We start from the raw sequence: 451078 nt of genomic DNA on the forward strand, positions 1-451078 counted from the left end.
ATTATGCGGGACATCCCAGAATAAAAGTCATGGTCTGCCCTCACGCTGCTTACACCTGCTCGCCTGATACCTTAAAAGCCGCGGCAGCCATCGCTGAGCGTTATGATACCCTTATCCATATTCACCTTTCAGAAACCAAAGATGAAGTAGCCTTAATTAAGGCTCGTTATGGCCAAACTCCCCCTTTTCATCTAGACTCTCTTGGTCTTTTGAATGAACGACTCTTAGTGGCTCACGCTGTCCAGCTAACCGATGAGGAAATTGAACTTTTGGCTAAACGCCAGGTCAAAGTAGCCCATTGTCCGGAAAGCAATCTTAAATTGGGCTCAGGAGTAGCTCCAGTGCCGGCTTTACTTGAAGCGGGGGTGTGCGTGGGAATCGGCACTGACGGCCCGGCTAGTAATAATGACCTGGATTTAATAGGAGAAATGCGATCAGCCGCCTTAATTCAGAAAGGCCTTACTTTTGACCCCACCAAACTCCCAGCTAAAGACGCCCTCAATATGGCTACTTCTCTGGGAGCTAAGGCCCTGGGATGGCCAGAGCTAGGCCGCTTAGTTAAGGATAGTCCTGCAGACTTGGCCGTCATCAAACTATCTTCCTCTCATTTGACCCCTTGTTATGATCCTCTTTCAATATTGGTTTACAGCGCCAGGGCCGGAGACGTAACAGACGTTATGGTGGCCGGAGAATTTATTATGCGTGATGGCCGTATTCTTACTTTTGATGAAGAAGAGGCTAAGAAAAAGGTATTTGAAATTAGTCAAGAAATAAAAACTCTTTTAGCTGGACAAAATTAATTTTGAACTCGTGGGTACAGCCTTTTCATAGGCTGTACCCACTTATAAACTAAAATAGAAAATAACGTTGGGCTAATGGCAACTCTTTCATGAAATTTGATTCGATTTTCGTACCATTGACGAAAACTTCATAAGTCTTAGGATCTACATAAACTTCTCCTACAAAATCGTTAAATATCATGTTTTTCTTTCCTATTTGACGACATTCTTCAACAGGTTTAAATTGCCTATTCAACTTCAATTTGTTTTTGATGTCATTCTCGTAAGCTAATTTTGAAACAAAAGTTAGTGATAACGTCTGCCTTGCCTTACCAAAAGATCCAAACATTGGTTTATACATATATGGTTCGCAAGTTGGAATAGAAGCGTTGGCATCACCCATAAGTGACCAAACAACAAAACCACTTTTTAATACTAAGCTTGGTTTTACTCCAAAAAACTTGGGATCCCAAAGGACAATGTCCGCTAGCTTCCCCGGCTCAATACTACCAACATATTTAGATACTCCACAAGCAATAGCAGGATTTATAGTATATTTGGCAATATATCTTTTAACTCTAAAATTATCATTGCCTTCAGAATCTTCTGGTAATTTACCTCTTTGTACTTTCATCGAGTGAGCCATTTGCCAGGTACGCAGAACTGTTTCTCCAATTCTTCCCATAGCTTGAGAATCGGAAGAAACTATGCTTATAACGCCCATATCATGCAAGACATCTTCAGCAAGAATAGTTTGGGCTCTTATTCTAGACTTAGCAAAGGCTACGTCTTCTGGAACTTCGGGCTTGAGATGATGACAGACTATCAACATATCTACATGTTCTGTAACAGTATTTATAGTAGCTGGTAAAGTCGGAGTTGTAGAAGAGGGTAAAACATTTGGCAAGCCAGCAATTCGTAAAATATCTGGGGCGTGACCACCACCTGCTCCTTCACTATGATAAGTATGAATTGTTCTCCCTTTTAAGCTAGCGATAGTATTTTCAACATACCCAGCTTCATTTGGAGTATCGGTATGTAAGGCTACCATTACATCATATTCATCAGCCACATCTAAAACTACATCTATGACATTCGGTGTGGCGCCCCAATCCTCGTGAATTTTAAAACCCATTGCTCCTTCTTTTAACTGTTCTATTAGCATTTTGGGATTAGAAGAATTTCCCTTACCAATTAGACCAATGTTGACGGGAAACTCTTCAATAGCCTCTAACATACGATGAATATTCCAAGGGCCCGGAGTAGCATTGGTAGCATTAGTACCAGTGGTAGGTCCGTCTCCACCCCCTATTAAAGTAGTAACTCCATTTGAAAGGGCTTCGTAGACAATTTGAGGAGAAATAAAATGTACGTGCTTATCAACTGCTCCCGCTGTAGCAATTAAGCCTTCCCCGGAAATTATCTCTGTGAACGGACCTATTTCCAATCCAGGAGTAACGTTATCCATAGTATCAGGATTACCTGCTTTACCTATGCCACAAATATAGCCGTTTTTTATTCCTATATCAGCTTTTACAATGCCTGTATAATCTAAAATGATAACATTGGTGATAACTAAATCTGGTGCATCTATTTTAGTATTAGTCTGTCCCATGCCATCTCTAATATTTTTACCAGCTCCGAATACAACTTCTTCTCCATAAGTAGTAAAATCTTTTTCTATTTCAATTATCAATTCTGTATCACCTAGTCTAATTTTGTCTCCAACAGTTGGTCCATAAAGTTCTGCGTATTTTTTTCTGTCTATTTTCATTTTATTCCTCCATAAAACCTAATTTTTTAGCTTTGTTGAATGCGTTTTCTTTTACAGTAAGATCGTCTAGAAAACCATTAACTAGACCATTAAAACCTCTGATATATCTTTTCCCTGAGATATCTATTAATTCAACTTCTTTTTCTTCTCCAACTTCAAATCTGACAGCACCACCAGCAGGAATATTTAGCCTTTTTCCATAAGCCAGTTTTCGATCAAATTTAAGATATTTATTTGCTTCAAAAAAATGGAAATGTGATCCTACCTGTATAGGTCTATCTCCATTATTGATAACTTTTATTTTAGTTATAGTTTTCCCTTGGTTTAAAATGATTTCTTCATCAGATAAGAAAAGTTCACCTGGTTTCATACTTCCCTCCTTATTTTATTGGTTTATGTACTGTTACTAATTTTGTACCATCAGGAAAAGTCGCTTCTACCTGAATCATCTTAATCATTTCAGGGATACCATCCATAACATCATCTCTTGTTAAAATCTGACTACTTTCTTTAGTTATTTCTTCTATAGTTTTTCCCTCTCTAGCCCCTTCCATTATATGTGCGGTAATTACAGCTATAGCCTCTGGATAGTTCAGCTTTAATCCCTTTTCTTTGCGTTCCCATGCTAGCTTAGCAGCGACATAAATGAGCAATTTTTCTTGCTCTCTAGGTGTTAATTGCATTTTACAACCTCCTGATGTTTTTATTTTTAAAAAAAGCAAAAAGTGTGCCATTATATTTTTCTTGACAGAACTAAAAAAGGGAATAAGGTCTAGATTATCAAAAATGTAAATTTTTAACATAAAAGTGAAAAATTTATGCAAAAGAATTTATTAAAAATTCGAAAAAGAGAAATAGAGGCTCTTAGAGGCTTAAACAGATCATTTAGTATAGAAAAGCCTATTTTTGTGTATATATATACCGCTTTAAATATTCTTAAAGAGTATATGTTATATGAAGATGTTGCTTTATGGCTTAAGGAAAGTAAGCACTTAAAACTGATTTATGCTAGCGGTGATAATATTGAAAAGTTTGAATCTCTCCAAATAAAGCTAGGCGAAGGATTAATTGGACGAATTGCCCAATTGGGATATCCTGAAACTATTGTTAACTTGGAAGAAATTAAGGAATTTAAAAATCTTCTCAGACGTCAAAATTTAAAAGATCTTATGTTTTTCATTGTTCCTCTAATCAATGAAAACAAAGATACTATTGGAGTGCTGACTGCATCTCACAAAAAAAATGATGAAATGCCTACAGGATGGCATATAGATTTTTTGGAAGTAGCTGCATCTATACTAGGACATCATATAGAACTATATGAATCGTTTAGAAAGGAGAAGGATAAATTAAAAAATACTATTAAAAACATGGAAGATATTATTTATAGCGGATCTTTTGCTTTTGCAAAATCTATTTGTCCTAAGCTAGAAAAAATTGCTAATACAGATATAAATATTTTGCTAACAGGAGAGAGTGGGACAGGAAAGTCTTCGCTGGCAAAACATATTCATGACATAAGTTATAGAAAAAATAAACCATTTGTAGTTATAAATTGTGCAGCTATTCCAAAAGATTTATTAGAATCTGAACTCTTTGGTTACGAAAAAGGCGCCTTTACTGGAGCGACATCAACTAAAAAAGGAAAATTAGAACTGGCTAGTGGTGGTACTGTTTTTTTAGATGAAATTGGTGACTTACCCTTAGAATTACAGCCCAAGCTACTTCAGGCTATTCAGGAAAAAAGAATAGAAAGGATAGGAGGAGTTCGCTCAATATCTATTGATGTCAGGTTTATTTCGGCAACAAATCAAGATCTAATTTCTATGGTCCAAAAAAAATTATTCAGAGAAGATCTTTTTTATAGAATTAGTGGTATAGAAATTAGGCTACCACCATTAAGAGAAAGAAAATCTGAGTTTGAGGGTATCTTAAAAAGTATTATGCTTAAACTAAGTGATCGATATAACAAACAGATTTATATTTCAAAGAAAGCTTTTTCTTTATTAAAAAAGTATAATTGGCCAGGAAACATTAGAGAATTAGAAAATGTTTTAGAACTGGCTTTCGTCCTAGATGATGATAATATTCTAGATATAGACGACCTGCCTTTTAAGCTTATTAAACAGAGCAAGGAGCTATCTTCATATTTAGAGAAATATATTAAAAACTATATTCAAGAACTGAATGAACTATTTTATGAAAATAAAAAGATTTCTTCAGAACTTATAGATTATATATACAGCTTAAATAGCTTGCAAAGTTTTGAGGATCTTAAATTGTTTTTAAAAAGATGTTATACTCTTGATCAAGACGGCATATTAAATCTTTCAGATATAGATACAAAAGTATATCAACCTATATACCAAAAAACTTCAGAGACAAATCAAGAAAAAAAGTCAACAAAAAAACAAGTGCCTTCTAAAAAATTATCGACTAAAATTGAAGAAATAGAAAAGGAAGAAATTATTAAGGCTTTAAAAAAGCATAGATGGATTTTAACTAGAGCTGCTAAAGAATTAGGATATACTAGAAGACAACTAGAATATAGAATAAAGAAGTATAATATTAATCCTTAAATTGAATTTGTAACTACGAGAGCATGAAAGCATCTAATTTACCTTAATTCTCGGCTGATAGGTGGGGTTTCGCTCTCGACCGCCTGTTCCTTTAGCTTCAATTTTAGATCGCCGTCATTATCACCACTCGGTTCAAAACACATTAGATACTTAAATTTCTATGAAGTCACTAAACCAGGATTCCCTCTTTAGATTTAGAGTTTGTAGAAAGGGTAGGGTTTTAGATATAATATTTTGTTAAAGTTTAACAATTTTGTCTGAGTTTTTCGGAATAGTTAAAGAAATATTTTGTTGGATTACTGGTCTTCCTCGCTCAATTTTATGTTGTTATTTCAAACACCTTCTTTCTTCCGTAAGACTATTAATGGGGTCACTAAATAGGCGACAATTGAGTCATTGCGAGCGAAGCGAAGCAATCCCTGAGACTGCTTCGACCTTTAACGAGGCCTCGCAGTGACAGCGAAGGTTACTTTGCTTTAGCGATTATGTCAGCGGCGATACTTTGTCGTGTAAAACACGCTCGGATTAATATCTTTTGGCCACTTGCCAGTGACACGGTAATTTTGGGGACCTTGGCAAAATGCTTTACTTAAGAGATTGCTTTGTCCACAAGTGATTGCAGTGACAAGGGGAGAGAGTCATTGCGATGCTGCGCCAGCAGCCTAAGCAATCTCAATAAAACAAATACATCATTCCAAGCTTGGTACAAGTTTTGCTTCAAAAAACAAAAAATGGCAATAGAAAAAAGGAGGTTGAGTTTATGAGTGATAAGAGTTTAAGTAGGAGAAAATTTTTAAAAAAGGCTATCGGTACAGGGGTAGGAGTAATGGGATTGAGTCTTTTTTCTGAAATGAGTTGGATCAATGACGTCTGGGCAAAAGAAGATGTAATCAAGGTGGGAATTTTACACTCTTTCAGTGGTACTATGGCTATTAGCGAAGTATCTGTGGCTCAAGCCGAGCTAATGGCAATCGAAGAAATTAACAAAAATGGTGGAGTACTAGGCAAAAAAATTGTCCCTGTAATAGAAGACGGAGCTTCAGATTGGCCCACATTTGCAGAAAAGGCTAAAAAATTATTGCTAAAAGATAAGGTAGCTACAGTTTTTGGTTGCTGGACTTCTGCTAGTCGTAAAGCTGTTTTACCAGTCTTCGAAAGATACAATGGTCTTTTATGGTATCCAGTTCAGTATGAAGGTATGGAATGCTCACGAAATATATTTTATATAGGAGCTGCTCCTAACCAACAAATTATGCCTGCAGTAAGCTGGTTACTCAAAAATGTCGGAAAGAGATTTTATTTGCTTGGATCAGATTATGTATTTCCTCGTACAGCAAATTTAATAATTAAAGCTCAGTTAAAGCATGAAGGTGGTATTACAGTAGCGGAAGAATATGTTCCATTGGGTCATATGGAATTTAGTACTATTATCAATAAAATAAAAGCTAAAAAGCCTGATGTTATATTTAATACCATTAACGGTGATAGCAATGTTGCTTTTTTTAAGCAGTTGAAAAGCGTTGGAATTACCGCTAACGTTATTCCAGTAATGTCCGTTAGTATTGCAGAAGATGAATTAAGAGGTATAGGGGGTGAATTAGTAGAAGGTCATCTTTGTGCTTGGAACTATTTTCAAACATTAGATAATTCTATAAACAAAAAGTTTGTTGCTAACTTTAAGAAAAAATATGGTGAAAATAGAGTAACAGATGATCCAATAGAAGCAGGTTATATAGCAGTATATCTTTGGGCCAAAGCTGTAGAAAAAGCAGGAAAGACAGATGTAGATGCCGTACGCGAAGCTGCTCGCAATTTGGAAATGGACGCTCCTGAAGGACACGTTAAAATAGATGCAGAAAACCAGCACTTATGGAAAACTCCTAGAATTGGAAAAATTAGAGCAGATGGTTTATTTGATATAATTTGGGATGCTAAAACACCTGTCAAGCCGGATCCTTTCCCAGCTTTAGTTTCAAATAAAGTTTGTAATTGGCTCAAATATCCCAAAACCGGAATAGGAAGAAGATAAAAACAATATCATTCTAATGTAATTTCAGTTTAGAGGGAGGGAATAGATTCCCTCCCTCTAAAAGGAGAAAGTTATGGATGTTGGTATAATTGCAACTCAAGCTTTTAATGGGTTAAGTTTGTTTTCTATTTTGTTATTAATGGCTTTAGGCCTTGCCATTGTATTTGGCTTGATGGGGGTTATTAACCTGGCCCATGGTGAATTTATGATGATAGGAGCTTATGTAACATATGTGACTCAGCTTTTTTTTGCTCATCATCTTAAATTTATATTTAATTTTTATATTTTTGTTGCTTTGATTTTATCTTTTTTTCTAACAGCTTTTATCGGTTTGTTAGCTGAAAGATTCTTAATACAATATTTGTATAAGCGTCCCTTAGATACATTATTGGCTACTTGGGGTTTAAGTTTAATTTTGCAACAATCTTTTAGAAATATTTTCGGGGCTAATAATGTTAATGTTGATATGCCCTCCTGGCTAATTGGCTCTCTAAATATCTCTACTGATTTTTCCCTTCCCTATAATCGTTTATTTATTTTTTTTCTATCTGTTTTATGTGTAATAGGCATTTTTTTATTTCTTTTTAAGACTAGATGGGGGCTAAAAATAAGAGCTGTTACCCAAAATAGAAACATGAGTTCTGCTTTGGGGATAAATGTCAGAAGAGTTGATTCACTTGCCTTTGCTATAGGTTCTGGATTAGCAGGAATTGCAGGTTGTGCTCTAACCATGATAGGATCTGTTGGCCCCTCTACTGGACAAAATTATATTGTAGATTCTTTTATGGTAGTTATTTTGGGTGGCATACAAAGTTTAATAGGAACTATCTTAAGTGCTTTTACTATTGCCGAAATACAATCTATTGGTGAATTTTTCTCTAGTTCTAGTATGGCTAAAGCTATAACACTAATTGCTATTATTGTTTTGTTGCAAATAAGGCCTAAAGGACTATTTATTATAAGAGTGAGGAGCTAAAATGGGGAAAAGTCTTGTAAATAAGGATTTGAAATCTTTAGTTTTTTATATTCTTTTCTTTGGTAGTTTATTGTTTTTCTTTCCTTTTGTACTCTCAGATTTTCGTCTTAACCTTTTAGGTAAATTTTTATCTTTTGCTATAGTAGCTATGGGTATAGCTCTAGCCTGGGGTTATACAGGTATTTTGAGTTTAGGGCAGGGTATATTTTTTGGCCTTGGAGCTTATGCGATGGCCATGTATTTGAAACTTGAAGCTTCAGGGCCTGATTTACCAGATTTTATGTTTTGGAATGGACTTACATCCTTGCCATGGTTTTGGAAACCATTTAAAAGTGCTCCTTTTGCCTTTTTAATGGTTATCATTGTACCTTTGCTATTAGCTCTTATTGTAGGATTTGTAACGTTTAGACGAAGAATTTCTGGTGTTTATTTTTCGCTTATTTCTCAAGCATTAACTTTGGTCTTCTTTATTTTGTTTGTAGGCCAACAGGGATATACTGGAGGAACTAATGGTATAACTGATTTTTCCACTATTTTTGGTTATCAGTTATTTTCCAAAACAACCCAACATCTTATTTATTATATTACTGTTTTTGTTCTTTTTTTACTTTTTTTGTTTGGCTCGTGGTTGGTAAAAAGTCAGTTTGGTAAAATTTTAGTAGCAATTAGAGATAAAGAAGATAGAATTCGATTCTCTGGTTATAATCCTGATAATTTCAAAATGTTAATTTTTGCCATATCAGCTGTCTATGCGGGAATAGCTGGAGCTTTATTTGTTTTACAGGAAGGTCTGATTTCTCCTTCTATTTTTGGTGTTGTTCCTTCCATAGAAATGGTAATTTGGGCGGCAATTGGAGGTCGCACTTCATTACTTGGTGCTGCTATAGGAGCTTTACTTGTAAATACAGCTAAAACTTTTCTTAGTGAAAACTTTCCAGAGATATGGCTCTATTTTCTCGGTATTCTTTTTATTATAGTTGTAAGATTTTTGCCGGAAGGTTTAGTGAGCCTTTTTAATAGAAAATCATCTTTTTCTAACTTGATAAATAAAATAAAATTATCATTAGGAGCAAAGTATGTCCGAACTAGTTAAGCATATACTTTATATAGAAGATTTAACAGTTAGTTTTGATGGTTTTAAAGCCTTAGATGGTCTAAATTTTTATGTAGAAATAAATGAACTGAGAGTAGTAATCGGGCCAAATGGTGCAGGTAAATCAACTTTGCTAGATGTTATATGTGGAAAAACGAGACCAGAAAAAGGAGAAGTACTATTCTATGAAAAAATAGATCTCAAAAAATTGAAAGAACATGAAATTGCTCGTTTAGGTATAGGGAGAAAATTCCAAACACCCTCAATATATGAAGATTTAACTGTTTTAGAAAATTTAACAATTTCCTACCCTAAAAAGAAAACAGTGTTTAGTGCCTTGTTTTTTAAACTGTCGCCTATGGATAAAGAAAAAATAGAAGAGATGCTTCACTTTGTAGGCTTAATTGACAAAAGACACTTAAAAGCTGGGCTTCTTTCTCATGGAGAAAAACAGTGGCTAGAAATCGCTATGATATTAATTCAAAATCCCAAATTAGTTTTGTTAGATGAACCTGTAGCAGGAATGAGTGCTAAAGAAAGAGAAAAAACTGTAAGTTTACTAAAAAAAATAGCACCTGGGCGGTCAATGGTAGTAATAGAACATGACATGGAATTTGTTAAAAATATTGCTCAGCGTGTCACTGTTCTTCATCAAGGAAAAGTATTATGCGAAGGAAATATAGAAAGAATACAGAATGATCCTAAAGTACAAGAAGTCTATTTAGGAGGATACAAAGTTGCTACAAATTAAGAATTTACACGCTTATTACGGTGAAAGTCATATAATAAAAGGTGTTTCTTTAGAGCTAAATAAAAAAGAAACAGTATGCATCCTAGGACGTAATGGAATGGGAAAAACAACTTTTATGAAGGCAGTTATAGGTCTTCTTAAACCTAAAGAAGGTCAGATCTTTTTAGAAAATGAAGATATTACAATGTTTGAACCTTTTGAAAAAGTAAAAAGAAAAATTGCCTATGTACCTCAAGGACGAGAAATTTTCCCTTATTTAACTGTTCAGGAAAATCTTGAAGTAGCATTAGAAGCTTCAAATAAAAAAGTTATACCTGATTTTATATTTGAACTGTTTCCTGTGTTAAAAGATATGTTAAACCGGAAGGGCGGAAATTTAAGTGGTGGACAACAACAACAATTAGCAATTGCGAGAGCTTTGGTTTCAGACCCCAAAATAATACTACTAGACGAACCCACTGAAGGGATTCAACCGTCTATTATCGAAGAAATCGCTAAAGTTTTAAATATTTTAAAAAAAGAAAAAGGCATATCGATTTTACTCACTGAACAGGTTTTAAATTTTGCTCTAGAAACATCAGATCGTTTTTATATTATCGAAAAAGGCCAATTCGTCCACGAAACTACTAAAGAACAGGCAGATGTCCAAAAACTCAAAGCCTTTTTAACTTTCTAAATTTTTAGTCGGTATTTTAAATAAAAAGATTTTTTACTGAGCCACTTAGTTACCATCGAGTTTGTAAAATTTAAGTTATTAATAGAAACGCCCTCTATAACATTAGTTACAACTCAAATTCCTCATATATTTTAAGATCCCGGACAAAAACAGATAGTTATACTGTAGATAGAGTGTGTGGCAAAGGAGAAAGAGGTATTAGGTTTGGACTTGAAGACGATTTTGCTGATTTTCTAACCAATGTAAGAATAACTATTCTGGTCAAAGAAGAGCTAGCTCTTAAGGTGGCGGTGGAGATAGAAAAGAGATTTTTTTCAAATTATGCTGGAATTGTTTATTTACAAGATGCTGAAGTTCTTCGACCTCAAAAATTTGGTCTTGAACCGTAGCTATTAAATTTGTTCTTTTGTAACTTTTAAAGCTTCAAAAGCTTGGGCTACGGCTTCTTCAGGGGTATCAACATAAGTGACCCCTTCTATATTAGGCCAGGTTTTGAGACCTATAACCGGTTTCCAGGCTTTAAGGGCCAGCGCAATTTCTGATAAAGTGCCATAGCTGCCAGAGATAGCGATAGCTACTTCAGCTGTTTTGACCAGTATCATGTTTCGGGCTTCACCCATGGAAGTGATTATAGGGACAAGTACGTAAGGGTTAGCGTCTTGGGCTCTATTCCCTGGCAAAATGCCTACGGTTAAGCCTCCGGCTTCAAGTGCTCCTTTACTGGCGGCTTCCATAACTCCGCCAAGCCCTCCGGTATACACAATGGCCTTAGGAGCCAGAAGACGGCCAACTTCATAGGCGAGCTGATAAATTTCGTCATCACAAATACCGGCCCCAAAGATAGCGATGCGCCTTTTATTCTTCAAACCCATACTCTCCTACCAATTTTACAAATCGGACCGCCCCCAGGTTCTCTTTGATAAGCTGGTCTCCCTTTTTGGTAACTTTTATGAGGTATTGAGACCACTCGTCTCCTACTGGCATTACCAGGCGTCCACCGTCTTTTAATTGTTCTATTAATGGCTCAGGAATTTTAGGACCGGCGGCCGTAACAATAATAGCGTCAAAGGGCGCTGCCTCTGGCCAGCCCTTGGTGCCGTCTCCCACTTTTATGATAACGTTATTGTAACCTAGACTTTCTAAAATTTTTTTAGCTCGCCTAGCCAAACTGGGGTAACGCTCAATGGAATACACCCAGCGAGCCAACTCTGCCAAAATAGCTGCCTGATAACCAGACCCTGTACCTATTTCCAGAACTTTTTCGGGCCCTTTAAGCTCAAGGGCCTCTGTCATTAGGGCTACGATATAAGGTTGAGAAATAGTTTGCCCCTCACCAATAGGTAGCGGGTAATCTCCGTAAGCCTGATCTTTTAGAGCTTCTTCTACAAAGAGGTGCCGAGGCACTTTGAGCATGGCCGCCAAGACTCGCGGGTCTTTAATGCCGCGGGCGGCTATCTGGGTTTGCACCATGCGTTCTCTAGCTTTTTGATAAATATCAGGTTCGTTAATATTCATTTTCACGGTCTCGAAACCACATAATAAATACAATCAATAACATGGTCACCTTTAAAGGTTATTTTTAAAACTTCTATTTCTTCTGTGCCTATATGTGAACCTATGAGCGGTAAGTTTTTCCAAACATTTTTGTGTTTTTCGTAATAGTACCATTCTTCAATATTAGAGCCAGTTTTTACTATCTGGTCAGGCTTGCCGAGCAATTGATAAACTTCTTCCTTGGTGGAAATTCCCTTTCGTACCAGAGAGGCATCTGAGGCTAGATTGCGTCCAGGAACTCCAGTACAATTTGTCAAGTTTAAGGCCAAAATGGCGATAATAATATATAAGAACCTCTTCATGAGGCTATTATAAATTTTGTAAAAACAATTGCAAATAATAGGAGGATTTTTTATGCGTTGTCCCAAATGTAGTTACATTGTAGCAGAATACTTTAAGACCTGTCCTGAATGTAGTAATGACTTAACTGAACTTTCTGAGTTTTTTGGTCCTTTTCCTGAAATTAAAGATGAATTTTGGGATAGCCTTTATCAAGTTCTTGAGGGCTCAAGTGACCTTCACGAAGAAATAGTTGAAGAAGATGCCTTTTTAAATACCCAAGAAGATGTGTTATCCGAAGAAGACGTAATTTTTAACGAATTATTAGAAGATGAGGCTATGGAAGATTTAGATCTTTTAGAAGAAAAAGAAAGTTCTAAAGAAGAATCCATAGAACCATTGAATCTGGAAACAGCAGAATTAAAAGAAGACATAGATATTGAATTCGAAGATATTGAACTGGACGAAGAAGACCTGGAAGGTGCCTTTCTAGAAGACATTTCTCCTATTGAAGAAAACCATATTGAGACAAAAAAAGCCGAAGAAGTTTTAAATAAAGCCGACGAAGAAATCTTTGACGAAGAAGTGCCTGAACTAGAGCTTTTAGCTGATCTTGAAGGAGTTGAAGAAATTCTTCCAGAGGAACTCAAAGGAGATAAATCTTCTCAAGGATAAGGCCTTCCCCAGAAATCTTTTAGTTTACCTTCAGCTAGAGCTCGGGTTTCCTCTAAGGCCTTCGGGTAATATTTAGCTGTTAAACGGCGCGCTTTACTGGCGGCCTTTGTTTCTGGATACATTTCTAGAAGATATAAAAGGCGGTAATAAGCAGCCCGATAACGCTTGGTACGATAGTAAAACTTGGCTACAAAAAGCTCGTGCTCTCCGAGAGTCTCGCGACATTTTCTTATGCGCTTACGAGCCTCTAGAGTGTAAGGAGAATCTGGGAAACGATTAATTAAGCGCTCATAGTATTCCGCAGCTTTTTTAGAAAAAGATTGGTCCCTATCTGGCGGGAGTTTCAATTTATAATAACAGGTAGCAATCTGAAAAATTACGTAAGGAATAGCTTCATTCGTAGGATGAAGCTTTTCAAATTCCTGGTAGAGGACTATAGCTTCTAGATAATCTCCTGCAAAAAATTTGCAATCTGCCAGCTTTAATTCGGCCCAGAGGGCATAAGGAGAATCGGGATAGCGATCTTTTATGTCTCTAAAGGCCTTTTCTGCTTCTTTCCATAGCCCGCGACGATAATAAGAAAGCGCTTTTTTTACTAGCTGATTTAAATTTTCATCGGCAATTTGAGTTTCTTTGTCTTTTTTAAACCAGGAAAGAAGGCCTCCCTTAGGAGTTCCAGCACATGAAGTCAAAAATACACATAAAAAGACAAGCACTAAAAATTTTTTCATTTTTCGGCAAGAAAGTGTTCAGCCAAGAAAGCTGCAGTGGCACCATCACCACATGCAGTTACAATCTGACGACAGGACTTAGACCGTACATCTCCTGCTGCAAAAATACCGGGAACATTGGTTCGCATTTCGCTATCCGTAATAATAAAACCCTTTTCATCAAGAGTAAGCAAATCTTTTACGAAATCTGAATTAGGGGTTATTCCTATGAAGATAAAAACACCATCAACCTCAAGACTTGATTCTTCTCCAGTCTTACAATTTTTCAACTTGATGGCTTTTACCTGGTCATCTCCTAAAATTTCTTCTACTACAGTATTCCAAATAGGAATAATTTTTTTGTTGCTCAAGGCCCTTTCTTGCAAAATTTTTTGGGCTCTTAGCTGATCACGGCGGTGTATAAGATAAACTTTACTGGCAAACCTGGTCAAGAAAATTGCTTCTTGAACTGCTGTGTTACCGCCTCCGACCACCGCTACCACCTGATCTCTAAAAAACGGGCCATCACAGGTGGCACAATAAGAAACCCCTCTTCCAGTTAATTTCTTTTCACCAGGAACCCCGAGAGTATTAGGTTTAGCTCCAGTAGCAATAATAACAGTTTGAGCCAAAAGCTCATTCCCTGAAGCTAAAATAAGCTTTTTATTCTGACCAAGATCTTCCAGACGAATGACTTCTTCACGCAGGGGTTCAAAACCCAGTTTTTTGACTTGCGTCACAAAGGACTCTATTAATTCAAACCCGGATATACCATCAGGAAAACCAGGATAGTTTTCTACAAAATCCGTTATAAGAACCTGGCCGCCGGGAGATGTTTTTTCAACAAGAATGATATTTAGCCGGGCTCTAGCCGCATAAAGATAAGCCGTGAGCCCGGCAGGCCCTCCGCCTATAATGGCCAGGTCAAAAATATCAGACATCTGGTTTAGTCAACAAGTTTCTTTATAACACTTTCAATGGTGGTTTTGGCCACTGCTCCGGTAATTTGGTCAACCGCCTCGCCACCTTTAAAGAAAATAAGGGTAGGAATAGCTCTTATTCCAAACTTTCCAGGGGTTACAGGGTTTTCGTCAACATTCATCTTGCAAACCTTTAATTTCCCAGCATATTCCTCAGCTAGTTCTTCAATTACAGGGGCAATAGCTCGGCAGGGGCCACACCAGGCCGCCCAAAAGTCCACTAATACCGGTATTTCAGAGTTTAGTACTTCTTCTTCAAAATTTTGGTCAGTCACATGACATACACTCATTTTTAGCCTCCTATAAAGGGTTACTTCTATCGCATAATAATGAACCGTATAAAGGCATGCAAGATGATTTTTGAGTATTCATTCAAATAGTGAAGATTTATAATTTTCCTGCCGCCCAAAATAAGGAGCAAAAGAATTACTAATTTTTAATTTAAACCGAGTGTTTGATAAAAATATCGAAGCAATCCAGGTTATTGACTTTTGGTTTTTCCCAGATATTTTCTTATTATTAAAGGATATTATCAAAAATAATTAATTAGGGAGGTGATAAAGAAAAAGTCTTTAAAATAAAATTTATACGAGGCTAGTTTTGATAATAGGGAAATACCACAAAATTACGTTTTGCTACAAACCCTTATATCAGGGTAGGTAGTAAAACATTGAAGGTGTTTCCTTAATATCAAGAAGAGCCTCCTCAATATAGACCACTCCTGATGTTCAATTGCTAATTTGTCCCACTTTAAACAAATTTATTTGAGGAGGTTTTTTATGTCCCAGATAACCCAAAAAGTTATTAATGACCACCCAGCCATCACTGTTAGACCCGACAAATGTACAAATTGTATGGAATGTGTAGAATTTTGTGCCTATGAAGCTATAGAGGTTAAAGTTGTTGATCTTGAATCAGCCAAAATAGAAATAATTTTTAACCAGAACTGTGTAGCTTGTGGTGACTGTGTTGATGTTTGTCCTACAGGAGCTCTAACCAAAAAAATTCTTAATGTGAGAGAAGTCCAGACGACGTGTCCTTATTGTAGTGTAGGTTGTCAGTTAACTATTAAAGTTGCTGGAAATACAATTGCCGATGTAACTGCTGATCATAAACTTCCTCCCAATTATGGCAGACTTTGTGTTAAAGGTAGATTTGGTTTCGATTTTATAAATCATCTAGACAGACTTAAGACTCCCTTAATTCGTCGCACAAAGGGAGGGGAACTTGAGCCAGTATCATGGGAAGAAGCTTTAGATTTTGCAACTACTAAGATGAAAGAGATTTTGGAAAAGTATGGTCCTGACGCCATAGGAGGATATGCTTCTGCTCGTTGTACAATTGAAGACAACTACTCTTTTCAGAAATTTTTTCGCACAGTTATAGGCACTAACAATATTGATTGTTGTGCTCGCTACTGACATTCTCCCAGTGTGACCGGGATGGTCCTCTCATTTGGTTCTGGAGCAATGACCAACTCTTTGGCTGATATTTATGATGCCGACGTAATCTTTTTAACTGGTGCCAATCCAAGTGATAATCATCCAATTCTCGCCTTAATGATTAAAGAAGCCGTTGAAAACGGCACAACTTTAATTGTTGCTGATCCTAAAAAAATTGAATTGGTTGAATATGCCAACTTTTGGCTAAACATGAAGCCAGGTACTGACATAGCTTTATATAATGCTATGGCCTATGTCATTATTAAAGAAAAGTTATATGATGAGAAGTTTATAGAAGAAAGAACAAAAGACTTTGAAAAACTGAAAGAAAACATAGGCAAATACACTCCTGAATGGGCGGAAAAGATTACAGGCGTATCTGCTAAAACCATAAGAGCCGCAGCTAGGGCTTATGCTACGGCGGAAAGAGCAGCCATTTTCTATTGCATGGGAGTTACTCAACACGCTACGGGAACAGAGAATGTCTGGGCATTGCTGAACCTAGCTCTCCTTACCGGAAATTTTGGCAAAAAAGGAGTGGGTTTCAATCCTATTCGTGGCCAAAGTAATGTTCAAGGTGCTTGTGATATGGGATGTCTTCCCATACTTTTCCCTGGATACCAATTTGTTAATGACCAAAACGCAGTAGAAAGATTAAAAGAAATTTGGCAAGTGGATAGTATCCCGTCTGAATTTGGCTTAACTATGCCTGACATGATTGACGGAATGTTAGAAGGAACCTTTAAAGCCCTTTGGATTATGGGGGCAGACCCTTTAATGACTTTCCCGAATATTAAACGTGCTCGTAAAGCGTTGAACAGTTAGATCTACTTATAGTTCAAGATATTTTTCTCACAGATACTGCTAAGCTAGCTGACGTTGTTTTCCCGTCTTCCTGTTTTGCTGAAAAAGACGGTTGTTTTACCAGTGGTGAACGGAGAATTCAGCGGGTGCGTCGTATTGTTCCTCCTCCAGGAGACGCTAGAGATGATATTACCATCATCAATATGATGATCGCGAAAATGAAAGGACTACCTATTCCAGAGCATGATCCTAACAATCCAAAAATAAACATAGAGGAAGAGAAATTATACAAATCGGTACCGCCTTTAGCTGAAGAAGTGTTTGAAGAGATAAAAAAGGTTTGGCCAGATATTGCCGGTATTAGTTACGAACGACTGGAAAAGGAGGGAGGAATACAATGGCGTGTCCTGAACCTAATCACCCTGGTATAAGAGTTCTCCACGAAAAAACTTTTCCAACGGGTAAAGCTTCATTCAACTTTGTTGAATGGAAAGAGCCTGCAGAACTGCCCGATGGAGAATATCCACTAATATTGAATATAGATCGTATCCTGTATCACTATAATGGTTCTTCTATGACCAGACGCTGTAAAGTTCCAATGGAGATGGCTCCCTCTCCTTTCATAGAACTAAATCCTAAAGATGCAGAAAAACTCAATCTTAAAGAAGGCGAGAAAGTACGAGTTACAAACCGTCGAGCTTCAGTGGTAGTTCCGGTTAAGGTGTCTAATAGAATAAAAGAAGGAGAGGGGCATATGGTTTTCCACTATCCAGAGGCTCCAGGCAATATTTTATTAAACGATCAACCACAAGATCCTTTCTGTAAGATACCACAGTTTAGAATGTGTACTGTAAGGATAGAAAAATACGATTAGTAAAAGTAAAGTAAAGAAGGGGGTTAAAGCCCCCTTCTTCTTTCCTAGACGGCTCCTCTCTATTGAAACTGCCAATTAATATCCACTTTTCTCAATATTTGAAATTTTAAAAATTCTATTTTGGAAAGAGGTCATTTAAAGTAAACTATGGTTAAAAAATTGAGGAGGTTATTATGAGGGTATGGGCAAAGATCAGTGTGTTAATTTTATTAGTTTTTTTGGCTGGTTGTACTTTGCCAGGTAAAGAACAACCAAAAACAACTCCCCCGACGGCACCAGAATCTTCTCCGCCAAAGCCTTATTATACTGGTACAGAATTTCCCAATATTGTTGTGCCTACCGGACTAATGGTGGACCAGGCTAAATCTATGATTGTTCGCACCCAAAACTATATTGGTGGTGTCTTGGTTTTAAAAGGTCGTATTAAAGGACGATCACTCGAATTGTTTTTTAAAAATCAGCTCAAAGCCCGTGGCTGGGAGCTTACCGGAAGCATTTTTTACCGTAGTATCCTTCTTACCTTCAAACGCCCAAACGGCTGTTGCATGATTTTGATTACGGAACAACCCTTCACTACAGAAGTTCAGATTTGGGCCAGTGAAACTTTAGAAAATGATATTAACCAATAAAAGAATTCTTTTAGGCGTAACCGGAGGGGTGGCGGCCTATAAAGCCGCCTCTCTTCTGCGCTCTCTACAAAAAAAGGGGGCAATTTGTCGCGTAGTGATGACGGAGGGTGCTGAGGCCTTTATTTCTCCGCTCACTTTTGAGGCCTTAAGTCAGGAAAAAGTTTTCACCCAGAAGGATTTTTTGAATCCCCAGGGAGGCTTTATCCCCCATACAGAACTTGCCCGTTTTGCCGAGGCCATCGTAGTAGCGCCGGCTACAGCTTCTTTCCTGGCCTCTCTGGCGGCAGGCGATGCCAAAAGCATCCTTGTAGCCACGATCTTGGCCTCAAAAGCCCCGGTTATTATCTGTCCGGCTATGAATGTAAACATGTGGGAACATCCCGCGGTTCAGGAAAATATTACTAGGCTTCGCCGTTGGGGATACGAAATATTGGCGCCCGATGAAGGGGCATTAGCTTGCGGAGATATTGGTCCGGGAAGGCTCCCTGACGAAGAAGTTATTACGGCTTATTTGGAACATCTGCTGGCTCCTAAAGACCTTGCGGGTAAGAAAATATTGATAACCGCAGGCCCCACGCGAGAACCAATAGACGCCGTGCGTTATCTCTCTAACCGTTCTTCCGGTAGGATGGGGCTTGCTCTGGCCAGAGCTGCCTGGTTAAGAGGAGGAGAGATAACAGTAGTCCATGGCCCCATAACGGTTCCCCTTCCGCCTTATCTGAAAGCTATTCCTGTAGAAACAGCTAAAGAAATGCTTGAGGCGGTTATGGATAGATTCCCTGAGACAGACATACTGGTAATGGCCGCAGCGGTAGCTGATTATCGCCCTAAAGAGATCTTCCCTGGCAAAATAAAAAAGTCGTCCCAAAATACTCTTATTGAACTTGAACCTACAGAAGACATTCTTTTAGCGGTAGCGCAGGTTAAGCGAGTTGACCAAATAGTTATCGGTTTTGCTGCTGAAGAAGGCGCTAAGCTCCTGGAAGAAGCCAGGCGCAAGCTTAAAGTCAAAAAGCTTGATTTAATCGTAGCCAATGATATCTCCCGCCCAGAAACAGGTTTTGAAATAGACACCAACGAAGTCTGGCTAATTTCTTCTACAGGCAAGGAAGAAAAGATTCCGTTGGCCCCTAAAGATCAAGTAGCCTGGCAGATTTGGGATTGTATAGTTGAGTTGTTGGGTGGTTGAGTAGTTGAGAGGTTGAGTAGTTGGGAGGGGTAAATGGAGGTTAGACAAAGGCGATTAAGGCGGGTGAGGTTGTCGTTACCTAAAGAAGGAGCCCTTCTTGTTACCTGTCAGGAAAACCGTCGCTATCTATCGGGCTTTTCTCCTGAAGACGTGAGCCTTAATGAAAGCTCTGGAGCCCTTTTAATCACCAAGAAAGAGGCCTTTATCCTTACAGACCCGCGTTACCAGGAAGAAGCCAAGGAATGTGAGCCGCTTTTTGAACCTCGGATTTACCGAAAGGGGCTTATCGCTGAGTTAGCTAAACTAATTCCCCTTTTAGAGATAAAGACTTTACTGATTGAGCCACGCTACGTATCAGTTGCCCTTTTAAGAGGCTTTGAAAAAAAGTTTTCTGTAAAAATAGATGAGGCTCGTCCGGTCATTGAGCGCATGCGTGAAATAAAAGACCAGGAAGAAATTGAGGCTATTCGTAAAGCTTTGGCTATTGCCGAAGAAATCCTTTCAGAAGTGGCCAAAGAAATAAGGCCGGGGGTTACAGAAAAAGAGCTGGCGGCCAAAGTTATCATGATGAGCCACAAAATGGCCGACGGACTTTCCTTCCCTCCGATAGTAGCCAGTGGGCCTAATGCCGCCCGGCCTCATGCTGAACCTACCGACAAACCTTTAAAACCAGGAGAGCCGGTAATTATTGATATGGGAGTAAAGTGGCAGGGTTATTGTTCTGATATTACCCGTACTTTTTTTGTGGAAAAGGCAACAGGTAAATTTAAATATATCTACAAAATGGTAAAAAAGGCCAAAGAGGCCGCTGAACAAAAATTAAAAGCCGGAGTCAAAGCCCAGGAACCAGACGAGGCGGCAAGAACTGTTTTTCGGCAAGAGGCCCTAGAAAGACACTTCTGGCATTCCCTAGGCCACGGGGTTGGCCTTGCCATTCACGAAGCCCCAACCCTTTCTTGCCGCAGCCATCGCAAATTAAAAGCCGGACATGTGGTTACGATTGAACCCGGCCTTTATCTCCCGGACTGGGGCGGTGTGCGCCTGGAAGACATGGTGGTAGTAACCGATGAGGGTTTTACCCGTCTAAATTCTTTAGGTTTTTTGGAGTTTTAAGGATTATCTTTTTCGTAGCGCTTTTTAGCGTTTTCCAGCCACTCCGCAAAAAAGGCCAAAAAGATCCCCAAAAACAGGCCTGAAACCAAAGCTACAGCCAAAATTAACTTGGCTTTGGGTTTATAAGGTTTTTGGGGAATTACAGGTGTTATGGCCAGTTCTACCCCTTTTAACCTGGCTAACCTGGTTTGGCTTTCAATAAGATTGCTTTCAAGCTCCACGATAGTTTTGGCTATATCATAGGGATTAACGTCTTTATATTGAGTGGGATTTTGTAGAACTTTCTTTTGAAGATTTTTCAAAATATCAATGTTTTTCTTTATAGAAGCAATTTCTTTTAAAAGTTTTTCTTTTTCGGTTTCAATTTTATCTTTTATGAACTCTGTATTGTTTAGATAAGCTAATATTTTATTTGTTATTTCCGGAATTATATTTGGATCTTTCGTTTCTACTGTCAATAAGACTAAATTTTTGTTATTTCTAGGAATGTTAGCCTCAAGGTTAACAACTTGATTTATTATGTCTTCCTTAACTTTTAATTTGTGGCTCAACTCGGCTAATCGTCTTTCTTTTAGTAATGAATTTAAAGTATCTATTTTCTTTTTTAGAAGAAAAGGAATAGAAGAATCGACAGATCCTGAAGAATCGGTCATTTCGGATAAAAATCCAGCTTCACTTTTATAAATTTTCGGAGAAATAAATGCAAAAGCTAGGGCTATTAACACAAACAATAAGGTAGTTGCGAAAATATAAAGTTTTCTCTTTTTTAAAGTCAGCCAGAGTTCGTAAAGGTCTATTTCGTCTTCGTCATAGTAAGGTGGATAGGGGGGATAGAGAGGCATTTGACGATTGATATTATTTTCTCCTTCTGTTTTTCTTTCTGACATAATTTCCTCTTTATAAAACCTTTGCAAAAGTTCTGTTTAAGAGACTGCTTCGCTTCGCTCGCAGTGACAATGAAAGAGGAACTCGCCTTGACAACGTGCAGTCATTGCGAGCCACGAAGTGGCGAAGCAATCTCCTTGATACTCTGTAAAAACTGCATCCTTGCGAGCTACTTACACCGTTATTGCGAGTGAAGCGAAGCAATCTCTATCTTTGGGCTGATAAAATAAAGTATCAGCTACTAAAGTCAAGGTTACTACTTTTCTTTCCTGGCCAACACAAATATTTCGCGGCTTTCGGAGCGGGTGCTTTTGGGGCGAAAGCGTTTTACCGGGCCAATTCTCTTTTTCACTTCATCTACAAACCCGGGGAAAGCTTCTCCTTCAAAGACCTTTACAAAAAACACCCCACTTGGTTTTAAAACTTTTTCGGCAATTTCTAAGGCGCGCTTAGCCAAATGGACAGAGCGAAAGTGGTCTCCTGAGCGGTCACCAGTGGTTTTGGGGGCCATGTCACTTAAAACGGCGTCAAAGGCAGAGACACTAGCTTTTTCGCAAAGTTCTTCAGGATTTAATTCAAAAATATCCTGCTGTAAGAAAACAAAGTTGGGCGCAGAAATCTTAACGGGGCTCAAATCAACCCCAACTACTAAGCCGTTTTTACCGACTTTTTCAAGCGCGTATTTGCTCCAGGAGCCGGGAGCAGCGCCAAGGTCAAGCACCTTTTGGCCGCGGCGCAAAAGGCGGTATTTCTGGTCGGCTTCTTTAATTTTATAAACCGAACGGGCGGGATACTTTTCCTGCTTGGCCTTTTTAGCGTAATAATCACGAGGCTTATAGGGCATAGAAAAAGCCTAAAGCCAAAAATGGGGACAGGCAAGAGCAAAACTTGAAGCTTTTTAGCGTCTAAGGTAAGCTTCCGCCGGGCCAATGCTTTTACAGGTCAAAGACCTTACCAAAAAATTTCGCGGTCTGATGGCTTTGAGAGGGGTGAACTTTTCCCTGGCCAAAGGCGAAGTCCTTGGGCTTATCGGTCCGAACGGGGCGGGTAAGACCACGGTTATTAACATAATCTCGGGTTTTTTGAAACCTACCGAAGGAAAAATATTCTTCCAGGGCCGGGAAATAACCGGCTTTCCCCCGGAAAAGATTGCCCGCCTTGGGATTTTACGGACTTTTCAACACGTGCAGATCTTTCGTGAGTTAACCGTCTTAGAGAATGTGTTATTAGGTTTTACCCGCCATCTTAAACGCCGTCTCTGGCATGATCTGTTAGGCTTACCTTTAGCTCGCCGCGAAGAAAAAGAAATTCGTGAAAAAGCGCAGGAAATTCTTGCACTCCTTGGCCTGGCGGACATTGCTTCTATGCCAGCTTACGAACTACCTTACGGAAAGCAGCGACAGGTAGTTTTGGCCCGAGCGGTGGCTTCTCGTCCTGAACTCCTTTTACTTGATGAGCCTGCGGCTGGCCTTTCCTCTTCTGAAACCAAAGAGCTGCTTTTGTTCCTCAAAAAACTGAAAGATATGGGTCTTGCCATGCTTATAGTTGATCACGACGTAGAGCTTATCTGGGAGATATGTGATCGGGTGGCAGTATTGGCCTTTGGAGAAGTGATAGCCTGTGGCGCCCCCTCCCAGGTTAGGCAAGACCCAAAAGTAGTGGAAGTTTATTTAGGTTCCTGAAAGTTTTTAGGAACAGGATGCCGATGATGGTCTCGACCCAGGTAAAAGTTCAGCCAGGAAGAACGCCCAGAAAGCCCCCAATCCCGCGGGGGGATAAAACCTTCTTTTAAAAGGTGCCTTTTGCCAATAGCTTTAAGGCGTTCATACACTTTTACATAATGGCATTTTTTAGAAGAATCCACTTCACAGTAACCATCTTTGCTACCGCCACAGGGGCCATTGAGAAGATTTTTGGCACAACCACTCTGGGGGCATAAATAGGCCATTTCTCCGAGAGTACAATCTCCACAGCGCTGGCAGTCAAAGAGAAGCCCTTTTACCGCGTACTCAAATTTGGTAAACCAGGGTTCAAAAGAGGATCCATCTATTTTTTGGGCGTATTTTACGGCAAAGTTGTAAAAACCTTTGCCAGGTTCAAAAAAGAGGTCATGTACCCACAGGTTTAGGGTAAACATCAAGGGTTTTTTCTGGGCCGGCGAGAGCTTTTCATATCTTTCAGGGAGGTTAAGTCCGGTTTCAGGGTCTTTACTGTAAAGGTAGAAAGTTCCTTCAGGGGCGTTGCGAAATTCCGGGAGAAAATCCTTCCAGCGCGGATAAAACTCTTCAGCCTTATCCAGAAGAAAGGCTATGTCTTCGTAACGGACCTTGCCTCCCGAGATGTGGACACCGTCATAGCCCATGCCCCTGAGAATAGCTACCAGTTTGGCCGCCCGGATTAAAGCGGCCCGGTAAGTATCCTTCTCTTGACGAGCCTCTTCTTCTATCTGGGCCAGGTATTCAGCGGTGATTTCTATGCCGGGGATTATCCCTTTATGAAAAATACGGGCCATGCGCACATCAGTAATAAACACGCTTCCAATCAAGGGGACGTTCAATTTTTCTTCTCGCATGTAAAGCAGAAGTTCGTGAAACTTGCGAGCGTCAAACCCCACCTGGGTGATTACAAAATGTGCTCCGGCCTTTATCTTTCGGTGGAGTTTGTAGTATTGGGGCATGAGTTCGGCCTCAAACTTTTTAAAGGGCGTAACCACGCAGCCTTTAAAAAAGGGCATGGGCGGAAGTTTTACGCCACCTCCTGGAGCCTCAGGCGGAAGCTCTATGCCCTTTTCCATTTCGGTTATTAGCTGGAGGAGATGTACGGCATCAAGGTCAAACACCGGTTTAGCCCGTCCCATAAAGCCGTAAAGGGGGAAGTCTCCCGTCATAACCAGGAGATTGTGAAGGCCTTCTCTGTCCCGAGCAAAAAGGGTGCTTTCTATCTGGTTACGATTTTTGTCCTTGCAGGTGAAGTGAAGAACGGGTTCCAGGCCAAGTTTTAAGATTTCGCGACCTAAAACCGCAGGAGACAGGGCCGGGTGCCCCCCGGCGTTTTCGGTAATGGTCAAACCATGCAGGCGGCCGTCTTTGGTGGCCTCTTCAGCAAACTTTATAATCTTCTGAAACTGGCGGAGCCTGGTGCTTCGTCCAGGGACAAGCTCGTAAGTAATAGTAAAAAGATCTGGATTTTCTAAACACTTTCTGAAAGAACAGACCATTTAAGATTCTCCCGAAAGACCTAGGGCCTTTAGTTTACGATGAAGATAAGTTCTTTCAAGCCCTATGGCCTCGGCGGTCTGGGAAATATTTCCTTTAAATTCTGCAAGCTTGCGTTTCAAAAATTCCCTTTCAAACAGAGACCGCGCCTGTTTAAAGTCATTACATTCAAACCAGGGTTCCTGACCAAAGGAAGTTTGCGGAGGTTGATTGATTTCAGGGGGAAGGTCCTCAAGGGATATAGTGTCCCTTTTGCTCAAAATTACTAGCCTTTCAATTAAATTTCTCAATTCTCGTATGTTTCCTGGCCAGGGATAGCGTTTTAGGGCCTCCATGGCTTCAGGAGTAATTTTTTTGCGCCCGAGGCCGGAGTGCCTGGCAAATTCGTCTAAAAATTCTTCCACTAATAAGGGAATATCTTCAGGCCTTTCACGCAAAGGCGGAATGTGTATGGGAATTACATTCAGACGATAATAAAGGTCTTCGCGAAAACGGCCTTTTTTTATCTCTTCGGTAAGATTTTTGTTGGTGGCAGCGATGACTCTTACGTCAACGGAGATGGTTTTGGTACCACCTACCCTTTCAAAACATTTTTCCTGAAGCACTCGTAACACTTTGGCCTGGGCCGAAAGACTCATGTCGCCGATTTCGTCAAGAAAAATGGTACCCCCGTCTGCCAGGTCAAATTTCCCTTTTTTAGAGGAGACTGCTCCGGTGAAGGCGCCTTTTTCGTGGCCAAATAGTTCAGATTCAATGAGGTCTTCGGGAATAGCGGCACAGTTTACGGCTACAAAAGGTTTTTCGGCCCGGCGTGAAAGGGTATGGATCATGCGGGCCGCTACTTCCTTGCCCACGCCTGATTCTCCGGTTATAAGCACGGTGGCATCTGTTTGCGCTACTCTTTCAATGGCTTCGCGGAGTTCCAAAATAGCATGACTCTGGCCGGTGATTCCCGGACCGGTGAGGTGCCTTTTAAGAGTTATGTTTTCTTCTCTTAAAGCTCTGAATTTTAGGGCGTTAGCTACGGTTACTACTACTCGGTCATAAGAGAGAGGTTTTTCCAGGAAATCGAAGGCTCCGAGCTTGATGGCCTTTACCGCTGTCTCTACGGTGCCGTGGCCAGAAATCACTATAACGGGAAGATCAGGGCTTTCTTTACGAAGTGTTTTAAGAAGCTTTAAGCCGTCCTGGTCTGGCAACCAGACGTCAAGGATAAGGAGGTCGGGTTGCTCTTGTTTGACTTTCTGTAAGCCTTCGGCTGCATTTTTAGCCGTAATAACCTGATAGCCTTCGTCTTCTAAGATATCTGCCAGGCTTTCTAATATGGCCTCTTCGTCATCTATAACCAGGATTTTTTCATTCATAAGGTCTTAGGTAGCTCGATGATAAATTTGGCTCCTTTTGGGTGATTATCTTCTGCCCAGATTTTTCCCCGATGTTCTTGAACAATAGAGTTTACGATGGCCAGCCCCAGCCCGCTACCCCCATTGGCTGAAAAATAGGGCTCAAAAAGTCTTCCACGGATTTCTGGGGCCACGCCTTCACCGGTATCAGCTACTTCTATTCTCAGGCGACCATTTTGCTCAAAAATGTTTACCTGGATTTTTCCCTGGCGATTCATAGCCCGGATAGCGTTGTCAAAGAGGTTTAAAAAAACCCGTTTTATTTGCTCTTTATCAAATATGGCCTTAGAAGAACCATTTACATTTAAACTAAATTCCACTTGAGGATGACCTTCTCTATAAAGATCAATAACCTCTCGGGCTATCTGAGCGATATCACCCTTTTCAGCCTTAAGTGACGGCAAACGGGCAAAGGCTGAAAACTCGTTTACGAGATGTTTTAATTCTTCTACCTGTTTTTCGATGGTAGAAGTGCAGCGCTCAAGAATCTTTTGTTCGTCTTCAGGAAGTTTTCCTGCCAGACGTTTTCTAAGGCGCTGGGCCGAAAGCTGAATTGGTGTCAAGGGATTTTTAACTTCGTGGGCAATACGGCGGGCTACCTCTCGCCAGGCTGCCAGCCGTTGTACCCTTTCTTTTTCCGTTACATCTTCAAGTAAACACAAGTAGCCTACGTTTTCTCCTGTTTCCGATTCAAGAAGAGTTATGGTTACTAAAAGGGTTATTGGCTTACGGCGTAATTCTACCTTGACTGTTTGCTGAACCAACTTTTGGGGAGAGCTTTTAGCTTTTAAGAGCAATTCTTGAGCCATTTCAAAGTATTCTTCCGGTAAGAGTTTTCTTATCTCCTGACCGATGAGGCGTTCTGGGTAAGCCCCCAACAGCTTGGCGGCCATGCGATTGATAAAAGTAACCCGACCTTGGTGGTCAAGAGCAATCACTCCAGCGGTAACATTGGCCAGCAGAGTTTCAAGATACCAGGTACGCCGGCTAAGCTCTATGTTGATTTCCTGTAACGCGGCTGTGGTTTCTTCAACTTTCTGGCGATATTCTTTTAGCTCTTTGGTCATACGGCGGAAAGCCCTGACGAGATGTCCTACTTCATCAGCTGTTTCTTCAGGCAGCTCCACGTCAAAGTTGCCACTGGCAATCTGCTGAGTGGCTTCAGCTAGCGAGTGTACTGGTTCAGTTAGCCTCTTCGCAAAGCGCATACCAAACCAGATGGCCACAAAAAGGGTAAGAAGTGTGACCAAAAGCAGCATTAAAATAAGAGAAGATTTTAAAGGATCTTTGAAAAACTTGAGCTGTTGATAGGCTTCGATGCCTTTGCCCACTTCGCTTATAAGCTTTTCAATGCTAGGGTCTAGAAATAATCCACATGCTACGACTATTTTTTGCTGGCGATAGGTGGCAGGGATAAAAACCCTTAAAATCACTTTATTTTTCAGGGAACTGATTTTACTTGAAGGGGTATTTTTACTAATAACTTTTTCTAAAAGACCAGGAGAAATCCCAATGTTTTTAGGGAGAGGGCGGCTATAAGAGCCTTTAATGAGTTTTCCTGATGAAGAATAGATTTCGAGGGTATCAAGGTCTAATCTTTTTCGCCAGTAGCGAAGGTGTTTAGAAGACAAGCTTTTAGTCTCGGAAAGATAGCCATTGATAAATAGTTCGGCCTTATTAGTCAGTTCCTTTTCTTTTTCTTGGTAAATAGACTGGGCTTCAAATAGGGCTTCCTGTAAACTGCGGTCGAGATTGCTACTAAACCAGAAATCAAGGCTAGTTTCGATGAACTTAAAAGACACCATAAAAAGAAAAAGGGTAGGCACTAGAGCCAGGAAGATAAAAGCCACGGCAATGCGAGTGCGCAAACGTTCAGCAAATCGTCCCCTTGGGGTATCAAAAAAAAGCTTTAGCAAATTTCTGATTACTAAAAAGGCCACTAACAAAAGAAGAATAGCGTTTACTTGAAAGAGGATATAAGCAAGAAGATTTATCTCCCGTGAAGGGATCTCGCGAAATATTTTAACTTCAAAAACTATGAGGACACCTAAGAGTAAAAAGGCAAAAAGAGCTATTAATAGCTCTCTTCGCCTTTTTCTTCTTTCTTGATCAAGGGTCTGTTGTTTTGAGGACATTATTCTTAAAATTTAAAGCGAATAGTTACCCAATCAGATTCAATTTTACCGCCTCTAAAGATGAAACGTAAGATACGGGAAGGAAGATTGGGAGATATCTTTTGAAAAAGAATGGCTTTTATCTTTAAGCGGTAAAATTGTTTAGGCTTAAGAAGATTTAACGGTATGACTGGAATATTCTTGACATCTCCAGCAAGGTGTAAGGCCTCTTTAAGAGAGCTTACGGCTTTTGGCGGAGAAGAAGAACCCACTAACTGGACTAAATAGACTTTTTTTACGGCATCGTAATAGATCTCTCGCAGGACGATGTGATAAAGTAATCTTTCGTCCCACCAGAAACGTTTTGGCCGTTCTAAAACAATCTCAAATTGCAGACGCACAGGTATCCCATGATGAAGAGCAGCGTCCAATTTGGTCACAGGGAGTTTAGTAAGATTCCAGGAACAAACGAGATAGCCGTTTTCTGAGCCAAGGGTAAGATTTTTAATAGAAAAGGCCTGTCCGCTTTGAGCTTTTAATAAAAACAAGAAAACAACTACAAAAAAAATCTTTTTCAAAACTACCAGTACTCCTTAAGAATTACTTCTTCTAGTGGTTTGCGACTGCTTTTTTGGTCTCTGGTCTTGGGGTGTCCCAGGGCAACAACTGCCATCAATTCTAAATTCTCAGGAAGATCAAGACTTTGGCGTACCTCTTCGGCATTTTTTAAAATTTCTCCAAGCCACACGGCTCCAAGCCCAAGGGCATGGGCCGCAAGAAGCATATTTTCAATACAGGCTCCCATGGCTTGGTGATCTTTTACTTCGTGGTACATAGCATTTTTATCCACAAATACAGCTATAACTACTGGAGCATTTTTTATGATTTCGCCATAACGGGTAAGTTCAGCCAGTTCTAGGCGTTTGTTTTGATCCTGGACAATAACAAAGCGCCAGGGCTGATTATTAAGCCCAGAGGGCGCCCAGGTGCCAGCTTTTATTATTTCGTAAACGAGTTCTTTGGAAACTGGTTCTTCAGTGTAGTTTCGGACACTTCTTCTGGTATAAATGGCCTCAAGTACCGGGTTTTCAAATTTAGTTCTCTCCATGGCTTTTCTCGTAAGCCTCCTTTTCGTCTAAAATTTGACGACGTATCTTTTCCAGAAGTTCTTTATCGTCAAGGTAGCTCAAAGGGCCATTTAATCCCTTTAGTTTGGCGGCAAGGCCGGTGGCCAGAAGCCCTACGTTAACGGCGTCCATAACCGCCCGGTCATCATAAATGGCCTTATTAGCCATACGAGAATAGGCGTGGGACCAAGGAGCAATAATGGCTCCCATGGCGTTTAACACCGTGAGCAAATACCCTCCGGCCATAGTGAGCCCTGCGTCTGCACCCACAGTAATAGCTCCAACGACCTTTCCTTCCATATAGCTTGGCTCACCGTAAGCCACCATATTTTCAAGACAGGTTATACGATCTATCAGGTTTTTCATAACCCCTGAAGGGGCATACCAGTAAACCGGAGTGGCAAAAATAATAACCTCAGCTTGATTTATTTCTAAAAGTACTTCTTTGCCGAAATCTTCAAAAATACAGGGGAAGCGACAATTTGGATCTTCTTCCTGAATACATCCTTTGCATGGCTTTATTTCGCCATCATAAAGGGATATTAATTTGGTCTGGGCTCCTGCCTCTTTAGCCCCAAGAAGAGCCGCCCGGAGAAGCTGACTTGAACCACCGAAAGGTCTTGGGGAACCTAAAATTCCTAATACTGAAACAGACATTTATTTCAATACCTCCTGCCAGAATTTAGGAATAGAAAAAGAAGCGCGATGAACCTCGTGGGTGTAGTACTTAGTATCTTCAAGAGCAGGACGCCTTGGTTCAATTGGAGTCTCTCCTTGGGCCCGCAAAATATAGGCATTGTCTCCGCCAAAAGAGGGGATATCGGCCCGGTAACAGTAAACCTCGTCCTGGCCGTAAACCTTGACAAAGGTTTCATAGGTCCAGGCAAGTACGTTTTTCATGGTAAAAGGAGTAGCTGCCTGCTGAACTATTAAACCCTCAGGAGCAAGTGCCTTTAAAAGTTCATGGAACTCCTGACTGAAAAGAGAATGAGAAAGTTCAATTGTTTTACCTTCAGGAGAAATATCAGGGTCTGTGGAGTCAATTATTACTAGGTCAAAATGTTTTTTTTCTTTTACGTAATCTTCTACCAATTTATAAGCATCGGTTATCAAAAGTTTTAAGCGAGGATCCTCCCCAGGCATAAGCTCTGGAAAGTATTCTTTTACTATTTCTGGCACGTGGGGGTCTATATCAGCGATAATAATTTCTTCAATATCCGGGTATTTGAGTAGTTCTCGGGCAGCACCAAAGTCTCCACCACCACAAATTAAAACGCGTTTGATTTTTCCTTCTTCACGGGCCTGAACCGGAATGTGAACCAGGGCTTCATGATAAATAAACTCGTCTCGAGTGGTAAACTGAAGAGTACCATTAAGAAATAAAATACGCCCCCAGAAGGGATGTTCCATAACGTAGAGAGTCTGCGCACCACCTTCAGAGTGGATAATGTTTCCATGATAAACGTAAAAAAAGTCTTTTTGTACCGGCTCTCCTAGGATGAGACGAATTCCTTTTCCTTCAGTGGGCAAGGAGTTTGCCATAATGGCCATAAAGCAGCCTCCATAAATAAGATTTCTCTTGATTTTGGCAATTTTGTTTCAAAGATAGCCTAAGCTTAATTAAGAGCAAAGCTTTATTTTAAAGCTTAGCGGGAATCTAGGGTAGCTTTCCATAGTCTTGAAATCTGAATCTATTTTACCCCGATGGTAAAAGACAAGAAGCCAAGAGCACAGCTATCAAGCGCAAACCCATCGACCCATTAACGTATTAACCTAGGTGCGTACGGAGTCCCAATAAATAAGTGGGAATCTAAGGAGAGGTAAAGGTTTTAGCCCATTTTTGCGCTCAAGGCTGAAATACCAAGGAACTTTGAGAAATTTAATATTTGCTGATAAAAAACGCTCCTAATTTAAATTAAAATGATAAAATTCGGTTTTTCAATTTTCAAAGATTAGGTATAAATGCTTTAACCTAGCACAAAAGCAAATTTGAGTTGAGAATCACAAATTTTTAAGGAGGTGTACGATGTCGAGGTTTTTAATCCAACGTCCCCTGCCTCATGGAGGTAGATTAGTAGAAAGGGTCATCACTGACAAAGAAGCTGCCAAAAAGATGATCAAAGGCTGCCCTTCCTACGACATTAAGCCCACTCTTCACTATGAAACCGGTGTCCCTGTGCGCAATGTCTATCGTGAGATTATGTCTATCTGCTACGGCTTTTTCAGCCCGGTAGAAGGTTCTATGAAGCAGGCTGAGGTAGAAAGAATTCTTAAAGAGCGTCGTCTTTTGAATGAATGGATTTTCCCTTATCCGTTAGTTTTTGACATTAGCGAAGAAGATTTTAAAAAGCTTGGTGTAGGTGCTGGAGACCGCCTGGTTTTAAATCTCAAAGGCAAACCTTTTGCCATTCTTGATATTGAAGAAGTCTGGCGCATTGATAATCCTGAAGAACTTGCTCACTTAACTTTTGGTACCCCTGAGCGCAACCCCGAAGTAGTCAAAGAGCCCTTTAACAAAAAACATCCCGGTTGGGTTATTTATCGCAGCTTACAGCCAGTAGTTTTGGCTGGTAAATACACCATTATTAATGAGCCCAAGATGAGGCCTCCTTTCGATAGGTTCTGGTATCCGCCGCGCAAGAGCCGTGAAGAATTTGATCGCCGTGGCTGGCGTACAGTTATCAACCACCAGACCCGTAACGTTCCCCACGTAGGTCACGAATTTTTGATGAAATGCGCGGCTTTTACCGGTGACGTTGAACCCTGCCACGGTATTTTGGTAAACGCGGTTATTGGTGTGAAGCGCCGTGGTGACTATCCTGACGAAGCTATCGTTGAAGGCCACGAGGCTGTTAATAAGGGCGGTTATATCAAACCTGAGCGTCATCTCCCCACCATTGTTCTTTGGGATATGCGCTATGGTAACCCGCTTGAGTCCTTGCTCCACGGTATTATCCGTCAGAACATGGGTTGCACCCACCATATGTTTGGGCGTGACCACGCGGCTGTCGGTGAATACTACGACAAGTGGGCTACCCAGATCCTCTGGACCAAGGGTATTCCGAGCTTTGGTTTTCCTGCTCCTCCAACAGATGTTCCTTACGGGCTTGATATCAGGCCTCAGAATATGCGCGAATTTTCTTATTGCCCCACTTGTAAAGAAATGGCTTACTCTGAAACTTGTGGCCACAAGCGCGAAAAGCTCTCTGGAAGCTTTCTCCGTGGCATGGTAGCTGAAGGTGTTCAGCCGCCTAGCATTATCATGCGTCCTGAGGTTTACAAAGTAATTGTCAAATGGTGGAAGCACTTTGGTTATCCGTTCTGCAACGAAAAGTATGTCGTCAACAAGGAAAAAGAACTTGAAGTTGACCTTGAAGACCTTTAAAGAAAACAACCTTTAAAAAGGAGGACGAAAATGGGTGAATATTTCATTGTGGTCCTTTTGGACGAAAACCGGTTGTCTAAAATAAAAGGCACCGATTTAGAAAAACACATTAAATATATGTTTGGTGGAGAGCTTAGGCTTATTGAAGTGCCTGTTAATGAAGAACTTAAGAATAAAATTCTTCAGGAGTTTGATACTGCTCGGGTTGACTCCCGTGGGGCTATTACCGACTTACCCGTAGCTTTCATGAGAGAGCTTTTTAATCAGATCGTTGAAAAGAAGTCTCTTGGCCCTGAGGTGATAGAGGCTGTGCTTCAGAAGGTTGACGAGATTAAAGAAGCGGCGGCGAAAGAATCTGAATATCTTCCTCCGCCAGAAATAGACTAAAATCAGACAAAGAAGCCGCCTGCTGGCGGCTTCTTTTTTATGGTAAAGAGCGGCCTAGAAAGACTCCTTAAAGAATCTAGAAAAGATTTACTTGATAGACGTTTAGGTTTACTCTGCCATCAGGCCTCAATTCTTCCTAATTTAACTCCTGCCTGGGTAGCGTTAAAGGCCAAGTTTTCGCAAAAACTTAAACTACTTTTTTCTCCACAACATGGCCTTTTTGGTGAAAAACAGGCCAACATGATAGCTTCTTATGAAATCGTAGAACCTGAGACAGGAGTTCCTGTTATAAGCCTTTATGGACCGCGTCTTGCTCCTGAACCAGAGCATCTAGCTGAAATAGATATTCTTTTGGTTGACTTGCAAGATGTTGGGACGCGAGTCTATACCTATATCTGGACATTGCTGCTTACCATGAAAGCTTGTTCTAAAAACGGTGTCAAACTAATAGTTCTTGACCGCCCTAATCCTATTGGGGGCAAAATTGAAGGGCCAATTCTTGAAGAAAAATTTTTTTCTTTTGTAGGGTTAGCTCCTATTCCTATGAGGCACGGTCTAACTATAGGCGAGCTGGCTTTGTATCTCTGCCAAAAATTTTCTCTAGATTTGGAACTTGAGGTTATTCCCATGGAAGGATGGTCTCGTGACATGTTTTTTCCAGAAACAGGTCTTCCCTGGGTTTCCCCCTCGCCTAACATGCCGCGGTTTGAAACATCTCTAGTGTATCCCGGGCAGGTAATCCTTGAAGGGACCAATCTTTCTGAAGGACGCGGTACAACAATGCCTTTTGAAGTATTTGGGGCCCCCTGGCTCAAGGTCTTGGCTCTTAAAGAATTTTTTTCTAAAATAGAAGGCATCAAAGTACAAATCATGCACTTTATCCCCTGGTTTGATAAATGGGCAGGCAAATTGTGCCAAGGTATAAGACTTTGGATAAAAGAGCCTCAGACTTACCAGCCAGTTAAAACCACCCTTTTAATGTTAAAGGAGGTTGCGGCTCAAAATCCTGAATTTACTTTTAGGTCCCCACCTTATGAATATGAATGGTCAAAAAGTCCATTTGACATTATAGTTGGGAAGGAAGAATTGCGGGAGGCCTTGATTACCCAAAACGAAGAACATATTTTGACTTTATTAGAAGAGGGGACTAAAGAATTTCAGGAAGAAGTAGAAGGTTTAAAACTTTATGTCTAGCATGCCAGCTTGTAAATTAGCGGTTAAAGAACCGGAAAAAGAAATTATTGAACCTAAAATAACCAGATTTAAGTCAAATCGGGAAAGGGTTCGAACTCTTCTTTCTCAATTCAAAAAAGAAGACCGGGTTCTTATCTTGATATGGGCGGATCCTGACTCTATAGCCAGCGCCCTAGCCATGAAGCGCCTTATTCGCCAGCGCGTATCTGAGGTTACTATTGCCCATGTTAACGAGATAAGAAGGCTAAATAATCTGGCCATGGTTCAACTTCTTAAAATTCCTCTGGTCAAGTTACGACAGATTAAACCTTCAGAGTACAATAAAAAAATTCTACTCGATTCCCAGCCGCCTCATAACGCCGAGTTTATGAAGTTTGATTTTGATGTAGTGATTGACCACCATCCCGTAAGCAACGGTTGGGATGCTCCTTTTATAGATATTCGTCCTGAATATGGTGCTGTTTCTTCAATGATGACCGAGTACTTGCGCACCCTGAAGATAAAGCCAGCAGTAACGCTGGCCACAGCTCTTATCTACGGCATAAAAACCGATACCAACAACTTTGAAAAAGAATGTACTATTCAGGATGTCCTTTGTTTTCAATACCTGTTCAAACGCATGAACCGCCACTTGTTGCACAAGATAGAAGCATCCACCATCAGACGCACGGAACTCAAATATTTTCGCAAGGCCCTGGAAGAAGTTAAGATTAGGAAACAGCGCCTTTTTTCACACCTTGGTAAGGTACCAAACCCTGATATTTTAGTGGTTATTGCTGATTTTTTGAACCATGTGCACGAGATAGGCTGGGTCTTCATTTCTGGAGAATACCGCGATCGTCTGGTGGTTATTATTCGCTGTGATGGTTATCGTAAAGATGCCGGGAAACTTGCCCAGCGAGTATTTGGTAAGCTAGGTTTTGCCGGGGGCCATAGAGAGAAGGCCCGTGCTGAAGTACCTTTTGGAAATCTAAACAATCACACTCACTTTACTACCCGGAGTCTTATTCGCATACTTGAAAAACACTTTCGCAAATAGCTCCTGGGGGACACCTATGCCTATTTACGAATATCGCTGCCTCGACTGTGGTAAAGTGAGCGATCATCTCGTGTTTAATAGAGATTCTTTTGTGCCTTTCTGTAAACATTGTGGCAGCAAAAACATGGAAAAACTTATTTCACGGGTGCGGGTACGTCTTTCTCTTGATTCCCGTCTGGAAAAAATGGCTGACCCCTCTCTTTTTGGCTCTTTTGACGAAGAAGATCCCAAAAGTCTAAAAAGAATGATGGATAAGTTTGGAGCGGAATTTGGAGACGAACTGGGTGACGATTTTGATGAATTAATAGAAGGCGTTGAAGAAGAAATAGAAAGCGATACCAAATCAAATACCCAGGAGACCAAAGATGCCGACTAAACAAAATGTCTCGGTTTTGGCTATGATTTTAGCTGGGGGGCGGGTGGACGAGCTTTCAGTGTTAACCTTTTATCGTCCTAAGGCCTCTTTACCTTTTGGCGGAGTTTACCGGGTCATTGATTTCCCTATGACTAACCTTATGCGCTCAGGGATTTTACTGGTAGGGGTTCTCTCCCAATATCGTCCTTACTCTTTGATGGAACACCTTGACCATGGTATCCCTTGGGATATGACTGGCCGCCGTCGAGGGGTTTATATTTTACCTCCCTTTCGTGGGCGCGAAGCTTCAGACTGGTATAAGGGAACAGCTGATGCTGTTTATCAGAATCTGGAATTTATTAAAAGATGGTCGCCTGAGGTGGTTCTTATTCTTTCTGGTGATCATATTTATCGCATGGATTACCGTCCGCTCCTTGATTTTCACCGGCAAAATAAAGCCGATGTTACCGTGGCCTTTACTCCTGTGAAAGAAGAAGAGGCTTCTCGTTTTGGACAGGGAGTAATAGAAGAAGTTTCTCCTCTAGGGGGACCTCTTAAAGATTACCAGGAAAAGGTATCCCCACCGGTTTCTCGTTATGCTTCACTTACTATTTATGCCTTTAGGCCAGAGGTTTTAAAAGAAGTACTTTTGGCCAATGCTAAGGAAGATTCTCATGAGTTCGGGCGTGATATCCTTCCCAAGATGTTAGGGACATATCGTATGTATGGCTATATTTTTAGAGGATACTGGGGATATACGAGAACAGTTAAGGAATTCTGGCAGACTAATATGGATTTGCTGGGGCCAAACCCTAAAATTGATTTAAAACGTTGGCAAATTTGTACTAATCTTGCCCATCGAGACATAAGAGACCATAAGCCATCTATTTTGGGAGAAAGCGCCAGCATTTGTGATAGCTTGTTTTATAATGGCTCATTTATTAACGGAGAAGTCACTCGCTCGATATTATTCTCGGGAGTAGTCATAGAAGAGGGAGCCCAGGTGTCTGATTCTATTCTATTTTACGGGACGATAATTAAGCGGGGAGCCAGGCTTAAAAGAGTAATCTGTGATGCAGAAGTTACCATTGGAGAAGGTACTTTAATAGGTAGCGAAGAAGACGTTACCGTGATAGGGAGTCGAACACATGTTCCTGAAGGCCTTGAGATAGGTTCAGGAGTTACTATTTATCCCGGCCTTGGACGGGAAAGGTTTTCTGAAAAAAGCTATTCTTCGGGGGTAACTATTGCCTGATGTTTAAAGAAAAGGTTATTATAGAAAGTGAGTTAGGTCTTCACGCACGTCCAGCAGCTAAGATTGCCGAAATAGCTAGGCGTTTTAAAGCAAGAGTTTATTTAAAAAAGGGGTCACAAACTGCTGATGCAGCCAGCATATTAGATGTTCTGGCGTTAGTCTGTCGAAAGGGGTCTGCCGTAGAAATATGGGCCGAGGGAGAGGAAGCCGAGAAGGCTATAAAAGAGATAACTACACTTCTGCGCTCGAACGCCCTATGAAGCGCCTTAAAGGCATAGGCGTTTCTCCAGGTATAGCTATTGGGCCAGCTTTTATTCTTCTTACCGGACGCCTTAAAATTGCTAGAAAGGTCCTTCGTCCTGAACAAATAGAAAAAGAAATAGTTCGCTTTCGTAAGGCACTGGCTACGGCTGTCAGAGATTTAGAAGAAGTCAAAAGGCATATTCCTCCTGAGATGACCCAGCCTTTATCCATTATTGATGCTCATATTTTAATGCTTAAAGATCCTTCCCTTATTAAAGAAACAGAAGAATTTATAAGACGTTATTACGCCAATGCCGAGTGGGCCTTGCGCAAGGTTCTTGATAAGTATCAAAAAATTTTTTCTTCTATAGATGACTTTTATCTCAAAGAGCGAGTCTATGACCTCGAACATTTAATCGAAAGAGTCATTCTGGCCCTTAAAGGCAAAAATGAAAATTTCGATTTAGAAGAACCTGCTATAGTTGTCGCGCGAGATCTTTCTCCTGCTGATACCGCTCGTCTCAAGCCAGAAACCACTTATGCCTTTGTTACGGAAATGGGTAGTCGAACTTCTCATACAGCGATTGTGGCTAGAAGCCTAGGTATTCCTGCGGTGGTAGCGGTAAGTGACTTGATGAATGAGGTTTCACCTGATGATTTATTAATTGTAGATGGCTTAAGTGGAGAGGTTATCATTAATCCTTCTCAAGAGGTAATCGAAGAATTTCTTGAGCGTCGAATCCGTTGCGAAGAGGCGAGAGAAAGGCTTTTAGCTCAAGCCAAAAAACCTGCCATTACCCGCGATGGTCGAAAAGTAATAGTAAGAGCTAATCTTGAGCTTCTTGATGAAATTCCTCTGGCCCTTGACTTCGGGGCTGATGGAGTTGGACTTTTTCGTACCGAATACCTTTACGTTACCCGTAAAACCATTCCTAATGAGGAAGAACTTTTTGCCAATTATCGCCAGGTAGTAGAAAGCCTTTATCCCAATATAGTTACTTTTCGCACCCTAGATCTTGGTGGTGACAAGTTTGCCGAAGAACTGGATTTACCAGAAGAGATAAACCCGGCTCTTGGGCTCAGGGCCATAAGGCTATGCCTTAAAAACCCAGCTCTATTTAGAATTCAACTGCGTGCTATTTTACGGGCCTGTGCTTACGGAAACGTGCGGATAATGTTCCCCCTGGTATCTGGCATTGAAGAATTAAGAGAGGCCAAAAAGTTTTTGCAAGAAGTTTTTGAAGAGTTAAGGCAGGAGGGCTTGGATATAGAATTTCCTCCTTGTGGAGCAATGATAGAAATACCTACAGCTGTTTTTATTGCCGATCATTTGGCCAAAGAAGTAGATTTTTTTAGTATCGGTACCAACGATTTGATTCAATACGCTCTGGCCATTGATAGAGGTAATGAACAGGTAGCTCATCTTTATGAGCCTTTACATCCAGGAATTCTTAGAATGGTCCACTATATTTTAGAAGCAGGTCATCGAGCTGGCATTCACGTGGCCATGTGCGGTGAGATGGCTGGCGAACTCCTTTATCTTCCCCTCCTCGTAGGTTTTGGTTTCGATGAGCTAAGCATGAATCCCCAGTCTATTCCGGCCATCAAAGATTATATATGTGCTTTATCTTTCGAAGAATGCCGTAGTTTGTGTGAAGAAATTCTTCAATTCGCCTCGGCCGAAGAAGTGAGAAACCATCTTGAAGCCTGGCTAGAAAAAAAGGGCCTTTTACCGTAAATTCTCCTAGATTTCCGTTTAACCGGGAATTTTGCCCTCACTATTGACTTTAACAATTTATCTTTTATTTTACCCATCTAAAACCCTTTTGGAATTTTTTATCTCTGAAGGCAAGTCTCAAAAAGAAAAGCTAGATCCTATACATCAGCAGCTACCACCATGTCAACCATATCCTCCTCCTTATTATGAAGAAGACGAAATTGACCTCTATGAACTCTGGCTGGTTTTAAAAAAACGCAAAAATTTAATTTTAGGACTTACGTTTGGCCTGGCCTTTTTAGTAGCTATCTATCAGACTCTGTTTGACTGTTTCATAATACGAATACTAAAAAAGTTTTAGAAAAAATAGGCGTAAATGCCAGTCTTTATTTTCTTTTCCTATGCCAAGTAGGCCATTTAAAAATTTTAGTTCAAAGGCATCTGGTTTATGTTTATAACTCACCAGAAACGCTAGTTCCCATATTTTTTCTTTGCCTATGGTATCGTGACGATAAAAACCCCAAAGGGCCTTTGAACGCACTGTGCCATCAGGGAAATGTATATTTTCGTATAAGCGCAAAAGAGGAGCAATAGTGAGGTCTATCCCCCGGTTATGGAAAGGAATAATGGCCGGGAAGAAAAATACTTTACTGCCATCCTGACGACGTTCGGCCTCAGCAATAGGCCAGAGGCGGCCAAACTCGTACAAAGAATGTCCCTTTTTATCTGTGATTTTAACAAATCTGCTAAAAAGAAGGATCCTGCTACCATGATAATAGATTTTTTTGGGCGAATACCCTAGGACATCTTCATAAAAGATAAAAAAAGGCCAGAGGAAAAAACGCCTTTTACTGTCTTCTCTAGCCCGGTACCCCACCAGAGGCCATATTTTGTATTCGCGATAATAAGGATCATCACCGCGGCCATAACGTAAAAAAGGTCTGGGAAAATCCCACATTTTGGTATTAGTTTTCTTGTTGTGAAAATACCGAAAAAAAGGCCATAGAACTGTATAGCGATGGTAGTCAGGAGAGCTTTCTTCTATCCAGAAGGGGAAAAACATCTCTCTTTTGCCTGTCCCATTTTCCAGGAAAAAAGTTTCCTTCCAGAAAAAAGGCCACAGCCAGAACTTACGGTCATACATATCTTTTTTAACGCGATGGCCGTAAATAGGCCAAAATTTTCTCTGATAAAGGGTAGGGCCATCGGTACGGTTATAAATAGGCCAGAACCAGGTACGAGAGACATTTTTGTCTATGCGAGAACGAATGTAAACCGGCCAGAGATAAAAGCGAATTTCGTCCTTACCGAAAAAGTCATAAAGTTTGCCATAAAAGGGGAAAAATCCTGAAAACTTTTTTCCTTCTTTGGATTCTCCCCAAAAAAACAATAAAAAACTGCGAAAGCGTTTTTTTTCAGAATGGTTATTATCAGCCGAAATAAAAGGAATAAAGCGTAAACGGCTATAATTATCCCCGCGCTGATAATGGCCAAAGGGTGGCAAAAAGTAGAGATCGTATTGATCGTCTTTTTCTTCTTCAGCCAAAAAAGGTCTTAGGGCCAGCCCTTTCTCCTGCGGGGTGGAATAAGAATAAAAAAACGGCCCGAGAATTTCTAATTCGCTGGCAGAACCATCACTTGATCGTTGATAAAAGAAAAGAGGCCACCAATTTTGGCGAATTTTTTCTGCTCTAGCAGTGGGGCCCAGCAAAGAGCCTAAACATGTTAGTAATATTACTAGAGAAAATATCTTTTTGCAGGCCATCTTATTGTAGGACCATTCCCCCTACTGTGCCAAGAATGGTGATAGGCATTTGTTCCTGAAGGCCCACTGCGGCCTGGTTTACGTTACGTATAGTTTTTTTCAGGTCTAGATATAAAGAGTCATCAGTGAGAAGTTTCCCTAAAGTGCCTTTACCTGAAGAAAGTTTTTGAGCCACAAGATTTAAAGACTTCACGGCTTCGTTTAGTTGATTGTATAGTTCATCATCAGTGAGAAGTTTTCCAAGGGTGCCTTGCCCGGCTTCAGCTTTTTGCACTAAGTTTTTAAGCGTTTGAGTGGTTTGATTAAGATCTGCTATAGTCTGTTCCAGCTGAACGTATAAGTCATCCTGATTAACCAATTTGGCCAGAGTTCCGTTTCCGTGATTAATTTTTTCTGCAACCTGATTCAAATTGTCAGCAATAGACTCAAGTTTGTAATAAAGCTTATCGTCTGCTATGAGTTTTCCGAGGGTCCCTTCACCGTTTGCTAGCATTTCATTAATTTTACGGAAAGATTTGGCAGCTTCTCGCACATCAATGGACATCTGTTTAAAATTGGCTCTCACCTCTTCGGAAAGCAAAACTTCTTTGATACCAGAAGTAATCTCTCTTATATCGCTAAAAGCTGGACCAATTTCTGCAAGCAGTTGGTCTATATCTACAGGAGTTACTGTTTTAGCTATTATTTCTCCAGGAGAAAGATAGGCTTTAGCCTTCCCTTGCTTGATTTCCACGTACCGGTCTCCTAACACGCCTTTGGTGCGAATAGCAGCTTGGGCATCTTTAGTTATCTTTATGCCTTCTCTAATACGCATTTCTACCAGCGCTTTTCCATCAACTAACGAAATATTTGATACCCTTCCAATCTCTACCCCAGCCATTTCCACTCGTGCTCCACTTACCAAACCAGAAACATTATCAAAAACGGCCTTAAGGGGATAACCTTTTTGTTTAAAAAAAGTTTCTTCTCCTAATTGAAGGCTGAGGTAACCCAGAGCTAATAAGGTAATGAAGACAAAAAGACCTACTTTAATTTCTGTGCCGCTATTCTTTCTCATGGTGCCCCTCCTTAAAGCAGGCTGGTAAGGCCCTTATAAATTTTTTGACAAAGGGGTGCTCTGATTTTTTTATTTTTTCAGGAGGCCCTTCTTCTACTACTTGTCCTTCGTATAAAAAGGCTATCTTATCAGCAACAGCAAAAGCAATGGGAACATCATGGCTTATAACCACACAAGTAAGATTTAATCTTTCCTGTGTTTCTTTAATTAAATAAGAAATACTTTCTTGCATTATAGGATCAAGACCGGTAGTTGGTTCATCAAACAAGACTATCTCTGGATCAAGGGCCAGGGCACGGGCTAGAGCCACCCGTTTTTTCATCCCGCCAGATAGCTCGGAGGGCATTTTATTGATGGCTTCCAGTAATCCTACCTGAGATAACTTAAGTTCTACCCTTGCCCTAATCTCTTTTTCCGAAAGTTTTGTGTGTTCTTTTAAAGGAAAAGCTACGTTTTCTCCCACAGTCATGGAGTCAAAGAGGGCCCCTTCCTGAAAGAGCATACCAAAGCGTTTACGAACTTTCATAAGTTCTCGCTCAGAAAGCTTGGTAATATCTTTACCATCAACTAAGATTTGGCCTTTATCTGGAGAAATGAGTCCAATAATATGTTTTAAGAGGACGCTTTTTCCGGTTCCACTGGCTCCCATAATAAAAGTCATTTTACCGGCAGGGATTTTCAAATTTACCCCTCGCAATACCTGGTGTTTGCCAAAAGACTTGTAGAGATCGATGATTTTTATCATAGAGCCCCTAACCGAATAAAAGAGAGGTAAGAATGTAATCAGCCACTAAAATACTGATTGAAGAAATTACCACGGCCTGAGTAGTGGCTTTACCTACACCTTCAGCTCCACCACGGGCATTGTAGCCTTTATAACAACCTACTGTGGCCAAAATCGCTCCAAAAATAAAGGCCTTGTAAAGACCATTAGCAATATCTGAAAAATCAACAAGTTCACGCATTTTAGCTATATAAATACCTGCGTCTATATTAAGTAAACCAACGCCTACAAAATAGCCACCTGCTATACCCACTACATCGGCGAGTACGGTAAGCAAAGGCACCATCAAAATAGCCGCCCAGATTCTGGGAACCACCAGATAGTGAACCGGATTTATCGCCATTACTTCCAGGGCGTCGATCTGTTCCGTGACACGCATGGTGCCAATTTCTGCGGCCATAGCTGAACCAGCCCTTGCGGTAACCATAAGGCCGGTGAGAACCGGCCCTAGCTCACGCAAAAGGGAAAGGGCTACCGTTGCTCCTAGTAAAGTTTCTCCTCCGAATTTTTTGAAGCCGTAATAGCCCTGTAGGGCCAAAACCATTCCTGAAAAAAGCCCGGTAAGCACTACTACCAAAGTAGATTTAACACCAACGAATTCCATTTGCTTGAAAAGCAGTTTTAAGCGAAATGGAGGACGAAAAGTATAAGCCAAGGCCTTGAAAAACATTAAGGCCATGCCGCCCATTTCCTCTAATAACTGAAGGAAAAATTTGCCTAAGACCGCTATGGGATTATACAATCAGTCCTCCTGTGGATCTCTGGGCCTAATTTAAAACTCAGCTTTGACTTTAATAAAGATCCCGATTTTTGTAAAATAATTCTATATCCTTCACCGTATTGGGAGAGAGATCGGGAGGGGCATTTGGGGTCTGACAAGTTGTAAAATTATTCGTATTATTTTAAAGCCTTAAAAATGAAACGTATTCTTTTTGTATGTACGGAAAATGCCTGCCGCTCTCAAATGGCCGAGGCCTTGGCTAACCACTTTTTTGCCCAAGAAGTTAAGGCCTTTTCAGCAGGAATAAGGCCCACCAAAGTTAACCCCCTTGCTAAAAAGGTTTTAGAAGAAGTAGGCATAAATACAGGTGGCCTAAGAAGTAAATCTTTGTCTGAATTTTCACTAAAGGATTTTGATTTGATAGTAACCCTTTGTGACTCTGCGGCGGAGGAGTGCCCCTTTTTGCCCGAAGCAAATATTATTCACTGGCCATTTCCTGATCCCGCCAAAGAAAAAGATATTAGCACTTTCAGAAAAGTAAGAGATATGATAAAGGCGGCTCTTCCTGAAATAATTTTAAAAGCTAGGTCTTAATGTAAGGGAAGGCTTTTCTAAAAAGTTTGTTATTAGGAAAGAAAGAACTAATGTCTTTCAGTCGTCCTTCTTTGCGGGCTTCTAAAATGCGCCTGGCAATGGTAGGCCCTATGCCTGGCACCCTTAAAAGTTCTCTGTAAGAAGCTCTGTTTACGTCCACCGGGAAAAATTGAGGATTACTTTCTGCCCAGAGTTCTTTTGGGTCTTTTTCAAGGGGTAAAAAGCCGTCTTTTAAAGGAATTTCTCTAGCAGAAAAACCGTATTTACGAAGTAAAAAGTCAACTTGATATAGACGATGTTCTCGTAGAAAAAAGTTGTTTTGACGGGCTAGATGTTCTCCTGGAAGGTCTTCTCTACCTAACCCCGGTTGATAAGCCGAAAAATAAACACGGTTTAACTTTAACTGGCGGTAAAGTTTTTCTGTTTGCCATATTATTTCCGCATCGGTTTCTCCGGCAGCTCCTACGATAAACTGGGTGGTTTGAGAAAAAGAAAAGTTTTCTTTTAGCTTCTTAATTTGGCTTAAACCCTGCCAAATTTTTTCAAACTTTTTAGTCCGAGAAAGACAGGCAAGCCTTTTGGGCGCCGAAGCTTCTATGTTTAAAGATAGGGCATTAGCCAGCTTAGCTGCCGCTTCAATGGCTGCTTCACTGGCCCCGGGAATAACTTTTAAATGGATATAACCGCCAAAACCTTCTTTTTCTCTTAAGATGCGTGCTACGGCGATAAACTTTTCCATTACCTGGTCAGGATGGGCAAAAATAGCTGAACTCAGGAATAAACCATGGACGATTTTCCGTCGCCACAGGGATATAAAGGCCTCGGCTATTTCCTCAGGTTTTAACGAAAGCCGAGGGAAGTCTCTTTCCTGGCGTAAAGGACAATAGGCACAATCACTATAACATTGATTAGAAAGTAAAGTTCTAAAAAGGGTCATACGCCGGCCGTTTGGCAAAACCACAGGATATAGCCAGCGGCCCAAAGGCCCTCTTTTACGTCCCTGTCCCAAGGCATCTTTGGCACATGAGCCTGCTAAATCAAAACGTGAATCTCGAGATAGGAGGCTTAAACGCTCACGAAAATCAGGCTTGATTTTTATGGCGGGAGCTTTTTCAAAAAGAGAGGCCTGCCTAAGCATGTTATAAGCTTGGCAGGCCTCGCGGGAGACGTCAAGTCTAAGCTACAGGATACGCCTTTTCTGGACGTTCTTCTACTAGGCGCACGTTGGTAGCACCTTCATCAAGTTGGACGATTTTTGTTCTAGTAACTACTCTTTCTGGAAGCTGGATAACTCTGCCTTTGCGCCTAATCACCGTAGGGGAAATCCTTGTCTTATAAGTGATCTTTACACCAAAGACTTTGCGGCCAAAACGGGTGGTAAACTCACCGGGGCCCTCCATTTTGATATCAAAGGCATCGCCAGGGAAATAAATCCTTTTTACCCTTAAGCGCGGATAGGCCCTACCACCTTTATATTCGTGCGGACTTTCATAGACAAGCCACATAACCTTTCCCGCCCGATAACGGGCCTCGGTGGGTACATAGGTTTCTGCCTTTTGTTCTTCCTCAAGTAGCCGCTGGAGATACTCCTCAATGGTTTCTTCCTGAACTAGCTCGTCCTCATTCCAGACTTCATAAACAATATCCCAATTATTGACCGCGGCGATAATGTTAGCCAGTTTTACGCTGCGTTCATTCTCTTTATGGGCAATCTCACGGACTTTTTCCACGTGTTCACCTAAGCGTCTTTCTAACTCCCGGGAATATGTAAGCGTGACCAAAAAGTCGGCGTATTTTTTTAATTCGGTAAGTTCTTCCGGCTCGTCAACAAAAAGCATGGCCTTACGCAAACGGCAAAATTCTTTTCTAAGAACATCTAACTCTTTTTGAATGGCTTCAATGATTTCAAGGGGCTTGGCCTCTTCTATCTCTTTGATAAGAGCATCATCTAATTCATCAAGCTTTTCTTCTATTTCTTTGGCTGTATCAGCCCGCCAGGGATTATAATGCTTATCCCATCCTTTATAACGAGCTATATAATTGGCCAACCGCACGGTAGCTACATTTTCCTCACGAGCTATCTCGCGGAGTTTTTCAATTATGGGGCCAAACTTTTTTTGCCAGAAAGGGCTATAAGTCAGAGTGCAGAGATAATCAGAACGTTTTTTAAGGTCAGTAAGTTGCTCAGGAGTTTCCACCGCAAGCATTTCGTCGCGAATGATACAATTTATTCTTCTTATATCGTCAACGGTATTTACCGGTCCATAGATCCAGGCCATCCTCCCACCTCCTTAGTTTGGTTTCATTTCTGAAAATAGGTACGCAAACTCTACTTGTCCAGTCAAGGTTCAGCAAAATAAACTAAAATGGTTTGAGTTTGAGAGGAAGGAAAGCAATGGGTTTCAATTGAATCTTCCTAGCTATAAAAAAGCTAGATATACCAATAATAGCCCCTGCTAAAACATCTAAAGGAAAATGTACCCCTAAATAAATCCTTTCTATACCCACTAAAAAACTATAAGCTAATAAAACTACTTGACCTAATTTATTAACCTTGCGATAAAAAAAGGCAATTATTACAAAAACAAGGGCCACGTCTCCTGAAGGAAAGGAACAATGATAAAGAGGGAGGAGGGGTTTAAAATTGTCTAGTAAGCTTCCTGGCCTAGGTTGAGGAAAAACATTTTTTATCAAGATAACTATTAAAGTTTCTAACAATATAGCCAATAAAAAAGTTCCTATGTGTTTTCGAAACTTAAAAAATACCAATACTAAAACCGGTAAAAGTATCCAACCCTTTCCGAGAATCACAAAGCTTTTAAAAAACAAGTCCAGTTCAGGAGTATGTAAACTCTGAACTAAATAAAATATTGACAGGTTAGGATAAAAACTTTCAATATTTATCATTTTTATTATCCCCAACTTTTTTTAGACGACAAAGTGTCATCGTAGACAAGCTTAGTGGCCGCGGCGAATAATCCTTCTCTATTGCTGCGAGGAGGCTGTTAGGCCGACAGAGTATCCCTAACAGGTCATCACCAGGAGGTCCGTTAGGACCTACGAAGTAATCTCTGAGATAGCCTTGAGGCCTTGTTTGAGATCGCTTAGCTTCGCTCATAATGACTAAAATTGTCATCTGTTTTATGTTCCTGGTGATGATAATTTCTGTTTTTATCAAAATAGATATCAATAGGTATAGTTTTTCTATATTTTGGAAAGAAAATTTAAATTTTTGTAAAATTTTTGTTAAAAAATAGACAGACTGTAAAATTTTTTGGGATGGTTTAGCTATGGAAGCGAATAAATTAGTCTTAGGAAGGTTAAATAATATTTTTGATTTTCATACTTGTGATTATTATCTTTTATTAAAAGTTTGTTGGCAGTTAAAACAATAAGCCTTTCCTTTAAAGCGTTCTTTGTTATTCCAACAAAATTTGGCTTCTTTTTCGGAAATAGATTTCCTACATTTTGCACAAAAATATCTATTTTTTGTTCTTTTTTGTTCTTCTGTTATTTTTTGTTTTTCTGTTATGCCGAATTTTTCTGCCCAGTTTATTTGGACTGGTTTATGAAATCTTACTAATTTTTGAGCAAAGTTAAAAATAGTTTCTGTTGAGCTAATATTTAAAATAAATAAAGGATTATTTGCATTATCTAAATTATTTTCTATTACTTTTTTAATTTGGTCGGCTTTAATAATTTGTGAAGTATCAAATTTCTTATTATTAGGCCGTTTAATGATAGAACTAGGAGAAATTAAAATGTAATTAAAAAATTTTGGTTTGAGGCTTATTCCTAAACGTTTGGGCATTAAATCATTATCTCGAATTAATTCGCATAATACTTCTATGTGTCTTTTATTTTGTTCAATAGGAGAAGGGATGCCAAAATACTTGCCTTTATAATAAACTTCAAAGTCTCCAGAAGGGGTTATTCTTAGCCCATAAGAGAAGTTTTTGGATTCTAATACATAAATTTCAAAAATTCTGTTAATTAATAAATGATCAATCTGAGCCACTCGGCCTCTGTGTTCAATTCTTAAGTCATGAATAACCATCCAATTTTTGGATTTTCCATAATGAAAGTCTATATAATAAGCTGCATCTCTTTCTCCTTGTTCACCTTTTTGAATAGCTCTTATTTCCCGTTCTATAAGAAATCTTTGCTTGGGAGAAATGTTATAACTTAACAATTTTCTTAGCTTTTTTATATCATTCTCTCTAGAATCTTTTCTTTTGATAATCATTTTTTATGCTCCACAAAATAGCCAAAAATTTTTTCTAAAGAACAAAAATATTTTTTATTTCCAGTGCTCGGCAAGTAACTTAAGATCTTCATGACTAACGTGGCTTTTTTAAGATAGCTGGCCATAAAAAGTACAAACTTAAATCATATTGCTATTTAACTTTTCGGCGTTTGTGGAAAAGACCTAAAGGGGATGGTTAAGAGTTGAAAAATTAAAAAAATGGTCGGGACGGCAGGATTTGAACCTGCGACCCCTGAGTCCCGAACCCAGTGCTCTACCAGGCTGAGCCACGTCCCGACTCTAGCTTAATAATAAAGGGCGCAACTTAGCTGTCAAGCTCGGCTCTAAAATAGCTCCCGTTTTAGGCCGACGGCTTCGGCCCCTAGCATAACCGTACAAGACAAAATAGACCCCGCAAAGATCAGAAAAAGACACTAGTAGAGATAGCGTAAGGCTTTCTTCAAGGTTTAGCTAGCCTCTCCCTCTTCAGGGAGCTCTTCAATTGATTTAGGAAACAGATGAAGATGGGCTGTCTGACCTCTATCTACGGCTACTAAATCGGTTTCCACTTTGAATTTATTGCCTATGATAACGGCTTCTTTTAGCCAGAAAAATCCATCTTTGTAGGCTTCAAAAAGACCTTCATAGCGAGTGCCAGCTCTGGTTTGCACTACTACTTTTTGGCCTTTTAAGGTTTCAAAATAATTCTTCTGCTGATTTTCTGGCTTTTTCTTTTCAGCAGGCTTTTTTAAAACGATCTTTTTAGGTTTCATTCCCTTCCTCTTTCCTCCTCAGGTCTTTGCGTAGTTCGTACGCTCCTAGACCAGAAGGATAATAGTTATCAATCTTCTTTTTAATAACATAATTTGCCTTTTTAAAGAGGGCCAGGGCTTTTTTATTTTCAAACCCAACATGAGCCCGCAAATAACGATAACCTTCTTTTCGGGAAATTTTTTCGGCAGCTTTAAGCATAAAAGTACCCAGGCCCTTGCCTTGCCACTCGGGAGCTACAAAAATAGCCGTTATATCAATATAGGGCTGCCAAAACGAATTAAACATGGGTCCAAGCATAATGAACCCCACAGGCCTTTCTATTTCCAGAATGTAAGTTTTTATCCAGGGGTCATCAAACCAGCGGGGAATAATTTCGTGATAAGGGCCAAATTTTTGAAATTCATAGGCGGCCTGAGAGATAAAAGACTTGTCTTTGGGCTCTCCCTGTCTCAGTTTCATATTGACGTCTGCCAAAGCTTACCTTAAGAAAATTATTAAAAGAGACTTTGCCAAATTCAAAAAGCATAGGTTGAGATTGCTTCGGCTGCGGGAGCAGCCTCGCAATGACTCTTTTTGGTTATAACTGCGAGCCTATTTTCTATTTGTCACTGTGAGCCCTTATGGGCGAAGCAGTCTCTTAAGTAAAATATTTGGCAAAGGTCTCTAAAAAAAATAAGGAGACAAGTCATGCAAATAACTTTTTTAGGGCACGCTACCTTTAAGATAATAAGTCCTGAGGGAATTCGCATCCTTATTGACCCCTGGCTTGATAACCCGGTCAATCCCTATAAGGATGACCGTGGCCCCTACGACCTTATTCTCATCACCCACGCCCATGGGGATCACCTCGGCAACATTTTAGAAGTAGCCAGGTCAGCAGCTACAGAAGTTATCGCGATTCACGAGATTCAACAATATTTGCTTGCCCAGGGTGTTCCTAACGTAACCGGCATGAATATAGGCGGTTCATATCGCACCAAGGGTATCACCATTACCATGGTCCAGGCCATACACAGCTCTTCTATCCAAGAGGGGGACCACATAATTTACGGGGGAGACGCCGCTGGTTTTGTAGTGCGCCTGGAAAATGGCCGTACTTTTTACCACGCTGGAGATACTGGTCTTTTTTACGACATGAAGCTAATTGGTGAGTTATATCAGCCTGAAGTGGCTTTTCTACCTATAGGGGATCACTATGTTATGGGGCCACGAGAGGCGGCCAAAGCCTGTGAACTTTTAAAGCCAAAAGTAGTAATCCCCATGCACTTTGGCACTTTCCCTCTGCTTACCGGTACCCCTGAGGCCTTTAAAAAATACCTGGCAGAATTTGCGCCGGAGGTTTTCTTAAAAGTGCTCAAACCTGGTGAGACGGTAGAACTCTAATGCCTTTTGCCATATCTTTTATCGGCCGGCACAACAGCGGGAAGACTACGCTTGCCGCGCAGGTAGCGGCTCTGTTGAAAGCCAAAGGCCTAAAAGTCGGGGCCCTTAAGTCTTCTAAGGAAGCGGGGCCACGCTTAGAAGAAGGCCGCCAGGATACTAACCTTTTCTGGCGCGAGGGCGTTGAAAAAGTCGCCTTCTGGGGTCAAAATGAAGGTTTTTTACGCTTCCATGTGCCGGAGAAAAATGACTTTAGCTTCTGGTACTTTGTCAAGCGCTTTTTTCCCGAGGAAGACATCGTTATTTGTGAAGGCTTTAAAAGCCTAAGAAGTCTTCCCAAAATTGAAGTGGTAAGGGAAGATCTCCCTGAAGAGCCTCTTTACAAGGAAGGAATCCCCGGCCTCATTGCCGTGGTAGGCGATAAAAAAAGCCCTTACAGGGCTTTGCCAAATGACCCTGAGGAAATAGCCGAGTTTATTCTTTCTATTAAACCCCGACCGGAAAATAACATTTTACTGGTGGACGGAAGGCCTGTGGGGCTTACCCGTTTTGTGGCCAGGGCCTTGACTGAAACTGTAAGAGGCTTTCTCAGAAGCCTTCGCGGGATAAAGGACCCCAAAGTGATAGAGCTACGCCTTAAGCTCCCTGAGGACAAGGGCTAGTCCTTCAGCCAGCCGTCTAATTTCCCACTGGGCCTTGGGATGATTACGCTTGTTTACAAAATCTTCCCACACGAAGTAAGGCCCGGTAGCCAAAATGGTAGTGGACGACCCTTGCGGGGTTATGAAACGGGCGTCTTCTTTTTTAACTCCTCTTTTGACGATGTTCTGGTAGGCGTGAAGGCCCTCTTCAATCTGCCTGGTGTAAATAGCGCGAGCCTCATCGTCAAAAGAAGGCGGAAATACGAACTGGTCCACTTGGGTATAGCGATGCGAACGTTGGTTAAAGTTAAGCCAGGTGTGCCGCACGAATTGATGGGAGAAAAGCCGGCTAAATCCTTCGGCTACAACGGCCAGCCAGCCAAAAGGCTTTGTTTCTGAAGGGGCTACGTCTATCACGAAGACTTGAGGCCTGGCCTCTATGCCTTCTGGCTCGTTAAAAGTTTGAGAAATTAGCTTGCCTAAAGTCGTCCTTTGAACAATTTCAGCCTTGCCTTCATGATAGGCTATTTCAAAAACTTGAAATTCTTGCCACGCATGGCTTTTTTCGTATGAAGCCTCAAGTATTTCCATAAATTCTTTTTCTTCATAGACCTCAGCAAAGTGGCGCAAATTCAAGCACACGGAGCCGTCATGGGCCCACCAGGCCTTAAAAAGCACCTGAGAAAGGCGGACCATTTTTTCAGGAGACAAGCTTTCGTTAACCACTACGGGAGAGTGGGCAAAGACGCTGGCGTGGCCAGAAAGCTTGAGCCTTCTCAAAAAAGAGAGAAATTCTTCTCTTTCCCGAAAGCGCTTTTCTGCAAAAAGATTTAAGGGTCTCGTTGAAGCGTAACAAATGCGCGCTCCTAAAAAACTCAAAAACAAAGTATCCCGAAAAAGGGCCTTATCTTTTTCTACCAAAGAATCAAAAAAAGGCTTCGTTTCCTCTAAAAAGCGTTTATAGTAGTCTTGCACGCTAATCATTTTTCATATCCTCCAGTGCTACCAAAACCCCCTCTTGATTTGGGGCAGGGAACCTCTGAAACCTCTTCTAACTCTCCGTCAGTTAGCACTTTCATAAAAAGGAGCTGGGCAATGCGCTCACCAGCCGAAACCAGAACAGGCTCGTCTTTTAAGTTTAAGGCGAGAATTTTTAACTCGTCGTCTTCGCCGCAATAATCAAAGTCTATAATGCCGGCTGAGTGGGGGAAAATCAGCCCTTTTTTGCGGAAAAGAGAAGACCTGGGAAAGATAAACATGCCGTATGGCGACGGCGCTTTGATAACCAGGCCTGTGCGAATAAAAGAAACTTCACCTGGAGGGATTTCGGTGTCTTCAAGGGCAAATAAATCCCAACCAATGGCCCCAGGCGAGGCCTTCTCTGGCAGCCTCGCCCGCGGGTCTTTGCGAAAGACTTTTATCATGCGTAAATCCTTATCTCTTCCCAGTTGGTTTTAAGATTTTTTAAGAGGTCAAGGCCTTCAAGCAAGTTGACCCCGGTTTCTAAGACGTCTAACCCTGAGATGTAACGGCAAAGTCGCGCGGTTTCAAGAGCAGAGCCAATAATTTCTGGGGCTAAATTTTTTACTTTTTCTTCAAGCTTGTCGTAATCTTCTTTGCGTACCCTTATTTTGCGCCCTTTAGGAGAGAAGCGGCCAATTTCCCTTAAGGCCAGGAGCACATACCAAACGTGAGGGGTTAAAGGAAAGTCAACACCGTTGGGCACGGCGGAAAGCCCCTGTTTTATTTTCTCACCAGCCGGAGTTAGCACGTAAAGCCCGCCAGGAAGAAGATCAACAAGCCCTGAGGCCAGGAGTTTGCGCAATCCGTGTAAGACCTGGGGGCGTTTGTTTTCAGGGTAAAAACTTAGAATCTCTTCTTCGCTAACTCCTCGCCAGAGAGGGATGCCGCGCATAACGAGCATTTCTTCCCTGGTAACTACTGGTAGGCGGTCAATGTTAGAGGCAATTTCGGCCAAAAGTCTTCCCTTCTGGCTGGGAAAGCCATTGCCAATGACCCCTTGTTCTTCAGCGGTCTTTATCCATTGGTCATCTGGAGGCATATTTTCTGTGCGGGTAACGGTGATAGCCATAACCGCCTGGGCGTAAACCGGGCTCAAGTCTTCAAGGGCCAAAAGCTCTTCTCCATAAGGAGTCAAGGTGTAAGAGCCATCCGGCTCGCTGGCGATCAGGCGAAATCCTTCCAGGCGATAAAGGCTTTGCTTGATTTTAAACGGGTCACGAATATCCTGCGCGGCCAGGAATTCTTCTATGCCTTCGCGAGTCTTTACCGGTGAAGCCTTAACGGCCCTTAAAACCGATATATTCCAGCCACTCAGGTCAATGGAGGGATTTACGGTTATGGGCTCAAAGAAGAGTTTGGCCGCCATCAAAAGGTGTTTGCCTGGCACGGTAAGATTGCCTTGAGGGTCAATGGCTCCAAGTGTTTCCAGAGCTTCAGTTTTTTTGTTTTCAATGATGTCTCGCAAAGTAGTTACACTAATGGAAACTTCAGGCACAAGTCCGGTTCTTAAGGCTGCCCAGAGCTGGCTGCCCACCCCGGTAAACGCGTAGTACTCTCCTTCAGGGAGGGTAAAGGTCAAGAGCCGTTGGGCCTCAAGCTGAAAAATGTGATTTTCAGGGATAGGCTCAAGGAAGTTTTTACGAGCCGGGCCCACAGGCAGGCCCAGAATGCTTTTGGCCAATTCCGGAGTCACGAAAAACTCAATAGTTGCCGAACGATAGGCCTCAAGTATAGCCTGAGCCCAGGGCTGTAAGCGTCCGTCTCTGGCCAGCCCCCTTTCTTCAAGTTCTTTGTTTATTTCCTGGTTAAAATCCGTGCGCCCTTGAGCCCGCTCGGCAATCTGAAGCATAGAGATGATACGCGAGCCTACCAGGCGATAGTTTTCGTAAAGGTCTGAAAAGTTGAGATTGTTAACATTTTCAGCGGTTCTTAGAGACTCAAGGATTAAAAGCCCGCTTCTGGTAAGGGCAAAGCTTTCCTCTTCTTCGGTAATTAAACCGGCAAGCCTTAAATGTAAGAGAATTTCCAGGTCTTCCGCAGTAAGTTCCTCAAGCTTTTCAAGGCCTCCTTGCTCAAGCCGCTTTAGCATTTCAAAGTGTTTTACCGTTACGATCATGGGCCACCTCCTCGCTTCAAGATATCCTGGCTTTACGGTAATCACCCGAGGCCTTAAATCAAGCGAAGAGGCTTTTCTGGCGGGGACCTGCTATTTGTTCTTCTTCGTCGGGTTCAAAGATGCGAATCTTTCCGTAAACCCCGTCAAAACCCGGTTTGATGTAAAGACGGCCCTCTCTTACACGGGAAATCCCTTCAACAATCCGTTCAGGAAAAAGGCTTTTTAATTCAGAAAGGTCCTTATAAAGAAGGATATCAAGTTCGCTTCCGGCCCGTTCAAGCAGTTGACGGTAAGTCCTGGCCACGATCTGGCTCTGCACTCCCTTGCCAAGAGCTTCGGCTACGATTTCCTGAAGGGGCACGAGATGTACTGCCGGAGGCTTTTCTTCTGGCTTAAAACCATTGGGGCGGTCGGCTAACTCCACAACCCTGTGCATTACGCCTACAGTTAGGGGCTCACCACAAACAGGGCACTTGCCACCGTGAGCCATGGTCTCTTCTGGAGAGAAAAGCACGCCACAGTTTCGATGGCCATCGTAGTGATACTTCCCTTCTTCGGGATAAAACTCAACGGTAAAGGCCAGCTTGTCATTCCGGAGGGCCTGGGCCATGGCCTGATAGCCCAAGGGTCTAAAAAAGGCATTGGCCTCGCGGGCCAGTTTGCTTGGCGAATGGGCGTCTGAGTTTGAAACCAGGGCGTAGCGGTCAAGGGTGGAAAGACGCCAGTTCATGGCCGGGTCAGAAGAGAGCCCGGTTTCAAGGGCATCAATGTGTTCGGCTTCTTCCTCAAAACATTCTTCAATGGAGTCAAAGCCAGAGAAAGCTCCGAAAAGAGAGTACCAGGGCGTCCAGATGTGGGCCGGTATAATCAAAATGTCAGGTGAAATGCGCCTAAGGAGTTTTACCAGGTCTTTTACCGGAAAACCAAAAATCGGCCGGCCGTCAGCGGAAAGATTGCCAAACTTGGCCAGGGCTTTGTTTATTTCGCGAACTATCTCAAGGCTTGGGGCCAAAATCACCGTGTGAACACGGCGATTTTTCTTATCCCCTTGCGAAAAAATATTAGAAACCTCGGCGCTTAAAATAAAACGAGGACTTTCTGGGTCTTCTTTATACACATAAAGGCCGTCTTCTGGAGCCGGGATTAGGTATTCTTCAAGCTCAGCCAGGTAATCCGGATGGGTAAAGTCACCGGTGGCTACTACTTCTAGGCCCTTTTCTTTGGCCACTCGGGCAAGAGTGGGAATGGTCATCTCTTTACTGGTGGCTCGAGAATAGCGGCTATGGATATGTAAGTCGGCAAAGTAAATCTTTTCTCGCGGCGGAAGTTTTATCATTTTTAAATCCTTTGATGCTTATTTCCGAGTTATTTTAGATTACTTTTAAGCGCTGGCAATAAGGTTATTTTTGGCGAGATTTTGCCAAATTTAGAAAACATAGATTGATCGCCACGGCGACTAAATCGCCTCGCGAGATTGCTTCGCTCGCCAGCGGCTCGCTCGCAAGATACCCCCGTCACGGCGAGAAGCCTCTCTCCTTCTGTCACTGTAAGGGCCGAAGGGAGTCGGGACAGGCGACGCAGTCTCTTGAACCACCAGCCATCAGCCATAGGCCATTTAGTCACGGCGAGCCCGCAAGGGAGAAGCCGTCTCTTAAGTATGGCATTTTGCTTTTAAATATTTTGTTTATTATCTCATAAAGCTTTTTTAGGTTATATGGTTTGGTAAGTATTTCCAAAAAGGGGTATTTTTCAAGAATTTTTTCGGTATCTTTGGTGTAACCAGTAGAAAGAATAGCTTTAACGCCAGGGTCTAATTGTCTGAGTTTTTCTATGGTCCATACTCCGCCTTTCCCTCCAGGAACGGTAAGGTCAAGGATTACCAGATCAAAAGGCTTACCTTCTTCCATGGCCTTTTGGTATTTAGCCAGAGCTTCCTGGCCATTCTCGGCTGTTTCTACCAAAAAACCCTTAATACTGAGGGCTTCTTTGAGAAGATCTCGCAGATATTTTTCATCATCCATCACCAGAATCTTTCCTGTTGTCACTTCACAAGAATTGACTTCTTCTTGCTTTTTTGGTTTTTCTTTGGTTTTTTCCATGGCGGGGAAAATCAAAATAAAGCTTGTTCCCATGCCTGGAGCGGACTTTACTTTTAGCTGTCCCTGAGCTTTTTCTACGAGGCTTTTAACTATGGCCAGCCCAAGTCCGGTTCCTGTTTCTTTAGTAGTAAAACCCGGTTCAAAAATTTGGTCTAAAATGGCCTCAGGTATTCCTGGGCCTGTGTCTCGAACAACCAGAATTACTTTTCCGTTCTCATGTTCCGCCTGAATAAAAAGGTTGCCTCCGTTAGGCATGGCTTCTTTGGCGTTAATAATTAGGTTTTGAATGATTTGAGAAAGATGCCCCGGATCTATCTTTACCGTTGGTATATCATCAGGAATTTCTACTACAGCTCTTATACCGCTACCTTGAAGTAAAAATTTAACCAGTTCGGTGATAAAATTTTTTAGCGAGACCTCTTCAGGAACCGGGATATCTCCTTTAGAGAACATGAGAAGCCTTTGTGAGAGGCGCTGGGCCTGTTCAACAACATTTAAACACCGTTTAAGAATGCTTTTGAGTTTTTCATCAGAGGCAACTTGAAGGGCCAGATCAACATTTAACATGATAGAAGCCAGAAAATTGTTAAAGTCATGGGCTATTCCACCGGCCAACATCTCAAGGGCCCGGTGTTTTTCCAGGTTGATTCTTTCTTCTTCAAGCTTTTTTCTTTCAGTAATATCCTGAATAAGTCCTAAAAAAACAATATTATCGGAAAGCTTCAAAAAATTGAAATATATTTCAACCGGAAAAACTGAGCCGTCTTTTCTTTTGGCCTCAACTTCTAGCCTTTTTCCCGCCAGTCGGAATTTTCCGGTTTTTAAGGCTCTTTCAAAGCATTCCCGATAAAGGGAATGATATTTCTCTGGAGCAAGGGTTAAATGAAGGTCTTTTCCGTATAATTCTTCAGCCTGGTAGCCGAATATTTTTTCCACAGCCGGGTTTAAGTAGGTAATTTTTCCCGTTTCATCCATTAAAATTACCCCAAGAGGAGCTTTTTCAGCCAGAGATCTGAAAAGAAACTCACTTTCTAACAACGACTGGTAAACATTTTTAAAGTCAGTAATATCTTGAAAGACATTCCAGAGATAAGTGTTGCCTCCTTCTTTTATTAGCCTGGAAGTTATTTCTACCCAGATAGTTTTATTGGTAAGAGTTTTTTGTTTAAGCTCGTACTTTTGAACTTCTCCCCTTTGTTTTAGGGTTTTAATAAATTCTTTTCTGTCTTCTGGATTGGCGTAAAAGTCATAGGCCTTTAATCTGGTCACGTCAAAGTTTTCTGGAACCTGAAACAACTTCTTAAAGGCCTGATTCACTCTATAAATTCGGCCTTCTAGGTCACTAATGGCAATGCCTACTGGGCTTTCTTGAAAAAGACGTTTAAATCTCTCTTCAGCCAGCTTTTGTTTCTCTATATCTATAAGGAAATGTAATTTATAACTTTCGGTACTTGATACGGGAAGAACTGATTGATAAAAAAGATAGCGGCGATTTTTTAGAGTAATTTCTACGGAGGATTTTAATTCAGAACAGAAATCACAAGGTTTATTTCTTTCAAAGAGGATTTGATAACATTTTTTTTGTGAAAAATCTTTTTTTATTAAATTGTTAAATTCTTTGTTGGCTATAATAACTTCATGATTTTTATCAACCACGTAAAATGGCCAGGGGAAAATATCTTCTCCCAGTTTTTCTAAAATAATAGCATCTAATTCTTTAAATTTGATTGAGCGTATTACATGTAGCCAGCCAATTAACTGGCCATCTTTTTTTATAGGATAGACATAACACCAGAGCCAGCTCTGGATAGAGGGTTCAAATATATGCATACAAACAGAGCCCTCGCCTCGGGCCCTGGTTCTAATACAAAAGGCAGGGACAGTTTTAACCTCGTGAACGACTTCATAGCAACGCTTGCCTATTATTTCATTACGTGGTTTATAAAGTATTTTAGTTAAGGCTTCGTTGGCATAGACGATCTTACCCTGAGGGTCAAGGAGCATGAGGCCATCTGGCAGGAGATCAATGAGTTCGGTTTCAAACTGGCTTATATGTAGTTTTTCCATCTCTACCTCCGTTCCCTTCCTCCCCCCCCCGCTCCTTCTATTTTATTGAACTAAAAGTTCTATGTCGATTATTAAATCGTCCAAAATTTTAATTTAGTAAAAATTTTTTTAGAACTTTTTAAATCCTAGGGCCTTATTATCTTTGTGAGCCAGTTCAATATATCTAGCTTTTGTCAAGCAGTTTTTCTGTCACGGCGAGCCCGCAAGGGCGAAGCGGTCTCTTAAGTATGGCATTTTGTATAGGTCTCGGATTAATATTGTATAGCCAAAAAAAACGGCTTTGTTACGCTAGTAGTAAAAATTGTTAGTTAAGTGAGAGGAAAATGTCCTTTGCCGAAGAGGTTCAACAGTACCTTGAAAAAGGGCTAAAAGAGCTTGGGGTTTCACTTACCCCGGAACAAGCGGGGAAAATTGTCAGTTTTTTGTCTCTTTTACGGGAATTTTCTGAGCCTTTAGGGCTTACGGCTATAAAAGATCCAAAAGAAATAGCGGTAAAACACGCCCTTGATAGCCTGAGTGTGGTGCGCCATCTGCCGGATAAGGGCCCAATTCTTGATTTGGGGACAGGCGCGGGCCTGCCGGGCATGATTATCAAAATTGCCCGGCCCGAACAGGAAGTCTGGCTGGTTGACGCGCGCAAAAAGCCCATTTCTTTCCTCACTTACGCGGCCGGAGTTCTCGGCTTAAAAGACATAAGAATTATTCAGGCCACCGTGGGAAGGAAGGACCCTTTACCCCGTGGCTATTTCAACTGTGTGGTTTCGCGAGCGGTTAGTGAGCTTCCTCTCCTCTGGGAGCTTGCAAGCCCCCTTCTTAAGCGGGAGGGCTTTCTGCTGGCTATGAAAGGCCCCAGGGCCGGGGAAGAAATAGAAGCTTTTGAGAAAAAATTTCCTGAAACAATCGTTGACTTTAAAGAATTCACCTTACCTATAACCGGGGACAGGCGAACTCTTGTTTTTGTCAAAGGGTCTCCCAGTTCAGGCAATTAGGGCATACCCAGGTTACGGTGTTACAGGAAAACTTCCTGGGGCCTGCGGCCATACACTCCTGGCAGATCAGGTAGCCACACTTTTGACAACGATAACAAAGAGGCATTTCGCGGCCGCAAACATCACAAATCCCGGCTGTTGTTTTTTGGCGCAAAGCTTTTCTTTTTCTCCGGCTCATTTTTGCCTGTCCCCATCTTTTTGCGTAAAATAATAAACCATGAGTGTGTCAGAAGGAACTTTTAAGCTTGAAAGCCCTCATAAGCCAACAGGAGACCAGCCAAAGGCCATTGATACGCTGGTAAACTGGCTATCTCACGGTGTAAAGCACCAGGTCCTTAAGGGAATTACTGGTTCAGGCAAAACCTTTACCATGGCCAATGTTATTGCCCGCCTCAACCGGCCAACTCTTATTATCGCGCCTAACAAGACCCTGGCCGCCCAACTTTATAACGAATTCAAAAAGCTATTTCCCTATAACGCGGTGGAATATTTTGTTTCTTATTACGACTACTATCAGCCTGAGGCCTATATCCCTTCAACGGATACCTACATTGAAAAAGACGCCTCTATAAACGAACTCATAGACCGGCTCAGGCACTCAGCCACAGCAGCTGTGCTTTCTCGACGCGATGTTATCGTGGTGGCAAGTGTTTCCTGCATTTACGGCCTGGGTTCACCAACTGAGTACTCGCGTATGCATCTTTATCTTCAGGTGGATAAAGACTTCCCGCGGGACCGCATCATCAGGCGCCTCGTTACCATGCACTACGAACGCAAAAATTTTGAGCTTACCCGCGGCACTTTTAGAGTGCGCGGAGATATTATTGAAATCTTTCCCGCTCATGAAGAAAAGCGAGCTATCCGGGTAGAACTTTTTGGTGACACCATTGAAAGCATTAAGGTTATAGACCCCTTTCGTGGTAAGGTTTTGGGCCGTCTGGAGGCGGTTACCATTTTCCCTGGCACTCACTACGTGACTGACGAAGAACGTCTGAAAGTAGCCATTCAGGAAATAAGAAAAGAACTTGAAGAGCGAGTGGCCTGGTTTAAAAGGCAGGGCCGTTTGGTTGAAGCTGAACGTCTCCTGAAGCGCACTCTGTTTGACCTGGAGATGCTTGAAGAGATGGGTTTTTGCCACGGTATTGAAAACTACAGCCGCTATCTTGACGGCCGCGCTCCTGGAGAGCCCCCTTATACTCTGCTTGATTATTTTCCTGATGACTTTCTCATCTTTATTGACGAGAGCCACATTACCGTGCCCCAGCTCCATGGGATGTATCGTGGTGACCGTTCCCGCAAAGAAACGCTTGTGGAATACGGCTTCAGGCTCCCCTCGGCCCTTGATAACCGCCCGCTTACCTTTGAAGAATTTGAAGAAAGGATAACCCAGGTGCTTTACGTCTCAGCCACTCCCGGTGATTACGAGCTTGAAAAGGCCGGGCCTTACGTGGTTGAGCAAATCATAAGGCCTACAGGCCTGATGGACCCTATTATAGAGGTTCGCCCAGCTAAACACCAAATAGACGACCTGGTGGCCGAGATTAAAAAGCGCCTGGCCAGAAAAGAAAGGGTGCTTGTTTGCACACTTACCAAGCGCATGGCCGAGGAATTAACAGATTATTTGTCTGATCTAGGGATTAAAGCCAAATACCTGCACTCGGATATAAAAACCCTTGAGCGGGCCAAACTTATTCGGGATCTGAGGCTCGGGGTCTTTGAGGTGCTGGTGGGTATAAACCTTTTGCGAGAGGGTCTTGATCTACCTGAAGTTTCTCTCGTGGCCATTTTAGACGCAGACAAAGAGGGCTTTTTGCGTTCAGAAAGATCGCTCATCCAGATTGCCGGCCGTGCCGCCAGAAACGTAAACGGCACGGTTATCCTTTACGCTGATAACGTTACGGACTCCATGAAGCGGGCCATAGAAGAAACCAGGCGTCGCCGCAAAATTCAGGAGGAATATAACCTAAAACACGGCATAACTCCTAAGACCATCAAAAAGGACTTTGAAGACGCCCTCTCTCAATTTTACGAAAGCGACTATGTGGACCTAGAAGCCCTGGCGGACATTGATATAGAAGATGTTGACGAACTTAAAAGGCTCATAAAGCAGACGGAAAAAGAAATGCGCGAGGCGGCCAAAAACCTGGAATTTGAAAAAGCTGCCGCTTTGCGAGACCGTCTTTTCAGCCTGCGTCAGCAACTTTTAAAGGCAGCCTAAAGCTTTCTTTCGGTTTTTAGCCAAGGGATCTTAGCTGGTGGATAAAATTCTTTGGGCCAGTAGAAAGGAAGGCCGGCCTCAAAGCGCAAAATTTCGTCTTTAACCGGGTGAGGAAGAACAATGCGCCAGGCGTGAAGCAGTATGGCCCGACCGAAATAGATTCGTTCTTTGGAGCCGTATTTAACGTCGCCCACAATGGGGTGTTTTCTTTTGGCTAACTGCACCCGAATTTGATGCTTACGTCCGGTTATGGGCTGCACCAGTAAAAGGGATTTTTTATTCTTGGTGCGAAGTTTAAGGTAAACAAGGCTTGCCTCTTTGCCTTTGCTAGAAATATAGGCTTTTCTTTTGTTTTCGTCCCAGGCAATCTTGTCTTCAAGGAGGCCTTTAGGAGGAGGGGAACCGTGCACCACCGCCAAGTAGTGTTTTTTTACCAGCTTTTCTCGAAAAAACTTGGCGAGCCTCTGGGCGGCTTTGGAAGTGCGGGCAAAGATAACCACTCCTGAAGTTACACGGTCAAGCCGATGCACTACTCCCAGGTAAACGTTTCCCGGTTTCTGGTATTTTTCTTTTAGATATTCCTTGGCCATGGATAAGAGGGTAATATCACCGGTGCTGTCCCCCTGAACGAGAAGACCACCGGGCTTTTCCACCACCAGTAAATGATTATCTTCGTAGATAATTAAATCCTTCATAGGAAAACCTTTTTATATTAGAATCATTTGTCAGATTTTAGAAGCCCAAAAGGAGTTAGCCATGGAAATTTATCTTATTTTAGCCGCGGTTTTAGGTATTTTTATAGCGGTCTTTGCCATTCAAAATGCCGCCCCGGTAACGGTCAAGTTCCTTGTCTGGCAGTTTGAGAGTTCTTTAGCCGTGCTTATCATCTTGGCCATACTGGCAGGTATGGTTTTGGTGTTGTTAATTTCTCTTCCTGGCCGGCTCAAAAGACGCAAAGAACTTTTTGACAAACAGAGAAAGATAAGAGAGCTTGAAAAAAAGCTTGCTGAACTCACTCAAACACAAAGCACTTCCTCCCAGGAGGCCCAGTCATGATAGGGCTTATGCCAGTAAAATTAGATGAAGCCATCTCTGAGAAAAAGGCCCTTTTAAAAGCCCTTTACGAAGTATTTGAGGACGAAGTCAAGAAGTATCCTTTTGTCTGCCGGCCGGGATGTGCCGACTGTTGCACGGTAAACGTTATCGCCACTGGTATTGAAACCATTCTTGTGCTGGATTCTTTGGGAGAAGGAGAAAAAGGAAAGCTTTACAGCGAGCTTTCACCTTTGAAGGCCAAAGAAAGGCTGCGGCCAAAGGTAACCCCCAACGAGATGGCTTCTTTTTACATGGCTGGCAAAGAGCCACCGCTTGATGAGGGTTTTGTTTTTGAGCCCTGTCCTTTTCTTGATGAAAAGAATCTCTGTCGCCTTTACGAAGTAAGGCCTCTTGCCTGTCGTACGTTTTTTTCTCTTAAACTCTGTCGTGAAGCCGGGGAAGCCGTAGTCCCACCGGAGTTTTTTTCCCTTACCATGGTTTTTATGCAGGTCCTTGAAGAGATAGACATTGCTGGCGTTTACGGCAATTTTATTGATTTGCTTCTTTTTTACCTGGAAAAAGAAAAAGCCAAGCCCGAAGATTTAGTTATTCCCGAAACAATTCTGGCCAATCGAGAGGCTCCCGATTTTGCCATTCCTCCGCAGCATGAAGAATATGTTAGAGGGGTGCTGGCGAGACTTTATAAACATCCCGTTGGAGATAAAACTTTTAAAGAACTTTTAGACGCAGTCAAAGCCCGCATAAAACCCAAAGAGGCCTTAAGCTTTCTGGGAGAGGCCCTTTCATGAAGCCAACGCGTCTTTTTCTGGTAAGGCACGGCCAGGTTGATGGCCCCAAGGGGGTTCTTTATAGCCAAAAGGATGTCCCTTTATCAAAAGAAGGGTTAAGGCAGAGTGAGCTTCTGACCGAGCTTTTTGCTGGCATTTCTCTGGCAGCGGTTTACACCAGCGATCTCAGCCGGGCCAAGCTCCCTGGTGAACTCTTAAAAGAACGAAAAGATGTTCCTTTATTTATTAAGAAGGAACTTAGAGAGATAGATTTCGGCTCCTGGTCCGGGAAATCTTATAGTGAACTTTTAGAAATGCCCGCTTTTAGGGAACGTTTAAAAGCGCCTTCAAGGTTTAGGCCACCAGGGGGAGAAACCCTCGGCGAATTACTAAATCGGGGCCTGAAAGTCATTGAAGAAGCCGTTCAAAAGTTTCCCGGCGAAAATGTAGTTTTCTTCATTCACGGAGGGTTGATCAGAGTGCTTGTGCTTCACGCATTGGGTTCTTCTCTTGATAACTTTTTCCGCCTGCAAATAGACTACGCCAGTATAAATTTGATTGACTTTTATCCCGAAGGTCCGGTGGTGAGGCTTGTAAATGCCCCAGCAGGACTTAACTTTAAGATGATTCTAGAGAAATCTTCTCTTTAGTCCGTAATTTCATTTTGATGTCTTTAATTTAATTGCTGGCTGATAAACCATGAAAATCAAGAAAAAATCCTTTATCATAGAGCTTTATGACAGAATAGAAGTTTTCTTCTACCTCTTGTTAATGTTGGCTTTGGTTTTAGCTATCTCTTTTATCTTTTTGGAGGTTTTTACTTCTTGGGTTCACTATTTAAAAAAAGACGAAATAATTTATTTCGTCTTTTTTGTACTTGATAGGTCGCTTTTGGCTTTAATGTTGCTGGAGATACTTCACACCATCAAGATAACACTCAAAGGCTCTATTAAATTGGCCATTGAACCCTTTTTAATGATAGGCATAATTGCTTCGGTGAGGCGAATTTTGGTTTTATCAGTAGAAATAGCTCATCCCCCAGAGGGCTGTGTAGTTTCAGAGACCATGTTCAAGCACTATATGCTTGAGACAGCCCTTTTGATTGTTCTTATTCTTTCTTTTGTAGCAGGTATAATAATTCTGAGACGCTGCTTTGCTGTTTCGTCTAAAAGTAGTGTTTCTTGACACGATTTAGTGGATAGGACTAAGTTAACTAGAGATTAAGCATAAGGAATAAAGATGTTTGAGGTCTTGGAGCTTTCTGATCGCTATAAAAAAGTTTTAACCATTGTGGTGGAGGATTATATTCGCCACGCTGAGCCTGTGGGCTCGCGTACGGTGGCCAAGCGCCTTAAGCCGCCGCTTTCTCCGGCCACGGTACGCAATATCATGGCTGACCTTGAAGAACTTGGCCTTCTCTCTCAACCACACGTCTCTGCAGGGCGAGTGCCCACCGAAGAAGGTTTCAGATATTATGTAGAAAACTTACTTGAAGCTGAGCCCCTTTCGGAAAAGGCCCGTGAAACCATTGAAAGGGCCTTTGAAAGTGAAGAAATAGAAGACCTTTCAGAGCTTTTACGTATTACCTCGCGTCTTCTAAGCCACATGACCGGGTTCCCTTCGGTGGTTTCTGCTCCCAAAATAGGCAGTGAAAGGCTACTTAAGCTTGATTTTGTTCCTTTAGGGCGAGGACTCGTGCTGGTGGTAGCCGTCACCGAGGCCGGTATCGTTGTAAATCGTCTTTTAAAGATCCCGGCCAGTGTGTCTCCTGAAGCCCTTGAGCGCCTGGCGCAATACCTTAATCAAAAGCTACCTAGGCTGACGTTAGAAGAAGCCCGTGATGAACTTTTAAGAGAAATAGAAGCTGAAAGAAAGTTTTTAGATACGTTGTTTGAGGAACTTGAAGAAGGCGAAGGGCCATCTGAACCCATTGTAGAAGGGATTTCCAGGCTTTTAGACGTACCGGAATTTAAAGACGTAGAGCGCCTGAAAGAGTTGCTGGCGGCCTTTGAAGAGAAAAATATATTTTTGAAAATTATAGAACGCTGCTTAGGTAGCCATGGTGTTCAGGTGTTAATAGGAGCAGAAACAGGATTAGGGGCTCCGCGCAATCTTAGTGCGGTGGCTTCTCCCTATTATCGGGACAAATGCCCCATGGGCGGGCTTGCCGTAATTGGCCCTATGAGGATGGATTATTCCAAGGTAGTTCCCGTGGTGGATTATACGTCAAGAATTGTTTCTCACCTTCTGGACAAGTTCCTTCCGCGTACTTAATTTTTCGCTCAGGAAGAAAAAATGATAGGGGGGTAAGCCTTATGGGTAAGGTTTACCACCTCTATCGAGGTGGTGTGCCAGCGAAAAAGGAAAAGGAGGGTACTAAAGTTATGGAAAAGGCCAGAGAAGAGGCCCAAGAGATGCAAGAAACTCAAGAAACTTATCCTGAAAATCGGGACGAACTTATAGAGCTTATCAAAAAGAAAGAAGCTGAAGCTAAAGAATACAAAGAGATGGCCCTCCGTTACGCCGCGGAGGTGGAAAACTTAAAGAAAAGTTTCAAGCGGGAAAAAGAAGAGTATTTCAAATACGCTCTTGAAACTTTTATGAAAGAACTGCTTCCCTTTGTGGACAACCTTGAAAGGGCCCTTGAGGCGGCTAAACAATCTCAGGACGCCAAAGCCCTTATTGAGGGCATAGAGCTAACTTTAAAGGGATTATTCCAGACCCTTGAGAAATTTGGCTTAAAGCAGTTTGAAGTGGCTATTGGTGATGCCTTTAAACCTGAAATTCATGAAGCCCTGGCCGTTGAAGAAACCCATGAGCACCCGGAAGGTGCCATAGTTAGAACCTTTCAGAAGGGTTATACCCTTCACGGTCGGGTGATTCGCCCGGCCCTGGTAGCCGTAGCTAAAAAACCAGCTGAACAAAAGAAAGAAACGCCTGAACAAGGCGAAAACAAAAATTAAGATTGGAGGTAGAGACTATGAGTGAAAAAAACGTAAAACCTTTTGGGATAGACCTTGGTACCACAAACTCCTGCATGGCCATTTATGAAGCAGGAGAACCCAAAGTAATTCCTAACCAGGAAGGAACGCGCACTACACCCTCTGTGGTGGCCTTTCTTGAAGACGGCCAGATTTTAGTAGGGCAGCTGGCCAAACGTCAGGCTATTACCAATGCGGAAAATACCATTTTCGGTATTAAGCGCTTGATGGGGCGTAAGTTCAAAGACCCAGTGGTCCAGGAATGGGCCAAACGCGTGCCTTATAAAATCGTTGAGGCCCCTAACGGAGACGCCCACGTAGAAGTGCGCGGTAAGCGCTATAGTCCACCTGAAATTTCGGCCATGATTCTTCGCAAACTTAAAGAAGATGCCAAGGAATACCTTGGTAGCGATGTAACCGAAGCGGTTATCACCGTGCCGGCCTATTTTGATGACTCTCAGCGCCAGGCTACTAAAGACGCTGGCCGTATCGCCGGCCTTGATGTAAAGCGCATTATCAACGAGCCTACTGCAGCCTGCCTGGCCTACGGCCTTGACAAGAAAAAAGAGGGTACCGTAGCTGTCTTTGACCTTGGCGGCGGTACTTTTGATATTTCTATCCTTGAAATTGGCGAAGGTGTCTTTGAAGTTAAGGCCACGTCTGGTGACACCTTCCTTGGTGGTGAAGACTTTGATATGCGTCTGGTGGACTACATTGCCGAGGAGTTCAAAAAAGAACACGGTATTGATCTTCGCCAGGACCGCATGGCCTTACAGCGTTTGAAAGAGGCCGCTGAAAAGGCCAAGATAGAGCTTTCTACGGTACAGGAAACCGAGATTAACTTGCCCTTTATCACCGCGGATGCCAGCGGACCTAAGCATCTGGTAATGAAAATAACCCGGGCCAAACTGGAAAGCCTGTGTCAGGACCTTTTAGACCGCCTGGAGGAGCCTTGCCGCATCGCTATGAAAGATGCGGGCATCACGCCCCAGGACATTGACGAGGTTCTGCTGGTCGGTGGTATGACCCGTATGCCAGCGGTGCAGCGCAAGGTGAAAGAAATATTCGGCAAAGAGCCGGTAAAAGGCGTTAACCCTGACGAAGTGGTGGCCATGGGTGCCGCTATTCAGGCTGGTGTGCTTAAGGGTGAAGTAAAAGACGTATTGCTCCTTGACGTGACCCCGCTTTCTCTTGGTATTGAAACCCTTGGAGGCGTGTTTACGGTTATCATTCCGCGGGGAACTACTATTCCTACGCGGAAGAGCCAGATTTTTACCACAGCGGCGGACAACCAGACCTCGGTTACCATTCACGTGCTGCAGGGTGAACGCCCCATGGCTAAGGATAACAAGAGCATTGCCCGTTTTGAATTGGTAGGTATTCCTCCGGCACCGCGTGGAGTGCCTCAAATTGAGGTTACCTTTGATATTGACGCTGACGGTATCTTGAATGTCACGGCCAAAGACCTGGCTACGGGTAAAGAGCAGTCCGTGGTGGTTAAACCTTCTTCTGGTCTCTCTGAAGAAGAGATTCAGAAGATGATTAAAGAAGCGGAAATGCACGCTGAAGAAGACCGTCGTCGCAAAGAGCTCATTGAAGCTCGTAACCAGGCTGATAGCATCATTTATTCCGTTGAGAAGTCTTTGAGCGAGCTCGGCGATAAGGTGCCTGAAGACTTGCGCAAGGAAGTTCAGGAAAAGATTGATAATCTTCGCAAGGTTATGGAGGGTGATGATATTGAGGCTATTCGTAAGGCTACCGAAGAGCTAACGCAGGCCTCTTACCGTCTGGCAGAAATGGCTTACAAGCACGCTCAGGCTGGTCAAGCCGGCCAGGCTGGAGGGGCGGGAGCCCAGGGAGCAGCTGGTGGTGAGGCCGGAAGCAGCGATAAAAAAGGTGGCGATGACGTAATTGACGCTGACTTTGAAGAAATGAAGTAATATCTTTCCGATTTAGCGAGACAAGCGGGGCCTTGGCCCCGCTTTTTTGTTTTTTTAACCATGCGTATAACCGCCGGTAAATATAAAGGGCGTGTTCTTAAAAGTCCTAAGTCTCGCACTATTCGCCCCATGATGGACAAAGTGCGTAAGGCCCTTTTTGATTCTTTGGGGCTCAAGGTAGAAGGGGCAAAGGTGTTAGACCTTTTTTGTGGCACCGGAGCTCTTGGCCTTGAAGCCCTTTCACGTGGCGCCGAAAAAGTCGTTTTTGTTGACCAAAGTGGCGAAGCGTTGTCTTTGGTTAAAGAAAATCTAGCAAGCCTTGGTGAAAAAAACGCCGAAATAAAGCGTTTAACCCTTCCAAACGGCCTGAAGAAATTAAAACCAAACACTTTTGACCTCATATTTATAACTCCTCCATATGGCACTGGGCTTGCATTGAAAACTTTGAAAGAGATAGAGTCTTTTTTAAGTGAAGACGGTGTGGTAGTGGTTGAGGAAAATACGGAAGAAGATTTTCCTAATGAAATGGGAAACCTGCTTAAATTTCGGGAAAAGACTTACGGCCAAACCCGGTTACATTTCTATCGGAGGCGTTGATGGAAAAAACTATTGCCATTTATCCTGGAGCCTTTGACCCGGTGACTTACGGCCATATTGACCTTATGAAAAGGGCCCTTCGTATTTTTGATAGGCTTATAGTGGCTATAGGTGAAAACCCGGCTAAAAAACCTCTTTTTACTGTGGAAGAGAGGCTTGAAATGATAAGAGAGGCCTTATCTAATTATGACTTTTTTGATAGGGTGGAAGTAACCAGTTTCCCCGGGCTTTTGGTGGAATTTGCTGCCCAAAAAGGGGCCAAAGTAATTGTAAGGGGGTTAAGGGCTGTATCTGACTTTGAATACGAATTTCAGTTGGCCCTGATGAATCGCAAACTTAATCGCCAGATTGATACCATCTTTCTTATGCCTGGGTTCAGGTGGTTTTTTATAAGTTCAACCATTGTAAAAGAAGCCGCCCGTTTTGGTGGGGATGTTTCTGATCTTGTGCCCCCTATTGTAGAGGAGAAGCTGCGTGAAAAATTTAAGACTTTTAATTATTAGCCTGTTTTTGATTTTTATTGGTTCAGTCTGCCTGACTCATGCTGCCGAAAAAAAGACTTATCATTATAAAGTCAACTGGCTGGCTATACCGGCTGGTCAAATAGAACTTACGGTAATAAAAAGTAGCCGGCGCACCAAGCTTATAGCTAAGGCTTGGACTACAGGTTTTGTGCGAATACTTCTGCCTTTTGAATCCACCTGGACTACCTGGCTTGACGAAAATGGATATCCTCGCCGCAGTCGTATTTACCGGGTGGAAAGAGGAAAGGCGGTTTTAAAAGAGTTCATTTATGACCAAAAAAATGGCAAAGTGATAAGATACAAAAACGGACACAAAGAAAAAGAAGTAAAGCTCAAACATTATCCGGTTCACGATGAACTTTCGGCTTTTTACGCCTCTATGAATACGGTTATGAAGAAACCCGGTGATGAAAAGATTTTCTGGATTTTCGCTAAAAATAAAGCCAATCAGGCTCGCCTAAAATATCTTAAAAATGAGAATATCCGCACTCCTTGCGGACGGATGAAAACCCAAAAGATGCAGGTAACCTTTGGCTTTCAAAGCGAATTGATCGAGCGTTCTAAAAAGGCCTATTTATGGTTAGCCCAAAAGTTGGTAATAAAGGCCCAGGGAGAACTAACACTGGGGCATGTTACCGCTGACCTTACCAATTTGCCCTGTAAAGGAGGTAATAAATGAAGTTTCCGCGCACTGCCATGGCCGAGTTTGCTCGTAAGGCCGGAGACGAAGGCTTAATGGTTGGCACCGAAGGTAATCTTTCGGTAAGAGTTAAAGACAAAGTTTATATAACCCCCTCGGGTGTTTTTAAAAAAGAGCTTAGTCCTCAAGATATAGTTGTTCTTGACCTTGAGGGAAATGTGCTTGAAGGACGAAACCCTAGTTCTGAATATAGAATGCATCTAGCCCTTTATGAGGCTCGTGAGGATATTACCGCCATCATCCATGCTCATCCTCCTTACACTTTGGCTTTGGATTTAACCGGTGAAGACTTTAGTCGCGATTATTTGGCCGAGATGCCTATAATTCTTGGGAAAATTAGCCGTGTGCCATACAGAGAACCTGGGACCGAAGAATTAGCTCAGGAGGTAGCTAAGGCCGCCAAAGAAACAAATGTTTTAGTCCTTGAGCGGCACGGAGCGCTAACTCTGGGGAAAAGCCTGTCTCAAGCCTTAAATCTCATGCTAGTGCTTGAAAAAGTATGTAAAGTAATTCTTCTGGCCAAAACCTGTAAAGCCTTTTAGTGGCTTGAAGGTTACAGGTTATTGACAAAAATTTTAAACCGGTTATCTTTTAAAGCGACTGACGCGGGGTGGAGCAGCCTGGTAGCTCGTCGGGCTCATAACCCGAAGGTCGGCGGTTCAAATCCGCCCCCCGCAACCAGTTTTTTCTCTATGCTTTTTGTCCTGCAAAATTCCCTCGGCCCATACCAGTGTATTTGAACCCCAATTTTTGCATTCGGGCTGGCTCGTAAATATTGCGGGCATCAACAATAGCTGGTTCAGCCATAAGGTTTTTTATTTTTTCCAGATCTAGATAACGAAATTCGTTCCATTCGGTAAGGATAAGAAGGCAATGGGCCCCATCGGCTGCTTCGTAAGGATCAGTGGCATATTTCACAGGAAGTTCCGGCTTGGCCTTCTTAAACTCTTCTTCGGCTATGGGATCGTAGGCCTGGACTTTAGCCCCTTCAGCTATCAATCGTTCTACTATATCAAGGGCTGGAGATTCTCTTACGTCACTGGTATTGGGTTTAAAAGCAAGCCCTAATACCGCTATAGTCTTTCCTGGAAGGTCTCCACATATTTGTTTAACTTTTTGTACGGTAACCTCTCGCTGTCTTTCATTAACAGTCAGAACCGCCTCAAGTATATGCATAGGGTGATTGTTCTGTTTACCAAGATAAGCAAGAGCACGAACATCTTTTGGAAAACAAGAACCTCCAAAGCCAGGTCCTGGGTTTAAAAATCTCGGGCCAATACGTGGGTCAAGCCCCATGGCCTTGGCCACCGTTATAACGTCAGCCCCTACTTTATCGCAGAGAGTGGCTACTTCGTTGATAAAACTTATTTTAGTGGCTAAAAAGGCGTTAGAAGCGTATTTAATCATTTCCGCGGTCTCAAGGTCAGTGATTACAAAAGGAGTTTCCGCCAGATAAAGGGGGCGATAAATGTCTTTGATAATGGCGATGGCGTGGTCGCTTTCGCCACCTATTACTACTCGGTCTGGACGCATAAAGTCTTCAATAGCACAACCCTCGCGTAAAAACTCAGGATTGGAAATAACATCAACTTTCACGTCATTTTTTTTGTTTTCGTCTATAAGCTGTTTTATCCAGCGGTTAGTGCCTACAGGGACCGTACTTTTGGTAACAATTACTTTATATTCGTCGATAGTTTCCGCCAAAGATAAGGCTACTGATTTTACAGCAGAAAGATCAGCTGAACCATCAGGGGCAGGGGGAGTTCCTACACAAATAAAGATTACCAGAGTGCGTTTTACTGCTTCAGCCAGATCGGTGGTAAAGGAAAGCCTTCCGGCCTTTACGTTTTTGGCCACTAGTTCTTTTAACCCCGGCTCATAAAATGGAATTTCTCCTGCTTTTAATTTGGTGATTTTTTCTTCGTCTATATCTACACAGACAACGTTCATGCCAAAATCTGCCATGCCGGCGCCAGATACTAAACCAACATAGCCGGTACCAATTACCGCTATATGCATAAAAACCTCCTATTCTTTTGGGGGATTGAGATAAGGGAATTTATTTAAAACCTGTTTTAAGCCTCTTTCAGCCAGCTCTTCGGCAGTTAACCAGCGTATTTTACCGTAAAGCTTAATTTTTAAAATATTTTCGCTAAGGGGTCTTTGAGTTTCATCAAACCAGCCGCGCCAGATGATTTTTCCTTCTGGCACTTTTATTAAAACCAAAGCAAAGGCTACGGAAGCAGGTCTTACTACAGAAAAAGCCGTACCTTCCCGTTCGCGAAAACGAAAGACCTTACCATAAAGAACGGCATCAACTCCCAGGCGCTTTCCTATCTCAGCAATTAATTTATAAGCTGAAGCTCCCGTATAAAGGGATAATACCTCAGCCCAAAGACTTAAGGCCTGATTTTCGGGTACTAAATAAAATTGTGGTTTTCCTTCCAAGTATTGGTAAAGGAGTTTAGTTAGTTTTTGAGCAGCCTTAAGGGAAACATGATTATCTGGGGTTATTTGTCCGGCGAAGGTACAGGTTATTTCGTCTTCTTTTTGTCCGGGACAAACTGGCTCAAAGGGAAGAACCGCTATCTTTTTTAACGGGGGATAGATGGTAAGGTCCCTTGGCTTGGCACAGGAGGCCAGGATAAATCCAATTAAAAATAAAATAATAAATTTTTTCATCTTAATCTTATAAAACCCCTTTAGAAGAGAGAACAACGTCTTTACCTAAAGGAGCAAAAGCCTTTTTCAGGGCATGGCCTAAAGCCTTAAACCCAGCTTCTACTATATGATGAGCGTTTTCTCCATATAGAAAGTGCACATGTAGAGTAAAAGCTCCCTTTATGGCCAGTGCCTTCAAAAATTCACTAACTAACTCCGTGTCAAATGTACCGATTTTTTCAACGGGGATCTTTCCTTTTTGCACGAAGCAAGGCCTTTCCGCTAGATCTATGTAAACCGCGGCCAAAGCCTCTTCCATGGGAATAACGGCTTCTCCATAACGAGCAATGCCCTTGCGTTCCCCAAGGCCTTTCCTCAGAGCTTCACCTAAGGTTAGACCAACGTCTTCCACCGTGTGGTGATAATCAACATGTAAATCGCCTTTAGCTTTCACTTCCAGGCTAAAGTTTCCGTGCACGGCAAAAAGCTCTAACATGTGGTCAAGAAAACCAACCCCTGTGTCAATTTTGATTTGACCTGAGGTGTAAGGATCCCAAAAGACCTTAACTTCTGTTTCAAACGTCTTTCTTTCAACTTTTATCGGAAATTTGTTTTTCATCTTTAAGTCCTCGCTAAAAGTGGCCGATTCACATAACGATGAACAATGAAATTTATTCCAAGCTTAATCAATTAATGGCTTCTCTTCAAAAGGAGTTGCCCATAAAATTTTTTAATCTCACCCAGATTCCCGAAGCGGTGAGCTGGGCGGAGACTGGCGGTATCTCTGTCCATGAAAATTTTTATACCCGCAGGCGATTTTCGTATCATGTTATCTCTGCCAGCAAAGAAAATCTTGAAGCCTTTTGCCATAAACTCGGGCTCCCAAAGGACAAAATTAAGGCCTCAGAATTTTACCGGTTTTGGCATCTTACCTGGACACCATTTTCTTCAGAACCAAAGCCCAAAAGACGACGTGGCCGCCCACCTAAAAAAGCTATTTCTCAAGGATAAAAGAAAAGGCTTGACCTCTCAACCCAGCTCCTCTAGGATTTTTTCATCAAAAATAAAATATTGTGGGGAAGGGGAGCTGAAATGAAAGTTTTAGTCTTAGGTAGTGGCGGCCGAGAACATGCCCTGTGTTGGAAACTAGCCCAAAGTCCTCTGGTAACAAAAGTCTATTGTGCCCCTGGTAACGCGGGCATTGCCGAAGAGGCCGAGTGTGTTCCCATTTCCGTAAACGACTTTCAGGCGTTGGCCGATTTTGCCCAAAAAGAAAATATAGACTTTACCATCGTTGGCCCAGAAGACCCTTTAGCCAAGGGAATAGTCGATTTTTTTGAAAAAAAAGGCCTTAAAATTTTTGGCCCTTCAGCCAAGGCGGCTCAAATAGAAGGCAGTAAAGTATTTGCCAAAGAAATCATGGCCAAGTACGGAATTCCAACGGCTTCTTTCGAGGTATTTGACGATCCTCAAGAGGCTTTGGCCTATGTTGAAAAAAAAGGAGCTCCCATTGTGGTCAAAGCCGACGGTTTGGCTGCGGGCAAAGGGGTAATAGTTTGTAGCACATTAGAAGATGCCAGAGAGGCTATTCACAAAATCATGGTTGAAAAAGCATTTGGTGAGGCCGGAAATCGTGTAGTTATAGAAGAATGCCTTTTTGGTGAAGAGGCTTCATTTATGATCCTTACTGATGGGAAAACACTTCTTGTCCTTCCTTCCTCTCAAGACCACAAGCCCCTTTTAGATGGGGATAAAGGGCCTAACACTGGTGGCATGGGGGCCTATTCTCCAGCTCCAGTAGTGACTCCCGAGCTTGAAGAAAAAATCATGAAAACCATAATGGAACCCTTGATAAAGGGGCTTGCCGAAGAAGGTATCCCTTATAAAGGCGTTCTTTACGCGGGCCTTATGATCGTTGAAGGCAACCCTTACGTCTTAGAATTTAATTGCCGCTTTGGAGATCCTGAGTGTCAACCTCTTATGATGCGCATCAAAAGTGACTTAGCGGAAATTATTATGGCAGCCCTAGAAGGCAATTTAGCCGAAAAAAAACTTGAGCTCCGAGAAGAAGCTGCAGTTTGTGTAGTAATGGCCAGTAAAGGATACCCCGGAAAATACGAAAAAGGAAAGGTTATCAAAGGCTTAGAAGAAGCCGCCAAAATACCGGGAGTTAAGGTCTTTCACGCGGGAACAGCCAAAAAAGGTGGCCAATTTGTAACCAATGGCGGCCGAGTATTAGGAGTTACCGCTCTGGGGAAAGACATTCCTTACGCTATTGATAAGGCTTATGAGGCCGTAGAGAAGATTTCCTGGGAGGGAGTCCACTTTAGGCGAGATATTGGCCGCAAAGCCATAAAACATCTCCCCCCTAAAGTCTTAGTTTTTGCCGGAAGCAAGTCTGACCTTCCTGTTATTTTGAAGACCGAAGAGATATTTCAAGAATTTTTAGTGCCCTATCGTATAGTGGTGGCTTCGTCCTATCGTAATCCCGAAAAAGTCCGATCATTGGTAAAGACCGCGGAAACGAAAGGTGTAAAAGTTTTCATTGCCGGAGCCGGGCTTGCTGCTCATCTGGCAGGAGCTATCGCCTCTGAAACTATTTTACCAGTAATAGGCTTGCCTTTGGCCACCGGTACTTTGGGAGGGATAGACGCGTTATTAGCTACCGCTCAGATGCCGCCTGGAGTTCCTGTAGCTACGGTAACCATAAATGGTTCTGTTAATGCCGCTATCTTGGCCATTAAGATATTGGCCCTATCAGATGAACGCTTGCAGAAGAGACTAACCAAATATAAAGAGCAGTTAGCCCAAGACTAATGGTTGGGAAAGCCATTCTCTTCTGGTTTTTAACCATCTTTTTTTGGGGCTCTGCGCCTCTTCTTGAAAGAACGGCTTTAAAGGGTATGTCTCCCCTTTTGGCCCTGGCCTTACGTACAAGTTTCGCCGCTATTCTTTTGGTATTTGCTGTTTTAGTTAGTGGAGAACACCGAACTCTTTCTCAACTGGGCAAAAAAGAGATAATAGCCGCTTTGGCCAGCGGTATTGTGGCTGGAGTTTTTGGAATGTTTACCTATTTTTCTCTTCTTAAAACAGGGCAGGCCTCAAAAGTAGTCCCATTAACCGCAGCTTACCCTCTGGTGACAGCTATCCTTTCTTTTATGCTTCTTGGAGAAAGAATTACCCTTATGCGGTTTTCAGGAATCGTTATAACTATTGTTGGTTTGATAATCCTTTTAAGGAGTTAAACCAAGGCCTTTCTTTCTATTAATCCGAGAGTTTTTTAGGTAACAAAGTGTCATTGCTGACATAATAGCCAGGGCGAAGTATCCTCGCTGTCACGGCGAGGCCTAGTTAGAGGCCGAAGCCGTCTTAGGGACTGCTTCGCCCTACGGGCTCGCAATGACCGTTTATGACCTCATTATTACCCAAAAGACCTGGCAAACAAATCCTCAATGGCTTCGCGACCTTCTTCTGTAAGATTACGAGTACCGGTACCAACAAAGGTATTATGAGAGATGACAGGAATATCCTCTTCCCATTTGCCGTCCTTCCAGGTAAACCAGCGGCCTTGTTTCTGGTCAAACACGTGTAACGGCCGATTAAAAAGCTTGGCAAGTTCTGCGGCCCAGCCGGTGCCCCCCTTTACCGTGGCGTTGGGCAAGATTTCGCCCACTATGAAGACCTGATAGCCCTTGTTTACCATGTGAAAGATAACTTGAAGAACTTTGCGGATGCGTTCAGGTTTAGCGTAGTTTCGTTTCATCATTTTAGAAACAAGCTCCATGCTAATATCACCACGTTTCAATTCTTCTTCAGATAGCACTACTAAGTTTTTAGCCCTGTCCGGGGTATGCCCTTCATAGGTAAAAACGACTTCATTAACTCCCCACTTTTCGGCACATTCACCAAAATAGGCCTCTGCACCTCTTAGGCCACTGTGATATAAAGTGCATTCTTCAGGCTTCATAATATCCTCCATTAAATGTCTCTTGCTTCTTTTTTATACCAGGAAATAAAACGTTTGATACCTTCTTCAATAGGTACCTGGGGATTATATCCCAAAATCTTTTTGGCTTTGGAGATATCGGCATAAGTTATCGGAACATCTCCTGCTTGAAAAGGTAAAAATTTTATTTTAGCCGGCTTACCGAGATTTTCTTCAATAAGCCTGATAAGGGTTAAAAGATCCGTTACTTGAGATTCACCCAGATTAAAAATTTCATAGTCAAAATCTTTATCAATAGCGGCAACTACTCCTTGGATAATGTCGTCTATATAAGTGTAATCCCTTTTAGAAGAGCCGTCTCCATAAACGGGGATTTCCTTACCCTCATCAATGAGGCGGGTAAACTTGTGGATGGCCATTTCTGGCCGCTGGCGTGGCCCGTAAACCGTGAAAAAACGCAAGCATACCACTTTTAGGCCAAACAAATGATGGTAGGCGTGACACATGAGTTCATTAGCTCTTTTAGTGGCTGCATAAGGAGAAACCGGCTGATCGGCACACGCATCTTCCTTAAAGGGAACCTGGTCTGTATAGCCATAAACCGAAGAGGAGCTTCCGTAAACGAATTTGGGCACTTCAAAACGCCGGGCCAGTTCCAAGAGGTTTGTGGTCCCTACTCCGTTTACTTCTTCGTATAGAATAGGATCCTCTACCGAAGGGCGCACTCCGGCTCTAGCGGCTAGATGTACTACACATTTTATAGGATAACGCTTAAAAACCCTTTCCAGAAAAGGGAAATCCCTGATATCTCCTTGTTCCAGATGAAAATTGTGATTCTTTAGGGCTTGTTCAATGTTTTTCCATTTAATTTTAGGGGAATAGTAATCGTTAAAGTCATCAACAACTACTACTTTTTCACCTCTGGCCAGCAAATTATCCACTAGATGAGAACCAATAAATCCAGCACCGCCAGTAATTAAAATCGCTTCCATATTTACTCCACCGTAACACTTTTAGCCAAGTTTCTGGGTTGATCAACGTCACAACCCCGCCTTACTGCTACTTCATAGGCCAGGAGTTGTAAAGGTACCGTGTAAATTATGGGAGAAACCTCCCAGTCACAAGCGGGGAGTTCCAAGACGTGCTGAGATACTCTTTTTAAAGTACCATCCCCTTCTGTTCCCAGGGAAAAGATATTCCCTTTACGAGACCTAACTTCTTCAATATTTGAAATCATCTTTTCATAAACATGATGATTTTGAGGAGCCAAAGCTACCACTGGCATCTCTTCGTCTATGAGAGCAATAGGGCCGTGTTTCATTTCGCCTGCAGCGTACCCTTCAGCGTGAATGTAAGAGATTTCCTTTAGTTTCAAGGCCCCTTCTAAAGCGATGGGGAAAAGGATATTTCTTCCGAGATAAAGAAAATGTCGCTTTTTCTGGTACTGATAAGAAAGCTCTTTTATGTCAGGATGGAGCTTTTCAATAAGCTTTTCCAGCTGATAAGGTACCTTGAGAAGGGCTTTGGCTATGCGTTTGCGCTCTTTTTCAGATAAAGTGCCTCTTATTTCTCCAAAATAAAGAACCAGCAGTAAAAGGGCCGTAAGCTGAGAGGTAAAAGCCTTAGTAGAGGCCACGCCGATTTCAGGGCCAGCGTGGGTATAAATTGTGCCGTCTGATTCGCGGGTAATGGTACTCCCCAATACATTACAAATGGCTACCGCTCTGGCCCCAGCTTCCCTGGCTCGCCTTAAGCTGGCAAGAGTATCAGCGGTTTCTCCTGATTGAGAAATAGGGATAACCAGGGTGTTTTCATCAATCAAAAAATCGCGATAGCGAAACTCTGAACCGAGTTCTACTTCTACGGGCAAACGAACTAGGCGTTCAAATAAATATTTGCCAACCAGCCCGGCATGATAAGAAGTTCCGCAGGCAAGAATACAGATTTTATTTAGGGATTTTATTTCTTCAGGGGATAAAATTATTTCAGGTATTTTTACCTGGCCAGTTTCTGGGTCAAGACGGCCTCTAAAGGTGTTTAAAATGGCCTGGGGTTGTTCGTAAATTTCTTTGAGCATGAAATGTTTAAAACCGGCCTTTTCCGCCATGGCGGCGTCCCATTTTATCTCCACGGGTTCTCTTTCCACAGGACTGGCGTCATGGAGTTTAAAAATTTTGCATTCTTCGCAGGTGATAATGGCCATCTCTCCGTCTTCCAGGAAGAGAACCTTCCGCGTCCAGGGAAGAAGAGCCGGAATATCAGAGGCCAGGAAATTTTCTCCTTCGCCAAGGCCCAAAACCAGGGGACTCTGGTTACGGGCCGCTATTAGCTTTTTGGGATCTTTGGCCCAGAAAACACCTATTGCGTATGAACCTTCTACCTGGGCAAGCGCCCTTCTTACCGCTTCTTCTAACGAATGACCTTTAGTTAATTCTTCTTCGATCAGATGGGGAATGACTTCGGTATCAGTTTGAGAGCGGAACTTGTGTCCTTTCGCTTCAAGGGAAGCGCGCAAGTGATGATAGTTTTCAATAATACCATTGTGTACAACTACCAGTTCTTGTTTGCAATCTCCGTGTGGATGGGCGTTGCGTTCCGCCGGTTCTCCATGGGTGGCCCAACGGGTATGCCCCAAACCAATGCCTTCTGGCTTTTTATGATAAGATGCTAGTATTTCTTCTAGATTTATCAATTTACCAAGAGCCCTAATAACATCTATCTGGCCTTCGGCTAGCACTGCTACACCTGCGGAATCATAGCCGCGATATTCAAGACGCCTTAAGCCTTCTAATAAGACAGGGATTACCGGTCTTGGACCTACGTAACCAATAATGCCACACATCAGCGCGCTCCTTCTCCGAATAAGACAATTTTTATGGTTTTAAAAATAATATAAAGGTCAAACATAACTGACATATATTTGATGTAATAGAGGTCATACTTCAGTTTTTCTAGCGCGTCTTCGTCTGAAGCTCCGTAAGGATAACAAATTTGAGCCCAACCGGTTATGCCTGGGAGAACAGTATGTCTCTGATCATAGTAAGGTATTTTTTTGCGCAGACGCTCTACAAAAAAGGGCTGCTCAGGCCTTGGCCCCACAAAGGACATGTCGCCTTTGATTACATTCCACATCTGAGGAATTTCATCTAAACGGAGCTTTCTTATGACTCGACCCACTCGAGTAACTCTAGGGTCATTTTTTTGAGCCCACTTGGGAGCGTCTTTTTCAGCATCGGTTCTCATAGAACGAAATTTATAGAGTCTGAAAATTTTTCCGTCTTTTCCCACCCTTTCCTGAATAAAAAGTACTGGCCCCGGTGAGTCGAGCTTAATCAGAATGGCTATTAAAAGGGCAATTGGCGACAAAATCAATAGGCCTAAAGAAGCCACTACAACCCCTAAAACCCTTTTCAAAAACATAGTTAGGCCAGATTTATAGAAGCCGCCATGAAAAATGAGCCAACTTGGCCTTATTTTTTCAACCAAAATTTTTCCGGTCAAATGTTCATAAAATGTTTCTCCTTCTACTACATCAATACCTTTCATGCGGCACTCTAGAAGTTCGTCAACAGGAAGTTTGCCTCTTCTGTCTTCAAGGCAAACTACTATCTTTTGAATGCGATTTTTGACGCAATTTTTATAAAGATCATCAAAGGTATGATAGATAACCGGTTTTTTTTCGAATTTAATCTTCTCTCGATCAATATTTTCTGTGGCAGCCAGAAATATAGCTTTTATGCTAAATCCACTATCTAATTGATTGTATATTTCTTCAATAATTTCTTTAGATAAAGATGAGTAGCCAACCAGGGCTAAACGTTCGTTTAAATAATCGGCTTTTAAAAGATAAAAGTAAAAAAGCCTCCAGGAAATCGCCAAAACTATAATTAAAAAAAGAAAAAAAGTAAAAGACCAGTTATTTATCATCAAACGGGGAAAAATAGAGTAGAGTACCCCTATAAGAAAGGTAGCCACTCCAGCTGCTTGTATTAACCTTAGAGACATATCCACTAAGGAGTCTTTTCTTTTGAAAGAATAAAGATCAAAATAATAAAGCCACAATTGAAACACGAAGGCTACTAAAAAGATTTTGGCGTATAATGGCCAATGATTAAAATCAAAAACGATATAGTGGGTTTTAAGATAAAGAACCAAAAGAGACAAAGATGTTATCAGTGCAGATTCTAGAGCAAAAAACAATAACTTTCTAGCTGGATAGTAACGATGAAATAACCAAATCATATTTAGTTAGCTATTTGTAATATTTGTATTTATAGGCGTAACGATAATACTTTAATTTTGGAGAAAATAGGCCAAGAGACGAGGGCATATAGTTATTAAATACGAAACCAAGAAGTTTTGACTTTCCAATTTTGTCAACAGCTTCGGCCACCACTTCATAATCTGAAAAGGCATATCTGACCACAAAAAGAATGCCATCGGCCAGGCGAGAAAGAGAAATACTCTCTGAGGCTACTAGCACCGGTGGACTGTCAAAAATAAAAAAATGTTTAGGAAACTTTGTGCGTAATTCTTCCAAAAAGTGAATAATTGATTCAGAACTAAATAAGTCTTTAGCTTCTACTCTGGTCTTCCCGGCTGGAAGAATATACAAATTGTGATAATCTGTTTTATATACCACCGAGTTTAATTCTCTTCTTTCTCCTGCTAAATAGTCACTTAATCCGTAATCTAATTTGATTCCTAATTTTTCTGAAAAAGAAGGTTTGCGCAAATCTGCTTCTATCAAAAGGGTAGGGGTAGTCCGGGCAAAAGAAAAGGCAAGACTAACAGCTGTATAAGTTTTGCCCTCTTTGGGTACAGCACTGGTAACTAAAATAAATCTTGCAGGCAACCCCGTGCGGGGGTGAAGGATCTGACTGCGTAAAATTTTAAAATGTTCAGCAACTAGGCTATCAGGCTGGTGATAGACTAACAGCCTGGGATCTACATCTGTTAGAGTAATTTGGGGAAATTCTTCATTTTTTAAAATTCTATCTTCTTCTGGGCTCAATGGAGCAGTAAAGGGAATCTTATCTTCTTCTAAAGTTTCTTTTTCAATAGAATCAACTAGTTTTGATATTTTTCCCATGTTTTTTCTCCGTTATTGGGCTTCCAGCAGATTTTTAAATAATGAGTTAACTTTTTGGAAATTCCAAGCTTCAAACCAATAGGTTAATAATATAATCGTCAAAATTAGAAAAAAAATAAAAGGCAAAAAGCGCTTCCAGTTAAACCTTTTTTGACTTTTCTGTCTTGAGAGAGATATCTTTTTGGCTTTTGCGGGGATTAAGTGTTTTACTTCTTTGACTGCTTCTAAAACACTATCTTTATGGACTAGAGATTGTTTATTTAAGTAAGCATTGATCATAGCGTGGTCAGCAATAATATTTATCACCCGGGGAACTCCTTGAGAATACTCATAGATTAGTCCTATAGCTTCGTCAGTAAAAATGCGATTACGCGGAGACCCTGCCCTTATAAGCCTCATAGCTATGTAGTCTTTTACATCTTTAAAATCCTGAAAGGGGCCGAGATGGTACCTAAAAGAAAGACGTTGACGAAGAGAAGTTAGCTCCGGGGCCTCTAACTTTTGCAGTAAATCCGGTTGCCCTACCAAAATAGTAACCATAGCGGGAAACTCTGCAGCTACGTTGGCCAAAAGGCGCAATTCTTCTAAAAGAGGGATGCTTGCCGATTGGGCTTCGTCTATGACCAATACTAAAATTTTCTCTTCACTTTGAAGTTGGCTTAGCTTCTCCCTGAATCGGAAAAGGAAAACAGATTTCGATTCATTACGCTCTTCACTTTTAAAGATTTCTTTAGCTAACAGGGAATAAAAATCTTCTGTAGTAAGGTTAGGATTAAATATAGGGATAAGAACTACGTCTTTACGCTTTTTCAAATCCCTCAAAAAATAATTAAGTAAAGTCGTTTTACCTACTCCGATGTCTCCTGTTAAAAGCAAGAAAGGTTTTTTAGCTAAAACAGCGTATTTGAGATGAGAAAGGGCTTCTCGATGCTGGTCACTCAGATACAAAAAATCCGGGTCAGGGTGAATTTCAAAAGGATTTTTTGATAATCCCCAAAATTTATAATGCATTAAAAGTGCATCTCCGCAAAAATTTTATAAGCTAAAAAGGCATTAACCGCCAAACCAGAACAAGCTAACATAGATAAGACTACATTTTTACAAATCATCTTGATTTTGTCTTTTTTTAGTACCACTGCAGGAATGGTGGCTAAAACTCGCACTTCAAAGCCAGCCTCCAAAAAGGAAGGATCATAAACCTTCCGGTCAATTACAAACTCCAGCAAAACAGCCAGGCCTAAACCCAGGCCTAAAGCGGCCATGAAGCCCATGGCCAAAATTTTCTTTACATCAGGAGAAACTGGAACCTCAGGAGGAATAGCCGGGTCAATAATTCTAAATTGTTCCCCTTGTTGTCTTTTTTCAAGAGTTTCAGCCATAGCTGCTTGAATCTTTTTATCAAGTAACATGCGATAAGTTTTCATTAAGTTGTTGTAGTCTCTAGTAAGATCGGTTAACTCTTGTTCCCTTTTAGGAATATTTTCCAATCTTTTTTGGTAAAGATTGATTTTGTTTTGAGTTTCTTTTATTAATGTGTTTATATTTTTCAGTTCTTTATCTATTTCTTTTAGTTGCTCTTTGAGTTGTCCTACTACTGTGTTAGGGTTTTCTCCTTCTTCTTCCATTTTTTTTATTTCTTGCTCGCGTTTTTCTATTAGTTTTTTCAGGCGAATAACGTCCGGATGTTTTTCAGTATATTTCGTTAATAAGGCTGCATATTTTTGCTTTAAAAAATCTAAGCTAGCTTTGTAGTCTTGCGAATCGCCTTTTACTTCTTGTGACATCATATTTTGCTCATCTTTGGCTTTTTTTAGTTGGTCCAAAATAGCTACTTTTCTATCTTGAAGCATTTCTTTTCTCAACTGGAGGGCTTCATATTCTTTTTGAAGACGCTGCAAAATAGCAATAATGGACTGCTTCTGTTCAGGAAGTTCAGCCATATGTTTTCTTTTGTATTCTTGAATTGCTTGTTCTCGCTGACGTAATTCATTTTCTATGCTGGTAAGTTCTTCATCTAAAAAAGCCGTAATGGTTTTAGCTTGTTCCTCTCTTAATTTGAGATTCTCCTCGATAAAAGTATTGGCAATTTTATTTACGACTTTAGCTGCTAAGACTGGATCATAATAAGTGTAGCTAATGATTAAAACATTTCTTTTACCGCCTCTGGGTCGTCTTACTTTAATATTTTTTCTCATTTTTTCAACTACAGTTTCCATGGGCAGTTTTTTTACTGCCTCAGGATACAAATCAAATTCTTTAATAAGATATTCTAAATTACTTCTACTGGTAATTTCTTGCCAAATAGAATGAATAAAGGCTTCCATGTCACTTGAAACCGTCGATTTAACATAAGAAGAGGGCACTTTTTGTGGAGAAATGGTGAGAACTACTTGAGCTTCATATAATTTTGGTGTTTGTAATACCTTCCACTGAGCAAAAGCAAATACCGGAATAAAAGAAAATATTATAATCCATTTGCGGCGCCAAAGAAAAGTTATAATGTATAGAAGATCAATTTGTCTCTGTAAATCTTTTATTTTGACCATGCTTCACCCCTTATTTAAAACCAAGGAAATTCTTTTCCCTGCCAGAACATATAGTTTATTTTTAAAAAAATAGAATTTACTTTATATTCATCAGCTGGATCATCTGACTTTACTTCACGATAAGAATAGGAAAGAGAAGCTGTCAATTTTTTAGTTAAAGTTCTGTTCAGGTTTAAAGAAGCTCCATATGTGTGTTTAGATAAAGTTCCGTTATCTTCCCATCTGTAAAACAGATTGGTACTTCCAGACATTCTTTTACTAAGCTTTCGCGTAACTGAAAAAGATAGATTATAATATTTAGTGAATCCTAGATTTTGAGCTTCACCATATTGATATCGATATCCTCCGGAACCAGTAAGGCTGTAAGATGTTAATTTAAAGCGTTTTGTATAAGCAATGGAGAATTTGATTCCGTCTTCGTCTTTCCCTTTTTCATCAGAAACCTTCCAGAAGTATCCTATGGAAAAATGATAATTGTCTTTTTTGGTCGGACTCCAGTTATAATTCAAATCAGTAGAATAAGTTTTATAATCTTCACCTTGAGGGGCTTTATCTTGAGTTTTATCTAAAGAAATGTTTAGAGACAAACTTTTATTATGAGTAATTTTATATCCTTGTGAAAAAGATATCTGCCAAGTTTCTACTGATGGAGTGGTTTCGAATTCTCTTTGTGTTGCCGAAAAACGTAATTCAGAAAAATACTTTACAACATCTCTTGAAATCGAAATAAACTCGCTATATATTCTAGAATCCTCTACGGTGGGATCTTCATTTTGTAAATAATTGATAGAAGCTCCAGTTTTTATAAAAGAATTCTTCCAATATTCATAACTGATATTGGCTGAAGAATTGATACGATAATAAGGTCTTCTTTCACCCTGTCTATCTTCAAAAATATTACTATCAGGCTCAATCGGTTCTTCTGTGCGATAATAGGTGGTATTGGTATTAAAAGATAATTTTCTGCTAATTTTTTTATTATAATTTAATGAAAGATTATGTCTAAAGGAATCGTTCTTATTTTGGCTCCAGTAAAAAGAACGGCTCAGACTATAAGAAAAATTGAGAGAAGAAACACGAGTAGCCCTAGTAGCGGAAAACAAGACTCCTAAATTAGATACAAAGTCATCCTTTTTATTTGTTTTACTAAGATAAAGATTATCTGTGTATTCATTGCTTGCAAATAAAGAGAGTGAATAAAAATGGCTTTGAGCCATAACAATCGAAGGAACACCAAAAAGAAGAAAAAACATTGCCAAATAAAACATTATAGCCTCCGCTAAGGGATCAAAATAATATCATCTGGCAATAGATAAAAATCGTTTATTTCTTTACCTTTAACGGCTTTTTCATAATTAAAAATAAGAACTTTCCTTTTATCTTTTTCAAATCTAAGTACCTTAATTTTACTTTTATTAGCCCACTCGGTAAAACCTCCGGCTATGGATAGGGCTTGAAGGATAGTAGTCGGCTTACTAAGAGGATAAACACCGGGTTTTTTGATTTCTCCGATCATGTAATAAAATTTACTGTTTATTCCTTTTACAATCACCGTAACCACTGGTAGATCGATATATTCTTCTAATTTTTTCTGGATTTCTTCTTTAAGTTGCATAGGAGTTTTCCCCGCAGCCATTACATCATCAATCAAAGGTAAAGTTATACGTCCGTCTGGACGAACAGTGATATCACGAGAAAAATCAGGCTCTTTCCATACAATTATTTCCAAGACATCTCCGGGACCAATGACATATTCGTCAAATTCAGTTTTAGCGGCCCAAGCGTTAGAAAAGCCAATTAAAAAATAAGAAAACACCAAAAACAGCAAAGTTATTTTAGCTTTCATTTGTTCCTCCTTTGAGTCTTGCGAGATACTCATCCCATTCCCAGGGCATAAGATATTTTTTCTTGTTATTGCATTCCTTACAGGCCGGTACTAAATTTTCCCTCACAGATTTTCCTCCCTGAGCCAGAGGAATTAAGTGGTCCATGGTAAGTTCCGAAGGTTTAAATTTCCGTCCACAATAATAGCAAATACCCGAAGCACATTTGCGGCGCCACCATTTGGTTTGCCTGAGTTTGCGGGCCTTTTCCCTTTCGGCCTTTAAAAAATCTTCACCAGTTAAAAAATCTCTTCTGCTTTTGTGTCTTGCCATAGCCATAAACTTTTGTTAGCCCTTAAATATGCCACTGTTTTTAGACAAAAACCTCAAAAATATCCACGAAAAAATCAGAAATAATCTCCGTCTTTCCTTTGAAGACGGCTTAAATCTTTTAAAAACTCAAGATCTACTCGGCCTTGGCTACCTCGCATCCCTGGTCAAAGAGAATCTACATTCTAAAAAAGTATACTATGTTTTCAACCAGCACGTAAATTATTCAAACATTTGTCTTAATTTGTGTAAATTTTGCGCTTTTGGCAAACCACCTGAGCACCCTGATGCCTACGAATTAGATATCGAAGAAATTATTAAAAAACTTAAGAAAAATCCTTCTCCAGTAAGAGAAATTCACATCGTAGGGGGCTTAAATCCGAGACTCCCTTATGAATATTATCTTGACTTGTTGAAAACCATCAAAAAAGAGTTCCCTCTGGCTCAAATAAAGGCCTTTACCTGTGTAGAGATAGAACATTTAGCCAGGTTAGCTCAGAAAAGTATTGAAGAAGTGCTGAAAGATTTAAAAAGTGCTGGGCTTTCCTGTCTTCCTGGAGGTGGAGCGGAAGTTTTTTCAGAACGTATTAGAAAAAAACTCTGTCCAGAAAAGATATCAGGGAAACGTTGGCTAGAGATAGCCCGCACCGCCCATAAACTCGGTATTCCTACCAACGCTACTATGCTTTATGGCCATCTAGAGACTTATGAAGAAAGAATAGAACACCTCATAGCACTGCGGCAACTTCAAGACGAAACCAAAGGTTTTCTATGCTTTATTCCTTTGCCTTTTTTACCGCAAAAGTCTTATTTAAAGAGAGAAGTGGCCCCTACCACGGGTTTTGAGGACCTAAAAATGATGGCTGTGGCCCGGCTTATGCTAGACAATATCCCCCACATTAAGGCTTATTGGGTATTTCTGGGGCTTAAACTGGCCCAGGTGGCTCTTCACTTTGGCGCTGATGATTTACATGGCACAGTTTACGAAGAAAAAATAAGCGACTTTTCTGGAGCCGAGGGCGATAAGGCTCTTTCCCGTAAGGAAATTGAGCGCCTCATTCGTGAAGCAGGTTTTGAGCCCGTGGAACGAGACGCTCTTTACCGGCCTGTTTAGTCTTTTTCCGCCAGCTTGGCTAGCGAGACAATTTTCTCTCCACCAGCCATCATAAAAAGACGCACACCTTGCGTAGCCCGTCCCTGGACGGGGATATCTTTCACCCTTAGCCTTATAATTTTCCCGGCCGTTGAAGCAAGCATTATCTCATCGTCATCACAAACTCTGGCGCAGCCCACGAGCTTTCCGGTTTTATTAGTAAGCTTCATGGCAATGATGCCCTTTCCACCCCGGCTCTGCAGACGATATTCCTTAAGACTGGTGCGCTTGCCGTAACCTAGCTCAGTGACGGTAAGAAGGCTTGCCTCATCATCAGGGTCAAGTATTTCTAAACTAACCACTTCATCACTAGAGGTGAGTTCTATGCCTTTGACTCCTGCGGCGGTGCGGCCCATGGGCCTAACGTCTTCTTCGGAGAAACGAATTGACTGACCTTTGCGGGTTACTAAAAGAATTTCTTTACTACCATCTGTAAGGCCGGCGGCCATAAGTTCGTCTCCGTCTTTTACCACTGCGGCCACAATACCTGTATTTCTGGGGTGAGAGAAGGCCGAAAGGGAAGTCTTTTTCACCAGGCCTTTTTTAGTGGCGAAAAAGACAAATTGGTCTTCTTTGAACTCCTTTACCGGTAAAATGGTGGCTATTTTTTCGTCTTGAGAAAGGGGAAGCAAATTTCTCAAAGAGGTCCCTTTAGCCGTGCGCCCGGCCTGAGGAATATCATAGACTTTTAGCCAATAAAGTTTTCCTTTATTGGTAAAACATAGAAAATAGTCGTGGGTGGTGGCAACGTAAAGCTGAGTAACTACGTCTTCCTCTCCGGCTCCCACTCCGGTTTTGCCTTTACCTCCGCGCCTCTGGCTCCGGTAAGTGTTGGCCGGCAAGCGCTTTATGTAGCCCCGATGGGTTATAGTTACTACCACTTCTTCTTCGGCAATTAAGTCTTCAACCGCTAGGTCCTGGGCTTTGGGTATGATTTCTGTGCGGCGCTCATCGGCAAATTCTTTTTTAATAGCCAAAAGTTCATCTTCTATCACTTTTAGGAGGACTTTTTCATCGGCCAAAATCTTTTCAAACCAGGCAATTTGGCGTTTGAGTTCTTCATACTCGGCTTTTAGTTTTTCCTGTTCAAGGCCTGTTAAGCGCTGAAGCCTCATATCAAGAATAGCCTGAGCCTGGATGGCGGTAAGCCCAAATTTTTCCATCAGGCCCTCTTTGGCTTCAGCCGGGGTCTTTGAGCTTTTTATCAAGGCGATTACTTCGTCAAGGTTGGCCAGGGCTATCAATAAGCCTTCTACCACATGAGCCCGTTCTTTGGCTTTGCGCAGATCATAAAGGGTGCGCCTTATGACTACATTCCTACGGTGGGCCAGGAAGTGCCCTAAAAGTTCACGCAAGGAAAGTTGCTCAGGACGATTATTAACCAGAGCAAGCATGATGATGCCGAAAGTGGTTTCAAGGGGGGTTAATTTATAGAGCTGGTTTAAAATAACCGGGGCAAAGTCCTGTTTTTCTCGTTTTAACTCTACTACTACGCGAAGGCCTTCACGGTCAGACTCATCACGCACTTCAGAAATACCTTCTATTTTTTTCTCCTGGGCCAGAGCGGCGATTTTTTCTACGAGCTTGGCCTTATTCACCTGATAGGGAAGCTCCGTAATGACGATAGCGGTTTTATTACCTTCGCGCTCGATGTGGGCTCTTGCTCTTAACTTGATAAGCCCTTTTCCCGTAGCGTAAGCCTCTTTGATCCCTTCAATTCCGTAAATGTAAGCACCGGTAGGGAAATCAGGGCCTTTGATGTGTTTTAAAAGTTCGTCAAGGGTGATGTCAGGATTGTGTATCATGGCCACGAGCGCGTCTATCACTTCGCCAAGATTATGAGGAGGAATATTAGTAGCCATGCCCACAGCAATGCCAGCGGCTCCGTTTATCAAAAGATTGGGAATACGGCTTGGCAGCACCACCGGCTCTTGAAGGGTGTTGTCGTAGTTGGGCATGAAGTCAACGGTTTCTTTCTCTATGTCGCGCAGGAGTTCGTGGGCAATTTTGGCCATGCGGACTTCGGTGTAACGCATGGCTGCGGGGGCGTCACCGTCCATGGAGCCGAAGTTGCCTTGTCCGTCTATCAACGGGTAGCGCATGGTAAAGTCCTGGGCCATGCGCACCAGCGTATCGTAAACCGCCATATCTCCGTGGGGGTGATATTTACCGATAACGTCACCAACGATTCTTGCACTTTTTTTGTAGGGTTTATTCCAGTCATTCCTTAGTTCATGCATGGCGTAGAGGATACGCCGCTGTACGGGCTTTAGACCGTCTCTCACATCAGGAAGGGCTCGTCCTACGATTACGCTCATAGCGTAGTCTAGATAGGATTTCTTAAGTTCCTCTTCAATGGGCACCTGAACAATCTCGGCCATAAAAACAAAACCTCCTGTCGTTAGTTGCCATAGTTATATACCACACAATGGAGGGCTTGGCTTTTAGCAAGCATTAGGGACAGGCGAAAATTTTTAGTGTTTGCTCTGGGTTTTCATCTTTCGCAACAAGTCAGAAGGCGAACAATTTAGGCTTTAAGAGGGCCTCGGCCCCGAAACCAAGCTAGGTTCCCAATACAAATTCTACAATGTAAGGATTGTTCTTTTTTTCTTCGCCAAGGGTCGAAAATGGTTTTTCGCCGTAATCATGGCCAGGGCAAATGATAGTTTCATCAGGCAAAGGTAGAATTTTTTCGCGTAAAGAGTTAATAAGCTGTTCAAAGTCTCCACCAGGAAGGTCAGTCCGCCCGACTGCCCCCACAAAAAGGGTATCTCCAGTAAAGAGGTATTTTTGACCATCGTAAAAGCAGACTGAACCAGGAGAATGCCCCGGGGTATGAATGGTTTGTAACTTGATGGTAGAGCCGATTTCTATAATGGAACCGTCTTTTAATAAAAGGTCAGCCGGCTCATTGGGTTCAAACCCCCAGGCAGCAAAAACCTGAACAGCCATGGGATGTCTAAAAAATTCATCGTCGGCCTCGTGCATGGCTACAGGGACGCCTAGTTTTTTTCGTAACCACCAGGCAGCAGAGACATGGTCTCCATGGCCATGAGTAGCAAGAATATATTTAGGTTTAAGGTTAAGATCTCTAATTTTTTCAAGTATTATTCTTTCATCTCCGCCAGGGTCTACAATGCCCGCTTCCCCGGTCTCTGGACAAATCAAAAAATAACAACGTACAGCCAGAGGCCCTACAGTAAGTACATCAAGCTTCATTCTGTTTCCTCCTGCGGTTTGCTTCTTCGGCAGCATTTAGTCCTGCAATACAACCTTCTCCAACAGCTTTGGCCACCTGTAACGGTGGACCGCACACGTCTCCAGCGGCAAAAACTCCAGGAACGTTGGTTTTTTGCGTTCGGTCAACCTGTATATAGGTCATATTTTCCGGATCAAGCATGACGCCTAAAGATGTAGCCAGCTGGAGGGCTCCTTTAGCTCCTTCTTCTATAAACACCCCTTTTACCTCAAGTGTTTGCTCATTCTCTAATAGAAGGCCTTCTACTTCCTTTTCTCCCAATATTTCTTTTGGTTTGACTGTAATGAGTTTGACCTTTTGTTTTTTTAGGTCATTTTTTAAAGCCTCGGGTATATCCAGTTTAGGACTTACTAAATAGACATCAGAAGCTATCTTACTAAGAGTCAAGGCCCCGTGAGCCGCCGCGCTACCATTTCCTATTACGGCTACCGGAAGACCTCGGAAAAAGAAGCCGTCGCAATCTACGCAATAGCTAACTCCCTTTCCCACCAGGGCTTTCTCCCCTTTAAGCTTACCTTTGCGTCTGGTAACGCCTGTGGCAATAATGACCGTAAGAGAATTTATTTTCTGACCATCTTCAAGTTCTATGTAAAAAGTGTTTCCTGAAAGTTCAGCTTTTACCACATCTAGAGATAAATGTTTGGCCCCGAAATTTTTGGCCTGAGAAAGCCCTATTTCAAGGATTTCTTTTCCTTCTTTTTTGCCTGGAACACCGAAATAGTTTTCCAGATGGGCCTTATAGAGCGCACTGGCCTCAATCTTTCCTAGGACAATAGTTTTTACCCGGCGGCGGGCGGCATGAATAGCCGCCTGTAATCCAGCAGGCCCGGCACCAATTATAGCTACGTCATAAAGTTCGTCAGACATTTTTATTCCTCCTTTTTGATCTCATGCACTTCGTCTAGCCCTTCAACTGGTACCTGAATACGGTATTCCTCTGAAAGCCAGTGGCCAAGATCTATGAGCTTACAACGTTCAGAACAAAAAGGCCGGTAAGGATTATTTTCCCAGGAGGTAAGTTTTCCACAGTGAGGACATTTAATCTTTTTTTTCATCTTACTATCCATAAACTTCTATCAGTTAAATTGTAAAGAACTTTTGATGAAGTTGAGCCCAAAAGAAGTTCCTTAAAACCTCCTCGTCCTCGTCTTCCCATTACCACGGTCCCAAAGTTTCCTTCTTTAGCCTCTTTTAGAATGATAGAGGCTACTCCATGAGGAGACCTTTTTATTTTTACTTTGACCTGCAAAATATCAAAAGTGTCTTTAAGAATTTTTTGAACTTCTTGAAAAAATTCCTGAGCTTCCTTTTGTTCTTTTTCAAGTAAAGACGATTCCAGTTTAGCGAGATATCTGCTTTCTTCTCCAGGAATCAATGATGGAATTATGTGTAAAAGTTCAATTTCGGCCTGAGGATTTTCAGCCAAAATAAAACCTAGATGGTCAATCACTTTGAGGCCAGTTTCTCCTAGATCAACCGGTACCAGAAAGCGTTTATTCCATTTTTGTCCATCAACAATCCAGACAGGAACATTTTGGCCGTATTCTACTAGTTTTTGGGTAACACTTCCTACCCACCAAGAAGAAAGGCGGCCAAGCCCCCTTCTTCCAGCTACTACGGCGTCATATTTTCCGTCATGAGCTTCTCTAAGAATTATTCTGGCAAGGTCGCCACGCTGAATAGTTATTTTGGTATGAATTTGATCTTCAGAAAAGCCTTCTCTAACTAGGGCTTCTTTGGCCTCTGTAACACATTTATTGGCCCAGGTGACATTTTCCGCTTGAATCTTTTCAAGTTTTTCCTGACGTTCAAGTTCATTTAGTCCAGGCACAGGCCCTAAAAGATAAGAAGGCGGTGCCGGAGCTACACAAAAGACTGTTATTTCGAAGTTTTTAGCGTCTTTAAATAGAGTAGCTAGATATGATACCGCCTTTTGGGAATAGGTTGAACTATCAGTAGCCAAAAGTATATGTCTATTCAAAAATGACCTTCCTTATAGTATTGGTTTTAATTCTATATGAGTTCACTAAGTATTCATAGAAAAATCTGCTTTAAGGAGGGGCTTATAGATTCTGCCGGGCTTCAATGGCTCGTTTAAGCGTCATTTGGTCAGCATATCTTACGTCCATACCCATGGGGATACCGCAGGCTAGGCGAGTTATCTTAACAGGTATTTCTTTCAGATATTGGACAATATAGGCAGAGGTAGCTTCTCCTGAAACTGTAGGCGAAAGGGCTAAAACTACTTCTTTAATGTTTTCCTGTTGTACCCGGGCTAAAAGTTCTGGTAAGTGCAATTCTTTAGGCCCTAAGCCGTCTCTGGGAGAAAGAACTCCGTGAAGAACATGATATAGCCCTTTGTAGACCCCGGCCCTTTCAATAGCCGAAAGGGCCGCAGGATCTTCCACTACACAGATAAGTTCTGCATCTCTTTCAGGATCAAGGCAAATAGTACAAAAATCTTCTGTGGCTAGATTAAAACAACGCTTGCAAAGCCTGAGTTTCCGACGCATTTCAAGCAGACTATGGGCTAACTCGGTTATTTCTTCAGGTGGGCGAGAAAGCAGATAAAGAGCCAATCTTGTGGCAGACTTTTCGCCAAGCCCTGGAAGAGAAGCCAGGTTTTTAATAACCCTTTGTAAGATTTCTGGAAAGGCCATATCAGAACATTCCCGGAATTTTTAACCCTCCGGTTACTTTGGCCATTTCCTGTTCTACCATTTCTTGAGAACGACGTATAGCCTCATTAACCGCTGCTACGATAAGGTCTTGAAGCATTTCAATGTCTTCAGGGTTGACTACTTCTGGATCAATTTTAATGGACACAAGCTCCTGGCGTCCATTAACTACCGCGGTAACCATCCCTCCACCTACTGAAGCTTCAACTGTTTTTTTGGCAAGCTCTTGTTGGAGCTCGGCCATTTTTTTCTGTATCTTCTGGACCTGACGCATCAAGCTCTGCATGTTTTGCATATCATTACTCCTTTTCGTAAATTTTTACCTGGGCTATTCGCCCACCAAAAAGTCTAAGTGTTTCCTGAACTATGGGTTTTTCTACCAACTTTTGCCTTTTTGAAAAAGAACTTTCCTGGGAAATAAATTTTAACTCGAGAGGTTTTTGCCAAAATTTTTGGGCAAGACTATTAAGTTTGGCCCTAATTTCTTTGTCTTCCAGAAGAGGATGCTCTGTTAATTTAAGAATAATCTTTTCTTGTGAAAGATCAGGAGGCTCTAAAGTTTCTAAGAGGGCTCCAAGAGTGGGTTTTTCTTTCTTAACTTCATTTATAAATTCTTCCCAGCTCTTATCAGGAGATTGCTTTTTTTCACTAGTCTGATGATTGTCTTTTGCTTTTTCCTGAGAGGTAACTTGAGTGTAAGGCAGATCTTTTAACTCGTTTATTTTGGCAAAAATCTTATCAAGGCTAACCATTTGATTGATTTGACAAGCCTTGGCCAGCATTAGTTCTAGGGAAAGTTTGGGAACCGAGCTTCGTCTTAAAGTTTCAAACCCCTGAAGCAAGGTTTGAAAAAAAAGTATGAGTTCTTCGACTTCTAGATCAAAAGAAATGGCGCGCAGAGCAGAAAGTTCACTTTCAGGGAGATCAAAAGATATGCGTCCTGAGGAGTTCTTAAGGGCCAGCAAGTTTCTAAAAAATTTAACAAGGTCTTCTGCTAAAAAGAGAAGGTCAGCCCCTCCTTCATAAGCCTGGTTAACCAACTTAAAACAAGTAGCCAAATCACGGTTTATGATTGCTCTGGCAAGGGCTTCAATTAACTGAGGCCCTGAAAGTCCCAGAAGTTCTTGAAGGTCTTCGGCCGTTTTAACTCCTGAAGATATAGCTTGGTCCAACAGGGACAGGGCGTCACGTACGCTCCCTTCGGCTTCTCTGGCAATTATGGCCAGGGCTTCTTCTGAGATAGAGGCTCCTTCTTTTTGGCAAACGTCTTTTAAGAAGGATACCAGCTTGGCAGGAGCCACCCGCCTAAAATCATAACGCTGACAGCGAGAAAGAATAGTTGCCGGTATTTTGTGAGGTTCCGTAGTAGCCAAAACAAATTTTACATGCCCGGGAGGCTCTTCTAAAGTCTTTAAAAGGGCGTTAAAGGCCTCTCGCGTAAGCATGTGGGCTTCGTCAATGATGTAGAACTTGACTTTTAGCCTGGCCGGAGGGAACTTTACATTTTCCCTAAGCTCTCGAATTTCGTCAATACCTCGGTTAGAAGCAGCGTCTATTTCCTGAACGTCAACCGCTCGGCCAGAAGTTATTTCCTGGCAAACATTACAGGTATTACAGGGTTCAGCCTCTTTAGCGTCTTCACAATTTATGGCTTTAGCCAAAATACGAGCAATAGTGGTTTTTCCTACACCTCTAATGCCTGAGAAAAGAAGGGCATGGGCCAGGCGGTCCTGCAAAATAGCATTTTTCAGGGTACGCACCACGTGTTCCTGGCCTACTACCTGAGAAAAAGTCTGCGGACGATATTTACGTGCCAATACCAAATAAGACATACACACCTGATTTTAAATAGAAAAAGAACTATTTACCAGGGGGTTTAAGGACAGGCGGAAAATTTTCTCAAAACGTCAAAAAATTGCATACGCCGCAATACCTAACAAAACGCTAATCCCAGGATTTCTCCAAATAATGTGAGCTATGGTAATAGCTATAAAGCCGAGTACTAAACGAAAAAAGTCACCGAGAATAATTTTTGGCGTTAACGGACTAAGAGATATGACCACCAGCGAGGCGATTAAAGAAGGGCCTATGTAGATGAGGATTTTTTGAAAGATTTCGCGGGGTTGATGAGGCGCTTCCTGTCTTTTTGCAGACAGGTAAAACGGAATAAAACGGGTGAGATAAGTGCCTACTGCCAAAAAAATTACGGCTATTAAGATGTTTTCCAAAGTCTCTCCCCCAATAATCCTGTTAAAGGGCCAACAATAGCGGCAGCAATTATTCCGTAAGCGGAATAGCCTTTTACGCTAAAAAACAAAGTAACCAACGTGGCGGTTAAGACGGGAATTAGGGTTTGCTTTTTTAGCATAGGTAAAAAGAGGCTAAAGAAAAGGGCTGCTGGTGCGAACTTTAAAGCATTTGACAACACAGGTGAAAAGTTAAGCAAAGCAGCACTACCCAAGGCCCCCATTCCTGTACCTATAACCCAGCTTGAATAAGCCCCTGTCTCCAAACCCAAAAGCCACCAGGGCCGCAAATTTAGCGGAATAGCCGGTAAACGCACTTGAGCCGTGGCAAAAACCTCGTCTGTAAGACCAAAAGAAAGCAAAGGGATTTTAGAAGGCTTGATTCCTTTAAATAATGGGGCTATTACTGGCCCATAAAGTACATGACGTAAATTCAAACAAAGCGAAATAAAAACACTTGCTACTAGAGAAGTGCCGCCTCTTAAAAGCTCAAGCAAAGCAAACTGACTCCCACCAGCAAAGACCAGAGCAGAAAATAACAGCCCCTCTCCAGTTCCGAAACCAGCTCCTTGAACAGCCAACCCAAAGGCAGCGGCTACTGGCAAGTAACCTAAAATAAGAGGAATGCTATCCAAAAGGCCATACATATAGGCTATTTTGGCTGATCTAATCTTTTTATCCATGGCTCTCTTCCGAAGGGTAAATCAATACCAACACCGCTGAAGTGGGTTCACTCAAAGCAATATAAACGTGAGGACAATCTGCTTTAAAAGTATAAGTTTCACCAGCTCTTATTTTTTTAGGAGCCTCTGCCGGCCCAACTAACATATAACCTTTAAGCACTGTAATTTTCTCAATTACTCCCAATGGGTGAGGCTCAGCCTCCCTGGAACTTTGTGGTTCAAAAACCATGTGGTAGGCATCGATAGGCGGAGGCCCCTCAGTGTGTTCAATTAAACGAACAGAAATGCCTTTTTCTCCTACTGTGCTGCTTTGATCTTCATCTAAAGCATCGATTAACTTACCAAACGGCACTTCTAAAGCGTCAGCCAAGGCCCAAAGAGTAGAGATTGTAGGATTTCCTTTCCCTTCTTCAAGGATAGAAAGGGTTGCTTTAGATATGCCAGCTTTTTTAGCAAGACTGCTTAGGGACAAACCCTTCCCCTGACGCAAAGATTTTAAACGCTTACCAACTATTTCTTTTACATCTTTGTCTTTGGCCATTATGTTAAACTATTTGTTTGGTTTAATTAACAGCTAGTTTAAAAAACTAAGGGCTGATGTCAAGTTTATTTTGGGGGCAGACAAAAATAAGCTTTAAAGCTCGCTTTTATAAGCTAAAATAGTTTCCATGATTAAAGGGTTTCGTGGCACAAGCCTGGTTGATTATCCGGGAAAAATTTCTGCGGTTATTTTTTTCGGGGGGTGCAATTTTCGTTGCCCTTTTTGTTACAATATAGACTTGGTCCTTCCAGAGAGACTCAAAGAACTTCCCGAGTTAGACATTGACCATATTTTAACTGAACTAAAACGCAGGAAAGGTTTTATATCAGGGGTGGTAATAACAGGGGGCGAACCCACCCTTCACAGCAGATTACTTAGAGCCTTACTTGAAAGAATAAAAGCAGAGCTTAATTTGCCTGTAAAGCTTGATACTAACGGCTCTCAGCCAGAAGTAATAAATTCACTAATTAAGGAAAATTTGGTTGACTTCATAGCTATTGATTTTAAGACGGCTCCTGAACGTTATCCAGAAATCAGGGGAGATTTTAATAAAATAGAACAGACCCTTTCCCTGGTCAGAGGCCAAGTCCCTTTTGAAATAAGAATTACCGCGGTGCCATATTTCATTTCATTTAAAGAACTGGAAGCGCTCGTCCCTTTTATGCATGGAGCAGAAAGAGTCGCTATCCAGCGCTTCATGAATGAATATGAGCGATTGAACCCTGAAATTGATCTGGGAGTTTATGGCCCCGAAGATTTAAAGGAGTTTAAATCTTTTTTAGAGGGGAAGATAGATGTCCCGGTGGTCCTCAGAAACGTCTAAAAAGTTTATTTTGGTTTTTGTTTTTTTGTTTTTACTTTACGGTTGCGCTACCGCTCCGGTAACAGGCCGCAAACAGCTTATTCTTGTTGACCCGCAAACAGAAATAAAGTTAGGCCTTCAGGCTTACGAAGAAATATTAAAGAAAGAAAAACTTTGTAATGATCCTACCATTAACGCCTTGGTTCAAAGGGTGGGCATGAGAATCGCTAAGGCCTCTGGCAAAAATTACGACTGGGAATTTAAGGTTATAGACAAGCCTGAATCCATCAACGCCTTTTGTTTACCTGGGGGCAAGGTTTTTGTTTACACTGGTATTCTTCCCGTGGCCCAAAATGAAGCCGGTTTAGCCACCGTTCTTGCCCATGAAATTGCCCACGCTATTGCCCGTCATGGGGCTGAACGTATGAGCATAGCCATGGTAGCGGCTTTCGGCGAAGTGTTAGCCGCAGAACTTCTTGACCTGAATAATTCCCGCACACGCGAATTATTTATGGCGGCTTATGGGCTGGGAGCCACTGTAGGCCTAATTCTTCCTTATAGCCGGAAACAGGAGTACGAGGCTGATACTATTGGTCTTTATTTAATGGCTAAAGCCGGCTATGATCCGCGGGAGGCCATAAAGTTTTGGGAGAGAATGCGCCAGGCTGCTTCTGGTCGCAGAAAAATTCCAGAATTTCTTTCTACCCACCCAGCTGATGGAAAACGTATCCAAGCCCTCAAAAATCTATTACCTCAAGTTTTGCCAATATATGAAAAGGCTGAACATAAATATGGCCTGGGAGAAAAGATTCCCGAACCTCATTGCCGATAAATTCTTTTCAAGTTAAAGTTCTTGAAAAAATAGGCCGAAGTGTGACCAATGTTTGAAAATTTAAGTGATCGTCTGGAATCAACTTTTAAAAAGCTACGCGGTAGAGGAAAACTCACCCCTTCAGATGTAGAGAAGGGCCTGCGAGAGGTGCGTCTGGCCCTATTAGAAGCCGACGTTAATTTCCGCGTAGTAAAAGATTTTATAAACCGTGTAAAGGAACGTGCTCTCGGGGCCGAAGTTTTAGAAAGCCTTACCCCGGCTCAACAGCTTATAAAAATAGTCCATGAAGAATTAGTTCACACTTTAGGTGATTCGGCCGTTCCTTTAAACCTTTCGGGCCCTAAACCCATTCCTATATTGCTTGTAGGTTTACAGGGGTCTGGTAAAACCACCACCGCGGCCAAGCTGGCCAAGTTTCTCAAAAAGAAAAACTTAAAGCCTTTTCTGGTGCCAGCTGACGTTTATCGGCCGGCCGCTATTGACCAACTTAAAACTCTGGCCAAACAGGTAGGAGTGGCCTGTTTTGATAGCCAGCCCGATCAAAAACCCGTAGATATTGTAAAGCAGGCTATGGCGGAAGCCAAAGCCAAAGGGTATGACGTGGTTATCATTGATACGGCCGGCCGCCTTCATATTGACGACGAAATGATGGCTGAAGTTGAAGAAATTAAGCAGGCCGTAGAACCTCGTGATGTGCTTCTGGTAGCCGACGCTATGACCGGGCAAGACGCGGTAAATATCGCCAAAAACTTTCACGAAAAAGTCGGTTTAACCGGAGTGGTGCTCACTAAAGTAGAAGGTGATGCCCGGGGTGGTGCCGCCCTTTCTATTAGGGCAGTAACAGGCTGCCCTATTAAATTTCTGGGAGTAGGCGAAAAGCTAGACGCCCTTGAAGTCTTTCACCCCGACCGCATGGCCTCACGCATTCTGGGCATGGGTGATGTGCTCTCTCTCATTGAAAAAGCCCAGGAGGCCTTTGATCTTAAAAAAGCCCAAGAACTTCAGAAAAAACTCAAAAAAGACGCCTTTACCCTTGAGGACTTGCGTGATCAGATTCGCCAGATGAAGCGGCTTGGCTCTCTTGAAAGTATTATCAAGCTTATCCCCGGAATTGGTAGCAAGCTTAAGGATATGCCTTTTGATGAGAAAGAGTTGGTAAGGATGGAAGCCATTCTCAATTCCATGACTCCTCAAGAGCGCCGCAACCCTAAAATTTTAAACGCTAGCCGTAAACGCAGAATTGCCAAGGGAAGTGGGACCACGGTGCAGGACGTTAATCGCTTGCTCAAAAGCTACGAAGAAATGAGAAAACTTTTTAAACATATGCGCAAAAAAGGTGGGCTTCAGGCCCTTGCCCGAAACCTATTTGGCATGTAAATATGTTAAGCTTAGTTTAGCAAGGAGGTGAAAGAAGGTGGCTATACGAATTCGCTTAATGCGCAAGGGACGTCGCAATCGTCCTTTTTACCGGGTGGTAGCTGCTGAAGCTTCTGCTCCCCGCGACGGAAAATTTTTAGAGGTATTAGGGTATTATGATCCCTTAAAAGACCCTTATGAGTTTAAAGTTGACCCAGAAAAAGTAAAAAAATGGCTTGATCGCGGGGCCAAGCCCACGGAAACGGTGCGTGCCCTTTTAAGACGTAGCGGAATTTTAAACTAAGGGGTGGCATCTTTTTTAGGGATACCTATATTTCTGCTGAGGAAAGTTCAAGAGGAGGTTAGTTATGGGAAAACTCAAAGAGCTAATTGAAAACATTGCCAAAGCGTTAGTGGACAATCCAGACGCCGTTCAGGTAAAAGAGATTGAAGGCGAACAGACTTTGGTTATTGAGCTCAAAGTGGCCAAAGAAGACCTTGGCAAAGTTATCGGGAAACAGGGGCGCACCGCCCGGGCCATGCGCACTATTTTAAGTGCCGCTTCCACCAAGCTCCGCAAACGTGCGGTCTTAGAAATTATAGAATAATTGGTGGATCAGTCCCGAAAAATCCCTATCGGGAAAGTTGCTAGGGCGCACGGAATAAAAGGGGAGGTAAAAGTCCTCCCCTATCCTCTTTTAAATTTTGAAGTTATTACCCGAATTCCGCGTTTTTATCGTCGTCTGGGTCGCGAAGATTATGAAATATTAGAAGTAGAAAAATTTCGTCCAGCCCCTGGTGAAGGTTATTTATTTAAATTTAAAGGCATTGACGACCGGGACGCAGCTGAAAAACTCCACGATATAGAACTATTTGTAAACCTTGAAGACCTCCCACCAAAGGAAGAAAATGAATTTTATGTCTTTGAGCTAATCGGCCTAAAAGTAATCCTGCCAGATGGTAAAGAATTAGGAGAAGTGGTAGGGCTTATGCCTGTTGGCCCTTATGAACTCCTTGAAGTTAGGGTAGAGCCACGCAAAACTATTTACCTTCCGATGGTTGAAGACATAATTTCTGAAATTGACCTGAAAAAAGGGGTAATTTACGCCACTCCACCACCAGATTTATTAGAAAGCCAACTTTAATAGACTTCTGGGGAAGGGGGCTTTTTACTCTTTCGCCATCGTCCGTAATATTTCAGGAGCACTAAAGGTCTTCCTTACATTCTGCAGAAACCTTTGGGAAAATTTTTATCGTAAGAGACTGCTTCGCCCATACGGGCTCGCAGTGACGAGGAAGGGAAAGGGCTCGCAGTGACAAACAGGAAAGGGCTCGCAGTGACAAGGAAGGAAAAGGACTCGCAGTGACTAAATGGTAGATGGGCCTATGGCTGATGGCTAAGGGCAGAAAAGACAACTTCGCTCCGTTTGGAGTGACAAAGCGGGAAAGGCATTGTGAGCTACGTTCCCCTTTCTCGTCATGCGAGCGAGCCGCAGGCGAGCGAAGCAATCTCGCGAGGCGACCTAGTCGCCGGATCTATCTGTGTTTTTGTGAATTTTGTAAAGGTCTATGAATATATTTTCTCTAGTAAAGTGTCACGGTGACAGCATAACCAAATGATACTTTTTAGGGGCACCAAAAGGTGCCCCTAAAATTTTTACTTTTTGCCCATTAATTCTTCTCTTCCCTTAATAAGTTCATCAATGACTGAAGGATCAGCCAGCGTTGAAGTATCACCAAGGTCTTCGTATTGACCAGCCACAATTTTACGTAAAATACGACGCATAATCTTTCCACTGCGGGTCTTGGGAAGACCTGAGACGAACTGAATGTAATCAGGAGTAGCAATCGGCCCGATAACTTTACGCATATGTTGCTTGAGTTCCTGACGGAGTTCTTCAGAGGGCTCGTAGCCTTCCTTGAGGATTACGAAAGCGTAGATGGCTTCGCCTTTAATTTCGTGAGGATAACCGATAACCGCAGCTTCGGCCACTGCCGGATGGGCCACGAGAGCAGACTCAAGTTCCATGGTACCTAGACGGTGACCGGAGACATTGATAACGTCATCAAGGCGCCCCATAATCCAGAAATAGCCGTCTTCATCACGGCGAGCACCGTCACCGGTATAATAATAGCCAGGGAAGCGGCTGAAATAAACGTCTTTAAAACGCTGCGGGTCACCCCACACACCACGGAGCATTCCCGGCCAGGCTCTTTTCATGCAAAGATGGCCACCTTCGTTTACATCAGCCGGAGTACCGTCGTCTTTGAGAATTACAGGTTCAACTCCGGGTAAAGGTAAAGTGGCTGAGCCGGGTTTTTGCGGAATAGCATAGGGCAAGGGAGAAATAAGGAAACCGCCGGTCTCTGTTTGCCACCAGGTATCTACAATGGGGCAACGCCTCTGGCCTACGTGCTCGTAATACCACCACCAGGCCTCCGGGTTAATAGGCTCACCCACCGAACCGAGGACCCTCAAGCTGGAAAGATCATACTTATGAGGCCATTCATCACCAGCCCTCATCAAAGCCCGAATAACTGTTGGCGCCGTGTAAAAAAGATTTACCTTGAACTTTTGGCAGAGCTCCCAGAAACGCCCCGGGTGCGGATAAGTGGGCACACCTTCATACATAATCTGGGTGGCCGCAAGACTCAAAGGCCCGTAAACGATATAGGAATGACCGGTAATCCAGCCAATGTCAGCGGTGCACCAGAATATATCTTCAGGCTTCAAGTCAAATACCCACTGAAGGGTATGAGCCACATAGACCAGATAGCCTCCCGTAGTATGAAAAACGCCCTTGGGCTTCCCGGTAGAGCCTGAAGTGTAAAGAATAAAAAGTACGTCTTCAGCGTCCATTTCTTCACATTCACACCAGTCAGAAATATCTTCGGCATTGATGGCTTCGTGATACCAGATATCGCGGCCTTCTACCCAGTTAATGTCAAGGCCAAGCCTTTTTACTACAATACATTTTTCAACAGTGGGGCAATCTTTTAAGGCCTCATCAGCATTCTTTTTGGCCTGAATCTTGCGGCCAGAACGCCAGTACCCGTCGGCTGTAATGAGAAGTTTGGCTTCACAATCCTGAATACGGGTCTTTAAGCTCTCGGCTGAAAAACCACCAAAGACAACCGAGTGAATGGCGCCAATGCGGGCGCAAGCCAGCATAACAATCGGAAGTTCAGGGATCATGGGAAGATAAATAGAAACACGATCGCCCTTTTTTATACCAAGCTTTTTAAGGACATTGGCAAAACGACAGACTTCACGGTGGAGCATCTCGTAGGTGTAAACTTTGACTTCTTCGTCAGGTTCTCCCTGCCAGATGATAGCGGCCTTGTTGCGGGTTTCATCTGTTAAGTGGCGGTCAACACAATTGTAGCAAGCATTTAATTTTCCGCCCTCAAACCAGCGAATTTCTGGCTTATGAAAATCCCAGTAACAGGTGCGATCCCAGAGCTTAAACCAGGTAATTAATTCTTTGGCCCGCTCACTCCAGAAACCATCAGGATCATTTAAGGAGTAACGATAAATTTCTTCATAATCAAACTTGCTGCTAATGTAAGCCTCATCCCGCCCCTCCTGCGGAGGATAAACAATGCGTTCTTCTTTTAAAACGCTTTCAATCTTGGTCGGATCCGCCATATAACCCTCCTTTAATTTTTGTAAACTAAATACAAAGTAGCTTTTTGATAGCAAATTTAAATTTATCTGTGAAGTATTTTAGATGAAATTTAACTATCAATACGACTAAATAAAAAGATCACTTATTTTGAGCTTTAACAAAAGATTTATTTTTTGCCAAGGGTAGGTTTGATAAAAAGACGGGGCCTACATCTGGCCCCGTCTTGGTTACATACCTTTTTTGGCTTCTTCGATAGTCTTATCAATTTTAGCTTGAAGTTCGTCAGGAAGGCCCTCTATTCTTACGTTTAGGAATCCGCGTACTACCAGGCTGGTAGCTTCTTCTTCATCAAGGCCGCGGGCCATAAGATACTCAATCTCTTCGCGAGCAATTTTCCCAACAGCGGCCTCGTGAGACATGTCCACGTTAGACACATGGGCCTCAAGCTCTGGAATGGCTAAGATGTAGCCCTTATCTGTCAACATTAGCCCCTGGCACTCAAGGTGGGCCTTAATATCCTGGGCTTTGCCGATCAAATGGCCGCGGGCAATAACTTCTCCACCATAACAAACTGTACGGGAGATAATCTCGGCCCTGGTCTCTGGGGCTTCTAAAATGACCCTTGAGCCCAGGTCAAGGTGAGACTTTTCAGGGGCGGCAATAATAGAACTAAATTGCCCTATAGCTCCACGCCCCTTTAAACGGCAGGTAGGATATGATTGCACAGAACCAACTTTATCAAGAGAAACATAAGTAGAAATCATTACTCCGCCTTCTTCCACCCAGATACCAGTGCGAGGACGTACGTGGACGTTTTCTCCCCACTCGTGAATCATGGTATAACTGAATTTGGCATTCTTTTTTACATAAAACTCGGAGACCCCGATATGGAGACCTGAAGTTACGTGAGGATTAGTGGTACAGCCGGTTATAACATGAAATTCAGCTCCTTCTTCTACGATAACAATATTGTGTACTCGCTGAGCTACTTTGTCGGTACGAATATATAGGCAGGTCTGTAGGGGGTAGATGACTTTTTCACCAGGCATAACCCGAATAAAGTAGCCATTATCAAGGTCTTCGGCGGTAATTTTAGTAAATTCATCTTTGTCTGGCGAAACGGCCTTCCAGAGATAATTTTCGCGAAGCCAGTCATATTTTTTAAGGGCTTCGGTAATAGGTAAAAGTTCTACGCCTTTGGGCACACAGTTACAGGAAACTACTCCGCAATCAGCTTGGACAAAAAGCCCCAGTTTTTCTCTGGCTTCAATATCAATCCCTACCTCTTTGAGGCGCGCCACTTCATCTTGAGAAAGTTCATCTAAAGATTTAGGCGCTTCTATTTTTTTAGCCGGTATAAAATCTTCTAAATTTAGGCGTTCAGTTGGGTTTCCATTCTTTTCAGACATTTTAGACACTCCTCATAACCATGTTTTTGTATTCCCTCAAAAATTTCCTGAGGATTACCCTGGCAATAAATCTTGCCGTCTAGCATAACGTAGCCCCGATCAGCCGGGACGTATTGGAGGATAAAACCCGTGTGGGTAATGATCAGGCCGCTTTTTTTCCTCGGCCGGTGGGTTTCCTTTTCCAGCAAGCGCCGGATCATGCGACCAATAACCTCTATATTTTCCACATCAACGCCAGATTCAGGCTCATCAATTAAGGCCAAATCTGGATTTTGGACCAGGAGCTGTAAAAGTTCGCTTTTTTTCAATTCTCCCCCCGAAAAACCCAGATTTACCTCACGGTCTAAAAATTTTTCAAAACCGAACTCCTGGGCCAGCTCCTGGATGCGGTAGCCGTTTTCTTTGGCACAAAGTTCAAGGAGTTCACGCAACTTGACTCCTTTAATACTGGGTGGACGCTGAAACATAATACCTATACCTCGCCTGGCTCTCTCGTAAGGAGGAAGGTCAGTTACGTCCTCGCCTTTAAAAATTATCTTCCCATGACGTACCTGGTACTGAGGAAAACCCATAATAGTCATGAGCAGGGAGGTCTTCCCGGATCCGTTGCGGCCGAAAAGAATATGGGTTTCACCTACCGGGATGGTCAAACTGACCCCTTTAAGAACTTCTCTCCCTTCTACCTCTACCCAAAGGTCATCAATTTCAAGCATTGGTTTTTGTGCCATAACCAACCACCTTGTAAAATTTCTTAATTTCCTACCTTTTTAGTATAGTAATAATTTTAACTCTTTACCGCAAGTAGTAAATGCATAAATATGAGTAATCAAGTAAAAAAATTTTAGGAGGCTCATATTCGCTGGTCTTTCTGGCTTGAAATTAATCTCTCAGCCCTTAGGTCTAATTTGAAAAGGCTTAAAAGCCTTGTCAAACCTGAGGTGGGTTTTCTTCCGGTGATTAAGAGTGAAGCCTACGGCCACGGGCTTTTACCAGTAGCCAGAACCCTGGCTTCAGAAGGTATTTACGGCTTTGGCCTCTCCGACTTAGATGAGGCCTTACGCTTACGAGAAGCAGGCCTAGCCCTGCCCATAATTTTACTAAGTGGTTTTGAGGCTCCTTGGCTTCCAGAAATAGCCAGGCTAAAAATTATTCCCGCGGTAGTTGACTTGCACCAATTAAACCTTCTGGCCTCTTTCTCGCGCAAAACAAATAAGACCTTTTCTCTTCATCTAAAACTCGATACGGGCATGGGGCGGCTGGGTTTGTCACCAGAAGAATTAGAAAAGGCCATTGAGATACTTCAAGAAAATCCCCAGCTGCGTTTAGAAGGGCTTATGTCTCATCTGGCGTGCGCTGAAGAACCAGAAAAAGAAATCACCCGGGCCCAAAAAAAGACCTTTGCCGAGTGCATAAAAAAACTTAAAATTTTGGGGATTAAGCCGCGATTCTTTCATTTAGCTAACTCAGCGGCTCTAATACTCGATAAATCTACTCACTATAACCTGGTTAGGCCGGGGCTTGCTCTTTACGGAGCCTATCCGTGTGAACCGCAAGCCACACCGATAAAATTACAACCAGTAATGACGGCCAAAGCCCAGGTTTTGAGTGTGAAAAAATTAAAAGCTGGTCAGGGCACAGGCTATGGCCCCATTTTCACCGCTCCTCAGGAAATGAGAGTAGCTTTCGTACCGGTAGGCTACGCCGACGGGTATTTGCGCAGTTTAAGCAACCGCGGTTTTGCCTGGATAAAAGAAAAAAGGGTTCCGCTTGTGGGAGCCGTTTCCATGCGGGTTATAGCGTTTGATGTAACAGGACTTAACGTTTCTCCGGGAGATGAGATGATATTACTCGGTGGTCCCCAAAAAGAAGTACCTGCTGAAGAATTGGCTTCTCGCGCAGGAACTATTCCTTATGAGTTGTTTTGTCTCTTAGGAAGGGGTAGTTTTAGAATCTATCTCGATTGAGGACGGACTATGTTTGGTATAGGTTTTCCTGAACTAATAGTTATTTTTGTGGTAGCCCTAATTGTTTTGGGACCTGAGCGCTTGCCAGAGGCTGCACGCTCGGTAGCCAAGGTCTTTCTTGAATTTCGTAAAGCTGCTGATGAATTAAAAAAAGAACTCGGGGCCGATGAACTAGAAGAAAGTAAGGCCGAAATAGAAAAAGTGAAACGAGAATTACTAGAAAAAGTCTATACACCTCTTGAACCAGACCCTTTCAATTCCTTAACCAAGCAGAAAACGAAAGAACAAGAAGCTCCTTCAACTTCAAAAATCTTGGAAAAAGACAAAGTAGAAAATGGCTCAAAGGACTAAAATAACCTTCTTAACTCATTTTGAAGAATTAAGACGGCGTATATTGTTTTTTTTGAGTTTTCTTTTTTTCGCCTGGATTGTTCTTTTTAGCCAATTTCACCGTTTAACAGCTTTATTTCTCTGGCCTTATGAGAGGGCTTTCCCTGATCAAAAACTAGGCTTAGTTTTTACTTCTTTGCCAGAAGCCATTATGGCCGCATTAAAAAGCACCTTTTTCATGGCCTTAGCCATTTCTATTCCTTTTTTTGTCTTCCAGGCTTGGCGCTTCCTTTCCCCAGCTCTTTTCCCTCATGAGAAAAAATTTTTTTCAAAAACACTCTTTTTAGGAGCTATTTTTTGCTTGGCGTCTTTAGCCTTCACTTATTTCATCGTATTTCCGGCGTTTTTAAAATTTGTATTGGGTCTAGGTTATACTCATTTCACCCCTCTTTTAAGAATTCAAAGCTACCTGGCCTTCCTGGGTAAAGGTCTTCTTTTTGCCGCTATTCTTTCCCAAATACCTCTCTTTACTGCGCTCCTGGTAAAAGTGGGCGTTTTGCCTGCTTATGGTGGCAAAAGACGTGTCCTTTATCTCTTGGGAGTGGCCTATGCTTTGGGGCTTTTTCTTTCCCCGGGAGATATTGTAGCCCAGATTATAATTGCTAGCTGTTTTTATCTTTTGTTAGAAAGTGGATATTTATTATCCAAAATTTTTTAAGAATTTAACAGCTATAATCAAAAGTTTTTAAAATTTTGTTAAAGAAAGTAAATTTTTTGTAACTACAAAAATCCAAGCCTTATTTTTACGGAAAAAGAGCTTTTTCGGTCCAAAATGCTTTTTGACGGCTAATAAAAATCAAATTAAGCTGCAACAACAAAAAAGAATAAGAGGAGGTTTCTATGAAAAAGGTATGGGTAGGAATTTTGGGTTTAATAGTAGGATTAGCTTTTTACGGTTACGCTATTTCTGGTGATAATGGTCCAGAGGTTATCACTTTTGAAGGCGGGAAAAAGGGAACAGTAACTTTTCATCATTTAAAACATCAAAAAGATTACGGAATCAAATGTGGTGAATGCCACCATGGAAAAGATCATAGCCCTTACAAAGAAGGTATGAAAATCCAAAAGTGCAGCGAATGTCACAATAAAGACATGGCCAATAAAAAACTAAATAGCGTTAAAAAAGCTATGCACAAAAATTGTAAAGGCTGTCATAAACAGGTTAAGGACAAACATCCCAACGCTCCCACCAAATGTAAAGAATGCCACATAAAGAAATAGGGGCTAAAAAAGGCGGATTTAAATCCGCCTTTTTTAGAGTTTTTTAGAGGAGATGAGTTATGGATCTCAAAAAATTTGGAAAGTGGTTAGCTTCTTTAAAAAACGAAGGAGTTGATACGATTCCTTTGGCAGAACGGCGGTCCTTTCTAAAAATGGGCCTTAAGGTCACAGGAGTTTTTGCCGGAGGCACTATCCTTTCTTTAGTATCTAAACTTAATAATGCTAAGGCTATTCCTCCAGCTTATGTGGGAACTTTCCCTTACAAACCACATTACGCCATGGTGCTCATAACCGACCGTTGTGTTGATTGCGAACTCTGTATGGAAGCCTGTGTGCGCACCAATCATGTTCCCCCCTATGGGTGGCGCACCCGTATTTTTGAAAGAAAATTAAAGGGCCCAGAGGGCTATGTGCGCCAATTCATGCCCGTTCTTTGTAACCAGTGTAATATTCCCCCTTGCGTGAGAGTTTGCCCCACTAAAGCTACTGTAAAAGATCCTAAAACCGGAATAGTAAAAATGATTCCCAAAAAATGTATTGGTTGTAAAACCTGCATGACGGCATGTCCTTACAATATGCGCTATTTTAACGAAGAGAGACGAGCAGTTGATAAATGTGATTTTTGCTGGGAATCAAGGCTTTCTAAGGGAGACAAAATTACCGCCTGTGCTGAGGCCTGCCCTGCAGGGGTGCGTATATTTGGAGACCTTACTGACCCCAAAAGTAAAGTTTATCAAATAGTCTATGATCCTGCCCGTGTAATTTGGGTTTTGCGGCCGGAAACAGGAGCCAAGCCCAACGTGTTTTACACCATTGAGGGCTTAGGATAAATTCTAGGAGGCTTATATGAAACGCTGTTTTTTATTGTCCATTCCTCTAATACTTTTATGTTGTTTTTTTATCAGCAAACCTCTTTGGGGACAGGAAGACGAAGATGAGTATCCTCAAGAACCCATAATTTTTACCAAACCGGTAAAGGCCGTTATTTTTGACCATAAATTTCATGTGGAAGAAGCTGGCCTTAGCTGTGAAGACTGCCATGACGATGTTTTCGAAATGGCCACAGGTACCGCTGAAGAAAACGAAGACTTTAACATGGAGGCCCTGTATAACGGTAAATACTGCGGTGCCTGTCACGACGGAGAAAGTGCTTTTGCCTCGGACAAAAAATGCACCACCTGCCATATCGGAGTCCTTGGCTGGCAACGCTTACAACGCCAAGAAAAGAAAGTTTCTCACTAAAAAAGAGGAGAGAAAAACTCTCCTCTTCCCCCTATTTACACCTCTTACATTTTTTGGTTCAATTATTTTAAATAAAATTAATTCAACTCGGATATATGGAACAATCTTTCAATTCAGAAATACTAGCTAACCTTTTGGATATTATCCAAGAAGGTATCATTATAACTGACAAAGAATATCGTATTGTTTATATAAATACCACTGCTGAAAAGTTATTAAAAATTAAAAAAGAAGAAGCTTTGGGAGCATATTGTTATGATGTGCTAAAAAAAATAATTGATAAAACTATTTGCAACTGCTTAAAAGAAAAAATACAAACAGGAAGAGAAATAATACAAGTACCTATTTATTTACAGAATATCGAAGAAACTTTTGTCTATATCAGTATATTCTTACCTTCTTCTAAAGAATTCTGCATAATTTCATTGAACCATGGTTTTCCATTCACATTATCTGATACAATATTAAACAATTTTAACGAAGCTCTTTTAGTAGTAAATCGAAATTATCAGATAATTTATTTTAACAAAAAAGCTGAAATACTAACCGGATTTAGTGTAGAAGAAGCTTTAGGAAAGAGTTGTCATGAAATATTAAAATCGACTATTTGCCAAAATAATTGCATAATTAAAGAAAGTTTTGAAAAGAAAAATGTCATCAAAAAATCTGGTATATTTTTAACTAAAAAAGACATGTCTTCATTTCCTGCCGAAATTATAGCAAGCCCACTATTTATAGGAGAAAAATTGCTGGGTGGTTTAGAAATATTTAAAGATATAACTTTTGAAGTCCAAATACAAACAATCTTAGAAAGTATAGGAGATGGAGTCTTTTCAGTAGATAAACATTTCAAAATCACATCATACAATCAGGCGCTTGAAAAAATTACAGGCTACACAGCTAAAGAAGCTTTGGGAAAACCTTGCTATGAAATTTTCAAAAGTAGTTTATGCGAAAGCGGATGTCCTGTAGCAAGGGTGATAAAAGAAAACAAGAAACTATCCAATAAGCAAGCTTACTTTATTCATAAAACCGGAAGAAAAGTTCCCGTTTCTATTACGGTATCTCCCGTTAAAGATTCTCAGGGAAGACTAATAGGAGCTGTGGAAACGGTAAGAGACCTTAGCGAAATATCTATTCTACGCAAAGAGCTTACTAAGACCTACAAACTTTGCGATATAATTTCAAAAAGCCCTTTAATAGATAGAATTTTCAAGGTATTACCCGATATAGCTGAAAGTGAAAGCACCGTTCTTATTACGGGAGAATCAGGCACGGGAAAAGATATTTTTGCCAGGGCTATTCATGAGTTATCTCCCCGGAAAAATGGTCCCTTTGTGGCGGTTAACTGTGCCGCTATTCCTGATACTCTTCTTGAAAGTGAATTGTTCGGCTATAAAGCTGGAGCTTTTACCGATGCCAAGAAAGACAAGCCTGGCCGTTTTGCACTAGCCGATGGCGGTACACTTTTTTTGGACGAAATAGGAGAAATCCCTCTCTCCTTACAGGCCAAACTGTTGAGAGCTATTGAAACCAAGGAATATGAACCTCTCGGGGCTTCCAAGCCGGAAAAGGCAGACGTGCGCATAATAGCCGCTACTAATCAAGATCTCGAAATACTAGTAAAAGAAGGTCGCTTTAGACAGGATCTTTTTTACCGGATAAATGTAGTTAGACTTCATCTTCCACCCCTCAGGGAAAGACGTGAGGATATTCCCCTTTTAATTGAACATTTCATCAAAAAATTTAGGGCCAGTAAAGGCAAAGAAATAGTAGGTATTTCTGAAGACGCTTTGAAAATTCTGATGAGCTATGATTTTCCCGGAAATGTTAGAGAACTGGAAAACATTATTGAGTATTGTTTCATTGTTTGCAAAGAAGGCCTCATCTATCCAGAACATTTGCCAGATTATATTGAAAAGAAAAAAGAAATTATATGGCCGAGCGAACATCAAACATTAGTGTCCACCCCCAAAACCCTGGAAGAAATAGAAAAAGAAGCCATTCTTCAAGCCTTAAGACGTAACAAGTGGCGCAAGATGGCCACTTGCCGCGAATTAGGCATTTCTAAAGACACCCTCCGCCGAAAGCTTAAAAAATATGGCCTCCAAGACAATGGGCGCAAAATAAGCCCATAAAACTTCCTGAATAAAATAATTTATAAAATTTAATAAAAATATCCATTGTCAAGAATAGATAAAAACGGGCTTATTTTGCGCCCAATTCGTATTGTCTGGGCTTATTTTGCGCCTAAAATTTCTCCTCTATACTACTTCAAATTTCCTTATATTTAATATCATTTTTCCTGAAAACATTAATTTCCAATAGTTTCAACCTTTTAAATGTCAACTTGGCATGACAAATGCATTATCCAAAAAGTGAAAATAGACATTGATAGAAAAAGTTAAATAGAGAAACGCAAAAGAAAAAATAAATAAGAGTTTACAAAACGTAATAAACAAAATTTTTAAAACATAAAAGCCTAAAGGAGCCAAAGCCATGAAAAGCATTCAAGCCCTAAAACCACACTTTTTAAAAAAGAACACGGCCTTGAGTGAAGTTCAAGAAGGATGGTGCTGGGCAGAAGGAATACTTGGAGCCTTTTGTTTTTTAATGTTCCTGGCGTTAGGGCCTTTTGCCGCTATACCAGCTTTTTTTGCCACCTTTTCTATTCCCAAATGGATTGAAGAAGAAAAACACAAATAAGGAGGTTTGTTATGGCTGAGACCAAGGTAGAAACCTTAAAACCTTTTCAGGTTGATCTATCGTTCGCCAAGCCACGTATCACTATTTTAACCTTTATTTTCCTATTTTTAACTTTAGTTGGGGTAGCTGCGGGAATTTACGGCTTAATTGTTGGGCATCATCACATTTGCAACACTACTCGTGAAATCCCGTGGGGAATTCTAATTTCTGGTTACATTTATTTTGCCATAATGTCCACCGGGCTCTGTATTCTCTCTGTCCTGGGGCATCTTTTTGGAGGCACTTCACTTCTGCCGCTTTCAAACAGATCTCTCTATTTGTCTATTTTTGCTATTTTAGCGGCTTTTTTAATTATCGGGCTAGAATTGGAAAATCCTTGGCGTATGTTTTGGATGGCTATAACCCCTAATCCTACCTCTAACATCATGTGGATGGGTGCCCTCTACGGTGCGTGTGTGGCTTTCATGTTACTTGAATTCGTTTTAATTCTTTCTAAGCGTTTTGCCCTGGCCTTTGCTCTGGGCTTATTGGGCGCTTTAACGGAAATAGCCGCCAATACCAATCTTGGTGCTGTTTTTGCCCTCATTTCTGCCAGGCCCTTCTGGTATGGTGCGCAGTTGCCCATTTACTTTATAACTTCTGCTCTTATGACCGGTGCCGCGGCTTTGATTTTCTTTAACTACATTGCCTATGAAGTGCGTCAGAAACCTATGGACGAGGCCATGCAAAAAGCTAGCTCAGCCGCTGCCAAAGTCCTTCTTCTTTTCCTTATAGCTGTTTCTCTGGCTACTATCTGGCGATTTCTCGCTATTTTTACCGGTGGCTCTGACGAAGGTCGTCTGGCAGCCAAAGCCCTCTTGAGTGGACCTCTGGCTTTTAATTTCTGGTTCTTTGAAATCGCTCTAGGCCTGGTCTTTCCCATAATAATTCTGGTATTTGGTGGACTCAGAAATATCCACGCTATGTTTTTGGCCTCACTAATAACTTTGATAGGGGCCTTTTTCCAGAGATATGATTTAGTAATTGGAGGCCAGATTGTTCATCCTTATTACGGCTTATTTGAAGATATTCCCAGGTACTTGAGCTACTCCCCCTCTATCTTTGAATTATTGATGCTTGTGGGTGGAGCTAGCCTTTTGATTACTGGTTTCTTGCTTGGAGAACGCTATTTTGCCGGGGTTTTCGAAAGTAGAGAACACTAAAATTCAAAGAGGGGCTTTGCCCCTCTTTGAAATAAAGGAGGTCAAAAATGAAAAAGAATGAAGCTATCTTTTCTATAGGTGTAGCCGCCAAAATATTGGAAGTGCACCCCAGAACTTTACGTATTTATGAAAAAGAAGGTTTGATCAGGCCGGTTCGCCGGGGAAGCAGACGCTACTATTCCATGGATAATATTCAATGGATTAATTGCTTGCGTAAAATGATTCACGAAAAAGGGTTGAATCTAGCAGGAGTGAAGGAACTTCTTAAATATGCCCCCTGTTGGAGCATCGTAGGCTGCCCCCCAGAGGTGAGGAACAGATGCACGGCTTATCTTTCAGTCGTGAGAAAAGACGAAACAGAACAATAGATTTTAAAATTTTTACTTCTTAAACACAGAAAAATTTGCCCCTTTTGCCCTCCGAGGTATTGGTTTGTAAATAGTAATTTACAAGTTTTTTTGACAATAAGAGTTGTCAAAAATTCCTGCCATTTGTTGATATACTTTTCTGACATTTCAATTTCAATCTTTTCCTATTTTATTATTTTTCACTATAACTTGACATAGACACTTATATTTTTTTATAAAAAGCTTTAAAAAATTTGTACTTAAATATCAAAATTTTTAAACCTAGGAGGGCATTATGGCGGAAACAAGAGAGGCAGTAATTGGAAGAGAACTGGTCATTATCCCCAGCAAAACAAACATCTGGCTGGCTTTGCTCTTTGGCCTTCTTTTCGCGGTAGGCACTGCGGTTGGTATTTATAGTTTCATTGCTGGCCATGAACATGTTTATGGTATAACTAGAGAGGTCCCCTGGGGGATACTTATTTCTACTTACGTGTTTTTTGTAGTCACCTCCACCGGTCTCTGTTTAACTTCTTCTATAGGCCATGTCTTCGGACTTGAGAGTTTGATGCCTATTGCCAGCCGTAGCGTGTTTTTAGCCATCGCTACTATTATCGCTGGCTTTGCGGTAATTGCTTTTGAGTTGGAAAATCCCTGGCGTATGGCCATTTATAACATTATTTCTCCTAACCCTACGTCTAACATTTGGTGGATGGGAACCCTTTACGGCGCTTACCTATTTTTTATGTTAGTGGAATTTGCTTTACTAAAACTGGGACACCATCGCAAAGCCGGTTTGGCTGGTTTGATGGGAGTTATTGCTGGTGTGGCGGCACACAGTAACCTGGGAGCGGTTTTTGGCCTGGTTAACGCTAAAGAGTTCTGGCATGGTCCTTACATGCCCATTTATTTTATTGCTTCGGCCATGATGAGTGGTGGAGCGGCGATTATATTTTTTACCTGGCTGGCCTACAAAGTTAATGGCTGGCAAATGGAACCCAAAATGGAAAAAGCCCTTCAAGTTACAGGGAAAATTTATGCTTTATTGTTAGCCATTGTAATGTTTTTTACTACCTGGAAAATTCTGGCGGGCCTTGCTGGACATCCTCCGGGAAAATATGAAGCTACTATGGCCTTGATTGCTGGTCCATTTGCCTTTAATTTCTGGTTCTTTGAAGTTGGCCTCGGTCTAGTATTGCCTTTTATCGTCATTCTTGCCGTTAAAGCTAGAAATATTCCAGCTATGGCCATTGTTTCTGGAGTGGCTCTTTTGGCCATCTTTGTGATGCGCTATGATTTAGTCGTCTTGGGGCAACTTATTCCGCATTACCATGGTCTCCAAATTGTAGATATGCCTCACTTCTATTCTTATAGCCCCACTTTCTTAGAGTGGCTGGTAGTTCTCGGTGGATTTGGCCTGTTTGGCATGCTTTTCTTTATGGGAGAACGTATTTTTAAAGGCCACCTAGACGAACACTAAATATCGCTCGGGCACGCCTTTGGCGTGCCCCTTAATCACTCAGCTAAGCTTTCCCAGATTTTTTGTTTTATCGGCTCAAGCCCTTCCCGAGTTTTACATGAACAAAGAAACACTTGAGATTCTTCCAAAGAAAGTTTTTCTAGATAGCGTCTTTTAAGTTTGGGAAGATCTGTCTTTTTGGCTCGGTCTATTTTGTTTAGCACCACGATAAAATTACGACCAAGGCTTTTTACATAGTCAATCAGCATAAAATCCAACTCATCAGGCTCACGCCGAATATCAAAAATTAAAACCAAAAGCTTGGTCAACCGGGGTGAAGAAAGATAAGTCTCTATAAGTTTTTTCCACTGGGCCCGCATTTTGGGAGGCACTTTAGCAAAACCAAAACCAGGTAAATCAACTACCCAGAACCGATGATCCACCCGGTAAAAGTTGATGGCCTTAGTAAACCCTGGCGTAGAAGATACTCTGGCAAGCCTTTTTTGCCCCAGAAAAGCATTTATCAAAGAAGACTTGCCTACATTTGACCGCCCTAAAAAAGCCACTTCTGGCAGTTTGGGGACAGTCAAATCTTCAGGCTTAAAAGCACTCTTTTCAAATTTCACCTGTTTTATCTTGGGCTTCATGTCTTCTCCTACAGATGAAGCTATCTTCAAATAAGGTATAATTGATTATAATCAAGTCAGCCAAAAATTTTTAAAAGGTGATAGATATGGAAACTTGGGTAATTGACGGTGTAACCCTTCACTTAGCGCACCCTGATGAATTGAACTTGATTTGTGTAGGCCAGGAAGATGTTATCAAGCAGGTGCTCGCCGCCTGGATGATTATTGACGAAAAAGACCTGCCTCTTAATCCCCGCTTGGTAGGAAAACCGGGCGTGGGGAAAACCACCATAGCTTACGCCGCGGCTAAAAGGCTTGGCCAAGAAGTTTATATCTTTCAGGCCACGGTTGATACTCGCCCTGAAGACTTGCTTATTACCCCGGTAATCTCTGATGAAGGTCGCATTCGCTATATGGCAAGCCCCATTGTCACCGCTATGATAAAAGGCGGTGTCGCCATTATTGACGAAGCCAACCGCATGAGTGAAAAAAGCTGGGCCTCGCTAGCCCCACTTCTTGACTCGCGCCGTTACGTAGAATCCATTGTGGCGGGTATCAAAATAAAGGCCCATCCAGACTTCCGCATTTGCGTCACCATGAATGAAGATGCCTCTACTTTTGAAGTGCCAGAATATATCCATTCCAGGCTTCAGCCCCAAATCTACGTTGATTTTCCAGAAGCCGAAGAGGAATATGAAATGCTCAGGGCCAATCTCCCCTTTGCCGATGAAGAAATACTTCATTACGTAGTTTCCTTTTTGCAGCTAGCGCACCGGGCCGGAGAAACTTTTTCCGTAAGAGACGGGGTAAACATTGCCCGTTACGCCTTAAAACGCCTGGCCGGGCCGGACAAAGGGGCAGATAAAAAAGAAATCCTAAAAGAAGCTATTTCCCAAACATTGGGGCAAACGGCTTTAATCTTTTGGCCGGATAACAGGAAAGAAGGCCCTCGTTTAAGACCCGTGTAATATGAAAAAACATGAGCTTCCCAGGGCCCAAATAGGGTCAAGCGAAATAATTTTTTTACCGGTTTTGCATGGCAAACTTGAGTTTGCCCAGGTGGTAAGAAATTATCTACTAGATATAAAACCTGAAGCCGTAGCCGTAGAGTATCCAGAAACACTTGCGGAAAAGATTTTGCGCGGCGTAAAGAGACTTCCCCTTCTTTCAGTAGTCTCCTATCAGGAAAAAGACGGCACCACAGTTTATCTCCTGGTAGAACCTGTTGAGCCCTTGATAGAAGCCGTGCGCACGGGCCTTGAGATCGGCTCTAAAGTTCACTTTGTAGATCTTGACCTTGACGGCTACCAAGGCCACAAAGAAGTCTTCCCGGATTCTTACGCTGTTTCCCGCCTGGGCTATGAAAAATTTCTTGAAGAGGCTCTTAAAGTTGACTATCCCAAAGACCCTCTTGATATTCACCGGGAGAAAACCATTGCTTACAGGCTCAAGCAATTGGCTAAGCGTTTTCGGTCTATTGTTTTTGTGGGAGGGCTTGCCCACGTAAACGCCATAAAAGAGTTTTTAAAAGAAGAACTTGCCCAGCCTTTGGCTAGACGCAAACGCGAAGGAGTTTCTCTCTTTCACCTCGACCAGGCTTCAAGTCGAGAAGTGCTTTCAGAAATTGGTTATTTCCAGGGAATTTACGAAAAAGAACGCACCAAGCAGCTGACTTTAGACCGGCTGGAGTTACAGCAACGGCTCCTGGAAGAAGCCCTTTCTCAGCACGAAGAGAAAAACAAAGAAGTTGTTCCGCCAAGGCACTTAAAAATTTTAAATCAATTTGCCAGAAACTACGCTCTTACCGAAGGCCGCCTGACCCCTGACTTTTATCAACTTCTGGTAGCGGCCCGCGGCAGTGTTAATGATGACTTTGCCTGGGAGCTATGGGAAATTGGAACCCGATATCCTTTCCAAACAGAAAATCCAGAAATCTGCCCTATCAGGATAAACCTTGATGACCTCTTTAAGCCGCACAAAAAACTAAAGTTTTTCCGCAAGCTAAAACCTCTTCGCCGTAAACGCCTGGTTCCAGTTAAAAAAAGGCCCCTGGAAAAAAGGCCCGGCCAATGGAAAGAGTCCTGGAAAGGCATAAATATTTGTTCCTTCCCCCCTGAAGACATTGTAGTAGAAGGCTTTGGGCGTTACGTGATGAAAAAGGCTCTAAGGGTTCTGGCCGAAGACCTAAGGCGTGTTGAGCCTTTTACTTCTTCTTTAAAAGACGGTATAGACCTCAGAGAAACAATAAGAAATTGGTATGAAGGACGCCTTTATGTGCGGGAAGAAAGACCAATTACCGGGAAGGTAGGCTCTGTGGTGGTTATCTTTGATGAAGACGAAGCCCCTGACGGAAAAGAACGCTACCCGTGGAAAATTACCTGGCACGGTGAGCACGATCAAGAATCAGATATGGCTTTTTACGCCACCCGAGCCGGTGAGGTGGTCGTAGGGCCAGGGATTTCTCGTTGTCATTACGGCGGTTTCATGCTCACTTATCCGCCAATGCGGGTTTATGACATCTGGAGTGATCCGATTTTTGATTTTGCCCGCGGTAAGGCCGAGCGCTTACTTATAGCGGCCATAGATTATTCCCTTGAAAAATACGTGGTTTATATTGCCAAAAAGCCTCCTTCTTCGCTGGCCAAACGATTTGCTACCCATCAGGGGAAAAAGGTTATTTATCTGCCTATTGGGCAGTTTTCGCCAGCCCTGATAAAAAAAATACAGACTTTTCATGTGCTAGAAGGCCATAAGGTGCGCCTTTACGCCCACAAGTACATTGAAGGCGAGTAAAAATCTTGTCTTCACAAAGCCTTTACGACATTTTGGCCGGTTGTTCTCCAGGATTAGAAGGAGTCCTGTCAAGTGAGCTCTCTTTTTTAGGAGTTGAAGGAAAAATCATTCCTGGAGGGGTTTCTTTTAAAGGCACTTTAGGAGATCTTTACCTTGCTAACCTGTGGCTACGTACAGCTAGCCGTATACTCCTAAAAATTGGAAGTTTTAAGGCCCTACACTTTAAAGAACTGGTAGAAAAGGCCTCTCGTTTCCCCTGGGAAATATATTTCTCCGAGGCTAAGGCCGTAAAAATCAGGGTTACCTGCCGTCGTTCAAAACTTTATCATTCCCAGGCAGTGGCCGAACGTTTAATCAAAGCCATTTCCTTAAGGCTTGGAAGAGAATTGACGCTAACCAGAGAAGAAGCAGCTCCTTTATTGGTAGTGCGCCTTTTTAAAGACGAAGTCCTTATAAGGATCGACTCTTCTGGTGGAGATCTCTTTAAACGTGGTTATAAAGTGGCCAAAGGTCCGGCACCTCTGCGAGAAAACCTGGCCGCTGCCCTGGTCTTGCTCTCTGGCTGGGATAAAAAAACTCCTTTTCTTGACCCCTTTTGCGGGACAGGCACCATCGTAATTGAGGCGGCTATGCTTGCGGCCAATCTTGCTCCGGGGCTTAACCGTAGTTTTTCTTTTGAAAACTGGCGGAATTTTAAGGCTGAGCTTTGGCAGGAGCTAAAAGAAAAGGCCCAAAAAGCGATCACACCTCCGAGCGGATTAATTTTGGGTACAGACTGGAGTGAAAAAGCCATCTCCGCCTCACAGGAAAATGCCAGAGCAGCCCAGGTAGCTCCCTGGGTCAAGTTTGAAAAGGTGGAAATATCTCGCTTAAAACCGCCGGCTACCGAAGGCTTTCTCGTAACTAATCCGCCTTTTGGAGAAAGATTAAAAGAAGGTTTTGTCCCTCTTAAAAAGCTTTCAGATCTTTTCAGGAAAGGATTTTCTCCGTGGGATTTAACCATGATCTATCCCCGAAAAAGATTGCCTGTGTTCTTTCCTTTTTGTTTAAAAAGCATAGCCTTCTTTGACCATGGTGGGCAGAGGGTCTTTGTGTTTAAAAAACAAATTTACGATTAAGGCTTGGGGCCTCAACGGTGAGATCATATCTTTCACGGATGGCTTTTAAAAGCTTGCCCCGAGCCGCAGGCTCTCCGTGGGTTAAGAAGACCCGTTTGGGCTTTTCCTGAAAATTACCAAGCCAGGAGAGCAATTCACTGTGGTCAGCGTGAGCAGAGAAGGCTTCAATCCTGAAAATGCGGGCCCGATTTTCTACGGTTGTGTGATCAAGTTTTACTCTTGGTAAACGCTCAAGAATAGCCCGACCAGGAGTGCCTTTGGCCTGGTAGCCAACAAAAACAACAAAGGTCTTGCGAGACGAAAGATGTCTTTTTAGGTGCTCTACGATGCGGCCTCCGGTTACCATACCCGAGCCGGCAATTACTACATAGGGTGGCTTAAGTTCGTCAATACGTCGTGAGGCCTCGCGTGAGATCGCTGAAAAAAGCAGCGGAAAAGAAAAAATCCTGTCTCCTCTGGCCAATCTATCTAGGGCTTCCTCATCGTAGAGTTCAGTGTGGCGGGCATAGACCTTGGTAACTTTAAGGGCCATAGGGCTATCAACGATAACGGGTAAAGGCTTTATTTCGCCGTCTTCTACGAGCTCATTAAAAAAATAGAGAAGCTCCTGGGTTCGCCCAATGGCAAAGGAGGGAATAAAAACCCTGGCCCTTAATTTTTGAGCCAGCTCAACTATGGCTTTGAGTTGTCTTTTGGCCAAAGAAAAGGGAGGATGGTGTCTCCCGCCGTAAGTAGATTCCATGATTACATAGTCAGCCTCTTTGATGGGAGTAGGATCTCTGATGATAGGAGTTCCTTGCCGACCAATGTCACCTGAAAAAACAAACTTTTTCCCTTCACACCAGAGCTCTACATTAGCGGCTCCTAAAATGTGCCCGGCATCCTGAAAGCGGAAATGTATATCGCCAGGAATATCTACCATTTCTCCGTAAGTGAAAGCCCAGCAAAGTTCTTGAACTTTTTCTGGTAAATTACGTAGGCCTATATGTGGTTCTAAATGAAGGCGGTCATTTAGAACAATATCAAGAAGTTCTATGGTGGGCTTGGTGGTAAGTATTTCACCGCGAAAGCCGTCACGCACAAGTTCAAGAAGCCTTCCTGAGTGGTCGAGATGGGCGTGGGTTAAAATAACGTAGTCAATGTCTTTAGGCGAAAACGGAAAGGACTCGTTAAAAGAAATAAAGTCTTCCTCCTGATAAAGGCCGCAATCAATAAGAATTTTTTTGCCTTTGCTTTCAAGCAAGTAAGAACTGCCGGTAACCGAGCCGCAGGCGCCAACAAAAGTTAAACTACCCATGGATTTTCCTTTATTTTGTTATTATTTAGGCATATCATAAGATAAAAACACCCGTAAAGGAGTTTTCTATGTTTTTAGTAGATAGACGCCGAAGCCCTAGATACTGCTGCCAGCTGCCAGTTTATATTGATGAAAAAAATCTTTCCCTTTTTCTTTGTGATTTATCCTTAACAGGTTGCTTTATAGAAACACTACCTAAAAATCTTATCCCTATAGGAGAAAAAGTAACCCTTATTCTTTCTTTGCCTTGCGTTGGCCCTATCCCTATAGACGGGATAATAAGACATCACGGAACGCCTGAAAGAGTTGGTATGGGGATAGAATTTCTTAGTTTCCACGATGGCCTTCACCGGGTTTACGCTAAGTTTGTAAAAATTTTACCTATCCTTGAAGAAGCCCGTAATCTTTATCGGGAAATAGCCGATAAAGATTATTAATGCTAGAAACAACAGTTGTAGAAATTTTGGCCGTTTTTATCTTCGGAGCCCTGGTGGGAAGCTTTCTGAATGTTTGTGCCTACCGGCTCCCTAAAGAAGAATCAGTTATCAGGCCTGGTTCTCGTTGTCCTCACTGCAAGTCCCCTATCAAGTGGTATGATAACATCCCCATCTTGAGTTTTCTCTGGTTGCGAGGACGCTGCCGAAATTGTGGTGGCCAAATATCTTGGCGTTATCCCTTAGTGGAATTGATTACGGCCCTTCTTTCCGTAGCTGTATATCTTCGTTTTGGCTTAACTCCGGCTTACCTGGGGTTTTTCTTTCTGGTAGCGGCTCTGTGGGTAGCAAGTCTTATTGACCTGGAACACCAGATAATCCCCGATGAGATAAGCCTTATAGGTATTTTGGTCGGGTTGGCTTTTTCCCTTTACAATCCGCTTACAACTCCTACGGACGCTTTGCTTGGTGCTCTTTGTGGAGCTGGAGGGTTATATCTTCTTGCCGAATTCTATTACTTTTTCACCAAACGAGAGGGCCTTGGCGGAGGAGACCTTAAACTCCTGGCCATGATAGGCGCTTTTCTCGGTGTAAAAAGCTTAATACCTGTAGTATTCCTGGCCTCGTTGGTAGGAGCCGTAATAGGGATTGCCCTAGCCCTATGGCAAAAAGCCAAAGATAAACGCACTTTTGCCATTCCCTTTGGGCCCTTTCTTTCCTTAGGGGCTGTGGTGTACTTGTTCTTTGCTCCTTATTTGAAACCTTTCTTCCCCTGGCTATAGGTAATTTTTACACGGTAATTGTGAGCCCCCAACGGTGCCGTGGCGATCTCGATCCGCAAGACTGCTTCGCCTGTCCCGAGCGCCAGCGAAGGGATCTCACTTCGTGCCTCCTCGCATTGACAAGAAGGGGCCATTGTGAGCGACCTAGGAACGAAGCAATCTCTGACGGCGTTTACATCCCACAGAAAAAAAGTTTCTTCTTGTTCGGGTTTAAAAATTTGGCCAGCGGATTATATACAATTAGAGACTTTGCAAAGTTTAAAAAACATAGATAGATTGCCACGGCGACTATGTCGCCTCGCGAGAGAGATTGCTTCGCTGCTGGGTGCAGTCTCGCAATGACTCTTTTAAGATGTTACTGTGAGCCCTTTCCAGTTTGTCACTGCGAGCCCTTATGGGCGAAGCAGTCTCTTAAGTATGGCATTTTGCAAAGATCTCACAATTAAAAAGTCTAAAAATAGGAGGCCAGCATGGGTGTAGAAGAAATAGCCCTTCTTGAAGAAAAGATCGAAGCCTTAATTGGCTATATTCAAAAGCTTACTGAAGAAAAAAAATCTTTGCTTGAAAAGCTATCTCAAAAAGATAGTGAAATAGAAACTTTGAAAGCCGAACTTTCTCGCCTCCAAGAGGAACGCTCATTGGTAAAAAATAAAGTAGGCGAAATTCTCCAAAAAATTGAACAGCTAGGCCTAGAAGGACAGAGTGCTTCTCCCTCTGAGTTACCTTTGGATATGTCCGGGGAGGGCTCATCTTCTCCTGGATTTTAAAGGAAAAATTTATGAGGGTTGAGGGTTGGAAAGAATCGTTGAGATAAAACTTTTAGACCAGGTTTTTGCCTTTAAGACCGATCTTCCTGAAGAAATGGTAGAGGAGATCAGGGAAATTATTTCTGAAAAAGAAAATGAAATTCGGAAAAAGTATCATCTTTTGCCACCACTTAAAGTGGCTGTTCTTCTCCTCTTACAAATTTCTTCAGAATATGTAAAAATAAAAAAGGAGCACGAAGAACTTAAAGAGGCCTTGTTAAAAAAGGCCTCGGAATTAGACGAATATTTGAAAGAGGTTCCCTGGGGTGCGCGTGATTAACCAATTAGCCCGCCGAGCCAACAGCGAGACCAGGGGGAGGCTCCTCTCCTTCCGGAGGTATGCTCCGCTTTGGCGGAGAAACCGCAAGGAAGGACGAGCCGCCCACTTAAAAGTGAGGGTCTCGTGCGGGCCGGTTAACACGGCACCCTGGGGTTTAAATTTATCCCCGTAAGGGTTTTTTACCGTCAGGCGGACGGTGAAGGGAATAAAACTTAAGGCCTTTATAAGGCCTGAAAATATAAACTTTGATTATAGCTCTGGAGGATTCTTTAGGTTTTTAAGCCTTAAAGAAGGGCGTCTGTAACATTATTCTAGAGCAAGGCTTTCCTTTCACTGCCCGCCTTGCCCCTTGCGGGGTAATCACCAAAGAAGGAGGTATTTATGGAACTGGTATTAGTGGTGATTGCCCTGGCCATAGGTATTGGTGCGGGCATCCCGCTCGGTATAAAACTCAAAGAAAAGAAAGACAGGGAAAGGCTGGCCTCAGTTGAGGAAAAAGCCAAAGAGTTGCTTGATAAGGCCAAAGAGGAAGCCGAGCGCCTGAGGCAGGAAGCCAAAATTGAAGCCCGCGAAGAGGCTTACCGTTACAAAGAAAAGATAGACCAGGAATACGAAGAAAGACAGCGTAAACTAGCCGAACAGGAAAAGCGCCTTTTAGAACAGGAAAGCCGGCTCTCAGAAAAGGAAAGTAGCCTTGAGCGCCGAAGCGAACAAATTGAACGCCGTGCTGAAGAACTTGACCGCAAAGAAAAGGCTCTAAAACAGCATGAAGTCGAACTTGAACAGGAAAAGCAAAAGATAAAAGCCCTGGCTGAAGCGCAACAAAAAGAACTTGAAAAAATTGCCCAGCTAACTCACGAAGAGGCCAAAGAAATTGTTTTGAAGAAAGCCGAAGAAGAAGCCAGAGAAGAAGCCGCTCGCATGCTTGTACGCATAGAAACTGAGGCCAAAGAAGAGGCGAATCGCCGAGCCAGAGAAATTTTAGCCCTAGCCATATCCCGTTGTGCTACGGAGATGGTCACCGAAAAAGCCGTTTCAGTAGTGCCTCTTCCCAGCGAAGACATGAAGGGCCGCATAATTGGCCGTGAAGGCCGAAATATTAGAGCCCTTGAAGCCGCCACCGGCGTTGACCTTATTATTGACGACACACCCGAAGTAGTAGTGCTTTCAGGTTTTAACCCGCTTCGTCGCGAAGTGGCCCGCATTGCCCTTGAACGGCTTATCTCTGACGGCCGCATTCACCCGGCCCGTATTGAAGAAGTGGTCAAAAAAGTTGAAGAAGAGCTTGATGTGACCATCAAGGAGATAGGAGAGCGAGCGGCCTTTGACGTAGGTGTCTATGGTCTTTCTCCCGAACTTTTACGTCTGCTCGGCAAACTCAAGTATCGTACCAGTTATTCCCAGAATGTCTTGCAACACTCCATTGAAGTGGCCTATTTGTGCGGCGTCATGGCTGGGGAGCTAGGCCTGGATGTGAAAAAGGCTAAAAGGGCCGGTCTTCTTCACGACATAGGTAAAGCCGTTGACCAGGAGATGGAAGGCCCACACGCCCTCATCGGCGCTGAGCTTGCCAAAAAATACGGCGAGGACGAAGAAATCGTTAACGCTATTGCCGCTCACCACGAAGACGTGCCGCCGGAATCAATCCTGGCTATCCTGGTGCAGGCCGCTGATGCTGTCTCTGGAGCACGACCTGGGGCCAGAAAAGAACTGCTTGAGTCTTACATCAAGCGTCTAGAAACCCTTGAAAAAGTAGCCACGTCTTTTCCGGGGGTGCAAAAGGCTTACGCCATACAGGCCGGCCGCGAAATTCGTGTAATTGTTGATAGCCACAAAATAGGAGACGCTGAAGCAGTTCATCTTTCGCGGGATATTGCCAAAAAGATAGAAAAAGAACTTACTTATCCCGGCCAGATAAAAGTTACGGTAATTCGTGAGACGAGAGCGGTAGAATATGCCCGTTAAGGTTCTTTTCGTAGGCGACATAGTTGGTCGGCCGGGGAGAAAAGCCGTAAACAAATTTCTCACCGGTCTGATAAAAGATTTTGCACCAGACTTTGTTATCGGAAACGCCGAAAACGCCGCCGGGGGCTACGGCTTAACCGAGGCCGTAGCCCTTGAGCTATTTAATGCTGGCTTTGATTTGCTAACTTCGGGAAACCACATCTGGCGACGGGAATTTTTGCCTTACCTGGCCAAAGCTGAACGGATCTTGCGCCCGGCCAATTATCCCGCCGGAGCGGTGGGTAAAGGCTATGCTATTATTGAAAAAAACGGGCTTAAACTCGGTGTTATCAACCTGGAAGGTCGGGTTTTTATGCGCAACCTGGAATGTCCTTTCAGAGTTGGCCTGGCTCTTGCCGAAAATTTGAGGGCTCAAACTCCTTATATAATTGTTGATTTTCACGCTGAGGCTACTTCTGAAAAGCTGGCTTTGGGCTGGCATCTTGATGGTAAAGTTTCCGCGGTAATCGGCACCCATACTCACGTGCAAACCGGAGACGAAAGAATCCTTCCGGAGGGAACAGCTTATCTAACAGACGTAGGCATGACGGGGATCCGTGACGGTGTAATTGGTATGCGTCGTGACCAGGCTATAGAAATGTTTTTGACCCAGGTGCCCCGCAAGCTTGAGGTTCCTAAAACAGGCCCTAAGAAACTTGAAGCCGTGTATTTGGAAATAGAAAATACTGGTAAAGCCAGCTTTATAAAGCGCCTTAGGGTTGAAGATTAATCCACCGGAGTGACAAAGATTTTCTGGGCTAGGCCTTGGCCTATGGCCAAGCGTGTTCCGCGTACGTTCACTACAATAGGCCCACAGTTGTTAATAACTTCAAGGACATCTCCCTCTATTAGCCCCATGGAAGCAAGACGTCCCTGGGCCCTTCCGCAACCAGCTAACCGCTCCACTCTCACTTTTTCTCCAGGAGAAACAAGGGCTAAGGGTAAGGAAGGTTTTTTACGACGAGCCTGACATTCACGACAAAGGCCGTAAATTTCCAGGCGGTGGTCTAAAGGCTTAAAGCCGTAAAGACGGGCAATTTCATTCTGAGTTTCTTCAAGCTTGGGAAAATAAAACTCTTCAATCTTTCCACAGTTGGTGCATATTAAGTGATCGTGGTGCTCACCAAGATGGCGATGTTCAAAAACAGGAGGCTTCCCCAAAAATTCTTTACGCTGGGCAAATCCCAGACAACAGAAAAACTTGAGCGCTTCTTCTACTTCTTCCAGGGATACCGAAAAGCCTTTAGCTTTGAGTTTTTCAGCCAGTTTTTCAGAACTTAAGTGCTCGTCGGTTTCAATGAAGGTTTCAAAAATATTTAAGAGCAATTTTTTCTTGTCTAAGGGAAGTTCCTTTAAGAAGCGCCTGAAATCTTCTCTCTCTTTTTCGTGTATGTAATTTTGGGTTTCTTTTGTCATCCTCAACATCCAATTATTTATTCTCAATTATTCTCAATAATGGCTATTATAAAAGATCTTTGCAGAATCTAGAAAATATAAATTGAAATTGCTTCCTTTGTCACGGTGAGCCTTTACCCTCTTGTCACGGTGAGCCCTTTCCTTCTTTGTCACTGCGAGGAGCCGAAGGTGACGAAGCAGTCTCATGAGCCACCAACCATCAGCCATCGACCATCTACCAGTTGCCATTTAGTCACTGCGAGCCCCATTTTTCCCTGTCACTGCGAGCCCGCAAGGGCGAAGCAGTCTCTATAATATAAAAAGAAAAGCTTAAAATTGGTAGCCTCAGAACTTTTCGCCCTTACGGCTTGTACTGAGAGCCTTACTCATTGCGAGCCACGAAGGGCAAAGTAAATCTATGAGCAGTTATCTATCCAGCGGGCTTTGGACTTTTAGTAACTTTTGGCAGGCAAGATGTGTGTAAATCATGGTGGTCTGCACGTGTTTGTGCCCCAGGAGTTTCTGCACGGTGCGAATATGATAACCGGCCTCAAGTAGGTGCGTGGCGAAACTGTGCCGCAGGGAGTGCACGTTGGCTGGTTTTTCTAGGCCTGCTTTTGCCAGCGCTTTTTTAAAAGCACGCTGAACCGAAGTAGGGTAGAGATGATGCCGCCGCACGGTTAGGGTCCGAGGGTCCACGGAAAGTTTGGGTGAAGGAAAGAGCCAGAACCAGGCCCATTCTTTACCTGCGTTTGGATATTTTCGCGCTAGCGCCTCAGGAAGATGAACTCCGGGAAGGTTTTCTTCGCGGTCGAACTCGTAAAGCTGCCGCACTTTTTGTAGATGCTCCCAGAGAGGGTCAACAAGTTTTTCTGGAAGGATAGTAACACGGTCTTTATCTCCCTTCCCGGCCCGGACGATTATCTGCCGTTTTTCAAAGTCCACGTCTTTTGTACGCAGATTTAGAGCTTCGCTTAGGCGCAGCCCTCCGCCATACATCAAACCGGCGATCAAATAGTACGGATAAGGCATGTATTGCAAAACCTGTTCCACCTCTTCTTTTTCGAGCACTACCGGCAGGCGACGCTTCTCCCTGGCCCTGACTGCGTCAATGGCTGCGGTGATGTCCTGCTGCAATACATTTTTATAAAGGAAAACCAGGGCGTTTAGGGCCTGATTTTGGGTGGAGGGGGCTACGCTGCGTTCTACGGCAAGGTGCGTCAGGAAATTCTGAAAATCTCCGGCGGTGAGACGTGCGGGAGCTTTGGAACTTGTGAACTTCTGAAACCTCTCGATCCAGGAGAGATAGGTCTTTTCCGTGCGGTAAGAGAGGTGACGCAGGCGCATGAGTCGGCAAGCTTCTTCTTTAATGTAGGACCAGGCCGCCTGGTCTGGTTTTTCAGGGGAAGAGGTTTGAACCGACGAAATAAAGTAATTGTAGAGCTTTATAGCTTCTTCGGCCTGGGCGACCTGCCATGGTTCATAACGGGTTTCAAGAAATTTTATAAAGCGCTTTCTATTGTTTTCCGATATAGGGGAAAGTTCAGATTTCTTCTGGGCCTTGTTGTGCCAGGAAAGGGCTTTCTTTACCCATGAAACGTAAAAAGGCTTTGCTTTCTCAGAAATAGGAAGTTCGTTCAAATAGTCAGTAAAGTTATGCCAGGAGTTTTTCATAGTAATCAATAGACTAATCGTCTAGCATTATTATGTCAAATTCGTTAACTTTATACGGCTAATTTTGAATAAATTTATTGACAGTTAGTAGCGGATATGGTAACCAAATTTTAATTTGGAGGTGGGAAATAAGAAAATTTCCATATCCACGGCCGCAGGTCAAAAAGGAATGTTAGCTGTAATAAATTAATATGGTGAAGAACTCAAGAACATTAATACAGGGATATATCATTGAATTAATGCGTCATGCTTTTAATGACTATTGCGGTGCAAGGGCATGTTATTTATCTCAATGTTTAAATCCTATGTTTGTATTAGCAGCACAATCTATTGAAAAAAATTAAAATCGTTGCTATTAACTATTAAGCCGAACTATGGAATCAAAAAACTCAAAAAAATAAATCACGATTTATGTAGCTTGACTAAAGAAATAAAAGAAAAATTAGAATCAGAAAAAAATAACGACATCGGGAAACACTGGCAGGCTTGGTGCCAGTCATGGTTAAAGAAAAAATATATTATTTCAGATGATACCCAAACATATAAACTTACCTCTAATGAGATAGATATCATAAACTGTTTATTAGATGATAATTACGATTTTTTCAAAAAACTGAAAGAATCATATAATTACTTTCGTTATCCTTATCAATATTATAAAGCTCATGAGCTATGGTCATCTTCTGAGGTAGAATATCTTGACTGGTTTTGGTGTGAAGTAACATATATATTTCCTCTGCCGATATTAGTAAAACCAGAATTGCCGTTAATCAATGCTATATCATATCATTCAAATACTCCATGCGTTCAAATTATACAAACAAACAATAATTATATTCAAACTTACATTAATCATTTACAAAGGGTCTTAACAAGGAGAGAAAATTATAAAAAAGATGTCAGCTAACAATAGGGTGCAGTTGACCGCCAATCCGCTGCGCTCCTTGGCGGCAACCCTGGACGTTAGACGGTTAAGATATGAAAAATAAAAAAACAACTGCATGGATTGGTTTTGCTGGCGCAATTATAGCCGCATTAATTGGCGGACTTTTTATGTTGTATACGAAAAATGGTAGTTCTAATTCTATTAGTATAAAAGTTAAAAATAGCAAGCAAACCCCAATTGCAATTGGAAATCAAAATCAAATTTCTATAGAAAACAAAATAATAAATAAAGCAAAGAAAATAGCTATCATAGATGTTATCAAAGACAAAGAGCTTCATCTAGGAGACAATGTTTATCCGAGCACCTATGGAGTTTCATATAATCCTCTACAACAAGATATTTATCCGCAAGGAGTGAGGGGTATTATTTATTATGACAAGAAAAATAAAGTTTTTTTATCTGATAGCGATCGTCCAACAATTTTAGGGCAACTACTGGTCAATTTTATTGAACAACGTATTAGAAAAATAGATTTTTCTTGTTACTGGTGGGTTCATGCTTTTAACGTTGAAAACAAGGAATACAAAGATTTAATAAAAAAAGCAAAGAATGACCCAAGTGTCTATATGCTTGGCTCTACTATTTTAGTTGCAAAAAACCGACATTGGGGCAATTTCTATGAAAGATATGCTGCGGTAGGAATTGCTAGAAAAATTAATTTTGTTTCTGAACTAGAAAGAGCGGGGATAAATCCAAAGAATAAAGAAAAATTAAAATTGCGCATAATTTTGCGAGCATATCATGGTGGAATTCGTAAAGGACAACCTGAAAATTTCGTTGTGCAGATAAACAACTTTGTACAAGTTATTCCATCAATAAGTAGATATATGAGGGATCCTGAAGAAATCTCATTAGAAATTCCAATAGATGAAGTTTATTTTGATAAAGGAAATGTTTTGTTTTTATATGTTCTTCCTTGGGTTGAGGAAAGGCCCCAGTTGATTTTAGATGGAAAAGTTAAAAAACCAGCGCATTTTAGGGATGTAGGGGTGACTCTTTTGCAAATAAAAATATATGAGGACGTCTAACAATGCACTGCAGTGGACGCCAATTCCGCTGCGCTCCATTGCGCCACTGAGCTTAGTCGTTAGAATGTTTATAGATAGAAAAACAAAAGGATATTTAATAATTGCTATCTTTTTAGTAGTTATATTTTTGGTTTTTAATTTTACTAATTTATGGAAATACTATGTAGACTTTATTTATAAAAACATTTTCCAATTTTTAGGTTTTAATAAATTACATCCATATGTTGGTATTTCTTTGCTGATCATTTTAATCTATGGTCCTTGTTTAATTTTAGGATTTGTGATAGGCAAGATTTTCCAATATTATATAACAAGTCCTTTATTTAAATATAAAGAACATTTAGAGGCTTTAATTCAATCTTATAAAAATCTAAAAGATGCTTTATTGGTTATTGAAGATTTACAAAAAGATATTAAAGGAAAATTAGAAGAATACGAAAAAATAAAAAAAGAAATTGAAACAGCAAAAGAATTAGCTAATCAAAATAGAAAAAAATTGAAAGATATGATTGATTATATATCTGGTAGTAGATGGCAGAAATTTATAGCTTATTTTATAAGCTATATCTTAGGAATATTATCTGCAATGACCTACGATTATTTAAAAAACATTATACAACATTTATATAAATGAATATAAATCTAACAACTCCCTCCAGCGGACGGGCTAACCGCCCGCTGCTGAGTTTGAGCGTTAGAAAAAAAGTGATAAAATTAAAAATTAAAAAACAAAAGAGGAAGATTATGCAAGCACAAACAGAATATGAAAAAAGAGACCTTTGCAAAATTTGTTGAATAGTAATATTTCTCATGATAAATCTACTTAAAAACTAAAGGAGCTTCATTTATGTTCAGAGAAAATAATACAAATCTAACTATAGGCGAACATCTTATCTATCAAAACTTACCTGATGACATCTTGGCTCGTATCAATAAACTCATCAATTGGGATCCTTTTCAACAAATCCTCGTTTCTCTTCATCCTTCTAAAGTTGGACGCAAGGCTTATAACCCCGTCCAGATGCTAAAAATCCTCATCATTCAACAAATCTACGGCCACTCTGACCCGGAAATGGAACTTATGCTCAAAGGCAACCTCTTCTACCGTCGCTTCCTTGGCCTCTCTGCTATTGACCCCGTTCCTGACCACTCTACTATATCTCGCTTCCGTTCTGATCTCAAATCCTTGAACCTTTATCGTAGGTGCTTTGAAGAACTTAAACGCCAGCTCGCTCAGAAGGGTTTTGAACTTCGCTCTGGCAAAATCATTGATGCTCGTCTGGTTAAAGCGGCTAGACGTCCTGGCAAGGATGACGATGCCTCCTTTACCCAAAAAGGCAAAAAGACTGACTACGGCTACAAAGACCATATTGCTATTGACGTTAAAAATGAGTTTGTTTCAGAGTTCGTTTGCACACCAGCTAACGTGCACGATTCCCAAGTTCTTGATGAATTACTTGAAGGAGAAGAGGCAAGTGTTTTTGCAGATAAAGCTTATGATAAGCAAGAGTTAAGGAGGAGGTGTCGTAAGAAGGGGATATTTTGTGGAGTTTTAGCAAAGGCCAGGAGGAATAGGCCCCTTTCGGCCAGACAGAAGAAGAGGAATCGAATTTTTTCTCGTATAAGGGCCAAGGTAGAGCGAGTATTTGGCATTTTTTCCTTACATCTTCAGAGGGAGAAGGCGAGATATGTGGGACTATTTGCCAACGAAATTCATTTATTTTTAACCTGTTTTACGTATAATCTTTTGAATTTAGCGTGGCAGATGAAGAGGAAGGAGGCGATTTAGGAGGAAAAGTTGAAGAGATAAAAGATAATAGGATAATACTGCGAGGAAGGAGAAAATAACAAGGAAAATGTGATTAAAACCTGGAAAAACTAAGAAATTTTGAAGGAGAAGAGAAAAGCAAAAGGGATAGAAATCAGAGATTTTTGCTTTAATGGCCAAAACGGAGAATAGAAAACAAAATTAAAATTATTTTTTCAAAGGTCTCAAAAAATTATTCTGGAAAAATTAAAGCAATTACCTTTATCTTATTGGAAAGAAGTGATTGATTTTATTGAATTTTTGAAATTAAAAATCGAGAAAAATGAAACTTTATTTTTAAGCGAAAAAAGTTTAGCCAAAGAGTGGCTTCTACCTGAGGAAGATGAAGCATGGAAAGATTTATAAGGGGTGATATAGTAGTAATTCCTTTCCCTTTTTCTGACTTGACTGGTGCAAAAAGACGACCGGCTTTGGTTATAACTAACAAACCTATCCAGCGGACGGAATAACCGCCCGCCGCCGCTGAGTTTAGGCGTTAGATTGAAAAATTTTTGAAAAAGATTAAAATTATTTTTTTGATAATTATAGTTTAGTTGAAATTATGCCTTATATTTCAATATTTTTCGGAATAATTATTCGTATGTTCTATAATGAACATGATCCTCCTCATTTTCATGCATACTATCAAGGGCTGGATGGAATTTTTGATTTAAAAGGAAATTTAATTAAAGGAAATATTGAAAAATCTAAAACTGCTTTAAAATTAATAAAAGAATGGGCAGAACTTCATAAAAAGGAGTTGGAGGAGAATTGGGAAAGAATTAAAAAAGGGGAATCGTTAAGAAAAATAGAACCTTTAAAATAATATTTATTAAATGGAGGAAAAAGGATGTTAGAGAGATTGAAATATTTACCAAAGATTATAGATGCTAAATATATTGGTAATTTTACAATAGAAGTAGAATTTGATAATGGAGAGAGAAAGAGAATAAATTGTCGTAAATATTTAAAGGGAAAAATTTTTGAAGAATTGAAAGACGAAGAGAAGTTTAAGGAATTTTTTATAGATGGATATACAGTATGTTGGCCTAATGGAGCAGACATAGCTCCTGAGACTTTATATCTTGAAGGAGAAAATCACTAACAAACCTCTCCAGCGGACGGCGTTACGCGCCGCCGCTGCCCCTTGTCGTTCGCTGGAGCAAATTACGGTCACGGCGAGGCCTCGTTACAGGCCGAAGCAATCTCAGGGATTGCTTGCGGTCCAATTCAATAGTTGGTAATTGAATCAATTCTAACCCAGACCGGCCTATCTGGATTTTGTCTTTATGGAAATGCTTTCTAAATTTTGAGTAGCTACCCTTTTGAAAATTTAGTAATTTATGGGCCATGAAACCGGAATTTATCGTAAAAAACGCCCAGGAAGTCTTTGACATTGAAATAGAAGGCCTAAAGGAAGTTCAACAAAAACTCGGCCCTGAATTCGTAAAAGCTGTGGAGCTAATCCTTAATACCCGTGGGCGCGTCGTTGTTACGGGCATCGGGAAAAGTGGCCTTATTGGCCGCAAAATTGTGGCTACTCTTTCTTCTACCGGCACACCTTCTTTTTTTCTTCACCCGGCTGAGGCCCTTCACGGTGACCTGGGCATGGTGGTGGTAGACGACATACTTCTGGCTATATCCAACTCTGGTGAAACTGAAGAAGTCAACAAGCTCCTTCCGTCACTTAAAAACCGCGGTGTAAAAATCATCGCTTTTACCGGCAACCCTTCTTCTACTCTGGCTAAAAACGCTGACGTAGTAATAGACATAGGCGTTCCACGAGAGGCCTGTCCCTTGGGAGTTGCTCCTACCGCAAGTACCACCGCAACACTGGTTATGGGAGATGCCTTAGCCATGGTGCTCGCCAAACTGCGTAACATCCGCCTGGAAGACTTTCGCCGCAATCACCCAGGTGGCTCCCTTGGAGAAAGGCTAAAGGTAGCGGTATCCCAAATTATGCTCACCGGGGAGGCTTTGCCTCTTGTTGCTCCTGAAGATACCATGTCTCAAGTTATCGAAGTGATGGACGAAAAGCGCCTGGGCTGTGCCCTGGTGGTTGAAGAGGGAAAAAGGCTCTGTGGCATCGTGACTGACGGAGACTTGCGTCGAGCCCTTCTAAAATATGGAGACTTTAGAAACCTGGCCGTCAAAAAAGTCATGACCCCTAACCCTAAAACCATAGAGCCTGAAGCTCTGGCAGCTGAGGCCCTTTATCTCATGGAGAAAAAATTAATCACGGTTTTACCTGTAACAGACGAAGAAAAAAGAGTGGTCGGTATTCTTCATTTACATGATATTTTAGGTAAAGGTCAGTTTAAATTTAACTAAAATTTGGAGGCCAATATGTTTCAAATCAAAGAAGTTTACACCTTAACCCGAGAATATAGAGATATTGCCGGAGCTGGCGGCTTAAAAGACGTGGCTCAGGAGCTTTCTGAAGCCCTGGTCAGAAAAGGTATCAAAGTAACTGTTTTTATGCCCCGCTACGGATTTCTGGATCCAGAAAAGCTGGGTTTCTGGCAAACCGGCGTATCTTTTTCCGTAGATATGGACTACGCCCACGAAGAGAGACGAGAAGAAATATCTCTCTGGCAGGGAGAGCTTAACGGCGTGCGCATATTTCTTATAGAAGCGGACCGCTATGCGGAAAAGCTTGGCATTTACACCTACACCGAGGAAGAGGAAAAAAGGGAACCCTGGAAAAAGAAAGGCACCGGGCATTTTGATTATTTTGCTATGAATATCTTGCTCCAAAAAACGGCCCTCTGTACTGCTATTTACCTTGAAGAAAAGCCTGAAATAATCCACTGCCACGATGGGCACACCGCCTGCACTCCCGCACTTGCCCGGGAAATCATGGGTTTTCGGCATTACTTTCCCTACTCAGGTTTTCTTATCACCATACACAACGCCGGCCTTGGCTATCATCAAGACGTGGCGGACCTTCCCTTTGCCAAGGCCAATACCGGGCTTCCCTGGCGGGTTATAAATGACTCCCTGCTAAACGGTTCTTTTAACCCCTTTTTATGCGGGTCTAAATATGCCGTCATAAATACGGTTTCTGAACAGTACGCCAAAGAATTGCAGGAAACAGACCTTGACGCCCATACCGGCTGGCTTGGGCATGCCTTAAAAGAAAGAGGCATTAAACTTTACGGCATCACCAATGGCATTACGCCAGAGGATTTTGACCCGCGCAAACCCGAAAAACTTGGCCTTCCTGCCGGTTTTGACCCCCTGAAAGGAGACTTTGCCGGGAAAAAAGTCTGCCGTCAGGAACTGTTGCGCAAGATAAAAGAACGTGATCTGCGCGTGAAGGCCTTTGGTAGTCCTGAAGACAGAGAAGGCTGGCCCCTTCTTACGGCCATTTCTCGTTTAACTGAACAAAAAGGCATAAACATATTGGCCCAGACCCTTAGAATGCTTTACGAACAGGGCGAAGAATTTCTCACGGTAATCCTTGGCACAGGCACCCCGGAAATAGAAGAAAGCCTCATGGCCATTGCCAGAGACTTTCCCGACCGCATGGCCTTGCTTTTAGGCTATGACCCGAAACTTGCCAATTTAATTTACGCTGCTGGAGACTTTTTTGTTATCCCGTCAAATTACGAACCCTGCGGCCTTACGGACTTTATGGCCCAGCTTATGGGAAATCTTCCCATTGTGCGCCACACCGGCGGCCTAGTAAAAGTAAAAGACGGCTTCAACGGCTTTGTCTATGTGGAACAAAAGCCCGAAGAATTGGCAGGCGCTATTCTGCGAGCCTTTGAAGTTTACCGAAAGGACCCGGCCAGGATAAAACAAATGATAAAACAGGCTATAGAACACATTTATGAAAATTACACCTGGGACAAAGTCTCAGAAAAATATTTAGAACTTTACCGCAAGGCCTTAAATTTGCGGCCTATTTCTAAAGATTAAATAAGGAGGCAGCCCAATGGACGATACTAAGATTTTACTTTCAGAGAATGAACTCCCAGAGGCCTGGTATAATATTATTCCGAGGCTACCTAACCCACCCGCTCCACCACTTAACCCTCAAACCAAAGAGCCCGTAAAACCAGAAGACCTTGAGCCGATTTTCCCTAAATCTCTTATTGAGCAGGAGATGAGCCCTGAGCCGTGGGTGGAAATTCCAGGCGCCGTCAGAGAAATTTATAAACTCTGGCGGCCAACACCCCTTCAGCGGGCTCGCAACCTGGAAAAGGCCCTGGGGACTCCGGCTCGCATTTACTTTAAAAACGAAAGCGTAAGCCCGCCTGGTAGCCATAAGCCTAACACCGCTGTGGCCCAGGCTTACTATAATAAAGAAGCCGGTATAAAAAGGCTGGCCACAGAAACCGGGGCTGGCCAGTGGGGAAGTGCCCTTTCCTTTGCCTGTAAACTCTTTGGCCTTGAGTGCACGGTTTATATGGTAAAAGTCTCTTTTGAACAAAAGCCTTTTCGTAAAAGCCTTATGCACATTTGGGGGGCAGAGGTCTTCCCTTCGCCCACCAATCGCACCCAGGCTGGCCGTAAAATTCTTGAGGAAAATCCTGACTCTACCGGAAGCCTTGGTATAGCCATTTCCGAAGCCGTGGAAGACGCCGCCACCCATGAAGACACCAACTATGCCCTGGGAAGTGTCTTAAACCATGTGTTGCTTCATCAAACGGTAATAGGCCTTGAAACCCAAAAGCAGCTTGCTTTAGCCGGAGAAAAACCAGATATCTTGATTGGCTGTGTAGGTGGTGGTAGTAACTTTGCCGGATTCACTTTTCCTTTTATCGGTGACATAATTGAAGGCAAACTTGAGGCGGAAGTCATAGCCGTTGAGCCCACGAGCTGCCCCACCTTGACCAAAGGTATCTACACTTATGATTTCGGCGACACCGCCGGGCTTACCCCGCTTCTTTTGATGCATACCCTGGGGCATTCCTTTGAACCACCGGCTATTCACGCGGGAGGGTTGCGCTATCATGGCGACGCCCCACTGGTTTGCCAACTGGTCAAAGATGGCTATATAAAGCCGCGGGCCTATCCGCAGAACCCCTGCTTTGAAGCGGCGGTCCTTTTTGCCCAAACAGAGGGCATAATCCCTGCTCCTGAAACCAGCCACGCTATAAAGGCTGCCGTTGACGAGGCCTTAAAGTGCAAAGAAACAGGGGAAGAAAAAGTAATTGTGTTTGGGTTTAGCGGGCACGGCCACTTTGACCTGGCGGCTTACGACGCCTATCTTGAGGGCAAATTAGAAGACTACGAATACCCTGAAGAAAAAATTAAAGAAGCCTTAGAAGCCCTGGCCCATTTCCCCAAATTTCCAACGGGCCTCTAGTAAGAGGGGCATTTGCCCCTCTTTGTTAATAATGGGGTCATTAAATAGGCGACAATTGAGTCATTGTATGGTTTTAATTTAACACTGTCATTGCGAGGTCTCGCTAGAGGCCGAAGCAATCCCAGGGACTGCTTCGTCGCCTTCGGCTCCTCGCAGTGACAGCGAAGGTTATTTCGCTTTAGCGATTATGTCAGCGGCGATACTTTGTCGTGTAAAAATCACTCAGATTAATAATAAGAGATCTTTGCAAGATTCAAAAAACATAGATTGATCGCCACGGCGATACTTTCGCTCGCTAGTGAGCTGCTTTGGCTGCTGGCGCCTTGCGACAGAGATTCCTTCGCTAGCGCTCGGGACAGGGATTGCTTCGTTCGCCATGACTGGAAAAGGGACGGCCTTGCAATGATCCTGCTGGTCCACTTCGTCGGCCCTACGGGGCTCTTTGTAATAACATACCTTCATTGTTACTGCGAGCGAAGCGAAGCAGTCTTCGCGCCAATAACCATCAGCCACCGGCCATTAGCCATCAGCCACCAGCCATCAGCCACCAGCCATCAGCCATCTGCCACCAGCCATCAGCCATCTGCCATTTGGTCACGGCGAGCCCTTTCCCTTCCTTGTCACTGCGAGCCCGTATGGACGAAGCAGTCTCTTAAGTATAGCCTTTTTCAAAGGTCTCTTGAGTTAATTAAATAGACGACAAATTTTATCCTCATTGCGAGCGGAGCGAAGCAAGCTCGGATTTATTTACCATAGCGGGCGGTCAAAAAGACGATACTGCAAGGCTTCTAAAAGGTGAGGTGTTCGGATATTTTTTTCGCCTTCAAGGTCGGCGATGGTGCGGGCAATTTTTATGACCCTGTGCCAGGCCCGGGCCGAAAGATTTAACTTATCCGCTGCCTTTTCAAGGATAGCCCTTTCTTGGGGGCCAAGCTGGCAAAAACTGTTTATTTCCCGGTTGCCCATATGGGCATTAAGAAAACCTTCTTTTTTAAAGCGCTTTTTCTGAATTTCTCTGGCCTTCGACACCCTTTCGGCCACAGTTTTAGAAGATTCACCCTTTGGCGCCTGACTTAAGTCTTTTATTTCTACCGCAGGTACTTCAATTTGAATGTCAATGCGGTCAAGAAGCGGGCCTGAAATTTTTTGCCGGTAACGCCGCACTTCTTGGGGCGTGCACTGGCAGGCCTTGCGTTTGTCCCCGTAATGGCCGCAGCGGCAAGGGTTCATGGCTGCTATCAGAGTAAACTTGGCCGGGTAGGTAATGGTCATGTTAGCGCGGGAAACCGTAATTTGGCCTTCTTCAAGAGGCTGGCGTAAGGCTTCAAGGGTATTGCGCCTGAATTCTGGTAATTCGTCTAAGAAAAGTACACCCCGATGGGCCAGAGAAATTTCTCCCGGCCTGGGAGGGTTTCCGCCACCAATTAAGCCGGCGTCAGAGACCGTGTGATGTGGCGCCCGAAAAGGCCTTTCCCAGAGCACCGGATGCTCCCCGGAAAGAAGGCCAGCTACGCTGTAAATACGAGTGGTCTCTAAGGCTTCTTCGTAAGAAAGGGGTGGAAGAAGCCCGGGAAGCCTCTTGGCCAGCATGCTTTTGCCAGAGCCAGGTGGCCCTACTAGTAAAACGTTGTGGCCGCCAGCGGCAGATATTTCCAGGGCGCGTTTGGCCTGCTCCTGGCCAATGATTTCTGAAAGGTCGGGATATTCTCTGGTTTCTGGCTCAGCATCTTCTGGTATTTGAGGGGGCTTGCCTTCACCACGCAAGATAGCTACTAATTGCGCCAGGTCCTCGGCGGTAAAAATTTGAAGACCTTTCACTAGGGAAGCCTCTTTAGCATTTTCAAAAGGACAAAAGAGAAAAAGACCTCTTTCCTTGGCGAGTAAGGCCACCGGAAGGATCCCTCGCACGCCTTTGAGTTTGCCATCTAAAGAAAGCTCGCCGTAAAAAATAAACCGGCTTACCCTTTCTTGAGGGAGAATTCGCATGGTAACCAAAAGGCCGACAGCAATAGGCAGATCAAAGCCGCTTCCTTCTTTTTTGAGGTCAGCCGGAGCGAGATTTACCGTGATTTTCTGGTCAGGAAAATCAAAGCCTGCGTTTTTAAAGGCGGCCCTTAACCTTTCTTTGCTTTCTTTAACCGCTCCCTGAGGAAGCCCAACTAGGGAAAAGCCCGGGAGCCCGTAAGATATGTCAACTTCAACCTCTATAAGCCGGGCTTCAACTCCCCACAATGATGCCGAAAAAGTTTTGGCGAGCACTCAATACTCCTTTTTTAGGTATTATTCGGAAAAAAGCCACCAAACATTAATTGGATCTTTTAGAGTTATTAATCCGAGCGTTTTTTACACGACAAAGTATCGCCGCTGACATAATCGCTAAAGCAAAGTAACCTTCGCTGTCACTGCGAGGCCTCGTTAGAGGTCGAAGCAGTCTCAGAGATCCCTTCGCTGCGCTCGGGACAAGGATTGCTTCGCTTCGCTTGCGGTGACTCAATTGTCGCCTATTTAGAGATTCCATTAATGAGTAAAACATTTTGCAAAAATCTCATTTGTTTATAACTACAGTCTATTTGAAGACAAAGAATGAAAAAGGGGATATTAATGAAAGAAAATTATTAAAGATAGAATGAAACTAATCAAAAAATAGGGAATCGAGTAAAGATGAAAGAGAAGATAAATATCCCTTTTTGAATAAAGACGCAAACCAATTAAATTAGCTAATGAAGCAAAAACTAGTCCATTGCCAGCCACATTAACACCATAAGCTATGGCTTTCAAATTAGTTGAATAATTAACTAAAAATATAGCTGCCGGGACATTACTAAAAATTTGTGAAGCTAAAGCAGAAGTTATAAATACATATTTACTACTTTTAATCAAAAGGTTATTAAAAAAAATATTTAAAAATTTCAAATAAAAGATAAGTTTAATATTAATGAAGATCAAAATAAAAAGAAAAATTAAGCCCCAATCGCATTTGAATAATATCTTTCGAAAGAAAAGAGCAAAAATTAATATTAAAAAAATAAGAAAATTTATTTGATCAAACTCTAAAAAACAGAGAAATAAAACAAAAAAGAACATAGCAACAACAAAATCTTTTTTAAAAAAAGAAATTTTTACCTTAGACATCTTAGATATTTTTTCAGAAGGAATAAGAAAAAAAACAAACAAAACCAATAATATTAACAATAACAAAAACAGGGGAAACATTATTTCAATAAATGTTAGAAAAGATATTTCCCACTGATGCCACAAAAAGAGATTTTGAGGATTTCCAATTGGGGTTAGTGTTGAACCAACATTTGCTGCTATTATTTCAAAAATAACCAATTTTGCTAATTTTTTTTGAAGAATATCCTGCAACGTTAAAGTAATGGGAACAACAATAAAAAGAGATATATCGTTAGTAAGAAAAGTAGCAATAAAAGCTGTAAAAACAACAAAAAATAGACTTAAAATACGTTCATTTCTTATGTTGGAGGCTATAAAATAAGAAAAGTAATAAAAGGCTCCGCTTTCCTTAATAGCTGTAGTTATTAGTATCAAGCCGCTAAGACTTAAAATTGTTTTCCAATCTACTAAAGTGGGGATTTCTGTTAAAGGAAACTTGCTCAAAGCAATCAAGATTAAGGCCAAAAAGAGAGAAAGAAACAGGAACAGGTTATTTTTAAAATAAAGAATCATGCGAAAATTTTATTATCGGAAACGGTTTTTGCCAAAATTAAAATCATGGGTTGGGCTCGCCAAGGCGAGATTTTCGCTCGCGAGAGAGCTGCTTCGGCTGCTGACGCCTTGCGACAAAGATCCCTTCGCTAGCGCTCGGGACAGGGATTGCTTAGCCACTTCGTGGCCCGCAATGACTGGAAAAGGGACAGGCTCGCAATGGCGCTGCAGGGCTACTTTGTCGGCCCTGCGGGCTCTTCGTAATAACATACCCTCGTTGTCACTGCGAGCGGAGCGAAGCTGTCTTTTCCGCCCTTAGCCATCAGCCATCGGCCATCTGCCATTTGGTCACGGCGAACCCCTTCCCTTCCTTGTCACGGCGAGCCCGTAAGGACGAAGCAGTCTCTCAAGTATAGCGTTTTGCAAAGGTGTTTACCTGGCATAAAACTTCATCTCCTGTTGGGCCGGATAATCAGGCACCACACGTAAACCATCATGATATATTTTTATATGAGCCACTATCATTTGTTTATAAGCTACAGGAAAAATCCAACTAGCTTCTGGCTCTCTAAATTCTGCAGCAGGCAAAACTTTTAAGTTTTTGACAATACCAATTAACTTTTCATTTATTTTCTGTAATGTTATTTCTGTAGATTGGGCAAAAACATGTATTCCCTTGGGAAGAGGCTCTCCATTAATAGGATTAAAATCAATTACTCCTACTACCGAATTCTGGTAAAGGATGGCCCCTTTGACTTCTATATCCCCTCTAGGGCCTCTTTTAACCCACACTTTCCCTGGGGAAAGAAAACCTTCTATTTGTTTAGCCGTAGCTACTGCTTGAGGCAAATTATTTAGTATTACAGGAACTTGCGGAGCGAGCCCCATTACCCCTGGTGGAGGTGGTGCCCCTGGTGGTGGAGGCGGTGCCCCTGGTGGAGGCGGTGCCCCTGGTGGAGGCGGTGCCCCTGGTGGAGGCGGTGCCCCTGGTGGAGGCGGTGCCCCTGGTGGAGGTTTCATGAGAACAGACTGATTTAAAACAGGAGGTAATTGATTTTGAGCTAGAACACAAACAGGGAAAAGAAAACATAAAAGCAGGATCATAACATTCAAAAATACATTCATTTTCAAACTCCTTTAAGTTATTTTAATTCAGTTTCAATTAAAAATACCTGGGAAAATTTTTAAACGCAATTCTTTTAACGTTTAAAAATTTAAGGTACCAAGGCAAAAAATCATTTTTTATTTGTTTTCTTTTGATATTTGGCTTTTTCCAAAAAAACGCTACATACCTTAGCCCTAAAGTCTTTCGTGAGGCAAAAGTATTCTTTTCAAGTCATGAGCATTCTATAGCTCTTTAGACTGTGTTATAAAAAAGCGCTATGCGCATCAAAGTTAAGCCGGAAGACTTTATCGTCTATGAAGTGGCTGACATCAGACCTGAACCCCAGGGTGATTTTGCCCTTTATCGCCTTTATAAGCGAGGGGCAACTACCTGGGATGTAATCGGAGATATAGCCAGGCGTCTGCGCCTTAAGGCCTCGGCCATTCAGTTCGGTGGCCTCAAAGACCGCCACGCTATTTCTTACCAGTACGTAACTATCCGCCACGGACCCAAAAAAGACATAAAAGGTAAAAACTACGAACTCTCGTATCTGGGACAGACAAAAACCCCCATGTCCAAGGCCCGACTTAAAGGAAATTTTTTTCGCCTTCTGGTGCGAGAGGTTAAAATCTCGCCTGAGAAACTCTCGCGCGAAATAGCACTTATATCCCGTTACGGAGTGGTCAATTACTTTGACGAGCAGCGTTTTGGCTCGGTAAAACACGGCCTCGGGTTTGCCGTAAAAGAATTAATTCTTGGCCATTACGAAAGGGCCTTATATCTTTTGCTGGCTGAAGGAAGCCAATACGAAATGAAAAGGACCGAGGCCTTCCGTAAGTGTCTTAAGAAAAATTGGCCAAATTTTTCGGCCTGCCTAGACCTGGCTCCAAGCCCCTGGGAGAGGCGTCTCCTCGAGTTTTTAGCCAGCCATAAGCCCTCTAAACGCACTTTCAAACGAGCCTTTGCCCTGGTTGACCGGGAGTATCTTTTGATGCTCTGTCATGCCTACCAGGCCTACATCTGGAACGAGACGGTTAAGCTTTACCTGAAAAATTTGGGCCTAAAACTTTTGCCTGTCCCTTACCTACTCGGAGAACTACTTTTTTATCGCGATTTTCCCGAAGAGCTAACCGAAGCTATCCTGGGCACAAAGATCCCCTTACCAAGCCCAAGGCTTATACTGGACCAGCCATTAAAAGAATTAATGGAAGAAGTATTAAGACTTGAAGGCATAGACGGCCTTGAGAAATTTCGCACCCTGGCCAAAGGGGCTACTTTTAAAACTTATCCCCGTGAAGTAGCCATAATCCCCCAAAAACTCAAGTACGAAACAGTTGACCAGAACAAAGTGTGGCTTGAATTCTTTCTCCCCAAGGGGAGTTACGCCACTATCGTTCTCAAGAGACTTTTCTTACTTCCAGAGACGAATTAGTGCAAAACAGCTTTTTCTTTTTTGGGTTTGGCGCCTGGGCGGCCACAGCACTTTTTATATTTTTTACCACTACCGCAGGGGCAAGGATCATTGCGGCCGATTTTTTTGCCGCGTCTTATAGGCTGTTTTTTGGGCTTTTCTTCCCGGGTTTCTTCTCCACGGCTGTAAACCAGACGCAAAGGCTTTTTCTTTTGTTCTTCTTCTAATTTTTCTACTTCTTCTTCACGTTCAACCTGCACGCGGTAGAGGAAAGAAAGGGTTTGTTCTTTGATACGTTCAATCAAGTCCGAAAACATGGCAAAGGCTTCTCGTTTATACTCCTGTAAAGGATTTTGCTGGGCATAGCCTCTTAAGCCGATCCCCTCACGCAGGTGGTCCATGGCCAGGAGATGTTCTTTCCAGAGAGAATCAATGGTGTGCAGCAAGAACATGCGTTCAAGCTGCCTCATAGTATCCTGGCCAATTTCTTGTTCCTTTTCTTCGTAAGCTCTAAGGGCCTGTTCTGCCAGATTTTCCGCAAGTTCTTTGGCATCAAGCAGGTCTTCTTTTATTTCAGGGCGAAAACCAAAAACACCCATGAAGCGGTCTTTAAGGCCCTCTAAATCCCAATCAACAGGTGAGCCCTTTTCTTCACGGTATTCTTCCACTATGCCTTCGCACACATCGCGGACCATGTCGGTAATCCAGTCTCTAATATTATCGCTGGCGAGGATTTCTTTGCGCTGGCTATAGATGACCTCACGCTGTTTGTTCATTACGTCGTCGTATTCCAGTAAGTGCTTACGAATCTCAAAGTGATGGGCTTCCACCTTTTTTTGGGCCTGTTCAATAGCCTTAGACACAAAAGGATGTTCAATGGGCTCGCCTTCTTCTATACCCAGGCGATCCATGATTCCTCTTAGCTTATCTGAACCGAAAAGCCTTAAAAGATCGTCTTCAAGAGAGAGATAAAAACGTGAAGAACCAGGGTCTCCCTGTCTTCCGGCACGGCCTCGGAGCTGGTTGTCTATGCGTCGAGATTCATGTCTTTCAGTGCCGATGATATGAAGCCCACCAAGGGCTTTTACGCGTTCGTAGTCTTCCTGGCATTCTTTTACTTTTTGGTAAAGCACTTCAGCCCAGCGCTCAGGGAATTTCTTGGTAGGGTCTTCACCCTGGCGGGCCATCTGCAAGGCCTCATTCCAGGAAGAGGGATCAATGCTATCAAGGTCGTAACCCTCTTCAGCCAGGGTTTCTTTAGCCAGGCCTTCAGGATTTCCACCAAGAAGAATGTCAACTCCTCGGCCAGCCATGTTGGTAGCAATGGTTACGGCTCCTGAACGGCCAGCCTGAGCAATTATGGCTGCTTCTCGCTCGTGATACTTGGCATTTAAGACCTGGTGCGGAATTTTCTTTTTCTTGAGAAGACCGGAAAGAATTTCACTATTCTCAATGCTTGTAGTACCAACGAGCACCGGGCGACCTTCACGGTGTAATTCTTCTATTTCTTCAACTACGGCGTTGAACTTTTCGCGTTTGGTGCGATAAACCACGTCGGGATGGTCCACACGAATCATGGGTTTATGGGTAGGGATAACCACCACATCAAGGTTATAAATTTCTTTGAATTCAGCGGCCTCGGTTTCAGCGGTACCCGTCATACCGGCCAGTTTTTCGTACATGCGGAAATAGTTCTGAAAAGTAATGGTAGCTAGCGTCTGGTTTTCTTTTTCAATCTTCACCCCTTCTTTGGCTTCAATGGCCTGGTGTAGGCCATCACTCCAGCGGCGGCCGGGCATTAAACGGCCGGTAAACTCATCAACAATAATGACCTTGCCGTCTTTTACGATGTAATCCACATCACGGTGAAAGAGATGATGCGCCCGCAAGGCCTGATTTATGTGATGCACCAGGCTTATATGACGCGGGTCGTATAAATTCTCTACACCGAGGAGGCGTTCCATCTCGGCCACGCCTTCTTCGGTAAGCATGGCGCTTTTGGTCTTTTCATCAAGGGTAAAGTGAACGTCTTTTTTCAAGTGGCGGACGAGTTTGTCAATATGATAATAAATTTCAGTGGATTCTTCTGAAGGCCCGGAGATAATCAGAGGGGTTCTCGCTTCGTCAATCAAGATAGAGTCCACTTCGTCCACGATGGCGTAGTGGTGCTCGCGCTGGACCATGTCTTCCAGGGAAAACTTCATGTTATCGCGCAGGTAGTCAAAACCAAATTCATTGTTGGTGCCGTAAGTTATGTCACTGGCATAGGCACGTTTGCGTTCCTCTTCGTTCATGCCAGAGACAATTACGCCTACGGAAAGGCCAAGAAAATTGTACAAAGTGCCCATCCACTTGGCGTCTCTTTTGGCGAGATAATCGTTTACGGTAACAATATGCACACCTTTTCCGGTAAGAGCGTTTAAGTACGCCGGGAGAGTGGCTACAAGGGTTTTTCCTTCACCGGTTTTCATTTCGGCGATTTTCCCTTCGTGAAGGACGATACCGCCCATGAGCTGGACGTCATAATGGCGCATTCCCAGCACCCGGCGGCTGGCTTCACGCACCACGGCAAAGGCCTCTGGCAGCAAGCTATCAAGGCTTTCTCCCCGGTCAAGGCGTTCTTTAAATTCCTGGGTCTTGGCCTTAAGTTCGGCGTCAGATAACTTCTGGATTTGTGGCTCAAGCGCGTTTATTTTGGCCACAATCGGCTTTAGCCGCTTAATTTCTCTTTCGTTTTTGGTTCCTACGATTTTAGCTAAAATTTTGGTAAACATATCAATCCTCTATTACTGATTCTTTTTGAGACCTTTCCAAAATGTTATACCCAAGAGACTGCTTCGCCCATAAAGGGCTCACAGTGACACCCTAAAGAGTCATTGCGAGGCTGCGCCTAGCAGCCGAAGCAATCTCTATCGCGAGGCGACATAGTCGCCGTGGCAATCTATCTATGTTTTTTAAACTTTGCAAAGGTCTCTTTTTTAATAAGTTTTGTTTACATTAAACAGCTTTCTTGGAATTATGGCAAGAAGGAGCGCAAAAACACGGACTCTTTTAAGGAGCCTCCAGCAAATTACTAGACAGGCCGGTGGCGTAAAGTAATTTGGCGTAAGCTATTTTTAGGTCAGCCAAGGCCTGTATACGCCTCACCTGAGCACTGGTAAGAAAGAATAATTTAAAAATCAAGGGGGCTACGCCCCAGTGCCTTGCCCCCGATACTTAACCGAATCTAGAATCCAGGAAACTAAATTTAGCCATTTCTATTTTGGGTGGTCGGATAGTTTCTTTTTGTAAGAATAGATAATGTTTTAGTTTTCTTCGTTATCTGTAATTTCGTGCATAAATTCTTTTTCGATAAGAAGAATAATTACTTCTCCGAGTTCGTTTAGGCGAGTATCAATGGTTTCCAAGCGAGCGGCAAAATAATTGTAGGCCGTACTAGCCGGGATAGCGGCAAAAAGGCCAAGGGCCGTAGCAATAAGGGCTTCAGCAATACCTGGGGCTACAGTAGCCAAGCTGGCCGATCCCTTAAGGCCTATGTGGTGGAAAGCCGTCATTATGCCCCAGACCGTACCAAACAGACCTATAAACGGGGCGCTATTCCCGGTTATTGCCAGAAAGGAAAGACCTTCTTTTAAAGTTACGAGTTCTCTTTCTCTGGCGACGTTTAAGTAGCGATTTAGGCGTTTGATAAACATTTCAAGCCAGAGGGCAAAAAGTTCTTTTTTGGCAGGAAGGGCGCTTTCTGAGCGGAGCCTTACCAGTTCTCCTAGTAAATACCGGGCGATATTCCAGCCAGAAGATTTTTTATAACGGCGTAATTTAGTAGCCAGTTCCTGACAGGAAACACTTTTTTCAGCAATGAGAGATAGCTCTCCAAGGCCGCGGGTAGCTTGCTTGAATTGCCGCCATTTTAAAAAAATGACAGCCCACGTACCAATAGACATAAAAAGAAGAACCAACATGGTTAGCTTGGCTACGAGCCCTGCTTGAAATATCAGATACCAGAGATTCACTTTAGCCTCCTTGGGGGTGAAAGATAAAATTTTCAGGGACTCGTTTTAGCAAACCCTTTTCAAGACATTTGTCAAGAAAGACACTTACCGCCTTTTGTCCTTTTTCTTTTAAGGAGAAAGTAAACTCGTTTACAAAGGTTTCGATGTGTTGCTTTATAATCTTGGGTTCAAGCTCTTGAGCGTGCGCCGTTATAAAGGGCCAGATTTGGTCTATATGCTCACGGGCGAAGGCCAGGCTATTTTTAATGTCTTTACAAATTGCTTCCTTATCTTCTTTGGAAAGTTTGCGCTTGACAAAGATTCCTCCAAGAGGGATAGGAAGCCCTGTTTCCTTTTCCCACCAGTTACCTAGATCTACTAACTGATAGAGACCAAATTTTTCATAGACAAATCTGGTTTCGTGGATTAAAAGGCCGGCATCAACTTCACCTTTGAGCAGGGCCGACATAACCTGGTCGTAACGCAAATTTATAACTTCTCCTAAATCAGGACAGTAAAATTTCAGTAAAAGATAAGCGGTGGTATTTTCTCCAGGAATAGCAATACGGACGCGGCTAAGATCTAAATTATTTTTACGGGCTACAAGTACAGGCCCACAACCATAACCCAAGGCGCCTCCTACCGGTAGAAGCTGGTATTTACTAATAATTTTGGGGAATACCCCAAAAGAAAGTTTGGTTACGGTTAACTTTTCTTTAAGGGCCCACTGATTTAATTTTTCGACATCTTCTATAAATAGCTGGTAATCAAAAGACAGAGAAATTTTTTGAGTAGCTAACGCGCCGAATATGTAAGTATCATTGGGGCAGGGTGAAAAACCAAGGGTTAAAGTTTTTGATTGAGGCATAACAAGGCTTCTCCGAGCTTTTCAAGTGCCGTATCTATAGCCCAGGGGCTATCTGGTTCTGTTAAAAGATTACTAACCGCTCGGATTTCAATCAAGGGGAAACCAAGTTTTTGAGCTACCAAAGCTACAGAGAAGCCCTCCATGTTTTCAATAAGGGCATTTTGATGTTTTATGGCCAAAAGCTCTGCCCGTGAAATATCCCTCGTAGCGCAACACACTGTTACAAAAGGTCCACACTCAGGGGAAAACCCATTATCTTCTAAAATAGCCAGGGCTTTTTCCAGTAAAGGGTGGCGTAAAGAACATTCTTTTTTGACCGGAAGTTTTTCGGAAAATGGTTGAAAACCTATGTCGTAGCATATTCCCAGATCTCCGAAAAATTCTACACTAGCCAGAGCGATGTCTCCTGTGTTGAGTTGGCTGTCTGGATAGGCTCCACCAATGCCTGCCAGAATAACGGGACCTTTATTTTGATTTAAAAGAGCCTGGTAAGCTCCAAGGGCCGCTTCCACCGGCCCCATGCCTATTATTTCAGGGCTTAGGCCTTTTGGGCGCAAACGAGACGCTTCTATTTCCGTAGGGACTAAGATTTTCATCTACACTTTGGCTAGCATAGCCCGCATAAGGTCTCCTGCGTTTTCTGCTCGGCCAGATAACTGGCATATTAATTCAGTAACCCTCAGCAAATGGAGAATAGAAACAGCGTCTTGTTCTATGTTAAAAATTTCTCGTTTTAAAGTGGTGGCGATTTCATCACTTTCATGTTCACGTGAACGGATGTTACGGATTACCTCTTTAGCTTTTTCTCTGGCAATGGTGTCTTCCAGGCTTAAATAAGCTTTAGCATATTCTAAAAGAGGAATTAAAAGCTCTGTAGTTTCGATATTATGCTTAGTTAATAAAACTAACTGAAAAGAAATATCTTCAGAAACTTCATATTCCTTAAAAGTAAGCCATTTAAGGATTTCTTCTGCAGCATCAGCAATGGCATCTTGTTCTTTGAGATACATAAATAATTCAAATTTATCCACCGGAAGAATTATTCCGTGAGGAAGATGGCCGCGAATATTTTTCTTCAATGAGTCAGCTTCGCGTTCAATTTGAACCAGATCCGTATAAATTTTGTGGCAAGCTTCTAAATTTTTTTGAAAGAATACTTCAAGGGCTTTGGGGAGCATATTCACGCAGCGAATAACCAGTCGGGCATGTTCTTCAAGTAAATCAAAGAGATCTTTCTTCTCTATAACCTCTTTTCGTTTCGAAATTTCAAATTTTTCCTCTTTGATTTCGCTTATATAAGACTCACAAATTTCTGTATGTCTAATTATGCGACCTTCTACAAGAAAAACTACCTCTTCGGAAATGTTTGTGGCTAAATCTGCTACTCTTTCAAGATTCTGGATAGCAATAATATAATCAACACCCATATCTATTATTTGGGGGTTAGATTTCATACACTCAATAACTTGGCCAATAAGAACATTTTGAAAATCATCAACTTTCCCGTCTCTAAGACAAACAGCACAAGCCTTTTCAGGATCTTGAGTCACAAAGGCTTCTAAGGCTCCGTCGAGCATCCCTAAGGCCTCTTTGGCCATATCACTTAAATCTACCGGGCAGGTAAAAACTCCTCTTTTGACGATATCTTCTACTCTTTCGGCGATATTTACTGCCTGGTCTCCTAAGCGTTCTAAGTCACGTATCATGCTCATGGCGGAAGTTATAAAACGCAAATCTCTAGCCAGGGGATGATGAAGAGCCAGTATTTTCATACAAAAAACAAGAATTTCATTTTCTATGGCGTCTATTTTGTGGTCTTGCTTTATAACCCGTTTGGCTAGTTCAGGGTCTCTTTCTTCAAAGGCCTTTACCGCCGTACGTACAGACTCAGAAACTAGACGACACATTTCTAAGAGATAACGTTTAAGTTCTTGTAGATCTTTTTGAAGATGAATATTCATAAAAGGCCTCCAATTTAGGCTTATAAAATTCCATTTTATGATTATTTAGCTAAATTTTCCAGTTAAATATTCTTCGGTGCGTGGGTCTTTCGGATTAGTAAACATCTCCGCTGTAGGGCCAAACTCTACTAGTTCTCCTAAATAGAAAAAGGCTGAATAGTCTGACACTCGTCCAGCTTGGGGCATATTATGGGTTACGATGACGATAGTTACTGATTTTTTTAGCTCAACGATTAAGTTCTCTATTTGTAGGGTGGCTTTAGGGTCAAGGGCAGAGGTGGGCTCATCCATGAGCAGGACTTCTGGGTTTACGGCTAAAGCACGAGCAATACATAAGCGTTGCTGCTGTCCACCAGAGAGAAAAGTCCCTCGTCTATGAAGAATATCCTTTACTTCATCCCACAAAGCGGCTTTGCGTAAGGCCTCTTCGCAAATACGGTCAGCTTCTTCTTTTTTGAGGCGGATCCCCAGGAGTTTGTATCCGGCCAGCACATTGTCATAAATAGTCATAGTGGGGAAAGGATTAGGCTTTTGAAAAACCATTCCTACTTTACGTCTTACGAGAATAGGATCCATCTCAAGGATATCCTGATCTCTTAAAAATATTTTTCCTGAGTACCAGGCTCCAGGGGTGAGCTCGTGGAGACGATTAAAACACCGCAAAATGGTGGTCTTGCCGCAGCCAGAAGGCCCCATGAAAGCGGTAACTTTTTTTTCAGGTATAGACATAGATACATGTTTAACGGCCATAAAATCGCCATAGTAGGCACAGAGATCTTCCACACGAAAGATGGGGTTTTCAATGCTCATTTCGCCTCCTATTTTTCACCCGCTACCCGACGGGCCAATATTCTTGATGCGATATTTAGCAGAAGAACGATAGTGATTAGGACAATTGAAGCTCCCCAGGCCTGTTGCCACCAGTCTTCATACGGACTCATAGAATAATTGAATATGAGCAAAGGCAACGCATTCATCGGTTCCAGAGGGTTATAAGTCATAAAAGGATTACCAAAGGCGGTAAAAAGTAGAGGGGCTGTTTCTCCAGCAATACGCGCTACAGCTATCAATACTCCTGTGGTTACGCCAACCATGCCAGTTGGCAAAACCACCTTTAAAACTGTGCGCCAGTAAGGCACTCCCAGAGCGAGGGAAGCCTCCCTCAAAATATTTGGAACCAGGCGTAAAACCTCTTCAGTAGTGCGCACTACTACCGGAATCATCATAATGGCGAGAGCCACTGAACCTGATAAAGCAGAAAACTTGCCCATAGGTTTAACTACCCAGGCGTAAGCAATGATACCGATAACGATAGATGGAACTCCTTGGAAAATATCCGCACACATTCTAACCAGGTGGGCAAATTTGGATTCCTTGCCGTACTCGGAAAGATAAATGCCTGCCATTATGGAAAGAGGAACTCCCATAAGAGAGGCCAGGCCAACAATAATGAAAGTACCCACAATGGCGTTTTTGATACCGCCGCCTGGCTCTCCAGGAGGGGCCGGAAGATTGAGAAAAAAGTCAATGCTTAGACTGCTTATGCCTTTTTGAAAGAGCTGAAAAAGTATTATGAAAAGGGGAATAGCTGGAATTATGGCCAAAATGGCTATAGTAGCCAGAATTATTTGATTTTTAGTCTTTCGCCACTGGTATTTAACATTGTTAACGTTGTTCATGTTTACACCCTAGTTTTAATAATAAAGACACGAGCAATAAGATTTACTAAAACCGTGATGATAAAAAGAAGAAGCCCTATTTCTACAAGCACAGCCAGGTGTAGCCCTTGTGCTTCGTTAAACTCATTGGCAATAACACTGGCCATAGTGTTTCCTAAATCCCAGATACTTGAAGGGATAGTTGACTTGTTTCCGATTACCATGGTAACAGCCATGGTTTCCCCAAGGGCTCTTCCTAGGGCCAGTACAATGCCTGCTACTATGCCTGACTTGGCGTATGGAAGGATAACGCCTCTAATTGTTTCCCAGCGAGTGGCTCCCAGACCATAAGCGGCTTCTTTTAAATCATTAGGACAAAGTTTTATTACATCGCGAGCCACTGAAAGGGCATAAGGCAAAATCATAATGGCCAAAACCAAAGAAGCCGTAAAAATTCCAAGGCCGTAAGGAGGAGCACCAATTTTCATTTCGAGTTTTCTGATTATGGGGACGAGGAAGAAAAGGGCCCAGAGACCGTAAATTACTGAAGGAATTCCGGCTAGAAGTTCCATTATGAAAGAAACTGGTTCAGCTATTTTTTTAGGGGCTAGTTCTCCCAAAAATATTGCTCCGGCGAGAGCAAAAGGGGCGGCTATAAGCAAGGCTAGAAACGAGGTGAGTAGAGTCCCTACGATAAAAGGTAAAGCGCCATACTTGTTGGCTAGAGGGTTCCAGTCAGTACTCCAGATAAAACTTAAACCATAATGTTTAATGGCCGGCCAGGACTGGATTATCAATGTTATTAAAGAAGCAATAATCAACAAAATAACTATAAGCCCTGACCCAATGGCCAAATACCTAAATACATCATCCCAGATTTTTAATGGTGGAGATAGATTTTTATCGTTCATCATGGTCCATAATATAAATAAAAAGCTAGGTTTAGTTGTTACAAAAATTTGACAATTTGGAGGTTTTCTGATGGCAACTAAAGTTTATTTTACGGACTTAAAAGTAGATAATAAAAAGAGCCTGCTGGAAAAAATTCCCAAACTTTTAGAACCTTTTAATTTAGCCGAACGTTTTCGCCAAAATTCTTTAGTGGCGGTAAAACTTCACTTTGGTGAATGGGGAAATCTGGCCCATCTTCGACCCCAGTGGGCTAGAAAAGTGGTTGAAGTCCTTAAAGGCCTTTCAGTTAAGCCTTTTCTTACGGATACCAACACCCTTTACAAAGGTAGCCGCTCTGACGCCGTCTCTCATATTGAGACCGCTATTGCCAATGGATTTGATTTTGCGGTAGTAAAGGCTCCAGTGATTATTGCGGACGGTTTACGGGGTAATTCTTACGAACTGATAAAGCTTGATCTTCCGGTCTTGAAAGAATTTTACATAGCCAAAGAAATTTACCGGGCCGATGGTCTAGTGGTGCTTACTCATTTTAAAGGTCACGAGCTTTCTGGCTTTGGAGGCACTATAAAAAACCTGGCTATGGGAGGAGCGGCCCGTAAAGGCAAACTTCAGCAACATTCAACTCTTACTCCCAAAGTTAATAAACGTTTGTGCGCAGGTTGTGGCACTTGCCTTGAATTTTGTCCGGTAGAGGCGCCAGAGCTGGCCGTGGGAGCCAAAAAGAAACGTTTCCGCATTAACCCTAAAAAATGTATTGGCTGCGGGGAATGTATCGCCGTATGTCCTAAAGGAGCCATTAAAGTACAATGGAATGAACAGGCCGTGCCTTTTATGAAGAAAATGGCCGAATACGCCTATGCTGTTCTTTCTAATAAACAGGGGCGAGCGGTTTTTTTGAATTTTATCATGGATGTTTCTCCTGCCTGTGATTGCCATCACTACAACGACTATCCGGTGGTGAGAAATATCGGTATTTTGGCCTCTGATGATCCGGTAGCCATTGATCAGGCTTCAGTGGAGCTGGTAAACGCCGAGCCTTCTCTTCCTGGAGCAAAGATATGCGCCGATCCAGGAGAAGATAAGTTTAAGAGTTTATACCCTAAAGTAGATTGGGAAATTCAGCTAGCTCATGCCGAAGAAATAGGTTTGGGAACGAGAGATTACGAACTCGTGAGAGTATGAAAAAACTCATTGCCGATAAAACCGTTGGTAAGCTTGCCAAGTGGTTGCGCATTTTAGGTATCCCTTGTGAAATGCAAGAAATTAAGAGCTTAAAGGAAATTCCGAAAGAAGCTATTTTATTTACCCGTTCAAGGCGGATTGCCTCTTCCCAAACAATCTTGCTGGAAAGCGATAAAGTGGAAGAACAGCTTAAATTTGTTTTTGAAAAACTTCCTGAACTTAAAGGTCAAATCAAGCCTTTTAGCCTTTGTCTCAGGTGTAACCAAAAGCTTGAGCCAGTTTCTAAAGAAGAAGTCTTCGGCCTGGTGCCTGACTATATCTATGAAACCTTTGGGTACTTTAAACGTTGCCCGCTATGTGGGCGTATTTACTGGCCAGGTAGTCATCAAAAGCGTATGTCATCTGCGCTTAAGTCTATTCTTGCGGTGAAGGAGGCTCAGGAGTAAGAACAGGTGCTTTTTCGGGAAGTTTGAAAGGTTTGCCTACGTAAAGCCAGAAAGAAGTTCTCAAAAATAAGGGATAGCTAGTATTTCCTATCATGTGTTTCCCGTAAGGTATTTTGGCGGTTATTAGCCACCAGCCATCTTGAGGAAAGCCTATACTGAACTCGCCGTTCTCATCCGTATAAAGAGAAAAATACATCCGCGGGGTATCCCTTTTACCAAATTTATCTTTGGGGAGTTTATCAGGAGAAAGATAAACGCCGTTAAACCGAACGACCTGTACAAACACTTTGGGGGCGGGTTTCCCCTCAAACAAGATTTGGCCTCTAAAGATCTGGCCAACAGAAAGCCCGTAAGGGCGGGTCATGGGTACTATTTCAAATTTTTGCTCGAGAATTTGCCCCCAGCCCTTTTCTTCTTCTACGTGTAATGGAACTTTAACTATCTCCTGCCACACTTCACCGATAGCGGGCATAAGAGTTGGCTGAGTGATGAATAAGAAATAATAATCCCCTGCCAGAGTGGGGACATATTTGACTTTCCAGGCAAAACGCTTTTTCCCGGTGGAAAAATCCTTGAACATTACCCGCACAAAAGCCAGGGGTTCTGTTTTTTTGTCCGGTCTAAAGACTTTACCCTTGGGGGCTTTGAGGTCATAGACTATTCCCTGGAAGGGCTCTGTTCGCAGGACAAAAAACTGTATCTCCTGGCCCTTTAAGGCATATCCCTGGCCTTTAGGGTCAAACACCGTAAGAAAATAGCCCCAACTCGAGCTTACCCAGCAGAATACTAAAAGAAAAACAATGAGTGTGCGCATCCTTTTATCCTCTTTTTCTTACAAAAAGAATACTTCGCTCGTGTCAGCACATAGCGACAACTAGAGAAAGCCATTACGAGCGAAGTATTCTCGCAAGGCCCAAACCTCGCTATGGCAATTTTAACTATCTTATATCTTAAACGGCTGAACCGACAATTTTCTTAAAGATTAAATCATGTAAGGCGGGTCGGAAAACCTTAAGTTTATTAGGCTGGCGGTGGGGATGCACCCGGTTGCTCAAAAGAAGGACGATCAACTCGTTTTCAAAGTCAATCCAGAAAGAAGTGCCGGTAAAACCAAGGTGCCCCAAGGCTTTCCTTGAGATAAATTCTCCGGCACTTGAACCTTGAGGGCTTGGTCGGTCAAAGGCTAAAGCCCAGGTGCCCGCCTCTGAGTGCCAGTTCCAGAAAAGGGAAACTATTTTTTGGGTCAAAAAATTGCGGTTTTCTCGGCCCAAATAGGCATTTAGCAAAAACAAAAGGAGCCTGAGTATTTCTTTTGCCTTACCAAATAATCCGGCGTGGCCAGCTACGCCACCTAGTACCCAGGCGTTTTCGTCGTGCACCTCGCCTTTTATGAGCTTCCCCCGCCAGGGGCAAACCTCAGTAGCGGCCGCCTGTTCTTTATCTTTAGGCCTAAAAAGAATACCCTTTGAAGAAAGCCCAAGCATTTTTAATGTGTCTTCAAAGAATTCTTCTAGAGTTTTTCCGCTAACTATTTCTATGATTCCTCCCAGAAGAATAAAGCCCAGGTCACTATAGATATGCTTTTTCCCCACCGGATAAGCCAGGGGTTCTTTAAGAATCCAGGTGATAACCAAGTCTTTACGTTTTTCTGGAGGATAAGTGATGAGTTTAACAAAATAAGGCCTGTGAGCGGGAAGGCCGGCGCTATGACTTAACAAGTTAGCTGTGGTTACTTCTTTAAACCAAAATGGCACGGAGAAAAACTCATAAAGCCTTTGGCCAAGTTCTATCTTTCCTTCAGCTAAAAGCCTCATCAAGCAAAGGCCGGTGGCCAGAGGTTTGCTAAGAGAAGCAAGGTCATAGTACGTTTCAAGGCTAGCCTGGCGAGGGACAGGCAAAATTTCTTGCCAGCCAAAAGCTTCCATGTAAACTTCGCCAGCGTGCCACACCGCCAGTACTGCTCCGGGAAAGACCTTTTCTTTTACGCCCCGGCGCATCATTTCGGCAATTTCTTGAGGGAAGGGCTTAGGCATCTAGTTCGCGGCGGCTCTTTTCCTCAATTTGTGAAAGGAGCTTTTCAAGCTCTTCAACGGTGAAAATATATTCTCGGTTGCAGAAATCGCAGGTTATGCGGGCAGGTTCATTCTTCTTGATAAGTTCTTCTATTTCTTCAGGCCCAAGGGCGATGAGGGCCCTTTCTACCCGATCGCGAGAGCAGCGGCAGCGGTAGGCAAGGGGCCTTTTTTCTAAAATTTCCACATTATCCCGGCCAAAAATGCGATAAAGTATCTCTTCAGGGCTTAGCTCTTCTTCGCGCAATAGGCTCGTTACTGGAGGCAGTTTTTTGAGTACTTCTTCGATGTTGGCAATTTGTTCGTCAGTGGCCGCGGGAAGGGTTTGAATCAAAAAGCCGCCAGCAGCTTTTACCTGGTTGTCTGTGTCCACAAAAACACCAAGCCCCACCGCAGAGGGAATTTGCTCAGAAACTGTAAGATAGTAGCTAACGTCTTCGGCAATCTCGCCGGAAATAAGCTTGGTAGAGCCCTGGTAAGGCTCTTTTAAACCCAAATCGCGGGTCACGGAAATAAAGCCGTCTCTCCCTACGGCCTGGCCTACCAGGAGTTTCCCCTTTTGCGGGGTCAGGTGGATATTTGGTTTTTGTACCAAACCGCGTACGCTTCCTTGGGCATCAGCTTCTGCAAGCACCTCGCCTATCGGGCCACCTCCGTTTATCTGGATCATGACGCGCCCGGTTTTTAAGTCTAAGCCAAGGAGGGCAGCGGCGGTAAGGGCGCGCCCAAGAACCGCCGTGGCTGTAGGGGAAGTGCCGTGGATCTTTCTGGCTTCTTCTACAATGTCTTTGGTGTCAGCAGCAAATATACGAAAAGCCCCGTCTTTGGTCATTCCGCGAACAGCGTAACTCATTAGTTTTCCTCCTTGAGGGCTAAAAGAGTGAGTTCTTTAGAGCGATTGGCAGACTCTTCTACTGCGTCCATTACTGTGGCCTTAAAAGCGCCTTCTTCCAAAGCTTTTAAGCCACAAATGGTAGTACCACCAGGCGAGGTTACCATGCTTTTTAACTCGTATGGATTTTTGCCTGTCCCCTGCATTAATTTCAGAGTTCCAAGTATTGTTTCTTGGGCAAGAATTTCAGCTACCGGCCGGGGAAGGCCAACTTTTACGCCGCCGTCTATCAAGGCCTCCACAAAAGCGGCTACATAAGCCGGCCCACTTCCTGAAAGCCCGGTTACCGCGTCAAAATATGTTTCAGGAAGTTCTATGGCTTTACCAAAGGCTTCCAAGAATTCTCGGGCGAGAGCCAGGTCTTCTGACGAGGTGTAGCGCCCGCCGGTGTAAACAGAAATCCCTGCCTGGACTAAGGCCGGGGTGTTGGGCATAACCCTGACCACTTTGATTTTTTCTGGAAGATGGGCTTCAAGGAGAGCTATAGGAATGCCGGCGGCAATGGAAATAATTAGATGACGCGAAGTATCCACACAAAGAGTAATCTCTTTTAAAACTTCTTTGATAATTTGTGGTTTTACCGCCAGAACTATTAAATCAGCTTCTTTTACCAGGGCACAGTTATCAAAAATAATTTTTATTCCCGGGAAGGTGTTTTTCAGGTATTCGCGGCGTTCAGGAGAAGGCTCTGAAACGATGATATTTTCTGGCAAAGCTGCCTTAGAGTCAATTAGGCCTTTGATTATGGCTGAGGCCATCTGGCCGCCACCTATAAAACCAATTTTTAAACCTTTAAGAGACATAGGCCCTCCTCTTGTTTTGTGTTATTTCTTATCACTTTAAGAAAACTTTGTTAACAACCAAAAATTTACGTGGAGGACAAAATGGCCCAAAAGCCCTGGGGAGGACGTTTTTCCGAAGAAACAGATAAACTGGTAGAGGAGTTCACCGCCTCGGTTCACTACGATAAAAGACTTGCCCTTTACGACATTCGCGGAAGCATAGCTCACGCCCGCATGCTGGGAAAAACGGGCATTATTCCCTTAGAAGACGCCGAAAAAATAATAGCTGGTCTTAAAGAAATTGAAAAAGACATAAAAGAAGGCCGTTTTAAGTGGCGCAAAGATTTAGAAGACGTGCACATGAACATAGAGGCCGCCCTTTACGAAAAGATTGGCCCGGTGGCGGGAAAGCTTCACACCGCCCGCAGCCGGAACGACCAGGTGGCCACAGACGTAAGGCTTTTTCTGCGAGACGTTATAGACGAAACCTTAAGCCGCTTAAAAGACTTGAGAAAAGCCCTGGTAGAAAAGGCCAAAGAGAACCTGGAAGTAATTCTTCCCGGTTTCACCCATCTCCAACACGCCCAGCCGGTACTTCTGGCCCACCACCTTATGGCTTATTACGAGATGTTTACCCGTGATGCCAAACGTTTTGCCTTTGTCCGCCAGGAGACAAACGTTTGTCCGTTGGGAAGTGCCGCCCTTGCAGGAACACCCTTTCCTGTGGATCGTGAGATGGTGGCCCAGGAACTTGGCTTTGCAGGCATTACCAGAAACAGTATGGACGCCGTTTCTGATAGGGACTTTATCGTCTCCTTCCTTGCGGCCGCGTCTCTCGCTTTTGTTCATCTTTCGCGCCTTTCAGAAGAACTAATTCTCTGGATAAGCCAGGAGTTCGGTTTTATAGACCTGCCGGATAAACTTTGCACCGGTAGCTCTATTATGCCCCAGAAAAAAAATCCCGACGTGGCGGAGCTCATCAGAGGAAAAAGCGGCCGCGTTTTTGGAAATCTCTTCACTCTTTTAACGGTGTTAAAAGGCCTTCCAATGACCTATAACCGTGACCTCCAGGAAGACAAAGAGCCTCTTTTTGATACGGTAGATACCCTTTTGGCGGTCCTGGCTCTGGCCAAAGAATTGATAGTGGGCCTTAAAGTGAACCGGGAGCGCATGCGCAAGGCCTGCGAGGAAGGGCATCTCACGGCTACAGATCTGGCTGATTACCTGGTTACTAAAGGGCTACCCTTTCGCGAGGCCCACCACGTGGTAGGCCGTCTGGTGGCCTATTGTGAAGAAAAGGGCCAAAAGCTCTGGGAGTTGCCAATTGAAAAGCTAAAAGAGTTTTCCGAGCTAATCGGAGAAGATGTTTATGAGTGGCTTACCCTTGAAGGTTCGGTGTCCAGGCGTAAAGTAGTGGGGGGCACGGCCCCAGAGCAAGTGGAAAAAGCCATTTATCAGGCGGAAAAAGAACTGGAGGCTTAAAAGAATGATTAAGGCTGTTCGCGGATTTAAAGACATTTTGCCTGGAGAGACGGGAAAATGGGTTTATCTTGAGGGATTAGCCAGAAGATTGTTTAACGCCTACGGTTTTCGCGAAATTCGCACGCCCATTCTTGAAAAGACCGAGCTCTTTGCCCGAAGCATTGGTGAAGCTACGGATATCGTTGAAAAAGAAATGTATACCTTTCTTGACCGCAACAAAGAGAGTGTGACTTTGCGCCCTGAAGCCACGGCAGGCATTTGCCGGGCGGTAATTGAGCACGGCCTTTACGCTAAGGCCAAAGTGCTCAAGCTCTTTACCATGGGGCCTATGTTTCGTCATGAGCGGCCGCAAAAGGGCCGTCTGCGACAATTTCATCAGTTTAACGCCGAGGTCTTCGGAAGCCATACTCCGGGGACAGACGCCGAAGTTATTGCCCTGGCCATGGATATTCTTGAAGCCGGAGGGGCTAAGGACCTGCGTCTGGAGATAAATTCTTTGGGCTGTCCAGAGTGTCGTCCGGACTTTAGAGAAAATTTGCGAAAGTTTCTAAGAGATAATGCTGATAAACTTTGTGAAGACTGTAAGCGGCGCACGGAGAGGAACCCGTTACGGGCTTTGGATTGCAAAAAAGAGAGCTGTCAGGCCGTTTATGTAAATGCCCCCCTTATAGAAGAATTCTGGTGTGAAGACTGCCGCAAGCATTTTGCTAGAGTTTTAGAAGAACTTGAGCTTTTAGGCCTTGATTATGTTAAAAATCCACGCCTGGTGCGAGGTCTTGATTACTACGTGCGTACTACTTTTGAAATAAAAGCCAGAGGTCTAGGAGCCCAGGACACCGTGGCTGCTGGTGGCCGTTATGATGGCTTGCTCAAAGCCCTGGGTGGGCCGGATATTCCCGGAGTTGGTTTTGCCATTGGGGTAGAAAGGTTTCTCCTGGTGGCTAATTTGCCCGAAGGACTTGAGCGCGGGCTTGATCTCTTTGTAGCGGCCCTGGGAGAAGAGGCCAAGCGAAAAATCTTGTCTCTAGTTAGATCTCTGCGCCAAAACGGATTTTCTGTTGATCTTGATCATGAAGGAAGGAGCTTAAAGGCCCAGCTCAAAACGGCCAACCGCCTTAAGGCCCGCTATACTTTGATTCTCGGTGAAAATGAACTCAAAGAAAAAGTAGCCCTTTTGAGGGATATGGCCACAGGAGAACAAGAAACGCTTTCTTTGGCTGGCCTTGAAAAAGAACTGATTAAACGCCTTTCGTAATGGGGCTCTACGAAATAGCGGTTATTTTTTTAGCGGCCTTTATTTACGGGGTGGCTGGTTTTGCCTTTGCCCTCCTGGCTGTACCGCTCCTTTCTTTTGCCTGGCCATTGAAACACATAGTGCCCCTGGTAGCCCTTCTGGCCACTTCTTTAAACGGGCTCATGTTATTCAAATTAAGGAAGAGCTTTGCTTTCAAGCGCGTTATGCCCCTGTTATTGGGAGGGTTGCCTGGGGTTTTAGTAGGGGCCTATTTTCTGCGGCATTATGATAACGCTTTTTTGCGTGTTATTCTGGGCCTGGTGCTGGTTCTTTATGGTCTATGGGGCCTTAAGAATCCCAAAAGACCTTTTATTATTGGTGACAACTGGGGTTATCTCTTTGGCTTTTTAGCAGGTTTTCTCGGCGGAGCTTTAAATACACCAGGGCCTCCAGTAATAATCTACCTTACTCTTAAAGATTGGGGTAAAGATGAAATTAAAAGCACGCTTCAGGGATTTTTCTTTTTGTTGGCCATTTTTGTAATTTTTTCTCACTGGCGAATGGGGCTTATTACGCCTGAGATTTTAAAAAATTATCTGATAGCCTTTCCCGTAATTCTTATAGGGCTTTTTTCAGGCCACCGTCTATATGGCCGATTAAGTTTAAAGGTGTATCAAAAAATACTTTACGGCTTATTAGTAATCATGGGGCTTTTATCTTTCCCGTGGAAAATTGGAGGCTGAAATGGAAAAGAGAAAATGTGAGCGGATAAGACACGTCTTTCGCGTTGATTACAGTACCCCTGAGGCCCTTTTCAACGAATTTGCTGAAAACATTAGTGAAGGTGGTTTATTTATTCAAACCAATAATCCTCTAGAAATTGGCACAGAAATAGTTATTGAATTTATGCTTCCTTTCATGGATGAGCCTATCAAAGTTAAGGGTCGGGTAGAGTGGCACACCAATCTCCCTGGAGTCAATAAAAATCCGCCTGGGATGGGCGTAAGTTTTCAAAAGCTTTCTACAGAAGACAAGGAAAAAATTAATGAAGTGGTGAGAAAGTTAAAGGCTCTTTAAGGCTTTCTACCTTTTGTTTTCTCTATTTCCCTTTTTTTATCAGTGGTATTTGGAAATTGACTCTTGCCCTCCCCTGTGCTAAGGAAAAGGCGTTTATGAAAGAGGGGATGCGTTATTTTTTGAGCCTGCTTGGCGACTTTTTAACGGTAGGCCTGGCCGTAGGCGGGTCTGTAGCCGCAGGCGTGATTACCGGTTGGTTTATCGACGAAAAAATTTTTGATGGCCGAACTTCTCCCTGGTTTACTATGATTTTTGCAGCCTTTGGTATAGCAGGGGGAATAAAAAATATTTTTGTTATGACCAAAAGAAGATTCAAGAACGAGAGAAATGATAAGGCTTGAAACTAACGAAGAATTTTTAAAACGTTTTAAAATTTGGACAGGTATCTTACTGCTGGGTATAGCTGTTTTGTTTTACTTAGTCACTGCTTCCTGGGCGCAAGGGCTAAGTGTTTTAGTAGGGGGAGCTATAGCTCTCTTGAATTTTCAATCTCTTCATAAAGATGTTAAGGCTATCGCTCAAAGTGTGGCCTTAGGGCACCAGACAGCCTCGCGAGCTACTAGGGTCTATCTTTTCAAATATTATCTCAGGCTGATAGCTACCGCGATTGTGCTATTTTTTGTGATAAAAGTTCAAATCATTAAACCTTTGCCGTTTATAGTGGGTATTTCGGTTATTATCATGAATATTTTACTTTGCTTTTTTAGGGAAATAGGGCGTAATTTCTGGCTAAAATTTAAGGAGGGCTAGGTTATGGAACATCCGTTACTGTTCCTGTGCTTTTTGTTGGAACTTTTAGGAATTCCTTCAGGCTGGCATTATTACGAGCATGCCGATCAATACGGTATTCTTGCCCAAATTTTCGCTCCTCATATGGTTCACAGCTATTTCGTCTGTATTTTGATCATAGTTCTTATTATTACGGGGCTTAAAAAGCGAGAATTTATTCCTAAAGGCGCTCAGAACTTTTGGGAATTTGTGCTTGAATCTCTTTATGAGTATACCAAGAGTAATGTTCCTTCTTCTGGCAAGCTCAATTTAGTACCTTATGTGTTCCCGTTGATTGTTTGCTTTGCCGTTTATATCCTTTTTTGTAACTACATTGGTATAATCCCTGGTTTTATGGCTCCTACGGCCAATATTAACGTTACTTTAGGTTTAACTTTGATAACCATTGTTTACTATCACTTTTTGGGTCTTCGTTTCCAAGGGCTTAAATATTTCAAACAATTTTTGGGGCCCATTCCCTATTTGATCCCGCTAATCGCTCCAGCCGAAATTTTTGGACATATTGGTCGTATTATTTCTCTTTCCGTACGACTTTTCGCCAACATGATGGCTAAAGAACTTTTGATCGGAATATTGCTCTTTTTGGCTGGGCCGTTTTTTGCGCCCCTGCCTATTCTTTTACTAGGTGTGCTGGTTGCTTTTATCCAGATGCTCATTTTTATCACTCTTTCTTTAGCTTACTTTGCTGGAGCTGTTGAAGAGCATCATTAATAGAGAGATATAACGGGGTGCGGAGAGGCCCTTTGCATCCCAAAAAAAGAAAAATATAAAATTTTTAAAAGGAGGGAGTAGGTTATGAAAAAAGTTTTAGGTCTTGCGGTTCTTTTCCTTCTTACCGGAGTAACTATGGCCTTTGCTGCGGAAGGTACACAGGCTGCTCTTGGTAATGGTTTCTTAGGCATGGTAGTTCTTGGTTCTTGCTTGGGCATCGGTGTAGCCGCTAGTGGTTGTGGTGTTGGCATGGGTCACTGCGTACGCGGTGCTTGTGAAGGTATTGCTCGTAACCCAGAACTTTCTGGTAAGCTTACTGTTACCATGATCTTGGGTCTTGCTTTTATCGAAGCTTTGACCCTCTATGCTCTCGTGTTGAGCTTTTACCTCGTATTCGCTAAGCTTCCTGGTTACATGGCCCTTATTGGCGCCTAATAGCTTTTTGCTTTTGTATATAAAAGCCGTGGGGGGAACTCCTTCACGGCTTTTTATAATGGCGCAGGTTTTCGAGTATTAATTTTGACTCTTGACGCTGCCCCTATAGCCAGATAGAAGTATGATATGCCAATAAGAAAACTTCTTCCGCTTTTTTTTATAGGGTTTCTTTTAACAAGTTGTGCCACTAATCAACAGGATATTCAGGTCTTAAATAGCCAGCTTTATAATCTCAGTTCTCGATTGGATTCTTTAGAATCCCGTTTGAGTGCTGTTGAAAAAGAAGTAGCTCGCCTTAGCCAAAATCAGGCCAAGTGGCAAAAGAAAATAGAAAATCTTGCCCTTGACAGGCAAGAAAAGCTTGCTGAACGTCAGGCAGAGCTTAGTTCAGAGATAGACAAACTCCAAGCAGAACAACTCCGCTTAAACGGCCAGATAGAACAGCTACTTTATCTCCAACAGCAAGACCGTGAAAATTTACAAGATTTTCAAAATAAAATATTAGCCAGGCTACAAAAACTTGAGGAAAAACTTTCTTCTTCAACCGTAACAACCAATAAAAAAGAAAAAGAAGAAAAAGTAGTTTCTCAAGAGGATCTTTATCAAAAAGGCCTAGATCTTTTCAAGAAACGTCTTTATGAAGATGCCCAGGCAGCTTTTGAAGAGTACTTAAAAAAATATCCCAAGGGGAAACGGGCTCCTAATGCTTTGTTCTGGATCGGAGAATGTCTTTATAAACGAAAGCTCTATGAAGAAGCTATTTTACAGTACCAGAAGGTTATAGACCAGTTTCCTAAAAGCCCTAAAGTGCCAGCTGCTCTTTTAAAGCAGGGGCTCGCCTTTTTGCGTTTAGGTGATACCGAAGCCGCAGCTATTGTTTTCAAAAAACTTGTAAGACAATATCCACGTACTGAACAAGCCCGCATAGCTAGGAAGTATCTTGCAAAGCTTGGTAAAAATTAAACTACAAATCTTTATTTTTGCGTTTACTTTCCTTTTTTTGGCTCAAACAGCCGCTTGGGCTGCCTTAAAGATAGGTGTTGTACTACCTCTATCAGGAGAACAAGCACATTTTGGGAATCAATTAAAATTGTGGCTAGAAGAAGTAAACCAAACTTTAGCTCGCCAAGGAGTTTCTTTTGATCTCGTATATCTTGATTCACGAGGTTCTCCTTCGAATATTAGAAAAGTAGTAGAAGATGCTCTCTGGCAAAAAGTAAATGTGTTAATAGGCCCTCTAATGCCTACTTGTGCTGATGTTTTAGTTAGAGAGGCGCGTCTTTATGGTCTTCCTGTTATTGTTACTTCTGGAGAAATAAATCCCATTAAATATTTAAGAAATCCTCCGGGGCCAGTTTTTAGAACAGGTATTTCTACACGCCTTGCCGTAAAGGCCCTTTACCACTGCCTTAAAAACAGGGGGATACATAAAATAGGCCTCCTTCTTACTCGTGATCCTTTTGGCCGAGAGGGAGAAAAATGGCTTTACGCTTACGCTACAGAGTTTGCTCTAAAGATAGTTAAAAAGCGCTATTTTGGTGTTTTTGATACGGATGTTACCCAGCATCTTGAAGATATGCTTGATTGTGATGCCATTATTTGTTGGGCTCCAGCCAGATCAAGTCTCCAGGTGCTAAAAAATATCCATAGAACCAGCTATGCTATACCGGTGTATTTTTCTCACATTGTTGATGATGAAATTTTTCTTAAAGAAACCTCTTTTAATATGCCCTTTGTAGGACCGGCTTTTTTTTACCAGGGCAAAAATTTTCCAGGGGATAAGAATCTTTTAAATGTATGGCTCACTTATAAGCAACAATATGATCTTCCTGATAATATTTACTTTGGCGCTTTTGCTGATGCCTTAATTTTTTTGAAAGAGGCTATTAAAAAGGGAGGATATAACCACTGGCTTAAATCTATGGATAGGTTAAGGGTTGTTAAAGGGCTTACGGGGATTTATTTTCTATCTCCAGATGACCATTATGGATTAATATCAGCTAGCTTAGGTGTTTTTCAATATAATGGGTTTAATTTTGAACCCATTTGTAAACCCCAAAAGGGTGTTTTTTAACCGGGGGTTATTATGGGAGTTATAAGGATTCTTTGGAGTGACGGTCTTGGCCAACTTTATAAGCAAAAGTTTGCTTATTTAGCCGAAATATTTTTATTTCAAATGACTTGCTTGCCTAAAGGGAAAGGCTGGCAACCTCCGGTAGATATATTTGAGATACCGCAGGGTTTGATAGTTACAGTTAATTGCCCTGGAGCCGATAGAAATCTTTTTGAAATTCGTCTGGACGGAACTTTTCTTTATATACGAGGCTATCGAAGTGTTCCTTTAAAACAGGGCCGAGTTTATCAGCTAGAAGGAGAATATGGGCCTTTCGAAAGGCTTATTCGTCTTCCTTTCTCAGTAACAGATGAAGGTGCAGAAGCCGTTTTTGAAGACGGATTATTAAAAATCTTCCTTCCCAAACAAAGACACTAAATTGAGATCTTTGCAAAATTAAGGAAAATAAATATAGATTGATCGCCACAGCGCTTAGCGACAGGGATTGCTTCGGCTGCTGGCGCAGCCTCGCAATGACTCTCTCAGGTGTCACTGCGAGCCTGTATGGGCGAAGCAGTCTCTTGAATAAGATATTTTGCAAAGGTCTCTAAATTATTTTTTGAGCAGCAGTCCAAACTTCTTCTGGAGTAATATTTTTCATACATGTTTTATTTTCACACTCTTTAAGGAAACAGGGACTACAATTTAATTTTTTGTATAACACCTGATGCTTATCTCCAAGAGGGCCTGTGCGCCAAGGAGCAGTAGGTCCAAAAAGGGCTATTACTGGTGTTTTTAAAGCCGCAGCCAGGTGCAAGGGGCCGGTATCAACAGAAACCACCAATTTTGCCCCAGCAAGCACTGAGGCTAGTTCTTGCAAGTCTGTTTTTCCACAAAGGGATACCCCGTGGCTCCCATTTATCAAGCTATTTACGTAATCTTGGTCGTTTTTTGAGCCAACAAATACAGGTAAGAGCCCGTGGCTTTCAAAAGTCTCACTTAGCTTTACCCAGCCTCTTTTAGTCCAATATTTAGTAGACCATCGAGTACAAGGAATAAACACTACGTAGTTTGTAGGTAAATTAAATTTTTCACGCAGAGGTTTTAAAGGAGGTAAAGGAGGAAAAGAAAATTCTATTTTTTCTATCGGCTGCCCCATGTATTTTAAAACTTTTAAATAGCGCCAAATAGCATGTTCATCGGGATCATAAGGCGGTAACTTGAAGTTATAAAAAAATGGACTTCCTTCGCGATGGTTAGCAAATCCTAGCTTACATCTCCCTCTTGCCAATCCTACGATAATCCCACTTTTTAAAAGCCCTTGTAAGTCTATAACCACATCATAATGTTTAGTTCTGAGCTCTTTTATTAGGTTTTTCCATAAATAGAGATTGGCAAAATTTTTTTGTCTTAGCTCTCTTAAAATGCGTTTGCGAGGCCAGACCAATAAGCGGTCAATATAGGGATGACCTTCAAGAAGACGTGAAAACTCTTCCTCTACTATCCAATCTACTTCAGCTCCGTTTTTTTTAAGTGCTGAAAGCACAGGAAGAGCATGAACAATATCTCCGAGAGAGGATAGTTTAACTATTAAAATTTTCATATTTTAAGATTTTTTTGGCTGCTTCTAAGAGGTCTTTGGCTATCAGGTCTGGTTTGATACCAAGTTTTGGCAGGGTTTGCAATAGTTCCTGTTCCCCATATCCGGTAAGCACCAGAACACTTTTGGCTCCGATGTTTTTAGCTAGCAATATGTCTGTATCGCGATCGCCTATAACGTAAGCCCGGGATAAGTCCAGCTTCAATTCTTGAGAAGCCTTTTTAATTAAGCCGGGCTTTGGTTTACGACACTCACAATTTTCTTCTGGATGGTGAGGACAAAAATATATTCCATCAATAGTGGCCCCGCGTGTAGAAAGCTCTTTAAGCATTTTCTGATGAATAGCCTGAAGAGTATCAGGAGAAAAATAGCCTCTAGCTAGGCCACTCTGGTTAGTTATTACCAGCACGGCAAAGCCTGCTTTCTTAAAAAGACGAATGGCTTCAGGGACTCCTGGTAACAAACGAAAGTCTTTAGGGTTGCGTAAATAATTGACTTCTTCGTTTATAGTCCCGTCCCTATCAAGAAAAACTACGGGTTGTTTCATGTTTGGGTTACCTCTTGGCAGGCTTCAAGAACCTGGGTTACAGAAATCTTTTCAAAACAAATATATCCTTTATCACAGGAGCGGGAAAAACAGGGGCTACAGGGCACTTCTTTATAAACCACTTTAGCACGGGGGTTAATAGGGCCACTTACTAGCGGACTAGTAGAACCGAAAATGGCCACCTGGGGTACCCCTAAAGCTGCAGCTACATGCATAAGTCCTGAATCATTGCTAACAAAAAGATTAAGACGGGCAATTATGCCTGCCGAAGTAGCCAGGTCTAGAAGTCCGCAGAGGTTTCTTGCTCTGGGAAGGTCTTTTACGATTTCGTCCCCTACAGACTTTTCTTTTTCACCACCTAAAACCAGTATCGAATAACCCAAACGCCTTAGGTGATAAGCCAGAGCTCGATAACGGGCTTGAGGCCACTGTTTAGCCGGGCCAAAAGCGGCTCCAGGGGCAAGCCCCGCCCAGGGCTTGGGTAAATTGGTCAAAAAACGCAGTGCCTTTTCGTAGGCATCTTCTTTCAAAAAGAGTTTTAGTTCGCGAAATTTAACTTCAAAACCAAGTTGGGCTAAAAGATTCAAGTAGTAATCTCGCTGATGCATTGTTCCTTTAGGTTTGGCTATTCCATGGGTTAGCAAAAAGCCTCTTCCATCGGTACGGTAACCGGCCCGTGCCTTAACTCCTGCCAGATAAAAATTTAGGGCGGAAGAAAAAGAATTTGGAAGTAAGATACCGACTTTATATTTGTTTTTTATTTTCTTGGCCAGCAGCCATATGTCTTTTTGAGAAGACCTTATTTCATAAAGATTACCTAGCTTAGGAAAACCTTTAAACAGTTCTAGTATGTGGGGCCGGGCTATAAGGGAGATTTCTTCAAAATAAGTGGCCAGATTCACTAAAACCGGCGAGGCCATAACAGCATCGCCAATCCAGTTTGGCAAGCGAACTAATAACCGGCCTTCTTTAGGAAATGGTTTAGGCATAGGGAAAAGATACAGCTCTTTGGAAGTCAATCAAGTTATTTTCGAGCTCTCCACTCAAGATATGCCCATAAAAGCCCAACAAATATTGTAATTCCCAGCATTTCCAATAAAAAATCGCTCATATTCCTATTTTATTTCTTGGCTCCAAAAGGTTCAACTTGGGTTTGAAAATTTTATCGACTTGATAGAGTTTCCCATGAAAAAATTTTTGTTAGTAAAGATAAGCCAACCAATCTTTCTACCGAGATTCCCGCTTAAGCCTTGGAGACGAAGCCCCAACGGGTAGAGACTTATTCAGAGGTCTCATTTCTACTTAACCGGGAATCTAGGTTTGAAATTTTTCCTAAATGAGGGTAAGCCTTAACCATCAAATAAAGGTTAAGGAGTACTGAATGCTTGTGGTTCCGGCTATTGATCTAAAAGACAACCGTTGTGTAAGGCTATACCAGGGTGATTATCAGAGAGAAACGGTCTTTAGTGACGATCCCGTGGCCGTAGCCCGAGGCTTTCAAGAAACAGGGGCTGAACTTATCCACGTGATTGACCTTTCCGGCGCCAAGGAAGGCAAGGCTGTTCATCGTCAATTAATAAAAAAGATTTTGGCCGCCATAGAGGTACCGATAGAAGTTGGTGGCGGGATAAGAGACATAAAGACCATTGAAGATTATTTAGCCGACGGGGTTGACCGGGTTATTCTTGGTACCATCGCCTGTCGAAAACCTGAGCTGGTGCGAGAAGCCGCTCGGCTTTTTCCACAAAAAATCGTAGTCAGCCTTGATGTGCGCGGGGACTTTGTAGCTGTTGAGGGCTGGACCACCGAAAGCGAGATACATTATCTAGACCTTGCCAAAATGCTCGAAGATGCAGGGCTTCGAGCCATTATTTTTACTGATATTACCAGAGATGGAACAGAAGAAGGAGTTAATTTAAAAAGAGTTGTACCTTTACTTGAAGCTGTAAGTTTACCAGTTTATCTTGCGGGAGGTGTTTCAACCATTGAAGACATCAAAAAGCTTTTACCCTTAGAAGAAAAAGGCCTTGAGGGAGTAATTACTGGACGGGCTATTTACACCGGTTCCCTCGATTTAAAAGAGGCAATAAAGCTGGCCAAAGGTGACCTGTGAAAGAAAAAGATTATTCTGGACATTTAATAGAGTTTGCCGAACAGGGACGCACCCAAACGGCCTATTGTCTTGGCCAAAAAGACCGTCGTTTAAGGGTGCTTTTGCCTACAGGTCGCGAAGAACTCCTTCCCCGTACTCGGGTCCTGCATATTTCTAAAAGGGCCTATCGGGCCCCTCATCGTCAAGAACAGCTGGAAATTATAAAAGAAGCAGATAACCGTCGAGAAGCTTTAAAACAGGAGATAGACCTGGAAACTCTCTGGGAACTGGTGGTAGATGACACTGAAGAGATGTCCCCTGAAGAGCTTGCCGAGATTTACTTTGGTGAGGGGGCTGATGATGATCACGCCGCGGCTATCATAAGGGCTGTACTAGAAGACCGCCTTTATTTTCGTTTTAAGGAGGGAAATATCTACATTCCTTCTCGCGAAGAAGTAAGCCGTTTAAAAGAAGCAAAAAGAAAAGAAGCGGAACGTCTGGCTCGTCGTGAACAGGGAGCGGCCTGGCTCAAATCTCTTTTGACTAAAGAAACCTACGATGTAGAAGACAATATAAAAAACTACTGGCTAAAAGCCTTGAAAGAATACCTGCTCTTTGGCGATGAGGCCCAAAATGCCAAAGAAACCAAAGAGCTCTTGAAAAGGGTAGGGGCCGATAGGCCCGGAAAAGTTTTTGAAATTTTAGTCTCAACCGGAATCTTCACGGAAGACGAAAATCTTGAGCTTTTACGCTTTGACGTCAAAGAAGCCTTTCCCGAAGAAGTAGAAAAAGCCGCTCAAGAAATTGTAGCTCAAGGTTTTAGCCGGGAAGACCGTGAAGACCTGACTGAACTTTTGCCTGTCACTATAGATGGCCCAGAGACCAGAGACTTTGACGATGCAATCCATTTTGTTCAACATGATGACGCACTTGAAGTAGGAATTCATATTGCCGATGTTTCGGCCTTTGTGCCTAAAGAGTCCCCCATATTCCGTGAGGCCTTAAACCGAGGGTCAACTATTTATTTGCCTGACCGGATTATCCCTATGCTTCCGCGGGTAATTTCCGAAGAAGCAGCTAGTTTAATAGCCGGAAAAGAACGCCCGGCACTATCTTTTATCATAAAGCTTTCTCCTGACGGCGAAATAAAAGAGTTTCGCCTGGTGCGTTCAGTCATAAAAGTGGCCAAAAGGCTTACCTATGACGAAGCCGACGCTTTCCTTGAGTCAGACTTCAAGCCCCTTTATAAAATGGCTGAAAAACTTTTTAACAGGCGTCTTGCAGCCGGGGCCTTGCCTGTTTATCTGCCAGAGATAAACCTTAGGGTAGAAGATGGTCACATTATCCTTGAACGCATTGAGATTACCGGCGCAAGATTTTTAATTTCTGAATACATGATCCTTGCCAATTATGTAGCGGCTCTCTTTTTAAAAGAAAACCAGATTCCGGCTATTTATCGCAGCCAGCCTAAACCTAAAGAACGTTTAATTTCTGGAGGAGAACAGGACATTTTCCTTAATTTTATGCAATTAAGGCAGCTTTCCCGTGGTGAAATGCTACTTTCACCAGAGTTTCATCATGGCCTGGGCCTCCCCTGTTATACGACGGTGACTTCTCCTATACGTCGGGTTATAGACCTAATCATGGAACATCAACTCTGTCATTTCCTAAAAACAGGTAAACCTTGTTTTAGTTTGGAAGAAATAGAGGAATTTGCCAAAGAAATATCCCGCGCCTTAGAAGTGGTTAATACCATTAAAAACAAGACTTATCGCTATTGGCTACTCAAATATCTAAAGCAAAACGCTCGCAACCGACCTTTAGACGCTTTAGTCATAGATATCCATCAACGTAAAGCCAAAGTATTATTGCTAGATTTTATGCTAACAGTTGATGTGCCTCTCCCTCCGAGTTTGAGACTCCAGCCAGGAGAAAAGGTCAAAGTAATACTTAAAGGTATTCAACCTCGCGAAGAAACCATTAGGGCCTTTTTAGCCCACTAATTTTCAGAATTTTCAGACAGAATTTACAGAATTTTGAGAAGATAATTGAAGGGTTAGCGGATCAACGATTAGAGTGTTACCTCCCTTTTTTTTGGCCTCATATAAAGCTTCGTCAGCTCGAAGGATTAAGTCATCTATACTTTCGGAAAAAGGACGGTCTTCATAGTGTATGAATCGAGCTATTCCTGCAGAAAGGCTAGCTGGAACAGTATCTTTTTGATTGAAACGTTCGATAATGCGATGGGTTATTTTACTGGCCACTTTGGTGTCACACTGAGGCAAAATTAAAGCAAATTCATCCCCTCCGTAACGGAAAGGAAGGTCCACATAACGCCTGGTGGAAGAAACCATTATATGGGCCAAAAGTCTTAAAAGTTTATCTCCGGCCTGGTGACCAAACGAATCATTGTATTGTTTGAACATATCCATATCAAACAAGGTAAGATGCAAGGGGTATTTTTGGCGCCAGGCTTTATGGCACTCTTTTTCAAGTTTTTCTTCAAAATAACGGCGGTTAAATATGCCGGTAAGGGGGTCCTGTTTGGTCAAAAGTTCTAGCCTGGCCCTTAACTCCCTTTCGCGCAGGATGCGTTTAATTTTGGCCTCGAGTTCGTCTAGCTCAAAAGGCTTGCGAATAAAGTCACTGGCTCCGGCCTCTATTACATCTTTGTATTTGATTTTTTGGCCATAAGCCGTAATGACAATAATGTCTATATTTGGGTTTATTTCTTTGACTTTCTTTATCAAGGTTAAACCGTCTATCCTGGGCATGAAGATATCGGTGATGATTACGGTATAACTACCTTTTTCCTTAACTAATTTAAGGGCTTCCTCTCCATTCGAAGCCGTATCACAGGGGCAATCGTGTAGAGATAAAAAGGAGGCAATCTGCTCTCTGGCCAGAGGATCATCGTCAACAACGAGGAATCTTTTTTTTGCAGGCCTTTCCAGGCAAAAATTCGCTTTTTCCATGCTTCCAGTTTATGTAATCGGCAATAATGTTTCCATGGTCAAAGACTAACTCATTAAAGGGGATTTCGTCCAGAGAAAAAAGCCTGGCCAAGGCTGCGTCATCAGCCCCTTCAGGCTCTCCCCGGGCTTTGGCTATGTAAACCGTGGTTATCGTGTGAAACCGTGGGTCTCTACCAGGTGCAGAGTAAGTGTAAAACTGACAAACCAGTTCTACTTCTAGGCCAGTTTCTTCTCTGGCCTCACGTATAGCGGCTTCTTCCAGGCTTTCTCCATAATCTACAAAGCCGCCAGGAAGGGCCCAACCCAAAGGGGGATTTTTTCGTTTTATAAGAACAATTTTTTCTTCTACCTCAATGATAATATCCACCGTCGGGAAGGGATTTTTATAGATCTCTATGGTTTCACCACATTTGGGACAGGTTCTTTCTTTTTTCATGGTACATATTTGGAGGCAATTTTGGTCATTTCTTCGTGTATAAGGCCATTTGAGGCTACAATATGATTTTGGAAAGGATCGTATGGCTCACCAAGATAATTGGTCACTTTACCGCCGGCTTCCTCTACCAGCAATATACCCGCGGCTGTATCCCAGGGTTTGAGATAAGGCTCCCAGAAGCCATCTAAGCGGCCGCAGGCTACGTAAGCCAGGTCAAGGGCAGCGGCGCCAGCACGCCTTACTCCCTGGGCCTTTACCAGGAAATCATGAAAAGCCCCTACCACCTTTACCGGGTCTTCATGGATTTGATAAGGAAAACCAGTAGCCAAAACCGCATTGTTGAGATCGTTGATTTGGGAAACTTTAAGTCTCTTTCCATTTAAATAGGCTCCCTGACCTCGTTCAGCCCAGAAGAGCTCATCAAGCATAACGTGGTAAATTACCCCTAATATCGGTTGTTTGTCTTCCATAAGGGCAATGCTTGGCGCAAACCAGGGAAACCGATGTGCATAGTTAGTAGTGCCGTCTAGCGGGTCAACCAGCCAGTAGCGCCCAACAGGCTCAGTCCTGGCTTCTTCTTCTCCTAAAACGGGAATACCTGAGCTTTTTAAGATATCTACGATTAGCTTTTCACTTTTTATATCTATTTCGGTTACCAGGTCAATTTCGCCCTTGTGACGAACCTCAACCTCTTTATCAAAAAATTCTCGCTGAAGCCTTCCTGCTGCCAGAGCTGAAGCCTTAGCGAGGGCCAATAAGTCCATTCTTACACCTCAAAAAGGGATTTAAGGCCTTTTGTATAAGGCGCACGGACCACGCTTTTTTCCGTGATGATGGCTGAAATATATGGAGAAGGCGTTATATCAAAGGCCGGGTTTAGGGCTGAGACCCCTTTGGGAGCAATTCTTCTCTTAGCACAGCATAAAACCTCTTTGGGGTCACGCCATTCAATGGGTATCTCCTGGCCGCCTGGAGTGGCGAGATCAATAGTGGAAAGAGGCGCGGCTACGTAAAAAGGTATGTTATTTTCTTTAGCAAGCACAGCCAAAGAATAGGTGCCGATTTTATTAGCTACATCACCATTGACGGCTATGCGGTCAGCTCCTACGACTATGACCTGGATTTTCCCCTGAGCCATAAGAAAGCCTGCGGCTACGTCAGGGATAACTTCTACCGGAATATCTACTTTTTTTAGTTCCCAGGCGGTAAGGCGTGCTCCCTGAAGCCAGGGGCGCGTCTCATCGGCCAGAACCTTTATTTTTTTACCGGCTTCGTGGGCCGCTCTTATGACTCCTATAGCCGTGCCGTAACCTCCAGTGGCCAAGGCCCCGGCATTACAATGGGTAAGTATGGTGGCTTCGTCGGGTATAAGTTCTGCTCCCAGACGCCCCATGGCCTTGTTGGCTTCAATGTCTTCTTCCCAGATTTTTAAGGCCTCGGCACGCAAAACTTCTACTATTTCGTCTTGAGACACGTCAGCTTCGTTGGCTTTTTGGAGCAGGCGGTCAATGGCCCAGGAAAGATTTACCGCGGTGGGACGGGCTTTTTTAAGACTTTCGCCTATTCTTTTAAGCTTGGCTAAAAAATCTCGCTTGCTTCTGGCCTTTATCTTTTCTGCCCCCAGCACTAAACCTATGGCTCCGGTAATACCTATGGCCGGAGCCCCTCTGACCACCATGTCTTTTATGGCCTTTTTTACCTCCCGAGGAGTGCGCAGGCGCAAATATTTTTCTCGCCAGGGAAGAAGGCGCTGGTCAAGCAAACGCAGCCCACGACTATCCCATAAAATGGGCCGAATTATATCAAGATTAGGTGGAAGATACTCAGGCATGCTATTGCTCCAGTAAGCGGGTAAGTATCTGGTTCACCACCTTGGGATTGGCCTTGCCTTTCGTCTCCCTCATAACCTGGCCCACAAAAAAGCCGATGACGTTCTTTTTGCCCTGACGATATTTTTCTACTTCTTTGGGATTGGCTTCAAGTATCTTCTGGCAGATGGCTTCTAGGGCGGCTTCATCACTTTCCTGTTTAAGGCCCTTTTCTTCAACTATTTTTTGCGGGTCAGCTCCTTTGTACACCTCGGGGAATATCTTTTTAGCCACCGGGGAGCTTATTACACCCTCATCAAGGAGCTTTAAAAGCTTGACGAAATTCTCCGGAGTAAGCGCTGTTTCGTCTATCTCTTTGCCTTCTTTATTTAGTTCTCTTAAGACTTCAGTCATTATCCAGTTGCTTACGAGTTTGGGCTTGGGAAAAGCTTTAACGCAGGCTTCGTAGAACTCAGCTAACTTTCGCGAAGAGGTAATAATTTCGGCGTCATACTCTGGCAGGTTGTATTCTTTAATAAAGCGCTCTTTTTTGGCGTCGGGAAGCTCGGGTAAGGTTTCAGCAATTTCTTCTATCCAGCTTTCGGTAATCTCAATGGGCACTAAGTCTGGATCAGGGAAATAGCGGTAATCATGGGCCTCTTCTTTGCCCCTCATGGATTGAGTGATTCCACGGGAAACGTCAAAGAGCCTTGTTTCCTGAACTACCTCTTTGCCGTCAAGGATTAAGGCAATCTGGCGCTTTATTTCATATTCAAGGGCTTTTTGCACATGTTTAAAGGAGTTCATGTTTTTAAGCTCAACTTTGGTGCCAAAGGTATCACTACCCTTGGGGCGTACCGAGATATTGGCGTCACAGCGAAGGCTGCCTTCTTCCATGTTGCCATCGCATATTTCAAGATAGCGGAGAATAGAACGAAGCTTTTTAAGATAGGCCACGGCCTCTTCTGGTGAGCGCATATCAGGCTCACTTACAATCTCAAGTAGAGGCACGCCGGTGCGGTTTAAGTCAACATAGGAAACAGGGCGTGTTTCATCGTGGATTAATTTGCCGGCGTCTTCTTCCATGTGAATGCGCACTAAGCCAATCTTTTTTTTAGAGCCGTTAACTTCTATCTCTATGTAACCACCTTCAGCCAGCGGCAGTTCATACTGGGAAATCTGGTAACCTTTGGGTAGATCTGGATAAAAATAGTTTTTGCGGGCAAAAACAGAGACTGGATTTATCCTGGCGTTGGTGGCTAGAGCCAATTTTATGGCAAAATCTACCACTCGTTTATTCAACACCGGCAAAGTTCCAGGCATGCCGCAACAAACGGGGCAGACGTGAGAGTTCGGGGCTGCCCCGAACTCCGTGGAACAGGTACAAAAAATCTTGCTTTTAGTAAGAAGCTGGGCGTGTACTTCTAGGCCAATTACGGCTTCAAAATCCATAACGCGCCTCCTTTAGAGGATAAAAAGAACATATCTCTTGAAAATTAATTGTCAACGTTTAGGGCCTGATACTTTTCAAGATCCCTACATAAGCGGAAATCTAGGAAAAACGAAAAATTTATTTAAGTTAGAATAACTAAAAATTAAAGAAAAAAGCTAGTAAAAGCCGAAACATTTAATAGGTATCTGGGTATCGGGGCGGGTTTTATAGGAGGCCAAGATGGAAGCCATATTATGGAAGCCCTGTTATTGTGTCGGTCATTGTCTAATTGACAGGCAGCACCAAGAATTAGTTCATCTTGTCAATTTTATGATTCAGAAAGTCTCTGAGCAGTGTCCTAAGCCGGTCATTGACGCTATTTTGATTAAATTGATTAATTATGCTGAAAGGCATTTTACAGATGAAGAAGAAGTAATGCGAACAATTAATTATCCTGAGCTTGAGGCTCACCAAAAAGAACACGAACGATTGGTCATGGAAGTATTCAACTTCAAAGATGCCTTTGATAAAGGAAAAGTTACTAAGTTTGACTTGCTTGAGTTTTTAAAAGATTGGCTCCTGGATCATGTTATTAACGAAGACTTAAGGCTTAAAAAATATTTCTTATGATTTTTACAAAATGCATTAATTAAGAGATAGCTTCGTCTGTATGAGCTCGCAGTGACAAAATTATTTTTTATTTTTTGATTCTCGCTTATCAAGCGAACAGGAAGGCGATATTCATGTTAGCACTCCTAATTTAGGAAGTATAACTCTGTTAATAACTATCCAGGCTACTATTACCAAAACAATTGCAATAATCTCGCCCATTAAGAAGCCTCCCGTATATGTTGTAAGGCTTTTTCAAGCCTTTTGATAACGGTTTCTTTTCCTAAAATATCCATTATTTCAAAAAGGCCTGGGCTCACTGTGCGTCCGGTAAGGGCTACTCTTACTGGCTGGGCCACGTGTTTTAACTTGAGCTGGTGTTTTTCGGCAAGGCCTCGGAAAAGGTCTTCTAAGGCCTTTTCTTCAAAAGCAGGCATATTTTTAAGGGCATCAAGAAGCTCCTCAAGCACTGGAAGAATATCTGGTTTCAGGAACTTCCGAGCAGCTTTTTCTTCATATTCTACCTCAGGGACGAAATAAAATGCCATCATTTCAGCCATTTCTTTTAAGGTTCGAGCGCGGGGTTTAACTGATTCAACAGCTTTTAAGAATTTTTCGTCTTTCGGATTATCAATTTTTATGCCCAAACGGAGGAGAAAGGGTAACACCATCTCCGCTAGGCGCTCAGTATCTTCCTGACGAATATAGTGGGCGTTTAAGGCTAGTAGTTTGTCAGGGTCAAAGCGGGCTGGAGACTTGGAGACTCGAGAAAGATCAAATTTTTCAATCATTTCTTCAAGAGTGAAAATTTCCTGGTCACCATAGGACCAGCCAAGGCGGACCAGATAATTGCGCATGGCCTGGGCTAGATATCCTTCATCGCGATAGGCCAAAATTGAAAGTGCTCCGTGGCGTTTAGAAAGCCTGCTACCGTCTGGGCCAAGAATCATAGGTACATGGGCATACTTGGGAGGCGTGGCCCCTAAGGCTTCAAAGAGAAGGATTTGCTTTGGAGTATTTGAAAGATGATCATCTCCCCTAATTACATGGGTTATACCCATGGTCAGGTCGTCAATAACAACGGCAAACTGATAGGTGGGGATGCCATCGGGGCGAACCAAGACAAAATCATCAAGTTCTTGGTTTTCAAAGGCTACAGCCCCTCGAATAAGGTCTTCCACTACGGTGGTGCCTGTCTGGGGGCACTTAAAGCGCAGTACCCTGCCGGGGCCGGGCCCCAACCCTTTTTCACGACATGTGCCGTCATATTTAGGTTTACGCCCTTCAGCTAGGGCCTTTTTTCTTTTTTCTTCGAGCACTTCAGGCGAGCATTCACAGTAATAGGCCTTACCTTCTTTGAATAATTTTTGTGCGTAATCGGCATATATCTCTAAACGCTGAGTTTGAAAATAAGGCCCTTCATCCCAAAAAAGTTCCAGCCACTCAAGGGCCTCTTTTATGGAATCAACATATTCCTGCTTAGATCTCTCGCGGTCAGTATCTTCGAAGCGGAGGAGAAAAGCCCCTCCATGATGTTTGGCAAAAAGCCAGTTAAAAAGAGCTGTTCTTGCTCCGCCAAGATGAAGATGCCCTGTAGGACTGGGAGGAAACCTGGTTTTTACTGCACTCATTAAGAGCCCCCGTTTTTTGTGGCTCTATTTTAACGTATAATGAGTCCAGCGTAACCTACTACCTGATAAAAATCTCCTGATATTTCTCCAGAAGTAGCATATTTTACAAGTTCGGCTCCTTTGGCTCCCAATGCCCTTGCAGCTATCAAGCTTGTTGCCGTAGGAAATACCCCACACATGCTGATTTTTTCTCTGGTTACTACCTCTATAAGTCCCACGGCGTCCAATTCGATAATTTTTTCTATGGCCAGAGCATCTTTTTGTTTAGCAACTTCTAAAGGTACATAATGACTCATGTCTGTGCTAGCTACTATAAGAACAGGACCTCCGTAAGCGGCAATACCTTTGGCTACGGCCAATCCTATGTCTTCTAAAGCTTCATAAGGTAGATGGGAGAGACAGATAGGTACAATAGCGACATTAGGATTCAAATACTGAAGAAAGGGTACCTGAACTTCTAAAGAATGTTCGTACAGGTGGGCCTCTACGTCATGAGAAAGAACCTGGCTTTCTTGCAGAATAAAAGCGGCTAATTTTTCTTCTATGGGCACGGTCCCAAAAGGCATTTGCCACGCACCTTTTGCCATGATAGCTGCCGGATGGCCGAGTCCTGTGTGGTTTGGCCCGAGAATTACTACCGTGTCAGGAATTATAAGTCGGCTGTACACAGCACCAGCCACGTGTCCTGAAAACATATAACCAGCATGGGGACAAACAGCGCCAATAGCGGGTTCCTTGGGCGCTGTAGGATCTAAATAAGCTTCTATTTCTTTACGTAAAAGTTCGGGATTGGCTTCGTAGAAGCGGCCAGCTACTGCGGGCATTCTAATCATAAAAGGCCTCCTTTTATTTTTTCCCTATCCAGGAAAATAAGAGACCCTTCCTTGTCAGTAAAGGGGCAATTTGGTAACTTGAAGGCAAAATTTGAGAGGGGTTTTGTGATCTATGTTTCGTTCTTTAGCGGGGTTGTTTTCCACAGATTTGGCTGTTGACCTTGGTACAGCAAACACTCTCGTGTTTGTGAAGGGAAAAGGCATAGTGTTGCGCGAGCCTTCGGTGGTAGCTGTTCGTCTTGATACTAGAGGAAAAAGGGTTTTAGCTGTAGGCCAAGAGGCCAAAAGGATGCTTGGTCGCACTCCCGGAAATATTCGGGCTATTCGCCCTTTGAAAGATGGTGTTATCGCTGATTTTGAGATTGCTGAAGCTATGCTGCGGTATTTCATCGAAAAGGTCCACAACAGGCGGGTTTTTGTCAGGCCCAGAGTTATTGTTAGTGTGCCTTCAGGAATTACTCAGGTTGAGCGTAGGGCGGTGCAGGAGTCAGCTGAGTCAGCTGGAGCCCGTGAGGTATATCTTATAGAAGAACCTATGGCCGCGGCTATTGGTGCCGGTCTCCCGATTACGGAACCTACCGCCAACATGGTGGTTGATATAGGCGGAGGTACTACAGAAGTAGCGGTAATCTCTCTGGCAGGCATTGTTTATTGCAATTCTGTGCGGGTAGCCGGAGACAAGATGGACGAAGCCATCATGAATTATATCAAACGAAAATATAACCTCTTAATCGGTGACCATACCGCCGAGCAAATCAAAATAGAAATAGGAAACGTTCTACCAGAACCTCCCTACGAAACCATTGAAATAAAAGGGCGAGACCTGATAACTGGTATTCCTAAAACAGTCACCATAAATGCTGAAGAAGTAAGGGAAGCCATTCAGGAACAGGTTGATGTCATTGTAGAAACTATAAAGGACGCTTTGGAGCAAACTCCACCGGAGCTTGCGGCGGATATTGTAGATAAAGGGATTGTTTTGACTGGAGGCGGGGCTCTTTTAAAGAATCTTGACCGCTTGATAAGAGAAGAAACTGATCTTCCGGTTATAGTAGCTGAAGATCCACTATGTTCAGTGGTTTTAGGTTCAGGTAAGGCCCTTGATAACCTCCATATTTTAAGAGAGATAATGTTACGCTAATCGGTGTTTTCAAGATATTTTTTGTCCAAAATCACTCGTATCTTATTTTTTCTGCTCTTAGTAGTGGTTGGACTATTTTTGCTTTTTGGTGGCTTAAAAGACCTCAAAAAGCTTTCTTACGGAGAACGTCTGGCGCTAAAGATTGGCGGTCCTGTTAGTAAAAGTGCAGCTTTCAGTGGTTTGGGTTTGCGTCGATTGCTTGATCATTATCTCTTTTTAGTAGGAGTTGAAAAAGAAAATGAACTTTTGCGTCAAAGAGTAGCTTACCTTGAAGCTGAACTTGCCAAGGCTCAGGAAGCGCGTCTCGAAAATGAACGTCTGAGAAAGCTTTCAGGCATTCTTAATCAATTTGAAACCTCTTCACCCGTAGTTGCTAGAGTTATAGGACGGCCAATAAGTAGCTGGCAAGGAGTAATTATTATTGACCAGGGGCTTAAGGCCGGGATACTTCCAGAAATGCCAGTCCTTGGGAAAACCCCTTTTGGGCCAGCTGGAGTGGTAGGGCAGGTTATAGGGGTTGAGGAAAATTATGCCAAAGTTTTGCTTATTACTGATCCCTCTTCAGCCGTAGATGCTCTAATCCAGCGATCTAGAGAAAGAGGCCTTTTGCGAGGCCGAGGAAAAGGAAAGTGTTTTTTAGATTATGTTTCTGCCGAAGCTGACGTACGCAAAAACGATGTAGTGATTACTTCTGGGTTTGATGCCTTATTCCCCAAAGGATTACTGTTGGGGTATGTGAGTCGCATAAGAGTAGGGCGAAGTAAAGGTCTATTTAAACCCATAGAAGTAAAACCCGCAGTGAATTTAGAAAAAATAGAAGAAGTTATAGTACTTAGAAAAGTTAAGCTAAAATGAGAACTTTTATTTTTTATATCACTATTTTAGGCCTTCTCTGGCTTTACCAGTTTTTTAGTTTTATGGGAATAACTATCCCTTTTGATCCTTTCCTCCCAGTACTTTTAGGCTTTTATTTTTGGAAAATTAAACCAGGCTATTATTGGTTTGGAGTGTTTTTAACGGCTCTTTTTTTGGATGTTTTTTCTAGTGTAGTGCCTGGTCCCACGGTCTTTTCCTATTTTTTAGCCCTTTTTTGTTTTTTACAATTTTACAGGAAGCTCGCTTTAAGGGGGTTTTTACCAGCCTTTTTATCTCTAATTGTAGTGGTAATCTTAGGAGAAGGGGCAAGGCTTCTTCTTTTCCCAGCTTTATTTGAAGTCCCTTTGCCAGAAGGATACTGGCTGGTTATTTTAAAATATGTTTTTGGTACTCTAATTTGGGGAATTTTTTGTTGGAGTTTTTGTCAGGTTTCTTTTGTGAAAAATGTTTTTGAACTATCAACCCATTCAAAGTCCTGAAGAAGATCCCTTTAACAAGCGGATTCGTATCGTCACTCTATTAGTAGGGTTCTTTTTCCTTATCTTACTTTTGAAACTCTTTTTTTTACAAGTCATTAAAGGCGATTATTACAGAAAAGTAGCCCTTAAAAGAAGTTTGAAGGTTATCACCTTAAAAGCCCCTAGGGGAAATATTTATGACCGACGAGGTGTCCTTTTAGCAGGAAATATACCTTCTTACACCCTTTTGCTTGATAGAAAGCTAGTTAGAGGCCCTGAAGGAGATAAAATCTTAAAGAAATTGGCCCAAATCATGGGAGAAGATTTTCCCTCTTTAAAACAAAACTATATAATTGCTTGCAAAAAATATCCAGCTGAAAAAGTTCCTTTAAAGACCGATCTTGATCGAAACTTGGTAGCCCGTATCGAGGCCAGAGAATATTTTCTCCCTGGAGTTGAAATTCAGGTGGAGCCCAAGCGCTATTATCCCCTAGGAGAGAAAGCTTTCCACTTGATAGGTTATGTTTCTCGACTAAATGCGATGGATCTAAAAAAACTAGCCTCTAAAGGTTACGAGGCCGATGATTTTATTGGAAGAGCTGGTATCGAAGCCCAATACGAAGATATCCTTAGGGGTAAAAAAGGTCGGGAGCTAGTAGAAGTAGATGCCAAAGGCCGTATAAAAAAGATTGTAGCCGTAGAAGAACCTACTATCGGAGAAAGCCTTGTCCTTACGGTAGATAGCACTTTTTTGGAAGTAGCTTATGATTTACTTAAAGGAAAATCAGGAGCCATAGTAGTTTTTAATCCTCGTGATGGCAGGCTACTTGCCATGACCAGTGCTCCAGGTGTTGACCCTAATAAATTTATTGAGGGTTTTTCCTCTAAAGAATGGCAAAAGATTACTAAAAATATTCATCATCCCTTGCTCAATAAGGCAGTTTTGTCTTATCATCCAGGTTCTACTTTTAAGATTTTGACGGCCATGGCAGGCCTTGAAGAAAAAGTCATAACTCCTCAAGAAACGGTTTTTTGTCCTGGGTATTATCGTCTGGGGCGAAGAATTTTCAGGTGTTGGCGTTCCTGGGGCCATGGCAAAGTAGATCTACTCAAGGCTATTGAAGTTTCCTGTGACGTTTATTTTTACAAGCTGGGCGAAGAACTTGGTATCGAGAACATAGCTAGATATGCCAGAGCCGCAGGCTTTGGTAAGCGAACAGGCCTAGGTTTTCCAGGAGAAAAGTCAGGCCTTGTGCCTGATAAAGCCTGGAAACTCAAGGTTTTTAAAGTTCCATGGCAAAAAGGTGAGACTTTAAACGTAGCTATAGGTCAGGGAGCTTTAAGAGTGACCCCCCTGCAACTGGGTAAATTTTTGACTTCAGTAGTTGATGGAGGAGTTATTTATAGACCTTGGTATGTGTCTCAAATTTTGGATCCATATGGAGAAGTTTTGAAAGAATTTTCACCGGTTATCGAGGGGAAGCTTCCGGCTAAAAAGCGAACTCTGAAATTACTGAAAGAAGGAATGGTATTAGCAGTAAATGGTAAAGAAGCCACTGGAAAAGCATCCAAATTAAAAGATGTTACTGTTGGAGGAAAAACGGGAACTGCTCAAGTTATCGGCATGAAAAAACGAGTAAAGAGTGAGGATTTGTCTTACCTTAAAAGAGATCATGCCTGGTTTATGGCTTTTGCTCCAGCCAAAAATCCCGAGATAGTTATCGTAGTTTTTGTAGAACACGGAGGGCATGGAGGCAGCGCCGCTGCGCCTATAGCCGGGAAATTTTTGAAATTTTATTTTGAAGGGAAATGGCCTACAACATGAAAAATCAAGCCTTTAAAGGTCTCTATTGGCCTCTGATATTAACGACTTTGTTTTTAGTTGAGGCTGGTGTGCTTAATCAGGCTAGTGCTTCTTCTGGAATTATGTTTAAAAAGCAATTACTATGGTTTAGCTTGGGATGGATTATTCTTTTTGGCCTGGCTTTAAGCGATTATCAAAAAATCCTTTCGGAAAAAATTATACTAGCTTTTTATATAGTGGTGGCGGGATTATTACTCTTCCTGGCTTTTCATCATCACCAACGCTGGCTGAAATTAAAATTTTTTAGCCTTCAGCCTTCAGAATTTGCCAAACTTGCTTTGATATTTATATCTGCTTCTATTTTGCATAAGTATGACAAACTGAACTTAGACCTGAAAACATTTGGATGGCTTACTTTTTTTGCCTGTCCCTTGATTCTTTTAGTGGCTGTGGGAGACCTTGATCAGGGATTAATCTTGTCATCTATTTACATTTCTTTTGTTCTGGTTGCCGGAGTGCCTAAACGCCTCCTGATTTTTGGGGCAGCTTTGGCCATAGCCCTTGGAATAATAGTTGGCCCACATCTTTGGAACCTTTTAAAACCATACCAGAGGGCAAGAGTCGAAGCCTTTATTAATCCGGAAGCCTTCGCCCTTAGTCGAGGTTATCAGGTTATTCAGGCTCTTATAGCCGTTGGTTCTGGAGGAATTAAGGGCCTTGGCTTTAAAGAAGGTCTTTCAAGTCGTCTAAATTATCTCCCAGAGAAACATACCGATTTGGCCTTTGCTGTTTGGGCTGAAGAATGGGGGTTTATCGGTGCTTCCTTAGTGGTCATAGCTTTTGGAATTTTAGTTTGCCAAGTTCTTAAAATTGCCACTCAAGTGAGGGATTCTTTTGGAAAATACTTGTGTTACGGTATAGGTATAATGTTTTTTTTGGAGGCTTTAATTAATATCGGTGGAATTATACATATTTTGCCTATAGCCAGTGTGCCTTTGCCTTTTTTAAGCTACGGTGGTTCTTCGATCTTGGTAAACATGGCAGCTCTTGGGATAGTGTTAAGTGCCTCGCGCAAGCGTTATTCGTTTCGATAAGGAATTTTAGCCTTAATTTTTCAAATATTTGCCTAGAATCGCCGTCTTTAACCTGTAAAAAAGGTTTGACACCAAAAATGAAATGATGTAAAAGCGCCAACATGAATGAGATAAAAATCACGGAAAAGGGGTTTGGTCGATGCTAAAGTTCGATATCACGCTTTTTATTCAGATAGTAGAAGCGCTGATTTTGACGGCTATTTTGAATGTTATCTTTATCAAACCTGTAATGCAGATTTTCAAAGAACGTAAAGAAAAGTTTGACGGTTTACGTTCTGATATAGAACGTTTTACCAAGGGAGCCGAAGAGGCTCTCAAGCAATATCAACAGCGTCTCCAGGAAGCCCGTCTTGAGGCTAATCGCAAAAAAGAGGAGCTCAAGCAACTGGCTAAAGCTGAAGAAAAGAAGATTTTGGAAGCAGCTAATAAAGAAGCCGAAGAACTCAAACAAAAGACTCTTTCTCAGCTGGCCCAGCAGCTTCAACAAGTGCGTCAAGCTTTGCAATCTCAGGTAGAAACTTTTGCGGTAGCTATTGCTCAGAAACTTTTAGGGAGGTCTTTATAATGCGCCGGATCTGGCCTGTTTTATTTTTACTTTTCTTTTTTGTAGGGGTAGCGAGTCCGGTTTGGGCTGTAGAAGAAGGCCACAATGCTCCAACTACTCATGAAGTAGCAGCTCAGGGAGAAGCAGGTGGTCATGGGGCGGTTTCTCACGAGGTTAAGCCTCATGTTACCAGCCGTCAGTTGAAGGATCTTCTTTGGTGGACAGTCAACTTTATTGCTCTTGTTATTATTTTGGTTAAGTTTGGGCGTGAGCCTATAGTGAATATGTTTCGCTCTCGCCGTGAGCGTATTGAGGGTGAATATAAAGAACTTACAGATAAGAGGGCAGAGGCCGAGCGTAAGTACAAAGAATATGAAGCTAAACTTGCTACGCTAGAAGAAGAGGCCAGAAAAATTATGGAAGCCTTTATCGAGCAAGGAGAGAAAGAAAAAGAGAGGATTATTAAAGAGGCTTACGAGACCGCGGAGCGTATTAAGCAACAGGCTGAGTTTTATGTTCAACAGGAACTTGAAAAGGCTCGTGAGGAGCTGCGTAAGGAAGTAGCTGAGCTTTCCGTTAAAATGGCTGAGCAAATCATCAGGGAAAAAATTACCCCTGAAGATCAAAAACGCTTAGTTAAAGAATTTATTGAAAGGGTGGTGCACTAGTGCTTAGGACAATAGTAGCCTTAAAGTATGCACGGGGTTTGTTTGCGGCGGCTAAGGATCTTGGGAAGGTCAAAGAATATGGCGAAGAATTAAAAAAAGTAGCTGACTTTTTGGCCTCCCAGCCGGACATTTTAGAGGCTTTAGAAAGCCCCATTTATCCGCCAGACCTTAAGATGGAAGTTATAGAAGAGATTATTAAAGGTTTGGCCGTTGATGAAGGGGTGGCCAAATTTTTGAGGCTATTGGTGGAAAAACGCCGTATTCACTTTATTCAGGATATTGTAAAGACTTATCAGCAACTTCTAGATGAAGAAATGGGTATTGCCAGAGCAGAAGTGCGAGTAGCCACGGAGCTTGATGAAGAGATGCAAAAGGCCTTGGCGGAGGCACTGTCTAAAAAGATTGGCCGTCAAGTAATATTGAATGTGGTTCAAGACCCTGAAATCTTGGGAGGTGTTAGGGTTCGGGTAGGAGACCTGGTGCTCGACGGAACTGTTCGGGCCCAGTTAGAAAAATTTAAAGAATCCATTATAAGGGGTGAGGTGTCCTAACATGCAAGGGATAAGAGTAGAAGAAATCAGCGATCTTATTAAAAAACGCATTGAAGAGTATGAGAAAAAAGTAGACCTTGACGAGATGGGGGTAGTTATCTCCATCGGTGACGGTATTGCCCGTGTTTACGGCTTGCGTAATTGCCAGGCCATGGAACTTATCGAGTTTCCCGGTGGGGAAATGGGAATCGCCCTTAACTTGGAGTTCGATAACGTGGGTGTGCCTATTATGGGTGACGCCAGTAAGATTAAAGAGGGCGATATTGCTAAACGTACGGGCCGAATTGCGGAAGTTCCTGTTGGTGAAGCTGTTCTTGGCCGCGTGGTAGATCCACTTGGTCGTCCTTTAGATGGTAAGGGGCCCATTCAGTCTAAAGAATTCCGCCGCATAGAAGTCAAGGCCCCAGGTATTATTGCGCGTAAGCCGGTGCATGAGCCTATGTATACCGGGCTTAAGGCAATTGACGCTATGACCCCTATTGGCCGCGGTCAGCGTGAGCTTATCATCGGTGACCGTCAGACTGGTAAGACAGCCATTGGTATCGACGCTATTATCAACCAGAAAGACAGTGATATTTACTGTATCTACGTAGCTTCTGGTTTGAAAAAAGCTGCGGTGGCCCAAACAGTTGAAGTTCTTCGTCGTTACGGGGCTATGGAATATACTACCGTAGTAGCGGCCTGTGCCTCTGACCCTGCTACTCTTCAATATATTGCTCCTTACGCCGGTTGCGCTATGGGAGAATATTTTAGAGATAGTGGGCGTCACGCATTGATTGTTTATGACGACCTTTCCAAACAGGCTAACGCCTATCGTGAAGTGTCCTTGCTTCTTCGTCGTCCTCCTGGACGTGAGGCTTATCCTGGTGACATCTTTTATAACCACTCTCGTTTGCTTGAGCGTGCGGCTAAGCTTCATGACAATTATGGAGCGGGTTCTCTTACCGCTTTGCCTATTATTGAAACGCTTCAGGGTGACGTGTCGGCTTATATTCCTACTAACGTTATCTCTATTACTGATGGCCAGGTTTATCTTGAACCGAGCCTTTTCTTTGCCGGTATTCGTCCGGCTATTAACGTAGGTCTTTCGGTTTCTCGCGTTGGTGGTGCCGCTCAGATTAAAGCCATGAAACAGGTGGCTGGTAGGCTTCGTCTAGAACTTGCCCAGTATCGTGAGCTGGCGGCTTTTGCCCAGTTTGGTTCTGAGCTTGACCGTGCTACCCAGCGAATTCTTCATCGTGGTGCTCGTTTGACAGAAATCCTTAAACAACCTCAATATCAACCACTACCGGTAGAAAAACAAGTTTGCATACTTTTTGCTGGAACACGAGGCTTTTTAGATGAAATGCCACTTGATGTTCTGCCTGATTATGAGCGTGAGCTCTATGAATTCATAGAATCAAGATATCCTGAGATTTATACGGAAATCAAAGAGAAGAAAGAAATTAGTCCTGAACTTGAAGAAAAAATGAAAGCAGCGTTTAAAGAATTTAACGAAGAATTTAAGACTCGTCATAACGTTGAACCTGTACCGGTACCGTAAAGATATAGATAGAAGGTGAGGAGAGATGCCTAACTTAAGGGATATCAAGAGAAAGATAGAAGCGGTTAAAAAGATTGGCCAGATTACCAAGGCCATGAACATGGTGGCGGCGGCTAAATTACGTGGAGCGCAAGAAAGAGTAGAGCAGTTTCGTCCGTACGCCACCAAATTTCAAGAGGTTATTACTGACCTGGCTTCTTCAGGAGCGGTTAATCCGGCCCAATTTGAATTAATGCAGGTTCGTGAGGTTAAAAAGGTAGAAATTATTTTAGTGACGGCGGATAGAGGTCTTTGTGGGGCTTTTAATGCCAACCTTATCAATGCTTGTGAAAAGCTGATTCGGGAACAGAAAGCAAAAGGGAGAGAAATCTCGCTTATTTGTGTGGGTAAAAAAGGCTCGCAATATTTTAGTAAGACTGGCTTGGTTAGACAGGCTTATGAAGATATTATGGGCCGGGTAGAGATGTTTAATGCACGAGCCGTGGCCCGTGATGCTATGCAGGCTTTTATAGATAAAGCTGTTGACGAAACTTATATTATTTACGGCTATTTTGTAAATGTAGTCAGGCAAATTCCAAAAACTGAACGTCTCTTGCCCATAGCCGTAGAAAAAGAAGAAGCAGTTGAAACAGAGGCCCCTAAAATTAGTGGTTCTTATATATATGAGCCCGAGCCTGAAGAATTATTTGCACAGATCTTGCCGCTTTATATTAACACTCGCGTAATGGCTGCTATGCTTGAGACGGCAGTGAGTGAGCAGGCTGCTCGTATGACTGCTATGGACAATGCTAACCGTGCTTGTGGAGATATGGTTCAGAGTCTTACTCTTCTTTTCAACAAGACTCGTCAGGCAGCTATTACCAAAGAACTTATGGATATAGTGGGCGGTGCAGAAGCCCTTAAAGGATAAATATAGCAAGCAAAGTTTAGCCTAAGGAGGACGAGGCAATATGGCCGAAGAAAAAATTATAGGAAAAGTAGTTCAAGTAATGGGTCCGGTAGTTGACGTGGAGTTCCCTCCTGGAAAAGTGCCGGCGATTTTGGAGGCTTTAAGAGTTACTAACCCGGTGATTGACGATCGTGAGTGGAACTTGGTGCTAGAGGTCGCGCAGCACTTAGGTGATAACGTTGTGCGTACTATTGCTATGGATAATACCGACGGTCTTTATCGTGGCCAGGAGGTATGGGCTACTGGTTCGCCAATTAGGGTGCCAGTAGGCAAACCGGTGTTGGGTCGTATTATGAATGTAGTAGGAGATCCCGTTGACGAGGCGGGTCCTATTCAGGCTGATAATACTCTTCCCATTCACCGTCCTGCTCCAGCTTTTACCGAACAAGACGTATCTATTAAAGTTCTAGAAACTGGTATTAAGGTTCTGGATTTGCTTGTTCCCTTCCCTCGTGGCGGTAAGATGGGCACCTTCGGTGGCGCTGGTGTCGGAAAGACCGTTATCATGATGGAAATGATTCATAACATCGCTATGCAGCACGGTGGTATTTCTGTGTTCTGTGGAGTAGGTGAGCGTACTCGTGAAGGAAACGACCTTTACCTCGAGATGAAAGAATCCGGTGTTATTGACAAGGCCGCTCTAGTTTATGGTCAGATGAACGAGCCTCCTGGAGCTCGTGCTCGTGTGGCCTTGACAGGTGTTACCGTAGCGGAATATTTCCGTGATGAAGAAGGGCAGGATGTATTGCTCTTTATTGATAACATTTTCCGTTTTACTCAGGCGGGTTCTGAGGTTTCGGCGCTTCTTGGCCGTATCCCTTCAGCCGTTGGTTATCAGCCTACTTTGGCTACGGATTTGGGTGCCCTTCAGGAGCGAATTACTTCTACTACCAAAGGTTCTATTACTTCAGTTCAGTGTGTTTACGTGCCTGCTGACGACTTGACTGACCCTGCTCCGGCTACCACGTTTGCTCACCTTGACGGTACCGTAGTTCTTTCCCGTCAGATCGCTGAGCTGGGTATTTACCCTGCGGTTGACCCACTTGACTCTCAGTCCCGAATTCTTGACCCGAATATTTTAGGTGAGGAACACTATCAGGTGGCTCGTCAGGTTCAGCAGGTGCTTCAGCGCTATAAAGACCTGCAAGATATCATTGCTATCTTGGGTATGGACGAGCTTTCTGAAGAAGACAAGATTATCGTTGCTCGTGCTCGTAAGATTCAGCGTTTCTTGTCTCAGCCATTCCACGTGGCCGAGCAGTTTACTGGTACTCCTGGTCGTTACGTCAAACTTGAAGATACTATCCGTGGTTTTAAAGAAATTCTTGAAGGTAAGCATGACGATCTGCCTGAACAGGCTTTTTACATGGTTGGTACTATTGAAGAGGCGGTTGAAAAAGCCCAGCAAATGGCTGCTGGAGGTTAATAATGGCACGCATTTTACTGGAGATAGTAACGCCTAACCGTTTGGTGGTTAGCGAGGAGGTAGATATAGTTACTGCTCCCGGTGTAGCAGGTGAGTTTGGTGTTATGGCTCACCATGCTCCCATGGTGGCGGCTATAAAAATCGGTGAGCTTCGCTACCGTGTTGATGAGCGTCAGGAATTTCTAGCGGTTAGTGAAGGCTTTTGCGAAGTAAGCGGTAATAAAATTACTTTCCTTTGCGAAGCTGCTGAAAAGGCTGAAGAAATTGATGTAGAAAGGGCTCTTAAGGCTAAAGAGCGAGCCGAAAAGCGTCTTCAGGAAGCAGCGGCTAAAGCTGAAAAAATAGACATTGCCAGAGCCCAAGCGGCTTTGGCTAGAGCACTGGTACGTTTACGAGTAGCTGAAAAGGCTAAGATGGCTAAGTAATTTAAACTTCTGCTTTTTAAAGGGGAGGCGAAAGCCTCCCCTTTTTTATTTGTTTTTCTTTTATTTGTTTTTCAGGGGGGTACAATGTCGCTTTCGGTTATAGTTTTAGCGGCCGGTAAGGGCACGCGCATGAAGTCTCCCCTTCCTAAAGTTTTGCATTTGTTAGCAGGAGAGCCTCTAATAATCCATGTTTTAGAGACAGTTTTTCCTTTGAAGCCAGCTCAAATAGCAGTGGTAATAGGTTATAAAAAGGAAAGGGTTAAAGAAATTCTTTCCTCCTACGCAGTAGAGATTGCCGTGCAAGCGGAACAATTGGGTACGGGTCATGCGGTGGCAATTACGGAACAAATTTTTTCTAATTTTGAAGGTGATGTTCTGGTCTTATGTGGAGATACTCCACTTTTGCGACTGGATACTATTGTCTCTTTGGTTGAATTACATCAAAGGAATAATGCCGTAGCCACTGTGCTTACTGCTGATTTTCCTGAACCAAGAGGTTATGGGCGCATTGTAAGAGATGAAATGGGAATGTTAGCTGCTATAGTGGAAGAGAAAGACGCCTCTCCGGCGGAAAAGAATATTAGAGAAATTAATAGCGGTACATATATCTTTAAAAAAGATTTTCTTTTTGAGGCCCTTAAGCAGGTAAAAAATGACAATGCTCAGGGAGAATATTATTTGACCGACGTTATAAAAATTGCCCGGACTAAAGGTCTTCCTGTAGCCGCGCTTAAAACGAACGATTTTGAAGATGTACTGGGAGTTAATAGCCAGTTTGAATTGGCCAGAGCTGAAGCTATATTCCAACGTCGGTTGCGAGAAAAATTTATGGCTAACGGAGTTTCTTTCATTTTCCCGGATCATGTCTATATAGAACGGCAGGTAAAGATTGCCCCAGGCGTGGTTATTTATCCCTTTGTAAGCTTGCGTGGAAAAACCTTTATTGAGGCTGAGGCTATTATAGAAAGCCATTGTGATTTAAAAGATGTAAGGGTTTTGCCAGGAACCCGTGTCAAAAGCGGTACAATTTTAGAAAATGCTATCATATAGTTAAGAGTTTCTTGGTCTTGCAAAGCCTTTTCACCAAAATTACCGCTTAAGCGGTAATCTTAGTGTTTAAAATAGTTTATCGTAAGGATTTAAACTCACTTATTTGGAGGAGAATAAAACGGAAACCTAATATTAGAATTAAGCCTATAGGCAACGGGGGGCTTGGGAGCTAAGCCCCCAATGCTTAAAGGAAATTAGTCCTTTTTATAAAACTTAGCATGATAGCATGAGAAATGGTCTTTTTTATCAGTGTCTAAGTTGTCGTCTCCGCTTCCCTTCTCTTGAAAAATTAACCAGTTGTCCGGCCTGTGGTAGCCAATTAATCCTAAAGACCACCCGTCCTCTTGAAACCGATAATTTTGAAACTTTACCTCAAAAGATAGAGCCTTCTTGTGTAGCCATTCTTGAAAATGTGCGTAGTGCCTGGAACGTAGGTTCTATTTTGCGCACTGGTGAAGCGGCTGGTTTTTCTCATTTTTATATATGCGGCATTACCCCAACGCCTGAACATAAAGGGGTGGCTAAAACCGCCCTTGGCGCTGAAAAAAAGCTTTCCTGGAGTTATGAGCCTGATGCCCTGGCCTTAGTGCGCCGTTTGAAAGAGGAAGGGTTTGTTTTATGGGGCCTTGAAACTGAAGGTAGCACTCTCTGGCATCCAGACATAGAGATACCAGAAGCTCCCTTGGTCCTCGTAATTGGTAATGAACTTTGCGGTGTGGACCCTGAGCTCCTTAAAGAGTGCGACCTGGTGCTCAGGCTTCCTATGCGTGGTGGTAAGTGTTCCTTAAACGTGAGCGTGGCCTTTGGGGCAATAGCCCTCTGGCTTTCAGCTAAAAAAATTAAATAGCGGTAACCGGTAGGGCGAAGAAGTTCTTTCCCAGAGGAAAGGGTTTTTCAACAAGGCAAACCAGAGCCCCAGAACCAATATTTTTGAAATATTTTTTTAAGGCGTAAACACCACGGAGCATATCTTTTTTAGGGCGCATGCTTAGTTTGATTTCTATAGGATAAAGCTTTCCTTGTTCTTCTATTAATAAATCTACTTCTTGGCCGTCTTTAGTGCGCCAGAAGTAAATAGCTGGTTCTTTTCCGCGATTGAAATAACTTTTAAGTATTTCTACAAGAACATAGTTTTCAAATAAAGCTCCCGACATGGCACCTTCAAAAGCGGTTTTAGGATCTCGCCATCCGGCTAGATAGCAAGCAAGACCCGTGTCCCAAAAATAAAGCTTGGGTGTTTTTATCTGACGTTTGGAAATATTGCGGTAATAAGGGGATAAAAGAAAAAGCTGATTTGAAGCTACTAAAGTGTTTATCCATTCTTTGGCTGTAGAAACAGATATTCCCGCATCTCTTGCCAAATCAGAATAATTTAAAAGCTGGCCTATACGTGCCGCACAGAGCTTTAAAAAACGCTCAAATTCTATCAATTTGGCTATATTTGATATCTGCCTTATATCCCTTTCAATGTAAGTTTGAAGGTAAGAAGAATAAAAAATTTCCAGATGAATTTCTCTAGAAGTTGCCAGAGCAGGGAAACAACCCCTTACTAAACGTTCAAATACTTCAAGGGGCCTTATGGGGATTAAAGTATTTTTAAAACCAATTTCAGGTAAAAAAGGTCCTGGCCTTAAGGTTTTAAATTCTTCTTCCTGAGATAGGCCTAGAAGATTTAATATTCCCACTCTTCCAGCAAGGCTTTCTGAAATGCCTTTCATAAGTGAAAAATACTGAGAACCAGTAAGCCAGAATGCCCCGGGCTTTCTTTTCTGGTCAACCAGCACTTTTATTCTTTCAAAAAGTTGCGGTGCGTATTGAACCTCATCAATGGCCACTGGTGGTGGGTATCGTTCCAAAAACAGGTCAGGGTCTTCTATGGCTAGAGCCCTTGCTCCAAATTCATCAAGTGATACATAGTTTCTTTTAAGGCCTTCTTTTTCTAATAAGTGTTTTATAAGAGTAGTTTTTCCAACCTGCCTGGCCCCGGTTAAAAGAATTACGGGAAAGAAACCGGAAGCCCTTTCAAATACCTCTTCCAACAACCGCGGAATATACATACGACTAATTTACGGTGGCGGCATAAATTAGTCAAGAATTTTGAATAGTATGAATCTCAAAGCCTGTTCCTTCTAGTTTAGCGGGCCGGGTGATAGTAGATGGCAGATGGCTAGTGGCAAATGGTTATGCTTGTAACAGCATTTGTTCCTCGTTATTTTATAGTAGGTTATGATAATGAAATTACTGATCCCAAGAAAAAATAAGTTGTTGATAAGTTTTTTCAAAGTTATCAAAATGTTTTTGACACAAATCGAAAATTTTTTCCCATAATTTTTCCACAGTCTCTTTTTCAATAGGTTTTAAACCATGAGCTAAAATAGAATTGTTTCTTTGAGCTAATAAGGTTTTAAAAGATTCTAGTTCTTTCCTAACATTATGTCCCAAATCATTCAATAATTCATAGACTTTTCTAGCACCTATCTTGACTTTATTGTCAGTAGGATCTCTTTGTAAGAGACTTGTCCACTTTTCAAACTTACTTCCCAATAAATTCCTAATTTTGTCTAAATCTAGATCAGAACTATTCAGGCCATACTTTGAAAATAGTATAGTTTGGCCAACTAATTCGAAAATTCTATACAATCTAGCCATGGCATCATCGTATTTTCCTTCTTTTATTCTTCTTTTGGCGTTTGCTAATAGATCAGCAATGATAATTTTGTCTTTCTTGTTTTGATAAATGAAATTTCCCAAAATTTTTAGACTTTTAAGAGTTTTCTTTTCTGGAAAAAGAGAAATAAATTCGTTTTTTTCTAGTTTTTTAAAAGCAGTTTCTGCTTTAGAAAAATATTTTTCTGCTTCATGATGTTTAAATAAATCCCATGAATGATATGCCTTTATAATATTTTCTAAATAATCTAGTTCATTTTTTCGATTTTCTGATAGCAAGTCTCTAAACTCTTGACATTCTGTTATAATAGAACTAGCAGTATCAAACTGATATATTTTTAAGCTTTTGTAGGCTTCGTTAATATTTGAGTAAATTTTAGAAATTATCGGTTTAAAGGACATAACTTGTTCTGTTCCTTTTTTTACAATACCTTTTATTCGTTCCCCTTGAACATAGCTTAAAGAACCAATATTTCTTTGGAAAGCAACTAAAACAATAGCAGATGACATAGGTTTCGTTCCAGATGTAAAATCAGCTATAATCTGATGAGAAGAAAGATTTTGTTTTAAAAGCCAATCAACAGCCTCGTTTGTTTTTTTGACACATTTATCTAAATCATTTGGATTTGATATTTCAAAAAAGTTGTAATGCTTTTTATCTATTCCCAAGTTTTCACACACAATTTGGGCATTTTTCTTAGATTTATCCGAGACGATAAAAGCAATAAAATTGGGATTCCTTTCAGAAATAGAAAGAGAAATGGCATTTAAAATACTTTCAGGAGTATCTCCAACTCCCGTACCAATTGAAATTAATAGCCCCTTTTTAAGAGCCATAAACAAACCTCCCGTGTCCCAGGGCCGTCTTGGCGCCGAAGCCGTGTTCGGCGAGGGCAGCGTGAAAGGCCTTCAAAAGTTTTTCTTTGGCCTTGTCTCCCAATGATTCGTGCATAAGCAAAACAAAGCGAAACTTTGCTCCCGTCGCCACGGCCAGAAAGGGAAGGGGATTTGGGTTTTGATCTTCCGTAGGGCCGCGCTTGCCACCGTAATAGTCAGAGTAGTGGCAAGTGGTGATCTCCAAGGTAAGCTGCGGGGGTTCAACAGGTAAGGCGTCAAAAAAGATCACTTTGCCTCTCCGAGCCCTTTTCCCATCCTTTTCTTCCCGGCCAAAAGGCTTGGCCAGGTATTCCCAGAATCTTTCGTCTTCTTCAGCCCAGTGTTCAAAAAAGTCTGGCTCTTCTTGGGCTTTATTTACCAGATAAGCCAGGCGCACCACGCCTTTTATGCTTTCAGCAGGGAGGTAAGGGATGCCCAGGGTCCAGTGAAAGGTGAATCCGCGCTCGGTAGGATGGGCGTTACCCAGGCCGATAATTAAAGATGTCTGGAGTGTATAAGTTTTCGATACTCGCTCATAGCCTAACATCTGAAAAGCCTTGCAGATGTTCTCAATCTCTTTCTGTTTTTTTGCAATGAGAGATTTAACCCCTTTTGAGGCTTTCTCGTAGTAGTTAAGAACTATTTTAGCCTGTCCACTAGCCTGAAATTGATATTCCGGAAACTTAAAATTATTCCTGGTTTTCCACTCCGTAAAAAGCCACTTATTGAAATAAAGCCCAAAATTGAAACTATCGCCGAGATTTTGAATTATTCCTACATGATCTGCCGATAAAGGGCTAAAGTACTTAGGAATTGATTGTTTTCTTTTCCGGCCTTGTTCTCCGTGTTTCGGCTTCTTCCCCCAATCAGGCACTTTTTTCCTCCACAAACATTTTGGTCATGACCTTGAACCACTCCAGAAACCGCAGGGCCTCCTCTTGAAGAGCCAGATACTCAAGGGCTCTCTTCCGGGTGAGCTCGTGTATAGTTTGGGCTGGGTTGTCAGGGTCGTAATTAAGAAGATCTTGTTTTTTAAGCCATTCAGCCAGAGCCTCAAAAGCAAGCCAATATTTGGCCTCTTTACCGGTTTTTTTATATTTACTCTCTTTTTGATTTGCCGCCTTGGCCAGGAGAAAACACAGTGTGTGCCCAAGGCCGTTTTGCAAGATCATGGCCGGAAGCCCGGAGACAAAGCTCGAGAATTCCTTGGCCGACCCTTTGCCTAATATCTCAAGGGCCTCTTTTACCTTTTCATAGGCAAACTTCGCTCTTTCTTGTGCTTTGGTCTTCATTTAGCGCCTCCCTGAGAATCTTTGGGAGCTATCCATTTCACCTTGCAAATTCCTTTACCCAAAGTGAAATCGCCGCCTATCTGGAGGTGAGTGGTTACTCCGTGTTCAGTAACGAGCTGAGCTATTTCTTGAGCAGATTTAAATTGGTCTCTTTTGCTTCTCTCGTCTGAGAAAAAGGCGAGAAAATAGAGCACTGTATCTGCTGGAAGATATTCCTGATAGCGCAAAGAACCGTCTTCGGCTGTGCCGGTATCGTCTTTAATGGCAATATGGGCCTGCACTTCTGTGGCTGTGCGTACGAGGTAACCAAATACCTCGTCGGAGACCAGAAGGATCTTTTCGGCCTCAGGGATGTTATTTGGAAGCCAATTTGTCTTTTCTTGCGTTTGCTTTGGCTTTACCACCATGTCTTCCAGAACAATTTCGCCGGAAATCCCGCCCTTAAGCACTATGTATTCCTCTTCACCTACGGAATAATTTTCAGACAATTTGTCCTGCAATCCCAGAAGAGACAGTTCTTCCCTCAGCCGCTTGAGCACTGCCGGGCAAGTAACGTGCACAAATGGGGCTACGTTTGAACGTACGGGAAAGAGAAGGAGCCTGGCGTCGGTCACCGTGACCGCCCCGGCCCAGCTCCCTCCCTCTTCTCCAGCGCGGCCGAAGATATACTTCACTAGGTCTTTATCTATGCCGTTATTCTCCCAGGCCTTCTCGCACCAATCACGCAAGGTCCCTTTTACTCCCGAGGCCTGTACCATAGGCCAGGCGGTGTGGCGCTCGCGCTGAATGGGCAGATCCACCGCCTTCAAGGCCTGGCCTGCTCCGGCATGAATCGGCGTGAGGGCATATAAGAGACAGAGCCTTTTTTCATCTCCCCAAAGCATAATTTGTCCTCCTAATTTAAAGGTAAAATCCTTATTCGTGTCTTTCTTTCATCTAATACAATGAGAGCCCCCTGTGTTAGGTATTTCTCATACGTGTTTAGCAAATATAGGATCTTAGGAAGCAAGATATGAGGCCTTACATCTAAAGTTCTAACTTGGATAACGCTAGGGAAGTCTGCTTCAGTTGCAGCTAAAATAGCACCAAAATCTAAATCGTGAGTCAAAACGATGAATTTATTTTTTTTAGCCCAATTAAAGATTTCTTCGTCTTTTGCAGATAAATTTCCAATTTCGCTCCAATGAAGCGCTTCAAAGTTTTTCTCTTTTATAAGTAATGCCAGCTGAGGTGATAGATTGACATCCACTAATATCTTCATGCGACTTTTTTACTTTCAACTTCTGAAATTTCTATTTCTTCAGCTCGCCAAGCAGCATAAGCTAAAGCCTGATCTATATCTTCCGGTTCTAAATACGGATAAAGTTTTAAAATTTCTTCTTTGTTAACCCCAGAGGCAATAAGGCCCACTATCATTCCAACAGTTATTCTCATACCTCTGATACAAGGTTTGCCCCCCATAACCAAAGGGTCAAAGGTGATTCTATCAAACTTCATAATTTGTCCTCCTCAAAAAGGTATCAGTTCGCAAAGCCCTGGGTCTTTATCGGCAAAGAATACAGTCCCCACGGGGAAGAAAGTCCGTGCAGGTTTATGGAACCCGGAGTTCAGATCAAAGCCTCCAACCCGCAGGAGTTTTCCTGAAGCATAAGGACCGGCCAGATTACTTGCTGACCGGGCTCTACTGAAAGAAAGCAGAGAAACCGCCAGCCATCGGCCGTTATTTTTCTGCGGAAGCTGAGGTTTATCTTTTATCAGATGATAGCGGACCAGTCGCCCTTCACCTCCAAACTGAAACAGGCCTTTCTCGTTTAAATGTGAAGGGCAAAGAGCTTTATCAAGGCCAACCACAAGAGAAACACCTTTAGCCAGGCGCAGGTGGTGGGTGGCGTAGAGATGGCCAGTCCTAACCATTCTAAGACGGTTATCTCTGGCAATACCCACCCTTTGTTCGGTTTTCAATAAAAGTTCAACCGGCACCGCTAGAGCTTTTTCTTCAGAAATGTCCGTGATAGATTCGGCTACCTCAAGAGAAAATTTTTCCTGGTTTTCCAGGGCTTTCCTGTTTACCCAGAACCCTAGTGAAAGACGCTCCATATCTTGTGGAGGGTTTTCCACCCAGAGTGCTTTATTAAAAGGGAGTTTGACGCTTACAGTTTTTTTATCCGGCCGGGCTTCATAAATGACGAAACGGGTTGGTTCCCATCCAGGTTGAGAATAAAACCAATTGGCTGGGGCGGGAAATAACACTATCCCGTTAGCCTTAAGAAGAGGGCCAGCAATTCTGAAACCGGGACGGGCAGGCGATCCCCAAAAAGGAAGGTTTTCCAGGTCTAAATCCTGCTCTTTTCCGAGTTTTTTTACGACCGCTAGGTCTATGCCCTTTTGCCCTAAAATAGCGGTGCGTAAAGCGCCAATAATTGTATCCGGTGCCGGCGGGAAAATGGGTCTTCCCGCTTCGTGAGTTTCCCCGGCCTCCATAGGCTCTCCGCCGCGGAAAAAAAGCGTGTCAAGTGGTTTTATTTCAAGCCACTGTTCAATTAAACCCATGACGACGCCAGGCCTCTCCTAAAAATCTGGCAATTTCCAGGGCTTCAAAGGCTAAAGTGCCCCTCCGGTCTCCCAGGAGCACGGTGGCTACCCAGGAAGAAATTTCTTCGTAAAGAGATGAGTTTTCTTTTTTCCCTGTCTTTATCTGGGCAAGAATAAAGCGAGCCATTTCGTCAGGATTATCACTTAACACTTCCAGGCCTTCTGCTAGTTCTTTCGGCCTGTAGGCAAAAGAGGAGCTAAGTTTTCGGGAAGCAAAGGCCTTGTTTAGTGCCTCAAAAGCGTCCCAGACTGAAACTTCATTTTCGTTAAAACTAATTTTTTCTTTGAAACCAGCAACGAAAGTGCGCTGTTCGCCCGCGCGGCGCTGCAGTTCAAGGGCCAGAGCCCTCCGGCCGGGATCTTTAGCTATTTCCAGCAAGCTGTGGGCACGCTCAAGGGCTGCGCGAAGAGGCCATTTGTGATGAATAAATAAAAGTCCACCTGAAATGGAAATCTCCTCACCCGGGCCCAGATGAAGAAGCAGAAGGTCTTGCGAAAGCAAATCTTCGGCTTTTGAAACTTCTCCAGTCAGGAATTCATTATCTACTATTTTTCCGTCTCGTTTTACCACCGTTCGCCTCTGTCCATATCTTACAAAAGCCCAGTTATAGGCGTGGGCTATTTCTCGTGCCGCTTTTAGCGCACTGGAGATGGGAAAGACGGCGCAAACATCGTCTCCTCCGGCGTAAATCAAGCGTCCCCGATATCTTGCCACAATAGAGGGCACGGTATAAAGAGCAAAGTCAGATAATGCTTTGGAGATGGCCGCGTGGACGGCCGGGGAAATTAGACGCTTGCAGTTGAGAAAGTCTAGCCAGAAGGTCTTAAAATTTGAGCCAATTTCGCCGTTTTCAAGACGCCTTATAATTTCCGGATGAAGAACATCCCGCCAGCGAGCGGCAAAACCACCGGAAAGGAGCCTCCCCATCCGGTCACCGTCCATAACGAGAATGGCATAATAACGGTCGTAGGTGGTTGGTTCGTCATTTTTTTCTTTACGGCGCTTAAGGAGCTTCAAAACTTTTTTATGTATTTCTTGTTCTTGCTTTGAAATGTCTTTAATTTCGTACTTGTTGTTTGTTTCCTTCTGGTGAAGGATTTCGGCTATATCTTTGTGGGAAAGGCCGAGTTCAGCTATATCTTTTTCAGCGCGCTCAAGCCAATCTTTCAGGGCTATTTCGGTGGTGGAAGGGAAGCTCTCGGCCCTTTGAAAGAAAGAGTAAAGCGGATGGTTTTTATCTACCGCCCGGGAGGCCAAGCGTTTGATAAGCCCTAGAGCTGAAAGACGTTCGGTTTCTTTAAATTCTGACTTAGAGAATTCTTTACGAATTTTTTGCCAGCATGGGTCACGGCTTGGTCTAGGATTGGAGTCTGGCCCTCGGCCTGAATTCAGTTCACAGCTTTTCCCATCATTTTTACATTCCAGACAGGAAAACCTTAAAGCTTCAAAGTCCGTATGGAGATGACACTTAATACCGGGTTCTTCCGGTCTAATTTCCCTCGGAGAGAGTTTTTCCGCGGCAAGACCGCGCCCCGCAAAATCGTAAGAAGCCGGGTAAAAAAACTTTTCGGTGAAGCTCAGATATGGAAAATTTATCTGGCGAGCTTCTTCCAGATAAGTTTCAAGTTTTTGGACGATATTTTTAGGAAGAAAGGGCCTGTTCTGGTTTAAAAGATGTTCGTCAAGTAAAGATACGGCTGTCCAGTGGAATTCCCAGAAGTTAGTCGCCTGACGGTCAAAAATATAGTCAAAACTTTTCAGGCAAGCTTCTGATACCCCACTAAAACATTCCTTCTTGACCAGGTCTTTTACTTTTTTGGCCAGTTCCTTCCAGGATTCTTCTATGTGTTTCTCAATAAGCTCAGCAATTTCTTTTTCCTGGCCTGCCGGGCTAAGAAACAAAAACTTATTGGGAAGGGTGGCTGCTCTGGCTTCAAGGTGATAGCGAGCCGTCCAGTGGCTAAAGCCACAAGTTTTGTCTAGCTTTGCTTCTATTAAGGCCTGGCCTATTGGTGCAGGATAGATAATATGGTCTGAACCGTAGCGAGAGATGACCACCCAGAGACCTTCTGAGGCTAGCCAGGATAGGATCAATGAGGCGGTCCAGTAGTCGCGAAGTTTGCGTGAGCGGGCAATGAAGTCCTGAACAGGAGTAAGGCTAAAGACCATAAGACTTGCTTGTGTGTCGGGCGACTCCCGGTAGCAGGAGTAGAGGGCTGAAGTCAGCGCGCAGTGTTGCCAGATGGAATGGTCCGGCAAACGGGTGTCTGCTGGAAGCCCCCACCAGTGCCAGGCAAGGTTGCCTACATTTGTTTGGGCCAGACGCCACGGGAGCACGTGCCGAAAATAGTGAAAAAGGGCAAAAGAATAATAGTGTTTTGGGAAATTGTTACTGTCCTGTGCTATTAATATCTCAATTTGGCTTAAAATATTTTGAAGATTGAAATTACTAAAAGGGCCCAGGTTAAAAGGGCTGGTTTTACCCGTAGGGTGGGTAATAACGGGATATTCTGGAAATTTTATTTCGCCCCCGCTTTCTCTTTCGGGTAAAAAAGTGCGGTCAAGCCCTGAGGCTACCTGGTCAGCCCTGGAGAGCAAATTTTCATCGGCGGAAACATAGATTTTTTCCCGCAGTTTTTCAGCTCGTTTGACATGACCCCAGATAGAAAGAGCTTTGTCAGGCGGGTCGTGCAGAAAAGCGGCCAGTTTTTCACGCCAGTAGTTTTCGTCTTTGCGAATTTTACAGGCAGTCATTTATGTTTGCCCTCTGCATAGCCTGGTCCAAACGCTGATGAACCTTTTGCCAGATTTTAAATTGTTTATCAGGAGTAAAAAATTCTTTTCGAGCGGCGTTTTTGCGCATCTCCTTGCTTATCCCAAAGGGGAGATGAAGAACAAAACCCTGATAACCGGTTTTCTTTTTACGCACGAACAAACGCAGAGGTGAGGCATGTCTGGCATTTTTTCCCCAATTAGGGGCATCAAAGGCATAATGATTTGTCAATGGAAAACCAAGGAGGTGACGTTCATCAATGTCTTTTGTTCCATCTGGAGATAGAGAGGTTCTTACCGAGATGTAAACCTCGGCTAGTTCTTTCATGACCTCTTCCCAGTTCTTACGTAGATTTTTGGTCTTCCAAACTAAAGCTTTTATAAGGTTTTCTTCTTTTTGGGCTGCTAAAGTAAAAGGATAGTCTTTTTGGAATAGCCCTTTTCCCCATAAAGAATATTTAATTTTGGCCGTAATGGGGGGGTCTATTTTCTCCACCTGAAAGCTTCCCCAGCCGTTGCGAGAGCGAGAGCCTATGGCCCCAAAGGCGCACAGATAAAGGAGAGCGGTTTTGAAATATTCATCTTCCAGAAAAGAGGCCGGCAGAGTGAGCTTGAGGGTAAAGGTTTCTTTGGGGGCGAGGTAGAAGCGCGTGTATTTTGATCCTTTATCCCAGGTAACCGGCCCATAGCCCAGGTAAAGAAGAGGATTTACCGGACGACCAGCTTCAGGATGAAAGACATTTCTAACTCTCGGCAGACGTTGGTCAGTTATGATTTTAGGCTTTCCCTCCAACTCCACGGTGACCAGACTCTTTTGCGCCTTTTCACCCCCGCCGCCAAAAATTTTGGTTTCTTCCGTCAGTAGTTCTACAGGGTCTTTTAAATTTCTCCCCGCGGCCACACGCCACCAGTAGCGCAAAAGCCCTTTAAACGGCGCCGGGCGCAGCGACGCCTTTTGTTCGGCGTCACCTAAAAACATAGGAGTGATGATTCGGCAGTGAAATTTGACGGTAACGAGCTTTTCAAATCTCTGGCGCAAGTTTTCAAGTCTATCCTGCTTATTCATAGTAAATAGCAACCAACTCCACCCTCTGAAACTTTCTAAAGGTCTTATAAATTTTTCATGTTTTTGTCAAGAAATTTTGTTGGGTGTTAGCGTGGCCTCCAATCTTTCTTTCAGTGTTCACTACTAGCCGTATCAGGGGCGAAACAGACTCTTAATTAAAGCTTTTCCTAAAGGGCTTAATAATGAAAAAAATCTTGATAAAAAAGCTAATTTGAGAGAAACTAAAAGTGCTCTTTGAAAATTGAATAGGGTAATAGGTGCTGCAATTAATTGGCCACTAATTATTCTTGCGAGTTTCTTTTTTTGGTCATTGCGAGCGGAGCGAAGCAATCTCCATCTCCCGCGCTACAAAGAGTTTCGCCAGGCCGAGAAGCAAACTTGACCAAAACCCCTGGCCTTTCCGGTCAGGGGTACCCCATTTTCACGCAAATTTATAACTTCCCTATTTATCGTTATTTTTGGAAAGGCTTATTTTGAACCCTGACCGTTTTCGGAATTCGTTGGCTTTCAATGGTTTCAAGTGGTTCTTGAGCAAAATAGTAGAGTTTAAAGGGTGCTGTTTGGAGAATTTTCGCTGACCCTTGACCTGAGCTGTCTTCTAAGTTTCTTAGATAACGCCACTTTTAGAGCCTGCTGTGAGAAAACCTTGCCTGATTAAGAAGGCATTACGACATTATCAGAGTAATATGTATACTGTTTTCTGAAGCCAACTGTGAGAAAACCTTGCCTGATTAAGAAGGCATTACGACACATAAGCCCGCTCTCTTCGACCTCCTCGAGATACTCCTCGTGAGAAAACCTTGCCTGATTAAGAAGGCATTACGACTGCCTCTCCTTCCTCAATCCAGAGTTCGAGGCTTCCGCCATGTGAGAAAACCTTGCCTGATTAAGAAGGCATTACGACAATTTAACTTTTGCCAAATACTCTTTTTTCTTTTCCATCGTGAGAAAACCTTGCCTGATTAAGAAGGCATTACGACCCACTCAATGAGAGCGGATGGCTTGTCGGAGACGACTTTTGTGAGAAAACCTTGCCTGATTAAGAAGGCATTACGACTCAATGAGAGCTGGTAATTTAACAAATAAATTATTTCTTGTGAGAAAACCTTGCCTGATTAAGAAGGCATTACGACCCCTGGCACAGTCGGGACAAACGTTCATATAGTGACCTATTATGTGAGAAAACCTTGCCTGATTAAGAAGGCATTACGACAGTCGTGCCCGATGAACAAAACCACACCTCAATAGAGCCACCAGTGAGAAAACCTTGCCTGATTAAGAAGGCATTACGACCCCGTAGTTACGGGCTGCTATAGCCAGAGTACTCGGGTTTGGTGAGAAAACCTTGCCTGATTAAGAAGGCATTACGACATTACTTCCATTTCTTTACCTCCCTTTTCTTATTTTACTGTGAGAAAACCTTGCCTGATTAAGAAGGCATTACGACGGACTCACAAAGAGAGGTCCTTTGAAAATCCTCGGCCCCGTTGTGAGAAAACCTTGCCTGATTAAGAAGGCATTACGACTCTTAAGAAAGGAAGCTGTTGCTTCTTTTATTTTTTCTCGTGAGAAAACCTTGCCTGATTAAGAAGGCATTACGACTTCTTTTCCATCTCTCTTTACCTCCCTTTTCTTATTTTACTTGTGAGAAAACCTTGCCTGATTAAGAAGGCATTACGACTTTTTCCATAGCGCTGCTCCCCTTTTTTTGCTTAACTTACTAGTGAGAAAACCTTGCCTGATTAAGAAGGCATTACGACTCTATAAAATAAAATTGAAGCTCTGCCTTTCCATTTCGTGAGAAAACCTTGCCTGATTAAGAAGGCATTACGACCCCCGCTCTCCCTTCTTTCCTTGTCCTTACGCTACATTGTAAGGTGAGAAAACCTTGCCTGATTAAGAAGGCATTACGACTTGGAGACACTCGGGGCATGCATAACTAAAAGAAAGGTGTGAGAAAACCTTGCCTGATTAAGAAGGCATTACGACGTTGATTACTATTAATACTATTTTTTTCATTTTTTCCTGTGAGAAAACCTTGCCTGATTAAGAAGGCATTACGACTATAACCATTGTTTTCTAATACCTTATTAATGACACTAGGTGAGAAAACCTTGCCTGATTAAGAAGGCATTACGACAGTCCTGAGGCCTTCGGTAAGAACAAGAAACAAAAAAAGCGTGAGAAAACCTTGCCTGATTAAGAAGGCATTACGACGAGACGACCTTTACGGTCGTCCCGGATACATCAAACCACGTGAGAAAACCTTGCCTGATTAAGAAGGCATTACGACGTCTCACAAAGAGAGGCCCTTTGAAAATCCTCGGCCCTGTGTGAGAAAACCTTGCCTGATTAAGAAGGCATTACGACCAGACAAGCTGGCTCTCAAAATACGCCGTTTGGCGGAGATGTGAGAAAACCTTGCCTGATTAAGAAGGCATTACGACCCTTAGCAGGCCTCCAGGCCTTGTCAGGAAACCTCAGGACCGTGAGAAAACCTTGCCTGATTAAGAAGGCATTACGACTCAACATCAGATAAATAACACTTCACTATGTATTCCCTGTGAGAAAACCTTGCCTGATTAAGAAGGCATTACGACCACACAAGACCATCATTCATTCCAGCCACATAGGTCTGGGTGAGAAAACCTTGCCTGATTAAGAAGGCATTACGACTGGCAATAGGTAAGAGTCCAGTTGCTGTGGCCAGTAAGCTGTGAGAAAACCTTGCCTGATTAAGAAGGCATTACGACAAACCACAACACAACTGTACTGTTCCTTAGCCTCTCAATACGTGAGAAAACCTTGCCTGATTAAGAAGGCATTACGACACTATCAGCCAATTTAACTTTTGCCAAATACTCTTTTTGTGAGAAAACCTTGCCTGATTAAGAAGGCATTACGACAACTGTGTATTCCACATTGTCTTCTAACCTAACTGCTGGTGAGAAAACCTTGCCTGATTAAGAAGGCATTACGACGTAGCATGGTGATTTACTCGAAATATTACTTTGCCCAGCCAGGACGTGAGAAAACCTTGCCTGATTAAGAAGGCATTACGACTATACTCTTCAAACTCGCCATAGAGCTGCTTCAGCTCTATGGTGAGAAAACCTTGCCTGATTAAGAAGGCATTACGACAGGTCATCTTCTATAGAAAAACTGTAAAAAAGTTTAAAACAGTGAGAAAACCTTGCCTGATTAAGAAGGCATTACGACCACTTCTTCTTCCCAAGGACATTCGACTCCTGCAGGCTTCTCGTGAGAAAACCTTGCCTGATTAAGAAGGCATTACGACTGCGTTGCAGGGTGGTAAAAAACGAGCCATTCTGAGCCCTGTGAGAAAACCTTGCCTGATTAAGAAGGCATTACGACAGTTGTCGCAGGTCCATAGGACGGCTGATTCCCAACCGTGGTGAGAAAACCTTGCCTGATTAAGAAGGCATTACGACTCTCTCTTCTCGCTCCTGCAACGTAATGCCGTTAAGGTGTTCGGTGAGAAAACCTTGCCTGATTAAGAAGGCATTACGACTTGGTCCAAGGGAACACGAAATACTTAAGTCTTCCTCAATAACGTGAGAAAACCTTGCCTGATTAAGAAGGCATTACGACTCAATGAGCCAATCTATTATTTCTTGGCGGGAGAGCATCGTGAGAAAACCTTGCCTGATTAAGAAGGCATTACGACTAATTACCCTCAACGACCAGGACTCCGCCGTCCTGGTCAAACGTGAGAAAACCTTGCCTGATTAAGAAGGCATTACGACCCAGTTATGTCCACAACTTCTTTGTCTATCTTGTCTATCAGTGAGAAAACCTTGCCTGATTAAGAAGGCATTACGACCCAAGGCTAGCCCAAGGGCCTTTCTATTCTTCGTATGCATGTGAGAAAACCTTGCCTGATTAAGAAGGCATTACGACCGACTTCGTCTCTCATGGAAAGCTTATGCTTTCCAACAAACCGTGAGAAAACCTTGCCTGATTAAGAAGGCATTACGACAGAGATATTGTCCTGTCCAGCCAGGACGGTGTCGTCCTGGAGTGAGAAAACCTTGCCTGATTAAGAAGGCATTACGACAAAACACCATATTGTTTATTTATAAATAAATTAACTCGTGAGAAAACCTTGCCTGATTAAGAAGGCATTACGACATGCCGACACAACCAAAACAAATTCATCGGTGGCAATCTTGTGAGAAAACCTTGCCTGATTAAGAAGGCATTACGACACCTCCTTTTATTTTTGATTTATTCCCGGAAGTTTCCAGAGGGTGAGAAAACCTTGCCTGATTAAGAAGGCAAAGGGACAGGCCCCCTGGCCTGTCCCTTCCAAATTGACGGGCCGGCAGTATGGTAGATGGCTGATGGAGATAGACTGCTTCGCTTTGCTCGCAGTGACAGAATGGTTGATGCCAGATTGCTGATGGTAAAAGCCTACGCCCCTACTTTGTTCACACTCACAGTTTTTTCAGTTTTTTTACCATCCCCTATTCACTATTCACCGCGAAGCAATGCCTTGCCTGATTAAGAAGGCAAAGGGACAGGCCCCCTGGCCTGTCCCTTCCGAATTGACGGGCCGGCAGTATGGTAGATGGCTGATGGTGAGAGACTGCTTCGCTTCGCTCGCAGTGACAGGATGGTTGCTGGCAGATGGCTGATGGCAGATGGCAGAGACTGCTTGGCTTAGCTCGCATTGCCAGAATGATAGATGGCTGATAGCAGAGGGCTGCAAAAATTCAGATTATATATTTCCAGGGCACCAGCGCTATATTCGGAGCTATTTTGACGAATTCTTTACCCTGATAAACAACCAGGCCAAAAGGGGCTTTTTCCTTAAAGTCTTTTAAAAACTGTTTTAAACCGGCCATTTTTTTAAGGGAAACCGTGGCTGAAGCTTTTATCTCGATAGGGATTAGTTTCTCGCCAATTTCAATTACCAGGTCAACTTCTGCGCCAGCGTGAGTTCGGTAATAAAAAAGACGAGCTTGAGGTTCAAAATAGGCCAGGAGTTTAGCTATTTCTTCCACTAAAAAAGTTTCTACTAAAGCAGGATAACAGGGGTGAGTTGCAAGCTCGTTATCCTTTGTGGCTATGGCCATAAGAGTTAAAGCAAGCCCTGTGTCCCGAAAGAGGAGCTTAGGAGCTTTGGTTAAACGCTTTCCCAGATGGGCAAAATAAGGCGGCAGACGCCTTATTTGAAAGGAAATTTCAAGTAACTGGAGGTAGTTTCTGGTAGTGGAAACAGCAAGCCCTGCATCTCTTGCCAGTTCGGAAACGTTGAGTACTTGGGCTGTTCTCAAAGCAGCAAGCCCCATGAGCCGACGAAAATCTCCCAGAGAGGCAACCTGAGAAAGTTCCCTTAAGTCTCTTTCAAGGTAGGTGGCTATGTAGTTTTCAAACCATAGACGGCGTAAATCATCATCAGGGGCCAAAACTGCGGGCGGAAGACTCCCGCGACAGATTAGAGTTTCCAGCTTTGGCTTAGCGTAAGCCTTTTCCGGAGCACTGGGAAGCGAATTTTCTCTTAAGCACTGTTTTAAAAACTCAGGAGGAGGATAATTTCCGGCTTCGGTGACGGCAAAGCCCGGTAGCTCAAAAATAGCTATTCTTCCGGCCAGGGTTTCTGAAACCTTTTTGAGCAACAAAAAATTGGCTGAACTGGTTAGTAGAAAACGGCCAGGCTCGCGCTGTTCATCAACCAGAGATTTCAAACTCTCAAATATGGCAGGCACTTTCTGGACTTCGTCAAGAGTTAGAGGATCTTCCTGGGCGGAAATAAAGCCGTGTGGGTCGCTTTCAAGTAAGGCTCTCACTTCGGGGGAGTCCAGAGAAAAGTATTTTCTTTTCGGAAATTCGTGTTTGACCAAAGTGGTTTTCCCCGTTTGACGGGCCCCTACAATGGCTACCACAGGAAAGAAACTCAAAGCCCTTTTTATTCGTTCGGTTAGAAGGCGTTTTTTGTACATGGCTTGAAAATTAGCAAAACATGTTGTCAATTTTCAAGCGAAACGTTTGCTTGAAGTAATTTCGTCGTTATCCAAACGGGGCCACTAGGACTGACGAGATTGCTTCTTTCCCCTAGCAGTGACAGGTTTTTTACCATTCACTACTCGCCATTTCCCATTTGCCATTCCCCAAAAAATTCTTGCCTTTTCTCCAAAAATTAGGCTAAAAATTCTAAAAAAGGGATGGGGGTAAGCCTTGAAGGCCACTCACTATCTCGTCTCCTACGACATTGCCGATGACAAGCGCCTGCGCAAGGTGGCCAGAATTATGGAAGACTTTGGCGAGCGGGTGCTTTATAGCGTGTTTGAATGCCATCTAACACCGGTTCAGCTAGAGGCTTTGCGCCGCTCGGTGGAGCCAATACTTGATCCCCTTGAAGACAGTGTACGCTACTACCCCATATGTGAGCGCTGTGAAAAACATATTGAACACCTGGGGCGAGACAAAAAATTCTTGCGTCGTAAGGAGTTTGAAATACTTTGAATCATCTTTTTACGGCTGAAGAATTGCTGGCTCGCGGTGAAGAGGAAAAAGCCAGAAACTTGGTTCTGCGCTATCGTCTGTGGCCAGGCCAGAGGGCTTCTGAATACTTGCGCTGGGGTGCCCTTTGCGAAGACCTGGCTCTTCCCAAACAGGCCATGGAATGCTACCGAAAAGCACTGGAGGTTTCCAGAGACTATCCCCAGGCCATCTGGGCGCTGGCCAAGCTCTGTTATGAACTCGGAGACCTTGACGCCGCCAAGAGATTGACCAGACGTTTCTTACAAAAAGAGCCTGATAATTCCTCTGCCCGCGAACTTCTGGCCAGGATTTATCAGGAACTTGGTGAAGTTGGTTCGTATGCCGTTATAACTCAGGAAAAAGACGAAAAGCCCCATGGCCCGCGTTATTTTCCGCCGTCTTTAGGAAAGAAAGACCTTGAGCCTTTTGATATTTTTCTTGAAGGTCGCAGGGCCCACGGAGAGCTGATTTTGAGCCAGAATACCGGCTCTCCCATGTTTCTTTATCGTGAGGCCGCGCTTAATTTAGACGAACTTAAAGAACACCTTGAAGGCAAACGCTATTTTGCCGTTTATCCCATTGACGAAGATAAACGCACCAGGGTGGCTTTTATCTCTATTCAGATTCCTGAACGGGAACGGGCCCGTCATGCGCGACTAAAAAGCTGGCTTTATCTGAAATCTCAGATAGTTAAGGATATAGCCCTTTCAGCCTACAAAAGAGTTAACCAGGAAAACCTGCCCGCTGCCCTTGAGGCCGTGTCTCCTTATTATTTCAGGCTGTGGTTCTTTTTTGCTGAGCCTATTCATTTTCTCTGGGCCAAAAGGTTTTTGAAGGCTTTGACAAACAAACTACCCTATCCCGAAGAGGGAATTATTTATCGGGATTGGAATCTTACCAGGCCGGTTGGCCTTGGCTGGCGGGAGCAGGCGGTATTTTTGCCTTTAGGGCTTAACCCTGTTAACAGAACACGGGCCATGTTTATGGACGAATACGGAGAACCGCAACCTGAGCAACTCACCTTTTTCAAAAAATTACGCCATTTAACCTTTTCTGAAATAAAAACATTCTGCCGTGGTGGGGAACTGCGCTTTGAAGTGCGCACGGCAAGGTTATTTGATGAATTGCTTTCTCGATTATGTGAAAGCTGTGCCTTAATCAAGGCTTTGGTGCAGAAGGCCCAGGCCGGAAGGCTACTTTCGCGCGAGGAAAAACTGGCCCTTTTCCTCACCATTGGCTTGCTTGACCAGGACGGCCGCTTGCTTCACGAAGTGCTTTATCCGTGCCCTGATTATCGCTTTGCAAAAATAGAACGCCAGCGCCGAGGCCTGCCTAAAAACCCCGTTAGCTGTTACAAACTTAGAGCCTGGTTTCCTGCGCTTGCGGCCTCTTTGCCGTGCCACTGTGTATTTGAAAATGCGCAAGAAAGATACCCCTCTCCTTTGCTTCACGTTTCACCCATTCTGGTGCCACCTGAGGAAGAGACTCTTACCCTTGAGTACAGGACTCCTAAAGAGCTTGCTCGGCGCTACTGCTTTTATCTCAACGAAAAAGAAAGGCTTGAACGCAAAATAGCCAGAGCTGAACGGGAACTTACTGAGTATCTGAGGGCCAGGCCAGGCAAAAAGATAAAACTCTCTGAAAACGCCTTTCTTACTTACGAAGACGGAAAGCTCAAAGTGGAGCAGAACTAATGGCCTTATACATTACCGAGCAAGGTTTAAAAGTCAGGAAGGAGGGCCAGCGCCTTCAATTTTACAAAGAGAAAAACGTTGTTCGTGAGTTTAGGCTTGATGATCTTGACGAAATCTATGTCTTCGGGCGATTGAACTTTTCGGCAGCAGCCCTTCAGGCCCTTCTTAAACACGAAATAAAAGTGCACTTTCTTACCGCTTCAGGTAAATATCTGGGGCGCCTGGCTCCACCTCGCGGCAAAAACGTAGAGCTAAGGCTTGCTCAATTCAGGGCCTTTGATAACGAAAAACGCCGTCTTGAGATAGCAAGAGCCGTTATTGCCGGGAAAATCAGAAACCAGAAAAACTTCTTGCGCCGCCAGAACCGTAAATTGAAAAACGAAAAAATAGGCCAGGCTATCTTAAAATTGCGTCACAAAATTAAAGAGGCCGAAGATGCCCAGAGCCTGGAATCTTTAAGGGGGATAGAAGGTCAGGCCGCCCAGGTCTATTTTGATGTTTTTGGTAAGCTTTTTCAGGTAGAGGGGTTAAAGTTTCCGGGCCGCATTAGAAGGCCGCCGCCTGACCCGATAAATGCTCTGCTTTCTTTAGGCTACACCCTTCTTTTTGCCCAGATATGGAGCGTTGCTGAAAGTACCGGCTTTGACCCTTATCTTGGTTTTTTGCACGTGCCTGAGTACGGCCGTCCTTCATTGGTTTTAGACCTCGCTGAGGAGTGGCGCCCTCTAATAGTGGATTCTCTAGTAGTGAGGCTTTTTAACTGGAAGGCCGTAAAGCCTGAGGACTTTACCGAAGAGCCCTGGGATGATGAGGAAGACTTTACTTCTTTTAAGCTTACGCCTGACGGCCTGCGAAAGTTTCTCGCCAAATTTCGCGAGCGTTTGGACGAAGAGGCCTTGTATGCTCCGCTTAACAAGCGTCTAAGCTATCGCTACATCATGCAACAGCAGGTGTGGCATCTGGCCCGGGTGCTTGATGGCCGAGAAGAAAAATACCAGGCTTTCTCATTAGAATGAGCCCATGGCCAAGAGGCAGTTTTACATAGTTTCTTATGATATATCTGACGAAAAGCGCCTGCGCGAAATACACAAATTCATGAAAGACTTTGGCGAATGGAAACAAAAAAGCGTATTTGAGTGCTGGCTTACACCAGAAGCTTACGAAAACATGAAAGCTGGCCTTAAAAAGCTTTTTAAGCCCCGAGAAGACCGGGTGCGTATTTACCGCCTCTGTAAGACCTGCCGTGAAAGGGCCTTTTCCTACGGCTGGGGCGAACTTCCTGAAGAGTTTGAAGAAGATGTGATTTTATAGTGGCCGAAGCCGAAGCTTGTGTTTTTGCCCACGTGGACGAGCTCGCCTGCTCTTAAAAGTGGAGTAAATGGAGTGAGATTACCTTCAAAAGATACCCGGCCTATCAGGCCCCGCAGGGGCATTTTTTGTTTAGTCCTGGCTGAGTAGCGTGTAATTTCAACGGATTTAAGGTTTTTGGCTGTAGTTTTTATTTGCTTGGCGGCTTCAATCAGGCCTTTGAAGTCAAGGGCAAGCTCTTTTTCGGCATGGAAAAAAGAAAGGGCTGAGAGCCGTCGCAAAAGATTTCTAATAAAGACGTGAAATTCAAACTGCTCGGGCTTTACCAGCTTTCCCTCAAACCGCAAGGTTACCGGTGTTTCAAACAAAAGGCTTAGCTTCTCGGTTTCGTAAGGCAAAAATTCACTCAATAAACTTGGCGGTTTTAGTTTTCCGGCCTGGTAGAGTTCGTCATTTTGGTGGTCTTTTATGGCTTTGAGCCTTAAGGGCACTCTTTCTCGGCCAAGGCCTTTCTCCCCGGCCGCACTTAAAGCCAGCACCAGATGCGGAAAGTATTGTATAGCCCTGCCCACAAGGGTAAGGCCCAAAAAGAAGGGGTTTTCCCTGGGGGTAGGGTAGGGCAGGCTTATGGTAAAAGGATGAGGGAGATACGGATATAGACGCAGGCGCTCAGCTCCCTCTGGCCTTGGCGTTTCAAAGATGTAACCGTAAGCGCAATGTTGATTAAGCGGACACTCCCGACAGGTGCTAAACTTTCTTGCCACGCAAGAGAGCCTTTTTAGCTGGGCGCCTAAGACCCCGCGAAGGGGCGAAAAGAGATAACGAGGAAGACTCTCTGGTTCTTCGGCTTCAAACTCTAGCCACACACGAATAACGGGAAGTTCAAGCGTCTGCATAATGGCATTTTAAACTGAAACGGTTGATTGGGGCAAAAATTTTGTCTGTTTTTAATAGCCTTCCAGATTATAAAGAATCTTTTTGAATCCTAGCTTTTTAAAGAAACTAACGATAGACCTTTGATTTCCAAGAACTTTTTCTTGTTCGCTTAATGTAACTTCTATTATCGCCAAGTTGGCCTTCTTTCGTACTCTCACCAAAGAAAGTCCTAGTCCCTTAAGATAATTTTCGGCCTTCTGTATCATTAAAAGGCTATCCCGGGTTATTGGTTCTCCTGTAAGGAATCTGGTGGCCAAACAAGGGGAGGCTTCTCGTTTATAATTTGGTAGTCTAAATTTCTTCGCCAATAAACGAATTTCCTCTTTTGGGAAGCCAGCTTCTTTTAAAGGAGATAAAATTTTCAGTTCGCTGATAGCCTTAAGCCCGGGCCTATAATCGTTTAAATCGTCTAGCTGAGTGCCATCAGCCACGGGATACGGGCTTTTAGTGATTAAGGCTTTAAACATTTCTTTTTTACAAAAGTAGCAGCGGTTTTTAGGGTTTTGCTGGAAGGCTTTAAGGCTTAGGTGATCAAAAGCGATAAATTCATGTTTTATTCCTAAGTGTGAAGCCACCAGCCTGGCGTGGTATAAATCTTCTGGATTAATAATAGGCGAGGTTATGGTGTAAGCTAAAACCTTTTTACGGCCTAAAAAGTTAGCCGCTAAAAAAAGAAGGACGCTGCTATCAAGGCCCCCTGAGAGGGCTATCGCAAGCCCCCCCAGGTTTTTAAAAATGTCTTCAAGGCACTTTAGCTTTTGCGCTATCTTTTCCACTAACGGAATGGATAAAGTTCGGTGCCAGGGAATGGAGCCTGGGGTTCGCTAAGCAGGAATTTGCCTTCTTTTATCCAATTCTTCAGGGTTTCGGCGATTTTTCTAGCTTTAACTATGCTCGAAAGAGGTACGGTAGGAATTTCTTTATCTAAAACCCTTATAGTACCGCTTTTGAGTTCGGCATAGCTCACAGTGCCGTAAGAACGCTTGATGCCATTGGGATAATCGTGAGCGTAATCCACCACTTGGGTGAAAAGTTCCTCATCAGAAAGCCCGGCAAAGGCTGCTATTTCTTCGTTAAGAATAGGTATGGGCACACCTAGGCCTACCGCCAGAGAGCATCCATAACCCAAAATGCTAACACCCACTAGCCATTCAGCACTCATTTGTTTCATGTCTCCATAGACCATGAGAGTGGCCGCAGGGGTGAGCGGAGCGCCTTTTTCTGTGCGAGGCACTTTGAAGTTGCACTGGGTCCCTGCCCAGGCTACGTAACCTATTCCACCTCCTAAGAAAATTCGGGTTCCTACTCCTATGGTACGAAGATACGGATCTTTAAAAAGTGGTGAAAGTTCTCCAGAAGTAGCGTAATTAGCGTTTTGAGCTCTGGGGCGCAAAATGCCCATGTAGGTGTAGATGGTTTTATCCGAAAGATTTATGGCGCAGTTATAATTTTGGTAAGCATTACGTGGGTTAAATAAAAGGGCATAAGGAATATCTTTAAGAGTTATTTCTTTTTCGAGGTATTTACGGGGATAACAATGGGTGCCATAAGATGTGGCTTTAAGATAAACAGTTTTTCCGGCTACCAAGTCTTGAATGACATGGCCTCCGCCGTAACGAAATTCACCAGGATAAACTTTGTTGAGAGGGTCATCTTCACATGGCTCTGTTGCTCCAATATAAATGTCAACCGCGGCAATGCCAGCGTAAGCAGGCACGCCATTTAGCCAAACTCTATAGGCCTTAATGGCTGGTTTTGAATGGCCAAAGTTGATAAATGCGCCAGAGGAACACATGGGGGCAAAAGTGCCAGTAGTAACTACATCTACCTGAGCAGCAGCTTCTTCAGGCCCGTTTTCTTTGACTATCTTTACCATTTCTTCGGCAGTTACAACTACCGCTTCGCCTTTTTTTATCTTTTCGTTGATTTCATCTATGGTTTTTTTGATTTTGTATCCCATAGTCTCTCCTATTCTACTAGAGATACTACTTGATGACCTGCTATTTCGAGGGCTGCGGCAATAGGGTCAAGCGGACATTTCTCAAGCCTTACATAATAAATTTTTTCCCCGCTGGGATGTATATCCATACCTACGGAAATTACATGTCCACCGTGAGTTTTTATGATGTCAAGAACTTCTTCAAAACTTTTATTTTTCGCGGGGATAACATCAATGCGAGAGCTTGAGCGCAAAATGCCCATCAGTTCTATAAAGGCCTCAAGAAGATCGGTAACAGTAATAATGCCGACCAGTTTTCCGGCTTGGATAACCGGAAGCCCACCTATTTTGTGGCGGTGGATAAGGCGTGCCGCTTCGTCAATGGTGGCTTCAGCGTCAACGGTAATGGGGTTTAATATCATTACCTCTTTTATGGGGAGGGAATCTTTTATAGAAGGAAGGGTGTATTGACGAATACTGCTTTCTGTTACTAGACCCACCAGATCTTCTCCATCAACCACTGGCAGATGCCTGATAGAGTGTTTTTTCATTAACTGGAGAGCTTCTTCTACAGTGGCCTCTGGTGAGATAGTAATTACATCTTTTATCATCCAGTGTTTTATACGCAACTTACCTTTCTCCTTAAAAAAACTATTAGAACCTTGACCCTAAATATAGCATGCTTTTACTAATTGGCTACGCTGCCTTTTGCCTTCCTTCCTGCTCGGCAAAGTGTTCGCGTACCTGATGCATAAAGGCCTCAAGCCGCATCCTGGTGCCCATAGAGCGTTGACCATCACAGGAAACAGTAAGCATGGGGATAAGGCCGTTTTCTTCGCGAACTCTTTTAAGCACCATAGCTACTATAGTTCCTGGCATACAGGTAAATGGAATAACGTTTATAATTCCATTTACCCCGTGGCGCAAGTAGTCAAGGCTTTTGCCTACCGAGAGAATAGCTTCACCTTCAAACTCGTCATTCATGTACTTTTGGGCTAGCTTAATTATCTCTTCTACCTGTGGATCTTCGGCGGTCTTCAAAATATCTTGCACCAGTGCAGCAAAGCGGTGCTCGTCTTTTACCTGAACGTGATGCTCAATTATAAGACGAACGAGCTGTTTAAACTTGCGGAGCCTCTTGGCCCATCTTTTAGAGGTGTAATTGATGTAATAAAACCACTCAGAAACAGGGGGGAGCCATACTTCTGCTCCCATTTCTTCGAGGACTTTTATTAAATCTTCGTTGGCAAAACGGTTCATTCTTACATAAATTTCTCCTACTATACCTACGACAGGTTTTTCTCCAAAGTTTTCCGTAGGTATAGCGGCAAAGGCTCCACGAATTTCTTCCATAACCGGGAGTAAGTCTTTTCGTTCCTCTATGGCTTGGCATATTTTCTCAAGGCTTTCCTTGTAAACTTTTTCTGTTTCTCCGACGTTAATTTCGTAGGGCCTTATTTCGCGTAAGAATTTGTCAAGAATGTCTATGCAAACTAAAGCCTTCCAGGAAAGCCTGGTAAAGTCTTTTCCTATCATGCCAAGCTCTTGGTAGAGCTGAAAATTCTGGGTAGGTGAATAAATGGGTACGTCTTCGTAGCCGAGTTGGTCAAGAATCATGCGATGTAGGCGGTTATACTGGCCAAAACGGCAGGGGCCAGAACCTGAAGGCATAAAAAAGGCCGCCCGTTTAGGGTCAAAGTCAGGACGTTTTAGCATTTTTAACATGTCGCCCGTGGTAAGTACGGCTGGATAACACTCTTTCCCTGAAGTATAACGACGGCCAAGGCGTAAAGACTCTTCGTCTGATTCAGGAAGGACGCGTGCGTCTACTCCACAAGCCCGAAATACAGCAGCTAGCCCGTAAACATGATCTGACATGTAAGGTAGATAAATGATACGCTGGTCCTCAGGTTTTACAGCTTTGCGATATGGTTTAACAGGCTTTTGAGGAGCCAAGTTTCTTCCTCTTATACTGTCAAGGAAGGCTTCTATGCGGGTAACTACGCCGGCATCAGCGCTGTGTTCGTCTATCTCTATTTCAAGATAGGGTTTGCCTCCAAGGAGTTCTTCAAAGAAGTGAATAATAAAGGAATCCGGACCACAAGAAAAATTAGTTAAAAAGATAGGGTAAAGTCTTGGGTGATTTCTTATAAAATGAGCTGCTAAGAGAAACCTTTGGCCATAGCGCCAGTACATGCCTTCAAGACCGTCTAAGTCTTTAATTTGGTGGAGAGGGAGCATGTCAACAGGAATGCCTAAAACACCGAGGCTCCTAATTTTATTGTGAATGGAAAGATTGGCCCCTGGATCAAAGGCATTGTAAGGACGACCAACAATCACTAAGGCTACTTCTTCTGGGTCGAGGTTTGCTAAAACTTCTTCGCCGCGTTTTTTAAGCCAACTATCAAAGTCTCTTTGAGCCGCTTCAGCCTTTTTCCAGGCCTCTTTTACCTGTTTTTGAGAAACACCAAGAAGATTGGCCAATTCACCTTTCTGTTTTTCAAGCACTTTGCCTCCGGTGCCAAAGTGAAATACCGGGGCCAGAATATTCGCTCCGTATTCTTTAAGGTTGATTGATGCCTCTAAGGCCGCCGCCACACTTTGCACGTAAGGACAAATTTTCCCACTTTTTAGGTCTGGATGATCGGCTGGTAGATCAACTATGTAAGGTACGAAAATCTTTTTTACACCCTTTTTTAGCAAATCAAGGACATGGCCGTGAGCTACTTTTACTGGAAAGCACGTCTCTGCGGCAACTATTTCACAGCCTTCGTTTACCAGCTTTTTATTCGTAGGTTCCGAAAGTACTACTTTAAAGCCTAACTCCTGAAGAAGAGTGGCGAAAAAGGGAAGTCTTTCAAAATAAAAGAGCATACGAGGAAGCCCTATTTCTCCCAAAGGGGCATCTTCTTTATCAACTACATAGCTCAAAAGTTTTTCTGTTCTTTCGTTAACCAAGTTTGGCAGACTGGCGGGGGGTTTGCGATGTTCCACCTCGTATTTTTCACAGCGCCCGCCATAAAAATAAGGTTTGCTGCCTTCAATGGAAACCTGCCTTATTTCGCAGCGATTAGGGCAGGCCTGACATTCAAAGGTAGAGATTTCATATTGGATATGGGACAAATCAAATCCGCGGAAAGAACTTTTCCCTTTGGATTCTTCTAAAGCAAGAAGGGCTACTCCCATGGCCCCGGTTACTTCGTTATGCGGAGGAACAATTATTTCTTTACCGAGGACTTTTTCAAAAGCGGCCACTATGCCTTTATTAAAGGCCGTAGCTCCCTGGTAAAATACCTTATTTCCGATTTTGCGGTTTTCTACCACTTTGTTTAGATAGTTGTGGACAATGGCGTAGCATAATCCGGCGATGAGATCTTCTTTAGGGAGCCCCTGCTGTTGGTAATGCAAAAGGTCAGACTGCATAAAAACAGTACAGCGCTCACCCATCTCCACCGGTGCTTCAGATTTAAGGGCGTAATCGCCAAACTCTTCAATAGGTACATTTAGACGTACAGCCTGTTCTTCCAGAAAAGAACCAGTCCCTGCAGCACAGGCTTTGTTCATAGTGAAGTCAACGATAGTTCCATTTTCTAAGCGGATATACTTTGAATCCTGCCCGCCTATTTCTATGATGGTATCAACACTTGGGTCAATGGCTGCGGCGGCTTTGGCCTGGGCAGTTATTTCATTTCTAATTACATCGGCACCGACAAAGTCTCCCACCAGGTAACGGCCAGAGCCGGTAGTGCCGACGCCTAGGACTTCTATCTCCAAGTTTTTGGGAAGTTTTTCTCTTAGGGCCATAAGGCCTTTTTTGACACTTTCAAGCGGCTTTCCGTGATGGAGGGAATAAGTTTTGGCAATAAGCTTTCCTTCCTCGTTGATGGCTACAAGCTTAGTGCTTACAGAACCTACATCTATGCCCAGATAAACACGCAGTTTCCCCTGACTCTGGGGAAATAGAGTTTGCGTTTTGGGAGTGCGCACGGTATAAGGCCCGAGTTTTGGGAGCCTTTTTACCGTGCGCTTTCTTTCTTTTAAATATTCTTTAAGAACTTGAGAGCCTTGATAAGGCGAGGTAAATCGGCCGTCAAGGCCGTAAAGAGAAGCCCCTATGGCCCCCATGATAAAGTGATAATCGGGTATGATGAGCTCGCCTTCTTTGAGATTAAATATTTCTTTTATAGCGCGGCGAACTCCATAGTTGGCAGCTACACCTCCCTGAAAAACAATTGGTGGTAGTACCTTTTTGCCTTTGGCGAGATTACTTTTAAGATTTCTGATGATGGCAAAACAGAGACCGGCAATAATTTCGTGGTCAGGCACAGCGGCTTGCTGGAGGTGAATCATGTCAGACTTGGCGAATACCGTGCAGCGGCCAGCAATACGAGGAATGTTTTCAGCTTTAAGGGCAAGTTTGCTGAATTCCTGAATAGTATAACCAAGGCGAGCGGCCTGCTGTTCAAGGAAAGCGCCGGTGCCCGCGGCACAAAGGGTGTTTAAAGCAAAGTCCTTTATGCGAAACTTGCCGTCTTCGTGTGATATAAAGACCAACTTTGAATCTTCGCCACCGATGTCAATGATAGTGCGGGCCTCGGGATGAAAGTGTTCTACGGCCCGGGCATGAGCCATAACTTCATTAACAAAGGCTACAGATAATATCTTAGATATGGTTTTGCCGGCGGTGCCTGTGCAGGTGAGGCCTTCTAATTCGTGGCCAAACTTGTCTTCTACATCAGCCAAAATTTTGGCCGCTGTTTCTACCGGTTGCCCATGAGTCTTTTCATATGCGTGGTAAATAATTTCTCGCTTTTCGTTCAGTACCGCTACTTTGGCAGTGCCTGAGCCCACATCAAGGCCAACATAGTATCCCATTACCGGCCCTCCATCACGGTTTTCTTGAATCTTAAGTTTTTTACTATGTATTTTCAAGCACATTTGTTACTTTTTGAGGACGAGAGCTTTGGACGAAGTTTTTAAAATTCCTGGTGAAATTTATGATGAGACTTTTGGAAAAATATTTTAATTTTATTTTCTATTCTCCGTTTTGGCCATTAAAGCAAAAATTTCTGATTTCTATCCCTTTTGCTTATCTCTTTTTCTTTTCTTCTGTCTGGCCGAAAGGGGCCTATTTCTCCTGGCCTTTGCTAAAACTTCACAAAATATCCCCTTCCTACGACACCTCCTCCTTAACTCTTGCTTATAATAAGTTTTATCTGCAAAAACACTTACCTCATCTCCTTCAAGTAGTTCATCAACAACTTGGGAATCGTGCACGTTAGCTGGTGTGCAAACGAACTCTGAAACAAACTCATTTTTAACGTCAATAGCAATATGGTCTTTGTAGCCGTAGAAGGATTGTTTTTTCTTTTTAGTGAAGTCTGCATCGGGATCGTCTTTTCCTGAATTTCTAGCAGCCTTAACTATACGAGCATCAACGATTTTTCCTGTCTTCAACTCATAACCCTTTTCAGAAAGCTGGCGATTTAGTTCCTGAAAACATTCTTTATAAAGTTCCATAGAATATAGGTCTTTGCGGAAGCGGCAGATAGTAGAATGGTCAGGTACAGGATCAGCGGCGGAGAGATCGAGGAAGCGACGGTAGAAGAGGTTGCCTTTGAGCTGGAGTTCAATCTTTAGAAAGATAAAGAGAAGCGAGGATTTGTTGAAAAGGATCCCAATTGATAAGTTTATTGATACGAGCCAAGATGTCATCAGGCAAGTTTTGATAGATAAGATGTTTGCCTATAGTTAGATTTGTATTATTTCCTCTGAGCATAAATGAAGCTCCTTTAGTTTTTAAGTAGATTTATCATGAGAAATATTACTATTCAACAAATTTTGTAAAGATCTCTTTTCTATTTATATAGGGCTGTTAATATTTATTTATTATCTCATATATTATTTCAGCTGTAACTCCCCAAATAATTCCTACATTAGTTTTATATACCAGAACTCTATATTTTTTACCACCCCAAGGTTTCCAATATCTTTTTGGCAAGCCTAATTCCTTGGCAGGAAAAAGGACTATTTCTTCTCCATTATCATTGATATATGATGGTTGTATTTCTAATCTGACCTTATATATTTCAGGCGAATTCTTTTTGAAATAAGATACTGGTAATGTAAAAATACTTTCTACTTCAGCATGATTAATATGTAACTCTTGTAAATTTATAATATCTAAAATTCCTACAAATGGATCAATAGCTACCCCCATTGGGGCAATAACTGTATCTAGTTGGCCAATAATTATAATCTTATTTTTTTCTATACCTAACTCTTCTATACATTCTCTAATAGCTGTATCTTGATAGGATCTATCCTTTATCTGATCAAATTTACCTCCGGGGAAACATATTTCTCCACCTTGTTTTATATTTATACTTCTTTTTTGAAATAAAAAATGATATTCATTATTCTGCCAGATTAGAGGCACTAATACTGCTGTATTGACATATTTTTCTCTACCCTGTACGTTAGGAAACCTTGGTAAATTAAATCTTAAAATTTGTAAATCTTTTTTATTCATATTATCATCTAATTATCTTAATTTAACGCCTAAACTCACAGGCGAGCGGTATGCCCGTCCGCTGGAGAGGTTTGTTAGAAATTGAAATTATTTATCTTTAAATAAACTTAAATTCTTTATAAAACGAAAATCTTTAATATTGTAAGTCCATAAACTAAGATCATAATAGATAGCGGTAGAAGCAATTAAAGCATCTGGTATTTTCAGCCCATGACTTTTTGAATATGTTTCAATTAAATTTATTGCTATTTCCGTAATCTCTTCGTTCAAAGACAATATATTGAACTCACTTAATGCTCTTTTGGTTTTATTCAGCTCTCTTTTATTAAGTGCTCCATAATATAATTCTATTAGTGTAATAGCACTTAATGCAATATTTTTCCTTTCTAATTTATCGAAAACGTTTTTGAGTCTCATTGCCTTTTAAGTATTCTATGATTACATCTGCATCACATAAAATTTTTACATTCTCCATGCTTTCTCTCTTAATTTTTCTTTAGTAATATTTCTATCTTTCCAAATACCAAAAATTTCCTCAAACTTGTGTTCTTTTTTTAATTTTTGAGATTCTCTTATTTTAACAAAAGGTAGTTGTTTTAAACAATTTATTAAAGCTCTTCCTTCTTTACTATTTTCAACTTCTAAAACAACCCGGATGAGTTTCTCCTTTTTTCTTTTAAATTTTAAATTTCTTGCTATTTTTATTTTAGCATATTCTTCAAACTTTTTTAACGCCCAAACTCAGCGGCCGGCAGATACGCCGTCCGCTGGAGAGGGTGTTAGAACTTTATTTTTTTGCTATAAGATACACTCGATAAAAAACTAGCTCAACCTTTCCTTCTTCATCAACCTGATTATAAAAATTTTCCTTTACTATTTCTCTGAAAGCTTTAGCATATGTCTCATCTATTGGAATCTTGTAATACTTGGGATTTAAATATCCTGCGACCGCTCCAGAATTAAATATATTATATACTTCTTCAGGAGTATGCTTAGTGTGTTTTTCTTCTATTTCTGCATAAAGCACTTCAAAATTATTTCTCTCAAAAAGTTCTTTATATTCTTCTGCACTTTCTAAGAAAAACCAGGGTTCTTCAAAAAACTTAAAAACGTCTTTGGTTTTTGGATGTTTTTTAACTTCTTCTATGGCTTGAATAAAATTAGGAGAATATACCTTTCGGGCTGGAGCTTGAATTCCTATTCTCCCTTTTGTTTTAAGAGCTTCATAACACTTCTGGAGTACAATATCAGGATTTTTAAACCATTGAAACGCTGAATTACAAAAAATCACATCAAACTCGTCTTTATAGTTTATTTCTTCAGCTCTTTTTACTTTAAAAGTTATATTTTTCTTGCCGTATTTATTTAGAGATTTTTCAATCATTTCTTTCTCTACATCAATTCCTATAACTTTTCCAGAAGTTATTTTTCTTATTTTTACAGTAAGATCTCCTGTCCCGCATCCAAGGTCAAGAACATCTTCTGTAGGTTTTATCGAGAGCAATTCAAAAAGTTTCTCACTTGCGGATTTTTGAACGATAGAAGTCTTATCATAACTTTTAGCTACTTCTGAAAAAGTAATTCCACTCATTTTTCCATAACTTTTTCTACCGCCCCAAACTCAGCGGCGGCGTGTAACGCCGTCCGCTGGAGAGATTTGTTATATGTTTTAATTAGTTAGTTATTATTCTCATTTTCCTAAATTTATCAACTATTAGTTTTTTACGTGCTTCTATAAACTCTTCAAAATTGTCTATTTTCCATAGTTTTTTATCTTTTGGAATCAAATGAATCTCAAAATATTTATCATCTTTACCTTTTAGCCATTCATCTGGCGGTTTATTTCTTTTTTCATCTCTGTTTTCCTCCGCAGAAAGAAGCATTAAATTTGCAATTTGATCTCTCTCCCATTGTTTGTATTTTATAACTTTTCGACCTGTTTCTGGATTTACCACTTTTACTTCTTTTAACTTAGATTGTGGGAAAATGTGATCTACCCATGGAAGATTTCCTTCATATGCTGGCTTAAAATTGACATCTTGATACCATAATGCAAATATGAGATAAAGCTTTTTGTCTCCATAATAACTATCCAAAAGTGATTCCTCAGATATATTTATTGTTCTTCCTCTATTTATAATTTCAGTGTTGATAACGTCAATATCAAAATCTTCCTTCTCGTCTACTTTTTTAATGAGAGCATCTAATAATGTATCAGAGCTTCCAGAAAAAGTACCAGTCAACAGAACTCGAGTGAGCCACTTTGCTAATTCTTCTTTATTAGCTGTTTTCCATTTGTCTGGATATTTATAATTGAAATATATTAGTGGAATTAATGCCAAGTAACTGGGAAGTGCTTTATCGTCTCTTATGAATGTATATTTACAGAGGAAATCTTTAATTTCTTTTATTGATTTTTTAATTTCATCCCAATTATTTTGTAGCTTTTCTAAATTTTCTTCTTTTCTAAATTTCATTACATCATACTTTGCACCGGTACCAATAAGAATAAGGCTCGTTTTTAAAACGAAATCCCTTTCAAAAGCAAATGCTGTGCTATTGAGATCTTCTAAGAAATATGTCAGATCTTCTTCTATTTCCTCCCAATTTGCTGTTAGGAGAGAGAACATTAAATCTGATTTGCTTAAAGGAGTACCTCCAGAGTTTGCTCTGATAAATATTTCAACCACATCGTTTAGTGTATACATATCTGGATTATCTACACTGTCCAACTCTGTATATGCTATATTTTCCTTATCTCTAAATTCTTTAATGAGCTTTAATATATTTTTTCTTATAAGTCTTTTCTCTTCTTCAGAAATAGAATTAATTTTTTCAACAATTTCTTCTGTAATTTCATCGTATTCTCTATTATCGTACACAATATCCTTTACTTTTACCCATCCTTTTGTTACATCAGCTTTAGCAGGATTCAAGAATTTAAATTCAAATTTAATATCTTCTTTTTCTTCTTTCCCACTTAACACATTAAAATATAATTCTTCTCCATTATAACTACCCTTTAGTGCAATGAACAAACTTTGTAGTCTTTGCTGCCCGTCTAGGACAAGCAACTTCATTTTTTCATTTTTGGGGACATAAAAATCCGTTAGTTTTATCCCACCTTTGTAATTATCAATAAACTTTCTCATTTTTACAGGCTCTCTTGTTTTCCATATAAGGAAGTTGCCTATAGGATATTCTCTCATTATTGAATCAAATAATTTTTCTATTTGGTCTTTTCTCCAAACAAAATATCGTTGAATATTTGGTAACCAGAAACCACCTTGCTCTTCTTCATTATTGACCATACTTACAAATTTTCTAATAGTTTCTTTTCTATTTCGCATGATAATAACTACATTTTTAAAATTCAATTACATTTCAAAAGGTTCAAATATATTCTATATAACGACAAAGCTCACCTGCCGCCAAGGAGCGCCAGCGGAATAGCGGTCAGGTGGAGCGATTTGTTCGGCTCTTGCCACACTTTACCAGATAATAGTCTTAGTCTGATGATCAGGCGGAACCTCATTTTCAACCGCAAGGAAAATAGTTATCCAATAAATTGAAAGCGACGGATACTAAACTTACTTTAGAGGCCTTTCAAATGAGTTCCCAAACACCTTGAGGAGACATATTTGCTGCCTTCATTATCCCTGTTTTTCTAAGCTCTGTAGCGGCCCATCTAACATCATATTGCCAAGTATAGAAAAGGTTTCCAGACGCCCTTAATTCATCTTCATACTTATCCCATATGTATTTACAAACATCGACTATTCTAGCACTCTTCCCATTAGCCCTCAGCGCCTCCACCAGCCAATCTCTCAAATCATATTTATCAGCCATTTGATATCTCCTTATTTATTTAAGCCGAACATTTCATTTTGACCTGCGGCCGTGGATTTGGAAATTTTATTATTACCCACCCCCAATTTAGGGGATAGTACCATATAGGTTGGCCCCTGTCAAAAAATTTACTCAAAATTAGCCGTATAAAGTTAATAAATTTGACATAATCATGCTAGAAGATTAATCTAGCAGTTACTATGAATAACTCCTGGCAAAACTTTACTGACTATTTAAACGAACTTCCTATTCCTGAAAAAGCAAAGCCTTTTTACGTTTCCTGGGCAAAGAGAGCCCTTTCTTGGAACAACAATGCCCAGAAGAAATCTGAACCGGTCCCTATCTCGGAAAAGGCTCAAAAGCGTTTCCTTAAGTTTCTTGAAACCCGTTATGAACCGTGGCAGGTCGCCCAGGCCGAAGAAGCTATAAAGCTCTACAATTACTTCATTTCGTCGGTTCAAACCTCTTCCCCTGAAAAACCAGACCAGGCAGCCTGGTCCTACATTAAAGAAGAAGCTTGCCGACTCATGCGCCTGCGTCACCTCTCTTACCGCACGGAAAAGACCTATCTCTCCTGGATCGGAAGATTTCAAAAATTCATAAATTCCAAAGCTCCAGTCCGTCTTACCGCAAGGGACTTTCAGGATTTCTTAACGCACCTTGCCGTAGAACGCCGTGTGGCACCTTCCACCCAAAATCAGGCCCTGAACGCCCTGGTTTTCCTTTATAAACATGTATTGCAGCAGGACATCACCGCAGCCATTAACGCCGTTAGGGCCAGAGAAAGGCGCCGCCTACCGGTAGTGCTCGAAAAGGAAGAAGTGGAGCGGGTTCTGCAACACATGCCTTATCCATACCATTTGATCGGCGGTTTGATGTACGGCGGAGGGCTGCGCTTAAGCGAGGCTTTAAATCTACGTGTAAAAGACGTGAACTTTGAAAAACGGCAGATAATCGTTCGGGCAGGAAAGGGAGATAAAGACCGCGTTACTATCCTTCCGGAAAAACTCGCCGATCCTCTCTGGGAACATTTACAAAAAGTAAGACACCTTTACGAATTCGACCGTGAAGAAAATCTTCCCGGAGTCCATCTTCCCGAGGCGCTGGCGCGAAAATATCCAAACGCAGGTAAAGAATGGGCCTGGTTTTGGCTCTTTCCCTCCCCCAAGCTTTCCGTGGACCCTCGGACCCTTACCGTGCGCCGGCATCATCTCTACCCTACCTCGGTTCAGCGAGCTTTTAAAAGGGCTCTGGCGAAAGCAGGCATAGAAAAGCCGGCCAACGTACATTCTTTACGACACAGTTTTGCCACGCATCTTCTTGAAGCTGGCTATCACATCCGCACTGTGCAGGAACTCCTGGGACATAAACATATCCAGACCACCATGATTTACACGCATCTTGCCCGCCAAAAGTTACTAAAAGTCCAAAGCCCGCTGGATAGAGAATAAATAATTGTAGAAATTGGGACAGGGATTGCTTCGCTTTGCTCGCAATCACCCAATTGTCGCCTATTTAGTGACCCCATTATATCTCTTCTTAGGATTTAGTTTTTTCTTCCACGCTGAAATTTAACATAAGGATTGTTTCACTAAGATCTTTTTGTTTTAGGGATTAAACTCATTTTAAAGCGTTACAAAATGATAAAAGATTATCCAAAATTCCCGCTTAAACGGGAATAAAGGATATTAAAAGATTATAATTCGTGTTGCAAAATAAAAAAAAAAATTTTAGGAGTGGTTGGACCTTAAAAGGTTTTAGGTATGGGCTTAAACAAATATTTTCGGAGGGGAAAATGGGTGAAAAAGGTTTTAAGAAGAAAATTAGTCGGCGTTCTTTTTTGGAAATTATAGCTGGGCTTGGTGTTACAGGCCTTGCGGGTACAGCCTTTCGAGGTCTTAATGGCTTACCAGAGGCCATAGCCAAAACCAATAGACGGGGAACCAAATATTATGGCTATGCCGGATCTGTTGTCCCTGTAGCTCCTGATAACCCTTCCATTGTACACTTTGACAAATTTTGTAAACATGGTGAATGTGGAGTTTGCAGTACAGTATGTCATGAAAAACAGGGGGTATTTGGGTATTGGGATCCACGGGTAGCTAGTGAAGTTGTTTGTGTGAATTGTGGTCAGTGTACAGCCTATTGTCCTGGTAAAAGAGGTATTCCTGCTATGCAGGAGCGCGATGAGACAGAAAAGGCCTTTGCTTTTCTTGAAAACGATGAATACCACGTGGTTGTACAAACGGCTCCAGCTGTGCGGGTGGCTATAGGAGAAGAATTTGGTCTTCCTCCAGGAGAGTGGGAAGAGGGGCAATTAGTGGCAGCTTTACGTCGTTTAGGTTTTGATGCGGTTTTTGATACCAATTTTGCAGCTGATCTAACTATAATGGAAGAAGCTACCGAATTTGTAAAACGAGTTGTTTATGCAGAAAAACCTTTGCCGATGTTTACTTCCTGTTGTCCTGGTTGGGTAAAGTTTGCCGAGTATTTCTATCCTGAACTTCTTTCACATCTATCTAGCTGTAAATCTCCTCAGCAAATGTTGGGAGCAGTAGCAAAGACTTATTATGCTAAGGAACGAGGAATTGATCCCTCAAAGATCATCTCCATTGCTGTTATGCCCTGTACCGCCAAAAAATTTGAGGCTCAGCGTCCTGAAATGAAAGCTGCTGCTGAATACTGGCATAATGAAGAAATAACTGCTGATGTAGATCTCGTTTTAACAGTTCGTGAATTAGCCAGAATGCTCAAAGCCAAAAATATTGATCTTTTAGCTTTACCTGAAGAAGATTACGACCCAATACTAGGGGAGGATACTGGAGCAGCCAGAATATTTGGAGTTACTGGAGGCGTTATGGAAGCTGCTGTTCGGACCGCTTATTATTTCCTTACCGGAGAAGATCCTCCAGATACATTGCTCGAATTTACTCCTGTTAGAGGGCTGGACGACGTCAAAGAAGCCTCTTTAAATATTAATGGTGCTACGATTAACATTGCCGTAGTTAATGGTCTAGCGAATGTTCGCAACGTATGCGAAATAGTTATGGACAACCCCAACAAGTGGCATTTTATTGAGGTTATGGCCTGCCGTGGTGGTTGTATTAGTGGTGGTGGTCAGCCTAGAACAGAAGTCCCTCCAACTGACGAAATTCGTTTGGCTCGTATAGAATCTCTTTATACCAGTGATGAACTTTCACAAATACGACTGTCTTATCTTAACGAAGAAGTACGCGCTCTTTACGAGAAATTTTTAGGTGAGCCAAACGGCGAATTAGCCGAAGAATTACTTCACACTCACTACGTTGATAGAGGGCCAGTAGCATAGCCTATTTGACATGCGAGGGCTATAGATTTCGCTTGTCTATAGCCCTCGTAGTAGTTTTATTAATCCGATTTTTTGCACGACAAAGTATCGCCGCTGACATAATCACTAAGGCAAAGTAACCTTCGCTGTCACTGCGAGGCCTCGTTAGAGGTCGAAACAGTCTCAGGGATTGCTTCGCTTTGCTCGCAAGGTGATCTTAGTTGAAATAATTTCAGAAAAAGAAAAATCTCTAGAATAATTCTTTTATTTCGTTTACGGAAATTTTTTCCTGAATAAGGGTAAGGGTTTCTTGAGGAGTGGTAAATCTTCCTACCAGGAATTTGAGTATTTTGGCACCATTTTTTTGGTAAAATTCTATGAGAGGTCTTGTTCGATCTTTGTATATCTGCCATTTACGGTAAATAAGCTCAATGTAATCGTCATCGCGGCCTTTGCGATCGCCTCCAGTATTTCGATGAATGCGTTCAAGGATTTCTTCAAATGAGGCTTCTATTCTGACAACCAAGCGGATAGAAATCTTTCTAGCCAGTGCTTTGGCCTGTCCTTCATGGCGAGGAAGCCCGTTCATGATTAGTATTTCGCGGCCAGAATAAACTCTGGCCTTTAAAAACACGCTAAGGATTTTTTCGGCCAAATAAAAGTGTTCATTTTCAAGGAGGAGACCTTCTTCAAGAACCTTTTTTATGAAAATACGTTCTGAAGGTAGAATGTCGTGACGATAAGCCCCTTTGGCAATAGTCCTTAACTCGCGGCCAAAGTCAAAGTGTAAACACTTATGGCCGTAGAGCCCAGTTTTTTCTAAAAGATCCCCCAGAGGGCTCTTACCCACTCCTGTTGGCCCAAGAAGTAGAATGCCTTTCAACATGGAGGCTTAAGGAATAATAGCATTTACAAAGGCTTCAGGATCAAAAGGTTCGAGATCTTCCAGTTTTTCACCTAAACCGATGAAAGATATAGGGATTTTAAAGAGATGAGCCAGTGTTAAAACTATGCCGCCTTTGGCGGTGCCGTCCATTTTGGTTACAATGAGAGTGTGTATGGGTAAAGCTTCTTTAAACCATTTGACCTGGCTTACAGCGTTTTGGCCGGTGGTAGCATCAATAACCAGGATATTTTGATGAGGGGCTTCCTCGATAGCTTTACCAGCTACTCTTGCCATTTTTTTGAGTTCTTCCATGAGGTTGTATTTAGTGTGAAGGCGACCTGCGGTGTCTATAAGAGCCACATCTATATTACGGCTTTTAGCTGCTTTTAGGCCCTCAAATACTACTGAGGCTGGGTCTGCCCCGAGTTTTTGCTTGATAACGGGGATTTCTAAACGATTCCCCCAGTTTTCAAGCTGTTCAATAGCCGCGGCCCGGAAAGTATCAGCCGCTACGAAGAGCACCGAAAACCCGCTGTTTTTCAAACGATAACCCAGCTTGGCAATAGATGTGGTTTTGCCAACCCCGTTTACACCGACTACAAAAACAGCCGCTGGTCTTGCTTCAGGCGGGAATGGCGGCGGTTCAAGGGAAAGAATTTTTAACATCTCGGCCTTTAAGGCCTCTTTGAACTCGGAGGTTTTTAAAAGTTCGCCCTGAGAAACCCTCATTCTTAGAGGGGTAAGGAGTCTCTTGATGGTATCAATGTTAATATCAGCAGTTATAAGGGCTTCTTCTAATTCTTCAAAAAAGGCCTCATCAACATTTCTTTCAATAACGAATACTTCGCTGAGGCCTTCTTTGAGTTTTTCCCTGGTGCGTGAAAGCCTTTCCTTAAACTTGCCTAAAAGCTTTTTTTTCTGAGCTTCTTCAGCCTGGCTATTATCTTTTTTTCGTAACCACTTGAACATAAAGAGTCCTTGCATTAAAAAGAATTGAGTTGGTTTTTAGAAATATACCACGTTAAAGGACTTGGCAAGGATGGAAATAAAATTAGAGCTTTTACCTCCAGAAAAACGTCGGAAATTAGATCTTGAAGGAGATCTTCCTTTTGGCTGTATTTTCACTGACCACATGTTTCTGATGTATTACCAAGAAGGTAAAGGGTGGTATGATGCCCAGATAAAACCTTACGAACCAATCTGCCTTGATCCTGCAGCCACCGTTTTTCATTATAGCCAAACTATATTTGAAGGCCTTAAGGCCTATTACGGAGTGGACGGTCGAATCCGGCTTTTTCGGCCAGAACGTAATATGGCCCGCATGAACTACTCAGCCAAACGTATGTGTATGCCAGCTATTGACAAAGAATTTGCTCTTCACGCTATTAAAACTTTAGTTGATCTTGAAAAAGGCTGGATACCAAAAGAAATAGGTTCGGCTCTTTATATCAGGCCGGTACTGATGGGAACAGAAGCATTTTTAGGTGTAAAGCCGAGCAGTGAATATATTTTTTTCATTATCCTTTCTCCGGTAGGAGCTTATTATAAGGAAGGTTTTAACCCTATAAAAATTTACGTTACAGACAAGTATGTCCGTGCTGTGCCTGGTGGTGTGGGGGATGTGAAAACCGGCGGCAATTATGCGGCCAGCCTTATGGCTTCTGAAGAGGCAGCTAAATTAGGCTACACACAGGTTCTCTGGCTGGATGCCATTGAGCGCCGTTATGTAGAAGAAGTCGGCACTATGAATATATTCTTCTACTTTGAAGACGAGCTGGTAACACCAGCGCTTACAGGTACAATTCTTCCCGGAATTACCAGGGAATCAGTTATCCAGATGGCCAAAGACTGGGGGCTTAAAGTCAATGAGCGCCGTATCACTATTGATGAAGTTATTGAGGGAGCTGAAACTGGCCGTCTAAAAGAATGTTTTGGTACAGGTACGGCTGCTGTTATTTCGCCAGTAGGCTATTTGGCTTATAAGGGTAAAGAGTATGTCATCAACCAGGGCCAAACAGGTCCTCTCGCTCAAAGGCTTTTTGAAGAGCTTACCGGGATCCAGTATGGCGAGAAGCCTGACCCTTACGGCTGGATACAGTTCGTTCCCTGATACGTTTTTCTTCTTGAATAAGCTGGCTTAAAAGGTCTTCAATATCTCGAAATCTGAGTCTGTTTTTAACAATTTTTTTAGGTAAATGCCTTTTAAAGGTTTCTTCTTCACCCCAAATTACAACCTCTTTTATAATCTTTTTCAATTCATCTAAATTGCTTGGCCAGGAGTGGAATAATAACCTTTCTATAAAGTTAGCCGAAAAATAAATTGTTTCTTTGCGATATAAATGAGCATACTTTTCTAAAAAATGTTGAGCTAGTAAAGGGATATCTATCTTTCGTTTTTTTAAAGATGGTAGATAAATGGCAAATTCAGATAGGCGGAAAAATATTTCTGTATGGATTTTCCCTGTTTTAAAAATCTCTTCAGGTGGTTTTGAAAGAGAGGCAACTAGTTTAGCCGAACTTTTTACGGCTTCTTTGGCTCCCAGGGGATAAAAATATCCATTTTCAATAAAAGAAAGCAATTTTTTCTGGGTTTTTAAGGGTAAAGTGTCTATGTCTTCAATATAAAGTACCCCTTCTCCTGCTTTAGCCAAAAGACCTTCTTTCTTTTTCTTAATCTTAGGAAAAACGCTTGCGGAAAATCCAAATAATACCGGTTCAATCATATCTGAAGCCAAGGTCTTTGGAGAAAATTTTATAAAGTTTCCTCCGCGGTGCGCCTGTATGTGGCGGGCAAGCAACTCTTTCCCAGTCCCTTTGGCTCCTACCAGTAAAACAGGAGAGGAAATAGAAGCGAGTTTGGGTATGAAATTTCTTATTTTGGCAATGCTAGAGTGTTCCCCTATAAAGGGGTTTTCTCTTTCTTCCCGGGTGAGAGGTAAATGGCTGGAAGATATTTCTTCAATCAAATTTATGAACTGGCTGGTTAAAAAAGGTTGCTTTAAAAAAAACGTTTCTCTTACAGGAAGATTAACTGAAGATAGATTTTGACTAACTATCAATATTTTGACGTTTTTCTTTAAATTTGAAACCAGTTTTTCTAGTTTTTTAATGGGTATCTTTTCTGGTTCTACCAGTATTAACAAATTAGCGTTTTCTAATGTGCTTTCGTCTATTTTTGCTAAATCTAGTAAATGGCTAATATAATGGCCCGTTAGTTTATTTTCTGTAATAAGTTTGTATTTTATCATCAACTTTTATTATATGCAAAAATTGTGCCTTTCTTGAAAAAGTAAAGATTTTGTAAGCAATCCCCAAAAGCCATATATTTCGTATATTTTATAGGTTTTTAAAAATGTAAATTTTTTGACACCTTCAGGCTAAAGGGAAAAATTTTTCCCATATTGGCTAAATTGGGAAAAATTTTTCCACTCGTACACTACGGGAAGGGAGCGGTAAAATCGTTTCACAAAAACTTGCAAGAAAGTTCTTATAAGTTATTTTATAGATACTCTGATCCCGGGTCGTCTAATCGGCAGGACATGGGGTTTTGGCCCCCATAGTGGTGGTTCGAGTCCACCCCCGGGATCCACTTTTTAAACCTCCCATGGATACTGTTCTTGAAGTAGAAAATCTTAGCAAAAAATTTAGCACTTCTTGGGCTTTAAAAGACGTTTCTTTTTCACTTTATCGGGGAGAAATCTTGGGGATTGTTGGGCCCAATGGAGCAGGAAAGACTACGCTGATAAATTGTCTTTTGGGTTTAATTTTGCCTACCAGCGGAACTATTAAATATTTTGGTTTATCCTTCTCAAGGTATCGCTCACAGGTCCTTGAAAAGGTAAATTTTGCCTCAAATTACGTCGGTCTTCCGTTATCTTTGACCCTTGAAGAAAACCTCCTGGTTTATGCCCATCTTTATCACCTTAAAAATACAAAAGAAAAAATCAGCGAATTACTCAAACTTTTTGGCCTTTGGGAAAAGAGAAAACAACGTACGCGGACCCTTTCTTCAGGCCAGATGATGCGTCTTTGCTTGGCCAAGGCTTTACTCAATGATCCTCAAATATTGCTTTTAGATGAACCCACCGCTGGCCTTGACCCGGAGATAGCCAGGGAAACCCGTGATCTTTTACTAAAGCTAAGCCACGAACAAAACACCAGCATTATTATTACTTCCCATAACCTTGCCGAAATAGAACGTATAAGTGACCGCCTTCTTATTCTTCAGAAAGGTCAGATAAAAGCCCTGGGCACTACCGAAGAGCTTTTAAAAAAGTTTGAGGCCCAAAGCTTAGAAGAACTTTATTTCAGGTTAAACCTATGAGTCCAAGGCGAATTTACGCGGTGATTTTGCGACAGCTTTTTCTTTACCGCCGAAGTTTTACCCGGGTGCTTGATGTCTTTTACTGGCCAACAGTGGATCTCCTTCTCTGGGGTTTTATTACTGTTTATTTGGCCAAAGCCGGTACCACTCTTCCTCCTTACGCCTCTTTTTTCCTGGGAGGCTTAATCCTCTGGAACATACTTTTGAGGGCCCAGCAGGGAGTTTCGGTTTCTTTTCTGGAAGATATATGGGCCAGAAACCTGATCAATCTTTTTGTCTCTCCCTTAAAAATATCCGAATATTTGGCGGCCCTTTTGTGTATAAGTCTAATAAAAGTTTGCTTGGCTTTTGCGGTCCTTTCTCTTTTAGCCAGTCTTTGTTTTGGATTCGGAGTTTTTAAAATGGGTTTTTGGCTGTTGCTCTTTATTTTAAATCTGTGTGCCATGGGCTGGGCTATCGGGTGGGTTACTATGTCAGCTATTTTATGGTTTGGTCAGGAAGCGGAAATTCTCGCCTGGGCCCTTGCTTTTCTTTTCTTGCCGGTATCAGGTGTCTTTTATCCAGTAGAGGTGTTACCTGACACTTTGCGTCTAATAGCTCTCTTTGTCCCGGCCTCTTATGTATTTGAAGGGATGCGAGAAGTGCTTTTAAAGCAAACACTTCATATCTCGCTTTTGTATAAGGCCTTTGGCCTAAATATGGTGTATCTTACTGGAAGTCTTTTTCTTTTCCTAAAGGTTTATAGGAAGGCTTTGATAAAAGGCACTATTCCCAAAATTGGGGAGTGATTGCAAATTTTTTATTTTGGTCTAAAATTTGTAACGCTTACTTGACAAGAAAGCTCAGGTCATTTAAAGATTTTGAGCCGATCTGTTATTGGAGGAGTAAAAATGGCGATATTTACATCTCAGACCCCGATGTTGAAAAAAGAAGAAGTAAAAAGGCCCTGGTATGTGGTTGACGCCAAAGGCAAGACTTTAGGCCGCTTAGCAAGCATAATTGCTTATCGTTTGCAGGGTAAACACCGTCCGGATTATACCCCACATGTGGATGCCGGAGATTTTATCGTGGTAATAAATGCCGATAAAATAAAGCTTACTGGCAAAAAACTGGATCAAAAGATTTACTGGCGGCACTCTGGTTATATGGGTGGTATTAAACTTACGCCAGCCAAAAAGATGCTTAATAAAAAGCCCGAAGAGGTTATCAGGCTGGCGGTAAAACGTATGCTGCCAAAGAATCGTCTTGGGCGTAAAATGCTTAAAAAACTTAAAGTTTATCGGGGAGAAACCCATCCTCATACTGCCCAGAAACCAAAAGCTTTAGAAATTTAAGAGGTGAGACAAAATGGCCAAGAATCCTGAAAGATTTTACGCTACTGGTAAGAGAAAGACCGCTATTGCCCGCGTCTGGATTATGCCTGGAAGCGGCAAATTTAAGGTAAACAACAAAGATTTTGAAGACTACTTTTCTGATAATGTAGTAGCCAGGCATGTGGTAGAGCAGCCTTTTAACGTAACTGGTACTTCTGGCAAGTTTGACATTATTTGCACGGTTAAAGGTGGAGGGAAATCTGCCCAGGCTGAAGCCATAAGGCACGGGGTAGCTCGAGCTTTAATCGTTTATAACGAAGAGCTTCGTCCTTCCCTTAAGAAAGCAGGCTTTCTTACCCGTGACGCCCGTGTTAAAGAGCGTAAAAAGTACGGGCTTCGTGGGGCAAGGCGCGGCCAGCAATACTCCAAGCGTTAAGATAGAATCAACAGGGGAGCCCAAGGCTCCCTTTTTTATTTTTAAACCATGCTTAAAATAGCTATCATAGGGGCTACTGGTTATACCGGGCTTGAGTTGTTACGCATTTTAGCCAAACACCCAGAAGTAGAAATTGTTTCGGTTACTTCTCGTCAGGAAGCTGGCAAAAAAGTTAGAGAAGTTTTCCCTTTTGAAAGTTATTTTGCCGAACTTGTCTTTGAGGAGCCTGATGTTTCTAAGATTGCTCCCAGGGTTGACTTAGTTTTTCTCTGTGTGCCTCATGGGGCGGCGGCTGAAACCGCGAGGGCCTTTCTTGAAGCCGGGGTTAAGGTGATTGACCTTTCGGCAGACTTTCGCCTTAAAGACGCCGCAGTTTACGAAAGCTGGTACAAAACTAAACACCCCTGTCCGGAATTGCTTTCAAAGGCTGTTTACGGTCTTCCTGAAATTTATCGTGAAGAGATAAAAGGGGCTTCTCTGGTAGCCAATCCTGGCTGTTATCCCACCGCCAGTATTTTGCCTCTTGTACCTTTACTTAAAGAGAAACTTATTGAACCTCAAAGCATTATCATTGACGCTAAAAGTGGTGTTTCTGGAGCGGGGCGGAGTGCTAAACTGCGCCTTATTTTTTGTGAAGTTAACGAAGACTTTTGTGCTTACAACGTGGCGGTTCATCGCCATACCCCTGAGATTGAACAAGAATTAAATCAGGCGTCAGGTTTTTCTTTTCACATAAACTTTACCACCCACTTGGTGCCTATGAGCCGAGGGATTTTGGCCACCTCTTACGCGGAAGTAAAAGAAGGTGTCACTGAAAGGGATTTGAGAGAGGCTTTAAAAAGCGCTTACGCCCGTGAACCTTTCATCAAAATCCTAGATGAAGGGCTCTATCCCCAAACCGCCCACGTGAAAGGTACCAATCTTTGCCTTATCGGCCTAAAGTTTGACCCTCGCACGGGTAGAGCTATAATAATTTCAGCCATTGACAACTTAGTTAAAGGGGCAAGTGGGCAGGCCGTGCAGAATATGAACCTTATGGCTGGTTTCCCTGAAACCCTTGGTCTTGAAAAGAGGCCTCTTTTCCCCTGACCATGCGGAACATAAAACTCACTATCTCTTATGATGGTACCAATTATCTCGGCTGGCAAAAACAAAAGGTAGGCCCTACCATCCAGGGGGTCCTTGAAGACACCCTTAAGAGACTACTTGGCCATAAAATTAAACTCAGGGCCGCTGGACGCACAGATGCCGGGGTCCATGCTCTGGGGCAGGTGGCCAATTTTCTTACTACCAACAAAATGGCCCTAGAAGATATGCATCGGGCGCTAAATGCCCTTCTTCCCAGGGACATATCCATAGTTAAGGTAGAGGAAGTGCCCATCAAGTTTAATGCCCAGTATGATGCCAGGTACAAGACTTATTTTTACCAGATTTATAATCATCCCATTCGCAATCCCATCGTCAGGCTTTATTCCTGGTGGGTGCCGCAAAAGCTTGATATAGAAGCCATGAAGGCCTGCGTGCCGCTTTTTGTTGGGCAAAAAGATTTTGCCAGTTTTAAGAAAGCCGGGACGGAAACCAAGACCACGGTGCGCACCGTCCTTTCCGCGGAACTCAAACGGGTGCCAGGAGTGGCTGGCATGCTTCGTTTTGAGATTTCGGGAAGGGGTTTTTTGCGCTATATGGTAAGAAATATCGTAGGGGCTCTAGTGGAAGTAGGCCTGGGTAAGCTAACCTATGAAGAACTCGCCAGTATTTTGGAAGCCAAGGATAGGTCCCTTGCGCCACCACCTGCGCCACCACAAGGCCTATTTCTTAAGGAAGTAATTTACAAAGATAAAAGGAGGGCTTCTCGTGAAAGAAAAACTAGCCACCAGGGTCAAACAACTTAAACCTTCGGCTACGCTGGCGGTAAACGCCAAGGCCAAAGCTCTAAAAGCCAAAGGTATAGACATTATCAACCTTTCGGCCGGTGAACCCGACTTTGATACGCCTGAACACATAAAAAAGGCCGCCATTAAGGCCATAGAAGAAGGGTTTACCCGCTATACGCCGGTGGCCGGCATTCCCGAACTTCGGGAAGCCATCGTTAACCAAATAGCCAAAGATTACGGCCTAACTTACGTGCCTGACGAGGTGGTGGTGACCTGTGGGGCCAAACAGGCTTTATTTAATCTGGCTCAGGCCCTTTTTGAGCCCGGAGACGAAGTGCTAATCCTTGCTCCTTACTGGGTATCTTATCCGCCTATAGTTGAACTGGCCGGAGCCACACCGGTAATTGTTTCTTCTAGCAAAGAGAACAACTTTGAGCCCCAAACAGAAGATATCGCCAAGGCCATAACCGAAAAGACCAAAGGTATCATCTTAAATAGCCCTTCAAACCCTACCGGGCAGATTTATAGCCGCGGCTTTCTGGAAGAACTGGCCCAAATTTGTCAGGAAAAGGGCCTTGTAATTATTTCCGATGACATTTATGACAAACTCCGCTTTGATGGCCAGGGGCCAGAAAACATTCTCACGGTGGCGCCTGATTTGCGGGAGCAGACGGTCATGGTAAACGGTGTTTCAAAAACTTACGCTATGACTGGATGGCGTATAGGCTGGGCCGTGGGGCCTCAGGATATTATCAAGGCGGTGTCAAAGATTCAGGGTCAAAGCACTTCAAACGCTACATCCGTGGCCCAAAAGGCGGCTTTAGAAGCGCTCACCGGGCCGCAAGATTGTGTATCGGAAATGTGTAATTCTTTTAAGCGGCGGGCCAAACTTCTATACGACGAAATCAATAAAATTCCCGGCCTGAGTTTGCCTGAGCCCAAAGGCACCTTCTATGCTTTCGTTGATTTTTCAAACTATTACGGTAAGAAAGCCCCCTCGGGCCTGGAGATAAAAGATTCTCTTAGTATTTGTGAATATCTTTTGGAAGAGGCAAAAGTGGCTACGGTGCCAGGGGTGGCCTTTGGTGACGACCGCTTTTTAAGGATTTCTTTTGCCAGCGCCGATGAGGATATTAAGCAGGGGATATCCCGGATTGCTGACGCGTTAGGAAAACTTGCTTAATCATTACTTTCAATGGGATAGGTGCTTAGCTTTTTGATGCGATTGGGAAAGTTATTGATTAAAAGTCTGTTCATATTTTTGTTGTTCTTTTTTTTTACTATATCTGCCACTTGGGCTAGCGATAAAACCGACGACCTTGAAAACTTTCTTAAAAAGGCTACCAGTACCGCCTTTGAGTTAGGCCTAAATATAGATGATTACCCTTCCTCTTTCACTGTTTTTGACCGTCAATTAATAGAACGTACCGGAGCAACCACTATTGCTGAACTATTACGATTTGTCCCGGGAATAGAAGTAATTCGAGAAAACAATGGTTCTTTTCATCTGATTATTAGAGGAAATTATTCAGACCGTAGGGTCTTGATACTCTGGGATGGCCAGCCGCTAAATGTGCTTCATACTAGAAGAGCTCTATTTTTTATAGGAGCTTTGCCCGTAGATATCCTTGAAAGAATTGAGATTTCAAGAGGTCCTTCTTCAGCTGTTTATGGTTCCTATGCTGTAGGAGGAGTTATTAATTTAATACCAAGAAAATGGAACAATGGTGGAGAAATAGGCGGAGCTATAGGAAGTTTTAAAAGTAAACGAGGCTTCGCTTCAGCTGGTTTTATAAAAAACGGCTTTGATTTTCAAATAAGTGTAGGAGCAAGTGATAGTGAAGGAGATAAGTTTGTCGTAAAAGATGTAATTGGTATTCCAGGTGAGGTAAATACCGCTCAAGGAACTAACTGGCAGGAGTTTCGTATTAGAAAAGATAACTTTACTTTCAAATTTTTTCGATTCTTTGTTGATTTGACTCACTATTACGGCATAACAGATCGTCTGGCACGTTCGGATAATCCAGAAACTCAGGCCGAACAAATTGGAGGTCAATTTGCCTACAATTTAGATTTAATATCAGGCATAAATACTTCCTTTTATCTTAACTGGAGGGAAAATAATATAGATTACGGCAAATATTATATATTTCATCAATTCCCTCCTGAAACCATCATAAATATACCAGCTAGTGATCAGCCTACTCTTGCCACTGAAAAGATAAAATTACAAGAATTTACCTTGGGAACCAAGTTCCATTATAGCTACCATAAACACCATTTAACCTGGGGATTAGAAACCCTAAAGAACAGTATTCGTTCAGTTGAATTTTACGCCAATAGAAGTGTGCCAGATCTAACCCCTCTAGGAGAACTTGTACGGCAAAAAGATCCTTGGCCTCATGTCTCTGAAAAAATGTGGGCTATTTATTTTCAAGATCGCTGGGAAATATCTCCTAAAAACGAACTAAATTTAGGCCTTCGTTATGATAAATATAGTGGTTTTAAAGGGCAATGGAGCCCTCGTTTAGTGCTAATTCATCGTTTTTCAGAACGTTTTTTAACCAAGTTGATATATGGCCATGGTTTTCGAGTCCCTGACTTAGATGCTTTATATAATAACCACTACCCTCTGGTTTCAGGGAACCCAAATCTCAAGCCCGAAAAGCTGGATTCCCTTGAAACGGTATTTATTTGGAAACCTACCCAAAGACAAAGGATTAGTTTTAGTTGCTACCGTATGTGGTTAAGAGATGTTTTGGGACGACGAGCTCCGACAAATTTGCCAGGCTGGCATTTTCGGCAAGGAGGTGACGAAAATGTTTTGGGGACAGAGATTACCTATCGTTACCAGGGTATAAACTGGGATATCTATCTTTATGGTAGTTATCAGTGGGGAGAAAATGAGTTTGACGAGCCTAGACCTTATGTAGCTAATGTATTGGCAGGAGGAATCCTTTCATACTCCTTTAGTTTTTTGCCTTTAGAAGTAAATCTGGGTATAAATTACGTAGGTCCCAGATGGCGGGACAAACACAATCCCGTTGATCCAGAAGCTTCTTCTTTTGTTCCAGATCTTCGTCCTAAACTAAAAGGATATACTAACGTCAATCTTAAACTGATTTATAAACTTTCTTCTCGAGTAACTATTTGGACAGGTGGAACTAATATTTTGAATGCTGATATTCGCTATCCTTCAAGTTATGGTGCTATTCCTGATGATTACCGTGAAGCAGGACGATATATGGAAGCAGGTATAAAAATTAATTTTTAAGAAATCTAGGATAATACGTGGGCGGGCGATTTTTTTTATTTATAGTAGTAGTTATACTGATAGTTGGCGCAAAAAACTTGTCAGCAAGTTCTCTGATTACTATAGAATCCCAAAAGGCTCGTTTGACTTTAATTCTTTTAACTAAACTTATAAAGTTAGAAAAAAATTTAAAAAATAAAAATAGAATTAAAATTTTGGTTTTTTTGCCACAAAATCAAAGTGCTTTTCAAGATCAAAATATTGTTAACGAAGCTGTTAAAAATTTTTTGCGAGAAAATAAGCACATTTTTGAACCAATCTACGTCAGTTCAGTTAATAAAGCAAAAGAAATTATTCAAGAAAAACATATTGATGTAGTTTATATTGCTGGACTAGACAAAAGTATCAAAGATCTTATAGATTTAGCTAATAAAAAGGGAATTTTAACTATCTCTCATATTATAGAATTAGTCCCTAAGGGAGTTGCTATCTCACTTGATCTGGAAAGAAGAAAGGCATGTATTTTAGCTAATGCTAAGACTTGGAAAGAATTAAAGCTTAAATTCCCTCCACAAGTTTTAAGTAAAATAACCTTTACTTTTGAATATGATGGTCTGTAAAAAGAATCCTCCTTCTTTGAAGATAGTCTTTATATTTGTCCTGTTTGTATCTTTATCTATTATTTTTGGAACAATGTTTTGGGGGATTTATAAGCTCAAACAACAGTTAATGAAAGAAAGGCAGGATACTATCAGATTGATTTTAAGACATACTGCTCAAATTATTACTCCTCCGTTAAAGTATAAAGTTAAAAGTGAAATAGAAAGGATACTTCAAGATTTAGTAAGATTTGAGTTTATAAAAGGAGCTAAAGTTGTCTGGGAGGAGCCAACAGTATATAAAGAACTTGGAGAATTAGATGCAGTAATTAAAAAGAAAGAACCTCATAAAATTAAAAAATTTACAATAATAAGAGGAGATATGGATGGCAAAATAATATCGTATCAGTTTGAAGATAGAAGTGGAATGAAAGCTACTTTAGAAGTGGCTATTAATGATAGATTATATCAAAAAATAATAAAAAATATAGTGGTTAATTTTGCTATTATCGGTTTGTTTTCGACTGTTCTATTATGTGTAGTTATTTATTTCTACTATTATTATATTGTTGCCTCTATACTGAGGTTAGTGGAGCATATTAGAAAAATTAGGACAGAAGAAACTCTAAAGCCCGTTGTTTTAGAGAAGGGGCCAAAGGAAATAATTGAATTAGTACAGGTATTTAATGAGCTTATTGAAAACATTAATAAATATAGGAATCATTTAGAAAAAATTTTAGAACAATGGAAAAGCGAGGCAGTAAAAGCTAAAAGTGCTAGTCAGGCTAAAACTAAATTTTTGGCAAATGTTTCTCATGAGATTAGAACTCCTATGACAGCGGCTATGGGTATGCTTGAAATGTTAAAAGAGGAAAGTTCTTTGGCCGATAAAGAGAAGCTTAGACATCTAGAAGTTGCGCTTAAAAGTCTAGGTGCTCTTATTGAGGAAACTTTAGATTTTGCCAAACTCGAGGAAGGTAAAGAGGAAATCAAAGAAGAAACATTTAATATTACTGAACTAGGAAAAGAAATACACGAATTATTTGAAATAGAGGCCCAAAAAAAGAATCTGGTTTTTGAGGTTTTTATTTCTCTCGATATTCCTAAAGAATTAAGAGGAGATATTTCTAAAATTAGGCAAATAATAATAAATCTTATCTCCAATGCCATTAAATTTACTGATAAAGGGAAAATTACCCTTCGGATTTTTCCTGAAAAAGTTGGAGAAAAATTTATCTGGTTGCATTTTGAAGTTAAAGATACTGGTTGTGGTATACCTCCTTCAGAACTTGAAAAGATTTTTAATCCTTATGAAAGGTTAGAAGATTTATATAATAAACCTTATCCAGGAACAGGGTTGGGGTTGGCTATATCAAAGAGGTTGGCCGAGCTTCTTGGCGGTAAGCTATGGGCAGAGAGTGAGGGGCTTGGTAGGGGGGCTATATTCCACCTTTTGATTCCTTTAAAAAGGGCTGAAAGTGATTCCCCTATACAAAAAACTCCTCCCAAAAAACTTAAAGGAAAAGTACTTCTTGCTGAAGATAACCCCGTGAACCAGCTATATTTTAAGCGAGTATTAGAAAAGCTAGGGCTTAATGTAGAAGTCGCTTCAGATGGCCTGGAAGCCCTTAACGTCATTAATGAGAAGCATTTCGACCTTATCATTCTTGATATTCGTATGCCCGGGTTAAGTGGGCTTGAAATTGTTAAACGAATACGCAAGAAAGGTATTTCTATTCCTATTATAGCCCTTACGGCTCATAGCGTCAGTGAAATAGAAAAAGAAGCCTTAGCCTCTGGTTTTGACGATTTTTTGCAAAAACCTATTTCCCGCGAGGAACTTGCTCAAAAATTGGCCAAATGGTTATCTTAACCCTTGTCACTTTGGCTTAAGCTTTCTACTATGCGTAACAGCACAAGATTAAAAAGGGGTGGCTTATGAACGAAAAAGTAGAATGGAAAGATACTCTTAATCTTCCTCGTACTGACTTTCCGATGAAGGCCAATTTAACCAAAAAAGAACCAGAATTTCTTAAATGGTGGGACGAGATAAATCTTTTTAAAAAATTATTAACCTATCGGCAGGGTGCACCTCTTTATGTCCTTCACGATGGCCCGCCTTATGCTAATGGCCATATTCATATGGGTACAGCCCTAAACAAGGTCTTAAAAGATATAATCGTCAAATCCAGGCACAAAGCAGGTTTTAATAGTCCTTACGTGCCTGGATGGGACTGCCATGGTCTTCCCATTGAACTAAATGTAGAAAAAGAACTCAAAGTGAAACGGGGAGAGCTACCTAAACTCACTATCCGCAAACGCTGTCGGGAATACGCCGAGCGCTGGATAGCTATACAGCGCGAAGAATTCAAACGCCTTGGCGTTATTGGAGACTGGGAAAACCCCTATCTTACCATGAGCTATGATTACGAGGCCACTATTGCCCGGGAATTCGTAAATTTTTTGGCCCAAGGCTCAGTTTATCGCCGCAAAAAGCCGGTTTTCTGGTGCCCGCATTGCGTAACGGCTTTGGCAGAAGCTGAAGTAGAATACGAGCCCCATCGCTCACCTTCTATTTATGTGAAATTTCCTCTGGCTGAAGACGCCTATGAAGTCTTACCTGATGAGTTAAAAAAAGAAAGGGTCTTTATTGTTATCTGGACCACTACACCCTGGACTCTTCCTGCTAACCTGGCCATTGCCTTGAATCCTGAGTTCAAATATGTGGCGGTAAAACTTAATGAAGAAGTTCTTATCTTGGCTGAGGGTAGGCTTTCTGCCCTGGCCGCTGAATTGGACCTTGAAAAGGTGCCACCTATTCTTGCTTATGTTGACCCTAAGGCCTTGGAGAAGAAGCATGCCAAACATCCCTTTTTGCCGCGCGAGTCTCTCTTGGTTCTTGCCGATTATGTAACCCTTGAAGCGGGAACCGGTTGTGTCCATAGTGCTCCGGGCCACGGTGAAGAAGACTACGAAACTGCTCTTAAGTATGGCCTGGATATCTACGCCCCGGTAAGCCCTGAGGGCTTTTTTGACGAAGACATCCCTGAAGTTGGCGGTAAGCACATCTTTAAAGCCAATGACGAGATAATAGAAATTCTCAAAAGAGAAGGAAAGCTTTTGAAAGCAGGCGAAATAGAACACAGTTACCCCCACTGCTGGCGTTGTAAGAAGCCTGTTATTTACCGGGCTACGGAACAGTGGTTTATCTCTATGGAAGCTAATAATCTGCGCCAAAGGGCCCTTGAATGGATTGAAAAAGTGCGCTGGATCCCTCACTGGGGGAAAAATCGTATTAAAAGTATGATTGAAAAGCGGCCTGACTGGTGTCTCTCCCGCCAGCGTTCCTGGGGGGTACCTTTAACAGTCTTTATCTGTAATAAATGCGGAGAATTTTTACGGGATAAAAAATACTACGAAAAAGTCCTGGCCCTTTTTGAAGAAAATGGCGCGGACGTATGGTTTGAAAAAGAAGTATCTGAGCTTCTCCCCGAAGGAGCTGTTTGTCCTAAATGTGGTAGTAAGGATTTTCGTAAAGAGGAAGATATCCTTGATGTGTGGTTTGATTCCGGGGTCTCTTTTGCTGCGGTCCTTGAAAGACGAGAAGAACTTAAATTTCCTGCAAACTTATATTTGGAGGGTACTGACCAACATCGTGGTTGGTTTCATAGCTCTCTTCTTTGTGCTGTAGGCACGCGAGGTCGTGCTCCTTATGAAGGGGTTTTGACTCACGGGTTTGTGGTTGATGGCCAGGGAAGAAAAATGTCTAAGTCCCTTGGCAATGTCATTCCTCCTGAAAAAATAATAAAACGCTACGGAGCAGAGATTTTACGGCTCTGGGTAGCGGCGGAAGATTATCGCGACGATATTCGCCTTTCAGACGAAATACTAAATCGATTGACCGAGGCTTATCGTAAAATTCGCAATACCTGCCGTTTTATGCTTGGCAACCTCTTTGATTTTGACCCTGAAAAAGACTTGATACCTTTAGAGGAGCTTCCAGACTTTGAGCGTTATATTCTATTCCGTCTTTCAAAGCTGATTTCTCGTTGTCTCAAGGCTTACGATGATTACGAATTTCACATTGTAACCCACGGAATTCACCAGTTTTGTGCGGTGGATTTGTCGGCCATCTTTATAGATATAAGCCGGGATACCCTTTATTGCGAAAGCCCTGGGGCACCTTCTCGTCGGGCGGTACAAACTGTGCTTTATCATGCGCTATCAGCTATTACGAGGCTTATGGCTCCCATCCTTTCTTTTACGGCCGAAGAAATCTGGCGCTATATTCCTGGCCAGAATAAAGAAGAAAGTGTTCATTTGGCTTCTTTTCCTGAGCCCTTTGTTACCAAGCTTGACGATGATTTTCTCAAAAAATGGGAAAAACTTATGGATATTCGTAGTGAAATAACTAAAGCTTTGGAAATTGTCCGTAAGGAACGAAAAATAATCGGTAATTCTCTTGAAGCCGAGGTAATATTGTCTGCCGAGCAAAAAGAACTTCTTAACTTTTTAGAAGAAAATAGAGAAATGCTTGCTTATTTAGCCATTGTATCTAAGCTACAGGTGGCTGCTAAACTAGAACCCAAAGAAGACGAAGTCTTTTATCAGGGTGAAGAAATGCCAGAACTTAAAGTTTTGGTAAAACGAGCTCCTGGTGAGAAGTGTGAACGTTGCTGGAAGTGGAGTGAAGAGGTCGGTCAAAACGAAAAGGGACTTAAAGTCTGCCCGCGTTGTTATAAAGTGCTTGAGGAGTCATGGAAAGATTTTCTCAAAAATATTTTTTCATAACCGCCCTGGCCGTAGCCATTGTTGACCAGGCTACAAAAATATTTTTTCAAAAATTACTGGCCCCGGGAGAGATAAAAATAATAATCCCGGGGTTTTTCAACCTAGTCCATGTGTGGAATCCCGGAGTTGCTTTTGGTTTTTTCGGTAATTCTCCCCACTGGGCCAGATATTTACTGATGGGTATAAATCTTGTAGCGGCTACCGGTCTTTATTGGTTGGCCAGAAATAAAGCCAGATCCATGCAAATTTTTTGTGGGCTGGTAGCGGGAGGGGCTATTGGCAATTTTATTGACCGTTTTTACCACAGCCGGGTATTCGATTTTCTTGACTTTCATATAGGCCCATATCACTGGCCGGCTTTCAACCTGGCAGACACATCTATAACTTTAGGAGTTCTGGGCCTTATCTTTATCTTTTCAAAAGAAGGAAATTAAATTCAAGGTTTAGGGCCGACTTTCGATCAGAAATACATGAGACTTAGGCTTAAATTTTTTCCAGAAATTCAAGAGAGTTTTTATGCTCTTTCTCTTGAAGAAATAAAGAGCAATGTCAAAAGAATATTCAAGAATGCTTTCTTGAAAGAAAGCAATGAACTAGAAATAGGTTTAGAAGAGCTTAATCGGGCTGAAAAATTTTTTTCGTCTCTACAAAAGCTTTTAAACTCAGACAAGCCTTTACCAGTTTCTTTGGTCCCTCTCGAAAAAAAAGGCCTTTTTAGGCCAGGAAAGATTTATCTTTTACCAAAGGCGGCCCAGGAATTACGTTCCAAGATAAAAGATTGGCCATATCCAGCGGCTCTTATACCTTGGCAAAAGTTTTATGAACTGGAAATTCCTTCCACTAAAGACCCTACGTCAGAGTTCCCATTAAAAGATCTGCTTTTACTTGGGCCTTTAACGCCTTGTCCTATTTGTGGTTTGAGGTGGCATAAGCCTGCGAAATGTCCTGGGATAAAAGGGAATTTTTTTGAATTTGTAAGTTCTATGTTGAAAAAGACTCCCCATGGAATGCTTTCTTATTTTCAAAAAACTTTTACTGCAGATTCTTCCAAGAAAACTAATAATTTCTGGAGTAAACGATTTTTTTATCTTCGGCCAGGAATACTTCAAAATATTTTCAGTACCAACCCAGAAACGTGGGAAAAATTACCGCGAAAGACACAACCTAATCGTGGAGGTAAACTCTTTTTAGCTCTTGAAGCCCTTTATCACGGAAACCTTGAAGAGAGTAAAAGACGTTTTAATGGCATAAACAATAACGAACTATTTGCCCGGATTGGGCTCATTTTTGTAGCTGTTCTTGAGGGAGATCTGGCTGAAACCCTTTTTAATATCGAAAAAGCCAAGGCTTTGGCTTCATCTCCTTTTCTTAAAGCCTATCTTTCCTTTTGGAGAGGTTGGTTATGTGAAATTGAAAATAAACAATTTGATGCTGAAGAACATTACAAAGAAGCCTTAAAACGAGATCGTACTTTCTGGCCGGCTAAATATCATCTGGCGCGAATTTATATCAAAATCGCACCTAATAAGGCTAAAAACTTAGTTCAGACTTTGACTTCTGTTCCCGAAGCCATTCCCCTTTTGTTGAGCGAGGGCTTATTTATCCCCTTTGCCCAGGAACTTGAAAAAGAAATAGAGGCCTATTTTGAAGAAAGACAAAAAGAAGCTGTCATAAAGCTAACCCAAGCTGAAAATGCTTTAAGACCTCTTACCAAAACTCTACCAGAAGAAGATAAAGGGGCCTTTCAGGAAAGAATTTCCGAATTAAGGGAAAAGATTTATAACGGCGGATTCTCAGACCTCCTTTTCGCTGAGCAGAAAGCTCTGGAATTAAGCTTAGAATTGCAGGGCTATCTTTTCCGAAAGGTTAAAAAATTTCGTGAAAAATATAAAGAACTCAAAAGACAATATGAAACATACGAATTGTATTGGCAAAATTACCCTTATCGTCAAAATGCTAACGATTTTTACCAATTGCTGCGTAGTATTCAAATAGAATTAAAGACATTAAATTCTCTTTTTGAAGGGGATGCCTCTAAACGTTTAAAACAAATCCGAAATAAAAGCCAAGAAATAGAAAAACTTTTAAATTCTTTGGAAGAGAAAAAGCAAGAGCTTGAACAAAGACGCAAGTTTTTGAGACAACTAAATTCTTTTATCAAAACATTTGTGATTCTAGAAAGCCTTCTCTTCGGATTTTTCGTAATTATACCTTTTATGGAGCATTTCTTTCACATAGAGAGACCGCCTATTTTTTCCATGGAAGCCTTTTTACTCTTTTCTTTCATGATATTTTTTTTCTCCCTTTTTTATGCTTTGAGTCAAAAAAATTAAAACTTTACCCCTTGCCAAGCCAATCTGGGTGATTATATTAGCAGCCAGCAAAGGTGAGTGCTAATAAAAATCCCAAAGGAGGGGGTATGAAGATGAAAGTAAAACCGCTTCATGATCGCATTCTTGTCCAGCGCATTGAGGAGGAAGAGCGCACTAAAAGTGGCATCATTATCCCTGATACCGCTAAAGAAAAGCCTATCATGGGTAAAGTTATTGCTGTTGGCGATGGTCGTATTCTTGAAAATGGTCAGAAGTTGCCTCTCAGTGTAAAAGAAGGCGATCGCATTCTTTTCGGCAAATATGCCGGCACAGAAGTTAAGATTGAAGGTGAAGAATATCTTATTATGCGCGAAGATGATGTTCTTGCCATTATTGAAGACTAATTAAATTCCCCAAAACAAAAAAATTGAAAAAAGGAGGTTGGGAATATGGCGGCAAAAGAAATTCTTTACGGCCAGAAAGCTAGAGAAGCTCTGCTCTCTGGTGTAAATAAACTTGCTGATGCGGTAAAGGTAACTCTTGGTCCTAAGGGCCGTAACGTAGTATTGGAGAAGGCCTTTGGTTCTCCTACCATTACCAAAGACGGTGTCACTGTAGCCAAAGAGATTGAGCTTGAATGCAAGTTCGAAAACATGGGTGCTCAGATGGTCAAAGAGGTAGCTTCTAAGACCAGCGATGTAGCTGGTGACGGAACCACTACGGCTACCATTTTGGCCCAGAGCATCTTCCGTGAGGGTACCAAGCTGGTTACCGCTGGTATCAACCCCATGGCCCTTAAGCGTGGTATTGATAAAGCGGTTGATGTAGTGGTAAAAGAGCTCGAAAAAATTGCTAAGCCCTGCAAGACTCGTCAGGAAATTGCTCAGGTAGCTACTATCTCTGCTAACAATGATCCTGAGATCGGAAACATCATCGCCGACGCCATGGATAAAGTCGGCAAAGAAGGTGTTATCACCGTTGAAGAGTCCAAGAGCCTTGATACCTATCTTGAAGTAGTGGAAGGTATGCAGTTTGATCGTGGTTACATTTCTCCTTATTTCGTAACTGATCCTGACAAGATGGAATGCGTTCTTGAGGACGCTTACATCCTGATTTATGACAAAAAGATCAGCTCCATGAAGGATCTTCTGCCCATTCTGGAACAGGTAGTGCGTTCCGGTAAGCCTCTTCTCGTCATTGCTGAGGACGTAGAAGGTGAAGCTCTAGCTACTCTCGTGGTCAACAAAATCCGTGGAGTACTTCAGTGCTGCGCGGTTAAAGCTCCTGGGTTTGGTGAACGCCGTAAGGCCATGCTTGAGGATATCGCTATCTTGACCGGTGGCCAGGTAATTTCTGAAGAGCTTGGCTTCAAGCTTGAAAATGCTACTCTTGACCAGCTTGGTCGGGCTCGTCGCATAATTGTTGATAAAGAGCACACCACCATTGTAGATGGTGCTGGCTCTAAAGAGGCTATTGAGGCTCGCGTGAAGCAGATTCGTGCTCAGATTGAAGAAACCACCTCTGACTATGACCGTGAAAAGCTACAGGAGCGTTTGGCTAAGCTCGTAGGTGGTGTAGCGGTTATCTACGTTGGTGCCGCTACTGAAACCGAAATGAAAGAAAAGAAAGCTCGCGTGGAAGATGCCTTAAACGCTACCAAAGCGGCGGTAGAAGAGGGTATTGTCCCTGGTGGTGGAACGGCTTTTATCCGCTGCATCCCGGCCCTTGATAACGTGGAGGCCGACGGAGATGAAAAGCATGGTGTGGCCATTATTCGCCGTGCTTTAGAAGAACCTCTTCGTCAGATTGCCTATAACGCCGGCTTTGAAGGTTCTATTATCGTAGAAAAAGTTAAATCTGAAAGTGGAGCGGTAGGTTTTGACGCGGCTACCGGTGAATTTAAAGACCTTATGGAAGCCGGTATCATCGATCCTAAGAAGGTAAGCCGTACGGCTCTTCAGAATGCGGCATCTATCTCTGGTCTCTTGTTAACTACTGAGGCCATGGTAGCCGAAAAACCCAAAGAGGAAAAAGGCGGAAACACCCCGCCAACTCCTGAGTTCTAAAATAGATTTTAAAAAGATTATAAAAAGGCGGCCCAAAGGCCGCCTTTTTTATTTTTGGAAGCTTGCTATTTAGACATTTCTGATTGTTTCGACAAATTTTTCCGCTGGTTATCGAAAGTTTATAGTTTAGACAGCTCCTGATTCTTCTTTCTATAGCTCCACAGCTACAGCTCCTGTCCTTTGTTCTAATAGTTTTGGCAAATCCTACAAATTGTAACAAATTACAAATTGTAGGGACAGGCGAATCAAAATTTGCCTGTCCCTTTCTGCCTGCGTGTTAACAAGAATTTTAGACGAGTCGTCATTTCGATTTCTATTATGGCATGATCTTTGCTTCTAAATACGTTGAAAAAAAAGACAAGGAGGTTAGTTATGAAAAAGATATACTTCATAACTTTGTTGATGTTTTTGATGCTAACTACTTCAGCCTTAGCTCAAACTGCGAGAAATAGGGGATGGTGTGGAGGATGTGCCGGCCTTTTTGCGGATATGATATGTAGTGGAACGCCGGTTACGATTTCTGGACAGGTAGTTGGTGTGTCTCCAGGGCGAGGTTACATAGTTAATGTTAATGGTGAAAATGTCATTGTAAGTGGCATGGGGCCGGTATGGTATTGGAGACGATTAGGGGTTCCAAGACCAAGAGTAGGGGACATAATTACCGTTGATGGGTATCAGGTGACTTTAAAAAGTGGGGAGACAGTTATTTTTGCCATAAATGTAACTACTTACGATGGTATGACAATCCAATTGCGAGATCCTAATACGTGTTGTCCTCTTTGGTTCAGAAAGAATTTTAGAAACTTCAGAAATTTCAGAAGAAATAATCTTCCTCTGAGACAAAGATATTATAATCCTTACAATCCTTACAATAATCAACCTAATTTCAATCAAAGATGTACGCCGTATCCATATAATCAACCTTAAAAATCGGGCCTTGGTTTGGTTATTGGGCTTATGACTTGACCTGACAATTTCTAAAAACTTTCTTATATTATCTTTATGCGATACTTAGTAACCCTTGTTTTACTATTCACTTTATTCTTGCCCAGACCAAGTTTCTCTCTGATGAGCCCAGAGGATGAGGCCAAGCTTGGCCAAAAAGTCCTTGAAATGCTTCAGAAAAAAGATTCTCTGGTGGAAGACCCTGAAGTTATAAATTATGTGGCTCAGGTGGGGCGAAGAATTATTGCTCACATAGGTCCGCATTATTTTCCCTTTCGTTTTTACGTAATCAAAGACCCAAGTCTTAACGCTTTTGCCTTGCCAGGTGGTTATATCTTTGTAAATACCGGGCTTCTTGAAGAAATAGATCGTGAAGATGAATTGGCCGGAGTTCTGGCTCACGAATTAGCTCATGTCCAAGCCAGGCACCTGGCCAAACGTATGCAAAAGCTGAATAGGCTTAGTTTGGCTACGGCTGCGGTAACCATTGTTGGGCTTTTGCTCGGTGGTGGTCAGGCAGGGCAGGCTATAGCCATAACCTCTTCGGCTTTAGCTACCACCAAGGCGTTGGCTTATAGCCGAGCTGATGAGGAAGAAGCCGATCGCCTGGGTTTTGAATATCTTACCGCGGCTGGTTATGATCCAAAAGGATTTATAGAAGTTTTTAATAAAATTTTGAGACATCGCTGGCTTTTGTCAGAGAATACCCCTAGCTATTTATTGACTCATCCAGGTACCGCTGAACGTATCACTTATCTTGAGAGCATGATTGAGTATTATAAACCAAAAGTTACTTACAAACCTGATCCCTTTAAACTACGTAGAATACAGGTTCGAGTAAAAGTACTAACGCATGATGCCGGCGATTTAGTTCTCAGATACCAGGAAGAACTTCGTAAAACTCCTGATGACCCAATGCTTCACTATGGTTTAGCCCTTTCTATGGCTAAGCTCAGACGCTATGACGAAGCTGTTACCGAAATGCTTAAAGTAATTCGTCTGCTTCCTAAAGAAGATGATTTTAAACTTGACTTGGCAGAAATTTATTTTGAGGCTGCCCAGTATGATAAAGCTTTAGATATACTTAGTCCTTATATAAAACGTTATCCATATAAAGAAATGGCAGAGTTTCTATTGGCTAGGTGTTATCAGGAGACCAAACAATATCAAAAAGCCTTAAATATTTTTAAGGAACTAGAAAAAAAATTTAACGAATATCCTGAATTTCACTATTATTTCGGTCAACTCTATTCATCTTTGGGAAAGTCGGGGCTTGCTCATTATCAATTCGCCCAATACTTTAGGCTTAAAGGAGACCAAAAAGTAGCTCTTTATCATTTACGCCAGGCTTATAAAAAGCTACCACCTGAAAGCCCCTTACGATCTAAAATAGCGGCTAAATTGGCGGCTACTAAAGAAACGAATAACGGAAAGTAAATGGCGGATAGATCTTTGCAAAATTCAAAAAAACATAGATAGATCGCCACGGCGCCATCAGCGCCTCGCGATGGGGATTGCTTCGGCTGCTGGCCGCAGCCTCGCAATGACTCTTTTAAGATGTCACTGCGAGCCCGCAAGGGCGAAGCAGTCTCTAAATTAAAACATTTTGCAAAGGGCTTTTAAAATAGGTTATATTTTCATAGTGCTTGGCGTTTCGCGATAGGGATTGTCGGTTAAGTCTTTAGTGCTTCTTTTTGATCAAAACGTGAGAATTTCATAGTGAAACTGGCTCTTCCCTGGGTGGCTGAACGCAAAGCCGTGGAATATCCGAAAAGTTCGGCCAAAGGGACTTCGGCTTTGACTATCTGCACCGGGTCTTTTGTTTCTATGTTAATTACATGCCCCTGACGCTGGTTCAAATCACTTATAACTTCGCCGAGGTGTTCAGAAGGCACCGTGACTTCCACTTCCATTACAGGCTCAAGAAGAACGGGATGGGCTTCTTTTAAAGCCCGCATAAGGGCTTTAAACACGGCGGCTCTGGCAGCCATTTCGTTAAAACTGCCACCAGGGAAATTTACATCTAGCATTAGGACCTCTACGTCTATGACCGGATATGCCAGAGGACCACTGGCTGAAAGGGTGTCTTCAATAGTTTTAAGAAGCAGCTTGAGTTGTTCTTCGCTAAGTTTATCTTGAGGGACCAAGGAGCCGATAAGATTGCCTTCCCCTCGTTTACGTGGCCTGACGATAAGGCTTACTTCTGCGCTGAGACGCTCATCGCCTATTGGTTCATCAAAGTGCTCTTTTACTTCTATTTCCTGGGCAATGGTCTCACGGTAAATAACTTGAGGCCGGCCTACCTTTAATTCCAGGCCAAAATCTCGTTTTAGACGCTCAAGGATTACTTCTAAATGGAGCTCACCCATACCGGAAATTATGCGCTGGCCGGTGTCTTCATTAATTTTTACCCTAAAGGTAGGGTCTTCTTGGGCTATTTTGGCAAGGGCCTCTTCTACTTTTTCCTCTTCCGCTCGGGTTTTAGGCTCCACAGCTATGGAAATAACCGGTTCATAAGCCCCGATAGGCTCAAATACTATGGGGTGTTCAGGGTCACACAGAGTATCGCCGGTAACCGTGTGTTTAAGGCCCATGGCTGCTACGATATCTCCAGCGCCGGCCCTGTCCAGCCGAGTTCTTTTGGCAGCGTGCATCAGAAATAGCCTGGCCACTTTTTCCTTCTTGTTTTGTGTGGCGTTAAGAACGGTTTTCCCTACCTCAAGGATGCCAGAGTAAAGGCGTAGATAGACCATTTTTCGGCCTTCAAACATCTGCACTTTAAAGGCTAGGGCTGAGAAGGGAGCAGCTTCATCTGGAGCTCTGACTTCTTCTTTGCCGGTAAAAGGGTTAATGCCCTTAACCGGTGGGATATCTAATGGTGAAGGAAGATAATCTACAATAGCGTCAAGCAAAGGTTGAATTCCTTTATTTTTAAGCGCTGAGCCGGCAAATATAGGCACTATTTCCCGAGAAAGAACTCCCTGGCGAATCAGTCTTTTTATTTCTTGTAAGGACAAAGGCTCATCGGCGAGATACTTTTCCATAAGCTTTTCGTCAAACTCAACCACGGTTTCTATAAGTTCTTCTTTTAAGCGAGACACTTCTTCACGCTTGTCTTCAGGGACAGGCAAAAGGTCATATTTTTCTCCGAGACTCTCTTCGTCCCAAATAATAAGTTTCTGAGAAAGTATATCTATCACGCCTTTAAAATATTCTCCTTCACCGTAAGGAAGCGTAAGAATTACCGGTTTCACCCTAAATTTTTCTCTTATTTGGCGAACAACTTTCCAGAAATTGGCTCCTATGCGGTCCATCTTATTGATAAAGGCGATCTTTGGCACTTTAAAACGTTCGGCCTGGTGCCATACTGTCTCTGACTGGGGCTCAACCCCACCTACAGCACAGAAAACCCCCACGGCGCCGTCTAGTACTCTAAGGCTCCGTTCCACCTCAATGGTAAAATCAACATGGCCTGGTGTATCTATGAGATGGATTTCGTGGTCGCGCCAATAACAAGTGGTGCAGGCCGCGGTAATAGTGATGCCGCGTTCCTGTTCTTCGGGGAGATAATCCATGGTGGCCTGGCCTTCGTGAACCTCGCCTATTTTATAGATTCGTCCCGTGTAATAAAGGATTCGCTCAGTAAGAGTTGTTTTACCCGCGTCTATGTGGGCAATAATGCCTATGTTTCTAATTTTTTTAATTCTTGCTTCTCCAGCCATCTTTGGCATATTACCTTTTTCAGAAAATATTTGCCAAGAACTTTTAGCCGAGGGATAGCATGGAAAAAGTTTACTCAATATTTATTTTAGCTTATTTGTTAGGGTCAATACCTACCGCGTTGTTGGTGGCCAAGCCTTTTGGTATTGACCCACGAAAGCATGGCAGTAAGAACTTAGGAGCCACTAACGTAGCCAGGCTATTGGGTAAAAAGTGGGGGCTTTTGACCTTAATTGGGGACATGGGCAAAGGGATAGTGCCCATGTTGTTAGCGCTTTATCTTTTCAAAGATTATCCTCAAAAAGACTTCTTAGTGGCGGGCACAGGTTTTTGTGCCTTCTTAGGGCATCTTTTTCCAGTTTACTTAAAGTTCCGCGGAGGAAAGGGCGTGGCTACGGCAGCCGGTGTCTTTTTAGTGCTTTGTCCCGCTGCGTTAGCTGTGGCCTTAACGGTTTTTGTGCTAGCGGTTAAATTTACGGGTTACGTATCCGTAGGTTCTCTTTTAGCTTCAGCCCTGGTTCCTTTACTCATACCCTTTCTTTGTCATAAAGAAGTCTATTTTTATACTGCTTTGGTTATGGCAGCCTTGATCTGGTTCAAACACCGGGAAAATATTCGTCGGCTCATACGGGGTGAAGAGAAAAGCTGGAAGAAGAATTAAAAAGCTTTAGATCTTTAGAATGATAGGAATGGCTTGTCTGGAATAACTTTTTCTCGTTTTCTTGCAAAGAATCTTTTTAGTTCTCTTCCGGCCTCGTCTATAAATCTTTTTGAACCAATGATAAGACTTTCCGAGAAATAGCGTGTTCTATAGGTAAATTCTTTGACCTTGGTGAATGTTTTTGGTTCACTAAGGCCACTTTTTCCGTAAACAAACTCTCGGTAGAGCTTGAATCTTTCCCGCTCAGACTTGTTGGCATAAGAGGGGAGGCCGATATTTAACGAAAGAAAACTTGTTTCGCCTGTCCCTAATCTTGCTCGATATCCTAGCGAACACCAACGATAGTCCTCTGGTTTTTCTACGATTCCCGCTCGTACCGGATTAAGCTCTATGTAAGCTAGGCAATTTAGCAAAGCCTCACCAGTCTCAATGATTACGGACTTAAAGCGATCAGCCCAAAAATAGCCTTTGCGGTCAACGCGTTTGTTGTACCATCGTGAGAAGCGCTGCTTGATATCCTGGACATAGCGAGAAAGGCTGGAGAGCCTTGCTCGCCATTTCTTGATCATATCTTCGTAGATGAAGACTTTGCGTTTCTCCTGGTAGTAGAGCTTGATACGGCGGGCGACTTCTTCGTCGGAGAACTGGTTTTCAGGGAGCATGCGGCAGAGGAGATGGAAATGATTACCCATGATGGCAAAGCCATAGACTTCTACGAAATAGACCTGCGAGAGCCAGTTAATGAGCTGGAGTAGGTGTTCTTTTTCTTCAGAGCCAAGGACATCATGGCCGGGTAAGGCTGTACGAGAGATGACATGATAAGCGGCCTTAGGGTTGTTGGTAAGCAAACGAGGAATTCTTGGCATGGTTATACCTCCTAAAAAATTTTCGCCAAAAAATTTTCGCCTGTCCCTTTTATCGGAACATTTTCTTCTGAGCTTGAAATTTTTCGCCTGTCCCCAAATTTACTCTTGACGGAAATAACCAATTCGGGTATTTAAATATTTAAACTGTTTAAAGGAGTTGAATATGGCTGGGCCAATTTTAAGAATTTCTGATGCTTTAGCTTTAGGATTACACGCTATGGCTTATTTGTCTTTAGAGCCTAAAAAGGCCAAAAGAGTAAAAGAGATAGCCATTAAGTTGAAGGCGTCTGAAGCTCATTTGTCAAAGGTTTTACAGGCTTTAGCTAGAGCCGGGTTACTTAAAGCCACAAGAGGGCCTAAAGGTGGCTATATGTTGAATAAAAAGCCTGAAGAGATTTCCCTCCTGGATATTTATGAAGTCATAAGTGGCCCTTTGGAAGATCAGCGCTGTCTTTTCAAGAAACCTTTATGCGATGGGAAAAACTGTATCTTGGGAGATTTGTTATCTTCAGTAAATCAGCTTGTAAAAGAACATTTTTCAAAAACCACTTTGATAGCTGCACAAAAAATAAATTTTTTGGAGGAGGAAAAAGATGCTTAAAGATGGTGAAAAAGGAGCAATACTTCAGCGAGACAAAGAAACTTACGCTATCGCCCCGCATGTACCTTTAGGAGTTGTTACACCGGAATTTTTGCGGAAAGTGGCCAACATTGCGGAAAAGTATGGTGTCAAAGCTATGAAGCTCACCAGTGCTTGTAGGATTGCTATGGTGGGTTTTAAAGAAGAAGATATTGATCGGGTATGGGAAGAATTAGGAGTTGAGCCGGGAGCAGCGGTGGGGGCTTGTGTCCGTAGTATAAAAGTTTGTCCCGGGACTACTTTTTGTCGTTTAGGGCAACAAGATTCTTTAAGTTTGGGAGCCGAACTAGATAAACGTTATCACGGATATCAGCTTCCTGCCAAATTTAAAATTGGAGTAGCAGGCTGCATTAATGATTGTGCTGAAGTCTGTATTAAAGACCTGGGTTTTATCGGAAAACCTAAAGGCTGGACGGTAAAAGTTGGCGGGTGTGGCGGAGCTAAACCCAGACTCGCTCAGACTTTAACAGAAAATATATCCAGTGAAGAAGCGCTGGCTATAGCCGATAAGATAATTAAGTTTTATGAAGCCCATGCCAAAAAGACAGACAGATTAGGACGTCTTATTGACCGGATAGGCTTCGAAGAATTTAAAAAGGAAATTTTTTAACACCCCCCTCCTTATAAAAGGTCCTTTTAAAAAGGGCCTTTTTTTATTCATAAAATTTTTAACTTTTCGGCTGATCTTTTCGATTATAAGATTAAAGTTCAATTAATATTGAGGGGTGCCTATGCGATACAAACATTTAATTTTAATGATTAGTTTGGTGTTTTTGTGTGTTAGTTGTGGAGGCTATAGTGTCAAACAAACTTTAGCTCCCGCTCATCCACCTCAAGGAGCTTCTAATTTGCCCAAGGTAGCGGTTTTACCTTTTGCCGATTACAGCTCTTCATCTGTTTGGGAGGCGTGGCGCAAGAATATTTTTATCAGGGAGGCCCTTGAAGATGAATTTCTTAAGGCCGGCCTAGCTACAGTGCCAATGGAGCAAGTTAATCAATATCTTTTGAGCCAGGGAGTTATTAAGCCTGTTAAAACTTATTATTCCAATGTTGATTCTTCCCTGATTACTATGCTCAAGGGCGATTGGTCTCCTGAAATGAAGGCTGAAATTTGGCAGGCCATCGAGCGTAATCAAAGGATATCAAAGGTAAAGAAAGAAGAAACTCGTCCCCTTGATACCCAGATGATTATGGATATCGGCAAGACCTTTGGAGCTCGTTACGTAGTTAGAGGTAGAATCCTTGATTTTAACTCGGAGCGTTATCGTTCTCTTAATCCAATTAAAAGTGGCCTTTTACCCTTCGTGGTAAACCTGGGTTCTCGTACAGTTTTTGGAGTAGCTGATTCAGAAACATATGAGGCCATTAACTTTGCCGCTACTGGAGCCATAGCCGGTGGATTGATAGATGCTTCCTGGGGTGGGGCTGGAATTGGAGCGGCCGCAGGCCTTGCTACTCTTAAAACCGGAAAAACCAATCAGGCCAAAGTACAGTTAAGAATTTACATACAGGATACTTCCACAGGAGAAGTAATCTGGACTGGACGTACCGAAGTAGAAGTCACCCCTGAAAGTATATTTGCCAACAAATCTTCTGATGATTTGTTTAAAAAAGCTATTGATGAAGCCGTTCACTTTTTAGTAGCTGATTTTTCAAAAGCCCTGGCTCAAGGGGAACTAATCGCGCCAACCAGAGAAGAAATTTCACCTATAGTCGAAGAGGCTAAGGCCGCAGCCCAAGAAGCTAGAGCCGCGGCAGCAGAGGCCCAAGAGGCAGCCCAAAAGGCCCAAAAACAGGCTATAAAAACCGAAAGAATATTCGAAAAAACTCTTACTAAATAAAACAGAGGGGTCTCTCCGAGACCCTTCTCTATTTTCCTTTGCTGGTCCGATTTTTGTTCGGGCCAGGGGTGATATAAATTTTAAAACCAGATTTGCATTTTAAGGCCAAAACTGTCCTCTTCTATCTTTTGAGGGATGGCCTGAGCCTCTCCAACATAGATTTTTTTAGCGGCTAGAAGGCAGGCATAGGCATCGAGCAAATCTTTACGAAATAAAACTTTTATTTTAGCCAAATTTTGGTCTAATTTTTTGAATAATCTGCTATTTTGTAAAATATTATGGCGAAAAGCAAGCCCATCTGCCGTATGTTTAGAAGGAAGGGGCCTTTTAGCCAAGCTTTTGAAAACTAGTTCAGGATGGGTTTCGTAAATGTTTTTAGGCTTTTTAATCCTTAAATACTCGTCAAGTTCTCTTACTTTGGGAAGTAAATAGAAACTTTGTAGTGAAAGTTTAATCCCTTGCTTCCTCAATTCTTTGTAGGTTTTAGCTTTAAATGCCAGGCGAGGAGGAGGGCTGAAAATACTAGCTCGCCTGGACCCTAAAAGTTTGCGAGCTATTTTGTCACAAGTTCGACCACCAGAAACATAGTTTTCCGAAAGTCCAATAGGCATGTCAAAGGCATAAATACGGGCTGATAGATCAAAAATTTCTTTTACAGTGGCCAAAATAAAAATTTCTTCACTTAAGAAATCTTTTTTATCTAGACAAAAAGTTCCTTTTACTACCAACCATCCGTTGCGACAGCCATCAATGCCTGCCAAAATGATTTTGTTTTCCATAAGGCATTTATTACATCGTGTTTTTTACCGATATAAACATAAAATCGATATAAAAGTGAAAAGGGGTGTTTTCATGTGGCATCTGATTCAGAAGAGCCTTTTAGGCCGTAAGCTAGAAAAATACAATATTAGAAGTGAAGCATCTTTTTTTGAAGAAGTTTTTAAGCCCCAGAGGGGTTTGTTCTCTGAAGAGGACCAAAAAAAGTTGAGACAAGCTACGGTGGCTATCGCTGGTTTAGGTGGTGTAGGTGGTACCCATCTTGTATCCCTTATTCGTACCGGGGTAGGGCGTTTTAAACTAGCTGAATTTGACGTCTTTGAGCCTCGAAATATCAGTCGCCAATATGGAGCAAGGGTAGACACTTTAGGACGCCCCAAAGGCGAAGTGATGCTTGAAGAGGCCTTTCGCCTAAATCCTTTTCTTCAAATTGAATACTACAAAGAAGGTATTACCCCTGAAAACATAGATGCTTTTTTAGATGGAGTTGATGTGGTGCTAGATGGGGTGGAATTTTTCGCTGTAGAGGCCAGAAAACTTCTCTATGATACTGCTAGAGCCAAAAAAATTCCTTTGATTACCGCTGGCCCTTTAGGTTTTAGTGCCTCTTTGTTGATTTTTGATCCAGAAAAAAGCCCATCCTTTGATGAATATTTTGCCATAAAGCCAGATATGTCACCTGTGGAAAAAGCTATACTTTTTGCCTTGGGGTTGGCTCCTAAGCCAATTTTTTTGAGATATATCGATTTTAAAAGTTTAAATCTCAAAGCTGGCCAAGGCCCAGCCTCAGTAATTGCCTGTTACTTATGTAGTGCTTTAGCCGCTATGGAAGCTGTGAGAATAATTTTAGGCCGTCCGGGTCTAAAGCCAGTTCCTCATTATCTTCAGATAGATCTTTATCTTAGGAAGCTCTATGAAGGTTATCTAAAAAAAGGCAATAGGAGTGCTACCCAAAGGCTCAAATTCTTTTTTCTTAAAAAGAAACTCGGGCTTTAAATATTTTAGACATTTATGGATACGAATTCTATAGCTTTTCCTTGAGCGAAAAGCTTATCATTGAGGATACAAACCACACCTAATGCCTGGGGAAGACTTTTTAGAGCTTTTTTGAGTTTTTTGAAGTCTTTAGGGGTATTAACCATATTTCCGAGGGCTGTAGCACAGGCGTCAGCTAAAGCTGTATCTTTAGCTATTACACAAAGGGCATCGGCTTTACCCAGGCTTAGACTGTGGCCTACTGTGCCTGAAGAGGTACAAACTCCGCAAGGCATAAGGTCTTTTTTTATGCGTAATCCTAATTTACCTGAAAGGGGAGAGTTCCCGGCCCAGATAGCTACGGTGGCATTATTTTTTAAAGCCAGATAGATATCACCACCATTTTCAACTACCACTTCGCTGGTGAAGCCTAAATTTATGAGTTTTTCTCCAACTTCCTGGGCAACAGCACCAGCTACCGCCGCCATAGGCCCTACGCCTGCTATTTTGCCGGCTTTTAGCATTTTTTGAATGATAGAGGGCGCCTCTGGATCAAAAGGCAAGGGCTTTAGGCTTTTTAAAAATTGTGGGTTTTTGATTATGTAATTTTCAAGCTCTTGGCGAATAGTATAAAGTATTTCCAGGGTTTTTTGGGAAAGGTCTTTTTCAGCAAGTATTAAAAGATCAGATTCCTTTAAAACCACGCGAAAAGGTATAAGCCTTTGGGCACCAATGTAAGTACGATAATCTCTTATTTCAAAATTCATATGACATTAGAATAGAAGTAAGCTAAAATACAAAAACAATGCCAAAGATTAATATCGTAAAAATAGCAGATTTCCAAGTGGGAGGGGCAACGCCTCTTCTAATTGCTGGTCCGTGTGTGCTTGAAGATTTAGACATAGCCCTTGAGTGTGCTCGTTTTATGAAAGAGGTCGCCCAAAAAGCTGGTTTTAATTATATTTTCAAGGCTTCTTTTGATAAGGCCAACCGCACTTCTCTCTCTTCTTATCGTGGTCCAGGGCTTGAAAAGGGTCTGGCTATGTTAGAGCAAGTCAAAAAGGAAGTAGGTGTGCCGGTTATCTCTGATATCCATGAGCCCTGGCAGGCAGAACCTGCGGCTGAAGTGTTAGATATTATTCAGATTCCGGCTTTTCTTTGTCGTCAAACGGACTTAATATTAGCTGCTGCTCGCACTGGCCAGCCTGTAAACATAAAAAAAGGCCAGTTCGTTTCTCCCTGGGATATGTATTACGCCGTTGAAAAAGCCCGCGGAGCTGGGGCCCAGGGAATCATTCTTACTGAGAGGGGTTATACCTTTGGCTATCGTAATCTCGTGGTAGATATGCGAGCTTTTCCTATTATGCGTAATTTTGGTGTTCCGGTGGTTTTCGATGCCACCCATAGCGTTCAGCTTCCAGGTGGTGCTGGTGGGGCTTCTGGAGGTGAACGAGAGTTTGTTGCTCCGCTTGCGAGAGCGGCTGTTGCCGTGGGAGTTGACGGCATTTTTATGGAGGTTCATCCTGAGCCGAAAAAGGCCCTCTGTGATGGGCCTAATTCTTTACCCCTCGAGGAGGCCAAAGGGCTCCTTATGATCCTTAAAGAGATATACGAGGTGATACGGAAAAATGATATCCTTTCCCCCTGAAGTACTGGAAAAAGCTGCTAAGATTAAGCTTTTACTCCTTGATGTGGATGGTATCCTCACTGACGCTCGAATCATAATTGACGAGTCAGGTCGTGAAATAAAACATTTCTGTGTACGCGATGGCATGGGAATAAAGCTTTTGCAAATAGCGGGTCTAGAAGTTGGTCTTCTTTCAAGTCGCATCTCGCAGCCTGTTTCTCATCGAGCCCAGGAGCTGGGGATAGATATGATCTTTCAAGGAGAAAAAGACAAGCTTTCCCTTTATGAAAAAATTAAAGAGGAAAAATCCTTGTCAGATCAAAATATTGCCTTCATGGGGGATGATTGGGTAGATATTCCGGTTCTGGCGAAGGTAGGGCTTGCCGTTACTGTACCTGAGGCCTGGCCACCAGTTAAGGATTACGCCCATTATGTTACGCAAAATTCAGGTGGGCATGGAGCAGTGCGTGAAGTTTGTGATCTCCTGCTCAAGTCCCAGGGGAAATGGGAGGAAGTATTAAGGTGTTTCGCTCCTTCTGCGCCTGTGTGTTCTTTTTAATATTTCTGGCTGCTTGCACTCAGCAGGTGAAAAGAACTCCAAATAATGCCTTGCTTGAATCTCAGAGAGGCCAAAAAGTTCATAAACCCGAAGAGATAAAACGAATTCCTGAGGGGCTGAGAAAGGAGCCAACGGTAGAGATTAAAAAGCTTTATTACGTGATTTATGAACAAGAAAAACTGAAATGGAAGATATGGGCCGAACAAGCCAAAATGTATAATGGAGAAAGAATAAAACTTTTTAAACTAAAGATTTGTGCGAATCCTAAGGAAGGTTTTTGTATTACCGCTGAAAAGGGAGATTACGATTCCAAGGCGGGAAAATTTGTTTTTAGCGATAACGTCCACCTTACGACTAAAAATAAAGGGGAGCTTTTTACCTCTTACTTGGAATATTTAACCGAAGAAGATATTTTGACTACCTCTGCTCAAGTCAGGATAATAAAAAAAGGTTTGGTTATAAAAGGAAAAGGGCTTTTATATGACTTAAAAGCCGGTCACATGAAAGTACTTAAACAGACCAAGGTGAAGATAGATGCTTAAAAAATGGTTTTTATTGCTAATTTTTATCCTTTTATGGGGATCTCTGGCCTTAGCCAAAGAGCCTGTATCCATAAAAGCTGACCACATGGAAGTTCTTGAAAAAGAAAATAAAGTAATATTTACCGGTCACGTAGTAGCTCAAAAAAAGGATTTCACCATCTATGCAGATAAACTCGTAGTTTTTTATCATCTTGTTAACGGAAAAAGAGAGGTAAAAAAGATCGAGGCCACAGGAAAAGTAAAAATAAAACGGGGTGAGCTTATAGCTAGTGCCCAAAAAGCCACTTATTTTCGCGACAAAGACATTTTAGTTTTAGAAGGTTCCCCTGAGGTGTGGCAGGGCGATAATACAGTTAGGGGTTCTCGTATAGTAATTTATCTGTCTGAAGATCGCTATGTTGCGGAGTCTGCTCCTTCAGAAAGGGCTGAAGCTATTCTTTTTGTGGATTAAGCCTATGGCCAAGACATTAAAAGCAAAAAATTTATGCAAGCGTTTTGGGAAACGCGAAGTAGTAAAGGGAGTTTCCTTAGAAGTGTCCACTCAGCAAGTGGTTGGACTCCTTGGTCCCAACGGAGCAGGGAAAACCACCACCTTTTATATGGTTTGTGGTCTCTTGCCTGTGGATGACGGCAAAGTTTTTTTAGATCAAAAAGAAATTACCCAGTTGCCTATACATCAGCGGGCCTGGGAGGGGATAGTTTATCTTCCCCAGGAACCTTCGGTTTTTAGACGCTTGACAGTGGCGGAAAACATTCTTCTAGTTTTAGAGATTTTAAAAATTCCTCGAAAAGAAAGAAAAAAAAGGCTTGATGATCTGCTAGAAAGCTTTGGCCTAACTTCCTTAAAAGATCAAAAGGCCTATGCTTTATCAGGTGGAGAAAGGAGACGGGTAGAAATCATGAGGGCGCTGGCGAGGGAGCCAGAATTTTTGCTTTTAGATGAGCCCTTTGCTGGTATAGATCCCATTGCTGTGGCGGATTTAAAAGAAATTATTAAAAATCTTAAACAAAGAGGTTTAGGAATACTTATTTCTGATCATAATGTCAGAGAAACCTTGCTAGTTTGTGATTTTGCCTATATTGTAGCTGACGGCCAAGTCATTGCTTCAGGGAAACCCGAAGAAATAGCAGAAAATCCCTTAGCGCGTGAGTTGTACTTGGGCAAAGATTTTAGGTTAAACTAAAAATATGGCGTTAGAACTTAGACAACAAGTAAAACTAACTCAACAATTAATATTGACTCCACAATTGCAGCAGGCCATAAAGCTGCTGCAATTGAACCGCCTTGAACTCGAACAGGTCATTCGTCAGGAAATAGAACAAAATCCCGTTTTAGAACAAGTAGAACTGGAAACAAAAACTATATCCCTAGAAGACATTTCCTCTGAAGTAAAAGTTGATGGTGAGGTAACCTTAGCCTCGGAAAGCCCCCTTGGAGCAGAAGCAGTCAAGGAGTTTGACTGGGAAGCTTATTTCCAAGATACAGGTAGCTCTTATCCCAGTTTTGCCTTTGAAGAAAAAGAAGCCCAGGACTATGAAAGGCGGCTTTCTAAGCCAGAAAATCTGGTTTCTCACCTGCTTTGGCAGCTCTATCTTTCAGACTTTACCGAAAAAGAACGAGAAATCGGAGAATATATTATCGGTAACCTAGATGAAAGAGGCTATCTTTCTCTAGAGATCTCCGAGATAGCGGGTGATTTAGGTGTTTCTCAAGAAGCTGTTCTTAGCGTCTTAAAGAAGATTCAATTTTTTGATCCCGTAGGTGTAGCTTCCCGAGATTTAAGAGAATGCCTTTTGGTTCAATTAGAACATCTTGGTCTTACAGGTACTCTTGCAGAAAAAATAGTCAGAGATCACCTTAAACTCCTTGAAAATAATAATTTATCTCAGCTGGCCAAAATTTTAGGTGTGACTGTTGATGATGTAGAAGCAGCGATAGAGATAATTCGTAATCTTGAACCACGTCCAGCGCGGAACTATGCCGATACCGAACCGCAGTACATAGAACCTGACGTAGAAGTATTCAAAGAGGGTGATGAGTGGATTGTGCGGCTGGTTGACGAAGATTACAGCCGTTTAAAAATAAGTCCTTATTATCGTAAACTTCTTCAAGATCCTACTACTCCTTTAGAGGTTAAGCAGTATATTCAAAAGAAGCTCAAAGCTGCTACCTGGTTTATCAAAAGCATAGAACAGCGCAATAGAACTCTGCTCAAGGTTTCAGAAAGTATTATGCGCTTTCAGCGGGATTTTTTAGAAAAGGGTGTGGTAGGCCTAAAACCATTAACTTTAAAAGAAGTGGCCCTCGATGTGGATCTGCATGAGTCCACTGTCAGCCGGGTGACTACTGGTAAGTATATTGATACTCCTCACGGGCTTTTTGAGCTTAAATACTTTTTTTCCTCTGGTTATAAAAGCGCCTCTGGAGAGGAAGTAGCTTCTGAGACAGTAAAACAATATATAAGAGAAATTATTGCCCAGGAGGATCCTAAAAGACCTTACAGTGATCAGAAAATTTCAGATATTTTAAGGCAGAAGTACGACATAAAGATTGCTAGGCGAACAGTGGCCAAGTATCGCGATCAGATGGGTATACTTCCTGCCAGCAGGCGTAAAAACAAAATAAAGTAAGGAGGCTTTATGCAAATTAACATTACTTTTAGGCATCTCGATTCTTCTCCAGGTTTGAAAGAATACGTCAATAAACGTATCTCCAAATTGGCTAAATATTTTAACGGTCCTGTTGAGGCAAACGTTATTCTTAAGGCGGAGAAATTTCGCCAACAGGCAGAGGTAAGCATTGTAGGTGATGGCTTTAATATCAACGGCAAAGAAGAGACTGGAGATATGTATGAAGCCATAGACCTGGTAGTGGCCAAGCTTGAGACCCAGATTAAAAAACTTCGCGAAAAGAGAAAAGGCCGCAAGAAAGGAACTACTAAGGAATTTGAAGTAGCTTCTATAGTTGCTGAAGAAGCTTCTGAAGAAGGGCCTGAAATAGAAGTTGAAAGGGTTTTTGTAAAGCCTATGTCTGTAGAAGAGGCCCTTGAACAAATTAAAACCACCGGCAAAGATTTTTTGATTTTTAACAATTCTGAAACAGATTCGGTAAGTGTTCTTTATAAAAAAGGAGAAAATAGATATGTTCTGGTATTACCAGAGCTTTCGTAAGCAAGAAGGCCCCATAGGGGCCTTTAAAAACTAAAGGAAGCTATGAAAATTAGAGATTTATTGCTCGAAAATTGTTTTTTTACGGATGTCAATGTTAAGGATAAATGGCAATTTTTTAAAGAGATATCAGCGTGTATTGCTAAAGAAGTAGGGCTTTCGCCTGAAAAGATAGAAGAAGCGCTGGTAGAAAGAGAAAAACTGGGGACCACTGCTGTAGGTGGGGGGATTGCTATTCCTCATAGTCGGGTAGAAGGCCTAGAGAAAATAGTTATTGCCGCGGCTATTTCTAGAAAAGGTCTTGATTTTGAAGCATTAGATAAAAAGCCAGTCTATCTCATATTTGTAGTCCTTGCTCCTGAAAACGAATCTTCTCTTTACCTTAAGACCTTAGCTCAGCTTGCCCGAATACTTAAACAAGAACAAGTCAAAAAAAGGCTGCTTGAGGCCAAAGATATTCAGGAGTTTAAAAAGGTTCTCGCCGAAATTGACTACGAATATTAAAAGAAAAATTCAGACAGTTATCATTACCGGTCTTTCCGGGTCGGGTAAAAGTACGGCCTTGCGGGCTTTTGAAGATTTAGGTTTTTTCGGGGTTGATAACCTACCAGTAGAGCTTTTACCTGCTTTTTTAGAGATAAAAAGCAAACAAATTCAGAGTAACCTTAATCTGCGTTTTGCTTTAGTAATGGACGTAAGAGAAGAGGGGTTTGTTAGGAGCCATCGAGAGATATTCCAGCGGGTAAAGAAAGAAGGCTATCATCTGGAAATATTATTTTTAGAAGCCAGTGACGAAGTGCTTGTTTCGCGATTTTCACAAACAAGAAGGCCTCACCCTTTAGCTCCCAAGCTTCCTTTGCTGGAAGCCCTGAAGTTAGAGAGAGAAATTATGGCCGAAGTAAAAGAATTTGCTGATGTGGTTATCGATACATCAAATTTCAATGTTCACCAGTTAAGGAGAGAAATAAAAGAGCGTTTTGGCCCTCGCCATGATCTTTCTTCTCTTCTGGTGCATTTAATTTCCTTTGGGTTTAAATACGGTGTGCCCCCTGAGGCTCATTTACTTTTTGACGTGCGCTTTTTACCCAACCCATATTTTGAACCTTCTTTGAAACCTCTTTCGGGATTAGAACCCGCTGTTAGGGATTACGTTTTAAGACAAGAAGAGACAAAACAATTTTTGGCCCTATCAGAGCAATATCTTAAGTTTCTTATACCTCAATACGAACGTGAAGGAAAAACTTACTTGGTGGTAGCGATAGGTTGTACTGGAGGGCGTCATCGTTCGGTAGCTATTGCTCAAGAAATAGGCCTCATGGTAAAGGAATGGGGTTGGGAGACGATTATTTCTCATCGTGATTTGGAAAAGGAGGCCTGATATGACGGGAATTATTATTGCCGGTCATGGGAGATTACCAGAAGAACTGGTTACCATTGGCGCTTTTATCCTAGGTAAGATTGAAAATGTTGAGCCTATTTCTATAGATCCTTCTGAACCAGCTAGCAAAATACACGATGATCTGGCTAAACTTATTAAAAAAACAGACCAAGGCCAGGGGATTGTAATTCTTACCGATCTTTTTGGAGGAACCCCTTCAAATATAGCTCTCTCTTTTTTAAAGCCGGGGTATATCGAGGTGGTCTCTGGTGTTAACCTTCCTATGTTGATAAAGGCGGTACAAAATCAAGACAAAACACCTTCAGAGCTTGCCCAAATATTAGTAGAAGCTGGCCGCAAGGCAATTAACCAAGCTTCAGAAATTTTGTCTTAAGTGTCAGAAAACTTAAGTAAAATCAAAATACGGCCTGCTAGAACAAAAGATTTGCCTGCCATAACTGAAATAGAGAGGCTTTCTTTTCCTACGCCCTGGCCGCCTTCTCTTTTGCTAGCAGAGTTAAACAAAGATTATGCTTATTTTTGGATAGCTTTAGCAGATGAAAAAGTCATAGGTTATATTTGTTTTTGGATTATCAAAGATGAAGCCCATTTAGTTAATATAGCGGTACATCCCCATTCCCGCCGCAAAGGTATAGGGAGCAAGCTTCTTGAAGATTTTTTATTTTTTGCCAGGAGAAGGGGCGTTAAAAAGGTCTACCTTGAAGTAAGAGCAAGAAACAAAAGGGCCCAAAAATTTTACGAAAAATTTGGTTTTAAAAAAGATGGCCTAAGAAAAGCTTATTATCAGGATACCAAAGATGATGCCATTTTGATGAGCAAGAGGTTATAATAGTATGAGGGCCATTGTTTAATTTAGTTCTTTTTAAAATAGAAAAATAAAATTTCAAGGAGGTTTTTATGCCAGTAAAAGTGGGAATTAATGGTTTTGGGCGTATTGGTCGGGCTGTTTTTAGGGCCTTTCTCAAATATCCTGAGTTTAAAGATATAGAAATCGTAGGAGTTAATGATTTAACAGATACTAAGACTTTGGCCCATCTTTTAAAGTATGATTCTCTTTTTGGTACGCTTCCTAACGAAATCAAAGCTACAGATGACTCTATAATTGTAGATGGAAAAGAGATAAGAGTCTTTTCTGAGCCTGAGCCAGGAAAGATAGCCTGGGCAGAAGTAGGGGCTGAATACGTAATAGAGTCAACAGGTCGTTTTAGGGATGCTAACTTAGCCCGCGCCCATATTGAGGCTGGAGCCAAAAAAGTTATCATTTCAGCTCCGGCCAAGAATGAAGATTTTACCGTAGTTATGGGAGTGAATGAAGAAGACTACGACCCTCTAAAACAACATATAATTTCTAATGCCTCCTGTACCACCAATTGTCTGGCTCCAGTGGCTAAGGTTCTTCTTGACCGTTTTGGCATCAAGAGAGGACTGATTACCACTGTTCACGCTTATACCAACGATCAACGTATCTTGGATTTCCCCCACAAGGATTTGCGTCGGGCCAGGGCCGCGGCGGTAAACATGATTCCTACCAAAACAGGTGCTGCTGCAGCTGTGGGAAAGGTTATTCCAGAGCTGGTGGGTAAGTTTGACGGTTTGGCCGTAAGAGTTCCAACGCCTGATGTATCTTTGGTAGATCTTGTGGTTGAGCTTGAAACTGAAACCACGGTTAGTGAGGTGAATGAGCTCTTTAAGGCCTCTCAAAATCGTTTTCTAGCTTATACGGAAGAACCTCTGGTCTCGAATGATTTTTTGGGTAATCCTCATTCAGCCATTGTAGATGGCCTTTGTACTAAAGTGATTGAAGGACGTATGGTAAAAATTATGGCCTGGTATGATAACGAATGGGGATACTCTAATAGGCTTCTTGACTTGATTCTCTACATGGAATCTAAAAAGGTTTAATTCTCTTGGGGCCTGTAACTCGGGCCCCATGGAGGTCCCATGAAACAAGAATTTACTTCTCAAGCCCTTATTGCCAACCTTAAAGAAACAGCTGTCAAAGAATTCCCCATACCTGAAGAACATTGGGTACTTCTTGAAGCGGTTTCTGGCTATCAGGGGCTAGAGAAACAGGCTTTTGAGCTGATAAGAGAAATAAACCACCCTTTTAGAAATGTTCGTCTGGTAATAACCGACTTACGGGCTTTTATTCTAAAAAATTTTCGCGTATTGGCCTCAAAAGAAAAGGCTTCTGAAGCCTTAATGGTCTCGTGTGATATCCTTTTTCAAATCCTTGAAAGAGAGTCAACTGAAGAGATATTAAAGCAGGCAGCGGAAGCAATATTAGCTATACTTGATAAAATTGCTTCTATTCCAGCCAAAGACTTTAAAAATTTTTGGTCCGTATTTGAGTATTGTTTCAAATGTTTTAAAACTCTGCCTCCGGAAAAATTTGTCCACTTTCTTAGAAGCTATTTTTCTTTTAAGAAATTGGCCAAAAATGTTTTAAATAAAGGCCTTTCCCAGGAAGATTTAGGCATTCTTTCGGATTTTTTGGCCTATTTATTTCGTTTTACTTATGAATATTGGCTTAAAGAACCAGATCCCGCCAAGTGGCTGGCAGAGGAAGCTCTAGAAACTTTGGGAGACCTTACCAAAGAATATCTTTCTCTGGTTAAACCGGTTTCTCATGAGAGTTTAAAAAAATTTCTGGCCCGCCTTGATGAATTAGAAAGCACTGACCCTCAACAGAAGATAAAAGCCCTTCTGGAACTGCCCGATTATCTTGATATTATACGCTTTTACAAGGAATTGCCTTACAAAGTTGAAACCCTTTCTCGTTCTGCAGATCCTGATGACCCTTTTCACAATATAAAAATAATAGTCCTTTTCAGGATTGTTGAAACTCCTGGTACTTCTCCTATTCATGAAGAAGCACTGCGTTTGATAAATCGGGAACTGGTTCACATGATTAGGCGTGAGCCGGCTGAAAGCTTGGATGACTTTGTTATCCGTACCTTTTGTCTTCTCAGAAAAAATATCAGACAATATCCTTGGACGGCCCTTCAATGTATTAAAAGTATGGGGTTAGAAATTCTTGATAGAGGAGATCCTCGGCTTGCCGAACTTTTTTTAGAGGAAGTAGTAAAGTTTGGTTTTCAGCCGCCCGAAATAAAGGGGGTAGATGCAGAGTGGCACTTGATATGTAATCCGGCCCATCTGCTTAATATAAGGACCTGGCTTGATATCATTGTACATCACCCAAAGTGGTGTACTACTTTGCTTTCAGCCCTAATAATCAATTTGCAGCTGGCAGGCACCTGTATTCGGGATACAGACCTATTCCAAAAAGATGTTTCTAAGCTTCTTAACAGCGATATTGAGCCTATCTATAACCTAGTTAAACAGTTCTGCCGTATTCTTCCTGTGTATTACAATGAAATCGGAGCAGAGGGGATTCTTAGAGATGTTTCTACCGAGCTTGACGAAATACATCACCGCAAAGATAAGTTAATACATTTTCTGCGTAAACAAAGTCATGTGGAAAGTTCAAATCTCATAATTGATTTTATAGAAGCTATTATTTCTTTTTGGCTCACCAAAGACAAAACTCCTATAAAACCATTTGTCCCCCCCGAAGTTTATGAAAGTATCCCTGTGGAAGGGCCTTATATAGATCCCGTGCACCAAATAATTAAGGCTTTTTGGGAAAAGGCAGGAATTAAAAAAGTAAAAGAGCTACTTTCTTTAAATGATGAGAAAGTCCAGGAAATTTTAGACCAGATAGAAGGCCTTTCTTTCGAAAAACGGCGAGTCTTTTTGCTTTTCAAAATGTATCGTCTTGAAGTCCAGAAATATGGTTTTGATCTTTACGAACTTAAAACCTATCTCGAATATCTTAAAAATTGGGGGTTTGAGAGGATTGACGATCTTCTCGAAGCTTTAGAAAAAGGCAGCCGTGAGAAAAAACTTGAAGCCATTTTAGATTATCTGGAATATCTCCAGGGTATTATTCTTAGTCCTGAAAAATTTAAACCGAGAGAGGATATTTATTTTAAGCGTCATATTGCTGCCAATATTCCTTCCATGTATGGGCGCTACCATGAAAAGAAATTCGACGCTTTAGGACTTACTTTTAGACTTGAAGCCTTAGGTAATGCTCTTTTTGAAGACTTAGTAGCTGATCTTGAAATACCTTTTATTACCAGGTCAACGTTTTTCAAAATATTAAAAATTCTCAGGTATTTTAGACGAGCTCTCCATATAGAAGGAATAAGTTCTAAAAAATTCAATACTTACCTGGGGTTACTTGAGGCCTCTCTTGAGGTAAGACGTTTTACTTACACGCAATATTTAGATATTTTTCGGGGGCTCCTTGAAGGTGTTCGTGACATAACCAAAGTTTACTATATAAGTCCTCATCGAGAGAATTTGGCCATTATTTTGCGTCAGTTTGGTCGAAAACATCTTTTGCCCAAATACCTAACCGGCCATGAAAATCTATCTGATGAAGAACTGTTTCATCGAGTTTCGGAGAGATTTTTACGTGACTTGATAGCTCAATCATTTGCATTACAGGCCCTTGATAATTTTGTTTCTCGTCTTTATCGAACACTTCTTGAGCAGAGAGAAAAGCTTTCTCAAGAAGACTTAGACCTCTTGATGACCTATGATCCAGGAAGAGCCATTTGTTCCCTTCATAAACCCAATAGATTAACCCAAGACCTTATTCATCTAGGTAACAAGGGCTATAATCTCTTTTTGCTTTCTACTTTAGGACTATCTGTCCCGTCAGGATTTATAATTACTACCGAAGTTTTCCGCTGTTACCGGGTAATTAAGCGCTATAAGGCTACTTATGAAGACTTTTTAGAACAAATTCATCGTGCACTTTCACAGCTCGAACACCAGGTAGGGCGCAAGTTTGGAGACCCTAAGAATCCTTTATTAATTTCCGTTAGAAGCGGAGCTGCTATTTCTATGCCTGGTATGATGGCTACGGTTTTAAATGTGGGGAACAACATTTCTATCGTTGAGGGGCTTGCTCAAAAAACTGGCAATCTTTGGTTTGCCTGGGACACTTATAGACGTTTTTTACAGAGTTGGGCTATGGCCCACGGTCTTGAGCGAGAAACGTTCAACCGTCTTATGAGAGAACATAAGTCTTTGTATGGAGTTAAGAAAAAGCGCGAGTTCACTGGAGAACAAATGCGAGAACTCGCTTTAAAATATCGTCAAGTCATCAAAGATAAGGGGATTCCTATTGTAGAAGACCCTTGGGAGCAACTGCTTATTTCTATAGAATTGGTTTTTTCTTCCTGGAATGCTGAAAAAGCCAGGGCCTATCGTCATATTATGGGTATTTCTGACTATTGGGGCACAGCAGTTTGTATCCAGGCCATGACTTTTGGAAATATTTCTTTAAAAGCGGGTACTGGAGTAGCTTTTACGGCACCACCATTTGGTAAGCTTTCTCGCGTAGCTCTCTGGGGAGATTATACTCCTGGTAACCAAGGAGAAGATATAGTTTCTGGTTTGGTTACTACTTATCCCATTTCTATTGAACAAAAGAAGCGTGAAGGTCGAACCGGAGAACCTTCTCTTGAAGAAGCTTTTCCAGATATTTATCGAGCCCTTTTTGAGATCGCTCAGGACCTTATTTACGGCAAAAAATGGTCTCATCAAGAAATAGAATTTACCTTTGAAGGTCCTGAAGCCGACAAACTCTTCATCCTTCAGAGCAGAGACATGGTGACCAAAGAAGAGAGACCCCGTGTAAACGTCTTTGTAGTTACCGAAGACCTGAAAAAGGCTTTTGTTGGCAGAGGTATAGGGGTTTCTGGAGGGGCTCTTTCTGGACGCGTTGTTTTTACTCTGGAAGATATTCGGGAGTTTAGAGAGGAAAATCCCAGGACTCCTTTAATTTTATTGCGTTTTGATACTGTTCCAGATGACATAAAAGAAATAAGCGCGGCCGATGGTTTGCTTACTGCTAGAGGTGGGCAAACTTCTCATGCCGCTATTGTGGCTTCTCGCTTAGGAAAGACCTGCGTAGTAGGTTATGAAAACATGGTCATTTATGAAGACAGAGGTTACGCTCGTCTTGACGGCCATATAGTCAACAAGGGAGACTGGATAAGCATTGACGGTGTCACCGGACGTATTTATCTAGGGCGGCATAAAGTGCGTGAGGCCACCAGCTTCCCCGAAATGAGTGCTGTTTTTTAATTAGTCTTTTTTTCTTGCGATAACCTTTATTTTTGGGCTAAAACTAGAGCAACCAGCTATGATAAGGAGGAGGTAATGCGGATAGAAATTACCGAACCTTTACCGATGAAATTGGGCATAAATGGTTTAGGCCGTATTGGCAAGTTAACCTTATGGCATCATGTAGCTAGAAAATCTTTCAAGGAAATAGTGGTCAACCTGGGCCGCCAGGCCGGCACATCTTTACAGGACGTAGCTAATTATATTGAAAAAGATTCTACTTACGGTTGGCTACCGGTTTATCTACACGGATATCGCTCAGGTCGTGTGATAGAAAACCTTAACGAAGCCGAAGGCACTATGACTGTTGACGGTGTGCCGGTAAGGATTTTGCGAGAGCATCGCAATCCCGCTGATATTGGCTGGAAGAAATACGACGTGCGCCTGGTAATTGATTCAACCGGGCGTTTCCGAGATCCTACCACTGATCCTGAAGCCTCTGGCGGGGCCCTGAGGGGGCATCTGGCGGCAGGTGCTGAAAAGGTCATACTTTCTGCTCCTTTTAAAATAAAGGACAAAGAACTCGGTATGCCAGAAGATGCTGTAACAGTGGTTTATGGCATAAACGAAGGAGATTTTTTACCGGAAAAACATCAGGTTATTAGTGCCGCTTCTTGTACCACTACTTGTCTGGCCTACATGATAAAACCTTTACTAGATTATTTTGGGGCAGATAGAATCCTTTCTGCATCAATGGTTACAGTGCATGCGGCTACTTCTTCTCAAGCAGTTCTTGACCGGGTTCCCAAAGCCGGAGCAACAGATCTTCGCAAAATAAGAAGTATTTTCAACAATATTATTTTGACTACTACAGGAGCAGCTAAAGCCCTTTCTCTGGTTATCCCTGAAATGAAAAAGATCGGCTTTATTGCCGAAAGTGTAAGGGTACCAACCAGTACGGGTAGTTTGATTATCTTGGTTATAAACATTCAAGAAGAAAGTCTTGAAAATCGAGTTACCAGAAATGTAATTAACAAAATTTACGAAGAGGCCGCCAAAGGGCCTTATCATCCTTATTTGATGTTTACTATGGAACAGAATGTTTCGGCTGACATTATTGGCTACCCTAAAGCAGCAGCTATCATTGAAGGAGAAGAAACTCATACCAGAACCGGCCTGGTAAAAGTAGACTTAACCAAAGCATGCGGGCCAGATGGTCAAAAAATTGAGGGCCTAACATGTGCTCAGATAGAAATTCCTGTTACCCAGGCGGTTATCTACGGATGGTATGATAACGAACTGGGCTCCTATACATATATGCTGGGAGAATTGACCCTCCACATAGCCCAACAAATACTTTAGGAGGCCCTCCAATGAAAACCATAGAACAATTGTCTATTTCCGAAAAAAGAGTCTTTATAAGGGTCGATTATAACGTTCCTTTAGAGAATGGGCAGGTAGCTGATGATACTCGTTTAAGAGCCACTTTAGCTACTTTAAAATATGCCCTTTCTAAAAAGGCCAAAATTATTTTGGCCTCTCACCTGGGACGGCCCAAGGGCAAAAGGGTACTGGAACTTTCTCTGGCACCAGTGGCCAAAAAGCTTAGCGAGTTACTAGGCCAGGAGGTAAAGTTTGCCCCTGATTGTATTGGTGAAGAAGTAGAAAGAATGGTTTTTTCTCTAGCGCCAGGGGAGATCTTGTTGCTTGAAAATTTGCGGTTCTATGAGGGAGAAACAAAGAACGACCCTGAATTTGCCAAAGCCCTGGCCAAGCTTGCGGAAGTTTATGTTAACGATGCCTTTGCTGTTTGTCATCGAGCCCATGCTTCTGTGGTAGGTGTACCTTCTTATGTAAGTGAATGCGGAGCGGGTTTTTTACTGGCGCGAGAGATTAAATATCTTTCTGCTCTTCTTGAAAAGCCTAAAAAGCCAGTTGCTCTAGTAATCGGAGGGGCCAAAGTTTCTACCAAGGTCGGGGTTTTAATGAATCTTTTGCCCAGGTTGGACAAATTGATTGTAGGCGGGGCTATGGCCAATACTTTTTTGGTGGCTGATGGGCATACAGTTGGAACTTCTTTTTATGAAGAAGAATTTGTAGAAGAAGCCAAAAAGATTCTCACTACTGCTCAGGAGCAGGGGGTAAAGGTTTATTTGCCTGTTGATCTAGTAGTAGCTGATGATAAAGAGGCTACTGAAGCGGAAAACGTGAGTATTTTTGAGGTGCCTGCGGATAAGGCTGCTTTTGACATAGGAAAAGAAACAAGAAAACTATTTGCCGAAGCCTTAGCTGGAGTAGCCACTATTGTATGGAATGGGCCACTTGGACTTTTTGAAAATGAGCTCTTTGCTAAAGGTACGATAAAAGTGGCCCGCAAGTCTGCGGCGCAAAACGCTATAACTATGGCTGGCGGTGGTGACACCTTAAGGGCCTTAAAAATGGCTGGCGTGGCCAGGGCTTTTTCTTATCTTTCTACAGGAGGAGGAGCCTTTTTAGAATTTTTAGAGGGCAAAAAGCTTCCAGGAATTGAAGTTCTCGAGAAAAAATCTTAGGAGGGATGTTATGAAACGCAGACCACTCATTGCGGGAAACTGGAAAATGCATAAAACCGTGCCAGAGACGTTGGCTTATATTGAAGCCTTTAAATCTTTGGTGGCTGGGGTAGAAGATAGAGATATAATGCTTGCGCCACCTTTCACCTCTCTTGATGCGGCTGAACGGGCCTTAGAAGGTACAAATATTTATCTTGGGGCCCAAAACTGCCACTGGGCTGATGAAGGGGCGTTTACTGGTGAAATCTCACCTAAAATGCTTGCCGATATAGGCGTAACATATGTGATTATAGGTCATTCTGAACGCCGTCATATTTTTGGCGAAACCGATAAAGTTATTCGTCAAAAGATAGAAGCGGTATTGAAATATGACCTTATTCCGATTTTGTGTATCGGAGAGACTTTAGAAGAAAGGGAAGCGGGAAAAACCCTAAAAGTCCTTGAAACCCAGCTCAAAGAAGGGCTTAAAGGCTTTTCAGTGGCGGACTTAAAGTCTTTGGTAGTGGCTTACGAGCCTGTGTGGGCTATAGGGACAGGCAAAACCGCAACTCCTGAACAGGCCGAAGAGGCCCATGCCTTTGTCAGAAAGATTTTGGCAGAAATGTTTAATCAGGAATTTGCTGATAATTTAAGAATTCTTTACGGGGGTAGCGTAAAGCCAGAAAATGTTGTAGGACTTATGGCACGTCCGGATATAGATGGGGCTTTAGTTGGAGGGGCCTCTCTTAAGCCAGACGTTTTTGCTAAGATAGTTTGTTTCGGGAGGATGGAATAAGATGTTTACGGTTTTAGTAGTTGTTCACATAATTGTATGTATTTTCTTGGTAGGCGTAGTTTTAGTAAATGTTAGCAAAGGTTCAGAGGTAGGGGCAGTTTTTACGGGAAGCCAGGCTATTTTTGGGGGAGCTGGCCCTGGCACTTTTTTGAATAAAGTGACCACAGTACTAGCTATTCTATTTTTCTGTACTTCTCTTTCTTTGACTTATATTTCCACTAAGCGCACCACAACTATCATGGAAAAGGTGCCTCAGATAAATATTCCTGCTCCAGAAAGCGCGCCAACTCCTAAATTGCCAGAAAATTCTAATAAGATTCCTGTCCCTCAAAATCATTCTACGTCAAAGTAAATAAATCCTATTTCCCGGTTATACATCGAGATAAGTCTTGGGGAAGGTTTGGGGGCGAAGCCCTCAAACCTTTTATGTTTAAAGTATTTTGCCAGGCGAAGTAGCCCTTTTCTGTGGCTGAGAGGAGGCCGTTAGGCCGAGGAAGCAGTCTCGTCAATGAGATTGCTTCGCTTCGCTCGCAATGACTCTCTCCCAGTGTCTCTGCGAGCCAATATGGGCGAAGCAGTCTCTTAAATAAGATGTTTTAGTTTTATCGGAGGCTTTTAAGCAGTCAAAATAGTCTAGTTAAATATTTAGTGTTTCTTGGATTTTTCTTTTTCGTTTTCAGGAAGATAAACGGGAGGGTGTTTAATCTCTAAAGGCCGGTCTCCATCAAGATTAAATATTTTGCGGGTAAAATCCACTACCAGTTGGCCGTCTTTATGATAGCGGTTTTTTAAATAAATAATTGGATCATGTAAAAGTTTATTCACCAATGATTTTGTCAAAATCTCAATAGCTTCTCGGTCCTCATCTGAAAGTTTTGTTTTTAGATGAGAAAGCGTTTTTTCCAGTTCTTTTTTTCTGATCTCTTCAGCTTTTTGGCGAAGGGCAACGATGGTAGGATAAATTTCCAATTGTTCAAGCCAGTTAGTAAATTTAATTACCTCTTCTTCAATAATGCGTTCGGCTTTGATAGCTTCTTTACGACGAAAGGCTAAGTTTTCCTCGATAACGGTTTTTAGATCGTCGATATCATAAACAAAGACGTTTTCAATATCATTTACCGCTGGGTCTATATCTCTTGGGACAGCGATATCAATAAAAAATAGCGGTCGCATTTTACGTGGCCGCATAAGTTTTTTAACCTGGTTTTTATCGATAATATAATGGGGAGCTCCGGTGGAAGAAATGACAATGTCAACTTTGAGGAGATAATCTTCTAGTTCATCAAGGCTTATAGCTTCTCCTTTAAAGTGTTTAGCCAGCTCTATAGCTCGAGAAAGGGTTCGGTTGGCCACTACTAGATTTTCTACTCCGTGAGATAGTAAGTGTTGGGCGGCTAGCTCAGCCATCTCTCCAGCCCCTATGAGCATGGCTTGCTTGCCTCTTAGCTCGCCAAATATCTTTTTAGCCAGTTCAACAGCTGCGTAACTTACAGAAACGGCATGGCTCCCTATACCCGTTTCAGAACGAATTCTTTTGGCCACAGAGAAGGTTTTATGAAGAAGGCGGTTAAGGATTACTCCGGTAGCTCGCCGTTCAGCGGCCTGGCGGTAAGCGTCTTTTAATTGGCCAAGAATCTGAGGTTCGCCAAGAACCAGGGAATCAAGCCCTGAAGCTACTTTAAAAATATGTCTTACTGCCTCCTGGTTATAGAAATAGTAAAGATGTTGGTCAAACAGGTTTACTTCTACGTGGTTGGCTTTACCCCAGACCTCTTTAATCATAGAAGGTGCAGCCTCAGGGTTTCTAGTAACCAGGATAATTTCTACCCGATTGCAAGTAGAAAGAAAAAGAACTTCTCTAATAACAGGAACTTGTAAAAACAGGTTTAAAGGGTCAACTTCTTTTTTGGCAAAGGCCAGTTTTTCTCTAATTTCTACCGGTGCAGTGCGATGATTAAGGCCAATAATGATTATATGATCTTTAGTGCTGTTACCTGACATAAGAATGATGCCCAGATATATAAAGATTTATCACGAAAAAAGAAATTAGCCAGGCCCCGAATCCAATTATGGAAAGCCAAGCAGATTTTCGCCCGCGCCAGCCTACTACCAACCTTTCGTGTATAAGAGCGGCGTAAATGAGCCACATAATAAGGGACCAGGTTTCTTTAGGGTCCCAGCTCCAGTAATCTCCCCAGGCCTTCTCTGCCCAGGCTGCTCCAGTTATTATCCCTATGGTTAGTAAAGGGAAGCCGATTTTAAGTGATAACTCATTTACACGGTCAAGGGTATCAAGGGAAGGGAGACGTTTAAACCAGCCTCCTAGCTTTTTCTTTTTTATTTGGCGTTCTTGAATCAGGTAGAGAACACCACTGGCTGCGGCTAAGATAAAAAAACCGTAAGAAATTATAGAAATAGCCGCATGTATAGGGAGCCATAAACTTTTCAAGACCGGTGGTAACGGCAAGATTTCTTTAGGGCACAAAGAAGAGTAAAGCATTAGTAAGGTGGCAATAGGGGTAACCATAGCCCCTAAAATTTTGGCCTGTTTGATTTTTCTTATCACTACAAGATAGGCGAGAACAACCCCCCAACTAGTAAAAGAAGTGGCTTCAAATAAGCTGGTAATAGGGGGATGGCCAGATTCAAACCAGCGAAGAATAATACTCAGGGTATGAAAGGTAAAACCAAGAATAAGAGTATATAAAGCCCCTTTAGCAGCTTCATTCTTTTGGGTGTAAGCATAAATAAAAAAACCCACCGTAGAAATCGCGTAAATAATTAGGGCTAGCTTAAAAAAAAGGATATTCATGGCTTTACAGTGCCATAATTATTATAACTTGTGAAGAGCTGTTCTACTGTCTAAGTGCTTAGTATTTCACGAAATGGCCGCAAAATTAAAGAATAAAAAAAAGAAAATTAGAAAATCAGAGGAATATATGCGCCAATTCTTGAGCTTCTTTTTCAGTTTGACTTATCATTTGGTTTACAGCATCAGCGGCTAAGTTGAATTTTTCTTTGGCAAGTTCAATAATGATTTCTCGTTCTATTTGAGAAGTTTCTTTATTGTATTTCAGGAAGGAAGAAAGGAAAATTCCGGGTTCTACTTCAGGGAAGTGGTGTTTTGCTATGGCCTCTGTAAGATAAGCGGGGAGTTCCCATTCTTCAGCCATAAGATGGCCTACATTTTGATGATCATAACCTAAAGTCTTTTTTTCTATTTCTAGAATTTCTATTTCGGGATCATTATTCCAGGTATCAATTACTGGACAATATTTTTCATGGAATGTATTTAGAATAACAGGGATAGCAATGTCTTGAAGTAAACCAGCACTAAAGGCTTCTACATTATAATGAGGATGCAGGGCATGGGCGATTTTTCGGGCCAATGTTCCTCTTTTGGCAGCAGTTAGCCAGAACAGTTTGTAGTCAAGGCAGGGAGTATTGATAGGAGGTAAGGCTTCTTTAACGGCTAGAGGGAGAAGGAGTGATTCAAGCCTTGCCCTACCTAGTAAAGCTACAGCATGTTCTATATTGTTTACTTGTCGCGGAAGGCCAAAGGCGGCTGAATTTACCGTGCGTAAAACCTTAAGATGAAGGCCAGGATCAGCGGCTACCCTTTGAGCTATATCTTTTACAGAAGTTTTGGGGTCTCGAATGGCCTCAAGGGCCAAAAGGGCGGCTCTTGGTAAATAAGGTAGTTCAAAATTTTTTAACTTTTTACGTAATTCCTCCCGCGGGTTTTTCTTCTTTTTTAAAAAATTTAAAAGTCCCATTAGTCAGCTCTCCTCGCAATACGGTTAGTAAAAATGGCCAGAAGTCCGCCTAACATAACATAGCCTGTTATTACTTCTAGAATGGCTATTACCTGGCCTAAAAGGGAGTTGGGAATGACATCGCCATAACCAAGAGTAGTAAGGGTTACAATGCTGTAATAAAGAGGTGAAAGAGGAGTAGGGTATTTCCCATAATCTACTCCTACCAAATGATATAAATAGGCGAAAAATAAGGCCTGAAAAACAATCAAAAGGCACCATCTTCCAAGGCTTCGGCCACAATCAGAGGTCAACCACCATAAAAAATAGAGAATACGAGCTAGACGGCCCTGTTGGCGGAATTCTTCAAGATAATTTTCATCTATAATGTGACGCCTTACTAAATAAGCTCCTGAAAAGTTTATATCTCTGATGTCAGTACCTATCCAGATGGCCTTTTTGTAGCCTTTTATCATGCGCAGATGAGCTCCTCTTAAGTCCGCGTCTTTAAAAATAGCGCCTTCTACTCGACTTAAGTTGAGATGGGCTTCTTTAAATTTGGCGCCGGAGAAATCGGCTTCGCGCAGGTCAGCTTCTCTTAAGCGAGCTAAAGAAAAATCAGCACATTTAGCATCAGCCCCTTTTAGAGTGGCTTTGGTGAAAGAGGCATGTCTGAATTTGGCGTTAAAAAGTCGAGCTTTTTTAAGATTAGCCATACCAAAACCAGCAGCTTCAGCGTCAACCCCTTCAAGATTAGCACCTTCGAGGTCAGCCCCGGTAAAATCAGCCCCTTTAAGATTGGCACCGGTAAAAAGGGCTCTCTTTAGGTTGGCCCGGAAGAATTTGGCGCCGGCCAGGTCTTCCCCGCTGAAATCATGGCCTTCCAAGTCCCTCCCGCTAAAATCCAGTTGTTTTAGATTACTTTGTGTTTTCATATTTCTTTCTCAAAATTATCTAGTATCTATTTTTTAAAAATCGTATATTTTCCTAAAAAACTTTTCAGAAAATAGTTGAATTTAGATTATTTTTTTGTTCAACTTGGTTGACCTTTAAAAATAGTTATGTTAACCCAGTTCCAAACCTAGAATTTTTATATATAAGAAAAGGAGAGCGGTCATGATAGAGGTAAGGCTCCATGGTAGGGGTGGACAGGGAGCAGTGACTTCTGCTGAATTGATAGCTATTTCTGCTATCAATCAGGGTAATTACGCCCAGGCATTTCCCAGTTTTGGTCCTGAGCGCCGAGGTGCACCGGTTATGGCCTTCGTACGCATTAGTGATCAGCGCATTCGTACCCGTGAAAAGGTCTATAATCCTGATATTGTTGTCGTTCTTGATCCTTCTCTTCCTACTATTGTGAATGTTACCGATGGTCTTAAAAAAGACGGGTGGGTTGTCTTAAATTCAGCTAAAGATGAAAAGACTTTACGAGAAATTTTAGGGGGTTTTAAGGGAAAGCTCGCGGTGGTTGACGCCACCAAAATCGCCATAGAAGAGCTTGGCCTGCCTATCACTAACACCACCATGTTGGGAGCCTTTTTAAAGGCTACCGGCTTAGTGGATCAAGAGTATCTTGAAGAAGCCCTTGAGCATCGTTTTGGCCGTCTGGCTGAAAAAAACAAAGCGGCCATGGCTCGGGCCATTAAAGAAACTAAAATTTACGCCTAAGGAGTTGGTTATGGGTAAAGATAAAGGGATGATGCCCTGGCAGGAGGTTCCCTTTGGGCTTTACATTTTTGAGCCCGGGAACAGTGCTGAATTTAAAACAGGAAACTGGCGCTCCATGCGTCCTGTTCTTGACCGAGATAAGTGTATTAAGTGTGGTACTTGTTACATCATGTGCCCTGATATGTGTTATGACCAGCGCGATGAAGAAGGTTATTACCTGGTAAATCTTTATTACTGTAAGGGCTGCGGGATATGTATGGCCACTTGTCCCAAAGAGGCTATAACCATGGTTTTGGAGGAGGTTTAAGTCATGGGAAAAAGAATAGCGAAAGAGGTATCTATAGCCATTGCCGATGCCGTTAAGCTGGCCCGGGCCGAGGTTATTGCGGCCTATCCTATTACCCCGCAGACCCACATCGTAGAGCACTTGAGTGAACTGGTGGCCAATGGTGAGCTTGATGCTGAATATGTTACTGTTGAGTCCGAGCATTCAGCTATGAGTGTGGCCATAGGGGCTGTAGCTACCGGAGCTCGCACCTTTACCTCTACAGCAGCTCAGGGGCTGGCCCTAATGCACGAAATGCTCTTTATTGCTTCGGCCATGAGGCTTCCGGTAGTAATGGTCGTAGCTAACCGCGCTCTTTCTGCTCCTATTAGTATCTGGAATGACCATAGTGACATTATGGCTAACCGAGATATTGGCTGGATTCAGGTTTGGGCGGAAAACGGTCAGGAAGCCGTTGATCTTACTATCCAGGCCTTTCGTATAGCCGAAGATAAAAACGTCATGTTCCCCATGATAGTCAACATTGATGGTTTCACTCTCTCTCACGTTATTGAGCCCATAATCCTTCCTGACCAGGAAGAAGTTGACGCCTTTTTACCGGCTTTTAAGCCTAAATACAAGCTTGATCCTAGGAAGCCCATCACCATGGGGGCAGTAGGAGTTCCTGAAATCTACTTTGAGGCCAAAAAGGCCCAGGACGAGGCCTTTAGAAATACGCCTAGAGTAATAAAACGGGTGTGGAAAGATTGGGCTAATCGCTTCGGCCGGGAATACAATCCCATTGAAACTTATCGTATGGAAGACGCTGAAGTGGCTTTACTTATTATGGGTAGTCTAGCGGAAACGGCTATGACAGCGGTAGATAAGATGCGTGACGAAGGCAAAAAAGTTGGTCTGGTGCGTATTAGGCTCTGGCGGCCGTTCCCTGTGCAAGAATTCAGGCGTGCGGTTTCTAAGGTGCCGGTGTTGGCGGTGATTGACCGGGCTATGCCTCCTGGCGCAGTTAACGGTCCGGTGGCTACGGAAGTTAAGGCTGCTCTTTACAACGCCGGGCGCAAACCCAGGGTGGTTAACTTTATCGCCGGCCTTGGCGGAAGAGATGTAACCGTTGAGGACTTTGAAGAAATGGCAGACAAGGCTGCTTTTTACCGCAAAAAACGACCTAAAGAATTATACGAAACGATAGGGGTGCGTGAGTCATGATATCAGAATTCAGCAAATTCAAAGGTTTTTCCTTAAAAAATTTACCGGAAGTGGAGCCAATTGCTCCGGGTCACAGGGGATGTCAGGGCTGTGGCGAAATTTTGGCCCTGCGTATGGCCATGAAGGCTTTAGGTACAGACGTAATTGTGGCCAACGCCACGGGATGTATGGAAATTATTACCTCGCCCTTTCCCCATACTTCCTGGCGGGTTCCCTGGATTCACACTGCTTTTGAAAATACCGCCGCCGTGGCTTCAGGAATAGAAGCGGCGCTTAAAGTACTCAAAAGACGTGGGCGCTTTCCAAAAAGCCGTCACGTAGATGTAGTAGCTGTGGCTGGTGATGGTGGTACGGCAGATATTGGCCTTCAGGCGTTATCTGGGGCTCTTGAGCGAGGCCATGATTTTGTTTATATCTGTTTGGATAATGAAGCTTATATGAATACTGGGGTTCAACGTTCAAGTGCTACTCCTTACGGTGCTATGACTACCACCAGCCCCCCAGGTGAACGCAGTTTCGGCCAGATGACCTGGAAAAAGAATGTGCCTCAAATTGCCGTGGCCCATGGTATCCCTTATGTGGCTACGGCTAGTCCGGCCTTTTTTCTGGACCTTATGAACAAAGTCAAAAGAGCGGCTTTGGTAAAAGGCCCTGCTTACGTGCATATTTATTCCCCGTGTCCAACAGGTTGGGGTTCTCGCGGGGAAGACTCCATTAAAATAGCGCGTTTAGCGGTAGATACCAAAGTCTTTCCTCTTTACGAGGTAATTGAAGGGAAGTACTACATCACCCGAAAAATTACCAAACCTAAACCAGTAGAAGAATATTTGAAGACTCAGCGGCGTTTTCGTCATCTCACCCCTGAGGTGATTGCGGAGATTCAACGCCGTGTAGATGCTGAGTACGAACGCCTATTAAAATTGGCCGAGATATAGCCGATTAGGGGAGCCAAGGTCGGCTCCCCTAATTTTAAGCCTTGACAGAACCTAACTAGCTCGTTATTTAATTTAAGAGCTTTTGAGAGCGGGAGTAGCTCAGTTGGTAGAGCGCCACCTTGCCAAGGTGGATGTCGCGGGTTCAAGTCCCGTCTCCCGCTCCATTTTTTATTTTTAACCCTCCCTCGCCATTTCCGCTTGTTTTTATATCAGGCTGTTTATACTTACATAGGGCATTTTATCATTTTTGATCTTAAATACCTCCTTGCTTGGGATATCCTTTCCAAAAAGCAAGGAGGTATTTATGCCGAAAGAAAAAAGAGAACTTAAAGACCTAAGTATAGACCCGGCTGTTCTTGATATCCTTTCCCTGGCCAAACAAAAAAATTACGAAACTGTATGGGATCGGCTTGAGCGGCAATCACCCCACTGTAAGTTCGGTAGCAGTGGACTCTGCTGCCGTAATTGTGTTATGGGGCCATGCCGTATTACAGAAAAGACCCCCAAAGGGGTTTGTGGGGCTGATGCCGCGACTATTGTGGCCAGAAACCTGATCAGGGCCTTGGCCGCAGGGGCGGCGGCCCACTCAGACCATGGCCGGGCGGTGGCGGTTTTATTTAACGAGGTGGCCCAGGGGAAAAACAAAGATTACCAGATTGCCGATGAGGCCAAGCTTAAATCTATAGCTGAAAAATTCCATATACATACTTCGCAGGACATTACTTCTATAGCCAAAGAAGTGGCCCGAGTGGCCTTAGAAGATTTTGGTAAGCAAGACGAGAAGGCCCTTAATTTTTTAGAGGCCTACGCTCCGCAAAAAAGAAAAGAGACATGGCAAAAGGTTGAAGAGGCTCTTTTCTCCCAAACTGGCAAAAAGATGGGTATTTTGCCTCGGAATATAGATCGGGAAATAACCGAGTGTATGCACCGTACTCATATGGGAGTAGATAACCAGGCCCTTTCTTTATTGGTCCAAGGAGTGAGGACAGCCCTGGCTGATGGCTGGGGAGGCTCCCTTATTGCCACTGAGCTTCAAGATGTGCTTTTTGGTACCCCTGATAAGAAAGTTATTAAAGCCAACTTGGGGGTTCTGAAAGAAGATCAGGTAAATATCATTGTTCACGGCCACGAACCGATTCTTTCCGAACAGGTAGTAGCCGCAGCCATGAGCCCGGAAATGCAGGAAAAGGCCAAAGAAGTAGGAGCCCAGGGTATAAATGTGGCTGGTATTTGTTGTACGGCCAATGAAGTGCTTATGAGGCTAGGGGTTCCAGTGGCCGGGAACATGATTCATCAGGAACTGGCCATAATGACCGGGGTGGTAGAGGCTATGGTGGTGGATGTGCAGTGTATTTTCCCCTCGCTAGGGCCTCTGGCCAAATGCTTTCACACTAAGTTTATTTCTACCAGTGACCGGGCGGCTTTTCCTGAGGCTGTTCATATTCAATTTGATGAGCATCACGCCCGCGAAGTGGCCCAAAAGATAGTGGAAACTGCGATAGAGGCCTTCAAAGAGCGCGATCCGCAAAAAGTTCACATACCCCAAGAGGTAGAGGAAGCTGTGGTAGGTTTTAGTGTTGAAGAAATAATTAAAATTCTGGGTGGCAGCCCCAAACCTTTGGTTGACGCTATTTTGGCGGGAAAAATCAAGGGCGTGGTAGGTATTGTCGGCTGTAATAACCCCAAAATAAAACATGACGCCTTTCATATAAGCTTAACCAAAGAGTTGATCAAAAAAGATATCCTTGTTATCGGCACAGGTTGTTGGGCTATTGCCGCGGCCAAGGCTGGCTTCATGAAACTTGACGCTCAGGCTTTAGCCGGAGAGGGCTTAAAAGAGGTGTGTAAGGCCCTTGATATTCCGCCGGTTTTGCACATGGGCTCCTGTGTGGATTGTTCACGCATGCTGGTGTTGGCGGCAGCCCTGGCGGATTATCTCAAGGTAGATATTTCCGACCTACCTCTGGTTGGCTCTGCTCCAGAATGGACGACAGAAAAGGCCGTATCTATCGGCACTTACTTTGTAGCTTCGGGGGTGCCTGTTCATCTCTGGCCTATGCCGCCCATAGGGGGAAGCGAAGAGGTAGTCGGTATTCTCACCGAAGGGGTTAAGGATCTGCTTGGCGGTTATTTCTTCATAGAAGAAGATCCGGTTAAAACGGCCTCCCGAATGGAGAGAATCATTATGGAAAAACGTAAAGCTTTTTAAGCTGCTCTTTGGCCGGGAAGATGTTATCTTTGAAGTAAAACTTCCCGGCCAGATATGATTCATATTATTGCAGAACTTTTTAGAAATTTTGATGTAGGCTTAGTTATATTTGACGACGAATTCAATATCATTTGTGTAAATGATTTTATAAAGAAGAAGTTTTCCTTCCCGGTTTTTCAAAATTCCAATCTTTTAGCCTTTCACGATGAGCAGGCTAAAGAAAAAATTAGAAAGATGAAAGAAGAGGCTGCCTCTAAAGGGCAAAGCCACAGTTACATATTGAAAATTTTTAATGTGGAACATGGTGACGAAATTTTCCTTTTAGGGAAGGTCTTTTTGTTAGAAGGAGATTGTGAATACAGGTTTTTAGCTGTTCTTTTTGATATCACGTTTTTGACTACGGACAGGAAACATAAAATTTTAAAAATTCCTGTATATGATGGCGAGGACATTTTATTTCTGGAAACAAAAGATATTGAATTCTTTAAAGCCGCTGGTAACTATACGGAGATTTTCTGCCAAGATAAAATCTATCTATGCCCTTTGTCCTTAGCCAAGATAGAAAAATTTTTAGATGAACGCCAATTCTTTCGTATTCACCGCAGCTACATTGTGAACCTAACCTTTATTGAAAGGCTTATCAGAGAAGGGACACGCCATTATCTCCTTTTGAGGAGCAAGCAAATTTTGCCAATAAGTAAAGGGAAGAGCAAGGCCTTTCTTAAGATCTTCGGGCTTAAATAATTGGGAAGGCTTTTGATGGTGCCGAGGGCGGGACTCGAACCCGCACGGGCTTGCGCCCACTGCCCCCTCAAGACAGCGTGTCTACCAATTCCACCACCTCGGCACGCTCTTTTTATTTAAAGCCTATCGAGCCTTTCGTCAAGAGTAATTTGATTTTGACGTGGAGCTTATTTTTGAGCGACATTTTTCAGAATATTAGCTCTCCAGTGTAAAAGTTTTGCCTGTCCCCAATTTGAATCTTTTTTCATAATGTTTAACTTCCCAATTAGATAGGAAAACTTTGATGAATGGAGAGTGCCTATGGGTACCGAAAAGGAATTGAAAGCTAAAGAAGCGCTACCGGTAAAGAAAGAAGAAAATTCTGAAGCCGAAGAATACAAAGAACTGCCGATTATACCCAGTGACGCCGTACTTTTCCCGCACATGGTCATGCCCTTTATGGTGCATGAGCCGGGACTTTTGCGTCTCATAGACGATGCGCTTTCTGGTGACCGCATGGTGGCGATAGTAGCGGTAAAGGAACCCAAAAAAGAACATAAAGAACTCTACGATATAGGCACCGCCGCCGTCATTTTAAAGGCCACCCGCCTTGAGCCTGACCAGATCAGAGTAGTGGTTCAAGGTGTTTCACGTATTGAGCTTGAAGACATCGTTTCTGACAAACCTTACCTTAAAGGCAAAGTCAAAATCCTTGACGACTACCTTGCCCACGACGTAGAAGTTGAGGCCCTTATGGTTAGCATCCGCCAGCTTTTCGCCAAAGCCCTTGAGTTTTTGCCTCAACTTCCTCAGGAAATTAAGACTCTCGCCCTTGGTATTGAAGAACCTGGGGCTTTAGCTGATCTGGTGGCTAGCCATTTAAATGTTTCTCACCAGGAAAAGCAGGAAGTTCTTGAAACCCTTGACGTAAAAGAACGCCTCAAAAAAATTCACCAGCTCCTCGTCAAACAAATAGAAATTCTTGAGCTCGGCCAGAAGATACAGGACGAAGTGCGCGGCCGCATGGAAAAGGCCCAGCGTGAGTATTACCTGCGCGAACAGCTAAAAGTAATCCGCAAAGAACTTGGTGAGGCCGAAGGCATTGAGGCCGAAATAGAAGAACTAAGAGAAAAACTGGCCAAAAAGAAGCTTCCTGACTACGTGCGTGAGGAGGCAGAAAAAGAACTAAAGCGTCTCGCTCGCATTCACCCAACTTCGGCCGAATACACGGTTATCAGAAACTATCTTGACTGGATCCTTGAATTACCTTGGGAAGAAAGCACCGAAGACCATATAGACCTTAAACTTGCCAAGAAGATCCTTGACGAAGACCACTACAACCTTGAAAAGGTTAAAAAGCGCATTCTTGAATACCTGGCCGTGCGCAAGCTAAAACCAGACGCCAAAGGGCCGATTCTCTGCTTTGTGGGTCCACCTGGCGTGGGTAAAACTTCCCTTGGGCGCTCTATTGCCAAGGCGCTTGGGCGCAAGTTTTGGCGCATTTCCCTTGGCGGCGTACGCGACGAGGCGGAGATTCGCGGCCACCGCCGCACTTACGTAGGGGCCATGCCTGGCCGCATTATCCAGGCTCTAAGGCGCGTAGGAGTTAATAACCCCGTGCTCATGCTTGACGAGATAGACAAAATTGGAGCGGATTTCCGCGGAGACCCAGCCGCAGCGCTCCTTGAAGTGCTTGACCCTGAACAGAACAAGAATTTCTCTGACCACTACCTTGAAATTCCCTTTGACCTTTCCAAGGTAATTTTTATTGCCACGGCTAACGTGCTTGACACGATACCAGCTCCCCTTCTTGACCGCATGGAAGTTATTGAGATTCCCGGCTACACCGAGGAAGACAAACTGAAAATAGCCAAACATTACCTTGTGCCGCGCCAGCTTGAGGCCCACGGCCTAACCAAAGAACAGCTCAAGTTTACTGACCGGGCGCTTCTTCAGATCATCCGCTACTACACCCGTGAGGCGGGCGTGCGAAACCTTGAGCGTGAGATAGGGGCCGTTTGTCGGGCGGTAGCCAGGGAGTTTGCCGAAGGGCGCACTGAGCCGGTAAAAGTGCGGGTAAAAGACGTAGAAAAATATCTCGGCCCGCCTAAGTATCTCCCTGAAGTGGCCGAAAGAGTTAAAGTGCCTGGCGTGGCTATAGGCCTTGCTTGGACGCCTGTTGGTGGTGAAATTCTCTTTATTGAAGCCACCAAGATGAAAGGCTCTGGCCGTTTGATTCTTACCGGAAAACTTGGTGACGTCATGCGCGAGTCCGCTGAAGCAGCGCTTTCTTACGTGCGCTCGCGGGCCAAAGACTTCGGCATTGACGAAGATATCTTTTCCAAAATAGACATTCACGTGCACGTGCCTTCAGGGGCGGTGCCTAAAGACGGCCCCAGTGCCGGTATCACCATCCTGGCCGCGCTCGTAAGCTTACTTACCGAGCGCACTGTGCGCCACGATGTGGCCATGACCGGTGAAATCACCCTGAGAGGCACCGTGCTTCCCGTGGGCGGTATTAAAGAAAAGGTGCTGGCCGCTAAAAGTGCTGGCATAAAAGAGATAATTCTTCCCAAACTTAACGAAAAAGACCTGGTAGAAGTGCCCAAGGAAGTGCGGGAAAAACTGGTTTTTCACCCGGTTTCCCGGGTGGAAGAAGCGCTTCCCATCGTTTTTGGCGTTAAAAAATTAAAAGACCTAAAGGGGGCTAAAAAATGAAGGCTAGCTGGTCAGGTTTTTTGCGTATCGGCCTGGTGACTATACCGGTTAAGCTTTACCCGGCGGTGGTGAAACGGGCTATTTCGTTTCACCTTATCCACAAAGACTGTGGCAGCCGCATCAAATATTTAAAGTATTGCCCCAGGTGCGACAGAGTCCTTGAAGACGAAGAGATTGTGCGGGCCTACTTTCTTGATAAGGACCATTACGTGGTCATCACCGACGAAGAGCTCGCCAGTCTCAAACTGGCCTCAACAGACACCATTGAAGTCAAATACTTTGTGGACGAAAAAGAAGTGGCCCCCATTTATTACGCTGACGCCCATTATCTTTTGCCTGAGGGCGAAGGAGGCAAAGAGGCCTTTGCCATTTTTTATAAGGTCATGGAAGAAAAAGGCCGGGCCGCCGTGGGCCAGGCGGTGATCCGCCAGCGAGAATATCCTTTTTTGATCAAGCCCTATCAGGGTAAATTTTTGGCCTCAACCCTTCATTACTATCAGGATGTTATTAAGGCCGAAGATTTAAAAGTTGAAATTGACGAAAAGAAGCTTGACCCCCGCTACCTTGACCTGGCCGCACGCCTGGTGGACTCCCTCACCGAGCCGTTTAAACCTGAAGAGCTGGTGGATCATTTTGCCGAGGCGGTGTTAAAGCTTGTAGAGGCCAAGGCCCGTGGTGAGAAGTTTGAACTTAAAGCAGCCGAAGAAAAGGCCAAGGTTATTAGCTTTATGGAGGCCCTTAAGGCTAGCCTAGAAAAGGCGGAGAAAAAGGCGGCCTGATGTTACCGGCTTATATTAAGCCCATGCTGGCCAAGCTCTCAAGCCCCTTTGATTCCCCACGCTTTCTTTACGAAATCAAGTGGGACGGCACAAGGTGCCTTATTTTCATAGAAAACGGAAAGGTGCGTTTGCAAAACCGCCGCCTTAACGACATTACCTATCGCTACCCGGAGTTCTGGGACCTACCAAAGCTCGTTCCCGGTGACGGGATTATTTTTGACGGCGAAATCGTGGTCTTAAAAGACGGCCGGCCTGAATTTCGCCTGTTACAGGAAAGAGAACACGTAAAGAGTCCGCTGAAAATCAAAATGCTCTCCGAGCGTCTGCCCGCCACCTACATGGCCTTTGACCTGCTTTACTTTGAAGGAAAGCCTATTTTGGATAAGCCTTTGCGTGAGCGCAAGGCCCTCTTGAAAGAACTGCTTCCCGAAAGTCCTTTTGTGGCGGAGTCTCAGTATATTCTGGAAAAGGGTGTGGCCTTTTTTGAACAAGTGGTAGCCCAGGGTTTTGAAGGGGTTATGGCCAAGGACTTAGAAAGCCCGTATCTTCCGGGCAAAAGGGTTGACTTCTGGCTCAAGTTCAAGCCCCGCGGAAAAAGAACCTGCGTCATCGTGGGCTATTTGTTGCGGCCAGACGGCACGCTAAAAAGCCTTTTGATAGCTGAGCCCACAGAAAAAGGGCTTGTCTATCGCGGAAAAGTGGCCAGCGGCTTAAACACTCATCTTTCGGCGGAGCTTTTAATACGGCTTAAAGGGCTTGAAGATAAAAAGCCGGAAAATTTAAAGGGAAGAGGGTTCCCCAAAGGGGCCCGCTGGGTAAAGCCGGAGATTTACTGTGAAGTTTCTTTTCAGGAGATAACCAACCACGGCCAGTTTCGGGCCCCGGTGCTTGAAAAAGTATTTCTATAAGCCGATTTTTTCTATTTGCTTACGCACCTCAGCTACTGAGAGCAAAAAGGTCTCTTTTTCCTCGGGGGTTAGCGGAAACTCAAGGACTTTTTCAAGGCCACGGGCGCCAAGTACTACAGGCACGCCAACAAATACGTCTTTTACGCCAAACTCGCCCTCAAGCCAGACAGAGCAGGTGAGCACACGTTTTTCGTCGCGCAAAATGGCCTCGGCCATCTCTATTGCTGAAAGCCCAGGGGTGGTAAAGGCGCTTCCTGTTTTCAGATACGAGACAATCTCTGCCCCGCCTTTTTGCGTGCGTTCTACGATTTCGTTAATTTTTTCTTCGGGAAGAAGGTCTCTAATCGGGATACCGGCCACATTGGCCAGCCTTATCAGCGGGAGCATATGGTCACCGTGAATACCCATGACTAACGCCTGGACATCTTTTGGCGAAACTCCCAGGGCTTCGGCAATGAAGTAGCGGTAACGGGCAGAATCAAGCACGCCGGCCATGCCAAGCACTCGTTCTCTAGGAAAACCTGACACCTTAAAGGCCGTATAGACCATGGCGTCTATGGGATTAGTCACCACGATGAGGCAGCAGTTTGGCGCGTGGGGGACAATGTTTTCCACGCAGGATTTGACGATTTCCAGATTTACCTGGAGCAGGTCATCACGGCTCATACCAGGCTTGCGAGGCCGGCCAGCGGTGATAATGACCACGTCCGCATCTTTTAAAGCCGCCCAGTCCTCAGTGCCTGTTATGCGATTGCTAAAGCCATAAACCGGTGCACTCTGAGCAATATCTAAGGCTTTACCTCTGGCCAGCCCTTCAACGATATCTACCAGAACGACTTCTTCGGCTACATTTTTCACCACGGCCCAGTGCGCTGCGGCCGTTCCTACGGCTCCTGCCCCAATGATACCAAGTTTTCTTTTCATTTGACCCTCCTTTTAAATTTCTTTGAATACCTTGGCCAGAGACTCTCCAGCCACGTGCATTTTCCATTCGTTTAACCAGCCAAAGGGTGTCTCATAAATATTAAAACCAGTTCTTTTAAGTTTTTCTTTGGCTTTCTCTATGATAGCGTAGCTTTCTTCAGGTGAAGCCTTACTGCTGGAAAGATGATTAAATGAATGGAGAACTACGGCTTTAGTGTCAAACTTGCGCGCCAGCCATTTTATGTTTTTAATCAGCTTTTCTACGACTTTTTTTTCACGAGCTGGGTCTTCGGCCTCTACCTGATAAAAAACCACCACCGTTTTTGAAAGACTAGTTTCTTTAGGAGTGTCTTCTCCAGAATCAAGAACTTTTTGATAAGGCTTCCAGGAAAATTCTAAAGCGTAAAACATTATGATTTTCATGGAGAGATAACTTAACCGCTAGAGACTGGTTGACAAGCGAAAAAGATAGGATACATTATTGACCTAGCCGGGGTAGCTCAGTCGGTAGAGCAGCGGACTGAAAATCCGCGTGTCGGTGGTTCGATTCCGCCCCCCGGCACCTTGGTTAAGAAAGTAGTTTCTTGATTTCTTCCACACTTAATACCTTGCCCTGTGAAATTACCTGGCCGTTTACAACCAAACCGGGAGTTTGAATTACGCCCATAAGGGCTATGCGTTTTAAGTCGGTTATTTTTTCTACTTGGGCAGGAATAGAGGCTTCTTCGACAGCTTGTTGGACATTTTGATAAAGGGTTTCACATCTTGGACAACCTGGACCTAATACTTGAATGAGTTTCATGTTACACCTCCTAGAAAAATTTTCCGAAAATAAAGCCACTAAAAGTGGCTATCAAAACTACTAAAGAAACAAAGGCCATGGTCTTTTTAGTCCCGAGTATAGAACGAATGACAAGCATATTTGGTAAGGAAACAGCTGGGCCAGAAAGCAAAAGAGCAAGAGCAGATCCTTTCCCCATGCCTGCTCCTAAAAGCCCCTGGATGATGGGAATTTCCGTCAAAGTGGCGAAATACATAAAAGCTCCTACTATTGAAGCAAAAAAATTGGCCAGGATGGAATTCCTTCCTACCAGTTCGGCTACATAATGTGAAGGGATAAAACCTTCGTGGCCTGGCCTCCCTAGAAAGAACTCTGCGGCCAAAACCCCGAAAAAGAGTAAGGGCAAAATTTGCCTGGCAAGAAGATAAGAGGCTTCAAACCATTCTCGGGCTTCTCCTCCGGTAAAAAGAGGGACAGGCAAAAAATTATAGTGCCTACTAAAAAGGCAAATTTTACCCCGGACAAGAAAAGAGCGCTTAGCAAAACCCCGGCTAAAAGACCCGCCAGCTAGAAAAAGTTCATTTTAAAGAGAAAACGCAGTTCAATTAGTAAAAACAAAAAGGCCAGAAAAACTAGCTTCCATTTAAAGGTATATATCTGGCCAAATATTCCTTCTCCTTTACCCCAGGTGGCAAAGATAAGTATGGCTACCAGTGTGGCCAGAAAGACAATAGTTTGCCAGAAAGGTCTTGGTGGCTTTTCTTCTTGTAAAACAAAAGAAGCGGCTCGGGCCTTTTCTTCTTTTCTGAAAAGAAAGGCCATTGAAGGGCCGATAGCAATACTGCTTCCGATAGTGGCAACAGCTCTAGCTATTCCCAGCTCAAAGCCGAGAATACGTGCCGTTAAAATTATGGCCAGAACATTTATAGCCGGCCCGGAATAAGGTAGTAGCCGGGCCAAGGCCTGCTTCATTGAGATAAAAGATAAATACTGGCAAAAAGTGGAAGCACCGTGCAGGAACAAACGGCAAGTATAGCTCCAGCTACCGAAGCTACGGCGTAAGATAACGTTTTAGAAGCCTGAGGTCCTAGATACCTCATGACTGACTCTTTAGATAGAAAACAACCTATAGCTCCAGCAATGAAAAAGGCCGGAATAAGGCAAAAGATTACGTGTTCACGGGCATACCAGTGCGCCAGAAGAACGCCTTCGCTTACTCCCTTCAAAAAACGGTCGGGGACAGGCAAAAAATAAAAAACGACAAAAATAGCCAACCCCAGCAAAATGTTTAAAACTTCACGGCGCCAGTTCAATTTAAAGGTCCTCCCAAAGATAGCGTTTATCTGCTTTTTTGAGGGCTTTTTCCAAGCCAGGAAGGATGTTTTCTTCAGCAAGCATTGCCAGAACAGTTTTTATGAGTTTTTCCGCCTTTTCATCAGCCGGGGCTAAACGATAGATCTGATAATTGCCACGCTTTTCAAAGGAAATGAGACCTGCCTCCACAAGACGTTGTAAATGCCTGGAGATAGTGGGCTGAGCAAAGCCAATTACTTCGGCCATCTCGCACACACAGCACGGCCTAAGAGAAAGAAGGGCCAAAAGTTTAAGACGAGTGCCATCGGCTAAAGCCTTAAGACGTTTTTCCAATAACATAGTTTATATGTGTATAGCAAAATAGCTATATAGTCAAGAATTTTTAGGGACAGGCAAAATAAGATAGGCAAAATAAGATAGGCCGGCCAATTTCTGGAATTTCTGGAGTAATGTAACGTTGTTTATTAACGTTTTAGGAGTGTTAGGAGAGAACTCTTTTAGAGGTTAAAAATTATTTCTCTTCAAAGATGAAATCACAATGTTTTTTACCGAAGGCAATGGTGTTTTCCCAAGAATCGCCTCGGTGAAACTTTATCTCTGGGAAGGCTTCAGAGAGAAAAGCTCTGTCTATTTCGCAAAAAATTTTGGTGAGCTCAGGAGTGCCTACTTCGGTGAAGAATTCGTGAAAAATGCAGCGTTTTATAATGAAGTGGCATTTATCCTTACTTTTAGTGAGATATTCAAAAGTATTAATTTTTAAAGCCCCTTCTTTTTCCATTATATCGTTAAAAGCCAAAATTTTTTCCATAGGGGTTTTTCCAGTTAAATCTAGTTTTTCCAGATAACTTTTTTGTTCAGCGCAACCGAGGGGGATAAGCAATTTTTTGATGATTTCGTAAGCCTTGTCTTTCCCGTTGCGTTTTTGAAGTTCCTGGTAAAGGGCTACTATTATAGGTAGTTGTTTTACAAATTGGGTTTCTTCATCTGAGCGTCCAGCCCATCTGGTTTGTTTTAAAATGGCATTCTGTTTTAAGGTGGCCTTGAATACCAGCCATAACCAGCTAGGGCCCACCTCTCTACTAAGAACAGACTGAATAATCTTTAAGTCTTGTATCCTCATAGCAGATTCTCTTAAGTTATTTTCGGAAAACTATTCAAAAAATTAACACACTTTAAAAAGGTATCCTAAATATCATACGAAAACCAAGATTTCCGGCCCGTTAAGCATTGGAAAGTATTAAGGGTGAAACTTATTGTTTGCCCGATGGGTTAAACTTTATAAGAAGCTTTTTTGGTACTCCAGATTATCAATAAACTGGAAATTAGGACGAAAAGTGAATTCAGGCGCATTTATTTTGCTATTAGAGCTTTGCCAGCTATCATAAAATAAGTGTGGTTACAAAGACGGGCTATTTTCTGGTTGAGAAGGCCAAGGGTTTCGGCAAACTTCCTGGTTTCTTTGTCTGCGGGCACAGGAGCCAGGCCTACTTCATTTGAAACAATCACCAAGGGGAAAGAAAAGCTTTCTATATTTTTAACCAGGGCTTCTACATAAAAATCAACGTCTTTCTGGTGATAAAAGAGATTTCCCAACCAGACTGTTAGACAGTCAATAAGGACAACGCCACCAGAGGATATCTCTTTAAGAGCTTCTGGAAGCTCAATCGGGGCCTCAATGGTATGCCAGGCATGGCCTCGTTCGCGACGATGGCGTTCAATTTTTTTAGCCATTTCTTCGTCAAAGGCTTGGGCGGTGGCCAGAAAAATACGCGGTTCTGAAAATTGGCTGGCTAATTTTAAGGCAAAGGCGCTTTTTCCACTTTTTATGCCACCAAGAATCAATATCTTCATAGCTTTGTATGAGGGACAGGCAAAAGCCCGCCCCGTTTATTTTTGCAGTAGCTCCTTTACTGTAGGAAACAGATCTAAATTAGTATGTGGTAAGAAAAGGGCCGAAACATAATAGTCCATGTATCCAGGATGAGCAGAAAGTTCAAAGTGGGTCATCATCTGAGCCACCCGTTCCATTTCTTTTAGGGCCTCTTTGGACAAGGCCGCCATCCTGGCCCCTATAAGAGAGCTATTCCCCACAAAGTAAAAATTTTCCCGGGGTAAATCAGGCAAAAGGCCGATGATTATAGCCTGTTCAAGGTCAAGAAAGCTTCCAAAGTTTCCGGCAAGGATTACGCGCTCAACCATAGTGATATCAAGCCCTACAGACTCGAGCAAAGTCTGATAACCTGAAAACATGGCCCCTTTAGCCCGGATCAAGTTGTCAATGTCTGCTTCGGTAAAAACAATGTCTTCCCCGATGGCCGATTCTTCTTTCCAGACGAGCACGTACTCCCAGCCTTCTCGGCCCTGTCTTATCCTGGGGCTTTCAAGATCGCGGCGGAATTTACCTGACTGGTCAATAATGCCCTCAATAAAGAGATTGGCGAGAAGTGAAATAATACCCGAGCCACAGATACCCTTGGGCTTTTTATTGCCGATGGTAAGAATCATGGGTTCAAGGGTAACAGGGTCTATATGAACGGCTTCAATAGCCCCGGTAGTGGCTCGCATGCCGTATTTAATACCGCCTCCTTCAAAGGCAGGACCTGCGGAGCAAGCGGCACAGGCCAGAAAATCCTGATTGCCAACAACGATTTCGCCATTGGTTCCAATATCAATGAAAAGCGTAAGAGGTGCTTCTTTGGCCATACCTGTGGCCACTACTCCGGCGGTAATATCACCGCCCACATAGCTGGCTACACAAGGGGCCAGAGAAAGTAAAGTGTGCTTCCCTCCGGGTAAACCGAGCTCTTTAGCCGGGATAAATGGAAAACGCGAAGCTACCGGTACATAAGGACTTTCGCGCAGAAATCTTGGTTCAAGAAAGAGCAAAAAGTGGCTCATCACCGTGTTTCCTGCTATTGAGTAATGACTGATCTCCTCAAGTTCTACTTTGTGTTTTTCACACAGCTCCTTAGCCAGTTTAGCCAGACATTCTATAACTTTTTCGTGAAGGATTTTTAAGCCGTCTTTTTTACGAGCAAATTCAATGCGGCTGATAACGTCTTCGCCGTAGCTTATTTGCGGGTTATAGTCCGAAGTTTCCCCAAGAACTTCGCCATTGGTAAGGTCAATCAGCTGGGCGCATATAGTAGTAGTGCCAACGTCAACGGCTAGGGCAAAATGCCTTTTCTTAGTGTTTCCGGCCTCTATTCCCAGTAGCTTGGGAGGTTTTTCTTCAAGTACCACCGAAGTTACGGCAAAGTCTTTTTCGCGGAGCTTGTATGGTAAATCGTGTAAAACACGCCAGTTAACTTCTAGCTTATTTTCTCCGAGTTTTTGCAGTAAAGCGGTTTCAAGCCGGGCCAGATCCGGCATGTTATTTTCAAGACTTGGTGGTTCAAGCTCTAAGTAAAGTTTTTTGATAGCCGGGTCCAGGGAAACTTGAGCCGCCTTACGGGCCTCAAGCCAGGCTGAAGCTACTTTTTTTGCCGGGCGCAAAAGGGCTCGCCGGTCAACCTCGCTTTCTACCGGAATACGGACAATAACATCACTTCGCGGATAAAGAGTACACGCCTTATAACCACCTTCGGGGAGGGGCTCACCCTCTACCTCCCCTCCCTCAACAAACACACGGCATTTGCCACAAACTCCCGCTCCACCACAGGAGGCATTTATGTGAAGCCCGGCCTTCATGGCCGCCCGAATTATCGTTTCGTCTTCAGGTATTTCTACGGTAACGTTTGCCGGAAGAAAAGTTACTTTGGGCATAAGCCCCTCCTAAAGTTCAAGCCAGGATTCAGAAAAGATGGTCTTCCCAAGAAGCACCCTCGCCGTCTTGTATATCTCAAGCTCCTTGGGCGAAAGCTTACTTGGATCCGGCTCGTCTCCGTCCATCATGTCGTGTACCAGCTTTACCCAATCTGGATGCTTGCCTTTGGCTATCTCCACCAGCTCTTTGTCGTAAATGTTCAAAATCGCCGAGTAAATGTTGTACTTCATGAGCATCATTAAATACACCCGGTCAAGATAACAGCGCAGGTGATGCGGTACTCCGTTTGAGACGTTTGAAAGCCCTATGGTGCTCTTGCATCCGGGGGCAATGTCTGGAAGCATGGCAAGGAAATTTAAGCCTTCAAGAATCTGGTCGGCCCCAAGGGTGATGGGGGTGCCGATGGGGTCAACCCAGATCTTTTCGTTGGGGATACCAGCCTCGTTTAAGGCCATGATAAGGTCAACGGCCATGGCCGCCCGCTCGTTGGCGTCTCGTGGCATACCCTCTGGCCCCCAGAGAAGGGCTACGACATCGCAACCCACTTCCGCAGCAAAGGGAATTAGCTTTTCCATGCGCTCAGGCTGGGCCGAGATAGAGTTCATGAGCACGCGCGAGGGATTCTTTGAGGCCTTAATGCCAGCGATCATGGCCTCAGGGTTGGTGGTGTCAAGGGAAATGGGAGTGTCAACCACTTCTTCTACCACTTTGACGATCCAGGCGGCTAGATCCGGGCCGTCTTTTTTGGCCGGACCGATGTTTAAGTCAAGGTAATCGGCGCCTAGTTCGGTTTCTTCCTTGGCCATCTCCTGGATAGGGCCGGGGTTTCTATCCCGCATGGCCTGACCGGTGCGTTTCCCCATAATGTTAATGGACTCTGCAATACAAACTACCGTCTGACTCATAAAATCCCTCCTTTAATTTAGTTTTTAGCAGGAGGCTTTCGAGGAGGCGCAAAAGGGACAGTAATCCCTTGCAGGGCCTTAAGCCTCGAAGCCCTACAATTTTAAGCCCTGGGCCGGTCTCCCGGCTTCCGGATCATCCTACTCGCCGCGCCTTCCCAGGGCCTTCGGCCTTATGGCCTTAAGCCCCAGTGGCTAGTCGCCCAAATGGGCCTAGCGGCTTTCGTCCCCGGTTACGGTTGCGGGCCAGCGCCGGACTTTCACCGGACTTCCCGATTATCCCATCAAAGGCACCCAGAGCCTAACTTAAAAAAATTAAATCACAACTAGTTTATTAGTCAACAAAAAGGGACAGGCAAAAAATTTCACTTCAGCCGAAAATGTTCCGATAAGAGGGACAGGCGAAAAAATTTTCAGGAGGTATGATCATGCCAAGAATCCCTCGTTTACTTACCAACCACCCCAAGGCGGCTTATCATGTTATCTCGCGCACCGCTTTACCTGGCCACAATGTGCTTGGGCCCGAAGAAAAAGACTACCTGCTTGACCTTATACGCTGGCTCTCACAGGTTTATTTTGTTCGAGTCTATGGCTTTGCCATCATGGGTAACCACTTCCACCTCCTCTGCCGCATGCTGCCTGAGGATCAGTTCTCTGACGAAGAAGTTGCCCGCCGCATCAAGCTCTATTACCAAGGGAAACGTAAGGTTTTCATTTATGAAGAACTAATCGCCAAGTGGCGCAAACGTCTGGCCAGCCTTTCCCGCTACGTGCAGGATATAAAGCAAAGGTTCTCACGCTGGTATAACCGAAAGCATGACCGGAAGGGTTATTTCTGGAATGACCGCTTTAAGTCCGTAATTATTGAGACTGGTGAGGCTCTGCTTAATTGCCTGGCCTACATAGAACTAAACCCGGTACGAGCGGGGATTGTGGAAAAGCCGGAAGACTATCGCTGGTGCTCGTTAGGATACAGGGCAAGAGTGGGGACAGGCGAAAAATTCTTGTCGCTTGACCTAGGCCTTACGTCTTACGCCAACAAGTCAGAAAAGGAGCGTTTCAGGCAATACCGGGAATTTGTTTACGGAAAAGGTGGGATCGGGGAACCTGAAAATTTCAGCAAAGCCAAAGAATTTACTTATAGGTCACGCTACTTCACGGAAAGCCTCATTATTGGCTCAAAAAAATTTATAGACGAAGCTGGCCAAAGGTTAAAAAAGTTTATTTCCAAAAAGAGAGAAAAAATTATTACTAACTTTGAAATTTTTTAAAAAGCTCCTTGACAGGGAGCAATTAGGTCTTTCAACTTGGAGAACGGTCCTTTATAAAGTGAAATACCATTAGACCTATAAGAAATACAGCGGCTATTACTTTAAACCAGGAAAGCTCTTCTTTTTCTGTTTGCGGTGGGCGGAAAGTAAATTTAGTAAGAGAAAAATCCAAAAGAATGCCTGCCAGCAAAGAAATACCCACCAAAGATAAGGCGTAAACAAGAAAAGTTTTTCCGCCAAAAAGCTTACGTATAATAACCAAAGAGGTGGTATTGGTAGCAGGCCCGCTCATTAAAAAGACCAATAAACTCCCAGGAGAAAAACCCTGTAAATAAAAAGAGTAAGCCAAAGGTAAAGAGCCTGTAGAACACATGTAAAGAGGGATTCCTGCTACCAACATAAATAAATATTGGATAGGGCCAGGAGGAATTTTTTGGCCTAAAAAACCAGGAGGTAGCAGAGTAACGAGTAAAGCGGCTAGCAAAAGTCCCAACAGAAGGGGTCTGTTGAGGTCAAGCATTAATTCTATAAAAGCAAAACGCAATACAGCCAAAGGAGTTTTTGTTGTTTTTTCACTAGGACAGCAAGCATTTTTAAAACCTTTTTCTAGCGAGACAGCTGGCTCTTTAAGGAGAAAAAAAGAAATAGTTCCAGCTATAATTCCTGCTGCTAAAGCGGCTAAGGCATAAACTAACGCAAAAGACACCCCAAAAAGCCCAAAAGTAATAAAAAGGGCGTCAATACTGGTTTGGGGTGTGGCCACTAAAAAGGCTACTACAGCAGGAAGTCCAGCACCGTGTCTAGCCAGCAAAATGGCTACGGGGATCACGCTACAAGAACAAAGTGGAAGAGGGACTCCTAAGGCTGCAGCTTTAAATATAGATCCAAAATTTCGGGCCCCTAGATGTTTAGAGAGTTTTTCTTTGGGCAAGAGTATTTTGATAAACCCAGCTATTAATAAACCAAACAGAAAATAAGGAGCTATATCAGCGGTGATGAAAAAGAGGTTTTTTAAATAAAGAGTTAACCAGTTATTCATCATGACTAAATTTTAGATCACCACAGCCGCTTATGAGCTCTTGTTTTTCTTCGGCGACTTTTTTCTAAAAATATTAACAGAACAAACTGTTTTATCCGAATTTCTATTTTTCTATAGATTAACTAGGAAATTAAATAAAAACAACTTAGGAACTTAGGGACAGGCGAAATTAGTTTCGCCTGTCCCTAAGTTCGCTTTTACAAAATTTTAAGTCACCGAATTATCATGCCGAAAAAATACTTGAGCAACTTAATAAAGTTTTAGGAGGACATTATGAACCCTATTTATCTCTGGCGAAATCTTTCTTTACGCTGGAAGATTTTGCTACCTTTTATTGGAGGAGTTTTGCTTTTTTCAGCGGTAACTTTATGGCATTCTTTTAGAACCACCTAGGGCTTAATCTCACACACAGCAAGAGACGATATTTCTCACGCTTTTTCTTCTCTGGAAAAGCTTATCAAGCAGGCAGAGGCTAACGAAAAAATTCTGGTAAGTGTGGTGGCTAATATGCCTGAAGTTCAGGCTGCTCTTAACGTTGGTAATAGGAAGCTTCTTTTATCAAGTGTTATGCCTCTGGTAGAGAAGGCTCAAAAAGCCAGCGGTTTTCCGTTTTTTCTACATTTTCACACACCAGAAGGGCGTTCTTTTCTCCGTACCTGGAAACCCAATAAATATGGCGATGACTTAACTGGCTTCCGCCAGATGGTGGTGGACATTATTAAAACCCAAAAGCCTGCCAGCGGTATTGAAGCCGGCCGTGGTGGTTTAACCGTGCGAGCCATTGCCCCTATTTTTTACGAAGGTCAATATGTGGGGAGTGTGGAAGCCGCTATTCCTTTGAAGGAAATATTAGCCCTAGCTAAAGAGGACCATCAAAATTGGGGAGTATTGGTCACCCCTGAAGCCGCTTCGGTGATGACCAGGCTTAAAAATCCAGCTCGTGTGGGAAATATGGTTCTGGTGTCTCAAGTGGGCGAACTTAATCTTAATAGCCTAGAAAAGGCCGTTTCCCACGTGGGAATAGAAAACAAAGTGACTTTTCACGGAAATCTAGGTATAGGTTTAAAACCTCTAAAGGATTACCATGGCCAAATAATCGGGGCCTTTGTTCAAGAGAGGGACTTAAGTCGTTATCTCCAACTAATTGCGGCCAAAAAGAAAGAAACCGGAATTATAATATTTGCTGCCTTTTTGCTCACGCTGGCCGTAGCCGTTGCCATTGGTTGGGAGATGCATCGTTATCTTGATAAAGCGGTTAAACGCATGGAAGACATTGCTGAAGGTGAAGGGGATCTGACTCAGACTTTAGACGCTTCAGGGAAAGACGAAATAGGCCTTCTTGCCCGGGCTTTTAACGCCTTTCTTGAAAAGCTACGCCGCCTGGTAAAACGTATTAAGGCGGAAACTAATTCTATCTCGCGAGCCTCTAAACAACTAGATGAAGCTTTGTCTAAGTTAGAAGAAGGAGTCAATCTGCTTGAAGGACATGCTTCTTCAATTTCTGGTGTTAGTGAAGGTTTACGCTACCGTGCCGACGAAGTGCAACAGATGATAAAAGAGATGGAAAGTGCGGTAACGGAAATATCCCAGCAGACTACCAACGCGGCTCAGGTAGCGGCTGAAGCTAGAGAAAAAGTAGAAGAAGTAGTAAAAGTTATTGAAAAACTCGGGCAGGGCTCTCAAGAAATCGGCGAAGTAGTAAACTTTATTAACTCAATAGCTGATCAGACCAATCTTTTAGCTCTAAACGCCACTATTGAAGCCGCTAGAGCCGGAGAAGCCGGTAAAGGTTTTGCGGTGGTGGCTAACGAAATAAAAGAACTAGCCAGACAAACGGGATCAGCCACCGAAGATATTGCCCAAAAAGTAAAGAGAATTCAGGAGTCGTCTGGCCAGGTGATAGACTCAGTTCAAGATGTCTCTGAAGTGATATCTCAGATAACTGAAATTTCGAATAACATTGCTTCAGCAGTTGAAGAGCAGACGGCTACTGTTTCTGGCATTTCTGATAATATGGGAAATGTTTCTGAAGAAGCCCAAAACCTAGCCAATCTGGTACCTGAGATGGAAAAGGCCGTAAAACTGGCTCAGGAAAGTATGGAACAGGTAAAACATGAGGGCGTAAAGTTAGCCAAACTTTCAGCCAAAATGAAAGAATTAGTGGATCAATTTAAGGTTTAATTTGTTACCTTCTATGTTCGGGGAATAAGTTTACTTGTCCGTAGCTTTGAGAATGTTCCGGCCTCTACCGAGACCTCGCAGTGGCGAAAATGACGAGAAGAAGGATGAGCAAGCTAATTGGTCGATGACTGATAGCGTCGCGGGAAGGGTTCTCTAACAGTGACGTGGTCGTTACTAGACTAGCAAAAAGTCTTCCACTTCTTTGCGCAAAGCCGTGGCCGAGGGGAGCGGGGCTTTTCCAAAACGAAGTAACATTAAAGGTTTATCAATACCCAATTTTTCAAAACCTCGTTCAATCTTGCGCATAAAAAACTGGTGCCTGGCCGAAAAATCAAGATATCGTCCTCTACGCCAGCGAATCATAAAAAGAGGGGCCGCAGCCATGGGTTGTACGGCAAGCCCCTTTTCGGTTAAGGCTAACCACAGGCGTTCTGCCGTACGGCCAGCTTCAAAATAGGCCCTTGGCCCTAGCTCATCGGTAAAAAAGGCAAACACCCCCTCAGACGAAAGTACCAGCTTGCGGGCATAATCTGCCATGTGGCGAGAAACTCCCAGGCGCAAAAAGGTCTTCATAACCGGCCACGGGCGGGTAAAACGCAAAAAATTTTCTCCGGCCTTGCCGGCCTCAAGGGTGGCCACGGGCATGCCGTCACGGGAAGTAAGGATTTCTTCTTCTGTCCAGCGTATGGTGTCGTGTAAGAACTCGTGCAGGTCTTTTCGTTCCACGCGAATCAGGTCAGCAAAATACACAATGTCGGCTATAGCTTTCAATTCTTTACCGCGTAAGACTTTTACTTTTACAGGTAAGTCAGCCACAAGCTTGGTGATTTCGGCCATTTCTTTGTCTGAGAGATTCACTTTTTCATAAAATTTGCGGTTGGTGTGGCGCTTCATAATGGGAGTTTTGGCAAGAGGCGTTTTGAATTCAAACTCTCCGTCAGGCCAGTCAATCTTAAGGGTGCCAATTTTTATGAGGCTGTTTTCTTTGCTGAAATCAAAAATAAATTTGTGCTTGATGTTTTCTCTACTTAAAAGATAACTTGCGTTTTCAAAGGCAGCGCCTACCGCGAAGATAGAGGCGTTTTGTTCATAATTAAAAAATGACTGGTCAACTCGTGGGTCAAAAAGAAAGTCTATTTCTTTTTCGTTCTTTATCCTGAACCGCCACGGCTGAAGATTATCCCCTGAGGGGGCCGCCACCGCCGCTTTAAGCAGAGTTTTGAGTTTGGGGTCTAATGGTAGTATTTTTAACATGGCTATCTCCTAACCGATTTCATTTTAATTATCGGATAAATGTTCTGCTTCTACAATCTTAGATTTGTTTGCCTCTAAGAGTGAAGAGATACCTGGAGCCATCTACCAGCGGCCAAAGACCACCTTGTCACGGCGAGGAGTCAACCTCCTATTCTGTCATGTGAGATGTCCCCCTTCTGTCACTGCGAGGAGGCCCGTAGGGTCGACGAAGCAGTCTCTTCTGCCATCGGCCATCTGCCAACAGCCGTTCACCATTTAGTCACGGCGAGCCCTTCCCTTAAGGTCACTGCGAGCGGAGCGAAGCAGCCTCTAAAAGTGAAAAGTTTTTCCACTGTTACGGTATTTTATACTTTAGTAAAGTTTATAAAACCATTGCTTCCCAATAGATTTAACAAAACCCAAAAAGAAAAAGTGAAAAAATTTTCCCTCGGTGTGAAAAGTTTTTCCACTTTTCCTAAAAGTCCATTTCGTAACTTATGATTTTATCGTTAACTAGATTGGCACAATGATTGCATATTCTCAATGTAAAAGAATTTTTGGGAGTGAGGAGGTGGGAAATGAGGTTAATATGAGGTTTAAGATAGAAATTGATCCAATTTTTAAATAAAAATCAAAAAGGAGGAAAAAATGAAAAAGTTTTGGATGTTAATGCTAGTTACATCTTTTTTGTTAGTCGCTTCGGGAAGCTACGCACAGTTTGTCTATTTTGATTTAAATACTTTAGGAATATCAGGAAATGATGATGGCGTTACGGGATACCATGAACAATGGGGTTTTTATGCTAAGAGCGAAAATACAGTAAATCTAGGAATAGATGGACAATTTTCTGTGGGAGATACTTTTACCAATATTGGTATGTTAAAAGTTGGTTCTTTACTAGACTTTAACGGTGGGGCAATTAGTGACGATGAAGGATTAAATACGAATTATGAACTTACCACCGCCTGGACAGACTTATCTGGTTCTGTAACGGCTGTAACACCAATACTAGCTTCTCCTTATACAGAATACGTAACTTTATCTTATGATCCCGGTACTGTTCTCACCTTTTATATAGACGATACCCCGGACTTTGATAGCTCTCACGACTGGAGCAGTGGATTTACTAACTTTAGTTCAGCTACAGACGGCATCCCTATATTGGATTTTACTATCACCGGAGGAACGGGCTCCATACTTCAAGAAGATACAAACAATGACGGGTTTCCCGATAGAGTTATAACTTCCTCAGCCACCCTTTATGGTGAGGTTACACAAGTGTATGTAGATAATTTTCTATTTTTTAAAGATTATGGAGATTTTTATGACATTCTCCAGCAAGGGAAAATTATTCTTGCCTTCGCTGACGAAAATGCTGATAATTTTTATTATAACTTAGATAATTATCCTCCTTATGTTAAAACTGTAGCTGATCACAATGGAAGTATCGATTATGCTATCCCTGAACCAGCTACTATTATTTTAGTTGGCTCTGCTCTATTAGGTATAGCCACTGTTATTAGAAGAAAGACTGCCAACAATTAAGCAACTTTTCTATCTAAAGAGGGAGAATGGTTTAACGTCAGGCCATTCTCCCTCTTTAGTTTTTCTTCTAACCTTTCAATTATTTTCCGGTATTTTCTTAGAAATAAGAATTTTCTTAGCCAAGTAATTCCTGTAAATCTTTGTATCTTTCGGATTAAAATAAAAAGTCTCCAGATAGGTTGACGAGGAGCAAAAATTTTTATTAGGGCACTTCCTAACATCAAAACAAACGGCGGTGTATTTTCATCTTCGTCATACATAAAAAAGTTATCATTATGTAGAGCCATCCATTTGGTATAAATTTTTACCTCGTTAAGGCTTATTTCTTCTGGTTCATAATGATAAGGCTTTAAAAAATTGTCTTCAGGCTTTTTAGAAATAAATTTGGTAACAGGGGCTTGATTATATACTCGTAAACCAATACCTATGTTTATCAAGTCCCACTTAGAAGCGGCCTTAATTAAGGTTTCGTATGTTTCTTTAAGGGTAAATATGCTTTCTTTAGGAGCCCCTACTAATAAATACCAGGTTGTAGGTATTTTATATCTTTTTAAAAGATCTCCGGCTTTTATTATATCTTTTTTGGTAAAATTTTTCCCAAGAGTTTTTAAAGTGATGTTACTTCCTGATTCTGCTCCTAGGTCAACATCCATAAAACCGGCCTCTTTCATAAGCTCTATAAGTTCCTCATCTACTGCCCCCGGGTTTAAGCCCATGGTTCGCAATTTTAATTTTAAGTTTCTTTTTTTAAGCTCTTTTAATATGTTTTTACAGTGATTAATGGGTATGTTAAAAGTACTATCTGTAAACTCAACATGAGTAATCCCTGTCTCTTTTACGAGAAACTCTATTTCATCAACTACTTTTTTGGGATTTTTAAGACGATAGAATTTGCCTTCAATAGCATTATAGGTACAATAGCTACACGATAAAGAACATCCTCTTTTAGTTTGAATCTGAAGTGGAGAGTTAAATTTTCTATATTTATCAACATTTATGTATTTAGTTGGATTTACAAAAGGTATCTCATCTAAACAGGGTACCCGCCATGGCTCATTGGCGGCTATTATTTTTCCATTTTTTACAATATGCAAACCCTTTATCTGTTTTAAGGTTTCTTCATTTTGTATGTTTTCCACAAAGGCCAAAAAACTTAATTCTCCATCACCTTTAATAGCAAAATTGAGACCTAAATAATCAAGAATTTCAACGGGATTTATACTTACCGCAGGTCCTCCTATTACAATAGGGCCTTTGTAAACCTTTTTGAGTGGTTCTATTACCTCCTTTTTAACATCGGCTATCAAAAATTGCGTATTAAAACCTGCTCCATTATCAATATTTCTAATACTTACGCCAACAACATCAGGTTGAAACTCTTTAATCATACTGGAAATTTCCCGGGCGGGATTTCTACTAAAACAAAGATCCAGAACTTTTACATCGTGGCCAGCCTTCTCGGTAACCGCCGCTATGTGGCACAAGCCGAAAGGAATGACCGGCCAAGGCTGTTTAAATCTATTTGAGTTGATGAGTAAAATTTTGGCCATAATTTCCTCCGTTATACTATATCTGGTAAAGCCTCATAAAATATCATTTTTGTAGCTTCTTAAGATTTCTTCCCCCAAGCACAAGCAGCGATATCGCGCACAGACCAGGAGAAAAATAGTGATAAAGTGAGCTTTCAAAATAGTTTTTAAGATAAGTCTCATCATAAAAAATTTTCGTCTATTCTAAAAAATAACTTTAATACAAAAGTCTTTTTAACTGAAACAAACTTTTGACACTTTTAATGTTTCTTTTTTGGTTTCTTTGGTTTATCATCAAAATCAATTTAAGAGAAAACATCTTTTCAAAGCTCAAATGGCGTCTATAAAAGTATTAAATTCTAAATCTTTTTGAGAAAGAAATTTATTACTGTTTAAATAACGGTTAAAACTATCAAAAACGAAAAGTTCTGGTGGCAAAAAAGGCGGCTTTTACTTTCTAAAGTTCCCGATGTGCTTCGATCTCGGGAATACAGGGCTAAATTTGCCTCATCAAGAGAGGATTTTTTAAAGGCCTTCAGTCTGGTTTACAGACGTTATCTTAACTACCGACTGATAAAAACTAACGAAAAGGAACTTTTTTATACCCCTTATCAAGCCCTTCCTGATAGCCGGGTTTGTATATCCTACCATAAATTAACCGGCCAGATTACCAGCACCGCTACAGTGGTGCTTGACTCCGAGCTAGGGCTTCCCAGTGATAGCACCTATAAAGCCGAACTTGATGCTCTAAGGGCAAAGGGGCGTAAACTGGCTGAAATTACCTGTCTGGCCGCAGAGCGAGACCTTTGTTATAGAAACGGCATCCTTTTCGTCTTTCGTCTGCTTTATCGCTACGCCCGTCTTAAAGGGGCTACTGATTTTGTCATCTCTATTCATCCCAAACATCGGGATTTTTATGAAAAAATTTTTCTATTTGAACCGATAGGAGAAGTAAAATACTACCAAAATCTTTACAACGCCCCGGCCGTCCTTGAAAAACTTGATTTAACCACGGTCAAGGAGCGTTTTTATAAAGTTTATGGAGAATTTCCTGAGGGGAAGCTTTTTGCCGACTTTCTTATCATCATAGATTATCTTGACGATATACCAGAGCTGGCCAAAGTGCGTAATATGAAGGCCCGGGACTTTTGGCATTTTTTTATGGATTATTGGGCGCTTTTTCCCTCTTTTCTCCCTCATTTCCAGAAATTCTTTTCTATTAAATTTGACATGATCGTGTGCGAAGAAGTGGCTTGAGACGGCTTCGCTCCTCTCGCCGTGACCTGATAGTAGATGGCTGAAAGCAGATGGCCGGTTATTTCTTGAGACTGCTTCGTCGACACTACGGGCCTCCTCGCAGTGACAGAAGGGGGGGGTGACACCTCACATGACAGAATAGGAGGTTGACTCCTCGCAGTGACGAGTGAGGGATTGCTCCTCGCAGTGACAAGGGAAGTGTATTGGCGAGCTCTGTCAAGAGCCTATCTCTCTTACTATGAAACCGCTTGCAGTGGATAGTTTACTCGATAATCAAGCTCGTCAAGATAAATAGAAGCCAGATATTTGGCCAATTTATTGTCCATCTTTTGGAAGGCATTGGTTCTTTCTAGATAAAAATGTTTAAAAACTTCTGGTTTCATGTTGTATTTTTGGGTAAGAATCCAGGTGTCTTCGGGAAGCGCGATGTTGAAGAAAAAATCAATAACTATTTGGCCCTCCCAAAAGGAACGATAAGCCTCTTCGTATCTTTTTTGGACACCAGTCAGTTCCAGCCGTTCCAAGTAAGCAGGAGCATTTTCTAAATGGGGATAGTAACGCAGCGGGCCTACTCTTTCAAAAAGAAGAACCAGTTCATAAAAAGTAGTGTGCTTGGGATGAACGGAAATAACCAGGTCTGTAGCGCCTTTGCTAATGGCGTATTTATAAAGAATACGAAATATGTAAAAAAGCCCGTTTCGGCTGTAAATATCTGTTTTGGCAGCCAGACAGGTAAATTCAGCCGGTTTTCGCCCTTCTTTTCTTAAACGGTCAATTATGTCCTTATAAAGTGAATCACTCGGAAGACCTACTTCTGAATCTATGACCAGAGTGGCGGTGCTGGTGACTTCTCCCGTCTCCAGAGAGCGGGCTATACAGACCCGGCTATCAGGCAAGGCTTGATAGGGTGTGAAAAAGAGGCACTCTTTGGAAGTAGGAATTAAGCCAACTTCATGATACCGGTCATAAAGAAGCGAAAAAGCCTCTTCAAATTCTTCTAACTTGGAACAAAAATCAACCTTAACAATCCGTTGCTTTAAACACTCAGGCACCTTGGAAAGATTAAGCCGCCTTCGTCTCCGCCATATTTCTTTTTTTTCTTTACTTAAGTTTCTCATATTTCTTTTATCGGCAGTGCAATAAAAAATCTTAAATGGGAGTACGAGCTTTTTATTAATAAGGTCATTAAAGAGGCGACAAGATACACAGTCATTGCGAGCCACGAAGTGGCGAAGCAATCTCCCTGATACTCGGTAGAGACTGCTTCGTCGGCCCTGCGGGCCTCCTCGCAGTGACAGAAGGGTGGTGGATCCTCGCAGTGACGAGTGAGGGGTTAGCTCCTCGCAGTGACGAAATGGAGATGCTCCTGGTAGTGACATGGTAGTAATTGGCCGTTGGCAGATAGCTGTTGCTAAAGCGCTGGTTCTATTCACTTTTCACTTTTATTTGTAGCCTTTTAAAAGGTCGAATTAGTTTAGCAAACAGGTTGTTTTACAAAAGTTTTTAGATGGACTAAACTTTTTTCTATGTTGTTAACAGATATAACCATGGGAGAATTTGAAAAGGGCCTTACAATAACCCGGACTATTATTCTACCTTTTGGTTCAATAGAAGAACATGGTCCTCATCTTCCTTTAGGAACAGATACTCTGCAAATGTATGAGATTGCCAGGCTGGTGACTAAAAAGCGTCCGGTGTTTGTGGGGCCACCGGTTTTTTACGGACTTTGCCGCAGCACTAAAGAACACCCGGGGACTATTTCTATTTCCGGTCAAACGCTGCGGGCACTGGTGCTAGATATGCTCTTTTCCTACCATCGCCACGGGCTTAAAAACTTTTTATTGCTCTCTGGGCACGCTGGTGGTACTCATATGGCCTTCATCATAGATGCCGCTGAGGAGTTTTTGGAAAAGACTAAAGATACCAGAGTCGCTGTGGCTTCTATCCTAGATTTATTGAATATGGGCGCAGCTGATACCTTAGAAACCCCCGGAGACTCACACGCCGGCGAATTTGAAACATCACTTATGCTTTATTTTTTCCCAGAATTAGTTAAAGGCACAGCCCCTGAGGAATATCCTTCTTTTCCAAAACCATTTCTCGTGCGGAATAAAAGAAAATTCTGGCCAGGTGGTGTTTGGGGAAATCCAGATAAGGCCTCCACTGACAAAGGCAAAATATTTGCAGAAAAGTTGTCAGACTTTATAATAAAATTGATAGAAAAATTAGAAAATTTTGAGGAGGATAAAAAATGAAAAAGTTGTTTACTTTGGCCTTAGTGGCTTTTTGGATATTAGCTGCCCACCCCCTTCAGGCCAAACAAAATATACCTTGGAATACCAAAATCCAGCCCTTTAGCTGCCCGGTAAAAGGGGACACCCTTAAAAATTTCAAGGGTAAAGTACTTTTAGTAAACTTTTTTGCCACATACTGCGCTCCCTGTCAGGTCGAGTTGCTGGAATTTGGTGATCTTTATCGTAAATATAATGCCAAAGGTTTTGAAATTATTACTTTTATGGTTGATAGGGGAGGAGAAGTAATCCTTCCTCATATTATTAATTCTAAAAGGATTCACTATTGTGTGGCTATAGCTGACGAAAATATACTAAATGTCTTTAACTGGCCGGACATTTTACCCACTACTTTTTTAATTGATAAAAACGGAAACATTGTAAAAAAGTTTGTTGGATATGCTGGCAAAAAAGAACTGGAAAAAGAAATAGAAAATCTTCTTAATAATTAGGGAGTAACTATCACTTTGGCGGCTCCTTCTTCCACATGACCTATACGAGCCGCCTCAAAAATACCTTTCTCCAGCAATTTAGTGTAAAATTCATCAGCTTTATTTTCGGGTACGCTTATTAAAAGTCCACCAGAGGTTTGGGCATCGTAAAGAACCGAAAGCAAAGCTTCTTCTATCTCTCCTCTAATTTCTACGCCATTTTGGCAAAAGCACACGTTGGCGTAGTCCCCTTCAGGGATAATGCCCATGCGGGCAAATTCAAGGGCCTCTTTTATGATGGGAACACTTCTTGCCCGAATTACTAAAGTTACTCTGCTTGCTTGAGCCATTTCCAAGGCATGGCCTAAAAGCCCAAAACCGGTGATATCGGTAGCCGCTGAGACGCCCACTTCCATCATAGCCTGAGAGGCTTCTTTATTTAAAGCGGCCATGATTTCTATTATTCTTTTTTCAATATTTTTATCGCCAAGACCTCCTTTAAGAGCTGTAACCAAAATACCCGTGCCAAGCGGCTTGGTTAGAAAAAGGACGTCTCCAGGTTTAGCACCGCTGTTGCCCACATATTTTTCGGGATGAACTAGCCCTACCACGGATAGACCGTATTTTATTTCCTGGTCGTCAACGCTATGGCCCCCAGCCAAAACTGCTTCGGCTTCTTTTATTTTTTCAATTCCGCCACGTAAAATTTCTTTCAAAATCTTTTTATCTTCTTTACGAGGAAAACAGACGATATTAAGAGCAAGAATAGGCTTCCCTCCCATGGCGTAAACATCTGAAAGAGAATTAGCCGCTGCTATTTGACCAAACCAATAAGGATCGTCTACAATAGGAGTAAAAAAGTCAAGGGTGCAGATTAGAGCAAGGTCATCGGTTAAACGATAGATGGCCGCATCAGAGGCGCCCTCAAAACCTACGAGGAGATTTGGTTTTTTTAAAACTGGTAAATCCTTTAAAATTTCCGCCAGCTCCGCTGGGGGAAGCTTTGAGGCTCACCCAGCTGCACGAACTTTATGAGTAAGTTTTATATTTATCATGTTTTAAAATATAACAGAAAAAAAGAGTTGATAAATGTTTTAGTCTTAATAAAGGATAGCCGAAAACTAAAATATGGAAGGAAAAGATATGATCTTTGAAGAAGCCGCGGAGACAAGCCTAGAAATTGTTTCCCCCAAGAAAGAATCTAATCTTTCTGCTCCTGTTAATTTTCTAAAAATTATTAATAACCTTTTTGCCTCCCAGTATCATCTCCCTTTAGACAAATTCCTAAAAGGGCTTGTAGAAACTTTTAAGCTTGAAGGGGCAGCGGTCTATTACAATCACTTAGACTATCGCTGGCAATTGGTGGCCACTCTGGCTTCTCAATATGTTCCTTCTGTTAAGAAAGAACGCTTCCCTGACATAATTGAATATCAGGAAGCCTGGCCAGCTATTGAAACCAGTCTTTCAGAGGGTGAGCGGGTTATGCTCACCGAAGAAGAAGTAGAGGCTTTGGGCTTTTTTGATACCCACAAACATCATGTTTTTTGTTTCCCTCTTCTTGAGGGTAAGTGGTGGTCAGGCCTTTTAATAGTAGATTTTGGCGCAAGAAAGCCTTCTTCTGAGGAATTGATAATTCTAGACGAAATGGCCGAGACCCTTTCTTTGGCCATAAAAAGGCAAAAACGTGAACGGGAATATCTTGATGTTTCGAGAGTTTTTCAGGAACTACTGAATAATATTCCATATTTAGTAATTCTTGCTGATTTTCAGGGAAGATGGTTGCTTACCAATAAGAAGTGTCTCCAATTCTTTAATTTAAAACGAGGTCTTCCTAGTCAAACTTTCGAACATCTAAAACAAATTAGGCCTCAATACCAAGAAGTTCTCGATAGATTTCAAAAATTAATAAAAAATTTATCTGATCAAGGATCTCCAGTTAAAGAAATTTTCAAATTGAAAACAAATGATAGAATTCAGTGGTGGGAATTTTTGTTAATCCCTTTCAAGTGTGATTCTGAAAAACGTATCCTTATCCTGGGGCGTGACATCACTTCTTTTAAAGCTGCTCAGGAACGCCTTCTTACCATTCTTGAGAACCTTCCGGCCATGGTTTATATCGTTCATCCTGAAACCCATACTATTCTTTATCACAATTCCCTTTTTAAGGAATTTTTTGGCCGGAGTTTTATAAATCAGAGGCCTTGCTATAAACTTCTGTTCGGAAAAAACAAAGTTTGTGAATTCTGTTCTTTAAAAAATCCAGTACTTGGGCATCGTGAGCAGAGAGAAATATTTGATGAGGAGCACAATTGTTGGCTAAGAATACATGAAGTCTATATTCACTGGTTAGATAAAGATTTAGTTCGCCTGGGCATGATCGAAGATATTACCGAAATAAAACAACAAAAAGAAAGGGTAATCAAAGCTCAAAAGGCAGAAGTAGTTAGTAAAATGTCAGCTACTATAGCACATGAATTTAACAATATTTTAGCGGTAATTACCGGTTATCTTGATTTGATAAAACTTAAAGCCCAAGAAAATCCCAAAATAATTGAATACGCAGAAAAAATTCTCCAAGCTGTAGAAAGTGGTAGTTCTTTAATAAAGCAATTTTTAATCCTTTCAGGAAAAAGTGCCGATATAGACAGTAAGGACAGGCGGTATGACTTAAATCTTTTTATTAAAGAACAACAAGAGTTGTTCCAGAAATTATTGGGAGAAAATATTTATCTCAAAATAGATCTGTGCGAGGTTCCTCTTAATGTCGATCTATCACGCGATGAACTTCAGCATATACTTACTAATTTGCTTCTTAACGCCAAAGAGGCCATGTCTGAAGGGGGCGAGATTTTTATAACTACCAAGAAAGTAGAAACATCAAGAGGCCCCGCAGCGTTATTAAGAGTAAAAGATTCTGGAATAGGAATAGCAAAAAAAGATCTTGCTCATATTTTTGAACCCTTTTATACTACGAAACCCTCAGGAAGGGGTACAGGGTTAGGTCTAAACGTTGTCCTTTCCCTGATACACCGCTGTGGTGGGGAAATAAAGGTAGAAAGCGAGCCTGGAGAGGGCACAACCTTTGAACTTATTTTACCTCTAAGTATGAATATAGAAACAGTTTGTTTGACTGGAGAGAAAGACCATCTCTCCGAAAAAGAAAAAAGAGGCCCGGTGGTGAGTAAGAAGACCATTTTAGTAGTGGAAGATGAGGCTCACATCAGAGAAATGCTGGTGGAAATGCTGGCGCATCAGGATTTTGAGGTAATCCCTGCTGAAAATGGAGAAGACGCTCTTAATAAAATCAAACAGCGTGACTATAAAGTAGACCTCATTATTACTGACGTAGTTATGCCTAAGATGGACGGAGTCAGGCTTTATCGTGAGGTGCAAAAAATTATTCCAGAAGTACCTGTCATTTTTATTTCAGGATACGCAGAACATATCCTTGAACGCTACGGTTTTGATGAAAAGTCTTTTCGTATAATCAAGAAGCCCTTCACCTTTAAAGAGCTTTTAGACGAAGTAGATAAAGTTTTTAACCGCCTTTCTCTTTAGTGACCATCAATTCCGTCCGGCTAATATAGCCCCCTTTAACAGATTTCCGGTTGGCCAGGACGTCTGAAAGTTTGGCTATGCGCTCTGTTTTTACGTACTGTTGGGCCTTTGAAAGAAAGCGCTGGGCTTCCTTTACTTTTCCATCAACAAGATAATCTCTTGCCCTTTTGAGAATAGCCCTCTCTCGTTCGCTTCTCCAAGAGGAGGCGTCAGTAAAACCAAAAACCGAGGGTAATTTTAAAACTTTTTTTTCGCCACAAGCCGGGCAGGGTGGCCAGGGGTCGTTCATCTTTAAAATCCTTTCAAACACATGTCCGCAAATTTCACAGCGGAATTCGTATATGGGCATGGTTTTTCCCCTTGCTCATTTAGTTCAAATAGGTAAATCATAAATTAATGAGCACACCCAATCCCGTAGAAATTATTAAAAAACTTCCGCGCACAAATTGCAAGGAATGCGGTTATCCCACCTGTCTTGCCTTTGCCATGGCTGTAGTTACCGGCGCTTGTGAGCCATCTAAATGTCCCTATTTTTTTCCTGAAGACTGGCCTGAAGTAAAACAAAAAGGACCTTTGAAAGAAGATTACGCCTGGCGTATTCTTGAGGAAGTAAAAAAGAAAGTCCAGAACATAAATCTAAAGGAAATCGCGCCAAGATTAGGGGCGTCTCTTGAAGATGACCGCTTAAAGTTACCTTTCCTGGATACCGAAGTTCTTATAGACGCCACCCAGGCCGTAAGGATTGACAGCCAAGAGCTCGATCCGCGGGACCAGATACTCCTTTACAACTATTTGATTTTTGCCGGCAAGACTCCTTTAAAAGGAGAATTTGTGGGGCTTGAGAGTTTCCCCAGTTCTCTTTCAAAAACCGCAACCCTTCGCCACTACGCTGAAGAAAAGCTGGCCCAAAACTTTTCAGGAAGGCTAAAAGCTCTTGAGAAGTCTTTTAAGTTTTTCAATGTTGAGAATGTCCAAGAATGTCCGGCGGATCTTTGTGCCGTAATTTATGTGTTACCTAAAGTTCCCTTAAAAATTCACTTCTTTGAAGCCGAGCCTGAAGAGAACCTTTCACCAGAAGTGAAAATCCTCTTTGATGCTAACGCTACGGATTATCTTGACCTGGAGTCTTTGGTATTCTGCGCCGAACGCCTGGTAGAGAGACTGATAGAACTGGCAGAGGAGGGATAAGTGCTTTTTCTTGTAGCCCACGCCTGCCCCAACTGTGGTGGCACTATAAGTGATGAACGTCTAAACCGCGGGCTCCCTTGCTCTAAATGTTTGCCTGTCCCCACCGAACAGGATGTCTGCCAGGCGTTAGAAGAAAAGGGCCAGTTGAAAAGACTTTCTCTTTTTTGTAACGCCTTGTCTGAACTAGATAAATTTCGCCATTACTTTCAAAAAGCCGTTGGTTTCTGGCCTTCCTCTCTTCAAGAAACCTGGATAAAGCGCCTGCTTTTGCGTGAATCGTTTGCCATCCTTGCCCCCACAGGCACAGGGAAAACTACCTTTGGTCTTTTGACTTCTCTTTATTTTGCCGGGAAGGTGTTAATTCTGGTGCCAACCCGCCTTCTGGCCCAGCAAATTGGGGAAAGGCTAGAAGAATTTTCCCAAAAAACCGGTATAAAACGCCAAATTTTGGCCTATCTTGGCAAAAAAAAGGATAAAGAGACTTTTGCTTCTCAAAATTTTGATATTCTCGTTTGCACCACGGCCTTTTTTTATAAACACCTTGATGAGTTATTAGACCTTGATTTTGAATTTGTTTTTATTGATGACGTTGATTCTTTTTTAAAGCGTTCGGCGCACATAGATAAACTTTTTAAACTTTTGGGCTTTAGTGAACGAGAGATTGCCCTGGCCTTAAAGCCTCAAAAAACCGAAAAAGACTTTGAAAAGCTTGAAGCTATTCGCAAAAGGCATGCAGGGAAAAAGATTCTTCTAATGTCTTCAGCCACCCTGCGGCCACGCACCACTCGGGTTCTTCTTTTTCGTTATCTTTTGGGCTTTGAGGTGCAGCGGGCGGTAAGCTCTTTACGAAATGTCGTAGATGCTTATAAAGATATGTCTTCTTCTGATTTGGCTGGTCTGCTCCAAAAAGCCGCTGAACTGGTAAAGATTCTCGGGCCAGGTGGGCTTTTATTCCTTTCCCAAAGTTACGGCAAAGACCAGGTGGAAAACGTAGTTGAATTTTTAAGGGCCAAGGGTTTTAAAGTTTTGAGCTATCTTGAGCTTTCTCCCAAGGAAATCATGGCCCAGATGGAAACCGGCGATTTTGATGTAGCTGTAGGCCTGGCTCACCTAGCCAATCCTTTGGTGAGAGGCATTGATTTGCCCTATATCTTGCGCTACGCCTTGTTTTTAGGGGTGCCCAAACATGTTATCCCCACAAAGGTGGATCTCCTTCCAAGGAGCCTTTTCAATGTATTGGCCAATATTATTGGCATCCTTGACGAAGAAGAACGCCTAAAGGCCATGGCGGACCTGCAATATCTTCGCCGTTACCTGACTTTGACCCAAGAAAACTTGCCTAAGTACCCCCGCATTTTAGAACGACTTAAAGAGATAAAGGCTTTTGTTGACAACAAGTTCAAAGACGAGGCCTTTTTAGAGCGGCTTTCAAAAAGCGAAGACGTGTTTTTGGTAAAAGAGGGCGAAGAGTTGTTCCTGGTGGTAGGAGACACAGCCACTTACATTCAGGCCTCAGGAAGGGTTTCTCGTTTGACGGCTCATGGTTTGCTAAAAGGTCTTTCGGTGGTGCTGGTGGAAGACCTGCGGGCCTTTCGTAGCCTCGAAAGGCGGTTGCGTTTCCAGCTGGGAGAAGAATTTTCCTTCGTACCGCTTGAGAACTTAGACCTTAAGGAACTTAGCTGTGAGCTTACCGAAGTGCGCCAATTAAAGCGAAACGCTAAAGGGGCCTCAAGGGACTTTATTAAGACGGCTCTTGTGGTGGTTGAATCTCCGCACAAGGCCAAAACTATAGCTTCCTTTTTTGGGAAACCTGCGGTGCGTAAGGTGGGAGAGGCTTTTGTCTATGAAATACCAGCTGAAGACAAAGTTTTAATGATTACCGCTTCTTTAGGCCATGTATTTAATCTTTCAAGAAGGCGAGGTTTTTTTGGCGTATTTAAAGAAAACAGCCGATTTGTCCCTATGTTTGATAGCATAAAAATTTGTGAGCCTACTAAAGAACAATTGGTTGACCCTGAGGAAGTAAAAACCCGTTGCCCTGAGGGCAGGATTTACGATAAGCGCGAGCTTCTAGAAAGCCTGAGGAAGCTTGCCTTTGAAATAGAAGAAGTTTACATCGGAAGCGACCCGGACGCTGAAGGTGAAAAAATAGCCTATGATCTTCTCATAGAAATGAGGCCCTTTAATTCCAACATTAGGCGTCTTGAATTTCACGAAGTAACGTCCAGGGCCTTTCGTGAGGCCATTAAAAACCCTGAAGAATTTAACCTAAACCGGGTTAAGGCCCAGCTTACGAGAAGAGTGGTGGACCGCTGGGTGGGCTTTGTGCTTTCCAGGAAGCTCTGGGAGGCCTTTGGCCGTAAACGGCTTTCGGCTGGGAGAGTGCAAACACCGGTGCTTGGCTGGGTTATTGAAAGGGCTGATGAGGCCAAGCAAAAAAAGGCCCTTATCTCTTTTAAGCTTTTTAACGAAACTTTTAACCTTACGATAGAAGACTTAAAGCTTGCCAGGCGTGTTTTTGAAGCCTTAGACGAGCTTTCCTGGGAAATTTTAGAGCAAAAAGAAGAAGAGAAAAATCCGTTTCCGCCTTATACCACGGATACTGTGCTTCAGGACGCCAGCCAGAGGCTTAAATTTTCTACTAGAGAGACCATGAATCTTTTGCAAGATCTCTTTGAAAACGGCCTTATAACTTACCACCGCACAGATTCAACGCGTATTTCAGAGGCAGGTCGCTACCAAGTAGCTAAGCCTTACATTACCGAGAAATTTGGTGAAGATTACTTTTATCCTCGGGCCTGGGGAGAGGGTGGGGCTCATGAGGGTATTCGCCCTACCAGGCCGCGAGATGTTCACGAAATAAGACTTATGCTAGCTAACGGGCTTCTTACCTTGGCTGAACCAGAAAGGGCTCTCAAGCTTTATGACCTTATTTTCAAGCGTTTTATGGCTAGCCAGATGCGCCCGGCTTTGGTGGAGAAAACAATTATTCGCTTTAGCTTACCTTTTTATAACTGGGAAGAGGAAATAATTACCCAAATCTTAAGGGATGGTTTTGAGAAGCTTTATCCTACTTTTAAAGTGGTGAGTTTATCTCCCCAAGCCGGACTTCAAGAAAAGGGGTATAAGCTGGTACCCAAGGTTGAGCTCTTTACCGAAGGCACTCTGGTTCAGGAGATGAAAAGGCGTGGCCTTGGCCGACCTTCAACTTACGCTGAAATTGTTACTACGCTTATTCAACGCAAATATGTTAAAGTGCTGCCAGGTGGTAGGCTTACTCCTACACGCCTCGGTCGCGAAGTGTACGAGTTTTTAAGGAAAAATTATCCCCAATACACCGATGAGGCTCTCACCCGCGAACTTGAAGAAGCCATGGACTTAATTGAAGAAGGAAAGCTTGATTATCAAAAGGTGTTAGCCGAAGCTTATCGTATCAGGCGTTTGCTCAGCGGAGAGCCAGAAGAACACGCTTTTGAAGAAAGACTTACCACTTATCAACGTGACTTTTAGACTATCGCCAGGGGGCAAATCTCCAAAGTTCTCTATTACCTATCGCTAATGTTGAAAGTAGATGGTTTCCTCTGGTTACAATGACCGTTTTGCTAGGTCACGGCGAGCCTTTACTTTCCCTGTCACTACGAGCTTTACTTCCCCGTCACTGCGAGCTTTACTTCTCCGTCACTGCGAGCTTTACTTCCCCTGTCACTGCGAGCCCGTATGGGCGAAGCAGTCTTAAGCAAGATAAATTATTTTTTAGCCTTTTTAAGTAACTCTTCACCCACTTCTACTATTGCGGCGGCTAAGTCTTTTAATTTTACGCGTCGTCGGCGGGCTTCTTGTTGCATAAAACGCATGGCCTCGCCTTCTTTCATATTGTAAGCGTCCATTAAAAAGCCCTTGGCGCGCTCTATTATTTTGCGGGCCTCAAGTTCTTCCCTTAGATTTTTAATTTCTACCTCGCGCGAATTTAGTTCGCGTCCTATAGTTAAGGCTACTTCAAGAGAAGATAATAACTCGTCTATTGAAATGGGTTTTAGGAGATAACCAAGTACTTTTGCTTTGCAGGCTCTTCTTAGAAAATCTGGGTCAGTATAAGCGGTGAGGATAATTATGGGAAGGAAGCCATTTTGGTTTATTTGGTAAGCAGCTTCAAGACCGTCCATTTCTGGCATGCGAATATCCATGATAATAACATCAGGTTTCAGGAGCTTAGCAAGTTCAAGGGCCTCTTTGCCTGTTTGAGCAGGGCCTAGAGCCTCATAACCGCGTCTTTTTAGAGCTTCTAGGAGGGAAGAACTAAAGTATTCGTCATCTTCGGCAACCAGGACTTTAATCTTTTCTTTTGTTTCAGACATTACTTTTAAAATTATTCTGGTCTTTTTTAAAATTTTTAACTTAAAAATAGATTTTAATAAAGATTTTTTTGAGTACTAAAGTAATTTTCCTTAGATTTTCCACTCTGGTTTTTTAGAAATCAGTAGATCGTACACGGAAAAAACAGTTTTTTTATTTTTATTTATATAAAATTTGCTAGATTTTTTATCTTTTTGCTTTTTTTCTCTCGTTTGAGCCCAAGAAAATTTTTTAACCTTGCAGCCACATTTTCTATAAAACTCTTGCTTCCAATAGCTAGTCCTTCTGTAAAATATCTGATTCTTTGTCTAAGAATTTCGTCTGTCCCTTGGCCTGGCTCACCAAGCCCACCTTTGCCATAAACAAACTCCCGCAAAAGCTCCAATTTTTCTTTCTCGGTTTTGCCTTCATACCGCGGAAGTCCTAAGTCAAGCGAGAGAAAAGTTTTGCCTGTCCCTCTTCTTGCTCTGTATCCCAGCGAGCACCAGCGGTAGTCTTCCGGCTTTTCCACAATCCCCGCCCGAACCGGGTTTAGCTCTATATAAGCCAGGCAGTTGAGCAGAGCCTCCCCGGTTTCAATGATTACGGACTTGAACCTGTCAGCCCAGAAATAACCTTTGCGGTCAACGCGTTTGTTATACCAGCGGGAGAATCTTTGCTTGATGTCCTGGACGTAGCGTGAAAGGTTCCCAAGCCTTTGTCTCCATTTTTTGAGCATCTCTTCGTAGAAGAAAATTTTGCGTTTCTCGCCGTAGTAGAGCTTGATACGGCGTTTTACTTCTTCGTCAGAGAACTGGTCTTCAGGGAGCATGCGGCAGAGGAGATGGAAATGGTTACCCATAATGGCGAAGCCATAAACTTCGACGAAATAGACCTGCGAGAGCCAACTAATAAGATGGAGTAAGTGTTCTTTTTCTTCATCGCCGAGGACATCGTGGCCGGGCAAGGCGGTGCGGGAAATTACATGATAAGCGGCTCGTGGATCATTCATGAAGAAACGAGGGATACGTGGCATAAGAGACCTCCTTAAAATTTTTTTGCCTGTCCCTCATATCGGTATATTTTGTCGGGACTAAAATTTTGCCTGTCCCTCACGAATTGATTTATACCTCTTGAGAAAGTGGCTTCTTGCGCTAAGCTTTGGCGAGATATTGAGGAGGCAGGAGATGTATTTTCAAGACGTTATCAAGACCTTAAATGAATTTTGGGCGGAAAAGGGCTGCCTGATTTTACAACCCTACGATATAGAAGTAGGGGCGGGGACTTTTCACCCGGCCACTTTTTTACGTTCCCTGGGGCCAGAACCATGGAAGGCCGCTTATGTCCAGCCTTCCCGCCGTCCCACTGATGGCCGCTACGGTGAAAACCCAAATCGCCTGCAACACTATTACCAATACCAGGTGGTAATCAAACCTTCTCCTGACGATATTCAGGAACTTTATCTCAAAAGCCTTGAGGCCTTTGGCCTTGATCTTCGCAACCACGACGTGCGCTTTGTAGAAGATGACTGGGAGTCTCCCACCCTTGGTGCCTGGGGTCTTGGCTGGGAGGTATGGCTTGATGGCATGGAAATAACCCAGTTTACCTATTTTCAACAAGTAGGCGGCTTTGACTGTGATCCTGTTACCGTTGAGATAACTTATGGTCTTGAACGGCTGACAATGTATCTTCAGGGGATTGATAACGTATTTGAGCTTGCCTGGAATGAGAGCGTCAAATATGGCGATGTTCACCACCGCGGCGAAGTGGAATACTCAATTTATAACTTTGAACTAGCGGACGTGGCCATGTTGAGGAATCTCTTTGATGCCTGGGAGAGGGAAGGCCTGCGTGTCCTTGAAGCAGGGCTTGCTTTACCTGGCTATGATTGTTGTATCAAGTGTTCGCATATCTTTAATCTGCTTGACGCGCGCAAGGCTCTGTCTGTGGCTGAACGTACTACTTACATTGCCAGAGTGCGGGCCTTGGCCAAAAAGTCAGCCGAAGCGTGGTTAAAAAATTCCAGATAGGGTGAGAGAAATGGCCAAAGATCTACTTTTTGAAATAGGAACCGAAGAGATACCGGCAAGGTTTATTGAACCAGCCTTAAAAGCCATTAAAAACTTAGCCGCTGAGGAACTCCAGAAGCTTTCTCTTTCCTTTGGCGGAATAAAAACTCTGGCTACCCCAAGGAGGCTTACCCTTTACGTGGCTGAACTTGCGGAAAGGCAACCTGACCGTGTAGAAGAAATTTTAGGTCCTCCAAAGCAAGCGGCTTTTGACGCTGACGGTAAACCCACTAAAGCGGCCCTCGGGTTTGCCAAGAGACATAACGTTTCGGTGGAGGAACTTTCGGTAAAAGAGACGCCTAAAGGTGAGTATGTTTGTGTTACTAAGAAAATTCCTGGCGAAGAGACAATCAATCTTTTACCGACTCTTTTAGAAAAGCTGGTAAAGAGTATCCCTTTTCCCAAGACTATGCGTTGGGGCACGAAGAAGCTTCGCTTTGCCCGTCCCATAAGATGGTTTTTGGCTCTTTACGGCAAACAGGTGATTCCTTTTGAGCTTGCTGGCGTAAAAGCCGGAAACATCACCTTTGGTCATCGGTTTATGGCCCCTGAGCCTATAGAAATAGAAGACTTCGTTTCTTACGTGCGCAAGTTGAGAGAGGCTTTTGTGGTTGTGGAACCTGAAGAGCGTTTGGCCAAAACCAAAGACGAAGTCACCGACGCGGCCTTAGATATTTCAGCTGAGGTTTTAGAGGACGTAGAGCTTCTTCATGAAAACGCCAACCTGGTAGAATTCCCTTACGCCACTTTAGGAAATTTTGAGCCCAAATTTCTTTCTTTGCCGAGGCCGGTTCTTATCACCGCCATGCGTGAGCACCAGCGTTATTTTTCCGTAGTTGACAAAGAAGGAAATCTTCTTCCCCATTTCATTGCGGTTAATAATACTAAGCCTGAAGACCCTTCGGCTTTGATTGCTGGCCACGAGCGAGTTTTAAGAGCTCGTCTTGAGGACGCAAGTTTTTATTTTGAACGTGACAAAAAGATTCCTCTGGCTGAAAGGGTTAAAGAGCTTGCTCACGTGGGTTATCATGCTGAGCTTGGCTCTCTTTATGATAAGACCGAACGCCTAGCCAAGCTTTCCGCCTGGCTGGCTGAAAGGCTTGCCCCTGATAAAAAAGACCTGGCCCAAAGGGCGGCTTATCTCGCCAAGGCCGATCTAGTAACCGAGCTAGTTCAAGAGTTTCCAAGCCTTCAGGGGATAATGGGTAGGGAATATGCCCTTTTAAGTGGTGAACCCCCAGAAGTAGCTCAGGCTATTTATGAGCATTATCTTCCGGTTAGCGCAGGTGGTGAGCTTCCTGAAAGCACCCTTGGGTCCATAGTGGCTCTGGCGGACAAGATGGACACCCTTTGTGCCTTTTTTGGTATTGGTGAACATCCGACAGGAGCGGCGGATCCATTTGGCTTGCGTCGTGCAGCTTATGGCCTAATTGAGATTATTTTGGCTAAAAATTTCAGTCTTTCTCTCAGCGAATTCATAAATGAAGCCTTAAGTCTTTTGCAGGAACGCCTTAAGTTCCCCCAAAAAGAAGTTTTGCTTGAGGTTAAACAGTTCATTGGCAAACGTTTTGAAGGAGCTTTGGCCAGCCGCGGCTATAGTGACGAAATGATAAAGGCGGTTATGGCGGCAGGCTTTGACGATCTGGTAGATACGCTTAAACGCCTTGAGGCCCTCAAAAAAGTTTACGAGAGTGAAGAATTTCCGGCGCTGGCGGTGGGGTTTAAACGGGTGATGAACATGGTGAAAAAGTTATCGGGAAGGCTTCCCTTTAGTGATAGTCTTTTAAAAGAAGAGCCAGAAAAGGGGCTATATAAGGCCTATCTAGAAGTGAGAGAAGAGGCCCTACCTTTGGTTGAAAAGGGAGAATACGAAAAGGCCCTTCATAGTTTTATAAAGCTGAAGAGGCCAATAGACGAATTCTTTGACCAAGTGTTTGTTATGGTGGAGGAGGAAGACATCAGGCAAAACAGGCTTGCTTTACTCCAAAGAATAGCCGAGCTTTTTCTCTCAGTGGCTGACCTATCCTACCTTAGAGAGGAAGCGGCTTGAGATATGCTGAATATATTTGCGCAGATCAGGGGCTAGCTCTTTTTCCGGGTGAACACCCTTTTCCGCTAGCTCCTTGCGCAAGATTTCCAGGCTACTTCTGAAATAAGTAAGAAAATAATCAAACTCAGCAGGAGTTGGCGAGCGCTTAAGAAAATCTTCAATGATCAACTCGGCCAGTTTAAGGAATACTTCTCGTTCTAATTCTTCTGCCTCTTCAGGTGAAACTCTCTTAAAAGTAGAAACCGAGGCCAAAAATAAAGTCTGGGCAAAACCCATTAAAGCATCTTGAATTTGATCGTTTGATAGATCTACATTTTGTTCTTCAAGTATTTTTTTAAGTTTATTTACAAGCAAATAGGCCTCGTCCCATATTTCACGGGCAAGGATATCTGGTGAGGCTTTAAATTGAGTTGAGTTTTCTTTCATCAAGTTTTTCTATATCAAGAGCTTCTTTTCATGTCAAAACTTTATGTGCTTTTAATGCTCAGATAGCTTTTTAATTCTTTTTTTTGAATAAATTTAAGCTACCCCCAGGTAATAGTTGAGTTAAAAAATTTAGCGTTTCAAATTCCTATTTGTTTAGTAGAATTTAGAATAAAAATTTTTAGAGCAGGAAAAATGAAAAAGAAAACTCGAGTTTTGATATGGGATTTGCCAACAAGATTATTTCATTGGGGACTAGCCTTAGGTTTTATTGGAGCAGCTGTTTTAGCTTTCTTTGCCGGAGAACATAACCCTTTATTTCCCTATCACGCTATTTTAGGCTTAATAATCGCTTTTATGGTTTTTTTAGAATTATATGGGGTTTGGTTGGGCCTAAACACGTTCGTTTAAAAACATTCATTTTCAGTCCCCAAAAAGTTATTGAATATTTTAAAGGGATATTGCGAGGCAGTGGACCAAAATATGTAGGGCATAATCCTGGTTCTGCTTATGCCAGCTTAGCTATGTTTGTTCTTATTATTTTGCTGGCCATCACAGGAGTCATGATTGGCCTGGGAAATGAATCAGCTGAAGACTTACACGAGTTTCTGGCCTATATAATGCTTTTTGTTGTCCTAGCTCATATTTCTGGGGTGGTATTGTACAGTTTACGCCATAAAGAAAATATTGCGGCTAGTATGATCCATGGCAAGAAAACAGGAGATGAGAAAGAGGGCATATCATCTTCGCACCCGTTAACAGCTTTGGTTTTTCTTATTTTGACAGGGGGATGGGCCCTCGGGCTTATTGCTAATTATAATCCTGCAACAGTATCCACCCGTCTTCCTTTACTTGGAACTCAAATCCATCTTGGCGAAATTGAAGAAAAAGAGCACCAGTTTGAGGAAAGAAATAGAGAAGAACTTGAAAAAGATTATTATGATGAGGACGATGAACATTATGATGACGAAGATCACGATATTCATGAAGAAGAACATGAAGATGATGATTAGGGTTAAAAAATGTTAAAACTTGGTGACAAGATAGAAAAGTTGTTATATAATTCCTTTTGCCTTCTGGCTGGGCATTAGTTCTTAAACTTAGCCCTTGACAAAAAGCAAAGAGGTCGTTATAAATTTTCGGCCCACAAAGAAAGGCCGTGGGTTATATTTTTGTTTGGTGAGGTTTAAATATGCCAACGATTAACCAGTTGATAAGGCTTGGTCGTGAAAAGAGAAAGACAAAGTCAAAGTCTCCGGCGCTTATGGGGTGCCCGCAGCGTCGCGGGGTTTGTACTCGTGTTTATACTACTACTCCTAAGAAGCCGAACTCGGCGCTTCGTAAAGTAGCCCGTGTGCGTTTGACTAATGGTATAGAAGTTACGGCTTATATTCCAGGGATTGGTCATAATCTTCAAGAGCACTCGGTAGTTCTGGTGCGTGGTGGTCGTGTTAAAGACCTCCCTGGTGTTCGTTACAAGATTATTCGTGGCGCTCTTGACGCCGCAGGTGTTCAGGATCGTCGTAAGTCTCGTTCTAAATACGGAGCTAAAAGACCTAAATAAAAAGGGTAGGAACTATGCCACGAAAAGGACCTGTACCAAAAAGAGAAGTGCCGCCTGATCCTAAATACGGAAGCGAATTGGTGGCTCGTTTTATTAATCGTTTGATGCTTGATGGCAAAAAAAGTGTGGCTCGTCGTATTTTTTATGGAGCCATGGAGCTTTTGCGCGAAAAGAGCGGAGGGGAAGACCCCTTGCAAATTTTTGAAAAGGCAGTAGAAAACGTTAAGCCTTTGCTTGAGACCCGCTCAAGAAGAGTGGGGGGGGCAACGTATCAAGTGCCTGTAGAGGTACGGCCCGAGCGTCAGCGCACTCTGGCTATACGCTGGATAATTTTGGCTGCACGTGAGCGTCCTGAAAAAACGATGGTAGAAAGGCTTGCGGGAGAGCTCTGGGACGCTTACAATAATCGCGGCGCAGCCATTAAGAAAAGAGAAGATACCCACCGGATGGCAGAGGCTAACCGGGCCTTTGCTCACTATCGGTGGTAATAATTTAGATACCCATTTTCAAAGAATGGGGAGACTTTTATAAAAGTTTCCCCATTCTTTATGTTTAAATTTTTGTTTGTGAATACAAGGTAATAAGGGGTTAAGAGAGGATGAATAAGGAATCCTTGGCCAAACTTAAGAAAACGAGAAACATTGGTATTGTTGCGCATATTGACGCCGGAAAAACTACAACTACTGAGCGTATCCTTTATTATACCGGCCGTACCCACAAGATTGGTGAAGTTCACGAAGGTACGGCTACTATGGACTATATGCCCCAGGAGCAGGAAAGGGGAATTACTATCACTTCTGCTTGCACTACTTGCTTCTGGCGGGATCACCGAATTAACATCATTGATACCCCTGGTCACGTGGACTTTACGGTAGAGGTTGAACGTGCTCTACGCGTACTTGACGGAGCCGTAGTTATCTTCTGTGCGGTTGGCGGTGTTGAACCTCAGTCTGAAACGGTTTGGCGCCAGGCTGACAAGTATGGCGTTCCCCGTATCACTTTCGTTAACAAGATGGACCGTGTGGGGGCCAATTTTGAGGCTGTTCTTGAGCAAATGAAGTCTCGCTTGGGTGCTAATCCGGTGGCTATCCAGATCCCTTATGGAGCGGAAGAAGATTTCCGTGGAGTTATCGATCTGGTTGAGATGAAGGCCATCGTTTGGGATGAATCTACTCTTGGGGCACGCTTTCACGAAGAAGAAATCCCCGCTGAATTAAAAGACAAAGCTGAAGAGTTTCGTAATCGCATGCTTGAGGCTTTGGCTGATGTCAGCGAAGATATAATGATCAAATACCTTGAAGGTGAAGAAATTTCTCCTAAAGAAATTCGCGAAGCTCTTCGCGAAGGTGCCGTGAAGCTTCAGTTGGTGCCGGTTCTTTGTGGTTCTGCTTTTAAAAATAAAGGTGTTCAGCCTCTGCTCGACGCTATTATAGATTATCTACCTTCTCCTTTAGATATTCCACCGGTTAAAGGAGTTAATCCTGAAACTGGTGAAGTAGAAGAGCGTATTACCGACCCAGATGCTCCTCTTGCTGCTTTGGCTTTTAAGATTATGACTGACCCCTACGTGGGAACTCTTACTTTCTTGCGTATTTATTCTGGAAAAATTGAAACGGGCATGAGCGTTTATAACGCGACTAAGGGCAAGCGTGAACGTATTGGCCGTTTGGTGCGTATGCATGCCAATCGCCGTGAAGAAATTACCGAAGCAGAAGCTGGTGATATCGTGGCGGCCCTTGGTTTGAGAAATACCACTACTGGTGATACCCTTTGTGATGAAAATCATCCAATAGAGCTTGAGTCTCTAGAGATCCCAGAGCCGGTTATTTCGGTGGCTATTGAGCCGAAAACCAAGGCTGACCAGGAAAAGCTTTCGGTTGCCCTTCAAAAAATTGCCCTTGAAGATCCGTCTTTCCGGGTGGTGACAGATCATGAGACCGGTCAGACCCTTATTTGGGGGATGGGCGAGCTTCACCTGGAGATCATTGTTGACCGTCTTACCCGTGAGTTTAAAGTTCAGGCAAACGTTGGTAAACCTGAAGTAGCCTATCGTGAAACCATAACCGCTTCTGCTGAAGCTGAAGGGAAATATATCAAGCAGACAGGTGGTCGCGGTCAGTATGGTCACGTAAAAATCGTTATTGAACCAAATCCCGAAAAGGGCTTTGAGTTTATATCTGAAATTGTGGGAGGGGCTATTCCTAAAGAGTTTATACCTGCTGTAGAAAAAGGGGTTAAAGAGGCCATGGAGCAGGGTGTAGTGGCGGGTTATCCAATGGTTGACGTTAAAGTTCGCCTTGTTGATGGTAGCTACCACGAAGTTGACTCTTCAGAAATTGCGTTTGCTATTGCTGGTTCCATGGCTTTTAAAGATGCGGCTCAGAAGGCTAAGCCTATTCTCCTTGAGCCCATTATGAAACTTGAGGTAGTCACTCCTGAAGAATATCTTGGTGATGTTTTGGGAGACATTTCTTCTCGTAGGGGTAAGGTCCAGGGGATGGAACAGCGTCCTGGCGTAAGGGTAATAAAAGCCCTTGTCCCCTTGGCAGAAATGTTTGGATATGCTACAGAACTTCGTTCTAAGACACAGGGCCGAGCAACCTTTACCATGCAGTTCTCGCACTATGAAAAATTGCCTGAGGCCCTGGCGGAAGAGATTGTCCGTAAGTCTAAGTTAGCAGCGTAAAGGAGGAGAGGAAATGAGTAAGCAGAAGTTTGAGAGGCGTAAGCCGCATTTAAACATTGGGACGATTGGTCACATTGACCACGGAAAAACGACATTGACCAGTGCCATAACCAGGGTGCTTTCTACCAAGGGTTGGGCGGAATGGATTCCGTTTGATAATATTGACCGTGCGCCTGAGGAGAAGCAGAGGGGGATTACCATTCAGTTGGCGCACGTTGAGTATGAGACAGAGAAGCGCCACTATGCCCACGTGGACTGTCCTGGGCACGCTGACTATATCAAGAACATGATTACGGGAGCGGCACAGATGGACGGAGCTATTTTGGTAGTAGCGGCCACTGATGGTCCTATGCCGCAGACCCGTGAGCACATATTGTTGGCGCGTCAGGTTAACGTTCCGGCTATCGTGGTATTTATGAACAAAGTTGACATGGTAGATGACGAAGAGCTTTTGGAGTTGGTAGAGCTTGAGATTCGGGAGTTGCTTTCTAAGTATGATTTTCCTGGAGACGATGTGCCGGTGATAAGGGGGAGTGCGTTAAAGGCGCTAGAGTGTGGATGTGGGAAGGAGGATTGTGAGTGGTGTGGGAAGATATGGGAATTAATGAAGGCGGTAGATGAGTATATACCTGAGCCCAAGAGGGAGGTAGACAAGCCGTTCTTGATGCCGGTTGAGGACGTATTCAGCATAAGTGGACGAGGGACGGTGGTGACAGGTAGGGTAGAAAGAGGAGTGATAAGGCCTGGAGATGAAGTAGAGATAGTAGGGCTTAGGCCGACGATAAAGACAGTGGCGACTAGTGTAGAGATGTTCAGGAAGATACTTGATGAGGGACTTCCTGGAGACAACGTAGGGATATTGTTAAGAGGAGTAGGGAAGGACGAGGTAGAGAGGGGTCAGGTATTAGCAAAGCCTGGTAGTATCACGCCGCACACCAAGTTTAAGGCGGAGGTATATATATTGACGAAGGAAGAGGGAGGGCGGCACACGCCGTTTTTCAATGGATATAGGCCACAGTTTTATTTTAGGACGACGGATGTAACAGGAGTAGTGACGTTGCCAGAGGGAGTAGAGATGGTGATGCCGGGAGACAATGTGGAGTTTGAGGTACAGTTGATAAAGCCGGTGGCGATGGAAGAGGGTTTGCGTTTTGCGATAAGAGAAGGTGGCCGCACGGTAGGTGCTGGTGTTGTTACCAAGATTTTGGAATAGTTTTAGGAGGCTTGAGGTCCGGTCATGATAGTCCCGACCCAGAAAATACGAATAAAATTAAAGGCGTTTGATCATAAGATACTTGATCATTCAGTGGCAGAGATTGTGCGTACGGCACGTGATACCGGAGCAAGGGTAGTGGGTCCTATTCCGCTTCCGACTAAAATAAGTCGTTGGACGGTGCTTCGTTCACCGCATATTGACAAAAATTCGCGGGAGCAATTTGAGATTCGGACCCACAAGCGGCTGCTCGATATACTTGAGCCAACCCAGCAGACTATTGACGCGTTGATGCAGCTTGAGCTCCCTGCCGGGGTTGAAGTGGAAATCAAGCTCTAAGGGGTGTGAGAGATGTCTATGGTTCAAGGACTAATTGGAAAAAAATTAGGAATGACCCGTATATTTACCCCTTCAGGGGAAGCGGTTCCGGTGACGGTAATAGAGCTTGGCCCCTGTACGGTGGTGCAGGTAAAAACACAAGACCGTGATGGATATAATGCCGTGCAGTTGGGTTTTAAGCCCAAAAAGTTGACCAAGCTAAACAAACCCATGCAAGGGCATTTTACCAAAGCCGGGCTTGATCATGGCTTTTATGTATTGAAAGAATTTAAAGTAGATGACCCTGAAGCCTTTTCACCTGGGCAGGTTATCACTTTAGCCGATCTTTCTATTGAGCCTGGTAAAAAGATCAAGGTTACCGGAAAAAGTAAGGGTCGGGGGTTTACCGGAGCTATTAAGCGCTGGGGTTTTAGGCGTCAGCCTATGAGCCACGGTGCTAAACAGGTACACCGTAAGCCTGGTTCAAGTGGAGCCAGTGCTTTTCCAGGCCGGGTAATCAAGGGTAAAAAGATGCCTGGGCACTACGGTAACGAGACGGTTACTATCAGAAACTTAAGCATTGTTGACGTTAAACCTGAGAAGAATGTTATTTTAGTTAAAGGTGCGGTGCCTGGTTCGGTAAACAGCTACGTTTACGTATATTTTAACACGTAGAGGAGAAAGTATTATGGCCACGGTAGCGGTGGTTAATAATAAAAAAGAAAAGGTGGACGAAGTGAATCTTCGAGAAGATATTTTCAATGTGCCGGTTAAAGTAGGGCTTTTGCACCAAGTAGTTCGTTGGCAGATGGCCCGCTGGCGAGCAGGAACTGCTTGTACCAAAACTCGTGGTGAGGTGCGTGGTGGTGGGCGTAAGCCCTGGCGTCAGAAGGGAACAGGTCGTGCGCGTCAAGGGAGTATTAGAGCGCCTCATTGGGTTGGTGGTGGAGTGGTTTTTGGTCCTAAGCCTCGTGATTACGAATTTAAAGTTAACAAAAAGGAACGCCGTTTGGCTTTAAAGATGGCGCTTTCGGCTAGGGCTCAGGAAGGAAAGCTTCTAGTAGTAGATGATTTTGGTCTGGACGAGATTAAGACTAAAAAGTTTGTTGAGTTTCTAAAAGGGCTTGGGGCAGAAGATGCCTTGGTAGTACTTCCTGAGCGAGATGAGGTGGTTGAAAAGAGTGCTCGTAATTTGCCCACAGTAAAAGTGCTTACGGTAGATGGTTTAAATGTTTATGACATTTTGGACTACGAATATTTGATTATAAAACGTGAGGCCTTGCCAAAAATCGAAGAGAGGCTTTCAAGATGAAGGATCCAAGAACAATTATTCTAAAACCGGTTATCAGTGAAAAGGCCATGATGCTTAAAGAAAAGAACAATCAGGTGACTTTTTGGGTAGCACCTGACGCTAACAAAATAGAAATCAAAAAGGCGGTAGAAACTCTTTTTGATGTGAAGGTTGAAAAGGTGCAGACCATCAGAGTTAAAGGAAAGCCCAAGAGAATGGGGCGTTTTGAAGGGCGTCGTCCTTTACGTAAAAAGGCTATTGTACGTCTTGCCCCCGGGCACAATATAGAAATTTTTGAAGCAGTGTAAGGGGTAGGGTTATGCCGATTAAAAAGTGTAAGCCAACATCACCTGGCCGGCGTTTTATGAGTTTTGTAATAGACCCGGATTTGACGCCGGGTAAAGAGCCGGAGAAGTCTCTTCTTGAGCCTTTGAAGAAGACCGGCGGGCGTAATGTATATGGTCGGGTAACGGTTAGGTTTAGAGGTGGTGGACATAAACGTCTTTATCGTCGTATAGATTTTAAACGTAATAAAGATGGTATTCCGGCTAAAGTAGCGGCTATTGAATATGACCCTAATCGTTCAGCTAATATTGCCCTTTTGCACTACGCGGACGGAGAAAAGCGTTATATTCTTGCACCACTTGGCCTTAAAGTGGGCGATATTTTAATGTCTGGGGAAAACGTAGAGGTAAAAGTGGGTAATTGTATGCCCCTTAAGAATATCCCGCTTGGTACTATTATTCACAATATTGAGTTAAGGCCAGGTAAAGGTGGACAGATGGCCAGAGCGGCGGGAACTTTTGCTCAGCTTATGGCCAAAGAAGGTGATTATGCCCACTTGAGATTACCTTCAGGTGAAATTAGAATGGTTCACCTTAACTGCCGGGCTACAATTGGTCAGGTAGGCAATATTGACCACGAGAACGTAACTTTAGGGAAGGCCGGGCGTTCCCGTTGGTTGGGTAGAAGGCCGCATGTGCGCGGTGTGGCTATGAACCCGGTGGATCACCCCATGGGTGGTGGTGAAGGTCGCACTCACGGTGGGCGTCATCCGTGCTCACCTTGGGGGCAGTTAGCCAAAGGGCTTAAAACTAGAGGTAAAAAACCCTCTGACAAATTTATTGTTAGAAGACGTAAGGGCTAGGAGAGGTGAGATATGCCTAGGTCAAAGAAGAAAGGGCCATTTGTTGATGAACATCTCTGGAAAAAGGTGCGTAAGGCCCTTGAGACTGGAGATAAAAAAGTTATCAAGACTTGGAGCCGACGCTCAACTATTTTGCCTGAGTTTGTGGGCTTGACCTTCGCCGTGCACAATGGCCATAAATTTATTCCGGTTTATGTTACTGAGAACATGGTTGGCCACAAACTCGGTGAGTTTGCCCCTACGAGGACGTATAGGGGGCATGCTGCTGATAAAGGTAAAGTAAAAGGTAAGAAGAAATAGGAGTGAGTTATGGAAGCGCGGGCGCAAGCTAAATATGTACGTATATCACCGTATAAAGCGCGTTTAGTGGTAGATCTCATTCGCGGCAAATCTGTAGATGAGGCCTTGAAAATTTTGCAGTTTACCCCTAAAAAGGGAGCGCGTTTGGTGCGCAAAGTATTGGAATCGGCAGTGGCTAATGCAGAACATAATTATCAGATGGATCCAGACCAGCTTTATGTAAAAAGGGCGTATGTAGATGAAGGTCCGCGTCTTAAAAGATTTTGGCCGCGGGCTTTTGGTAGGGCTAGCCGGATTTTAAAGCGCACCAGCCACATTACCGTGGTGGTAGAAGAAAAACCTGAGAAATAGCAAGGAGGGCGAGCTTTGGGTCAGAAAGTAAATCCCATAGGATTGAGAATAGGGATAACCAGGACTTGGGATTCCCGCTGGTTTGCTAAAGGCGATTTTCCTAAGTTTGTACATGAAGATTACCGTATACGCCGTTTTATAAAAGACCGGCTTAAACATGCGGGGATTTCTAAAATAGAAATTGAGCGGGCGGCCAATAAAGTACGCATTATTATACACACAGCTCGCCCGGGTATTGTCATCGGTAAAAAAGGTGTTGAAATAGAAGCCCTTAAAAAAGAGCTTGAGAAGCTTACTGGTGGCAAAGAAATTCATGTAGATATTGTTGAAGTTCGTCGCCCAGAGCTAGATGCCCAGTTGGTGGCGGAAAATATAGCTACTCAGCTTGAGCGCCGTGTTTCTTTTAGGCGGGCTATGAAAAGGGCCGTAGCCTTAGCTATGCGGTTTGGAGCCCAAGGCATAAGAGTCCAGTGTAAAGGGCGTCTTGGTGGTGCAGAGATTGCTCGTAAAGAGTGGTATCGCGAAGGTCGAGTGCCTCTTCATACTTTGCGGGCAGATATTGATTACGGTTTCGCTGAAGCTAACACCAAATACGGTGTTATTGGAGTAAAGGTCTGGTTATTTAAAGGTGAAGTTTTACCTGAAAAAGGGGAAATGGCGCCTCTTAATATCTAGGAGGTAATAAAAGATGCATTTACAACCGCGTAAAGTTAAATATCGTAAACAACAAAAAGGACGTAACCGCGGAAAGGCCTGGCGCGGAAACGCAGTATCTTTTGGAGAATTTGGTCTCCGTGCCCTTGAGCACTGCTGGCTTACTTCCCAGCAGATTGAAGCAGGTCGTGTGGCCATAGTGCGTTGCGCCAAAAAGGGGGCCAAGATCTGGATCAGGGTCTTTCCCGACAAGCCTATAACTAAAAAGCCTGCTGAAACCCGTATGGGGAAAGGTAAAGGTAGTGTAGAAGGCTGGGTAGCGGTTATTAAGCCTGGCCGTATTATTTATGAGGTTGAAGGTGTGCCTGAAGAGGTAGCGCGGGAGGCATTGCGGCTTGCGGCAGATAAGCTCCCTATCAAGTGTAAGATTGTTTCTCGGGAGGACAGGGTATGAAACCTAAGGAGCTTCGTCGTTTGTCAGTGGTGGAACTTCAAGACAAGCTGCGTGAATTAAGAGAGGAGCTTTTTAATTTGCGCTTTCAGAAGTCTATACACCAGCTTGAGAATCCTATGAGGATTAGACAGGTAAAAAGAGATATTGCCAGAATTCTTACTATTATGCGTGAAAAAGAATTACAGGGAAAAACTTCATAGATAAAGGGTCGTGAAAATGGCAGAGAAAGCTAAAAAAGGAATAAAGCGTTTTGTAGGAATAGTGGTGAGCGACAAGATGGACAAAACCGTGGTAGTAGCGGTTGAACGTCTTAAGATGCATCCAATTTATAAAAAATACATTAAAAGACGTAAAAAGTTCATGGCCCATGATGAAGAAAATGCCTGTCGGGTGGGCGATAAGGTTTTAATTGAAGAAACAAGACCTCTTTCCCGTCACAAAAGATGGCGCGTAAAAAGTATTATTGAACGGGCCAAAGTATTAGACAAAGGCACAGAAGAAAAGGCCCAAGAGGAAGCTTAGAGAGGGTGGTGATAGGTTATGATTCAGCAACAGTCATATTTAAACGTCGCGGATAACTCTGGAGCTAAAAAAATAATGTGCATTCGGGTGCTAGGAGGAGCTGGCCGGCGTTATGCTCGCATCGGAGACGTGATTATTGCTTCAGTAAAAGAAGCTCTTCCGAACTCCAAAGTTAAAGCTGGAGATGTTGTACGGGCGGTTGTGGTTCGCACCAAAAAAGAACAACCACGCCCTGATGGCACCTTAATAAGGTTTGATGAAAATGCGGCAGTGTTAATCAACCAGTGGGGTGAACCTATTGGAACCCGTATCTTTGGACCAGTAGGTCGTGAGTTGCGTTCTAAAAGATTTATGAAGATTATTTCGCTTGCGCCAGAAGTTCTTTAAGGGGTTAGGATATGCGATTTTTTAGAAGTAAGCAGAGAAGAGATATTAAACCGCATCAGGTTAAGGTTCATATTAGAAAGAATGATCAGGTAGTAGTTATTACGGGAAAAGACAAAGGTAAGATTGGAAAGGTTTTACAGGTCTTTCCCAGAAGGCAGCGGGCTATAGTAGAAGGGGTGAATATTGTTAAGAGACATATGAAGCCTACCCCTTATACTGAAGGCGGAATTGTAGAAAAGCCTGCTCCGGTTCATATTTCCAATCTTATGGTGTTTTGCCCTAAGTGTAATAAAGGGGTAAAAGTTGGACGTAAGTTTTTGGAAGATGGCACTAAGGTTCGTGTGTGTAAAAAATGTGGAGAGATTATAGAGGCGAAGGAGTAGGGTGGCTATGTCCTGGCTCAAGCAATACTACGAAGAAGAGGTTGTTCCAAAGCTTATGGAAAAATTTGGTTATAAAAACAAACTTGAAGTACCCCGTCTGAAAAAAATTGTCCTTAATATGGGTTTAGGGGAGGCGGTTCAAAATCCCAAAATTATAGACCAGGCAGTAGAAGAACTCGCTATTATTGCTGGTCAACGGCCAAGCATTAGAAGGGCGAGGAAATCTATTGCTGCGTTTAAGTTGCGTGAAGGTATGCCTATTGGAGTAATGGTTACCTTGCGCAAAAACCGCATGTATGATTTTTTTACTCGCTTGGTCAACGTGGCTTTGCCTCGGGTGAGAGATTTTCGCGGTGTTCCTGCTCGGGGTTTTGACGGGCGAGGTAACTTTACCATGGGAATCGATGATCATACTATTTTCCCTGAAGTTGACCCAAATAAAGTAGAAAAAATTAAAGGTATGAACATAACTTTTGTAACTACTGCGGAGACAGACGAAGAGGCTTTTGAGCTTCTTAAAAATTTAGGTATGCCTTTTAAACGCAAGAGATAGGAGGAATCATGCCGCGTAAAGCGCAGATTGTAAAAGCTTTGAGAGAGCCCAAGTTTAGAGTGCGCAAGCGCAATAGGTGTTCTATTTGTGGCCGGGCCCGGGCTTACATACGCCGTTTTGGTCTTTGTCGTATTTGTTTTAGGAATCTTGCTTCTCAAGGCAAAATTCCTGGTGTAAGAAAAGCCAGTTGGTAAGGAGTAAAAGGCCATGATGACAGATCCAATTGCTGATATGCTGGCTCGCATTCGGAATGCTTGTCAGGTGCACCATAAAACGGTAGAGGTGCCGGCGTCTAAAATGAAGCTGGCCATTGCTAAGATTTTGAAAGAAGAAGGCTATATTGAAGATTTCCGTTTTATTCCTGAAGGACCTCAGGGCAAGATCGAGATAACATTAAAATATGACGAGCAGAAACGTCCTGTTATTGCCGGCATGAAAAAGGTTTCAAAACCTGGGCGCCGAATTTACGTCAAAAAAGAAGATTTACCCCAAGTTTTAGGCGGTTTTGGCATAGCCATAATTTCTACCTCTCAGGGTATTATGACAGACAAAGAGGCCCGTAAACGGGGTATTGGTGGCGAAGTTATTTGTGAAGTTTGGTAGGAGAGAGGTGAGTTAATATGCTTTCACGTATTGGGAGAAAACCTATTCCTCTGCCTGATGGAGTAAAGGTGGAGATAAAAGAAGATAAGATTATTGTACAAGGTCCTAAGGGGAGACTTGAGAAGCCACGTCCACCCCTAGTAGAAATAAAAGTTGAGGACAAGGAAGTAAAGGTACTTCCTGCTGAAGTCCAAAAACGTCTGGCCACCAAGGTAAAGGCATTTCATGGCCTGGCCAGAGCTTTGCTGAATAATTGGGTAGTGGGAGTTTATAAGGGTTTTACCAAGTCTCTGGATATAGTCGGTCTCGGTTATAAAGCGGACCTGAAAGGTGATACTCTAATTTTAAGTGTAGGTTATTCTCATCCGGTAGAATTTAAATTACCTAAAGGCGTTTCCGCAAAGGTCCAGCGTGGGGCTGGAGATGTTCAGTTTCAGATAATTCTTGAAGGTATAGATAAAGAACTTGTAGGGCAAACAGCAGCAAATATTCGCAAAATTAGGCCTCCTGAGCCTTATAAGGGCAAGGGGATTCGTTACACTGGTGAAAAAATACTACGTAAAGCCGGAAAAGGCGGAAAGAAATAGGAGTAAGGTGAAGAGGCTATGGGAAGAACGAGCAAAAAGGTATTGGCACGGCTTAGGAGAAAACGTCGCGTAAGAAAAAAGATTTTCGGTACACCCGAAAGACCGCGGTTATCGGTTTTTCGTTCTTGTAAACATATTTATGCCCAAATAATTGACGATGTTCATGGAAAGACTTTGGTAGCAGCGTCTTCTCTCACCCCTCAGATTAGGGAAAAGGTCCTTGAGGCCAAGAAAGAAGGCGGTAAGACTGCTGCTGCCAAAGTAGTAGGAGAATTTTTAGGGCAACGAGCCCTAGAGGCAGGGATAAAGAAGGTGGTTTTTGACAGAAGCGGCTATAAATATCATGGTCGCGTAAAGGCCCTGGCTGATGGGGCCCGAGCCGCTGGTTTAGAGTTTTAATTTTAAGGAGGAGTGAGCCTTGGTGGCATCACCTAAAGAAAACGAACAGTTAATAGAGAAGATAATTTTTATAAATCGTGTGGCTAAGGTCCACAAAGGTGGGCGGCGCTTTCGGTTTTCTGCTCTGGTAGTAGTGGGAGATGGTGCCGGACGTATCGGATATGGCTTAGGTAAGGCCCCAGAGGTGCCAGATGCCATTCGTAAGGCCTTAGAAAAGGCCCGCAAAAATATGATAAAAGTACCCGTAATAAATGGCACCATTCCGCATCCTATTTTAGGTATTTACGGTGCTGCTCAGGTACTTCTTAAGCCGGGACCTCCAGGTACTGGAGTTATTGCCGGGGGTACGGTTCGAGCCATCATGGACGCAGTGGGCATTAAAGACGTGGTAACCAAGTGTATTAGAAGTACCAATCCACATAATGTGGTTAAGGCTACTTTTAAGGCCCTTGAAAGTTTACAGGATCCTGAATATGTAGCCAAAAAGCGTAATCTTCCTAAAGAAGAAGTGGTAGGTGAAGGCCATGGCGAAGCAGCTTAAGATTACTTTAGTGCGTAGCAAATATGGGTGGTCTAAAAAGCAGAGAGGAACTATTGCGGCTTTAGGTTTGAGGCGAATTCGCCACACAGTAGTAAAGCCGGATAATCCTTGCATTCGTGGAATGATTGAAAAAGTAAAACATTTAGTAAAAGTGGAGGAGATCGATGGCTGAAAGAATCAGCCTTTCCAATTTATCCCCTTTTCCGGGGTCTAAGAAAAAAGAAAAAAGAGTGGGACGTGGTCCAGGCTCTGGCCATGGTAAGACGGCTTCTAAAGGCCACAAAGGGCAAAAAGCACGTACTGGTGGTGGAGTGCCACCGTGGTTTGAAGGCGGCCAGATGCCAATACTCAGGCGTTTACCAAAAAGAGGTTTTAAGAATCCTTTTAGAGTGGAATATGCCGTTATCAATGTTGGGGATTTGGCCAAAAGATTTGCCGCTGGTGATGAGGTAACTCCTGAAATTTTACGCCAGGCTAAAATTCTTAAGGGTTCTCCTAAGCCTCTTAAAATCCTGGGAGATGGGGAAATATCTATAGCTATTAAGGTTAAGTGCCACGCTATTTCCAAGTCAGCTAAAGAAAAGATTGAAGCTGCAGGTGGCTCTGTAGAGATCATCTCCCTTTAGGAGATTTTTCATGTTGCAATCTAGAGGTGTAGAAACTCTTGCCAATATTCCAGAGTTGCGCCGCAGGATACTTTTTCTCCTGGCGGCGCTTGCTATTTATAGAGTGGCTGTCCAAATTCCTACCCCTGGTATAAATACCTTGGCATTAGCTGCTCTATTTGATCGGGCTGGAGGAACAATATTCGGTTTTTTGGATATGTTTTCAGGAGGTGCTCTAAGGCGGCTTTCCATTTGTGCCCTTGGCATAATGCCCTACATTAGCGCCTCGATTATTTTACAACTACTTACCGTTGTTTTCCCGTCTATAAAAGAGATGCAAAAAGAGGGGCCTGAAGGACGCCGGAAAATAGCCTATTATACTCGATATCTCACGGTAGCTATTTGTTTGATTCAGGGCTTTGGAATTGCCGTCGGTCTTGAACGAATGACTGCTCCTAATGGAGATCCTATTGTCCTTTTTCCTGGCTGGGGATTTAAAATACTTACTATGATAACGTTGACTGCTGGTACTATTTTTCTTATGTGGCTTGGTGAACAAATAACTGAACACGGGATTGGAAATGGTATCTCCATGTTGATTTTTGCCGGTATTGTGGCGGGTATCCCAGGCGCTTTGATCAGGACTTTTCGTTTAGTTAAAACCGGCGAACTTTCTCCTGTGGTCTTGATTCTTATTTTGGCTTTAATAATAGCTGTAGTTGCTTTTACTGTTTTCATGGAACGGGCCCAGAGGCGCATTCCTATCCATTACGCGCGAAGGCAGGTGGGTCGTCAAATAGTAGGTGGCCAGACAACTTATTTGCCGCTTAAAGTTAACATGGCTGGAGTTATCCCTCCTATTTTTGCTTCGTCTGTGCTTATGTTCCCAGCTACTATAGCTAATTTTGTTCCTCTTGAATTTTTTCAAAAAATGACTCACTGGTTTCAGCCAGGAAGCCTTCTTTATGAAATATTGTTTGTGGTTTTAATTATTTTCTTCTGTTATTTCTATACGGCTATTATCTTTAATCCCCAAGAAGTAGCAGAGAATCTTCAGAAACAAGGTGGTTTTATTCCTGGTATAAGGCCGGGTAGAGCTACGGCAGAATTTTTAGATAAAGTACTTACTAGGCTTACGTTGATAGGAGCACTATATATTTCAGCTATTTGTGTTTTACCCACTATTTTGATAAAAGAGTTTAACGTACCTTTTTATTTTGGAGGAACCGCCCTTCTCATTGTAGTTGGTGTGGCTATGGATACCATGGCCCAAATTGAGGCCCATCTTTTGACCAGACATTATGATGGGCTTATGAAGCAAGGGCGTTTACGTGGTCGAGGGCGGTAATAGCTAAAAGGAGGGGGTTATGAATATAGTCTTTTTAGGACCACCAGGGGCAGGCAAAGGTACACAGGCTAAAATGATTGCTGAAAAGTTTGGTATCCCGCAGATTTCTACGGGAGACATGTTTCGTGAACACCTTTCTAAGGGTACAGAACTTGGTAAAAAAGCCAAGGAATACATGGATAAAGGTGCTCTTGTTCCTGACGAAATTGTTTTGGGGATGGTGGAAGAGCGTCTTAAACAGCCTGATTGTGAAAAAGGTTTTATTTTAGATGGTTTCCCCCGCACAGTACCTCAGGCCGAAGCTTTAGATAAGCTTCTTGAAAAACTTGGTAAAAAGATAGATTATGCCATTTTAATTGATGTTCCTGACGAAGAGTTGGTAAAACGTCTTACAGGGCGCCGCACTTGCAAGAAATGTGGCATGATGTATCATGTAATGTTTAAACCGCCCAAGGAAGAAGGCAAGTGTGACGTGTGCGGCGGAGAGCTTTATCAACGAGCGGACGATAATGAAGAGACTGTTCGTAACCGTTTAAAGGTTTATCACGAACAAACTGAGCCTATAATTGAGTATTACGAAAAGAAAGGAGTCCTTCACCGCATTGACGGTATGGGCTCTATTGACGAAATATTTAATCGTATTGTTAAATTACTTGGCGGGTAAAATTGCGTAAGACAAAGATTATGAAAGTAACCAGGGGGCCAGCGAAGATTAAGCTTCGAGCTCCCTGGGAAATAGATTTATTGCGCAAAGCAAACGCTATTGTTGCGGAAGTTTTATTGACTTTAAAAGAAAAGATAGTCCCAGGAATTACGGCCTGGGATTTAAATCGTATAGCTGAAGAGATTGCTTTAAAAAGGGGAGCCCGCCCGGCTTTTAAGGGGTATAGGGGCTACCCCTTTAGTTTGTGTGTTTCAGTGAATGAAGAAATTGTACATGGATTACCTTTAAAAGAAAAGGTTTTAAAAGAAGGTGATATAGTTAGTTTTGATTTTGGCACTATTTATGAAGGTTATTACGGGGACGCGGCGTTAACCGTAGCGGTAGGTGAGGTCAGCGAAGAGGCCCAAAGGCTTATGGAAGTTACAGAAAAGGCCTTATATAAAGCGATTGAAAAGGCGAGAGTAGGAAATCGAGTGGGAGATATTTCGGCAGCGGTACAAAATTATGTGGAAAAGAAGGGGTTTAATGTCATTCGTGATTTTGTAGGGCACGGTATAGGAGAGTCTCTTCATGAGCCACCAGAAGTGCCCAATTTTGGCCGTAGAGGTAAAGGGCCTCGTTTGATGGCGGGTATGGTAATAGCTATTGAGCCCATGGTAGTTACCGGGAGTTATGAAGTAGAAATTTTGCCAGATGGCTGGACAGCGATTACTAAAGACCGTGGGCTTGCGGCTCATTACGAACATTCTGTGGTAATAACGCCTAAAGGTCCGGAAATTTTATCAAAAATTTAAGGAGAAGTTATGCCGAAAGAAGAGGCCATTCAGGTAGAAGGGACAGTTGTAGAGGCCTTACCAAACGCTATGTTTCGAGTTGAACTTGAGAATGGCCATAAGGTTTTGGCTCATATTTCCGGGAAGATGAGGGTTCATTATATTCGTATCCTTCCCGGAGACAAAGTAATAGTTGAGCTTTCGCCCTACGATTTGACGAGAGGGCGAATTGTTTATCGTGGAACCAAAAAAGACCGCAAGAAAGGTTAGGTGATAGCCATGAAGGTGCAAGCATCAGTTAAAAAAAGATGTCGTAAGTGCAAGATTATTAAAAGGCGAGGAGTTGTGCGTATTATTTGTGAAAATCCTCGTCATAAACAGAGACAAGGTTAAGTAAAGGAGGTTTTGGTGTGCCTAGGATAGCCGGAGTTGATATTCCAGATAACAAGTCTATCGAGATAGCCCTTACCTATATTTATGGTATAGGGCGGACGCTGGCCCAGAAAGTTTTAACTAAGGCAGGAGTGGATTGGAATAAAAAAACTAAAGATCTTACCGAAGAAGAGCTTACTAAAATTCGTCATATCGTAGAACGTGAGTATAAAGTTGAAGGTGATTTGAGACGCGAAGTTTCGGCCAATATTAAGCGTCTTATGGATATGGGGTGTTACCGTGGTCTGAGACACCGTATGGGGCTTCCGGTGCGTGGCCAGAGTACCAGGTCTAATGCTCGTACAAGAAAAGGGCCGCGTCCATCTTCATTACGCGGCAGACGTAAAAAGTAAGGGGTGAGAAAAGATGGCAAGACGTCGTAGAGCAAAAGGTAAAAAGCGCGAAAAGAAGAACATTCCTGAGGGAATTGCCCACATTCATGCTACTTTTAATAACACTATTGTTACCATTACAGATAAACAAGGTAACACGGTAGCCTGGGCTAGCGGTGGTACCGAAGGTTTTAAGGGTTCTCGTAAAGGTACACCTTATGCGGCTCAGCTTGCTGCCCAAGCAGCAGCACGCCGGGCTATGGAGCAGGGAATGAGAAAAGTAGCCGTTTTTGTAAAAGGTCCTGGAGCGGGACGAGAGGCGGCCTTGCGGGCTCTTCAAGCGGCTGGTTTTCAGATTACGATGATTAAAGACGTTACCCCTATTCCTCATGATGGGTGTCGTCCGCCAAAGAAGAGAAGAATTTAATATTCAGTAGGTTAAGGAGGAGAAAGCCTTGGCAAAATATACAGGTCCACGTTGTAGATTATGTCGTAGAGAAGGAATGAAACTCTTTCTCAAAGGGGACCGCTGTTATACAGATAAATGTGCTTTTGAAAGGCGGAGTTATCCCCCGGGTCAGCATGGTCAGGCTCAAATTAGAGCCAAGCGCTCTGACTATGGTATTCGGTTGAGAGAAAAACAAAAAGTGAAAAGAATTTACGGTGTTTCCGAGAAGCAGTTTGCTAAATATTTTGACCGAGCAGACCGTATGAAAGGTCAAACGGGTCATAATCTTTTACAACTTTTGGAACGTCGTTTAGATAACGTCGTTTATCGTTTGGGTTTTGCTTCTTCGCGCATGCAGGCACGGCAAATGGTAGCCCACGGGCTTTTTAAGGTAAATGGGCGTAATGTTGATATTCCTTCTTATTTAGTAAAACCGGGAGAAGTCATCGAACTCAAAGAGAAATACCGCCAAAATGCTAGGATTCAGGAAAATTTGGAAGCGGCTGTTAGACGTGGAATTCCGCAGTGGTTAGAACTTGATGCTGATAATTTTAAAGGTACGGTTAAAGCCTTACCAACCCGTGAAGATATTACTATGCCGATTCAGGAACAACTAATCGTCGAGTTCTACTCCCGTTAAACATACTAAAACAAATAAGGGTGGTGTTATGGCAGAGACCAAAAATCTTATAAGCAGGAATTGGCTGGAGCTCATTAGGCCAAAAGGTATTCAAGTGCACAATGATTCCAGGCCTCCTTCTTACGGTAAGTTTATCATAGAACCCCTGGAGCGAGGGTTTGGAGTAACTTTGGGTAATGCTTTGAGAAGGGTTCTTTTATCTTCGCTTCAGGGAGCAGCCATTACCTGGGTAAAAATAGACGGAACTACGCATGAATTTTCCAGTCTTCCTGGTGTAATGGAAGATGTTATCGATATAATTTTAAACTTAAAGGGTGTCCGTTTTAGGCTTCATGATGAGGAGCCTAAAACTTTTTTCCTTGAAAAAGAAGGTCCTGGAGAAGTTAAAGCAGGTGATATCCAAACAGACGGGCAGGCAGAAGTTGTAAATCCTGATCATCATATTGCCACCCTCTCTAAAGACGGCCATCTAAAGATGGAACTTCACGTAGAATGGGGAAAGGGTTATCGCCCTGCGGATTCTTCAAGTGTAGAAGAGATAGGTATCATCCCTGTTGATGCTATTTTCTCTCCAATTCAAAGGGTTAACTTTAACGTGACCCAGGCTCGAGTGGGGCGTAGTAGTGATTTTGATCGCTTAGTTATGGAAATTTGGACTGACGGAACGGTCGATGCTCAAGATGCTATGGCCTATGCAGCCAAGATTTTAAAAGATCAGCTAACAGTTTTTATTAATTTTGCTGAGGAAGACACTTCAGAAGAAAAATCAGCTGAAGAATCGAAACCAGAGTACTATAAGTACTTAGACAAAAGAATTGATGAACTTGAGCTTTCGGTAAGGTCAGCTAACTGTTTGAGAAACGCTAATATACGGTATATTGGTGAACTCGTTCAGAAAACTGAGCCAGAAATGCTTAAGACCAAGAACTTTGGACGTAAGAGCCTTAACGAACTAAAAAATATATTGAGTTCTATGGGGCTTTCTTTTGGAATGCAAATTCCTGATTGGAAGCCCCCAGAAGAAGCTAAAGAAGAAGCATAGTTGAGGGAGAGGAAATCATGAGGCACAGAAAGAAGAGCAGACGTTTGGTTGGTAAATGGGAGCATAGGAAAGCCCTTTTGCGGAATTTGCTCATAGCTCTTTTTATACACGAAAGGATTCAAACTACAGAGGCCAAAGCGAAAGAATTGCGCCGTTTAGCAGATAAAATGATAGGTTTAGCTAAACGTGGAGATTTGGCGGCTCGCCGTCAGGCTTTATCTATTCTTCCCGATAAAGCAGTGATAAGAAAGCTTTTTTCTGAGATAAAAGACCGCTATGCTTATCGCCAGAGCGGGTTTACCAGAATTGTCCGTATTGGTCCGCGCCGAGGCGATGCGGCTATGATGGTTATTATAGAACTTGTTACTGACAAGCTGGAACATAAGCCTGCGGCTAAAAAGGAGGTACCAGCTGCACCAGTATCTGCTCCTGAGACCAAGGCTGAGCCCGAAGTCAAAGCTGAAGAAAACCTAGAGGCAGAGTCTCAGGTAGAGTCTGAAGCGGAAGAGCCTACCCCCGAAGCCAAAGGAACTGAAGAGACCCCAATTGAAGAAGCTGAGGCTAAAGGGGAGGCAGCGGAAGAAGAAATTAAAGCTTCTGCCGAATCTAAAGACTCTTTAGCTGATACAGAAGAAAAATCCTCCGCTGAAGAATCAAAACCCCAGGAGTCTGAGAAAAAAGAATAATTGCTTTAGACAAAAAGATAAATTTTATATAAAAGGCCCCGTTAAGGGGCCATTTATATTTGGCCTTTTAAGGCGTAGCCTTAGGAAGGACTTTATTCATGGGAATATAACCATCTTTTAAATTATCAGCCTTCATAATTTTTATAAATTTTTTATTTCCTTCTGGGGTATTAGGTGTTTCGCTTGTACGTGGCCATTGTGTTGTATTGGTGTCAAAGGCAAATTTTCTAGCAGTTTCCCATACTTTTTTGCTGGTAGGAACATCATATGTTTGATAACTGATTCCTTTATTATCTACACTAAATATCACATAGCGCATGGGCCAGGTAACTGTTGAAGGGCAAGTAAAGTAGGCAATGTTATTTTCTAATATATACCTTGTACTTAAGTGTCTGTGGCCTGAAAGGGTCATAATAACCTGAGGGTTTTTATTCAAAATATCTTTAACTTCGCTAGCATTTAACAAAACAAATTTATTAAAGTTGTTTTCACCTGTAATCTCTGCTTTTGTATAAGGTTGAAGTTGATGATGAAGGATTACGATGGTTATCTTATCTGGATTGGCGGCAAGATCCTTTTTAAGGAATTCTAAACCCTCTTTGGTCAATCTTCCGGCCCAATCTCCAGTCATTGTTGAATCAAGCCCAATTAAGTGAACGCCTGGAATTGGATCAAGACTCCAGTTTGCTTTTGGGCCTTTAAATCCGTGTCCTTGGAAAGCCCATATCATTGTACTTCGGCTTACGCCGGGGTCGCGGTTGGTTGCTTTTATGTCAACAGGAGAGATGTCATGATTCCCCAGTACTACGTAATAAGGGACCTTAAGTTCACTCATAACTTCTTTAAATTTATCAAGATTCCAGGGTTCTGCGTCTTTAGTTAGATCCCCTAATACCAGAACAAAATTAATATCTTTTCTTTTATTGATTTCATTTATAGTTGCTTTGAGCAAGGCTACACTTTCTTTGAACATTTTGACTCCATTTTTAGGTGAATGAGGGCCTGGTACAGATAAATGAGGGTCAGCTATTACGGCAAACTTAAAAGGTGGGAAACCAAAACTATTCTGAGTAAATATCAATAAGACAAGTAACAACAATAAAAATTGGAAAATTTTTTTAGAAGCCATGTTTTCCTCCTAAAGAATTTTTTTGGCTAGATTTTTACAAGTCTTTTAGTCATTAAGGTGAAGAATTAGTGGCTTTTTATAGACAACTTAACAAGTATGGCGACTTTTTATTTTCTCGTTTAATCTTCAAAATAAACTTTAGTATGGCGGTTAGATGAAAAGTCTTTTTGAACCTCAAAGGCCTTTAGCTGAACGCTTAAGACCTCAAAAAATTAGCGATTTTGTAGGTCAGAAACATATTTTAGGTCCTAATAAATTTTTAACCCTTTGCCTGGCCAAAAAGAAGGTACCCTCTTTGATCCTCTGGGGACCGCCAGGTTGTGGTAAAACTACTTTGGCGAGGCTTATAGCCAAAGAAACTAAAACTGAGTTTGTTCCTATATCTGCGGTTGATGCTGGAATTAAAGAATTACGTAAAGCTATAGATTTAGCCGATAAGGGATGCTCTTTAGGGCGTCAAACCCTTTTATTTATCGATGAGATACATAGGTTTAATAAAGCTCAACAAGATTTTTTACTTCCCTATGTAGAAGAAGGAAAGATTATCCTCATTGGTGCCACTACGGAGAACCCCTCTTTTAGAGTGATTGCTCCTTTGCTTTCACGAGTAAGAGTCTTTGTTTTAAAAGCACTTTCAAAAAAAGAGCTTCTTTTAATTTTGAAAAGGGCCTTAAAAGATCCACGTGGTCTAGGAAACAAAAATATATTGGTGGAAGAAGAAGTGCTTGAATATTTGGCGGAGTTTGCCCAAGGAGATGCTCGCCTGGCGCTTAATTTCCTTGAAGACCTGGTAATGAATCTTGATGAAGGCCAGCCAAAACTTACACTAGATATCGTAAAGGAGCTAGAACTTAAAAAGCCCCTTCTTTACGACCAAAGTGGAGAAGAACATTACAATCTTCTTTCAGCTTTTCATAAGAGCTTGCGTGGAAGTGATCCCGATGCCGCTATTTACTGGATGGTACGAATGATTGAAGCCGGCGAGGATCCTTTAGTTATCGTAAGACGTTTGGTAGCAGCAGCGGCCGAAGATGTAGGTCTTGCCGACCCTAAGGCCCTCCAAATGGCTTTGGCGGCTAAAGATGTTGTCGAGTTTCTTGGATTGCCAGAAGGTGAACTTGCCTTGGCTCAAGCAGTAATTTATGTGGCCCTTGCTCCTAAAAGCAACTCTGCTTACCAGGCTCTTAACCGTGCTCGAGAAGATGTTCAAAAATACGGGGCTCTTCCTGTTCCTCTTCACCTAAGAAATCCTGAAACTAAATTTATGCGGAACATTGGTTATGGAAAGGACTATAAGTATCCTCATAACTTTCAAGAAGGATTTGTCCCTCAAGATTATCTCCCAGAAGAACTAAAAGACCGGCGCTATTATTTTCCTACAGAAAGAGGTCAAGAAAAAGAATTAAAAGAACGCCTTGGCATGTTAAAGACGAAAAAGGGAAAAAACTAGCCAGAAGTGATTTTAACTTTTGTTTATTTTTCTTGCCTAAATAGATATTTTTTTCTATCACAAAAACATGCCTATAGAGATCATTAATCAACAAAAAAGAAACGTTCCTATTAAGTGGCTCCGAGAAAAGCTGGAAGAAGCCCTTGGTATCATTAATTTAGAGGATAAAGAGGCTAATTTTATTTTGGTAGATGATGAACTTATAACTTTTTATAACACTGAGTATTTGGACCGACCTTATCCTACTAACGTTATTTCCTTTTCTCAATATGAAGGTCCTTTTATAGAAATTCAGCCTAGTCTTTTAGGAGATGTAATAATTTCAGTGGATACAGCTTATCGTGAAGCCGAGGAATATGGGCTTCCTCAAAAACATTATCTTTTGATGTTAGCTATTCATGGTTTGTTGCATCTCTTGGGTCATGAACATGAAGGTGGGCCCTATGGAGCCTGTTTAATGCTCAAAAAAGAGATTGACTTGATACAAAAACTCTTAGGCAGAAAGGCACAGAAAATAACGAGTTTTTTAAGGAGGAGAGAATATATGCCAGCAAAACTAGCAGTTAATGTAGATCACGTAGCTACGGTAAGAGAGGCTCGCAAGGTTAATTATCCCGACCCTGTTCACGCGGCGGTTTTGGCTGAGCTCGGAGGAGCACATGGAATAGTAGTTCATTTACGAGAGGACCGTCGGCATATTCAGGATAGAGATGTACGGCTTCTTAGGGAAATAGTCAAAACTAAACTTATTTTGGAGATGGCGGCTACTGAAGAGATGATTAGCTTTGCTAGAGAAGTGAAACCTGACCAGGTAACTTTGGTTCCCGAAAGACGCCAGGAGATTACTACAGAAGGAGGGCTTAAGGTTAAAGGGCGCATAGCCAAGGTAAGAAAGGCTGTGGAGGATTTGAAAGAAGTAGGGCTTAAAGTAAGCATTTTTATTGATCCAGAAGTAGAACAGATAAAAGCCGCCGCTAAAACTGGGGCTGACATTGTTGAGCTACATACCGGTCATTATGCAGAGGCTAATGGTTTGGAAGAGATGGATTTAGAACTTTCTCGTCTGGAAGAAGCCGCCAGAGTGGCAAGAGAGCTAGGTTTTGAAGTACATGCCGGCCACGGGCTACATTATCAAAATATTTCGCCCGTAGCCGCCATCCCCTATATTGAAGAGTTTAGCATCGGCCACGCTATTGTAGCACGAGCTATTATGGTTGGTATGAAAGAAGCCGTTGAAGAAATGCTTTTCTTAATAGAAAAAGCCCGTTAGGCGTTTTCTAGCTTGGCGGCTTCAAGGCGCTTTAAGGCTTCATCGAGGCTCATAATCCCTTTGGCCACAGCGTAAGCCACATAGGGGTATACCCTTGGGTCATAACCTTCTGGCCTGGGGAAAAGCCCTTTGGCCCGTAACTTAGCCAAGCGAGCCCGACGACGGCGCCGTCTTTCAATTTCTCTCATGCGTTCGATTTTCTTGTGTCTAGCCATATAAAAACCTCCTACCTTTCTAAAGGATTTTCTTAAAGGATGCGCTATTCCTATAAAAGAAAACTCAGGCTTCGTCAACGGGATATATTAATAGGCCATAAAATAGGTGACAACTTCACTCTGCCACTACGAGCTGCGAGATAACTGAGTAACCCTTTATTTTAACAAAAATGTAAAAAATAGTAGTTATTTAGGGCAAAATTATACAAAAAGGTCAAAATATATTTTTTAAGTAAGGAATTATTTTATAAAATGTTTGTCTAGTCCTTATTTTACTAACTATTTTTAAAAATGGCATTTTCTTTGCTTTAGGGATTTTAAAATTAAGTTTTAGGAGGGTGTTATGAATCAGGCTGATATTGCTTTTATGCTGATTTCCTCGGCTCTGGTCATGTTTATGACCCCAGGATTGGCGTTGTTCTACGGAGGACTTGTTCGTCGTAAGAATGTTCTCTCCATTATGATGCAGTGTTTTATCTGTTTAGGTTTGGTGAGTTTGATTTGGTTTGTTTACGGTTACAGTCTCGCTTTTGGGAATGATATTGGCAAAATAATCGGAGACTTTTCTTATCTATTTTTCAAAAATGTAGGATTAGATCCCGGGCCCCCAGCTGATAATATTCCTCATTTACTATTTGCTACCTTTCAGCTAATGTTTGCTATTATTACCCCGGCTCTTATCACAGGCGCTTTTGCTGAAAGAATGCGTTTTAGCAGCTTTCTTATATTTATTTCTCTTTGGGTGACTTTTGTTTATCTTCCGTTGTGCCATTGGGTTTGGGGTGGTGGCTGGATTGGATCCATGGGAGCTCTCGACTTTGCCGGGGGCACAGTAATTCACATAGCCTCTGGTGCTAGCGCTTTAGCGGCAGCTTTAGTGGTAGGAGCCAGAAAAGGTTTTAGGCAGACGGCTTTTCATCCCCATAACTTGCCCCTTTCCATTCTCGGGGCGGCCATTCTTTGGTTTGGTTGGTTTGGTTTTAATGCCGGAAGTGCTTTAGCTGCTGACCAGATAGCTGTTTTAGCCTTTGCTAACACTCAACTGGCCGCAGGGCTTGCGGCTTTTGCCTGGATGATGGCTGAATGGTTTCATAGAGGAAAGCCCACTACTTTGGGAGCTATTTCTGGTGCTGTTGCTGGTTTAGTAGCTATTACTCCTGCTGCCGGTTTTGTCCCTCCCTGGGCTGCTATTGTTATTGGTATTTTAGCGGGGGTTATCTGTTATATGGCTGTGCTTTTAAAGGTTTATTTGGGTTATGATGATTCCCTTGACGTGGTGGGTATTCATGGTGTTGGCGGTTTTTTGGGAGCAATACTCACTGGCGTCTTTTGTTATACTTCGGCTAATCCCGGTGGAGCTGATGGTCTTTTAGCCGGAAATATTCACCAATTTCTTGTTCAGGTGATAGGAGCAAGTGCTTCGGTAGTATATTGTTTTGTGCTTAGCTATATTCTTCTGAAATTAGTCGATGTCTTCTTTGGTCTGAGGGTAAGTCAGGAAGAAGAAGTTCAAGGGCTTGATCTTTCAGATCACGGGGAAAGGGCTTACGATCTCTAAAAATGGAATGGTGCCCCCGGGAGGACTCGAACCCCCAACCAACGGCTTAGAAGGCCGTTAAACGGGTCCTCCCTAAAAATCCCACCTGTTCCCAAACCCTTGACAAATCAAGCTTTTTGAGATTAGCATGTTCCTGTAAAATCCCCAAAATTCCTCTCTCAGGTGGGGAATAGGTGGGGAAAAATTTTGGCCTAGAAAAATGCGGAAATCAGGGAGCAAAGAGAGCTTGAGGCAGGTGCTCAGGTTGAAAAATTTCGCAATTACGATCTCTCAAAATGCTTAGCTCTGTTAACAAAGCTGGCAATAAGTGAGGAGTAGGTGGGGAAGAAAAAATTAAGAAAGTTAGCGGATTTTTTGGGGCATTATGAAGAGAAAGTATGAGACGTTTAAGAAGTATCCGGGCGTAAGGGCTTATATTAGTGACAGGCGTAAGCTGCCTGACGGCAAGCCTGATAAGTGTTTCTACATTCGTTATAAGACACATACTGGCAGACTCATTGAGGAAAAGATAGGCTGGGCCTCTGAAGGTATCTCGGCTGCCTATGCGGCTCAAATCAGGGCTGAGAGGTTAAGGTCTATTCGTCTTGACGAAGAGGTTATCCCTATCCAGCAGAGGCGTAAACTGCAATGGACTTTTAGTGAGTTCATAGAGCGGCGTTATTTACCCTGGGCCGAGCAAGAGAAGGCTCTTAAGACTTACAAAAGAGAAAGAGAGATTTACAAGATTTGGCTCAAGCCAATCCTGGGAGACAAGCTTCTCAAGGAGATTTGCCCTCTTGATCTTGAGCGCCTCAAGAAAAAGATGAAAGAGGCCGGAAGGGCTGAAAGAACCATAGAGATTGCCCTAGCTACGGTAAGGAGGGCTTTTAACAAAGCCAAGGATTGGGAACTTTTTGAAGGAGAAAACCCTGTCTCAAAGGTAAAAATCCCCAGGAGGGATAATCGGCGTCTTCGCTTCCTCTCTCCCGAAGAGGCTGAAGCCCTCCTTGCCGAGGTGCGCAAGCGCAGTCAGCAAACTTACGAGATGTGCCTCCTTGCCCTTCATTGCGGTTTGCGTTTCGGTGAGATAACGAGTCTTACCTGGGGGGATATAGACCTTACCCAGGGCATTATTTTCATCCGAGACCCGAAGAATAAAACCAGCCGGGTAGCTTATATGACTAATGAGGTGCAAAAGATGTTTGCTGGTAAAATACCTGGTGCTCCAGAGGAATATGTCTTTAAGGACCGAAGACATGGGGGCAAGATTAAATGGCTTTCTAAGGCCTTTGGAGAATCTGTAAAGACTCTCAAGCTAAACGAAGGGGTTCAGGACCCCAGGATGAAGGTTTGTTTTCATACTTTGAGGCATACTTTTGGTTCCTGGCTGGTAATGGCTGGAGTGCCTATTTACACGGTCAAGGAGCTAATGGGCCACAAAACCCTTGCCATGACCGAGCGCTACGCCCACCTTGCCGCCGAGGCTCAGAGACAGGCCATCAAAGAGATTGAAAAGGTGGCCCGCCAGGCCACAAGCAGTAAAGTGGTGTCTTTAACCGGAAGGCAGGGAGGTTAAGATTGCCATCAAGGACTTTGAAGTAGAGCACAAGCGGAGGTTTAAAATGCCTGTGAAAGTAGAGTTAACCTTCAAAGAAGACGATTTAGCCAGCTTAAGGCTATCACCTGAGGAGTTCGTTCAGGAGATGCGATTAGCGGCAGCGGTGAAGTGGTATGAGATGGGCCTAATCTCTCAAGCAAAGGCCGCTGAGATCGCCGGAGTAAGCAGGGAGGAGTTTCTAAAAGCCCTCCAGCGCTTTGGAGCTTCCCCTTTCCAGGTGACCCCCGAAGAGCTGGAAGCCGAGGTAATGAATGCCTGAAAAGTTCGTGGTAAACGCCTCCCCGCTTATTATCCTGGGAAAAATCAACCAGCTTCACCTTTTGCCTTCTTTGGCTGATGAACTGGTTGTTCCCTATGGAGTTTTTAAGGAAATCCTTGCTGGAAGTCCTGGAGATCCTGCCCGTGAGTGGCTCAATGGCCCAGGCAAGGCTTTCGTGAAAGAAATCGGTCCTCTGGAGCCTGAAGTGCTAAAATGGGATCTGGGGTTAGGTGAGACTGAAGTTCTGACTTTCGCTTATCGGAATCGAGACTTTATTGCTCTCCTTGATGATCGAGCTGCCCGAAAGTGTGCCAAAACTTTAGATATAAAGACCAAAGGGACTCTGGCGATTTTGGTTCTAGCACGGAAAAGGAAACTCCTGCCGGATATAACAACGGTGTTAGATAGGATTGAACAGGCAGGTTTTTATGTGTCCCCCTCCCTTTTGAAAGCGGTTAAACGCCTCGCTAGTGAGTAGTTGCTTTTTTCCTGCGCCGGTAAGCCTTTTGAGAGCAAGCCTTTGAACAGTATCTGTCAGTATTTTTCACTTTATAAATTACTCGGTCACAAACTTCACAAAAAGCAAACCGATGAGGGAAAAGTCCTGGCAAAATAAAGTAAAGAAAGCGCCAAAGATAGAATGCAGATTCAGGAGACGAAATTTTGATGACTTTCTGCTTATTATTGACTTTAACTCAAGCAAAGCCACCCTTTTTAAGTTAGAAAGAGTGAAGACAAAAGGGTTAAAATGTGTCTCAGAGTTATGTCCTTCAACCGAGATGGCATCCCATGTGAGCTTGAAAGAAAGCGTCCCTTTTCAGGTTGCGCCTGAGAAGCTGGAGGCAGAGGTCAATCTCTAAAGGCTTCTTCAATTATGGTCGGCAAATCATAAGGGATAATTATGTCCTTTTTAGAAAACTTCCTTCTGCTTTCCAAAAACTTCTTGGCCTCTTCGGAAGAAGGTTTTTGAGAGAAGCAGTTTTGCAGTTTCCGGATGATTCTGTTAGCTCGTTGCCTACAATTATCAGAACAATATTTCTGATTACGGCGCAAAAGGATTTTCTTGCCGCAAATTGAACAAACTTTACCACTACTAAAAAGCTTATTTAGTTCTTCAAATAAGCGGTCAAACGAAATTGTTCCTGCTGATTGATAAGGCGAAAAGTCTTCTTTAATGAGTAACTTTTGACAGGCCTTATTTCTCAAATCCCAAAAAAGATGGAAATCTGACAGGTAAGACAAATCAAAAAAGCCAGTTTCAAAGAAGTTCTCAAAGGCATAGAGACATGCTTTGTAAGCCTCAGAATACCAGAGGTTTGGTGTAATATTATTATCTTGCTGAGCTTTTGTTTGATAGAGGCGTAGAGCAGTAAGGGCGAAGCTACGAGCAATAAACTCGTTCATATTTACCTTAGGCACTATTTCTATCAGAATTTGGCTAACTCTTTTTGGGCTTGTTTTTTCGTCAATTATGGGAGTAATGCCTTCCTCTCCACTGCCTGCTGATAGAAAAGCCCTAGTGCCTTGAGGAGCTAACAGGGGAGCAAGCCACTTCTCCACTAGCGGAAGCATAGTAGTAGAAAGATAATCCGCTTTAGCCACTGAGATCAGAGAAGAAGTGTCAGAGAAAGAGAGGGTTCTTTTGATGGCAAGAAATAGAGCTTTTTCAGAAATGAGCAAGGTATAAAGCTTAAACCCCTGGCCTTTTAATAGCTCAATTGCATTAAGCTGAGGAATTTGTGTGGCTATTTTTTCAAGTTTTTCCCAGGGGACAGGATTCACTTCAGAATGAAGAAAAGGCCAAAGCTCCCAGCTACTTGTTAGTCCTTCCACTTCTACGACAAACATTTTCTTGCCAAAGGTTGTAACGGATTTTGCAAGCGTTTCATCTTTTTGTGACTTTAAGGGAAGTTTAGTTTTTTGTCAAACACTTAGATTAAGGAGGTTTAAGATGAGAGACAAGGAAGGATTGGAAAATGAGTTCCGAACCAAAGTAAAATACCTAAGTCCGAGAATGGTTGAGAGGGTCTACGGCCTTAATCGTAAGACCCTTGCCAATTTTCGGTCCCAACGCAAAGGCCCATCATTTCTCAAGGTTGGGAAAAAAGTCCTTTACCCGGTTGATGAGCTGGAGAAATGGATCAAAAAACATGGAATTCTCATAAAAACCTCGGACAGCTAAATTATGGACTACCTTGAGCATTATCTCCGTTTGGGTTGGGCTATCCTTCCCCTCCGGCCGCGGAGCAAGGCTCCCGCCCTTCCCTGGGGTGGTTTCCAGAAAAAGCCTCCCGGGGTAAAGGAGTGGGTCACATGGAGAGTGATCTTTCCCATTCCACCGCATGGGGTAGCGGTAATGTGTGGGGCTGTCTCGAACCTCATCGTAATTGACTGCGATGACAAAGAGGTTGTTTCCCGATTATTGCCGGAAATTCCTTTTGATGCACCCACATCGCAAACCAAAAGGGGATTTCACTTCTTCTTCAGGTATCAACCCGGCATCCCCAGCACGACCATTGAGGTTACGGGGATCGGCAGGCTTGAGATTAAGTCTGATAGATCTTTGGTAACTTTACCGCCGAGCACCCACCCTGAAGGCCACCGGTATGAGTGGGTTTTAGCCCCTTGGGACGTTGATGCTTTACCGGAGTTACCGAATTGGCTCGTTGAGCTTCTGCAGAAGCAAGAGCGCCGGAAGGAGCTCGCCCGCCAAGTAGGTTATGTGAGCTTTCCCCGCCCGGGCCGCAAGCTCACGCCTGAGGCCCTGCGAGAGATCCTTACCCAAGTGGGGACGGAGATCGTCAAGGAAGTTCCAATCGGTGATCGAGAGGCTTTGCGGCTCAAGTCCTGCCCGATCTGTGGAAAATCAGAAGGCAACCCGTGGATTTGGGCTGATAGCGGGCGCCTGCTGGACTTTCGGGCCACCTGTCCGGCCTCCAGGGACCGTGGTGGTCTTTCCCTGCGGGCCTGGCTTAGAGAGATTGGACAAGAAGGCCTCCTCGCAAATTTAGAAGTCGGGGAGGCTGAAGAAGTCTCTCCCCCGGAGGTTCCGGCGGCCTCAGTTGACGAGGCCCGAGTTTTGGTGCTTAAGGCCCTCCGAGCCGGGGGAGACAGCATTATCACGGTGCCGCCAGGGGTCGGGAAGAGCCGGACGACCCTTGAGTGGCTCGCCAAGGAAGGCCCCCGGCCTGCGGTTTATTCGGTGCCGACACTTGGTTTGGCCCAGGAGCTGGCCGAGGCCGCCCGGGCCTTAACGGCCGATCCAGTCTTGGTCTTTGCCGGGCGAAATAAAGAGACCTGCTTTCGGTGGGAGGAGGCTCGGACTGCTCATGATTTGGGTTACGATCCGGGGCAAGTCCTTTGCCCCACCTGCCCGCATAACCCGAAAACGGTCGTCTTCAGTCAAAAATGCGAGTTTATGCGGCAATTCGAAGGGGTTAACAGGGAAAAAGGCCTCTTTTTCGCCTCTCATAAACTTGCCTGCCACTTAATCAAGGATTTCCTGAAAAAGGCAAAAGTTTGGATTCTCGACGAGGAGTTACACAGCCTTGTCGAGGTGGTCAAGTGTCCACTTGATGCCTTGCGCACCCTGCGGGCCGTCTTCCCGGAGGACTCCGTCACGATGCGATTGGCCGATGTGGTGCTCGAAGTGGAGGACGATCTTCACAAAGCTGCCAATGGTAAAAGCCGAGCAGAGGGGCGCATATACGCTCGGAAAGTCGGTTTTGGTCCCTGGCAGGGAAAGAAGCCTCTGGCTCAATGGCTTGGCCTTGATTTGATTCAGTTATCTCCGACTATCCGTGACGAAATTGCCCGTGTGCTCAAAGCTTACCGTAAACCCACGCTTTTCCGCAAAGGTGTGAACCTTAAGGCCCTTCAGTGGATCCAAGAAGTAACCAGAACCGGCTTGGCTTATCTGGTAGCCCGTAAAGATCCCTGTCGGCCAATTGAGCTCCGGCGAGTCGTCAATCCCGTCCCGGAGAAGTGGCGGGGTCGTTTGATCGTGCTCGACGCGACAGCGTATCCCCCGGTGGTGGAACGAGCCCTAAAAAGGCCAGGGGTTCAGGTGCTCGATATTAGAGTGCCCGTTGAAATGCGGACAGCATGGATAAAGCGGAGCGTGAGCAAGACGGCGATTGCAAGAGAGAAAGGACGCAAAACGGCCATTAAGGCCCTCAAGCAAGCTCTCAAAGAGATCAAGGCGGAAAAGATCCTCATCTTTTGCCATCAGGCGATCAAGGCCAAGGTCGAGGAGGTTGTGGCTCAAGATCCCCGGAAAATCGTTGTCACCCATCATTTTGGGGCCGAAACGAGAGGCACAAACCAGTTTGCGGATTTTGAAACGGTGATCCTCCTCGGTTTGCCGGTTGTCAATCCTGCGGCTTACTATGATACGGCTCTGGCCCTCGGTTTGAGCGAACAGGAATGGGAAGACTGGCTTCATCTCCTGGCTCAGGCCGGGGCATGGCAGGAAATTCATCGGACTCGCCCTGTCCTCCAGCCAGGCAAACAAGTGCTGGTGATTGCCCCCCGATGGCCCTTCAAGGAGTGGCTCGGTAGGCCGCGAAGAGTGATCGAACCGGAAGAGGTTAAAGGTGCTCTGGATCTTGCGACCAAGGTTCTCCTTTTGTGGGTTGAGGATTTTGGGTTCGTTTATGTCGAAATCGCTCTCCTTCTGAGCATCGGTCGCCCTGAGCAGATCCCGCCAGTAGAGGTCCGAGCCGAGGTCTGGCAACGGATCAGGGGTGCTTTCCCGAAAGAGTTTGTGCGATTTTTCACAAAGTTGGAATCCCTTTATAGGGCAAGTGGGAACCCCTTGAGCCGGTCGAAACATCCTAGGCCTTCCCAAGAGATCCCTGTTAAGGGAGGGGCAAGGGGTTCCCAGAAGCCCTTTATATATATTCTTAAAGGGCACCGGGAACCCCTTGAATTGGGAATTTCTGGGAACTCCAAGGGGTTCCCACCCCCCTTTAAGGGAAATCTCATCACTAATGCCGATAACAAGATTGAGTTTTTCGATAAAAAGTGGTGGCCGAAACTTTTTGCCCGTCTCCGGAAGGCCCGTCCGGATCTTCCTGTCTTTGAGGTGCAGATCAGGACCAAAGGCGGCCTGCAAAAGACCCGCGGCATTGGTGATATAAAAACTGCTCAAGACTTTTATCGGGCGCTTGGCCGAGAAATTGATTTCAACTCTTGGCGCGAGGTGGTTAATGTTTGATGCAAAAACCCTACTTTCTCTGTTGGGCATAGAGCTTTCCGATGAGGAACTGGAGCAAACCCTCATCCAGGTAGCCCGACAAAGCGGCCAGCCTCTGATCGAACAAAAGATGCCGGACGGCTCCTGGCGCATCGTGGGCGTTGGCTCGATCAAGGCCATGCGGCGGTTTTATCGGCGGATAGGCATGCGGCCCAGGGTTTCTTTTAAAGACTTGCGGGAAAGGTGGATCACGCAATGAAAAAGCCGTGGTCCAAAGACCATGGCCTGGGGGATGAAGATGAGTATGAGACTTGAAGCCGGACTTGAAACTAACCTACTGCAAAGCTCGGTTCACAGTCAAGGCCTTACCTGGTCCCTGGTGAGGCCTCGGAGTGACCTGCTGTTACGCCCCTACCAGGGGAGGGTCCTTGAGCGCATAATGGACGCCTACCTTGATGGGCGGCAGTCGGTGGCGATCTCGCTTCCGACCGGATGCGGAAAGACCATCGTCTTCCTAGCCCTGGCCCGGGGTGTGGTTGAGGCCGGGGGCCGTGTCCTCATCATTGCTCACCGGGATGAACTTATTCGACAGCCAGCCGAGAAGCTCTCCCTGGTGTGGCCCGGAGCACCTGAGCCGGGCATTATCAAGGCCGAGCGGTTTGAGCCGGACTGCCCCATAGTCCTGGCTTCGATCCAAACCCTATGGCGCAGGCTTGACCGCTTGCCCCATGGTTTTGACCTCCTCGTGATAGATGAGGCCCACCATGCGGCGGCGTCAACCTACCGGGAGACCCTTGACCGGCTACTTGAGCTCAACCCGGCCATGAAGATCCTGGGCGTCTCGGCGACCCTCTTCCGCAGAGACGGGGAGAGCCTCCGGGAAATCTTTGAAGAGGTAGTCTTTGAATACAGCGTCCTTGAGGCCATAGCGGATGGCTATCTTTGCGGGATTGACTATCGGGCGGTCAAGACCGGGTGTGATCTCTCCGGAGTGAGGTTTGACTATCGGGCCGGGGATTTTGCGGTCAACCAGCTGGCTCAGACCGTTAACACCCCGGAGCGGAATGAGTTTGCCGTTGAGACCTGGCTTGAACTGGCAAAAGGGCGCAAGACCATAACCTTTTGTGTGGATGTAAAGCACGCCCGGGACCTGGCTGAGACCTTCCGGGCCTACGGTGTGGAAGCTCAGACCGTAACCGGCCAGACCCCTCTTGAAGAACGCCGGGCCATGCTCAAGGCCTTCGCCCGGGGTGAGATCCCGATCATCACGAACTGCCAGGTGTTAACCGAAGGTTTTGACGACCCGGCGGTGGACTGCCTTCTCCTCGCCCGGCCCACAGCAAGCAAGGCCCTTTATGTGCAGATGGTGGGCCGGGGGTTAAGGCTTTACCCTGGAAAGAAGGACTGTTTAGTGCTTGATTTGCTTGACAACTCAAGCCGTCACAGCCTGGTTTCCATCGCAGACCTTGATCCGAAGCTAAAGCGCCGGATTGAGCTTGAAGAGGCCGTGGGGAGGGGAAGTAGGGAGAGCGTCCAGCTAGACCTTGCCCTCGCTTCCCAGATCCTGGGGGTGGAGGAGCGCCAGATCTTCGATCCTTCGGCTTTCTACTGGGCCCAGGGAGAACACGGTTGGGCCGCAAGCCTGGGAGACGGCCGGACGCTTTACATCCGGCGAGTCAAGAAGACCAAAAGGGAAGAGCTTTTTGTGCCTTACCTTATCGAGCAAGAAGGCATCCGGGCTCTCACTTCTCGGCCCGTGGACATCGAATTGGCTTTTGGTGTGGCTAACGGAGTGCTTCGGGATCAGGGGGCGGCAGCCCTTTACAGGCCGGACGCCTCCTGGCGGAACTACCCGCCCACGGAGAAGCAGATTGAGTTTTGTGAGCGGTGGGGCCTGCCCAGGCCCAGGACCAAGGGCGAGGGGGCAGATCTCATAACCCTGGCGATAGCCGAGTGGAATTTCAAAAAATTCAGCTGAATTCAACTGATTAGGTGGCTTTTTTGATTTCGGCCAGGCCGGAGATGTCTTTGAGCTTTTGGCTGGCGTTCAGGTTTCTATTCCAACTGGCCTTCTTCCGAGTGGCTACCTTGTTTTGGCGCACTTTCTTCTTTCTGTTCCCAATCAGGGCTAATCAACTCGAAACTGAATTCGCCTGGAGTGAAGTTAAGCTTCATTTTTCTCCTCCGCCACTTCCCGGCCATACTTGCGGAGAAGATCCCTCATAGCCTCCTCGAGGAGGTCGTTTAGAGGCCTTTCTAACTCTACCGATAAATGTCTTATTTCTTTCAATAATTTCCGATCAAGCTTGGTGGAAAAAGGCCTACGATCTTTCCCCATTCTTTCCTCCTGATGAATTTATAGCCACTTTTTATCTTTTTAGCAAGATAGACCTACATCTTGACTAATTGTTACTATAGGCTTACTATCATCATAGCATGATAGAAAGACTATAAGCCCCCGACAACGGAAGAGGAGGTAAAAATGGCGGTAATCCACACCTGGCGAACCAAGGATGGAACCAAGACCGGCAGGTTGACTCCTCTAAAAGCTATTCAAGCCAAATGCCTGGACTGCTCTTGCTGGAGTCAAAGGGAGGTTCGTCTCTGTCCGGTAAAGCTCTGCCCCCTCTGGCCGTTCAGAACAGAAAAAATCTACGCCCAATTCTTAGAACAAGAGGGAAGGGTTTCGGATGAGCCTTCAAAATAGGCCTTCTGTGAAAATTGAAATCCTGAAACCCTTGAATACCAAGGCCTTTTTTGAAGAATTTTTGACGATCTCTTCAAACAGGTATCTACCTACCTGTTGGCGGAGATCGCCTCTCAAGTGGGCTTCTACGCTGCGGTTTTCAGGCAAAGAAGCCCATTTCTGTGAAAGGACTAAACCAAACCACCGAGGAGGAGGAACCATGAAGGAGAAAGCTTTCCCCAGGTATTACAACCAGGCCCAGGCAAACCTGGCAGAGGCCCTAATCCCTTCCTTTGGGGCGGGAGAGGCCGTCGGCAGGCTTATGGTGGCTGCTGCTCGTGGCCAGCGAGCAGCCCGTGAGATCATGGCCCTGCGGGAGAAATGGGCTGAAGAGCAAGGCGAGGCCCCAGATCACCAGACCGTTAATGTCCTGGATTATCAGGGCATTTCAGGCCTTGCCCAAAACCCCATCCTCACAGACCGGGACCTTGAGGCCCTGGGGATGCTCCTCGTGCGCATCTCCGAACTCCAGGCGGGAAATGGCCTTGCCTGGGAATTCAACCGCATTCAAACCGGAGAGTGGCTGGAACGGTTAGCCTTCAAACTAAATCTCGTCTCCGCCGCGGAGGCTGAGCCGGAGAAGATCAAGGCGCTCATCGAGGACCTGGCTGCCGAGATCGAGCGGATCGGAAAGATCCTCTCCCAGGCCACACCCTGGGAAGAGCCGGCGAGAGAAGCCGCCTGGGAGGTGCGGAAAAGGGCTGAAGAAAGAGTAAACGACCTTATGGAAGAGATCCTTGAAAACGAAGAGGTCTCGAGGAGAAAATTATGAACAAAAAAGAATTTCTCACCCGCCTTGCCGAGCTTGTGGAAGAGGCCGTAGATACCTACCAGGACCTTAACCGCAAGACTTCAGACCAGAAAGAAGGCCTCATCGAAGAGGCCATCTCCTGGGGAATTTGCGCTATTTATCTCATCAGGGCCGTCGAGGCCCTCATTGGAAGGAAAATTTCCATTACTCCGCTATCTCCAATTGAAGAACTGGAAAAAGTGCTTGATGAAGAGTTAAAATCTTAAGAAACAATGTGAGACGCTTGAAAAAAAATGAAACCTTTGTCTCCTAAAAAGGCCAAATTCGTCGAGCTACTTTCCGGCGGGCTTTCCAACGAGCAGGCTGGAAAGAAGCTCGGCATAAGCCGGGCCACGGCCTGGCGATGGGCAAATGAGCCTGAGATCAAGGCCCGGCTTTCCGAGCTACACCAGGAGCGCCTGAAACGGGCACACGGAAGGCTCCTCTCGGCCACCGAGACTGCTATTGAGACCCTGGAGCGCCTTTGCCATCACAAATCAGGCTACGTGGCCGTCCAGGCGGCTAGGTCTATCCTTGACTTGGTCCTTAAGCTTCACGAACATCTGGAGCTTAAAGAACGCCTGGAAGCCATAGAAAAAAGACTCAAAGAGCTTGAAGGAGAGGGCCATGTTAAGAAGAAAGCTTGATACCCTGGAGAAGAAAGTGGAGAGCCTCTCCATCGCTGAGGAGAACTACCCTTCAAAGATTGTGGTTAACCTTCTCAGCTGTAATCATCCGAACAAGAAAGAGAGGCTTCTCTCTCATGCTGAAAGTGCAGCAGAAATCGTCATAAGGGCCGGTTGCGGAGGGGACGAGAAGGACTGCAAAAACTGCCCTTACTACGCATTCCAGGGTGTCAATCGTCTTCGATTTGGCTGACTAGCCGGGAGCTTAGCCAGCAGTAAAGAGATTTAACCGGTATGACGTAAGACCTCTGCCCAAGCTTGACATATTCCAGGTCTCCTGCCTTTAATGCCCGATAGACCAGGTCAGGATGGCGGTCTAAAACTTCTGCTATATTTACTGGCTTCCAGAACCGCTTATGGCCAAAGTTTCTCTGGAACCAGGTATCAAACCAATCAGGGATGATGATGTCTTCAGAGAAGCCCTTTTTTTGGTAGGTCTTTTTCTGAGGAGCCTTGATTTTGAGCTTGAGCCTCTTCGGCATGAATGAATACTTATCTGCTACCTTGCCTAGGCACAAGGTAAATCATCCGGGTAAGGGGCCAATTTTCGCTCTCAGGTGGGGAATAGGTGGGGAAAAATGCTAGGTGAGGGAAACCCGCTTTCTGAAACCCTTGAAATTATTGGTGCCCCCGGGAGGACTCGAACCCCCAACCAACGGCTTAGAAGGCCGCTGCTCTATCCGGTTGAGCTACGGGGGCACCTTGTATTCTTTAATTTAGCCTTTTTTTTAGGAAGGGCAAGAGTGAGTTTATTCTTCGATTTTGATTACCGGCTGCGGAGCCCTTATGATCTCGCGAATCTTTTCTATTTCTTCGGGAAGATCCGGATCAGCTTGGCAAACAGGGCATTGCTTGACGTGTCTTTCTATTAGCTCCATCATACGGGCCGGCGCCAGAGCGTCCTCTTTTACCATTTGATACCAGTCTCTGGCTAGTCTTTTAAGCCTCTGGCACTGCATTTACCTTCTCCTATTCAAAGTTTACATCGTTGTGGATAATAGATTTCTTTCTTTCTGACAACACATATCGAGCTGATTTTTGAAAAAGTAAAATCTCAAAGAAATGATTATCAAATCTTTCTAGATTTTTCTTTAAGAATTTTGGTCAGGTTTTGAAAAGTTAAAAGTGTTCAAAAGAAATGTTAAGGGGCTTTAGGAACAATTCCTATATATAATCTTATAGAGATTTTACTAAAAAATATTAAAATATTTGCTTTTTTATATAAAGTTTTGTATTATTTCTTTTAGAAATACACCCTAATACCTCCTCTATTTTAATAACGGGCGCGCTAGTCGCGCCCCTTCTCCATTGGCAAAAATGTCTTTTTTCTTTATATTGCGTCTAAAATAAGGGAGGTTTTATGATCAGGCTTGGGCAAAAAGTAGGTCTTAAATGTCGTAATTGTGCTGGTGAACTTTATTTAGTTAGGACCTGACGCCGTATTGCTCTCCGTTGTGAGAGCTGTGGGAATTCTTTCAGCGTGAGGGAATATTATGACGAATTAACCCCTGAACTTGAAGAATTATTTTATAATATTCGCTGTGACCGTTTTTTATAAACTTTAGGAGGCGAACATGAAAGAGTTTAACGTAGCCGTAGTGGGGGCCACTGGAGCGGTGGGAAGAATGATGCTTCAGGTGCTTGAGGAAAGGAACTTTCCCGTTAAAAACCTACGCCTTTTTGCTTCAGAAAGATCTCGTGGTTTAAAAATCCCTTTCAAAGGCGAAGAAATAGAAGTTGAAGTTTTGGGCGAACAAAAAAGTTTTTCCGGTATAGACATAGCCCTTTTCTCAGCCGGGGCTTCGCGTAGCCTGGAATACGCCCCTAAATTTGCCGCTGACGGCGCCGTAGTGGTTGACAACTCCAGTGCTTGGCGTATGGACCCTCAAGTTCCCCTCGTAGTGCCAGAGGTTAATCCTCACGCGGTAGCGGATTACAAAAATAAGGGCATAATTGCCAATCCCAATTGTTCAACCATTCAGATGGTTGTGGCCTTAAAACCCCTTTACGATTTTAGCCGTATTAAGCGGGTGGTGGTTTCTACATATCAGGCGGTATCCGGGGCCGGGCAGAAGGCTATAAACGAACTTATGGATCAGACCAAGGCCTGGTGTAAAGGAGAGACACTTCCTGAGCCTCAGGTTTTCCCTCACCAGATTGCCTTTAATTGTCTGCCGCACATAGATGTTTTTTTAGATAATGGCTACACCAAAGAAGAGATGAAAATGGTAAATGAGACCAAAAAAATTATGGAAGACGAAAAAATCGGCGTTACCGCTACCACGGTGAGAGTGCCGGTGTTTTACGGGCACGCCGAGGCGGTAAATATTGAAACCGAAAAGAAGATCTCCGCTGAGAAAGCAAGGGAACTTCTTAGCAATTTTCCTGGCATCGTGGTTATAGACGAGCCTGGCGAGAAGAAATATCCTCTACAGATTGAAATTGCCGGCCGGGACGAAGTTTTCGTTGGCCGCATTCGCGAAGATGAATCCATTGAAAACGGTTTGAACCTATGGGTAGTGGCGGATAATCTCCGCAAAGGAGCAGCTACCAACGCGGTTCAAATCGCCGAGCTTTTGGCCGAGAAATACCTTTAAATGCTTCTGGAATTAAGGCTTAAGAACTTCGTTTTAATAGAAGAGGCCCGACTCAGTTTTGAGCCGGGCTTTGTTGTTTTTACCGGTGAGACGGGGACAGGCAAATCCCTTTTAATAAAAAGTCTAAAACTCGCCCTTGGGGCGCGCAGCAGCCCGGGCCTTATTAGGCCAGGAGCTAAAGAGGCCATCCTTGAAGCCGTAGTCTCAGCTGACGAGAGAACGAAAAGACACCTTGAAAAATTTGGCCTTGAGCCTACTCATGAATTAATTATAAGGCGAGTCATTACTCCTGACCGCTCCCGGGCCTATCTTAACGGTTCTCCAGTTACCCTTCAGATGCTTTCAGAAATTTTAAGTGATCTCGTAGTCATTGCTGGCCAGCACGAGTATCAGACACTTAACAAGCCTGAAGAACGCCTTCTTACCATTGATACCTTTGGCGAACTATTTTCTTTAAGAAAAGCTTACGAAGAGGCCTATCTTGACTTTCGTCAAAAACTAGAAAAGCTCCAATCCCTTCAAGAAAAGGTAAAAAACGCCTTAAAAGAAGAAGACTTCCTTAAGTTTCAACTGCAGGAAATAGAGGCTGTCTCCCCTGAGCCGGGAGAAGATATAGAGATAGAAGAAAAGCTAAAGCGCCTCAAAAACCTGGCCCGCTTGAAAGATCTTGCCAGTAACGCTAACGCAGGAGTGGAAAAAAGTTTTTCTTTAGTTTCTGCGGCCAAAAAGTCTCTGGGCCAGGCGTTAGAATTTGATAAAAAACTTGCACCCCTAGCCGAAAGGCTTGAAACACTCAGCTACGAGCTTGAGGATGTAAGTCTTGAGCTTTCTGATTATTTGAGAAGCCTTGAAATTGCCCCAGATGAGTTAGAAGCCCTGGAGGAGAGGCTTTTTGCCATAAAGCGTTTGAAGCGCAAATACGGGCCCACACTTGAAGACGTGCTTTCTCATTATGAAAAAATAAAAAAAGACCTGGAAGATATTTCTACAGGTGAAGAACACTTACAGGAACTTGAAGAAGAAGCCAAGCTTGCCGAAAAGAAGGCCTTGGAGCTGGCCGAAGAACTTTCTAACAGGCGCAAACAGACCGCTGAGCTTTTAAGCCAAAATGTAAACAGGCTCCTTAAAGAACTTGCCCTTGAAGGAGCAAGGTTTCGTATTTCCTTTACGAGGAAAGATCTTTCTCCTACAGGTTTTGACCAGGTTGAGTTTTTAGTCACCACCCATCCTAAAGCCCCTTGGCGGCCCATGGCTGAGGTGGCCTCAGGGGGTGAGCTTTCGCGTTTCTTTCTGGCCATAAAGGCCGCGCTTTCAAAAAGAGCCTCGGCCCAGGCCCTTATTTTTGACGAAATAGACGCAGGTGTTGGCGGTATGGTGGCCCATCGTTTAGGGAAGCTTCTGGCAGAACTTGCTACCAATTACCAGGTAATCTGCGTTACCCACCTGCCGCAAATAGCTGCCCTGGCCAGCCAGCACTTTGTGGTGGAAAAAGAAATTACAAGCGATGAGGCCCTTACTTCCATAAGGCCTCTTTCAAACGAAGAAAGAGTAGAAGAAATTGCCCGCATGCTAGGCGACCCTACGGCCAGAGACGTAGCTAAGAAACTTCTTGGCCTATGAAGAAAAAAGCTCTACTTCTATTTTCTGAAGGTCTGGATAGCATTTTAGCGGGGAAGCTTATTGCCTCGCAGGAAATAGACGTAGTAGCCGTGCGTTTTATTACGCCTTTTTTCGGCTGGCAATGGAAAGGGCGCGAAAAAGAGTTTGACCAGTACATCAGGGAAGAATTCGGTTTTACTGCTGGCCTAATAAAAGACATCACTGAAAAATACTTGGAAATATTAAAAGCCCCGCTGCATGGATACGGAAGCCAGTTTAACCCCTGCCTTGACTGCAAGATCCTCATGTTGAAGGAGGCCAAGAGTCTTTTAGACGAACTTGGGGCTGGTTTTATAATCACTGGTGAGGTGGTAGGCCAGCGTCCTATGTCCCAACTTAAACACTCTTTGAGGCACATTGAAAAGGCCACCGGGCTTGAGGGGCTTCTATTACGCCCGTTATCGGCCCTAAAACTTAAAGAGACCCTCCCGGAAAAACAAGGAATTGTTAAGAGAGAGAAACTTCTTGATATTTCCGGGCGTGGACGAAAAAGGCAATTGGCCCTGGCTAAAGAGCTTGGTCTTAGGAAGATTCCCTCTCCGGCCGGGGGGTGCCTGCTCACGGATCCGGCTATTGCCCCGCGAATTAAGCGTTACTTTGAGCTAAAAGACGGAAAAGTAGCCCCGTGGGAGGCCGAGGTTTTGACTTTTGGTAGGCATTTTGAGTTATCCAAAGGGAGCTGGCTTATACTTGGGCGTAACGCCGAAGAAAACGAAAAAATTTTTCGCCTGTCCCCGAAAGATAGCGTCCTTTTAAAACTTTCGGATATACCCGGGCCTTTAGGCCTTTTTTTAATATTTCGCGAGGAAGATTTAGAAGAAGCGGCCAAGCTGGTTAAAAAATACGCCCCAAAAGCCCGAAATCTTGAAAAAGTAGCGGTAAAAATCATTTTTGATGAAAAAGAACGAGAGATTTACGTATGAAAATATTTACGACTAAATCTAGAAAATGTATGATGGCTAAAACCAAATTTAGGAGAGCACTTTGAGAAAGAAGCTAAGCGAATTAGCGGCGTTTGTTGGCGCTGAACTAAAAGGAGAAGACCTGGAAATAACCGGCCTAAATGCCCTTGAGCTGGCCGGAGAAACGGAATTATCTTTCCTAGAGTCAGGGAAATTTGTTGAAGCGGCCAAGAACTCCCGGGCTAAGGCCATTTTGGTATCCCCTGCGCTAGCAGGCAAGATAGGAGGAAAAAGCCTGCTTATAACTCCCAATGTGCGCGCTGCGGTGGCCAAAATTGGCTTTCTTTTCTACGAGCAAAAGGAACACCCAAAAGGAGTAAGCCGTCTGGCCTTTGTGGCTGAGGGAGCAGATATCCACGAAGAGGCAAGTGTTTACCCTTTTGTTTACGTTGCTGAAAATGCAAAAATCGGCCCCCGAGCCGTGCTTTATCCTGGAGTTTACGTGGGAGAGGAGGTAGAGATAGCCGAAGAGGTTGTTATCTACCCTAACGCAGTGATTTATCCGCGTACTAAAGTCGGGCCGAAAACAATTATTCACGCCGGCGCAGTGGTTGGCTCAGATGGCTTTGGCTACGCCCAGGAAAACGGACGGCACTTAAAAATTCCCCATTTTGGCCGGGTAGAAATGGCCGAGGAAGTAGAAATCGGCGCTAACACCACCATTGACCGCGGCACCTTTGGCGCAACTAAAATCGGCCCGGGCACCAAAATAGACAATCTCGTCCAGATTGCCCACAACGTTCAGATTGGAAGAGGCTGCGCTTTTGCTGGCCAGGCCGGCTTTACCGGAAGCGTGCGGGTGGGTAATTTCGTTCTGGTTGGCGGTCAGGCCGGTATATCGGCTAACCTCGGAGACCAGGTGATGGTGGCGGCCAAAGCCGGTGTAGCCAAGGAAGTACCGTCAGGAAAGGCCGTTGCCGGAGCCCCAGCCCAGGAAATAGCGAAGTGGCGGCGTTGTGTGGCCGCCTATGAAAGGCTCCCTGACATGCTCAAAGAACTTAGAGAACTTAAGGCCAAAATTGCCGAGTTAGAGGAGAGGTTAAATGAACGAGATAAGTCAAAAGGAAATCCTTGAGCTTCTGCCTCATCGCTATCCTTTTCTTTTTGTAGATAAAGTCGTAAAGCTTGATCCAGAAGTCCCCATGATTGAGGCTATTAAGTGTTTTACCTGGAATGAAGAGTTCTTTCAGGGACATTTCCCCGGTGAGCCAGTAGTTCCGGGAGTGATTCTGGTAGAGGCTATTGCGCAGACGGGAATTATCTTTTTCAAGAAACTTAATCCCGAGTTTCGCGAGCGGCTCTTTGTTTTTGCCAGTATTGAAAAGGCCAAATTCAGGGCTCCTGTTTATCCTGGGGATGTGGCCAGGTTTGTTTTAGAAGGCTATAAAGCGCGCCGCAATATTTTGAAGACTTCGGGCAAGGTCTATGTAGGCGATAAACTGGTGGCTGAAGCCGATGTTACCGCGGCGGTAAGATAGCATGAAAGCAAGTATCCATCCTTCGGCTAAAATTGCTGATAATGTGAGCTTAGGCCCTGGTGTTATCATCGGTGAAGAAGTAGAAATTGGCGAAGGCACCGAAATTGGCCCGTATAGCGTTATTTCCGCTCGCACCAAAATAGGCCGCAATAACAAGATAGGCCCTTTTGTGAGCATAGGTTTTCCTCCCCAGCATCTGGCCTGTAAGGGGGAGAACACTTACGTAGAAATTGGTGAAGAAAATGTTATTCGGGAATATGTTTCCATTCACCGCGGCACCACTTTAGATGACGGTCTAACCCGTATAGGCAACCGCTGTTTTATCATGGCTTACGCTCACATTGGCCATGATTGTAAGCTGGCTGACGAGATAATCCTCACCAACAACGTAAACCTTGGCGGGCATGTAAAAATAGACCGGGGGGCCGTGCTGGGTGGTGGCGCTATGGTGCATCAGTTCTGCCGTATTGGGGAGCTTGCCTTTGTTTCTGGTTTAAGTGGAGTGGATAAAGACGTGCCGCCGTTTGTGCGCGTCTTTGGTATTCCGGCCAAGATTGCCGGGTTAAATTTAGTAGGTTTGAGGCGAGCGGGTTTTGCTTCCGCAAGCATTAAAGCCCTCAACCGGGCTTTAAAGATTTTCCTAAGAGAAGGAACCATAAAAGAAGCCCTTCAAAAGATAAAACTAGAATATCCTCACGAGGAAGTGATTGAAAAATTCGTAACCTTTGTGGGAGGGGAGAGTAAACGGGGTGTTATCAGAAAGTTCCTCAGTGAATGAACCGCTGAGAAAAGTAGCCCTTATTGCTGGTGGTGGGCAATACCCTCTTCTCTTTGCCAAGGCCGTTAAAAAGGCCGGTAAACCCCTTTTGGTAATTACCTTTAAAGGTCAAGGAAACACCGATTTGGTAAAACTTGCTGATGAATACTACGAAATCCCTATCACCCAGTTTGGCAAACTCCTAGAAATTCTCAAAAAGAGTAACACCGAAGAAGTAGCCCTGGCTGGCCATATTCGTAAAAACAAGGCCATTTTAACGGCCCGGCCTGACCGGAAGACATTTTCCCTCTGGCGAAAGCTTAAGACCAGAAACGACGACGAGATTTTGCGGGCGGTGGCGAGGGAAATAGAAGAGATTGGGGTTAAGGTTATTTCGCCTACCAAGTATTTGCCCGAACTTTTAACGCCGGAGGGCGTTTTGACCAGAAAGAAACCGACCTCAGCCCAGATAGAAGACGTGATTTACGGCTTTGCCATGGCCAAGGCCATTGGTGAACTTGATATTGGCCAGTGTGTGGTGGTGAAAGACCGCATGGTAGTAGCGGTGGAGGCCCTTGAAGGCACTGACGCCACTATCAAAAGAGCCGGCACTTTGATGAAAGACACGGTGGTGGTCAAGGTTTTTAAGCCTTCGCAGGACCCTCGTTTTGACCTACCTTCTGTAGGGCTTAAGACCATAGAAAGCATGATTGAGGCCAAGGCCCGGGTATTGGCCCTGGAAGCCGGACGCTCTCTTTTTTTTGACCGCGAAAAAGTTTTGTCTTTAGCCGATAAGGTGGGTATAGTGGTGGTGGGAGTGCGTTATGAGTAAACTAAAAGTAGCGGTAATTGGCGTTGGGCATCTCGGGAGATTTCACGCCCAGAAATTGGCTCAGCTTGATGAGGTCGAACTGGTAGGGGTAGTTGATGTCCTTCCAGAACGGGCAGATGAAGTAGCTCGTGAATGCGCTACGCGGGCTTTTTATGATTTTCATGAAGTTCTTCCCCTGGTAAAAGCGGTTTCTATTGTAGTGCCAACAGTGCATCACTTTGAGGTTACTAAGAAGGCCCTTGAGGCTGGTTGCCACGTGTTTGTGGAAAAGCCTTTGGCCAGCACCCCCGATGAAGCCCGGGAGCTGGTAAAACTGGCGGACAAGCTCGGTTTAATCCTTCAGGTAGGGCACATAGAGCGCTTTAATCCGGCCATTAAAAAACTTCTGGCCGAGGTGAAAGAGCCAATTTTTATTGAAGCCCAGCGGGTATCTAAGTTTTCAGCTCGCTGTCTGGATGTAGATGTTATCCTTGACCTCATGATTCATGACCTTGACCTGGTATTAACCATCGTAAACTCAGAAATCAAAGAAGTGCAGGCCACCGGGGCGCCGGTAATCACTGATAAAATAGACCTGGCCAGTGTAAGGCTCATCTTTAAAAACGGAGTGGTAGCTAACCTTACGGCTAGCCGCATAGCGCTTAAGCCTTCGCGTTCTTTCAGGGTTTATCAGCAAGGGGCGTACTTGGCCGCTGATACTCTTGAAAGCACTTTTACCCGGGTGGAGCTCCCTCAGAGAAACGGTGCCTTGCCTGAACCTGAGAAGTTTTCTCAGGTTGATCCACTATTTGAAGAGCTTTGCGCCTTTATTTCTGCCATAAACCAGGGGGAAAAGCCACCGGTGAGCGGTGAAGAAGGTTTTGAGGCCTTAGATTTGGCCTTTAAGATCAAAAAAGAGATAGAGAAACAAAAAGCCCATTTTCTTGCGAGAGAAGGGTCTTGTCTTCCGGATCTCATAAGGCATTGCGTGTCTTCCTAGTAGCTGGCGAAAGCTCTGGTGACCTTCACGGGGCCTCTTTTGTAAGGGCCTTACGAGAGATTTTGCCAGGAGTTCATATTCAAGGCATTGGGGGCCCAAAGTTAAGAGCCACTGGCTTCGAATGCCTTTATCCTGCTGAAAACTTAAGCATAGTAGGCCTTCCAAGTGTGCAGGAAGCGCGTGAAGTCTTGCGAGTTTTTAAAAGAGTAAAAAAAATATTGCGGGAAAATCCGCCTAATCTTTTGGTTCTCATTGATTTTCCGGAATTTAACTTGAGGCTTGCCAAATACGCCAAACGTTGTCAGGTACCGGTTTTTTACTTCATAAGCCCGCAGGTGTGGGCCTGGCGTACTTATCGGGTAAGGCTTATAAAACGCGTGGTGGATAAGATGGCCGTAGTTTTTCCTTTTGAAGTGGATTTCTATGCCCGTCACGGCTATAAAGTCCATTTTGTGGGGCATCCTCTCGTGGACGTAGTCAAGCCCGCTCTTAATCGTCAAACTTTCTGTCGTCTCGTGGGGCTTACTCCTGAAAAACCTATAGTCGGTATTTTCCCTGGCAGCCGCCGCCGCGAGGTAAGAGACCTTTTGCCTCTTTTTGTCGAGGCCTTTAATCTGGTTAAGCTGGAAAAGCCAGAGGTTCAGGGGGTAATTGTTCGGGCCGAGGGCCTTCCTGATGATTTCTTTTTAAATACTCACGGGATAAAGGTTGTCAAAGGTTATCAATATGATGTTATGGCCCAGTCAGAGGCCGTACTTCTCGCCTCTGGCACAGTAACCCTTGAAGCCACCATTGTTGGTGTGCCCATGGTGGTGGCGTATAAGCTCAATAGGCTGAGTTACTGGCTGGCCAAAAGATTGGTAAAAGTGCCTTACGCCAGCCTCACCAATTTGCTGGCAGGCAAAGCCCTGGTGCCTGAGCTTTTGCAAGAGAAGGCTACTCCGGAAAACCTGGCCAAAGCCCTTTTAAAATACCTGAATGACCGGGAATACAACCAGAAGGTGCGCCGAGAGCTTGCTAAGATAAAAGCTTCTTTAGGGCCGGGTGGAGCGGCCTGGCGGGCGGCTGAGCTTGCGGCTTCTCTCGTTAAAGAAAGACGCTAGCCATTATTTGCGCACCAGGATTTCTATCCTTTTAGGCTTGCGCAGCACGTTTATAGTAACGTCAGCATCGTGGTTTACAATGTCAAGGTCAATAGACGTTCCGTTTACGCGCAGGTTTCTCAGTTTGAGACGCCTTAAAAAGGGTGGAAGCACCGGATAACAAAAACAAAGCCCAGAAGGGATAAATTCAAGGCCTAAAGCTGCTTCTATAAGCATAAAAACGGCACCAGCGGCCCAAGCCTGGGGGTTACAGGCCACAGGATAGGGAATGGGCCCCTGGTCAGGGCGGCGCTTGAACCCGCAAAAGAGTTCAGGCATACGGTGAAGAGGGAAGTGTTCACTAGCATGGGCTAAACCCGTAAGAATTTTGGCTACAAAATGTTTCAGACGATAACGGGCAAGCCCCCGGGCAATAATGGCGTTATCATGCGGCCACACAGAACCGTTGTGATAAGAAACAGGGTTAAAGAGGATTTCCTTTGCAGAAAGCGTGCGAACCCCCCAGCCAGAGAACATATTCTCGCTAAAGAGCCTTTTGGCCACAGAAATGGCCTGCTTTTCTTCCGCCAGGCCTCCCCAGAGGACATGGCCGGCATTTGAGGTGTAAACCCGGCAGGGGCGTTTGTCTCCATCAAGGGCGAGGACGAAAAAGCCCATGTCTTCATCCCAGAAAGCCTTTAAGAACTTTTCCCTGAGTATTTGGGCTTCTTGTTTTAATTGTTCGGCTAAAGAAGTTTGGCCAAGGGCCTTTGCCAGCCTGGCCATTTTAAGATAGGCCAAATAAGCATAAGCCTGGACTTCTACCAGGGCAATGGGGGGGCTCGCCATGGTGCCGTCAGCGTGGAAAACGCTGTCATGGGAATCCTTCCAGCCCTTATTAACTAGACCTTCTTCTGAAGCCTGGTATTCAATAAAACCGTCGCCGTCAAGGTCGCCGTATTCCTTCATCCATAAAAGGGCGGCTTCAAAATGGGGCCAGAGGTCTTTTATCAGATTGATATCCTGGGTTCTTTCGTAATAAGCTCCGGCTAGAACTAAAAAAAGAGGAGTGGCGTCAACAGTGCCGTAATAGCGGGCAAAGGGGATTTCTCCCGTAGCGGCTAGCTCGCCAAAGCGCATTTCGTGAAGAATTTTGCCTGGCTCGGCGTCACGGGCAGGGTCAAATTCAGTGGCCTGGGTGGCGGCAAGAAATCGCAATACTCCTTTGGCTATTTCAGGGTTTAGCCAGAGACTTTCAAGGGCAGTGATTATGGCGTCTCGGCCAAAGTAGGTGTTAAACCAGGGGATTCCGGCATAAGGATAGAGCCCGTAAGGGGTCTCTGTAAGCATCATGAAGAGGTCACTTTCCGAGCGTTTAAGCCAGGCGTCAAAAAACTCTTGAGGTGAGCTTACCTGGCAACTTGTGCGGCGCAGGCGTTTTAGCTCTTGCCGATTGGAAAGATAGGCCCTTACAAAAGGGACAGGCTCATCTTCCTGATCAAGGAAACAGGCTATAACCACAAAAATATTGGTCTTTTCCTTGGGGTTGAGTTCAAGGTGAAAGACTGCTTCATTGGTGTTTAACTCTGCCGGAGGTGGGTCAAAGATTATTTTGGTAATACGAAGCTTCCCGTCAAGCCCGAGGTACTTAAAGGTTACCGAGGCCGTGTCAACTTGAACGGGGAAAAACTTGCCTTTCTTTTTTCGTTTGAATCCTCTTACTTCAAAGATGTCCACAAAGTCGGCGTCGTAAGCAATACTTAAGGGTAGATGAATTTTACAGGGAGAGAAATTTTCTATCTTGACGGCCTCGTAACAGGTGCCTTTGTAAAGAAATTTTTGTCTTAGAATATGAACACTTCCGCGGGGTAAAAACTCTTCCTCTTCAAGTAGCATGTCAGGGTTAGTTAGATCACTTACCACCATCAGATTGTCTTGCGTGGTGGCGGAATTGAGCCAGAAGGGGCGGGCCTGGCAAAAATGTAGTTCAAGTTTAGATAGAAAACGGGTACCGCAATGATATAATCCCTGCTCTCCAAGGCCTTCCTGTCTGATATCGCCATGGGGGTCAAACAGGGCAAACGAATCCCCGTGTTTTAAAATAAGGGCCTCTTTAGCCAGGCCCGGAGAAGTGGCCAGTATGTAAAACTGCTGCAATTTTGGCTCGGTTATACACTTTTTCATGCCGCCTTAAGCAGAGGTTTTTTCTGTTCCAGTATGCTTTCGTAAACAGCAAGATAATTTTTGGCCATAACCTTTGAGGTGAAACGCTTTTCAAAAACTTCGCGGCATTTTTGGCGACTGAGCTGCGAGACCTTTTCCACGGCTTTAACGGCTTCGTCAAGGCTTTCTACTATGAGACCGTTTACTCCGTGTTCAATGATCTCTGGCACTGAACCACAACGCCAGGCTATAACCGGAGTGCCACAGGCGTTGGCTTCTATCATCACCAGGCCAAAAGGCTCAGGCCAGTCTATAGGGAAGAGCAGGGCGTAAGCGTTGCCCAAGAATTCGTCTTTTTCGCGATCGTTTATCTCACCTATGAACTCTACCCAGGGGCTTTTAAGCAAAGGCTTGATAACGGCTTCAAAGTAGGCTCTGTCTGCCTGATCAACTTTGGCGGCTATGAGAAGCTTCATGCCCGCGCGCTCGGCTATTTTAATAGCCCGGTCTGGCCGCTTTTCAGGAGATATGCGCCCTAAAAAAGCCAGATATTTGCCAGGCTTTTCGCGGAAACGATAAAGGTCTTCAGGTAAACCGTGGTAAACCGTGGCCACCCAACGGGCCATGGGTAAGGGTCCACGCTGGGCGTTGGAGATGGAAACCACCGGGGCTTCATTAAATTCCTGGTAAAGAGGCTTTAAGTCGGGGATATCTAAACGCCCGTGAAGGGTGGTAACATGGGAAATATTTAAGCGTCTCATCAGAGGAAAATGTATGTAATCAATGTGAAAATGGATAATGTCAAACTGATGAGCATACCGGGCTACTTTTTCAAGCATTATTATGTGGTGCGCCAGCGGATCTTTTACGGTCGGGTCAAGCCTTAAAGACCTTTCGGTGCAGGGGATAAGCCTGGCTGAAGTCTGAGAGTCTTTAGAGGCGAATAGGGTGACTTCGTGCCCCATTTTGACCAACTCTTCGGTTAAATAGTGAACCACGCGTTCAGTTCCACCGTATAGTTTAGGAGGCACACTTTCATGAAGTGGCGCCACTTGCGCAATCCTCATCTTTTCCCTCCCAATTTTCCGTTCTTTGGGGAATTTAAAGTAGGACTACTAAAAATTTAAGTCCCGGAAATTGCGAGTCAATTTGTGTTTAATACTTGAAAAATTTTCGCCTGTCCCTAAAATTTGGTTATCTTTAAAATATGGGTCTCAATCAAATTTCCAAGATTGTCATCCTTACCGGGGCAGGTATCTCTGCAGAATCTGGAATTCAGACTTTTCGTGACAAAGGCGGACTGTGGGAAAAATATAGTCTCGAAGAGGTGGCTACTCCTCAAGGATTTCGCAAAAATCCACGGTTTGTACACGAATTTTATAATCAGAGACGTCGTGATCTCTTCAAGGTTAAACCCAATCCAGCTCATTACGCTTTAGCTCGTCTTGAGCAAGAGTTCCCAGGAGAGGTTCTTCTAGTAACTCAAAATGTTGATGATCTACACGAAAGAGCTGGAAGTCGTAACTTGCTTCACATGCATGGAGAGTTGTTAAAAGTGCGCTGTGAGGCTTGTAACGTTATTCTTAAAGAAGAAGGAGAAATTTTTCCGGAAACTAAATGTCCTAAATGTGGCCGCCAAGGGACTTTGCGTCCTCATGTAGTTTGGTTTGGGGAAATGCCCTTTTATTTAGATGAAATTTACAAGGCCCTAAAAGAGTGCGATCTTTTTGTGGCTATTGGTACCTCAGGAACTGTTTACCCAGCCGCAGGCTTTGTAATGATAGCTAGAGAATGTGGGGCCTGGTGTGTGGAGCTAAACCTTGAGCCTTCAACAGTAGCCGATTATTTCCACGAACATCATTATGGACCGGCTTCTGAAGTTGTTCCTGTCTGGGTAGATAAAATTTTGAAGAGAGAAACAAACTAATTACAAAGCGCAGCTCTGCTAATCAAAATTTGCCTATCCCTGTTGTTCAAGTTTCTTGACACTTTCATTCAATTTGCGCTAGCCTCAATTACAAAAGATCTTCAACTAATTCAAGGAGGGCCTATGGAGATTGCCAAAATTAGAAACTTGGTTCTACTTTCTCAAAGTGGTGCAGGAAAGACCTCCCTGGCTGAGGCTATGCTATTTATCGCTGGCAAGACCGGAAAGCTAGGGAGAGTAGATGAAGGAAGCTCAATCCTTGATTTCGAGCCTGAGGAACAAAAACGCAAGATCACTATTTCCACAGCTTGCCATCATTTCTCCTGGAAAAAACATGAAATTTTCTTTTTAGATCCTCCAGGAGACGATAATTTTAATGCTGAAACCAAATTAGCTACCTGGGCGGCGGATAACGCCCTTTTAGTGATAGACGCTACGGCGCCTGTCAAAGTACAAACAGAAAAAGTTTTTGCCTTTGTGAAAGAGTTCGGCCTACCTTGTGCGGCTTTTATTAATAAGCTTGACCGCGAACATACCGATTTTGACCAGGCTTGCGCCGTTTTAGAAGAACGCCTGGAGATAAGGGCCGTGCCTGTGGCCTATCCCATAGGACGCGAAGAGAACCTGAGTGGCATAGTAGATCTTCTTACCATGAAGGCCTATGAATTTTCAGACGGTAAATTGAAAATTGTGGATATGCCTTCTGAATTAGAAGAAAAAATAGAAGAACTGCGGGCCAATCTTATCGAATATGCCGCTGAAAGTGATGACGACTTGCTGGAAAAATTTTTAGAAGAAGGCGAACTAACTGCTGAAGAAATAGTCAAAGGCCTTAAACGAGGTATTCTTGAAGGCCGTTTTGTGCCTGTCTCCTGTGGTTCCGTAGATAAACTAATAGGTATTCAGCCTCTTTTGGATTTGATTGTTGAATTTTTGCCATCTCCAGTAGAAAGAGGCCCTCGTGAAGGGAAAACCCCTGAAGGTGAGCCGGATCGTCGTGAACCGCATCCAGAAGCCCCGATTTCTCTTATTATTTTCAAAACTTTTATGGACCCTTACGCTGGAAGACTTTCCTTTGCTAGGATTGTTTCAGGCACTCTTAAAAAAGAAGGAACTTTGCTTAATCCGATACGGGATGTAAAAGAAAAATACGCTAACCTGGCTATTCCTGAAGGCAAAGAAATGTCCCCTTGTGAGCAGGCAGTGCCTGGAATGTTTTGTGTAATTCCTAAACTTTCTGAAACCAAAACAGGAGATACCCTTTGCGACCCTGAAGCTCCTATCATCTATCCCATGCCCACTCTTCCCCACGCGGTATTAACTTATGCTTTACATCCTGAGAGTCGAAGTGATGAGGAAAAAATCGGGGCAGCACTGGTAAAACTTCAGGAGGAAGACCCGAGCCTTGTTATTAGCCGAGATGAAGAAAGCCGAGAGATACTTCTTTCAGGGCTTGGCCAGATTCATATTGAAGCCACTATTGAAAAACTTTCCCGCAAATATGGTGTAAACGTTAAGCTTTCTCTTCCCAAAATTCCTTATCGCGAGACCATCAAAAAGCCTAAAGAGGGTGTTATTTATCGACACAAAAAACAAACTGGTGGTAGAGGGCAGTTTGCTGAGGTACATTTTAACATTTATCCTCTGCCGCGAGGGCAAGGGTTTGAGTTTGTGGAAACCCTTGTAGGGATGAATGTACCCCGAAATTTCGTACCTGCGGTGGAAAAGGGAGTGCGCCAAGCTTTGGAAAAAGGACCTCTTGCTGGTTATCCTGTAGTGGATGTAAAAGTCCAGTTCTACGATGGTAAGAGCCACGAAGTAGATTCTTCAGATATGGCTTTTATGATAGCTGCTTCTCAGTGTTTCAAAAAAGGGATCCAGGAGTGCCAGCCTATTTTGCTTGAACCCATCATGGAGCTTGAAATCGAAGTTCCAGATGATGTTATGGGAGATGTGATTGGCGATATTAATGCCCGAAGAGGTCGAGTTTTAGGGATGGAGCCCAAAGCCGGTAAGCAGGTAATCATGGCCCAGGTGCCACTGGCAGAAGTCCAGCGCTATGCCCTTGATTTAAACGCTATTACTGGAGGACGAGGGACTTTTCGTATGAAATTTTCTCACTACGAAGAAGTTCCCCCTCAAATTGCTGAAAAGATAATGGCTGAAGCCAAAGAGGAGGAGAAATAAATGGCCTATACGGCGGGTGTGTTAACCCTTTCAGATAAAGGTGCCCTTGGGGAAAGAGAAGACACCGCTGGCCCTTTGATTAAAGAAGCATTGCAGAAAGAGGGTTTTGATGTAGTGGCTTATCGCATTTTACCTGATGATTATGAGGAAATTCTTGTAGTTTTAGTGGACTGGGTGGACAGAAAAGGAATCGATCTTATCGTTACTACAGGGGGCACAGGGCTTGCCCCACGTGATGTTACTCCTGAGGCGACTAAAGCTGCCATTGAAAGAGAAGTTCCTGGAATAGCCGAGGCTATAAGGATGGAAGGTATGAGACATACGCCTTACGCCATGTTAACCAGAGGAATAGCTGGTGTTAGAAAACAAAGTCTTATTATTAATCTTCCGGGAAGTCCCAAGGCCGTAGAAGAATCCCTTGAAGTGATTCTTCCTGTATTGAATCATGCTTTGGAAAAGCTTAAAGGAAGTCCTAAAGAGTGTGCTAGAAATTAGTTAGGAGGAAATCATGAGCGTAGAAATTAAAAAAATAGTAGTAGGGCTTGATGGTTCAGAAAAGAGTTTCAATGCTTTAAAAGAGGCCCTTAACTGGGCCAAAAGACTGGAAGCAGAAATTATTGCTGTTCATGTCTTGCCTATCCCTTCAGAATTTGTCGATTTGGGCGGAATGATAATAGAAATAGAAGCAGAGCTACGCAAAGAAGGAGAAGCTATTTTAGAACGAGGGGCTGAAGAAGCTAAAAAGGAAGGAGTGCCGTACACCGGTGTGCTCCTTGAAGGGAATGCACCTGAAAGCATAGCCAATTACGCCGAAGAATACGACGTAGATTTATTGATAGTTGGTTATCAAGGAAAATCAATGCTTTCAGAATTGATTATGGGAAGTGTTACCTCTAAACTTTTGAATATTTCTAAAGTGCCTGTTCTCGTGGTTAAATAAAGATTATATTCTGGTATCCGCCTCCTGCTAAAAACAATTAAAATGCGAGGAGGCGGTTTTGCTTGGTTAGAAAATATTTTTAAAAGGGGTTTATATGGACGAGAAAGAGAAACGTGAAGAATTGCCCCCGGTCAACTTTAGTATGTTTGTTCTTTCGCTAAATACTTCGGCATTAGTGCATTTGGGAGAGCTACCTGACCCCCAAACCCAGGAAAAGAGAAAAGACTTAGCCCTTGCCAGGCAAACGATTGATATTCTTGATATGTTGAGGGAAAAGACCCGCGGTAACCTCACCAGAGAAGAAGAAAAGCTTCTAGATACTATTCTTTACGAACTTCGTATGATTTTTCTTAAGGTAAGTGGCCAATAGGGTTTCCGTTTTTGCTCCGGCAAAGATAAATCTTGTCTTGAAAATCATTGACCGTCGAGAAGACGGGTATCACGAGCTTTACACTATCTTTCAAAAGATTACTTTTGGGGACAGGTTAATTATTTCTTTTAGAGAAAAGGGCCTCTCTCTCGAGGTAAAAGGAGAAAATGTGCCCTTAGGTCTAGAAAATCTTTGTATAAAAGCTGCTCATCTTTTTGTCCAAAAAACAGATCTTAATTTTGGTCTTCATATTGAGTTGCAAAAGAATGTGCCCCCTGGTAGCGGTCTTGGAGGAGGAAGCAGTGATGCGGCTGCGGTTTTACGAGTGCTTAACGAAAAATTTAAGTCCTTCAGCGAGTCAGAACTTATCGCCTTAGCCAAGGAATTGGGAGCAGATGTACCTTTTTTTGTTTCGTCCTTTAGTACTGCTCTCGCCCGTGGTATTGGAGAAAAGCTTTCTTTTTGGCCAACTTTTCCGGCGTGGTATGTAATTCTTGTTCCCAAAGTCGAAATTTCTACCAAGTGGGCCTATGAAAATTTAAGGTTGACAATTCCGCAACTTCCTCCTAATTATGACGCAAACCAGCCCTTGTGGGAGCAGGGGCTGGTTAATGATTTTCAGGAACTTATTTTTGAACATTATCCCCAATTGAAGGGGTTAAAAGATAAATTATTATCTTTGGGCGCCAAAGCCGCTCTCTTAAGTGGGAGTGGTGGGGCCCTTTTTGGTGTTTTTAGGGAAGAGGCCCAAGCCGTGAAAGCGGCTAACGCTTTTTTAAAAGATAACTTAAAAAAAGTAGAGGTAGCTACGAATTATTACGAAAAGACCTCTAAGGAGGGATAAAGATATGTTTCTCAATCACTTAAAAATTTTTACTGGTAATGCCAATCCAGATCTTGCTCGCAAAATATCTGCCTACCTTAGTATTCCGTTAGGGCAGGCAGTGGTTAAGACTTTTAGTGACGGAGAGATTTACGTTGAAATTAAAGAAAACGTGCGTGGTTCAGATGCTTTTGTTATTCAGCCTACCTGCCCTCCGGTGAACGATAATCTTATGGAACTTCTTATTATGGTCGATGCTTTAAGACGGGCTTCGGCCAGAAGAATTACAGCGGTAATTCCATATTACGGCTATGCCCGCCAAGACCGAAAGGTTATCCCTCGTACTCCTATTACCGCTAAGCTGGTAGCCAATCTTATAACCGTGGCTGGTGCTCGCCGAGTCTTGACTATTGACCTTCACGCCGGGCAAATCCAGGGGTTTTTTGATATTCCGGTGGACCATCTTTACGCCGCTCCTGTGCTTATCCGCTATATAAAAGAAGAATTCAGGGGTAAAGATCTTGTTATTGTTTCTCCTGATGCTGGTGGAGTGGAAAGGGCCCGGGCTTATGCTAAAAGACTAGAAGCTGGCTTGGCTATTATTGACAAGCGTCGTCTCCGTCCAAATGAAAGTGAGGTTATGAACGTGGTTGGTGACGTAAAAGGGAAAGTAGCCATCATCTTAGATGACATGATTGATACCGCTGGCACCATGTGTAAAGCAGCTGAAGCCCTTTCTGAAAGAGGAGCCAAAGAAGTTCACGGTATGGCTACGCACCCTGTTCTTTCCGGGCCAGCCCTTGAAAGAATTAAAAAATCACCTATGAAATCCATAGTTGTTACGGATACCATTCCTCTCAGGGAAGAGGCGAAAAAACTTAAGAAAATAAAAGTTCTTTCGGTGGCAGAGCTTTTAGGTGAAGCTATCAGGAGAATCCACCATGATGATTCCGTAAGCTCACTTTTCGTATAAAATTTTTGAAAAAGTTTAGGAGGAAAGCAACATGAAAACTATCGAACTAACCGCCACGATAAGACCTAAGACTGGTAAAGAAATAGCCCGCAAGTTGCGAGCTCAGGGGTTAGTGCCTGGAGTTATTTACGGCCCGGAGACAGAGCCTGTACCTTTGGCGGTAAAGCTTAATGAACTAAAGAAATATCTTTATCGTTATCGTGATGAACAGCTTATTTTTAACCTTACCCTTGAAAACAACGGTTCTACCTTAAAAAAGATAGCCCTGGTCAAAGATCTTCAGTATCACCCAGTTACTGATGAAATTCTTCACGTAGATTTTTATGAAATTTCTATGGAGCGTGAAGTAGAAGTGGAAGTGCCCATTGAATTGGTTGGTAAGGCCAAGGGAGTTGAAACCGGTGGGCACTTGCAGCAGCTCCTTCAAACTATGACCGTGGCTTGTTTACCAGGCCTTATTCCTGACAAAATTGAAGTAGATGTTTCTGAACTTGATCAGGGTGATGTTATCCACGTGAAAGATCTTACTCCGCCAGAGGGTGTGCGCTATTTAGATAACCCTGATGAGCCGGTGGTAACAGTACTTGCACCTGAGGAAGAAAAAGAAGAGGCTGAAGTTGAAGAAACCGCTGAAACCGAGACTGAAACCAGCGAATAACCGTGGGCAAGTATTCCTGGCTTTGGGTGGGCCTCGGTAATCCGGGGCCCCGATATCGGTTTACCAGACATAACTTTGGTTTCCTGGTTTTAGATGAACTTGCAAGTCTTAAGGGCCTTAAGTTTTCTCAGGGTGCCTATCAGTCATTAGTCTCTGCTTACAAAGATGCCTTTCTCGTGAAGCCTCAGACCTTTATGAATCTTTCTGGAGAGGCGGTGGCTCCCTGGAGCCGTAAATTAAAAATTTCCTCTGAACGGATTTTGGTAATACATGACGATTTGGATCTGCCGTTAGGTCGTCTTAAATTTGTACCAAAAGGTGGGGCTGGCGGACATCGAGGAGTAAAGTCCGTTATTGACGCCTTAGGTACCAAAGAATTCCCTCGACTAAAATTAGGGATAGGGCGCCCCCCTCAGGGAGTTACCGTAAGGGAATACGTGCTTTCTCCTTTTTCAGAATCAGAAATACCTTTAGTAAAAAAAGTATTAGAAAGGGCAGTTGAAGCCCTTGATTATCTTCTCGAACACGATCTTCCCAAAACTATGAGCACCTTCAACCGCCCTGTAGATTAATCCTAAATTCTGGTTTGAAGGTAATCTTACTTGGGTGTTCCCATCAGCTCTTTCAAAGCCTTTTCATAAGTTTGATAAGCGTCTTCGCCAAAGAGAACCAGGCGCACCAGCGCTGGCTTCTGGTGTTCTTTAAGAAAGGAAATGATAGTAGAAAGCGCTACTCTAGCAGCCTCCTTTAAGGGATAACCATAAGCTCCCGTAGAAAGAGAAGGAAAAGCTACGGAATTTATATCTTTTTCTAGACAGAGTTTTAAAGCCGAACGGTAAGCGCTGGCGAGCAGTTCAGGTTCTCCGTGGTTGCCGCCACGCCAGATGGGGCCCACGGCATGGATTACGTATTTGGCTTTGAGGTTTCCGGCTCCGGTGATTACCGCGCTTCCGGTTGGGCAACGTCCGTAGCGGCGGGCCTCTTCGGCAATGCTTGGCCCACCTGCTCGGTGAATGGCCCCATCTACACCGCCGCCTGGAATTAGCTCCTCGTTGGCGGCGTTAACAATGGCTTCGGTGTCCTGCTGGGTTATGTCTCCTTTTACCAGCTCTAATACGCAATTTCCTATTTTTACCTGCATAGCTAACTCCCCCTTCAGCCTATTTAAGTGGCTTCGGGAATCATAGCCTTTAATTCTTCAAACTTTTTCCTGGCTTCAGGAGTCAAATTCTTGGGTACGGTTATCATGGCCTCTACATATAGATCTCCTCGCCCTCCATCAGGTCGGGGGATCCCCTTGCCACGCAGGCGAAACTTCTGGCCACACTGGGTACCAGGGGGCACCTTCATTCGCACCTTGCCGTCTAAAGTGGGCACTTCCACCTGGCCACCGAGTACCGCCGTAAATAGGCCTATGGGCTGTTTGAGGTAAAGGTCATAGCCTTTGCGTTCAAAACGCGGGTCAGGTTTGACTACCAGTTCCAGATAAAGGTCTCCTGGTGGGCCACCTTTACGTCCCGGCATCCCTTTTCCTGGTATTCTGAGCCTTGTGCCAGTTTCGGCTCCGGCTGGAATTTTTACTTTCAAGCGCTCTGTTTCTCTGATTGTTCCTGCTCCCTGGCAGGTGGGGCAGAGTTTGGTAGCCTTTCGGCCCACGCCCTTACAATGGGGGCAGATTTCAATCATTCGCACGGCGCCGCGTTTGTATTCTTTTTTGCCTTTGCCGTTACAATAGGGACAGGTCTCGGCACTTGAGAGGTCAATACCCTGGCCATGGCAGGCAGGACACGGTTTTTCAAGAGGTACTTCTATTTCTATTTCACCGCCTAAGGCCGCCTGCCTGAAGGGGACCTCTACGCGGTAGAGCACATCTGCTCCTGGTTCTGGACCAGGTTCCCAGCCCCTTTCAAAACCGAAGAGGTCGGCAAAAATATCAGCAAATCCTCCAAAGGGACTTTCTTCGTCCATGAAGAAACTAAAGTCATAAGCCCTTTCTCCGCCCGGAGTGGTAAAACTAAAGGCACTGGCTGCCTGGCGGAGCTTGTCGTACTCAGCCCGCTTTTGTGGATCAGAAAGGATCTCGTAGGCCTCTTGAATTTCTTTGAATTTTTCTTCGGCTTCTTTGTCTCCTGGATGAAGATCCGGGTGATATTTCCGCGCCAGCCGCCGATAGGCCTTTTTGATTTCCTCCTGGCTGGCGTCTGGGCTAACCCCTAATATCTCGTAAAGGTCTTTTTTGACCATTTTAACCTCCTTATTAGAAAGAATATGTTTCTAACTATTGTCTATTGTTATTAAGCTTAAGTCCAATTAAACTTGTTAGTCTCTATGGAGGCTTTGGCAAGGGGTGATATAAAAAATAATCGTCGGGTCCTCTCGGTAAGCGAACTCACCGCTGAGTTAAAAGATCTCCTTGAACAGAAATTTCCTTTTGTCTGGGTAGAAGGCGAAGTTTCAAATACCAAGAGTTCTGCCAATGGCCATCTTTACTTTTCTTTGAAAGATGATGGGGCCGTGCTTAAGGCAGTTATGTTTCGGAGCTATCGCCCCAACCTTGCCTTTAAACTTGAAGACGGCCTGCACGTTCTCTGCTTTGGCAGGCTTAGCCTTTATGAGCCTCGTGGTGAATATCAACTAATCGTCCAACAGGTAGAACCCGTGGGCTACGGTGCTTTTCGCCTGGCCCTTGAACAACTTAAGAAAAAGCTTGCCGTCGAAGGCCTGCTTGATGAAGCCCGCAAAAGGCCTCTTCCCTTCTGGCCAAAAGCAGTAGGTCTTATTACCTCTCTTCATGGGGCTGCTATTCACGACTTTTTGCGCGTGGGCTTTTTCCGCAATCCTAAAGCCCGTGTAATTATTTATCCGGTAAAGGTTCAAGGTGATGAGGCTCCTCAGGAAATTGTTGAAGCCCTTTACTCCCTGGGAAGGTTTTCCGAAGTAGAAGTGATTGTTATCGCGCGGGGTGGGGGTTCTTTTGAAGACCTTTTGCCCTTCAACCACGAAGGTCTGGCCAGAGCCATTGCTGCTTCACCAGTGCCGGTAGTTTCAGCCGTTGGCCACGAAATAGACGTAACTATCTGCGATCTGGTGGCTGACGCTCGGGCGCCAACGCCTACCGCGGCGGCTGAACTTGTATTTCCCAATTTAAATGAGCTCGCTTATGACCTTGGCCTCAAATTCAGAGCCCTACACAAGGCTTTAAAAGAAAAACTCTTGCGAGAAGAACAAAAACTCAATCATTTGAAAAAGCAGCTTAAAGACCCTCGCCAGAAAATTTATGAAAGCAGAGAAAGGCTTGGCCTGCTTAAAAGAAGGCTTGATCTTTCTTTTGCGCGCCACCTGGAGACCAAAAGAAATAAGCTCGTCTCTCTTGTGAGACAACTTGAAAGCTTATCTCCCCTAGCCGTGCTAGCAAGGGGATATAGCATCACCCGCAAACCTTCTGGTAAAGTAATCAAAGAAGCCCGAGAAGTTTTACCAGGTGATGAATTAGATATTCTTTTGCATCAAGGTAAACTCCGAGTGGAGGTAAAAGAGATTTTTCATGTTTAAAAGACTGCTTCGCCCATACGGGCTCGCAGTGACTAAATGGTAGATGGCTGGTGGCAGATGGCTGACGGTAGATGGCTATTGGCGCAGGGATTGCATTTCCTGTCCCGAGCGCTAGCGAAGGGATCCCTGTCGCAAGGTTTAAGCAACCAAATCAATCCCTTCCCGAGGCGCCAGGTGCCGTGGCGATCTACATTATGTTTTCTGAATTTTGTAAAGATCTCAGAGAAGTCGCCTCTGGGGTGGGTTTAGAAGTTAAACTTTAGTTGGGAGCAAGGGGTGAAAAATAAATTAGTCCTCTTTTTTTTCGCTTTTTTTACGATATTACCCATTAAAGCTTTGGCCTTAAGTTATCTTCCGGAAAAGCCTTATCCAGGGGCACCGTTGCTTCTAGAGCTACCTAAAAAAGTAAAGAAAGTTGAATTCCTCGGTAAAAATTATAGGCCTTTTGCCTATCGCCAAAGGTTCTATGCCCTTTTAGCCGTGCCTTTAAATACCAAACCAGGATCTTATCCCTTAAAAATTTACGCCGAAAAAATTTATTCCTATCAAGTCAAAATTTATCCCAAAAAGTATCCTGAAGAGCATCTGGAAGTGCCTCCTAAGATGATTCATTACCCGCCAGAGGTGATTGACCGCATAAAAAGAGAAGTAAAAGCCATTAAGCAGGCGCTAAGAGGCTTTACTCCCGAGCCTTTGCTTGAAGGCCCTTTTGTGTGGCCGGTGGCCGGGCGTCTTTCAAGCCCTTTTGGCTTTAGAAGGGTTTACAATGGCGTGCCAAGGAGCCATCATTCTGGCATTGATATCGCTGTTCCTAAAGGTACACCTGTAAAAGCGGCCAATAGCGGACGGGTGGTCTTGACCGGAGATTTTTATTTGCCGGGGAAAATCGTAATCATTGACCACGGCCTGGGCATCTACACTGTTTATTGTCACCTTGATAAAATTTTGGTTAAAACCGGGCAAGCGGTGGACAAAGGCGAAAAAATTGCCCTCTCTGGCGCCAGCGGGAGAGTTACTGGCCCGCATCTCCACTTTGGCTGTTACATTGAAGGTGTTAAAGTAGACCCTAAAATGCTCCTTGAGGTGTTTTGATGCGCTACGAAGAGGCCTTAAAAAGGCTTGAAGTCATTGTTCACGAGCTTGAAGAAAATGAGCTCCCCCTTGAAGAGGCGTTAAAGCGTTATGAAGAAGGCGTAAGGCTTGTGCGCTACTGCGAAAGTCTCCTTCAGGAAGCCCAGAAAAAAATAGAAGTCTTGTTAAAAGACTCTGAAGGCCATTTAGTGCGCCAGGAATTTTCTTTATTCGAGGAATAGATGGGGCTTTCAGCAGATTTTTTTGATTGGCTTAAGAGCAAACAGGAGCTCGTTAATAGGGCCTTAGAATTTTATGTTCCTTATCTTGACGGTCAGGCCAGGCGTCTTTTTGAAGCCATGCACTATAGCCTTATGTCAGGCGGAAAGAGGCTAAGGCCCATCCTCGTTATGGCTGGCGCTGAGGCTGCCGGAGGTAAGCCAGAAGACGTTTTGCCAGCAGCCTGTGCCATTGAGTGTATCCACACTTATTCTCTTATTCACGACGACCTGCCTGCTATGGACGATGACGACTTACGCCGCGGCAAGCCCACCTGCCACAAGGCCTTTGATGAGGCCACGGCTATCCTTGCTGGCGACGGGCTTTTGACCCATGCCTTTCGCCTTCTGGCGCACGAAGAGCTGGCCGATAAATTCCCGCAAGAAAATTTACTTGAAGGCATTCGCCTGGTGGCCGAAGCCGCTGGTCTTTACGGTATGGTGGCCGGGCAAATGGCTGACCTTCTGGCTGAAGGTCGAAACGTAACGGCCGAAGAACTAGCTTTTATCCACCGCCACAAGACCGCCGCTTTGATTAGGGCCTCAGTGCTTCTGGGAGCCACGCTCGTAGGGACAGGCAAAAAAGAAAAAGAGGCCTTATCAAGCTACGGCTGGAATATCGGCCATGCCTTTCAGATTATTGACGATATCCTTGACCTTACCGCTGATGAAAAGACCCTTGGGAAGCCCATAGGCTCTGACCTCAAAAAGAAAAAGGCTACTTATCCGGCCTTATTTGGGCTTGAAGCTTCACGTGCTAAAGCCCGAAGCCTCCTTGAAGAGGCTCTCTCTTCTATAGCCATATTGGGTGATAAAGCTAAAACCCTGGCGGACATTGCCTATTACGTGCTTGAAAGAAAGCTTTAAAATTTGAGCCTTTGGGCCAAGGTTTTTAAAGTTAACCCCTGCCCTATCACGGAAAATACTACGTTGAAATAAGTAAGAGATAACAAAGTAGATTTTAAGGGATGTTCAGGCAGAGAAAAGGCAAGGGCAACGGCAATACCACCTTTTAGACCGCACCAGGTAAAAAATAAAATTTTCTGAAAAGAAAGGGATTTTAGCGGTTTGGCTATAGCCATACTTACCGAAACGCTTAAAAAGCGCCCACAAAGAACTAGAAATATACTGGCTAAAGCCAGAAACAGATTAAATTGATTGATAACCAAAATTTCAAGGCCGATTAGCAAAAACAAAACAGCGTTTAACAGGCTATCAACAAGACGCCAGAAAGTATCTATATGTTCTATGGTCTTGGGGCTCATGGCCAAACGCCGACCGTGGTTCCCGATAAGGAGCCCAGCGGCTACTACCGCTAAGGGACCAGATAGATGAAATTTTTCTGCCAGAGAAAAACAGAGCATAACTAAGGCTACGGTAATTAGGACTTCCAGTTCATAATCATCAACATCTTTTAGCAATAAAAAAGCCAAAAATCCTAGTAAAGCACCTAGGACCAGACCTCCGAAACATTCCTGGACAAGAAAGACCAGAATGTGGAAAACATCAATTCCTGCTTGGGTTTTAAGCATTTCCAGTAAGGCCAAAAAGATAACTACAGCCACACCGTCATTTAATAAAGATTCGCCCACAATTACTATCTCGGTTTCTTTAGATACGCCGGCTTTTCTTAAAGTAGCAAGTACGGCTACGGGATCAGTCGGAGAAATCAAAGCCCCGAATAATAAGGCCCAAAGGATTGGCAGGTGTAAACCAAAAATCTTGGCTAAAAAATAAAGAGAAAAACCAATTATGGTGGTTGACAAAAACACACCAAGGGTAGCCAAACTAAGAATACTTCGTAAACGTTTAAGCAGGGTATCTAATTCTACGTGAAGAGCTCCGGCAAAAAGAAGAAAACCTAGCATCCAGTGTAAAACCGCTTCTTCAAATTCAATATCCTGAACAACTTTTTTAAGGTGAATGGTTAAGGGACATTCAGGCCAAAGACTTTCCGCGGCAAGAGCCAAAAAGCCAATAAAAATAGCTACTAAAGTGGCCCCTATACCGCTTGGCAACTTAAGTAGACGATAATTAAGGTAGCCAGAAAGTACGGCGAGACAGAGTAACAAGGTTACCAAAGTATAAAGGGACATAGCTCTCGCCTCTTTTTCCGTTTTAAGTTAAAATTTTGTAAAAATTAAGTAAAACTTAGGGGAAACCATGGCCAAACTTTTAGAAAAAGTCAACTCTCCTGCTGACCTCAAAAAATTTAGGCTAAGGCAGCTTGAAAAGCTAACTGAGGAATTGCGGGAAGTCATAGTTAAAACAGTAGCGGAAACCGGTGGCCATCTGGCACCTAACCTGGGCGTAATTGAACTTACGGTGGCTTTACACTACGTGTTTGATTCCCCTAAAGATAAAATCGTCTGGGACGTTGGCCACCAAGCCTACGCCCACAAACTTTTGACTGGCCGTCGCGATAAATTTCACACCCTGCGTCAATATGGCGGCATAGCGGGTTTCCCCAAACGTTCCGAAAGCCCTCACGATATCGTTGACGTGGGCCACAGCAGCACGTCAATTTCTGCGGCCCTGGGCCTGGTGACCGCTCAGGACTTTCTCAAACAAGAAGGTAAAGTCGTAGTCGTTATTGGTGACGGCTCTATGACCGCCGGGCTCGCCTTTGAAGGGCTTAACAACGCCGGCCATCTCAAAAAAGACTTGATTGTTATTTTAAACGACAACGAAATGTCCATCTCACCGAACGTGGGCGCGCTTTCGTCTTTTCTTTCCCGAAAACTCACCGGCCCGGTGGCCAGGCGACTTAAGAGAGAACTAGAAAGCTTTGTCAGCCATCTCCCCGGGGGAGAACACCTGGTTACGGCTATTAGAAAGAGTGAAGATGCCATTAAATGCCTCTTGACTCCGGGTATGCTTTTTGAGGCCCTTGGCTTTCGTTACGTCGGGCCTATTCCCGGCCATAATCTGGAAACACTTATTGATACCCTAAGAAACGTGAAAAATCTTGAAGGGCCCACTCTGGTGCATGTGCTGACCAAAAAGGGTAAAGGGTATCGTCCGGCTGAAGAGGAACCTGAAAAGTTTCACGGCTTGGGGCCTTTTGACATAAAGACCGGCAAACCCAAAACAAGTAAAAACAAGCCCCCTTCCTATACCAGTGTTTTTTCCAAAACCATGGTCCGCCTAGGGGAAATGGAACCAAGACTTGTGGCCATTACCGCGGCTATGCCTTCCGGCACCGGGCTTAAGGCCTTTTCTGAGCGTTTCCCCGAGCGCTTCTTTGACGTAGGTATCGCTGAGCAGCACGCCGTCACCTTTGCCGCTGGCCTGGCTTTGGGTGGTATGATTCCGGTTTGTGCTATTTATTCTACTTTTCTCCAGCGGGCTTTTGACCAGATTATACACGACGTGGCTTTGACCAACCTCCATGTAGTCTTTGCCATTGACAGGGCTGGTATTGTCGGTGAAGACGGCCCCACTCACCAGGGCCAGTTTGATCTGACTTACCTTCGCCTTATTCCTAACATGATCGTTATGGCCCCTAAAGACGAAAATGAACTCCAGCACATGCTTTATACAGCGGTAAAATGCCAGGGGCCTGTGGCTGTGCGCTATCCTCGCGGAGCAGGCGAAGGAGCAAGTCTTGACTGGGAACTCAAAGAAATCCCCATAGGTAAAGGCGAAATCTTTCGCGAAGGGGAAGACATTTTGTTAGTGGCTATAGGGAATATGGTTTATCCTGCCCTAAAAGCCGCAGACCTTTTGGCTAAGGAAGGTCTTTCAGCAACGGTGATAAACGCTCGTTTTGTAAAACCCCTTGACGAAGACCTAATCACCGAATGGGCCCTGCGCACCGGCCGCGTGGTCACCATTGAGGAAAATACCCTTTTAGGTGGTTTTGGCTCAGCGGTGCTGGAACTCTTTCAACAAAAGGGACTTCGTTTCCCGGTAAAACGGATAGGGCTTCCTGACAAATTTATAGAACACGGGGCTCCGGCTCTTTTGCGGGAAAAATACGGCCTTACCCCGGAAAAGATTGCCGAAGAAGTGAAAGACTGGCTCTTGCACCAGGAAAGGCCAGATATTCGGGTGCTTACGGCTTAGTTGGTTTAAAAAAACTTGCGAAGAAGATAAATAAGAGCCGGTAAAAGAAGGACATCTCCCAAAAGGGCAAGGCCAATGACCAAAGCACTTAACATACCGAACTGAACCGTAGGTATAAACTTGGATACGCCCAGCACCAAAAAGGCTGCCACTAAGGATAACGAAGTAGTGAAAACAGCGCTTCCCTTTTGCCTCAAAGTAGTTTTTACCGCGGATACAGGTTCCCTGTTTTTCCTGTTTCGTTTGTAACGAATGAGGAAATGAATGGTATCATCTACTGCTATTCCTATAGCTACAGCAGAAATAGTTGCCGTAGAAGTATTTAAAGGAATACCCATAATGCCCATAAAACCAAAGTTGACTACCAACGGAAAAATATTTGGGGGAATAGATAAGAGCCCCAGTCTAAACGAACGTAACACGAGAAACATTATGCCAAAAATAAGAACGGCAGCGGTAGCCAGACTTTCAACCTGGCTTTTTACGATATCTTCAGCGGTACGGTTAACCAGATAAGTCTTTCCGGTAACGGTATATTTGACCCCTGTACCCTTGAAAACTTGAGCCAGTTTTTGGTTCAGTTCGGTGATGGCTTCGTTGATTTTTTCTGAGCTATGCTCAGGGGTGCGAGCCGATATACGGGCCCAGTTTTGGTCTTCATTTAAGAAGTGGGCTAACTCGTCTCCTCCGTAAAGTAACAAGTACTGAGATATCAACTCGCGGCTGTCAGGAACACGAAAATAGTTTTCATCTTCCTGGTGAAAGGCCCTATTCATGAGTTTGAAAAATTCTGCAGGCGATATGGCCTGGTAAAATAAGGGATGTTTTTCGAGCCATCGGGCTACTTCATCTATCTTTTTCAGCAAATGGGGGTCAAGAAAATCTCCCTTTGGGTTTTCAAGGGAAATTTCTATAGTCTGAGCCCCACCAAGGTGTTTATCAACGAAATCTATGTCTTTGTAAACCGGAGTGGAATGATGGAAAAAGTCAATAACGTTAGTATCAACTTTTATCTTATCAATTTGCAAAATGCTCAAAACAAAAAGTAAAACAAAAAGAATTAGAACTTTATATGACCACCAGGGATAATTTTTGGCCAGTGGTTCTACCAAAGTTTTATTGAAACCAAGTTTGAATTTACCCTGCCTTATCCAGGGCAAAAGAAAAGCAAAGAGAGTAAAGGTAAGAAAATACTCTATAAACATGGCCAGGGCGGCAGCGCTACCAAATTCGCGAATGGAAGGCACTCGTGAAATCAAAAGAGAGCCAAAACCTATGGCTGTGGTAAGGCTCGTTAAAAAGCAAGGCGCCCAGGTGATAGCTACAGCTCGTGATACAGACCTTTCTCTAGGCGATAACTTGAAGTAAGTTACAGTTAGATGGATTACATCAGCTAGAGCCAGAGCCATAGTTAAAGGAGCCAATACCGAAGTCATAGGGCTTAAGGCTCCACCTACCAGTTTTAAGGAAGCCATAGCAGCTATTAAAGAAAGATTAATAATGACAGCAGCCCCTAAGACTGCCCGCCAAGAATGTAAAAAGATGTAGATGAGTATACATAACAGAACAAAACATCCGGGGATAAAGACCATGAGGTCTTTGTTCATATAGGCGGCCATGTTCACGTTCACTACCGGCCATCCAGCAAGGTGTATTTCTACAGAAGGGGGAGGTGGATTTTTTTGCAAAATACTTTCTACTTTGTGCATGAGACGGTTTTCAAAGTTAAGATCTTCGCCACGGTAAGTTGTTCTTAAAAGGAGTAGGGTAGTTTTAAAGTCTTCTGAAACCAGATTGCGGAAAATCAGAGGATTTTTCCGGGCTCTTTCTTTCAAATGAGCAAGAGTTTTAGGGTCAGTAGGTATTTCGTCACCTATTAAAGGTTCAACTTCAAAAGTTTCTTCTCCACCACGGATATCTTCAATAGTGGTAAGAGAAAGAACGCTTTCTATCTCGTCAACGTCTTCAAAGACCGACGTTAATTTTTGGATATAGGCAAGAGTTTTAGGATTAAAAATCCCTTTGGGGTTATGGAGTACTACCGCTATACCGTCATCTGCCCCGAACTGTTCTCTAAATTTTTCGTAGTAATGCCACAAGCTATCTCTGGGAATAATGGCGTCAGTAGAGGTTACAACGGGAAGGTGAGCTACCTGCCAGCCACAAAAGATCATGAAGCCAAAGATTATGATTAGCCAGACTTTTTGGTATTGCCAGACAAATTTTTTATAGATTTCTTGCGCTTTCAAAGGAGTCCCTTTTCAAGAACTTTAAAAGACAATTTCTAAGCCAAGATAGACCTGATCATTGGCGTCGTAAACATCAAAAAAGGTACCTTTTGGGCCGTCTATCAAGTGCAATCCTCCGAATATTTTTACATCATCGTTGATTTTGTAAGATATTTCCGGATTCAAGTAATAGCCTCTGGTTGTAATTCCGTAAGTGCCATCAAGACGAACCTCGAGATAGTCTTCAAGATAGCTTTTAGATATCCTCATAAAGATATAGGAGTCAAGTTTGGGATCAAAAAGAATGTCTTCTGACCAGCCAAGTATTCTTTGCTGTAAAAACTGTAAATTAATGTAAAGGCCGTTTTCAAAACTATAGTCCAGGCCTAATACATAGCGCCAGTAAGGTTTTCTTGTAGCCTCAAGGTTTTTCTTAAGAAAAACCCGGTCAGTATGATAGGCAAATTCACCCCTTATGCCCACATCATTATAAGTGGTTTCAAAGGCAAATCCTAAAATATTATCTCGCGGAAAGGATACATAGACCGTATCTCCAGTAATAGACAAATTTGATAGCTGGGCTTTTAAGTCTTCTATCGGGTTAGAGGGAGTGTTGAGGGTAAAACCTTTTATGGGGAAAGATTTGACGTAATAATAAAAAGAACGGTCATGGGCGTAAAGATAAGAGACTTCCCAGTCTATATTACCGGTAGAGCCGCTTAAACGCAGACCCCATTCGGAATTTCGCAAAGAAGGAGAGGGCTTATTTTTATCTATTTTTAATGAAAGACTGCTCAAAGTAGGGTCAGCTGCCAATCTTTTGCGTAAGTGATCAAAAACAGCCCAATCTGAACCAAAATCGTCCCGTTTGGGGTAAAGAGGCCAAAGAGTAAAGACCCCTTCTAATGTGAAAGTGTCTCCAAAATATTGGACCCTTAACCACGGCCATGGATGTTGCCTTTCTTCAATGGGAAGGGTGAAAAGTTCTCTAAGGTCCTGCCAGGTGAGATTGTCAAGAATGGTGAGTTCATCAACTTTACCCCACCGAATAAGCTGGTTACCTAAAGTTACCTCCCAGGTGCTTTCTACAAACCGCAAATACGTTTCCCATAAAAAGATGTTGGTTTGTTCGCGACCATCGCCATCGCCATAGGCTAGACGATCAAGCTCTACCGAAGCTTTTAGGTCAAGGTAATCCGTAGGGCTGTCTTTGGCTTCAAGACGTAGTTTTTCGTGGTCAATTCTTTGGTCTTCAAAAGGGTTTTCGTTATGCAAATCAATGGCTCCCCGGCCCCAAAGACGGCCACTAAATTCGATATCACTTGCGTAAGCTAATTCACTAAAACAAAAACAGAGCAAAGCAAACAAGAGGATCTTTTTTACCATCTTTCCAGTCTCCTTTTGGTAAATATTTTAGGGTCAATACCTTGGTCATAGATAATTTTATTGATTTTTATGATGGTTAGACGTTTTTTCTTTAGATTTTCCATTTGTGATTCAAGAATCGTCCAGTACCCTTGGATTTTTTCCCACTTTTGGGCGGAAAATCTTTTAAATAGCTTGCCTTTGCGGTCGTAGATATCTATACGGATAGGTAGATAGCCATCTTTAGTTATCCACTGCACCCAGTAACCGTAAGAAGAATACTTTTTCTTCTTGGGCGTAGTTTTAACTACATAACAAGGGGTTCCTTGTAATATTTCCTCTCTTAATAACTCGTGGCGATACTTAGGGGGATAACGCCTATCTAAATCTTCATAAAGAAACTCTGAGTTTACAAAACGGTGAAACTTAAAAGAACCAGCAATGCGACGGGTACGCTTAAGAGCCGGCAAATATAAAAATTGTTCTTCTTTTCCGTTATGATAGGAAATAGAAAGAAAGGCCGTACCGGCAATATCTCTAGGGGAAAGAAATCGCATAAGGGTATAACGGGCCTTTTTGTCTTCACGGGTAAAAATTTTCATCTTGCGAGTTTTTTCTCTGCCCCGGGCTTTTTTAAGGATCATTACGCTTTCTGCTTGCGAATCTTTTCCTTGCGGGCGGTTGTAAACCTTCCAGGCGATTTCTTCGCCAGTAAGGGCCAAGGCCTTATTGGCCATTAACCAAAAAATTATAAAAACAATTGTTTTTCGCATATGAGTCCCTCCTTTTGTCTTATCGGAAAGATTTTTTTAAGGTAAAACGATGGCAGTTGATACCTCTTTTAGGTGAGAAGTTAAACCAGCTAAATGTCTCCACCCTCCTATGTGAACCAGTGGTTTCCTCTTGGCAAGTGTTTTAATTTTCTTAGCCATATAAGTTTCACGCAATTTATCGTAAGGATTCACTGGTGGCTGGTAAAGACCTTTTAGAAACAAATAAACCAGCCCTTTCTCTCTTTGTGGATTAAACGGCATGGTGGTTAATTTTTTTAAATTTTCAGGGGTGAGGGCTTGTTCTAGTTCTTTTAAGTATTTCCTGGCTGGAGCATTCAGGTCCACAGGTACTACTGGTGCTATATTTAATTCTCTGGCAATTTTATATTCATAAGGCATTTCAAGAATTCTTCTGAAATTTTCAAGGGCTGGGGTAAGTGATAATTTTTCTTTAGCTAGGATCTCTAAAAAAGTTTTAAGCCAAATTTTTTCTTTTTTACGACGCAAAGATACGGAATAAGGACTAATCTCTACTGTTATAACGGCCGGCTTTATAAATAGCAAAAACTTTTTCAATATTTCTTGGTTTTCAGGTAGGCGGTGAATGGTTCCTAGAACAAATATTTCCTTTTGAGAAATAAATTGCCTTACCTTAGAATCACTGTCAAAATTAGCGTTAATTTTAAGTATAGCCATTTTAAACACTATTATATAGGAGGCCTTGTGGAAGTAAAACGTCGTTTAATCTTTCCTCTTGATGTCTCTTCTCTTAATGAGGCTCAAAAGTGGGTAAGCCAGCTTAAAGATAATGTTGGGGTTTTCAAAATAGGGCTTGAGCTTTTTGTGGCCCATGGTCCTGTAGCCATAGAAAAAGTAAGAGAAGCTGGGGCTGATGATATTTTTTTAGACTTAAAGCTCCACGATATTCCGGCCACCATGGAGCAAGCAGCTAGGGCTGCTAGCCGCCACGGGGTAGACATTCTTACGGTCCACATGCTGGCTGGACGCCAGGCAGTACGTCGCACTGTAGAAGCCGTTGAAGGGGGTACTAAAGTATTCGGGGTTACAGTCCTTACCTCTCACACCCGGGCTGAACTTATGGAGATAGGTTATGCCCCCGAACTTTCTCGCGACGTTAAAGAAGCTGTTTTAAGGTTAGCAAACCTTGCTTATCGCGCTGGTTGTCACGGCGTAGTTTGTTCTGGAAAAGAAGTCTCAGCGGTAAAAGAGGCCTATCGGCACTTGAAAACTATTGTCCCAGGGGTAAGGCCAGAGTGGGCAGCAGACCCACAGGATCAAGCCCGGGTGGTTACTCCAGCTGAAGCTATTCTCAATGGAGCAGATTATCTGGTTATCGGGAGGCCTATAAGACAGGCAGATGACCCTTGTGGGGCTGCTCAAAAGATTCTTGCTGAAATGAAAGAGGCTTTTGAAAAAAGAGGATTTTAAATGGCTAAAAGAACCGGACTGGCCGAGCTTCCTTTGCATGGAGGCCATGCTCCACGGTGGCTTTTTAGCCGTATGGTTAGGCTTTCTAAAGCTCTGGTAGAAGTTATCGTTTACGAGTTTGGGCCTGAAGAGTTTTTGCGCCGCATGGCGGATCCTCATTGGTTTCAGGCTTTTGGTTGTGTGTTGGGGTTTGACTGGCATTCCTCCGGGCTTACCACTACGGTGTGTGGGGCCTTAAAAGAGGCCTTAACCCCTATGGCCAACGATCTTGGTATATTTGTTTGTGGAGGCAAAGCCAGGGCATCACGAAGGACTCCTCAGGAAATTGAAAGCTGGCTTGCAAAAAAGGGATTGCCATCTGATTACAAAGTTTTGGTGGATTATAGCCGTTTAGTGGCTAAAGTGGATAATACCGCTTTACAAGACGGCTATCAGCTTTATCACCATACCTTCTTTTTTACCAAGAAGGGGGCCTGGTCAGTAGTACAACAGGGAATGAATCAGGAAACTGCTTATGCCAGGCGTTATCACTGGCTTGGTGAAGAAGTAAAAAGCTTTGTTAACGAACCTCACTCAGGTATTGCTTCTCAGCGCCGCGAAAAAAAAGTGCTAAACTTAGTGGCTAAAGATAGTTCAGAAGTTAGAAAGGTGTTGATAAATTTGCTTAAAGAGCCACCTGAAAAAATTTTAAAAGAGATAAACTCAGCTAAGAAGCTGGTTTTTCCTGCCCGTCACAGGTTGTCTGAAAAAGATCTTTCACCAAGAGGGCTTAATAAAGTCTTGCTAAAAACCTATGAAAGACAACCAAATTCTTTTGAAGACTTATTAAAAATAGAAGGGCTTGGCCCCAAAAGTTTAAGGGCTTTAACCTTGGTGTCAGAGTTGATTTATGATGTTTCTGCTTCTCGAGAGGATCCCGCCAAGTACTCCTTCGCTCATGGTGGTAAAGATGGTATCCCTTTCCCTGTTGATACAAAAATATACGATAAAACCATCAACTATATTGAGGAATTGTTAAAAACGGCTCGCATTGAATATTCTGAAAAAAATAAAGCCTTTAAGAGGTTAAGAAAAATTTTCAATTGACCTTATTTGGTAAAATTTAGTTGTAAATGTTGTTTTTAGGGAAATGGCAAGAGTTTTTAAAAGGTCAATATGGTCAGGTGGTTATTTTTAACTCTTGACCAGAGAAGAAAAATTTTTTAAAAGCACAAGATAGCCTAACGAAGCGAGGAACCATGGACAAGCTCAAGGAACTTATCAACGAAAATAGAGCAGATATAGAGACCAGGTGGTACGAATTAATACTTGAAACTTATCCACCAGAGGCAGCGGCTTTTTTCCGTAAAAACAAAGACCAGTTCGACAATCCTGTTGGTGCTAAAATTAGTGCTGGTGTTATAGGTATTTTGGAAGAGCTAGCTGGTAAAGGTGATGAAAAACGCATTGCGGAATGTATTGACGAAATAATAAGATTAAGGGCAGTCCAAGAATTTACCCCGTCTCAAGCTGTAAAAGTTTTCCCCTTGCTCAAGCGGGCAATAAGAGAAGTCCTTGAAGACGAATTAGAAGATAAAGGCCTTTTACAAGAGTTTTTGAAACTTGAAGAACAAATAGACGAGATAACCTTGAAAGGTTTTGAAATATACCAGCAATGTAGGGAAAGATTGTATCATTTAAAGGTTGAAGAATGGAAGAGTCGTATGTATATGCTGCTAAGAAGGGCCAAGATGATTTATGACGAAAGAGAAGGAAGTTTGCCTCCGCAATAATATGATAAGTTAAGAGAGGTATATATATGGGTGCTGTATTCGCATTACTTATCGCTTTAGGTTTAGTTGTCTTTGTTTGGCTTGGGGCTGGGGTTATTGGTTTTAAAGCTTTGTTCGCGGTGGTAATTCCTTACGCGGCGTTTTTGGTCTTTCTTGGGGGAATAATTTATAGGATTGTTGAGTGGGCTAAAGTGCCTGTGCCGTTTAGGATTGTTACCACCTGTGGTCAGCAAAAGTCTCTTAAGTGGGTCAAGCGCAGTCGTCTTGAGTCTCCGTTCAATAATTTTGAAGTAGCTATTAGAATGGCTTTGGAAGTCTTTGCCTTTCGTTCTCTTTTTAGGAACCTTAAGGCGGAGCTTAAGGGACCAAATCTTCTTTATGGTTCTAGTAAATGGCTTTGGCTGGGGGCGATAGCTTTTCATTATTGTTTTCTTATTATTTTGATTCGCCATCTGCGTTTCTTTACTTACCCTGTCCCTGGATTTATAGGAATTATCGAACAGGTTGACGCTTTTCTTCACATAGGTCTTCCTTTCTTCTACATTACAGACGGAGTCATTTTGGTGGCCTTGACATATCTCCTTTTACGTCGCTTGTCAGATCCGAAGCTTCGCTACATTTCTTTAGGCTCTGATTTTATGCCTCTTTTTCTTATATTAGGACTGGTTATTTCGGGTATCCTTATGCGTTACTTCTTTAGGGTGGATCTCTTTCAAGTTAAAGAATTCACCATGGGTCTTGTTCACTTCAGCCCGAAGGTACCAGATGTAGGAGTAATTTTTTACATACACCTTACTTTCTTGTGTGCCTTGATGGCTTATTTCCCCTTTAGCAAACTAGTCCATATGGCGGGTGTTTTCTTTAGTCCTACAAGAAACTTGGCCAATAACAGCCGCGCTAAGCGTCATGAGCCGGCGCCTTGGTGGCAGAAGCCCAAATTTAAAACTTATTGTGAATGGCAGGAAGAGTTTAAGGAACAGCTTGAGCAGTCTGGTCAGCCTATAGATGAAGATTGTTATAAGAAGAAAGAAGCTTAAGAATTGAAATAATAAACGGAGAGGTTAGCCATGGCCAAGATGCCTAAACCTGATGAATTACTTAAGACTCTAGATTGGACACCACCTGAGAAGGACTGGATGGACGATGTTCCTCCAGAGATTAAACCTGGGCGTTTTTGTTATCCAGCCAAAAAGAATATTCTAGAAGAGATAGGTTTTCCTAACCCGCGTGAGTGGTCTCCATTAGATGATGACTGGAAGCTACCGTCTAATAGCCGCGAGATTGTTGTAGAAGGTATTATTGATCGTCTTAAAAAGTATCGATCCTTTAAGCTTTTTATGGACATCTGCGTGCGTTGTGGTGCCTGTGCCGATAAGTGTCACTACTTTTTGGGATCTGGTGATCCTAAAAATATGCCTGTTTTAAGGGCAGAGCTTCTTCGCTCTGTTATTAAAGGTGAGCTTACTTGGCAAGGTAAGTTTTTTGGAAAGTTAGCGGGAGCTCGGAAATTAAACGAGGATATAATCAAGGAATGGTTTTATTACTTTTATCAGTGCAGTGAGTGCCGCCGTTGCTCTGTGTTTTGCCCCTACGGGATCGACACTTGTGAAGTTACCATGATGGGGCGTGAATTGCTCCATCTTGTTGGCTGTAATATTAACTGGATACTTGAGCCTGTTCGTAACTGTTTCAAGATTGGAAACCACTTGGGTCTCCAGCCGCATACGGTTAAAGAAAATATTGAGTTCCTGTGCTGGGACATAGAAGAAGTAACCGGCCTTAAAATGGAGGTGCCTTTCAATAAGAAAGGTGCTGAAGTACTTTTCGTAACTCCATCTGGTGACTATTTTGCTGATCCTGGTATTTACACCATGATGGGTTACATAATGCTCTTCAATTATCTTGATATTGACTGGACCATGAGCACCTATGCCTCTGAGGGTGGCAACTTTGGTTTGTTCACCTCTCACGAGGCGATGGCCAAGATTAATGCCAAGATCTATCACGAGGCCGAGCGCTTGGGTGTCCGATTTATTATTGGTGGTGAATGTGGTCATATGTGGCGTGTAAAACATCAGTACATGGATACCGCTACAGGTCCGGCCCCTAAGAACCTTGAAGTACCTCGTAGCCCGATTACCGGGACGGTTTTTGAGCATGCCAAATCTACCAAGATGATCCACATTTGTGAATTTACAGCAGACCTCATTGCTCATGGTAAACTTGACTTAGATCCTTCACGCAATGATAAGTATGTGGTTACTTATCATGATTCTTGTAACCCATCTCGTGGTATGGGCTTTTTTGAAGAACCTAGGTTTATCCTTAAGAATGTATGTAACAATTTTTATGAAATGCCTGAAAACACTATTCGTGAAAAGACATTCTGTTGTGGTAGTGGTTCTGGTCTTAACACGGATGAATTTATGGACATGCGTATGCGAGGTGGCCTACCCAGGGCCAATGCTGTTAAGTATGTCCATGAAAAATATGGTGTCAATATGTTAGCCTGTATTTGTGCCATTGACCGTGCGGCTCTGCCCACCCTTATGAATTACTGGGTGCCCGAAGTACAGGTTTGCGGGGTCCACGAATTAGTAGCTAACGCCTTGGTCTTTCCTCATGAGAAGAAAGGGGAAAGAGAGCGTGAACTTAACTTGCGTCAAGAACCTTTGAAGCCGGAGGGCGAAGAAAATGCATGATGCCGGCAAAGTTATCCCAGGAATTGTTGTATTGGTTGTGTTGGTGACGTTGCCATTTTGGTGGAATTTGGGAAAGGCTGCCCCCAGGATAGAACTGGAGTTGCCAAAGCAGTACAAAAATTGTGTGGAAGATAGAAAGTTTATGGCTCGTGATCACATGAAGCTTCTTAATGAATGGCGTAATGAATTAGTTAGAAACGGACAGTTTGAATATGTTAATTCAAAAGGGCAGACTTTTCCTATAAAGTTTCAGGAAGGGTGTCTAAAATGTCATCCTAGTCGTAGTAAGTTTTGTGATAGGTGTCATAATTTTGTAGAAGTAAAACCTTATTGTTGGAATTGTCACTATTCGCCGGAGGAGATGAAAGTATGGGCGACAAAAAACGTAAAATTAAAAGAAGAGGCTTTCTCAAAGCAGCCGGCTTCGCATCATTAGTTGGGGTTTGGGCTTCGGCTACAGCTGGCCTTTTATCCGGACAGAAAGTAAGGGCCCAAACATATAAGCCTGGCCCAAATTCTTTGGTGGCCGGTCGGTGGGCAATGGTTATTGATACCCGGATATGTACCGAACACCCTGAGTGTAGGGATTGTATAGAGGCGTGCCATAGTTGGCATAATGTGCCCAAGTTTCCTGATAAAAAACATGAAATAAAATGGATTTGGGATACGCACTTCCATAATGCGTTCCCGTACCAGTATAATGAATATGATGCGGACTATATAAAAGAAAAACGTATTATAGTTTTGTGTAACCATTGTGAAAGTCCTCCGTGTGTTAGGGTGTGTCCTACACAGGCTACTTTTAAACGAGAGGATGGCATTGTAATGATGGATATGCACCGTTGTATTGGCTGTCGTTTTTGTATGGGAGCATGTCCTTTTGGAGCTCGTAATTTTAATTGGTTTGATCCTCGTCCTTATATTAACAAACCTAATTACGCCTATCCTACTAGGATGCGAGGCGTAGTAGAAAAATGTATTTTTTGTTTTGATCAGTTACATGAAGGGAAGTTGCCAATATGTGTCAGAGCATGTAAGTATGGTGCTATAACCTTTGGAGATTTAGCTGATCCTAATTCTAAGGTTAATGAATTGCTCAGGAAGCATCATACAATACGTAGAAAAGTCAATTTAGGTACTGGTCCTTGTGTATTTTATATCATTTAAGTGAGGTGGACCTATGTTTGAGAAGGCTTTAGTTGGAAGTAAAAAGTATTATGCTTTAGTATTTTTCTTAGCGTTTTTGTTTCTTATTGGACTTGCTTGTTTTATATATCAGATGCAAGTTGGTTTAGGTATTACTGGGATGAGTCGCGATGTTTCCTGGGGTCTCTATGTTTGTCAGTTTACTTACCTAGTGGGGATTGCAGCCTCGGGGGTTATGGTGGTCTTGCCTTATTATTTACATAACTATAAGGAATACGCTCGGTTAGTTATATTTGGTGAGTTCATGGCTATAGCCGCGGTTTTGATGTGTATTCTTTTTATTCTTGTTGATATTGGTCAAACTCATCGTGTTATGAACGTGGCTTTACATCCTACTCCTAATTCTGTCATGTTTTATGACATGATAGTTTTATGCGGTTATTTGATGCTTAATATTATTTGCGGATGGACCGCTCTTTCTGCCATGTATAAAGGTACTAAATATCCCAAGTGGGTTAAGCCTTTTATTTATCTTTCTATTCCCTGGGCCTTTAGTATTCATACTGTTACGGCCTTTTTGTATGCTGGTATGCCTGATCGTCATCTTTGGCTTACCGCTGTAATGGCTCCTCGATTTCTTGCGTCAGCTTTTTGCTCTGGGCCGGCACTTCTTTTAATTTTACTTTATATTGTTAAAGCGTTTACGCGATTTGATCCAGGAGAAAAAGCTATAAAGGCGTTAGCTAAAACTATTACTTATGCTTTGATTGCTAATTTGTTTTTGTTTGGTTGTGAGCTTTTTACGGCCTTGTATAGTAATATTCCCACCCACAAGCATCCATTACAGTATCTTTTCTTTGGCTTAGAAGGGCATTATAAATTAGTGCCTTGGATGTGGACTGCATATATTTCTATGGCAGTGGCCGCTATACTATTAGTCATTCCTAAAGTTCGTAATAATTTACAAATTCTTCCTTTCCTTTGTGCACTAGTTGTTTTGGGAACCTGGATTGATAAGGGAATGGGATTGGTTATAGGTGGTTTTATTCCTAATCCTCTAGAAGAAATTACCGAATATACCCCCACATTACCAGAAGTTATGATTGCTATAGGCATTTGGGCGTTTGGTTTTCTGGTCATTACTATCCTTTATAAAATGGTTATTTCTGTAATGGAAAGTAGAAGATTAATTTAATTCTTACTGAGGACCAATAAAGCCGGGCCCATGCCCGGCTTTATATTTTTAACGAGGATTTATTGCGTATGTCTTCTTTAATAAACTTTCCTCGTCTCTTGATTTCTGCACAAAAAGGAGGGGCAGGGAAGACTTTAGTTTCTTTAGGTCTGGTTTCGGCTTTATCGTCTATTGGAAGTAATGTTATTCCCTTTAAAAAAGGCCCTGATTATATCGATGCTGGTTGGCTTGCCTTTGCTGCTAAGCGGCCTTGCTATAATCTCGACCCTTTTTTAATGTCTTCAGAAATCATTCTTTCTTCTTTTTTGTCTCATGCTGCCTCTGATGCTATTGCTATTATTGAAGGTAACCGTGGTCTTCTTGATGGAGTTGATGTTCAGGGAAGTTGTAGCAGTGCACAATTAGCCAGGATCCTCAAGACACCTGTTATTCTCGTCTTAGATTGTACTAAAGTTACGAGAACTTTGGCAGCTTTTGTTAAAGGTTGTCAGGTTCTTGAACCTGATTTGATTTTTGGTGGTGTTATTTTAAATCAAATTGTTCGCCTTAGGCATGCTGATATTATTACTCGCTCTATAGAAACTTATACTGACCTTAATGTTTTAGGAGTGCTTCCTAGACTCAAGAACTTTTCCTTTCCTATGAGACATTTGGGATTACTTCCTTGGCAGGAACATGGAGAAGGCGAAGTTATTATTAAAATTTTAACAGAAAAGATTAAAGAAAATGTGGACTTAGATAAAGTTTTAGAAGTAGCTCAAAATGCTCCCTCTTTTTCTTCAAGTGTGCCAATATTTTGGCCAAATAGAGAAAAAGATGTAAAAATTGGTGTTTTTCGAGATGAAGCCTTTCAATTTTATTATCCTGAAAATTTAGAAGCTTTAACTGCTCTTGGGGCAGAGCTTATTTTCTTAGATGCTTTAAGAGATTCATCTCTTCCTAGTCTTGATGCTCTTTACATTGGTGGAGGGTTCCCTGAAACTCAGGCCGAATATTTAGAGGCCAATTCCTCTTTGAGAAAAGACATTAAAGAAGCTGCCCTAGCTGGCCTTCCAATTTATGCTGAGTGCGGTGGCTTAATGTATCTTGGACGTCGTATTTTATGGCAAAATAAAGCTTTTGATATGGTAGGAGCCTTACCCATTGATTTCGAGGTGGGAGAAAAGCCTCAAGGACACGGATACGTAAAGGCTAAAATTGTGGCTGAAAACCCCTTCTATCCTTTAAATATGGAATTATCGGGACATGAATTTCATTATTCAAAACCTATAAACTGGCAAAAGGGTGATTTTTCTTTAGTGATGAAACTTTCCAAAGGCCATGGTTTTTACCAAGGCTATGATGGAGTGGTGTATAAAAATATTTTTGGAGCCTATACCCATGTCCATGTTTTAGGTATACCGGTTTGGGCCGTAGGTTTAATAGAAGCGGCCAAAAAATGGAAAGAAGGTTTAACTTTTGATTTTAGAAATATTTGTCAGGATCAAACTTTGGTGTTAAATGGAATTAACAATTTTATTAAATCTTAAAATAAGGAGGCGCGTATGTTTGAAATTACCATCGATTACGACAAGTGTGCTGCAGACGGCGAATGCATTGATTCCTGCCCTGCTCAGGTCTTTGATGAAGGCGAAGATGGAAAGCCTGTGATTGCTCGCCCTGAAGATTGTCTTGGCTGTGAGACCTGTGTAGAAGTTTGCCCTGAGGGTGCTATCACTGTTACTGAAATGTAGCTTTTAGAAGGGGGCTTGGCCCCCCTTCTTTAATTCTTCCTGAATTTTTTTAAATTCCTTTTCAAACTCTTCAAATTTTTCATATTTAATAAACTCTTCCAATAGCCTTATCTTTATTTGCCAATTGGGATCCTTTTTAATTTCGGAATGTAAAGTTAGAAATTTTTTCAATTTTTCTTGGGCTTTTATTTTTTGCCTTTTTCTTTCTTTGATAGCTTTTTCTTCGGCCTTTTTAGCCCATTCCAGAGATTTTTCTAAATAGAATTGAGTATAACGATAATTTTTTTCTTCAAGAGCTTTTTGGGCTTTCTGAAAGTAGTCCTGAGCCTTTTGCCACGGCTTGGGAGCAAATTTAGGAGCTCCCTCCCAAAAGGCCTTTTCAAGAGCTTTTTGGGTTTTTTCTAAAAGCTCGTTAGGGACTTTTTCCTTTTTTAAAACTTTATTAAGATAAGGTATCTGTTTTAACAGATTTTCTACTTTTTCTGGTAGGGTGAATCCTGTGGAAAAAAATAAGGTACCCAAAAGTAAAATATAAAGAAGGGCCTTTGAAGTTTGCCGAAAATTTACTATATGAAAGAAAAACATTCTCATGAAAGAATTATAAAAATAAGGTGGGAAAAGTGAAGAAGATTTTATCCATTTTTTTATTGTTACTGCTTGTAGCCATTGTGGGTGTATTGTCTTTTTTGTTTTTCTTTAAATTTGAAGGTAATCCTCCTGTAGTTGAAAAGCTTTCCCTGCCTAAAGCCTTAGGTAAAGAGGCTAGATTAGAATTAAAAGTAGCTGATAATCGTTCTGGTATTCGAGAAATATCTATCTTTTTGGAACAAAATAAAAAGATTGAAAAGGTCTTTGAAAAAAAATATGAAGTAGATCCTATATGGGGCTCTTCAGTAAAAGAAGCCGATTTTGAGGTAACTTTTTCGCCTTTTAAATTGGGTTTTAAAGATGGCCAGGCTACTTTAATAATCAAGGTGGTAGATGCTTCTTGGCGCAATAAGTTAAAGGGAAACTGGATTGCCTATCAAAAGAAAGTTTTGCTTGATCTTACTTCGCCCCACATTGTGGTTAAATCCCCTATGCATTATTTTGTTCCAGGCGGCAGTAACTTGGTGGTCTATTCTATTTCAGAGCCAGTAGTTCGCCAGGGTATAATGGTAGATAATTTATTTTTTAAAGGTTATCCCGATCCTAAAAAAACTAATCTTTATTATTGTCTAGTGGCCATACCTCTTAACAAAAAACGTGTACATCGTATGTATATAGAGGCTCAAGATGAAGCCGGGAATAAAGCTACTTTCCCCGTGGCCTTTTATTTAAAGTCTAAAAAATATCGTCGAGATGTAATCAATATTTCAGATCGATTTCTTGAACGAAAGATACCCGAATTTTGGGATCGGTATCCTCAAATTCCCAGAGATGACATGTTAAAAGCTTTTATTTATATCAATACAGAACTTCGTAAAGAAAACAATAAGAAAATATCAGAAATTGCCAAAATTTCACAAATAAAAGAATTCTATGGCTATAAATTCTTTTTACAACTACCTAAATCAGCAACTAGGGCTTTATTTGGGGATTATCGTACCTATTACTACAAAGGCAAAAAAATAGGCAATGCTTATCATATGGGAATTGATCTTGCTTCAGTAGCAGGAGCTCCTGTTCCAGCTGCTGCTTCTGGAAAAGTTGTTTTCGCTGATTATTTAGGCATCTACGGAAATACCATTATTATAGACCATGGTTATGGTCTGTTTAGCCTTTATGCGCATCTTTCAGGTTTTACGGTGGCCAAGGGAGATATGGTTAAAAGAGGGCAGTTAATAGGTTATACAGATACAACAGGACTAGCGGGAGGAGATCACCTTCACTTTTCGGTACTAGTCCAAGGCGTTTTTGTGGAACCGCTTGAGTGGTTTGATCCTAATTGGGTTAAAACCCGTATAGCCGAGAAATTGGAAAATAATCAGTAGAGCCTTTGAATTTTAATAGAAATATGGCTTAGGCTCATTTATTTTGTCATTGTTAGCTAGCTCTTTTGGTTGGTGGCTCAAATCTTGAGACATGGGCCGGCGAGGTCTGGCGAAGTAGTCTCTTAAATAAAAGATTTTGCAAAGGTCTCTTTAACGTAACAGGTAAGGTTTGGCTGGATAGGGTTTAATTTTTTCTGCCGTGAGCAGCTCTTTTAAGAGATTTAATTTCTTTTCAAGGTTTTTTTCTTTTTTGACTTGCCTAAAGTAATGAAGGCCAAATGGAAAGTTTTGTAAATACCAGAAAAGCCACAATTCAAAACGTTTTTCTTGAAGCTTTTTGGGTAGAAGCTTCTCTATCAAACTCCAATGTTTAGAGGGAGCATCGGTAGGAGAAGGCGGATTAATAATTTCTTTATTCTGGAAAAATTTTTTGATATCACGGAAGATCCAGGGCCGCAAAAGAGCAGCCCTTCCAATCATTACACCCTGGCAACCAGTAGTTTCAAATAATTTTTGGGCATCTTCTGGAGAAAAAATATCTCCATTCCCTATTATCGGGATAGAAAGATTTTCTACCAAAAGCTTAATTTCTTCCCAACGAGCTGGTCTTTTGAAACCTTCCTCAGCAGTGCGAGGATGAAGAGTAATAAATTCAATGCCAGCGGCTACAATAGTTTGGGCAAAATGTAGGAGTTTATCTGGATTGTGTTCAAAACCACTTCTTATTTTGGCAGAAATTGGCTTTGTAGTAACTTCTTTTACGGCCGCAACTATTTCAGCGCATAAGCTCGGCTTTTTCATAAGAGAAACACCCCAGCCATAGCGTTGTATAGCTCCTCTAGCACAACCAAAATTTAAATCATATCCAGCAAAGAGGTTCAATTTTTCCAGATGTTTAACGGCTTTGCGAAATAAGGCCGGGTCTTTACCTGCTAGCTGTGCTATTAAAGGTTTGTCTTTTTCAGCAGTTATTAAATAGGGATCTTTTTCCGGATTTTGATAAACAATAGCCCGAACATTTAGCATTTCTGTAAAAAAGAAATCGGGTTTACCATAAGAAGCTACTAATTCTCTAAAGGCGGCGTGGGTAAGGCCGGCCATAGGGGCGAGCAATAAAAGTTTTTTCATCGCTTTGTATAATTAGCAAGCTTTTACAAGGGCTTGTTAACTAATGTGGGTTTTACGTGTTGCGATACCACTTCTTTAGTGGCTGTTACTTTTAGTTTTTCGAACAAAAAAGTTAATTTTTCGGCTAAAGTGGCCATTATTTCTTTTTTGATTTTCGGGTCAAGATTCCACCACTCTTTTTTGAATGGTCCGAAGCCTCTTTTGCGTACTTTATAAATGAACTGGGCCTCGGTCATGCCTTCTTTCCATTCGTTTTTAAAGTTTTCTTTTAGGTAGGTGTAAATTTTCTGGCGGAATTCTTCTGGCAAAGCCGGGTGATCATAAATCAAATTTTGAAAACCAGTGGCTAAATGAATTTCACAGCACCTCACTTCAGGAAAGAGGTGAAACATTTCGTCTGGAAGAGTAGAAGCACCGTGCTGTACCGCCCCTGCCAAGCCAAATTCCTGACGAGCAATTTCGGAAAGTTTTTTTAAGGTGTCAAAGTCAACGGCCACTTTGGCCACTGAGCCGTCAGGCAATACCACTCCACCATGGGCTGTACCTGTTTGGACGCTTATCTTAGAGATCCCAGGTTTTCTTTTTAAATGGAATAAATATTCTTCCATAAAAGCCCGCAGCTCTTCTGGAGTGCTATTTTTCCCGCCGATTTCGCCAATTTCACCACCTACAGTTACCGTAATGCCTTCGGGTTGGTGTTCCCTTATATAGTCGGTCATCTCTGCAGTTAGTAATGAATTATAGTGTTGCTGTTCGCGGAGAGTTGGTTTGTCAAGAACTACCAAAGTGGAGGCGTCAATGTCTATTTGATAAAACTCGGCCTCAAGGGCTTCATCAATGAGTTTAATAATGTTTTGTTTTTCTTTTTCAGGGGCAGCAAAAAAGGCCTTGCGATTAAATTGAAAATGATCTCCCTGGATAAAAACCGGCCCTGTGTAGCCTTCGCGAGCCGCTGCCGCTGTAACCACGCTGGCGTATTCCAACGGGCGTTGTTTGGTATAACCCATTTCAGACCGGGCTATTTCAAAAATAACCGCTCCTACATTCTGGGCTATAGCTACCCTAAAAACAGTGCGGGCAAAGTCATAGGTGAGCCCGCGGATGTTTATAGCGGGTACGGTAAAACCCAAAAAATTTTGGGCCATGGCCTTATAAAGTTCAAAGATAGAAGCTGGTATGGCTCCAAGGGCCTTGGCTATTTCTTTTACTAAAGTAAGTTGCCTTTCTTTGAGTTTTTTATCTTCAGTGAAGACGGCTTCATAAACCAAATTATCAAGGGCCTTTCTGGCGGCTTCTTCGTCAAGGATTTTTATGCCTTCTCTAGTAATTTCAAAACCTTTCATTTCAGGCCTCCACTATTTTTCGGCTGAAAAGAAGATAGGCCGTATGGCCTATCATTCTATCTTCCGGGCGGAATCTTTCAGGGTTTGTTTTATAAAATCTTAACATTATTTCCAGCACTTCCGTACCAGCAAAAGGCAATTTTTCCATGGCCTTTAAAGTTTCGCTTACCTGGTTGGCTGTAGGAAGGAGGATCCCTAAAGGGCAGCCAGGTTTTAAGGCCTGCCAAGCGGCCTCAAGCAAGTCCCAGGGAGTTTTTAAATCAAGAAATACGGCATCAACCTCTTCTTTTTCGTCAAATTTTTCTTGAGCTTCCCCTTTAAAAACTACCCTCTCCGCCAGGCCAAAGCGGTTTAGGTTTTCTTTAGCTACATTTTGAAAGCGTTTTTCTTTTTCGTAGCTAATCACCCGCCCTTCAGGGCCTACGGCGTAAGAAAAGGCCATAAGAAGGCTGCCTGAGCCTGTGCCACATTCAAGAATTGTTTTGCCTGGCCCTACGTTTAGGCGTAATAAAATGTAGCCTATGTCTTTCGGATAAATTATTTGAGTTACTCGCTTTAGTTTCATCAAGAAATCATAGATAGTAGGTTTAAGGGCAAAGGCTCTAGAGCCCTTGGCACCCTCTAAAACACTGCCAAATGGCTTGCCAATCAGTCCTTCAAGGTCGAAATTATCCCGGTGCGTTTGAAAATTTTTCTTTGAAACTTCTACTAAATAAGTTCTTCCCTCTTCAGTACAAAGGAGAATAAGATCTTGAGGGTTAATCTTCATTTTCCCCGGCCTCATAAAAGGCTTTATAGGCACGAAAAGTCATATAAAGGTCTCCTTTGTGGATAATTTCAAAAGGAGAATGCATGGAAAGAAGGGGAGGGCCACAGTCAATAATGTCCAGGCCATGATAGGCAAGATATTTGGCTACCGTTCCTCCGCCGCCTTCGTCAACTTTACCAAAAGAGGCAGCCTGCCACACAACTCGTGCCCGATTAAGCACACGCCTGAGCCAGCCTACGTACTCGGCGTGGGCGTCGCTAGCGGCGTACTTGCCTCCGTGGCCTGTGTACTTGGTAACCACTACACCATGGCCGATTTTGGCGTCATTTAATTTTTCGTGGACTTCTATGTAGAAGGGATCAATCCCTGCGGTGACATCAGCAGAAATAGCCCTAGTTTTGAAAAGAGTATCAAGCACAATATCAGCAGCTGGGCTAATTCCCTGGAGTTTAAGAAGCTCGTAATAAATCTTTTCAAGAAGGCGGCTTTTGGCCCCGGTGTTTCCATCTGAACCTATTTCTTCTTTATCAAGGAAAAGGGCTACCGAGGTATAAAGGGGGGCTTCAAGGTTTAAGATAGCCGCTAGAGAAGCAAAGGCAGAGCTTCGGTCATCGTGGCCGTAGGCACCGATAAAGGCGCGGTCAAGCCCTACGTCCCGAGCCTCACCAGCCGGTACTATTTCAAGTTCTGCACTTATAAAGTCTTCTTCAACTAAGCCGTAACGTTCATTTAGAAGTTTTAAAATACCCAACTTAACTCGTTCTTTTTCTTCAGAATCGGGTAAAGGGATACCGCCAAAAAGAATATTTAATTTTTCACCCGGGATGGCCTCTGAGAGTTTTTTGTCTCCCTGAACTTTGCGGGCTAGATGTGGAAGAAGGTCGCAAATGGTAAAGACCGGGTCTTTTGGGTCTTCCCCAATTTTTATTTGGATTTTTTCGCCATCAGCTTTTATTACTACACCGTGCAGGGCAAGGGGCATGGCTACCCAGTGATACTTTTTAATACCACCATAATAATGTGTTTTAAGGTAGGCCATTTCAAATTCTTCAAAAAGGGGATGGAGCTTGAGGTCAAGCCTCGGGCAATCAATGTGGCTGGCAATAAGCCTGACGCCTTCGGTCACGGGTTTACGACCAGCTACCACCGCAACCACTACTTTGTCGCGAAACACGTGATACCATCTGGTGCTGCTGGTCGGGCTAAAACCCCTTTTTTCCAGTAGTTTTACAGTTTCAGCAGCACATTCTCTTTCGGTTTTGGCGGCATTCAAAAAACTTTTGTAGTCTTCTGATAAGGTTTCAATGGCCTTTTTTTCGTCTTCATCAAGCTTGTCCCATACGTGGTGAGACTTATAGGCCAGTTTTTCTTTCAATTCTTTAAGTTTGTTTTTTTCAGTCATGTTATCCTCCTAGATTAAACTTTTCCCATTACCCCTTGGCGGAGTGCGTCTGGGTGATGGGGCAAATTCTACTGAGGGTTGCTGACGCATGGGCTGTGGAAAAAGGCTCATGAGTTCGTATATTTCTTCAGGCATATTGTTGCTTACCGGAAGTCCCAGGGCTTTGGCTTCGTCAAAGGTTATAGGGTAATCGTGGGTCCAGCGCCCTTGAGACAAAAGTTTGGCCAGTTCTTTAACTTTTTCTTCAGGAAAGCGGCCGTTAAGGAGTTCTTCAAGGTTATATTCCATCTGGTTTAAGGCCTTTTCGGCCACATCGGCTAGAATCAGAGTTTCGTCGTCTATTTTGTCAAGAGGCTTGGTCTGGCGTACTTTTACCAGGGAAGCCGCCGGGAACTGCCCAACCTGAGGGTCCACAGGGCCTAAGACGGCGTGTTCATCCATGACGATTTCGTCAGCCGCCAGGGCTATTAGGGTACCACCACTCATGGCGTAGTGAGGAACAAAGGCGGTGGTTTTGGCTTTGTGGCGCTTTAAGGCTTTGGCAATTTGCAACGAGGCGAGAACTAATCCTCCTGGAGTATGAAGGATAATGTCTATGGGAACATCAGGGTCAGTCATGTGGATAGCACGGATGACTTGTTCCGAATCATTTACATCTATAAAGCGCATAATGGGGAAACCTAAGAGGCTCATGGTTTCCTGGCGATGTACTAGAAGAATTACGCGAGACTTGCGTTTTTGTTCTAGTTTACGGATCATCCTTTGGCGAGCAGCTTCTAAAAACTTTTGGCGCAAAATAGGCTGCATCATCATGATCATAAAAATTAGCCAGAAAATATCAAAGCCTGATACTCCAGACATAGGCTTCTCCTAACGATTTATTTTTTCACCTAAATTATAAGACACACCCCAGGGGCGTACTTCATCTGGGAAACAATTTTCCCCCACACAAAACAGGCGATGTAATAAAAGCCCCACTACAAAGCCACCTACGTGGGCCCACCAGGCCACTCCACCTACAATTTTTCCGTGAAGAATGGAAAGGGTACCTGAAAAGAGCTGTAGTAGATACCACCAGCCGATATAAAGTACCGCTGGCATTTCGAAAAAGAAAGGAAAAAAGAAGATAGGGATCATGACGATGACTCTAGCCAAAGGGAAAAGTCCATAATAAGCGCCTAGAACACCAGAAATAGCTCCTGAGGCCCCGATCATAGGAATAGTGGAATCCGGGTGTAACCAAACGTGGACCAGGGTAGCAGCTATGCCGCACAATAGATAAAAAACAAGGAAGCGCCTGTGCCCCATGCGGTCTTCTACGTTGTCTCCAAAAATCCAAAGTGTCCACATGTTTCCAAAAAGATGAATCCAGCCGCCGTGTAAAAACATAGCGGTAAAGAGGGAGATTACATTTTGAAGAGCCACGCCAGCGTCTCCCAGCCCAAATTGAGTGATACGGGCTGGTACCACGCCAAAATTGATCACTATGGCTTCGCGAACTTGAGCGGGTAAATTAAGCATAAGAATGAATATTAAACTGTTTAAAGCGATGAGGCTTACCGTGACTATTGGGAAGGTCTTTCTTGGGACTATGTCTTGTATGGGGATCATCCTAAAGCTCCTACAGCTTCTCCTCTAACATTTTTACGGAAACTTTCACTTTTAGAAACCAGAGCTTCAAAGTCTTCTTGGTTGATCAAGCCAAACTCAAAATCTTTTGCCCAATCCTTTAGAGATTTCGGTAATTTATGACAAATTTTGAAATTTTTCTGACTAGCCTGTTGGACTAAAGCCTCACGTCCTCCTTCAGAAAAAATTATTCCCAAACAGGAGTGAAAAGCTGCCTGAGGAGCCAGGGCATAAAATTCAGCGGCCCGCAAGGCGTAACGGTTACCGTTAAAGGAGACGGCTCCGCCTTTTTCTTTTACCAATTCAAAGACCTGGACGTCGGTGATGCTATCCCCAATGTAAAGGATTTCTTCTAAGGAAAGTCCGGTAACAGAGAGGCTCTTTTTTACGGCTTTGGCCTTTTCCGTGCCTCCTATGGGATTTACTTCGTTTAGAAAATACCCGGCGTTTGTTTCAGGAATAATTTTCCAGAATATTTCATCTAGTTTAAGAATTACCTTTTGGCTTTCAGGAGGAAGATCAGTCAAGCCCTGAGCCTCGTGGGGAATTTCAATCATGGGAAGGTTGGCTATCTCTTGAGCAAGTTTTTGTAGAAGTTTCTTTTCTTCAGGAAGTAGTTTTACCTGTTCTAAATCTACCCAGGTGCAAAATATATTTTCCATAGGAAAACCAGAAACTTCGCTTAGGGCTTCTAAATAAGGCCGATAACTGGTGCTGATAATAAAGGTCGGCCAGGTATCTTTAGCAAAACGCAAAAATGGTAGGGCTTCTGGGAGCACTTTTAGTGTCTTTTTCGAAAATTCACGCATTAAATCGTTGGTAACATCGTAGGCCTTTAAAAAGGGTAAAATCAATTTTAGAGTATCACCAGCTTTATAGCCAGAGCGCTTTTCAACATCCGCTAGGAAATCGTCGTATTTAGAAATAAGAGCGAAAAATTTATCCCCGTTGGGGATAAAAGCCTCACAAAGTTCAAAGGCATTGTCGTTCAAAGTCAGTGGGCCTTCACAGTCCAAATTCAACTGCGGCATACTTACACCTCCTTTTGCTCTTTTCTAATAAATTTTTCTAGGATAATCTAGCCATAAAAGAGAAAGGGAAGGGGAATGACAAAACCAAGAAGGTCCTGGCTGGATATTCTTTTCCAGGAGCAGTTTTTAAAGGTAGAAAGATTTTTGTATATCTTGGTGGCTGTCTTAATTTTGATAGCGTCAGCCGTGGTTATCGGGGATGGAGCTCTCGCTCTTTATCACCTACTGGTAGATGCTCACGATTTTACCCACGGTATTCTCAAGGTGATGGACCGGTTTCTTCTGGCCCTCATGTTTCTTGAAATCCTCCATACAGTACAAATTATCTTTGGTGAGGAACATCATCTGGCCTGTGTAGAACCTTTTATTATGGTAGCTATTATAGCTTCGGTAAGGCGTCTTTTGATCCTATCCTTTGAAATCTCTCATGCTGGTCAAATTCCTCTTGAAAGGCTTAAGTTTTACCTGATGGAAATGCTCATAATAGGCTTTTTGATTATCTGTTTAGTAACGGCGGTTATTTTCCTCCGCCGTTCTAGAGAAAGAAGGAGGCAAGGTTAATGGAACAAGGAGATCGTATTTTAGTGCTGGATTTTGGCTCGCAAACTACCCAGCTCATTGCCAGGCGGGTAAGGGAGCTTCACGTCTACAGTGAAATTAAACCATGTGTCGCTTCTATTGAAGAAATTAAGGCCTTTTCTCCGAGAGGTATAATCCTTTCAGGCGGGCCAGCCAGTGTCTATGATGAACATGCCCCTAAAATTCCCAAAGAGATTTTTTCTTTAGGGGTGCCAGTTCTTGGTATTTGCTACGGTATGCAACTCATGACCCACCTTTTGGGGGGAAAGGTTGAAGCCAGTGCTAAAAGAGAATTTGGTCCAGCTGAATTAAAAATACTTGATAATAGCGATCTTTTTTACGGCCTGTCTCTTGATAGAAGTTACCGTGTTTGGATGAGCCACGGTGACAGAGTAGAAGCCCTCCCTCAAGGCTTTGAAGCCATTGCTGAAAGTGAACATTCTCCTTATGCGGCCATAAAAAATTCTGAAACTCGCTTATACGGAGTTCAGTTTCATCCTGAAGTAGCTCATACCGAAATAGGCCGAGAGGTGCTTTCTAATTTTGTTTTACGCATTTGTGGCTGTAAACCTACCTGGACCATGAAATCTTTTATTGAAAGAGTGGTAGAAGAAATTCGCCAAAAAGTTGGCCCGGAAGAGAAAGTCATCTGTGCCCTTTCAGGGGGTATTGATTCTACGGTTACGGCGGTTTTGGTTCATCGGGCCATAGGGGAGAGATTAGTTTGTATCTTTGTCAATAACGGCCTTTTGCGCAAAGGCGAAGTGGAAAGTGTCTTAAATCTTATGGCCTCTCTTGGCCTTAATCTGCGTTATGTGGATGCTTCCGAGCGTTTTCTTGAACGCCTGAAAGGGGTTACTGACCCTGAGAAGAAAAGGCAAATTATTGGTCATACTTTTATTGAAATTTTTGAAGAAGAAGCCAAGAAAGTGGGCGATGTAACTTACCTGGCCCAAGGAACTCTTTATCCTGACGTAATAGAAAGTGTTTCTTTTAAAGGCCCTTCGGCTACCATAAAGACTCATCATAATGTTGGAGCCCTACCTGAACGCATGAAACTTAAACTGATTGAGCCGTTGCGCGAGCTTTTCAAGGATGAAGTACGCGAGATTGCCCGTGAATTAGGGCTTCCTGAAGACATTATCTATCGTCAGCCTTTCCCTGGCCCAGGGCTTGCCATTCGTATTTTAGGTGAAGTTACAAAAGATAGGCTTGAAATCTTGAGAGAAGCTGATGCTATCGTGCTTGAAGAGATTAAAAAAAGCGGCTGGTATCGTAAGGTCTGGCAGAGTTTTGCCGTGCTTTTGCCTATTAGAACCGTAGGTGTTATGGGGGACTACCGTACCTACGAACACGTTATAGCCATTCGTTGTGTGGATAGTGTGGACGCCATGACGGCTGACTGGACCAGGCTCCCTTATGACCTTTTAGCCCGTCTTTCTAACCGCATTATCAACGAAGTGCGTGGCGTCAACCGCGTGGTCTACGATATTTCTTCAAAACCGCCAGCTACTATTGAGTGGGAATAATTTGAATGGGGGGCGTTAGCCCCCTCAATTTTTACCAGGGTTCTACGTAAAGTTCGAAGTAAGCCCGGGCGTGAGCACAAGCCGGGCATTCTTCAGGGGCTTCAAGGCCTTCGTGAATATAACCACAGTTGCGGCAGCGCCATTTTACTTCCATTTCTCGCTTAAAAACTCGTCCTTCTTCAATTAAACGGGCAAAGGCCTCGTAGCGACGCTCATGATATTTTTCAGCCACCGCAATACGTTCAAAAATACCGGCAATTTCAGGAAAGCCTTCCTGACGAGCAATTTCGGCAAATTCTGGATACATTTCTTTCCATTCGTAATTTTCTCCGGCGGCGGCGTGCTTTAAGTTTTCCAAAGTGGTGCCTATTTTACCCGCCGGGAAAGAAGCACATATTTCGAGATCTCCTCCTTCTAAAAGCTTAAAAAGCCTTTTGGCGTGCTCTTTTTCGTGATTGGCGGTTTCTTCAAAAATATGGGCAATCTGCACAAAACCTTCCTTTTTGGCCACCGAAGCAAAGTAAGTGTAGCGGTTTCGGGCTTGAGACTCCCCCGCAAAGGCCTTAAGTAGATTTTTTTCCGTCTTCGTGCCTTTAATCTTCATCTTTACCTCCTGGTTTTATCTAGTTTTTTATTTGTTCACTAGGATTTTAACTTATAAAAAAATTTGTCAATAATAATTCTAAATTAGATAGCAAAATCAAATTCTTTTTTTAGCTCGCGTGATAGTAGAGCCAGGACCATGTCCTGCGGGCTCTTGTTTTGATAAAGCACCTGATAAACCGCGTCACAAATAGGTGTTTCTACTTTTACCTGCTCAGAAAGCTTTTTTACGGAAGAGGTAGTGCGCACACCTTCAGCCACTTGCGTAAGGTCAGCCAGAATGTCTTCTAGTTTTTCTCCCCGGCCAAGGCGTAAACCGACGGTGCGGTTACGAGAAAGTGAACCTGTGCAGGTTAAAACCAGGTCTCCCATGCCCGCCAGGCCTGAAAAAGTAAGGGGATTAGCCCCCAGTTTTACTCCCAGGCGTGATATTTCCGCAAGGCCTCTGGTAATAAGGGCGGCTCTGGCGTTTAAACCCAATTCAAGGCCGTCAGATATACCTACGGCTATGGCGATAACGTTTTTTAGGGCCCCTGCCAGCTCAACACCAATAACATCAAAGCTACGATAAGTGCGAAAATATTGGCTGGCAAAGGTTTTTTGCACAAAAGAGCAAATATCTTCTTCGTAGCCAGCAATGGTTACCGCGGTGGGAAGCCTTTTGGCAACCTCTTCAGCAAAGCTTGGACCCGATAATACCGTATAAAAGCTATGCCAAGCAGGAGTTAAAACCTCATTTACCACCTGGCTCATAGTAGAAAGACTTTTTTCTTCAATGCCTTTTATGGTGGAAACTAGAGGTACTGGCTTTTCTGGTAGGTCTTTACTTAGGGCTTTTAATGTTTCGCGTAAGGCGTGAGAGGGAACGGCGAAAACAATGAGTTCAGCTTTTTTGAGAACTTTAGGTTCTAAAGCGGCTTTTAGATTATGGGGTAGTTTGATTTTAGGTAAGTAAAATGGATTTTCGTGCCGCTCATTTATACTATCACAAACTTCTTTACGCCTGGCCAGCAGCCAAACTTGATTTTCTTTTTCAGCTAAAAGCTTTCCCAGGGCCGTGCCCCAACTTCCTGCGCCGATGATAACGACCTTCATGAAATACAATTTAAATATCTATTTGGTTAAAAATAAACCATTAGCCGGAAAAATTTAAAAATTTATTTTAACGAGCTCAATTAAATAGTTTAAATAGACGACAAATGGCATTGTCATTGTGAACAAAGCAATCCTTGTCTTTTGCCGTTTTCAATAAAAGATCTATAACCGCCAAATGGATACTATCATAGGCCTTCAGAGCAAAAGCTTTCGCAAAGTCACTCGCTCGCTCTAAAAGACTTTGGTTAAGGCCAATTTTCATATAGTGAGGCCAATCTTTTTTAAAATCTTCCTGGATGTTTTCTAAAATTTCTTCAGAAATAACGCCTTCACGAAATAGACGGGCAAAGGCTGCCTGAACCTCTACATAAGCGATTAAATGTGTAGCGACAATCTCTGCCTCAAAGACAGCCTGTTCAACGGTTAAGCTATGTTCTTCTTTTACATAGAGCTTTACTAAGCAGAAGTATCTAAATAGAGAATCACCGGCGGTCCTCCAAGATCCGCTCGGCCATTCTTTTACCGAATATTTTTGGTCGAGCCCGTCCACCTTTGGGCTTCCCACCATCCCAGCTGACCAATCCTTTGGCAATCAAGGCCTCGATTCCGGTTTTATGTTCTCCGGCGGGACAAAGCTTGGCTATCAGCCGGCGATGGCGTGTGATTTCAATAATTTTCCCCTGTTTGACCTCTTTTAAATAACGAGACAGATTGCTTTTAAGCTCTCTCACCGAAACTTGCATAATACCTCTTCTGGCATAATTGTGGCCATATTTTAACACATGAGGCTACATTTGGTATCTAGCACATTTTTATACACGACTCATCCGATAGCCGCCAGCTCCCAGGTCTTGCGCCATACGTATCTACTCTACAACCTCCCCGCCCAGAACTTCGGCCTGTTTGAGCACCGTCTGCGTGGCCTCTTCCTGTTTGTCCGGCGGGTAACCATATTTACGAAGGGTGCGTTTCACCAGAACCCTCAAATAAGCCCTTACATTTTCGCGCTGGGCCCAATCCACGGTGACATTTTCTCGTACCAGGCGCACCAGCTCCTGGGCGATCTTTCGCAAAGTTTTATCTCCCAAGACTTCCACCGCGCTCTCGTTGGCCGCAAGCGCATCGTAAAAGGCCACCTCTTCCTCGCTTAAACCCAATTCTTCCCCTCTTCGGTCGGACTTACGCATCTCGCGGGCAAGCGCAATCAGCTCTTCAATGACCTGGGCGGCTTCAATGGCGCGGTTCTGATAGCGACGGAGAGCGCGCTCAAGCATCTCAGAAAAACGCCGGGCCTGAACCACATTTTTGCGCCGCCGGGTGCGGATTTCTCCCTGCAAAAGTTTACGCAAAAGTTCCACCGCTAGATTCTTTTGAGGCATATCCTGGATTTCGGCTAGAAATTCTTCTGAAAGAATAGAAATATCTGGTTTTTTAAGACCTGCAGCCGCAAAGATATCCACTACTCCTTCAGGGTCCACGGCCCGATCCACCAACTGGCGAAGGGCGTAATCCAATTCTTCTTGGGGACGGGCGTCAAGAGGCGCGCGTTTCACCAGGGCGGAGCGTACGGCCTGAAAAAAGGCCACGTCGTCACGGATGCGTAGGGCCTCTTCATGAGGAACGGCCAGGGCAAAGGCCTTGGAAAGTTCGAGCACCGCCTTGACGAAACGGTCTTTCCCATCCGGCTGGGCCAAAATATGTTCCTGTGCAGCGGGAAGGAGGGCCAGACGTTCTTCAGGTGTTCCGGTTTTCCAGGCCGACCAGTCGAAGCCGTGAAAGAGATCACAACAAATTTCGTATTTTTCCTGCATGACCGCCACCGCTTCTTCCTGATCAAGGGCCGTGCGGCCCTTACCTCCGCTTTCGGTATAAACCGCAAGCGCCTGTTTTAATTCGCGGGCCAGACCAATATAGTCCACCACCAGCCCTCCGGGTTTATCGCGGAAGACGCGGTTCACCCGGGCGATGGCCTGCATGAGCCCGTGGCCGCGCATGGGTTTGTCGATGTACATGGTATGAAGGCTCGGACAATCGAAGCCCGTAAGCCACATGTCGCGCACGATTACCAGCTTCAAGGGATCATTTGGATCACGAAAACGCCGGGCCAGGAACTCCCGTCTTTCTTTGTTACGGATGTGGGGCTGCCATTCTGGAGGATCCGACGCCGAACCGGTCATCACCACTTTGATTACGCCTTTATCGTCATCTTCGTGGTGCCAATCAGGACGCAGGTGAATGATCTGGTTATAAAGATCGACGCATATCCGGCGGCTCATGCAAACGATCATGCCCTTTCCATCGAGGGCTTCCAGACGACGCTCAAAATGCTTCACTATATCTTTAGCGATCATGCGGAGGCGTGGTTCCGCCCCCACAATGGCTTCAAGTTGTGCCCATTTGGTTTTGAGCTTCTCCTTACGCTCGACCTCTTCTCTTTCGGTGACTTCCTCGAATTCTTCGTCGATTTTGGGCTTTAGCTCTTTGGGTAGCGCAAGCTTTGCCAGCCGGCTTTCGTAGTAGATGGGCACCGTCGCACCGTCTTCTACGGCTCGCTGGATATCGTAAATGGAGATGTAGTCGCCAAAGACGGCTCGCGTGTTGCGATCCTCAAGCTCAATCGGTGTTCCCGTGAAAGCAATAAAAGAGGCATTGGGTAAGGCATCCCGAATATGGCGGGCAAAACCGTCAATGAAATCGTACTGGCTTCGATGAGCTTCATCGGCAATTACCACAATGTTGCGCCGTGAAGAAAGTAGCGGATGCTGGTCGCCCTTTTCGTCAGGAAAGAACTTTTGAATGGTGGTAAAGATGATACCTCCGGCTTCTCGTGAAAGAAGCTCCCGAAGATGAGCCCGGCTTTTGGCCTGAACAGGCTCCTGGCGTAGAAGTTCCTGACAGCGGGAAAAAACTCCAAACAGTTGATCATCCAGATCGTTTCGGTCGGTGAGCACCACCACCGTAGGATTTTGCATGGCCGGCTCACGAATGATGCGTCCAGCATAGAAGACCATGGTCAAGCTTTTGCCGGAGCCCTGCGTATGCCATACTACCCCGATACGCCGGTCGCCAGGCCGCCCACCTTGGCCCCGCACTTCATAACGGCCTATTTCTTCTCTCACGCGCAAGCCTTCGTCTTTGGCGAGCGCAGCTGCCCTCAGGGTCTCCCGCACCGCTACTCGCACGGCATGGAATTGGTGGTATCCAGCCACTTTTTTGGAAAGCCTTCCGCCGTCGTCTTCGTACACCATAAAATCTCGGATCAGTTCCAAAAACCGCTCCAGGTCGAAAACACCCTTAAGAAGGACTTCAAGCTGGAGGACGCCTTCGTCCTCCACTCGCTCGCCTGAGATCGTGCGCCAGGGTTTGAACCATTCCCGCCCGGCGGTCAAGGTACCCATCCTGGCTTCCAGCCCGTCCGAAATGACTAAAAGTTCATTGAAGGCAAAGAGAGTGGGAAGTTCCGCTTTGTAAGTCTGAAGTTGCTGATAAGCGGTCCAGATGGTGGCTTCTTCGTCCGCCGGATTTTTCAATTCGATGATGACTAGCGGAAGCCCATTTACAAAAAGCACGATGTCCGGCCGGCGGGTATGGCGACCTTCGGTAACGGTAAACTGGTTGACGGCCAGAAAGTCGTTATTTTCGGAATCGTCAAAGTCTATTACGCGCGCCTGGGCACCGGCTATGGAGCCATCCTCCCGGCGATATTCTACCGTCACTCCGTCCACGAGCATTCGGTGGAAGGCCCGGTTACGAGCCTCTACGGTGGCGCCGGGAGGATTTACGAGCTTTCGGAAAGCCTCATCTAGGGCCTCGATAGGAAGTTCCGGGTTTAGCCGGGCCAGAGCATCCTTCAGGCGTTGTGGGAGAATTACCTCCTGATAATCGTCCCGCTCGGCGAAAGGCTCCCCGGGAGCGATCTCCGGCCCGTGCTTTATTTGCCAGCCTAGGGATTCGAGCCAGGCCAGCGCCGCCGATTCAACTTCGGATTCAGCCATTTTATAAGGATTACTCACGATTGTTATTCCTTGTTCAATTCTATAAATGCCTGGAGATAACTTTCATAGGCTCTTGGATCTAAATAAAAAAGCACCTCGCTAGGCCTATATTCCAAAATATCGCCCAAGACATTTATACGAACGTATTCGCCATTTTCCTCATCTACGTATTCATTAAATACAGAGTTATCTTCGTATTCCAACGGTTTTTCCGGCTCAGAGAAAGGGAACCGATGGACTGTAAAAAGGAAATGTACAATGGTGTCTACAGTCCTAGCAACAATAACGGCATGGACCTTATCAAGACCTTGAAAGTCTGGCCCCTTGCCATGAGATGCGAAACCATAAGTATTCCTTAACTCAACTATACTTTGAACAACAGTTTGAAGGCTCCCGTTTAACTTACGTATCGATTCGTTTGCTTTTTCTTCTCTAATTACATGACTTGGTACGAGTTGGAGAGCATCAAGAGAGGTTTTAAAAAGTTTGGGAAGCTCCCATTTTTCTTCGTATGGAATACCTCTCTCAGAAAGAATGGCTTTGCATACACTCTCGAGGAGAGTTCTAGCCAAGTCAAACACCAGGCCTGGGTTAGCCTTATTCAAAGCATCTTCAAGAGCTTCAATTTGTTCGTGAATATGAGTAAAACCGGATTCACTTGCTTCTCTGGCTCCATACATTACAAATTTAGTAAAGTCTCTATTGTTCACAAGGCTTTCCTCTTCGAGGAGATTCTCCTATTTTTGTTCGGGCTTTTCTGTACATGTCTTTAAGTTAGGATGGATTATACTCGTATATTATTCATTTCAAATAGCTAGCTAACACTCTTCTTCTGCGACCAACTGAAGAGCAACTTTATATCCCATTCCTTGCAAAAACCTTGCATTTTGCATAAGATTTAATTGACTAAAAAATGGAAGTAAAGATGTTACATCGCTTCCGATTTTCTTGCTAATAATTACATAAGTAACCTCATAACTCGAAGGATTTGGTCTTTGTGAAGCATCAGGAATCAATTCTAAAAACCTCTCTCCGTTATCCATAGTTGCTATTTTTTCACGTATTTTCTCACGAACAGAACTATCTTGTAAAAACACTCTCGCAGATACTGTTCCTTGAGCAAATAAATGACTTAAAGTAGCGGATCTTGTTTTCTTTTTAACGTGAATAATCTGCTTTTTATCGGATAACAAATCGCAAAATTCTATAGAAGATACAGCATCTGTAGGCTTAACAAGAATTTTATCTAAACAGATAAAACTATCATCTTCTTGAGCTACACGTAGATTATATTCAGATTCTCGCTCTCCAGTTCTAGCAGTAGGTAAATTATAAACTGGAGGAGGTATTGACTGGACAAAACTTTTTACGCGTTCGGCAAAGCTACTGTCAATTTCGAACCATTTTCCCTCGATTAAAACATATAAGCGACCTTCATGTATTATTTCCCACACAATGCAATTGAAAAGTGACCACTTATCCTGAAATTGTTCATTATTAATCCATCGGACTGAAACTCTATAGCTTTTTAATTTTTCAACTGTTAGGTTGTTTGTCTTGTCTCCAAGTACATTTAGATATTCTTCAATATCAAGATCGTCGTACTCTTGTTGTCTTGTTCCGGTAATACGGAATTTATCTATGGATTGCCAATCAACAACTTCAGGTGGAGCTAAGTGAAGTTTTTCTATATTTTTGTTTTTTATTGCCTCCTCTAATTTAGAGTTTAGGAACTTAATTAGACTTGGATCTCTTACTTCGTTTAAATAGTCTACCCAGCCGAAATATTGTTTATATCGATTATCATAGTAAGCCTCTAAAATTTGCTTGCACTTTTCTCCAAGCTGATCAATTGTGATTTGTGCAGTAAAAGTCAGAGCATCAGCCCCAGTTAATCGCTTTGCAAAAGCTTCATCTTCAGGCTCTCCTGTTACAGCCCGAAGTAAATCTCTCGAAACATCCAAACCAAAAACTCCTAAATCTGCTCCTCGACTTGTTTGTTTTCGGGTAGCAAGCATCATGTCTTCATAAGTTCTCAAATCTAAGCTGCGCAATCTATTCGGATGAATTCGATTTAGAACTACTTTTAGACCAAAATTAAGCTCATAACAATCTGGCTTTAAAAGATTACGGCCATAACCAAAGGTAAACGCAAAAATCCTTTTTTCAGTTTTTATAAAAAGTACACCTGAAGCATTTGAAACACTTATCTCATTAAGATCCAAATCTAATGAGGGTTGAATAAACTCGATCCATTTAGGAGGTCTACTTAACGAAGTTGAATACCAAAACTCTCCTTCAAAAGGAAGTTCCGACCTAAGAGGAATTCTCTTAAGTGCATCAGGATTTCGTAATGCGTCCTGAAAAGAACTTATGTTATCTTTCAGCAGCAAGACCGTTAGCTTTTGTGTTTTTTTCTTAGTTGAGCTCACAAAATTTCCCCACAAACTTTTCCGCATCTTTGATGCGGATTTGTCCGGAAATGAGTTTGGGAAGAAGGGTGTCGCGTATATTAGCAAGGTTTAATATTTCTTTTTCGTTGTTCAATATAGATAAAAATAAAGAAGCAATATGTTTATGAAATATTTCTATAAGATTATTGGTCGGCATTAAAATATTAAGATTTTTAAATCTTGATTTGCTCAAGTTTGTAAAAACAGAACCGCCAGATCCGATTTGCATAATTTCTTTTCCTAAAATTTTTAAAGTCAAAAATGCAAAAAAGGGACTAATTTCTTTATATGGTATTACACTATTAATTTGTTGGTTAGTTTGAGAAATCTCGCTTGTCATAACTACTAAACCAGGAGTAGCAATACAACTTACACAAATTGAATACGGTGGTAAATATTTATTGCTTTGCAAATCGGCTCCTTTCTTGGATAGATATTTAGTTGTTTGGACAACGAATACCTTTCCATGCATATCAGGAATAGTGATAAAAGGAACTTCTTTGCCATAATTTGTTTTATCTTTTGTAGGTGGTGTCTTTCCGCAAACTACTTTACCTAAATCAGATACTCGCTTAACCCTCCACCCTCTTGGTATCGGTCCAAGAGGCGAATCCTCAAAGGAATCAGGGAAGAGGCGGGCAATTTCTGGAGAAAGTTTGGGGAGGTTGGAATCTTCTTTTTCGAGTTTTTCAAGGATGGCACGGCGGCGGGCGGCCTTTTCCGCCAGGGCGTCAGGGATGGGGTTTCCGGCCTTGAGAGCATTATCAATCACAGGGTCAAAGTCCACAAACCAGGACTTAAAGATGGCCTTCGCCATCTCCTCCAGCGTCTCATTCATCCGCCGATTAAGCTCTATCTTGTCATCCAACGTGCCGAGGATGTGGGCGATGGCTTTCTGTTCGGGGAGGGTAAAAAAAGGCAAACAAAATCGGCTTACATGTTCCCATTTTGCGCGAGGCATTCTAGTACCTTCAGATCCTTGAGATGCAAACTTAACAAATGCTTGGGATGCCATACAGTAAAATAAAAATTTCTGATCAAATCCGGACTTTGCTCGGACAACCCATATATCGGTAGAACATACTCCATCAAAAGGTGCTATAATTACTTTTCGAAAATAAGGTCGTAATTTGCCAAACAAAATATCACCTTTGCAAAATTTGAATTTTGTACTGATTGTATCTTCGGCTTTCCCCACGCCTTTAAGATGAAGTTCACCTTCTTGTATATGTTCTAATCCAATATAAGGTAAACCTTCTGCATCTTCAGGATTTATTGTTTCTCTTACTAAAGCTGCCATATCACCAAAAGCGATTTGTCTAACTTTTGTTCTTTTATCGCTTTTCATATTTTTATACCCTCACCCTTACTCTCTCCTCAATCCTTTCTCTGATCTGCGAATACAATCTGGCGTTAAGATTTTGGGGATCGCGTATGCGGACTACTAAAGCGTAAGGTTCTTCTTCTGCAGAGATAGCCTCTCCCCAGGGAAAATCATTACGCGTAACTACCACAAATAGTTTCTTTCTTCTCAAAATGGAATTTGTGTTAATCTGTCTCCAAGTCCAAGTTGCCTTCTGAACAGTGCCTTTACTTCGGTCTGTAAGAGTTGGATAAGCTCCTCTCAGTTCACCGATCTTTTCTAATTCTTCTTTTGAAGTTGCAGCATTAAACTCTTTGCAAACTTGCTCTAAACTTTCTGCCGCCACCAGGCGAAATTCCATGCGTGTAGCTTTATAAGAAATACGAGTAGTTCTTACCGCTGCAGTATAAGCAAGAGCGACCCGGATTTCTCGTATACGTCTGCCCGGAGAAAGGAAGTCCTCGGGGAGAGGAATTTCATAGAAGTGATGCCGTTTATTTGGTATGCGATCTTCGGCAATTAAAGTAACATCGTTTTCTGAAGAGTTGATTAACGCTTCCAGATCAACCAAACCATACCCACAGACTTTAAGAATATCTTTTTCTTCTTCGAATAAGTCTTTCCACTCCTCAAGTGTGTCTGCATGAGCAATTAAAAGAGCACGAAGCAGATTATGACTGGCTTCGGAATATTCCGAAAGGATTAAGCCTGCCAGATGGGTAACATGCGGAGCAGAAAAACTTGTCCCTGAATTTTCGGCAAAAGGTCCATTAGTAGAAAAATCTTTGTTAAAGGATAATTCGCCTAACCCTTGGCTTTTATTTAACACATTAAAAGATCCAGCCCGAACATTGATTGCCCAATTTCCCCCGTAAGCCACAAGCTCCGGTTTAATAGCCCCGCCTATAGAGGGACCGTGCCTGGTAAAGGGAGAGGGTTGATTGCGCCTGGCGATAGGGATTTCTGCCGGATCATGTCGATACCGCTGACTGTTGTAAGTTTGATCCCATCGGGCAATGCTTCCTACTGTAATAGCATTTAACGCCGGAGCCGGGTCCAGTATAGCCCACTCATCATTGAATAAATAATGTGGATAATTTTCTTTCCAAGAACGCCCATCATGTTGAGATGGCAAAACATTTCCGGTGGAAACAATAAATAGCACACCAAGTTCTCTAGCCAATTTATCTAAAGTATAAGCTAGCCCTCGAAGATGACCGCCCAGGTAAGGTTTTCGGCGATCTCCTAAAGATAGGTTGAAAATCCTACAGCCATAGTGTTCATAAAAGTATCGGACAGCTTCTTCTATGTGCTTCTCTAGAAAGCCCGTTCTATTTTCGTTTTTATCATCCAATATCCGGCCACTAACGATCCAAAAAACCGGAATAAATTGACGATTACGCAACTTTTCTTCTACATCACCATAAAGAGCTATCCCTGCTACCAGCGTGCCATGTCCGGTGCCATCTTGTGGGGGATAATCTGGCAGGAAACTCTGCACATCTCCTACAGCAGATTTTAATAAATTATGAGTAGAAACGATACCACTGTCGAGGATCCCTATTACTGGAGCAGTATCAGGAGGAGGTGGTGGGTCTGGAATTTCTTGAATATCTATATAAAGCAAGGTTCTTTCTAATCCATATTTAGGCGGCAAATCTACAAGGCGCACATCTCGATATCGTAAGAGCTCTTCCGCTTGTGCTAAAGAAACTTGGACTCGGAAAAGAGGAGGATCTCGCACCCAATCGAGGATTTCTATCCCCTGCTGGTGACACCAATTTTTAAAAGCTTCCTGTTGGAGCTCTCTTTCTCTTGAACTTTCCAGGGGCCACAATTCCACATCTAAGATGAAAGGCTCGGTTTTAGGAAATCCTTCGTTTCTAAGTGCCCAACCTTTGCGATGTTCCGGCGTCCAGGCGCCTATGTCTTGCAAGGCATAGATCAACTGCAGGTATTGAGGCCTGCCTCCCTCGGCTAAAGTGGCTAAACGAGCCTCAAATTCTGCGAGGGCTTCTTCGCTGGCGAAGGCCAGAACGATGTTTTTACCCTCCTGGCTAACGAATTCTACATTTGGTCCTAATTGTCCAAGTCTTTCTATAGGAAAGGCTTCTTGAATCTCTAAACGGATTAAAAGTCTTTCATCATAACCTTTAATGTCTTTCTTGGCTTCATGAGTAGCTTGTACTATAGACTTTTTGAGGAAACGGGCGTGCTGTATAAGATCATCTGGTTTTCGTACTCTTGGAGCCCCTTTAGGCCTTCTTTCCGTGATTGGTTCTTCCCGAATTAATTTTAGATGGCAATATTTTTCTTTTTGTTCCTCCATCCCTTAACCCTGCTTAATTCGTTTTTGGCGCGCTTCCTCCCTCTGGAGAGCGGCTATAAGATGGCGCTCCTTCAAAAATTCTTCTCCACTAAGAATCATTTGTTTAACTGCTCTTCGCAATATCCTTTCAATATCCGCATGACTTAACCCTTTAAATTTGTAAACAATATTTGTGTCCGAAATATCGAAGTCTCTCCGTACACCACGTAATTTAATTTCGAGTAAACGTCGAATCTGTTCAATATTAGGACGATCAAATACCAGCACTTCTTCAAAACGTCGCCAGATGGCGATATCAAGAATCATCTCATGATTGGTAGCAGCAATAAGCAGACTGCGCCCACGATAATCATCCAACATCTGTAAAGTGGCATTGACTACCCGCTTAATCTCTCCATGTTCTGTTTGGTCTGCTCGTTCTTTGGCTAAAGCATCGAATTCGTCAAAAAGTACTACCATCGGAATATTAGAGATGTAATCAAAAATTTTACGAAGATTAGCCGCCGTTTCTCCCAAAAGGGAAGACACTACACTATCAATCCGAACAATCCCAAAAGGACGGCCAAGTTCTGAAGCTATAACTTCAGCCGTTAAAGTTTTGCCACATCCCGGCGGCCCACAAAAGAGAAGGCGATTTGTTGGAACAAGGCCATAGCTACGAAGTCGTTCTTCGTAGTGATATTCCTTGAGGATTTCTTCTATAATGGAAAAGTTTTCATCAGAAAGAACTACATCTTCGAGGCGTCTTGTTGCTTGTAAAATGTGAATTAAGGGTAAACCACGATCTTTATCTTTTGGAGGCTGAAGATAATTCCGAGGGAGATTTTGAGGTCTTCCATAAAGAATCTTTTCCAGATCATTTGCTAAGAGATGGTGATGTTTTCTTCGTTCTTCGCGAATAATCTCTTCCGAGACTTGCCTAAAAGCTTCAATGTTTCCTTCTATACCTGTTTTAATCAACTGGCGCAAAAGTTTGCCACTAGCCACTTTTGTCTCCTAAAGTTGACTTATTTTTTTGAGACCTTTGCAAAATTTCTAGAAAATTCTCTTTCTCATGCTAAAATGAACCAAAACAACATGTTGTTATTTTTATAAAACAATGTTCATTTTGAATTGAACAATGTTCATTTTTTCAGCTCCCTCTCCAATTCCTCCACACTCGGCAGACTACTCTTAATCTCCTCCGGAAGAGCACGGGTCAGACGATAAGAAGAAACGCCAATCGGCTTTGTAGTATCTCTCAGAGCATACTCTACGATTACTTTGTTTTTGGACTTGCAAAGAATGATGCCTATAGAAGGCCTATCATCCGGGTGGCGGAGTAAATCGTCCACTGCCGAAAGGTAAAAGTTCATCTTGCCGGCGTATTCCGGCTTGAATTCGCCAGTCTTGAGTTCTATTACCACATAGCAGCGCAGTTTCAGGTGATAAAAGAGGAGATCCAGGTAAAAGTCTTCTCCCCCGACTTCCAGGTGAACCTGACTCCCCACAAAGGCAAAGCCAACTCCTAATTCAAGGAGAAAATCTCGGATGCGGGCTATGAGCTGCTTTTCAAGCTCACGCTCGCGGATGTCTTCCGTCAATCCCAGAAAATCAAAAACATAGGGATCTTTCAGCATTTCTTGGGCAAGGTCCGATTGAGGAGCAGGTAAAGTCCGGTCGAAATTGGTAATGGCCTTTCCCTTGCGATGATAAAGCCCGCTTTCTATCTGATGGACCAAGACGTTTCGGCTCCAGCCATGCTCAATGGTTTGCTGGATGTACCATATACGCTCAGTAGGATCTTTGACTTTCTCAAGAAGTGTAATGTTGTGATACCAGGTAATTTGTGCAAGCACCTCTTGCACAAATTTTTTATCAGGATAAGCCTCGGCAAAGGCCCGCATATATTTCAAATTCCGGGCGGAAAACCCCTTCAGGTCTGGAAACTCTCGCCTCAGGTCCTGCGCCAGACGGTCAATCACCTTCGAGCCCCAGCCTTCTTTTCTCTGACGTTCCAAAATCATCCGGCCGATTTCCCAGTAGAGCAGAATAAGCTCACGGTTGACGGAAAGGGCGGCCTTGACCCGCGCCCTCCGAATGCGCTCCTTTAAATCCGCTAAAAATTCGGCATAGCCCGTAGGCAATCTATTCTCCAAACCCAAGCTCCCTTAAATTACGTTTAATGGCCTCTTCAAGTTTTGCCCCTTCGGAAAACTGGGCCTCAAGCTCCGCCACCAGGCGCTTCATCTTCTCCTCAAAAATTTCGTCGTCTTCTTCCTGAATCTCTACACCCACATAGCGGCCCGGGGTGAGTATGTAGTCGTGCTCCCTGCGGATTTTCTCTATAGTCGCACTTATGCAGAATCCAGGGATGTCTTTATACTCACCAGCACCATCTTCAGCGCGCCAGGCGTGGTATGTCCGGGCAATTTTCTCGATTTCTTCATCTGTAAGTTCTCTATGGACGCGATCCACCATGACTCCCATCTTGCGGGCGTCAATGAAAAGGACTTCTCCACGGCGGTCACGAAGACGCTTCTTCTGCCCGGCAGGCGGGCGACCGCTCTTGTCCCTGGTCAGAAACCACAGGCAGGCCGGGATCTGGGTGGTGTAAAAAAGTTTATCAGGCAGGGCCACGATGCAGTCCACCAGGTCGGCTTCCACGATATTCTTGCGAATCTCTCCTTCGTTTGACTGATTGGAAGAAAGCGAGCCGTTGGCGAGCACCACCCCGGCGTAACCTACTGGTGATAGATGATGGATCATGTGCTGTAGCCAGGCAAAGTTGGCGTTTCTCGCCGGCGGAAGCCCATATTTCCAGCGTTTGTCGTGGCGGAGTTGTTCTGCGCCCCAGTTTTTCATATTGAAAGGTGGATTGGCCAGGATGTAATCGGCTTTGAGATCAGGGAACCGGTCATTCAAAAAGGTGTCGCCTTGTTCGATCTTTCCCTCTATGCCACGGATGGCGAGATTCATTTTACAGAGACGCCAGGTAGTGTAATTAAGTTCCTGGCCGTAGATGCTGATGCGGGCGCGGGCCCGGCCGCCGTTACCGTTGCCCGTGGCGTGGGCCTCCACAAAACGCACCGACTGCACAAACATGCCGCCAGAGCCACAGCAAGGGTCGTAAACCCGGCCCTCAAAAGGCTCAAGCATCTCCACAAGAAGCTTTACCACCGAAGCCGGAGTGTAAAATTCACCCCCTTTGCGGCCTTCGGCGCTGGCAAACTGGCCAAGAAAATATTCGTAAACCCGCCCCAGAACGTCCTTTCCCCGCGCTTCTTCGCCCTCTAACCGGATATTCGTAATCAGATCTATGAGTTGACCAAGGCGCTGTTTATCCAGGGCCGGGCGAGCATAATCTTTAGGAAGCACTCCTTTTAGGGAAGGATTCTCGCGCTCTAAGGCCTCCATGGCCTCGTCCACTATCTGGCCGATCTCTGGCCGACGGGCGTTTTGCTTGAGACGCTCCCAGCGGGCCTCTGGCGGCACCCAGAAGACGTTGGCCGCCCGATACTCGTCGGGATCTTCAGGATCGGCGTAAGGTTCCTGTTCAAGTCGTTTGCGATGTTCCTCGAAAGCGTCCGAGATGTACTTGAGGAAGATCAGCCCTAGGACCACGTGTTTGTACTCGGCGGCGTCCATACTTCCCCGCAGGGCGTTGGCTGCCTCCCAGAGCTTGGCTTCAAAACCGAGAAGTGCCCTGTCGTTTACCTCGACCTTTTGGGTACGACGAGAACGTCTTTGGGGTTTTTGTTTTCCTTGAGATTGGCTGTTTAACTCAAGACCAAGATCTTCTTGGAGGAATTTGTCGATAGGATTCTTGTTTGGCATAAGCAAACCTCGATTAGTATTTTATAGTTTTGATATGCTTTATCTTTCTATTTCTCGAGCTCTTCTTCGAATTCTTTTACAAATATTTTTTTAGCAAGCTGATTAAATTCTGGAAATTCTTTTACGAAAAGCTTAAACAACTCCCTTGCGCAGTAAACACATCCTCCATCAGCCTGCTTTAAAATATTTAAGATTTTATCTTCTTCTTTGGTCATTTTCTTCCAAGTTAAAACTATTTATTCGAGAAATTATTTCGGACTTAAGGGTAAATTTGTGAAAGATTGCTTTAGGGCCTGGGTAGGATTGAACATCCTGCACCAAAAAAGTCTGGTTTCTTACTTTTACTATCTGGCCGGGTTCTGGAATTATCATTTGTTTTGGACGGCTACTTATCCCTCTATCTTTTTCACCATAACAAAAAAAGACTTTATAGAAAAGAAATTTAATCTTTCCACAAAAATTTTAGAAAACCTTATGAAGTTCAACCGATAAAGGCGGGAAGAGGCGAAACTAAGGTAGTTATTGGGCTAAAAAATGGGGTGACCGGTGGGATTTGAACCCACGACCTCCGGGGCCACAACCCGGCGCTCTGACCACCTGAGCTACGGTCACCTCCAACAAAAACCTATTTAAATTTAAACTTATTTTTACTCTGCTTCAAGAGAACATAAAAAATGGCTGGGGGACTAGGATTCGAACCTAGACCGGCGGGTCCAGAGCCCGCTGTCCTGCCGATTAGACGATCCCCCAGCGCTTAACCAAATGATTATCAAATTTATGCCTCGTGTCAAGGAGGCACCCTACTTTCTTATCTATTTCTCTATTAAGGCTCTAGATTAAATCCAGGTGTTTTTACTGACTGGGTATTTTTATGTTCCCCAAATTTTAGCTGTTACTACTGGATGCCGAAAAAGAGATTAGCGGAAAACTTAAAGGGAGGTTTGGAAATGTCGGGCAGAGAAATTTTAGAACAACTAATGGCTATAAACAAAAACTGTCGAGAGGCTTTAGCTGAAAATGACTTCCAAAAGTTACAGGCCATTCTTGATCTCAAAAAGGAACTTATGAAGTTTCTTAAAAGCTGTAATTTTTCTGAAGAAGATATTCCTGAGATAGAGCAAGTTTTACATGATGAAGAAGACTTGGCGAAATTAGTAATTATGAAAAAAAAATCTTTAGTCGAGTTTTTGAACGTAAAATTTTATTAGGAGGAAGGCCATGCAAATATCTCGTCTTTCCACTCATAATATAGAGGCTATCAGCCAGTCTCAACAACCAGATAAAGATTTTCCTCGGTCAGCTTCTAATGAAGTTTTTAAAGAAAAGATAGAAAATAAAATGCCTGAAGACCAAAAAAGGCCAGAGAGTTATGAAAATATAGTAAAAACTATCCAGAAAGAACTTGAACAGCTAAATGTAAGGTTGGTAATCAGTGTGGACAAAGATACTAAAGATTTTGTAGTTAAAGTAATTGATCCTCAAACAGATGAGATTATTAGGCAAATTCCGCCACAGGAACTTTTAGAAATTAGAAAAAAGCTCGATGAATTGGTGGGTATCCTTTTTGACGCACGGGTTTAGAGGTGGAAGCAAAAGACGATGTTGTAAAAATTCTCATTGCTGAAGATGAAAAATTTTTTCGTATTCTACTTTTTGAGGAGCTTCAGGACCAAAAACGTCAGGTAAAAGTGGCTTCAAATGGTGCAGAAGCCCTGGATCTCCTCAAAAGGGAGAATTTTGATCTACTTATTACCGATTTAAAAATGCCAGGTCTAGAAGGAATTGAACTTTTGAAAGAAGCCAAAAAAATAAATCCTCGCATTTTGGTAATAGTGATAACCGGTTATGCTTCTTTAGACTCAGCTATCGAAGCCTTAAAAGAAGGGGCTTATGATTATATTCGTAAGCCTTTCAGTCTCGAAGAATTAAAAGTGAGCGTGAACAATGCTTGTACCTTAATATTGCTTGAACGCGAGAACAAAAGGCTACTTGAAGATTTGCGCCAAGTCTACAATCGTTTTAAAGAAAGTCTTGAAGAGCGTACTCCTTCCCCTAGATCTCTACTTGATGAACTGGAAAGATTAGCGAGACTCCGCCAGGAAGGCTTTCTTGAGGAAGAAGAGTTTGAAGCTATAAAAAAGATTTTAATTCAAAGGTCAAATTATGAATAAACCCCGATACTTAGTAGTAGATGACGAAAAGCTTTTGCGGGAAAACTTAGCCCTCTTAATTTCTTCTGCAGAAGACTGTGACGTTTATCAGGCGGAAAATGCTTATGAGGCCCTTGAAATATTAGGCAAATACCCTATTGATATGGCTTTTGTAGATATAAATATGCCTGGGCTTTCAGGGATTGAGCTGCTTAAATTAATTCGTAGAGATGGCCATAAAATACCTGTTATTCTTATGACGGGTTATCCTTCTCTTGAACTCACGGTTGAAGCTTTAAGAGAAGGGGCCAGTGACTTTTTGATAAAGCCTTTTACCTCCCAACAGCTTTTCGAAATAATTAATCGCTTTAAACAAAAGAAAGACACTCCAAAAGCAGAATATAATGATATTCTTGAGCTCTTAAAACAAAAAACCAGAGAACAAACTCTTCTTTTTACTATTAGTGACCGTCTTACCAGCTGCAATAGCTTATCAAAATTGTACTATGAAATTGTAAAACTCAATCAAGAATTTATTTCTTCTGAAGAAGCTGTTTTTTATCTCTTTGATCAAGAAAGAGGCATGCTTGTGCCAACTAGCTGGGTAGGTTTAAAGGAGGAACCTCAGAGTCTTTCTATAGAGGAAGCAAATCCCATAACCAAAAGCGTTCGCGAAGGACTTCCTTATTTAATCCCTCAAAAAGATACTGAAAAAGCTGCTCTTGTAGTTCCTTTTCGTATGAAAGAAGAAATTTTCGGGGCCCTTGTTTTGTGTCGAAAAGAAAATTTTTCTAAAGAAGACCTCTTTCTTGCCACTATCATATTGGAAAGAAGTGCTCCTTTAGTGGAAAATTTTATTTTATATGAAAGTATCGTTCTCAACTTACACGATGCTTTGAAGGCCCTAGTTAAAGTGCTTGAGGCTAAGGATCCCTATACAAAAGAACATTCTGAACGAGTTACCCGTTACGCTGTACTTTTGGCCAAAGAAATAGGGCTTTCCGTTGAGGAAATTGAATGCTTAAGAGTAGCAGGACACCTTCATGACATAGGAAAAGTGGGTATTCCTGACGCTATATTGTTAAAACCTGGCCGCCTGACCCCAGATGAATTTGAGGTTATAAAAGCCCATCCTCTTATTGGAGCAGAAATTGTAGGCCATATAGGCCTCCTTGCAGAAGAAGCAGAAATTATAAAATATCATCACGAACGCTGGGATGGAAACGGTTATCCTACTGGTTTAGCCGGCCAAGATATCCCACTTCTTTCACGGATTCTTGCCGTAGCTGATGCTTTTGATGCTATGACCAGCAAACGCCCTTATCGCCCGGCTATGAGTTTTGTCCAAGCTCTTAAGGAAATTAAAAATGGCAAAGGTAGTCAATTTGATCCGGAAATAGTGCAAATTTTTGTTTCCGTATTTAAGAATTTTTTGGAGGAAAGGAATAATGAACAAAGAGATATTTCATCAGTTACTGCCTAAAGCGGCCTGCGGTCACCTGATACAGGGATTAATTCATAATTTTAGTGGTCCTTTGCAAATTATTTCTATGCAACTAGAGATGCTCAAGTTTTCTTTGTCTAAAGAACCTGAAAATGAGCTTTCTAAAACCTTGAGAGAGCGACTTTCCCAAATGGAAGAGCAGATTGTTAGGCTCAAAGACCTTTTAGACGCTGCTTGTGTTTTGACTCAAAATAGCCCAACTCCCATTAACATTAACGATGTGTTAAAAAGAATGCTGATATTTTGGGAGGCAGACCTAAAATTCAAGCACGATATCCCTAAAAACTTATTTTTTTCTCAAGATGAGCTCATGATAATAGCGCCACCTGCCCAGGTTTATCAGGGTTTTTGTGCCCTTTTCTGGGCAATAGTACCTTTTCTCGTTAAAAATAAATTCCCCCTTACGGTGAAAACTCAGCACGAAAATGTACCAGTAATAGATATCGAAATTAATGGATCTGAAAGTTTACCTGAAGATGACCCTTTTTTTGTTTTCGCCAGAGAAACCCTTTCTCCGTTTTTCAACTTCGAAGTATCTAAAAATAGATTAAGGCTTGTTTTTAATCCTTCCTAATGATCTCTGATAATTTGACTTGGTCCTTAGCTTTGTGGTTAGTCCCCAAAATGGGACCTCGGCGTTTTTTTAAGCTTTTAAATTTTGTACAAAATCCAGAAGAAGTTTTTTCTCTCCCTAAATCAAGAATTAAAGAACTTGGCTTAGAGTTACCGGAAAAAGAAAAGGCCTTAGCCAAGGCCAAAAATGAATTCGCTCTTGTTAATAAGCTAGGTGGAAAGGTAATAAGCTTTTTCGATGAGGATTACCCTCCTCTTTTAAGAGAAATATCCGATCCTCCGCCCATTTTATATGTTTTAGGAAACTTGCCTCAAAAAACAGGGCTGGCGGTGGTGGGTTCAAGAAGGGCTACTTCTTACGGCCGGGAAGTATGTCGTAAGTGGGTTTCGGTTTTAGCCCGAGCCGGAATCCCTATTGTAAGTGGGCTGGCTTTGGGAATTGATAGTATGGCCCACGAGGCGGCGGTAAAGGAAAATGCCCCTACCTATGCGGTTTTAGGTTGCGGGCTTGACGTAAATTATCCAGCTAGTAATTCCTGGTTGCGCCGGGAGATAATCGCCAAAGGTGGAGGTTTAATCACTGAGTTCCCTTTAGGGACTAAGCCTAGACCAGGAAATTTTCCTATTAGGAATCGCCTAATAAGCGGTCTTAGTGCGGCAGTTTTAGTGATAGAGGCAGATCTTAAAAGCGGTTCTTTAATTACCGCGAGACTTGCGGCCGAACAGGGAAGGGAAGTATTAGCCGTTCCAGGGCCGGTTTATTCTTCGCAAAGCCGGGGTACACACGCTTTAATACGAGATGGCGCCCTTTTGGTAGATCATCCTGAGCAGGTGCTAGAAATTTTTTCGTTATCTTTTTTAAACGAACGAGAAGAGTTGACACTTAGTGAAGAAGAGGCCAAAGTTTTAAATTGTTTTGAAGGCGAGCCCCTTGAATTTGATGAATTGATTTTAAAAACGGGTTTGGAAGTCGATAAATTATTACAAATTCTTACCAATTTAGAATTAGAAGGTTTGATTGTTAAACAATCTGGGAATGCTTATTTAAAGGTGTCGTTATGAAAAAGGGTTTAATTATCGTTGAGTCCCCTACCAAAGTGCGGACTATAAAAAAAATCGTAGGCAAAGACTTTGAGGTAGCGGCCTCTGTTGGGCATATCAAAGACTTGCCTAAAAGTCGTCTAGGAGTGAATGTTGATAACGGCTTTGAGCCTGAGTACGTAACCATTCGTGGCAAAAAGGAAGTTATCAAAAAATTGAAAAATGCCGCTAAAAAGGCCGAAGAGATTTATCTTGGCCCGGACCCTGACCGCGAAGGTGAAGCCATTGCCTGGCACATTGCCGAAGAACTAAAAAGCCTTAAAAAACCTATAAAACGTCTTTTGCTGTATGAGCTTACGGAAAAAGGCATAAAAGAGGCCCTTAAAAACCCCGGTGAGCTTGATCCTAACAAGTTTGAATCGCAAAAGGCCCGGCGCATACTTGACCGCCTGGTAGGTTATAATCTCTCGCCGCTTCTCTGGGAAAAGGTAAAACGAGGCCTTTCGGCTGGAAGGGTTCAGTCCGTGGCCTTACGCCTCATCTGTGAGCGGGAGCGTGAACGTGAAGCCTTTGAACCTGAAGAATATTGGACTATTGAGCTTCTTTTTGAAACTGAAGAAGGCCCTCTTTGTGCCAAGCTCAAGCGTTACAAAGGCAAAGCCGTAAAGCCTAAGAGCGAGACTGAAGCTAAGGCCATAGTGGAAGACCTTTTAAAGCAAGAATTTTTAGTTTCCAAAGTTGAAAAGAAGGAAGTAAAGCGAAAACCTCCGGCTCCATTTATTACCAGTACTCTTCAGCAGGAGGCCTGGAGGAGGCTAAGGTTTTCCGCTAAAAAGACTATGCTTCTTGCCCAGCGCCTTTATGAAGGTATTGAGCTTGGCGAAGAAGGCGCCGTGGGTTTGATAACTTATATGCGTACAGACTCGGTGCGCGTGGCCAAAGAGGCCCAGGAAGAAGCCAGGGCTTTTATAAAACAACAATTTGGACCTGATTTTCTGCCTAAAAAACCACACGCTTTTAAAAGCCGCAAAAGCGCTCAAGAGGCCCACGAGGCCATAAGGCCCACTTCACTACTTAGGACTCCTGAAAGTCTCAAACCTTATCTTTCGCGCGAAGAACTTGCCCTTTATGACTTAATTTTCAGACGCTTTGTGGCTTCCCAGATGGCTGAAGCTCGCTTTGAGCGCACGGAAATTCACATTGTTGGTGGAGATTACGAACTCTTGGCTAGTGGCCAGCGCCTGGTGCATCCAGGGTTTCTTGTTCTTTATCGTACTGATGAGGAAGAAGAGGCCAATTTGCCTCAGGTGGAAGCTGGCAAGAGCCTTAAACTGAAAGAAATTGACCCGAAACAGCATTTTACGCAGCCTCCACCCCGTTACACTGAGGCGAGCCTTATAAGGACGCTAGAAGAAAAGGGCATAGGTCGTCCGTCAACCTACGCGCAGATAGTTTCAACTATAAAAGACCGCGGCTATGTGGAAACAGAAAAAGGCTATTTAAAGCCTACCGAACTTGGTTTGCTGGTGAATGATCTCCTGGTAGCCCATTTCCCAAATATTATTGAAACAGGGTTTACTGCGAGACTTGAAGAAGCTCTTGACGAAATAGAAGAGGGCAAAAAAGAACGGGTAGAGCTTTTGCGTTCCTTTTATAAAACCTTTGAAGAAGTCTTGAGGAGAGCCGAAGATGAAATGGCCTCCCTTAAAGCGGGAGTGCCTTCGGGTATAAAGTGTCCGGCCTGCGGAGAAGAGATGATTATTCGCGTGGGGCGGGCTGGGGCCTTTTTGGCCTGCAGTCGCTATCCAGAGTGTAAAGAAACCAGAGATTATGAGCGCAATGAAAAAGGAGTTATCAAGATCGTAGAAAAGAACCGCGAAACCGGTGAGGTTTGTGAAAAGTGCGGCCGACCCATGGTGATAAAAAGAGGGCGTTTTGGCGAATTCATGGCCTGTTCTGGTTACCCTGAGTGTAAAAACACCAAGCCCATAAGCACTGGTATCCCGTGTCTTAAAGAAAACTGCCAGGGCACCTTAATTAAAAGGCGGGCACGCACTGGAAAGATTTACTATCGCTGTAGCGAAAAAGATTGTGATTTTATCCTCTGGCAGGAGCCTATTAAAGAAAAATGCCCAGAGTGTGGAGCTCCTTTTATGGTTCGTAAAAAAGAGCGCCGCAAAGAATATAAAGTTTGCCCAAAGTGTCAGTATAAAGAGGCCTTAGATGAGTAAAAACAGCCCAGAAGCCGAACTTAAGTGCCGTTATTGTGGTGGGCCAGCTATCATAGTGGGTAACTGAGCGCGAGCCCGGGTGAGGTGTCTCACCTGCGGAATAGAGCGTCCTGCCAGGGAATACGCCGATGAGATTGAAGCTTTTAAAGAAAAGCTCTGTGAGATAGCGGCGGGTGAAAATGCCAAGACCGATTCCGAACTTTAAATCGCCGCCTTCGGTAATTCTTGCTTTTACTAAGCCTGATTGTGAGCTTATAAAAAGAGAACTGGCCCTTAAAAAAGTTTCTTCCTTCTTTTTAGCAAATTTCTGGCGTCAAGGGGATATGGCCCTTTGCGGGCCGGTTTTGGGAGCCCCTCAAGCAGCTATCGTACTTGAACACCTAAAATCCGCAGGGGCCCAAAGGATATTAGCTTACGGCTGGGCTGGAGCTTTAAATGAAAATATCCCCCTGGGTTCTCTTTTTTTACCTAACGAAGCCTTATCCCTTGAAGGTACTTCTCAGTTTTACGGAGATTATTTTTTCCCTTCAAAAGATCTGTTTGGGTGGCTTTATCATGAATTTGTCACACAGGGAATTTTTTTGGGAGAGGGAAGAGTAGTTTCTACAGATGCTCTTTATAAAGAAAACAAAGAATTTTGCGACAAGTATTCTGATATAGCTCAGGTGGTTGATATGGAAACTTCAGCCATTTTTTGCGTGGGTAAGGCTTTGGGGCTTTCAGTGGTTTCTTTGCTTTTAGTATCTGATCGAGTTTGTCCTGATTTTCAAAAGTATCCCTTTAAAAAATTACTAAAGGTAACCCAAAATCTAATTCCTATTTTTAGGAGTTTCTTCTTCTAATTTCTTTTAAGCTTGCGAAAATTATTAGGGCAGGATAGGTTCAAGATACTGATACTTAGGAGGAGACTATGTTTGGATTAGGTGTACCAGAACTCATTATAATTTTTCTTATCATCGTTGTTCTTTTTGGGGCTAGTCGCCTTCCTCAAATTGGTGAAGGTTTAGGTAAAGGGATTAAGAACTTTCGCAAAGCTATAAACGAGGAAGCAAAGGAGAAAAAAGAAGACGATGTTCAAAAATAAACTTATAAATTTTTTGGCTTCTATAAAACTTGCTATTTTTCTTCTTCTAACTTTGGCGGGAACGTCCGTTATAGGTACTATCCTTCCCCAAGGGCAACCTATAGCCTTTTATTTCCAACGTTATGGAGAAACGTTAGGCCAGATCATAAAGTTTTTACAGCTTTATGATACTTATCATTCCTGGTGGTTTGTAACTCTTCTGGTATTATTCAGCATAAATTTGATCCTTTGTTCGCTTAAACGCTTGCCGTTTTCTCTTGAACTTTACCGCCGGGATCCTTTGGCCGTTGATCCTAAAAGGCTTCTTAGGATGCCTGCGGCCAAAAAAGTTTCTTTAAACAAAGATATATCCTCTGCTAAAAAACAAATTAAGAAACTTATTGAGAAAAAACTTGGTCGAGTTAAGGAAGTTGAGTTCGAGGACGGTGTTTTATTTTTAAAAGATAAGTTTCGTTTCAGCTATTTTTCTGTATATCTGGTTCACTTTTCTATTTTGGTGGTAATAGTTGGTGCTATCATTGGGGCTGTCTGGGGATTTAGAGGAAGTATGACTCTCCTTGAAGGAGAAAGTTCCAATCAAGTTATTTTGTTTGGTCTTGAGCGTCGTGTCCACCCCCTTGATTTTTCAATTCGCTGTGACAAGTTTGAAATAGAGTTTTATCCCAATGGAATGCCCAAAGAATATCGATCCGAAGTTACTATCATTGAAAACGGAAAAGAGGTGCTTAAAGCCCCTATAGAAGTCAATGCTCCTTTAACTTACAAAGGAGTTACTTTTTATCAGGCCAGCTATAATACATTTGCTCAGGTAACTTTACGATTAATGAAAGGGCCTCGTCAGAAAATTCTGGTTATTAAACCCTTTAGTCAAGTTGAGTGGCCTGAGGAAGGTTTAAGAATCGGGTTGCTCAATTTTCAAGAGGCTCATGGCTTAATTGCTGTGCAACTTTGGGTTAGTGAGAAGGATTCTCCTCCTATTTCTTTTTGGGTGCTACAGCGTCATCCCAGGCGTATAGAACTACCTAAAGGTGGTTCTATTATTGTAGATATTGCGGATATAAGGCCTGTTTATGCCACAGGATTGCAGGTAAAAAAAGATCCAGGGGTTTGGGTAGTATGGCTAGGTTTCTTAGGAATTATTATAGGAATTTTTGCCGCCTTTTTCTTTGCCCATCAGCGCTACTGGGTGGCTATTATCCCTGATAAGAATTCTACCAAGGTTATTTTGGCGGGATATTCTCCCAAGGCTCGCCATAAAGTGGAAAAGCTTATAGAAGAACTGTCCGAAGAGGTAGAGAACCTTAATAAGGCTTCTTGACAAAAAATTTGAAGGTTGTTAGAAATTTTCAAAAAGGAAAGGCGCGTAGCTCAGTGGGAGAGCGCTTGCTTGACGCGCAAGAGGTCGGCGGTTCGATCCCGCCCGCGCCTACCACGCACATAAAGGCATCTTTTGGGGCTATCCCAAAGATGCCTTTTCTTTATGTTTTAAAAGGGGAGAGGTATGAAATATCAGTTTACAGTTTTAATAGAAAAAGATGAAGACGGCTTTTATGTAGCGGAAGTTCCTGAATTGAAGAGTTGTTATGCCCAGGCCAAAACACTTGAGGAAGTGCTTAAACGCATAAAAGAAGTTGTTGAATTGTGTATTGAAGAACAAGGGCTTCCGGAGATCCAGAAACAGTTTGTAGGTCTACATCAGGTTGAAGTAGAAATAAGTGATAATGTCTAGATTGTCTCCTGTAAAACCTGAATTGTTAATCAAGTTTTTAGAAAGTTTGGGTTTTGTAAAGGCAAGACAAAAAGGCAGTCACATATTTTTTAGGCATAAAGACGGCCGTACAGCTACCATCCCTTTTCACAAAGGTGAAGAAATAGGTAGGGGGTTATTGTTAAAAATTTTAAGAGATGTAGAAGTTAGCAAGAAGGATTTTATTAAATGGCTAAGCGGGAATAAAAAGGGGAATTAAAGTGGAGCTAAAAATCGTTTTACCAGATGGTTCAGAAAAGGCTGTTAAAAAGGGCGTTAAAGTACGAGAGGTACTTGAAAGTTTTCTCACTAAGGAAACTCTAGGGGCCAAATTTAACGGCCAAATATTTGATCTAGAGACCCCTATCACCGAAGAAGGCACTTTTGAAAAGCTTCTTACTCCTGAAGACCCTGAGTCTCTTGAACTTTTGCGCCACACCGCGGCTCATGTTATGGCCCAGGCGGTAAAAGAGCTTTTCCCGGAGGCCAAACTCGGTATTGGCCCTACCATAGAAAACGGTTTTTATTATGATTTTGATTACGAGCGCTCCTTCACCCCTGAGGACTTGAAACAAATAGAAAAGCGCATGAAAAAAATCATAAAGAAGCGCTATCCCCTGGTGCGTGAAGAAATCTCCAAAGAAGAAGCCAAGAAACTTTTTTCAGACTTAAACGAACCATATAAGCTTGAACTTATAGAGGAAATCCCAGGAGATACCGTTAGCATTTATCGCCAGGGTGAATTTGTTGACCTGTGTGCTGGGCCTCATCTTCCGCACACTGGGTGGGTCAAGGCCTTTAAACTCCTTTCTGTGGCTGGTGCTTACTGGCGGGGCGACGAAAATAATCCCATGCTCTGGCGTATTTACGGCGCGGCCTTTTTCAAAAAAGAAGAACTTGAGGCTTATCTTGAAAAACTTGAGGAAGCTAAAAGGCGTGATCATCGCCGTCTTGGTAAAGAACTTGAGTTATTCAGCATTGAAGAAGAAGTGGGCCCAGGGCTCATACTCTGGCACCCCAAAGGGGCTTTAGTGCGCAAAATCATTGAAGATTTCTGGCGGGAAGAACACTTAAAGCGCGGTTATGAGCTAGTAGTCACCCCTCACATTGCCAGGAGGCATCTCTGGCAGATCTCAGGGCACCTTGATTTTTACGCGGAAAACATGTTTGCCCCCATGAAAATAGACGAAATAGAATACCAGTTAAAACCCATGAACTGCCCTTTCCACATCTTGATTTACAAGAGCCGTCGTCGCAGCTACCGGGAACTTCCCATAAGGTGGTGCGAGCTTGGTACGGTCTATCGCTACGAAAGAAGCGGCGTGCTCCACGGGCTTATGCGGGTAAGGGGCTTCACCCAAGATGACGCCCACATCTTTTGCCGAGAAGATCAGCTTGAAGAAGAAATTTTTAGATGCCTTGATCTTACGGTCTTTTTCTTGAGCACTTTCGGTTTTAAAGAGTATCAAATTTTTCTTTCCACCAGGCCTGAAAAGTATGTTGGCGATGAGGCCATCTGGGAGAAGGCTGAAGGGGCGCTTCGCAAAGCCTTGGAAGATAAAGGCCTGCCCTACGAAATTGACCCGGGTGAAGGGGTTTTTTATGGCCCTAAGATTGACATCAAAATAAAAGATGTCCTTGGCCGTTTCTGGCAGTGTTCAACTATTCAGGTGGACTTTAATATTCCTGAACGTTTTAATCTGACATATATTGGCGAAGACAATCAGCGTCATCGTCCTATTATGATTCACCGAGCGCTTCTTGGTTCTCTTGAGCGCTTTTTGGGCGTGCTTATTGAGCATTATGCCGGGGCTTTTCCTGTGTGGTTGGCGCCGGTGCAAGCTATTATTATTACCGTGGCTGACAGGCACATTCCTTTTGCCGAGCAAGTCCTTGAACACCTTAAAGGAGCGGGTATCAGAGTTAAACCAGATTTTCGTAACGAAAAGCTTGGCTTTAAAATACGTGAGGCCCAGCTGCAAAAGATTCCTTATATGATTATTATAGGTGACAAAGAACTTGAAAATAAGGCCTTGACTATTAGAACGAGAAAAGGTGAAAATTTACCTCTAATGAGCACCGAAGACTTTGTGGCTAAAGTGCAGGAAGAAGTTTCTGCTAAAACATTAAATTAGGAGAAAAGGTGGCCAAAATAGATAAAAAGAAATACAGGGTTAACGAACGAATAAGAGTTCCCAAAGTAAGGCTTATTGACGCTGATGGTAAACAAGTAGGTATAGTTTCAAGGGAAGAGGCCTTAAGGCTTGCCGAAGAACAGGGTTTAGACCTGGTAGAGATAGCGCCGCAGGCCGATCCACCCGTTTGCCGGATTATGGATTATGGCCAGTTTCTTTATCAGCAGGCCAAAAAGGCCAAAGAGGCCAAAAAGAAACAGGCCGTTGTAGAGGTAAAAGAAATAAAAGTTCGGCCGAAAACCGACACCCATGACCTTGAAACTAAAATTAGACACATAAAACGCTTTCTAAAAGACAAAAATAAGGTTAAAATTCGAGTCTTCTTTAGGGGGCGTGAGATAACTAAACCTGAGCTTGGCATGGAAGTGCTTAAAAAGATTCTTGAGGCCGTGGAAAACGAAGCCCAGGTAGAGATGAGACCCCGCATGGAAGGCCGGCAGATGATAATGATTTTAGGGCCTAAAAAGAATTAACTCTTAGATAAATATCAAGGAAGGTGAAAACATGGGAAAGATCAAGATGAAGACCAATCGTTCAGCGGCTAAACGCTTTAAAGTGACGGCCAGGGGGAAAGTGCTTCATTTTAAGGCCGGAAAGAGCCATCTTTTGCGCAAGAAAACTCGTAAGCGTAAACGGCATCTCAAAAAGCCGACGATTCTTTCAGCGGCTAATCTTTCAGCGGTAAAACGCTTAATTCCCTATAAGTTTTAAAGGAGGAAATAGAAAATGCCTAGAGCCAAAGGTGGACCGAAGACCAGAAGAAGGCATAAAAAATATATAAAAATGGCCAAAGGTTACTGGGGTCGGAGAAAGAACTGTTTTCGTCGGGTGCGCGAAACAGTAGAAAGGGCTCTTGTCTATGCTTATCGTGACCGCCGTCAACGCAAGCGCGACTTTAGAAGACTTTGGCAGGTTAGAATAAATGCGGCGGCGAGACTCCACGGCCTTAATTACAGCCGTTTTATGGGTGGCCTTAAAAAAGCCGGTGTTGGGCTTGACCGTAAAGTTCTTGCCA

Annotated in this window: 461 protein-coding genes, 11 tRNA genes, 1 other RNA gene, 4 pseudogenes, 1 CRISPR repeat array and 1 riboswitch (2 of these 479 running past the window's edge); of the genes and pseudogenes, 290 read left to right on the top strand and 187 right to left on the bottom strand. The window is 43.0% G+C overall.

Annotation, left to right across the window (positions count from 1 at the left end; genetic code table 11):
- On the top strand, window positions 1-800 hold the 3' portion of the coding sequence (locus THEIN_RS05780; protein ID WP_013907748.1) for an amidohydrolase. 511 nt of this gene lie to the left of the window's left edge; 800 of the gene's 1311 nt are visible here — the last part of the coding sequence; its start codon lies off the left edge, out of view; it ends in the stop codon at window positions 798-800.
- 49 nt (window positions 801-849) lie between these two features.
- Here the strand turns inward: THEIN_RS05780 and ureC are convergent, their stop codons facing one another.
- From ureC to THEIN_RS05795, 3 genes are read right to left on the bottom strand one after another with little or no spacing between them, the layout of a single operon-like run.
- Window positions 850-2553: an urease subunit alpha gene (ureC, locus tag THEIN_RS05785; protein WP_013907749.1), complete on the bottom strand. Its 1704-nt coding sequence runs from the start codon at window positions 2551-2553 to the stop codon at window positions 850-852.
- A gap of 1 nt (window position 2554) precedes the next feature.
- On the bottom strand, window positions 2555-2923 hold the full coding sequence (gene ureB / locus THEIN_RS05790) for an urease subunit beta (RefSeq protein ID WP_013907750.1): 369 nt from the start codon (window positions 2921-2923) through the stop codon (window positions 2555-2557).
- A 10-nt stretch (window positions 2924-2933) separates the two neighbouring features.
- Window positions 2934-3236, bottom strand: a complete 303-nt coding sequence (locus tag THEIN_RS05795) for an urease subunit gamma (protein ID WP_013907751.1) — start codon at window positions 3234-3236, stop codon at window positions 2934-2936.
- Between the two features lie 135 nt (window positions 3237-3371).
- Between THEIN_RS05795 and THEIN_RS05800 the strand changes: the two genes are divergently transcribed.
- The 7 genes from THEIN_RS05800 (at window position 3372) to THEIN_RS05830 (ending at window position 11046) form a co-directional block, all read left to right on the top strand.
- Entirely contained in the window at window positions 3372-5132 is a 1761-nt protein-coding gene (locus tag THEIN_RS05800; protein WP_013907752.1) for a sigma 54-interacting transcriptional regulator, read from the top strand.
- Window positions 5133-5892: 760 nt separating this feature from the next.
- Entirely contained in the window at window positions 5893-7161 is a 1269-nt protein-coding gene (urtA, locus tag THEIN_RS05805; protein WP_013907753.1) for an urea ABC transporter substrate-binding protein, read from the top strand.
- A 73-nt stretch (window positions 7162-7234) separates the two neighbouring features.
- Window positions 7235-8137 (top strand): urea ABC transporter permease subunit UrtB, encoded by a 903-nt coding sequence (urtB, locus tag THEIN_RS05810; protein ID WP_013907754.1) that lies wholly within the window; start codon window positions 7235-7237, stop codon window positions 8135-8137.
- A 1-nt stretch (window position 8138) separates the two neighbouring features.
- Window positions 8139-9230: an urea ABC transporter permease subunit UrtC gene (gene urtC, locus THEIN_RS05815; protein ID WP_013907755.1), complete on the top strand. Its 1092-nt coding sequence runs from the start codon at window positions 8139-8141 to the stop codon at window positions 9228-9230.
- Window positions 9214-9981 carry an urea ABC transporter ATP-binding protein UrtD gene (gene urtD / locus THEIN_RS05820; protein ID WP_013907756.1) on the top strand — a complete coding sequence of 256 codons (768 nt, stop codon included), beginning with the start codon at window positions 9214-9216 and terminating at the stop codon, window positions 9979-9981. The genes urtC and urtD overlap by 17 nt, the downstream gene beginning before the upstream one ends.
- Window positions 9968-10657, top strand: a complete 690-nt coding sequence (gene urtE, locus THEIN_RS05825; RefSeq protein WP_013907757.1) for an urea ABC transporter ATP-binding subunit UrtE — start codon at window positions 9968-9970, stop codon at window positions 10655-10657. Before urtD ends, urtE begins: the two co-directional genes overlap by 14 nt.
- Window positions 10658-10785: 128 nt before the next feature.
- A complete protein-coding gene (locus tag THEIN_RS05830) occupies window positions 10786-11046 on the top strand; it encodes a P-II family nitrogen regulator (protein ID WP_425358413.1) in 261 nt (86 codons plus the stop codon).
- Window positions 11047-11049: 3 nt separating this feature from the next.
- On the opposite strand, the gene THEIN_RS05835 is transcribed toward THEIN_RS05830, so the two are convergent.
- From THEIN_RS05835 to bamE, 3 genes are read right to left on the bottom strand one after another with little or no spacing between them, the layout of a single operon-like run.
- On the bottom strand, window positions 11050-11529 hold the full coding sequence (locus THEIN_RS05835) for a TIGR00725 family protein (RefSeq protein ID WP_013907758.1): 480 nt from the start codon (window positions 11527-11529) through the stop codon (window positions 11050-11052).
- Window positions 11513-12172 carry a protein-L-isoaspartate(D-aspartate) O-methyltransferase gene (locus THEIN_RS05840; RefSeq protein WP_013907759.1) on the bottom strand — a complete coding sequence of 220 codons (660 nt, stop codon included), beginning with the start codon at window positions 12170-12172 and terminating at the stop codon, window positions 11513-11515. The genes THEIN_RS05835 and THEIN_RS05840 overlap by 17 nt, the downstream gene beginning before the upstream one ends.
- Before the next feature lie 2 nt (window positions 12173-12174).
- Window positions 12175-12513: an outer membrane protein assembly factor BamE domain-containing protein gene (gene bamE / locus THEIN_RS05845; protein ID WP_013907760.1), complete on the bottom strand. Its 339-nt coding sequence runs from the start codon at window positions 12511-12513 to the stop codon at window positions 12175-12177.
- 52 nt (window positions 12514-12565) lie between these two features.
- On the opposite strand from bamE, the gene THEIN_RS05850 reads away from it, so the two are divergent.
- The gene (locus tag THEIN_RS05850; protein ID WP_013907761.1) at window positions 12566-13165 is read left to right on the top strand and encodes a zinc ribbon domain-containing protein; all 600 of its coding nucleotides are present in this window, start codon (window positions 12566-12568) and stop codon (window positions 13163-13165) included.
- Here the strand turns inward: THEIN_RS05850 and THEIN_RS05855 are convergent.
- The 3 genes from THEIN_RS05855 to trxA are packed head-to-tail and all read right to left on the bottom strand — an operon-like array spanning window position 13156 to window position 15145.
- On the bottom strand, window positions 13156-13896 hold the full coding sequence (locus THEIN_RS05855) for an outer membrane protein assembly factor BamD (protein ID WP_013907762.1): 741 nt from the start codon (window positions 13894-13896) through the stop codon (window positions 13156-13158). The two genes, THEIN_RS05850 and THEIN_RS05855, sit on opposite strands and share 10 nt — an antisense overlap.
- The gene (gene trxB, locus THEIN_RS05860; protein ID WP_013907763.1) at window positions 13893-14816 is read right to left on the bottom strand and encodes a thioredoxin-disulfide reductase; all 924 of its coding nucleotides are present in this window, start codon (window positions 14814-14816) and stop codon (window positions 13893-13895) included. The genes THEIN_RS05855 and trxB overlap by 4 nt, the downstream gene beginning before the upstream one ends.
- 5 nt (window positions 14817-14821) lie before the next feature.
- Window positions 14822-15145, bottom strand: a complete 324-nt coding sequence (gene trxA, locus THEIN_RS05865) for a thioredoxin (RefSeq protein WP_013907764.1) — start codon at window positions 15143-15145, stop codon at window positions 14822-14824.
- Between the two features lie 489 nt (window positions 15146-15634).
- Here trxA and THEIN_RS12365 point away from each other — a divergent pair.
- The 6 genes and pseudogenes from THEIN_RS12365 to THEIN_RS05890 form a co-directional block, all read left to right on the top strand.
- A pseudogene (locus THEIN_RS12365) lies at window positions 15635-17247 on the top strand (molybdopterin-dependent oxidoreductase); the annotation flags it as partial.
- 57 nt (window positions 17248-17304) lie between these two features.
- Complete coding sequence (locus THEIN_RS12370; RefSeq protein ID WP_052299046.1) at window positions 17305-17532, top strand: hypothetical protein; 228 nt, start codon at window positions 17305-17307, stop codon at window positions 17530-17532.
- The gene (locus THEIN_RS11610) at window positions 17499-17975 is read left to right on the top strand and encodes a molybdopterin oxidoreductase family protein (protein ID WP_052299047.1); all 477 of its coding nucleotides are present in this window, start codon (window positions 17499-17501) and stop codon (window positions 17973-17975) included. Before THEIN_RS12370 ends, THEIN_RS11610 begins: the two co-directional genes overlap by 34 nt.
- Window positions 17976-18148: 173 nt before the next feature.
- Window positions 18149-18604: a hypothetical protein gene (locus THEIN_RS05880; RefSeq protein WP_013907765.1), complete on the top strand. Its 456-nt coding sequence runs from the start codon at window positions 18149-18151 to the stop codon at window positions 18602-18604.
- The gene (coaBC, locus tag THEIN_RS05885; RefSeq protein ID WP_013907766.1) at window positions 18588-19793 is read left to right on the top strand and encodes a bifunctional phosphopantothenoylcysteine decarboxylase/phosphopantothenate--cysteine ligase CoaBC; all 1206 of its coding nucleotides are present in this window, start codon (window positions 18588-18590) and stop codon (window positions 19791-19793) included. Before THEIN_RS05880 ends, coaBC begins: the two co-directional genes overlap by 17 nt.
- Window positions 19794-19826: 33 nt before the next feature.
- Window positions 19827-20906 (top strand): M24 family metallopeptidase, encoded by a 1080-nt coding sequence (locus THEIN_RS05890; protein WP_013907767.1) that lies wholly within the window; start codon window positions 19827-19829, stop codon window positions 20904-20906.
- On the opposite strand, the gene THEIN_RS05895 is transcribed toward THEIN_RS05890, so the two are convergent.
- The gene (locus THEIN_RS05895) at window positions 20903-21793 is read right to left on the bottom strand and encodes a Wzz/FepE/Etk N-terminal domain-containing protein (protein ID WP_013907768.1); all 891 of its coding nucleotides are present in this window, start codon (window positions 21791-21793) and stop codon (window positions 20903-20905) included. The two genes, THEIN_RS05890 and THEIN_RS05895, sit on opposite strands and share 4 nt — an antisense overlap.
- 254 nt (window positions 21794-22047) lie before the next feature.
- The gene (locus THEIN_RS05900; protein ID WP_013907769.1) at window positions 22048-22635 is read right to left on the bottom strand and encodes an RlmE family RNA methyltransferase; all 588 of its coding nucleotides are present in this window, start codon (window positions 22633-22635) and stop codon (window positions 22048-22050) included.
- Window positions 22636-22720: 85 nt separating this feature from the next.
- Here THEIN_RS05900 and THEIN_RS05905 point away from each other — a divergent pair, with 85 nt between their 5' ends.
- Window positions 22721-23473 (top strand): ABC transporter ATP-binding protein, encoded by a 753-nt coding sequence (locus THEIN_RS05905; protein WP_013907770.1) that lies wholly within the window; start codon window positions 22721-22723, stop codon window positions 23471-23473.
- Here the strand turns inward: THEIN_RS05905 and THEIN_RS05910 are convergent.
- The 7 genes from THEIN_RS05910 to THEIN_RS05940 are packed head-to-tail and all read right to left on the bottom strand — an operon-like array spanning window position 23458 to window position 31201.
- Window positions 23458-25008: a methylenetetrahydrofolate reductase C-terminal domain-containing protein gene (locus THEIN_RS05910; RefSeq protein WP_013907771.1), complete on the bottom strand. Its 1551-nt coding sequence runs from the start codon at window positions 25006-25008 to the stop codon at window positions 23458-23460. The two genes, THEIN_RS05905 and THEIN_RS05910, sit on opposite strands and share 16 nt — an antisense overlap.
- A complete protein-coding gene (locus THEIN_RS05915) occupies window positions 25009-26370 on the bottom strand; it encodes a sigma-54-dependent transcriptional regulator (RefSeq protein WP_013907772.1) in 1362 nt (453 codons plus the stop codon).
- Window positions 26367-28544 carry a sensor histidine kinase gene (locus THEIN_RS05920; protein WP_013907773.1) on the bottom strand — a complete coding sequence of 726 codons (2178 nt, stop codon included), beginning with the start codon at window positions 28542-28544 and terminating at the stop codon, window positions 26367-26369. The genes THEIN_RS05915 and THEIN_RS05920 overlap by 4 nt, the downstream gene beginning before the upstream one ends.
- Before the next feature lie 5 nt (window positions 28545-28549).
- The gene (locus tag THEIN_RS05925) at window positions 28550-29101 is read right to left on the bottom strand and encodes a DUF4390 domain-containing protein (protein WP_013907774.1); all 552 of its coding nucleotides are present in this window, start codon (window positions 29099-29101) and stop codon (window positions 28550-28552) included.
- 2 nt (window positions 29102-29103) lie between these two features.
- The gene (locus THEIN_RS05930) at window positions 29104-29631 is read right to left on the bottom strand and encodes a nitroreductase family protein (RefSeq protein ID WP_013907775.1); all 528 of its coding nucleotides are present in this window, start codon (window positions 29629-29631) and stop codon (window positions 29104-29106) included.
- Window positions 29618-30307, bottom strand: coding sequence for a flavodoxin family protein (locus tag THEIN_RS05935; protein WP_013907776.1), 690 nt, complete (start codon window positions 30305-30307; stop codon window positions 29618-29620). Before THEIN_RS05935 ends, THEIN_RS05930 begins: the two co-directional genes overlap by 14 nt.
- Window positions 30308-31201, bottom strand: a complete 894-nt coding sequence (locus THEIN_RS05940) for a spermine/spermidine synthase domain-containing protein (RefSeq protein WP_013907777.1) — start codon at window positions 31199-31201, stop codon at window positions 30308-30310.
- A gap of 475 nt (window positions 31202-31676) precedes the next feature.
- Between THEIN_RS05940 and sat the strand changes: the two genes are divergently transcribed.
- Genes sat through THEIN_RS05985 form a run of 9 tightly spaced genes read left to right on the top strand, consistent with a single transcriptional unit; the run spans window position 31677 to window position 39586 of the window.
- Window positions 31677-33035 carry a sulfate adenylyltransferase gene (sat, locus tag THEIN_RS05945; RefSeq protein ID WP_013907778.1) on the top strand — a complete coding sequence of 453 codons (1359 nt, stop codon included), beginning with the start codon at window positions 31677-31679 and terminating at the stop codon, window positions 33033-33035.
- 30 nt (window positions 33036-33065) lie between these two features.
- Entirely contained in the window at window positions 33066-33422 is a 357-nt protein-coding gene (locus THEIN_RS05950; protein WP_013907779.1) for a DUF6955 family protein, read from the top strand.
- Window positions 33423-33461: 39 nt separating this feature from the next.
- Window positions 33462-34616 carry an exo-beta-N-acetylmuramidase NamZ family protein gene (locus tag THEIN_RS05955; protein WP_013907780.1) on the top strand — a complete coding sequence of 385 codons (1155 nt, stop codon included), beginning with the start codon at window positions 33462-33464 and terminating at the stop codon, window positions 34614-34616.
- Complete coding sequence (locus tag THEIN_RS05960; protein ID WP_013907781.1) at window positions 34609-35655, top strand: DHH family phosphoesterase; 1047 nt, start codon at window positions 34609-34611, stop codon at window positions 35653-35655. Before THEIN_RS05955 ends, THEIN_RS05960 begins: the two co-directional genes overlap by 8 nt.
- Before the next feature lie 16 nt (window positions 35656-35671).
- Window positions 35672-36031 carry an FmdB family zinc ribbon protein gene (locus THEIN_RS05965; protein ID WP_013907782.1) on the top strand — a complete coding sequence of 120 codons (360 nt, stop codon included), beginning with the start codon at window positions 35672-35674 and terminating at the stop codon, window positions 36029-36031.
- Window positions 36021-37265 (top strand): glucose-1-phosphate adenylyltransferase family protein, encoded by a 1245-nt coding sequence (locus THEIN_RS05970; protein WP_013907783.1) that lies wholly within the window; start codon window positions 36021-36023, stop codon window positions 37263-37265. The genes THEIN_RS05965 and THEIN_RS05970 overlap by 11 nt, the downstream gene beginning before the upstream one ends.
- The gene (locus tag THEIN_RS05975) at window positions 37265-37525 is read left to right on the top strand and encodes an HPr family phosphocarrier protein (RefSeq protein ID WP_013907784.1); all 261 of its coding nucleotides are present in this window, start codon (window positions 37265-37267) and stop codon (window positions 37523-37525) included. Before THEIN_RS05970 ends, THEIN_RS05975 begins: the two co-directional genes overlap by 1 nt.
- Window positions 37522-39246 (top strand): phosphoenolpyruvate--protein phosphotransferase, encoded by a 1725-nt coding sequence (gene ptsP / locus THEIN_RS05980; protein WP_013907785.1) that lies wholly within the window; start codon window positions 37522-37524, stop codon window positions 39244-39246. The genes THEIN_RS05975 and ptsP overlap by 4 nt, the downstream gene beginning before the upstream one ends.
- A gap of 43 nt (window positions 39247-39289) precedes the next feature.
- A complete protein-coding gene (locus tag THEIN_RS05985; protein ID WP_013907786.1) occupies window positions 39290-39586 on the top strand; it encodes a lipopolysaccharide biosynthesis protein in 297 nt (98 codons plus the stop codon).
- Here the strand turns inward: THEIN_RS05985 and THEIN_RS05990 are convergent.
- From THEIN_RS05990 to THEIN_RS06005, 4 genes are read right to left on the bottom strand one after another with little or no spacing between them, the layout of a single operon-like run.
- Entirely contained in the window at window positions 39572-40990 is a 1419-nt protein-coding gene (locus tag THEIN_RS05990; RefSeq protein WP_013907787.1) for a hypothetical protein, read from the bottom strand. The genes THEIN_RS05985 and THEIN_RS05990 overlap by 15 nt on opposite strands.
- A 1-nt stretch (window position 40991) precedes the next feature.
- Window positions 40992-42047 (bottom strand): MlaD family protein, encoded by a 1056-nt coding sequence (locus THEIN_RS05995; RefSeq protein WP_013907788.1) that lies wholly within the window; start codon window positions 42045-42047, stop codon window positions 40992-40994.
- Window positions 42034-42792 (bottom strand): ABC transporter ATP-binding protein, encoded by a 759-nt coding sequence (locus THEIN_RS06000; protein WP_013907789.1) that lies wholly within the window; start codon window positions 42790-42792, stop codon window positions 42034-42036. Before THEIN_RS06000 ends, THEIN_RS05995 begins: the two co-directional genes overlap by 14 nt.
- A gap of 7 nt (window positions 42793-42799) precedes the next feature.
- Complete coding sequence (locus THEIN_RS06005; protein ID WP_013907790.1) at window positions 42800-43573, bottom strand: MlaE family ABC transporter permease; 774 nt, start codon at window positions 43571-43573, stop codon at window positions 42800-42802.
- Between the two features lie 174 nt (window positions 43574-43747).
- Here THEIN_RS06005 and THEIN_RS06010 point away from each other — a divergent pair, with 174 nt between their 5' ends.
- Entirely contained in the window at window positions 43748-44146 is a 399-nt protein-coding gene (locus THEIN_RS06010) for an arsenate reductase ArsC (RefSeq protein WP_013907791.1), read from the top strand.
- Here the strand turns inward: THEIN_RS06010 and THEIN_RS06015 are convergent.
- The 7 genes from THEIN_RS06015 to THEIN_RS06050 all read right to left on the bottom strand — a co-directional run bounded on the left by THEIN_RS06015 (window position 44136) and on the right by THEIN_RS06050 (window position 49625).
- Complete coding sequence (locus THEIN_RS06015) at window positions 44136-45284, bottom strand: radical SAM protein (protein WP_013907792.1); 1149 nt, start codon at window positions 45282-45284, stop codon at window positions 44136-44138. The two genes, THEIN_RS06010 and THEIN_RS06015, sit on opposite strands and share 11 nt — an antisense overlap.
- Before the next feature lie 37 nt (window positions 45285-45321).
- Window positions 45322-46425 carry a kinetochore Spc7 family protein gene (locus tag THEIN_RS06020; RefSeq protein ID WP_013907793.1) on the bottom strand — a complete coding sequence of 368 codons (1104 nt, stop codon included), beginning with the start codon at window positions 46423-46425 and terminating at the stop codon, window positions 45322-45324.
- A gap of 82 nt (window positions 46426-46507) precedes the next feature.
- On the bottom strand, window positions 46508-47053 hold the full coding sequence (locus THEIN_RS06025) for a phosphatase PAP2 family protein (protein WP_013907794.1): 546 nt from the start codon (window positions 47051-47053) through the stop codon (window positions 46508-46510).
- A gap of 448 nt (window positions 47054-47501) precedes the next feature.
- Window positions 47502-48392, bottom strand: a complete 891-nt coding sequence (locus THEIN_RS06035; RefSeq protein WP_013907795.1) for a nuclease-related domain-containing protein — start codon at window positions 48390-48392, stop codon at window positions 47502-47504.
- A gap of 220 nt (window positions 48393-48612) precedes the next feature.
- Window positions 48613-48689: transfer RNA gene (locus THEIN_RS06040), tRNA-Pro, on the bottom strand.
- A 170-nt stretch (window positions 48690-48859) separates the two neighbouring features.
- Window positions 48860-49165, bottom strand: coding sequence for a hypothetical protein (locus THEIN_RS06045; protein WP_013907796.1), 306 nt, complete (start codon window positions 49163-49165; stop codon window positions 48860-48862).
- Entirely contained in the window at window positions 49155-49625 is a 471-nt protein-coding gene (locus THEIN_RS06050) for a GNAT family N-acetyltransferase (protein WP_013907797.1), read from the bottom strand. Before THEIN_RS06050 ends, THEIN_RS06045 begins: the two co-directional genes overlap by 11 nt.
- A 228-nt stretch (window positions 49626-49853) precedes the next feature.
- Between THEIN_RS06050 and THEIN_RS06055 the strand changes: the two genes are divergently transcribed.
- On the top strand, window positions 49854-50549 hold the full coding sequence (locus tag THEIN_RS06055) for a metal-dependent hydrolase (RefSeq protein ID WP_013907798.1): 696 nt from the start codon (window positions 49854-49856) through the stop codon (window positions 50547-50549).
- Window positions 50549-51208, top strand: coding sequence for a molybdopterin-guanine dinucleotide biosynthesis protein B (locus THEIN_RS06060; RefSeq protein ID WP_013907799.1), 660 nt, complete (start codon window positions 50549-50551; stop codon window positions 51206-51208). Before THEIN_RS06055 ends, THEIN_RS06060 begins: the two co-directional genes overlap by 1 nt.
- Here THEIN_RS06060 and THEIN_RS06065 read toward each other — a convergent pair.
- From THEIN_RS06065 to THEIN_RS06085, 5 genes are all read right to left on the bottom strand, one after another.
- Window positions 51176-52171 carry an FAD-dependent thymidylate synthase gene (locus THEIN_RS06065; RefSeq protein WP_013907800.1) on the bottom strand — a complete coding sequence of 332 codons (996 nt, stop codon included), beginning with the start codon at window positions 52169-52171 and terminating at the stop codon, window positions 51176-51178. The two genes, THEIN_RS06060 and THEIN_RS06065, sit on opposite strands and share 33 nt — an antisense overlap.
- Window positions 52168-52611 (bottom strand): dUTP diphosphatase, encoded by a 444-nt coding sequence (locus tag THEIN_RS06070; RefSeq protein ID WP_013907801.1) that lies wholly within the window; start codon window positions 52609-52611, stop codon window positions 52168-52170. The genes THEIN_RS06065 and THEIN_RS06070 overlap by 4 nt, the downstream gene beginning before the upstream one ends.
- On the bottom strand, window positions 52608-54326 hold the full coding sequence (locus tag THEIN_RS06075) for a DUF505 family protein (RefSeq protein ID WP_013907802.1): 1719 nt from the start codon (window positions 54324-54326) through the stop codon (window positions 52608-52610). Before THEIN_RS06075 ends, THEIN_RS06070 begins: the two co-directional genes overlap by 4 nt.
- 58 nt (window positions 54327-54384) lie before the next feature.
- The gene (locus THEIN_RS06080; protein WP_013907803.1) at window positions 54385-55662 is read right to left on the bottom strand and encodes an endonuclease Q family protein; all 1278 of its coding nucleotides are present in this window, start codon (window positions 55660-55662) and stop codon (window positions 54385-54387) included.
- Between the two features lie 283 nt (window positions 55663-55945).
- Window positions 55946-58492 (bottom strand): PAS domain S-box protein, encoded by a 2547-nt coding sequence (locus tag THEIN_RS06085; protein ID WP_013907804.1) that lies wholly within the window; start codon window positions 58490-58492, stop codon window positions 55946-55948.
- A 323-nt stretch (window positions 58493-58815) separates the two neighbouring features.
- Here THEIN_RS06085 and rsmG point away from each other — a divergent pair, with 323 nt between their 5' ends.
- Window positions 58816-59481 (top strand): 16S rRNA (guanine(527)-N(7))-methyltransferase RsmG, encoded by a 666-nt coding sequence (gene rsmG, locus THEIN_RS06090; RefSeq protein WP_013907805.1) that lies wholly within the window; start codon window positions 58816-58818, stop codon window positions 59479-59481.
- Here rsmG and THEIN_RS11980 read toward each other — a convergent pair.
- Complete coding sequence (locus THEIN_RS11980) at window positions 59453-59659, bottom strand: hypothetical protein (RefSeq protein ID WP_013907806.1); 207 nt, start codon at window positions 59657-59659, stop codon at window positions 59453-59455. The genes rsmG and THEIN_RS11980 overlap by 29 nt on opposite strands.
- A gap of 39 nt (window positions 59660-59698) precedes the next feature.
- On the opposite strand from THEIN_RS11980, the gene uvrB reads away from it, so the two are divergent.
- Window positions 59699-61699, top strand: coding sequence for an excinuclease ABC subunit UvrB (uvrB, locus tag THEIN_RS06095; protein WP_013907807.1), 2001 nt, complete (start codon window positions 59699-59701; stop codon window positions 61697-61699).
- Here uvrB and THEIN_RS06100 read toward each other — a convergent pair.
- Window positions 61696-62394: an RluA family pseudouridine synthase gene (locus THEIN_RS06100; RefSeq protein ID WP_013907808.1), complete on the bottom strand. Its 699-nt coding sequence runs from the start codon at window positions 62392-62394 to the stop codon at window positions 61696-61698. The genes uvrB and THEIN_RS06100 overlap by 4 nt on opposite strands.
- A 61-nt stretch (window positions 62395-62455) precedes the next feature.
- Between THEIN_RS06100 and THEIN_RS06105 the strand changes: the two genes are divergently transcribed.
- From THEIN_RS06105 to THEIN_RS06160, 12 genes are all read left to right on the top strand, one after another.
- On the top strand, window positions 62456-62755 hold the full coding sequence (locus THEIN_RS06105) for a LapA family protein (RefSeq protein ID WP_013907809.1): 300 nt from the start codon (window positions 62456-62458) through the stop codon (window positions 62753-62755).
- Window positions 62752-63543 (top strand): YkgJ family cysteine cluster protein, encoded by a 792-nt coding sequence (locus tag THEIN_RS06110; RefSeq protein WP_013907810.1) that lies wholly within the window; start codon window positions 62752-62754, stop codon window positions 63541-63543. Before THEIN_RS06105 ends, THEIN_RS06110 begins: the two co-directional genes overlap by 4 nt.
- Window positions 63540-64172, top strand: coding sequence for a histidine phosphatase family protein (locus tag THEIN_RS06115; RefSeq protein ID WP_013907811.1), 633 nt, complete (start codon window positions 63540-63542; stop codon window positions 64170-64172). The genes THEIN_RS06110 and THEIN_RS06115 overlap by 4 nt, the downstream gene beginning before the upstream one ends.
- A gap of 49 nt (window positions 64173-64221) precedes the next feature.
- Complete coding sequence (locus THEIN_RS11615; RefSeq protein ID WP_013907812.1) at window positions 64222-64707, top strand: phosphate-starvation-inducible PsiE family protein; 486 nt, start codon at window positions 64222-64224, stop codon at window positions 64705-64707.
- Between the two features lie 54 nt (window positions 64708-64761).
- Window positions 64762-65796 (top strand): heat-inducible transcriptional repressor HrcA, encoded by a 1035-nt coding sequence (gene hrcA / locus THEIN_RS06125; protein WP_013907813.1) that lies wholly within the window; start codon window positions 64762-64764, stop codon window positions 65794-65796.
- A gap of 41 nt (window positions 65797-65837) precedes the next feature.
- Window positions 65838-66485, top strand: a complete 648-nt coding sequence (gene grpE, locus THEIN_RS06130; RefSeq protein WP_013907814.1) for a nucleotide exchange factor GrpE — start codon at window positions 65838-65840, stop codon at window positions 66483-66485.
- 17 nt (window positions 66486-66502) lie between these two features.
- Entirely contained in the window at window positions 66503-68443 is a 1941-nt protein-coding gene (gene dnaK, locus THEIN_RS06135; protein WP_013907815.1) for a molecular chaperone DnaK, read from the top strand.
- Window positions 68444-68503: 60 nt separating this feature from the next.
- Window positions 68504-69040 carry a 16S rRNA (guanine(966)-N(2))-methyltransferase RsmD gene (gene rsmD / locus THEIN_RS06140; protein WP_013907816.1) on the top strand — a complete coding sequence of 179 codons (537 nt, stop codon included), beginning with the start codon at window positions 68504-68506 and terminating at the stop codon, window positions 69038-69040.
- A complete protein-coding gene (gene coaD, locus THEIN_RS06145; RefSeq protein WP_013907817.1) occupies window positions 69040-69543 on the top strand; it encodes a pantetheine-phosphate adenylyltransferase in 504 nt (167 codons plus the stop codon). Before rsmD ends, coaD begins: the two co-directional genes overlap by 1 nt.
- The gene (locus tag THEIN_RS06150; RefSeq protein ID WP_013907818.1) at window positions 69515-70243 is read left to right on the top strand and encodes a DUF3108 domain-containing protein; all 729 of its coding nucleotides are present in this window, start codon (window positions 69515-69517) and stop codon (window positions 70241-70243) included. Before coaD ends, THEIN_RS06150 begins: the two co-directional genes overlap by 29 nt.
- Complete coding sequence (locus THEIN_RS06155) at window positions 70240-70806, top strand: class II aldolase/adducin family protein (protein WP_013907819.1); 567 nt, start codon at window positions 70240-70242, stop codon at window positions 70804-70806. The genes THEIN_RS06150 and THEIN_RS06155 overlap by 4 nt, the downstream gene beginning before the upstream one ends.
- A gap of 62 nt (window positions 70807-70868) precedes the next feature.
- Window positions 70869-70945: transfer RNA gene (locus THEIN_RS06160), tRNA-Met, on the top strand.
- Window positions 70946-70954: 9 nt separating this feature from the next.
- On the opposite strand, the gene THEIN_RS06165 is transcribed toward THEIN_RS06160, so the two are convergent.
- From THEIN_RS06165 to hisB, 3 genes are read right to left on the bottom strand one after another with little or no spacing between them, the layout of a single operon-like run.
- Window positions 70955-72283: a UDP-glucose dehydrogenase family protein gene (locus tag THEIN_RS06165; protein ID WP_013907820.1), complete on the bottom strand. Its 1329-nt coding sequence runs from the start codon at window positions 72281-72283 to the stop codon at window positions 70955-70957.
- Between the two features lie 9 nt (window positions 72284-72292).
- Window positions 72293-72946 carry a hypothetical protein gene (locus THEIN_RS11620; RefSeq protein WP_013907821.1) on the bottom strand — a complete coding sequence of 218 codons (654 nt, stop codon included), beginning with the start codon at window positions 72944-72946 and terminating at the stop codon, window positions 72293-72295.
- Window positions 72947-72953: 7 nt separating this feature from the next.
- On the bottom strand, window positions 72954-73544 hold the full coding sequence (hisB, locus tag THEIN_RS06175; protein ID WP_013907822.1) for an imidazoleglycerol-phosphate dehydratase HisB: 591 nt from the start codon (window positions 73542-73544) through the stop codon (window positions 72954-72956).
- 38 nt (window positions 73545-73582) lie between these two features.
- Between hisB and THEIN_RS06180 the strand changes: the two genes are divergently transcribed.
- The 3 genes from THEIN_RS06180 (at window position 73583) to THEIN_RS06190 (ending at window position 76170) form a co-directional block, all read left to right on the top strand.
- Window positions 73583-73936, top strand: coding sequence for a hypothetical protein (locus THEIN_RS06180; protein WP_013907823.1), 354 nt, complete (start codon window positions 73583-73585; stop codon window positions 73934-73936).
- A gap of 81 nt (window positions 73937-74017) precedes the next feature.
- Entirely contained in the window at window positions 74018-75742 is a 1725-nt protein-coding gene (gene purD / locus THEIN_RS06185; protein WP_013907824.1) for a phosphoribosylamine--glycine ligase, read from the top strand.
- Entirely contained in the window at window positions 75742-76170 is a 429-nt protein-coding gene (locus THEIN_RS06190; protein WP_013907825.1) for an EamA family transporter, read from the top strand. Before purD ends, THEIN_RS06190 begins: the two co-directional genes overlap by 1 nt.
- Window positions 76171-76346: 176 nt before the next feature.
- On the opposite strand, the gene THEIN_RS06195 is transcribed toward THEIN_RS06190, so the two are convergent.
- Genes THEIN_RS06195 through THEIN_RS06240 form a run of 10 tightly spaced genes read right to left on the bottom strand, consistent with a single transcriptional unit; the run spans window position 76347 to window position 86671 of the window.
- Window positions 76347-76892 carry a hypothetical protein gene (locus THEIN_RS06195; protein WP_013907826.1) on the bottom strand — a complete coding sequence of 182 codons (546 nt, stop codon included), beginning with the start codon at window positions 76890-76892 and terminating at the stop codon, window positions 76347-76349.
- Window positions 76893-76903: 11 nt separating this feature from the next.
- On the bottom strand, window positions 76904-77863 hold the full coding sequence (locus THEIN_RS06200; RefSeq protein ID WP_013907827.1) for a GDP-mannose 4,6-dehydratase: 960 nt from the start codon (window positions 77861-77863) through the stop codon (window positions 76904-76906).
- Between the two features lie 2 nt (window positions 77864-77865).
- Window positions 77866-79713: a glutamine--fructose-6-phosphate transaminase (isomerizing) gene (gene glmS / locus THEIN_RS06205; RefSeq protein WP_013907828.1), complete on the bottom strand. Its 1848-nt coding sequence runs from the start codon at window positions 79711-79713 to the stop codon at window positions 77866-77868.
- Entirely contained in the window at window positions 79713-81113 is a 1401-nt protein-coding gene (locus tag THEIN_RS06210; RefSeq protein WP_013907829.1) for a TIGR03013 family XrtA/PEP-CTERM system glycosyltransferase, read from the bottom strand. Before THEIN_RS06210 ends, glmS begins: the two co-directional genes overlap by 1 nt.
- A 10-nt stretch (window positions 81114-81123) precedes the next feature.
- Entirely contained in the window at window positions 81124-81963 is an 840-nt protein-coding gene (locus THEIN_RS06215) for a P-loop NTPase family protein (RefSeq protein ID WP_013907830.1), read from the bottom strand.
- 12 nt (window positions 81964-81975) lie between these two features.
- Complete coding sequence (locus THEIN_RS06220) at window positions 81976-82974, bottom strand: ExeA family protein (RefSeq protein ID WP_013907831.1); 999 nt, start codon at window positions 82972-82974, stop codon at window positions 81976-81978.
- Window positions 82974-84509 carry an XrtA system polysaccharide chain length determinant gene (locus tag THEIN_RS06225; protein ID WP_013907832.1) on the bottom strand — a complete coding sequence of 512 codons (1536 nt, stop codon included), beginning with the start codon at window positions 84507-84509 and terminating at the stop codon, window positions 82974-82976. The genes THEIN_RS06220 and THEIN_RS06225 overlap by 1 nt, the downstream gene beginning before the upstream one ends.
- Window positions 84510-84523: 14 nt before the next feature.
- Complete coding sequence (locus THEIN_RS06230; protein WP_013907833.1) at window positions 84524-85777, bottom strand: porin family protein; 1254 nt, start codon at window positions 85775-85777, stop codon at window positions 84524-84526.
- An 11-nt stretch (window positions 85778-85788) separates the two neighbouring features.
- A complete protein-coding gene (locus tag THEIN_RS06235; RefSeq protein WP_013907834.1) occupies window positions 85789-86355 on the bottom strand; it encodes a polysaccharide biosynthesis/export family protein in 567 nt (188 codons plus the stop codon).
- On the bottom strand, window positions 86345-86671 hold the full coding sequence (locus THEIN_RS06240; protein WP_013907835.1) for an HNH endonuclease: 327 nt from the start codon (window positions 86669-86671) through the stop codon (window positions 86345-86347). The genes THEIN_RS06235 and THEIN_RS06240 overlap by 11 nt, the downstream gene beginning before the upstream one ends.
- A 22-nt stretch (window positions 86672-86693) precedes the next feature.
- On the opposite strand from THEIN_RS06240, the gene mqnE reads away from it, so the two are divergent.
- Window positions 86694-87776 (top strand): aminofutalosine synthase MqnE, encoded by a 1083-nt coding sequence (gene mqnE / locus THEIN_RS06245; protein ID WP_013907836.1) that lies wholly within the window; start codon window positions 86694-86696, stop codon window positions 87774-87776.
- On the opposite strand, the gene gyrA is transcribed toward mqnE, so the two are convergent.
- The 11 genes from gyrA to THEIN_RS06300 all read right to left on the bottom strand — a co-directional run bounded on the left by gyrA (window position 87773) and on the right by THEIN_RS06300 (window position 97222).
- Complete coding sequence (gene gyrA, locus THEIN_RS06250) at window positions 87773-90196, bottom strand: DNA gyrase subunit A (protein ID WP_013907837.1); 2424 nt, start codon at window positions 90194-90196, stop codon at window positions 87773-87775. The genes mqnE and gyrA overlap by 4 nt on opposite strands.
- A 181-nt stretch (window positions 90197-90377) precedes the next feature.
- On the bottom strand, window positions 90378-91034 hold the full coding sequence (locus tag THEIN_RS06255; protein WP_013907838.1) for an MBL fold metallo-hydrolase: 657 nt from the start codon (window positions 91032-91034) through the stop codon (window positions 90378-90380).
- Window positions 91024-91941 (bottom strand): NAD(P)/FAD-dependent oxidoreductase, encoded by a 918-nt coding sequence (locus tag THEIN_RS06260; RefSeq protein WP_013907839.1) that lies wholly within the window; start codon window positions 91939-91941, stop codon window positions 91024-91026. The genes THEIN_RS06255 and THEIN_RS06260 overlap by 11 nt, the downstream gene beginning before the upstream one ends.
- A gap of 2 nt (window positions 91942-91943) precedes the next feature.
- A complete protein-coding gene (locus THEIN_RS06265; RefSeq protein ID WP_013907840.1) occupies window positions 91944-92129 on the bottom strand; it encodes a DNA gyrase inhibitor YacG in 186 nt (61 codons plus the stop codon).
- Window positions 92126-93055, bottom strand: a complete 930-nt coding sequence (locus THEIN_RS06270) for a universal stress protein (protein ID WP_013907841.1) — start codon at window positions 93053-93055, stop codon at window positions 92126-92128. Before THEIN_RS06270 ends, THEIN_RS06265 begins: the two co-directional genes overlap by 4 nt.
- Before the next feature lie 82 nt (window positions 93056-93137).
- Window positions 93138-93734, bottom strand: coding sequence for a recombination mediator RecR (gene recR, locus THEIN_RS06275; RefSeq protein WP_013907842.1), 597 nt, complete (start codon window positions 93732-93734; stop codon window positions 93138-93140).
- A gap of 1 nt (window position 93735) precedes the next feature.
- Window positions 93736-94047, bottom strand: a complete 312-nt coding sequence (locus THEIN_RS06280; protein WP_013907843.1) for a YbaB/EbfC family nucleoid-associated protein — start codon at window positions 94045-94047, stop codon at window positions 93736-93738.
- A 4-nt stretch (window positions 94048-94051) separates the two neighbouring features.
- Window positions 94052-95584: a DNA polymerase III subunit gamma/tau gene (gene dnaX, locus THEIN_RS06285; protein WP_013907844.1), complete on the bottom strand. Its 1533-nt coding sequence runs from the start codon at window positions 95582-95584 to the stop codon at window positions 94052-94054.
- Between the two features lie 75 nt (window positions 95585-95659).
- Complete coding sequence (locus THEIN_RS06290; protein WP_013907845.1) at window positions 95660-95980, bottom strand: AzlD domain-containing protein; 321 nt, start codon at window positions 95978-95980, stop codon at window positions 95660-95662.
- Window positions 95965-96681, bottom strand: a complete 717-nt coding sequence (locus THEIN_RS06295; RefSeq protein ID WP_013907846.1) for an AzlC family ABC transporter permease — start codon at window positions 96679-96681, stop codon at window positions 95965-95967. The genes THEIN_RS06290 and THEIN_RS06295 overlap by 16 nt, the downstream gene beginning before the upstream one ends.
- Window positions 96674-97222: a helix-turn-helix domain-containing protein gene (locus tag THEIN_RS06300; RefSeq protein WP_013907847.1), complete on the bottom strand. Its 549-nt coding sequence runs from the start codon at window positions 97220-97222 to the stop codon at window positions 96674-96676. Before THEIN_RS06300 ends, THEIN_RS06295 begins: the two co-directional genes overlap by 8 nt.
- Window positions 97223-97349: 127 nt before the next feature.
- Here THEIN_RS06300 and THEIN_RS06305 point away from each other — a divergent pair, with 127 nt between their 5' ends.
- From THEIN_RS06305 to rimM, 6 genes are all read left to right on the top strand, one after another.
- Window positions 97350-98045 carry an anaerobic ribonucleoside-triphosphate reductase activating protein gene (locus THEIN_RS06305; RefSeq protein WP_013907848.1) on the top strand — a complete coding sequence of 232 codons (696 nt, stop codon included), beginning with the start codon at window positions 97350-97352 and terminating at the stop codon, window positions 98043-98045.
- Window positions 98017-98856: a M48 family metallopeptidase gene (locus THEIN_RS06310; RefSeq protein WP_013907849.1), complete on the top strand. Its 840-nt coding sequence runs from the start codon at window positions 98017-98019 to the stop codon at window positions 98854-98856. The genes THEIN_RS06305 and THEIN_RS06310 overlap by 29 nt, the downstream gene beginning before the upstream one ends.
- A 48-nt stretch (window positions 98857-98904) precedes the next feature.
- The gene (ffh, locus tag THEIN_RS06315) at window positions 98905-100233 is read left to right on the top strand and encodes a signal recognition particle protein (protein WP_013907850.1); all 1329 of its coding nucleotides are present in this window, start codon (window positions 98905-98907) and stop codon (window positions 100231-100233) included.
- A gap of 37 nt (window positions 100234-100270) precedes the next feature.
- Entirely contained in the window at window positions 100271-100516 is a 246-nt protein-coding gene (gene rpsP, locus THEIN_RS06320; RefSeq protein WP_013907851.1) for a 30S ribosomal protein S16, read from the top strand.
- A gap of 64 nt (window positions 100517-100580) precedes the next feature.
- Window positions 100581-100820, top strand: a complete 240-nt coding sequence (locus THEIN_RS06325) for a KH domain-containing protein (protein ID WP_013907852.1) — start codon at window positions 100581-100583, stop codon at window positions 100818-100820.
- A gap of 3 nt (window positions 100821-100823) precedes the next feature.
- Window positions 100824-101357, top strand: coding sequence for a ribosome maturation factor RimM (gene rimM, locus THEIN_RS06330; protein ID WP_013907853.1), 534 nt, complete (start codon window positions 100824-100826; stop codon window positions 101355-101357).
- A 512-nt stretch (window positions 101358-101869) separates the two neighbouring features.
- Here the strand turns inward: rimM and acs are convergent.
- From acs to THEIN_RS06345, 3 genes are all read right to left on the bottom strand, one after another.
- The gene (gene acs, locus THEIN_RS06335) at window positions 101870-103861 is read right to left on the bottom strand and encodes an acetate--CoA ligase (RefSeq protein ID WP_013907854.1); all 1992 of its coding nucleotides are present in this window, start codon (window positions 103859-103861) and stop codon (window positions 101870-101872) included.
- A gap of 207 nt (window positions 103862-104068) precedes the next feature.
- Window positions 104069-105250 (bottom strand): SufB/SufD family protein, encoded by a 1182-nt coding sequence (locus THEIN_RS06340; protein ID WP_013907855.1) that lies wholly within the window; start codon window positions 105248-105250, stop codon window positions 104069-104071.
- Window positions 105214-105978, bottom strand: a complete 765-nt coding sequence (locus THEIN_RS06345) for an ABC transporter ATP-binding protein (protein ID WP_013907856.1) — start codon at window positions 105976-105978, stop codon at window positions 105214-105216. The genes THEIN_RS06340 and THEIN_RS06345 overlap by 37 nt, the downstream gene beginning before the upstream one ends.
- A 150-nt stretch (window positions 105979-106128) precedes the next feature.
- Between THEIN_RS06345 and alr the strand changes: the two genes are divergently transcribed.
- From alr to nrfD (THEIN_RS06400), 11 genes are all read left to right on the top strand, one after another.
- Window positions 106129-107214, top strand: a complete 1086-nt coding sequence (alr, locus tag THEIN_RS06350) for an alanine racemase (RefSeq protein WP_281054745.1) — start codon at window positions 106129-106131, stop codon at window positions 107212-107214.
- Window positions 107215-107223: 9 nt separating this feature from the next.
- Window positions 107224-107565, top strand: a complete 342-nt coding sequence (gene tatB / locus THEIN_RS11985) for a Sec-independent protein translocase protein TatB (RefSeq protein WP_013907858.1) — start codon at window positions 107224-107226, stop codon at window positions 107563-107565.
- Window positions 107549-108262: a twin-arginine translocase subunit TatC gene (gene tatC / locus THEIN_RS06360; RefSeq protein ID WP_013907859.1), complete on the top strand. Its 714-nt coding sequence runs from the start codon at window positions 107549-107551 to the stop codon at window positions 108260-108262. The genes tatB and tatC overlap by 17 nt, the downstream gene beginning before the upstream one ends.
- 182 nt (window positions 108263-108444) lie before the next feature.
- A complete protein-coding gene (locus THEIN_RS06365) occupies window positions 108445-108825 on the top strand; it encodes a cytochrome c3 family protein (RefSeq protein WP_013907860.1) in 381 nt (126 codons plus the stop codon).
- Between the two features lie 59 nt (window positions 108826-108884).
- The gene (locus THEIN_RS06370) at window positions 108885-109655 is read left to right on the top strand and encodes a 4Fe-4S dicluster domain-containing protein (RefSeq protein ID WP_013907861.1); all 771 of its coding nucleotides are present in this window, start codon (window positions 108885-108887) and stop codon (window positions 109653-109655) included.
- A 16-nt stretch (window positions 109656-109671) separates the two neighbouring features.
- Window positions 109672-110067 carry a cytochrome c3 family protein gene (locus THEIN_RS06375; RefSeq protein ID WP_013907862.1) on the top strand — a complete coding sequence of 132 codons (396 nt, stop codon included), beginning with the start codon at window positions 109672-109674 and terminating at the stop codon, window positions 110065-110067.
- 95 nt (window positions 110068-110162) lie between these two features.
- Window positions 110163-112205, top strand: coding sequence for a sigma 54-interacting transcriptional regulator (locus tag THEIN_RS06380; protein WP_013907863.1), 2043 nt, complete (start codon window positions 110163-110165; stop codon window positions 112203-112205).
- A 361-nt stretch (window positions 112206-112566) separates the two neighbouring features.
- Window positions 112567-112773, top strand: a complete 207-nt coding sequence (locus THEIN_RS06385; protein ID WP_013907864.1) for a hypothetical protein — start codon at window positions 112567-112569, stop codon at window positions 112771-112773.
- 11 nt (window positions 112774-112784) lie between these two features.
- Window positions 112785-113975: an NrfD/PsrC family molybdoenzyme membrane anchor subunit gene (gene nrfD / locus THEIN_RS06390; RefSeq protein ID WP_013907865.1), complete on the top strand. Its 1191-nt coding sequence runs from the start codon at window positions 112785-112787 to the stop codon at window positions 113973-113975.
- Window positions 113976-114022: 47 nt separating this feature from the next.
- Window positions 114023-114343 (top strand): MerR family transcriptional regulator, encoded by a 321-nt coding sequence (locus THEIN_RS06395; RefSeq protein ID WP_013907866.1) that lies wholly within the window; start codon window positions 114023-114025, stop codon window positions 114341-114343.
- 274 nt (window positions 114344-114617) lie between these two features.
- Window positions 114618-115802, top strand: coding sequence for an NrfD/PsrC family molybdoenzyme membrane anchor subunit (gene nrfD / locus THEIN_RS06400; RefSeq protein ID WP_013907867.1), 1185 nt, complete (start codon window positions 114618-114620; stop codon window positions 115800-115802).
- A gap of 35 nt (window positions 115803-115837) precedes the next feature.
- Here the strand turns inward: nrfD (THEIN_RS06400) and yihA are convergent, their stop codons facing one another.
- Complete coding sequence (gene yihA, locus THEIN_RS06405) at window positions 115838-116458, bottom strand: ribosome biogenesis GTP-binding protein YihA/YsxC (protein WP_245523069.1); 621 nt, start codon at window positions 116456-116458, stop codon at window positions 115838-115840.
- 56 nt (window positions 116459-116514) lie between these two features.
- On the opposite strand from yihA, the gene THEIN_RS06410 reads away from it, so the two are divergent.
- Genes THEIN_RS06410 through THEIN_RS06420 form a run of 3 tightly spaced genes read left to right on the top strand, consistent with a single transcriptional unit; the run spans window position 116515 to window position 120318 of the window.
- Window positions 116515-117375 (top strand): AAA family ATPase, encoded by an 861-nt coding sequence (locus tag THEIN_RS06410; protein WP_013907869.1) that lies wholly within the window; start codon window positions 116515-116517, stop codon window positions 117373-117375.
- Between the two features lies 1 nt (window position 117376).
- Window positions 117377-119200 (top strand): hypothetical protein, encoded by a 1824-nt coding sequence (locus tag THEIN_RS06415; protein ID WP_013907870.1) that lies wholly within the window; start codon window positions 117377-117379, stop codon window positions 119198-119200.
- A gap of 5 nt (window positions 119201-119205) precedes the next feature.
- Window positions 119206-120318, top strand: coding sequence for a THUMP domain-containing class I SAM-dependent RNA methyltransferase (locus THEIN_RS06420; RefSeq protein WP_013907871.1), 1113 nt, complete (start codon window positions 119206-119208; stop codon window positions 120316-120318).
- On the opposite strand, the gene THEIN_RS06425 is transcribed toward THEIN_RS06420, so the two are convergent.
- The gene (locus THEIN_RS06425) at window positions 120296-121615 is read right to left on the bottom strand and encodes an MBL fold/beta-CASP domain-containing RNA metallo-hydrolase (RefSeq protein WP_013907872.1); all 1320 of its coding nucleotides are present in this window, start codon (window positions 121613-121615) and stop codon (window positions 120296-120298) included. The two genes, THEIN_RS06420 and THEIN_RS06425, sit on opposite strands and share 23 nt — an antisense overlap.
- Window positions 121616-121683: 68 nt before the next feature.
- Here THEIN_RS06425 and THEIN_RS06430 point away from each other — a divergent pair, with 68 nt between their 5' ends.
- From THEIN_RS06430 to THEIN_RS06455, 7 genes and pseudogenes are all read left to right on the top strand, one after another.
- Window positions 121684-122052 carry a PilZ domain-containing protein gene (locus THEIN_RS06430; RefSeq protein WP_013907873.1) on the top strand — a complete coding sequence of 123 codons (369 nt, stop codon included), beginning with the start codon at window positions 121684-121686 and terminating at the stop codon, window positions 122050-122052.
- Entirely contained in the window at window positions 122052-122831 is a 780-nt protein-coding gene (locus THEIN_RS06435; RefSeq protein ID WP_013907874.1) for a prepilin peptidase, read from the top strand. The genes THEIN_RS06430 and THEIN_RS06435 overlap by 1 nt, the downstream gene beginning before the upstream one ends.
- Window positions 122832-123301: 470 nt before the next feature.
- Window positions 123302-123598 carry a cell division protein ZapB gene (gene zapB / locus THEIN_RS06440; RefSeq protein WP_013907875.1) on the top strand — a complete coding sequence of 99 codons (297 nt, stop codon included), beginning with the start codon at window positions 123302-123304 and terminating at the stop codon, window positions 123596-123598.
- 25 nt (window positions 123599-123623) lie between these two features.
- A pseudogene (locus THEIN_RS12540) lies at window positions 123624-123869 on the top strand (cell division protein ZapA); the annotation flags it as partial.
- A gap of 23 nt (window positions 123870-123892) precedes the next feature.
- Window positions 123893-124075, top strand: a non-coding RNA gene (ssrS, locus tag THEIN_RS11990) — 6S RNA.
- Between the two features lie 223 nt (window positions 124076-124298).
- Window positions 124299-125882: a ribonuclease Y gene (rny, locus tag THEIN_RS06450; protein ID WP_013907877.1), complete on the top strand. Its 1584-nt coding sequence runs from the start codon at window positions 124299-124301 to the stop codon at window positions 125880-125882.
- Window positions 125872-126651, top strand: coding sequence for a TIGR00282 family metallophosphoesterase (locus THEIN_RS06455; protein ID WP_013907878.1), 780 nt, complete (start codon window positions 125872-125874; stop codon window positions 126649-126651). The genes rny and THEIN_RS06455 overlap by 11 nt, the downstream gene beginning before the upstream one ends.
- On the opposite strand, the gene THEIN_RS06460 is transcribed toward THEIN_RS06455, so the two are convergent.
- Window positions 126648-127337, bottom strand: a complete 690-nt coding sequence (locus tag THEIN_RS06460; protein WP_013907879.1) for a transcriptional repressor — start codon at window positions 127335-127337, stop codon at window positions 126648-126650. The genes THEIN_RS06455 and THEIN_RS06460 overlap by 4 nt on opposite strands.
- A 405-nt stretch (window positions 127338-127742) precedes the next feature.
- Window positions 127743-128990, bottom strand: a complete 1248-nt coding sequence (locus tag THEIN_RS06465; protein ID WP_013907880.1) for an integron integrase — start codon at window positions 128988-128990, stop codon at window positions 127743-127745.
- Between the two features lie 418 nt (window positions 128991-129408).
- Between THEIN_RS06465 and THEIN_RS06470 the strand changes: the two genes are divergently transcribed.
- The 11 genes and pseudogenes from THEIN_RS06470 (at window position 129409) to THEIN_RS06515 (ending at window position 138088) form a co-directional block, all read left to right on the top strand.
- Window positions 129409-129897: a hypothetical protein gene (locus THEIN_RS06470; protein WP_148236944.1), complete on the top strand. Its 489-nt coding sequence runs from the start codon at window positions 129409-129411 to the stop codon at window positions 129895-129897.
- A gap of 71 nt (window positions 129898-129968) precedes the next feature.
- The gene (locus THEIN_RS06475; protein ID WP_013907882.1) at window positions 129969-130964 is read left to right on the top strand and encodes a hypothetical protein; all 996 of its coding nucleotides are present in this window, start codon (window positions 129969-129971) and stop codon (window positions 130962-130964) included.
- 64 nt (window positions 130965-131028) lie between these two features.
- A complete protein-coding gene (locus tag THEIN_RS06480) occupies window positions 131029-131598 on the top strand; it encodes a coiled-coil domain-containing protein (RefSeq protein ID WP_041434565.1) in 570 nt (189 codons plus the stop codon).
- Window positions 131599-131811: 213 nt separating this feature from the next.
- Window positions 131812-132753 (top strand): IS5 family transposase, encoded by a 942-nt coding sequence (locus tag THEIN_RS06485; RefSeq protein ID WP_013907885.1) that lies wholly within the window; start codon window positions 131812-131814, stop codon window positions 132751-132753.
- Between the two features lie 258 nt (window positions 132754-133011).
- Window positions 133012-133137, top strand: a complete 126-nt coding sequence (locus THEIN_RS12460; RefSeq protein ID WP_281054736.1) for a hypothetical protein — start codon at window positions 133012-133014, stop codon at window positions 133135-133137.
- Window positions 133122-133217: pseudogene (locus tag THEIN_RS12545) on the top strand (type II toxin-antitoxin system PemK/MazF family toxin); the annotation flags it as partial. The gene THEIN_RS12460 and the pseudogene THEIN_RS12545, both read left to right, overlap by 16 nt.
- A 116-nt stretch (window positions 133218-133333) precedes the next feature.
- Window positions 133334-133597 carry a DUF4160 domain-containing protein gene (locus THEIN_RS06495; RefSeq protein WP_013907886.1) on the top strand — a complete coding sequence of 88 codons (264 nt, stop codon included), beginning with the start codon at window positions 133334-133336 and terminating at the stop codon, window positions 133595-133597.
- Window positions 133598-133621: 24 nt separating this feature from the next.
- Window positions 133622-133876, top strand: a complete 255-nt coding sequence (locus tag THEIN_RS06500; RefSeq protein ID WP_013907887.1) for a DUF2442 domain-containing protein — start codon at window positions 133622-133624, stop codon at window positions 133874-133876.
- A 245-nt stretch (window positions 133877-134121) separates the two neighbouring features.
- Entirely contained in the window at window positions 134122-135102 is a 981-nt protein-coding gene (locus tag THEIN_RS06505) for a KpsF/GutQ family sugar-phosphate isomerase (protein ID WP_013907888.1), read from the top strand.
- 15 nt (window positions 135103-135117) lie between these two features.
- Window positions 135118-136695: a glycogen synthase gene (locus THEIN_RS06510; RefSeq protein ID WP_013907889.1), complete on the top strand. Its 1578-nt coding sequence runs from the start codon at window positions 135118-135120 to the stop codon at window positions 136693-136695.
- Between the two features lie 16 nt (window positions 136696-136711).
- Complete coding sequence (locus tag THEIN_RS06515; protein WP_013907890.1) at window positions 136712-138088, top strand: TrpB-like pyridoxal phosphate-dependent enzyme; 1377 nt, start codon at window positions 136712-136714, stop codon at window positions 138086-138088.
- 747 nt (window positions 138089-138835) lie between these two features.
- On the opposite strand, the gene THEIN_RS06525 is transcribed toward THEIN_RS06515, so the two are convergent.
- From THEIN_RS06525 to THEIN_RS06535, 3 genes are all read right to left on the bottom strand, one after another.
- A complete protein-coding gene (locus tag THEIN_RS06525; protein WP_013907891.1) occupies window positions 138836-140347 on the bottom strand; it encodes a YifB family Mg chelatase-like AAA ATPase in 1512 nt (503 codons plus the stop codon).
- Between the two features lie 339 nt (window positions 140348-140686).
- Window positions 140687-141775, bottom strand: coding sequence for an SLC13 family permease (locus THEIN_RS06530; protein WP_013907892.1), 1089 nt, complete (start codon window positions 141773-141775; stop codon window positions 140687-140689).
- A 411-nt stretch (window positions 141776-142186) separates the two neighbouring features.
- A complete protein-coding gene (locus tag THEIN_RS06535) occupies window positions 142187-142879 on the bottom strand; it encodes a hypothetical protein (RefSeq protein ID WP_013907893.1) in 693 nt (230 codons plus the stop codon).
- A gap of 257 nt (window positions 142880-143136) precedes the next feature.
- On the opposite strand from THEIN_RS06535, the gene truD reads away from it, so the two are divergent.
- Entirely contained in the window at window positions 143137-144291 is a 1155-nt protein-coding gene (gene truD, locus THEIN_RS06540) for a tRNA pseudouridine(13) synthase TruD (protein WP_013907894.1), read from the top strand.
- Here the strand turns inward: truD and secA are convergent.
- From secA to pstC, 9 genes are all read right to left on the bottom strand, one after another.
- Window positions 144288-147044 (bottom strand): preprotein translocase subunit SecA, encoded by a 2757-nt coding sequence (gene secA / locus THEIN_RS06545; RefSeq protein WP_013907895.1) that lies wholly within the window; start codon window positions 147042-147044, stop codon window positions 144288-144290. The genes truD and secA overlap by 4 nt on opposite strands.
- Window positions 147045-147321: 277 nt before the next feature.
- Complete coding sequence (locus tag THEIN_RS12465; protein ID WP_281054737.1) at window positions 147322-147453, bottom strand: hypothetical protein; 132 nt, start codon at window positions 147451-147453, stop codon at window positions 147322-147324.
- Between the two features lie 122 nt (window positions 147454-147575).
- Window positions 147576-148283 carry a MotA/TolQ/ExbB proton channel family protein gene (locus THEIN_RS06550; RefSeq protein ID WP_013907896.1) on the bottom strand — a complete coding sequence of 236 codons (708 nt, stop codon included), beginning with the start codon at window positions 148281-148283 and terminating at the stop codon, window positions 147576-147578.
- 1 nt (window position 148284) lies between these two features.
- On the bottom strand, window positions 148285-149130 hold the full coding sequence (locus THEIN_RS06555; RefSeq protein ID WP_013907897.1) for a 1,4-dihydroxy-6-naphtoate synthase: 846 nt from the start codon (window positions 149128-149130) through the stop codon (window positions 148285-148287).
- Window positions 149109-149726, bottom strand: a complete 618-nt coding sequence (locus THEIN_RS11625) for a phosphorylase family protein (protein WP_013907898.1) — start codon at window positions 149724-149726, stop codon at window positions 149109-149111. Before THEIN_RS11625 ends, THEIN_RS06555 begins: the two co-directional genes overlap by 22 nt.
- A complete protein-coding gene (phoU, locus tag THEIN_RS11630; protein WP_013907899.1) occupies window positions 149727-151091 on the bottom strand; it encodes a phosphate signaling complex protein PhoU in 1365 nt (454 codons plus the stop codon).
- Between the two features lie 45 nt (window positions 151092-151136).
- Window positions 151137-151901, bottom strand: a complete 765-nt coding sequence (gene pstB, locus THEIN_RS06570; protein ID WP_013907900.1) for a phosphate ABC transporter ATP-binding protein PstB — start codon at window positions 151899-151901, stop codon at window positions 151137-151139.
- 8 nt (window positions 151902-151909) lie between these two features.
- Window positions 151910-152770: a phosphate ABC transporter permease PstA gene (gene pstA, locus THEIN_RS06575; RefSeq protein WP_013907901.1), complete on the bottom strand. Its 861-nt coding sequence runs from the start codon at window positions 152768-152770 to the stop codon at window positions 151910-151912.
- Between the two features lie 2 nt (window positions 152771-152772).
- Window positions 152773-153660, bottom strand: a complete 888-nt coding sequence (gene pstC, locus THEIN_RS06580) for a phosphate ABC transporter permease subunit PstC (protein ID WP_013907902.1) — start codon at window positions 153658-153660, stop codon at window positions 152773-152775.
- Window positions 153661-153730: 70 nt separating this feature from the next.
- Here pstC and THEIN_RS06585 point away from each other — a divergent pair, with 70 nt between their 5' ends.
- Both THEIN_RS06585 and THEIN_RS06590 read left to right on the top strand, forming a co-directional pair.
- A complete protein-coding gene (locus THEIN_RS06585) occupies window positions 153731-154843 on the top strand; it encodes a DUF362 domain-containing protein (RefSeq protein WP_013907903.1) in 1113 nt (370 codons plus the stop codon).
- Window positions 154840-155289 carry a Mut7-C RNAse domain-containing protein gene (locus THEIN_RS06590; RefSeq protein ID WP_013907904.1) on the top strand — a complete coding sequence of 150 codons (450 nt, stop codon included), beginning with the start codon at window positions 154840-154842 and terminating at the stop codon, window positions 155287-155289. Before THEIN_RS06585 ends, THEIN_RS06590 begins: the two co-directional genes overlap by 4 nt.
- Here the strand turns inward: THEIN_RS06590 and THEIN_RS11635 are convergent.
- The 4 genes from THEIN_RS11635 to proC form a co-directional block, all read right to left on the bottom strand.
- Window positions 155258-156103, bottom strand: a complete 846-nt coding sequence (locus THEIN_RS11635; protein ID WP_013907905.1) for a DUF4198 domain-containing protein — start codon at window positions 156101-156103, stop codon at window positions 155258-155260. The genes THEIN_RS06590 and THEIN_RS11635 overlap by 32 nt on opposite strands.
- Window positions 156104-156239: 136 nt before the next feature.
- Complete coding sequence (locus tag THEIN_RS06600) at window positions 156240-157322, bottom strand: serine hydrolase domain-containing protein (RefSeq protein WP_013907906.1); 1083 nt, start codon at window positions 157320-157322, stop codon at window positions 156240-156242.
- The gene (gene hslO, locus THEIN_RS06605) at window positions 157315-158214 is read right to left on the bottom strand and encodes an Hsp33 family molecular chaperone HslO (RefSeq protein ID WP_013907907.1); all 900 of its coding nucleotides are present in this window, start codon (window positions 158212-158214) and stop codon (window positions 157315-157317) included. The genes THEIN_RS06600 and hslO overlap by 8 nt, the downstream gene beginning before the upstream one ends.
- Window positions 158214-159056: a pyrroline-5-carboxylate reductase gene (gene proC / locus THEIN_RS06610; RefSeq protein ID WP_013907908.1), complete on the bottom strand. Its 843-nt coding sequence runs from the start codon at window positions 159054-159056 to the stop codon at window positions 158214-158216. The genes hslO and proC overlap by 1 nt, the downstream gene beginning before the upstream one ends.
- Before the next feature lie 81 nt (window positions 159057-159137).
- On the opposite strand from proC, the gene argH reads away from it, so the two are divergent.
- From argH to THEIN_RS11650, 11 genes are all read left to right on the top strand, one after another.
- The gene (gene argH, locus THEIN_RS06615) at window positions 159138-160517 is read left to right on the top strand and encodes an argininosuccinate lyase (protein WP_013907909.1); all 1380 of its coding nucleotides are present in this window, start codon (window positions 159138-159140) and stop codon (window positions 160515-160517) included.
- Between the two features lie 4 nt (window positions 160518-160521).
- Window positions 160522-161772, top strand: a complete 1251-nt coding sequence (gene hisS / locus THEIN_RS06620; protein WP_013907910.1) for a histidine--tRNA ligase — start codon at window positions 160522-160524, stop codon at window positions 161770-161772.
- Entirely contained in the window at window positions 161772-162494 is a 723-nt protein-coding gene (locus tag THEIN_RS06625) for a sulfite exporter TauE/SafE family protein (protein ID WP_013907911.1), read from the top strand. Before hisS ends, THEIN_RS06625 begins: the two co-directional genes overlap by 1 nt.
- Before the next feature lies 1 nt (window position 162495).
- Complete coding sequence (locus tag THEIN_RS11640) at window positions 162496-162828, top strand: TIGR02266 family protein (protein WP_013907912.1); 333 nt, start codon at window positions 162496-162498, stop codon at window positions 162826-162828.
- A gap of 95 nt (window positions 162829-162923) precedes the next feature.
- The gene (locus THEIN_RS06635) at window positions 162924-163169 is read left to right on the top strand and encodes an AtpZ/AtpI family protein (RefSeq protein WP_013907913.1); all 246 of its coding nucleotides are present in this window, start codon (window positions 162924-162926) and stop codon (window positions 163167-163169) included.
- Window positions 163156-163578, top strand: coding sequence for an ATP synthase subunit I (locus THEIN_RS06640; protein ID WP_013907914.1), 423 nt, complete (start codon window positions 163156-163158; stop codon window positions 163576-163578). The genes THEIN_RS06635 and THEIN_RS06640 overlap by 14 nt, the downstream gene beginning before the upstream one ends.
- Window positions 163579-163581: 3 nt before the next feature.
- Complete coding sequence (atpB, locus tag THEIN_RS06645; protein WP_013907915.1) at window positions 163582-164328, top strand: F0F1 ATP synthase subunit A; 747 nt, start codon at window positions 163582-163584, stop codon at window positions 164326-164328.
- A gap of 84 nt (window positions 164329-164412) precedes the next feature.
- Entirely contained in the window at window positions 164413-164763 is a 351-nt protein-coding gene (gene atpE, locus THEIN_RS06650; protein WP_013907916.1) for an ATP synthase F0 subunit C, read from the top strand.
- Between the two features lie 126 nt (window positions 164764-164889).
- Window positions 164890-165726: a tol-pal system protein YbgF gene (ybgF, locus tag THEIN_RS11645; RefSeq protein WP_013907917.1), complete on the top strand. Its 837-nt coding sequence runs from the start codon at window positions 164890-164892 to the stop codon at window positions 165724-165726.
- A 37-nt stretch (window positions 165727-165763) separates the two neighbouring features.
- Entirely contained in the window at window positions 165764-166837 is a 1074-nt protein-coding gene (locus THEIN_RS06660; RefSeq protein WP_169311157.1) for an ABC transporter substrate-binding protein, read from the top strand.
- 12 nt (window positions 166838-166849) lie between these two features.
- Entirely contained in the window at window positions 166850-167254 is a 405-nt protein-coding gene (locus THEIN_RS11650; RefSeq protein WP_013907919.1) for an Hsp20/alpha crystallin family protein, read from the top strand.
- 169 nt (window positions 167255-167423) lie between these two features.
- Here the strand turns inward: THEIN_RS11650 and waaC are convergent, their stop codons facing one another.
- Genes waaC through waaF form a run of 3 tightly spaced genes read right to left on the bottom strand, consistent with a single transcriptional unit; the run spans window position 167424 to window position 169952 of the window.
- Window positions 167424-168419 carry a lipopolysaccharide heptosyltransferase I gene (waaC, locus tag THEIN_RS06670; RefSeq protein ID WP_013907920.1) on the bottom strand — a complete coding sequence of 332 codons (996 nt, stop codon included), beginning with the start codon at window positions 168417-168419 and terminating at the stop codon, window positions 167424-167426.
- Window positions 168400-168963: a D-glycero-beta-D-manno-heptose 1,7-bisphosphate 7-phosphatase gene (gmhB, locus tag THEIN_RS06675; protein ID WP_013907921.1), complete on the bottom strand. Its 564-nt coding sequence runs from the start codon at window positions 168961-168963 to the stop codon at window positions 168400-168402. Before gmhB ends, waaC begins: the two co-directional genes overlap by 20 nt.
- On the bottom strand, window positions 168960-169952 hold the full coding sequence (waaF, locus tag THEIN_RS06680) for a lipopolysaccharide heptosyltransferase II (RefSeq protein ID WP_013907922.1): 993 nt from the start codon (window positions 169950-169952) through the stop codon (window positions 168960-168962). Before waaF ends, gmhB begins: the two co-directional genes overlap by 4 nt.
- 392 nt (window positions 169953-170344) lie before the next feature.
- On the opposite strand from waaF, the gene hisA reads away from it, so the two are divergent.
- Both hisA and THEIN_RS06690 read left to right on the top strand, forming a co-directional pair.
- The gene (gene hisA, locus THEIN_RS06685; protein ID WP_013907923.1) at window positions 170345-171076 is read left to right on the top strand and encodes a 1-(5-phosphoribosyl)-5-[(5-phosphoribosylamino)methylideneamino]imidazole-4-carboxamide isomerase; all 732 of its coding nucleotides are present in this window, start codon (window positions 170345-170347) and stop codon (window positions 171074-171076) included.
- Window positions 171073-173058: a ribonuclease catalytic domain-containing protein gene (locus THEIN_RS06690; protein ID WP_013907924.1), complete on the top strand. Its 1986-nt coding sequence runs from the start codon at window positions 171073-171075 to the stop codon at window positions 173056-173058. The genes hisA and THEIN_RS06690 overlap by 4 nt, the downstream gene beginning before the upstream one ends.
- A gap of 12 nt (window positions 173059-173070) precedes the next feature.
- On the opposite strand, the gene THEIN_RS06695 is transcribed toward THEIN_RS06690, so the two are convergent.
- From THEIN_RS06695 to gatB, 5 genes are read right to left on the bottom strand one after another with little or no spacing between them, the layout of a single operon-like run.
- A complete protein-coding gene (locus tag THEIN_RS06695) occupies window positions 173071-174030 on the bottom strand; it encodes a GGDEF domain-containing response regulator (RefSeq protein ID WP_013907925.1) in 960 nt (319 codons plus the stop codon).
- A complete protein-coding gene (locus tag THEIN_RS06700; RefSeq protein WP_013907926.1) occupies window positions 173972-174466 on the bottom strand; it encodes an NUDIX domain-containing protein in 495 nt (164 codons plus the stop codon). The genes THEIN_RS06695 and THEIN_RS06700 overlap by 59 nt, the downstream gene beginning before the upstream one ends.
- On the bottom strand, window positions 174463-175230 hold the full coding sequence (locus THEIN_RS06705) for an inositol monophosphatase family protein (RefSeq protein ID WP_013907927.1): 768 nt from the start codon (window positions 175228-175230) through the stop codon (window positions 174463-174465). The genes THEIN_RS06700 and THEIN_RS06705 overlap by 4 nt, the downstream gene beginning before the upstream one ends.
- Window positions 175231-175232: 2 nt before the next feature.
- Window positions 175233-176297 carry an S-methyl-5-thioribose-1-phosphate isomerase gene (gene mtnA / locus THEIN_RS06710; RefSeq protein WP_013907928.1) on the bottom strand — a complete coding sequence of 355 codons (1065 nt, stop codon included), beginning with the start codon at window positions 176295-176297 and terminating at the stop codon, window positions 175233-175235.
- Between the two features lies 1 nt (window position 176298).
- A complete protein-coding gene (gene gatB / locus THEIN_RS06715) occupies window positions 176299-177726 on the bottom strand; it encodes an Asp-tRNA(Asn)/Glu-tRNA(Gln) amidotransferase subunit GatB (RefSeq protein WP_013907929.1) in 1428 nt (475 codons plus the stop codon).
- 220 nt (window positions 177727-177946) lie between these two features.
- Here gatB and THEIN_RS06720 point away from each other — a divergent pair, with 220 nt between their 5' ends.
- Window positions 177947-178336 carry a bacteriohemerythrin gene (locus THEIN_RS06720; RefSeq protein WP_013907930.1) on the top strand — a complete coding sequence of 130 codons (390 nt, stop codon included), beginning with the start codon at window positions 177947-177949 and terminating at the stop codon, window positions 178334-178336.
- Window positions 178337-178536: 200 nt separating this feature from the next.
- On the opposite strand, the gene gltX is transcribed toward THEIN_RS06720, so the two are convergent.
- Window positions 178537-179946: a glutamate--tRNA ligase gene (gene gltX, locus THEIN_RS06725; RefSeq protein ID WP_013907931.1), complete on the bottom strand. Its 1410-nt coding sequence runs from the start codon at window positions 179944-179946 to the stop codon at window positions 178537-178539.
- 29 nt (window positions 179947-179975) lie between these two features.
- A complete protein-coding gene (gene amrB, locus THEIN_RS06730; protein ID WP_013907932.1) occupies window positions 179976-180779 on the bottom strand; it encodes an AmmeMemoRadiSam system protein B in 804 nt (267 codons plus the stop codon).
- Window positions 180780-180891: 112 nt separating this feature from the next.
- Between amrB and THEIN_RS06735 the strand changes: the two genes are divergently transcribed.
- The 14 genes from THEIN_RS06735 to THEIN_RS06800 all read left to right on the top strand — a co-directional run bounded on the left by THEIN_RS06735 (window position 180892) and on the right by THEIN_RS06800 (window position 194155).
- A complete protein-coding gene (locus THEIN_RS06735) occupies window positions 180892-181920 on the top strand; it encodes a rod shape-determining protein (protein ID WP_013907933.1) in 1029 nt (342 codons plus the stop codon).
- Window positions 181921-181941: 21 nt separating this feature from the next.
- On the top strand, window positions 181942-182775 hold the full coding sequence (mreC, locus tag THEIN_RS06740; protein ID WP_169311158.1) for a rod shape-determining protein MreC: 834 nt from the start codon (window positions 181942-181944) through the stop codon (window positions 182773-182775).
- Window positions 182772-183275: a hypothetical protein gene (locus THEIN_RS06745; protein ID WP_013907935.1), complete on the top strand. Its 504-nt coding sequence runs from the start codon at window positions 182772-182774 to the stop codon at window positions 183273-183275. Before mreC ends, THEIN_RS06745 begins: the two co-directional genes overlap by 4 nt.
- A complete protein-coding gene (gene mrdA / locus THEIN_RS06750; RefSeq protein WP_013907936.1) occupies window positions 183241-185079 on the top strand; it encodes a penicillin-binding protein 2 in 1839 nt (612 codons plus the stop codon). The genes THEIN_RS06745 and mrdA overlap by 35 nt, the downstream gene beginning before the upstream one ends.
- Entirely contained in the window at window positions 185076-186152 is a 1077-nt protein-coding gene (locus tag THEIN_RS06755) for an FtsW/RodA/SpoVE family cell cycle protein (protein ID WP_013907937.1), read from the top strand. The genes mrdA and THEIN_RS06755 overlap by 4 nt, the downstream gene beginning before the upstream one ends.
- Window positions 186153-186291: 139 nt before the next feature.
- Complete coding sequence (locus tag THEIN_RS06760; RefSeq protein ID WP_013907938.1) at window positions 186292-186717, top strand: F0F1 ATP synthase subunit B; 426 nt, start codon at window positions 186292-186294, stop codon at window positions 186715-186717.
- Window positions 186717-187364: a F0F1 ATP synthase subunit B gene (gene atpF / locus THEIN_RS06765; protein WP_013907939.1), complete on the top strand. Its 648-nt coding sequence runs from the start codon at window positions 186717-186719 to the stop codon at window positions 187362-187364. Before THEIN_RS06760 ends, atpF begins: the two co-directional genes overlap by 1 nt.
- Complete coding sequence (gene atpH / locus THEIN_RS06770) at window positions 187364-187915, top strand: ATP synthase F1 subunit delta (RefSeq protein WP_013907940.1); 552 nt, start codon at window positions 187364-187366, stop codon at window positions 187913-187915. Before atpF ends, atpH begins: the two co-directional genes overlap by 1 nt.
- Before the next feature lies 1 nt (window position 187916).
- Window positions 187917-189458, top strand: coding sequence for a F0F1 ATP synthase subunit alpha (atpA, locus tag THEIN_RS06775; RefSeq protein ID WP_013907941.1), 1542 nt, complete (start codon window positions 187917-187919; stop codon window positions 189456-189458).
- Between the two features lie 25 nt (window positions 189459-189483).
- Window positions 189484-190368 carry an ATP synthase F1 subunit gamma gene (atpG, locus tag THEIN_RS06780; protein WP_013907942.1) on the top strand — a complete coding sequence of 295 codons (885 nt, stop codon included), beginning with the start codon at window positions 189484-189486 and terminating at the stop codon, window positions 190366-190368.
- Window positions 190369-190408: 40 nt separating this feature from the next.
- Window positions 190409-191833 (top strand): F0F1 ATP synthase subunit beta, encoded by a 1425-nt coding sequence (gene atpD / locus THEIN_RS06785; protein ID WP_013907943.1) that lies wholly within the window; start codon window positions 190409-190411, stop codon window positions 191831-191833.
- A 2-nt stretch (window positions 191834-191835) separates the two neighbouring features.
- Entirely contained in the window at window positions 191836-192258 is a 423-nt protein-coding gene (locus THEIN_RS06790; protein ID WP_013907944.1) for a F0F1 ATP synthase subunit epsilon, read from the top strand.
- Between the two features lie 84 nt (window positions 192259-192342).
- Window positions 192343-193308 carry a bifunctional UDP-N-acetylglucosamine diphosphorylase/glucosamine-1-phosphate N-acetyltransferase GlmU gene (locus tag THEIN_RS06795; protein ID WP_013907945.1) on the top strand — a complete coding sequence of 322 codons (966 nt, stop codon included), beginning with the start codon at window positions 192343-192345 and terminating at the stop codon, window positions 193306-193308.
- A 226-nt stretch (window positions 193309-193534) separates the two neighbouring features.
- Window positions 193535-194155: an RNA methyltransferase gene (locus THEIN_RS06800; RefSeq protein WP_013907946.1), complete on the top strand. Its 621-nt coding sequence runs from the start codon at window positions 193535-193537 to the stop codon at window positions 194153-194155.
- On the opposite strand, the gene THEIN_RS06805 is transcribed toward THEIN_RS06800, so the two are convergent.
- The 11 genes from THEIN_RS06805 to THEIN_RS06855 form a co-directional block, all read right to left on the bottom strand.
- Entirely contained in the window at window positions 194148-195365 is a 1218-nt protein-coding gene (locus THEIN_RS06805) for an ATP-binding protein (RefSeq protein WP_013907947.1), read from the bottom strand. The genes THEIN_RS06800 and THEIN_RS06805 overlap by 8 nt on opposite strands.
- A gap of 181 nt (window positions 195366-195546) precedes the next feature.
- Window positions 195547-196812 carry a TIGR02710 family CRISPR-associated CARF protein gene (locus THEIN_RS06810; RefSeq protein ID WP_013907948.1) on the bottom strand — a complete coding sequence of 422 codons (1266 nt, stop codon included), beginning with the start codon at window positions 196810-196812 and terminating at the stop codon, window positions 195547-195549.
- Window positions 196802-197725, bottom strand: a complete 924-nt coding sequence (cmr6, locus tag THEIN_RS11655; protein ID WP_013907949.1) for a type III-B CRISPR module RAMP protein Cmr6 — start codon at window positions 197723-197725, stop codon at window positions 196802-196804. The genes THEIN_RS06810 and cmr6 overlap by 11 nt, the downstream gene beginning before the upstream one ends.
- Window positions 197718-198143: a type III-B CRISPR module-associated protein Cmr5 gene (cmr5, locus tag THEIN_RS11660; RefSeq protein ID WP_013907950.1), complete on the bottom strand. Its 426-nt coding sequence runs from the start codon at window positions 198141-198143 to the stop codon at window positions 197718-197720. The genes cmr6 and cmr5 overlap by 8 nt, the downstream gene beginning before the upstream one ends.
- On the bottom strand, window positions 198140-199027 hold the full coding sequence (gene cmr4 / locus THEIN_RS06825; RefSeq protein ID WP_013907951.1) for a type III-B CRISPR module RAMP protein Cmr4: 888 nt from the start codon (window positions 199025-199027) through the stop codon (window positions 198140-198142). The genes cmr5 and cmr4 overlap by 4 nt, the downstream gene beginning before the upstream one ends.
- Window positions 199028-199038: 11 nt before the next feature.
- Window positions 199039-199404 carry a DUF5615 family PIN-like protein gene (locus THEIN_RS06830; protein WP_013907952.1) on the bottom strand — a complete coding sequence of 122 codons (366 nt, stop codon included), beginning with the start codon at window positions 199402-199404 and terminating at the stop codon, window positions 199039-199041.
- On the bottom strand, window positions 199401-199640 hold the full coding sequence (locus THEIN_RS06835) for a DUF433 domain-containing protein (protein WP_013907953.1): 240 nt from the start codon (window positions 199638-199640) through the stop codon (window positions 199401-199403). The genes THEIN_RS06830 and THEIN_RS06835 overlap by 4 nt, the downstream gene beginning before the upstream one ends.
- Window positions 199641-199652: 12 nt before the next feature.
- Window positions 199653-200693, bottom strand: coding sequence for a type III-B CRISPR module-associated Cmr3 family protein (locus THEIN_RS06840; protein ID WP_013907954.1), 1041 nt, complete (start codon window positions 200691-200693; stop codon window positions 199653-199655).
- Window positions 200680-203490 (bottom strand): type III-B CRISPR-associated protein Cas10/Cmr2, encoded by a 2811-nt coding sequence (cas10, locus tag THEIN_RS06845; protein WP_013907955.1) that lies wholly within the window; start codon window positions 203488-203490, stop codon window positions 200680-200682. Before cas10 ends, THEIN_RS06840 begins: the two co-directional genes overlap by 14 nt.
- On the bottom strand, window positions 203477-204574 hold the full coding sequence (gene cmr1, locus THEIN_RS06850) for a type III-B CRISPR module RAMP protein Cmr1 (RefSeq protein WP_013907956.1): 1098 nt from the start codon (window positions 204572-204574) through the stop codon (window positions 203477-203479). Before cmr1 ends, cas10 begins: the two co-directional genes overlap by 14 nt.
- Before the next feature lie 635 nt (window positions 204575-205209).
- Window positions 205210-208882: direct repeats of the CRISPR family, unit length 37 nt; unit sequence GTGAGAAAACCTTGCCTGATTAAGAAGGCATTACGAC.
- A gap of 428 nt (window positions 208883-209310) precedes the next feature.
- Window positions 209311-210540, bottom strand: a complete 1230-nt coding sequence (locus THEIN_RS06855; RefSeq protein WP_013907957.1) for an ATP-binding protein — start codon at window positions 210538-210540, stop codon at window positions 209311-209313.
- 235 nt (window positions 210541-210775) lie between these two features.
- On the opposite strand from THEIN_RS06855, the gene cas2 (THEIN_RS06860) reads away from it, so the two are divergent.
- Genes cas2 (THEIN_RS06860) through cas2 (THEIN_RS06875) form a run of 4 tightly spaced genes read left to right on the top strand, consistent with a single transcriptional unit; the run spans window position 210776 to window position 214086 of the window.
- Complete coding sequence (gene cas2 / locus THEIN_RS06860) at window positions 210776-211063, top strand: CRISPR-associated endonuclease Cas2 (protein ID WP_013907958.1); 288 nt, start codon at window positions 210776-210778, stop codon at window positions 211061-211063.
- Window positions 211060-212775: a CRISPR-associated primase-polymerase type A1 gene (locus THEIN_RS06865; RefSeq protein ID WP_013907959.1), complete on the top strand. Its 1716-nt coding sequence runs from the start codon at window positions 211060-211062 to the stop codon at window positions 212773-212775. Before cas2 (THEIN_RS06860) ends, THEIN_RS06865 begins: the two co-directional genes overlap by 4 nt.
- A complete protein-coding gene (cas1, locus tag THEIN_RS06870; RefSeq protein WP_013907960.1) occupies window positions 212775-213791 on the top strand; it encodes a CRISPR-associated endonuclease Cas1 in 1017 nt (338 codons plus the stop codon). The genes THEIN_RS06865 and cas1 overlap by 1 nt, the downstream gene beginning before the upstream one ends.
- A 4-nt stretch (window positions 213792-213795) precedes the next feature.
- A complete protein-coding gene (gene cas2 / locus THEIN_RS06875; RefSeq protein WP_013907961.1) occupies window positions 213796-214086 on the top strand; it encodes a CRISPR-associated endonuclease Cas2 in 291 nt (96 codons plus the stop codon).
- Here cas2 (THEIN_RS06875) and cas6 read toward each other — a convergent pair.
- From cas6 to THEIN_RS06930, 11 genes and pseudogenes are all read right to left on the bottom strand, one after another.
- Window positions 214035-214979 (bottom strand): CRISPR system precrRNA processing endoribonuclease RAMP protein Cas6, encoded by a 945-nt coding sequence (gene cas6, locus THEIN_RS06880; RefSeq protein ID WP_013907962.1) that lies wholly within the window; start codon window positions 214977-214979, stop codon window positions 214035-214037. The genes cas2 (THEIN_RS06875) and cas6 overlap by 52 nt on opposite strands.
- A 51-nt stretch (window positions 214980-215030) precedes the next feature.
- Window positions 215031-215795: an ATP-dependent sacrificial sulfur transferase LarE gene (gene larE, locus THEIN_RS06885; protein ID WP_013907963.1), complete on the bottom strand. Its 765-nt coding sequence runs from the start codon at window positions 215793-215795 to the stop codon at window positions 215031-215033.
- A complete protein-coding gene (locus tag THEIN_RS06890; protein ID WP_013907964.1) occupies window positions 215795-216979 on the bottom strand; it encodes a homocysteine biosynthesis protein in 1185 nt (394 codons plus the stop codon). The genes larE and THEIN_RS06890 overlap by 1 nt, the downstream gene beginning before the upstream one ends.
- An 8-nt stretch (window positions 216980-216987) precedes the next feature.
- Window positions 216988-217587 carry a CBS domain-containing protein gene (locus tag THEIN_RS06895; RefSeq protein ID WP_013907965.1) on the bottom strand — a complete coding sequence of 200 codons (600 nt, stop codon included), beginning with the start codon at window positions 217585-217587 and terminating at the stop codon, window positions 216988-216990.
- A 67-nt stretch (window positions 217588-217654) separates the two neighbouring features.
- Window positions 217655-221833 carry an acyl-CoA dehydratase activase gene (locus THEIN_RS06900; RefSeq protein ID WP_013907966.1) on the bottom strand — a complete coding sequence of 1393 codons (4179 nt, stop codon included), beginning with the start codon at window positions 221831-221833 and terminating at the stop codon, window positions 217655-217657.
- A gap of 219 nt (window positions 221834-222052) precedes the next feature.
- A pseudogene (locus THEIN_RS12000) lies at window positions 222053-222737 on the bottom strand (IS5 family transposase); the annotation flags it as partial.
- Between the two features lie 96 nt (window positions 222738-222833).
- Window positions 222834-223490 (bottom strand): NUDIX hydrolase, encoded by a 657-nt coding sequence (locus THEIN_RS06910; RefSeq protein ID WP_013907967.1) that lies wholly within the window; start codon window positions 223488-223490, stop codon window positions 222834-222836.
- 87 nt (window positions 223491-223577) lie between these two features.
- Window positions 223578-223907 carry a type II toxin-antitoxin system VapC family toxin gene (locus THEIN_RS06915; protein ID WP_013907968.1) on the bottom strand — a complete coding sequence of 110 codons (330 nt, stop codon included), beginning with the start codon at window positions 223905-223907 and terminating at the stop codon, window positions 223578-223580.
- Between the two features lie 370 nt (window positions 223908-224277).
- Window positions 224278-225081 carry a class I SAM-dependent methyltransferase gene (locus THEIN_RS06920; protein WP_013907970.1) on the bottom strand — a complete coding sequence of 268 codons (804 nt, stop codon included), beginning with the start codon at window positions 225079-225081 and terminating at the stop codon, window positions 224278-224280.
- 82 nt (window positions 225082-225163) lie between these two features.
- Window positions 225164-226840, bottom strand: a complete 1677-nt coding sequence (locus THEIN_RS06925; protein WP_013907971.1) for a DUF262 domain-containing protein — start codon at window positions 226838-226840, stop codon at window positions 225164-225166.
- Window positions 226841-227096: 256 nt separating this feature from the next.
- Window positions 227097-227339, bottom strand: a complete 243-nt coding sequence (locus tag THEIN_RS06930; protein ID WP_013907972.1) for a hypothetical protein — start codon at window positions 227337-227339, stop codon at window positions 227097-227099.
- A 200-nt stretch (window positions 227340-227539) separates the two neighbouring features.
- Here THEIN_RS06930 and THEIN_RS06935 point away from each other — a divergent pair, with 200 nt between their 5' ends.
- Complete coding sequence (locus THEIN_RS06935) at window positions 227540-228790, top strand: integron integrase (RefSeq protein WP_013907973.1); 1251 nt, start codon at window positions 227540-227542, stop codon at window positions 228788-228790.
- A 344-nt stretch (window positions 228791-229134) separates the two neighbouring features.
- Window positions 229135-230667 carry a [FeFe] hydrogenase, group A gene (locus THEIN_RS06940; protein WP_013907974.1) on the top strand — a complete coding sequence of 511 codons (1533 nt, stop codon included), beginning with the start codon at window positions 229135-229137 and terminating at the stop codon, window positions 230665-230667.
- A gap of 229 nt (window positions 230668-230896) precedes the next feature.
- Here THEIN_RS06940 and THEIN_RS06945 read toward each other — a convergent pair whose 3' ends face one another.
- A complete protein-coding gene (locus THEIN_RS06945; RefSeq protein WP_013907975.1) occupies window positions 230897-231532 on the bottom strand; it encodes a nucleoside monophosphate kinase in 636 nt (211 codons plus the stop codon).
- A 6-nt stretch (window positions 231533-231538) separates the two neighbouring features.
- A complete protein-coding gene (ftsY, locus tag THEIN_RS06950) occupies window positions 231539-232501 on the bottom strand; it encodes a signal recognition particle-docking protein FtsY (RefSeq protein WP_013907976.1) in 963 nt (320 codons plus the stop codon).
- A 70-nt stretch (window positions 232502-232571) separates the two neighbouring features.
- Between ftsY and THEIN_RS06955 the strand changes: the two genes are divergently transcribed.
- Window positions 232572-233642: a branched-chain amino acid aminotransferase gene (locus tag THEIN_RS06955; RefSeq protein WP_013907977.1), complete on the top strand. Its 1071-nt coding sequence runs from the start codon at window positions 232572-232574 to the stop codon at window positions 233640-233642.
- Here the strand turns inward: THEIN_RS06955 and THEIN_RS06960 are convergent.
- Window positions 233581-234780 carry a sigma-54-dependent transcriptional regulator gene (locus tag THEIN_RS06960; RefSeq protein ID WP_013907978.1) on the bottom strand — a complete coding sequence of 400 codons (1200 nt, stop codon included), beginning with the start codon at window positions 234778-234780 and terminating at the stop codon, window positions 233581-233583. The two genes, THEIN_RS06955 and THEIN_RS06960, sit on opposite strands and share 62 nt — an antisense overlap.
- Before the next feature lie 266 nt (window positions 234781-235046).
- Here THEIN_RS06960 and THEIN_RS06965 point away from each other — a divergent pair.
- From THEIN_RS06965 to THEIN_RS07050, 18 genes are all read left to right on the top strand, one after another.
- A tRNA-Gln gene (locus THEIN_RS06965) sits at window positions 235047-235121 on the top strand.
- Window positions 235122-235136: 15 nt separating this feature from the next.
- Window positions 235137-235856, top strand: coding sequence for an ABC transporter ATP-binding protein (locus THEIN_RS06970; RefSeq protein WP_013907979.1), 720 nt, complete (start codon window positions 235137-235139; stop codon window positions 235854-235856).
- Window positions 235853-236644, top strand: a complete 792-nt coding sequence (locus tag THEIN_RS06975) for an ABC transporter permease (protein ID WP_013907980.1) — start codon at window positions 235853-235855, stop codon at window positions 236642-236644. Before THEIN_RS06970 ends, THEIN_RS06975 begins: the two co-directional genes overlap by 4 nt.
- Window positions 236645-236746: 102 nt before the next feature.
- Entirely contained in the window at window positions 236747-237190 is a 444-nt protein-coding gene (gene rplM / locus THEIN_RS06980; RefSeq protein ID WP_013907981.1) for a 50S ribosomal protein L13, read from the top strand.
- A 13-nt stretch (window positions 237191-237203) separates the two neighbouring features.
- On the top strand, window positions 237204-237605 hold the full coding sequence (gene rpsI, locus THEIN_RS06985; protein WP_013907982.1) for a 30S ribosomal protein S9: 402 nt from the start codon (window positions 237204-237206) through the stop codon (window positions 237603-237605).
- Window positions 237606-237653: 48 nt separating this feature from the next.
- Window positions 237654-238694 carry an N-acetyl-gamma-glutamyl-phosphate reductase gene (gene argC, locus THEIN_RS06990; RefSeq protein WP_013907983.1) on the top strand — a complete coding sequence of 347 codons (1041 nt, stop codon included), beginning with the start codon at window positions 237654-237656 and terminating at the stop codon, window positions 238692-238694.
- 2 nt (window positions 238695-238696) lie between these two features.
- Window positions 238697-239497, top strand: coding sequence for a tRNA pseudouridine(38-40) synthase TruA (gene truA / locus THEIN_RS06995; RefSeq protein WP_013907984.1), 801 nt, complete (start codon window positions 238697-238699; stop codon window positions 239495-239497).
- On the top strand, window positions 239460-240662 hold the full coding sequence (locus THEIN_RS07000) for a pyridoxal phosphate-dependent aminotransferase (protein WP_013907985.1): 1203 nt from the start codon (window positions 239460-239462) through the stop codon (window positions 240660-240662). Before truA ends, THEIN_RS07000 begins: the two co-directional genes overlap by 38 nt.
- 81 nt (window positions 240663-240743) lie before the next feature.
- Window positions 240744-242753, top strand: a complete 2010-nt coding sequence (locus THEIN_RS07005; RefSeq protein WP_169311159.1) for a TonB-dependent receptor — start codon at window positions 240744-240746, stop codon at window positions 242751-242753.
- A 17-nt stretch (window positions 242754-242770) separates the two neighbouring features.
- A complete protein-coding gene (locus tag THEIN_RS07010; protein WP_013907987.1) occupies window positions 242771-243352 on the top strand; it encodes a YfiR/HmsC family protein in 582 nt (193 codons plus the stop codon).
- A gap of 73 nt (window positions 243353-243425) precedes the next feature.
- The gene (locus THEIN_RS11665) at window positions 243426-245204 is read left to right on the top strand and encodes a response regulator (protein WP_169311160.1); all 1779 of its coding nucleotides are present in this window, start codon (window positions 243426-243428) and stop codon (window positions 245202-245204) included.
- A gap of 65 nt (window positions 245205-245269) precedes the next feature.
- On the top strand, window positions 245270-248122 hold the full coding sequence (gene ileS / locus THEIN_RS07020) for an isoleucine--tRNA ligase (protein ID WP_013907989.1): 2853 nt from the start codon (window positions 245270-245272) through the stop codon (window positions 248120-248122).
- The gene (lspA, locus tag THEIN_RS07025) at window positions 248089-248556 is read left to right on the top strand and encodes a signal peptidase II (RefSeq protein ID WP_013907990.1); all 468 of its coding nucleotides are present in this window, start codon (window positions 248089-248091) and stop codon (window positions 248554-248556) included. Before ileS ends, lspA begins: the two co-directional genes overlap by 34 nt.
- Before the next feature lie 36 nt (window positions 248557-248592).
- A complete protein-coding gene (locus tag THEIN_RS07030; RefSeq protein ID WP_013907991.1) occupies window positions 248593-250455 on the top strand; it encodes a hypothetical protein in 1863 nt (620 codons plus the stop codon).
- Window positions 250456-250547: 92 nt separating this feature from the next.
- Window positions 250548-250838, top strand: coding sequence for a co-chaperone GroES (groES, locus tag THEIN_RS07035; RefSeq protein ID WP_013907992.1), 291 nt, complete (start codon window positions 250548-250550; stop codon window positions 250836-250838).
- Between the two features lie 45 nt (window positions 250839-250883).
- Entirely contained in the window at window positions 250884-252500 is a 1617-nt protein-coding gene (groL, locus tag THEIN_RS07040) for a chaperonin GroEL (protein WP_013907993.1), read from the top strand.
- A 372-nt stretch (window positions 252501-252872) separates the two neighbouring features.
- Entirely contained in the window at window positions 252873-253427 is a 555-nt protein-coding gene (locus THEIN_RS07045; RefSeq protein WP_013907994.1) for a hypothetical protein, read from the top strand.
- A gap of 141 nt (window positions 253428-253568) precedes the next feature.
- Complete coding sequence (locus tag THEIN_RS07050; protein WP_041434575.1) at window positions 253569-254882, top strand: M48 family metallopeptidase; 1314 nt, start codon at window positions 253569-253571, stop codon at window positions 254880-254882.
- 236 nt (window positions 254883-255118) lie between these two features.
- Here the strand turns inward: THEIN_RS07050 and fusA (THEIN_RS07055) are convergent, their stop codons facing one another.
- Window positions 255119-257167 carry an elongation factor G gene (gene fusA, locus THEIN_RS07055; protein WP_013907996.1) on the bottom strand — a complete coding sequence of 683 codons (2049 nt, stop codon included), beginning with the start codon at window positions 257165-257167 and terminating at the stop codon, window positions 255119-255121.
- 59 nt (window positions 257168-257226) lie between these two features.
- Here fusA (THEIN_RS07055) and plsY point away from each other — a divergent pair, with 59 nt between their 5' ends.
- Window positions 257227-257826, top strand: coding sequence for a glycerol-3-phosphate 1-O-acyltransferase PlsY (gene plsY / locus THEIN_RS07060; protein WP_013907997.1), 600 nt, complete (start codon window positions 257227-257229; stop codon window positions 257824-257826).
- A gap of 14 nt (window positions 257827-257840) precedes the next feature.
- On the opposite strand, the gene THEIN_RS07065 is transcribed toward plsY, so the two are convergent.
- Window positions 257841-258692 carry a transposase gene (locus tag THEIN_RS07065; protein ID WP_013907998.1) on the bottom strand — a complete coding sequence of 284 codons (852 nt, stop codon included), beginning with the start codon at window positions 258690-258692 and terminating at the stop codon, window positions 257841-257843.
- Window positions 258693-258855: 163 nt separating this feature from the next.
- Here THEIN_RS07065 and THEIN_RS07070 point away from each other — a divergent pair, with 163 nt between their 5' ends.
- From THEIN_RS07070 to THEIN_RS07080, 3 genes are all read left to right on the top strand, one after another.
- Window positions 258856-259293, top strand: coding sequence for an RrF2 family transcriptional regulator (locus THEIN_RS07070; protein WP_013907999.1), 438 nt, complete (start codon window positions 258856-258858; stop codon window positions 259291-259293).
- Entirely contained in the window at window positions 259286-259942 is a 657-nt protein-coding gene (locus THEIN_RS07075) for a nitrite/sulfite reductase domain-containing protein (protein ID WP_013908000.1), read from the top strand. The genes THEIN_RS07070 and THEIN_RS07075 overlap by 8 nt, the downstream gene beginning before the upstream one ends.
- A 121-nt stretch (window positions 259943-260063) precedes the next feature.
- A complete protein-coding gene (locus THEIN_RS07080; protein ID WP_013908001.1) occupies window positions 260064-261173 on the top strand; it encodes an alanine-zipper protein in 1110 nt (369 codons plus the stop codon).
- Window positions 261174-261253: 80 nt separating this feature from the next.
- Here THEIN_RS07080 and THEIN_RS07085 read toward each other — a convergent pair whose 3' ends face one another.
- Window positions 261254-261952 carry a DUF429 domain-containing protein gene (locus tag THEIN_RS07085; RefSeq protein WP_013908002.1) on the bottom strand — a complete coding sequence of 233 codons (699 nt, stop codon included), beginning with the start codon at window positions 261950-261952 and terminating at the stop codon, window positions 261254-261256.
- Window positions 261953-262025: 73 nt separating this feature from the next.
- Here THEIN_RS07085 and THEIN_RS07090 point away from each other — a divergent pair, with 73 nt between their 5' ends.
- Window positions 262026-262946 (top strand): ThiF family adenylyltransferase, encoded by a 921-nt coding sequence (locus THEIN_RS07090; protein ID WP_013908003.1) that lies wholly within the window; start codon window positions 262026-262028, stop codon window positions 262944-262946.
- 5 nt (window positions 262947-262951) lie between these two features.
- Here THEIN_RS07090 and THEIN_RS07095 read toward each other — a convergent pair whose 3' ends face one another.
- A complete protein-coding gene (locus THEIN_RS07095) occupies window positions 262952-263692 on the bottom strand; it encodes a UPF0280 family protein (protein ID WP_013908004.1) in 741 nt (246 codons plus the stop codon).
- 38 nt (window positions 263693-263730) lie between these two features.
- Here THEIN_RS07095 and kdsA point away from each other — a divergent pair, with 38 nt between their 5' ends.
- The 17 genes from kdsA to secG all read left to right on the top strand — a co-directional run bounded on the left by kdsA (window position 263731) and on the right by secG (window position 280046).
- Entirely contained in the window at window positions 263731-264573 is an 843-nt protein-coding gene (kdsA, locus tag THEIN_RS07100; RefSeq protein ID WP_013908005.1) for a 3-deoxy-8-phosphooctulonate synthase, read from the top strand.
- Complete coding sequence (locus THEIN_RS07105; RefSeq protein WP_013908006.1) at window positions 264554-265111, top strand: KdsC family phosphatase; 558 nt, start codon at window positions 264554-264556, stop codon at window positions 265109-265111. The genes kdsA and THEIN_RS07105 overlap by 20 nt, the downstream gene beginning before the upstream one ends.
- 26 nt (window positions 265112-265137) lie before the next feature.
- Window positions 265138-265653: an LPS export ABC transporter periplasmic protein LptC gene (gene lptC, locus THEIN_RS07110; protein ID WP_169311161.1), complete on the top strand. Its 516-nt coding sequence runs from the start codon at window positions 265138-265140 to the stop codon at window positions 265651-265653.
- Window positions 265646-266104 carry a lipopolysaccharide transport periplasmic protein LptA gene (lptA, locus tag THEIN_RS07115; RefSeq protein WP_013908008.1) on the top strand — a complete coding sequence of 153 codons (459 nt, stop codon included), beginning with the start codon at window positions 265646-265648 and terminating at the stop codon, window positions 266102-266104. Before lptC ends, lptA begins: the two co-directional genes overlap by 8 nt.
- Window positions 266105-266108: 4 nt before the next feature.
- Window positions 266109-266837 (top strand): LPS export ABC transporter ATP-binding protein, encoded by a 729-nt coding sequence (gene lptB, locus THEIN_RS07120; protein ID WP_013908009.1) that lies wholly within the window; start codon window positions 266109-266111, stop codon window positions 266835-266837.
- A gap of 4 nt (window positions 266838-266841) precedes the next feature.
- A complete protein-coding gene (rpoN, locus tag THEIN_RS07125; RefSeq protein WP_013908010.1) occupies window positions 266842-268284 on the top strand; it encodes an RNA polymerase factor sigma-54 in 1443 nt (480 codons plus the stop codon).
- 9 nt (window positions 268285-268293) lie between these two features.
- Window positions 268294-268824 carry a ribosome hibernation-promoting factor, HPF/YfiA family gene (gene hpf, locus THEIN_RS07130; RefSeq protein ID WP_013908011.1) on the top strand — a complete coding sequence of 177 codons (531 nt, stop codon included), beginning with the start codon at window positions 268294-268296 and terminating at the stop codon, window positions 268822-268824.
- Between the two features lie 42 nt (window positions 268825-268866).
- A complete protein-coding gene (locus THEIN_RS07135) occupies window positions 268867-269325 on the top strand; it encodes a PTS sugar transporter subunit IIA (RefSeq protein WP_013908012.1) in 459 nt (152 codons plus the stop codon).
- Entirely contained in the window at window positions 269309-270199 is an 891-nt protein-coding gene (rapZ, locus tag THEIN_RS07140; RefSeq protein ID WP_013908013.1) for an RNase adapter RapZ, read from the top strand. Before THEIN_RS07135 ends, rapZ begins: the two co-directional genes overlap by 17 nt.
- A gap of 1 nt (window position 270200) precedes the next feature.
- Window positions 270201-270593, top strand: coding sequence for a PTS sugar transporter subunit IIA (locus THEIN_RS07145; RefSeq protein ID WP_013908014.1), 393 nt, complete (start codon window positions 270201-270203; stop codon window positions 270591-270593).
- Entirely contained in the window at window positions 270594-271049 is a 456-nt protein-coding gene (gene rimI / locus THEIN_RS07150) for a ribosomal protein S18-alanine N-acetyltransferase (RefSeq protein WP_013908015.1), read from the top strand. It abuts the gene before it with no gap.
- Between the two features lie 68 nt (window positions 271050-271117).
- A complete protein-coding gene (gene gap, locus THEIN_RS07155) occupies window positions 271118-272122 on the top strand; it encodes a type I glyceraldehyde-3-phosphate dehydrogenase (protein ID WP_013908016.1) in 1005 nt (334 codons plus the stop codon).
- A 39-nt stretch (window positions 272123-272161) separates the two neighbouring features.
- A complete protein-coding gene (locus THEIN_RS07160) occupies window positions 272162-276388 on the top strand; it encodes a PEP/pyruvate-binding domain-containing protein (protein ID WP_013908017.1) in 4227 nt (1408 codons plus the stop codon).
- Between the two features lie 105 nt (window positions 276389-276493).
- A complete protein-coding gene (locus THEIN_RS07165) occupies window positions 276494-277729 on the top strand; it encodes a type I glyceraldehyde-3-phosphate dehydrogenase (RefSeq protein WP_013908018.1) in 1236 nt (411 codons plus the stop codon).
- Between the two features lie 11 nt (window positions 277730-277740).
- Window positions 277741-278919, top strand: a complete 1179-nt coding sequence (locus THEIN_RS07170; RefSeq protein ID WP_013908019.1) for a phosphoglycerate kinase — start codon at window positions 277741-277743, stop codon at window positions 278917-278919.
- A 10-nt stretch (window positions 278920-278929) separates the two neighbouring features.
- On the top strand, window positions 278930-279694 hold the full coding sequence (gene tpiA, locus THEIN_RS07175) for a triose-phosphate isomerase (protein ID WP_013908020.1): 765 nt from the start codon (window positions 278930-278932) through the stop codon (window positions 279692-279694).
- Window position 279695: 1 nt separating this feature from the next.
- Window positions 279696-280046, top strand: a complete 351-nt coding sequence (gene secG, locus THEIN_RS07180) for a preprotein translocase subunit SecG (protein ID WP_013908021.1) — start codon at window positions 279696-279698, stop codon at window positions 280044-280046.
- A gap of 293 nt (window positions 280047-280339) precedes the next feature.
- Here secG and hemA read toward each other — a convergent pair whose 3' ends face one another.
- The 4 genes from hemA to THEIN_RS11670 all read right to left on the bottom strand — a co-directional run bounded on the left by hemA (window position 280340) and on the right by THEIN_RS11670 (window position 284384).
- Window positions 280340-281695 carry a glutamyl-tRNA reductase gene (gene hemA, locus THEIN_RS07185; RefSeq protein ID WP_013908022.1) on the bottom strand — a complete coding sequence of 452 codons (1356 nt, stop codon included), beginning with the start codon at window positions 281693-281695 and terminating at the stop codon, window positions 280340-280342.
- Window positions 281685-282506, bottom strand: a complete 822-nt coding sequence (ccsB, locus tag THEIN_RS07190; RefSeq protein WP_013908023.1) for a c-type cytochrome biogenesis protein CcsB — start codon at window positions 282504-282506, stop codon at window positions 281685-281687. Before ccsB ends, hemA begins: the two co-directional genes overlap by 11 nt.
- A gap of 115 nt (window positions 282507-282621) precedes the next feature.
- The gene (locus THEIN_RS07195; protein ID WP_013908024.1) at window positions 282622-283470 is read right to left on the bottom strand and encodes an HDOD domain-containing protein; all 849 of its coding nucleotides are present in this window, start codon (window positions 283468-283470) and stop codon (window positions 282622-282624) included.
- A complete protein-coding gene (locus THEIN_RS11670) occupies window positions 283470-284384 on the bottom strand; it encodes a pentapeptide repeat-containing protein (protein ID WP_013908025.1) in 915 nt (304 codons plus the stop codon). The genes THEIN_RS07195 and THEIN_RS11670 overlap by 1 nt, the downstream gene beginning before the upstream one ends.
- Before the next feature lie 181 nt (window positions 284385-284565).
- Between THEIN_RS11670 and THEIN_RS07205 the strand changes: the two genes are divergently transcribed.
- The 7 genes from THEIN_RS07205 to THEIN_RS07235 all read left to right on the top strand — a co-directional run bounded on the left by THEIN_RS07205 (window position 284566) and on the right by THEIN_RS07235 (window position 290494).
- Window positions 284566-285117, top strand: a complete 552-nt coding sequence (locus tag THEIN_RS07205; protein WP_013908026.1) for a pyruvate ferredoxin oxidoreductase subunit gamma — start codon at window positions 284566-284568, stop codon at window positions 285115-285117.
- 10 nt (window positions 285118-285127) lie between these two features.
- Window positions 285128-285424: a 4Fe-4S dicluster-binding protein gene (locus THEIN_RS07210; RefSeq protein WP_013908027.1), complete on the top strand. Its 297-nt coding sequence runs from the start codon at window positions 285128-285130 to the stop codon at window positions 285422-285424.
- Between the two features lie 3 nt (window positions 285425-285427).
- Window positions 285428-286606: a 2-ketoisovalerate ferredoxin oxidoreductase subunit alpha gene (porA, locus tag THEIN_RS07215; protein ID WP_013908028.1), complete on the top strand. Its 1179-nt coding sequence runs from the start codon at window positions 285428-285430 to the stop codon at window positions 286604-286606.
- The gene (gene porB, locus THEIN_RS07220; protein ID WP_013908029.1) at window positions 286603-287541 is read left to right on the top strand and encodes a pyruvate synthase subunit PorB; all 939 of its coding nucleotides are present in this window, start codon (window positions 286603-286605) and stop codon (window positions 287539-287541) included. Before porA ends, porB begins: the two co-directional genes overlap by 4 nt.
- Before the next feature lie 88 nt (window positions 287542-287629).
- Window positions 287630-287705, top strand: a tRNA-Gly gene (locus tag THEIN_RS07225).
- Between the two features lie 140 nt (window positions 287706-287845).
- Window positions 287846-289750 carry an anaerobic carbon-monoxide dehydrogenase catalytic subunit gene (gene cooS / locus THEIN_RS07230; protein WP_013908030.1) on the top strand — a complete coding sequence of 635 codons (1905 nt, stop codon included), beginning with the start codon at window positions 287846-287848 and terminating at the stop codon, window positions 289748-289750.
- Window positions 289751-289804: 54 nt separating this feature from the next.
- Complete coding sequence (locus THEIN_RS07235) at window positions 289805-290494, top strand: LytR/AlgR family response regulator transcription factor (RefSeq protein ID WP_013908031.1); 690 nt, start codon at window positions 289805-289807, stop codon at window positions 290492-290494.
- A 16-nt stretch (window positions 290495-290510) separates the two neighbouring features.
- Here the strand turns inward: THEIN_RS07235 and THEIN_RS07240 are convergent.
- Window positions 290511-290597, bottom strand: a tRNA-Leu gene (locus tag THEIN_RS07240).
- 197 nt (window positions 290598-290794) lie between these two features.
- Here THEIN_RS07240 and lon point away from each other — a divergent pair.
- The 3 genes from lon to ligD are packed head-to-tail and all read left to right on the top strand — an operon-like array spanning window position 290795 to window position 294878.
- A complete protein-coding gene (gene lon / locus THEIN_RS07245; RefSeq protein WP_013908032.1) occupies window positions 290795-293191 on the top strand; it encodes an endopeptidase La in 2397 nt (798 codons plus the stop codon).
- Window positions 293188-293970, top strand: a complete 783-nt coding sequence (gene ku, locus THEIN_RS07250) for a non-homologous end joining protein Ku (RefSeq protein ID WP_013908033.1) — start codon at window positions 293188-293190, stop codon at window positions 293968-293970. The genes lon and ku overlap by 4 nt, the downstream gene beginning before the upstream one ends.
- Entirely contained in the window at window positions 293970-294878 is a 909-nt protein-coding gene (gene ligD / locus THEIN_RS07255) for a non-homologous end-joining DNA ligase (protein WP_013908034.1), read from the top strand. The genes ku and ligD overlap by 1 nt, the downstream gene beginning before the upstream one ends.
- On the opposite strand, the gene mdh is transcribed toward ligD, so the two are convergent.
- Both mdh and THEIN_RS07265 read right to left on the bottom strand, forming a co-directional pair.
- A complete protein-coding gene (mdh, locus tag THEIN_RS07260) occupies window positions 294873-295802 on the bottom strand; it encodes a malate dehydrogenase (RefSeq protein ID WP_013908035.1) in 930 nt (309 codons plus the stop codon). The two genes, ligD and mdh, sit on opposite strands and share 6 nt — an antisense overlap.
- Before the next feature lie 12 nt (window positions 295803-295814).
- Entirely contained in the window at window positions 295815-296225 is a 411-nt protein-coding gene (locus THEIN_RS07265) for a threonyl-tRNA synthetase editing domain-containing protein (RefSeq protein ID WP_013908036.1), read from the bottom strand.
- A gap of 66 nt (window positions 296226-296291) precedes the next feature.
- Here THEIN_RS07265 and THEIN_RS07270 point away from each other — a divergent pair.
- Window positions 296292-296364, top strand: a tRNA-Phe gene (locus THEIN_RS07270).
- 6 nt (window positions 296365-296370) lie between these two features.
- Here the strand turns inward: THEIN_RS07270 and THEIN_RS07275 are convergent.
- The 9 genes from THEIN_RS07275 to THEIN_RS07310 all read right to left on the bottom strand — a co-directional run bounded on the left by THEIN_RS07275 (window position 296371) and on the right by THEIN_RS07310 (window position 302568).
- Window positions 296371-296604: a thioredoxin family protein gene (locus THEIN_RS07275; RefSeq protein WP_013908037.1), complete on the bottom strand. Its 234-nt coding sequence runs from the start codon at window positions 296602-296604 to the stop codon at window positions 296371-296373.
- Window positions 296605-296614: 10 nt separating this feature from the next.
- Window positions 296615-297064, bottom strand: coding sequence for a permease (locus tag THEIN_RS12010; protein ID WP_041434583.1), 450 nt, complete (start codon window positions 297062-297064; stop codon window positions 296615-296617).
- 86 nt (window positions 297065-297150) lie between these two features.
- Window positions 297151-297555 (bottom strand): hypothetical protein, encoded by a 405-nt coding sequence (locus THEIN_RS12015; RefSeq protein WP_083817676.1) that lies wholly within the window; start codon window positions 297553-297555, stop codon window positions 297151-297153.
- On the bottom strand, window positions 297552-297896 hold the full coding sequence (locus tag THEIN_RS12020) for a permease (RefSeq protein ID WP_169311162.1): 345 nt from the start codon (window positions 297894-297896) through the stop codon (window positions 297552-297554). The genes THEIN_RS12015 and THEIN_RS12020 overlap by 4 nt, the downstream gene beginning before the upstream one ends.
- Window position 297897: 1 nt before the next feature.
- The gene (locus tag THEIN_RS07290; RefSeq protein WP_013908038.1) at window positions 297898-298236 is read right to left on the bottom strand and encodes an ArsR/SmtB family transcription factor; all 339 of its coding nucleotides are present in this window, start codon (window positions 298234-298236) and stop codon (window positions 297898-297900) included.
- Between the two features lie 172 nt (window positions 298237-298408).
- Window positions 298409-299017 carry an L-2-amino-thiazoline-4-carboxylic acid hydrolase gene (locus THEIN_RS07295; RefSeq protein WP_013908039.1) on the bottom strand — a complete coding sequence of 203 codons (609 nt, stop codon included), beginning with the start codon at window positions 299015-299017 and terminating at the stop codon, window positions 298409-298411.
- A gap of 230 nt (window positions 299018-299247) precedes the next feature.
- On the bottom strand, window positions 299248-299748 hold the full coding sequence (gene cobU, locus THEIN_RS07300; protein WP_013908040.1) for a bifunctional adenosylcobinamide kinase/adenosylcobinamide-phosphate guanylyltransferase: 501 nt from the start codon (window positions 299746-299748) through the stop codon (window positions 299248-299250).
- 36 nt (window positions 299749-299784) lie between these two features.
- A complete protein-coding gene (locus THEIN_RS07305) occupies window positions 299785-301662 on the bottom strand; it encodes an ASKHA domain-containing protein (RefSeq protein ID WP_013908041.1) in 1878 nt (625 codons plus the stop codon).
- Window positions 301663-301671: 9 nt separating this feature from the next.
- Complete coding sequence (locus THEIN_RS07310; RefSeq protein WP_013908042.1) at window positions 301672-302568, bottom strand: dihydropteroate synthase; 897 nt, start codon at window positions 302566-302568, stop codon at window positions 301672-301674.
- Between the two features lie 94 nt (window positions 302569-302662).
- Window positions 302663-302878: riboswitch (cobalamin riboswitch) on the bottom strand.
- A 115-nt stretch (window positions 302879-302993) separates the two neighbouring features.
- Between THEIN_RS07310 and THEIN_RS07315 the strand changes: the two genes are divergently transcribed.
- A complete protein-coding gene (locus THEIN_RS07315) occupies window positions 302994-303836 on the top strand; it encodes a transposase (protein ID WP_013908043.1) in 843 nt (280 codons plus the stop codon).
- A gap of 31 nt (window positions 303837-303867) precedes the next feature.
- Here the strand turns inward: THEIN_RS07315 and THEIN_RS07320 are convergent, their stop codons facing one another.
- The gene (locus THEIN_RS07320) at window positions 303868-304878 is read right to left on the bottom strand and encodes a permease (RefSeq protein WP_013908044.1); all 1011 of its coding nucleotides are present in this window, start codon (window positions 304876-304878) and stop codon (window positions 303868-303870) included.
- 420 nt (window positions 304879-305298) lie between these two features.
- Here THEIN_RS07320 and THEIN_RS07325 point away from each other — a divergent pair, with 420 nt between their 5' ends.
- Entirely contained in the window at window positions 305299-307056 is a 1758-nt protein-coding gene (locus tag THEIN_RS07325) for a methyl-accepting chemotaxis protein (protein WP_281054746.1), read from the top strand.
- Window positions 307057-307230: 174 nt separating this feature from the next.
- On the opposite strand, the gene THEIN_RS07330 is transcribed toward THEIN_RS07325, so the two are convergent.
- Window positions 307231-308310 carry a nitroreductase gene (locus tag THEIN_RS07330; protein WP_013908046.1) on the bottom strand — a complete coding sequence of 360 codons (1080 nt, stop codon included), beginning with the start codon at window positions 308308-308310 and terminating at the stop codon, window positions 307231-307233.
- Window positions 308311-308937: 627 nt separating this feature from the next.
- On the opposite strand from THEIN_RS07330, the gene pepA reads away from it, so the two are divergent.
- On the top strand, window positions 308938-309834 hold the full coding sequence (pepA, locus tag THEIN_RS07340; protein WP_013908047.1) for a flocculation-associated PEP-CTERM protein PepA: 897 nt from the start codon (window positions 308938-308940) through the stop codon (window positions 309832-309834).
- Here the strand turns inward: pepA and THEIN_RS07345 are convergent.
- Window positions 309831-311384: a B12-binding domain-containing radical SAM protein gene (locus THEIN_RS07345; protein ID WP_013908048.1), complete on the bottom strand. Its 1554-nt coding sequence runs from the start codon at window positions 311382-311384 to the stop codon at window positions 309831-309833. The two genes, pepA and THEIN_RS07345, sit on opposite strands and share 4 nt — an antisense overlap.
- A gap of 450 nt (window positions 311385-311834) precedes the next feature.
- On the opposite strand from THEIN_RS07345, the gene THEIN_RS07350 reads away from it, so the two are divergent.
- Window positions 311835-312620, top strand: coding sequence for an N-acyl amino acid synthase FeeM domain-containing protein (locus tag THEIN_RS07350; protein ID WP_041434593.1), 786 nt, complete (start codon window positions 311835-311837; stop codon window positions 312618-312620).
- 236 nt (window positions 312621-312856) lie between these two features.
- On the opposite strand, the gene THEIN_RS07355 is transcribed toward THEIN_RS07350, so the two are convergent.
- Window positions 312857-313738, bottom strand: coding sequence for an N-acyl amino acid synthase FeeM domain-containing protein (locus tag THEIN_RS07355; protein WP_148236947.1), 882 nt, complete (start codon window positions 313736-313738; stop codon window positions 312857-312859).
- Between the two features lie 408 nt (window positions 313739-314146).
- Here THEIN_RS07355 and THEIN_RS07360 point away from each other — a divergent pair, with 408 nt between their 5' ends.
- Together THEIN_RS07360 and THEIN_RS07365 are read left to right on the top strand one after the other, a co-directional pair.
- Window positions 314147-314875, top strand: a complete 729-nt coding sequence (locus THEIN_RS07360; RefSeq protein WP_013908050.1) for a creatininase family protein — start codon at window positions 314147-314149, stop codon at window positions 314873-314875.
- Window positions 314872-315363 carry a TlpA family protein disulfide reductase gene (locus THEIN_RS07365; RefSeq protein ID WP_013908051.1) on the top strand — a complete coding sequence of 164 codons (492 nt, stop codon included), beginning with the start codon at window positions 314872-314874 and terminating at the stop codon, window positions 315361-315363. Before THEIN_RS07360 ends, THEIN_RS07365 begins: the two co-directional genes overlap by 4 nt.
- Here THEIN_RS07365 and selD read toward each other — a convergent pair.
- On the bottom strand, window positions 315360-316397 hold the full coding sequence (selD, locus tag THEIN_RS07370) for a selenide, water dikinase SelD (protein WP_013908052.1): 1038 nt from the start codon (window positions 316395-316397) through the stop codon (window positions 315360-315362). The two genes, THEIN_RS07365 and selD, sit on opposite strands and share 4 nt — an antisense overlap.
- Before the next feature lie 73 nt (window positions 316398-316470).
- Here selD and THEIN_RS07375 point away from each other — a divergent pair, with 73 nt between their 5' ends.
- A complete protein-coding gene (locus THEIN_RS07375) occupies window positions 316471-318900 on the top strand; it encodes a PAS domain-containing hybrid sensor histidine kinase/response regulator (protein ID WP_083817679.1) in 2430 nt (809 codons plus the stop codon).
- Here the strand turns inward: THEIN_RS07375 and THEIN_RS07380 are convergent.
- Entirely contained in the window at window positions 318881-319249 is a 369-nt protein-coding gene (locus tag THEIN_RS07380; RefSeq protein ID WP_013908054.1) for an FmdB family zinc ribbon protein, read from the bottom strand. The genes THEIN_RS07375 and THEIN_RS07380 overlap by 20 nt on opposite strands.
- Before the next feature lie 47 nt (window positions 319250-319296).
- Here THEIN_RS07380 and THEIN_RS12150 point away from each other — a divergent pair, with 47 nt between their 5' ends.
- Together THEIN_RS12150 and rgy are read left to right on the top strand one after the other, a co-directional pair.
- The gene (locus THEIN_RS12150; RefSeq protein ID WP_013908055.1) at window positions 319297-320088 is read left to right on the top strand and encodes a DUF3786 domain-containing protein; all 792 of its coding nucleotides are present in this window, start codon (window positions 319297-319299) and stop codon (window positions 320086-320088) included.
- Entirely contained in the window at window positions 320089-323598 is a 3510-nt protein-coding gene (gene rgy, locus THEIN_RS07390; protein ID WP_013908056.1) for a reverse gyrase, read from the top strand.
- Between the two features lie 236 nt (window positions 323599-323834).
- On the opposite strand, the gene THEIN_RS07395 is transcribed toward rgy, so the two are convergent.
- Window positions 323835-324443, bottom strand: a complete 609-nt coding sequence (locus tag THEIN_RS07395) for an ANTAR domain-containing response regulator (RefSeq protein ID WP_013908057.1) — start codon at window positions 324441-324443, stop codon at window positions 323835-323837.
- Window positions 324444-324604: 161 nt separating this feature from the next.
- The gene (locus THEIN_RS07400; protein ID WP_013908058.1) at window positions 324605-325456 is read right to left on the bottom strand and encodes a transposase; all 852 of its coding nucleotides are present in this window, start codon (window positions 325454-325456) and stop codon (window positions 324605-324607) included.
- A gap of 151 nt (window positions 325457-325607) precedes the next feature.
- Between THEIN_RS07400 and THEIN_RS07405 the strand changes: the two genes are divergently transcribed.
- Window positions 325608-326450, top strand: coding sequence for a glycine--tRNA ligase subunit alpha (locus THEIN_RS07405; protein WP_013908059.1), 843 nt, complete (start codon window positions 325608-325610; stop codon window positions 326448-326450).
- 10 nt (window positions 326451-326460) lie between these two features.
- Entirely contained in the window at window positions 326461-328539 is a 2079-nt protein-coding gene (gene glyS / locus THEIN_RS07410) for a glycine--tRNA ligase subunit beta (RefSeq protein ID WP_013908060.1), read from the top strand.
- On the opposite strand, the gene THEIN_RS07415 is transcribed toward glyS, so the two are convergent.
- Window positions 328510-328965: a hypothetical protein gene (locus THEIN_RS07415; protein ID WP_013908061.1), complete on the bottom strand. Its 456-nt coding sequence runs from the start codon at window positions 328963-328965 to the stop codon at window positions 328510-328512. The genes glyS and THEIN_RS07415 overlap by 30 nt on opposite strands.
- A gap of 192 nt (window positions 328966-329157) precedes the next feature.
- On the opposite strand from THEIN_RS07415, the gene THEIN_RS11680 reads away from it, so the two are divergent.
- From THEIN_RS11680 to rplQ, 37 genes are all read left to right on the top strand, one after another.
- Window positions 329158-329373, top strand: coding sequence for a hypothetical protein (locus tag THEIN_RS11680; protein ID WP_052299057.1), 216 nt, complete (start codon window positions 329158-329160; stop codon window positions 329371-329373).
- Window positions 329346-329975, top strand: coding sequence for a cytochrome b/b6 domain-containing protein (locus tag THEIN_RS11685; RefSeq protein WP_052299058.1), 630 nt, complete (start codon window positions 329346-329348; stop codon window positions 329973-329975). Before THEIN_RS11680 ends, THEIN_RS11685 begins: the two co-directional genes overlap by 28 nt.
- Before the next feature lie 179 nt (window positions 329976-330154).
- Window positions 330155-330526 (top strand): 30S ribosomal protein S12, encoded by a 372-nt coding sequence (rpsL, locus tag THEIN_RS07425; protein ID WP_013908062.1) that lies wholly within the window; start codon window positions 330155-330157, stop codon window positions 330524-330526.
- A 14-nt stretch (window positions 330527-330540) separates the two neighbouring features.
- Window positions 330541-331014, top strand: coding sequence for a 30S ribosomal protein S7 (gene rpsG, locus THEIN_RS07430; protein ID WP_013908063.1), 474 nt, complete (start codon window positions 330541-330543; stop codon window positions 331012-331014).
- A gap of 110 nt (window positions 331015-331124) precedes the next feature.
- Complete coding sequence (fusA, locus tag THEIN_RS07435; RefSeq protein ID WP_013908064.1) at window positions 331125-333212, top strand: elongation factor G; 2088 nt, start codon at window positions 331125-331127, stop codon at window positions 333210-333212.
- 13 nt (window positions 333213-333225) lie between these two features.
- Window positions 333226-334425, top strand: a complete 1200-nt coding sequence (gene tuf / locus THEIN_RS07440) for an elongation factor Tu (protein ID WP_013908065.1) — start codon at window positions 333226-333228, stop codon at window positions 334423-334425.
- A gap of 24 nt (window positions 334426-334449) precedes the next feature.
- On the top strand, window positions 334450-334764 hold the full coding sequence (gene rpsJ, locus THEIN_RS07445; RefSeq protein WP_013908066.1) for a 30S ribosomal protein S10: 315 nt from the start codon (window positions 334450-334452) through the stop codon (window positions 334762-334764).
- Between the two features lie 18 nt (window positions 334765-334782).
- Window positions 334783-335418 (top strand): 50S ribosomal protein L3, encoded by a 636-nt coding sequence (gene rplC / locus THEIN_RS07450; protein WP_013908067.1) that lies wholly within the window; start codon window positions 334783-334785, stop codon window positions 335416-335418.
- Window positions 335419-335431: 13 nt separating this feature from the next.
- Window positions 335432-336055, top strand: a complete 624-nt coding sequence (rplD, locus tag THEIN_RS07455) for a 50S ribosomal protein L4 (protein ID WP_013908068.1) — start codon at window positions 335432-335434, stop codon at window positions 336053-336055.
- The gene (gene rplW / locus THEIN_RS07460) at window positions 336052-336342 is read left to right on the top strand and encodes a 50S ribosomal protein L23 (protein WP_013908069.1); all 291 of its coding nucleotides are present in this window, start codon (window positions 336052-336054) and stop codon (window positions 336340-336342) included. The genes rplD and rplW overlap by 4 nt, the downstream gene beginning before the upstream one ends.
- Window positions 336343-336353: 11 nt before the next feature.
- On the top strand, window positions 336354-337181 hold the full coding sequence (rplB, locus tag THEIN_RS07465; protein WP_013908070.1) for a 50S ribosomal protein L2: 828 nt from the start codon (window positions 336354-336356) through the stop codon (window positions 337179-337181).
- A 12-nt stretch (window positions 337182-337193) separates the two neighbouring features.
- Window positions 337194-337481: a 30S ribosomal protein S19 gene (gene rpsS / locus THEIN_RS07470; RefSeq protein ID WP_013908071.1), complete on the top strand. Its 288-nt coding sequence runs from the start codon at window positions 337194-337196 to the stop codon at window positions 337479-337481.
- Between the two features lie 9 nt (window positions 337482-337490).
- Complete coding sequence (gene rplV / locus THEIN_RS07475) at window positions 337491-337832, top strand: 50S ribosomal protein L22 (protein ID WP_013908072.1); 342 nt, start codon at window positions 337491-337493, stop codon at window positions 337830-337832.
- Between the two features lie 15 nt (window positions 337833-337847).
- Entirely contained in the window at window positions 337848-338507 is a 660-nt protein-coding gene (rpsC, locus tag THEIN_RS07480) for a 30S ribosomal protein S3 (RefSeq protein WP_013908073.1), read from the top strand.
- 13 nt (window positions 338508-338520) lie between these two features.
- Window positions 338521-338940: a 50S ribosomal protein L16 gene (rplP, locus tag THEIN_RS07485; protein ID WP_013908074.1), complete on the top strand. Its 420-nt coding sequence runs from the start codon at window positions 338521-338523 to the stop codon at window positions 338938-338940.
- The gene (gene rpmC / locus THEIN_RS07490; RefSeq protein ID WP_013908075.1) at window positions 338937-339140 is read left to right on the top strand and encodes a 50S ribosomal protein L29; all 204 of its coding nucleotides are present in this window, start codon (window positions 338937-338939) and stop codon (window positions 339138-339140) included. Before rplP ends, rpmC begins: the two co-directional genes overlap by 4 nt.
- Before the next feature lie 16 nt (window positions 339141-339156).
- On the top strand, window positions 339157-339462 hold the full coding sequence (gene rpsQ / locus THEIN_RS07495; protein WP_013908076.1) for a 30S ribosomal protein S17: 306 nt from the start codon (window positions 339157-339159) through the stop codon (window positions 339460-339462).
- An 18-nt stretch (window positions 339463-339480) separates the two neighbouring features.
- Window positions 339481-339849, top strand: a complete 369-nt coding sequence (rplN, locus tag THEIN_RS07500) for a 50S ribosomal protein L14 (protein WP_013908077.1) — start codon at window positions 339481-339483, stop codon at window positions 339847-339849.
- 11 nt (window positions 339850-339860) lie between these two features.
- Window positions 339861-340232: a 50S ribosomal protein L24 gene (rplX, locus tag THEIN_RS07505; protein WP_013908078.1), complete on the top strand. Its 372-nt coding sequence runs from the start codon at window positions 339861-339863 to the stop codon at window positions 340230-340232.
- A 7-nt stretch (window positions 340233-340239) separates the two neighbouring features.
- Window positions 340240-340785, top strand: coding sequence for a 50S ribosomal protein L5 (gene rplE / locus THEIN_RS07510; protein ID WP_013908079.1), 546 nt, complete (start codon window positions 340240-340242; stop codon window positions 340783-340785).
- Between the two features lie 8 nt (window positions 340786-340793).
- The gene (locus THEIN_RS07515; protein WP_013908080.1) at window positions 340794-340979 is read left to right on the top strand and encodes a type Z 30S ribosomal protein S14; all 186 of its coding nucleotides are present in this window, start codon (window positions 340794-340796) and stop codon (window positions 340977-340979) included.
- Between the two features lie 13 nt (window positions 340980-340992).
- Window positions 340993-341388 (top strand): 30S ribosomal protein S8, encoded by a 396-nt coding sequence (gene rpsH / locus THEIN_RS07520; protein WP_013908081.1) that lies wholly within the window; start codon window positions 340993-340995, stop codon window positions 341386-341388.
- 17 nt (window positions 341389-341405) lie between these two features.
- Window positions 341406-341975: a 50S ribosomal protein L6 gene (gene rplF / locus THEIN_RS07525; protein WP_013908082.1), complete on the top strand. Its 570-nt coding sequence runs from the start codon at window positions 341406-341408 to the stop codon at window positions 341973-341975.
- An 18-nt stretch (window positions 341976-341993) separates the two neighbouring features.
- Entirely contained in the window at window positions 341994-342374 is a 381-nt protein-coding gene (gene rplR / locus THEIN_RS07530; protein ID WP_013908083.1) for a 50S ribosomal protein L18, read from the top strand.
- A 19-nt stretch (window positions 342375-342393) separates the two neighbouring features.
- Window positions 342394-342915 (top strand): 30S ribosomal protein S5, encoded by a 522-nt coding sequence (rpsE, locus tag THEIN_RS07535; protein ID WP_013908084.1) that lies wholly within the window; start codon window positions 342394-342396, stop codon window positions 342913-342915.
- On the top strand, window positions 342899-343087 hold the full coding sequence (gene rpmD / locus THEIN_RS07540) for a 50S ribosomal protein L30 (RefSeq protein ID WP_013908085.1): 189 nt from the start codon (window positions 342899-342901) through the stop codon (window positions 343085-343087). The genes rpsE and rpmD overlap by 17 nt, the downstream gene beginning before the upstream one ends.
- 4 nt (window positions 343088-343091) lie before the next feature.
- The gene (gene rplO, locus THEIN_RS07545; protein WP_041435206.1) at window positions 343092-343541 is read left to right on the top strand and encodes a 50S ribosomal protein L15; all 450 of its coding nucleotides are present in this window, start codon (window positions 343092-343094) and stop codon (window positions 343539-343541) included.
- 10 nt (window positions 343542-343551) lie between these two features.
- Window positions 343552-344868 (top strand): preprotein translocase subunit SecY, encoded by a 1317-nt coding sequence (secY, locus tag THEIN_RS07550; RefSeq protein WP_013908087.1) that lies wholly within the window; start codon window positions 343552-343554, stop codon window positions 344866-344868.
- Window positions 344869-344887: 19 nt separating this feature from the next.
- The gene (locus THEIN_RS07555) at window positions 344888-345532 is read left to right on the top strand and encodes an adenylate kinase (RefSeq protein WP_013908088.1); all 645 of its coding nucleotides are present in this window, start codon (window positions 344888-344890) and stop codon (window positions 345530-345532) included.
- A 20-nt stretch (window positions 345533-345552) separates the two neighbouring features.
- Entirely contained in the window at window positions 345553-346326 is a 774-nt protein-coding gene (gene map, locus THEIN_RS07560; RefSeq protein ID WP_013908089.1) for a type I methionyl aminopeptidase, read from the top strand.
- 9 nt (window positions 346327-346335) lie between these two features.
- Complete coding sequence (gene infA, locus THEIN_RS07565) at window positions 346336-346575, top strand: translation initiation factor IF-1 (RefSeq protein ID WP_013908090.1); 240 nt, start codon at window positions 346336-346338, stop codon at window positions 346573-346575.
- 9 nt (window positions 346576-346584) lie between these two features.
- Window positions 346585-346698: a 50S ribosomal protein L36 gene (gene rpmJ / locus THEIN_RS12030; protein ID WP_083817681.1), complete on the top strand. Its 114-nt coding sequence runs from the start codon at window positions 346585-346587 to the stop codon at window positions 346696-346698.
- 17 nt (window positions 346699-346715) lie between these two features.
- Window positions 346716-347090 (top strand): 30S ribosomal protein S13, encoded by a 375-nt coding sequence (gene rpsM / locus THEIN_RS07570; protein ID WP_013908091.1) that lies wholly within the window; start codon window positions 346716-346718, stop codon window positions 347088-347090.
- A 13-nt stretch (window positions 347091-347103) separates the two neighbouring features.
- Complete coding sequence (rpsK, locus tag THEIN_RS07575) at window positions 347104-347496, top strand: 30S ribosomal protein S11 (RefSeq protein ID WP_013908092.1); 393 nt, start codon at window positions 347104-347106, stop codon at window positions 347494-347496.
- A 28-nt stretch (window positions 347497-347524) separates the two neighbouring features.
- Window positions 347525-348157, top strand: coding sequence for a 30S ribosomal protein S4 (gene rpsD, locus THEIN_RS07580; protein ID WP_013908093.1), 633 nt, complete (start codon window positions 347525-347527; stop codon window positions 348155-348157).
- A gap of 28 nt (window positions 348158-348185) precedes the next feature.
- Window positions 348186-349199, top strand: a complete 1014-nt coding sequence (locus THEIN_RS07585; RefSeq protein WP_013908094.1) for a DNA-directed RNA polymerase subunit alpha — start codon at window positions 348186-348188, stop codon at window positions 349197-349199.
- A 17-nt stretch (window positions 349200-349216) separates the two neighbouring features.
- Window positions 349217-349885: a 50S ribosomal protein L17 gene (rplQ, locus tag THEIN_RS12550; RefSeq protein ID WP_013908095.1), complete on the top strand. Its 669-nt coding sequence runs from the start codon at window positions 349217-349219 to the stop codon at window positions 349883-349885.
- Between the two features lie 67 nt (window positions 349886-349952).
- Here the strand turns inward: rplQ and THEIN_RS07595 are convergent, their stop codons facing one another.
- Window positions 349953-351014 (bottom strand): metallophosphoesterase family protein, encoded by a 1062-nt coding sequence (locus tag THEIN_RS07595; protein ID WP_013908096.1) that lies wholly within the window; start codon window positions 351012-351014, stop codon window positions 349953-349955.
- Window positions 351015-351168: 154 nt separating this feature from the next.
- On the opposite strand from THEIN_RS07595, the gene THEIN_RS07600 reads away from it, so the two are divergent.
- Window positions 351169-352464 carry a replication-associated recombination protein A gene (locus THEIN_RS07600; RefSeq protein ID WP_013908097.1) on the top strand — a complete coding sequence of 432 codons (1296 nt, stop codon included), beginning with the start codon at window positions 351169-351171 and terminating at the stop codon, window positions 352462-352464.
- A gap of 67 nt (window positions 352465-352531) precedes the next feature.
- Window positions 352532-353734 (top strand): pyridoxine 5'-phosphate synthase, encoded by a 1203-nt coding sequence (locus THEIN_RS12035; protein WP_013908098.1) that lies wholly within the window; start codon window positions 352532-352534, stop codon window positions 353732-353734.
- Here THEIN_RS12035 and THEIN_RS07610 read toward each other — a convergent pair.
- Entirely contained in the window at window positions 353731-353949 is a 219-nt protein-coding gene (locus tag THEIN_RS07610; RefSeq protein WP_013908099.1) for a hypothetical protein, read from the bottom strand. The two genes, THEIN_RS12035 and THEIN_RS07610, sit on opposite strands and share 4 nt — an antisense overlap.
- 343 nt (window positions 353950-354292) lie before the next feature.
- Between THEIN_RS07610 and THEIN_RS07615 the strand changes: the two genes are divergently transcribed.
- The gene (locus tag THEIN_RS07615; protein ID WP_013908100.1) at window positions 354293-355507 is read left to right on the top strand and encodes an ammonium transporter; all 1215 of its coding nucleotides are present in this window, start codon (window positions 354293-354295) and stop codon (window positions 355505-355507) included.
- 8 nt (window positions 355508-355515) lie between these two features.
- On the opposite strand, the gene THEIN_RS12155 is transcribed toward THEIN_RS07615, so the two are convergent.
- Window positions 355516-355599, bottom strand: a tRNA-Arg gene (locus THEIN_RS12155).
- A 272-nt stretch (window positions 355600-355871) separates the two neighbouring features.
- Between THEIN_RS12155 and THEIN_RS07620 the strand changes: the two genes are divergently transcribed.
- Genes THEIN_RS07620 through THEIN_RS07630 form a run of 3 tightly spaced genes read left to right on the top strand, consistent with a single transcriptional unit; the run spans window position 355872 to window position 357841 of the window.
- Window positions 355872-357062: a tyrosine-type recombinase/integrase gene (locus THEIN_RS07620; protein WP_013908101.1), complete on the top strand. Its 1191-nt coding sequence runs from the start codon at window positions 355872-355874 to the stop codon at window positions 357060-357062.
- A gap of 7 nt (window positions 357063-357069) precedes the next feature.
- Complete coding sequence (locus THEIN_RS07625; RefSeq protein WP_483754788.1) at window positions 357070-357363, top strand: UPF0175 family protein; 294 nt, start codon at window positions 357070-357072, stop codon at window positions 357361-357363.
- Window positions 357356-357841 (top strand): PIN domain-containing protein, encoded by a 486-nt coding sequence (locus THEIN_RS07630; protein ID WP_013908103.1) that lies wholly within the window; start codon window positions 357356-357358, stop codon window positions 357839-357841. Before THEIN_RS07625 ends, THEIN_RS07630 begins: the two co-directional genes overlap by 8 nt.
- A 371-nt stretch (window positions 357842-358212) precedes the next feature.
- Here THEIN_RS07630 and THEIN_RS07640 read toward each other — a convergent pair whose 3' ends face one another.
- Complete coding sequence (locus THEIN_RS07640; protein WP_013908104.1) at window positions 358213-359211, bottom strand: hypothetical protein; 999 nt, start codon at window positions 359209-359211, stop codon at window positions 358213-358215.
- Between the two features lie 103 nt (window positions 359212-359314).
- On the opposite strand from THEIN_RS07640, the gene THEIN_RS07645 reads away from it, so the two are divergent.
- The 4 genes from THEIN_RS07645 to THEIN_RS07660 are packed head-to-tail and all read left to right on the top strand — an operon-like array spanning window position 359315 to window position 364538.
- On the top strand, window positions 359315-359545 hold the full coding sequence (locus tag THEIN_RS07645; protein ID WP_013908105.1) for a helix-turn-helix transcriptional regulator: 231 nt from the start codon (window positions 359315-359317) through the stop codon (window positions 359543-359545).
- A gap of 3 nt (window positions 359546-359548) precedes the next feature.
- Window positions 359549-362581 (top strand): bifunctional DNA primase/polymerase, encoded by a 3033-nt coding sequence (locus THEIN_RS07650; RefSeq protein ID WP_013908106.1) that lies wholly within the window; start codon window positions 359549-359551, stop codon window positions 362579-362581.
- Complete coding sequence (locus tag THEIN_RS07655; RefSeq protein ID WP_013908107.1) at window positions 362574-362819, top strand: hypothetical protein; 246 nt, start codon at window positions 362574-362576, stop codon at window positions 362817-362819. The genes THEIN_RS07650 and THEIN_RS07655 overlap by 8 nt, the downstream gene beginning before the upstream one ends.
- A gap of 45 nt (window positions 362820-362864) precedes the next feature.
- Window positions 362865-364538 carry a DEAD/DEAH box helicase gene (locus THEIN_RS07660; RefSeq protein WP_169311163.1) on the top strand — a complete coding sequence of 558 codons (1674 nt, stop codon included), beginning with the start codon at window positions 362865-362867 and terminating at the stop codon, window positions 364536-364538.
- Window positions 364539-364724: 186 nt separating this feature from the next.
- On the opposite strand, the gene THEIN_RS12040 is transcribed toward THEIN_RS07660, so the two are convergent.
- Window positions 364725-364898 (bottom strand): ribbon-helix-helix domain-containing protein, encoded by a 174-nt coding sequence (locus THEIN_RS12040; protein WP_013908109.1) that lies wholly within the window; start codon window positions 364896-364898, stop codon window positions 364725-364727.
- A gap of 568 nt (window positions 364899-365466) precedes the next feature.
- Between THEIN_RS12040 and THEIN_RS07675 the strand changes: the two genes are divergently transcribed.
- From THEIN_RS07675 to THEIN_RS07690, 4 genes are read left to right on the top strand one after another with little or no spacing between them, the layout of a single operon-like run.
- The gene (locus THEIN_RS07675; RefSeq protein ID WP_013908111.1) at window positions 365467-366078 is read left to right on the top strand and encodes a hypothetical protein; all 612 of its coding nucleotides are present in this window, start codon (window positions 365467-365469) and stop codon (window positions 366076-366078) included.
- Window positions 366075-366323: a hypothetical protein gene (locus THEIN_RS07680; protein WP_013908112.1), complete on the top strand. Its 249-nt coding sequence runs from the start codon at window positions 366075-366077 to the stop codon at window positions 366321-366323. Before THEIN_RS07675 ends, THEIN_RS07680 begins: the two co-directional genes overlap by 4 nt.
- A 27-nt stretch (window positions 366324-366350) precedes the next feature.
- Window positions 366351-366743, top strand: a complete 393-nt coding sequence (locus tag THEIN_RS07685) for a helix-turn-helix domain-containing protein (RefSeq protein WP_013908113.1) — start codon at window positions 366351-366353, stop codon at window positions 366741-366743.
- Entirely contained in the window at window positions 366724-366975 is a 252-nt protein-coding gene (locus tag THEIN_RS07690) for an adenine nucleotide alpha hydrolase family protein (protein WP_013908114.1), read from the top strand. The genes THEIN_RS07685 and THEIN_RS07690 overlap by 20 nt, the downstream gene beginning before the upstream one ends.
- Here THEIN_RS07690 and THEIN_RS07695 read toward each other — a convergent pair.
- From THEIN_RS07695 to THEIN_RS07705, 3 genes are all read right to left on the bottom strand, one after another.
- Window positions 366953-367264 carry a hypothetical protein gene (locus THEIN_RS07695; protein WP_041434606.1) on the bottom strand — a complete coding sequence of 104 codons (312 nt, stop codon included), beginning with the start codon at window positions 367262-367264 and terminating at the stop codon, window positions 366953-366955. The two genes, THEIN_RS07690 and THEIN_RS07695, sit on opposite strands and share 23 nt — an antisense overlap.
- Before the next feature lie 140 nt (window positions 367265-367404).
- Window positions 367405-367481, bottom strand: a tRNA-Arg gene (locus THEIN_RS07700).
- 50 nt (window positions 367482-367531) lie between these two features.
- Window positions 367532-367741, bottom strand: coding sequence for a hypothetical protein (locus tag THEIN_RS07705; RefSeq protein WP_013908115.1), 210 nt, complete (start codon window positions 367739-367741; stop codon window positions 367532-367534).
- Between the two features lie 401 nt (window positions 367742-368142).
- On the opposite strand from THEIN_RS07705, the gene THEIN_RS12470 reads away from it, so the two are divergent.
- From THEIN_RS12470 to lpxB, 10 genes are all read left to right on the top strand, one after another.
- A complete protein-coding gene (locus tag THEIN_RS12470) occupies window positions 368143-368340 on the top strand; it encodes a dual CXXC motif small (seleno)protein (protein ID WP_013908116.1) in 198 nt (65 codons plus the stop codon).
- Window positions 368341-368356: 16 nt separating this feature from the next.
- Window positions 368357-369379, top strand: coding sequence for an aspartate-semialdehyde dehydrogenase (locus tag THEIN_RS07710; protein WP_013908117.1), 1023 nt, complete (start codon window positions 368357-368359; stop codon window positions 369377-369379).
- On the top strand, window positions 369380-370999 hold the full coding sequence (gene recN, locus THEIN_RS07715; RefSeq protein WP_013908118.1) for a DNA repair protein RecN: 1620 nt from the start codon (window positions 369380-369382) through the stop codon (window positions 370997-370999).
- Complete coding sequence (locus THEIN_RS07720) at window positions 370996-371961, top strand: hypothetical protein (protein WP_013908119.1); 966 nt, start codon at window positions 370996-370998, stop codon at window positions 371959-371961. Before recN ends, THEIN_RS07720 begins: the two co-directional genes overlap by 4 nt.
- A gap of 61 nt (window positions 371962-372022) precedes the next feature.
- Entirely contained in the window at window positions 372023-373075 is a 1053-nt protein-coding gene (lpxD, locus tag THEIN_RS07725) for a UDP-3-O-(3-hydroxymyristoyl)glucosamine N-acyltransferase (protein ID WP_013908120.1), read from the top strand.
- Complete coding sequence (gene fabZ, locus THEIN_RS07730) at window positions 373044-373478, top strand: 3-hydroxyacyl-ACP dehydratase FabZ (protein ID WP_013908121.1); 435 nt, start codon at window positions 373044-373046, stop codon at window positions 373476-373478. The genes lpxD and fabZ overlap by 32 nt, the downstream gene beginning before the upstream one ends.
- A gap of 1 nt (window position 373479) precedes the next feature.
- Window positions 373480-374256, top strand: a complete 777-nt coding sequence (gene lpxA / locus THEIN_RS07735; RefSeq protein ID WP_013908122.1) for an acyl-ACP--UDP-N-acetylglucosamine O-acyltransferase — start codon at window positions 373480-373482, stop codon at window positions 374254-374256.
- Complete coding sequence (locus THEIN_RS07740; protein ID WP_041434609.1) at window positions 374249-375067, top strand: LpxI family protein; 819 nt, start codon at window positions 374249-374251, stop codon at window positions 375065-375067. Before lpxA ends, THEIN_RS07740 begins: the two co-directional genes overlap by 8 nt.
- The gene (locus THEIN_RS07745) at window positions 375060-376046 is read left to right on the top strand and encodes a Gfo/Idh/MocA family protein (RefSeq protein ID WP_013908124.1); all 987 of its coding nucleotides are present in this window, start codon (window positions 375060-375062) and stop codon (window positions 376044-376046) included. The genes THEIN_RS07740 and THEIN_RS07745 overlap by 8 nt, the downstream gene beginning before the upstream one ends.
- The gene (gene lpxB / locus THEIN_RS07750; protein ID WP_052299059.1) at window positions 376031-377149 is read left to right on the top strand and encodes a lipid-A-disaccharide synthase; all 1119 of its coding nucleotides are present in this window, start codon (window positions 376031-376033) and stop codon (window positions 377147-377149) included. Before THEIN_RS07745 ends, lpxB begins: the two co-directional genes overlap by 16 nt.
- Before the next feature lie 3 nt (window positions 377150-377152).
- On the opposite strand, the gene THEIN_RS07755 is transcribed toward lpxB, so the two are convergent.
- Both THEIN_RS07755 and THEIN_RS07760 read right to left on the bottom strand, forming a co-directional pair.
- Window positions 377153-379312, bottom strand: coding sequence for an amylo-alpha-1,6-glucosidase (locus THEIN_RS07755; protein WP_013908126.1), 2160 nt, complete (start codon window positions 379310-379312; stop codon window positions 377153-377155).
- Window positions 379309-380358 (bottom strand): glycosyltransferase family 4 protein, encoded by a 1050-nt coding sequence (locus tag THEIN_RS07760; protein ID WP_013908127.1) that lies wholly within the window; start codon window positions 380356-380358, stop codon window positions 379309-379311. Before THEIN_RS07760 ends, THEIN_RS07755 begins: the two co-directional genes overlap by 4 nt.
- Before the next feature lie 140 nt (window positions 380359-380498).
- Here THEIN_RS07760 and cobB point away from each other — a divergent pair, with 140 nt between their 5' ends.
- From cobB to pth, 9 genes are all read left to right on the top strand, one after another.
- The gene (gene cobB, locus THEIN_RS07765) at window positions 380499-381218 is read left to right on the top strand and encodes a Sir2 family NAD+-dependent deacetylase (protein ID WP_013908128.1); all 720 of its coding nucleotides are present in this window, start codon (window positions 380499-380501) and stop codon (window positions 381216-381218) included.
- Window positions 381219-381341: 123 nt separating this feature from the next.
- Window positions 381342-383405, top strand: a complete 2064-nt coding sequence (gene fusA / locus THEIN_RS07770; protein WP_013908129.1) for an elongation factor G — start codon at window positions 381342-381344, stop codon at window positions 383403-383405.
- Window positions 383406-383900 carry a MogA/MoaB family molybdenum cofactor biosynthesis protein gene (locus THEIN_RS07775; protein ID WP_013908130.1) on the top strand — a complete coding sequence of 165 codons (495 nt, stop codon included), beginning with the start codon at window positions 383406-383408 and terminating at the stop codon, window positions 383898-383900. It begins immediately after the preceding gene.
- Between the two features lie 13 nt (window positions 383901-383913).
- Window positions 383914-384345 carry a universal stress protein gene (locus THEIN_RS07780; protein ID WP_013908131.1) on the top strand — a complete coding sequence of 144 codons (432 nt, stop codon included), beginning with the start codon at window positions 383914-383916 and terminating at the stop codon, window positions 384343-384345.
- 94 nt (window positions 384346-384439) lie between these two features.
- Window positions 384440-384715: a DUF1844 domain-containing protein gene (locus THEIN_RS07785; protein ID WP_013908132.1), complete on the top strand. Its 276-nt coding sequence runs from the start codon at window positions 384440-384442 to the stop codon at window positions 384713-384715.
- On the top strand, window positions 384705-385559 hold the full coding sequence (gene ispE, locus THEIN_RS07790; RefSeq protein ID WP_013908133.1) for a 4-(cytidine 5'-diphospho)-2-C-methyl-D-erythritol kinase: 855 nt from the start codon (window positions 384705-384707) through the stop codon (window positions 385557-385559). Before THEIN_RS07785 ends, ispE begins: the two co-directional genes overlap by 11 nt.
- A gap of 4 nt (window positions 385560-385563) precedes the next feature.
- On the top strand, window positions 385564-386511 hold the full coding sequence (locus tag THEIN_RS07795) for a ribose-phosphate pyrophosphokinase (protein WP_013908134.1): 948 nt from the start codon (window positions 385564-385566) through the stop codon (window positions 386509-386511).
- 31 nt (window positions 386512-386542) lie between these two features.
- Entirely contained in the window at window positions 386543-387169 is a 627-nt protein-coding gene (locus THEIN_RS07800) for a 50S ribosomal protein L25/general stress protein Ctc (RefSeq protein ID WP_013908135.1), read from the top strand.
- A 2-nt stretch (window positions 387170-387171) separates the two neighbouring features.
- Window positions 387172-387741, top strand: a complete 570-nt coding sequence (pth, locus tag THEIN_RS07805) for an aminoacyl-tRNA hydrolase (RefSeq protein ID WP_013908136.1) — start codon at window positions 387172-387174, stop codon at window positions 387739-387741.
- A gap of 26 nt (window positions 387742-387767) precedes the next feature.
- On the opposite strand, the gene THEIN_RS07810 is transcribed toward pth, so the two are convergent.
- Window positions 387768-388310, bottom strand: a complete 543-nt coding sequence (locus tag THEIN_RS07810) for a macro domain-containing protein (protein ID WP_013908137.1) — start codon at window positions 388308-388310, stop codon at window positions 387768-387770.
- A 23-nt stretch (window positions 388311-388333) separates the two neighbouring features.
- Entirely contained in the window at window positions 388334-389413 is a 1080-nt protein-coding gene (gene dnaJ, locus THEIN_RS07815) for a molecular chaperone DnaJ (RefSeq protein ID WP_013908138.1), read from the bottom strand.
- A gap of 84 nt (window positions 389414-389497) precedes the next feature.
- On the opposite strand from dnaJ, the gene xseA reads away from it, so the two are divergent.
- From xseA to THEIN_RS07840, 4 genes are all read left to right on the top strand, one after another.
- A complete protein-coding gene (gene xseA / locus THEIN_RS07820) occupies window positions 389498-390721 on the top strand; it encodes an exodeoxyribonuclease VII large subunit (protein WP_013908139.1) in 1224 nt (407 codons plus the stop codon).
- Between the two features lie 336 nt (window positions 390722-391057).
- Window positions 391058-391813 carry a M23 family metallopeptidase gene (locus THEIN_RS07830; protein ID WP_148236949.1) on the top strand — a complete coding sequence of 252 codons (756 nt, stop codon included), beginning with the start codon at window positions 391058-391060 and terminating at the stop codon, window positions 391811-391813.
- The gene (gene xseB / locus THEIN_RS07835; RefSeq protein ID WP_013908141.1) at window positions 391813-392034 is read left to right on the top strand and encodes an exodeoxyribonuclease VII small subunit; all 222 of its coding nucleotides are present in this window, start codon (window positions 391813-391815) and stop codon (window positions 392032-392034) included. Before THEIN_RS07830 ends, xseB begins: the two co-directional genes overlap by 1 nt.
- Window positions 392035-392937: a polyprenyl synthetase family protein gene (locus THEIN_RS07840; RefSeq protein ID WP_013908142.1), complete on the top strand. Its 903-nt coding sequence runs from the start codon at window positions 392035-392037 to the stop codon at window positions 392935-392937.
- Here THEIN_RS07840 and THEIN_RS07845 read toward each other — a convergent pair.
- Window positions 392934-394166, bottom strand: a complete 1233-nt coding sequence (locus THEIN_RS07845) for a cation:proton antiporter (protein WP_013908143.1) — start codon at window positions 394164-394166, stop codon at window positions 392934-392936. The genes THEIN_RS07840 and THEIN_RS07845 overlap by 4 nt on opposite strands.
- Before the next feature lie 67 nt (window positions 394167-394233).
- Here THEIN_RS07845 and dxs point away from each other — a divergent pair, with 67 nt between their 5' ends.
- Window positions 394234-396138 (top strand): 1-deoxy-D-xylulose-5-phosphate synthase, encoded by a 1905-nt coding sequence (gene dxs / locus THEIN_RS07850; protein ID WP_013908144.1) that lies wholly within the window; start codon window positions 394234-394236, stop codon window positions 396136-396138.
- 5 nt (window positions 396139-396143) lie between these two features.
- Here the strand turns inward: dxs and THEIN_RS07855 are convergent, their stop codons facing one another.
- From THEIN_RS07855 to THEIN_RS07870, 4 genes are read right to left on the bottom strand one after another with little or no spacing between them, the layout of a single operon-like run.
- Window positions 396144-398387 carry an efflux RND transporter permease subunit gene (locus THEIN_RS07855; protein WP_013908145.1) on the bottom strand — a complete coding sequence of 748 codons (2244 nt, stop codon included), beginning with the start codon at window positions 398385-398387 and terminating at the stop codon, window positions 396144-396146.
- Window positions 398388-398408: 21 nt separating this feature from the next.
- On the bottom strand, window positions 398409-399752 hold the full coding sequence (locus THEIN_RS07860; RefSeq protein WP_013908146.1) for a DUF1302 family protein: 1344 nt from the start codon (window positions 399750-399752) through the stop codon (window positions 398409-398411).
- Window positions 399746-400504 (bottom strand): outer membrane lipoprotein-sorting protein, encoded by a 759-nt coding sequence (locus THEIN_RS07865; protein ID WP_013908147.1) that lies wholly within the window; start codon window positions 400502-400504, stop codon window positions 399746-399748. The genes THEIN_RS07860 and THEIN_RS07865 overlap by 7 nt, the downstream gene beginning before the upstream one ends.
- 36 nt (window positions 400505-400540) lie before the next feature.
- Window positions 400541-401200 (bottom strand): hypothetical protein, encoded by a 660-nt coding sequence (locus THEIN_RS07870; RefSeq protein ID WP_013908148.1) that lies wholly within the window; start codon window positions 401198-401200, stop codon window positions 400541-400543.
- Between the two features lie 27 nt (window positions 401201-401227).
- On the opposite strand from THEIN_RS07870, the gene pyrF reads away from it, so the two are divergent.
- From pyrF to THEIN_RS07920, 10 genes are all read left to right on the top strand, one after another.
- The gene (gene pyrF / locus THEIN_RS07875) at window positions 401228-401953 is read left to right on the top strand and encodes an orotidine-5'-phosphate decarboxylase (protein WP_013908149.1); all 726 of its coding nucleotides are present in this window, start codon (window positions 401228-401230) and stop codon (window positions 401951-401953) included.
- Window positions 401954-403039: a DUF763 domain-containing protein gene (locus THEIN_RS07880; RefSeq protein WP_013908150.1), complete on the top strand. Its 1086-nt coding sequence runs from the start codon at window positions 401954-401956 to the stop codon at window positions 403037-403039.
- Between the two features lie 152 nt (window positions 403040-403191).
- Entirely contained in the window at window positions 403192-403725 is a 534-nt protein-coding gene (locus tag THEIN_RS07885) for an RsbRD N-terminal domain-containing protein (protein WP_013908151.1), read from the top strand.
- A 26-nt stretch (window positions 403726-403751) separates the two neighbouring features.
- Window positions 403752-404762 (top strand): sulfate reduction electron transfer complex DsrMKJOP subunit DsrM, encoded by a 1011-nt coding sequence (dsrM, locus tag THEIN_RS07890; protein WP_013908152.1) that lies wholly within the window; start codon window positions 403752-403754, stop codon window positions 404760-404762.
- Between the two features lie 30 nt (window positions 404763-404792).
- Window positions 404793-406427 (top strand): sulfate reduction electron transfer complex DsrMKJOP subunit DsrK, encoded by a 1635-nt coding sequence (gene dsrK / locus THEIN_RS07895; protein ID WP_013908153.1) that lies wholly within the window; start codon window positions 404793-404795, stop codon window positions 406425-406427.
- Window positions 406420-406863 carry a sulfate reduction electron transfer complex DsrMKJOP subunit DsrJ gene (gene dsrJ / locus THEIN_RS07900; protein WP_013908154.1) on the top strand — a complete coding sequence of 148 codons (444 nt, stop codon included), beginning with the start codon at window positions 406420-406422 and terminating at the stop codon, window positions 406861-406863. The genes dsrK and dsrJ overlap by 8 nt, the downstream gene beginning before the upstream one ends.
- A complete protein-coding gene (gene dsrO, locus THEIN_RS07905; protein WP_013908155.1) occupies window positions 406797-407594 on the top strand; it encodes a sulfate reduction electron transfer complex DsrMKJOP subunit DsrO in 798 nt (265 codons plus the stop codon). Before dsrJ ends, dsrO begins: the two co-directional genes overlap by 67 nt.
- Window positions 407595-407607: 13 nt before the next feature.
- Window positions 407608-408768: a sulfate reduction electron transfer complex DsrMKJOP subunit DsrP gene (gene dsrP, locus THEIN_RS07910; RefSeq protein WP_013908156.1), complete on the top strand. Its 1161-nt coding sequence runs from the start codon at window positions 407608-407610 to the stop codon at window positions 408766-408768.
- Between the two features lie 68 nt (window positions 408769-408836).
- On the top strand, window positions 408837-410297 hold the full coding sequence (locus THEIN_RS07915) for a cobyrinic acid a,c-diamide synthase CobB (protein ID WP_013908157.1): 1461 nt from the start codon (window positions 408837-408839) through the stop codon (window positions 410295-410297).
- A gap of 15 nt (window positions 410298-410312) precedes the next feature.
- Complete coding sequence (locus tag THEIN_RS07920) at window positions 410313-410501, top strand: 4Fe-4S dicluster domain-containing protein (protein ID WP_013908158.1); 189 nt, start codon at window positions 410313-410315, stop codon at window positions 410499-410501.
- Window positions 410502-410504: 3 nt separating this feature from the next.
- Here THEIN_RS07920 and THEIN_RS07925 read toward each other — a convergent pair whose 3' ends face one another.
- Complete coding sequence (locus tag THEIN_RS07925; protein WP_013908159.1) at window positions 410505-411092, bottom strand: DUF4398 domain-containing protein; 588 nt, start codon at window positions 411090-411092, stop codon at window positions 410505-410507.
- Window positions 411093-411121: 29 nt separating this feature from the next.
- Between THEIN_RS07925 and THEIN_RS07930 the strand changes: the two genes are divergently transcribed.
- Entirely contained in the window at window positions 411122-412474 is a 1353-nt protein-coding gene (locus tag THEIN_RS07930; RefSeq protein ID WP_013908160.1) for a M23 family metallopeptidase, read from the top strand.
- 150 nt (window positions 412475-412624) lie between these two features.
- Here the strand turns inward: THEIN_RS07930 and THEIN_RS07935 are convergent, their stop codons facing one another.
- Genes THEIN_RS07935 through THEIN_RS07965 form a run of 7 tightly spaced genes read right to left on the bottom strand, consistent with a single transcriptional unit; the run spans window position 412625 to window position 419776 of the window.
- Complete coding sequence (locus tag THEIN_RS07935; protein ID WP_013908161.1) at window positions 412625-413602, bottom strand: tRNA dihydrouridine synthase; 978 nt, start codon at window positions 413600-413602, stop codon at window positions 412625-412627.
- 23 nt (window positions 413603-413625) lie between these two features.
- Window positions 413626-414945 (bottom strand): class II fructose-bisphosphate aldolase, encoded by a 1320-nt coding sequence (locus tag THEIN_RS07940; protein WP_013908162.1) that lies wholly within the window; start codon window positions 414943-414945, stop codon window positions 413626-413628.
- 1 nt (window position 414946) lies between these two features.
- Window positions 414947-415714 (bottom strand): tRNA (adenine-N1)-methyltransferase, encoded by a 768-nt coding sequence (locus THEIN_RS07945; RefSeq protein ID WP_013908163.1) that lies wholly within the window; start codon window positions 415712-415714, stop codon window positions 414947-414949.
- Window positions 415704-417116 carry an aminopeptidase gene (locus THEIN_RS07950; RefSeq protein WP_013908164.1) on the bottom strand — a complete coding sequence of 471 codons (1413 nt, stop codon included), beginning with the start codon at window positions 417114-417116 and terminating at the stop codon, window positions 415704-415706. The genes THEIN_RS07945 and THEIN_RS07950 overlap by 11 nt, the downstream gene beginning before the upstream one ends.
- Window positions 417117-417125: 9 nt before the next feature.
- On the bottom strand, window positions 417126-417977 hold the full coding sequence (locus THEIN_RS07955) for an SDH family Clp fold serine proteinase (protein ID WP_013908165.1): 852 nt from the start codon (window positions 417975-417977) through the stop codon (window positions 417126-417128).
- 9 nt (window positions 417978-417986) lie between these two features.
- Window positions 417987-418727 (bottom strand): rhomboid family intramembrane serine protease, encoded by a 741-nt coding sequence (locus tag THEIN_RS07960; RefSeq protein WP_013908166.1) that lies wholly within the window; start codon window positions 418725-418727, stop codon window positions 417987-417989.
- Complete coding sequence (locus THEIN_RS07965; protein WP_013908167.1) at window positions 418724-419776, bottom strand: HAD hydrolase family protein; 1053 nt, start codon at window positions 419774-419776, stop codon at window positions 418724-418726. The genes THEIN_RS07960 and THEIN_RS07965 overlap by 4 nt, the downstream gene beginning before the upstream one ends.
- A gap of 75 nt (window positions 419777-419851) precedes the next feature.
- Between THEIN_RS07965 and THEIN_RS11690 the strand changes: the two genes are divergently transcribed.
- Both THEIN_RS11690 and guaA read left to right on the top strand, forming a co-directional pair.
- Complete coding sequence (locus tag THEIN_RS11690) at window positions 419852-420337, top strand: phosphate-starvation-inducible PsiE family protein (RefSeq protein WP_013908168.1); 486 nt, start codon at window positions 419852-419854, stop codon at window positions 420335-420337.
- Window positions 420337-421884 carry a glutamine-hydrolyzing GMP synthase gene (gene guaA / locus THEIN_RS07975; RefSeq protein WP_013908169.1) on the top strand — a complete coding sequence of 516 codons (1548 nt, stop codon included), beginning with the start codon at window positions 420337-420339 and terminating at the stop codon, window positions 421882-421884. The genes THEIN_RS11690 and guaA overlap by 1 nt, the downstream gene beginning before the upstream one ends.
- A 31-nt stretch (window positions 421885-421915) precedes the next feature.
- Here guaA and rbr read toward each other — a convergent pair whose 3' ends face one another.
- The 13 genes from rbr to THEIN_RS12210 form a co-directional block, all read right to left on the bottom strand.
- Window positions 421916-422488 carry a rubrerythrin gene (rbr, locus tag THEIN_RS07980; protein ID WP_013908170.1) on the bottom strand — a complete coding sequence of 191 codons (573 nt, stop codon included), beginning with the start codon at window positions 422486-422488 and terminating at the stop codon, window positions 421916-421918.
- Between the two features lie 83 nt (window positions 422489-422571).
- Complete coding sequence (locus THEIN_RS07985) at window positions 422572-423582, bottom strand: NAD(P)H-dependent glycerol-3-phosphate dehydrogenase (protein ID WP_013908171.1); 1011 nt, start codon at window positions 423580-423582, stop codon at window positions 422572-422574.
- 76 nt (window positions 423583-423658) lie between these two features.
- On the bottom strand, window positions 423659-424132 hold the full coding sequence (locus tag THEIN_RS11695) for a type II toxin-antitoxin system VapC family toxin (protein WP_083817683.1): 474 nt from the start codon (window positions 424130-424132) through the stop codon (window positions 423659-423661).
- On the bottom strand, window positions 424065-424325 hold the full coding sequence (locus THEIN_RS12555; RefSeq protein WP_041434618.1) for a type II toxin-antitoxin system Phd/YefM family antitoxin: 261 nt from the start codon (window positions 424323-424325) through the stop codon (window positions 424065-424067). The genes THEIN_RS11695 and THEIN_RS12555 overlap by 68 nt, the downstream gene beginning before the upstream one ends.
- 123 nt (window positions 424326-424448) lie before the next feature.
- Entirely contained in the window at window positions 424449-427577 is a 3129-nt protein-coding gene (locus THEIN_RS08000) for a type I restriction endonuclease subunit R (protein WP_013908173.1), read from the bottom strand.
- 23 nt (window positions 427578-427600) lie between these two features.
- Complete coding sequence (locus THEIN_RS11700; protein WP_013908174.1) at window positions 427601-428287, bottom strand: abortive infection family protein; 687 nt, start codon at window positions 428285-428287, stop codon at window positions 427601-427603.
- Between the two features lie 108 nt (window positions 428288-428395).
- A complete protein-coding gene (locus THEIN_RS08010; protein ID WP_083817684.1) occupies window positions 428396-430036 on the bottom strand; it encodes a DUF6119 family protein in 1641 nt (546 codons plus the stop codon).
- Entirely contained in the window at window positions 429996-431378 is a 1383-nt protein-coding gene (locus THEIN_RS08015; RefSeq protein ID WP_013908176.1) for a restriction endonuclease subunit S, read from the bottom strand. Before THEIN_RS08015 ends, THEIN_RS08010 begins: the two co-directional genes overlap by 41 nt.
- A gap of 4 nt (window positions 431379-431382) precedes the next feature.
- Window positions 431383-433722, bottom strand: a complete 2340-nt coding sequence (locus tag THEIN_RS08020; RefSeq protein WP_013908177.1) for a S8 family peptidase — start codon at window positions 433720-433722, stop codon at window positions 431383-431385.
- A gap of 3 nt (window positions 433723-433725) precedes the next feature.
- A complete protein-coding gene (locus THEIN_RS08025) occupies window positions 433726-434709 on the bottom strand; it encodes an AAA family ATPase (protein WP_013908178.1) in 984 nt (327 codons plus the stop codon).
- 137 nt (window positions 434710-434846) lie between these two features.
- Window positions 434847-435860 carry a PDDEXK nuclease domain-containing protein gene (locus THEIN_RS08030; RefSeq protein WP_013908179.1) on the bottom strand — a complete coding sequence of 338 codons (1014 nt, stop codon included), beginning with the start codon at window positions 435858-435860 and terminating at the stop codon, window positions 434847-434849.
- Window positions 435850-437538 (bottom strand): class I SAM-dependent DNA methyltransferase, encoded by a 1689-nt coding sequence (locus THEIN_RS08035; RefSeq protein ID WP_013908180.1) that lies wholly within the window; start codon window positions 437536-437538, stop codon window positions 435850-435852. The genes THEIN_RS08030 and THEIN_RS08035 overlap by 11 nt, the downstream gene beginning before the upstream one ends.
- A 47-nt stretch (window positions 437539-437585) precedes the next feature.
- Window positions 437586-437753 (bottom strand): hypothetical protein, encoded by a 168-nt coding sequence (locus tag THEIN_RS12210; protein WP_013908181.1) that lies wholly within the window; start codon window positions 437751-437753, stop codon window positions 437586-437588.
- A gap of 58 nt (window positions 437754-437811) precedes the next feature.
- Here THEIN_RS12210 and THEIN_RS08040 point away from each other — a divergent pair, with 58 nt between their 5' ends.
- Entirely contained in the window at window positions 437812-438030 is a 219-nt protein-coding gene (locus THEIN_RS08040; protein ID WP_041434619.1) for a hypothetical protein, read from the top strand.
- A 43-nt stretch (window positions 438031-438073) separates the two neighbouring features.
- Here THEIN_RS08040 and THEIN_RS08045 read toward each other — a convergent pair.
- Together THEIN_RS08045 and THEIN_RS08050 are read right to left on the bottom strand one after the other, a co-directional pair.
- A tRNA-His gene (locus THEIN_RS08045) sits at window positions 438074-438150 on the bottom strand.
- Between the two features lie 63 nt (window positions 438151-438213).
- Window positions 438214-438288 (bottom strand) — tRNA-Gln (locus THEIN_RS08050).
- Window positions 438289-438485: 197 nt separating this feature from the next.
- On the opposite strand from THEIN_RS08050, the gene THEIN_RS08055 reads away from it, so the two are divergent.
- From THEIN_RS08055 to rplT, 17 genes are all read left to right on the top strand, one after another.
- Entirely contained in the window at window positions 438486-438746 is a 261-nt protein-coding gene (locus THEIN_RS08055) for a hypothetical protein (protein ID WP_013908182.1), read from the top strand.
- A 10-nt stretch (window positions 438747-438756) separates the two neighbouring features.
- Window positions 438757-439119 carry a flagellar protein FlaG gene (locus THEIN_RS08060; RefSeq protein WP_013908183.1) on the top strand — a complete coding sequence of 121 codons (363 nt, stop codon included), beginning with the start codon at window positions 438757-438759 and terminating at the stop codon, window positions 439117-439119.
- A 2-nt stretch (window positions 439120-439121) separates the two neighbouring features.
- On the top strand, window positions 439122-439709 hold the full coding sequence (locus THEIN_RS08065; protein ID WP_013908184.1) for a response regulator: 588 nt from the start codon (window positions 439122-439124) through the stop codon (window positions 439707-439709).
- On the top strand, window positions 439702-441171 hold the full coding sequence (locus tag THEIN_RS08070) for an HD domain-containing phosphohydrolase (protein WP_013908185.1): 1470 nt from the start codon (window positions 439702-439704) through the stop codon (window positions 441169-441171). The genes THEIN_RS08065 and THEIN_RS08070 overlap by 8 nt, the downstream gene beginning before the upstream one ends.
- Window positions 441137-441766 carry a nitrogen regulation protein NR(II) gene (locus THEIN_RS08075; RefSeq protein ID WP_013908186.1) on the top strand — a complete coding sequence of 210 codons (630 nt, stop codon included), beginning with the start codon at window positions 441137-441139 and terminating at the stop codon, window positions 441764-441766. The genes THEIN_RS08070 and THEIN_RS08075 overlap by 35 nt, the downstream gene beginning before the upstream one ends.
- 50 nt (window positions 441767-441816) lie before the next feature.
- Window positions 441817-442827, top strand: a complete 1011-nt coding sequence (gene dprA, locus THEIN_RS08080) for a DNA-processing protein DprA (RefSeq protein ID WP_169311164.1) — start codon at window positions 441817-441819, stop codon at window positions 442825-442827.
- Window positions 442824-445037, top strand: a complete 2214-nt coding sequence (topA, locus tag THEIN_RS08085) for a type I DNA topoisomerase (protein WP_013908188.1) — start codon at window positions 442824-442826, stop codon at window positions 445035-445037. The genes dprA and topA overlap by 4 nt, the downstream gene beginning before the upstream one ends.
- Window positions 445038-445216: 179 nt before the next feature.
- On the top strand, window positions 445217-445879 hold the full coding sequence (locus tag THEIN_RS08090) for a phosphorylase family protein (protein WP_013908189.1): 663 nt from the start codon (window positions 445217-445219) through the stop codon (window positions 445877-445879).
- 68 nt (window positions 445880-445947) lie between these two features.
- Window positions 445948-446121, top strand: coding sequence for a twin-arginine translocase TatA/TatE family subunit (tatA, locus tag THEIN_RS08095; protein ID WP_013908190.1), 174 nt, complete (start codon window positions 445948-445950; stop codon window positions 446119-446121).
- Complete coding sequence (gene resB / locus THEIN_RS08100; RefSeq protein ID WP_013908191.1) at window positions 446108-447439, top strand: cytochrome c biogenesis protein ResB; 1332 nt, start codon at window positions 446108-446110, stop codon at window positions 447437-447439. The genes tatA and resB overlap by 14 nt, the downstream gene beginning before the upstream one ends.
- A gap of 39 nt (window positions 447440-447478) precedes the next feature.
- A tRNA-Val gene (locus THEIN_RS08105) sits at window positions 447479-447553 on the top strand.
- Window positions 447554-447622: 69 nt separating this feature from the next.
- Window positions 447623-447850: a type II toxin-antitoxin system HicB family antitoxin gene (locus THEIN_RS08110; RefSeq protein ID WP_013908192.1), complete on the top strand. Its 228-nt coding sequence runs from the start codon at window positions 447623-447625 to the stop codon at window positions 447848-447850.
- A complete protein-coding gene (locus THEIN_RS08115; RefSeq protein ID WP_013908193.1) occupies window positions 447843-448088 on the top strand; it encodes a type II toxin-antitoxin system HicA family toxin in 246 nt (81 codons plus the stop codon). The genes THEIN_RS08110 and THEIN_RS08115 overlap by 8 nt, the downstream gene beginning before the upstream one ends.
- A 1-nt stretch (window position 448089) precedes the next feature.
- Entirely contained in the window at window positions 448090-450003 is a 1914-nt protein-coding gene (thrS, locus tag THEIN_RS08120) for a threonine--tRNA ligase (RefSeq protein WP_013908194.1), read from the top strand.
- Between the two features lie 8 nt (window positions 450004-450011).
- Window positions 450012-450536 carry a translation initiation factor IF-3 gene (gene infC / locus THEIN_RS08125; RefSeq protein WP_013908195.1) on the top strand — a complete coding sequence of 175 codons (525 nt, stop codon included), beginning with the start codon at window positions 450012-450014 and terminating at the stop codon, window positions 450534-450536.
- A 31-nt stretch (window positions 450537-450567) separates the two neighbouring features.
- On the top strand, window positions 450568-450774 hold the full coding sequence (rpmI, locus tag THEIN_RS08130) for a 50S ribosomal protein L35 (RefSeq protein WP_013908196.1): 207 nt from the start codon (window positions 450568-450570) through the stop codon (window positions 450772-450774).
- Window positions 450775-450789: 15 nt separating this feature from the next.
- Window positions 450790-451078, top strand: the 5' portion of a protein-coding gene (rplT, locus tag THEIN_RS08135) for a 50S ribosomal protein L20 (RefSeq protein ID WP_013908197.1). The gene runs 68 nt beyond the window's last position; 289 of the gene's 357 nt are visible here — the first part of the coding sequence; its start codon is at window positions 450790-450792; the stop codon falls past the right edge of the window.

Origin of the sequence: Thermodesulfatator indicus DSM 15286 (assembly GCF_000217795.1) — a bacterium.
GTDB classification, from domain to species: domain Bacteria; phylum Desulfobacterota; class Thermodesulfobacteria; order Thermodesulfobacteriales; family Thermodesulfatatoraceae; genus Thermodesulfatator; species Thermodesulfatator indicus.

Coding starts and splice junctions, on each gene's coding strand:
- ureC (WP_013907749.1), bottom strand. CDS start 2,553: ATGAAAATAGACAGAAAAAAATACGCAGAACTTTATGGACCAACTGTT.
- ureB (WP_013907750.1), bottom strand. CDS start 2,923: ATGAAACCAGGTGAACTTTTCTTATCTGATGAAGAAATCATTTTAAAC.
- THEIN_RS05795 (WP_013907751.1), bottom strand. CDS start 3,236: ATGCAATTAACACCTAGAGAGCAAGAAAAATTGCTCATTTATGTCGCT.
- THEIN_RS05800 (WP_013907752.1), top strand. CDS start 3,372: ATGCAAAAGAATTTATTAAAAATTCGAAAAAGAGAAATAGAGGCTCTT.
- urtA (WP_013907753.1), top strand. CDS start 5,893: ATGAGTGATAAGAGTTTAAGTAGGAGAAAATTTTTAAAAAAGGCTATC.
- urtB (WP_013907754.1), top strand. CDS start 7,235: ATGGATGTTGGTATAATTGCAACTCAAGCTTTTAATGGGTTAAGTTTG.
- urtC (WP_013907755.1), top strand. CDS start 8,139: ATGGGGAAAAGTCTTGTAAATAAGGATTTGAAATCTTTAGTTTTTTAT.
- urtD (WP_013907756.1), top strand. CDS start 9,214: ATGTCCGAACTAGTTAAGCATATACTTTATATAGAAGATTTAACAGTT.
- THEIN_RS05835 (WP_013907758.1), bottom strand. CDS start 11,529: ATGGGTTTGAAGAATAAAAGGCGCATCGCTATCTTTGGGGCCGGTATT.
- THEIN_RS05840 (WP_013907759.1), bottom strand. CDS start 12,172: ATGAATATTAACGAACCTGATATTTATCAAAAAGCTAGAGAACGCATG.
- bamE (WP_013907760.1), bottom strand. CDS start 12,513: ATGAAGAGGTTCTTATATATTATTATCGCCATTTTGGCCTTAAACTTG.
- THEIN_RS05850 (WP_013907761.1), top strand. CDS start 12,566: ATGCGTTGTCCCAAATGTAGTTACATTGTAGCAGAATACTTTAAGACC.
- THEIN_RS05855 (WP_013907762.1), bottom strand. CDS start 13,896: ATGAAAAAATTTTTAGTGCTTGTCTTTTTATGTGTATTTTTGACTTCA.
- trxB (WP_013907763.1), bottom strand. CDS start 14,816: ATGTCTGATATTTTTGACCTGGCCATTATAGGCGGAGGGCCTGCCGGG.
- trxA (WP_013907764.1), bottom strand. CDS start 15,145: ATGAGTGTATGTCATGTGACTGACCAAAATTTTGAAGAAGAAGTACTA.
- THEIN_RS12370 (WP_052299046.1), top strand. CDS start 17,305: ATGATGATCGCGAAAATGAAAGGACTACCTATTCCAGAGCATGATCCT.
- THEIN_RS11610 (WP_052299047.1), top strand. CDS start 17,499: ATGGCGTGTCCTGAACCTAATCACCCTGGTATAAGAGTTCTCCACGAA.
- THEIN_RS05880 (WP_013907765.1), top strand. CDS start 18,149: ATGAGGGTATGGGCAAAGATCAGTGTGTTAATTTTATTAGTTTTTTTG.
- coaBC (WP_013907766.1), top strand. CDS start 18,588: ATGATATTAACCAATAAAAGAATTCTTTTAGGCGTAACCGGAGGGGTG.
- THEIN_RS05890 (WP_013907767.1), top strand. CDS start 19,827: ATGGAGGTTAGACAAAGGCGATTAAGGCGGGTGAGGTTGTCGTTACCT.
- THEIN_RS05895 (WP_013907768.1), bottom strand. CDS start 21,793: ATGTCAGAAAGAAAAACAGAAGGAGAAAATAATATCAATCGTCAAATG.
- THEIN_RS05900 (WP_013907769.1), bottom strand. CDS start 22,635: ATGCCCTATAAGCCTCGTGATTATTACGCTAAAAAGGCCAAGCAGGAA.
- THEIN_RS05905 (WP_013907770.1), top strand. CDS start 22,721: ATGCTTTTACAGGTCAAAGACCTTACCAAAAAATTTCGCGGTCTGATG.
- THEIN_RS05910 (WP_013907771.1), bottom strand. CDS start 25,008: ATGGTCTGTTCTTTCAGAAAGTGTTTAGAAAATCCAGATCTTTTTACT.
- THEIN_RS05915 (WP_013907772.1), bottom strand. CDS start 26,370: ATGAATGAAAAAATCCTGGTTATAGATGACGAAGAGGCCATATTAGAA.
- THEIN_RS05920 (WP_013907773.1), bottom strand. CDS start 28,544: ATGTCCTCAAAACAACAGACCCTTGATCAAGAAAGAAGAAAAAGGCGA.
- THEIN_RS05930 (WP_013907775.1), bottom strand. CDS start 29,631: ATGGAGAGAACTAAATTTGAAAACCCGGTACTTGAGGCCATTTATACC.
- THEIN_RS05935 (WP_013907776.1), bottom strand. CDS start 30,307: ATGTCTGTTTCAGTATTAGGAATTTTAGGTTCCCCAAGACCTTTCGGT.
- THEIN_RS05940 (WP_013907777.1), bottom strand. CDS start 31,201: ATGGCCATTATGGCAAACTCCTTGCCCACTGAAGGAAAAGGAATTCGT.
- sat (WP_013907778.1), top strand. CDS start 31,677: ATGTCGAGGTTTTTAATCCAACGTCCCCTGCCTCATGGAGGTAGATTA.
- THEIN_RS05950 (WP_013907779.1), top strand. CDS start 33,066: ATGGGTGAATATTTCATTGTGGTCCTTTTGGACGAAAACCGGTTGTCT.
- THEIN_RS05955 (WP_013907780.1), top strand. CDS start 33,462: ATGGTAAAGAGCGGCCTAGAAAGACTCCTTAAAGAATCTAGAAAAGAT.
- THEIN_RS05960 (WP_013907781.1), top strand. CDS start 34,609: ATGTCTAGCATGCCAGCTTGTAAATTAGCGGTTAAAGAACCGGAAAAA.
- THEIN_RS05965 (WP_013907782.1), top strand. CDS start 35,672: ATGCCTATTTACGAATATCGCTGCCTCGACTGTGGTAAAGTGAGCGAT.
- THEIN_RS05970 (WP_013907783.1), top strand. CDS start 36,021: ATGCCGACTAAACAAAATGTCTCGGTTTTGGCTATGATTTTAGCTGGG.
- THEIN_RS05975 (WP_013907784.1), top strand. CDS start 37,265: ATGTTTAAAGAAAAGGTTATTATAGAAAGTGAGTTAGGTCTTCACGCA.
- ptsP (WP_013907785.1), top strand. CDS start 37,522: ATGAAGCGCCTTAAAGGCATAGGCGTTTCTCCAGGTATAGCTATTGGG.
- THEIN_RS05990 (WP_013907787.1), bottom strand. CDS start 40,990: ATGGCCTGCAAAAAGATATTTTCTCTAGTAATATTACTAACATGTTTA.
- THEIN_RS05995 (WP_013907788.1), bottom strand. CDS start 42,047: ATGAGAAAGAATAGCGGCACAGAAATTAAAGTAGGTCTTTTTGTCTTC.
- THEIN_RS06000 (WP_013907789.1), bottom strand. CDS start 42,792: ATGATAAAAATCATCGATCTCTACAAGTCTTTTGGCAAACACCAGGTA.
- THEIN_RS06010 (WP_013907791.1), top strand. CDS start 43,748: ATGAAACGTATTCTTTTTGTATGTACGGAAAATGCCTGCCGCTCTCAA.
- THEIN_RS06015 (WP_013907792.1), bottom strand. CDS start 45,284: ATGCTTAGGCAGGCCTCTCTTTTTGAAAAAGCTCCCGCCATAAAAATC.
- THEIN_RS06020 (WP_013907793.1), bottom strand. CDS start 46,425: ATGGCCTGGATCTATGGACCGGTAAATACCGTTGACGATATAAGAAGA.
- THEIN_RS06025 (WP_013907794.1), bottom strand. CDS start 47,053: ATGATAAATATTGAAAGTTTTTATCCTAACCTGTCAATATTTTATTTA.
- THEIN_RS06035 (WP_013907795.1), bottom strand. CDS start 48,392: ATGATTATCAAAAGAAAAGATTCTAGAGAGAATGATATAAAAAAGCTA.
- THEIN_RS06045 (WP_013907796.1), bottom strand. CDS start 49,165: ATGAAACCTAAAAAGATCGTTTTAAAAAAGCCTGCTGAAAAGAAAAAG.
- THEIN_RS06050 (WP_013907797.1), bottom strand. CDS start 49,625: ATGAAACTGAGACAGGGAGAGCCCAAAGACAAGTCTTTTATCTCTCAG.
- THEIN_RS06055 (WP_013907798.1), top strand. CDS start 49,854: ATGCAAATAACTTTTTTAGGGCACGCTACCTTTAAGATAATAAGTCCT.
- THEIN_RS06060 (WP_013907799.1), top strand. CDS start 50,549: ATGCCTTTTGCCATATCTTTTATCGGCCGGCACAACAGCGGGAAGACT.
- THEIN_RS06065 (WP_013907800.1), bottom strand. CDS start 52,171: ATGATTAGCGTGCAAGACTACTATAAACGCTTTTTAGAGGAAACGAAG.
- THEIN_RS06070 (WP_013907801.1), bottom strand. CDS start 52,611: ATGATAAAAGTCTTTCGCAAAGACCCGCGGGCGAGGCTGCCAGAGAAG.
- THEIN_RS06075 (WP_013907802.1), bottom strand. CDS start 54,326: ATGATCGTAACGGTAAAACACTTTGAAATGCTAAAGCGGCTTGAGCAA.
- THEIN_RS06080 (WP_013907803.1), bottom strand. CDS start 55,662: ATGATAAAACTTCCGCCGCGAGAAAAGATTTACTTTGCCGACTTACAT.
- THEIN_RS06085 (WP_013907804.1), bottom strand. CDS start 58,492: ATGGAAAAACTACATATAAGCCAGTTTGAAACCGAACTCATTGATCTC.
- rsmG (WP_013907805.1), top strand. CDS start 58,816: ATGTCCTTTGCCGAAGAGGTTCAACAGTACCTTGAAAAAGGGCTAAAA.
- THEIN_RS11980 (WP_013907806.1), bottom strand. CDS start 59,659: ATGAGCCGGAGAAAAAGAAAAGCTTTGCGCCAAAAAACAACAGCCGGG.
- uvrB (WP_013907807.1), top strand. CDS start 59,699: ATGAGTGTGTCAGAAGGAACTTTTAAGCTTGAAAGCCCTCATAAGCCA.
- THEIN_RS06100 (WP_013907808.1), bottom strand. CDS start 62,394: ATGAAGGATTTAATTATCTACGAAGATAATCATTTACTGGTGGTGGAA.
- THEIN_RS06105 (WP_013907809.1), top strand. CDS start 62,456: ATGGAAATTTATCTTATTTTAGCCGCGGTTTTAGGTATTTTTATAGCG.
- THEIN_RS06110 (WP_013907810.1), top strand. CDS start 62,752: ATGATAGGGCTTATGCCAGTAAAATTAGATGAAGCCATCTCTGAGAAA.
- THEIN_RS06115 (WP_013907811.1), top strand. CDS start 63,540: ATGAAGCCAACGCGTCTTTTTCTGGTAAGGCACGGCCAGGTTGATGGC.
- THEIN_RS11615 (WP_013907812.1), top strand. CDS start 64,222: ATGAAAATCAAGAAAAAATCCTTTATCATAGAGCTTTATGACAGAATA.
- hrcA (WP_013907813.1), top strand. CDS start 64,762: ATGTTTGAGGTCTTGGAGCTTTCTGATCGCTATAAAAAAGTTTTAACC.
- grpE (WP_013907814.1), top strand. CDS start 65,838: ATGGGTAAGGTTTACCACCTCTATCGAGGTGGTGTGCCAGCGAAAAAG.
- dnaK (WP_013907815.1), top strand. CDS start 66,503: ATGAGTGAAAAAAACGTAAAACCTTTTGGGATAGACCTTGGTACCACA.
- rsmD (WP_013907816.1), top strand. CDS start 68,504: ATGCGTATAACCGCCGGTAAATATAAAGGGCGTGTTCTTAAAAGTCCT.
- coaD (WP_013907817.1), top strand. CDS start 69,040: ATGGAAAAAACTATTGCCATTTATCCTGGAGCCTTTGACCCGGTGACT.
- THEIN_RS06155 (WP_013907819.1), top strand. CDS start 70,240: ATGAAGTTTCCGCGCACTGCCATGGCCGAGTTTGCTCGTAAGGCCGGA.
- THEIN_RS06165 (WP_013907820.1), bottom strand. CDS start 72,283: ATGCATATAGCGGTAATTGGTACCGGCTATGTTGGTTTAGTATCTGGC.
- THEIN_RS11620 (WP_013907821.1), bottom strand. CDS start 72,946: ATGAAAAAATTTATTATTTTATTTTTAATTGGATTTATCCTGGCCTCC.
- hisB (WP_013907822.1), bottom strand. CDS start 73,544: ATGAAAAACAAATTTCCGATAAAAGTTGAAAGAAAGACGTTTGAAACA.
- THEIN_RS06180 (WP_013907823.1), top strand. CDS start 73,583: ATGAACAATGAAATTTATTCCAAGCTTAATCAATTAATGGCTTCTCTT.
- purD (WP_013907824.1), top strand. CDS start 74,018: ATGAAAGTTTTAGTCTTAGGTAGTGGCGGCCGAGAACATGCCCTGTGT.
- THEIN_RS06190 (WP_013907825.1), top strand. CDS start 75,742: ATGGTTGGGAAAGCCATTCTCTTCTGGTTTTTAACCATCTTTTTTTGG.
- THEIN_RS06195 (WP_013907826.1), bottom strand. CDS start 76,892: ATGAAGCCTGAAGAATGCACTTTATATCACAGTGGCCTAAGAGGTGCA.
- THEIN_RS06200 (WP_013907827.1), bottom strand. CDS start 77,863: ATGGAAGCGATTTTAATTACTGGCGGTGCTGGATTTATTGGTTCTCAT.
- glmS (WP_013907828.1), bottom strand. CDS start 79,713: ATGTGTGGCATTATTGGTTACGTAGGTCCAAGACCGGTAATCCCTGTC.
- THEIN_RS06210 (WP_013907829.1), bottom strand. CDS start 81,113: ATGATTTGGTTATTTCATCGTTACTATCCAGCTAGAAAGTTATTGTTT.
- THEIN_RS06215 (WP_013907830.1), bottom strand. CDS start 81,963: ATGGGAAAAATATCAAAACTAGTTGATTCTATTGAAAAAGAAACTTTA.
- THEIN_RS06220 (WP_013907831.1), bottom strand. CDS start 82,974: ATGCATTATAAATTTTGGGGATTATCAAAAAATCCTTTTGAAATTCAC.
- THEIN_RS06225 (WP_013907832.1), bottom strand. CDS start 84,509: ATGGTCAAAATAAAAGATTTACAGAGACAAATTGATCTTCTATACATT.
- THEIN_RS06230 (WP_013907833.1), bottom strand. CDS start 85,777: ATGTTTTATTTGGCAATGTTTTTTCTTCTTTTTGGTGTTCCTTCGATT.
- THEIN_RS06235 (WP_013907834.1), bottom strand. CDS start 86,355: ATGAAAGCTAAAATAACTTTGCTGTTTTTGGTGTTTTCTTATTTTTTA.
- THEIN_RS06240 (WP_013907835.1), bottom strand. CDS start 86,671: ATGGCTATGGCAAGACACAAAAGCAGAAGAGATTTTTTAACTGGTGAA.
- mqnE (WP_013907836.1), top strand. CDS start 86,694: ATGCCACTGTTTTTAGACAAAAACCTCAAAAATATCCACGAAAAAATC.
- gyrA (WP_013907837.1), bottom strand. CDS start 90,196: ATGGCCGAGATTGTTCAGGTGCCCATTGAAGAGGAACTTAAGAAATCC.
- THEIN_RS06255 (WP_013907838.1), bottom strand. CDS start 91,034: ATGAAGCTTGATGTACTTACTGTAGGGCCTCTGGCTGTACGTTGTTAT.
- THEIN_RS06260 (WP_013907839.1), bottom strand. CDS start 91,941: ATGTCTGACGAACTTTATGACGTAGCTATAATTGGTGCCGGGCCTGCT.
- THEIN_RS06265 (WP_013907840.1), bottom strand. CDS start 92,129: ATGAAAAAAAAGATTAAATGTCCTCACTGTGGAAAACTTACCTCCTGG.
- recR (WP_013907842.1), bottom strand. CDS start 93,734: ATGGCCTTTCCAGAAATCTTACAAAGGGTTATTAAAAACCTGGCTTCT.
- THEIN_RS06280 (WP_013907843.1), bottom strand. CDS start 94,047: ATGCAAAACATGCAGAGCTTGATGCGTCAGGTCCAGAAGATACAGAAA.
- dnaX (WP_013907844.1), bottom strand. CDS start 95,584: ATGTCTTATTTGGTATTGGCACGTAAATATCGTCCGCAGACTTTTTCT.
- THEIN_RS06295 (WP_013907846.1), bottom strand. CDS start 96,681: ATGGATAAAAAGATTAGATCAGCCAAAATAGCCTATATGTATGGCCTT.
- THEIN_RS06300 (WP_013907847.1), bottom strand. CDS start 97,222: ATGGCCAAAGACAAAGATGTAAAAGAAATAGTTGGTAAGCGTTTAAAA.
- THEIN_RS06305 (WP_013907848.1), top strand. CDS start 97,350: ATGATTAAAGGGTTTCGTGGCACAAGCCTGGTTGATTATCCGGGAAAA.
- THEIN_RS06310 (WP_013907849.1), top strand. CDS start 98,017: ATGTCCCGGTGGTCCTCAGAAACGTCTAAAAAGTTTATTTTGGTTTTT.
- ffh (WP_013907850.1), top strand. CDS start 98,905: ATGTTTGAAAATTTAAGTGATCGTCTGGAATCAACTTTTAAAAAGCTA.
- THEIN_RS06325 (WP_013907852.1), top strand. CDS start 100,581: ATGGGAAAACTCAAAGAGCTAATTGAAAACATTGCCAAAGCGTTAGTG.
- acs (WP_013907854.1), bottom strand. CDS start 103,861: ATGGCGGATCCGACCAAGATTGAAAGCGTTTTAAAAGAAGAACGCATT.
- THEIN_RS06340 (WP_013907855.1), bottom strand. CDS start 105,250: ATGTCTGAAAAGAATGGAAACCCAACTGAACGCCTAAATTTAGAAGAT.
- THEIN_RS06345 (WP_013907856.1), bottom strand. CDS start 105,978: ATGGCACAAAAACCAATGCTTGAAATTGATGACCTTTGGGTAGAGGTA.
- tatB (WP_013907858.1), top strand. CDS start 107,224: ATGTTTGGTATAGGTTTTCCTGAACTAATAGTTATTTTTGTGGTAGCC.
- tatC (WP_013907859.1), top strand. CDS start 107,549: ATGGCTCAAAGGACTAAAATAACCTTCTTAACTCATTTTGAAGAATTA.
- THEIN_RS06365 (WP_013907860.1), top strand. CDS start 108,445: ATGAAAAAGGTATGGGTAGGAATTTTGGGTTTAATAGTAGGATTAGCT.
- THEIN_RS06370 (WP_013907861.1), top strand. CDS start 108,885: ATGGATCTCAAAAAATTTGGAAAGTGGTTAGCTTCTTTAAAAAACGAA.
- THEIN_RS06375 (WP_013907862.1), top strand. CDS start 109,672: ATGAAACGCTGTTTTTTATTGTCCATTCCTCTAATACTTTTATGTTGT.
- THEIN_RS06380 (WP_013907863.1), top strand. CDS start 110,163: ATGGAACAATCTTTCAATTCAGAAATACTAGCTAACCTTTTGGATATT.
- THEIN_RS06385 (WP_013907864.1), top strand. CDS start 112,567: ATGAAAAGCATTCAAGCCCTAAAACCACACTTTTTAAAAAAGAACACG.
- nrfD (WP_013907865.1), top strand. CDS start 112,785: ATGGCTGAGACCAAGGTAGAAACCTTAAAACCTTTTCAGGTTGATCTA.
- THEIN_RS06395 (WP_013907866.1), top strand. CDS start 114,023: ATGAAAAAGAATGAAGCTATCTTTTCTATAGGTGTAGCCGCCAAAATA.
- nrfD (WP_013907867.1), top strand. CDS start 114,618: ATGGCGGAAACAAGAGAGGCAGTAATTGGAAGAGAACTGGTCATTATC.
- THEIN_RS06410 (WP_013907869.1), top strand. CDS start 116,515: ATGGAAACTTGGGTAATTGACGGTGTAACCCTTCACTTAGCGCACCCT.
- THEIN_RS06415 (WP_013907870.1), top strand. CDS start 117,377: ATGAAAAAACATGAGCTTCCCAGGGCCCAAATAGGGTCAAGCGAAATA.
- THEIN_RS06425 (WP_013907872.1), bottom strand. CDS start 121,615: ATGGGTAGTTTAACTTTTGTTGGCGCCTGCGGCTCGGTTACCGGCAGT.
- THEIN_RS06430 (WP_013907873.1), top strand. CDS start 121,684: ATGTTTTTAGTAGATAGACGCCGAAGCCCTAGATACTGCTGCCAGCTG.
- THEIN_RS06435 (WP_013907874.1), top strand. CDS start 122,052: ATGCTAGAAACAACAGTTGTAGAAATTTTGGCCGTTTTTATCTTCGGA.
- zapB (WP_013907875.1), top strand. CDS start 123,302: ATGGGTGTAGAAGAAATAGCCCTTCTTGAAGAAAAGATCGAAGCCTTA.
- rny (WP_013907877.1), top strand. CDS start 124,299: ATGGAACTGGTATTAGTGGTGATTGCCCTGGCCATAGGTATTGGTGCG.
- THEIN_RS06455 (WP_013907878.1), top strand. CDS start 125,872: ATGCCCGTTAAGGTTCTTTTCGTAGGCGACATAGTTGGTCGGCCGGGG.
- THEIN_RS06460 (WP_013907879.1), bottom strand. CDS start 127,337: ATGACAAAAGAAACCCAAAATTACATACACGAAAAAGAGAGAGAAGAT.
- THEIN_RS06465 (WP_013907880.1), bottom strand. CDS start 128,990: ATGAAAAACTCCTGGCATAACTTTACTGACTATTTGAACGAACTTCCT.
- THEIN_RS06475 (WP_013907882.1), top strand. CDS start 129,969: ATGAAAAATAAAAAAACAACTGCATGGATTGGTTTTGCTGGCGCAATT.
- THEIN_RS06480 (WP_041434565.1), top strand. CDS start 131,029: ATGTTTATAGATAGAAAAACAAAAGGATATTTAATAATTGCTATCTTT.
- THEIN_RS06485 (WP_013907885.1), top strand. CDS start 131,812: ATGTTCAGAGAAAATAATACAAATCTAACTATAGGCGAACATCTTATC.
- THEIN_RS06495 (WP_013907886.1), top strand. CDS start 133,334: ATGCCTTATATTTCAATATTTTTCGGAATAATTATTCGTATGTTCTAT.
- THEIN_RS06500 (WP_013907887.1), top strand. CDS start 133,622: ATGTTAGAGAGATTGAAATATTTACCAAAGATTATAGATGCTAAATAT.
- THEIN_RS06505 (WP_013907888.1), top strand. CDS start 134,122: ATGAAACCGGAATTTATCGTAAAAAACGCCCAGGAAGTCTTTGACATT.
- THEIN_RS06510 (WP_013907889.1), top strand. CDS start 135,118: ATGTTTCAAATCAAAGAAGTTTACACCTTAACCCGAGAATATAGAGAT.
- THEIN_RS06515 (WP_013907890.1), top strand. CDS start 136,712: ATGGACGATACTAAGATTTTACTTTCAGAGAATGAACTCCCAGAGGCC.
- THEIN_RS06530 (WP_013907892.1), bottom strand. CDS start 141,775: ATGATTCTTTATTTTAAAAATAACCTGTTCCTGTTTCTTTCTCTCTTT.
- THEIN_RS06535 (WP_013907893.1), bottom strand. CDS start 142,879: ATGAATGTATTTTTGAATGTTATGATCCTGCTTTTATGTTTTCTTTTC.
- truD (WP_013907894.1), top strand. CDS start 143,137: ATGCGCATCAAAGTTAAGCCGGAAGACTTTATCGTCTATGAAGTGGCT.
- secA (WP_013907895.1), bottom strand. CDS start 147,044: ATGTTTACCAAAATTTTAGCTAAAATCGTAGGAACCAAAAACGAAAGA.
- THEIN_RS06555 (WP_013907897.1), bottom strand. CDS start 149,130: ATGCCTCAATCAAAAACTTTAACCCTTGGTTTTTCACCCTGCCCCAAT.
- THEIN_RS11625 (WP_013907898.1), bottom strand. CDS start 149,726: ATGAAAATCTTAGTCCCTACGGAAATAGAAGCGTCTCGTTTGCGCCCA.
- phoU (WP_013907899.1), bottom strand. CDS start 151,091: ATGAATATTCATCTTCAAAAAGATCTACAAGAACTTAAACGTTATCTC.
- pstB (WP_013907900.1), bottom strand. CDS start 151,901: ATGAGCATTGAAAACCCCATCTTTCGTGTGGAAGATCTCTGTGCCTAC.
- pstA (WP_013907901.1), bottom strand. CDS start 152,770: ATGAACAACGTTAACAATGTTAAATACCAGTGGCGAAAGACTAAAAAT.
- pstC (WP_013907902.1), bottom strand. CDS start 153,660: ATGAACGATAAAAATCTATCTCCACCATTAAAAATCTGGGATGATGTA.
- THEIN_RS06585 (WP_013907903.1), top strand. CDS start 153,731: ATGGCAACTAAAGTTTATTTTACGGACTTAAAAGTAGATAATAAAAAG.
- THEIN_RS06590 (WP_013907904.1), top strand. CDS start 154,840: ATGAAAAAACTCATTGCCGATAAAACCGTTGGTAAGCTTGCCAAGTGG.
- THEIN_RS11635 (WP_013907905.1), bottom strand. CDS start 156,103: ATGCGCACACTCATTGTTTTTCTTTTAGTATTCTGCTGGGTAAGCTCG.
- THEIN_RS06600 (WP_013907906.1), bottom strand. CDS start 157,322: ATGCCTAAGCCCTTCCCTCAAGAAATTGCCGAAATGATGCGCCGGGGC.
- hslO (WP_013907907.1), bottom strand. CDS start 158,214: ATGAGTTACGCTGTTCGCGGAATGACCAAAGACGGGGCTTTTCGTATA.
- proC (WP_013907908.1), bottom strand. CDS start 159,056: ATGTCTCTTAAAGGTTTAAAAATTGGTTTTATAGGTGGCGGCCAGATG.
- argH (WP_013907909.1), top strand. CDS start 159,138: ATGGCCCAAAAGCCCTGGGGAGGACGTTTTTCCGAAGAAACAGATAAA.
- hisS (WP_013907910.1), top strand. CDS start 160,522: ATGATTAAGGCTGTTCGCGGATTTAAAGACATTTTGCCTGGAGAGACG.
- THEIN_RS06625 (WP_013907911.1), top strand. CDS start 161,772: ATGGGGCTCTACGAAATAGCGGTTATTTTTTTAGCGGCCTTTATTTAC.
- THEIN_RS11640 (WP_013907912.1), top strand. CDS start 162,496: ATGGAAAAGAGAAAATGTGAGCGGATAAGACACGTCTTTCGCGTTGAT.
- THEIN_RS06635 (WP_013907913.1), top strand. CDS start 162,924: ATGAAAGAGGGGATGCGTTATTTTTTGAGCCTGCTTGGCGACTTTTTA.
- THEIN_RS06640 (WP_013907914.1), top strand. CDS start 163,156: ATGATAAGGCTTGAAACTAACGAAGAATTTTTAAAACGTTTTAAAATT.
- atpB (WP_013907915.1), top strand. CDS start 163,582: ATGGAACATCCGTTACTGTTCCTGTGCTTTTTGTTGGAACTTTTAGGA.
- atpE (WP_013907916.1), top strand. CDS start 164,413: ATGAAAAAAGTTTTAGGTCTTGCGGTTCTTTTCCTTCTTACCGGAGTA.
- ybgF (WP_013907917.1), top strand. CDS start 164,890: ATGCCAATAAGAAAACTTCTTCCGCTTTTTTTTATAGGGTTTCTTTTA.
- THEIN_RS11650 (WP_013907919.1), top strand. CDS start 166,850: ATGGGAGTTATAAGGATTCTTTGGAGTGACGGTCTTGGCCAACTTTAT.
- waaC (WP_013907920.1), bottom strand. CDS start 168,419: ATGAAAATTTTAATAGTTAAACTATCCTCTCTCGGAGATATTGTTCAT.
- gmhB (WP_013907921.1), bottom strand. CDS start 168,963: ATGAAACAACCCGTAGTTTTTCTTGATAGGGACGGGACTATAAACGAA.
- waaF (WP_013907922.1), bottom strand. CDS start 169,952: ATGCCTAAACCATTTCCTAAAGAAGGCCGGTTATTAGTTCGCTTGCCA.
- hisA (WP_013907923.1), top strand. CDS start 170,345: ATGCTTGTGGTTCCGGCTATTGATCTAAAAGACAACCGTTGTGTAAGG.
- THEIN_RS06695 (WP_013907925.1), bottom strand. CDS start 174,030: ATGGAAAAAGCGAATTTTTGCCTGGAAAGGCCTGCAAAAAAAAGATTC.
- THEIN_RS06700 (WP_013907926.1), bottom strand. CDS start 174,466: ATGAAAAAAGAAAGAACCTGTCCCAAATGTGGTGAAACCATAGAGATC.
- THEIN_RS06705 (WP_013907927.1), bottom strand. CDS start 175,230: ATGGACTTATTGGCCCTCGCTAAGGCTTCAGCTCTGGCAGCAGGAAGG.
- mtnA (WP_013907928.1), bottom strand. CDS start 176,297: ATGCCTGAGTATCTTCCACCTAATCTTGATATAATTCGGCCCATTTTA.
- gatB (WP_013907929.1), bottom strand. CDS start 177,726: ATGGATTTTGAAGCCGTAATTGGCCTAGAAGTACACGCCCAGCTTCTT.
- THEIN_RS06720 (WP_013907930.1), top strand. CDS start 177,947: ATGGAAGCCATATTATGGAAGCCCTGTTATTGTGTCGGTCATTGTCTA.
- gltX (WP_013907931.1), bottom strand. CDS start 179,946: ATGAGTGCAGTAAAAACCAGGTTTCCTCCCAGTCCTACAGGGCATCTT.
- amrB (WP_013907932.1), bottom strand. CDS start 180,779: ATGATTAGAATGCCCGCAGTAGCTGGCCGCTTCTACGAAGCCAATCCC.
- THEIN_RS06735 (WP_013907933.1), top strand. CDS start 180,892: ATGTTTCGTTCTTTAGCGGGGTTGTTTTCCACAGATTTGGCTGTTGAC.
- THEIN_RS06745 (WP_013907935.1), top strand. CDS start 182,772: ATGAGAACTTTTATTTTTTATATCACTATTTTAGGCCTTCTCTGGCTT.
- mrdA (WP_013907936.1), top strand. CDS start 183,241: ATGTTTTTGAACTATCAACCCATTCAAAGTCCTGAAGAAGATCCCTTT.
- THEIN_RS06755 (WP_013907937.1), top strand. CDS start 185,076: ATGAAAAATCAAGCCTTTAAAGGTCTCTATTGGCCTCTGATATTAACG.
- THEIN_RS06760 (WP_013907938.1), top strand. CDS start 186,292: ATGCTAAAGTTCGATATCACGCTTTTTATTCAGATAGTAGAAGCGCTG.
- atpF (WP_013907939.1), top strand. CDS start 186,717: ATGCGCCGGATCTGGCCTGTTTTATTTTTACTTTTCTTTTTTGTAGGG.
- atpA (WP_013907941.1), top strand. CDS start 187,917: ATGCAAGGGATAAGAGTAGAAGAAATCAGCGATCTTATTAAAAAACGC.
- atpG (WP_013907942.1), top strand. CDS start 189,484: ATGCCTAACTTAAGGGATATCAAGAGAAAGATAGAAGCGGTTAAAAAG.
- atpD (WP_013907943.1), top strand. CDS start 190,409: ATGGCCGAAGAAAAAATTATAGGAAAAGTAGTTCAAGTAATGGGTCCG.
- THEIN_RS06790 (WP_013907944.1), top strand. CDS start 191,836: ATGGCACGCATTTTACTGGAGATAGTAACGCCTAACCGTTTGGTGGTT.
- THEIN_RS06795 (WP_013907945.1), top strand. CDS start 192,343: ATGTCGCTTTCGGTTATAGTTTTAGCGGCCGGTAAGGGCACGCGCATG.
- THEIN_RS06800 (WP_013907946.1), top strand. CDS start 193,535: ATGAGAAATGGTCTTTTTTATCAGTGTCTAAGTTGTCGTCTCCGCTTC.
- THEIN_RS06805 (WP_013907947.1), bottom strand. CDS start 195,365: ATGTATATTCCGCGGTTGTTGGAAGAGGTATTTGAAAGGGCTTCCGGT.
- THEIN_RS06810 (WP_013907948.1), bottom strand. CDS start 196,812: ATGGCTCTTAAAAAGGGGCTATTAATTTCAATTGGTACGGGAGTTGGA.
- cmr5 (WP_013907950.1), bottom strand. CDS start 198,143: ATGAAGACCAAAGCACAAGAAAGAGCGAAGTTTGCCTATGAAAAGGTA.
- cmr4 (WP_013907951.1), bottom strand. CDS start 199,027: ATGCTTTGGGGAGATGAAAAAAGGCTCTGTCTCTTATATGCCCTCACG.
- THEIN_RS06830 (WP_013907952.1), bottom strand. CDS start 199,404: ATGAAGATATTAGTGGATGTCAATCTATCACCTCAGCTGGCATTACTT.
- THEIN_RS06835 (WP_013907953.1), bottom strand. CDS start 199,640: ATGAAGTTTGATAGAATCACCTTTGACCCTTTGGTTATGGGGGGCAAA.
- THEIN_RS06840 (WP_013907954.1), bottom strand. CDS start 200,693: ATGGGTTTAATTGAACAGTGGCTTGAAATAAAACCACTTGACACGCTT.
- cas10 (WP_013907955.1), bottom strand. CDS start 203,490: ATGACTGCCTGTAAAATTCGCAAAGACGAAAACTACTGGCGTGAAAAA.
- cmr1 (WP_013907956.1), bottom strand. CDS start 204,574: ATGAATAAGCAGGATAGACTTGAAAACTTGCGCCAGAGATTTGAAAAG.
- THEIN_RS06855 (WP_013907957.1), bottom strand. CDS start 210,540: ATGTACAAAAAACGCCTTCTAACCGAACGAATAAAAAGGGCTTTGAGT.
- cas1 (WP_013907960.1), top strand. CDS start 212,775: ATGGCCTTATACATTACCGAGCAAGGTTTAAAAGTCAGGAAGGAGGGC.
- cas2 (WP_013907961.1), top strand. CDS start 213,796: ATGGCCAAGAGGCAGTTTTACATAGTTTCTTATGATATATCTGACGAA.
- cas6 (WP_013907962.1), bottom strand. CDS start 214,979: ATGCAGACGCTTGAACTTCCCGTTATTCGTGTGTGGCTAGAGTTTGAA.
- THEIN_RS06890 (WP_013907964.1), bottom strand. CDS start 216,979: ATGGGATACAAAATCAAAAAAACCATAGATGAAATCAACGAAAAGATA.
- THEIN_RS06900 (WP_013907966.1), bottom strand. CDS start 221,833: ATGGGATACTATGTTGGCCTTGATGTGGGCTCAGGCACTGCCAAAGTA.
- THEIN_RS06910 (WP_013907967.1), bottom strand. CDS start 223,490: ATGAATAAAAAAGATTTACAAATTTTAAGATTTAATTTACCAAGGTTT.
- THEIN_RS06915 (WP_013907968.1), bottom strand. CDS start 223,907: ATGAGACTCAAAAACGTTTTCGATAAATTAGAAAGGAAAAATATTGCA.
- THEIN_RS06920 (WP_013907970.1), bottom strand. CDS start 225,081: ATGAGTGGAATTACTTTTTCAGAAGTAGCTAAAAGTTATGATAAGACT.
- THEIN_RS06925 (WP_013907971.1), bottom strand. CDS start 226,840: ATGCGAAATAGAAAAGAAACTATTAGAAAATTTGTAAGTATGGTCAAT.
- THEIN_RS06930 (WP_013907972.1), bottom strand. CDS start 227,339: ATGGCTGATAAATATGATTTGAGAGATTGGCTGGTGGAGGCGCTGAGG.
- THEIN_RS06935 (WP_013907973.1), top strand. CDS start 227,540: ATGAATAACTCCTGGCAAAACTTTACTGACTATTTAAACGAACTTCCT.
- THEIN_RS06940 (WP_013907974.1), top strand. CDS start 229,135: ATGGGTGAAAAAGGTTTTAAGAAGAAAATTAGTCGGCGTTCTTTTTTG.
- THEIN_RS06945 (WP_013907975.1), bottom strand. CDS start 231,532: ATGTTGAAAGGCATTCTACTTCTTGGGCCAACAGGAGTGGGTAAGAGC.
- ftsY (WP_013907976.1), bottom strand. CDS start 232,501: ATGTTCAAGTGGTTACGAAAAAAAGATAATAGCCAGGCTGAAGAAGCT.
- THEIN_RS06955 (WP_013907977.1), top strand. CDS start 232,572: ATGGAAATAAAATTAGAGCTTTTACCTCCAGAAAAACGTCGGAAATTA.
- THEIN_RS06960 (WP_013907978.1), bottom strand. CDS start 234,780: ATGATAAAATACAAACTTATTACAGAAAATAAACTAACGGGCCATTAT.
- THEIN_RS06970 (WP_013907979.1), top strand. CDS start 235,137: ATGGATACTGTTCTTGAAGTAGAAAATCTTAGCAAAAAATTTAGCACT.
- THEIN_RS06975 (WP_013907980.1), top strand. CDS start 235,853: ATGAGTCCAAGGCGAATTTACGCGGTGATTTTGCGACAGCTTTTTCTT.
- rplM (WP_013907981.1), top strand. CDS start 236,747: ATGGCGATATTTACATCTCAGACCCCGATGTTGAAAAAAGAAGAAGTA.
- rpsI (WP_013907982.1), top strand. CDS start 237,204: ATGGCCAAGAATCCTGAAAGATTTTACGCTACTGGTAAGAGAAAGACC.
- argC (WP_013907983.1), top strand. CDS start 237,654: ATGCTTAAAATAGCTATCATAGGGGCTACTGGTTATACCGGGCTTGAG.
- truA (WP_013907984.1), top strand. CDS start 238,697: ATGCGGAACATAAAACTCACTATCTCTTATGATGGTACCAATTATCTC.
- THEIN_RS11665 (WP_169311160.1), top strand. CDS start 243,426: ATGTTTTGGGGGATTTATAAGCTCAAACAACAGTTAATGAAAGAAAGG.
- ileS (WP_013907989.1), top strand. CDS start 245,270: ATGAACGAAAAAGTAGAATGGAAAGATACTCTTAATCTTCCTCGTACT.
- lspA (WP_013907990.1), top strand. CDS start 248,089: ATGGAAAGATTTTCTCAAAAATATTTTTTCATAACCGCCCTGGCCGTA.
- THEIN_RS07030 (WP_013907991.1), top strand. CDS start 248,593: ATGAGACTTAGGCTTAAATTTTTTCCAGAAATTCAAGAGAGTTTTTAT.
- groES (WP_013907992.1), top strand. CDS start 250,548: ATGAAAGTAAAACCGCTTCATGATCGCATTCTTGTCCAGCGCATTGAG.
- groL (WP_013907993.1), top strand. CDS start 250,884: ATGGCGGCAAAAGAAATTCTTTACGGCCAGAAAGCTAGAGAAGCTCTG.
- THEIN_RS07045 (WP_013907994.1), top strand. CDS start 252,873: ATGAAAAAGATATACTTCATAACTTTGTTGATGTTTTTGATGCTAACT.
- THEIN_RS07050 (WP_041434575.1), top strand. CDS start 253,569: ATGAGCCCAGAGGATGAGGCCAAGCTTGGCCAAAAAGTCCTTGAAATG.
- fusA (WP_013907996.1), bottom strand. CDS start 257,167: ATGGCTGGAGAAGCAAGAATTAAAAAAATTAGAAACATAGGCATTATT.
- plsY (WP_013907997.1), top strand. CDS start 257,227: ATGGAAAAAGTTTACTCAATATTTATTTTAGCTTATTTGTTAGGGTCA.
- THEIN_RS07065 (WP_013907998.1), bottom strand. CDS start 258,692: ATGCCAAGAATTCCTCGTTTGCTTACCAACAACCCTAAGGCCGCTTAT.
- THEIN_RS07070 (WP_013907999.1), top strand. CDS start 258,856: ATGGCTGGGCCAATTTTAAGAATTTCTGATGCTTTAGCTTTAGGATTA.
- THEIN_RS07075 (WP_013908000.1), top strand. CDS start 259,286: ATGCTTAAAGATGGTGAAAAAGGAGCAATACTTCAGCGAGACAAAGAA.
- THEIN_RS07080 (WP_013908001.1), top strand. CDS start 260,064: ATGCGATACAAACATTTAATTTTAATGATTAGTTTGGTGTTTTTGTGT.
- THEIN_RS07085 (WP_013908002.1), bottom strand. CDS start 261,952: ATGGAAAACAAAATCATTTTGGCAGGCATTGATGGCTGTCGCAACGGA.
- THEIN_RS07090 (WP_013908003.1), top strand. CDS start 262,026: ATGTGGCATCTGATTCAGAAGAGCCTTTTAGGCCGTAAGCTAGAAAAA.
- THEIN_RS07095 (WP_013908004.1), bottom strand. CDS start 263,692: ATGAATTTTGAAATAAGAGATTATCGTACTTACATTGGTGCCCAAAGG.
- kdsA (WP_013908005.1), top strand. CDS start 263,731: ATGCCAAAGATTAATATCGTAAAAATAGCAGATTTCCAAGTGGGAGGG.
- THEIN_RS07105 (WP_013908006.1), top strand. CDS start 264,554: ATGATATCCTTTCCCCCTGAAGTACTGGAAAAAGCTGCTAAGATTAAG.
- lptA (WP_013908008.1), top strand. CDS start 265,646: ATGCTTAAAAAATGGTTTTTATTGCTAATTTTTATCCTTTTATGGGGA.
- lptB (WP_013908009.1), top strand. CDS start 266,109: ATGGCCAAGACATTAAAAGCAAAAAATTTATGCAAGCGTTTTGGGAAA.
- rpoN (WP_013908010.1), top strand. CDS start 266,842: ATGGCGTTAGAACTTAGACAACAAGTAAAACTAACTCAACAATTAATA.
- hpf (WP_013908011.1), top strand. CDS start 268,294: ATGCAAATTAACATTACTTTTAGGCATCTCGATTCTTCTCCAGGTTTG.
- THEIN_RS07135 (WP_013908012.1), top strand. CDS start 268,867: ATGAAAATTAGAGATTTATTGCTCGAAAATTGTTTTTTTACGGATGTC.
- THEIN_RS07145 (WP_013908014.1), top strand. CDS start 270,201: ATGACGGGAATTATTATTGCCGGTCATGGGAGATTACCAGAAGAACTG.
- gap (WP_013908016.1), top strand. CDS start 271,118: ATGCCAGTAAAAGTGGGAATTAATGGTTTTGGGCGTATTGGTCGGGCT.
- THEIN_RS07160 (WP_013908017.1), top strand. CDS start 272,162: ATGAAACAAGAATTTACTTCTCAAGCCCTTATTGCCAACCTTAAAGAA.
- THEIN_RS07165 (WP_013908018.1), top strand. CDS start 276,494: ATGAAATTGGGCATAAATGGTTTAGGCCGTATTGGCAAGTTAACCTTA.
- THEIN_RS07170 (WP_013908019.1), top strand. CDS start 277,741: ATGAAAACCATAGAACAATTGTCTATTTCCGAAAAAAGAGTCTTTATA.
- tpiA (WP_013908020.1), top strand. CDS start 278,930: ATGAAACGCAGACCACTCATTGCGGGAAACTGGAAAATGCATAAAACC.
- secG (WP_013908021.1), top strand. CDS start 279,696: ATGTTTACGGTTTTAGTAGTTGTTCACATAATTGTATGTATTTTCTTG.
- hemA (WP_013908022.1), bottom strand. CDS start 281,695: ATGTCAGGTAACAGCACTAAAGATCATATAATCATTATTGGCCTTAAT.
- ccsB (WP_013908023.1), bottom strand. CDS start 282,506: ATGAATATCCTTTTTTTTAAGCTAGCCCTAATTATTTACGCGATTTCT.
- THEIN_RS07195 (WP_013908024.1), bottom strand. CDS start 283,470: ATGGGACTTTTAAATTTTTTAAAAAAGAAGAAAAACCCGCGGGAGGAA.
- THEIN_RS11670 (WP_013908025.1), bottom strand. CDS start 284,384: ATGAAAACACAAAGTAATCTAAAACAACTGGATTTTAGCGGGAGGGAC.
- THEIN_RS07205 (WP_013908026.1), top strand. CDS start 284,566: ATGATAGAGGTAAGGCTCCATGGTAGGGGTGGACAGGGAGCAGTGACT.
- THEIN_RS07210 (WP_013908027.1), top strand. CDS start 285,128: ATGGGTAAAGATAAAGGGATGATGCCCTGGCAGGAGGTTCCCTTTGGG.
- porA (WP_013908028.1), top strand. CDS start 285,428: ATGGGAAAAAGAATAGCGAAAGAGGTATCTATAGCCATTGCCGATGCC.
- porB (WP_013908029.1), top strand. CDS start 286,603: ATGATATCAGAATTCAGCAAATTCAAAGGTTTTTCCTTAAAAAATTTA.
- cooS (WP_013908030.1), top strand. CDS start 287,846: ATGCCGAAAGAAAAAAGAGAACTTAAAGACCTAAGTATAGACCCGGCT.
- THEIN_RS07235 (WP_013908031.1), top strand. CDS start 289,805: ATGATTCATATTATTGCAGAACTTTTTAGAAATTTTGATGTAGGCTTA.
- lon (WP_013908032.1), top strand. CDS start 290,795: ATGGGTACCGAAAAGGAATTGAAAGCTAAAGAAGCGCTACCGGTAAAG.
- ku (WP_013908033.1), top strand. CDS start 293,188: ATGAAGGCTAGCTGGTCAGGTTTTTTGCGTATCGGCCTGGTGACTATA.
- ligD (WP_013908034.1), top strand. CDS start 293,970: ATGTTACCGGCTTATATTAAGCCCATGCTGGCCAAGCTCTCAAGCCCC.
- mdh (WP_013908035.1), bottom strand. CDS start 295,802: ATGAAAAGAAAACTTGGTATCATTGGGGCAGGAGCCGTAGGAACGGCC.
- THEIN_RS07265 (WP_013908036.1), bottom strand. CDS start 296,225: ATGAAAATCATAATGTTTTACGCTTTAGAATTTTCCTGGAAGCCTTAT.
- THEIN_RS07275 (WP_013908037.1), bottom strand. CDS start 296,604: ATGAAACTCATTCAAGTATTAGGTCCAGGTTGTCCAAGATGTGAAACC.
- THEIN_RS12015 (WP_083817676.1), bottom strand. CDS start 297,555: ATGAAGCAGGCCTTGGCCCGGCTACTACCTTATTCCGGGCCGGCTATA.
- THEIN_RS07290 (WP_013908038.1), bottom strand. CDS start 298,236: ATGTTATTGGAAAAACGTCTTAAGGCTTTAGCCGATGGCACTCGTCTT.
- THEIN_RS07295 (WP_013908039.1), bottom strand. CDS start 299,017: ATGAGGATACAAGACTTAAAGATTATTCAGTCTGTTCTTAGTAGAGAG.
- cobU (WP_013908040.1), bottom strand. CDS start 299,748: ATGAAGATATTGATTCTTGGTGGCATAAAAAGTGGAAAAAGCGCCTTT.
- THEIN_RS07305 (WP_013908041.1), bottom strand. CDS start 301,662: ATGCCCAAAGTAACTTTTCTTCCGGCAAACGTTACCGTAGAAATACCT.
- THEIN_RS07310 (WP_013908042.1), bottom strand. CDS start 302,568: ATGAGTCAGACGGTAGTTTGTATTGCAGAGTCCATTAACATTATGGGG.
- THEIN_RS07315 (WP_013908043.1), top strand. CDS start 302,994: ATGCCAAGAATCCCTCGTTTACTTACCAACCACCCCAAGGCGGCTTAT.
- THEIN_RS07320 (WP_013908044.1), bottom strand. CDS start 304,878: ATGATGAATAACTGGTTAACTCTTTATTTAAAAAACCTCTTTTTCATC.
- THEIN_RS07330 (WP_013908046.1), bottom strand. CDS start 308,310: ATGTTAAAAATACTACCATTAGACCCCAAACTCAAAACTCTGCTTAAA.
- pepA (WP_013908047.1), top strand. CDS start 308,938: ATGAAAAAGTTTTGGATGTTAATGCTAGTTACATCTTTTTTGTTAGTC.
- THEIN_RS07345 (WP_013908048.1), bottom strand. CDS start 311,384: ATGGCCAAAATTTTACTCATCAACTCAAATAGATTTAAACAGCCTTGG.
- THEIN_RS07355 (WP_148236947.1), bottom strand. CDS start 313,738: ATGAGAAACTTAAGTAAAGAAAAAAAAGAAATATGGCGGAGACGAAGG.
- THEIN_RS07360 (WP_013908050.1), top strand. CDS start 314,147: ATGTTGTTAACAGATATAACCATGGGAGAATTTGAAAAGGGCCTTACA.
- THEIN_RS07365 (WP_013908051.1), top strand. CDS start 314,872: ATGAAAAAGTTGTTTACTTTGGCCTTAGTGGCTTTTTGGATATTAGCT.
- THEIN_RS07375 (WP_083817679.1), top strand. CDS start 316,471: ATGGAAGGAAAAGATATGATCTTTGAAGAAGCCGCGGAGACAAGCCTA.
- THEIN_RS07380 (WP_013908054.1), bottom strand. CDS start 319,249: ATGCCCATATACGAATTCCGCTGTGAAATTTGCGGACATGTGTTTGAA.
- THEIN_RS12150 (WP_013908055.1), top strand. CDS start 319,297: ATGAGCACACCCAATCCCGTAGAAATTATTAAAAAACTTCCGCGCACA.
- THEIN_RS07395 (WP_013908057.1), bottom strand. CDS start 324,443: ATGTCTGAAACAAAAGAAAAGATTAAAGTCCTGGTTGCCGAAGATGAC.
- THEIN_RS07400 (WP_013908058.1), bottom strand. CDS start 325,456: ATGCCACGTATCCCTCGTTTCTTCATGAATGATCCACGAGCCGCTTAT.
- THEIN_RS07405 (WP_013908059.1), top strand. CDS start 325,608: ATGTATTTTCAAGACGTTATCAAGACCTTAAATGAATTTTGGGCGGAA.
- glyS (WP_013908060.1), top strand. CDS start 326,461: ATGGCCAAAGATCTACTTTTTGAAATAGGAACCGAAGAGATACCGGCA.
- THEIN_RS07415 (WP_013908061.1), bottom strand. CDS start 328,965: ATGAAAGAAAACTCAACTCAATTTAAAGCCTCACCAGATATCCTTGCC.
- THEIN_RS11680 (WP_052299057.1), top strand. CDS start 329,158: ATGAAAAAGAAAACTCGAGTTTTGATATGGGATTTGCCAACAAGATTA.
- rpsL (WP_013908062.1), top strand. CDS start 330,155: ATGCCAACGATTAACCAGTTGATAAGGCTTGGTCGTGAAAAGAGAAAG.
- rpsG (WP_013908063.1), top strand. CDS start 330,541: ATGCCACGAAAAGGACCTGTACCAAAAAGAGAAGTGCCGCCTGATCCT.
- fusA (WP_013908064.1), top strand. CDS start 331,125: ATGAATAAGGAATCCTTGGCCAAACTTAAGAAAACGAGAAACATTGGT.
- tuf (WP_013908065.1), top strand. CDS start 333,226: ATGAGTAAGCAGAAGTTTGAGAGGCGTAAGCCGCATTTAAACATTGGG.
- rpsJ (WP_013908066.1), top strand. CDS start 334,450: ATGATAGTCCCGACCCAGAAAATACGAATAAAATTAAAGGCGTTTGAT.
- rplC (WP_013908067.1), top strand. CDS start 334,783: ATGGTTCAAGGACTAATTGGAAAAAAATTAGGAATGACCCGTATATTT.
- rplD (WP_013908068.1), top strand. CDS start 335,432: ATGGCCACGGTAGCGGTGGTTAATAATAAAAAAGAAAAGGTGGACGAA.
- rplW (WP_013908069.1), top strand. CDS start 336,052: ATGAAGGATCCAAGAACAATTATTCTAAAACCGGTTATCAGTGAAAAG.
- rplB (WP_013908070.1), top strand. CDS start 336,354: ATGCCGATTAAAAAGTGTAAGCCAACATCACCTGGCCGGCGTTTTATG.
- rpsS (WP_013908071.1), top strand. CDS start 337,194: ATGCCTAGGTCAAAGAAGAAAGGGCCATTTGTTGATGAACATCTCTGG.
- rplV (WP_013908072.1), top strand. CDS start 337,491: ATGGAAGCGCGGGCGCAAGCTAAATATGTACGTATATCACCGTATAAA.
- rplP (WP_013908074.1), top strand. CDS start 338,521: ATGCATTTACAACCGCGTAAAGTTAAATATCGTAAACAACAAAAAGGA.
- rpmC (WP_013908075.1), top strand. CDS start 338,937: ATGAAACCTAAGGAGCTTCGTCGTTTGTCAGTGGTGGAACTTCAAGAC.
- rpsQ (WP_013908076.1), top strand. CDS start 339,157: ATGGCAGAGAAAGCTAAAAAAGGAATAAAGCGTTTTGTAGGAATAGTG.
- rplN (WP_013908077.1), top strand. CDS start 339,481: ATGATTCAGCAACAGTCATATTTAAACGTCGCGGATAACTCTGGAGCT.
- rplX (WP_013908078.1), top strand. CDS start 339,861: ATGCGATTTTTTAGAAGTAAGCAGAGAAGAGATATTAAACCGCATCAG.
- rplE (WP_013908079.1), top strand. CDS start 340,240: ATGTCCTGGCTCAAGCAATACTACGAAGAAGAGGTTGTTCCAAAGCTT.
- THEIN_RS07515 (WP_013908080.1), top strand. CDS start 340,794: ATGCCGCGTAAAGCGCAGATTGTAAAAGCTTTGAGAGAGCCCAAGTTT.
- rpsH (WP_013908081.1), top strand. CDS start 340,993: ATGATGACAGATCCAATTGCTGATATGCTGGCTCGCATTCGGAATGCT.
- rplF (WP_013908082.1), top strand. CDS start 341,406: ATGCTTTCACGTATTGGGAGAAAACCTATTCCTCTGCCTGATGGAGTA.
- rplR (WP_013908083.1), top strand. CDS start 341,994: ATGGGAAGAACGAGCAAAAAGGTATTGGCACGGCTTAGGAGAAAACGT.
- rpmD (WP_013908085.1), top strand. CDS start 342,899: ATGGCGAAGCAGCTTAAGATTACTTTAGTGCGTAGCAAATATGGGTGG.
- secY (WP_013908087.1), top strand. CDS start 343,552: ATGTTGCAATCTAGAGGTGTAGAAACTCTTGCCAATATTCCAGAGTTG.
- THEIN_RS07555 (WP_013908088.1), top strand. CDS start 344,888: ATGAATATAGTCTTTTTAGGACCACCAGGGGCAGGCAAAGGTACACAG.
- map (WP_013908089.1), top strand. CDS start 345,553: ATGAAAGTAACCAGGGGGCCAGCGAAGATTAAGCTTCGAGCTCCCTGG.
- infA (WP_013908090.1), top strand. CDS start 346,336: ATGCCGAAAGAAGAGGCCATTCAGGTAGAAGGGACAGTTGTAGAGGCC.
- rpmJ (WP_083817681.1), top strand. CDS start 346,585: ATGAAGGTGCAAGCATCAGTTAAAAAAAGATGTCGTAAGTGCAAGATT.
- rpsK (WP_013908092.1), top strand. CDS start 347,104: ATGGCAAGACGTCGTAGAGCAAAAGGTAAAAAGCGCGAAAAGAAGAAC.
- THEIN_RS07585 (WP_013908094.1), top strand. CDS start 348,186: ATGGCAGAGACCAAAAATCTTATAAGCAGGAATTGGCTGGAGCTCATT.
- rplQ (WP_013908095.1), top strand. CDS start 349,217: ATGAGGCACAGAAAGAAGAGCAGACGTTTGGTTGGTAAATGGGAGCAT.
- THEIN_RS07595 (WP_013908096.1), bottom strand. CDS start 351,014: ATGGCTTCTAAAAAAATTTTCCAATTTTTATTGTTGTTACTTGTCTTA.
- THEIN_RS07600 (WP_013908097.1), top strand. CDS start 351,169: ATGAAAAGTCTTTTTGAACCTCAAAGGCCTTTAGCTGAACGCTTAAGA.
- THEIN_RS12035 (WP_013908098.1), top strand. CDS start 352,532: ATGCCTATAGAGATCATTAATCAACAAAAAAGAAACGTTCCTATTAAG.
- THEIN_RS07610 (WP_013908099.1), bottom strand. CDS start 353,949: ATGGCTAGACACAAGAAAATCGAACGCATGAGAGAAATTGAAAGACGG.
- THEIN_RS07615 (WP_013908100.1), top strand. CDS start 354,293: ATGAATCAGGCTGATATTGCTTTTATGCTGATTTCCTCGGCTCTGGTC.
- THEIN_RS07620 (WP_013908101.1), top strand. CDS start 355,872: ATGAAGAGAAAGTATGAGACGTTTAAGAAGTATCCGGGCGTAAGGGCT.
- THEIN_RS07630 (WP_013908103.1), top strand. CDS start 357,356: ATGCCTGAAAAGTTCGTGGTAAACGCCTCCCCGCTTATTATCCTGGGA.
- THEIN_RS07640 (WP_013908104.1), bottom strand. CDS start 359,211: ATGTTTGTCGTAGAAGTGGAAGGACTAACAAGTAGCTGGGAGCTTTGG.
- THEIN_RS07645 (WP_013908105.1), top strand. CDS start 359,315: ATGAGAGACAAGGAAGGATTGGAAAATGAGTTCCGAACCAAAGTAAAA.
- THEIN_RS07650 (WP_013908106.1), top strand. CDS start 359,549: ATGGACTACCTTGAGCATTATCTCCGTTTGGGTTGGGCTATCCTTCCC.
- THEIN_RS07655 (WP_013908107.1), top strand. CDS start 362,574: ATGTTTGATGCAAAAACCCTACTTTCTCTGTTGGGCATAGAGCTTTCC.
- THEIN_RS07660 (WP_169311163.1), top strand. CDS start 362,865: ATGAGACTTGAAGCCGGACTTGAAACTAACCTACTGCAAAGCTCGGTT.
- THEIN_RS12040 (WP_013908109.1), bottom strand. CDS start 364,898: ATGGGGAAAGATCGTAGGCCTTTTTCCACCAAGCTTGATCGGAAATTA.
- THEIN_RS07675 (WP_013908111.1), top strand. CDS start 365,467: ATGAAGGAGAAAGCTTTCCCCAGGTATTACAACCAGGCCCAGGCAAAC.
- THEIN_RS07680 (WP_013908112.1), top strand. CDS start 366,075: ATGAACAAAAAAGAATTTCTCACCCGCCTTGCCGAGCTTGTGGAAGAG.
- THEIN_RS07685 (WP_013908113.1), top strand. CDS start 366,351: ATGAAACCTTTGTCTCCTAAAAAGGCCAAATTCGTCGAGCTACTTTCC.
- THEIN_RS07690 (WP_013908114.1), top strand. CDS start 366,724: ATGTTAAGAAGAAAGCTTGATACCCTGGAGAAGAAAGTGGAGAGCCTC.
- THEIN_RS07695 (WP_041434606.1), bottom strand. CDS start 367,264: ATGCCGAAGAGGCTCAAGCTCAAAATCAAGGCTCCTCAGAAAAAGACC.
- THEIN_RS07705 (WP_013908115.1), bottom strand. CDS start 367,741: ATGCAGTGCCAGAGGCTTAAAAGACTAGCCAGAGACTGGTATCAAATG.
- THEIN_RS07710 (WP_013908117.1), top strand. CDS start 368,357: ATGAAAGAGTTTAACGTAGCCGTAGTGGGGGCCACTGGAGCGGTGGGA.
- recN (WP_013908118.1), top strand. CDS start 369,380: ATGCTTCTGGAATTAAGGCTTAAGAACTTCGTTTTAATAGAAGAGGCC.
- THEIN_RS07720 (WP_013908119.1), top strand. CDS start 370,996: ATGAAGAAAAAAGCTCTACTTCTATTTTCTGAAGGTCTGGATAGCATT.
- fabZ (WP_013908121.1), top strand. CDS start 373,044: ATGAACGAGATAAGTCAAAAGGAAATCCTTGAGCTTCTGCCTCATCGC.
- lpxA (WP_013908122.1), top strand. CDS start 373,480: ATGAAAGCAAGTATCCATCCTTCGGCTAAAATTGCTGATAATGTGAGC.
- THEIN_RS07745 (WP_013908124.1), top strand. CDS start 375,060: ATGAGTAAACTAAAAGTAGCGGTAATTGGCGTTGGGCATCTCGGGAGA.
- THEIN_RS07755 (WP_013908126.1), bottom strand. CDS start 379,312: ATGAAAAAGTGTATAACCGAGCCAAAATTGCAGCAGTTTTACATACTG.
- THEIN_RS07760 (WP_013908127.1), bottom strand. CDS start 380,358: ATGAGGATTGCGCAAGTGGCGCCACTTCATGAAAGTGTGCCTCCTAAA.
- cobB (WP_013908128.1), top strand. CDS start 380,499: ATGGGTCTCAATCAAATTTCCAAGATTGTCATCCTTACCGGGGCAGGT.
- fusA (WP_013908129.1), top strand. CDS start 381,342: ATGGAGATTGCCAAAATTAGAAACTTGGTTCTACTTTCTCAAAGTGGT.
- THEIN_RS07775 (WP_013908130.1), top strand. CDS start 383,406: ATGGCCTATACGGCGGGTGTGTTAACCCTTTCAGATAAAGGTGCCCTT.
- THEIN_RS07780 (WP_013908131.1), top strand. CDS start 383,914: ATGAGCGTAGAAATTAAAAAAATAGTAGTAGGGCTTGATGGTTCAGAA.
- THEIN_RS07785 (WP_013908132.1), top strand. CDS start 384,440: ATGGACGAGAAAGAGAAACGTGAAGAATTGCCCCCGGTCAACTTTAGT.
- THEIN_RS07795 (WP_013908134.1), top strand. CDS start 385,564: ATGTTTCTCAATCACTTAAAAATTTTTACTGGTAATGCCAATCCAGAT.
- THEIN_RS07800 (WP_013908135.1), top strand. CDS start 386,543: ATGAAAACTATCGAACTAACCGCCACGATAAGACCTAAGACTGGTAAA.
- THEIN_RS07810 (WP_013908137.1), bottom strand. CDS start 388,310: ATGCAGGTAAAAATAGGAAATTGCGTATTAGAGCTGGTAAAAGGAGAC.
- dnaJ (WP_013908138.1), bottom strand. CDS start 389,413: ATGGTCAAAAAAGACCTTTACGAGATATTAGGGGTTAGCCCAGACGCC.
- xseA (WP_013908139.1), top strand. CDS start 389,498: ATGGAGGCTTTGGCAAGGGGTGATATAAAAAATAATCGTCGGGTCCTC.
- xseB (WP_013908141.1), top strand. CDS start 391,813: ATGCGCTACGAAGAGGCCTTAAAAAGGCTTGAAGTCATTGTTCACGAG.
- THEIN_RS07840 (WP_013908142.1), top strand. CDS start 392,035: ATGGGGCTTTCAGCAGATTTTTTTGATTGGCTTAAGAGCAAACAGGAG.
- THEIN_RS07845 (WP_013908143.1), bottom strand. CDS start 394,166: ATGTCCCTTTATACTTTGGTAACCTTGTTACTCTGTCTCGCCGTACTT.
- dxs (WP_013908144.1), top strand. CDS start 394,234: ATGGCCAAACTTTTAGAAAAAGTCAACTCTCCTGCTGACCTCAAAAAA.
- THEIN_RS07860 (WP_013908146.1), bottom strand. CDS start 399,752: ATGGTAAAAAAGATCCTCTTGTTTGCTTTGCTCTGTTTTTGTTTTAGT.
- THEIN_RS07865 (WP_013908147.1), bottom strand. CDS start 400,504: ATGCGAAAAACAATTGTTTTTATAATTTTTTGGTTAATGGCCAATAAG.
- THEIN_RS07870 (WP_013908148.1), bottom strand. CDS start 401,200: ATGGCTATACTTAAAATTAACGCTAATTTTGACAGTGATTCTAAGGTA.
- THEIN_RS07880 (WP_013908150.1), top strand. CDS start 401,954: ATGGCTAAAAGAACCGGACTGGCCGAGCTTCCTTTGCATGGAGGCCAT.
- THEIN_RS07885 (WP_013908151.1), top strand. CDS start 403,192: ATGGACAAGCTCAAGGAACTTATCAACGAAAATAGAGCAGATATAGAG.
- dsrM (WP_013908152.1), top strand. CDS start 403,752: ATGGGTGCTGTATTCGCATTACTTATCGCTTTAGGTTTAGTTGTCTTT.
- dsrK (WP_013908153.1), top strand. CDS start 404,793: ATGGCCAAGATGCCTAAACCTGATGAATTACTTAAGACTCTAGATTGG.
- dsrJ (WP_013908154.1), top strand. CDS start 406,420: ATGCATGATGCCGGCAAAGTTATCCCAGGAATTGTTGTATTGGTTGTG.
- dsrO (WP_013908155.1), top strand. CDS start 406,797: ATGGGCGACAAAAAACGTAAAATTAAAAGAAGAGGCTTTCTCAAAGCA.
- dsrP (WP_013908156.1), top strand. CDS start 407,608: ATGTTTGAGAAGGCTTTAGTTGGAAGTAAAAAGTATTATGCTTTAGTA.
- THEIN_RS07915 (WP_013908157.1), top strand. CDS start 408,837: ATGTCTTCTTTAATAAACTTTCCTCGTCTCTTGATTTCTGCACAAAAA.
- THEIN_RS07920 (WP_013908158.1), top strand. CDS start 410,313: ATGTTTGAAATTACCATCGATTACGACAAGTGTGCTGCAGACGGCGAA.
- THEIN_RS07925 (WP_013908159.1), bottom strand. CDS start 411,092: ATGAGAATGTTTTTCTTTCATATAGTAAATTTTCGGCAAACTTCAAAG.
- THEIN_RS07935 (WP_013908161.1), bottom strand. CDS start 413,602: ATGAAAAAACTTTTATTGCTCGCCCCTATGGCCGGCCTTACCCACGCC.
- THEIN_RS07940 (WP_013908162.1), bottom strand. CDS start 414,945: ATGAAAGGTTTTGAAATTACTAGAGAAGGCATAAAAATCCTTGACGAA.
- THEIN_RS07945 (WP_013908163.1), bottom strand. CDS start 415,714: ATGAAGATTAACCCTCAAGATCTTATTCTCCTTTGTACTGAAGAGGGA.
- THEIN_RS07950 (WP_013908164.1), bottom strand. CDS start 417,116: ATGACTGAAAAAAACAAACTTAAAGAATTGAAAGAAAAACTGGCCTAT.
- THEIN_RS07955 (WP_013908165.1), bottom strand. CDS start 417,977: ATGTCTGGAGTATCAGGCTTTGATATTTTCTGGCTAATTTTTATGATC.
- THEIN_RS07960 (WP_013908166.1), bottom strand. CDS start 418,727: ATGATCCCCATACAAGACATAGTCCCAAGAAAGACCTTCCCAATAGTC.
- THEIN_RS07965 (WP_013908167.1), bottom strand. CDS start 419,776: ATGCCGCAGTTGAATTTGGACTGTGAAGGCCCACTGACTTTGAACGAC.
- THEIN_RS11690 (WP_013908168.1), top strand. CDS start 419,852: ATGACAAAACCAAGAAGGTCCTGGCTGGATATTCTTTTCCAGGAGCAG.
- guaA (WP_013908169.1), top strand. CDS start 420,337: ATGGAACAAGGAGATCGTATTTTAGTGCTGGATTTTGGCTCGCAAACT.
- rbr (WP_013908170.1), bottom strand. CDS start 422,488: ATGAAGATTAAAGGCACGAAGACGGAAAAAAATCTACTTAAGGCCTTT.
- THEIN_RS07985 (WP_013908171.1), bottom strand. CDS start 423,582: ATGAAGGTCGTTATCATCGGCGCAGGAAGTTGGGGCACGGCCCTGGGA.
- THEIN_RS12555 (WP_041434618.1), bottom strand. CDS start 424,325: ATGCAAGTTTCGGTGAGAGAGCTTAAAAGCAATCTGTCTCGTTATTTA.
- THEIN_RS08000 (WP_013908173.1), bottom strand. CDS start 427,577: ATGGCTGAATCCGAAGTTGAATCGGCGGCGCTGGCCTGGCTCGAATCC.
- THEIN_RS08010 (WP_083817684.1), bottom strand. CDS start 430,036: ATGCGGAAAAGTTTGTGGGGAAATTTTGTGAGCTCAACTAAGAAAAAA.
- THEIN_RS08015 (WP_013908176.1), bottom strand. CDS start 431,378: ATGAAAAGCGATAAAAGAACAAAAGTTAGACAAATCGCTTTTGGTGAT.
- THEIN_RS08020 (WP_013908177.1), bottom strand. CDS start 433,722: ATGGAGGAACAAAAAGAAAAATATTGCCATCTAAAATTAATTCGGGAA.
- THEIN_RS08035 (WP_013908180.1), bottom strand. CDS start 437,538: ATGCCAAACAAGAATCCTATCGACAAATTCCTCCAAGAAGATCTTGGT.
- THEIN_RS12210 (WP_013908181.1), bottom strand. CDS start 437,753: ATGACCAAAGAAGAAGATAAAATCTTAAATATTTTAAAGCAGGCTGAT.
- THEIN_RS08055 (WP_013908182.1), top strand. CDS start 438,486: ATGTCGGGCAGAGAAATTTTAGAACAACTAATGGCTATAAACAAAAAC.
- THEIN_RS08060 (WP_013908183.1), top strand. CDS start 438,757: ATGCAAATATCTCGTCTTTCCACTCATAATATAGAGGCTATCAGCCAG.
- THEIN_RS08070 (WP_013908185.1), top strand. CDS start 439,702: ATGAATAAACCCCGATACTTAGTAGTAGATGACGAAAAGCTTTTGCGG.
- THEIN_RS08075 (WP_013908186.1), top strand. CDS start 441,137: ATGAACAAAGAGATATTTCATCAGTTACTGCCTAAAGCGGCCTGCGGT.
- dprA (WP_169311164.1), top strand. CDS start 441,817: ATGGGACCTCGGCGTTTTTTTAAGCTTTTAAATTTTGTACAAAATCCA.
- topA (WP_013908188.1), top strand. CDS start 442,824: ATGAAAAAGGGTTTAATTATCGTTGAGTCCCCTACCAAAGTGCGGACT.
- THEIN_RS08090 (WP_013908189.1), top strand. CDS start 445,217: ATGCCAAGACCGATTCCGAACTTTAAATCGCCGCCTTCGGTAATTCTT.
- tatA (WP_013908190.1), top strand. CDS start 445,948: ATGTTTGGATTAGGTGTACCAGAACTCATTATAATTTTTCTTATCATC.
- resB (WP_013908191.1), top strand. CDS start 446,108: ATGTTCAAAAATAAACTTATAAATTTTTTGGCTTCTATAAAACTTGCT.
- THEIN_RS08110 (WP_013908192.1), top strand. CDS start 447,623: ATGAAATATCAGTTTACAGTTTTAATAGAAAAAGATGAAGACGGCTTT.
- THEIN_RS08115 (WP_013908193.1), top strand. CDS start 447,843: ATGTCTAGATTGTCTCCTGTAAAACCTGAATTGTTAATCAAGTTTTTA.
- rpmI (WP_013908196.1), top strand. CDS start 450,568: ATGGGAAAGATCAAGATGAAGACCAATCGTTCAGCGGCTAAACGCTTT.